The sequence below is a fragment of the Paraburkholderia sp. BL6665CI2N2 genome (assembly GCF_004366535.1).
Lineage (GTDB): Bacteria > Pseudomonadota > Gammaproteobacteria > Burkholderiales > Burkholderiaceae > Paraburkholderia.
In genome coordinates, this window is sequence record NZ_SORC01000001.1 from 230687 (window position 1) to 692059 (window position 461373).

General features: G+C 62.3%; 391 protein-coding genes, 1 tRNA gene and 4 pseudogenes (2 of these 396 only partly in view). 176 read left to right on the plus strand and 220 right to left on the minus strand.

What is annotated here, in order from left to right; all coding sequences use genetic code 11:
- The 7 genes from B0G81_RS01030 to B0G81_RS01060 form a co-directional block, all read left to right on the plus strand.
- A protein-coding gene (locus B0G81_RS01030) for an ATPase domain-containing protein (RefSeq protein WP_134132623.1) crosses the window boundary here: on the plus strand, window positions 1-535 show its end. It extends 983 nt beyond the left edge of the window; 535 of the gene's 1518 nt are visible here — the last part of the coding sequence; the start codon falls outside the window, past its left edge; its stop codon occupies window positions 533-535.
- Between the two features lie 3 nt (window positions 536-538).
- Window positions 539-2197, plus strand: a complete 1659-nt coding sequence (locus B0G81_RS01035) for an ATP-binding protein (protein ID WP_134132628.1) — start codon at window positions 539-541, stop codon at window positions 2195-2197.
- 118 nt (window positions 2198-2315) lie between these two features.
- Window positions 2316-2792, plus strand: coding sequence for a MarR family transcriptional regulator (locus B0G81_RS01040; RefSeq protein WP_134132633.1), 477 nt, complete (start codon window positions 2316-2318; stop codon window positions 2790-2792).
- A 6-nt stretch (window positions 2793-2798) separates the two neighbouring features.
- Complete coding sequence (locus B0G81_RS01045; RefSeq protein ID WP_134132637.1) at window positions 2799-4901, plus strand: FUSC family protein; 2103 nt, start codon at window positions 2799-2801, stop codon at window positions 4899-4901.
- 48 nt (window positions 4902-4949) lie between these two features.
- Entirely contained in the window at window positions 4950-5159 is a 210-nt protein-coding gene (locus tag B0G81_RS01050; protein WP_116122375.1) for a DUF1656 domain-containing protein, read from the plus strand.
- Window positions 5156-6184: an HlyD family secretion protein gene (locus tag B0G81_RS01055; protein ID WP_134132641.1), complete on the plus strand. Its 1029-nt coding sequence runs from the start codon at window positions 5156-5158 to the stop codon at window positions 6182-6184. The genes B0G81_RS01050 and B0G81_RS01055 overlap by 4 nt, the downstream gene beginning before the upstream one ends.
- Window positions 6181-7704: an efflux transporter outer membrane subunit gene (locus B0G81_RS01060; protein ID WP_134132645.1), complete on the plus strand. Its 1524-nt coding sequence runs from the start codon at window positions 6181-6183 to the stop codon at window positions 7702-7704. The genes B0G81_RS01055 and B0G81_RS01060 overlap by 4 nt, the downstream gene beginning before the upstream one ends.
- A gap of 107 nt (window positions 7705-7811) precedes the next feature.
- Here the strand turns inward: B0G81_RS01060 and B0G81_RS01065 are convergent, their stop codons facing one another.
- The 7 genes from B0G81_RS01065 to xylA form a co-directional block, all read right to left on the minus strand.
- Window positions 7812-7958, minus strand: coding sequence for an S-adenosylmethionine decarboxylase (locus B0G81_RS01065; protein WP_243856332.1), 147 nt, complete (start codon window positions 7956-7958; stop codon window positions 7812-7814).
- Window positions 7959-8194: 236 nt separating this feature from the next.
- Entirely contained in the window at window positions 8195-8656 is a 462-nt protein-coding gene (locus tag B0G81_RS01070) for a (2Fe-2S)-binding protein (protein ID WP_134132649.1), read from the minus strand.
- A 34-nt stretch (window positions 8657-8690) separates the two neighbouring features.
- Window positions 8691-10961: a xanthine dehydrogenase family protein molybdopterin-binding subunit gene (locus B0G81_RS01075; RefSeq protein ID WP_134132653.1), complete on the minus strand. Its 2271-nt coding sequence runs from the start codon at window positions 10959-10961 to the stop codon at window positions 8691-8693.
- Between the two features lie 253 nt (window positions 10962-11214).
- Entirely contained in the window at window positions 11215-12414 is a 1200-nt protein-coding gene (locus B0G81_RS01080; protein ID WP_134132656.1) for a sugar ABC transporter permease, read from the minus strand.
- Entirely contained in the window at window positions 12411-13970 is a 1560-nt protein-coding gene (gene xylG / locus B0G81_RS01085; protein ID WP_116147198.1) for a D-xylose ABC transporter ATP-binding protein, read from the minus strand. The genes B0G81_RS01080 and xylG overlap by 4 nt, the downstream gene beginning before the upstream one ends.
- 79 nt (window positions 13971-14049) lie before the next feature.
- Window positions 14050-15078 carry a D-xylose ABC transporter substrate-binding protein gene (gene xylF, locus B0G81_RS01090; RefSeq protein WP_134132661.1) on the minus strand — a complete coding sequence of 343 codons (1029 nt, stop codon included), beginning with the start codon at window positions 15076-15078 and terminating at the stop codon, window positions 14050-14052.
- Between the two features lie 171 nt (window positions 15079-15249).
- Complete coding sequence (gene xylA, locus B0G81_RS01095) at window positions 15250-16572, minus strand: xylose isomerase (RefSeq protein ID WP_134132667.1); 1323 nt, start codon at window positions 16570-16572, stop codon at window positions 15250-15252.
- 271 nt (window positions 16573-16843) lie between these two features.
- Between xylA and B0G81_RS01100 the strand changes: the two genes are divergently transcribed.
- The 3 genes from B0G81_RS01100 (at window position 16844) to B0G81_RS01110 (ending at window position 19653) form a co-directional block, all read left to right on the plus strand.
- Window positions 16844-18061, plus strand: coding sequence for a DNA-binding transcriptional regulator (locus B0G81_RS01100; protein ID WP_106282778.1), 1218 nt, complete (start codon window positions 16844-16846; stop codon window positions 18059-18061).
- A gap of 33 nt (window positions 18062-18094) precedes the next feature.
- A complete protein-coding gene (locus tag B0G81_RS01105; protein WP_116122386.1) occupies window positions 18095-19180 on the plus strand; it encodes an aldose epimerase family protein in 1086 nt (361 codons plus the stop codon).
- Window positions 19181-19350: 170 nt separating this feature from the next.
- Entirely contained in the window at window positions 19351-19653 is a 303-nt protein-coding gene (locus B0G81_RS01110; protein ID WP_106282724.1) for a DUF4148 domain-containing protein, read from the plus strand.
- Between the two features lie 229 nt (window positions 19654-19882).
- Here B0G81_RS01110 and B0G81_RS01115 read toward each other — a convergent pair whose 3' ends face one another.
- From B0G81_RS01115 to B0G81_RS01135, 6 genes and pseudogenes are all read right to left on the minus strand, one after another.
- Complete coding sequence (locus B0G81_RS01115) at window positions 19883-20344, minus strand: hypothetical protein (protein ID WP_134142960.1); 462 nt, start codon at window positions 20342-20344, stop codon at window positions 19883-19885.
- 450 nt (window positions 20345-20794) lie between these two features.
- Window positions 20795-21727, minus strand: a complete 933-nt coding sequence (locus B0G81_RS01120) for an MBL fold metallo-hydrolase (protein WP_134132672.1) — start codon at window positions 21725-21727, stop codon at window positions 20795-20797.
- Between the two features lie 219 nt (window positions 21728-21946).
- Window positions 21947-22189, minus strand: a pseudogene (locus tag B0G81_RS01125) (IS5/IS1182 family transposase); the annotation flags it as partial.
- Between the two features lie 124 nt (window positions 22190-22313).
- Window positions 22314-22463: a hypothetical protein gene (locus B0G81_RS43440; RefSeq protein ID WP_166678914.1), complete on the minus strand. Its 150-nt coding sequence runs from the start codon at window positions 22461-22463 to the stop codon at window positions 22314-22316.
- 165 nt (window positions 22464-22628) lie between these two features.
- Window positions 22629-24089, minus strand: a complete 1461-nt coding sequence (locus B0G81_RS01130) for an amino acid permease (protein WP_134132678.1) — start codon at window positions 24087-24089, stop codon at window positions 22629-22631.
- A 207-nt stretch (window positions 24090-24296) separates the two neighbouring features.
- Entirely contained in the window at window positions 24297-26222 is a 1926-nt protein-coding gene (locus B0G81_RS01135; RefSeq protein WP_134132680.1) for a potassium transporter Kup, read from the minus strand.
- A gap of 598 nt (window positions 26223-26820) precedes the next feature.
- Here B0G81_RS01135 and B0G81_RS01145 point away from each other — a divergent pair.
- Window positions 26821-27141, plus strand: coding sequence for a pyrimidine/purine nucleoside phosphorylase (locus B0G81_RS01145; RefSeq protein WP_116122394.1), 321 nt, complete (start codon window positions 26821-26823; stop codon window positions 27139-27141).
- A gap of 112 nt (window positions 27142-27253) precedes the next feature.
- Here B0G81_RS01145 and B0G81_RS01150 read toward each other — a convergent pair whose 3' ends face one another.
- The 3 genes from B0G81_RS01150 to B0G81_RS01160 all read right to left on the minus strand — a co-directional run bounded on the left by B0G81_RS01150 (window position 27254) and on the right by B0G81_RS01160 (window position 32711).
- Window positions 27254-30370, minus strand: a complete 3117-nt coding sequence (locus B0G81_RS01150) for an EAL domain-containing protein (protein ID WP_134132687.1) — start codon at window positions 30368-30370, stop codon at window positions 27254-27256.
- Window positions 30367-31161 carry a transporter substrate-binding domain-containing protein gene (locus B0G81_RS01155; protein WP_116147180.1) on the minus strand — a complete coding sequence of 265 codons (795 nt, stop codon included), beginning with the start codon at window positions 31159-31161 and terminating at the stop codon, window positions 30367-30369. Before B0G81_RS01155 ends, B0G81_RS01150 begins: the two co-directional genes overlap by 4 nt.
- Window positions 31162-31757: 596 nt before the next feature.
- Window positions 31758-32711: an IS5 family transposase gene (locus tag B0G81_RS01160; RefSeq protein WP_132374016.1), complete on the minus strand. Its 954-nt coding sequence runs from the start codon at window positions 32709-32711 to the stop codon at window positions 31758-31760.
- A 178-nt stretch (window positions 32712-32889) separates the two neighbouring features.
- On the opposite strand from B0G81_RS01160, the gene B0G81_RS01165 reads away from it, so the two are divergent.
- Together B0G81_RS01165 and B0G81_RS01170 are read left to right on the plus strand one after the other, a co-directional pair.
- Window positions 32890-33951, plus strand: coding sequence for a catalase family peroxidase (locus B0G81_RS01165; RefSeq protein ID WP_134132694.1), 1062 nt, complete (start codon window positions 32890-32892; stop codon window positions 33949-33951).
- Window positions 33948-34490 carry a cytochrome b/b6 domain-containing protein gene (locus B0G81_RS01170; protein WP_134132699.1) on the plus strand — a complete coding sequence of 181 codons (543 nt, stop codon included), beginning with the start codon at window positions 33948-33950 and terminating at the stop codon, window positions 34488-34490. The genes B0G81_RS01165 and B0G81_RS01170 overlap by 4 nt, the downstream gene beginning before the upstream one ends.
- An 87-nt stretch (window positions 34491-34577) precedes the next feature.
- Here the strand turns inward: B0G81_RS01170 and B0G81_RS01175 are convergent, their stop codons facing one another.
- The 6 genes from B0G81_RS01175 to B0G81_RS01200 form a co-directional block, all read right to left on the minus strand.
- The gene (locus B0G81_RS01175; RefSeq protein ID WP_106282714.1) at window positions 34578-36320 is read right to left on the minus strand and encodes an ABC transporter substrate-binding protein; all 1743 of its coding nucleotides are present in this window, start codon (window positions 36318-36320) and stop codon (window positions 34578-34580) included.
- Window positions 36321-36429: 109 nt separating this feature from the next.
- Window positions 36430-36711 carry a DUF2160 domain-containing protein gene (locus tag B0G81_RS01180; RefSeq protein WP_116122398.1) on the minus strand — a complete coding sequence of 94 codons (282 nt, stop codon included), beginning with the start codon at window positions 36709-36711 and terminating at the stop codon, window positions 36430-36432.
- On the minus strand, window positions 36711-37520 hold the full coding sequence (locus tag B0G81_RS01185) for a carbohydrate ABC transporter permease (RefSeq protein ID WP_134132701.1): 810 nt from the start codon (window positions 37518-37520) through the stop codon (window positions 36711-36713). Before B0G81_RS01185 ends, B0G81_RS01180 begins: the two co-directional genes overlap by 1 nt.
- Window positions 37510-38406 carry a sugar ABC transporter permease gene (locus B0G81_RS01190; RefSeq protein WP_116122400.1) on the minus strand — a complete coding sequence of 299 codons (897 nt, stop codon included), beginning with the start codon at window positions 38404-38406 and terminating at the stop codon, window positions 37510-37512. Before B0G81_RS01190 ends, B0G81_RS01185 begins: the two co-directional genes overlap by 11 nt.
- A complete protein-coding gene (locus B0G81_RS01195; RefSeq protein WP_134132703.1) occupies window positions 38403-39491 on the minus strand; it encodes an ABC transporter ATP-binding protein in 1089 nt (362 codons plus the stop codon). Before B0G81_RS01195 ends, B0G81_RS01190 begins: the two co-directional genes overlap by 4 nt.
- Window positions 39478-40584, minus strand: coding sequence for an ABC transporter ATP-binding protein (locus B0G81_RS01200; protein ID WP_134132708.1), 1107 nt, complete (start codon window positions 40582-40584; stop codon window positions 39478-39480). The genes B0G81_RS01195 and B0G81_RS01200 overlap by 14 nt, the downstream gene beginning before the upstream one ends.
- 361 nt (window positions 40585-40945) lie before the next feature.
- Here B0G81_RS01200 and B0G81_RS01205 point away from each other — a divergent pair, with 361 nt between their 5' ends.
- Window positions 40946-42844: a S9 family peptidase gene (locus tag B0G81_RS01205; protein WP_134132714.1), complete on the plus strand. Its 1899-nt coding sequence runs from the start codon at window positions 40946-40948 to the stop codon at window positions 42842-42844.
- A 64-nt stretch (window positions 42845-42908) separates the two neighbouring features.
- On the opposite strand, the gene B0G81_RS01210 is transcribed toward B0G81_RS01205, so the two are convergent.
- The 5 genes from B0G81_RS01210 to B0G81_RS01235 all read right to left on the minus strand — a co-directional run bounded on the left by B0G81_RS01210 (window position 42909) and on the right by B0G81_RS01235 (window position 47741).
- The gene (locus B0G81_RS01210; RefSeq protein WP_243856333.1) at window positions 42909-43868 is read right to left on the minus strand and encodes an alpha/beta hydrolase; all 960 of its coding nucleotides are present in this window, start codon (window positions 43866-43868) and stop codon (window positions 42909-42911) included.
- 103 nt (window positions 43869-43971) lie between these two features.
- Window positions 43972-44688, minus strand: coding sequence for a glutathione S-transferase C-terminal domain-containing protein (locus tag B0G81_RS01215; protein ID WP_134132718.1), 717 nt, complete (start codon window positions 44686-44688; stop codon window positions 43972-43974).
- Window positions 44689-44864: 176 nt separating this feature from the next.
- On the minus strand, window positions 44865-45887 hold the full coding sequence (locus tag B0G81_RS01220; protein ID WP_134132721.1) for an SGNH/GDSL hydrolase family protein: 1023 nt from the start codon (window positions 45885-45887) through the stop codon (window positions 44865-44867).
- Window positions 45888-46425: 538 nt separating this feature from the next.
- The gene (locus B0G81_RS01230; RefSeq protein WP_134132728.1) at window positions 46426-47010 is read right to left on the minus strand and encodes a hypothetical protein; all 585 of its coding nucleotides are present in this window, start codon (window positions 47008-47010) and stop codon (window positions 46426-46428) included.
- Window positions 47011-47351: 341 nt separating this feature from the next.
- Window positions 47352-47741: a hypothetical protein gene (locus B0G81_RS01235; RefSeq protein WP_134142962.1), complete on the minus strand. Its 390-nt coding sequence runs from the start codon at window positions 47739-47741 to the stop codon at window positions 47352-47354.
- A gap of 464 nt (window positions 47742-48205) precedes the next feature.
- On the opposite strand from B0G81_RS01235, the gene oxlT reads away from it, so the two are divergent.
- From oxlT to B0G81_RS01275, 8 genes are all read left to right on the plus strand, one after another.
- Entirely contained in the window at window positions 48206-49537 is a 1332-nt protein-coding gene (gene oxlT / locus B0G81_RS01240) for an oxalate/formate MFS antiporter (protein WP_134132731.1), read from the plus strand.
- A gap of 64 nt (window positions 49538-49601) precedes the next feature.
- Window positions 49602-51344 carry an oxalyl-CoA decarboxylase gene (gene oxc / locus B0G81_RS01245; protein ID WP_134132734.1) on the plus strand — a complete coding sequence of 581 codons (1743 nt, stop codon included), beginning with the start codon at window positions 49602-49604 and terminating at the stop codon, window positions 51342-51344.
- Between the two features lie 24 nt (window positions 51345-51368).
- Window positions 51369-52619 (plus strand): formyl-CoA transferase, encoded by a 1251-nt coding sequence (frc, locus tag B0G81_RS01250; protein WP_106282699.1) that lies wholly within the window; start codon window positions 51369-51371, stop codon window positions 52617-52619.
- Between the two features lie 105 nt (window positions 52620-52724).
- Window positions 52725-53156, plus strand: a complete 432-nt coding sequence (locus B0G81_RS01255) for a PAS domain-containing protein (protein ID WP_106282698.1) — start codon at window positions 52725-52727, stop codon at window positions 53154-53156.
- Between the two features lie 80 nt (window positions 53157-53236).
- Window positions 53237-54163: a LysR family transcriptional regulator gene (locus tag B0G81_RS01260; protein ID WP_121309697.1), complete on the plus strand. Its 927-nt coding sequence runs from the start codon at window positions 53237-53239 to the stop codon at window positions 54161-54163.
- 347 nt (window positions 54164-54510) lie between these two features.
- Window positions 54511-55728 carry a YbfB/YjiJ family MFS transporter gene (locus B0G81_RS01265; protein ID WP_134132738.1) on the plus strand — a complete coding sequence of 406 codons (1218 nt, stop codon included), beginning with the start codon at window positions 54511-54513 and terminating at the stop codon, window positions 55726-55728.
- A 49-nt stretch (window positions 55729-55777) separates the two neighbouring features.
- The gene (locus B0G81_RS01270; protein WP_134132741.1) at window positions 55778-56881 is read left to right on the plus strand and encodes a nitronate monooxygenase; all 1104 of its coding nucleotides are present in this window, start codon (window positions 55778-55780) and stop codon (window positions 56879-56881) included.
- Window positions 56878-58149 (plus strand): MFS transporter, encoded by a 1272-nt coding sequence (locus B0G81_RS01275; protein ID WP_134132743.1) that lies wholly within the window; start codon window positions 56878-56880, stop codon window positions 58147-58149. The genes B0G81_RS01270 and B0G81_RS01275 overlap by 4 nt, the downstream gene beginning before the upstream one ends.
- Window positions 58150-58167: 18 nt before the next feature.
- On the opposite strand, the gene pstS (B0G81_RS01280) is transcribed toward B0G81_RS01275, so the two are convergent.
- A complete protein-coding gene (pstS, locus tag B0G81_RS01280) occupies window positions 58168-59202 on the minus strand; it encodes a phosphate ABC transporter substrate-binding protein PstS (RefSeq protein ID WP_134132746.1) in 1035 nt (344 codons plus the stop codon).
- Window positions 59203-59670: 468 nt separating this feature from the next.
- Here pstS (B0G81_RS01280) and B0G81_RS01285 point away from each other — a divergent pair, with 468 nt between their 5' ends.
- Window positions 59671-60633 carry a CHAD domain-containing protein gene (locus tag B0G81_RS01285; protein WP_243856334.1) on the plus strand — a complete coding sequence of 321 codons (963 nt, stop codon included), beginning with the start codon at window positions 59671-59673 and terminating at the stop codon, window positions 60631-60633.
- A gap of 55 nt (window positions 60634-60688) precedes the next feature.
- Here B0G81_RS01285 and B0G81_RS01290 read toward each other — a convergent pair whose 3' ends face one another.
- Window positions 60689-61726: a transporter gene (locus tag B0G81_RS01290; protein ID WP_134132752.1), complete on the minus strand. Its 1038-nt coding sequence runs from the start codon at window positions 61724-61726 to the stop codon at window positions 60689-60691.
- A gap of 309 nt (window positions 61727-62035) precedes the next feature.
- Between B0G81_RS01290 and pstS (B0G81_RS01295) the strand changes: the two genes are divergently transcribed.
- On the plus strand, window positions 62036-63061 hold the full coding sequence (gene pstS / locus B0G81_RS01295) for a phosphate ABC transporter substrate-binding protein PstS (RefSeq protein ID WP_106282691.1): 1026 nt from the start codon (window positions 62036-62038) through the stop codon (window positions 63059-63061).
- 70 nt (window positions 63062-63131) lie between these two features.
- On the opposite strand, the gene B0G81_RS01300 is transcribed toward pstS (B0G81_RS01295), so the two are convergent.
- Entirely contained in the window at window positions 63132-65867 is a 2736-nt protein-coding gene (locus B0G81_RS01300) for a DNA-binding protein (RefSeq protein WP_134132755.1), read from the minus strand.
- 352 nt (window positions 65868-66219) lie between these two features.
- Between B0G81_RS01300 and B0G81_RS01305 the strand changes: the two genes are divergently transcribed.
- Complete coding sequence (locus B0G81_RS01305) at window positions 66220-66876, plus strand: arylsulfatase (RefSeq protein WP_134132758.1); 657 nt, start codon at window positions 66220-66222, stop codon at window positions 66874-66876.
- Window positions 66877-66941: 65 nt separating this feature from the next.
- Here B0G81_RS01305 and B0G81_RS01310 read toward each other — a convergent pair whose 3' ends face one another.
- Complete coding sequence (locus B0G81_RS01310; RefSeq protein WP_134132760.1) at window positions 66942-67391, minus strand: hypothetical protein; 450 nt, start codon at window positions 67389-67391, stop codon at window positions 66942-66944.
- A 614-nt stretch (window positions 67392-68005) separates the two neighbouring features.
- Here B0G81_RS01310 and B0G81_RS01315 point away from each other — a divergent pair.
- Complete coding sequence (locus tag B0G81_RS01315) at window positions 68006-68638, plus strand: XRE family transcriptional regulator (RefSeq protein ID WP_106282688.1); 633 nt, start codon at window positions 68006-68008, stop codon at window positions 68636-68638.
- Window positions 68639-68668: 30 nt separating this feature from the next.
- On the opposite strand, the gene B0G81_RS01320 is transcribed toward B0G81_RS01315, so the two are convergent.
- Both B0G81_RS01320 and B0G81_RS01325 read right to left on the minus strand, forming a co-directional pair.
- Entirely contained in the window at window positions 68669-71668 is a 3000-nt protein-coding gene (locus tag B0G81_RS01320) for an FAD-binding and (Fe-S)-binding domain-containing protein (protein WP_134132765.1), read from the minus strand.
- Window positions 71669-71710: 42 nt separating this feature from the next.
- Window positions 71711-72747, minus strand: a pseudogene (locus B0G81_RS01325) (DUF1338 domain-containing protein).
- A 167-nt stretch (window positions 72748-72914) separates the two neighbouring features.
- Here B0G81_RS01325 and B0G81_RS01330 point away from each other — a divergent pair.
- Window positions 72915-73847, plus strand: a complete 933-nt coding sequence (locus B0G81_RS01330; protein ID WP_208328501.1) for a LysR substrate-binding domain-containing protein — start codon at window positions 72915-72917, stop codon at window positions 73845-73847.
- Window positions 73848-73866: 19 nt separating this feature from the next.
- Here the strand turns inward: B0G81_RS01330 and B0G81_RS01335 are convergent, their stop codons facing one another.
- A complete protein-coding gene (locus B0G81_RS01335; RefSeq protein WP_134132768.1) occupies window positions 73867-75000 on the minus strand; it encodes a VOC family protein in 1134 nt (377 codons plus the stop codon).
- 250 nt (window positions 75001-75250) lie between these two features.
- A complete protein-coding gene (gene pcaQ, locus B0G81_RS01340) occupies window positions 75251-76234 on the minus strand; it encodes a pca operon transcription factor PcaQ (protein ID WP_134132773.1) in 984 nt (327 codons plus the stop codon).
- Between the two features lie 108 nt (window positions 76235-76342).
- Between pcaQ and pcaH the strand changes: the two genes are divergently transcribed.
- Both pcaH and pcaG read left to right on the plus strand, forming a co-directional pair.
- Window positions 76343-77047: a protocatechuate 3,4-dioxygenase subunit beta gene (gene pcaH, locus B0G81_RS01345; RefSeq protein WP_106282682.1), complete on the plus strand. Its 705-nt coding sequence runs from the start codon at window positions 76343-76345 to the stop codon at window positions 77045-77047.
- 3 nt (window positions 77048-77050) lie between these two features.
- On the plus strand, window positions 77051-77638 hold the full coding sequence (pcaG, locus tag B0G81_RS01350; RefSeq protein WP_134132779.1) for a protocatechuate 3,4-dioxygenase subunit alpha: 588 nt from the start codon (window positions 77051-77053) through the stop codon (window positions 77636-77638).
- 147 nt (window positions 77639-77785) lie between these two features.
- On the opposite strand, the gene B0G81_RS01355 is transcribed toward pcaG, so the two are convergent.
- Together B0G81_RS01355 and B0G81_RS01360 are read right to left on the minus strand one after the other, a co-directional pair.
- The gene (locus tag B0G81_RS01355) at window positions 77786-79018 is read right to left on the minus strand and encodes a serine hydrolase (protein ID WP_134132782.1); all 1233 of its coding nucleotides are present in this window, start codon (window positions 79016-79018) and stop codon (window positions 77786-77788) included.
- Window positions 79019-79182: 164 nt separating this feature from the next.
- Window positions 79183-79446: an H-NS family nucleoid-associated regulatory protein gene (locus B0G81_RS01360; protein ID WP_116147116.1), complete on the minus strand. Its 264-nt coding sequence runs from the start codon at window positions 79444-79446 to the stop codon at window positions 79183-79185.
- 462 nt (window positions 79447-79908) lie between these two features.
- On the opposite strand from B0G81_RS01360, the gene B0G81_RS01365 reads away from it, so the two are divergent.
- The 3 genes from B0G81_RS01365 to B0G81_RS01375 all read left to right on the plus strand — a co-directional run bounded on the left by B0G81_RS01365 (window position 79909) and on the right by B0G81_RS01375 (window position 81559).
- Window positions 79909-80544, plus strand: coding sequence for a LysE family transporter (locus tag B0G81_RS01365; protein ID WP_116122430.1), 636 nt, complete (start codon window positions 79909-79911; stop codon window positions 80542-80544).
- A gap of 296 nt (window positions 80545-80840) precedes the next feature.
- Window positions 80841-81044: a cold-shock protein gene (locus B0G81_RS01370; RefSeq protein WP_106282677.1), complete on the plus strand. Its 204-nt coding sequence runs from the start codon at window positions 80841-80843 to the stop codon at window positions 81042-81044.
- Between the two features lie 290 nt (window positions 81045-81334).
- Complete coding sequence (locus tag B0G81_RS01375) at window positions 81335-81559, plus strand: hypothetical protein (protein ID WP_106282676.1); 225 nt, start codon at window positions 81335-81337, stop codon at window positions 81557-81559.
- Window positions 81560-81610: 51 nt separating this feature from the next.
- Here B0G81_RS01375 and B0G81_RS01380 read toward each other — a convergent pair whose 3' ends face one another.
- A complete protein-coding gene (locus B0G81_RS01380) occupies window positions 81611-83242 on the minus strand; it encodes an acyl-CoA synthetase (RefSeq protein WP_134132786.1) in 1632 nt (543 codons plus the stop codon).
- A 147-nt stretch (window positions 83243-83389) separates the two neighbouring features.
- Between B0G81_RS01380 and B0G81_RS01385 the strand changes: the two genes are divergently transcribed.
- Together B0G81_RS01385 and B0G81_RS01390 are read left to right on the plus strand one after the other, a co-directional pair.
- Window positions 83390-84199, plus strand: a complete 810-nt coding sequence (locus B0G81_RS01385) for a Crp/Fnr family transcriptional regulator (protein ID WP_243856335.1) — start codon at window positions 83390-83392, stop codon at window positions 84197-84199.
- A 180-nt stretch (window positions 84200-84379) separates the two neighbouring features.
- Window positions 84380-85939: a methyl-accepting chemotaxis protein gene (locus B0G81_RS01390; protein WP_134132793.1), complete on the plus strand. Its 1560-nt coding sequence runs from the start codon at window positions 84380-84382 to the stop codon at window positions 85937-85939.
- An 87-nt stretch (window positions 85940-86026) separates the two neighbouring features.
- Here B0G81_RS01390 and B0G81_RS01395 read toward each other — a convergent pair whose 3' ends face one another.
- Window positions 86027-86407, minus strand: coding sequence for a transposase (locus tag B0G81_RS01395; protein WP_134132797.1), 381 nt, complete (start codon window positions 86405-86407; stop codon window positions 86027-86029).
- Between the two features lie 269 nt (window positions 86408-86676).
- Between B0G81_RS01395 and B0G81_RS01400 the strand changes: the two genes are divergently transcribed.
- Window positions 86677-87816: a porin gene (locus B0G81_RS01400; RefSeq protein ID WP_134132800.1), complete on the plus strand. Its 1140-nt coding sequence runs from the start codon at window positions 86677-86679 to the stop codon at window positions 87814-87816.
- A gap of 139 nt (window positions 87817-87955) precedes the next feature.
- Here B0G81_RS01400 and B0G81_RS01405 read toward each other — a convergent pair whose 3' ends face one another.
- From B0G81_RS01405 to B0G81_RS01440, 9 genes are all read right to left on the minus strand, one after another.
- Window positions 87956-89089: a porin gene (locus B0G81_RS01405; RefSeq protein WP_134132804.1), complete on the minus strand. Its 1134-nt coding sequence runs from the start codon at window positions 89087-89089 to the stop codon at window positions 87956-87958.
- A gap of 923 nt (window positions 89090-90012) precedes the next feature.
- Window positions 90013-90186, minus strand: a complete 174-nt coding sequence (locus B0G81_RS43445) for a hypothetical protein (RefSeq protein ID WP_166678915.1) — start codon at window positions 90184-90186, stop codon at window positions 90013-90015.
- 202 nt (window positions 90187-90388) lie between these two features.
- The gene (locus B0G81_RS01410; protein WP_166678916.1) at window positions 90389-90595 is read right to left on the minus strand and encodes a hypothetical protein; all 207 of its coding nucleotides are present in this window, start codon (window positions 90593-90595) and stop codon (window positions 90389-90391) included.
- A gap of 462 nt (window positions 90596-91057) precedes the next feature.
- Window positions 91058-91145, minus strand: a tRNA-Ile gene (locus B0G81_RS01415).
- 153 nt (window positions 91146-91298) lie between these two features.
- On the minus strand, window positions 91299-93704 hold the full coding sequence (gene rpoD, locus B0G81_RS01420; protein WP_106282668.1) for an RNA polymerase sigma factor RpoD: 2406 nt from the start codon (window positions 93702-93704) through the stop codon (window positions 91299-91301).
- A gap of 91 nt (window positions 93705-93795) precedes the next feature.
- A complete protein-coding gene (dnaG, locus tag B0G81_RS01425; protein WP_134142964.1) occupies window positions 93796-95667 on the minus strand; it encodes a DNA primase in 1872 nt (623 codons plus the stop codon).
- A gap of 81 nt (window positions 95668-95748) precedes the next feature.
- Window positions 95749-96195, minus strand: a complete 447-nt coding sequence (locus tag B0G81_RS01430; RefSeq protein WP_011490548.1) for a GatB/YqeY domain-containing protein — start codon at window positions 96193-96195, stop codon at window positions 95749-95751.
- Window positions 96196-96429: 234 nt separating this feature from the next.
- Window positions 96430-96642: a 30S ribosomal protein S21 gene (gene rpsU / locus B0G81_RS01435; RefSeq protein WP_106282666.1), complete on the minus strand. Its 213-nt coding sequence runs from the start codon at window positions 96640-96642 to the stop codon at window positions 96430-96432.
- A 68-nt stretch (window positions 96643-96710) separates the two neighbouring features.
- Window positions 96711-97928 carry an NAD(P)/FAD-dependent oxidoreductase gene (locus B0G81_RS01440; RefSeq protein ID WP_134132811.1) on the minus strand — a complete coding sequence of 406 codons (1218 nt, stop codon included), beginning with the start codon at window positions 97926-97928 and terminating at the stop codon, window positions 96711-96713.
- 121 nt (window positions 97929-98049) lie between these two features.
- On the opposite strand from B0G81_RS01440, the gene tsaD reads away from it, so the two are divergent.
- Window positions 98050-99078 (plus strand): tRNA (adenosine(37)-N6)-threonylcarbamoyltransferase complex transferase subunit TsaD, encoded by a 1029-nt coding sequence (gene tsaD, locus B0G81_RS01445; RefSeq protein WP_116123866.1) that lies wholly within the window; start codon window positions 98050-98052, stop codon window positions 99076-99078.
- A gap of 74 nt (window positions 99079-99152) precedes the next feature.
- Here the strand turns inward: tsaD and folE2 are convergent, their stop codons facing one another.
- The 4 genes from folE2 to B0G81_RS01465 form a co-directional block, all read right to left on the minus strand.
- Window positions 99153-99959 carry a GTP cyclohydrolase FolE2 gene (gene folE2, locus B0G81_RS01450; RefSeq protein WP_134132817.1) on the minus strand — a complete coding sequence of 269 codons (807 nt, stop codon included), beginning with the start codon at window positions 99957-99959 and terminating at the stop codon, window positions 99153-99155.
- A 256-nt stretch (window positions 99960-100215) separates the two neighbouring features.
- Window positions 100216-102123: a 1-deoxy-D-xylulose-5-phosphate synthase gene (dxs, locus tag B0G81_RS01455; RefSeq protein WP_106282663.1), complete on the minus strand. Its 1908-nt coding sequence runs from the start codon at window positions 102121-102123 to the stop codon at window positions 100216-100218.
- Window positions 102124-102208: 85 nt separating this feature from the next.
- The gene (locus B0G81_RS01460) at window positions 102209-103090 is read right to left on the minus strand and encodes a farnesyl diphosphate synthase (RefSeq protein WP_134132822.1); all 882 of its coding nucleotides are present in this window, start codon (window positions 103088-103090) and stop codon (window positions 102209-102211) included.
- A complete protein-coding gene (locus B0G81_RS01465) occupies window positions 103087-103395 on the minus strand; it encodes an exodeoxyribonuclease VII small subunit (protein ID WP_106282661.1) in 309 nt (102 codons plus the stop codon). The genes B0G81_RS01460 and B0G81_RS01465 overlap by 4 nt, the downstream gene beginning before the upstream one ends.
- 287 nt (window positions 103396-103682) lie before the next feature.
- Here B0G81_RS01465 and B0G81_RS01470 point away from each other — a divergent pair, with 287 nt between their 5' ends.
- The gene (locus B0G81_RS01470; RefSeq protein WP_106282660.1) at window positions 103683-104789 is read left to right on the plus strand and encodes an aromatic ring-hydroxylating dioxygenase subunit alpha; all 1107 of its coding nucleotides are present in this window, start codon (window positions 103683-103685) and stop codon (window positions 104787-104789) included.
- A 212-nt stretch (window positions 104790-105001) separates the two neighbouring features.
- Window positions 105002-105871: a sulfurtransferase gene (locus B0G81_RS01475; RefSeq protein ID WP_134132826.1), complete on the plus strand. Its 870-nt coding sequence runs from the start codon at window positions 105002-105004 to the stop codon at window positions 105869-105871.
- A 109-nt stretch (window positions 105872-105980) separates the two neighbouring features.
- On the opposite strand, the gene B0G81_RS01480 is transcribed toward B0G81_RS01475, so the two are convergent.
- From B0G81_RS01480 to polA, 3 genes are all read right to left on the minus strand, one after another.
- Window positions 105981-106865 (minus strand): dienelactone hydrolase family protein, encoded by an 885-nt coding sequence (locus tag B0G81_RS01480; RefSeq protein WP_134132830.1) that lies wholly within the window; start codon window positions 106863-106865, stop codon window positions 105981-105983.
- Window positions 106866-106977: 112 nt separating this feature from the next.
- Window positions 106978-108327, minus strand: a complete 1350-nt coding sequence (locus B0G81_RS01485) for an NAD(P)/FAD-dependent oxidoreductase (RefSeq protein ID WP_116147086.1) — start codon at window positions 108325-108327, stop codon at window positions 106978-106980.
- Window positions 108328-108491: 164 nt separating this feature from the next.
- The gene (polA, locus tag B0G81_RS01490; protein ID WP_134132834.1) at window positions 108492-111233 is read right to left on the minus strand and encodes a DNA polymerase I; all 2742 of its coding nucleotides are present in this window, start codon (window positions 111231-111233) and stop codon (window positions 108492-108494) included.
- 1 nt (window position 111234) lies between these two features.
- Here polA and B0G81_RS01495 point away from each other — a divergent pair, with 1 nt between their 5' ends.
- On the plus strand, window positions 111235-111978 hold the full coding sequence (locus B0G81_RS01495) for a TIGR00730 family Rossman fold protein (protein WP_106282655.1): 744 nt from the start codon (window positions 111235-111237) through the stop codon (window positions 111976-111978).
- Between the two features lie 60 nt (window positions 111979-112038).
- Here the strand turns inward: B0G81_RS01495 and B0G81_RS01500 are convergent, their stop codons facing one another.
- Window positions 112039-112956, minus strand: coding sequence for a transcriptional regulator GcvA (locus B0G81_RS01500; protein ID WP_134132838.1), 918 nt, complete (start codon window positions 112954-112956; stop codon window positions 112039-112041).
- 97 nt (window positions 112957-113053) lie between these two features.
- Between B0G81_RS01500 and B0G81_RS01505 the strand changes: the two genes are divergently transcribed.
- Together B0G81_RS01505 and B0G81_RS01510 are read left to right on the plus strand one after the other, a co-directional pair.
- The gene (locus B0G81_RS01505) at window positions 113054-113623 is read left to right on the plus strand and encodes a chromate transporter (protein WP_134132842.1); all 570 of its coding nucleotides are present in this window, start codon (window positions 113054-113056) and stop codon (window positions 113621-113623) included.
- Window positions 113620-114150, plus strand: a complete 531-nt coding sequence (locus tag B0G81_RS01510; protein ID WP_106282652.1) for a chromate transporter — start codon at window positions 113620-113622, stop codon at window positions 114148-114150. The genes B0G81_RS01505 and B0G81_RS01510 overlap by 4 nt, the downstream gene beginning before the upstream one ends.
- Before the next feature lie 56 nt (window positions 114151-114206).
- On the opposite strand, the gene B0G81_RS01515 is transcribed toward B0G81_RS01510, so the two are convergent.
- Window positions 114207-115733: an AMP nucleosidase gene (locus B0G81_RS01515; RefSeq protein WP_116122616.1), complete on the minus strand. Its 1527-nt coding sequence runs from the start codon at window positions 115731-115733 to the stop codon at window positions 114207-114209.
- A gap of 199 nt (window positions 115734-115932) precedes the next feature.
- Between B0G81_RS01515 and B0G81_RS01520 the strand changes: the two genes are divergently transcribed.
- The 7 genes and pseudogenes from B0G81_RS01520 (at window position 115933) to B0G81_RS01550 (ending at window position 121536) form a co-directional block, all read left to right on the plus strand.
- Window positions 115933-116328: a hypothetical protein gene (locus B0G81_RS01520; RefSeq protein WP_012428587.1), complete on the plus strand. Its 396-nt coding sequence runs from the start codon at window positions 115933-115935 to the stop codon at window positions 116326-116328.
- A 225-nt stretch (window positions 116329-116553) separates the two neighbouring features.
- The gene (locus tag B0G81_RS01525; protein ID WP_106282651.1) at window positions 116554-117549 is read left to right on the plus strand and encodes a homoserine kinase; all 996 of its coding nucleotides are present in this window, start codon (window positions 116554-116556) and stop codon (window positions 117547-117549) included.
- Window positions 117540-118346: a BPSS1780 family membrane protein gene (locus B0G81_RS01530; protein WP_106282650.1), complete on the plus strand. Its 807-nt coding sequence runs from the start codon at window positions 117540-117542 to the stop codon at window positions 118344-118346. The genes B0G81_RS01525 and B0G81_RS01530 overlap by 10 nt, the downstream gene beginning before the upstream one ends.
- 166 nt (window positions 118347-118512) lie before the next feature.
- A complete protein-coding gene (locus B0G81_RS01535; protein ID WP_012428590.1) occupies window positions 118513-118965 on the plus strand; it encodes a MarR family transcriptional regulator in 453 nt (150 codons plus the stop codon).
- Between the two features lie 174 nt (window positions 118966-119139).
- A complete protein-coding gene (locus tag B0G81_RS01540; RefSeq protein ID WP_134132844.1) occupies window positions 119140-119559 on the plus strand; it encodes an organic hydroperoxide resistance protein in 420 nt (139 codons plus the stop codon).
- Between the two features lie 202 nt (window positions 119560-119761).
- Complete coding sequence (locus B0G81_RS01545; protein ID WP_134132846.1) at window positions 119762-121261, plus strand: deoxyribodipyrimidine photo-lyase; 1500 nt, start codon at window positions 119762-119764, stop codon at window positions 121259-121261.
- Between the two features lie 75 nt (window positions 121262-121336).
- Window positions 121337-121536 (plus strand): annotated as a pseudogene (locus B0G81_RS01550) (TspO/MBR family protein).
- 85 nt (window positions 121537-121621) lie between these two features.
- Here B0G81_RS01550 and B0G81_RS01555 read toward each other — a convergent pair.
- Together B0G81_RS01555 and B0G81_RS01560 are read right to left on the minus strand one after the other, a co-directional pair.
- Window positions 121622-121798 carry a DUF3563 family protein gene (locus B0G81_RS01555; RefSeq protein WP_095422103.1) on the minus strand — a complete coding sequence of 59 codons (177 nt, stop codon included), beginning with the start codon at window positions 121796-121798 and terminating at the stop codon, window positions 121622-121624.
- Between the two features lie 107 nt (window positions 121799-121905).
- Window positions 121906-123102 (minus strand): PHB depolymerase family esterase, encoded by a 1197-nt coding sequence (locus B0G81_RS01560; RefSeq protein ID WP_134132849.1) that lies wholly within the window; start codon window positions 123100-123102, stop codon window positions 121906-121908.
- Between the two features lie 426 nt (window positions 123103-123528).
- Between B0G81_RS01560 and B0G81_RS01565 the strand changes: the two genes are divergently transcribed.
- The 4 genes from B0G81_RS01565 to B0G81_RS01580 all read left to right on the plus strand — a co-directional run bounded on the left by B0G81_RS01565 (window position 123529) and on the right by B0G81_RS01580 (window position 126539).
- On the plus strand, window positions 123529-124230 hold the full coding sequence (locus B0G81_RS01565) for a phosphatase PAP2 family protein (protein WP_134132852.1): 702 nt from the start codon (window positions 123529-123531) through the stop codon (window positions 124228-124230).
- 136 nt (window positions 124231-124366) lie between these two features.
- Window positions 124367-125140: a molybdate ABC transporter substrate-binding protein gene (modA, locus tag B0G81_RS01570; RefSeq protein ID WP_134132855.1), complete on the plus strand. Its 774-nt coding sequence runs from the start codon at window positions 124367-124369 to the stop codon at window positions 125138-125140.
- Window positions 125141-125161: 21 nt separating this feature from the next.
- A complete protein-coding gene (gene modB / locus B0G81_RS01575) occupies window positions 125162-125836 on the plus strand; it encodes a molybdate ABC transporter permease subunit (protein WP_134132858.1) in 675 nt (224 codons plus the stop codon).
- A 1-nt stretch (window position 125837) separates the two neighbouring features.
- Window positions 125838-126539 (plus strand): ATP-binding cassette domain-containing protein, encoded by a 702-nt coding sequence (locus B0G81_RS01580; RefSeq protein WP_134132860.1) that lies wholly within the window; start codon window positions 125838-125840, stop codon window positions 126537-126539.
- Window positions 126540-126565: 26 nt separating this feature from the next.
- Here the strand turns inward: B0G81_RS01580 and B0G81_RS01585 are convergent, their stop codons facing one another.
- A complete protein-coding gene (locus tag B0G81_RS01585; RefSeq protein ID WP_134132863.1) occupies window positions 126566-127402 on the minus strand; it encodes a TOBE domain-containing protein in 837 nt (278 codons plus the stop codon).
- 202 nt (window positions 127403-127604) lie between these two features.
- On the opposite strand from B0G81_RS01585, the gene B0G81_RS01590 reads away from it, so the two are divergent.
- Window positions 127605-128399, plus strand: a complete 795-nt coding sequence (locus tag B0G81_RS01590; RefSeq protein ID WP_134132866.1) for an SDR family oxidoreductase — start codon at window positions 127605-127607, stop codon at window positions 128397-128399.
- Window positions 128400-128470: 71 nt separating this feature from the next.
- On the opposite strand, the gene B0G81_RS01595 is transcribed toward B0G81_RS01590, so the two are convergent.
- The gene (locus B0G81_RS01595; RefSeq protein ID WP_116122625.1) at window positions 128471-128854 is read right to left on the minus strand and encodes a tautomerase family protein; all 384 of its coding nucleotides are present in this window, start codon (window positions 128852-128854) and stop codon (window positions 128471-128473) included.
- Window positions 128855-128957: 103 nt separating this feature from the next.
- Here B0G81_RS01595 and B0G81_RS01600 point away from each other — a divergent pair, with 103 nt between their 5' ends.
- Window positions 128958-129809, plus strand: a complete 852-nt coding sequence (locus tag B0G81_RS01600) for a LysR family transcriptional regulator (RefSeq protein ID WP_134132869.1) — start codon at window positions 128958-128960, stop codon at window positions 129807-129809.
- 128 nt (window positions 129810-129937) lie between these two features.
- Here the strand turns inward: B0G81_RS01600 and B0G81_RS01605 are convergent, their stop codons facing one another.
- A complete protein-coding gene (locus tag B0G81_RS01605; protein ID WP_134132874.1) occupies window positions 129938-130546 on the minus strand; it encodes a hypothetical protein in 609 nt (202 codons plus the stop codon).
- A gap of 111 nt (window positions 130547-130657) precedes the next feature.
- Between B0G81_RS01605 and B0G81_RS01610 the strand changes: the two genes are divergently transcribed.
- Both B0G81_RS01610 and B0G81_RS01615 read left to right on the plus strand, forming a co-directional pair.
- A complete protein-coding gene (locus tag B0G81_RS01610; RefSeq protein ID WP_134132879.1) occupies window positions 130658-131095 on the plus strand; it encodes an MbcA/ParS/Xre antitoxin family protein in 438 nt (145 codons plus the stop codon).
- On the plus strand, window positions 131092-131793 hold the full coding sequence (locus B0G81_RS01615) for an RES family NAD+ phosphorylase (RefSeq protein WP_134132882.1): 702 nt from the start codon (window positions 131092-131094) through the stop codon (window positions 131791-131793). The genes B0G81_RS01610 and B0G81_RS01615 overlap by 4 nt, the downstream gene beginning before the upstream one ends.
- Window positions 131794-131930: 137 nt before the next feature.
- On the opposite strand, the gene B0G81_RS01620 is transcribed toward B0G81_RS01615, so the two are convergent.
- From B0G81_RS01620 to B0G81_RS01635, 4 genes are all read right to left on the minus strand, one after another.
- Window positions 131931-132668 carry a metallophosphoesterase gene (locus tag B0G81_RS01620; protein ID WP_181196573.1) on the minus strand — a complete coding sequence of 246 codons (738 nt, stop codon included), beginning with the start codon at window positions 132666-132668 and terminating at the stop codon, window positions 131931-131933.
- Window positions 132669-132812: 144 nt separating this feature from the next.
- Window positions 132813-134237, minus strand: coding sequence for a cytochrome c (locus B0G81_RS01625; protein ID WP_134132885.1), 1425 nt, complete (start codon window positions 134235-134237; stop codon window positions 132813-132815).
- 19 nt (window positions 134238-134256) lie between these two features.
- Window positions 134257-135858 carry a GMC family oxidoreductase gene (locus B0G81_RS01630; protein WP_134132888.1) on the minus strand — a complete coding sequence of 534 codons (1602 nt, stop codon included), beginning with the start codon at window positions 135856-135858 and terminating at the stop codon, window positions 134257-134259.
- Window positions 135859-135983: 125 nt separating this feature from the next.
- On the minus strand, window positions 135984-136577 hold the full coding sequence (locus B0G81_RS01635) for a sugar dehydrogenase complex small subunit (protein ID WP_208328502.1): 594 nt from the start codon (window positions 136575-136577) through the stop codon (window positions 135984-135986).
- A 361-nt stretch (window positions 136578-136938) separates the two neighbouring features.
- On the opposite strand from B0G81_RS01635, the gene B0G81_RS01640 reads away from it, so the two are divergent.
- The 8 genes from B0G81_RS01640 to treY all read left to right on the plus strand — a co-directional run bounded on the left by B0G81_RS01640 (window position 136939) and on the right by treY (window position 156627).
- Window positions 136939-137601, plus strand: a complete 663-nt coding sequence (locus B0G81_RS01640) for a DUF1345 domain-containing protein (protein ID WP_106282631.1) — start codon at window positions 136939-136941, stop codon at window positions 137599-137601.
- A gap of 466 nt (window positions 137602-138067) precedes the next feature.
- Window positions 138068-141511: an alpha-1,4-glucan--maltose-1-phosphate maltosyltransferase gene (locus B0G81_RS01645; RefSeq protein WP_134132892.1), complete on the plus strand. Its 3444-nt coding sequence runs from the start codon at window positions 138068-138070 to the stop codon at window positions 141509-141511.
- Window positions 141508-144978, plus strand: a complete 3471-nt coding sequence (gene treS, locus B0G81_RS01650; protein ID WP_134132896.1) for a maltose alpha-D-glucosyltransferase — start codon at window positions 141508-141510, stop codon at window positions 144976-144978. Before B0G81_RS01645 ends, treS begins: the two co-directional genes overlap by 4 nt.
- Window positions 144971-147181, plus strand: a complete 2211-nt coding sequence (glgB, locus tag B0G81_RS01655) for a 1,4-alpha-glucan branching protein GlgB (RefSeq protein WP_134132899.1) — start codon at window positions 144971-144973, stop codon at window positions 147179-147181. Before treS ends, glgB begins: the two co-directional genes overlap by 8 nt.
- 110 nt (window positions 147182-147291) lie before the next feature.
- Window positions 147292-149511, plus strand: coding sequence for a glycogen debranching protein GlgX (gene glgX / locus B0G81_RS01660; RefSeq protein WP_116122636.1), 2220 nt, complete (start codon window positions 147292-147294; stop codon window positions 149509-149511).
- 140 nt (window positions 149512-149651) lie between these two features.
- Window positions 149652-151574, plus strand: a complete 1923-nt coding sequence (treZ, locus tag B0G81_RS01665) for a malto-oligosyltrehalose trehalohydrolase (protein ID WP_134132903.1) — start codon at window positions 149652-149654, stop codon at window positions 151572-151574.
- Window positions 151571-153775: a 4-alpha-glucanotransferase gene (malQ, locus tag B0G81_RS01670; RefSeq protein ID WP_134132908.1), complete on the plus strand. Its 2205-nt coding sequence runs from the start codon at window positions 151571-151573 to the stop codon at window positions 153773-153775. Before treZ ends, malQ begins: the two co-directional genes overlap by 4 nt.
- A complete protein-coding gene (gene treY, locus B0G81_RS01675; protein WP_134132910.1) occupies window positions 153772-156627 on the plus strand; it encodes a malto-oligosyltrehalose synthase in 2856 nt (951 codons plus the stop codon). The genes malQ and treY overlap by 4 nt, the downstream gene beginning before the upstream one ends.
- Before the next feature lie 138 nt (window positions 156628-156765).
- Here treY and B0G81_RS01680 read toward each other — a convergent pair whose 3' ends face one another.
- Entirely contained in the window at window positions 156766-158109 is a 1344-nt protein-coding gene (locus B0G81_RS01680) for a hemolysin family protein (RefSeq protein WP_134132913.1), read from the minus strand.
- Between the two features lie 92 nt (window positions 158110-158201).
- Window positions 158202-159023 (minus strand): HAMP domain-containing sensor histidine kinase, encoded by an 822-nt coding sequence (locus tag B0G81_RS01685; RefSeq protein ID WP_134132915.1) that lies wholly within the window; start codon window positions 159021-159023, stop codon window positions 158202-158204.
- A 185-nt stretch (window positions 159024-159208) separates the two neighbouring features.
- Between B0G81_RS01685 and B0G81_RS01690 the strand changes: the two genes are divergently transcribed.
- On the plus strand, window positions 159209-159550 hold the full coding sequence (locus tag B0G81_RS01690) for an FKBP-type peptidyl-prolyl cis-trans isomerase (protein ID WP_027803023.1): 342 nt from the start codon (window positions 159209-159211) through the stop codon (window positions 159548-159550).
- Between the two features lie 32 nt (window positions 159551-159582).
- Window positions 159583-160362 carry an AraC family transcriptional regulator gene (locus B0G81_RS01695; protein WP_134132919.1) on the plus strand — a complete coding sequence of 260 codons (780 nt, stop codon included), beginning with the start codon at window positions 159583-159585 and terminating at the stop codon, window positions 160360-160362.
- 162 nt (window positions 160363-160524) lie between these two features.
- Here the strand turns inward: B0G81_RS01695 and B0G81_RS01700 are convergent, their stop codons facing one another.
- The 17 genes from B0G81_RS01700 to leuC form a co-directional block, all read right to left on the minus strand.
- A complete protein-coding gene (locus tag B0G81_RS01700; protein ID WP_134132924.1) occupies window positions 160525-161715 on the minus strand; it encodes an O-succinylhomoserine sulfhydrylase in 1191 nt (396 codons plus the stop codon).
- A gap of 315 nt (window positions 161716-162030) precedes the next feature.
- A complete protein-coding gene (purF, locus tag B0G81_RS01705) occupies window positions 162031-163581 on the minus strand; it encodes an amidophosphoribosyltransferase (protein ID WP_106282621.1) in 1551 nt (516 codons plus the stop codon).
- Window positions 163582-163743: 162 nt separating this feature from the next.
- Window positions 163744-164238, minus strand: a complete 495-nt coding sequence (locus B0G81_RS01710; RefSeq protein WP_116122642.1) for a CvpA family protein — start codon at window positions 164236-164238, stop codon at window positions 163744-163746.
- 7 nt (window positions 164239-164245) lie between these two features.
- Window positions 164246-165169 carry an SPOR domain-containing protein gene (locus tag B0G81_RS01715; protein ID WP_134132929.1) on the minus strand — a complete coding sequence of 308 codons (924 nt, stop codon included), beginning with the start codon at window positions 165167-165169 and terminating at the stop codon, window positions 164246-164248.
- A 29-nt stretch (window positions 165170-165198) separates the two neighbouring features.
- Window positions 165199-166509, minus strand: a complete 1311-nt coding sequence (gene folC / locus B0G81_RS01720) for a bifunctional tetrahydrofolate synthase/dihydrofolate synthase (RefSeq protein ID WP_134132934.1) — start codon at window positions 166507-166509, stop codon at window positions 165199-165201.
- Window positions 166510-166872: 363 nt separating this feature from the next.
- On the minus strand, window positions 166873-167745 hold the full coding sequence (accD, locus tag B0G81_RS01730; protein ID WP_012428630.1) for an acetyl-CoA carboxylase, carboxyltransferase subunit beta: 873 nt from the start codon (window positions 167743-167745) through the stop codon (window positions 166873-166875).
- An 80-nt stretch (window positions 167746-167825) separates the two neighbouring features.
- A complete protein-coding gene (trpA, locus tag B0G81_RS01735) occupies window positions 167826-168638 on the minus strand; it encodes a tryptophan synthase subunit alpha (protein WP_134132939.1) in 813 nt (270 codons plus the stop codon).
- Window positions 168639-168688: 50 nt separating this feature from the next.
- Complete coding sequence (locus B0G81_RS01740; RefSeq protein ID WP_134132943.1) at window positions 168689-169600, minus strand: site-specific DNA-methyltransferase; 912 nt, start codon at window positions 169598-169600, stop codon at window positions 168689-168691.
- Window positions 169601-169611: 11 nt separating this feature from the next.
- A complete protein-coding gene (gene trpB, locus B0G81_RS01745; protein WP_134132946.1) occupies window positions 169612-170805 on the minus strand; it encodes a tryptophan synthase subunit beta in 1194 nt (397 codons plus the stop codon).
- 60 nt (window positions 170806-170865) lie between these two features.
- Complete coding sequence (locus tag B0G81_RS01750) at window positions 170866-171579, minus strand: phosphoribosylanthranilate isomerase (RefSeq protein ID WP_134142966.1); 714 nt, start codon at window positions 171577-171579, stop codon at window positions 170866-170868.
- Complete coding sequence (truA, locus tag B0G81_RS01755; RefSeq protein WP_134132948.1) at window positions 171576-172388, minus strand: tRNA pseudouridine(38-40) synthase TruA; 813 nt, start codon at window positions 172386-172388, stop codon at window positions 171576-171578. Before truA ends, B0G81_RS01750 begins: the two co-directional genes overlap by 4 nt.
- On the minus strand, window positions 172385-174997 hold the full coding sequence (locus tag B0G81_RS01760; RefSeq protein ID WP_134132952.1) for a FimV/HubP family polar landmark protein: 2613 nt from the start codon (window positions 174995-174997) through the stop codon (window positions 172385-172387). The genes truA and B0G81_RS01760 overlap by 4 nt, the downstream gene beginning before the upstream one ends.
- A gap of 139 nt (window positions 174998-175136) precedes the next feature.
- Window positions 175137-176258, minus strand: coding sequence for an aspartate-semialdehyde dehydrogenase (gene asd, locus B0G81_RS01765; RefSeq protein WP_134132956.1), 1122 nt, complete (start codon window positions 176256-176258; stop codon window positions 175137-175139).
- A 364-nt stretch (window positions 176259-176622) separates the two neighbouring features.
- The gene (gene leuB, locus B0G81_RS01770) at window positions 176623-177690 is read right to left on the minus strand and encodes a 3-isopropylmalate dehydrogenase (protein WP_134132960.1); all 1068 of its coding nucleotides are present in this window, start codon (window positions 177688-177690) and stop codon (window positions 176623-176625) included.
- Window positions 177691-177848: 158 nt separating this feature from the next.
- Window positions 177849-178502, minus strand: a complete 654-nt coding sequence (leuD, locus tag B0G81_RS01775) for a 3-isopropylmalate dehydratase small subunit (protein WP_116122652.1) — start codon at window positions 178500-178502, stop codon at window positions 177849-177851.
- Window positions 178503-178589: 87 nt separating this feature from the next.
- Window positions 178590-178748 (minus strand): entericidin A/B family lipoprotein, encoded by a 159-nt coding sequence (locus B0G81_RS01780; protein ID WP_116122653.1) that lies wholly within the window; start codon window positions 178746-178748, stop codon window positions 178590-178592.
- A gap of 6 nt (window positions 178749-178754) precedes the next feature.
- Window positions 178755-180164, minus strand: coding sequence for a 3-isopropylmalate dehydratase large subunit (gene leuC / locus B0G81_RS01785; RefSeq protein WP_134132964.1), 1410 nt, complete (start codon window positions 180162-180164; stop codon window positions 178755-178757).
- Window positions 180165-181097: 933 nt separating this feature from the next.
- Here leuC and B0G81_RS01790 point away from each other — a divergent pair.
- From B0G81_RS01790 to B0G81_RS01805, 3 genes are all read left to right on the plus strand, one after another.
- The gene (locus B0G81_RS01790; protein WP_134132967.1) at window positions 181098-181673 is read left to right on the plus strand and encodes a cytochrome b; all 576 of its coding nucleotides are present in this window, start codon (window positions 181098-181100) and stop codon (window positions 181671-181673) included.
- A gap of 48 nt (window positions 181674-181721) precedes the next feature.
- The gene (locus B0G81_RS01795; RefSeq protein WP_243856336.1) at window positions 181722-181982 is read left to right on the plus strand and encodes a VIT1/CCC1 transporter family protein; all 261 of its coding nucleotides are present in this window, start codon (window positions 181722-181724) and stop codon (window positions 181980-181982) included.
- A 1361-nt stretch (window positions 181983-183343) separates the two neighbouring features.
- A complete protein-coding gene (locus B0G81_RS01805) occupies window positions 183344-186445 on the plus strand; it encodes an acetoacetate--CoA ligase (protein ID WP_134132975.1) in 3102 nt (1033 codons plus the stop codon).
- Between the two features lie 199 nt (window positions 186446-186644).
- Here B0G81_RS01805 and B0G81_RS01810 read toward each other — a convergent pair whose 3' ends face one another.
- A complete protein-coding gene (locus tag B0G81_RS01810; protein WP_134132980.1) occupies window positions 186645-187100 on the minus strand; it encodes a helix-turn-helix domain-containing protein in 456 nt (151 codons plus the stop codon).
- A 239-nt stretch (window positions 187101-187339) separates the two neighbouring features.
- Between B0G81_RS01810 and B0G81_RS01815 the strand changes: the two genes are divergently transcribed.
- Both B0G81_RS01815 and B0G81_RS01820 read left to right on the plus strand, forming a co-directional pair.
- On the plus strand, window positions 187340-188278 hold the full coding sequence (locus B0G81_RS01815; protein WP_134132984.1) for an SDR family oxidoreductase: 939 nt from the start codon (window positions 187340-187342) through the stop codon (window positions 188276-188278).
- A gap of 200 nt (window positions 188279-188478) precedes the next feature.
- Window positions 188479-189099 (plus strand): NAD(P)-binding domain-containing protein, encoded by a 621-nt coding sequence (locus B0G81_RS01820; protein WP_134132988.1) that lies wholly within the window; start codon window positions 188479-188481, stop codon window positions 189097-189099.
- A 51-nt stretch (window positions 189100-189150) separates the two neighbouring features.
- Here B0G81_RS01820 and B0G81_RS01825 read toward each other — a convergent pair whose 3' ends face one another.
- Window positions 189151-189519 (minus strand): helix-turn-helix domain-containing protein, encoded by a 369-nt coding sequence (locus tag B0G81_RS01825; protein WP_116122660.1) that lies wholly within the window; start codon window positions 189517-189519, stop codon window positions 189151-189153.
- 111 nt (window positions 189520-189630) lie between these two features.
- Between B0G81_RS01825 and B0G81_RS01830 the strand changes: the two genes are divergently transcribed.
- The 3 genes from B0G81_RS01830 to B0G81_RS01840 all read left to right on the plus strand — a co-directional run bounded on the left by B0G81_RS01830 (window position 189631) and on the right by B0G81_RS01840 (window position 191654).
- Complete coding sequence (locus B0G81_RS01830) at window positions 189631-190365, plus strand: SDR family oxidoreductase (RefSeq protein ID WP_134132992.1); 735 nt, start codon at window positions 189631-189633, stop codon at window positions 190363-190365.
- 70 nt (window positions 190366-190435) lie between these two features.
- Window positions 190436-191038 carry an NADPH-dependent F420 reductase gene (locus B0G81_RS01835; protein WP_134132995.1) on the plus strand — a complete coding sequence of 201 codons (603 nt, stop codon included), beginning with the start codon at window positions 190436-190438 and terminating at the stop codon, window positions 191036-191038.
- 220 nt (window positions 191039-191258) lie between these two features.
- Window positions 191259-191654 (plus strand): nuclear transport factor 2 family protein, encoded by a 396-nt coding sequence (locus B0G81_RS01840; protein ID WP_116122663.1) that lies wholly within the window; start codon window positions 191259-191261, stop codon window positions 191652-191654.
- Window positions 191655-191878: 224 nt separating this feature from the next.
- On the opposite strand, the gene B0G81_RS01845 is transcribed toward B0G81_RS01840, so the two are convergent.
- From B0G81_RS01845 to B0G81_RS01860, 4 genes are all read right to left on the minus strand, one after another.
- Complete coding sequence (locus B0G81_RS01845; protein WP_134132999.1) at window positions 191879-192685, minus strand: oxidoreductase; 807 nt, start codon at window positions 192683-192685, stop codon at window positions 191879-191881.
- Window positions 192686-192720: 35 nt separating this feature from the next.
- Window positions 192721-195861 (minus strand): efflux RND transporter permease subunit, encoded by a 3141-nt coding sequence (locus tag B0G81_RS01850; protein ID WP_134133004.1) that lies wholly within the window; start codon window positions 195859-195861, stop codon window positions 192721-192723.
- Window positions 195858-196973 (minus strand): efflux RND transporter periplasmic adaptor subunit, encoded by a 1116-nt coding sequence (locus tag B0G81_RS01855; protein WP_134133007.1) that lies wholly within the window; start codon window positions 196971-196973, stop codon window positions 195858-195860. The genes B0G81_RS01850 and B0G81_RS01855 overlap by 4 nt, the downstream gene beginning before the upstream one ends.
- An 84-nt stretch (window positions 196974-197057) precedes the next feature.
- Window positions 197058-197675: a TetR/AcrR family transcriptional regulator gene (locus tag B0G81_RS01860; protein WP_134133010.1), complete on the minus strand. Its 618-nt coding sequence runs from the start codon at window positions 197673-197675 to the stop codon at window positions 197058-197060.
- A gap of 75 nt (window positions 197676-197750) precedes the next feature.
- On the opposite strand from B0G81_RS01860, the gene B0G81_RS01865 reads away from it, so the two are divergent.
- Window positions 197751-199211 carry a TolC family protein gene (locus B0G81_RS01865; RefSeq protein ID WP_134133014.1) on the plus strand — a complete coding sequence of 487 codons (1461 nt, stop codon included), beginning with the start codon at window positions 197751-197753 and terminating at the stop codon, window positions 199209-199211.
- 130 nt (window positions 199212-199341) lie between these two features.
- Window positions 199342-199872 carry a TetR/AcrR family transcriptional regulator gene (locus tag B0G81_RS01870; protein ID WP_243856337.1) on the plus strand — a complete coding sequence of 177 codons (531 nt, stop codon included), beginning with the start codon at window positions 199342-199344 and terminating at the stop codon, window positions 199870-199872.
- A gap of 312 nt (window positions 199873-200184) precedes the next feature.
- Here B0G81_RS01870 and gltA read toward each other — a convergent pair whose 3' ends face one another.
- The 7 genes from gltA to B0G81_RS01905 form a co-directional block, all read right to left on the minus strand.
- Window positions 200185-201486, minus strand: coding sequence for a citrate synthase (gltA, locus tag B0G81_RS01875; RefSeq protein WP_012428642.1), 1302 nt, complete (start codon window positions 201484-201486; stop codon window positions 200185-200187).
- 91 nt (window positions 201487-201577) lie between these two features.
- On the minus strand, window positions 201578-201850 hold the full coding sequence (locus B0G81_RS01880) for a succinate dehydrogenase assembly factor 2 (RefSeq protein WP_106282590.1): 273 nt from the start codon (window positions 201848-201850) through the stop codon (window positions 201578-201580).
- A 1-nt stretch (window position 201851) separates the two neighbouring features.
- A complete protein-coding gene (locus B0G81_RS01885) occupies window positions 201852-202556 on the minus strand; it encodes a succinate dehydrogenase iron-sulfur subunit (RefSeq protein ID WP_012428644.1) in 705 nt (234 codons plus the stop codon).
- A 24-nt stretch (window positions 202557-202580) separates the two neighbouring features.
- Window positions 202581-204356, minus strand: a complete 1776-nt coding sequence (sdhA, locus tag B0G81_RS01890; RefSeq protein ID WP_134133025.1) for a succinate dehydrogenase flavoprotein subunit — start codon at window positions 204354-204356, stop codon at window positions 202581-202583.
- A 4-nt stretch (window positions 204357-204360) separates the two neighbouring features.
- Complete coding sequence (gene sdhD, locus B0G81_RS01895; RefSeq protein ID WP_106282588.1) at window positions 204361-204729, minus strand: succinate dehydrogenase, hydrophobic membrane anchor protein; 369 nt, start codon at window positions 204727-204729, stop codon at window positions 204361-204363.
- A gap of 3 nt (window positions 204730-204732) precedes the next feature.
- Window positions 204733-205149 carry a succinate dehydrogenase, cytochrome b556 subunit gene (gene sdhC, locus B0G81_RS01900; RefSeq protein WP_106282587.1) on the minus strand — a complete coding sequence of 139 codons (417 nt, stop codon included), beginning with the start codon at window positions 205147-205149 and terminating at the stop codon, window positions 204733-204735.
- A 157-nt stretch (window positions 205150-205306) separates the two neighbouring features.
- A complete protein-coding gene (locus tag B0G81_RS01905; protein ID WP_106282586.1) occupies window positions 205307-206107 on the minus strand; it encodes a GntR family transcriptional regulator in 801 nt (266 codons plus the stop codon).
- Between the two features lie 494 nt (window positions 206108-206601).
- Between B0G81_RS01905 and B0G81_RS01910 the strand changes: the two genes are divergently transcribed.
- The 6 genes from B0G81_RS01910 to acnA all read left to right on the plus strand — a co-directional run bounded on the left by B0G81_RS01910 (window position 206602) and on the right by acnA (window position 215043).
- A complete protein-coding gene (locus tag B0G81_RS01910) occupies window positions 206602-207585 on the plus strand; it encodes a malate dehydrogenase (protein WP_106282585.1) in 984 nt (327 codons plus the stop codon).
- Window positions 207586-207833: 248 nt separating this feature from the next.
- Window positions 207834-208850, plus strand: a complete 1017-nt coding sequence (locus B0G81_RS01915; protein WP_134133030.1) for an aldolase/citrate lyase family protein — start codon at window positions 207834-207836, stop codon at window positions 208848-208850.
- 160 nt (window positions 208851-209010) lie between these two features.
- Window positions 209011-210198, plus strand: coding sequence for a 2-methylcitrate synthase (gene prpC, locus B0G81_RS01920; RefSeq protein WP_134133034.1), 1188 nt, complete (start codon window positions 209011-209013; stop codon window positions 210196-210198).
- 103 nt (window positions 210199-210301) lie between these two features.
- On the plus strand, window positions 210302-210808 hold the full coding sequence (locus B0G81_RS01925) for a hypothetical protein (protein WP_134133039.1): 507 nt from the start codon (window positions 210302-210304) through the stop codon (window positions 210806-210808).
- Between the two features lie 25 nt (window positions 210809-210833).
- A complete protein-coding gene (locus B0G81_RS01930) occupies window positions 210834-212285 on the plus strand; it encodes a bifunctional 2-methylcitrate dehydratase/aconitate hydratase (RefSeq protein ID WP_134133042.1) in 1452 nt (483 codons plus the stop codon).
- A gap of 40 nt (window positions 212286-212325) precedes the next feature.
- The gene (acnA, locus tag B0G81_RS01935; protein ID WP_134133045.1) at window positions 212326-215043 is read left to right on the plus strand and encodes an aconitate hydratase AcnA; all 2718 of its coding nucleotides are present in this window, start codon (window positions 212326-212328) and stop codon (window positions 215041-215043) included.
- 111 nt (window positions 215044-215154) lie between these two features.
- On the opposite strand, the gene B0G81_RS01940 is transcribed toward acnA, so the two are convergent.
- The 8 genes from B0G81_RS01940 to B0G81_RS01975 form a co-directional block, all read right to left on the minus strand.
- On the minus strand, window positions 215155-216246 hold the full coding sequence (locus B0G81_RS01940; protein ID WP_134133049.1) for a hypothetical protein: 1092 nt from the start codon (window positions 216244-216246) through the stop codon (window positions 215155-215157).
- Entirely contained in the window at window positions 216243-216659 is a 417-nt protein-coding gene (locus B0G81_RS01945; protein WP_134133052.1) for an Hpt domain-containing protein, read from the minus strand. Before B0G81_RS01945 ends, B0G81_RS01940 begins: the two co-directional genes overlap by 4 nt.
- 186 nt (window positions 216660-216845) lie before the next feature.
- On the minus strand, window positions 216846-217481 hold the full coding sequence (locus tag B0G81_RS01950) for a response regulator transcription factor (RefSeq protein ID WP_134133055.1): 636 nt from the start codon (window positions 217479-217481) through the stop codon (window positions 216846-216848).
- Between the two features lie 113 nt (window positions 217482-217594).
- On the minus strand, window positions 217595-218686 hold the full coding sequence (locus B0G81_RS01955) for an OmpA family protein (RefSeq protein ID WP_134133059.1): 1092 nt from the start codon (window positions 218684-218686) through the stop codon (window positions 217595-217597).
- A gap of 154 nt (window positions 218687-218840) precedes the next feature.
- Window positions 218841-219680: an ABC transporter permease gene (locus tag B0G81_RS01960; RefSeq protein WP_106281718.1), complete on the minus strand. Its 840-nt coding sequence runs from the start codon at window positions 219678-219680 to the stop codon at window positions 218841-218843.
- A gap of 15 nt (window positions 219681-219695) precedes the next feature.
- A complete protein-coding gene (locus B0G81_RS01965) occupies window positions 219696-220964 on the minus strand; it encodes an ABC transporter permease (protein ID WP_208328592.1) in 1269 nt (422 codons plus the stop codon).
- 128 nt (window positions 220965-221092) lie between these two features.
- On the minus strand, window positions 221093-222142 hold the full coding sequence (locus tag B0G81_RS01970; protein ID WP_134133066.1) for an ABC transporter substrate-binding protein: 1050 nt from the start codon (window positions 222140-222142) through the stop codon (window positions 221093-221095).
- Window positions 222143-222250: 108 nt separating this feature from the next.
- Entirely contained in the window at window positions 222251-223348 is a 1098-nt protein-coding gene (locus tag B0G81_RS01975) for an ABC transporter ATP-binding protein (RefSeq protein WP_116122683.1), read from the minus strand.
- A gap of 129 nt (window positions 223349-223477) precedes the next feature.
- On the opposite strand from B0G81_RS01975, the gene B0G81_RS01980 reads away from it, so the two are divergent.
- Window positions 223478-225025: a PLP-dependent aminotransferase family protein gene (locus B0G81_RS01980; protein ID WP_116122684.1), complete on the plus strand. Its 1548-nt coding sequence runs from the start codon at window positions 223478-223480 to the stop codon at window positions 225023-225025.
- An 8-nt stretch (window positions 225026-225033) separates the two neighbouring features.
- Here B0G81_RS01980 and B0G81_RS01985 read toward each other — a convergent pair whose 3' ends face one another.
- Both B0G81_RS01985 and B0G81_RS01990 read right to left on the minus strand, forming a co-directional pair.
- A complete protein-coding gene (locus B0G81_RS01985) occupies window positions 225034-228798 on the minus strand; it encodes a DUF748 domain-containing protein (protein WP_134133070.1) in 3765 nt (1254 codons plus the stop codon).
- Between the two features lie 228 nt (window positions 228799-229026).
- Window positions 229027-230445 (minus strand): DUF1254 domain-containing protein, encoded by a 1419-nt coding sequence (locus tag B0G81_RS01990; RefSeq protein ID WP_134133073.1) that lies wholly within the window; start codon window positions 230443-230445, stop codon window positions 229027-229029.
- Window positions 230446-230738: 293 nt separating this feature from the next.
- Between B0G81_RS01990 and B0G81_RS01995 the strand changes: the two genes are divergently transcribed.
- The 3 genes from B0G81_RS01995 to B0G81_RS02005 all read left to right on the plus strand — a co-directional run bounded on the left by B0G81_RS01995 (window position 230739) and on the right by B0G81_RS02005 (window position 236492).
- Window positions 230739-231389 carry an FMN-binding negative transcriptional regulator gene (locus B0G81_RS01995; protein ID WP_134133076.1) on the plus strand — a complete coding sequence of 217 codons (651 nt, stop codon included), beginning with the start codon at window positions 230739-230741 and terminating at the stop codon, window positions 231387-231389.
- Between the two features lie 126 nt (window positions 231390-231515).
- Window positions 231516-234176 carry a heavy metal translocating P-type ATPase gene (locus B0G81_RS02000; protein WP_134133080.1) on the plus strand — a complete coding sequence of 887 codons (2661 nt, stop codon included), beginning with the start codon at window positions 231516-231518 and terminating at the stop codon, window positions 234174-234176.
- Window positions 234177-234518: 342 nt separating this feature from the next.
- Window positions 234519-236492 carry a methyl-accepting chemotaxis protein gene (locus B0G81_RS02005; RefSeq protein WP_134133084.1) on the plus strand — a complete coding sequence of 658 codons (1974 nt, stop codon included), beginning with the start codon at window positions 234519-234521 and terminating at the stop codon, window positions 236490-236492.
- A gap of 79 nt (window positions 236493-236571) precedes the next feature.
- Here B0G81_RS02005 and B0G81_RS02010 read toward each other — a convergent pair whose 3' ends face one another.
- Window positions 236572-237225: a glutathione S-transferase family protein gene (locus B0G81_RS02010; protein WP_106281696.1), complete on the minus strand. Its 654-nt coding sequence runs from the start codon at window positions 237223-237225 to the stop codon at window positions 236572-236574.
- Between the two features lie 219 nt (window positions 237226-237444).
- On the opposite strand from B0G81_RS02010, the gene phaZ reads away from it, so the two are divergent.
- Window positions 237445-238908, plus strand: coding sequence for a polyhydroxyalkanoate depolymerase (phaZ, locus tag B0G81_RS02015; protein ID WP_134133088.1), 1464 nt, complete (start codon window positions 237445-237447; stop codon window positions 238906-238908).
- 83 nt (window positions 238909-238991) lie between these two features.
- On the opposite strand, the gene B0G81_RS02020 is transcribed toward phaZ, so the two are convergent.
- The 6 genes from B0G81_RS02020 to B0G81_RS02040 form a co-directional block, all read right to left on the minus strand.
- Window positions 238992-239426: a cupin domain-containing protein gene (locus tag B0G81_RS02020; RefSeq protein WP_134133091.1), complete on the minus strand. Its 435-nt coding sequence runs from the start codon at window positions 239424-239426 to the stop codon at window positions 238992-238994.
- Between the two features lie 177 nt (window positions 239427-239603).
- Window positions 239604-240215, minus strand: a complete 612-nt coding sequence (locus tag B0G81_RS02025; protein WP_134133094.1) for a flavin reductase family protein — start codon at window positions 240213-240215, stop codon at window positions 239604-239606.
- Between the two features lie 129 nt (window positions 240216-240344).
- Window positions 240345-241259, minus strand: a complete 915-nt coding sequence (locus tag B0G81_RS02030) for a 3-hydroxyacyl-CoA dehydrogenase family protein (protein WP_134133098.1) — start codon at window positions 241257-241259, stop codon at window positions 240345-240347.
- A gap of 153 nt (window positions 241260-241412) precedes the next feature.
- Window positions 241413-241712, minus strand: coding sequence for a hypothetical protein (locus B0G81_RS02035; protein ID WP_106281688.1), 300 nt, complete (start codon window positions 241710-241712; stop codon window positions 241413-241415).
- Window positions 241713-242153: 441 nt separating this feature from the next.
- Window positions 242154-242312 carry a hypothetical protein gene (locus B0G81_RS43450; RefSeq protein WP_166678917.1) on the minus strand — a complete coding sequence of 53 codons (159 nt, stop codon included), beginning with the start codon at window positions 242310-242312 and terminating at the stop codon, window positions 242154-242156.
- Between the two features lie 487 nt (window positions 242313-242799).
- Complete coding sequence (locus B0G81_RS02040) at window positions 242800-244227, minus strand: hypothetical protein (RefSeq protein WP_134133102.1); 1428 nt, start codon at window positions 244225-244227, stop codon at window positions 242800-242802.
- Between the two features lie 530 nt (window positions 244228-244757).
- Here B0G81_RS02040 and B0G81_RS02045 point away from each other — a divergent pair.
- On the plus strand, window positions 244758-245867 hold the full coding sequence (locus tag B0G81_RS02045) for an AGE family epimerase/isomerase (protein WP_134133106.1): 1110 nt from the start codon (window positions 244758-244760) through the stop codon (window positions 245865-245867).
- Window positions 245868-245972: 105 nt separating this feature from the next.
- Window positions 245973-246254, plus strand: a complete 282-nt coding sequence (locus B0G81_RS02050; RefSeq protein ID WP_243856338.1) for an HNH endonuclease signature motif containing protein — start codon at window positions 245973-245975, stop codon at window positions 246252-246254.
- 86 nt (window positions 246255-246340) lie between these two features.
- Here the strand turns inward: B0G81_RS02050 and B0G81_RS02055 are convergent, their stop codons facing one another.
- Complete coding sequence (locus B0G81_RS02055) at window positions 246341-246616, minus strand: hypothetical protein (protein ID WP_106281682.1); 276 nt, start codon at window positions 246614-246616, stop codon at window positions 246341-246343.
- Window positions 246617-246834: 218 nt separating this feature from the next.
- On the opposite strand from B0G81_RS02055, the gene B0G81_RS02060 reads away from it, so the two are divergent.
- On the plus strand, window positions 246835-247038 hold the full coding sequence (locus B0G81_RS02060) for a cold-shock protein (RefSeq protein ID WP_007178724.1): 204 nt from the start codon (window positions 246835-246837) through the stop codon (window positions 247036-247038).
- A 112-nt stretch (window positions 247039-247150) separates the two neighbouring features.
- On the opposite strand, the gene B0G81_RS02065 is transcribed toward B0G81_RS02060, so the two are convergent.
- Window positions 247151-248773: a methyl-accepting chemotaxis protein gene (locus B0G81_RS02065; RefSeq protein ID WP_134133112.1), complete on the minus strand. Its 1623-nt coding sequence runs from the start codon at window positions 248771-248773 to the stop codon at window positions 247151-247153.
- Window positions 248774-249042: 269 nt separating this feature from the next.
- Between B0G81_RS02065 and B0G81_RS02070 the strand changes: the two genes are divergently transcribed.
- The 3 genes from B0G81_RS02070 (at window position 249043) to B0G81_RS02080 (ending at window position 251310) form a co-directional block, all read left to right on the plus strand.
- Window positions 249043-249477: a PaaI family thioesterase gene (locus B0G81_RS02070; protein WP_134133115.1), complete on the plus strand. Its 435-nt coding sequence runs from the start codon at window positions 249043-249045 to the stop codon at window positions 249475-249477.
- A 119-nt stretch (window positions 249478-249596) separates the two neighbouring features.
- Window positions 249597-249899, plus strand: coding sequence for a helix-turn-helix transcriptional regulator (locus B0G81_RS02075; RefSeq protein ID WP_134133118.1), 303 nt, complete (start codon window positions 249597-249599; stop codon window positions 249897-249899).
- A 58-nt stretch (window positions 249900-249957) separates the two neighbouring features.
- Window positions 249958-251310: a pyridoxal-dependent decarboxylase gene (locus tag B0G81_RS02080; protein WP_134133122.1), complete on the plus strand. Its 1353-nt coding sequence runs from the start codon at window positions 249958-249960 to the stop codon at window positions 251308-251310.
- Window positions 251311-251474: 164 nt separating this feature from the next.
- Here B0G81_RS02080 and B0G81_RS02085 read toward each other — a convergent pair whose 3' ends face one another.
- The 9 genes from B0G81_RS02085 to B0G81_RS02125 form a co-directional block, all read right to left on the minus strand.
- A complete protein-coding gene (locus B0G81_RS02085) occupies window positions 251475-252323 on the minus strand; it encodes an ureidoglycolate lyase (RefSeq protein WP_134133125.1) in 849 nt (282 codons plus the stop codon).
- A gap of 56 nt (window positions 252324-252379) precedes the next feature.
- Entirely contained in the window at window positions 252380-253123 is a 744-nt protein-coding gene (locus tag B0G81_RS02090; RefSeq protein ID WP_121309603.1) for an SDR family oxidoreductase, read from the minus strand.
- Window positions 253124-253167: 44 nt separating this feature from the next.
- Window positions 253168-253998 (minus strand): amidohydrolase family protein, encoded by an 831-nt coding sequence (locus B0G81_RS02095; protein WP_134133129.1) that lies wholly within the window; start codon window positions 253996-253998, stop codon window positions 253168-253170.
- A gap of 7 nt (window positions 253999-254005) precedes the next feature.
- Window positions 254006-255046, minus strand: a complete 1041-nt coding sequence (locus B0G81_RS02100) for an aldo/keto reductase (RefSeq protein ID WP_106281672.1) — start codon at window positions 255044-255046, stop codon at window positions 254006-254008.
- A gap of 97 nt (window positions 255047-255143) precedes the next feature.
- On the minus strand, window positions 255144-256463 hold the full coding sequence (locus tag B0G81_RS02105) for a UxaA family hydrolase (protein ID WP_134133132.1): 1320 nt from the start codon (window positions 256461-256463) through the stop codon (window positions 255144-255146).
- A 42-nt stretch (window positions 256464-256505) separates the two neighbouring features.
- A complete protein-coding gene (locus B0G81_RS02110; protein WP_208328503.1) occupies window positions 256506-256838 on the minus strand; it encodes a UxaA family hydrolase in 333 nt (110 codons plus the stop codon).
- Window positions 256839-256863: 25 nt separating this feature from the next.
- The gene (locus B0G81_RS02115; RefSeq protein WP_243856740.1) at window positions 256864-257859 is read right to left on the minus strand and encodes an ABC transporter permease; all 996 of its coding nucleotides are present in this window, start codon (window positions 257857-257859) and stop codon (window positions 256864-256866) included.
- 49 nt (window positions 257860-257908) lie between these two features.
- Window positions 257909-259429, minus strand: coding sequence for a sugar ABC transporter ATP-binding protein (locus tag B0G81_RS02120; RefSeq protein WP_134133138.1), 1521 nt, complete (start codon window positions 259427-259429; stop codon window positions 257909-257911).
- 8 nt (window positions 259430-259437) lie between these two features.
- On the minus strand, window positions 259438-260487 hold the full coding sequence (locus B0G81_RS02125) for a sugar ABC transporter substrate-binding protein (RefSeq protein ID WP_134133142.1): 1050 nt from the start codon (window positions 260485-260487) through the stop codon (window positions 259438-259440).
- Between the two features lie 272 nt (window positions 260488-260759).
- Here B0G81_RS02125 and B0G81_RS02130 point away from each other — a divergent pair, with 272 nt between their 5' ends.
- Both B0G81_RS02130 and B0G81_RS02135 read left to right on the plus strand, forming a co-directional pair.
- A complete protein-coding gene (locus B0G81_RS02130) occupies window positions 260760-261548 on the plus strand; it encodes an IclR family transcriptional regulator (RefSeq protein ID WP_106281662.1) in 789 nt (262 codons plus the stop codon).
- Between the two features lie 131 nt (window positions 261549-261679).
- Window positions 261680-262225 (plus strand): hypothetical protein, encoded by a 546-nt coding sequence (locus tag B0G81_RS02135; RefSeq protein ID WP_134133146.1) that lies wholly within the window; start codon window positions 261680-261682, stop codon window positions 262223-262225.
- Between the two features lie 367 nt (window positions 262226-262592).
- Here B0G81_RS02135 and B0G81_RS02140 read toward each other — a convergent pair whose 3' ends face one another.
- From B0G81_RS02140 to B0G81_RS02150, 3 genes are all read right to left on the minus strand, one after another.
- The gene (locus tag B0G81_RS02140; RefSeq protein ID WP_243856339.1) at window positions 262593-264131 is read right to left on the minus strand and encodes a ShlB/FhaC/HecB family hemolysin secretion/activation protein; all 1539 of its coding nucleotides are present in this window, start codon (window positions 264129-264131) and stop codon (window positions 262593-262595) included.
- A 409-nt stretch (window positions 264132-264540) separates the two neighbouring features.
- Window positions 264541-266412: a filamentous hemagglutinin N-terminal domain-containing protein gene (locus B0G81_RS02145; protein ID WP_134133150.1), complete on the minus strand. Its 1872-nt coding sequence runs from the start codon at window positions 266410-266412 to the stop codon at window positions 264541-264543.
- Between the two features lie 279 nt (window positions 266413-266691).
- A complete protein-coding gene (locus B0G81_RS02150; RefSeq protein ID WP_134133154.1) occupies window positions 266692-269052 on the minus strand; it encodes a GNAT family N-acetyltransferase in 2361 nt (786 codons plus the stop codon).
- A 391-nt stretch (window positions 269053-269443) separates the two neighbouring features.
- Here B0G81_RS02150 and B0G81_RS02155 point away from each other — a divergent pair, with 391 nt between their 5' ends.
- Window positions 269444-270313 (plus strand): LysR family transcriptional regulator, encoded by an 870-nt coding sequence (locus tag B0G81_RS02155; RefSeq protein ID WP_134133160.1) that lies wholly within the window; start codon window positions 269444-269446, stop codon window positions 270311-270313.
- A 128-nt stretch (window positions 270314-270441) separates the two neighbouring features.
- Here B0G81_RS02155 and B0G81_RS02160 read toward each other — a convergent pair whose 3' ends face one another.
- The 14 genes from B0G81_RS02160 to B0G81_RS02225 form a co-directional block, all read right to left on the minus strand.
- Entirely contained in the window at window positions 270442-272043 is a 1602-nt protein-coding gene (locus tag B0G81_RS02160; protein WP_116146897.1) for a peptide chain release factor 3, read from the minus strand.
- A 296-nt stretch (window positions 272044-272339) separates the two neighbouring features.
- The gene (locus B0G81_RS02165; RefSeq protein WP_134133165.1) at window positions 272340-273416 is read right to left on the minus strand and encodes a fimbrial protein; all 1077 of its coding nucleotides are present in this window, start codon (window positions 273414-273416) and stop codon (window positions 272340-272342) included.
- Window positions 273417-273565: 149 nt separating this feature from the next.
- Window positions 273566-276175 (minus strand): fimbria/pilus outer membrane usher protein, encoded by a 2610-nt coding sequence (locus tag B0G81_RS02170; RefSeq protein WP_134133168.1) that lies wholly within the window; start codon window positions 276173-276175, stop codon window positions 273566-273568.
- A gap of 132 nt (window positions 276176-276307) precedes the next feature.
- Window positions 276308-277048 carry a fimbria/pilus periplasmic chaperone gene (locus B0G81_RS02175; RefSeq protein WP_134133171.1) on the minus strand — a complete coding sequence of 247 codons (741 nt, stop codon included), beginning with the start codon at window positions 277046-277048 and terminating at the stop codon, window positions 276308-276310.
- A gap of 81 nt (window positions 277049-277129) precedes the next feature.
- Window positions 277130-277696 (minus strand): fimbrial protein, encoded by a 567-nt coding sequence (locus B0G81_RS02180; protein ID WP_134133175.1) that lies wholly within the window; start codon window positions 277694-277696, stop codon window positions 277130-277132.
- 386 nt (window positions 277697-278082) lie between these two features.
- A complete protein-coding gene (locus tag B0G81_RS02185; protein ID WP_134133180.1) occupies window positions 278083-279465 on the minus strand; it encodes an MFS transporter in 1383 nt (460 codons plus the stop codon).
- Between the two features lie 120 nt (window positions 279466-279585).
- On the minus strand, window positions 279586-281025 hold the full coding sequence (locus B0G81_RS02190; protein WP_134133185.1) for an NAD-dependent succinate-semialdehyde dehydrogenase: 1440 nt from the start codon (window positions 281023-281025) through the stop codon (window positions 279586-279588).
- A complete protein-coding gene (locus tag B0G81_RS02195; protein ID WP_134133190.1) occupies window positions 281022-282059 on the minus strand; it encodes an aldo/keto reductase in 1038 nt (345 codons plus the stop codon). The genes B0G81_RS02190 and B0G81_RS02195 overlap by 4 nt, the downstream gene beginning before the upstream one ends.
- Window positions 282060-282148: 89 nt before the next feature.
- Complete coding sequence (gene fae, locus B0G81_RS02200; RefSeq protein ID WP_134133193.1) at window positions 282149-282673, minus strand: formaldehyde-activating enzyme; 525 nt, start codon at window positions 282671-282673, stop codon at window positions 282149-282151.
- Window positions 282674-283287: 614 nt separating this feature from the next.
- Complete coding sequence (locus B0G81_RS02205) at window positions 283288-283578, minus strand: H-NS histone family protein (protein WP_134133195.1); 291 nt, start codon at window positions 283576-283578, stop codon at window positions 283288-283290.
- Window positions 283579-283712: 134 nt separating this feature from the next.
- A complete protein-coding gene (locus tag B0G81_RS02210) occupies window positions 283713-284909 on the minus strand; it encodes a serine hydrolase domain-containing protein (RefSeq protein WP_134133199.1) in 1197 nt (398 codons plus the stop codon).
- Window positions 284910-285141: 232 nt separating this feature from the next.
- Window positions 285142-285345, minus strand: a complete 204-nt coding sequence (locus tag B0G81_RS02215; RefSeq protein WP_106281630.1) for a hypothetical protein — start codon at window positions 285343-285345, stop codon at window positions 285142-285144.
- Between the two features lie 421 nt (window positions 285346-285766).
- Complete coding sequence (locus tag B0G81_RS02220) at window positions 285767-286027, minus strand: hypothetical protein (RefSeq protein ID WP_134133203.1); 261 nt, start codon at window positions 286025-286027, stop codon at window positions 285767-285769.
- An 87-nt stretch (window positions 286028-286114) separates the two neighbouring features.
- Complete coding sequence (locus tag B0G81_RS02225; RefSeq protein ID WP_134133207.1) at window positions 286115-287596, minus strand: sigma 54-interacting transcriptional regulator; 1482 nt, start codon at window positions 287594-287596, stop codon at window positions 286115-286117.
- 311 nt (window positions 287597-287907) lie between these two features.
- Here B0G81_RS02225 and B0G81_RS02230 point away from each other — a divergent pair, with 311 nt between their 5' ends.
- Both B0G81_RS02230 and B0G81_RS02235 read left to right on the plus strand, forming a co-directional pair.
- Window positions 287908-289308 (plus strand): GntP family permease, encoded by a 1401-nt coding sequence (locus B0G81_RS02230; RefSeq protein ID WP_134133211.1) that lies wholly within the window; start codon window positions 287908-287910, stop codon window positions 289306-289308.
- Window positions 289309-289410: 102 nt separating this feature from the next.
- A complete protein-coding gene (locus B0G81_RS02235; protein ID WP_116122717.1) occupies window positions 289411-289812 on the plus strand; it encodes a RidA family protein in 402 nt (133 codons plus the stop codon).
- Between the two features lie 22 nt (window positions 289813-289834).
- Here the strand turns inward: B0G81_RS02235 and B0G81_RS02240 are convergent, their stop codons facing one another.
- Window positions 289835-293404, minus strand: coding sequence for an ATP-binding protein (locus B0G81_RS02240; protein ID WP_134133216.1), 3570 nt, complete (start codon window positions 293402-293404; stop codon window positions 289835-289837).
- 302 nt (window positions 293405-293706) lie between these two features.
- On the opposite strand from B0G81_RS02240, the gene B0G81_RS02245 reads away from it, so the two are divergent.
- The 7 genes from B0G81_RS02245 (at window position 293707) to B0G81_RS02275 (ending at window position 301673) form a co-directional block, all read left to right on the plus strand.
- Window positions 293707-295401, plus strand: a complete 1695-nt coding sequence (locus tag B0G81_RS02245; protein ID WP_134133222.1) for a PAS domain-containing methyl-accepting chemotaxis protein — start codon at window positions 293707-293709, stop codon at window positions 295399-295401.
- Between the two features lie 257 nt (window positions 295402-295658).
- Window positions 295659-296267: a DinB family protein gene (locus B0G81_RS02250; RefSeq protein WP_134133225.1), complete on the plus strand. Its 609-nt coding sequence runs from the start codon at window positions 295659-295661 to the stop codon at window positions 296265-296267.
- A gap of 274 nt (window positions 296268-296541) precedes the next feature.
- A complete protein-coding gene (locus B0G81_RS02255; RefSeq protein ID WP_007178686.1) occupies window positions 296542-296793 on the plus strand; it encodes a hypothetical protein in 252 nt (83 codons plus the stop codon).
- Between the two features lie 340 nt (window positions 296794-297133).
- On the plus strand, window positions 297134-298126 hold the full coding sequence (locus B0G81_RS02260; RefSeq protein ID WP_106281617.1) for a DedA family protein/thiosulfate sulfurtransferase GlpE: 993 nt from the start codon (window positions 297134-297136) through the stop codon (window positions 298124-298126).
- 90 nt (window positions 298127-298216) lie between these two features.
- On the plus strand, window positions 298217-299947 hold the full coding sequence (locus tag B0G81_RS02265) for an FAD-dependent oxidoreductase (RefSeq protein ID WP_134133228.1): 1731 nt from the start codon (window positions 298217-298219) through the stop codon (window positions 299945-299947).
- Between the two features lie 139 nt (window positions 299948-300086).
- The gene (locus B0G81_RS02270) at window positions 300087-300341 is read left to right on the plus strand and encodes a hypothetical protein (RefSeq protein ID WP_134133232.1); all 255 of its coding nucleotides are present in this window, start codon (window positions 300087-300089) and stop codon (window positions 300339-300341) included.
- Between the two features lie 96 nt (window positions 300342-300437).
- Window positions 300438-301673, plus strand: coding sequence for a winged helix-turn-helix domain-containing protein (locus B0G81_RS02275; RefSeq protein WP_134133236.1), 1236 nt, complete (start codon window positions 300438-300440; stop codon window positions 301671-301673).
- A gap of 20 nt (window positions 301674-301693) precedes the next feature.
- Here B0G81_RS02275 and B0G81_RS02280 read toward each other — a convergent pair whose 3' ends face one another.
- The 5 genes from B0G81_RS02280 to B0G81_RS02300 all read right to left on the minus strand — a co-directional run bounded on the left by B0G81_RS02280 (window position 301694) and on the right by B0G81_RS02300 (window position 309556).
- Window positions 301694-302284: a LysE family transporter gene (locus B0G81_RS02280; protein ID WP_134133240.1), complete on the minus strand. Its 591-nt coding sequence runs from the start codon at window positions 302282-302284 to the stop codon at window positions 301694-301696.
- Between the two features lie 189 nt (window positions 302285-302473).
- The gene (locus B0G81_RS02285) at window positions 302474-302731 is read right to left on the minus strand and encodes a hypothetical protein (RefSeq protein WP_012428738.1); all 258 of its coding nucleotides are present in this window, start codon (window positions 302729-302731) and stop codon (window positions 302474-302476) included.
- A gap of 110 nt (window positions 302732-302841) precedes the next feature.
- Window positions 302842-305031, minus strand: coding sequence for a hypothetical protein (locus B0G81_RS02290; RefSeq protein ID WP_134133244.1), 2190 nt, complete (start codon window positions 305029-305031; stop codon window positions 302842-302844).
- Between the two features lie 638 nt (window positions 305032-305669).
- Window positions 305670-306260: a hypothetical protein gene (locus tag B0G81_RS02295; protein WP_134133247.1), complete on the minus strand. Its 591-nt coding sequence runs from the start codon at window positions 306258-306260 to the stop codon at window positions 305670-305672.
- Window positions 306261-306817: 557 nt separating this feature from the next.
- A complete protein-coding gene (locus tag B0G81_RS02300) occupies window positions 306818-309556 on the minus strand; it encodes a glucosidase (RefSeq protein ID WP_134133252.1) in 2739 nt (912 codons plus the stop codon).
- A 570-nt stretch (window positions 309557-310126) separates the two neighbouring features.
- Here B0G81_RS02300 and B0G81_RS02305 point away from each other — a divergent pair.
- A complete protein-coding gene (locus B0G81_RS02305) occupies window positions 310127-310597 on the plus strand; it encodes a GNAT family N-acetyltransferase (RefSeq protein WP_166678918.1) in 471 nt (156 codons plus the stop codon).
- 114 nt (window positions 310598-310711) lie between these two features.
- On the opposite strand, the gene B0G81_RS02310 is transcribed toward B0G81_RS02305, so the two are convergent.
- From B0G81_RS02310 to B0G81_RS02350, 9 genes are all read right to left on the minus strand, one after another.
- Window positions 310712-311194, minus strand: a complete 483-nt coding sequence (locus tag B0G81_RS02310) for a cupin domain-containing protein (protein ID WP_134133255.1) — start codon at window positions 311192-311194, stop codon at window positions 310712-310714.
- Window positions 311195-311400: 206 nt separating this feature from the next.
- Window positions 311401-312603 carry an ABC transporter ATP-binding protein gene (locus B0G81_RS02315; RefSeq protein WP_134133258.1) on the minus strand — a complete coding sequence of 401 codons (1203 nt, stop codon included), beginning with the start codon at window positions 312601-312603 and terminating at the stop codon, window positions 311401-311403.
- On the minus strand, window positions 312600-313253 hold the full coding sequence (locus tag B0G81_RS02320) for an ABC transporter permease (protein ID WP_121309576.1): 654 nt from the start codon (window positions 313251-313253) through the stop codon (window positions 312600-312602). Before B0G81_RS02320 ends, B0G81_RS02315 begins: the two co-directional genes overlap by 4 nt.
- 15 nt (window positions 313254-313268) lie before the next feature.
- The gene (locus B0G81_RS02325; protein ID WP_116122729.1) at window positions 313269-314165 is read right to left on the minus strand and encodes a glycine betaine ABC transporter substrate-binding protein; all 897 of its coding nucleotides are present in this window, start codon (window positions 314163-314165) and stop codon (window positions 313269-313271) included.
- Entirely contained in the window at window positions 314162-314878 is a 717-nt protein-coding gene (locus B0G81_RS02330) for an ABC transporter permease (protein ID WP_116122730.1), read from the minus strand. The genes B0G81_RS02325 and B0G81_RS02330 overlap by 4 nt, the downstream gene beginning before the upstream one ends.
- 527 nt (window positions 314879-315405) lie before the next feature.
- Window positions 315406-318429: an FAD-binding and (Fe-S)-binding domain-containing protein gene (locus B0G81_RS02335; RefSeq protein WP_134133262.1), complete on the minus strand. Its 3024-nt coding sequence runs from the start codon at window positions 318427-318429 to the stop codon at window positions 315406-315408.
- 33 nt (window positions 318430-318462) lie between these two features.
- Window positions 318463-319212, minus strand: a complete 750-nt coding sequence (locus tag B0G81_RS02340) for a 2-keto-4-pentenoate hydratase (protein WP_134133267.1) — start codon at window positions 319210-319212, stop codon at window positions 318463-318465.
- Between the two features lie 38 nt (window positions 319213-319250).
- A complete protein-coding gene (locus B0G81_RS02345; protein ID WP_116122733.1) occupies window positions 319251-320537 on the minus strand; it encodes an MFS transporter in 1287 nt (428 codons plus the stop codon).
- Between the two features lie 211 nt (window positions 320538-320748).
- Window positions 320749-321969 (minus strand): aminotransferase class V-fold PLP-dependent enzyme, encoded by a 1221-nt coding sequence (locus tag B0G81_RS02350; RefSeq protein ID WP_134133273.1) that lies wholly within the window; start codon window positions 321967-321969, stop codon window positions 320749-320751.
- Between the two features lie 162 nt (window positions 321970-322131).
- Between B0G81_RS02350 and B0G81_RS02355 the strand changes: the two genes are divergently transcribed.
- Window positions 322132-322857, plus strand: coding sequence for a GntR family transcriptional regulator (locus B0G81_RS02355; protein WP_134133279.1), 726 nt, complete (start codon window positions 322132-322134; stop codon window positions 322855-322857).
- Between the two features lie 252 nt (window positions 322858-323109).
- Here the strand turns inward: B0G81_RS02355 and B0G81_RS02360 are convergent, their stop codons facing one another.
- Both B0G81_RS02360 and B0G81_RS02365 read right to left on the minus strand, forming a co-directional pair.
- On the minus strand, window positions 323110-324060 hold the full coding sequence (locus tag B0G81_RS02360; protein ID WP_116122736.1) for a LysR substrate-binding domain-containing protein: 951 nt from the start codon (window positions 324058-324060) through the stop codon (window positions 323110-323112).
- 28 nt (window positions 324061-324088) lie between these two features.
- Window positions 324089-324328, minus strand: a pseudogene (locus B0G81_RS02365) (hypothetical protein); the annotation flags it as partial.
- Window positions 324329-324576: 248 nt separating this feature from the next.
- On the opposite strand from B0G81_RS02365, the gene B0G81_RS02370 reads away from it, so the two are divergent.
- The 6 genes from B0G81_RS02370 (at window position 324577) to B0G81_RS02395 (ending at window position 330322) form a co-directional block, all read left to right on the plus strand.
- Window positions 324577-325488, plus strand: a complete 912-nt coding sequence (locus B0G81_RS02370; protein WP_116122737.1) for a LysR substrate-binding domain-containing protein — start codon at window positions 324577-324579, stop codon at window positions 325486-325488.
- A gap of 508 nt (window positions 325489-325996) precedes the next feature.
- The gene (locus B0G81_RS02375) at window positions 325997-327442 is read left to right on the plus strand and encodes a bifunctional diguanylate cyclase/phosphodiesterase (RefSeq protein WP_134133283.1); all 1446 of its coding nucleotides are present in this window, start codon (window positions 325997-325999) and stop codon (window positions 327440-327442) included.
- A 39-nt stretch (window positions 327443-327481) separates the two neighbouring features.
- Window positions 327482-327754, plus strand: a complete 273-nt coding sequence (locus B0G81_RS02380; RefSeq protein WP_116122739.1) for a hypothetical protein — start codon at window positions 327482-327484, stop codon at window positions 327752-327754.
- 242 nt (window positions 327755-327996) lie between these two features.
- Entirely contained in the window at window positions 327997-328911 is a 915-nt protein-coding gene (locus B0G81_RS02385) for a transporter (protein WP_243856340.1), read from the plus strand.
- A gap of 208 nt (window positions 328912-329119) precedes the next feature.
- On the plus strand, window positions 329120-329512 hold the full coding sequence (locus tag B0G81_RS02390; protein ID WP_116122741.1) for a hypothetical protein: 393 nt from the start codon (window positions 329120-329122) through the stop codon (window positions 329510-329512).
- A 204-nt stretch (window positions 329513-329716) separates the two neighbouring features.
- Window positions 329717-330322 carry a hypothetical protein gene (locus B0G81_RS02395; RefSeq protein ID WP_116122742.1) on the plus strand — a complete coding sequence of 202 codons (606 nt, stop codon included), beginning with the start codon at window positions 329717-329719 and terminating at the stop codon, window positions 330320-330322.
- Between the two features lie 131 nt (window positions 330323-330453).
- On the opposite strand, the gene B0G81_RS02400 is transcribed toward B0G81_RS02395, so the two are convergent.
- The 4 genes from B0G81_RS02400 to B0G81_RS02415 form a co-directional block, all read right to left on the minus strand.
- The gene (locus tag B0G81_RS02400) at window positions 330454-331785 is read right to left on the minus strand and encodes an MFS transporter (RefSeq protein ID WP_134133287.1); all 1332 of its coding nucleotides are present in this window, start codon (window positions 331783-331785) and stop codon (window positions 330454-330456) included.
- 60 nt (window positions 331786-331845) lie between these two features.
- A complete protein-coding gene (locus B0G81_RS02405) occupies window positions 331846-332799 on the minus strand; it encodes a hydroxymethylglutaryl-CoA lyase (protein WP_134133291.1) in 954 nt (317 codons plus the stop codon).
- Window positions 332796-333989 (minus strand): CaiB/BaiF CoA-transferase family protein, encoded by a 1194-nt coding sequence (locus B0G81_RS02410; protein WP_134133295.1) that lies wholly within the window; start codon window positions 333987-333989, stop codon window positions 332796-332798. Before B0G81_RS02410 ends, B0G81_RS02405 begins: the two co-directional genes overlap by 4 nt.
- A gap of 111 nt (window positions 333990-334100) precedes the next feature.
- A complete protein-coding gene (locus tag B0G81_RS02415) occupies window positions 334101-335036 on the minus strand; it encodes a LysR family transcriptional regulator (protein ID WP_116122746.1) in 936 nt (311 codons plus the stop codon).
- A 104-nt stretch (window positions 335037-335140) separates the two neighbouring features.
- On the opposite strand from B0G81_RS02415, the gene B0G81_RS02420 reads away from it, so the two are divergent.
- Window positions 335141-336100, plus strand: coding sequence for a GlxA family transcriptional regulator (locus B0G81_RS02420; protein WP_134133299.1), 960 nt, complete (start codon window positions 335141-335143; stop codon window positions 336098-336100).
- A 98-nt stretch (window positions 336101-336198) separates the two neighbouring features.
- Window positions 336199-336957, plus strand: coding sequence for an SDR family oxidoreductase (locus tag B0G81_RS02425; RefSeq protein WP_134133302.1), 759 nt, complete (start codon window positions 336199-336201; stop codon window positions 336955-336957).
- Between the two features lie 89 nt (window positions 336958-337046).
- Here B0G81_RS02425 and B0G81_RS02430 read toward each other — a convergent pair whose 3' ends face one another.
- The 6 genes from B0G81_RS02430 to B0G81_RS02455 all read right to left on the minus strand — a co-directional run bounded on the left by B0G81_RS02430 (window position 337047) and on the right by B0G81_RS02455 (window position 343719).
- On the minus strand, window positions 337047-337793 hold the full coding sequence (locus tag B0G81_RS02430; RefSeq protein ID WP_116122749.1) for a winged helix-turn-helix domain-containing protein: 747 nt from the start codon (window positions 337791-337793) through the stop codon (window positions 337047-337049).
- Between the two features lie 815 nt (window positions 337794-338608).
- A complete protein-coding gene (locus B0G81_RS02435) occupies window positions 338609-338974 on the minus strand; it encodes a response regulator (RefSeq protein WP_106281557.1) in 366 nt (121 codons plus the stop codon).
- A 20-nt stretch (window positions 338975-338994) separates the two neighbouring features.
- On the minus strand, window positions 338995-339966 hold the full coding sequence (locus B0G81_RS02440) for a chemotaxis protein CheX (protein ID WP_134133306.1): 972 nt from the start codon (window positions 339964-339966) through the stop codon (window positions 338995-338997).
- Between the two features lie 37 nt (window positions 339967-340003).
- Window positions 340004-340546, minus strand: a complete 543-nt coding sequence (locus tag B0G81_RS02445; protein ID WP_134133311.1) for a hypothetical protein — start codon at window positions 340544-340546, stop codon at window positions 340004-340006.
- Complete coding sequence (locus B0G81_RS02450) at window positions 340543-341277, minus strand: methyl-accepting chemotaxis protein (protein WP_134133315.1); 735 nt, start codon at window positions 341275-341277, stop codon at window positions 340543-340545. Before B0G81_RS02450 ends, B0G81_RS02445 begins: the two co-directional genes overlap by 4 nt.
- Before the next feature lie 45 nt (window positions 341278-341322).
- A complete protein-coding gene (locus B0G81_RS02455) occupies window positions 341323-343719 on the minus strand; it encodes a HAMP domain-containing protein (RefSeq protein ID WP_134133318.1) in 2397 nt (798 codons plus the stop codon).
- 282 nt (window positions 343720-344001) lie between these two features.
- On the opposite strand from B0G81_RS02455, the gene B0G81_RS02460 reads away from it, so the two are divergent.
- Window positions 344002-345774: a phospholipase D-like domain-containing protein gene (locus B0G81_RS02460; protein ID WP_134142971.1), complete on the plus strand. Its 1773-nt coding sequence runs from the start codon at window positions 344002-344004 to the stop codon at window positions 345772-345774.
- A gap of 37 nt (window positions 345775-345811) precedes the next feature.
- On the opposite strand, the gene B0G81_RS02465 is transcribed toward B0G81_RS02460, so the two are convergent.
- From B0G81_RS02465 to B0G81_RS02480, 4 genes are all read right to left on the minus strand, one after another.
- A complete protein-coding gene (locus B0G81_RS02465; protein ID WP_134133321.1) occupies window positions 345812-346513 on the minus strand; it encodes a DNA alkylation repair protein in 702 nt (233 codons plus the stop codon).
- Between the two features lie 285 nt (window positions 346514-346798).
- Entirely contained in the window at window positions 346799-348232 is a 1434-nt protein-coding gene (locus B0G81_RS02470) for an efflux transporter outer membrane subunit (RefSeq protein ID WP_134133326.1), read from the minus strand.
- Complete coding sequence (locus B0G81_RS02475; RefSeq protein ID WP_134133330.1) at window positions 348229-351426, minus strand: efflux RND transporter permease subunit; 3198 nt, start codon at window positions 351424-351426, stop codon at window positions 348229-348231. The genes B0G81_RS02470 and B0G81_RS02475 overlap by 4 nt, the downstream gene beginning before the upstream one ends.
- Window positions 351427-351438: 12 nt before the next feature.
- Window positions 351439-352668 (minus strand): efflux RND transporter periplasmic adaptor subunit, encoded by a 1230-nt coding sequence (locus B0G81_RS02480; RefSeq protein ID WP_134133335.1) that lies wholly within the window; start codon window positions 352666-352668, stop codon window positions 351439-351441.
- Between the two features lie 360 nt (window positions 352669-353028).
- Here B0G81_RS02480 and B0G81_RS02485 point away from each other — a divergent pair, with 360 nt between their 5' ends.
- Complete coding sequence (locus B0G81_RS02485) at window positions 353029-353769, plus strand: response regulator (protein WP_134133341.1); 741 nt, start codon at window positions 353029-353031, stop codon at window positions 353767-353769.
- Window positions 353753-355000, plus strand: a complete 1248-nt coding sequence (locus tag B0G81_RS02490) for an ATP-binding protein (protein ID WP_134133346.1) — start codon at window positions 353753-353755, stop codon at window positions 354998-355000. Before B0G81_RS02485 ends, B0G81_RS02490 begins: the two co-directional genes overlap by 17 nt.
- A gap of 72 nt (window positions 355001-355072) precedes the next feature.
- Here B0G81_RS02490 and B0G81_RS02495 read toward each other — a convergent pair whose 3' ends face one another.
- Window positions 355073-355261 (minus strand): hypothetical protein, encoded by a 189-nt coding sequence (locus tag B0G81_RS02495; RefSeq protein WP_106281534.1) that lies wholly within the window; start codon window positions 355259-355261, stop codon window positions 355073-355075.
- Window positions 355262-355947: 686 nt separating this feature from the next.
- Window positions 355948-356199 (minus strand): hypothetical protein, encoded by a 252-nt coding sequence (locus tag B0G81_RS02500; protein ID WP_134133351.1) that lies wholly within the window; start codon window positions 356197-356199, stop codon window positions 355948-355950.
- 309 nt (window positions 356200-356508) lie between these two features.
- Here B0G81_RS02500 and B0G81_RS02505 point away from each other — a divergent pair, with 309 nt between their 5' ends.
- Together B0G81_RS02505 and B0G81_RS02510 are read left to right on the plus strand one after the other, a co-directional pair.
- On the plus strand, window positions 356509-356784 hold the full coding sequence (locus B0G81_RS02505) for a hypothetical protein (protein ID WP_106281530.1): 276 nt from the start codon (window positions 356509-356511) through the stop codon (window positions 356782-356784).
- Between the two features lie 43 nt (window positions 356785-356827).
- On the plus strand, window positions 356828-357184 hold the full coding sequence (locus B0G81_RS02510) for a superinfection immunity protein (protein WP_134133354.1): 357 nt from the start codon (window positions 356828-356830) through the stop codon (window positions 357182-357184).
- A gap of 64 nt (window positions 357185-357248) precedes the next feature.
- Here the strand turns inward: B0G81_RS02510 and B0G81_RS02515 are convergent, their stop codons facing one another.
- The 3 genes from B0G81_RS02515 to B0G81_RS02525 all read right to left on the minus strand — a co-directional run bounded on the left by B0G81_RS02515 (window position 357249) and on the right by B0G81_RS02525 (window position 359139).
- Window positions 357249-357767, minus strand: a complete 519-nt coding sequence (locus B0G81_RS02515) for a hypothetical protein (protein ID WP_134133357.1) — start codon at window positions 357765-357767, stop codon at window positions 357249-357251.
- Window positions 357768-357980: 213 nt separating this feature from the next.
- The gene (locus tag B0G81_RS02520; RefSeq protein ID WP_106281526.1) at window positions 357981-358460 is read right to left on the minus strand and encodes a nuclear transport factor 2 family protein; all 480 of its coding nucleotides are present in this window, start codon (window positions 358458-358460) and stop codon (window positions 357981-357983) included.
- A gap of 13 nt (window positions 358461-358473) precedes the next feature.
- Window positions 358474-359139: a TetR/AcrR family transcriptional regulator gene (locus B0G81_RS02525; RefSeq protein WP_134133359.1), complete on the minus strand. Its 666-nt coding sequence runs from the start codon at window positions 359137-359139 to the stop codon at window positions 358474-358476.
- 108 nt (window positions 359140-359247) lie between these two features.
- Between B0G81_RS02525 and B0G81_RS02530 the strand changes: the two genes are divergently transcribed.
- Window positions 359248-359898, plus strand: a complete 651-nt coding sequence (locus B0G81_RS02530) for a YceI family protein (protein WP_134133361.1) — start codon at window positions 359248-359250, stop codon at window positions 359896-359898.
- 90 nt (window positions 359899-359988) lie between these two features.
- Here B0G81_RS02530 and tdh read toward each other — a convergent pair whose 3' ends face one another.
- Together tdh and B0G81_RS02540 are read right to left on the minus strand one after the other, a co-directional pair.
- Complete coding sequence (tdh, locus tag B0G81_RS02535) at window positions 359989-361020, minus strand: L-threonine 3-dehydrogenase (protein ID WP_132383412.1); 1032 nt, start codon at window positions 361018-361020, stop codon at window positions 359989-359991.
- A gap of 13 nt (window positions 361021-361033) precedes the next feature.
- Entirely contained in the window at window positions 361034-362233 is a 1200-nt protein-coding gene (locus B0G81_RS02540) for a glycine C-acetyltransferase (RefSeq protein WP_134133364.1), read from the minus strand.
- A gap of 149 nt (window positions 362234-362382) precedes the next feature.
- On the opposite strand from B0G81_RS02540, the gene B0G81_RS02545 reads away from it, so the two are divergent.
- The 3 genes from B0G81_RS02545 (at window position 362383) to B0G81_RS02555 (ending at window position 364669) form a co-directional block, all read left to right on the plus strand.
- Entirely contained in the window at window positions 362383-363021 is a 639-nt protein-coding gene (locus tag B0G81_RS02545; protein ID WP_134133367.1) for an XRE family transcriptional regulator, read from the plus strand.
- Between the two features lie 104 nt (window positions 363022-363125).
- The gene (locus tag B0G81_RS02550; protein WP_106281515.1) at window positions 363126-363524 is read left to right on the plus strand and encodes a DUF2471 family protein; all 399 of its coding nucleotides are present in this window, start codon (window positions 363126-363128) and stop codon (window positions 363522-363524) included.
- Between the two features lie 62 nt (window positions 363525-363586).
- Window positions 363587-364669 (plus strand): tyrosine-type recombinase/integrase, encoded by a 1083-nt coding sequence (locus B0G81_RS02555; protein WP_134133369.1) that lies wholly within the window; start codon window positions 363587-363589, stop codon window positions 364667-364669.
- Between the two features lie 64 nt (window positions 364670-364733).
- Here B0G81_RS02555 and B0G81_RS02560 read toward each other — a convergent pair whose 3' ends face one another.
- Window positions 364734-365945: a DNA-binding protein gene (locus B0G81_RS02560; RefSeq protein ID WP_134133371.1), complete on the minus strand. Its 1212-nt coding sequence runs from the start codon at window positions 365943-365945 to the stop codon at window positions 364734-364736.
- 2086 nt (window positions 365946-368031) lie between these two features.
- Between B0G81_RS02560 and B0G81_RS02565 the strand changes: the two genes are divergently transcribed.
- On the plus strand, window positions 368032-369381 hold the full coding sequence (locus B0G81_RS02565; RefSeq protein ID WP_116122772.1) for a replication initiation protein: 1350 nt from the start codon (window positions 368032-368034) through the stop codon (window positions 369379-369381).
- Between the two features lie 55 nt (window positions 369382-369436).
- On the opposite strand, the gene B0G81_RS02570 is transcribed toward B0G81_RS02565, so the two are convergent.
- A complete protein-coding gene (locus B0G81_RS02570) occupies window positions 369437-370495 on the minus strand; it encodes a ParB/RepB/Spo0J family partition protein (protein ID WP_116122773.1) in 1059 nt (352 codons plus the stop codon).
- Window positions 370496-370520: 25 nt separating this feature from the next.
- Window positions 370521-371183 carry a ParA family partition ATPase gene (gene parA / locus B0G81_RS02575; protein ID WP_012428795.1) on the minus strand — a complete coding sequence of 221 codons (663 nt, stop codon included), beginning with the start codon at window positions 371181-371183 and terminating at the stop codon, window positions 370521-370523.
- A gap of 1123 nt (window positions 371184-372306) precedes the next feature.
- Between parA and arsC the strand changes: the two genes are divergently transcribed.
- Window positions 372307-372666 carry an arsenate reductase (glutaredoxin) gene (gene arsC, locus B0G81_RS02580; protein WP_134133374.1) on the plus strand — a complete coding sequence of 120 codons (360 nt, stop codon included), beginning with the start codon at window positions 372307-372309 and terminating at the stop codon, window positions 372664-372666.
- Window positions 372667-372714: 48 nt separating this feature from the next.
- Here arsC and B0G81_RS02585 read toward each other — a convergent pair whose 3' ends face one another.
- Window positions 372715-373701, minus strand: coding sequence for a sulfonate ABC transporter substrate-binding protein (locus tag B0G81_RS02585; RefSeq protein WP_134133376.1), 987 nt, complete (start codon window positions 373699-373701; stop codon window positions 372715-372717).
- Window positions 373702-373927: 226 nt separating this feature from the next.
- On the opposite strand from B0G81_RS02585, the gene B0G81_RS02590 reads away from it, so the two are divergent.
- Window positions 373928-375304 (plus strand): gluconate:H+ symporter, encoded by a 1377-nt coding sequence (locus B0G81_RS02590; RefSeq protein ID WP_134133378.1) that lies wholly within the window; start codon window positions 373928-373930, stop codon window positions 375302-375304.
- Between the two features lie 134 nt (window positions 375305-375438).
- Window positions 375439-375729, plus strand: coding sequence for a DUF1272 domain-containing protein (locus B0G81_RS02595; RefSeq protein WP_106281502.1), 291 nt, complete (start codon window positions 375439-375441; stop codon window positions 375727-375729).
- 73 nt (window positions 375730-375802) lie between these two features.
- Here the strand turns inward: B0G81_RS02595 and B0G81_RS02600 are convergent, their stop codons facing one another.
- Window positions 375803-376006 (minus strand): zf-HC2 domain-containing protein, encoded by a 204-nt coding sequence (locus B0G81_RS02600; protein WP_106281500.1) that lies wholly within the window; start codon window positions 376004-376006, stop codon window positions 375803-375805.
- Window positions 375993-376601, minus strand: coding sequence for an RNA polymerase factor sigma-70 (locus B0G81_RS02605; protein ID WP_106281498.1), 609 nt, complete (start codon window positions 376599-376601; stop codon window positions 375993-375995). The genes B0G81_RS02600 and B0G81_RS02605 overlap by 14 nt, the downstream gene beginning before the upstream one ends.
- Window positions 376602-377048: 447 nt before the next feature.
- Between B0G81_RS02605 and B0G81_RS45315 the strand changes: the two genes are divergently transcribed.
- The 3 genes from B0G81_RS45315 to B0G81_RS02615 all read left to right on the plus strand — a co-directional run bounded on the left by B0G81_RS45315 (window position 377049) and on the right by B0G81_RS02615 (window position 378307).
- Complete coding sequence (locus tag B0G81_RS45315; protein WP_013341997.1) at window positions 377049-377180, plus strand: hypothetical protein; 132 nt, start codon at window positions 377049-377051, stop codon at window positions 377178-377180.
- A gap of 561 nt (window positions 377181-377741) precedes the next feature.
- Window positions 377742-378026, plus strand: coding sequence for a hypothetical protein (locus B0G81_RS02610; RefSeq protein ID WP_106281496.1), 285 nt, complete (start codon window positions 377742-377744; stop codon window positions 378024-378026).
- 11 nt (window positions 378027-378037) lie between these two features.
- Window positions 378038-378307, plus strand: coding sequence for a DUF6723 family protein (locus B0G81_RS02615; protein ID WP_241974842.1), 270 nt, complete (start codon window positions 378038-378040; stop codon window positions 378305-378307).
- Between the two features lie 168 nt (window positions 378308-378475).
- Here B0G81_RS02615 and B0G81_RS02620 read toward each other — a convergent pair whose 3' ends face one another.
- Window positions 378476-378682: a hypothetical protein gene (locus tag B0G81_RS02620; protein WP_106281493.1), complete on the minus strand. Its 207-nt coding sequence runs from the start codon at window positions 378680-378682 to the stop codon at window positions 378476-378478.
- 361 nt (window positions 378683-379043) lie between these two features.
- Here B0G81_RS02620 and B0G81_RS02625 point away from each other — a divergent pair, with 361 nt between their 5' ends.
- Window positions 379044-379598: an NADPH-dependent FMN reductase gene (locus B0G81_RS02625; protein WP_134133381.1), complete on the plus strand. Its 555-nt coding sequence runs from the start codon at window positions 379044-379046 to the stop codon at window positions 379596-379598.
- Window positions 379599-379703: 105 nt separating this feature from the next.
- Here B0G81_RS02625 and B0G81_RS02630 read toward each other — a convergent pair whose 3' ends face one another.
- From B0G81_RS02630 to B0G81_RS02640, 3 genes are all read right to left on the minus strand, one after another.
- A complete protein-coding gene (locus tag B0G81_RS02630) occupies window positions 379704-380738 on the minus strand; it encodes a hypothetical protein (protein ID WP_134133384.1) in 1035 nt (344 codons plus the stop codon).
- A 222-nt stretch (window positions 380739-380960) separates the two neighbouring features.
- Window positions 380961-383252, minus strand: a complete 2292-nt coding sequence (locus B0G81_RS02635; protein WP_134133386.1) for a hybrid sensor histidine kinase/response regulator — start codon at window positions 383250-383252, stop codon at window positions 380961-380963.
- A gap of 120 nt (window positions 383253-383372) precedes the next feature.
- Window positions 383373-383756 carry a hypothetical protein gene (locus B0G81_RS02640; RefSeq protein WP_134133389.1) on the minus strand — a complete coding sequence of 128 codons (384 nt, stop codon included), beginning with the start codon at window positions 383754-383756 and terminating at the stop codon, window positions 383373-383375.
- Between the two features lie 207 nt (window positions 383757-383963).
- Between B0G81_RS02640 and B0G81_RS02645 the strand changes: the two genes are divergently transcribed.
- From B0G81_RS02645 to B0G81_RS02675, 7 genes are all read left to right on the plus strand, one after another.
- Window positions 383964-384332, plus strand: a complete 369-nt coding sequence (locus B0G81_RS02645) for a response regulator (RefSeq protein WP_106281486.1) — start codon at window positions 383964-383966, stop codon at window positions 384330-384332.
- Window positions 384325-384948 carry a chemotaxis protein CheC gene (locus B0G81_RS02650; protein ID WP_134133391.1) on the plus strand — a complete coding sequence of 208 codons (624 nt, stop codon included), beginning with the start codon at window positions 384325-384327 and terminating at the stop codon, window positions 384946-384948. Before B0G81_RS02645 ends, B0G81_RS02650 begins: the two co-directional genes overlap by 8 nt.
- The gene (locus tag B0G81_RS02655) at window positions 384945-385883 is read left to right on the plus strand and encodes a diguanylate cyclase (protein ID WP_121309542.1); all 939 of its coding nucleotides are present in this window, start codon (window positions 384945-384947) and stop codon (window positions 385881-385883) included. Before B0G81_RS02650 ends, B0G81_RS02655 begins: the two co-directional genes overlap by 4 nt.
- 277 nt (window positions 385884-386160) lie before the next feature.
- Complete coding sequence (gene hpnD, locus B0G81_RS02660) at window positions 386161-387009, plus strand: presqualene diphosphate synthase HpnD (protein ID WP_116146598.1); 849 nt, start codon at window positions 386161-386163, stop codon at window positions 387007-387009.
- A 4-nt stretch (window positions 387010-387013) separates the two neighbouring features.
- Entirely contained in the window at window positions 387014-388282 is a 1269-nt protein-coding gene (hpnE, locus tag B0G81_RS02665; protein WP_134133394.1) for a hydroxysqualene dehydroxylase HpnE, read from the plus strand.
- A complete protein-coding gene (shc, locus tag B0G81_RS02670; protein WP_134133396.1) occupies window positions 388279-390309 on the plus strand; it encodes a squalene--hopene cyclase in 2031 nt (676 codons plus the stop codon). Before hpnE ends, shc begins: the two co-directional genes overlap by 4 nt.
- A gap of 3 nt (window positions 390310-390312) precedes the next feature.
- On the plus strand, window positions 390313-391044 hold the full coding sequence (locus B0G81_RS02675; protein WP_121309539.1) for a phosphorylase: 732 nt from the start codon (window positions 390313-390315) through the stop codon (window positions 391042-391044).
- 124 nt (window positions 391045-391168) lie between these two features.
- Here B0G81_RS02675 and B0G81_RS02680 read toward each other — a convergent pair whose 3' ends face one another.
- Complete coding sequence (locus B0G81_RS02680) at window positions 391169-392182, minus strand: VacJ family lipoprotein (RefSeq protein ID WP_116122789.1); 1014 nt, start codon at window positions 392180-392182, stop codon at window positions 391169-391171.
- A 2-nt stretch (window positions 392183-392184) separates the two neighbouring features.
- The gene (locus B0G81_RS02685; RefSeq protein WP_134133399.1) at window positions 392185-394800 is read right to left on the minus strand and encodes an MMPL family transporter; all 2616 of its coding nucleotides are present in this window, start codon (window positions 394798-394800) and stop codon (window positions 392185-392187) included.
- Window positions 394801-395013: 213 nt separating this feature from the next.
- Between B0G81_RS02685 and B0G81_RS02690 the strand changes: the two genes are divergently transcribed.
- On the plus strand, window positions 395014-395619 hold the full coding sequence (locus tag B0G81_RS02690; protein ID WP_106281473.1) for an ABC transporter substrate-binding protein: 606 nt from the start codon (window positions 395014-395016) through the stop codon (window positions 395617-395619).
- Window positions 395620-395754: 135 nt separating this feature from the next.
- On the opposite strand, the gene hpnH is transcribed toward B0G81_RS02690, so the two are convergent.
- Together hpnH and ispH are read right to left on the minus strand one after the other, a co-directional pair.
- Window positions 395755-396909, minus strand: a complete 1155-nt coding sequence (gene hpnH, locus B0G81_RS02695; RefSeq protein WP_106281471.1) for an adenosyl-hopene transferase HpnH — start codon at window positions 396907-396909, stop codon at window positions 395755-395757.
- 10 nt (window positions 396910-396919) lie between these two features.
- Window positions 396920-397864: a 4-hydroxy-3-methylbut-2-enyl diphosphate reductase gene (ispH, locus tag B0G81_RS02700; protein ID WP_106281469.1), complete on the minus strand. Its 945-nt coding sequence runs from the start codon at window positions 397862-397864 to the stop codon at window positions 396920-396922.
- A gap of 344 nt (window positions 397865-398208) precedes the next feature.
- On the opposite strand from ispH, the gene hpnC reads away from it, so the two are divergent.
- Window positions 398209-399075: a squalene synthase HpnC gene (gene hpnC, locus B0G81_RS02705; protein WP_134142972.1), complete on the plus strand. Its 867-nt coding sequence runs from the start codon at window positions 398209-398211 to the stop codon at window positions 399073-399075.
- Window positions 399075-400247, plus strand: a complete 1173-nt coding sequence (locus tag B0G81_RS02710) for a glycosyltransferase (protein ID WP_116146585.1) — start codon at window positions 399075-399077, stop codon at window positions 400245-400247. The genes hpnC and B0G81_RS02710 overlap by 1 nt, the downstream gene beginning before the upstream one ends.
- 62 nt (window positions 400248-400309) lie before the next feature.
- On the opposite strand, the gene B0G81_RS02715 is transcribed toward B0G81_RS02710, so the two are convergent.
- Both B0G81_RS02715 and hpnA read right to left on the minus strand, forming a co-directional pair.
- Window positions 400310-400849, minus strand: coding sequence for a hypothetical protein (locus tag B0G81_RS02715; protein ID WP_116146584.1), 540 nt, complete (start codon window positions 400847-400849; stop codon window positions 400310-400312).
- A gap of 136 nt (window positions 400850-400985) precedes the next feature.
- On the minus strand, window positions 400986-401996 hold the full coding sequence (gene hpnA / locus B0G81_RS02720; RefSeq protein ID WP_134133401.1) for a hopanoid-associated sugar epimerase: 1011 nt from the start codon (window positions 401994-401996) through the stop codon (window positions 400986-400988).
- Between the two features lie 163 nt (window positions 401997-402159).
- Between hpnA and B0G81_RS02725 the strand changes: the two genes are divergently transcribed.
- A complete protein-coding gene (locus B0G81_RS02725; protein ID WP_012428825.1) occupies window positions 402160-402453 on the plus strand; it encodes an acylphosphatase in 294 nt (97 codons plus the stop codon).
- A 118-nt stretch (window positions 402454-402571) separates the two neighbouring features.
- On the opposite strand, the gene egtD is transcribed toward B0G81_RS02725, so the two are convergent.
- Window positions 402572-403552 (minus strand): L-histidine N(alpha)-methyltransferase, encoded by a 981-nt coding sequence (egtD, locus tag B0G81_RS02730; protein ID WP_134133403.1) that lies wholly within the window; start codon window positions 403550-403552, stop codon window positions 402572-402574.
- A 590-nt stretch (window positions 403553-404142) separates the two neighbouring features.
- Between egtD and rarD the strand changes: the two genes are divergently transcribed.
- Window positions 404143-405039 (plus strand): EamA family transporter RarD, encoded by an 897-nt coding sequence (rarD, locus tag B0G81_RS02735; RefSeq protein ID WP_134133406.1) that lies wholly within the window; start codon window positions 404143-404145, stop codon window positions 405037-405039.
- Window positions 405040-405087: 48 nt separating this feature from the next.
- Here rarD and B0G81_RS02740 read toward each other — a convergent pair whose 3' ends face one another.
- Window positions 405088-405627: an Mpo1-like protein gene (locus tag B0G81_RS02740; RefSeq protein ID WP_134133407.1), complete on the minus strand. Its 540-nt coding sequence runs from the start codon at window positions 405625-405627 to the stop codon at window positions 405088-405090.
- Between the two features lie 91 nt (window positions 405628-405718).
- Between B0G81_RS02740 and B0G81_RS02745 the strand changes: the two genes are divergently transcribed.
- Window positions 405719-406432 (plus strand): Crp/Fnr family transcriptional regulator, encoded by a 714-nt coding sequence (locus B0G81_RS02745; protein ID WP_134133408.1) that lies wholly within the window; start codon window positions 405719-405721, stop codon window positions 406430-406432.
- Between the two features lie 58 nt (window positions 406433-406490).
- Here the strand turns inward: B0G81_RS02745 and B0G81_RS02750 are convergent, their stop codons facing one another.
- Window positions 406491-406832, minus strand: coding sequence for a hypothetical protein (locus B0G81_RS02750; protein WP_134133409.1), 342 nt, complete (start codon window positions 406830-406832; stop codon window positions 406491-406493).
- Window positions 406833-407042: 210 nt separating this feature from the next.
- A complete protein-coding gene (locus B0G81_RS02755; RefSeq protein ID WP_121309532.1) occupies window positions 407043-407414 on the minus strand; it encodes a hypothetical protein in 372 nt (123 codons plus the stop codon).
- 313 nt (window positions 407415-407727) lie between these two features.
- On the opposite strand from B0G81_RS02755, the gene B0G81_RS02760 reads away from it, so the two are divergent.
- Window positions 407728-409467, plus strand: coding sequence for a methyltransferase type 11 (locus B0G81_RS02760; RefSeq protein WP_134133410.1), 1740 nt, complete (start codon window positions 407728-407730; stop codon window positions 409465-409467).
- 56 nt (window positions 409468-409523) lie between these two features.
- Here B0G81_RS02760 and B0G81_RS02765 read toward each other — a convergent pair whose 3' ends face one another.
- From B0G81_RS02765 to B0G81_RS02775, 3 genes are all read right to left on the minus strand, one after another.
- Complete coding sequence (locus B0G81_RS02765) at window positions 409524-409784, minus strand: hypothetical protein (protein WP_012428833.1); 261 nt, start codon at window positions 409782-409784, stop codon at window positions 409524-409526.
- On the minus strand, window positions 409777-410526 hold the full coding sequence (locus tag B0G81_RS02770; RefSeq protein WP_134133413.1) for a DNA/RNA non-specific endonuclease: 750 nt from the start codon (window positions 410524-410526) through the stop codon (window positions 409777-409779). Before B0G81_RS02770 ends, B0G81_RS02765 begins: the two co-directional genes overlap by 8 nt.
- A gap of 381 nt (window positions 410527-410907) precedes the next feature.
- Entirely contained in the window at window positions 410908-411267 is a 360-nt protein-coding gene (locus B0G81_RS02775) for a DUF3564 domain-containing protein (RefSeq protein ID WP_106286447.1), read from the minus strand.
- Between the two features lie 160 nt (window positions 411268-411427).
- Between B0G81_RS02775 and B0G81_RS02780 the strand changes: the two genes are divergently transcribed.
- Window positions 411428-412117 (plus strand): DUF4410 domain-containing protein, encoded by a 690-nt coding sequence (locus tag B0G81_RS02780; RefSeq protein WP_134133415.1) that lies wholly within the window; start codon window positions 411428-411430, stop codon window positions 412115-412117.
- Window positions 412118-412181: 64 nt separating this feature from the next.
- On the opposite strand, the gene B0G81_RS02785 is transcribed toward B0G81_RS02780, so the two are convergent.
- Together B0G81_RS02785 and B0G81_RS02790 are read right to left on the minus strand one after the other, a co-directional pair.
- Complete coding sequence (locus B0G81_RS02785) at window positions 412182-413867, minus strand: acid phosphatase (protein WP_134133418.1); 1686 nt, start codon at window positions 413865-413867, stop codon at window positions 412182-412184.
- A 99-nt stretch (window positions 413868-413966) separates the two neighbouring features.
- The gene (locus tag B0G81_RS02790) at window positions 413967-414254 is read right to left on the minus strand and encodes a hypothetical protein (protein WP_116123884.1); all 288 of its coding nucleotides are present in this window, start codon (window positions 414252-414254) and stop codon (window positions 413967-413969) included.
- 185 nt (window positions 414255-414439) lie between these two features.
- Here B0G81_RS02790 and B0G81_RS02795 point away from each other — a divergent pair, with 185 nt between their 5' ends.
- The gene (locus tag B0G81_RS02795; RefSeq protein ID WP_134133421.1) at window positions 414440-415414 is read left to right on the plus strand and encodes an IclR family transcriptional regulator; all 975 of its coding nucleotides are present in this window, start codon (window positions 414440-414442) and stop codon (window positions 415412-415414) included.
- 99 nt (window positions 415415-415513) lie between these two features.
- On the opposite strand, the gene B0G81_RS02800 is transcribed toward B0G81_RS02795, so the two are convergent.
- On the minus strand, window positions 415514-416587 hold the full coding sequence (locus B0G81_RS02800) for a porin (protein WP_134133423.1): 1074 nt from the start codon (window positions 416585-416587) through the stop codon (window positions 415514-415516).
- Window positions 416588-417027: 440 nt separating this feature from the next.
- On the opposite strand from B0G81_RS02800, the gene B0G81_RS02805 reads away from it, so the two are divergent.
- The 17 genes from B0G81_RS02805 (at window position 417028) to B0G81_RS02885 (ending at window position 435062) form a co-directional block, all read left to right on the plus strand.
- A complete protein-coding gene (locus tag B0G81_RS02805) occupies window positions 417028-417342 on the plus strand; it encodes a non-heme iron oxygenase ferredoxin subunit (protein WP_116122805.1) in 315 nt (104 codons plus the stop codon).
- A 1-nt stretch (window position 417343) separates the two neighbouring features.
- Entirely contained in the window at window positions 417344-417655 is a 312-nt protein-coding gene (locus B0G81_RS02810; protein WP_134133426.1) for a recombinase-like helix-turn-helix domain-containing protein, read from the plus strand.
- A gap of 48 nt (window positions 417656-417703) precedes the next feature.
- Complete coding sequence (locus B0G81_RS02815) at window positions 417704-418798, plus strand: aromatic ring-hydroxylating dioxygenase subunit alpha (protein WP_134133429.1); 1095 nt, start codon at window positions 417704-417706, stop codon at window positions 418796-418798.
- A complete protein-coding gene (locus B0G81_RS02820) occupies window positions 418791-419558 on the plus strand; it encodes an SDR family oxidoreductase (RefSeq protein ID WP_134133431.1) in 768 nt (255 codons plus the stop codon). Before B0G81_RS02815 ends, B0G81_RS02820 begins: the two co-directional genes overlap by 8 nt.
- 26 nt (window positions 419559-419584) lie before the next feature.
- Window positions 419585-420112 (plus strand): cupin domain-containing protein, encoded by a 528-nt coding sequence (locus tag B0G81_RS02825; RefSeq protein ID WP_116122809.1) that lies wholly within the window; start codon window positions 419585-419587, stop codon window positions 420110-420112.
- 44 nt (window positions 420113-420156) lie between these two features.
- Window positions 420157-421047, plus strand: a complete 891-nt coding sequence (locus tag B0G81_RS02830; RefSeq protein ID WP_134133434.1) for an alpha/beta fold hydrolase — start codon at window positions 420157-420159, stop codon at window positions 421045-421047.
- On the plus strand, window positions 421048-421941 hold the full coding sequence (locus B0G81_RS02835; protein ID WP_106279117.1) for an IclR family transcriptional regulator: 894 nt from the start codon (window positions 421048-421050) through the stop codon (window positions 421939-421941).
- The gene (locus tag B0G81_RS02840; RefSeq protein ID WP_134133436.1) at window positions 421941-422738 is read left to right on the plus strand and encodes an SDR family oxidoreductase; all 798 of its coding nucleotides are present in this window, start codon (window positions 421941-421943) and stop codon (window positions 422736-422738) included. Before B0G81_RS02835 ends, B0G81_RS02840 begins: the two co-directional genes overlap by 1 nt.
- Window positions 422731-424389: a thiamine pyrophosphate-binding protein gene (locus B0G81_RS02845; RefSeq protein ID WP_134133438.1), complete on the plus strand. Its 1659-nt coding sequence runs from the start codon at window positions 422731-422733 to the stop codon at window positions 424387-424389. The genes B0G81_RS02840 and B0G81_RS02845 overlap by 8 nt, the downstream gene beginning before the upstream one ends.
- Entirely contained in the window at window positions 424382-425212 is an 831-nt protein-coding gene (locus B0G81_RS02850; RefSeq protein WP_134133440.1) for an aspartate dehydrogenase, read from the plus strand. The genes B0G81_RS02845 and B0G81_RS02850 overlap by 8 nt, the downstream gene beginning before the upstream one ends.
- Window positions 425213-425252: 40 nt before the next feature.
- On the plus strand, window positions 425253-426758 hold the full coding sequence (locus tag B0G81_RS02855; RefSeq protein WP_134142973.1) for an aldehyde dehydrogenase: 1506 nt from the start codon (window positions 425253-425255) through the stop codon (window positions 426756-426758).
- Window positions 426759-426775: 17 nt separating this feature from the next.
- Entirely contained in the window at window positions 426776-427741 is a 966-nt protein-coding gene (locus B0G81_RS02860; RefSeq protein ID WP_134133443.1) for a VOC family protein, read from the plus strand.
- Window positions 427734-428999 (plus strand): FAD-dependent oxidoreductase, encoded by a 1266-nt coding sequence (locus tag B0G81_RS02865; RefSeq protein WP_134133445.1) that lies wholly within the window; start codon window positions 427734-427736, stop codon window positions 428997-428999. Before B0G81_RS02860 ends, B0G81_RS02865 begins: the two co-directional genes overlap by 8 nt.
- A 25-nt stretch (window positions 429000-429024) precedes the next feature.
- A complete protein-coding gene (locus tag B0G81_RS02870) occupies window positions 429025-430428 on the plus strand; it encodes an MFS transporter (protein WP_134133447.1) in 1404 nt (467 codons plus the stop codon).
- A gap of 216 nt (window positions 430429-430644) precedes the next feature.
- On the plus strand, window positions 430645-430974 hold the full coding sequence (locus B0G81_RS02875) for an RHS repeat domain-containing protein (protein ID WP_134133450.1): 330 nt from the start codon (window positions 430645-430647) through the stop codon (window positions 430972-430974).
- Between the two features lie 33 nt (window positions 430975-431007).
- Window positions 431008-434496 (plus strand): RHS repeat-associated core domain-containing protein, encoded by a 3489-nt coding sequence (locus tag B0G81_RS02880; protein WP_134133452.1) that lies wholly within the window; start codon window positions 431008-431010, stop codon window positions 434494-434496.
- Between the two features lie 125 nt (window positions 434497-434621).
- Window positions 434622-435062, plus strand: coding sequence for an Imm50 family immunity protein (locus B0G81_RS02885; protein WP_106279096.1), 441 nt, complete (start codon window positions 434622-434624; stop codon window positions 435060-435062).
- 256 nt (window positions 435063-435318) lie between these two features.
- Here B0G81_RS02885 and B0G81_RS02890 read toward each other — a convergent pair whose 3' ends face one another.
- From B0G81_RS02890 to B0G81_RS02920, 7 genes are all read right to left on the minus strand, one after another.
- Entirely contained in the window at window positions 435319-437028 is a 1710-nt protein-coding gene (locus B0G81_RS02890) for a J domain-containing protein (protein WP_134133454.1), read from the minus strand.
- A 6-nt stretch (window positions 437029-437034) separates the two neighbouring features.
- A complete protein-coding gene (locus B0G81_RS02895) occupies window positions 437035-438744 on the minus strand; it encodes a molecular chaperone HscC (RefSeq protein ID WP_134133456.1) in 1710 nt (569 codons plus the stop codon).
- A gap of 281 nt (window positions 438745-439025) precedes the next feature.
- Window positions 439026-439487, minus strand: a complete 462-nt coding sequence (locus tag B0G81_RS02900; RefSeq protein WP_134133457.1) for a GNAT family N-acetyltransferase — start codon at window positions 439485-439487, stop codon at window positions 439026-439028.
- A gap of 178 nt (window positions 439488-439665) precedes the next feature.
- Window positions 439666-440085 carry a hypothetical protein gene (locus tag B0G81_RS02905; protein WP_134133458.1) on the minus strand — a complete coding sequence of 140 codons (420 nt, stop codon included), beginning with the start codon at window positions 440083-440085 and terminating at the stop codon, window positions 439666-439668.
- Between the two features lie 26 nt (window positions 440086-440111).
- Entirely contained in the window at window positions 440112-441215 is a 1104-nt protein-coding gene (locus tag B0G81_RS02910; RefSeq protein WP_134133459.1) for an FAD-dependent oxidoreductase, read from the minus strand.
- A gap of 139 nt (window positions 441216-441354) precedes the next feature.
- Window positions 441355-441558: a DUF3562 domain-containing protein gene (locus B0G81_RS02915; protein ID WP_134142974.1), complete on the minus strand. Its 204-nt coding sequence runs from the start codon at window positions 441556-441558 to the stop codon at window positions 441355-441357.
- A gap of 175 nt (window positions 441559-441733) precedes the next feature.
- On the minus strand, window positions 441734-442795 hold the full coding sequence (locus tag B0G81_RS02920; protein WP_134133460.1) for a DMT family transporter: 1062 nt from the start codon (window positions 442793-442795) through the stop codon (window positions 441734-441736).
- 364 nt (window positions 442796-443159) lie between these two features.
- Here B0G81_RS02920 and B0G81_RS02925 point away from each other — a divergent pair, with 364 nt between their 5' ends.
- From B0G81_RS02925 to B0G81_RS44360, 7 genes are all read left to right on the plus strand, one after another.
- Entirely contained in the window at window positions 443160-443732 is a 573-nt protein-coding gene (locus B0G81_RS02925) for a lipocalin family protein (protein ID WP_243856741.1), read from the plus strand.
- 70 nt (window positions 443733-443802) lie between these two features.
- Window positions 443803-444579 (plus strand): DUF1295 domain-containing protein, encoded by a 777-nt coding sequence (locus B0G81_RS02930; protein WP_134133462.1) that lies wholly within the window; start codon window positions 443803-443805, stop codon window positions 444577-444579.
- A 64-nt stretch (window positions 444580-444643) separates the two neighbouring features.
- Window positions 444644-445744: a cyclopropane-fatty-acyl-phospholipid synthase family protein gene (locus B0G81_RS02935; protein ID WP_134133463.1), complete on the plus strand. Its 1101-nt coding sequence runs from the start codon at window positions 444644-444646 to the stop codon at window positions 445742-445744.
- A 321-nt stretch (window positions 445745-446065) separates the two neighbouring features.
- Window positions 446066-446665 (plus strand): cytochrome b, encoded by a 600-nt coding sequence (locus B0G81_RS02940; RefSeq protein WP_134133464.1) that lies wholly within the window; start codon window positions 446066-446068, stop codon window positions 446663-446665.
- Window positions 446666-446714: 49 nt separating this feature from the next.
- Complete coding sequence (locus tag B0G81_RS02945; RefSeq protein WP_134133465.1) at window positions 446715-448166, plus strand: glycosyltransferase; 1452 nt, start codon at window positions 446715-446717, stop codon at window positions 448164-448166.
- Between the two features lie 187 nt (window positions 448167-448353).
- The gene (locus tag B0G81_RS02950) at window positions 448354-449574 is read left to right on the plus strand and encodes an aromatic ring-hydroxylating dioxygenase subunit alpha (protein WP_134133466.1); all 1221 of its coding nucleotides are present in this window, start codon (window positions 448354-448356) and stop codon (window positions 449572-449574) included.
- A gap of 385 nt (window positions 449575-449959) precedes the next feature.
- Entirely contained in the window at window positions 449960-450376 is a 417-nt protein-coding gene (locus tag B0G81_RS44360) for a rubredoxin (protein WP_134133467.1), read from the plus strand.
- A 48-nt stretch (window positions 450377-450424) separates the two neighbouring features.
- Here B0G81_RS44360 and B0G81_RS02965 read toward each other — a convergent pair whose 3' ends face one another.
- Both B0G81_RS02965 and B0G81_RS02970 read right to left on the minus strand, forming a co-directional pair.
- Complete coding sequence (locus tag B0G81_RS02965; RefSeq protein WP_116122827.1) at window positions 450425-451279, minus strand: oxidoreductase; 855 nt, start codon at window positions 451277-451279, stop codon at window positions 450425-450427.
- Window positions 451280-451455: 176 nt separating this feature from the next.
- Window positions 451456-452385, minus strand: a complete 930-nt coding sequence (locus B0G81_RS02970) for a LysR family transcriptional regulator (RefSeq protein ID WP_134133468.1) — start codon at window positions 452383-452385, stop codon at window positions 451456-451458.
- 112 nt (window positions 452386-452497) lie between these two features.
- Here B0G81_RS02970 and lysA point away from each other — a divergent pair, with 112 nt between their 5' ends.
- On the plus strand, window positions 452498-453742 hold the full coding sequence (lysA, locus tag B0G81_RS02975) for a diaminopimelate decarboxylase (RefSeq protein ID WP_134133469.1): 1245 nt from the start codon (window positions 452498-452500) through the stop codon (window positions 453740-453742).
- Between the two features lie 24 nt (window positions 453743-453766).
- Here the strand turns inward: lysA and B0G81_RS02980 are convergent, their stop codons facing one another.
- A complete protein-coding gene (locus B0G81_RS02980; protein WP_134142975.1) occupies window positions 453767-454687 on the minus strand; it encodes a LysR substrate-binding domain-containing protein in 921 nt (306 codons plus the stop codon).
- A 124-nt stretch (window positions 454688-454811) separates the two neighbouring features.
- On the opposite strand from B0G81_RS02980, the gene B0G81_RS02985 reads away from it, so the two are divergent.
- Window positions 454812-455603 carry a transporter substrate-binding domain-containing protein gene (locus tag B0G81_RS02985; protein WP_134133470.1) on the plus strand — a complete coding sequence of 264 codons (792 nt, stop codon included), beginning with the start codon at window positions 454812-454814 and terminating at the stop codon, window positions 455601-455603.
- 30 nt (window positions 455604-455633) lie between these two features.
- Window positions 455634-456749 carry a succinylglutamate desuccinylase/aspartoacylase family protein gene (locus B0G81_RS02990; RefSeq protein ID WP_134133471.1) on the plus strand — a complete coding sequence of 372 codons (1116 nt, stop codon included), beginning with the start codon at window positions 455634-455636 and terminating at the stop codon, window positions 456747-456749.
- A 24-nt stretch (window positions 456750-456773) separates the two neighbouring features.
- On the opposite strand, the gene B0G81_RS02995 is transcribed toward B0G81_RS02990, so the two are convergent.
- From B0G81_RS02995 to B0G81_RS03005, 3 genes are all read right to left on the minus strand, one after another.
- Window positions 456774-457043 carry a cupin domain-containing protein gene (locus B0G81_RS02995; protein ID WP_106279060.1) on the minus strand — a complete coding sequence of 90 codons (270 nt, stop codon included), beginning with the start codon at window positions 457041-457043 and terminating at the stop codon, window positions 456774-456776.
- Window positions 457044-457189: 146 nt separating this feature from the next.
- Window positions 457190-459343: a phospholipase C, phosphocholine-specific gene (locus B0G81_RS03000; protein WP_134133472.1), complete on the minus strand. Its 2154-nt coding sequence runs from the start codon at window positions 459341-459343 to the stop codon at window positions 457190-457192.
- A gap of 57 nt (window positions 459344-459400) precedes the next feature.
- On the minus strand, window positions 459401-459715 hold the full coding sequence (locus B0G81_RS03005; RefSeq protein ID WP_134133473.1) for a hypothetical protein: 315 nt from the start codon (window positions 459713-459715) through the stop codon (window positions 459401-459403).
- Between the two features lie 210 nt (window positions 459716-459925).
- Between B0G81_RS03005 and B0G81_RS03010 the strand changes: the two genes are divergently transcribed.
- Window positions 459926-461373, plus strand: partial view of an amylo-alpha-1,6-glucosidase gene (locus tag B0G81_RS03010; RefSeq protein WP_134133474.1) — the 5' portion only. 538 nt of this gene lie beyond the right edge of the window; 1448 of the gene's 1986 nt are visible here — the first part of the coding sequence; its start codon is at window positions 459926-459928; its stop codon lies beyond the right edge, outside the window.

Below are 461373 nucleotides of genomic sequence, written 5' to 3' on the forward strand. Positions count from 1 at the left end.
CGTCGAAAGCGGTCTGCTGACGCTGCGGCAGATCGATCCGGCGGAGATCTCGCCCGGTGAATTCGCCAGCGATGTCCGCCGCTCTGTCGAGCAGGACGGCGCGCGCTTTGTCGCGATAGACAGTCTGAACGCTTATCTGCAGGCAATGCCGGGCGAGCGCTATCTGCTGCTGCAAATGCACGAACTGCTCGGCTATCTGAACCAGCAAGGCGTGATCACGATGCTCGTGCTGGGGCAGCACGGCATCATCGGCGAGGTACAGACCGATATCGACATCAGCTACCTGAGCGACGTGGTGGTGCTGTTCCGCTACTTCGAACACCACGGCGAAGTGCTCACCGCCGTGACGGCCGTGAAGAGCCGCGCCAATGCTCACGAGCGGTCGATCCGCCAGTTCCGGCTCGGCAGCAATGGCGTGGAAGTCGGCGAGGCGTTGCGCGACTTCGAAGGTGTGCTCTCCGGACTGCCGGCTTATCGCGGCAACACTGCACTGCTCGGTGCGACGAACCGCGTCCTCGACACGTCCGGGCAGTAGGCTATGGAGCAACGCGTCCTTATTCTTGCGCCGTTTGGCCGCGACGCCGATGTGATTGCCGAAGTGCTGCACAAAGATAAACGCCTCTGCGTGGCATGCCGCGATGCGGACGCGCTCACCGCTGAACTCGACGCCGGTGCGGGCGCCGCGTTGATCGCGGAAGAAGCGCTCACGGGCAACCATGCGGCCCGATTGTTCGAGTGGCTGGAACAGCAGCCCGCGTGGTCGGATTTCCCGTTTATTCTGCTCGCCGCCTCACGCGTCGGACATCGCTCGGAACGCGGCCTCGAAGTGCTCGAACGGCTCGGCAACGTTGTCGTGCTTGAACGTCCGCTGAATTCGGAGACGCTGCGGCGCGCGGTGGCGTCGTCGTTGCGGGCACGCGCGCGGCAGTATGAATCGCGCCGCCATCTCGCCGAGCGGATCGAAGCGCAAGAAGCACTGGTGCAGTTGAACGACTCGCTGGAAAGCCGTATCGCCGAACGCACTCAGGAACTCGCCTCCGCCAACAATCGGCTGATGATGGAAATACACGAGCGCGCCAAAGTGCAGGCGGTGCTCGTGCAGTCGCAGAAAATGGAGGCGCTCGGGCAACTCACCGGCGGCATCGCGCACGACTTCAATAATCTGCTGAACGTCATCATGGTGAACGCAGAGCTGATCGCGCGAGTAACCAGCGATGAGCGCCTTCGCAGCATGGCCGCCACCGTCAAACGCGCGACCGAGCGCGGCGCGAAACTGACGGGACAGTTGCTGACTTTCTCGCGCAATAGCAACCTCGATCTGAAAGCCGTGGACGTGGTGGCGCTGCTGCAAGGCATGCGCGACATCATTACGGTGTCGCTCGGATCGAGCATCCGTTATACCAACGAGTTCGAAGGCCAGGAGATGTGGACTCAGGCCGACGCCAATCAGCTCGAACTGGCCATTCTCAATCTCGCCATCAACGCGCGCGACGCCATGCCGGGCGGCGGCCAGCTCGGCATTCGCGTGAAGCAGCGCGACGCGCCCGATCAGACACTCGCCGAAGGCCGCTACCTGGTGGTCGAAGTCGCCGATACCGGCTCGGGTGTGCCGCCCGATGTGGTGTCGCGCGTGTTCGATCCGTTCTTCACCACCAAGCCGATCGGCAAGGGAACCGGACTCGGCTTGAGCCAGGTCTACGGCATTGCGAGGCAGGCCGGCGGCACCGCGCGTCTGTTCAGCGAGGAAGGCGTGGGCACCACTGTCGAGCTCTGGCTGCCGTTGCGCGAACGCGTGGCGCCGCAGGCCGAAGCGGCGTCGAATGCGGAAGCGAACGTGATCGGCGAAAAACGCGTGCTGGTGGTCGAAGACGACAGCGAAGTGCGCGCCATGCTGGTCGAGTCGCTGAGAATGCTCGGCTACACCGTGACCGAAGCCGCCGACGGACGCGCGGGCCTGAACCGTTTGCAGGACGACAAACCGGACCTGCTGATGGTGGACTTCGCGATGCCCGGCATGAACGGAATCGACGTGATCGCCGAGGCGCGCAAGATGCGCGAGGATTTGCCGGTGATCCTGGCAACGGGCTATGCGGACGTGGACATCTCCGGGCTGGCGGTGAAGCGCTGCACGATTTTGCGCAAGCCTTTCCAGCTGGACGATCTGGCGCGGACGGTCAGGCTCGGGCTCGCGGCCTGAGTCACGCCGACGTAACGAACCTGCGCGCGTGCCGATGCGCGCGGGCGTGCCGTATCGTCATAAAAAATTCCAAAATCAATAGTTTGCTAACGAATTTTTTGGAAATACAATACCGGCCATGTCGAATCTCGATGCCTTACGCCGGACAGTCAGCAGCACGCTGGTCGTCGCCGCCCGAAAATGGCGGCGCACGAGCCACGGCGTGCTCGCGGCCTTCAATGTCTCCGAGGCCTGCGCCACGCCGCTCCTGACCGCCAGCCGGCTCGGCGCGGCCGTGCGCCAGGTCACGCTCGCCGATCACATCGGTATTGAAGGGCCTTCGCTCGTGCGGCTGCTCGATCAACTGTGCGCCGCGGGCCTGATGCGTCGCGACGAAGACCCCGAAGACCGGCGCGCGAAAACCGTGGTGCTCACCGAAGAAGGCCGCGCCGTCACCGCGAAAATGGAAGAAGAACTGGTCACGCTGCGGGCGCAGGCGTTAAAAGGCGTCTCGCGCAGCGACCTGGAAGCCACTTTGCGCGTGCTGGCCGCATTCACGGCCGACGCCGGCGAGCGTGCCGATCAGAACAGCGATAACAGCGGCGATCCGGCGTAACGGTTGATGGTCTACCCTTCCCTTCGCGACTGGCTGTTCTCCGTCAAGACATTTGCCGCGGCGATGATCGCGCTCTACATCGGCCTCGCGCTCGAACTGCCACGGCCTTATTGGGCGATGGCGACCGTCTACATCGTGTCGAATCCGTTTGTCGGCGCTACGCGTTCGAAGGCGCTCTATCGTGCGCTCGGCACCATGCTCGGCGCTTCGGCAGCCGTGCTGCTGGTGCCGCCCTTCGTCGAATCGCCGTATCTGTTCAGCGTGATCGTGGCGCTATGGACCGGCACGATGCTGTATCTGGCGGTGTCCGACCGCACCGCGCGCAGCTACGTGTTCCTGCTGGCCGGCTATACGATGCCGATTATCGCGCTGCCTTCGGTGACCAATCCGGGCGGCGTGTTCGACCTCGCGGTCAGCCGCACCGAGGAGATCACACTGGGCATCGTTTGCGCGAGCATTGTCGGCAGCGCGCTGTTTCCGAGCAGGCTTGCACCCACGATCATCAATCAGACCGACGCATGGTTTCGCGACGCCGCGTTCTACGCAACCGAAACGCTCTCGGGACGAATTGCCGGTTCGGCCATTTCGGGTGCGCGGCAACGCATCGCGGCCACCATCAATGGCCTTGAATTGCTGCTCAGCCAGTTGGCCTACGATCACACGCGGCCCGACATATTGGCGCGCGCACATGAACTGCGCGGGCGCATGCAGTTGCTGCTGCCGATCATGTCATCGCTCGCCGATCCGCTGATCGCGCTTTATAACAGCGGCCGGCAGACGTGGCCCGACGGGCTGGAGAGCCTGCTCGCCGATGTCATCAATTGGTTCAACGAGCCGATGCCCACCGTGAGCGAGGGCGATCACCCGGACCCGACGGCCGATGCATTGCGTGCGCGCATCGCGGCAATGCAGCCACCGCCGTCCGCGCTCGCAGGCTGGGATGGCGCGCTGCTCTCGAACGCGTTGTGGCGTATGAAACAGGTGATCGATGTCTGGCAGGACTGCCGCTCGCTGCGCATCATCATCACACGGGAAGAAGGCTCGTGGCGTCCACGCTTCCGTCATTGGCGGCTAGGCGGTACAGAGCGCTTCTACGATCGCGGCATCATGCTGTTCTCCACGGGCACGGCCGCGGCGGCCGTGGTTCTCGCGTGCAGTTTGTGGATCGGCTCGGGGTGGAACGACGGAGCGAGCGCTGTCACGCTCGCGGCCGTGGCATGCTGCTTCTTCGCGGCGCTCGACGAGCCCGCGCCGTTCATCTTCCGCTTCTTCGTGGCGACCGCCATCAGCGTGGTGGCGGCGGGCGTCTATCTGTTCGTCGTGCTGCCGCATGTGCATGACTTTCCCTTGCTGGTGATCATGTTCGCCGCGCCGTTCATCTTCGTCGGCACACTGATTCCGCGCCCGCAGTTCAACCTGGCCACGGTGCTGGTCGCCGTGAACACGGCCACTTTCATCAGCATTCAGGACGCCTACGACGCCAATTTTCTGGTCTTCCTGAACAGCAATCTCGCGGGCCTCGCCGGCTTGCTTTATGCGTATCTGTGGACGCGCGCGACGCGCCCGTTCGGCGCCGAACTCACGGCGTCCCGCCTGTTGCGTTCGAGCTGGGTCGACGTGGCGCTCACGGCATCGACACGGCCGATCGAAGATCCGCGCAATCTCGCCGCGCGCATGCTCGACCGCCTGATGCAGTTGATCCCGCGACTCGCCGCGACCGACGACCATCGTCATCCGTCGATCGAAAGCTTTCGCGATCTGCGCATTGGCCTCAACGCGCTCGATCTGCGCCGCCTGACCCCCAATCTGGGCGGCGACGCGCCGGCCGCGATCGATCACGTGCTCGACGACGTGCGTCAGTACTATGAAAGCTGCGTCGACCGCCGCAAGCGCGAGCCGGTGCCGGAGAGCCTGATGTCGTCGATCGACGCCGCCGTGGCGAGCGTCACGGCACAGGGCCTCGCCAACGCCGGGGCGCCGAGCCCAAGCGCGCAGACTTCGGCGCGCCGGTTGCGCGAAGCGCTGCACGCGCTGGTCGGCTTGCGTCTTTCGCTATTTCCGGCCACGCTGACGACACCCACGCCGCCCGAACCGGAGGCCGCAGCCTGATGCGCTCATGCCGTTGGCCATTTCCTTTCCTCTTGCCCACCTCTCGCGATGATCGGTGAAATCGATATTTTCGGCGTGTTCGTGCCGGCCGTGCTCGTGCTGATGTTGGTCGCGTATCTGATCAACCTGGTCATTCGCACGGTGCTCGCGCGCGTCGGCTTTTACCGCTTCGTCTGGCATCGCTCCATCTTCGATCTTGGCATCTATGTGCTGGTGCTGGGCCTTGTCGTTGTCGTTTCGCACAGACTAATAACGTGAAAAAAACCTGGTTCTCCGTCGGTCAAATTCTGCTGACCCTGATCGTCGTCGTCGCCGCGGCCCTCGTGCTGTGGAAACTGATTGGCTATTACATGTTCGCGCCGTGGACTCGCGACGGACACGTGCGCGCCGACGTGATCCAGGTCGCACCGGACATCTCGGGACTGATTTCGTCGGTCGAGGTGGTGGACAACCAGCAGGTCAAGCAAGGCCAGGTGCTGTTCGTCATCGATCAAGCCCGCTACACGCTTGCGCTGCGCCAGGCGCAGGCGACCGCGCAACAACGCCGCGCGACGCTCGACCAGGCGCGCCGCGAGGACGCGCGCAACCGCAAGCTCGGCAACCTGGTCGCGGCGGAAGTGGCGGAAGAAAGCCGCTCGCGCGTCGAGGCTGGCGAAGCCGCGCTCGCCGATGCGAACGTGGCGATCGACACTGCGAAGCTGAACCTGCAACGCGCCACGATCATGAGCCCGGTGGACGGTTATCTGAACGACCGCGCACCGCGCGTCGGCGAATATGTCGCGGCGGGGCGCGCGGTGGTCTCGGTGGTGGATATGCATTCGTTCCGTGTTGACGGATATTTCGAGGAAACCAAGCTGGGTGGCATCGACATCGGCCAGCCGGTCGATATCACGGTGATGGGCGAACCGGCGGTGTTGCGCGGACATGTGCAGAGTATCGTCGCCGCGATCGAGGATCGGGACCGCACGCAAGGTTCGAATCTGCTGCCGAACGTGAATCCGGCCTTCAGTTGGGTGCGTCTCGCGCAACGGATTCCAGTGCGTGTGGCGCTCGATGAAGTGCCCGCGGATTTCCGCATGATCGCGGGACGGACGGCGACTGTGTCGGTGCGCGATCTGTCGCCTGTCGGGAAGAAGCATCCTGATGCGGGGGCGTCGGGGGCGGTGGCGGCTTCTTCATCCGCGTCTGCTACGTCTACTACGTCTGCTGTTTCGACTGGCTCGGCTGGTTCGGCTGCACAGCCGGCGTCGGCGGCGGTCTCGTCATCGGGCGCCTCGCAATGAAGCTGTCGCGCGCCCTGCCCTTATTGCCGTTGCTGCCGTTGCTGCCATTGGCGGTCGCGCTCAACGGATGCATGAACGTCGGTCCGAACTACGCCTTGCCGCAACAGGCGTTGATCAACGCACCGCTCGCCAACGCGCCGATCGAAGGCGCGGATACCTCGCTGACCACGCGCCAGAACGTGCCACCCGTGTGGTGGAAGCTGTACGACGATCCGGTGCTGAATCGACTCGTCGACGAAGCGCTGCAATCGAATACCGACTTGCGCGTCGCGGCGGCCAATCTCGCGCGTTCGCGTGAAGCGTTGGGCGTAGCGCAGGCGCAGGGCGGTTTTTCCGGCAAGAGTTCGGTGGCGATCGAACGCGCGCAGGAATCCGCCGAGCAATACCTGCTCACCGAAAAGCTGCCGGTCGTCAACGAAGGCGACATCGGCATCAGCATCTCGTATGAAATCGATCTGTTCGGCAAGCTGCGGCGCGGCGTGGAGGCGGCGCAAGCGGACACCGAGTCGGTACAAGCCGCGGCCGATCTCGCGCGAATCACCGTGGTGGCGGACGTGGTGCGCTCTTACGTGGAGCAATGTTCGGCCGCCGAGGAACTCAGGATCGCGCAACAATCGCTGGCGCTGCAGAAACAGCGCGTGGACGTCTCGCGCCGCCTGCGCGACGCGGGCCGCGGCAATCAACCCGACGTGACGCGTGGGCAGACCCAGGTCGATACCTTGTCGGCGGATATTCCGCGTTACACGGCGCGCCGCAAGATCGCGCAGTACCGGCTCGCGGCGCTGCTCGCGCGCGCGCCTTCGGATCTGCCGCCGGCCGTGCTCGCTTGCGACAGGCTGCCGCAACTCCGCCAGCCGATTCCGGTCGGCGACGGCGCTGCGCTGCTCAAACGCCGACCGGATGTGCGCGAGGCCGAGCGTCAATTGGCGTCATCCACGGCGCGGATCGGCGTCGCCACCGGGGCGCTGTATCCGACGGTGAGCATCGGAGCGTCGGCGGGGTTGACCGGCGTTCTGGAAGACCTCGGCACGTCACCCACGGCGCGTTGGGGCTTCGGTCCGCTAATCAGTTGGCAGTTCCCCACGAACGGCGCGCGTGGGCGCGTGCGTGAAGCGCAGGCATCGAGCCAGGTGGCGTTGGCAAAGTTCGATGGTGTGGTGTTGACCGCGTTGCGCGAGACCGAGACAAGTCTCGCGACCTACTCGTCGGATTACGCCCGCGCCGATGCGCTGCGTGCCGCGGTCAAGTCGGCGACCGAGTCGGCGGATGAAACGCATCGGCTGTATCGCGCGGGACGTGAGTCGTTTATTTCGGATCTGGACGCGACGCGCACGCTGACGTCCACGAAGTCTCAGGCCGCGGCTGCGGACGGCCAGGTGGCGATCGATCAGGTGAATCTGTTCCTCGCGCTCGGCGGCGGTTGGGAAGTTGATCCGCACAACGCTTCCGTTGGTTCCACGCCTGCGGTTGCGGTGCCGGTCAAGGCGACGCCAACGACGGCTGCAGCGAAAGCGCCTTAAGCGCCCTTGATCTGATTGTCCAATGCGGACCGCTCATCAGGCGGCCGCCTTGGACAACCCCGCTTGCCCGATCTGTCTAGCGCGGCGACACCACTCCACACGCACACTCAGACGCGCGCACATTCCGCACTTCCGCCTTCGACTCGCGAGCGATCTGCGCGACCAACATCTTCCGCACGCGCTTTGCCGCACATGAAAATATCGAGCGCCGCAAAGCGACGCTCCGGCCATGTATGCGTCTTGTGGCGACGCACGAGCAGCTTACGAATTAATTTTGATAATCTTTCTTTTACCTTTCAATTCAGGTTAAATACACGTCACCAACCACTCATTACGGGGACCTGTATGTCGCAATTCATGAAAAGCGCAGCCACGCTCGGCGGCTGCATCGGCATTTTTACGGCGGTCGTCGCCGTGGTGGAATTGCTGGCAGGTTGAGCGTGCGCTGCGGACTCTTTCGTTAAGGTGAACGCGAAACTCGTCGGCGGTGTCACGCGGGGCGGCGCTTTGCCGCCGCCTGGTGGATTGCCGCCCGTACCCTCGGATAGGTGCCGCAACGGCACACGATGTGCGACATTGCCGTGTCGATGTCCGCGTCGGTCGGCTTGGGATTGTGCTTGAGCAGCGCGCAGGCCGCCATTAGTTGAGCGCTCTGGCAATAGCCGCACTGCACCACGTCGAGATCGATCCACGCGGCCTTCAACGCTTGTGCTTCCGGACCCTGCAAACCCTCAATGGTCGTGATCTTCTGCGTGTGCAGGCTCGACATGAGCGTCTGACAGGCGAAGTTCGGTTCGCCGTCCACATGGATCGTACACGCGCCGCAAATACCCACCCCACAGCCGAACTTGGTGCCCATCATGCCGAGTTCGCAACGCAGCACCCACAGAAGTGGCATGTCCGGCTCGCTCTGTACCGCCACTGCCCGGCCGTTGATGTTCAGCGATCCCATGACTGTCTCCCTGTGTTCTTGAATTCGGCCTGCTTCACGCCAGTTTCAACGGCAGCGAGCGCAAGCGCTGGCCCGTCAGCTTGAACACCGCATTAGCCACCGCCGGCGCGACCGGCGGCACGCCCGCTTCACCCACGCCTTGCGGATGCATCTGGCTCGGCACGATGTCCGTGTCGATCACCGGACAATCGTCGATTCGCACCACTGGGAAATCCAGAAAGTTTTTTTGCTGCACCTGTCCGTCCACGAGTGTGATCTCGTCCTGCAACGCGGTGGAGAGACCGAAGACGACCGCGCTCTCCATCTGCTGCCGGATCAGATTCGGATTGACCGGCATGCCGCAATCGATCACGCAGATCACCCGATGCACCCGAATCTTCTCACCCGGCCCGATCGACACCTCCGCGACCTGCGCGACCACACTGCCGAACGCCTCGTGCAACGCGACGCCACGCGCGCGCGGCGTGCCGTCGGCAGCACGCCTCAACGGATGCTCCCAGTCCGACAACGCCGCCACGCGCTTTAAGACCGCCAGATGCCGCGGATGCTGCTCCAGCAGCGCGGCGCGAAACGCAAGCGGGTCTTTGTTAGTCGCTACCGCGAGTTCGTCGGTAAAGCCCTCGGTGAAGAACGCCTGATGCGAGTGACCCACCGAACGCCAGAACCCGACCGGCACCGGCAATTCGACGATCTTGTGCGCGACGCGCGCAGTCGGCCATTCGTAGGGCTGATCGAAGGCGCCTTCGCAGGTGGTCTTGTCGATGGGAAGACGCGGCGCGCCGTAGTAGCGCGCGAGCGCTTCCGGCACGATCGCCTGACTCGCCGACGTGGCCTGCCATGCCACCAGTTTGCCGTCGTTGTCGAAGCCGGCCTTCAGCCGCGACAGGCACGCCGGACGATAGAAGTCGTGGGTGAAATCCTGCGCTCGCGACCAGAGCGTTTGCACCGGACGGCCCCCGCCCTCGCGCGCGATCGCCGCGGCCTGAGCGATGAAATCCAGCTCCAGACGACGGCCGAACGCGCCGCCGAGCAGAAGCGTTTGCACGTCGACTTTATCCTCGTCGAGTTCCAGTACTTTCGCCACATGGTGCCGCGCGAGGCCGGGCATTTGCGTGGAGACCCAGACCGTGGCTGTACCGTCCGCGACCTGCACGGTGCAGTTGAGCGGTTCGACCGCGCCGTGCGCGAGGTACGGCGCGCGATATTCCGCGCTGACGGTGCGCGCCGCACGGGTCATGGCAGCATCGACGTCGCCGAGGTGGTAATAGGCGTGGCCGTCGCTGTCGTCGAGTGCTTGCGCGAGGTGGCGGTCCACGTCCGCGTTCGACAGCTTCGCCGCCGGGCCGTCGTGCCAGGTCGCGTCGATGGCGGCGACTGCGTTCATCGCGCGGAACGGGTTGTCGGCGATCACGGCGACGCCGCCGGTGCCGCCGCTGTACGGCGCGACGGCGAACGCCTTGAGGAAGCCCGGCATCTTGCGGGCGGCCGTCGCGTCGAACTTCGCCACCGTGCCGCCGAGCGTTGGACACATTACGACACTCGCGTAGAGCAGGCGGTCCGGCAGCACGTCGATGCCGAAGCGCGCCGTACCGTTGATCTTCGACACCGCTTCGATACGGCGCAGCGGTTTGCCGATCAGTTTGAAGTCGGCGGGATCTTTCAGCGTCACCTTGCGCGGCAGCGGCTGCTGCGCGGCCATCGACGACAATTCGCCGAAGCTCGCTTTATGCCCTGACGGGTGCAGCACCTGGCCGCCTTCAGCGCGGCACTCACCGGGCGGCACTTTCCATTGCGCGGCCGCCGCACCGATCAGCATGGCGCGGGCCGACGCGCCGGCTTCGCGCATGGGCGTCCATAGATCGTTGATGCTCGATGAACCGCCCGTCATCATCGTGCCGGCTTCGCGCACCAGCTTGCGGGTCATCCAGACGGTGGCGCGCTTGACGGTACTGTCGTTGTCGGGGCGAAACGGCAAGTCGTCGATGATGCTTTGCACGCTGTTGTAGATCCTGTCGATGGGCGAGGCTTCGACGCGTACCCGCGACCAGTCGGCGTCCAGTTCTTCGGCAAGCAGCATGGCGAGGCCAGTGTGGATGCCCTGCCCCATTTCCGCCTTGCACATCATGATCGTCACGCTGTTGTCGGCGGCAATTTTGACCCAGCCGTTGAGCGCCACTTGCGTGCCTTGCGCCGGCAGCGGCATGGACGTGGTCAAACGCTGTCCCGGCGGCAGCACCGACCAGCCGACCAGCAACGCGCCGACAGCGCCGGCGCCGCCGAGCAGAAAGGTTCTGCGTTTCAACATGGCATGGTTCGATCAGCTTGCACGATGGCTGGAAAGCTGTGAGAGCGCGGGTCGGCGCCTGGCGTTGTTCCCCGGAATAGTAATAAGACGGGCCACGGATGTGGGACTTAAATGCGTGGGTTCAAGTCAGGGCGGCTTGGGGCGGGGGATGGGGAGGATGGCGGGGATGGGGGGTTGTCGTGGGGTGTTTCATTAAATGGGGGTGAGATGAGGTGCGTCGGCCTTACGCCGCCGCACCTGCCCTTCTTCCACCTCACCGCCGGTTCGACCCCGACACGACATCGATCCACACGGCCAGCACGAGAATGCTGCCCTTCACAATCATCTGCCAATAAGCGTCGACGTCGAGCATCGACATGCCGTTGTCCAGGCTCGCCATCACCAGCGCGCCGATCAGTGCGCCGTAGACCGTGCCGGAACCGCCGCGCATCGACGTCCCGCCGATAAAGCACGCGGCAATCGCATCGAGTTCGCCCATCGATCCCGCCGACGGCGAGCCCGCCGCCAACCGCGCCGTATTGACGATGCCGCCGAACGCGCACATCAGCCCCATCAGCGCGAAGATCGCCAGTTTCACGCGATTGGTATTGACGCCTGAGAGCCGCGTTGCTTCGAGGTTCGAACCGACCGCGTAGATACGTCGCCCGAACACGGTCTGCGTGGCAATCCACGTGAAGATACCCAGCAACGCGAGCAGCAACAGCACCGGCACCGGAATACCGCCATACCGATCGAGCGTGGCAACGAAACCGGCGAGTATCACACCCGCGCCGACCATCTTCACCACGTCCTGCCAGACCGGCACCACGCGCAACTGATAACGCTCGCGATTGCGGCGCTGCCGTATCGTTAGAAAGGCGAGCAGCAGAAAAAGCACCACCGCGAGCGTATCGCCAGCGAGCCGCGGCAAATACCCTTGGCCGACAAACACGAAACTGTCCGACACCGGCGCGATCGTCGATCCGCCGGTCACGCCGAGCAGAATGCCGCGATACGCGAGCATGCCGCCGAGCCCCACAATGAAAGAAGGCACGCGGCGATAGGTGGACCACCATCCGTTGAACATGCCGACCAGCACACCGAGCAGCATCACCACGGGCAACGTGACGCCGATCGGCCAGTGCCGGTTGACGTCGAGTATCGCCGCCACGCCGCCGAGCAAACCGAGCAGCGATCCGACTGACAGATCGATCTCGCCGGCAATGATCACGAACACCATGCCGCACGCGAGCATGCCGGTAATCGACATCTGCCGCAGCAGGTTCGACAGATTGCGCGGCGTGACGAACGCGCCGTGCGTGAGCATCGAAAAGAAAATCCAGATCGCGGCCACGGCAATCAGCAGCGCGAGAATCTTGTAGCGCGCGAACAATTGCTGAATGCGCTGCGGACCGGCAAATGCGCCTCGCGGCGCGGCTTCATCGGCGCGTTGGGAAGTAACGTCGGGCGTCATGCGGCACTCGCTGCGGTTGGGTTCGGGGATCGCTGCACGGGACGGATCGCGGCGCTGAGAATGTCCTCTTGCGTGAGGCCGTCGTTGATGAAATCGCCTCGCAACTCGCCTTCGCCGATCACCAGCACGCGATCGCTGATGCCGAGCACTTCGGGTAATTCGGAGGACACCATCACGATCGACATGCCGCGCTGCGCCAGTTGAAAGATCAGCTTGTAGATTTCATATTTCGCACCGACGTCGACGCCGCGCGTGGGCTCGTCGAGAATCAGCACTTTCGGATTGGTCAGCAACATCCGTGTCAGCACGGCCTTTTGCTGATTACCGCCCGACAGACTCGCAATCGACAACATGGGATGCGCGGCGCGCACTGAAAGCCGCTTCATCTCCGTATGAATCGTATCGAGTTCGGCTGCGGAGTCGATTCGCCCACCCGATGCGAAGCGCTGCAACACCGCGAGCGTAATGTTATGGCCGACGCTCAGCCCCGGCACGATGCCGTGGCGTTTGCGATCTTCCGGCACCATGCCGATGCCTGCGCGAATCGCATCGACGGGTGCGCGAATCTTCAGCGGCTTGCCGTCCATCACCACGGTCGCCTCGCTCACGCCGGGATATGCGCCGAAGATCGCCTGCATCAACTCCGTGCGCCCCGCGCCGACGAGACCGGCCACGCCGAGAATCTCGCCATGCCGCAGCGCGAACGACACGTCGTTCACGCGCTTGCGGCGCGGATTGGTCACATCGAAACACGTGACGTGGCGCGCCTCGAAGATCACGTCGCCAATCGGATGCGGCTCGCGTGGAAACAGGTTCTTGATTTCGCGGCCTACCATCAACGAAATGATGCGGTCGGTGGTGAGCGCGCGCATTGGCTCGGTCGCGACATGACGCCCGTCGCGAATCACGCTGATCGTGTCGCACACGGCCGCCACTTCATCGAGTTTGTGCGAGATGTACACGCAGGCCACGCCGCGCCGCTTCAGATCGCGCACAATGTCGAGCAGAATGCGGATCTCGGAAGAAGTCAGCGAAGAAGACGGTTCATCGAGAATCAGCAGCTTGGCGCGCTTGTTCAGCGCCTTCGCAATTTCGATCAACTGTTGATGGCCGCCGCCATAGTTCATCACCGGCTGTGCGGCGTTGATTCCGCTGATGCCGAGTTCGCGCAGCAGTTCGTCGGCGCGCTGATACATCGCGGCGTAGTTCATGCGGCCGCCGGGCAGCGTGATTTCATTGCCGAGAAAGATGTTCTCCGCCACCGACAACTCCGGCACCAGCATCAACTCCTGGTGAATGATGATAATGCCGGCGCGTTCGGTATCGCGCACGCTGGCGGCCTTCAGCGGCTCGCCTTCCCAGATGATTTCGCCGTCCCACGTGCCCCACGGATACACGCCCGAGAGTACTTTCATCAGCGTCGATTTGCCCGCGCCGTTCTCGCCGCACAGGCCCACGCATTCGCCGGGCGCGACCGTGAGGTCGATGCCGTCGAGCGCCTTCACGCCGGAAAACGCCTTGACGATGCCGCGCATCGTCATGAGAGCTTGCGTCATTCGCTATGCCTCGCTGCAAGGCGCGCGACGGCGCCGACGCGCATGACACGCATCGAGGTCCGCCGCGCACACGTTACGCTCATTGGCTCGCGAGCTGGGCCTGGCTATAGAAGCCGTCCTTGACGACTACATCGACATTGCTCTTGGTGAGCAACGTGGGTTGCAGGAGCACCGTGTCGACTTTCTTCTTGCCGTTGTCGTATTGCGAGTTAAAGGCGGGTTTTTCGCCCTTTGCAAGCGCCACGGAGAGCTTTGCCGCTTCACCGGCAATCAGTTTCAGCGGCTTGTAGACGGTCATGGTCTGCGTGCCCGCAATCACACGTTTCACGGCCGCGAGGTCCGCGTCCTGGCCCGATACCGGCACTTTTCCCGCCATGTGCTGCGCGGCGAGCGCCTGGATCGCGCCGCCCGCGGTGCCGTCGTTCGAGGCCACGATCGCGTCGATCTTGTTGTTATTCGCCGTCAGCGCATCTTCGACAATGCGCAGCGCCGTGGACGCGCTCCATTCCGGCACCCACTGCTGACCGACTACTTTGATGTCGCCTTTATCGATGGCAGGCTTCAGTATCTTGAGCTGACCTTCGCGCAACATCTTGGCGTTGTTGTCGGTCGGCGCGCCGCCGAGCAGGAAGTAGTTGCCCTTCGGCTGCGCGTTGTAGACGCCTTGCGCCTGCAATTCGCCGACCTTTTCATTGTCGAACGAAATATAGGCGTCTACATTGGCGTCGAGAATCAGGCGGTCATATGAAACGACCTTGATGCCCGCTTTCTTTGCTTCGGCCACTACGTTGCCGAGCGTCTTCGAATTGAACGGCACGATCACGATGACATCGACGCCGCGCGAGATCAGGTTTTCGATCTGCGAGATCTGCCGCGCTTCGCTCGCATCGGCGGATTGCACCGACACTTTCGCGCCGAGTTTTTCCGCTGCGGCGACGAAATAGTCACGATCGCGCGACCAGCGCTCGACGCGCAGATCGTCGATACAGAAGCCAATTTCCGGGTGATCCTTGCTTGCATGCGCGAGCGGCGCGGCAAGCGACAGGCTGGCGAGCACCGCTCCACATACGAGCGAACTCAATACGTTACGACGCGTTGCGAATTTCATCTCTGTCTCCTTCTTCTGATAGCCGGAATACCGGATTGGACGGTTTGCGCTGCGAGCCACAAGACCGGACAAGCGACAACCCAAAGCTTCCTGTTTCGCGCGGTCGACGTGGCCGCGCGATTTTTTATTTAGTGTTGCAACTTCTCGATGCACTGCTTCCTGAAACGCTGATCAACGTCCGCTGTAAATCGCCTGATTCACGATGTTTTCCATCAACTCCTGATGGCCGCTTGCGTGCTGTGGGTTCAGACCGCGCGCCATTGCGTCCTCTGCCAGCGTGGAGAGCGAATAATCGCCGGAAGAAATCTTGCGGCCGAACTCCGCATCCCAGCCCGCGTACCGCTGGCGTTTGAATTGATCGAGACGATCGTTTTCAATCAGCACCGCCGCGCGCTCGACGGCGAGCGCGAGGTTATCGATCGCACCAATGTGACCGTAGAACAGATCTTCCGGATCGACGCTTTGGCGCCGTACTTTCGAATCGAAATTCATGCCGCCGGTTGTGAAACCGCCGTGTTTGAGAATTTCGTAGAAGGCGAGCGTCAGTTCTTCCACACTATTTGGGAATTGATCCGTATCCCAGCCGTTTTGCGGATCGCCGCGATTCGCGTCGACGCTGCCGAAAATACCCAGCGCGTAGGCCGTGGCGATCTCATGATGAAACGAGTGGCCCGCGAGCGTCGCATGATTGGCCTCGATGTTCACGCGAATCTCTTTGTCGAGCCCATGCTGCAGCAAAAAGCCATGCACGGTCGCGACGTCGTAATCGTATTGATGCTTGGTCGGTTCCTGCGGCTTGGGTTCAATCAGCAGCGAGCCTTTAAAGCCAATCTTGTGTGCATGGTCGACGACCATGTGCAGAAAGCGGGCGAGTTGATCGCGTTCACGAACGAGGTCGGTATTCAGCAAGGTATCGTAACCCTCGCGGCCGCCCCACAGCACATAATTATCGCCGCCGAGTCGTTGCGTCGCATCGAGCGCGTGGCGCACTTGTGTCGCCGCAAACGCGAACACCTCCGGATCGGGACTGGTCGCAGCGCCGGCCGCATAACGGGAATGCGAGAACAGATTGGCCGTGCCCCATAGCAGCTTGATGCCCGTGCTTTCCTGCTTGCGCGCCAGATAGTCGGCAATGCGCAAGAAGTTTTCGCTGTATTCCTTCAGGCTCGATCCTTCGGGCGAAACGTCGGTGTCGTGAAACGTGTAGTACGGCGTGCCGAGCTTCGAAAAGAATTCGAATGCGGAATCCGCTTTCTGCTGCGCGCGCTCCATCGCGTCGCCCGCTTGCTGCCAAGGACGTCGAAACGTGCCTTGCCCGAAAATATCCACACCCGGCCAGACGAACGTATGCCAGTAACATACGGCAATGCGCAGATGTTCTTCGAGCGTTTTTCCGAGTACCTTTTTGCTTTTATCGTAATGGCGGTACGCAAGCGGGTTATCCGATTGAGGGCCTTCGTAGCGGATCTCAGGAATGTGTTCGAAGTAAGACATCAGCGTCTCCAGTTTATGGTGCACCGCAACCCGTGCGACGTCGCCGCGCCGGTTGACAAGGTGACGCCATGCTGCCGCTTGCACGATGCGTCGGCAATTGCGAAATTGCGCAGCGTGATTGATGTTTCTTACCGCCCATGATTTTGTTTCGCACCGGCGCGCGATTCGGGGCCTAGAATAACCAGACGCTTAAAACCGGTGCCGTTCAAACTAAGCATCTAACAGGAGACGAAGGCGTGACGGGTCATTGGCCCGCGCGCCGCTCACCGCCATGACCCGTCCGCAAACGCCACAGACGACCCATCGGATCGCGCTGCTGTTCAACGCGAACAAGGTCTACGACCGCGAGATCATTACCGGCATCGGCAACTACCTGCTGTCCACGCGCGTGGCGTGGGACCTGTTCCTCGAAGAAGATTTTCGCTGCCGGCTGACGGGCATCGAACGCTTCGACGGCGACGGCATCATCGCGGATTTCGACGATCCCGCCGTGGGCGAAGCGCTGCGCGATTGTCCGTTGCCGGTGGTCGCCGTGGGTTCGTCGTTCGAAGACCCGGCGCACTATCCTCCGGATTTACCCTATATCGCCACCGACAACAGCAAGCTCGTCTCGCTCGCCTACACGCATTTGATCGGCGCGGGTCTCGAGCACTTCGCGCTGTACAGCTTGCCGCAGGCGCAAGAGAACCGCTGGGCGCAACAGCGCGAACTCGCGTTCGCTCATCTGCGTAGCGCGGACGGACACAGCGCGGAGCAGATCGATGGCGAGATGTATCGCGGTCTCTCCACCAGCGCGCCGTCATGGAACCAGGCGACCGAACAGCTCACCGCATGGCTGCGCGATTTGCCGAAGCCGGTCGGCATCATCGCCGTGACCGACGCGCGCGCGCGGCATCTGCTTCAGGCGTGTTTGATCGCCGGCATTCCGGTGCCCGAAGAAGTGGCGATCATCGGCATCGACAATGATCCGTTGACGCGCACGTTGACGCGTATTCCGCTTTCTTCGGTGATTCAGGGCACTGAGGAAATGGGCCGCACCGCGGCTCACCTTTTGCATCAAATGCTGCATGGTGCGCGCTTTCCGGGGCGGCGCATTCTCGTTCCGCCGGTCGGCATCAACGTACTCGAATCGACGAAGCATCAACCGCTGGCGAGTCCGTATGTGATGCGGGCGCGGCACTTCATCCGACAGTACGCGTGCCAGGGCATTCGCACCGAACAGGTTGCCGACTATGTGGGCGTGTCGCGTTCGTCGCTCGAAGAGTACTTTCGGCGCGAACGGCAGTGCACCGTGCATCAGGAAATTTTGCGTCATAAACTCGATGTCGCGAAAGCACTGCTGGCAAAGCGCGATGCGTCGAGCGCGGAAGTGGCGATCCGTTGCGGCTTTACGTCGTTGCAATACATGTACGCGGTATTTCGGCGTGAACTCGGTTGTACGCCGCGTGAATACCAGGAGCAGGCGAATTCGACTTCCGCGCCGGGCTGAGCATGCCTATTCTCTTTTCTTCTCACTGACGACATGATCAGCATCGCACAACTTTCTTCCGAGCCGTGGGGCACATTGCGCGGTGGCGATTCCGTTCGACTCTTCACGTTGCGCAATGCGCACGGTATGAAGGTCGCCATCAGCGATCTGGGCGCGACGCTGGTCTCGTGGCATGCGCCGGATCGCGCCGGCGTGCTCGGCGATATCCTGCTCGGCCACGACACGCCCGCCGAATATGTGGCGGCCACCACTTATATGGGCGGCCTGATAGGCCGCTGGGCGAACCGCATTGCCGATGCGCGCTTCACGCTCGATGGCATCGAGTACACGCTCGATCGCAATGAAGGCGCGAATCTGCTGCATGGCGGCACGGTGGGTTTTCATCGCGCGCTGTGGGACGTAAGCGAGGACAACGGCGCGTTGCTCATGCGGCTGGAGTCGCCCGAAGGCGACGCCGGTTTTCCCGGCAACGTGACCACCCAAGTGCGCTACTCGCTCGACGACGACGGCACGCTGACCATCGCCTATGAAGCGATCACCGATGCCGCGACGCCGCTCAATCTGACGAGCCATCCGTATTTCAATCTCACGGGCCGGCCGGGGGCCGACATTCGCGGCCACGTGTTGTCGATCGATGCCGACCGCTTCTTTGAAGTCGATGCCGCGATGATTCCGTGCAAGCTCGCGGAAGTGGCAGGCAATGCCTTCGATTTCCGGCAGAGCGCACCGATCGGCGCGCGGCTCGACTGGCCGCACGCGCAGTTGGCGACCGCTGGCGGCTTCGATCATTGCTACGTGCTGCGCGATGCACGCGACGCCGGCAAGAACGGCGCCACTCCGCCGGTGCGCCAGGTTGCCTGCGCTTACGATCCCGGCAGCGGACGCGAATTGACCGTCTCGACCGATCAACGCGGCTTACAGTTTTATAGCGGCAACTGGTTAAAAGGCGACACAGGACGCGGCGGCGTTGCGTATCAAGCACATGCCGGTTTGTGTCTCGAAGCCGGCGGCTTTCCGAACCAGGTCAATATGGCTGAGCAGGACGAAGTGATCGTGCGAGCCGGCAGCACATATCGGCAAGTGACTGCGTATCGTGTCGATGTACGCCAAGGCGTGTGACGCGATTGTTCACTTATTACGAACGACATTACATCACGCCGACTTACTGTTTGTGGCAACACTGAATTACCGTATCAGGGGTTTCCCCTAGACCCGGCCCTTCCTAGAATCCGTGCGTGGTGCCGCAGATTGTTGCGGCGCCCAATAAAATATTCTCGGAGGGAAGCATCATGAAATCGCTTATCAAGGCAGTCGCGCTAGTTGCAGTGTTCGCAGCGCCGGTGGCATCGTTCGCGCAATCCGAGCAGCCGGTCACGCGCGCCGAGGTCAAAGCGCAATTGAAGCAGCTCGAACAGGCCGGCTATAACCCCGCGGTCGCAACCGACTCCACTTACCCCGCTGACATTCAAGCGGCCGAAGCTCGCGTGGCTGCGCAAAACAGTGGAGCGACGGGATATGGTCCTTCCACCACTGGCTCGTCCGAAACCGGCTCCGGCGTTCCTGCTGGAAATCCGAATCTGCAGGGTCAGTAGTACGCAATCTGTTTTCGGCAGTTCGATGCGAGCGCATGGTTCAGGCATGCGCTCGCGTTTGTGCGTCGAATGCGTGACCATGACAGCGCGGCGGCTTATAGCGCTTGCTTCGGTGGAATTTAAGGGGTAGGTTTTTGTGGTCGTTCTGAGGGTGCGGGTGAAGGAGGCGCATGCGCTTGTGCAGGGCGCCTCGCTTCGTTGATGCTTTTGGTTCACCGCTACCCGTTGATCAGTGCCGCACGGCGACCGATTGCTGCGTTTGCGTTTTTACGATCGACGCGGTTTTCGCGGGCGTTCTTTTTCGCTTGACGACGTTGGCGGCGGGTTGCGATCCGCTCGCGAGCTTGGATGCTTCGGCGAGAAGGCGCGTTGCGTGGCTGGCCGTCAGACGCGCTTGAGAGACGCCCTTTGCGTCGAGCGCAATCACCTGGAAAAGCTCGCGGTCGTTTTCGAGGTCTTGCTGATATTGCTCCGCAGTGTCGACGAGTAGTTCGAGCATGATCTGGCGGCGGCGCCTTTCGTCACTCGTAATGGGAGGATTCCTACATATCGAGGACGCGAGTGTAATCAGCGTATTCAGTTGGCTCAATTGCCGATCGCAGAAGTCGAATGCAGATAGGGCGAGTTTTTCGTACTGGAGTGCGTCGACAGGCGGGCGTGAAACGGGTTGACTCTTAATGGGCTTGGTCATTTTGCGATCTCCCTGATGCTTGCTCAGATCGCCCGACACTCTCTTTGGGAAGGGTGAGCGGGCACGTAGCGGGATTGGAAGACCGGGATACAAACAAACCGGCGAGCCTTGCGGCTCCCCCACTACAGCCCGCCCATTGGAATATAGACGTGCAGCAGCAGACGCACGACCCGCTGGGCGGGTGTGCGGTTTGTATCACTGGCTTCCAAACCAGGCCGCCGGGTGTTTTCCGACGGCGTGGTGATTATAAATCAGGTGGGATTATGAGAGGGTAACTGGGCAGGCTAAAGGCTCGGTTTTGGACGATTGCACAGGTTAATGATGTACGTAGGCTTGTGCGTACAGACGCCGGTTGCGTTGCACTAAGCGGACTGGCGCAGTGCGCGCCATACATTTCCCGATGTCTGGTCCGTCCGACCTATACGACGATGGTTGATATTCTAAAATCCATCAGTAGTCCCACTGCACCGGCACGAAATGGAAGCGTTCACCCTTCTTTGCAATGTGACCAATAGACGGGAACGCGACATGCGCTGCGGCCAGCAGAGCGCCCGTTTCAGCGGCTTCGTTGAGCAGCGCGATACGCACATCCGCAGCCACCTCAGGCTCGTGCTCGAAGCCATTTTGCCATCGGGGATTGTCGAAGTTGACTTCGAAAATCGCGTCGCCTACGAACGTCAGCTTCTCGCCGTTTGATGCGATGTCCACGACGCAGTGCCCCGGGGTGTGTCCGCCCGTCACGCGGGCCGACACGCCCGCTGCGACTTCCACGGTCTGATCGAACCGCACGATGTTTTCGCCATAGAGCTCCACGAACTTTGCAGCAGCCTTGCGGAGTGCGGGAGGAACCGTTTCCGGCATCACCGTCTTGCTGAAGTCCGGATTTTTCCAGAACTCCACTTCCGCAGCCGACACGTGAATGCGCACGTCCGGACGCAGTTTGGCCTTGACGCCATCAACGTTCAGGCCGCCGACGTGATCCATGTGCATATGCGTAACGACAATGTCGGTGATCGCAGCCAGGTCGATGCCAGCCGATTCCAGGCGCATCACCGACCGGCCGGCGCGCGAGAAGTATTCGAAGCCGTCACCCACGCCCGAGTCGATCAGGATCAGGCGTTCGCCGCTGCGCACGAGCGCGATATTCAGCGCCCAGTCGAACATGTCACGTTGCAGGAAACGACCATCGAACCATTCGTTGCGATCCGCTTCGCTCACGTTAGTGGACATGGTGGAGGTCGGCAGCGGCAGAACGCCATCGCTGATCAGCACGACATCGACATCACCCACGCGCACGGCGTAGCGGGAAGGCACGAGTTCGCCTGAACCTTCTTTGCCGAGGTTGGCGGTGACAGGCTGCACGTTATGGGTTGTTTCGCTCATGGCAATAGTCCTCTTAAACAATGGGGTAAGCAGCACTGGGCGGCGTGGTTCATTAACGAGCGTGAATATCGCGCGCTGCGTGCTGCTCGCGTTTAGACACGACCGTGAGACTGATTCTAGTCAGCGGGGATGAATGCCAGTAGCGTCGCGAATATGCTCAGCGTGTTGTCCGAGCGGCAACAATCCGCGAGTTTGAGGAGGGTACGTGAATGTCGGCACGCGCTCGAAACGAATACGGAGGCGCGAGAAGTGATGCAACCAGGCGGGCGTGCGTTCGACAAGCTATCGATATTTGCGACGGCCGCTGCCATGTGTGGGACGGTGCCTGGCCATCATCGGCTTGATGCCGCAATCGCACAATATCCGACGATGCCGCTTGGGGTTGTCGCCGCGATCGGCATGGATCACGCGCGGGCGTTGCCGTGGATGACCGCGCAATCCGCGCATCGGCGGAATGGCATCGCCGGTCGGCTGTGAAGGAAGTACGCCGCTGCTTGCTTAGCGGGTGTGAGCCACGTGACTAAGCAACGGCCGCATGGACTCGCGGAACCGCACATCTACCGGTGCGAGCAAATGCAAACTCGGTCTACTGCCTCTCCCGCTCGTCCGGCATATGCCGCCGCATAAAAACATCAATACCATCCACCCGCGACGAAGCAAACGCCCTGACCACCACAACACCCACAATACCCAAAACAATCAGCACAGCAGGGATCTCAAACAAGGTCATATCCACGATAAACCTCCTCATAAACCGGGAGCAGCCACGGCGCGCGACACCATCGCCGCGACCACGCCTCACACTCCCAGTTTACGAAGACAGACCTCGACCACCAAACGAGCATTTTTCATCGCTATGTGAGAAATACTCGCCGTAGCGCCAATCCGGCGTCACGCTCACTCAATGCCGCTCCGGATAACGCAACCTCGAATGATTCCGGCCATAAGACATGTAAATAGTCATGCCGATCACAAGCCACACAACAAGCCGCACCCACGTAACAAGCGGCAGCCCAGCCATCAGCAGCAGGCAAAACAGAATCCCCAAGACAGGCACAACCGGCACGCCAGGAACTCTAAAAGGACGTGAAGCATCCGAGTCACTGCGCCGCAAGTAAATCACCGCGCCGCACACAAGAATGAACGCGAACAAAGTACCGATACTGACCATCTCTCCCAGCACGCTGATCGGCGTAAGCGCCGCCACGATCGCAACAACCGAGCCAATCAGAATCTGGCTCAAATGAGGCGTCTGAAGACGCGGATGAACTCGCGCGAAAAGAGGCGGCAGCAAACCGTCCGTCGACATCGTGAAGAAAATTCGGCTCTGCCCGTACAGCAGCACGAGAATCACCGTGGTCAAACCTGTCAGCGCACCGATCTTGATCAGAATGGAGAACCAGTTCATGCCGATGGCATCCACACCCTTGGCGATCGGATCAGGAACATTCAGTTCAGCGTAAGGCACGAGCCCAGTGAGCACACCTGCAACGAGTATGTACAAAATCGTGCAGATGATCAGCGACCCGAGGATACCGATCGGCATGTCCCGCTGCGGTTTTCTAGCCTCCTGCGCCGCGGTGGAAACCGCATCGAAGCCGATAAACGCGAAGAACACCACGGCCGAGCCGCGCAGAATGCCGCTCATGCCGAAGTTGCCGAACTCGCCGGTATTCGCGGGAATAAACGGATGCCAGTTCGCCGGCTTGATGAAAAACAGGCCGAGGGCGATAAACGCCACCACCACGACCAGCTTGACCGCCACCATGATGTTGTTGAGCCGCGCCGACTCCTTCGTACCGAGCACGAGCATGATGGTAAGAATGGCGATGATCACTATCGCGGGCAGATTGACGATGCCTGTCGCGGTGGTGCCATCGGCCAGCTTGATGACGGTGCCGGGTGCAGTGGCGAGAACGGGCGGGATATTGATCCCTACGTTATGCAGCAAGCTCACGATATAACCGGACCATCCGACCGCGACCGTGGCGGCGCCCATTGCGTATTCGAGGATCAAGTCCCAGCCGATGATCCACGCGAATATTTCGCCCAGCGTGGCATACGTGTACGTGTAACTGCTGCCGCACACCGGCAACATCGCTGCCAGTTCCGAATAACAGAGGCCGACGAACGCGCATGCAATGCCCCCGAGCACGAACGACAAGACGATGCTCGGGCCGGCGAATTGCGCTGCGGCGGTGCCCGTCAGAACGAAGATGCCTGCGCCGATGATGGCGCCGATACCCATCGCCGTGATACTGGTGGCGCCGAGTGTTTTCGATAGTGAGTGGCCTTCTTCCGCGTCGGCGCTTCCTACTATATCGGCGACGGATTTCCGTGCCATGTAGCTCGTATCAGCCATGATGAGTCGTCCCGTTCGAATGGTGTTGGGCACGCGCCGACCCGGCTTGCTTCGGCTCGCGGATCACGACAAAAACATCTGTTACTGAAAACTAGCGGGTAAGGTAAGGGGAATGGAAAATTCAGTGTAGTCCGAATTAAAAGCAAAGTGAATATTTGATTCTGTCCCGCCCACGGTTAAAACTTTGCTCGCTTTCTTAGATAATCCTCAAATCTCCACCCGTGCCCCCAACTCGATCACTCGATTGGCCGGCAGCTTCAGATAAGCCGCGACGTTACCCACGTTATGCAACATGACGGAGAACAAGCGCTCTCGCCACATCGCCATGCCGCTATCACGAGTCGGCACGAGAGTCGCACGGCTCAGAAAGTAGGAAGTCTCGGCCGGCTCGAATGCCAGCCCGTAAGCCTTGCAAACTTCGAGTGCGCGCGGTAGATCGACTTCATCCATGAAACCATACGTAATCGTGACCTGGTAGCATTCCGAATCGAGTGAACGCACGCTCACACGCTCACTGGCAGGCACCCACGGTATCTCCTCGTTGTCGACCGTCACGAAGACGACGCGTTTGTGCAGCACGCGGTTATGCATCAGATTGTTGATCAGCGAATGCGGCACACCGTCAGGATCCGGCGAAAGAAAGATCGCCGTGCCACCGCAGCGAATCGGCGATTCCTTCAGCAGCGTCGCCAGATAAGGTTTGAGCGGCGTCGTCCCGGCTCTCACGCGCGCTTCGGCACGCATCATCTCCCAGCCTCGTCCCCAGGTTGCCATGATCGTGTAGATAATCAGCCCGACCAGAAGCGGGAACCAGCCGCCTTCCATGAACTTCAGCAGATTCGCGGAGAAGAATGCCGCGTCGATCACGAAGAAGAAACCGGTCGCAACCACGCACAGCAGCCAGTTGTAATGCCACGCATAGCGAATGACGAAGAACGTCAGAATGGTCGTGATCAGCATCGTGCCGGTCACGGCGATACCGTACGCGGAACCGAGCGCCGTGGATGAACCGAAGCCGAGCACAGCAGCCACGACTGCAGCCAATAACGTCCAGTTGATGCCTGGCACGTAGATTTGTCCCATCTCCCTTTCCGAGGTATAGACAACGTTCATGCGCGGCAGAAAGCCGAGTTGCATCGCCTGCTTGGTCATCGAATACGTGCCCGAGATAACGGCTTGCGACGCGATCACGGTCGCAACCGTCGAGAGCACGATCATCGGATACAGCGCCCATTGCGGAAACAGTTTGTAGAACGGATTTTGCAACGCGCCCGGATCGGCAAGCAGCAACGCGCCCTGCCCCAGATAGTTCAGCGCGAGTGCAGGAAATACGAGGCCGAACCACGTCAGCCGGATCGGCTTCGCGCCGAAATGTCCCATGTCGGCATACAGGGCTTCCGCGCCAGTCAACGACAGCACGACCGCGCCCAAAGCAACGAACGCCAGCCACCGATGATGCAGACAGAACGCCAGCCCCGTGAGCGGATTGAGCGCGAAAAGAATCGCGGGCGCCCGCATCATGTTGACGACGCCCACCACCGCAAGCACCATAAACCAGAGCACCATCACCGGTCCGAACACGATGCCGATACCGGCCGTGCCGCGTTTCTGCATCAGGAACAGCGTGACCAGCGCAATCAGCGTCACGGGTATCACACAGGTCTTGAGGAACGGCGCGGCCACTTCGAGACCTTCGACTGCGCTCAGCACCGAGATCGCCGGCGTAATCACACTGTCGCCGTAAAAGAGCGCCGCGCCCATAATGCCGATGCCCAGCAACGCATGGCGCAAGCGCGGCCGCGCGGCGACAGACGACGCGGCCAGCGCCAGCAGCGCCATAATCCCGCCCTCACCGTGATTGTTCGCGCGAAGAATCAACGTGACGTATTTGAGCGAGACGACGATGATCAGCGACCAGACGATCAGCGACACAATGCCCACCACATTCAGCGCATTGAGCGACAGCCCGCTGGCCGGATCGAACACCGTCTGCAACGTATAAAGCGGACTGGTGCCGATGTCGCCATACACCACACCCAACGCGGCCAGCGCGAGTGCAGGCGTCGCCGGGCGGTGATGCCCGCGCCCGCCGGAATTGCCCGCATCGGCCGCGGCGGATACTGACTGGCTCATGTCTCGCTCCCAGTTTCGTGTTCTCGCAGTGCAACATATGGATTGGGCCGGTGCACGTGCGGAACCGATTCCTGCTTTTATCAGGCCTCGTTTTTTTCGAGGAGTCGCCTGCGTCCCACGCAACAGTCCGCCTCGCGGAAGCAACTTTCGTACGAGAAACACGCGTTGCAATTCCTAACGCCTGACGCGCATTCATAATGTTCTGATGTTTCGCGTATCTGCCTTTTGCTAGCGCGATCTGTCTCTTTTCCTGAACGACGGTGTGCCACTAATTCAACATATACCATCGGCCGTTTGCCACGCTACTGATACGTGAAGCAGTGACAGATTTATTTCTTGGGCAGACATGCGAGGCGCGAGCAGGCGCTCCCCTGCTTTGCCACGCGTATCGCGACCATGGCAATGGTCACGATCGGTGCGATGCTCGGCCGTGTGATCGGTCATGTGGCGCGCAGGCCCGCGGATCTCCATTTCTTTAGGTCCAATCCGCGTATGACGTCGCCGGCCGCCTGTATGATGGCGGGTCCGCGTAGACCTGAAGGTACGGCCAGAGTCCACGCAAACGCATCCATTCACGACAACCCAGAGGAAGATTGGCATGACGGCAGCAACGCAATTCGATCAGGTTTCCATTGTTAAACGAGCCAACGTCTATTTCGACGGCAAGTGCGTTTCGCACACGGTTCTGTTCGCCGACGGCACGCGCAAAACGCTTGGCGTGATCCTGCCGGGCGCGCTCAACTTCGGCACCGACGCGCCGGAACTCATGGAAGTACAGGCCGGTCAATGCCGCATCCGCCTCGAAGGCAGCGACGAGTGGAAGACGTACGGTGCGGGCGAGTCGTTCTCGGTGCCCGGGAAAAGCCGCTTCGATATCGACGTGATCGAAACACTCGACTACGTCTGCAGCTATCTGTAAAACGTGTCGCGTCGCGCGACGTCGACAATCGCCGGTTGGGCACGCGCCACCGCCCAACCGGCGAAGAGACAAGCACGGATTGAAGATTCGGTTGCGATCAACGGCGCTCGTCTCACGTTCGCTCAGCCACGCACCGACGTGTTTCGACATTGTTCAATAGCGCCTCAAAATCCTCGATGGGAAGCGGGCGACAGAAATAATAGCCCTGATACGCGTAGCATCCCGCCGCAGCGAGGAAATCCCGCTGAGCCTCGGTTTCGACGCCTTCGGCGATCACACCCAAACCGAGGCTGCGCGCAAGCGCCACGATAGTTCTGGCAATCACGGCGTCGTTCGGATCGATCAGGACGTCGCGCACGAATGAGCGGTCGATTTTCAACTGATCCAAAGGCAGCCGCTTCAGGTAGGACAGCGACGAATAGCCGATGCCAAAATCGTCGAGCGCGAAGACAATGCCTTTCGCTTTCAGCGCGCTCATCTTCTCAATGATGTCCTGCACGTTGTCGACCAGCACACTTTCCGTCAGCTCCAGTTTCAGCCTGTCAGGCCGCGCGCCGGTGCGAGCGATAATCGTCAATACGTTGTCCACGAAATCGGCTTCGCGGAACTGTTGAATGCTGACATTGACCGCAATCGTGAGATGCGCCATATCGGCCCGCGTTGCCCATTGCGCCAGTTGCGCGCAAGCGGCCTCCAGCACCCAGCTCCCCAGCGCAAGGATTAGTCCGGTCTCTTCCGCGAGCGGAATGAACTCGGCAGGCGGTACGATACTGCGCTGCGGATGCTGCCAGCGCACCAGCGCTTCCGCGCCTGTCACTCGCGTGCCCACAACCTGCGCCTGGTAGTGGAGCAGGAACTGTTTGTCCTCGATGGCGTTGCGCAAGCCCGCTTCCAGCGCGGCTCGCTGCACCACGACGGTCTGCATGTCGGGATCGAAGAAACGCACGGCATTGCGTCCTCGCTCCTTGGACTTGTACATCGCGAGGTCGGCCTGCTTGAGAAGTTCGTCGATCGAGGCCTGATGTCCTCTGAACACGGTGGCGCCAATGCTCGCACTCGTGCGGTACTCGATCTTGCCAAGCTGGTACGGACTACCCAAAACGGCGAGGATTCTTTCGCCCACGGCCTCCGTCTGATTGGCCGCCTCCTGCCGGTTCTTATGCAGATTGCCGAGCACCACCACGAACTCGTCGCCGCCCACTCGCGCCACCGTGTCGCTTTCGAGCACGCTATCTGCCAGACGCCGCGCCACTTGCTGCAGCAGCAGATCGCCTTTGTCGTGGCCCAAGGTATCGTTCAACGTCTTGAAGTGATCCAGGTCGATGAACAGCAGCGCGCCGCATGCCTCGTTGCGGGCGCTAGCCGTGATCGCCTGCCTCAGGCGGTCCAGCAGTAGCGTGCGATTGGGCAACCGGGTCAACGCATCGAAGAAGGCCAATTCCTTGATTCTCTCTTCCGCGATCTTGCGCTCGGTAATGTCGTGATGCGTGGCGACATAGTGGCTGACGGTGCCGTCGTCGCTCATCACGGCGGAGATCGTGAGCCATTTCGGGTACACCTCGCCGTTCTTGCGGCGGTCCCAGACTTCTCCTTGCCATCCGCCCGCACTGTGAATCGCTTCCCGCATCTCCTCGAAGAATGCGTCGTCGTGGCGGCCGGATCGCAGCACGCGCGGTGTCTGGCCGACGATCTCCTCGGCCGTATAGCCGGTGCACTCGGTGAAGGCCGAGTTCACGCGCAGGATGGTGGCGCTCGCGTCGGTGATCATCATCGGTTCCATCGAGTCGAATGCGACAGCGGCAATGCGCAGTTCAGCCTCGACCTGTTTGCGCTCGGTAATGTCGCGGCCGCTCATGCGAAAGCCGATGAACTCGCCCTTGGAATCGGTAATGGGAACCCAGGACGCGGACAGCCACATGAGCGAGCCATCCTTGCGAACACAGCGAAACTCAAGGTCATTGCCGCGCAAACCCTGTAGCGCCTTCTGGAATTCAGGCGCCACGCGGGGAATGTCCTCGGGATAAATCACGGTGCCGGCAAAATCCGGTAAGGCCATGCACTCGTCGACCGTATAGCCGATGTACGCCTGCACCGCCGAGTTGATCCAGCGCGGCTTGCCGTCGGGTCCCCACCAGATTTCCCAGTTGACCGTACAGTCGGCGATCGCGCGGAATTTCTCTTCGTTCTCGCGCAATTCCTTCGTCATTGCCGAGGCAAGCCGCATCGCCCGGCCGCGGCCGGTCATCATCAGCCAGGTGAGCAGCGCCAGCAACAAGCTGAGGCCCGTGCCGGTGCTGGCGATAAGGAGCGCGGCGTTGCGGCCGAAGCGGGCCTTGAAGTCGTCGTGGGCGCTCATCGAGAGCGTCCAGTCATGTCCGCCGACAACCAGATATTCATAGGCCGACATGTCCGTAGGCCGACGATGACCGGGCGCCTCGGGCGTCTTGTGCAACAGCGCGGCGGCCGACATTTCGACGCCGTCGTAGATAGCGATGGTGAGACCGGGCGGCTGCTCGCCATACAGGCTGGCGATGACATCGTGCATGCGGAACGACGCGAACACCCAGCCGACCAGGTGCGCGCGGCGCTGGGCGACGCTGTCTTGCGGCTGGCCCCGTGCATAGATCGGCAGGTACATGACGAATCCGGGGCGAGTATTGCCGCCGGAATCCACCGAGAGGCGAACTTTGCCGGAAAGGGTCGCCATGCCGGAGTCGCGCGCCTGCTCCAGGGCGCGCCGCCGCACCGGGTCCGCCCATGCATCGAAGCCGGGCGCCGCGCGATTGATGCCGATGAACGGCTCGCGCTGGATGATGGGCGCATAGTTCTCGCGCGAGCCTTCGGGCTCGATCGCGTAGTCGGGCACGCCCTGCCGGCGCATGGTCGTTATATGCTCGAGCTTTTGCGTCGCCGGCACCCACGCAACAATGCCGATCGCCTGGATGCCGGAGAAGTTGGCGTCGAGATTGAGCGTGCCAACGTAGTCACGAAACCGGCCGCGATCGATCTCGCCCGTCGCGGCGACCAGGCTCTGCACACCGCGTAGCAAGAGCTCGTACGTGCCCATGCGCTGCTCGATGCGGCTGACGGCGTCGCCCAGCGAATAGTTGAACTGGGACAGCAGTTCATGACGCGCGGATTGCCGCTCATGGTCCCACAGCATCCAGGTCACGCTGAGCGCGGCGGACAGGACCAGAAACGGAAGCAGGACGAGGCGTGCCCAGTTCACGGCTGCGTCTTGAAATCGACCATCGAATCGGCGAGGTCGGGTTTAAAGTACTTCTCGAAGATGCGCCGCACGGTGCCGTCCGCGCGCATCTCATTCACCAGCGCGCGCCACTTTTCCCGCTCGGCCGGCGGCAGTGCCTTCTTCGACATGATGAGGCCGTGACGGACGGCGGGGTCGTCGAATTCCACGATGGTGGTGACGTCGCGGATTTTCTTTTCATCGATTGCAGGGTAATCGAAAGGCTCGATGATCATGCCTTGAATGCGCCGCAGGATCAGCGCCTGATACAGCGGATCCAGACCGCCGGCCTGGCTGACACGATTTTCGGCGGAAAGCTTGTCGACCAGCCGGTTTGCCGAGTCGCTATAACGGAAGCTGCGGATAACGCCGAGCTGAAACTGATCGTTGTGTTCGAAGTCGGCCAGCCGATGAATTCCAGCGTCCTTGCGCACCAGCAGATAGTACTTGTTGCTGAAGTACCAGGCGAAATCCGCGTACTCATTACGCTCGTCGTTGGCAATGCCCGACAGGCTGAAATCCAGAGCGCCGGATTCAATCAGCTTCCAGATCCGGGCTCGCGACATCAGGCTGACTCTGATCTGGCAACCGCTGCGGCGAATCAGTTCGTCGGCGAAGTCCTTGTCGATCCCAGTATCTGTGTCGACGGAATAGAGCAGGCCGTGATCGTGTAAAGCGAGCGTAAACGAACGCGAACATTCCGGACCCGCGGCCATGGCGCTGCCCACGCAGCTTAGCGCCAGCAACAACCCCCCGAGGCAATGTCGAATCACAGTGTCTCCGTCGTACGAAGATGACTTGAGTACCACATTCAGTTTTCCCGACGATGGCCCCGGCGAGATCCTGCTATTGGGTCATTTTGAATGCGGCCAAGAGATGCCATTTTTCTACGGACTGGCCAGCATACACCTGTCCGTAGTGCCAGCGGAACATCCAACCGAAAGCGCTCTTCACGCAATATCGGCAACGGGCTGCAGTTCTTGAGACGGCGGTTGTTATTTTTTTGCGCGGAAGCGGATTCTGTCCATTTGGAGAACTTTCACGATCAGACGCCGCTTCCCGGAATATCGCCGTGGTACGACTCTTTTGGACGCTCACCGCTTGTAAGGGTGCGGAAGAGAGCATGACGCGTGAAGCGGGTATGGATGTTTTCAAACGGCAACCGGATGACAAGCGGTCCATTGCCCGTTTTTTGTCATTTGGCACGACGCCGAATTAGGGAAGGTCTGCACAACTCGTTTTCAGAGCGCTGATTTTTTGACACTTGGGGCGTATCAGCCGTAAGCGTCTGCTGGCAGGTTGTTCGTCTGGCTTTTCAGGTATGACGACCTCCGTTTGCCGAGACTCACGGCCTTTACCTCCGAGCGTTTCACGCCTTGCGTAATGCCTTGCGTGCCATCCAGAGGTTGCCCAGCGCAAACAGTGTCGTGATCTGCGCGGTGTTCTTCAACAATCCCCGGTACCGCGTCTTCGTATAGCCAAACTGCTGCTTGAGCACGCGGAACGGATGTTCAACCTTGGCGCGCACGCCAGCCTTCAGACGCTCAATCTGGTTGTATATCGCGTCCAGACGATTGTTCAGGTCCAGTTGTCGACGCTTGCCTGGTCGCATCGCTACATGCCAGCGTACCGGGTTCGCCTGACAGCGCTTCTCAATACCCTGATATCCGGCGTCAGCGTACACATCCTTTTCCTGGCCGTGCAACAGCGCTTCGGCCGCAATGATGTCGTGGACGTTGGCCGCCGTACCAATGACGGTGTGGACCAGACCCGACTCCGCGTCCACGCCGATGTGGGCTTTCATCCCGAAGTACCATTGATTTCCCTTCTTCGTCTGGTGCATCTCCGGGTCCCGTGTACCGGAGCCGTTCTTCGTCGAACTGGGTGCGGAAATCAAGGTCGCGTCGACCGCCGACCCTGCCTTCAACATCAAGCCTTTCTCGGTCAGGATCTCATTGACCAGCGTGAGCATCTGCGCGGCCAGGCCGTGCGTTTCGAGAAGGTGCCGGAACCGCAGAATCGTGCTCTCGTCCGGCAAACGCGTCATACCTTCGTTCAGCCCCGCAAACTCGCGATACAGCGGCACGTCATAAAGCGCCTCTTCCATCGCAGGGTCTGACAGACCAAACCACTGCTGCATGAAGTGGATCTGCAGCATCGTCGCAACCGGAAATGGTGGCCTTCCAGTCTTGCCCCTCGGATAGTGCGGTTCGATCAACGCAATCAACCTTGACCATGGCACAACGCGCCTCATCTCATCGAGAAATTCCCGCTTGCGCGTACGTTTCGTTGAAAGATCCAGACCAAGACCGAGCTGTGTCATCGACGAACTCCTTTAACTCGCGTTCTCCCAGGATAGGCCAACCAGACTTCAACGCCAGGACTTTTGCAGACTTTCCTTAGGTTCTTTGATCGAGTAAGCACAATTCATCAACCAATGGCACTATTCTTCCCACCCTGCTAGATTTTTACTCAGCCGAATCATTGATCGGGAGAGATCGATGGCCGACAGACCGACTTCCAATGCCTCCGCCGTCCGTTCGTTGATGCTGATTGCCGTGGTCGTGGCCGCGCTGGTCGCAGCCTTCGCCTATACGGCCGGCTGGCTCTCGCCAGGGCGTCTCACGCCGGCCAAGATCGTCAACGGTCTCGCGCCGCCGGGCGGCGCGGCGCTCGGCTTCCGGCGCAATCATGCCAAGGGCGTCTGCTTTACCGGCACTTTCGAATCGAACGGCGGAGCTACGGCTCTCTCGAAGGCGCCGATGTTCGCGCCTGGATCGTATCCGGTCACAGGACGTTTCAACCTCGCTACGGCCGACCCCAAAGCGCCGGATGCCACGGTCAGGGTGCGAGGCCTCAGCCTGCGCATCGTCGGACCGGATGGAAGCGAATGGCGCACGGCGATGATCGACGCGCCCTTCTTCCCGGTCGCCACGCCGCAGGCGTTCTACGCCCTGCTTCAGGCGTCGGCCAACACGAGCGACCCGGACGCGATGAAGAATTTTGTCGCCGCGCATCCGGAGTTCGGCACATTCGTCGGCTGGGCCGGCAGCGCGCCGTGGACGGCCTCGTACGCGCAAGACCGCTACAACAGCCTCAATAGCTTCATCTTCACGAATGCCCAGGGGCAGGAGCAACCGGTGCGCTGGTCCTTCGTACCGGCAGCACAGCCCGAGGCTGTGTCCGCCGACCAGTTGAAGGCGAAAGGCGCCGATTTTCTCGCCGCGGATATCACGCAGCGGGTGCAGAGCGCTCCGCAACGCTGGACGCTGGTCATCACCGCCGCCAACCCAGGCGATCCGACCGCCGACCCCACCAAAGCCTGGCCGGAAGACCGACGCAAGGTCGAGGCGGGCACGCTGGTGGTCAACGCGATCGAGCCCGAGGCCGACGGTCCGTGTCGCGATCTCAACTTCGATCCCACGGTCCTGCCGTCCGGCATGCACGTCTCGGACGACCCGTTTCCGGCCGCGCGCTCAGCCGCCTATTCTGTCTCGTTCAACCGGCGGACTGCCGAAGATAGAGACTATCCGCGCCATCCGGCGGGAGGAGCCACGCCATGACGACCCCGATCCACGCTCGCTTCACACCGCTGCAACGCGCGCTTCACTGGCTCATGGCGATCTGCATTCTGGCGATGCTCTTCATCGGCGTCGGGATGGTGTCCACCGTCCGCCCGGATTATCTTTCGCTGGTGTCGATTCACAAGCCGCTGGGTATCGTGATTCTCGTGCTGGCGCTGATTCGCCTGGTGGTGAGGTTGACGCGCGGCGCACCGCCGCTGCCGGCGTCGATGCCGGAACCGATGAAACTCGCCGCCCGCCTCTCGCATCTCGCGTTCTATCTATTGATGATCGGGCTGCCGCTAATCGGCTGGGGCATGCTGTCGGCGGCGGACTATCCTGTCGTCGTGTTCGGAATACATTTGCCGTCCATCCTGCCGCATAGCAACGGTTTGCACACGCTGCTGTGGAACGCGCATAGAACACTCGCGCTATGTTTCTTCGCGCTGATCGTGCTTCACCTGGCGGCGGCGCTGCTGCACGCGCTAGTGAGACGTGACGGTGTGTTCGAGGCGATGGCGTCCTGGTCGAGGCGGTGAGGCACGCGCCTCCAGCGATTGAAGCGAAGCGGGCGACCTGCACAGGCCGCCCGCGTCAAACTCTACTGAATTACCGCATCGCCACGCTTACCGCACCTTCCCCTGCTTCCACGCAGTCAGCAACTGGTCGTACTTGACCGTTTCGCCTTTCGGCTTCTCGTTCGCCAGCTTCTTCCACGGTGCGTGCTGATCCGACAACCATTTGTCCGGTGCGCTTTCCGGATTCAATTCCGGCGCGCAGACCTTCATCCCCGCGCGCTGCAGACGGCCGAGTACCTGGTCCATTTCTTTCGCCAGATTGTCCATCGCGGCTTGCGGCGTCTTCTCGCCGGCGACGGCTGTCGCGACGTTCTTCCACCACAGTTGCGCCATCTTCGGATAATCGGGCACGTTGTTGCCAGTCGGCGTCCACGCGACACGAGCCGGGCTTCGATAGAACTCGATCAACCCGCCATACTTGTCCGCGTTCTTCGTGAAGTAATCGCTATGAATATCGGAATCGCGAATGAACGTGAGACCGGTGATCGACTTCTTCAGCGAGACGGTTTTGGACGTAACGAACTGCGCGTATAACCACGCGGCGGCGCGCTGATTCGGCGGCGTCGACTTGAAGAAGGTCCACGAACCGACGTCCTGATAGCCGTTCTGCATGCCGTCCTTCCAGTACGGACCGTGCGGCGACGGCGCCATCCGCCACTTCGGCGTGCCGTCCGCGTTGGTCACGTTGCCGGGTTTCAGCATCGACGCGGTGAACGCGCTGTACCAGAAGATCTGCTGGGCGATCTTGCCTTGCGCGGGCACCGGCCCCGCTTCGTTGAAGGTCATGCCCGAGGCTTCGGGCGGCGCGAACTTCTTCAGCCAGTCGATGTATTTGGTGGTCGCGAACACGGCGGCCGGACTATTCGTGCCGCCGCCGCGCGAGACCGACGCGCCCACCGCATGGCAACCGTCCGGCGTGACGCGCACGCCCCATTCGTCGACCGGCATGCCGTTCGGAATGCCCTTGTCGGCTTCGCCGGCCATCGAAAGCCATGCATCGGTAAAGCGCCATCCCAACGACGGGTCTTTCTTGCCGTAGTCCATGTGCCCATAGACCTTTTCGCCGTCGATATTCTTCACGTCGTTCGTGAAGAATTCGGCGATGTCCTCATACGCGGACCAGTTCACCGGCACGCCCAGCTCGTAGCCGTATTTCGCCTTGAACTTGTCCTGCAGATCCTTGCGCGCGAACCAGTCGGCGCGGAACCAGTAAAGATTCGCGAACTGCTGGTCGGGCAACTGATAGAGCTTCTTGTCCGGCGCGGTCGTGAAACTCGTGCCGATGAAGTCTTTGATGTCGAGACCAGGGTTCGTATATTTCTTGCCTTCGCCGGTCATATAGTCCGACAGCGGCATGATCACGCCATAGCGATAATGCGTGCCGATCAGGTCGGAGTCGGAAATCCAGCCGTCGTAAATACTCTGGCCGGATTGCATCGAGGTCTGCAGTTTTTCGACGACGTCGCCTTCCTGGATGATGTCGTGCTTGACTGAAATGCCCGTGATTTCGGTGAACGCCTTGGCGAGCGTTTTCGATTCGTACATGTGCGTGTCGAGTGTTTCGGACACCACGTGCACTTCCTTGACGCCTGCCGATTTCAGCGTCGCAGCGGTATCAATGAACCACTTCATCTCGTCCATCTGCTGCTGCTTCGATAGCGTGCTGGGCTGGAACTCGCTATCGACCCACTTCTGCGCTTCGGGCGTGCCGGCGATCGACGCGTGGCTCGTGAAGCCAGTCGCGATGACGCCTGCCACGGCGAGCGTGACGATTCGTCTCCTCTGTTGCATGGCTTTCTCCTGTGTCTCCGCACCCCTTGGATCAACTGCCGAGGTCCGCCCGGGGGCATCAACGGAACCGGTCTGTCCAGATACGCAAACCTTCAGGACGCAATGCTGTTCATCCTTTCCACATGACGATCAGCAGCACGAGCATCGACGCCGCAAAACCGGGCCATGCGCTCGCGCGTTCCGCGCTGATGCCAATCCACGCGAGATTGATATACGCCGCAATCAGCAGTCCGATAAAAAGCCGGTCGCCGCGTGTGGTGCCGATCGGCAGGAAGCCTTTGCGTTCGGCGGTGGGCGAGCGGATTTCCCACACGGTCATGCCCGCCAGCATCACCACAATGCAGCCGAAGAAGATCGCCACTTCCGGTGTCCAATACATCCACGTGAGCATCAGACTCTCCCCATCGCAAAGCCCTTCGCGATGTAGTTCCGCACGAAATAGATGACGAGCGCACCGGGCACGATGGTCAGCACGCCCGCCGCCGACAGCACGCCCCAATCCATCCCCGCCGCCGATACCGTGCGCGTCATCACCGCGGCAATCGGCTTGGCGTTGACGGTGGTGAGCGTGCGCGCGAGCAGGAGTTCGACCCAGCTGAACATGAAGCAGAAGAACGCGGTCACGCCCACGCCCGACTTGATCAGCGGCAGGAAAATCTTGATGAAGAATGCCGGGAACGTATAGCCGTCGATATAGGCGGTTTCGTCGATTTCACGCGGCACGCCCGACATAAAGCCTTCGAGAATCCACACCGCCAGCGGCACGTTGAACAGCATGTGCGCGAGCGCGACCGCGATATACGTGTCCATCAAGCCCACGCTCGAATACAGCTGGAAGAACGGCAGCAGGAACACGGCGGGCGGCGTCATCCGGTTGGTGAGCAGCCAGAAGAACATGTGCTTGTCGCCGAGAAAGCGATAGCGCGAGAACGCATACGCGGCAGGCAGCGCGACCAGTACCGACATCACCGTATTCATCAGCACGTAGATGATCGAATTGATATAGCCCCAGTACCACGACGGGTCGGTGAAGATGACCTTGTAGTTGTCGAAGGTCACGTGATGCGGCCAGATCGCGAACGCGGACATTGTCTCCTCGTTCGTGCGCAGCGAGATCGACAGCATCCAGTAGAGCGGAATCAGCGCGAACAGGATGTACACCGTCAACACGACCACGCGCATCCAGCGGTTATTGCGCATGGTCGTCTCCCAGCGTTGCAGGGCCGCCTTTGCCCACGCGCTCCATCCAGTTGTACAGAATGAAACACAGCAACAGGATGATCAGGAAGTAGATCAGCGAAAACGCCGCTGCCGGGCCGAGGTCGAATTGGCCGACCGCTTTCTGCGTCAGGTACTGCGACAGGAACGTGGTCGAATCGCCAGGGCCGCCGCCCGTCAGCACGAACGGCTCGGTGTAGATCATGAAGCTGTCCATGAAGCGCAGCAGCACGGCGATCATCAACACGCCGCGCATCTTCGGCAGCTCGATATAACGGAATACGGCGAAGCGGCTCGCGCCGTCGATTTCGGCGGCCTGATAGAACGCGTCGGGAATCGCGCGCAAGCCGGCATAGCAGAGCAGCGCGACGAGCGGAGTCCAATGCCAGATGTCCATCACGAGCACCGTGATCCACGCGGCGGCGGGACTGGCCGTGTAGTTATATTCGATGCCCGCGTGATTGAGTGCATAACCGAGCAGGCCGATATCCGGACGCCCGAAAATCTGCCAGATCGTACCGACCACATTCCATGGAATCAGCAGCGGCATGGCCAGCACCACCAGCGAAGCCGACGCACGCCAGCCGGACGCGGGCATTGCGAGTGCAAGACCGACGCCGAGCGGGATCTCGAACAGCAGCACGCAGGCGGAGAAGATGATCTGCCGTCCAAGCGCGCCGCGCAGGTCGTCGTCGTTGATGATGGCGCGAAACCACTCGGTGCCGACGAACACATGTTGCGTCGGGCTGATAATGTCCTGCACCGAATAATTGACCACCGTCATGAGCGGCAAGATGGCGGAAAACGCGACGCAGATGAACACCGGCACGACCAGCAGCCACGCCTTCTGGTTGACGGGCTTGCTCATCGCGTGATCCTTTCGTCGTTGCTGAAGAACACGGTTTCCGGCGTGGCGAGTTTCAACCAGACCGCCCCTTCATCGACACGCAGATGCGGTTCGACTTTTGCCCTGAAGACGTGGCCATCGCACTGCGCCGTAACCAGTTGGTAGTTGCCGAGTTGCTGCACACGCAGCAGGTGCGCTTTCACCGCGCCGGCTTCACCGTCGCTCGCGAGGCGCACGAACTCTGGGCGAATGCCGAGCGTCAGCCTGCCGTTGGCGTGCTTCAGCGTATCGAGCGTAGGCGGGTCGAGTTGCAAGTGCTGCGTGCCGATCCTGATGCCGTCGGCGTTCAGTTCGACCGGACAGAGATTCATCCCCGGACTGCCGATGAAATAGCCGACAAACGCATGATCGGGCCGCAAGAACAGCGCACCCGGATCGCCTTTCTGCACGACGCGGCCGTTCGTCATCACGACGACTTCATCCGCGAAGGTCAGCGCCTCGACCTGATCGTGCGTCACGTAGATCAACGTCAGCTTCAGTTGCTGATGAATCTTTTTCAACTGACGACGCAGGATCCACTTCATATGCGGATCGATAACGGTCAAAGGTTCATCGAACAGGATCGCGGCAACGTCCTTGCGCACGAGGCCGCGCCCAAGCGAGATTTTCTGCTTGGCATCCGCCGACAGATTGTTCGCCTTGCGCGGCAATTCACGCGTCATGTCGAGAATTTCCGCCACTTCGTGAACACGCTGTTTGACGTCATGCGCCGACATTTTCCGGTTGCGCAGCGGGAACGCGAGGTTGTCGAACACGCTCATCGTGTCGTAGATCACCGGGAACTGGAACACTTGCGCAATGTTGCGCTCGCGCGGGCTCTGCGCCGTGATGTCGCTGCCGTCGAACAACACCTTGCCCTCCGAGGGCGTCACCAGTCCGGACACGATGTTGAGCAGCGTGGACTTGCCGCAACCGGACGGCCCGAGCAACGCATACGCGCCACCGTCTTCCCAGACCATGCTCATTGGTTGCAACGCGTAGTCGTCGAGCGTGGCCGGGTTGGGTGCATACGCGTGCGCGAGATTCTGGAACTCAATGCGCGCCATGAGCGGCCTCCGGGCCAGACACCAGCGTCGTGTCCGCGCCGAACACGAACAATTCGTCGGGGTCGATGTACACGTCGAGTTCGGTACCCAGATCGATCTGATGCACGCCTTGCAGTTGCGCCACCAGATCGATGCCGCCTTGCCGCGTATGCAGATGCAAGTAGGTTTCGGAGCCGCTCAGTTCGGCCAGTTCGAGCCGGCACGGCACGGCAACGGAGCGCGGCGTTCGCGGCGCGAGTCGCAGATGGCCGGGACGGACGCCGATGCGGACCGTTTCGTTCGCGCTGACAGCCCGCACGCTGGCTCGCCCGAGCGGCACGTCGATACCGATTGGCAGGCGTGCGGTGCCGTCGGCGGTGAGATCGCTGGCGAGCATGTTCATCGGCGGGTCGTTGAAGACGGCCGCGACGTCGATATTGGCCGGCGCGTTGTACACATCGAGCGTCGGTCCGTGCTGCAGCACGCGCCCCTTGTCGACGATCGCCGTATAGCCGCCGAGCAGAAGCGCTTCAAGCGGTTCGGTCGTCGCGTAGACGACGGTGGTTTTGCCGTCCGCGAACAGCGTCGCCAGTTCCACGCGCAATTCCTCGCGCAGCTTGTAGTCGAGATTGACGAGCGGTTCGTCCAGCAAGACCAGCGACGAGCGCTTGACCAGCGCCCGCGCCAGCGCGCAACGCTGCTGCTGGCCGCCGGACAGTTCGCCCGGACGCCGTTGTAGCAGGTGATCGATATGGAGTTTGGCGGCGACTTCGTGGACGCGCCGTTTGACTTCGTCGGCGGGCGTCTTTTGCAGCTGCAGCGGCGACGCAATGTTGTCGAACACCGTCATGGCGGGATAGTTGATGAACTGCTGGTAGACCATCGCGAGGTTGCGTTGCCTCACGCTGACGCCGGTCACGTCGTTGCCGTCGGCCAGCACCCGGCCGGAAGCCGGGCGGTCGAGTCCGGCCATCACGCGCATCAGGGTGGTCTTGCCGGCTTGCGTCGGTCCGAGCAGCACGTTGATCGCGCCGGGGACAAGCCGCAGATCGACGCCGTACAGGTCCGTGTGGGCGCCCGAAACGACCGTCACCCGCTCCAGTTCCAAGACCAAATCGCTCTCCTTTGTTCTAGTGCGTCTCCGGTACTGCGGGTGCCTTCTGGTCCAACTTGGGGCGGACGGCGAAGCGCACCCCTTTTTTCTGAAAGGAAATCAAAACAACGGGTTCGATGTTCCTTTTTGTTCGTTTACGTTTAAATTGGTGTTAACCATACAATCGGTCGACAATGAATTTTATTGACGCTTACCGCATTGATAACGATTGCTTTCGTTGAGTGTTTTACTTTGCATCAATCGTAATCTGGTTGTCAGCGTAACAGAATGGCAATCCGACCGACGAATAGCCTGTTCGCGCCGCGCGGATAGGACGCAGGTTTGACGCGCGTGGTCAAATGGGGCTTTTGAGGAGGACCGCATGAGTGCTGTCAACGATAAAGAAGCCGCTGACCGGACCGTCAAGCTCTACTCGGTACGCGACTTTTTCCGCAGGCCCGAAAAACACCAGTTCACGATTTCGCCGGATGGCCGGCATCTCTCGTTCTTGACCCGGCACGCGGGCCGCCAGAACATCTTCGTTCAGGAAGTCGGCCCCGACGGCTCGCCGTCAGGGGACGCGCGGGCTTTGACCAACGAAACCGAACGCGACGTTCCGGGCCACACGTGGAAAGGAAACGACCGCATACTGTTCGTCAAGGACTTTGGCGGCGACGAAAACTATCACGTGTTGTCCGTGCCGATCCATGGCGGCGAACCGGTCGACCTGACGCCGTTCGACGGCGTCAAGGCGAGCATCGTCGACGATCTCAGAGACGACGACCGCCATATCCTGATTCAGATGAACCGGCGCGATCCGCAGGTGTTCGACGTGTTTCGCGTCGACGTCGTTACGGGCGCCTTCACTCCGATCGCTGAAAACCCCGGCAACATCCTGGGCTGGATGACCGATCACGCTGGGAACCTGCGTGTCGCGACGGCCTCGGACGGCGTCAACACGACCTTGCTCTACCGCGATACCGAAACCGAACCGTTCCGCCCGATCCTCACGGCGGACTTTCGTGAAACGGTGTCGCCGCTGTTCTTTACCTTCGACGATCAGCGCTTGTACGTGCTCTCCAATCGAGGCCGCGACAAGACGGCTATCTTCGAGTTCGACCCGCAAACCGCGCAGGAGGGCGAGCTGCTGTTCGAAACCGAACACGTGGACGTGGGCGGCATGACCTTTTCGCAACATCGGCGCGTATTGACCGCCGCGTGGTATGTGGATGACCGTTTGCATCGGCACTTCTTCGACGAGTGGGCGCGTTCGATCCACGAAGATCTGGCTCGTCAGTTGCCCGGCCAGGAGATCGCGATCACAAGCATCACGCGCGACGAGTCGCGCGCGATCGTCCACGCTTCGAGCGACCTGTCGCCGGGCTCGATCTGGACGTACGATATCGCCAGCCGTCATCTGTCGCGGCTCTGTGATCTGATGCCCTGGCTCGACGCCGCGGACATGGCGCGAATGGAACCGATCAGCTTCGTCGCGCGCGACGGGTTGCGGATCAACGGCTATCTGACGTTGCCTGCGGGCGTCGCACTCGGACAAAAGCCGGAGCGCCCGCTCCCGTTGATCGTCAATCCGCACGGAGGACCTTGGGCGCGCGATTCATGGGGATTCAACCCCGAAGTGCAACTGCTCGCCAATCGCGGGTATGCCGTCTTGCAGTTGAACTTCCGCGGATCGACGGGCTATGGACGCGCGTTCTGGGAGGCGAGCTTCGGTCAGTGGGGCAAGTCGATGCAGGACGACATCGACGACGGGATCGACTGGCTCGTCGCGCAAGGTCTGGCCGACCCAGCGCGCGTGGGCATCTACGGCGCGAGCTACGGAGGTTACGCGGTGCTCGCCGGCGTCGCATTCACTCCCACGCGCTATGCGGCAGCGGTCGACTATGTCGGCGTTTCGAATCTGTTCACGTTGCTCGAATCGTTGCCGCCGTATTGGAAGCCGATGCTCGACATGATGTACGAGATGATCGGCAACCCGCAAACCGAAACGGGCAAGCAGGCGCTGCACGATGCGTCGCCGCTATTCTTCGTGGATCGGATCGTGACGCCGTTATTCGTCGCGCAAGGCGCCAACGATCCGCGAGTCAAGCAAGCCGAAAGCGACCAGATCGTGAACGCCCTGCGTGAACGTGGGATCGACGTCAAGTACATGCTCAAAGACAACGAAGGACACGGCTTCCACAACGAAGAAAACCAGTTCGAATTCTACGAGGCGATGGAGGTCTTTCTCGCGCAACATCTAGGCGGCCGTTCAGCGGCGTAGCGGGCCGACAGATTCCGCATGGGACGGCGGTCGGCGCAAACTCGCGCCGGCTCGCCGTGCCAGTTTATAGGCCTCTCAGGAACGCGACTAGCAAGTCGCTTACTTCGGTTGAGCGTTCGCGCTGAATCCAATGACCCGCGCCGTCGAGAATATGGCAGCCACGCAATCCGGGTAGCACGCGTGCCAGATTCTCGATACGCGCCCGCGAGCCCGGAAACTTGAGAACGTCGTCTCTCGTGCCGGCCACGAACATCGAAGGCTGCCGGATCACGGCCCCTCGCCACGCAGCCATGAGTTCCGACGAGCGTCGAATACCGCGATACCAGTTGAGTCCGCCTCTGAAACCCGTGCGCGCGAACTCGCCCGCCACATAGGCGATCTCTTCGCTGGTGAGCCAGGCTGGCAGCGTCTCGGGGTCGAGCGTGTTGTCGAGAAAACCTGCGCCGGGTGCCAATATTCCGGCCACGACGCGTTCGGGCCCATCGCCCGACATGCTGAAGGTGATGCGTCGAATTGCGGCTTCGGGATCCGCCTCGAACTCGCGCTCGGCTACACCGGGCGTCTGGAAGTACTGCATATAGAATGTTCGTATTCCTTGCCGATCCAGCGCAGTAAGCAAATCCTCCCGTGCAGGCGGATGAAACGGCACGCTCATGCCGACAACGGCACGGAACAGATCGGGCCGCAACATCGCCGAGTTCCAGGCGACCGGCGCGCCCCAATCGTGGCCGACGATCACAGCCTCGCTTTCACCGAGCACGTTGACGAGTTCGACCATATCGCCGACGAGATGCAGCATCGTGTACGAGTCCGCGTCGGGCGGTGCGTCGGTGCCGCCATAGCCGCGCATATCGGGTGCGACGGCGCGGAAGCCCGCGGCGGCGAGCGCCGCCAACTGATGTCGCCAGGAGTACCAGGACTCCGGAAAGCCATGACATAGCAGCACGAGCGGGCCGCTGCCCTGGGTGGCCACACGCATGCGCAATGCGCCGACTTGCAGCGTCTCGAGGCGAAGTTCGTGCAAGGTCGGCTCCATTAGATTCAATTTAGCGTGACGAGCAACGCCGGGCTCCGGCGAATCAAGCAGCCCTGATGGATCATTTTGCCGAGCTGCCCATTCGCTCACCTTAAGGGGATACGCGTGCGCGCGCCTCGATGTTAACCCGCTCATGAATGGCCTCGCAATGGCGAACCAGCGCCGGACGCGAGAGCACGTACTGCTTCAACGGCGTGTCGATCCGGTAGAAATAGATGTTGGCGACAAAGCCGTAGATCGCCGCGTCGACGGTTGTCGGCTCGGGCCCGAAAACAAATCCGTCGTTGCCGAGCAGATCCGCCACGACACGCAAATCGTCGATACCTCTCGCATAGACCTGCTCCGGCTCATAGCGGCCAATGCCTTGGTAGTGATAGCGCAGCCGGTTGTATTCGCGCGCGGCTTCGAGGTCGCTTGCGCTCACGTCTGCGTGTGTGGCGAGAATGGCGTCGCGGAAAGACGGCCAGAAGCGGTCGTCGCGCCAACGTGAAAAGCTCATCGGCCAGTACAGGTCGTCGAGCGTCCTTCGGACCAGGAAGTCGAGATTCAATTGTCCCGGCGAAAGCGCGTGGTCAATGCGTAGGTCGTACCGACGCTTCAAATGGGCGATGATCCCGTCGCTATCGCCGATCGTTTCTTCGCCATCGACCAGATATGGCAACTGTCCGCGCGGTGCGAGGCTCGTATCGAGGATCTGCCGATGCTCGAAGTCCATCCCGCAGAGACGCATGAACGCGAATACCTTGAGACCAAAAGGATTGTTGTCGGCGACGCCAAACAGGTCGGGATAGGAATAAAGCGTCAGCATGAGGGACTCCTCGCCAGGGGCCGTCACTCTGCGAAGAGTCGCTACTACGGAGTGCGGAAGTGAGCGGATGCGATGCGCTCAAGCTTACTCGACTCCCGGTCGACCGTCATGTGATTGGCGTGCGATGACGGTACATCGGCATAAACGGTTTTTCGCCATGCGCTGTACAGCGTCTCTCAGTGACCCAGGCCGCTCCTGGCGATTTGCTGCTCGACGAACTGGGCAAACAGTGAATGCAGATGCGTGGTCGGATGAAGGTCGTCGGCGAACATGTACGTCTGGTCCGCGTTGCTGGTCACGTAGGTTGGCGGCGAGCACAGCAAGGCCGTGTTGTCGGGTGTCTTCTTGGGGTCGCAGGCCTGGCCGGTGTTCGACACGGCAAAGCCATTGGCCTGAAAGTTGGTGATGATCCCGTTCAGCCACGTATAGGCATCGACCTGGATGACTTTTGCCTGCACACCTGCGGTCTGCAACGCGGTGTTCAGCGTATCGTTAAACAATTGCGATAGCTGGCTCAGGTTAGCCCCGCCATCGGATGAGGCAAGGCCGGTCGGCGAGAGCCCGACATTTGGAAGATTGACCACCACGACGTGCGCGCCGCCGTTCTGGACGATCTGCCCGATGACCTGAGCCAGCGTGTTCGCCGCCGTCTGCACGGTCGGCGCCGCGGCCGGCAACTGCCCGGCGCGAAGCACATCGTTCGCGCCGGCCCAGACGAGCACCAGTTGATTGGCGTTGAAACTGCCATGCGCCGAGAGATAGCTGGACACCTGCTGATTGACCGGCATCTCGACGTTGCCGATCACCGCGGTCAGAAAATCGGACTGATTGGCCGGGGTCGCAACGGTAGCACCGCCTTCCGCATAGCCCAAGCCGCCTTGCGCACTGAGTTTATGCGTGACGTCGATCGTATAGGCCGCCTTTAGCGTGTCGCCGTAATACTGCGCGACATCCTGAGTCCACACCTGCCCGGGATTCGTCGTGAAACGGCCGCCGCCAACCGCGCTTGCAAGCGGCGCGTAGGTTCCGACGTCGGAAAGGCTGTCGCCGAACGAGACGATTTGCAGATTGATGCCGCCGGCCGGTGTGGCGGGGCTACCGCTATTATTCGAGTCGCCACCGTGGCCGCCGCACGCGGTAAGTAGTGACAGCGCTACTGCAAAAATTGCAGCGCGTACCGTGTCATTTATTCCTCGCATCGCAACGTCTCCCTGGCTGGCCCGAGAGCCGTTGCGACATTGCGGCTTTATCGCCGGTCGCGCTCTCCCGATAAGCACACTCTTCAAGCAATAAGCGTGCGCTATCGCGGATGACGCTGCTGTGAGGTCATGCACACTTTCGAGAATGGCGAGCGACGCGATGCATTGCAGCGCATATGGCCGCCGTCAATCGAAGGATTCCGTATCAATCCGGCGTCCGGTTGCGGCACGCCCCTCATGACGTGTCGGGCGCATTTCGCCTGCGTAGAATCACGCATTCACTTCAAAACACGCGCTCCTGCCACGCGCAAAACGGATCCGAAATGGAAATCATGTGGATCGAAGACTTCCTCGCACTTTCCCACTATCAAAGCTTCTCGCGCGCGGCGGAATTCGGAACGGGAGTTGCCGCTTCTGTTGCCGACGAAGAGCTTCGTAGGCACGACCGTCGTGCGCGTCAGTCTGGTCGATCCGACCGATGTCCTTGCACGGCAATGCGTGGCGCCGGCGACGGCGTCCGCGCCGCCCGCTCCGGTCGTTAGCGAGCCCGGTCGATTGCGCTGACAGCCAACTCCCGCGCAAGATCCGCGTAGAGTTCGGCCCACTTCCCTGTCAAGCTGGGATCATCGGTCAGGAAAAGCGGGTGTTCGGCCCAGGCGCTGACATCCGCACCTTTCCAGGCCATTTCGAATATCCGCAGTTCCTCGTCCTCGCTGACACCAACGTCGACCAGTTCGCCGAACGAGGCCAGGTTGGAGAGAGACACATTGTCGGCCGCGGTGCCGTGGATAGCGGCCAGTGCGCCGGCCGCCCGCTTGCGTGCATCGTCACGGCTGCCGGCAAGCAAGAACACGATGCTTTCGCCGTGCGCGTTGTTGACCACCGCCCGATACAGCGAAGTTTTGCAGCGCTGACTCAGTTGCGTGCCCATGGTTGCCCCCGGTTCCGAAAACTGTTCGTCGTTCTGCTCCGCCGCCTGCGTTGCGCTGATTTGCGTCTCCAGGCGCTGCTGCCGGTGGCGGTATCTGTCGCTGCTCCAGTACAGGTAAATACCGCACACGAGCAGGCAGGCCAGCGCGAGAATCCCGACGCCTCCAAGTATCGCCAGATCCGCATGCGCCATTTCGGGCCTCCTCAGTCTCGCGCGTGCCATGCCCGCCATTTGCGGGACTTGCGGGCACGCCATCTATCAGAATACGGCGGCCCCGCTCGACTTTTTAAACCGTCCCACGCATGAACCGCACGCGGAGGCGAAGAAGCCGTCTGCTCGCATCGCCAGCGTGGCCATGATCTTGCGAGCGCAGGGACGTTGCTTCGAGTATCTGATGGGAATGGCTAATGATCAACAGAGCACACCTCTCTATTGACCAATCGATCGCGCTATAGGACGCTATCAGGCTTATGCCAATGCGCCGGACGACTGTCACGCCGCCCGCGCCATCTTCCGAAACTACTGCGCCGCATCTATACCCCGGCCAGCGCCGGCAGTTCCAACTCGTACAAAACGCGTTCGCGCCAGTTGCTCATCTCTGGCTGATGACCCACGCGACTCTGACGCGGCACGCTTTCCACACGCCTCGGCAGCGGCGCCGGGTAACGCGCACGCTTCTTCTCAAGAATGGCCTGACTCAAGAACTCCGCGCTATACGCTTTCAACAAGTGCGCATGATGTGCTTCGATATACGCGGCGATCTGCGCCTGTTCGCCGTCGATCATGGCCAGCAACGCCAGCGTCTGCGTATCCCAACGAAAGCGCAGGCCGAGTTCATCGAAAGCGGCGTTATAGGCGCACAGTTGCGCCTGGATTTCAGCATGGTGCGCGCTGTCGCCAGCGTCGAATTGCGAGGGGTTCATGGTCGTCTCCGTCAGGCAGGTGGCATGAACGAAGAGTAGAAGAGCGCATAAATAAACAATAGTTAAAGTTTTTTCGAAAAACGATAGTGCTTTGTCTATATATTGGTTTACCCCAAGTAGCCACAGCATCGAGATCTGAGCACCTTGGACAGCGAGCCATCGCCGTCAATTGAGCCATGGGCAAGGGCGGCAGCGCATCCATTAGGAATGCCGAATGCAAACCATAAAATGTTTTAACTTTTCCTTATTGCTGTTCTCGCGCAGCATCCACTCAGACGCGCTGCACGACTCATCGCCTCTCACTCGCCGGTTTTACGCTCAACGGGTAAGGGTTTTCGTTAGTGCAGCTCCCTCTGGCCGACCATTGGCGCCTCGCTGCCGCAAATAAAACGGCGATGAAGCGGTTCGATCACGTAAGTCCAACGCGCCATTTGAGCGCGACGGAATATACAGGAGACGGAGACATGGGACATTCCAGCGCATCGGAAAGAGGCCGCACTGCATTCACGCATCACCGCTGGGTGCAACTCGCGATCGGCATTGTGTGCATGGGACTCGTCGCGAATCTGCAATATGCGTGGACGCTGTTCGTCGTACCAATGGACAACGCGCACCACTGGGGACAAGCGGCGATCCAGACAGCGTTCACGATCTTCATCGTCACCGAAACCTGGCTCGTGCCGGTCGAAGGCTGGCTCGTCGACAAGTTCGGGCCGCGTCCCGTTGTCATTGGCGGCTCGCTGTGCGCGGCGCTCGGCTGGATCATCGACGCCCATGCAAGCAGTCTTGCCGAGTTGTACACCGCGGCAGTCATTGCCGGGATCGGCGCGGGCTGCGTGTACGGCACCTGTGTGGGCACGGCGCTCAAATGGTTTCCGGATAAGCGCGGTCTCGCGGCGGGTTTGACCGCGGCGGGTTTCGGCGCCGGCGCGGCCGTCACCGTGATCCCGATTGCCGACATGATCCAACGCTCGGGCTACCAGCACACCTTCATGTTCTTCGGCATTTTCCAGGGCGTCTGCATTCTGCTGCTCGCCACCATGCTGATTCGGTCGAAGCCGCCCGCCAACGCTGTCGCCGCCAAACGCATCGTTGCCAGCAAGATCGACTACACGCCGGGCGAGATGATCCGTTCGCCGCTCTTCTGGGTGCTGTATCTGATGTTCGTGTTCGTCGCAGCCGGCGGCATCATCGCGACCGCGCAGCTCGGGCCGATTGCGAAGGAATACGGCTTTGCCAAGCTGCCCGTGAATCTGATGGGCATCACGCTGCCGCTCCTCACGATGACACTGTCCATCGACAACCTGTGCAACGGTTTCACCCGTCCCTTGTGCGGCTTTCTGTCGGATCGCATCGGCCGGGAAAACACGATGTTCATGATCTTTCTCGGCGAAGGCGTCGCGCTGCTGGGACTCATGCAGTTCGGCCACAACCCGTACGCCTTCATGTTCTTCGCGGCTGCCGTGTTCCTGTGCTGGGGCGAAATCTTCTCCATCTTCCCGGCCACCTGCGCCGATACGTTCGGCAGCAAATACGCCGCCGCAAACGCGGGAACGCTGTACACCGCGAAGGGCACCGCGTCGATGCTGGTGCCGCTGGCATCGGTGCTGTCGGCGAACGGCGGATGGAGCACGGTGTTCATCTCGGCCGCCGTGGTGTCGATCGCGGCAGCCGTGTCCGCGAAATTCATCCTCGCCCCCATGAGAAAGCGCTGGATCGAAAACTCAGGCGCGCCGGCCAGCGTCGTTATCGCCGAAGCACGGCTGCAGCCGTCGTCCGGCGGCTCGCCTGATTGACTGACCACGTGAGCGCCCCGCTCACGAAACACCACACTACGCCCCGCCAACAAGGAGAGATGTCATGGCAGAAGCCGACCAGCCCACAACAGACAACACGTCGACACAACAGGCGACCGAGACGACCGACGGATTCCATCTCGTCATCGACGCGCTGAAACTGAACGACATCGACACCATCTTTGGCCTGGTCGGCATCCCGATCACCGACCTTGCGCGTCTTGCCCAGGCGGAAGGCATGCGTTTTATCGGCTTTCGCCATGAACAGCATGCGGGCAATGCGGCGGCCGTTTCCGGTTACATGACGAAGAAGCCGGGCATCTGTCTGACCGTGTCGGCGCCGGGCTTTCTGAACGGACTGACCGCACTCGCCAACGCGACCACCAACTGCTTCCCGATGATCCTCATCAGCGGCTCGAGCGAGCGCGAAATCGTCGATCTGCAGCAAGGCGATTACGAAGAGATGGATCAGTTGAATGCAGCCAAGCCGTACGCGAAAGCCGCCTATCGCGTGCTGCATGCGGAAGATATCGGCATCGGCGTGGCGCGCGCGATCCGCGCCGCGGTGTCGGGCCGCCCTGGCGGCGTCTATCTGGACCTGCCCGCCAAGCTGCTCGCGCAAACCCTGGACGCCGTGAAAGCGCAGCAATCGCTGGTGCGCGTAATCGACGCGGCGCCACGTCAATTGCCCGCGCCGGAATCGGTCAAGCGCGCCATCGATGTGCTGAAGAGCGCCAAGCGTCCGCTGATCCTGCTCGGCAAAGGCGCGGCGTACGCGCAGGCCGACGCGGAGATTCGCGGCTTCGTCGAACAAAGCGGCATTCCGTATCTGCCGATGTCGATGGCCAAGGGCCTGCTGCCCGATACACACCAGCAATCGGCGTCGGCGGCGCGTTCGTTCGTGCTGCAGGAAGCCGACGTCGTCGTGCTGATCGGCGCGCGCCTGAACTGGCTGCTCTCGCATGGCAAAGGCAAGACGTGGGGCGCCGAGCCGAAGAAGTTCGTCCAGATCGACATCTCGCCGACGGAAATCGACAGCAACGTCGCGATTGCCGCGCCGGTGATCGGCGATATCGGTTCGTGCGTGGCAGCGCTGCGCGAAGGCCTCGACGCGAGCTACAAAAAGCCGGGCACCGAATGGACCGGCGCGATCGCCGAACGCAAGAACAAGAACCTCGCCAAGATGGCCGCGACGCTCGACAAGAATCCGTCGCCGATGAACTTCCACAGCGCGTTGCGCGCGATCCGCGACGTGCTGAAAACACGGCCGGACATCAACGTCGTCAACGAAGGCGCGAACACGCTCGACTACGCGCGCAGCATCATCGACATGTACGAACCGCGCAAACGCTTCGACTCGGGCACGTGGGGAATCATGGGCATCGGCATGGGCTTCGCGATCGGCGCGGCGGTGACGAGCGGCAAACCGGTCGTCGCGATCGAGGGCGATAGCGCGTTCGGCTTCAGCGGCATGGAACTCGAAACCATCTGCCGTTATGACTTGCCGGTTTGCACCATCGTCTTCAACAACAACGGCGTGTATCGCGGCACCGACGTGAACCCGACCGGCGGCAAGGATGTCGCGCCGACCGTGTTCGTGAAGAACGCGCGCTACGACAAGATGATCGAGGCATTCGGCGGCGTCGGCTATCACGCGACCACGCCCGAGGAACTGACGAAGGCGCTGCTCGAATCGATCGCCTCGGGCAAACCGAGTCTGATCAACGCCGTCATCGACGAAGCGGCCGGCACCGAAAGCGGCCGCTTGACCAATCTGAATCCGCAAAGCGCGGCAATGAAAAAGTAGTCTGGGCAACCACGGAGATTCAACATGACCAAACCTCTCGAAGGCATCAGGATCATCGACTTCACCCATGTTCAAGCGGGCCCCGCTTGCACACAGTTGCTCGCCTGGTTCGGCGCGGACGTCATCAAGGTCGAGCGGCCGGGTTCCGGCGACGTGACGCGCAACCAGTTACGCGATATCCCTGATGCCGACGCGCTGTACTTCACGATGCTCAACAGCAACAAGAAGTCGCTCACGCTGGACACGAAGAAACCCGAAGGCAAGGAGGTGCTCGAAAAGCTGATCCGCGAATCGGACGTGCTGGTCGAGAATTTCGGCCCGGGCGCGTTGGACCGGATGGGTTTTTCGTGGGAACGCCTGAACGAACTCAACCCGAAGATGATCGTCGCTTCGGTGAAGGGCTTCAGCGACGGCCACCACTACGACGACCTGAAGGTCTACGAAAACGTCGCGCAATGCGCGGGCGGCGCGGCCTCCACCACCGGCTTCTGGGACGGCCCGCCGACCATCAGCGCGGCCGCCCTCGGCGACAGCAATACCGGCATGCATCTGGCCATCGGCATTCTGACCGCGCTGCTGGGACGTGACAAAACCGGCAAGGGCCAGAAGGTCGCGGTGTCGATGCAGGACAGCGTGCTGAACCTGTGCCGCGTGAAACTGCGCGATCAACAACGGCTGGAACGTGTCGGCTACCTGGAAGAATATCCGCAGTATCCGCACGGCGAATTCAGCGATGTCGTGCCGCGCGGCGGTAATGCGGGCGGCGGCGGTCAGCCGGGTTGGGTGCTCAAGTGCAAGGGCTGGGAAACGGATCCGAACGCGTACATCTATTTCACGATCCAGGGCCATGCGTGGGAGCCGATCTGCAAGGCCCTCGGCAAGCCGGAGTGGATTGACGACCCGGCCTACAAGACCGCGGAAGCACGTCAACCGCATATTTTCGACATCTTCAACACGATTGAAGGCTGGCTCGCCGACAAGACCAAGTTCGAAGCGGTCGACATCTTGCGCAAGTTCGACATTCCGTGCGCGCCGGTGCTGACCATGAAGGAACTCGCGAACGATCCGTCGTTGCGTGCGAGCGGCACGATTGTCGAAGTGCCGCACAAGAAACGCGGTTCGTATCTGACCGTCGGCAGCCCGATCAAGTTTTCGGATCTGAAGCCGGAAGTCACCGCCTCGCCGCTGCTGGGCGAACACACCGAGGAAGTGCTGGCGAGCCTCGGCTACAGCAAGCAGGACATCTTCAACCTGCGCGAAGTGAAAGCGGTTTAATGGTGCTACGCAAGGCCGGGTATCAGCCCGGCCTTGCCGATGCGGCGTCCTGGTGGCGCCGTATTCTATTGAGCATTCGTGTTTTTCAGATCGAGGGGGAGCGCCATGCAAAACGCCATCGACTTCCAGCAACTTGCCAACGCAATCGGCGACGCGATCATCATTTCCGACGCCCACGGCAGCATCACATTCTGGAACCCCGCGGCTGAACGCATGTTCGGCTTCACGCAAGGCGAGGCGCTCGGCAATTCGTTAGACCTGATCATCCCGGAGCGTCTGCGCGGCCGGCACTGGGACGGCTATCACAAGACCATGGCGACCGGCGAAACCCGCTATGGCAATGACGTGCTGCGCGTCCCTGCCGTGCACAAGGACGGACGCTCGCTGTCGATCGCCTTTACGGTCGCGTTGCTGCATTCGCCGCAAAACGAACTCACCGGCATCGTCGCCGTGATTCGTGACGAGACCAGCCGCTTCCAGGAGGATCGCCTGCTGCGCAAGCGGCTTGCGGAACTGGAGGCATCCGCCGGCGCGTAAGCGCCCTCGCTCCACGCTCTTTCGGTCCATCGCTGTAGACTCTGCCAGATCGCGTTTTCAATCACACCGGATCAGGCAACATGGACCGCATCGACGCAATGAAGGTGTTCGTCGCCACGCTCGACGAAGGCAGCCTGGCGGGCGCGAGCCGTCGCCTCGGCCGCTCGCCCGCCGCGGTTAGCCGCGCTATTGCGTTCCTCGAAGAGCATGTCGGCACGGCCTTGCTGCATCGCACGACGCGCACAATCAAACTGAGCGAAGCCGGCGAACGATATGCCGCTGCCTGCCGACGCATTCTCACCGATCTCGAAGAAGCCGATCTGCTGATTGCCGGCGAGCGCTCCGCGCCGCGCGGGCTGCTCACGATCACCGCGCCGGTGGCCGCCGGCCAGGACATGCTGCAGCCGATCATCGACGACTTCGTCGACCGCTATCCGGCTGTGTCGGTCCGCCTGAATATGCTCGACCGCCCGGTGAGCCTCATCGACGAAGGGATGGACCTGGCGTTGCGCATCGCTCACCTGCCCGATTCGACGCTGGTGGCAATTCCGGTCGGCGAAGTGCGGCGGGTCGTTGCCGCGTCGCCTCGCTACCTGGCCAAACACCCTCCCATTACCGAACCTTCCGATCTGGCCCAGCATCAGATCATCTCCATGACTCACTTCGGGCTGGACTCGTGGAGCTTTCCGCCGCCGAACGGTTCGACGATTCCGCGCGTGGTGCAGTTCACGCCTCGCTTCATCGTCAACAGTATTCAGGCGGCCGTGGCCTCGGCGGTCGCGGGGCACGGCGTCACCCGCATGTTTTCCTATCACGTCGCCGAACAGGTCAAGGAAGCCACGCTGAAGATCGTCCTGAGCGACAACGAACCCGCCCCGCTGCCGGTCCACTTGCTGACCCCGCACGGACGCCTTGCCGTGCCCAAGGTGCGGGCGTTCGTCGATTTCGCGACGCCGCGTCTACGCAAGCATTTCACGCAGTCCGAGCGGATTACCACCCGAAATTGAATCGTTTCGCGGAAGAATGTCTGCCGTGCCGCGTGGATTCTCTCTTCAATCGGTTCAATCTAGACTTACCTCCATCGAGATCACCTGGCGCAAGCCGTGGGCCATTCCGGTAATTCACTGATACGACCGACGCCGCGCTCGACTCGGCAATCTTCGTCACGGACACACATCCGCACATGGACGGCGGCCCCAGCGTGGGCGCTCCAGGCATTGTTTGTCGCATTGCGAGGCATTGCGGTGCAGTTCGCAATCCTCATGAGAGGCGTTGCGAGCGGTGACCTTCGTACCTTTCGTGTCGAACCGGCCAGCAAGACGAGTCGGCGCGTAACCGAACCGTGGAGGCAGTGATGCAACGTGCAGTCGTCAACGAACCGATCCCGCCGGCATTCAACGTGTGGCGCGGCGCGCTGGCAGGCGCCAGCGCGAGCCTGGTCGGTATCGGCCTCGCGCGCTTCGCCTACACCCCGTTGTTGCCGGCCATCGTCAGCGCGCACTGGTTTCCGGCCTCGACCGCCGCGTATCTCGGCGCGGCCAATCTCGGCGGCTATCTGGCGGGCGCGCTCGCGGGCGGCTGGCTGGCGCGACGATTCGATGCGACCTCCGTGTTACGCGCGATGATGCTGCTCGCGACCGTCGCGTTCGTCGCCTGCGCCTTTCCGGTTTCGTTTCTCTGGTTCTTCGTCTGGCGCTTCGCATCGGGCCTCGCGGGCGGCGCGCTGATGGTGCTCGCCGCGCCGACTGTTCTCGCGCACGTGGCCCCATCGCGCAGGGGCTTTGCGAGCGGTGCGATCTTCAGCGGTATCGGTCTCGGCATTGTGGCATCCGGGACGATCGTGCCGATCCTGCTGCGCCAAGGCCTGATGCAAACGTGGTTGGGACTCGCCGCGATCTCCCTCGCGTTGACGGCCGTCGCATGGAACGGCTGGCCTGGACGAGGCGAATCCGTCGCACAGCACGCGTCGCATCACACGCGGCATAGCCAGACCTATCCGGCTGCGTCGCTGCGCGCGCTCTACGCCGAGTATGCGTTGAACGCCGTGGGCCTCGTCCCGCACATGATCTTTCTCGTCGATTTCGTGGCGCGCGGCCTTGGCAAGGGCGTCGATGCCGGTGCGCAATACTGGGTGCTGTTTGGACTCGGGGCGATCGTGGGCCCGCTGCTGACAGGTCATCTGGCTGACCGCGCCGGCTTCGGTCCGGCATTGCGTGTCGCCTATGTCCTGCAGATCGTCGCGGTCGCATTGCCGGCTGTCGTGCGTGGCCCGGCGGCGTTGATCGTGTCGAGCGTCGTGGTCGGCGCATTCGTGCCGGGCATCGTGGCGCTTGTGCTCGGCAGGATCAATGAATTGCTCACTCATCATCCGGCCTCCCAGAAAGTCGCGTGGAGCGCGGCGACCACCAGTTTCGCCGTCTTGCAGGCCGTCGCGGCGTACGGTTTGTCGTTTCTGTTCGCGCACGACGGCGGCAACTACACGACGCTATTCGTGATCGGTGCCGCGTCTTTGGCGCTTGCTCTCGCGGTGGACCTATTCGGCGCGCTTCGGTTCGGTCCGAAGCAAGCCTAGCCACTCCGCTGCAGGCGACTCTACCCACTACTCGAACTGTGAGAACCCCATGACCTCCGACATCAGTTTTCTGCAGGCACTCGGCATGCAGCATCCCATCATTCAGGCGCCGATGGCCGGCATCTCGACGCCCGCCCTCGCCGCCGCTGTTTCCAATGCCGGCGCGCTCGGCTCGATCGCCGTGGGTGCGAGTACCGCGCAGCAGGCGCGCGAGTTGATCGTCGCGACACGCGCGCTCACCAGCAAGCCGTTCAACGTCAACGTGTTCTGCCATCGGCCGGCTTACAGCGATCCGCTTCGCGAAGCCACGTGGCTGGCGCATTTGCAACCGCTGTTCGCTGAGTTTGGCGCCAGAACACCGGTCGCGCTCAAGGAGATTTACACGAGCTTCGTGGTCGACGAGGCAATGCTGCAAGTGTTGATCGAAGAACGTCCCGCTGTCGTCAGTTTTCATTTTGGGCTGCCATCGCGCGAATGGATCGACGCGCTGCATCGCGCCGGCATTCTGCTGTTCGGATGCGCGACCACACCGCACGAAGCCTTGCAGATCGAGCAGGCGGGACTCGATGCGATCGTCGCGCAAGGCGCGGAAGCAGGCGGTCATCGTGGCGCCTTCAATCCGGACGACGACGCGATGATCGGCACCCTCGCGCTGGTCCGGCTGATCGCCAAACAGTCGACGCTGCCGGTCATCGCCGCGGGCGGCATCATGGACGGTCGAAGCATTGCCAGCGCATTGCTCCTCGGCGCGAGCGCCGTGCAGATGGGCACCGCGTTCGTGCTGTGTCCGGAATCCGGCGCGGATGCCGCCTACCGGCACGCACTGACCAGCCAACGCGCGTACCGGACGGCCGTAACGGCCGCGATCTCCGGCCGCCCTGCACGCGGTTTGAGCAACCGGCTGTATATCGACGTAGACTCGCCGGACGCGCCGCCGCTGCCCGACTATCCGATTGCATACGACGCCGCCAAGGCGCTGAACGCCGCAGCCCGCGCCAAGGGCAATTCCGATTTTGCCGTCCAGTGGGCCGGCCAGGGAGCGCCGCTCGCGAGAGCGTTGCCCGCTGCGCAATTAGTTGCCACATTGATGAGCGAACTTGCCGAAGCTGAGGGTCAGTCACGCTCGCATTCGTTTGCCGGGAAGATGATATGAATACCCCCTCGCAAGTTTCCGTGCCGTCCGGTCAGTCAACGCGCGGCCTCGACTATTCCGCGCGACATGAACGTTACTGGCGCCGCAATCTGGCCGTGTGCGTATTTGGCTCGTTCACCACGCTCGTCAGCCTGAGCATGCTGCTGCCGTTCTTGCCCATCTACGTCCAGCAACTCGGGGTGCAGTCGCAGTCTGCCGTTATCCAGTGGTCGGGCATCGCGTTCGGCGCCACGTTTCTGGGCACTGCTGTCACCGCGCCAGTGTGGGGGCGCCTTGCCGATCGTTATGGCCGCAAGCCGATGCTGGTGCGCGCGGCCGTCGGCATGGCCGTGGTGATGTCGTTGATCGGCATTGCGCACAACGTGCATCAACTCGTCGCCCTGCGTTTGCTCGCGGGCCTGGTGGGCGGCTACTCGTCGGCGTCGACGGTGATGGTCGGCACCCAGGCGCCGAAGGAACGTGCGGGCTGGGCGCTGGGCGTGCTGTCGACGGGCGCGCTGGCCGGCAATCTGATCGGGCCGCTCGTCGGCGGTTTTTTGCCGGGCTGGCTCGGCATTCGCGGCACGTTCTTCGCCGGCGGCGCCATGATCGCGGTCGCCGCGTTGCTCACGATCTTCGTCGTCAAGGAAGATTTCGACCCGGCCGCTCATTCCGCGCGGCGTCCCTCCGAGCATGCGCCGGGGAGTGCGCATCGCAACAACTATCCGGTGATCGCCGCCTTGCTCGTCACCGCGATGATGGTGCTGCTCGCCAACATGTCGATCGAACCGGTCATCACGGTCTACGTGGGCAGTCTCGGCGTGCCGTCACTTCATCTGGCGCGCGTGGCGGGCATCGTGATGGCGTGTTCGGCTTTTGGCAGCATGCTGACGGCCGCGCGCCTCGGCGCATTGGCCGATCGGGTCGGCAGTTGGAACGTGATCGTCGCGTGCCTGGTGTTGACGGGTCTGGTGATGATTCCGCAAGCGTTCGTTCACGCATGGTGGCAACTGGCGGGATTACGCGCGCTGATGGGCATGACGCTGGCCGGTCTTCTGCCCGCGATTGCCAAACTGGCCCGGCATGCAGTGGAAGAGCACAAGACCGGTCAGATGCTCGGCTATTTGCAGTCGGCGCAATTCAGCGGACAGGTTGTCGGTCCGATTATCGGCGGCGTGATCGCTGTCCATCTCGGGCTGCACTCCGTGTTCTTCGTCACCGGGTCGCTGCTGGTGGCGTGCGCCGCGCTTGCGCAGTGGGCGCGGACTCGTCAGAGTCTCGCTGCCTGAGCGGCGAGACTACCGCCGTCATTCGCCCGCGACTGTTTTACCCGCCGGATTCTTCACCCGCGCGTGCAACTGCGTGCGAATCTCGCTCGCGACCGACGGCGGCAGCGGAATATAGTCCAAGTCCTCCGCGGCCTGGCTGCCGTTCGTCAGCGCCCAGTCGAGGAATCTCAGCGTTTCCTCGCCGCGCTCCGGTTTGTCCTGCGTGCTGTGCAGCAAGACATACGTCGCGCCGACAACGGGCCATGCGTTCGCGCCCGCCTCGTTGGTCAGGATCGGAAAGAGCGATCTGGACCAGTCGGCGCTCGCGGCGGCGGCCTTGAAAGTTTCGGGTCCTGGCTGAACCACGGCACCCGACGCATTTTCCATGGCCGCGTACGCCATATGATTCTGCTTCGTGAAGTCCCATGCAACGTAGCCGATCGCGCCTGGCAAATGTTGTACGAAGGTGGCGACTCCTTCGTTGCCTCGCCCGCCTATTCCGCGCGGCCAGCGCACTGAAGTCCCCTCACCGACCTTGCTCTTCCACTCAGGGCTCACCTGCGCGAGAAAGTGCGTCCAGATCAACGTGGTGCCTGAACCGTCGAGCCGACGAACCACGGCGATAGGCGTGTCGGGCAGCTTGATCGTGGGATTGATGGCGGCGATGGCCGGAGCATTCCAACTGACGATTTTGCCCAGGTAGATATCTCCAAGCACACGCCCCGAGAGAATCAGCTCGCCTGGCTTGATCCCCGGCAGATTGATGACCGGCACGACGCCGCCGATTACGGTTGGAAACTGAATCAGCCCGTTCTTCATCAACTCATCGTCGCTCAGCGGTGCGTCCGAGCCGGCGAAATCGACCTGACTGACCATGATCTCCTTCAAGCCTTCCGTCGACCCAACAGCGCGATAGCTCACCGTGCCGCCACCCGCACGCTGGTATGCGGTGGCCCATTTCGTATAAATAGGCGCGGCAAAGGTGCTGCCGGCGCCGGTAATGTCAGCGCTGTGCGCCGCGACCGCCAGAAAAGCGCCAGCCACACCGGCCAACAATGTTTGTGTATAGCTCACGAAAGACCTCACTCGGAATTGTTGTTGAAGCTCATGAAGTGAAGCTCGCCGGGTAACGACGCGTGGCGTGGAGAAACTATTGTCTGGCGGACTTTCTTACGCTTTCTATTTCCACCGGTTGTTCGTCGCGCTGCGGTGTGCCGATCTGAAAGAGGGTTCGCGCAGCGCGGTAATGACAACTTTTCTTATTACAGGTCGGTGAAGAGCGGGAAGCAAATTGAATCGCTCTATCAACACGGCACGGAAACGACACACCATTCGATTCGCCATACTGAACAGCGTGGCGTCTTCCTCCGAGCGAAGTTAGGTTGAATCGTCGCGTGAATTCTGTTTTGTCCACAGTGCCGGCATGCCCCTCAGGATTTTTACGTTGTAGGATGGATATCGCAGTTGCTAAGCTACCCGACACGCGTCACCTTACGTTCACCTCACTTCCGTCCGCTTCAGGGACTCATGCAACTCGAGCCGATGAACTCCACACCTGACACGCGTGATCCCGCATCTGCAACCGCCTCCACACAGGAGCGGGTCGCAGACAATCCCAACAAACGAGGCGGCACGATTGCGCCGGACATGTCACCGGCAGTGGCCTTTTCGACGCTGGCCACGCCAATGGCCGCGCAAGTGGCGCTACGCATCGGCAGCTTGTGCGTGAGCGCGGATGCGGAAAGTCCGCACAAACTGCGTGTCGTGCTGCGGCGCTTGCGTTCGCTGTGGTGGGCTTACGATCCGCTTATCGACAGATCGCGGGCAAGATGGCAGCGGCGTGAATTCAAGGCGCTCGCCGATTCCGCCGGTCAAACGCGTGACTGGGATATCCTGAAACACTTACTGGCGGAAGACGTGTCGACACCGCATGCTTTCGCGGCGCTCATCGAACGTCTCGATCTATTGCGTGGCAATGCACTGTTGCGCAGTCGCGCAACGATTGCAGACGCGAACGCCGAAGCCATGCTGACACAGCGAATCGCGAGCGTGATTCAGCAACTCGACGCGTGCTCGTTCGAGGAACCGCTCGCGATATTCGCCGCGAACCGCGTTGCAACGGCGAAGCGGAGGCTGCGAAAACGTTTGAAGCGTGTGCTGGGAAATCCGGACGCCGGTTACGCCGAACTTCACGACGTTCGCGTCGCGGGAAAGAAAGTTCGCTATCTGCTGGAGTTTTTCGCGCCGCTACTCGATAGCGGCAACGAGATCAGCGTCGCGGAACTGACGCAATTGCAGGACGAGCTAGGCAAGCTCAACGATATTGTTTCGAGCGAAGCGCTGCTGCTGGCGCATGCGGATCGGCTGGGTGAGCCCGGCATGGTAGTCGACGCAATCGCGTATCTCAGGAATCGCAAAGGCCAGCACATGCAGCGTGCGAATGCAGAGTTACGCGCACTCAACGACCGGCTTGCCGTCGAGCGTCCCGGCGCCGGCGTGAACTGACACTGACGATATCGCGATACTAGGTCACTGCCGCCGAAGCCGGACACAATAGCCCTTATCGTTCCTTGCGGCGGCGAAATGCCCACCATCCCGCGAGCCCGGTAAAGCCGGCGACGAGTAACACCATCACCCAGAAGCCGTGGCGGTTTTCAGCGAGCGGAATACCGCCCACATTCATGCCGAAAAAGCCCGCGACGATATTGATCGGCATCGCCAAAACCGTCACCAGCGTGAGCGTAAACAGCGTGCGGTTGTTCTGCTCTTCGAGGCGCGAGATGATCTCCTCCTGCAGCAGCCTGACCCGTTCGATCAGCCCGGCCACATCGGAGAGAACCACGGAAAACTCTTCCGTCGACTCGCGCAGATCCTGCACGTCGTCCGCATGAAGCCAGCGCGGCGGCCGTGCCAGCAGACGGAAGATCGCGCCGGGTTCAGGCGCCAGCATGCGCTGCAAGCGCGTCAGCATACGACGCATCGCGCCCAGATCGATCCGGTTCTGTGTGGGCCGCTGCGACAGGAACCGGTCCTCGATCCGGTCGACGTCGGCGCTGGTTCGCCGGACGATCTGCACCAACAGATCAGCCTGGTCATGCATCAGATGAACCAGCAATTCCGCCGGCGACCTGAATACCTCTCCCTCCCGAACCGACGCACGCAGTCGGTCCACCGAGCGCAGCGGCTTGAGGCGCGCGGTCACGATGATTCGCTGATTCGCGTAAATCCACAGCGTCGCAATCTCGGAGGGAGTGAACTCGAGATTGAACATGACGTCGTTCACGACCGCGCGCAGTGCGCCGTCCGCGTGTTCGATGCGTGTGGAGTGCGAGCCTTCGCGCAATGCGTCGAAAAACGTCTCGGGCAATTCGAGCTGGGCTCTCATCCAACGCTCACTGGCGCTATGTGCGAGATTGAAGTGAAGCCAGAGAAACTCGCTGCCTTCCTTCGCGGGGCCGTGGGCGTCGTGGGCCTGGAGCCATTCGGCGACTTCGTCGGCGTCGATCGAGCGACCGGCGCGATTCGAAGAAAAGAGAAAGCCGCAGACCATGCCGGACGAGTCCGCGCCGTAGGTTTGCAGTAGCAGATCAGATTTCATAGGTCATTCAGCGTTTGCTTCCCGTGCGGGATTGGCCTATCCGGCAATCTGGCGGCCAAAATCAGAACCGTGGCGGTCACCACCCGATTCCAACTTCCGGCGCCGCGCAGATTGAACCGGAATCAAAGGTCCGAGCATATCGCGGCCGATCAAAAGAAGGTTAACCCACTAGTTTTCATGACGTCGGCTTAGCGAATGCTTAAGCTTAGCCAAGCGGATCATTTAATTTGAGTAGTCACAAGAACGTCATATTTCGCCCTTAAGTTGCAGCCCATCGAAGGCGATTGCGTCGCCGTGAGGAGTCTCACCATGAATCTCAAGCAACTTACGCTGGTTGTGTGTGCGCTGTGTGCCAGCGCCGCACACGCCGCCGACATCACGGGTGCCGGCAGCACCTTCGCCGCGCCGATCTATACGAAATGGGCCGACGCCTATCAAAAGGGCGGCGGCGGCAAGGTCAACTATCAGGGCATCGGTTCGTCGGGCGGCATCAAACAGATCATTGCGAAGACCGTGGATTTCGCCGGCTCGGACGCCCCGCTCAAAGACGACGAACTGGCCAAGGACGGCTTGTTCCAGTTCCCGACCGTTGTCGGCGGCGTGGTGCCGGCAATCAACGTGCCGGGTGTGAAGGCCGGCGAACTGGTGCTGTCGGGCGAAGTGCTCGGCGATATCTATCTCGGCAAGATCAAGAAGTGGAACGATCCCGCGATCGTCGCGCTGAACCCGAAGGTCAAGCTGCCGGATACCGATATCGCCGTGGTTCGCCGCGCCGACGGTTCGGGCACCAGCTTCATCTGGACGAACTATCTGTCGAAGGTCAACGCAGACTGGAAGTCGAAGGTCGGTGAAGGTTCCACGGTCAACTGGCCGACGGGCACGGGCGGCAAGGGCAACGACGGCGTCGCAGCCTTCGTGCAGCGTCTGCCGGGCGCGATCGGCTACGTCGAGTGGGCGTACGCGAAGCAGAACCACATGACCTATGCGTCGCTGAAAAATGCAGCGGGTACCGTGGTCGCACCGGCGACCGACACCTTCAAGGCAGCGGCCGCGGGCGCGGACTGGTCAAAGTCGTTCTACCAGATTCTGACGAACGAGCCGGGCAAGAACGCATGGCCGATCGTCGGCGCGACGTTCGTGCTGTTGCACACGGCGCAGGACAAGCCGGCGCAGGGTGCCGAAACGCTGAAGTTTTTCGACTGGGCGTTCAAGAATGGCGGCAAGGCAGCGGATGATCTCGACTACATTTCGCTGCCGGAATCCGTGACAGCCGAAATCCGCACGCAGTGGAAACAGAAAGTGAAGGACGCGTCGGGCAAGCCGGTCGCGCCGTAAGCGTCGGATTCATGGGGCGCGCGTCGCATGCGCGCGCCTTTCTCCATTGCGCGTGTGACCGTGGCTAGCGTCAGGTCGCGACTTTCGACATCACCGCCGTGGTCGGATCGTAACGGTAGCCCTTCTGCGCAAGCTGGTGCGTCATCGTCGCGGCAATCAGTTTTTGCTGCGTCTCCCGCGAGACCAATTCGTGATCCGGTTTGAGCCGCTCCAGTTCGGATGAAAGCCGCCTGACAAGCGCCACCTCGCCGGTGCTGCGTGCGTCGATGAACAAGATCTTCTCGCTTGCCAGTCCGAGCCGCTGCTTGAGGTCTTTTGCATGCGCGACCCACTGCTCGGCTGTCGTGCGAAGCTCGCTCATGGCCTTTGCATGGGCTTTGGCCTGCGTCGACACTTGCCGCTGCAATGCCGCGACCTCCTCCGTATTGTCGTTCTGCTCGGCACGGGCTGCTAGCTGCTGGGCGCGTTGAGCGTGTTGCGCTATAGCCGCGGTTTGCGCGACGACGCGCTGCTCCAACTCCGCGACATGGCGTTCGGCGGCCTCCGCGCGCTCTCTCACGGCGGAGGCATCCTGCGATAGCCGAGCGAGGTTTGCACTCACGAGTGTCTTCGCCTCGGTCACGGCGCTGATCTGCTCGCGCGCCTCGTCCAGTTCATGCGTGACGCGCTGCAACTCGCTGAGTTGCGCCGACGCTTCCTCGGCCCGCACCCGGGCCGCCTCGCGCTCCGCGATCAGCACAGCACGCGCTTGTTTCAACTCAGCTTCCACTGCGACGAACTGCGCGTGGTTCTCGCTTGCCTGCGCTTCAGCAGCCTGTACCTGCAACGAAGCCGCGTTCAACTCTGTCAGCAAGCGTGCTGACTCTTCTTCCTTGGCCTGGTAGGCGCTGTTCAACGCCGCGATCTGCTGTTGGGCTTGGTCGCGTTCCTCAGTGGCTCGCGCTATTTCATCGTGTCTGGCTGAAAGCTCTGCGGCCAACTCCGCTCGAGCCTTGCGTTCTTCTTCTAGCGAAGCCGTCGCGGCTTGCTGTTCGGCAACTTGGGACGCAGCGCGCTGCGCGAGTTCTTCCACGCGTGCTTCGGCTGCCTGCGCGCGCGCTGTTGCGGCGCTCAACTCCTCGGACAATCGCGTCGCTTCTTCCGACTTCGCCTGATGGGCCTCGCGCAAAGCGGCGAACTGTTGTCGCGTTTGATCGTGTTCCTGCGTGACTCGCGTTACATCGTCGTTCCTGGCCGAGACAGCCGCCGTCAACTCTTCGCGTGCTTTGCGCTCTTCTTCCAGCAACGCGTTTGTCGCAGTCAGATTGGCATGATCCGCCGATGCGCGCTGTTCCAGCTCTTCTAAACGCGTCTCTGCTGCTTGAGCGCGTGACGCCGCCGAGCTCGCTTCCTGCGACCATCGCGTCACTTCTTGCGAGCTCGCCTGATACGCGGCTTCCAACGTCGCGACTTGCTGCAGCGCCTGGTCGCGCTCCTGAGTGAGCCGCGTTATTTCGTCGGTCTTGCTGGAGACGTCTGAAGCCAACTCTTGACGTGCCTTGCGCTCCTCTTCCAGCGACGCCTCATAGGCGCTACGCAGCGACGTGATTTCCTCCAGCGCAAGATCGCGCTCCTGGGTGACGCGCGTCATCTCATCGTTCGTGACGGAGACGATCGAAGCTAATTCCTCGCGTGCCCTGCGTTCCTGTTCGATCGATACCTTCGCAGATTCCAACTCCTCGTCTTGCAACGACACACGCCGCGCCAGTTCTTCCGCGCGCGCCTCCGCGGCTTGTGCACGCGACGAAGCCGCGCTCGCCTCCTGCGACCATTGCGTCGCTTCTTGCGACTTCGCCTCATGGGCGTCGCGCAGCGCGGCGATTTGCTGCTGAGCGTGATCGCGCTCCTGCGTGACTCGCGTTACCTCATCGTTCTTGCTCGTCACAACCGCGGCCAACGCTTCGCGCGCCTGGCGTTCTTCTTCAAGCAACGCGCTCGCGGCTTCCAGTTTGGTCTGGTCCTCGGACGCGCGCTGCACGAATTCCTCGATGCGTGCCTCCGCCGCTTCAGCGCGCGAAGTAGCTGCGCTTGCCTCTTGCGCGAATCGCGTCGCCTCCTCTGTCTTCGCCTGACAGGCATCGCTCAATGTTGCGGCCTCGTGCCGCGCCTGATCACGCTCCTGAATGACCTGCGCGACTTCATCGGTTTTGCCGGTCAGCGCCGTGGCCAACTCTTCACGTGCGAGGCGTTCCTCGGCGAGCGAGGCCTTTATGCCTTCCAGTTCGGCGTCGTGTGCGGACGTACGCTGCTCCAGTTCGGCGAGGTAAGTTTCGGCCGCTTCGGCGCGACCGGCGGCGCTCGCTCGTTCCGCTTCGAGGCGTAGAGCAGCGCTTTCCGACGCGCTCAGCGCATCCGTCAGCGCGCTGAGACGGTTGCGCCCCGTTTCCATTTCGTCGATGCTCTTTTGATACTCGGCAAGCGCTTCGTCCCGTTCCGCGAGGGCTGCTTCCAGGTCCTGATTCACCGCGGCGAGACGTTGATTGAACGCCTTTTCCGCATCGTGCTGGGACGCCGTCCAGATCCGATCCGCGGCGCTGATGACCGTTTCGGCGAGGCCCTCCGGCAATCCGGGCTGGACCTGTGCTTGCGGTGTGTCGGCCTGCCGCGCCTCGCGCCAGCGTTGCAAGGCCGCGACTATCGCCACCAGCGAACCGCCGCGAACCTCTTTCCAGATTGTCACTGGCGAAACTCTTTTGCCCTCTTCGACCATGCGATCGGCGATTGCAGCGATCTGTTCGTCGGTGATTGGGTCTGTGTCCGTGGACATATGCGCCTCAAGAATCAATGTAGCGGGGCGAAAGGTTAAATTTTCAATACGTTACTACGTCTGCGGACGTCCGGCGACGTTCGGGATACAAGCTAAATGACAGCTAATGGCACACGGACCGATGATATTAGGGCTCGACGGTCTTCTCGAATGCGCGGAATAGCGGACCATAAGGCCGCTATATCGTCGCGGATCGTTCGCGCAAGAGAGGTATCGGCGATACCGGTAGAGGCGCTTGCCTTGTTAGCCCGCACCGACGTTGCAACAATGCAGCGGCACCGAGTGGGGCGCCATCGGCGTGGAAATGCGAAGCGGCGCCGACATGACACACCTGATACCGAGGCACACGGCAATGCGTATTTCGTTTCTGCATACGATGGATGGGAACCGCCAGGTGTTTGAGCAGGCAGCAAAAACGCTTGGATTGCGGGCCGAAGATCTTCACCATGAAGTGAGGGCGGACCTTCGCGAGGCCGTGGATCAAACGGGGGCGTTTTCCGACGAGTTGCGCGCCCGCACAAGGCAGCGTCTTCTCGCGCTGGCAGCCGATTCCGAGGCTGTCATTCTCACTTGCGGCACGCTCGGGCCCGCGGTGGCCGATATCGCGAGTCCGCCTGTGCCCATCGTCCGGGCGGATGTCGCTTTGGCTGCCGCAGCAGCAGAAGTGGGTGGGAGCATCGTCGTGTTGTGTGCGGCTGAATCGGCTATCGAGTCGACGAGGAAGCTTTTTACGGAGCATGCGAGCAAAAGCGCTGCGTCCGTGGAAGTCGTTCACGTCGGCCACGTTTGGGCGCTGTTCAAAGCGGAGATTCAAGCATGCCTCGCGGCGACGGCGTCATCAGCCGATGCGGCGTATGAGGCAGGCGCGAGCGTTGTCGCATTTGCTCATCCATGGATGGCGGCCGCCGCCGGCTTGGTTCAGAACGGTAGACGGCCGCTCGATAGTCCGAGCGTGGCGCTGCACGCCGCCATACAACGATTTAGCGAACGCTCGGGAGACGCCTCGTGATGCCCGCCTCCACGATAACCGCCTGCGACGACTCACACTTCGAAGCTGTCACGCTTCAAATCGGCTTACCACGGCGATCGTTTATCGCTCTGACCGAAGCGCACGACGCGTAACTCAGCTTCGTCCACGGCGAACACCGGCGCTGTTTGCAGCTGCTGCTCGTGCAAATCGAGAAGTCTCGTGATCGGCGCGCAGTCCGCTGCCGCGATCCGCCAGATTTCCCGGGTCGCGCTACGAGCGGCGGCATCCAGAATACGTTCGGCGTCGAGATAAAGGTCACGCCCCAGCGCGCCGAACCCGGCCTGCTGAAGATACCAGGCCAGGTAAAGCGTCTTCACCAGCTTTGCCAGTAATTCGCCGTTGCCCTTGCCCGCCTGGAATGCGGCCAAAGCGAGATGCCACCGCAACGACTGTTCGCGCACGTATGCCGTAGTATGCGGCAAAAGTTTGGCTTTACCCAGCGGCTTTCTGCGCACCTGATTCCCCGTTGGTCGTTTTTTACGATTCTGAGACATGGATCGATTATTTTGTCGATGCTGCTTTTAATTTCAGCATCGTAATGCATACGACAACGGAAAATCCATTACCGAGACGATTTAACAGAATTTATTAATATTCCGATTGCATAACAGACTTGTGATTAATCGCAAGCGAGGCTATAGGCATATAGCAAGCCTATGTTTCACTTATATTTTTCTTAATCACGCTGAGCGGGTTTCTGCGCTGACCGGGGCGAGGTTGCTATCAAGGCCGGCGGATCGCGAGAGACAACAAAGCGCGCTGCGCAGTATCTGAACTAATGCCTTCCGCGCAAAGGCAACAGGATTATCAAACCGCGATATCGAACGCGGCCGGCGACCCGGATTAATATTGGACGTTACAACGACGCCATCGGCCGTTGCTCGCCCGCGATGATTCAAAGTTTCCGATGAGAAAAATACGAGAATGTCGCGCTCGCTTCGATCGCGCCAATCTAATTGACCGCTCAGGCCACGCGCACGGCTCGAAGCGCGCGCGACGATCCCGCTGACAGCGCCTGAAACTCGCCTGCGGACTTGCGGCTCGCCTCAAATGTTATTATCGGAAACAACATTGCCCCGCCAAGCGCGCATTCAGAGCATCAAGCCCCATGGACACCCATCTCGCCAAATCCGCCGATCCGTCCATCACCGACCTCGGCCGCCGCGTCCGCGCCGCCCGCCAGGCGCAGGACCTGACGCTGGAAACCGCCAGCCGCCTGTGCGGCGTGTCCCGCTCGACGCTCTCGAAGGTCGAAAACGGCCTGATGTCCCCCACTTTCGACGTGCTGCAGAAAATCGTCCTCGGACTGAAGATCGAAATCGGCGAACTGTTCGGTTCCACGCCCAAAGTCAGCGCGAGCGGCCGCCGCGCGCTGACCCGCAAAAACGAAGGCCAGCGCCACGCCTATCGCGGCTACCAGATGGAACTGCTCGCCACCGACCTCGCGCACAAGGCGATGCTGCCGTTTCGTATCCGCATCTCCGCGCACACGCTCGACGCCTTCGACGATTGGGGCCGTCACGAAGGCGAGGAGTTTCTGTATGTGATCAGCGGCAGCGTGTGTCTCTATTCGGAGTTGTATGCGCCGACGCATCTGAATGCCGGCGACAGCCTCTACTTCGACAGCCGCACCGGTCACGCAGCGGTCTCCACGAGTGAGGAAGACGCCGAAGTGTTGTGGATGGCGACCAGCGCCGATATTCCTCAAGCGCCGGCCACCATCGAATCGACGAAGAAGTAAATGCAAGCGCGGCAGCGCGCGTGAGCGCGCTTAGCGCGCCGCCAACGCCCGCTGCGCCAGTTGGGCGATATGCATTGCGTGACGCCCGGTTCCCTGCTCGATCTGTTCACGGCAACTGAAGCCGTTGGTCAATACGATCGTCTCCGCAGCCGCCGCGCGCACCGCCGGAAACAGCGTGTCTTCGCCAATCTTCGTGGAGAGCGTATGGTGCTCCGCGTTGAAGCCGAACGATCCCGCCATGCCGCAGCATCCTGTATCGAGCAGTTTCCATTTCACGCCGAGCTTGTTCAGCAGCGCGGTATCGCCCTGCATGCCGAACAGCGCCTTCTGATGGCAATGTCCGTGCACGATCACGTCCGCGGCGAGCGTTGGCCAATCGAACGGCTGACGCGCGACGAAATCGGAGAACAGAAAAGTTTGCGCCGACAACTTCTTCGCCAATGCATGATCGGGCAGTTGCTTCAGCAGTTCGTCCTTGAACACCGACAAGCAGCCCGGTTCGAGACCGACCAGCGGCACGCCGGCGGCGATATCGTCCGCGAGGTCGTCGAGAATGTGCGTGAGAAGTTCGCGTGCGCGTTCGAGCAGCCCGAAGTCATACAGCGGACGCCCGCAGCACAACCGGTTCTTCGGCAACACGACATGCCAGCCTAATTGCTTTAAGACATCGGCGGCTGCCTGCGCGATCTCGGGCGTGAAGTGATCGTTGAATGTATCGACCCACAGGATCACTTTCTTCACGTCGCCGTGGGCATCACGTGCCGATTGCGGCGAACGTCGCGCGATCTGCCTGTATGTGGCATTCGCGAAACGAGGCAGTTCGCGCGTTTGCGCCACGCCGGCCAGCCACTTACCGAACGAAGACAAACCCGGCGCCGACGTCATGAAGTTCGTCAGACGTGGAAAACGCGCCGCCCACGGCGCCCATTCGCCGATGCGCCCCATGAACAGCGCCTGCCGCGGCCGACGCTTCGTCTCGTAGTAATGCGAAAGAAATTCCGCCTTGTAGGAAGCCATGTCCGTATGCGTCGGGCAATCGGATTTGCAGCCCTTGCACGCGAGGCACGTATCGAGCGCTTCCTTCACTTCGCGGCTTTGCCAGCCGTCGGCGATCACGTCGCCTTGCAGCATTTCCCAGAACAGATGCGCGCGGCCCCGCGTCGAATACTTCTCTTCACGTGTCGCGCGATAACTCGGGCACATCGTGCCGCCTTCGAGCGAGCGGCACTTTCCCATGCCGATGCACCGCTCGATCTCGCGCTGAAAACCGTCGCCTTGCTGGTTCGCAAACGTCAACCTGGTTTGCAACGTGACCGGTTTGTAGGCGGGGCCCATGCGAAGGTTTTCATCGGCGCGATACGCATGCACGACCTTGCCCGGATTCAGACGATTGGCCGGATCCCAGATCGCCTTGAACTGCTCCATCGCCTGCATCAATTCGGGGCCGTACATGATGGGCAGAAACTCGGCCTTGGCCTGGCCGTCGCCGTGCTCGCCCGACAGTGATCCACCGAATTTGACGACGAGTTCAGCCGCTTCGCGCAGAAACTTGCGCCACGTCGCGATGCCTTCCGCACTGCGCAGATCGAAGGTAATGCGCGCGTGCACGCAGCCATCGCCGAAATGGCCATAGAGGCTCGTCTCGTAACCGTAGCGATCCACCAGCGCCTGGAACGCGCGCAGATAATCGCCGAGACGCAGCGGATCGACCGCCGCATCTTCCCAGCCGACAATCGGGTCCGGCGTGCCGGTATCGACCGACAACGCCACCGCCGACGCGCCCGTCTCACGGATCGACCAGACCTTGGCCTGCAACGCCCGGTCTTCGACAAGCATCGCCGACACATTCGGCCCTGCCTGCCCCGAGGCAAAGTAAGCGGCGGCGGCTCGCGCTTTAAGCATCACGTCGGCTTGCGTGTCCGCGCCGAATTCGAGCACGACCCATGCATCGCCTTCAGGCAGCAACGCGATCTCGTCCTGCTTCAAGCCGCGCGCCTGCAAACCGCGAATGATCGCGCGGTCCAGTCCTTCGATAGCGATCGGCCCGCAGCGCATGAAATGCGGCACGGCATCCGCCGCCGTGTAGATATCCGTGAAGCCGACCACGACGATCACGCGCATCGCCGGACTTTTCACGAGGCGCACTTTTGCCTGCAAGGTGAGCGCACACGTTCCTTCGGTGCCGACCAGTGCGCGCGCGACGTTAAAGCCGTTTTCCGGCAGCAGCTGATCGAGATTGAAGCCAGACACGCGCCGCTTGATCCGCGGAAATTTCGCACGAATCTCCTCGGCGTAGGTATCGCGCAACTGCTTCAGCGCGGCGTAGATTTCACCCTGACGGCCGCCCTCGGCGATGATGCGTTCGAGCTCCCGATCGGAGGTTGGACCGACCCAGAAACGCGCGCCGTCGACGGTCGCGACTTCCAGCGCCTCGACGTTTTCGACCGTTTTGCCGGCCATCACCGAATGCGCGCCGCACGAGTTGTTGGCGATCATGCCGCCTAGCGTGCAGCGGCTGTGCGTCGCCGGATCGGATGCGAAGGTGAGGCCGTGCTGTTCGGCGGCATCGCGCAAGGTGTCGCAGACCACGCCGGGTTCGACGATCGCGACGCGCGCCAGTGGATCGACGGACACGACACGGTTCACATACTTGCTCGCGTCCGCGACCACCGCGACGTTGACGCATTGCCCGTTCTGCGACGTGCCGCCGCCGCGCGCGAGAAACGGCACGTCATTGCGGCGGCAGGCGGCGAGCGTGGCCAACAGGTCGTCGACATCCGCGGGCACGACGACGGCGAGCGGCACTTGCCGATAGTTCGACGCATCCGCCGCATACAGCGCTTTTGAACCCTGATCGAAGCGCACTTCGCCGCGCACATGGCTGCGCAAATCCGCTTCGAGCGCCTGCAGAACAGCCGCGGTGCCGGTGAAAGGTGTGGCCACGTGCGGCGCCCGCTTCAGTGCGCTAGTGCCGTTTTCGTGCAATTCGTCGACGCCCGCGCCCTGTTCCTCATCAAATGACGTTCCCACTGCGCTCCCCGTCTCTCGTGCCTGTGCGCTGCCGCTTCGCGCTCAGGCAGCCTGGCTCGCGGTCATCTTGAAGATGCCCTGTGCGTTGCCCGCGTCGAAACGCAGGTCCGTTTCCCAACGACGCGCGTCCTGATCGAAAGTCCGCTTGCGCGTGATGAACTCGTAGAACGAGCCCGGCACTTCGCGCGTCACGACGCTGCCGTCAGCCGCGCGAAACTCGCGCTGCACGAGGTCGGCACGATACGCCGTCTGGAACACGCGTCCCGAACGCGAGCGCTCCACTTCCGGTTTCATCGGACGACCCTTGGCCTTCTCGTCGTCGGACAATTGAAAGACATCCGCGACGCGATCCGTGGCATGGTTGAACGCGTTGCCTTCCGTGGCGATCCACGCCATCTCCGCCGATTCGTTCAACAATACTTCGTAATCGGCTTCGCGTGGCGTGTCGTGCTGGCGCGCAAACGCGCCGACGATCACCGGCAGCAATTCGTGCGCCGCGTCGACCGGCAGCACACCGTCGCGCTCGAGCTCCCATAACTGGCCGATGGCGCGTGGCGTCAACGGATCGCGCGACGCGCCGATCACGTTGGTCACGGCCTGTTGAAACTCGGGCGAGAACCGCTCAGGGTGCAATTCGCTGACGAAGAACTGCGCGATTTCATCGGGCGCGTCGTCATGCGCCCACGCGCGGCCGGTCATGCCGAGTCGGTCGAGCGGATAGCGGCCGTTGACGCTGAAGCCGAGCGGACGAAGAATGCGCGCAAACGCGGCTTCGCCCGTCGGCAGCGCGCCGCTGTGCGGCCAGCGCACCGTGCGCAAGGCGCCATGATCGAAGTAAACGCTGCCGCCCGCCGCGATCGTCTCCTCGGTGTACTGGCGGCCGTTCGCCGAGCGCGCCAGCAGATCCTCGAACAGCGCCATGTTCATCGCCTGCGCGAGCTCGGCGCGCGTGACGATGCCGTCCTCCCATTCGTCCAGAATGCGCGGATGATTCAGCGTCGCGAAGAGCCGTGCGGTTTTTTCGGCGCCGAGCAATTCAGCAGCAGTTGTTCGACATTCGCATTCCTGGTGTTTCGCATAGCGGTTCTCTACGTAGCTCTGATGGGCGCTGATTCACATGTTCGACCCCACGTGCCGAGCCAAACGCAAGGCGCCGGACGGCACGATCGAAGACGTGATTATTCAAATCGCCGGGCTTGCCGTAAAGCGAGATAAAATCGCCACTTGATGCGTTTTTGGAATCAAGGTGCGAAAGTTCAAGATCCCCAACATGGGCGCGCTGCTCGCTTTCGAAGCCGCCGCGCGGCATGAGAGCTTCACGCACGCGGCGCGCGAACTCTTTCTCACCGAGAGCGCGGTGTCGCGACAGATCAACACGCTGGAGAGCAATCTTGGCGTGCGGCTGTTCGTACGCGTCAAACAGCGCGTCGTGCTGACGAAGGCGGGCAAGGTGTATAGCGCGCAGGTGCGGCGCTCGCTGGAGCATCTCGATCGCGACACGCTGTCCATCATCGCGCACGGCAGCGGCGGCGGTTATCTGGAACTGGCGGTTCTGCCGACTTTCGCATCGCAATGGCTGATTCCCCGGCTCGCGGCATTCAATGCGCAGTATCCCGACGTGCGCGTGAACATGGGCGTTCGAACCGGCACGTTCCCGTTCGCCGAGACCCATTTCGAAGCCGCGATTCACTACGGCAAGCCCACGTGGCCGGGCACGTCGGCGGATTTCCTGTTCAGCGAAGAAGTGGTGCCGGTGTGCGCGGCGAGTCTGCTGAAGCGGCCCGTTCAAAGCGCCGCTGATCTGCTGAACTATCCGCTGCTGCATTCCACCACGCGGCCGGACGGCTGGGCGTCATGGTTCGCGAGCGTGGGCGTCGACGACAACCGGGCCATGCAGGGCGTGCGCTACGAACTGCACACCATGCTGATCAGCGCGGCCGCGGCCGGTCTCGGGATTGCACTGGTGCCGCGCTTTTTCGTTGATGCGCACCTCGATCAGCTCGGGCTCGTGGTTCCGGTCGATGCGCCCGCCCTCGCCGACTCCGCGTACTACCTCGTCTATCCGACCGAGTTGAGTCACGGCAAGCCGCTGGCGAATTTTCGCGAGTGGCTGTTGCACGAGGCCGCGGCCTACAGCGCGGTGAATCCTCTGGTCGGCGGCCCTCCCGATTCCGCTTGAGCCCGCGTTACTGCAAGCCTCAAGCGCCGGCTTGTTCCCGCGCTTTGGCCAGTGCGCTTAGATTGCCCTCGCCGAAGCCGTGATGACCTTGACGCTGCACGATCTCGAAGAATATTTCGCCGGCACGGCGCCGCACGAAAGTCTGGAAAAATAGCAGCGGCACGCCGTCCGCGCCGATTTCGCCGTCCACCAGCACGTGGGTGCGCTTGAGCCGTGCGACATCGAGCCCATGACCCGACAGACGCGCGTCGAGCTGATCGTAGTATCTCGGCGGCGGCTCGACGAATTCGACACCGTTCGCAAGCAACTGCTCGACGCAGGCGAAAATATCGTCGGTGGCGAGGGCGATATGCTGCACGCCTTCGCCCGGATGGTCCGGCAAATACTCGTGCATCAGGTTGGTCCGGCTCGTGCCTTCCTCGTACAAGGGCACGCGAATCGCGCCGCACGGCGACACCATCACGCGCGATTCCGCCGATACATGCCAGTTGGCGTGCAACTCGTGAATCTCGCGGAAGTTGAGCAGGTCGCGATAGAAGTCGAGCCACTCCTGCATCCGGCCTTCACCGACCGTTTGCGTCAGATGGTCCACCGCGACGAGGCCGTGGCCCGCATGACTCAAGTCGGCATGCGCCGTGTCGATTTCGATGGGCCGAAAGTCGATGTCGAAGATCGAAATGTCGCCGAGTCCGCCACGCTGGCCGCCGCGCCCGCGCCAACGGTCGACGAAATAGATATGCGAGTCGCCGATGCCCTGAATGGCCGGAATCAGCAACTCGCCCGTGCCGATCTTCTCGCCTTCGAACGCCCATGCGCCGAGTTCGATCGCGCGGTCGAAGGCGCGCTGCGCGTCCGCCACGCGAATGCCGATCGCACAGATGCCCGCGCCGTACTCCTCGGCATAACGCGCGGCGAACGAGTCCGGCTCGGCGTTGATCAGAAACTGCATCTCGCCCTGACGATAGAGCGTGACGTCCTTGCTGATATGCCGCGCAATCGCTTTGAAGCCGAGCTTGGTGAAAGTTTCACCGAGCGCCTGCGGATCGCGCGCGGCGAATTCCACGAATTCGAGGCCGGCAGTGCCGAGCGGGTTATGCTCAGGCGCCGCGACGGCGCGCAGCGCGGCGTCTGGAGTGGGCAAGTCGCTGGGCATGGCAATCTCCTTTACAGTCTTTCGACGCGGTTCGCACTGTTTCTGGTGTCGGTGCAGCCGCCGCCACATCCGCAGTGAGACACTGCATGCGTGGTGTGCCGCAGCATCGTGGCCCGCGACGGCTTTCGCACCGTGTTTGTACACCGGGTAGCAGGGCGTTCGCAACCTTCATTTTGTACCGAATGGTTCACACGACGGCGCCGCCGCACGCCTCGCGCTACCCGACATTCATGATCGCGTACGAAGCGCCCTATTTGCGGCCCCGCTTCTGCGCCCTCTTTCCTGTTGCCTTATCCGCACTCGACGCCATGCGCTGTTGCGCGACCTCACGCACCGCCTCGATAAACGCCCGCCCTACCGGCGACGGCTGCGTGTCCGAGCGCCGGATCAATCCGACCGGCTCGCCGGTGCCGGCGAAGGGCAATGGCAAACGTACCAGCATGCCGTGCGCCAGTTCGTATTCGACCGCGCTCAGTGGAACGAACCACACCGCGCCGTTCTCCAGCGTCAACGCGCGGCCCGTCGAAACCGACAGCACCTCGATGAACGCCGACAACGGCGGCACACCCCATGCGCTCAACAGACTGTCCGCCGATTGCCGGATCAATGTGCCGAAGGGCGGCAACACAACCGGAAAGTCCTCGAGCGACGTGGCCGGCAACCCCGCGCCCGCCGCCAACGGATGCCCGGCGCGGACCACCGCGATCAACGGCTCGCTGAACAACTGCTCGAAACTAAGCCCGACCATCCGCTCGGGATCGGCCAGCCGACCGATCGCAAATTCGATCGTGCCCGCTTTCAGGCGCTCGAGCAATTCGGGGTTGGCGCCGGTCGCGAGGCGCACGATCACGCGCGGCCACAGCGTGGCGAACTGCTTCAGCACCGGCGGCATCAATGCCGCCGCGACGGTCGGGAGAATGCCGATTTCCAGCGTGGCCGCGGCCGCGCCTTCCGCGCGCGCGAGCAAATCCACACCTTGGCGCAGCGCGCTAACGCAGGCGCTCGCGTGCGGCATGAAAAGCTGCCCCTCGCGGGTCGGCACGGCACCGTGGCGGCCGCGCTCGAACAGCTTCACGCCGAGAATCGCCTCGAGCTCGGCAACGGTCTTGGAGACCGCGGGCTGGGTGATCGAGAGGCTGTCGGCCGCCCGCTGGACGCTGCCGAACTGCGCAACGGCCAGAAAGCATTGGAGGTGACGGAATTTGACGCGGCTGTCCGCGAGACTGCGTTGCATAACGACAGGTTATACGAAACGAGCGAAAACGTCATTTTGCATAACCTCTTAGGTTAGATAAAGTCTTTCCATAACGCCATATCTCACAATTCCTCGAAGGAGACACGGATGGACGATTCCTTTCTCAGCGCGCGTGACTTCACGTCGCATCCCGCTTACGTCTACCCCGGCTATGGTTCGTCGGTCAAACGCGGCCCGACGCGTCCGCTGATTCCGCTGAAGGAAAAGCTGCGCGACCAGCGCGTGCCGGTCTACGGCAGCGACGACCTCGGCGCGCTCGATCACGACCTGACACGTAACGCCGTGCGCAACGGCGAACCGCTTGGCGAACGCATCATCGTGACGGGCCGTGTGCTCGACGAAGGCAACCGCCCGGTGCGCAATACGCTGGTCGAAATCTGGCAAGCCAACGCCGCCGGCCGCTATGTCCACAAGGCCGATCAGCACGACGCGCCGCTCGACCCGAATTTCCTCGGCGCGGGCCGCTGCATCACGGACAACGAAGGTCGCTACCGTTTCCTCACGATCAAGCCGGGCGCGTATCCGTGGGGCAACCATCCGAACGCGTGGCGTCCAAACCATATCCACTTCTCGCTCTTCGGCGACCATTTCGGCTCGCGCCTCGTCACGCAGATGTACTTTCCCGGCGATCCGCTGCTGGCGTTCGACCCGATCTTCCAGGGCACGCCGGAGCACGCCCGTGACCGCCTGATCGCCGATTTCTCGCTGGACACCACGCAAGAGGCCTATGCGCTCGGCTACGACTTCGACATCGTGCTGCGCGGCCGTAACGAAACTCCGATGGAGCGCTAAGCCATGACCACTCTCAAGCAAACGCCTTCGCAAACGGTTGGGCCTTACTTCGCGTACGGTCTATGTCCGCAGCAATACGATTTCGACTTCAAGAGCCTGTTCACGCCGGTTCTGGCTGATCGCGAGGCGGCCGGCGAACACATCACGATCGTCGGCCAGGTGTTCGATGGCGACGGCAAGATCATTGGCGACGCCATGCTCGAAGCCTCCCAGGTGGACGCGGATGGGCACTTCCCGGAGTCGCGTGAGGAAATCCTGAAGACCGGCTTTCGCGGTTTCGCCCGCGTGGGCACCGGAACGGATCCGCACAATCGCTTCATGGTGGAAACGGTGAAACCGGGCCGCGCCAGTCCGGATGAAGCGCCGCACCTGAACGTGATCCTGACCATGCGCGGCATGTTGTTGCACACGTTCACCCGCATCTATTTCGAGGACGAAGCGGCGGCGAACGAGAAAGACCCCGTGCTGGCAGCGGTTCCAGCGGACCGGCGCGATACGCTGATCGCGCGCCGCGAGCCGAATGTGGCGAACGTCTACCGTTTCGACATCCACATGCAAGGCGCTAAGGAAACCGTATTTTTCGATCTTTGATCGCGGTTTTTCTACACTTTCATATAGCTTTCACATACACTGATCACGATCCTTCTAGCGACTGGATCGCGAAACTCCGAGTAGTTGAGCCCGCTTGCGCGGGCTTTTTTTTGGTCTTTTTTTACTTTCTCGTCTGATGAATGGCGCTCACTGTAACGAGCAGCGCAGCCAGCGGCTGATTCTCACCACGTCGGCGATGTGATCGTGCGCGCCCGGCGCACCCAGCACGACGATGTCCACCGGCCTGCCGCGCACCTTCATTCGCACCACGACGCAGTGTCCGGCCTCGTTGATGAAACCGGTTTTCTGCAGCACGATCGACCGGTCGCCGCCTCGCACCAGCGCATTCGAGTTGTGATAACTCAGGCTCGCCCGTCCGCCGCCGGGTAAAACCACCTGATCGCGATCGGTGGAATAAGCGCGAATCAACGGATAACGGCTGGCTGCGGCAACCAGCAACGACAAATCCCGCGCGGTCGAAACGTTCTGCGGCGACAAGCCGGTGCCATTCACGAACGCCGTATGCCGCATGCCGAGCGAGCGCGCCTTCGCATTCATCGCGGCGACGAAGCCCGGGCGGCCGCCCGTGTAATCGCGGCTAAGCGCGGCCGCAGCGCGGTTTTCCGACGACATCAGGGCAATATGCAGCATGTCGTGGCGCGATAACGTCGCACCGACACTCAAACGCGAGCCGGTGAACTTGTCGAAATCCTGGTCCTGAACGGTAACGTTAAGCGGCGCGTTCAACGCATGCTTTGCGTCGAGCGACACGACCGCGGTCATCAGTTTGGATACCGAAGCGATTGGCATGACCCGGTCAGCCTGCTTTTCGGTAAGCACGGTTTGCGTTCGTTCGTCGACGACGTAGACGGATCTGCCGCGAAGCAGCGCACGCGATTTGGGTGTGTAGCCGCAGCGCGCCAGCAGACGAGGGCCCTTATGCGGCATCGACGCACGCGAGGCTGACGCTTGTTGCGTATCGCCCTTTGCCGCCAGGACCGCCGGGCGTCTCACGGCGCGTGGATCCCGCGCATTGCGCGCGGCTTGCCGGCGATGTTTGAGTGTGACTTTGCTGACATGCATCGTCCGCTCGGGGCTCGTCACGTGCTTGCGCTTGTGCGCGACACGACGCCGGGTCTTGCCGGCGGTTGGCTGCCTCGCTTTGCTCAAGCGTGTGGCTTTCGCCTTCGCCGTGTGTTTCGTGGATGGCTCGACATGCCGATTCGCACGCGCGGACGGCTGGCGTGAGGCCGCGTGCTCCGCGCCAAACGACCCGCCGATATTCAGCCACAACAGGCCGAATACCGCGAAACAACGGAGCCAGACAGGGAAACGAAAAGCCGGAAATTCAGATGAAGGAGTTCGACGACAGTACGGCATGCAGCTTCCAGTTCTGTGCCGCATGCGCCCGCATGAATGGGCACGGAATCGGCAACGACCCGCCGATCTTAAGGCAGATCGTACATGCGATCAACGGCAAAGGACCGCAGCGACTCGCTATGCGACAACCGTACGCAAGCAGCAGACGCCACCCTTAGCCACCCTTAGCAACGGAAATGATCGATGTTCTGTCCAGCGTAAATTGCACGCGCGAGCCAGTCCGGTTTATCACCGTGACCGTCCCACGTATTGCCGTATGCGTCGCGATACATGACGGCCCGGGTTGCGGCCGCATCGGTTTCGATCGCTTCGGCGAGCGCTTCTATCGTAATGCCGTATTCGTCCATGCGCCGCCGAATCCATGCGATCAGGCGCTCACGTGCATTCCCGTCGAAGTCGAGCTGCCGTTGTTCCCCAAGCTCTTTCATAACGTACCAGTGTCGCGGCTAATAATGCTCGCGTTAGAAAAACAAAATGCTTCGCTAAAACAACGCGAAGCCTATGCGTGATTCAGATGGCTCGAGTGCGAATCGAACTCGCGATGCCTCTCCCGATGCGGGAAAACTCGCACCTGGAAATCATGCCCATTAAATCTTGGATTATGGGGAATTCGTCGGCAACCGGATCGAATTGCGCTCGTGTCTCGCCCCGTGGTTCGGGGCTGCTTCAGCGTATGGAAAGCGATTCTAGCATCCAATTTCTTTTGCTTGCAGCAACGAATTGTTAGTCCGCGATGCACGGCTTTCAATACGCTCGGGTATCCGGACTGCAAGCAGAACCGGTAATACCCATTGACAGGAAATGAGTGCACAGCAAGGGAAAAAAGCAGAGCCGCTTCTCTCATGTTATGTTCACTGACTAGCACGCTCGCGCACAGGAGACATTCGATCATGACCGCTTCAACCGCCATCATCACCATCCTCGCGGCACTGTTGTTAGGCGCCATGAGTCCGGGACCGAGCTTCGTCATTGTCGCTCGCAATGCGATCGGACTGTCGCGCGGCGACGGTCTCGCTACCGCCCTCGGCATGGGTGTGGGCGGCGTGTTCTTTAGCGGCATTGCGTTACTCGGTCTCTATACCTTGCTGGCAAGTGTCGAATGGCTCTACGTCGGCCTGAAAGTGGCGGGCGGGCTGTATCTGATCTACCTCGCGTCGAAAATCTGGCGCGGCGCCGCCAAGCCGCTTGCCTTCGATGCCGCGCAAGCGGTCCCGGGCAATGCTCGCAAATCGTTCTGGATCGGCTTGAGCACCCAACTCAGCAATCCGAAGACAGCCGTCTACTACGGCAGTATTTTCGCAGCGCTGCTGCCGCAACATCCGCCGTTGTGGTGCTACTTTGCGTTGCCGCCCGCGATCTTCGCTATCGAAGCCGGCTGGTACACTGTCGTCGCACTGTGTTTTTCGAGCAAGCGGCCGCGCGAAATCTACCTGCAATGGAAAGCCTGGGTCGATCGCGTCGCGGCGAGCGCAGTCGCCGCGCTGGGATTGCGCCTGATTCTGACGGCACACAAAGTGGGCATCTGAAAACGCGTAATGCTCGAACGGTTTGTCGTGCTCCGCAGCACGGCAAGCCGGGGAGCCAAGGCCTTATGGGCAAGCGCTCAACACGCGCCGCGCCCCGCGCCCGACAAAACAGTTACAAGATAAGTGTTGACGCTGATGCACCCCGGCGGTTAATGTGGCACCCGAAGTTCAAGAAGTTCGATTGCTGTTCATCAATGTCTCGCTCCCTCAGCGGTATTCGTTGTCCTCTCCCTCCTTGACGCTTCACACGCTCTCGCACAGAGCACATCTTTCTATTTTTTACTCAAGGATTCTTCATGGATACCGGTACCGTTAAGTGGTTCAACGACAGCAAAGGCTTTGGCTTCATCACTCCGGACAAGGGCGGCGACGACCTGTTCGCGCACTTCTCCGAAATCACCGGCGACGGCTTCAAGACGCTGGCTGAGAATCAGAAAGTGAGCTTCGAAACGAAGCAAGGCCCGAAGGGTCTGCAAGCGGCTAACATCAAGCCGCTGTAAGTTTGAAGGGCTCGGTGTCCGGCAACGGACATCGGGCTGCAGCGACATCCTCGCGGAGCTTTGTCTCCCACAGTTGGCGCGTATCGCTTTGAGCTGCATGTCATTCCAAGCAGCTTGCCTGAGCGCCAAACGCCTCGTTGCACCTCATTCTCCCCTCCGGCTTCAACGCCCATTTTCCGCTTTCCGACTGCATCAGGATTCGGCTCGCAATGGCTTGAATCAGCTCGCCCGCACGACTCGTACAACGGTCCGCAAGGCAGGCGCGCACTCGAACATCATTAAAATATAAAATGCAAAACAAACATATTCAGCACTACAACGGCTATGCCGTCAAACCCTCGGCGCACCGTTTGCCCGATGGCACTTTTTCATCCAATCTGTTGCTCGAACGCGCCGACAGCGCGCGCACCGAAGGGCGCTACCAGTTCTATTCGCTCGATTACTTCACGAACGAAGAACAGGCCTTGCAGCACTCGGCACGTTGGGCACGTCATTGGGTCGACACGCGCGGCTAAGCTCGCGACCGGCGTGGCATTCGCCACGCCACGTCATCACGCGCGCGACCTTCACGGCTTTTCTTCGGCCTTGATACGCGCACGCAATTCGAACTTCTGAATTTTTCCCGTCGATGTCTTCGGCAATTCGCCGAAGCGCACCGCTTTCGGCAACTTGTATCCCGCAAGAAAGAGCCGGCAGTGCGCAATGATCTCTTCTGCGCTCACCTGAGCCCCCTCCTTGAGTTCGACGAAGGCACACGGCACCTCGCCCCATTTCGGATCAGCCATCGCCACCACGGCCGCTACAGAGACCGCGGGGTGACGGTACAGCGTATCTTCGACCTCGATGCTCGAAATGTTCTCGCCGCCGGAAATGATGATGTCCTTGCTGCGATCGCGAATGCGAATATAGCCGTCGGGCATTCGCACGCCGAGATCGCCGGTATGGAACCAACCGCCCTGGAAAGTGGCTTCCGTCGCGCGCTCGTTCTTCAGATAGCCCTTCATGCAAATGTTCCCGCGGAACATGATCTCGCCGATCGTCTCGCCATCGTCGGGCACGGGTGTCAGCGTGTCCGGGTCGAGCACGGTCACCGCGGCCTGCAAGTGATAGCGCACGCCTTGCCGCGCGTTCAGTTCGGCGCGCTCGCTGTCGTCGAGCGCCTCCCACTGCTCCTGTTTCGCGCAGACTGCGGCCGGCCCGTAGGTTTCGGTGAGTCCATACACATGCGTGAGATCGAAGCCGATCTCCTTCATCTTCGCGATCACCGCGGGCGCGGGCGCGGCGCCTGCCACCATCGTCGACACGCGATGCTCGATGCCCTCGCGCCATTCGGCCGGCGCATTCGCGAGCGCGCTCTGCACGATCGGCGCGCCGCAATAGTGCGTGATGCGCTCGCGGCGAATCAGATCGAACACCGTCTTCGCATCGAATTTGCGCAGACAGACATTGACGCCGGCGCGCGCGGCCACCGTCCACGGAAAACACCAGCCGTTGCAGTGAAATAGCGGCAAGGTCCACAGGTAGACGGCGTGCTTTGGCATATCCCATTCGAGGATATTGCTCAGCGCGTTCAGATAGGCGCCGCGATGGTGATAGACCACGCCCTTCGGATCGCCGGTCGTGCCCGAGGTGTAGTTCAGCGCGATGGCGTCCCATTCGTCGGCCGGCAGGGTCCACGCGAATTCGGGGTCGCCGGATTGCAGGAACGCTTCGTAATCCGTGGCGCGGATGAATTGAGCCGGGTCGGCCGGCAGCGCGTCCGCCACGCTGATCACGCGCAAGTCCGGGAATTCCAGCGCGGCGCGATGCGCGAACTCGCCGTACTCGGTATCGACGATCAGTGCCTTCGCCTCGCCGTGACGCAGCATGAACAACAGCGACGATATGTCGAGCCGCGTATTCAGCGTATTGAGCACGGCGCCGGCCATGGGCACGCCGAAGTGCGCTTCTATCATCGGAGGAATGTTGGGCAGCAAGGCCGCGACCGTGTCGCCACGCTGAATGCCGGCGCGCTGCAGTGCGCTGGCCAGACGCCGGGCGCGTTCGTAGGTCTCGCGCCAGTTGCGGCGAATCTCCCCATGGACGACCGCCGGCCGCTCACCGTAGACTTCCGCCGCGCGCACGATGAAATCGATCGGCGTTAGCGGGACATAGTTGGCTTCACGGCGCTCGAGGCCTGCTTCGAACATGTGTTTCATCGCATCGTCTCCTGTCGACCAGAGTTAGCGCTTTAGCGCTTACTCTGGTCCCATGCAACATGGTTGCTAAGGCGCTGAGCGCGCCGTCGATTATTCTGATTGATGAACTAGGCTAACAATGGTTATGGTGAACTGTCTGTCATTCAAATGACAGAGTGGCGCGCCCTGGCGCATCCGCACTCACCTCCGTCCGAAAAACCGCCAGCCGCCATGAACGACGCTCCGCTCACCGCCCCCGCCGATGCCCGCCCACGCAGGCCGGAACGGGTCGCGCGCGCCGATCTGCCGGGCCTGTTCGCTACTTGCGCGTGGTTCCGGGCGCTCGCCGCGGAGCATCAGTCCATGGTGCTCGCCAGCGCGCACGCGGAGCATCTGGAAGGCGGCGCATGGATCGCGCGCCGCCAGGAACCGTCGGACTACTGGATCGGCGTGCATTCCGGCCTCATCAAACTTGCAATTTATAGCCCGTCGGGACGCAGCTGCACGCTGTCCGGTGTGCCGCCCGGCGGCTGGTTCGGCGAAGGCAGCGTGATCAAGCGTGAATTGCGCAAGTACGACGTGGCGGCGATTCAGCCTTCACTGGTCATGTTCGTGCCGTCGGAGACGTTTCACACGCTACTGGGATCCAGCTTGCCGTTCAATGCGTTCGTGATTCGCCAACTGAATAACCGCATGGGCGAATTCATCGCGTCGATCCAGAATAGCCGCTTACTCGATGTCGATGCGCGCGTCGCGCAGTCGCTCGCGCAACTATTCAACCCGGATCTTTATCCCGACACCGGCCGCACGCTTGCCATTTCGCAGGAAGAAGTCGGCCTGTTGGCGGGCGTTTCCCGTCAGCGGATCAATCAGGCGCTGCAAAACCTCGAGCGGCTGCAGATTTTGCGCCTCTCGTATAACCAGATCGACGTGCTCGACCTCGAACGCCTGGATGCGTTCGGCCGGGAACAGCTCTAGCACCCAACGCCCTGCCTGCCGTTTTTGCTCCGCATGTTTCGGCGGTCGCCTGCGCGCGCCTGTCCGACTGTATTTTGAGCACCCGGATAAAGAAAGCGCCGCACGCGCCGTTATGCGAGCTATGCAGCGCAGATTGCAGCGCGTCCCTATTCCAAGCTCAACGTATTGTCGAATCCGATAATGAACCGTCTGACACTGAAACAGAAGTTGTGGGTGCCGTTGCTGCTGTGCTGGGCCGCGCTCCTGATCGTGACCGTTGTGAACGCGTACGAAGCACGTAACGGTCAAATGGACGCACGGCGCGCCGATCTGGCCGACGTGACCGACATGGCGGCATCGATCGTCGCGGACTATGCGAAGCAAGCCGACGCCGGCAAGCTCTCCGTCGACGACGCGAAGCAACAAGCGATTGCCCGCGTCAATGCGCAGCGGTACGGCGCCTCCGGCTACGTGACGATCGTGCGCAGCGATTCGGTCATGATCGACCACCCGATGAGCCCGAAGCTGAACGGCAAGGATATGGGCGGCTTCCGCGACGCCAAAGGCAACGCGCTGTATCACGACATCGCACAGGCCGGCGGCTCGGCGGCCGGCGCCGGCTACCTGCGCTACTGGTGGCCGAAGCCCGGCGAAACGACGCCGAGCGAGAAGATCGGGTACGTGAAGCGCTTCGGCCCGTGGGGCTGGGACTTCATCGCGGGCGCTTACATGGACGACATTCAGGCACAGTTCTACACGACACTCGCACGCTCGGCCGGCATGCTGGCGGTACTCGGCGTGATCGTGTCGTTCGTGGCGTCGCGCGTGGTGCGCAGCGTGTCGCGCTCGATTGGCGGTGAGCCTTCCGCCGCGGCCTCGATCGCGATGCAGATCGCGCGCGGCGACCTGGCCACTCGCATCGACCTGCGCCGCGACGACACGTCGAGCCTGCTGTTCTCGTTGCGTGAGATGCGCAATCAGCTTGCTTCCACCGTCGCGCGGATCAAGAACTCGGCGGAGACGATCACCGTGGCATCGAAGGAAATCGCCGCGGGCAATCTGGATCTGTCGAGCCGCACCGAGGAACAGGCCGCGTCGTTGCAGCAGACCGCCGCCAGCATGGACGAACTCACCAAGACCGTCACGCAGAACGCCGACAACGCGGCCACCGCGTCCGAACTGGCGAGCGACGCGTCGAGCATCGCCGCGCGCGGCGGTCAGGTGGTCAACGACGTGGTTGAGAAAATGGCGGGCATCACCGATAGTTCGCGCAAGATCGGCGAGATCATCAGCGTGATCGAAGGCATTGCGTTCCAGACCAACATTCTGGCGCTGAACGCCGCGGTGGAAGCCGCGCGCGCCGGCGAAGAAGGCCGCGGCTTCGCAGTGGTCGCGGGCGAGGTGCGCAATCTCGCGCAGCGCAGCGCGACGGCGGCCAAGGAGATCAAGGTGTTGATCGATCAATCGGTCGCGCAAGTCGGCGAAGGTTCGACGCTCGCCGGCAGGGCGGGCAGCACGATCGGCGAGGTGGTTGACGCGGTGCGCCGCGTGACGGCCATCATGAATGAAATCTCGGCGGCTTCGAAGGAGCAGAGTTCAGGTATCGGCGAAGTCAATCTCGCGATCCGTCAGATGGACGATGTGACGCAGCGCAATGCCGCACTCGTCGAGCAGGCGGCCGCCGCAGCCGGTTCGCTCGATGAACAGACCGAACACCTGCGACATGCCGTCGCCGTGTTCAAGGTCGAGCAAACTGCGTGATCGGGTCCTACGGGCCGAGGTCCACCTGACCGATCGGCGATTGAGGATCAGATAAGGCTGTCGCCGGAAATCCGGTGACAGCCTTTTTTATTTTCCGTTGCGAAGCTGCGATTTACCGAGCACGCGCATGCCGCTCCTTCGCGTGACAGGCCGCTCGAGGATCGCATCGGTCTCGAACAGCGTGAACACGATGTCGGCCAGCACGCCCGACTTCTTCCAGCGCAGGTAGTAGCGATGCGCCGTTTGATACGGCGCGTAGCGCTCCGGCATCGCGCTCCATGGGGCGCACGCGTGCAGCACCCAGAGCATGCTATTCACCACCCAGCGGATATCGATGCTGGGACGCCCACGGCGAGGTCCTGGAGCCTTCATCTCAGGTAGCAGCGGGACGATGCGATGCCATTGCTCGTCAGTGAGATCGTAAGTGGTCGGCAAATGAGGCTGCGGCTCGCGAGTGGAATTATTCATGCGGTAAAAACGCGCGGCCGCCGCATAAGCTGGCGTCGCCGTGAAATAGCGTCTATCAATCAATGGATTTCAGACTAACCGAAGCACGCTCGCGCGAAGGTTAACTCTTGTCAGCCAGCGGGGGACCATGGTTAGAAACTGCAATAAGTTATTGCGCCAAGGACTTTTGGCGCGACGAGGGTGCGGGTCTATCATCGGCGCGCCGGCGCACGGCCAGCGCGCGCGGCGGACTCGAATGAATAATCCATAACCGCATAGCAGATATTTCAATGAGACAAATTAAGCTCCTGAAAACCGCAGCCGTCGTGAGTGGCGCCGCCCTTGCGATGACCTCCGAGCACGCCTTGGCACAGAGCTCGATTACGTTGTACGGCGTCGCCGATGTGAGCGTGCGCTATCTGACCAACTCCAACGCCAAAAACGACGGCCGTCTGTTCATGACGAACGGCGCGATCACCAACAGCCGCTGGGGTGTGCGCGGTTCGGAGGATCTGGGCGGCGGCATGAAGGCGATCTTCGATCTGGAAAGCGGCATCAATCTGCAGGACGGTTCCGCCTCGGACAGCCAGCGGCTCTTCAATCGCAATGCGTATGTGGGCCTGAGCAGCCAATACGGCACGCTGACGCTGGGGCGGCAGAAAACGCCGTTGTTCGATCTGCTCGGCGACACCTACGACCCGCTCACGGTCGGCAACTACTTCGAGAACTCATGGCTACCGGGCGCGCTCGGCGCGGGGCTTTACGCGGACAACGCAGTCAAATACACCGGCAGGTATAAAGGCCTGACCATGGCCGCGATGTACTCGTTCGGCACCAACTCGGAATCGAGCGGCGCGGGCGGTTTCTCCGGCCAGGTGCCGGGCCATCTCGGCGCGGGCACGATGTACGGCTTCACGTTGTCGTATGCGGCCGGCCCGTTGAGCGTCGCCGGCGGTGTGCAGCAGAACAGCGACAACAGCAATCACAAGCAGACTATCTTTAACGCGAACGCGGTGTATGCGTTCAGCACGACGAAGGTGTACGTCGGCTATCTGCACTCGAAAGACGACACGGGTTTCGTCGACACCGCGCTGGCGCAGCAGACGCTGGTGCCCGGCGTCGATATCCTGAAGGGCTCGGGCCGCGTCGACAACGGTCCGTTCGCCGGCGTCACGTGGCAGGCAACACCCACGCTCACGTTGACGGGCGCGGCGTACTACGACCACATGTCCAACGCGGCGATCGGCAACGGACAACTCGGCAGCGGCAATCGTTATACGTTGGTGGCGTTGGCTGAGTACGCCTTGTCCAAACGCACCGAGGTGTACGGGACGGTCGATTTCGACAAGGTATCGGGCGCGGCTTCGGTCGAATTGCCGGGCAAGAACAACCAGACCGGCGTTGCACTCGGTCTGCGCACGATTTTCTAAACCAGACAGGGCCGCGTGTGCCCTGCTCGGCCCGCGGCATCCGGCATTCTCGCCGGGTGCCGATCATCGAATCGCGCGCGCATAAAAAAAGGTGCCGCGAACGGCACCTTTTCGTACAACAACCAGCTTCTGCTGAAGCTTAGAAGCGGTGACGCAGACCGACCGTAGCAGCCGTCTGGTTCTTCGACGACGACGGCAGTTGCGTGTTGTCGCCGCTGTAGATCGAAGCGACACCGCCGTCGCCCATTGCGTGCTGGTACACGGCTTGAGCGTAGACGTCCGTACGACGCGACAGCGAGTAGTCAGCCTGCACGCCGATCTGATGGTAGCGCACCGATTCCGAACCACCGTTCGCGCCAACGCCGTAGCCCTTGCCGTCCGTGAACGTGTAAGCAACGCCCAAGCCCAGAGCCGGGGTCAGGTTGTACTTGCCGTTGACTTCGTAGTTGTTAGCGCGCAGCGATTGCTGACCGCCCACGAAGTTGTCCGAACGCGATTGCGTCCATGCCAGACCGACGGTTGCCGGGCCGAATGCGTACGAACCAGCAACGCCGAATTCACGTTGACGGAAGTTGCCGACGTTGCCTGCCAGCGTGTTGACGTACGAACCGTCCGAAGCGCCCGTGTTACCTGCGCCCGGGTTGTTTTGCTGTGCGTAAGCAGCGCCCAGGTGCAGACCTTGCCACTGGTATGCAGCACCCACGCTGTATTCGCGGTTGTTTGCGAATGCGCCAGCCTGGTTCGAGAAGCCGTACGTGCCGCCGAACGAGAAGCCAGCGTAGTTAGCGCTCGCGTACTTGATCGAGTTGTTGACTGCGTAGCCGCCGTTCGTGTTCAGGTTGTCGTTGTTGAACGGGTGCGCGAAGTACGTACCGCCCCAGCTGCCCGTTGCGGTCAGCGGTGCCAGGTAGTCTTGAGCTGCGTCATATTGACGACCCAGCGTGACCGTACCGAATTGCGCGCTCGACAGACCGACGAACGCTTGACGGTTGAACATGCCGTTGTTGTTAGCGAACTTGCCGTTGTTGATGTTGAAGCCGCTTTCCAACGTGAAGATTGCCTTCAGACCGCCGCCCAGATCTTCCGAACCGCGCAGACCGAACATGCTTTGGTTGATGCCGCCGCTACCGGCTGCCCACTTTGCGTTGTGGTTGACGTTGCTGGTGTACGTCAGGCCCGCATCCAGCAGACCATACAGAGTCACGCTGCTTTGTGCGTGAGCGACGGATGCGAACGATGCGGCAACCGCAACGACGATGAGACTCTTTTTCATGCGTGGGACTCCTGTTCGATAAATTTACGCGGGGAGCGGGACCTGCCTCGGCAGCATGTGCATCGCACCTGTTGCCGCCCTTTGACCGACCCGTTTCGGATCGCCGGGCACCCTTGAAACGAAGCGTGAGTGTAGGGGGACGCCCTAGTAGCGCGGCCTGCAATTCACGCAACAGGATTTTTCGTAATCAGCAACAATGCAGTTGCCTCGCGCATTAAGTCTTTGTTTTCCCAACGTTTACGGCAAAATTAGCTTGATGTCGCACCTGCTATGGCGATAAGTAATTTGCAACTTCTCAATATTGTCAGTTGTATGCAAGCAACAGCGTTTTAATAATCGTGACGTAATCGGGTCGGAGCAATTAGGAAATGAGAGATGTCTGATTGCTCGAAAAGGAGGCAATTAACCGCATGCACGCGGGCGCAGTAAATTTATTTTGGAAGACCTGGAACTTAATTGAATTAATACTGTCGTCGATTACCGCCAAATCGAATAGCTGGTATTAACTGGTTTTGACCATGAGTTCTTTTGCGAGGGCAATTGATTTTGATGGCGCGATGTTATTCCGGCGCTGTGCGGGGGTGCGGTTCGATAGCGTTGAAGCTCCAGGCGTGCAGCGGAAGTGCTTGCCCCTGTATGGATGGAGCAAGCAATGGGGCACGGCGTACGGCTCCGGCAAGTGCGCATAACGCCCGCCAGTGTCATGTAGTGTGAACGACGCCCGTTTTACAAAGCTTAGAGCCGGCAGGGGAAGCCTTCAGCACGGGCGTTGCCCGGAGGTGAAATGCGGCGCCGACCGCCGCGTGACAAAAACCCGTGCTGAAAGCGGATGGCAAACATCGAACAGCCTTCCGCCTTCATTAAACGGCACGAGCGTGCCATTCTTTTACGCGGAGTTTCCCTGGTTCCTCGCAACCACGGCCTTATGGCTTGTCTCGCGACCGCCGAAGCGCCTCCTCGTCTTCGGGCGAAGCGCCCGGAGCGAGCGGATCGATTTCGGGTGGCACACCGGGCAATGGACGCGGCTGCTCATCGGGTTCGTCCAGCGGCTGATTCGCAGGATCGGCGACGGGGTCGATGGTGGGGTCGGTTTGCATGTTGAGCGTCCTGAGGATGGGAATGTCTCCCAACGCTTACCGCGCAACGTCTATTCCCGAGGTTCCAGCGCTGCGGCCAATCTGCCGCGACTTCGCGGGACGGTTTCGATCGGTTGATGTCCGGCTGTAGAAAGTGCCTCAACGCACGGCGAAACTTTCAACGCCCAACCGCGCGACTGCGCGCGCCGCGCCGCGTCACTAACTATTGACGATCGAGCCGCGAGCGCGGCGTTTCGCCAGCCGAGCCGGTCAGGAACGGTTCCAGCCCGAACAGCCACGCAAAACAGAAAGTAATACGCGACAATGCGCTGGTCTGCCGCCGAGGCACGCTTCCGCGATCGCTTTCCAGCGGCGTGGGCAACAAAGATTGAATCTGGGCAAACTCAGCAGCGGTGTGGTCGCGTCGCATGGTCATTCTCATTATTGATATGGCGTGGAAGCCGTGCTTATGCAAACGACGTGCCACTCTCACGGAGCGGACTTCGGGCCGACTGGATTTCTGATTAGCGCTGCTATCGTGACGGAGTCTGTGCGCCAGAGCGCCCACGGAAAACCAGCGAATGACGAGACGAATCCCGGAAGTGAAAGATTAAATCTGACGGAGATTGCACCAACGGGCGCAAAAGGAATAACGAGATTTCCGCAGCGCGAAACGTGTTGTTTAACGTGCGCGCCTGGGTTCCGCATCGATCAATCTCAAGCGCTTTTCTGGATGCCGCCCTTATGGCGACGACACCTTTTATCCAACTGAATGGAAATCCAAGGCGCGATTTAATAGCGGAACGGAAGTGACATATTGCCGCGCGCACTACCGCCTTCACCCCAAACAAACAAAAAGGGTTCCGACATCGAAACCCTTTCTATGCATCGATGGTGGGCCGGGTCGGAGTCGAACCGACGGTGTCCTTTCGGAGGCGGATTATGAGTCCGCTGCCTGCAACCAGCACGGCGTCCGGCCCAAGAAAAAAGACCCGGTCGTGAAGGCCGGGCCTATTCGTTGATTGGCCGACATACTACACGAAAAAGGGACCTTCGCAACCGCTTCGCTACGGCGAAACAACCGCGAGGCCCCTTCAAACCGCTACATCATCTGCAACCAACGCCGGCTTCGATCAATTCCCTTCAAGGAACGACTTCAGCTTGTCCGAACGGCTCGGGTGACGCAGCTTGCGCAGCGCCTTCGCCTCGATCTGACGGATCCGTTCACGCGTCACGTCGAACTGCTTGCCGACTTCTTCGAGCGTGTGGTCGGTGCTCATCTCGATACCGAAACGCATGCGCAGCACCTTCGCTTCGCGCGGCGTCAGCGAGTCGAGCACGTCTTTCACGACATCGCGCATGCTGGCATGCAAAGCCGCGTCGGCCGGCGCAACCGTGTTGTTGTCTTCGATGAAGTCGCCCAGATGCGAATCGTCGTCGTCACCGATCGGCGTTTCCATCGAGATCGGCTCCTTCGCGATCTTCATGATCTTGCGGATCTTGTCTTCCGGCATTTCCATCTTCTCGGCCAGCGTTGCGGGATCCGGTTCGAGACCGGTTTCCTGCAGAATCTGACGCGAGATGCGGTTCATCTTGTTGATCGTTTCGATCATGTGAACCGGAATCCGGATCGTACGCGCCTGGTCGGCGATCGAACGCGTGATGGCCTGACGGATCCACCACGTTGCATACGTGGAGAACTTGTAGCCACGACGATATTCGAACTTGTCCACCGCCTTCATCAGACCGATGTTGCCTTCCTGAATCAGGTCGAGGAACTGCAGACCACGGTTCGTGTACTTCTTCGCGATCGAGATCACGAGACGCAAATTCGCCTCGGTCATTTCGCGCTTCGCCTGACGCGCCTTCAGTTCGCCCGCCGCCATCTGACGGTTGGTTTCCTTCAGGTCCTTCAGCGGCAGGACAACACGCGCCTGCAGATCCAGCAGACGTTGCTGCTGCTCGCGAATGGCCGGAATGTTCCGCGTGAGGATCGCGCTATAAGCGTGACCTTCACCGACTATCTTGTCGGCCCATTCGAGATCCGTTTCGCTGCCCGGGAAACGCGCGATGAATTCCGCACGCGGCATGCCGCATTTGTCGACCACCGTGTGCAGAATCTGACGTTCGACCTGACGCACTTCGTCCACCTGCGCGCGCAGCGTGTCGCACAGACGCTCGACGGTACGCGCGGTGAAGCGGATCGTCATGAGCTCGTTCTGAATCGTTTCCTGTGCCTTCAGATACGACTTGGACTTGTAGCCTTCCTTCTCGAACGCGCGGCGCATCTTGTCGAACCATTCGCTGATCATCGCGAATTTTTCGAGCGAAGCACGCTTGAGCGCTTCCATCTGCGCTGCGTTGGCCGTGGCTTGCGCCGTGCCGTCGTCTTCTTCCTCGTCTTCTTCCGAGTCTTCTTCGACTTCTTCGTCTTCGCTCTCGATCGCTTCCGCTTCCTGCGCGGAGAAACCGTCCGCGTCTTCCGCGTTGGCGTCGATCAGGCCGTCGACCAGTTCGTCGATGCGAATTTCCTCATTCGCGACGCGCTCGGCCATTGCCAGGATGTCGGCGATCGTGGTCGGGCAGGCGGAGATGGCCATCACCATGTGCTTCAGGCCGTCTTCAATCCGCTTGGCGATTTCGATTTCGCCTTCGCGCGTGAGCAGTTCGACCGTGCCCATTTCACGCATGTACATGCGGACCGGGTCCGTAGTGCGGCCGAATTCCGAGTCGACGGTGGACAGCGCGACTTCCGCTTCTTCTTCCACTTCGTCGTCCGACGAAGCCGCCGGCGCGTTGTCGTTCAGCAGCAGGGTTTCAGCGTCAGGGGCCTGTTCGTACACCGCCACGCCCATGTCGTTGAACGTGCTGATGATGCCTTCGATCGCCTCGGTCTCGGTGAAGTTGTCCGGCAGGTGGTCGTTGATCTCAGCGTACGTGAGGAAGCCGCGCTCCTTGCCGAGCTTGATCAGCGCGCGCAGTTTCGAGCGGCGCTCCTCGAGCTCCTCGACCGTGCCCGGCTGTGACGACGCGAAAGCGTCTTTCAGCAGCGCTTTTTCCTTTGCACGACGGTCGCGAGCCTTGGCCTTTTCAACCTTGGCCGGAGCAGCAGCCGTGGGGTTTTCTTCGCTTTGGGTTGCGTCGTCATCGACGGGTACTTCGTTCAGCTTTTTCGTCATGGAGTTCGCCGTACCGGCTGTAGTCTCGACTCGCGGCTGGTGGACGCCAGCCGGTTGAACCGTGGATACTGGAACCTCGCGCACTGCCGCATCGTCCTGCGCGGCAGCCGCTTCCCTTGCGCTTCTGACACCCGACCCCTTCGTGGCCGGCACTGCTACAGCTTTCGCCGCCCTGACCGGCTCCGCTCGCGCAGCCGAAGTGGTCGAGGACTTCTTCCCGGCAACCGGTGCAACACTGACCGCAGACGCTTTTTTGGCAGAAGAAACTAACCTGGCTTCGGTGACCTTTCTGGTCGGCTCCTTGGAGCTTGTGCCTGTCGTTTTCCTTCCGCCCGTTGTTCCGTCCGCAGTCTTTGCCATCGCATCGCCTTTTCGCCTTTGCTAGGAAAACCCTTGAAAAACAATCCGCTGGAAACCTTTTATTATAGCACCGAGGGTCTCCGCGCTCCGCCTACAGCCCGAGCTGGCGCTTCATGTCAGCCCGCTTCCGATTGAGCTCCGACAGCTCCGCAAACTCCTCCGGCGTGTGCCGGGATTGCCGCGAAAGCTGCTCGAGACGATCGCAGTAAGCGTCGTACCGCATCTTCAGGATCGCCGCCTTCAACTCCTCTCCGACGATCCGTTCCTGCTCGCGCCGCTCCTCGATGACGGTCGCATCTTCCGGGTCCTTCAGCAGCAAATCCCGGACGTTTTCATCATAGTCTAGAATTTTGCGAAAGATTTCCTCGAAAGTTGGGGCGTTCGCACCGTTTCGCAATAGGTCGGACAACAACTGAAACTCCGCCGAATCGCCCAGCGCACGTGCGTGCGTCGTCACTTCCTCGAACAGTTCACCGTGCCGCGTAACCGTGAGCAACGCCTGTTCAGCCTCTTCGTCCAGCACGCCGACGGTGCGCGGATACATCACCAGATTGCGCAGCGTTTTTTCCTCGATGCCCGTCACACTGCGCCGGTCTTTGCGGGCCGGTGCGGCGCGGGCCGCCGCCGCGATCCGGGAATCGACCTCGCACAGCGCGGCGACTTCGTCGAACGGCACATCAAGCCGGTCGGCGAACATATGCATGATCTGCGCGCGCAGGGCATTGGCCGGCAGCGCCTGCAGCAGCGGTTTGGCGTCGAACAGGGCGCGGGCACGGCCTTCCGGCTGATCCAGCTCCTTGCCGGTCAACACTTCGTTCAGCATGAACTGCGACAGCGGCATGGCCCGCTCGACCTGCTCGGCAAAGGCCTCGGTGCCGTATTCACGCACATAGCTGTCCGGATCGTGCTCGGACGGCAAAAACAGGAACCGGATGGTCCGGTTGTCCGCCGCGTGCGGCAGACAGGCATCCAGCGCGCGGCGAGCGGCGCGCCGGCCGGCCGAATCGCCGTCGAAACTGAAGATGACCGTGTCGGTCTGGCGCATCAGTTTCTGCACATGAATCGGCGTGCAGGCCGTGCCGAGCGTGGCGACCGCGTTCTGGAACCCCAATTGGGCCAGCGCAACCACGTCCATGTAACCTTCCACGACCAGCACGTAGTGTTGTTCGCGGATCGCCAGACGCGCCTCGAACAGCCCATACAGCTCGCTGCCCTTGTTAAATAATGGCGTTTCGGGCGAATTCAAATATTTGGGCTCGCCGCTGTCCAGCACGCGGCCGCCGAAGCCGATCACCTGCCCCTTCACATTGCGAATCGGGAACATGATTCGCTCGCGAAAGCGGTCGTAACGGCGGTTCTGGCCCTGAGCGTCGGACTTTTCGCTGACGATCACCAACCCCGATTCGACCAGTGCATCGTCGCGATAGTTCGGAAAGGCCGGTTCGAGGTTCTGCCAGCCGTCGGGGGCGTAGCCTAGTCCGAAACGGGCCGCGATCTCACCGGTCAAGCCGCGCTTTTTCAGATACTGGATCGCGGCCGGCGCGCCGCGCAGTTGCTTGCGATAGAAGTCGCACGCGGTCTGCATGACATCCGAAAGCGCCGTGGTAACCGCTTTGGATGCTGCCGGCGCATAGCCGCCGCCGGACCCGCTGCCGCCATAGCCGGGCGACGGCTCGTTCGGCACGCTCAACCCGACGGACTGCGCCAGCTCATTGACCGCCTCGGGAAACGAGGACCCGACGTGTTCCATCAGGAAACCAATGGCCGTACCGTGCGCGCCGCAGCCGAAGCAGTGATAGAACTGCTTAGTCGGACTAACCGTAAACGATGGGCTTTTCTCGTTGTGGAACGGGCACAGCCCCATGAAGTTCGCGCCGCCCTTTTTTAACTGCACATACCGGCCGACCACGTCGACGATATCGACGCGGTTGAGCAGATCCTGCAGGAATGACGGAGGAATCACAGTAAATGACGCTGCCTTAAAAAACTCAACGCCGTGCACGCCGTCGAAAAACAGCATGCACGACGCGAAAAAAACGGAAATTTACTTCGCGAGCGCGGCTTTGACTTGCGCCGAAACAGCGGTCATGTCGGCGCGGCCGGCCAGCTTCGGCTTGAGTACGCCCATCACCTTGCCCATGTCCTGCGGTCCGGCTGCGCCGGTTTGCGCCACCGCTGCCTGGACTTCGGCAACGATCTCCGCCTCGGACATCTGCTCGGGCATATAAGCAGACAAGATCGCCAGTTCGGCCTTTTCCTTGTCGGCCAGATCGGTGCGGCCGGCGGCCTCGAACTGGCTGATCGAGTCCTTGCGCTGTTTGATCATCTTATCGATGACAGCGGTGATCGCGGTGTCGTCGAGCGTGATGCGCTCGTCGACTTCGCGCTGCTTGATCGCGGCAAGCAGCAGGCGGACCGTGCCGAGGCGCTCGGTCTCACGTGCCCGCATGGCGGCCTTCATATCGTCGTTGATCCGGTCCTTGAGACTCATCACTCACCTGAATGCGTTGAAATTGGAAAAACCGGCCAGACTAACCACTCAACACGCGCATCAACACGAATACCCGCTTGGGACTGCTTCCTCAAGCGGGTTGGCACACTGTGCGTGGTGGTTGCGACCCTGCCGGCTGGCCCGAAGGGCCGTGTTTTCCGTGACGGCGCCTGTCGCGCCCTCACCGGTTGGATGTCGCCGCTCCGTCAGACGGGAACCGCGGCAACGCCAGAATCAGTAGAACTTCTTTGGCAGCATCTGGCTACGCAGACGCTTGAAATGACGCTTTACCGCGGACGCCTTCTTACGCTTGCGCTCAGCCGTAGGCTTTTCGTAAAACTCGCGAGCGCGAAGTTCCGTCAACAAGCCGCTTTTCTCCATGGTGCGCTTGAACCGGCGCATGGCAACTTCAAACGGCTCGTTGTCTTTTACGCGGATGGTCGTCATTTTTCAATAACGGAACTTTGTCAAGGTTCAGGAGTATAGCAGAGCTTTCTCACAAAGCCAGAGCGCCGTCAAGCCCCTCTGGCATACTCCGCAGCCGCCTCGCCAGCCGCTACACCCGACGCCCACGCCCACTGAAAATTGTAGCCGCCCAGCCAGCCGGTTACGTCGACGGCTTCGCCGATGAAGTACAAGCCCGGCGCACGCGCGCTCATCATCGTCGATGACGACAGGTCGCGCGTGTCGATGCCGCCGCGCGTCACTTCGGCTTTGCGATAGCCTTCCGTGCCGTTGGGCGTAAGCGTCCAGCGCGACAGTGCCTCGCCGACGCGACGCAGGGTTTTGTCCGGCAGATCGGCCACGCGCGCTTCGGCGGGAATCTGATGGGTGTCCAGCCAGACATGGGCGAGCCGCTGCGGGACCCATTCCGACAACAGATTGGCGATCTGCCGCTTCGTGCCGGTCTTCGCTTCCAGCAAGGCGGTCGCAGCGTCCTGCTCCGGCAGCAAGTTGATGTGAATCGGCTCGCCGGGCTGCCAGTAGCTCGATATTTGCAGCACACCAGGGCCGGAAAGACCACGGTGAGTGAGCAGCAGGTCTTCGTTGAATTCGGCGCCGGTCTTCTTGTTGCCGGTCGCCAGTTGCACTTGCAGCGAGACGCCGGAAAGCGCCGCGAACGGCTCCCAGTCGCCAGCGGCGAAGGTCAGCGGGACCAGCGCGGGGCGCGTGTCGATCAGCTTGTGACCGAACTGCTTGGCAAGGCGATAGGCGAAATCGGTGGCGCCGATCTTGGGAATCGACAGCCCGCCGGTCGCGATCACAAGCGCGCGCGCCGTAATCGGCCCTGCCTGTGTATCCAGCGTGAAGCGCCCTTCCGGATCCTGCCGCACCTGCTCGACCGACAAAGGCGTGCGCCACGCCACGCGGCCCGCGTCGCACTCGCTCTTCAGCACATTGATGACCGCGTCGCTCGACTGGTCGCAGAAGAGCTGGCCTTTGTGCTTCTCGTGCCACGTCACATGGTGGCGCTTGAGAAGCGCCATGAAGTCGCGCGGTGTATAGCGCGCGAGCGCTGAGCGGCAAAAATGCGGATTGGCCGACAAATAATTGGCCGGGCCGGCATACAGATTCGTGAAGTTGCAACGGCCGCCGCCGGAGATGCGGATCTTCTCCGCGAGACGCTGCGAGTGGTCGATCAGCACCACGCGGCGGCCGAGCTGCCCGGCCACCGCCGCGCACATCATGCCGGCCGCACCCGCGCCGATTACTGCGATATCGAAGGATTCCATGGGGCCGCATTGTACCCGCGCGTCGGCGGCGCCTTGCCCGCACTGCTATACTTTCAGGCTTGCCTCCTCACTTTCGGGCGCCGGAGTTTTGACACTTCTGCGTCCGCTCAAGCCCACCATCATGCTCGTTCTCGGCATCGAAAGCTCCTGCGACGAAACCGGTCTCGCGCTCTACGACACGGAGCGCGGCCTGCTCGCGCACGCGCTGCATTCGCAAATTGCGATGCATCGGGAGTACGGCGGCGTGGTGCCGGAACTGGCGTCGCGCGATCACATCCGGCGTGCGCTGCCGCTGCTCGAAGAGGTAATGGAACGCGCGGGCGCGGCCCGCAGCGACATCGACGCGATCGCCTACACGCAAGGCCCCGGGCTCGCGGGCGCGCTGCTCGTTGGCGCGAGCGTCGCCAATTCACTGGCCATGGCGTGGGACAAGCCGACCATTGGCATTCATCATCTTGAAGGGCATTTGCTGTCGCCGCTGCTGGTGGATGAGCCGCCGCCCTTCCCGTTCGTCGCGCTGCTGGTGTCCGGCGGTCATACGCAGTTGATGCGCGTGACCGACGTGGGCGTCTACGAGACGCTCGGCGAAACGCTGGACGACGCCGCCGGCGAAGCCTTCGACAAAACCGCCAAGTTGCTCGGCCTGGGCTACCCGGGCGGCCCGGAAGTCTCGCGCATGGCTGAATTCGGCACGCCCGGCGCGGTGGTCCTGCCGCGTCCCATGCTGCATTCCGGCGACCTGGATTTCAGTTTCAGCGGCTTGAAAACCGCTGTTCTCACGCACGCCAAAAAGCTCGGCGGCTCGAATATTTGCGAGCAGGCGAAAGCCGATCTGGCGCGCGGTTTCGTCGACGCGGCAGTCGACGTGCTAGCGGCGAAGTCGCTGGCGGCGCTGAAGAAGACCAAGCTCAACCGGTTGGTCGTTGCAGGCGGTGTCGGCGCGAACCGGCAGTTGCGCGAAGCGCTGTCCGCTGCCGCGAAGAAGCGCAATTTCTACGTGCACTATCCGGACCTGTCGCTGTGCACGGACAACGGCGCGATGATCGCGCTGGCGGGCGCCTTGCGACTGCAGCGCTGGCCCGATCAGTCGGGCAAGGACTACGCGTTCACGGTGAAGCCGCGCTGGGATCTGACCTCCCTCGCACGCTGAGCCCGTAACGTTCTAGTCGTAAAAAAAGCCGCTCTCAAACGAAGCGGCTTTTTTCATGCATCGGCAAACGCGTATCAAGCAACGCGCTTATCCCGTTCGATCACCGCGTACGCGCTGTGATTGTGAATCGACTCGAAGTTCTCGGCTTCCAGCACATAGGCGACGATCCGCTCGTCCGCGTTCAAACGCTGCGCGACATCGCGCACGAGGTCTTCGACGAACTTAGGATTTTCATAAGCGCGCTCGGTCACGAACTTCTCGTCCGGGCGCTTGAGCAAGCCCCACAGTTCGCATGAGGCTTCTTCTTCGGCGATACGGATCAGTTCTTCCACGGCCACATCGCCCGCCAGTTCGGCGTTGATCGTGACGTGCGAACGCTGGTTATGCGCGCCGTACTGCGAGATTTTCTTCGAACACGGGCACAGGCTCGTCACCGGCACCAGCACCTGCAGGAACAGGCGCGTCGCATCGTTGCGAGTCTCCCCCGTCAGCGTGACTTCGTAGTCGAGCAGGCTTTGCACGCCCGACACCGGCGCGGTCTTGTTCACGAAGTACGGGAACGACACCTCGATGCGGCCAGCCTCGGCCTCGAGCTTTTCGAGCATCGCGGCGAGCATGGTGCGGAACGTGGCGGGCTCCAGCGGCGCCTTGTTCTCCTCGAGCAACGCGACGAAACGCGACATGTGCGTGCCCTTCTGGTCAGCCGGCAGATGCACGTCGAGATTCCACGTGCCGACCGTCGGTTGCACCTCGCCGCCTTGCGTGCGCACCGTCAGCGGATGGCGCACGGCCTTCACGCCGACCCGTTGAATCGGGATCTGACGGGTGTCGGGCGTGCTTTGCACGTCGGGCATCACAAAGGCGGGATTCATCTGATTCATTTTCTTGTCCTTTCAGGAAACGCCGAACCGCCCCAAGTCTTCGCCCCGAAGGAAGCTCCCTTTGGGGACTCCCCTCGCGAGGGCTGGCGCGAAGCGACAGGTTCGGCGGCTCCCAGCGGCCGCGCGGATCAAGGCGCGCAACGGCGAACGCCGGCCCCTGCCGGCGTTGGATGATGGGCCCGAAGGCCCACCGATTCAAGTTGGAGATTGCTTATGGCCGCCATGGCGCGGCGGCCGCACCGCGAGCGACGACGCTTTACGCGACGCGCTTCACCGACGACTGGCCGCCGACCGCGCCGCTCGACAGGAAGCGCTCGCGGATCGACCTGGTGATACCCGCGGCGTCGAGGCCACACGCGGCGAGCAGCTTGGCCGGGTCCCCATGATCGATGAACCGATCGGGAAGGCCCAATTGTAGTACGGGTCGCATAACCCCACTTTCAAGCAGAGCTTCGACGCAAGCCGAGCCCGCGCCGCCCATCACGCAGCCTTCTTCGACGGTCACGATAGCGTCGTGCGTTTCGGCCAACTGACGGACCAGCGCGGCGTCCAGCGGCTTCACGAAGCGCATGTTCGCGACGGTTGCGTCCAGTTGCTCGGCGGCTGCCAGCGACGGCGCCACCATCGTGCCGAACGCCAGAATCGCGATGCGCTTGCCGGCCGGCTGCGACGTTTCGCGACGAATCTCGCCCTTGCCGAGCGGCAGCGCCGCCATCTGCTTGACAGTGGCGACGCCCGTGCCGGCGCCGCGCGGATAGCGCACCGCCGTCGGGTTCGGCTGCTGCAACGCCGTGTACAGCATCTGGCGGCATTCGTTTTCGTCCGACGCGGCCATCACCGTCATGTTCGGGATGCAGCGCAGGAACGCGAGGTCGTAAGCGCCCGCGTGCGTGGCGCCGTCCGCGCCGACCAGACCCGCGCGGTCGATGGCGAACACCACCGGCAGGTTCTGCAGCGCGACGTCGTGAATCAGTTGGTCGTAAGCGCGTTGCAGGAAGGTCGAGTAGATCGCGACCACCGGCTTCATGCCTTCCGCGGCCAGACCGCCGGCGAACGTCACCGCATGTTGCTCGGCGATGCCGACGTCGAAGTAACGATCCGGGAAGCGCTTCTCGAACTCCACCATGCCCGAGCCTTCGCGCATGGCCGGCGTGATGCCGACTACACGTGCGTCCAGCTCGGCAGCGTCGCACAGCCATTCGCCGAACACCTGCGTGTAGGTCTTCTTCGACGGCGTGGTGGCCGGCTTGATGCCTTCAGCCGGATTGAACTTGCCCGGCCCGTGGTACAACACCGGATCGGCTTCGGCCAGCTTGTAGCCTTGGCCCTTCTTCGTCACGACGTGCAGGAATTGCGGACCGCGCAGTTCCTTGATGTTCTGCAGCGTCGGGATCAGCGAATCGAGGTCGTGTCCGTCGATCGGGCCGATGTAGTTAAAGCCGAACTCTTCGAACAGCGTGGCCGGCACGATCATGCCCTTGGCGTGCTCTTCGAGCTTGCGGGCGAGATCGAGCATGGGCGGCGCGACGCGCAGCACACGTTCGACACCGGCACGCGCGGCGGCGTAGAAGCGGCCCGACATCAGACGCGCCAGATGGCGATTCAGCGCGCCGACCGGCGGCGAAATCGACATGTCGTTATCGTTCAGGATGACCAGCAGCGGCACGTCGTCTTCGACGCCGGCGTTGTTCATCGCCTCGAACGCCATGCCGGCCGTCATGGCGCCGTCGCCGATCACGGCGATGCCCGTGCGGTTGTCGCCTTGCAGCTTGCTCGCGATCGCCATGCCGAGCGCGGCGGAGATCGACGTGCTGGAGTGCGCGGTGCCAAAGGTGTCGTATTCAGACTCGTCACGCTTCGGGAAGCCCGAGATGCCGCCCAGTTGACGCAGCGTGTGCATCTGGTCGCGGCGGCCCGTCAGAATTTTGTGCGGATAGGTTTGATGGCCGACGTCCCAGACGATCCGGTCGCGCGGCGTATCAAACACGTAGTGCAGAGCAATGGTCAACTCGACCGTGCCGAGGTTGGACGAAAGATGGCCGCCCGTCTGCGATACGCTGTCGAGCACGAAGGCACGCAACTCGTCGGCAAGCGGTTGCAGTTGGCGGCGATCGAGGCGGCGCAAGGCTGCCGGGTCGTCAATGGTTTTCAGCAAGTCGTACATCGTCGTTCCATTGTAGGAAAACTTACGCGCCCGCACTTCATACATGCGCCTCATAACGGAGACGCGCGGCGGCGGGCTTTCGCGTTCAGCTAACCCGGTTCACCACCAGGTCGGCCAATTCGGCAAGACGCTGCGCGCGTGCGCCGAACGGCGCCAGCGCGGCGTGAGCGTCGCTGCGCAACTGCGCCGCGAGCGCGCGCGATGCGTCGAGCCCAATAATCGACACGTAGGTCGGCTTGCCGTCCTTCGCGTCTTTACCTGCCGTTTTGCCGAGCGTCGCGGAATCGGTCGTGACGTCGAGAATATCGTCCACGACCTGAAACGCGAGGCCGACAGCGGCCGAATACGCATCCAGCGAACGCATGGCGTCCGCGTCCGGCGTTTCGCCCGCCAGTGCGCCCATGCGCACCGCGGCGCGCAGCAACGCGCCAGTCTTCATGCGATGCATGGTTTCGAGTTGCGTGCGCGTCAGCGTGTGGCCGACGCTCGCCAGGTCGATGGCCTGCCCGCCGCACATGCCGATCGAACCGCTCGCCAGCGCCAGTTCGCGCACCAGCGCGGCCTGCTGCGCCGGGGCGAGAACGTCCGACGTCAGTGAAACGAACGCTTGGGATTGCAACGCGTCGCCGACCAGCAATGCCGTTGCTTCGTCATATTTGACGTGTACGGTGGCCTTGCCGCGACGCAACGCGTCGTCGTCCATGCACGGCATGTCGTCGTGGACGAGCGAGTACACGTGGATCATTTCCAGCGCCGCCGCCGCCGCGTCGAGGCACTCGGCGCGCGCGCCGGTCAGTTCACCGGCCGCGTGGCACAGCAGCGGGCGAACCCGCTTGCCGCCGCCCAGCACGGCGTAGCGCATGGCTTCATGCAGCGTGGCGGGCGCGGTTGCCTCGGTGGGCAGGTAATGTTCTAGCGCCGTTTCGACGCGCTCCAGTACCGAGCGCATCCATTGTTCGAATGTCATAGGTCGTCCCCGCTTTCAGTAGCGGCTGTGCCTGCGGTATTCATGGGCAGCGGCTTGAGCGTCTCGCCGTCGAGCACGCGCACCTGCTGCTCGACCTTTTCGAGCTGCTGCTGGCAAAACGCCACGAGGGCGGCGCCGCGCCGGTAGGCGGTGAGCGACTCCTCGAGGCTGAGGTTGCCGCTTTCCATGCGTGCAACCAGCCCTTCCAACTCTGACTGGGCGGCCTCGTAATTCTCGGGCAGCGGCGTGGTGTCGACGCCTTCGGCTGGCGTGGCAGCAGTATCTTTCGACGCGGTCTTCGCCATGAATAGTCGCAAAATTAAAACAAGTCGGACATTCTACGGCAAAAGCGATATTTCCGAGCCGCCACCGCCCTACGCCTCGCCTTCCCTATGTGCGCCGTCCCAGCAGTCTCGCAGAAAAAAAAACGATCGGTCTGCGGCGAAAACGTCGAACTTTCCTGAGAATTTTGACCCAAATCAGGCACTTAACGGCCCCAAAGAAGGGGAAACAGGTATAATTGCGGGCTCCCTAAATCGAAACCTTCGATGGTTGGGTTGTTCACTGCTTTCACGTCTTCACGGGAGTGGGAATGTCCAATCTGAGCAATGCATTGCAGTTGCGGTCTGTCCACAGCCAGCTGCCAGTCACGGCTTACTTTGACGAAGCGCTCTTAACGCGCGAAATCGAAACCCTTTTCAAGAAAGGTCCTCGCTACATCGGCCACGATCTCATGGTGCCCGAAGCGGGGAATTATTTTGCTTTGCCCAGCGAGAGCGAAGGGCGTGTGCTCGTCCGCAACCAGCAGTCGCAAGTCGAACTGCTGTCGAACGTGTGCCGTCACCGGCAAGCCATCATGCTCAACGGCCGCGGCCAGACGGAGAATATCGTCTGCCCCCTGCATCGCTGGACGTACGATCTGCATGGCGAACTCCTCGGTGCACCGCATTTCGCTGACAACCCCTGCCTGAATCTCGGCGCCACGTCGTTGCAGAACTGGCAAGGTCTGCTGTTCGAAGCGCAGGGACGTGACGTCGCGCGCGATCTGGCGCGGCTCGGCACGAAGGACCACTTCGATTTTTCGGGCTTCATGTTCGATCACGTCGAAGTGCACGAGTGCAACTACAACTGGAAGACCTTTATCGAGGTCTATCTGGAGGATTACCACGTCGCGCCGTTCCATCCGGGCCTCGGCAGTTTCGTCAATTGCGACGATCTCACGTGGGAGTTCGGCGAGTGGTACAGCGTGCAGACGGTCGGCGTGCACAAGGATCTGGAGCAACCGGGCAGCCCCACGTACCGCAAGTGGCACGACGAGGTGCTGCGCTTCCGTGGCGGGAACCCGCCCGAATTCGGCGCGATCTGGATGGTGTACTACCCGGGCATCATGATCGAGTGGTATCCGCACGTGCTGGTGGTGTCATGGCTGATTCCGCGCGGCCCGCAGAAAACTACGAACGTGGTGGAGTTCTATTACCCTGAGGAAATCGCACTGTTCGAGCGCGAGTTCGTCGAAGCCGAGCGCGCCGCCTACATGGAAACGGCCCGCGAAGACGACGAGATCGCCGAACGCATGGACGCCGGCCGCCGCGCGCTGATGAATCGCGGCGAATCGCAGGTCGGCCCGTATCAGAGCCCGATGGAAGACGGCATGCAGCACTTCCACGAATTCTTGCGGCGTGAACTCGGTACGATCTGATCGGCTGAGTCAGCTCACCAGATTCTTCTGGCTGCAATAAGGCATGGAAAGACGGGCTTCGGTCCGTCTTTTTTTGTTTAGACTAACGACATAAGCTGGCCATCCGCTGGTGGCGGCAAGTCGCCGCCAACGGAGCCGCCATTGCCCGCATCGAGCTTTGCATGGGACCCGACTAAGCGCTGAAGCGCCAAGTCGGGTCGACAGGAGACGTCATGCCGCACACTCACTACACCACTCTGATTTCCGCGACCAATCTCGCGGAACGGCTTGCCGCCGCGCCGGGCAGCGTGTTCGTCATCGATTGCCGATTCGATCTGGCCGACACCGAAGCGGGCGAAAAAGCCTATCTGACCGGGCATCTGCCGGGCGCGCATTACCTGCATCTGGATCGCGATCTGTCGGGGCCGAAGAACGGTCACAATGGCCGCCATCCGTTGCCGGATCGCGCGCGGCTGGTGGAGACGCTGGAATCGCGCGGCCTGAAGCAGGGCCAGCAGGTCGTCGCCTATGACGCGCAAGGCGGCATGTACGCCGCCCGTGCGTGGTGGCTGCTGCGCTGGCTCGGTCACGACGCTGTCGCGCTGCTCGACGGCGGCCTCCAGGCATGGGAAGCCGGCGGTTATCCGCTGACGCAGGACGCGCCGGCTCAGAACACGGGCGACTTCAAAGCAGGCGCGCCGCTGTCCGTCACGGTCGATGCGCAAACAGTCGAACGCAATCTGGGTTCGAAGGAACGCGTGGTGGTCGACGCGCGCGCGGCCGACCGTTATCGCGGCGAGAACGAGACACTGGACCGTGTCGGCGGCCACATTCCGGGCGCGCTCAATCGCTTCTTTAAAGACAACCTCACCGCAGACGGTCGCTTCAAGCCGGCTCACACGTTGCGCGAGGAATACCACGCGCTGCTCGCCGACACGCCGCCGGAGCACGTGGTCCTGCAATGCGGCTCGGGCGTGACGGCATGCGTGAATGCCCTGGCGATGGAAGTCGCCGGCCTGCACGGCGCGGCGTTGTACGCGGGCTCGTGGAGCGAGTGGAGTTCGGACCCGAAGCGGCCCATTGCGACAGGCGCAAATCCTTGAGCGCCGCAGCGAACACCACAGCACGCCATTAGCAAAAGGCCGTTGCCGCCCGAAAGCGGCAACGGCCTTTTTTTATCGCAAGCGAGGAAGCGCGGGCCTGCTGGCCGCCTTAAATCGCAATCGCAGCCACCCCATGCTGTTTGAACCATGCCAGCGCACGGCGCCAGCCGTCTTCCGCATCGGCCTTCTTGTAGCTCGGCCGGTAGTCCGCGAAAAACGCATGACCCGCATCGTCATACACGACGAACTGCGAACCGCGTCCCACTTGCGGACCTTGCGCGATAGCCTGCTTCATCTGTTCGAGCGTCCCCTGCGGGATGCTCTGATCCTGCAATCCGTAAAGCCCCAGCACCGGCGCGCGAAGCTGCGCAACCTGATCGAGCGGATTCTCCGGCATCATCGCGTTTTTTGCGCCCGTTACCCGCCCATACCAGGCAACCCCCGCCTTCAGCCCCGGGTTATGTTCGGCGTACAACCACGCCATCCGCCCGCCCCAGCAGAACCCATTCACCCCCAGCCGGTTCAGATCGCCGCCATGCTCGCCAGCCCAAACGACGGTCGCGTCGAGATCGCGCATCACCTGATCGTCCGGCACTTTGCTGACCAGTTGCTCGTTGAGTTGCTGCATGCTCGTATAAACGGTCGGATCGCCCTGCCGTTCATACAGATTCGGCGCGATCGCGAGATAACCCTGTTTGGCGAAGCGCCGGCACACGTCGGCGATATGCTCGTGCACGCCAAAAATCTCGTGCACGACAATGATCACCGGTAAGTGCGTCTTGCCTTTCGGTTGCGCGCGATAGGCCGGCACCAGCGTGTCGCCGGAGCGCACCGCCACTTCGCCGGCTTCGAGGCCGTCAGTATCGGTATGAATGGTTTGCGCCGAGACCGGCAGCACGGCGGCGGCGAAGCCAGTGCCGAGCGCAGCCTTAATGAAGGTACGCCGGTTGAAAGGGACGTGCGGGACCAGGCTGTCGATGTCGGGTTGCAGCATGCGGCGCTCCTCGGTTGAACGTTGGAGGCAACAGGATACGCCTGACAGGCATCCTGTTGCAGATGCAACGTTCCCGAGCAACGGCCGGGCGCATCAGCGCACGTCAGCGCGCCTAGTGCAGCTTGACCCGCGGCAGCGTGGTACGGCGCAACCAGTGAGCAAACGTATCGAGCACCATTCGCGCGTAGCCGTGCAGCGCGGCGATGTGCAGCCGGTACAGCGACATGTACATGAAGCGGGCGAACAACCCTTCGATCAGCATATTGCCGCCGATCACCCCACCCATCAGATTCCCGACCGCGCTGAAATGTCCAAGCGACACCAGCGAGCCGAAGTCTCGATAGGTGAACTCCGGCAGCGGCTTGTTTTCGAGCCGTGCCGTCAGCGCCTTCATCAGGAAGCTCGCCTGCTGGTGCGCCGCCTGCGCGCGCGGCGGCACGTTGCGCTCGTTGCCCGGCCACGGGCAAGCGGCACAATCGCCGAGCGCAAAGACGTTGTCGTCGGTTTCTGTTTGCAGCGTACGGCGCACGATGAGCTGACCCAGCCGGTTGACCGGCAAGCCGTCGAGCTCGCTCAAAATCGCCGGCGCCTTGATGCCGGCCGCCCACACCGTCAAGTCGGCGCGCACGGTTTTGCCGCTCGCGGTGCGGATCATGCCGGGCGCGACTTCGGCCACGGTCTCGCCGATCATCAACTTCACGCCGAGCTTGGTGAGCAGCTCGGCCGTGGCCGTCGAAACGCGCTCCTGCAAAGCCGGCAGAATGCGCGGCCCCGCTTCGATCAGCACAATGCCGACATCATGCCGCGGATCGAGCTTATGCAGACCGTAGGCGGATAGCACCTGCGCCGTGTTGCGCAATTCCGCCGACAGTTCCACGCCCGTCGCGCCGCCGCCGACAATCGCCACCTGAATGCGCGGCTCGCTGGGCGCGCCGGCGTCCGGCGCTGCTTCGACGGGTTCATGCACCTGATGCTCGGCGCGCATGCAGGCCGCAATCAGACGTTTGCGAAAACGCTCGGCCTGGCTGACGGTGTCGAGTGCGAGGGAAAATTCAGGCGCGCCTTTCACACCGAAGAAGGCGGTCGTGCTGCCGATCGCAATGATCAGCGTGTCGTATTCGAGTTCGCGTTCGGGCAGCAGCTCGGCGCCGTCGTCGTCGAGCACGGTGCCGAGCGTGAGGCGCCTGTTCGCGCGGTCCAGCCCGGTCAGGTCGCCCTGCTGAAATTCGAAGCCGTGCCAACGCGCTTGCGCCGCATACTCGAGCTCCTGCGTGAACGGGTCCATGCTGCCCGCCGCCACTTCATGCAGGAGCGGCTTCCAGATATGTGTGGGGTTGCGGTCGACGAGCGTGACCTGCGCCTGCACACCGCCCTTGTTCTTATGGGGTGCATAGCGATCGCCCAAACGCGTCGCCAGCTCCAATCCCCCCGCGCCTCCGCCAACGACGATAAAACGATGCATGGAACTCTCCGTATTTGCCGATGGGTTATGCGTCGTGCGGCGCACACGAGAATCACATGGGCGCCGTCTTTCAGCGATTGTCCGCGAGCAGCACGGGTTGTCACAAGCCATCAATACGCATGTGTGACATGCGCACGACGATATCGCGCCCCGTCACACGCACGTCAATGCGCTTCTTCCCAGTTCAGGCCGGCGCCCACTTCGGCGACCAGCGGCACTTTCAGGTCGGCGACACCGCACATCAACTCGGGCAGACGCTTGCGAACATCGGACAATTCCGCGTCCGGTACTTCGAGAATCAATTCATCGTGCACCTGCATGATCATGCGCGTGCCGATGTTCGACGCCTCGATCCAGTTCTGCACCGCGATCATCGAGAGCTTGATCAGATCGGCGGCCGTGCCTTGCATGGGCGCGTTGATCGCGGCGCGCTCGGCCGCCTGACGGCGCGGACCATTGCCGCCGTTGATCTCCGGCAGCCACAGGCGGCGGCCGAACACCGTCTCGACATAACCCTTGGCCTTCGCGCTCACGCGCGTTTCGTCCATATACCGCGCCACGCCGGGATAACGCGCGAAATAGCGGTCGATATAGAGCTTGGCTGCGTCGCGCGTGATGCCGAGGTTCGCGGCGAGACCGAACGAACTCATGCCGTAGATCAGGCCAAAATTAATGACCTTGGCCACGCGACGCTGATCGTTCGACACTTCGAGCGGCGTCACGCTGAAAATCTCCGCGGCCGTGGCGCGGTGAATGTCTTCGCCCTGCGAGAACGCGCGCAGCAGCGATTCGTCGCCGGAAATGTGCGCCATGATGCGCAATTCGATCTGCGAATAATCCGCCGAGACCAGCTTGTGTCCGGGCGGTGCGATAAACGCTTCGCGAATACGGCGGCCTTCGCCGGTGCGAACGGGAATGTTCTGCAGGTTCGGATCGTTCGACGCGAGGCGCCCCGTGACCGCCACGGCCTGCGCATAGTTCGTATGCACGCGGCCCGTGGTGGCGTTGACCATGCGCGGCAGCTTGTCGGTGTAGGTCGACTTCAGCTTCGACAAGCCGCGGTGTTCGAGCAGAATCTTCGGCAGCGGATAGTCTTCGGCGAGCTTCTGCAGCACTTCTTCGTCGGTGGAAGGCGCGCCGCTCGGCGTCTTCTTGACCACCGGCAACTCCAGCTTCTCGAAGAAGATCTGCCCGATCTGCTTGGGCGAACCCAGGTTGAATTCGCCGCCGGCCAGCACATACGCTTCACTTTCCAACTGGATCAGACGCGTGGCGATTTCGCTGCTTTGCTGGCGCAGTTTCTCCGCGTCGATCAGCACGCCGGTGCGCTCCATCTTGCGCAGCACACGCGAGGTCGGCAGTTCGATCGCGCGATACACGTACTCAAGTGTCTTCTCGGCAGTCACTTGCGGATACAGCGCCTGGTGCAGCCGCAAGGTGATGTCGGCGTCTTCCGCCGCGTACTCGGCGGCTTTGTCCAACGCGACTTCGTCGAAGCCGATCTGCCCGGCGCCCTTGCCCGCGACCTCTTCGTACTTGATCGTCTTCACGCCGAGATGGCGCAGCGCGAGGCTGTCCATATCATGCGTGCGATGCGATTCGACCACGTACGATTGCAGCAGCGTGTCGTGTTCGACACCGCGCATTTCAATGCCGTAGTTCGCCAGCACCTGCTCGTCGTACTTGAGATGCTGACCGACCTTCTTGTGCTCGGCGCTTTCGAGCCACGGCTTGAGCCTGGCGAGGACTTCGTCGCGCGGCAATTGCACGGGCGCGTCCGGGCCGCGATGCGCGAGCGGCACATACGCCGCGCGGCCGGCTTCCACCGACAACGACAGCCCCACGATCTGAGCAGTCATGGGATCGAGCGAGGTGGTTTCGGTATCGAACGAGGTCAACTCGGCCGCGTTGATCTTCTCGAGCCACGCGTCGAATTGTTCCCACGTCTGCACGGTGTCGTAGTGCCGCTCGTGATCCACGGACAAAGCCGGCGGCACATCCGTTTCCGGGCCTTCCACGGCATCAGCGATTTCCACTTCGCGCAACCACGTCTTGAAGCCGTGGCGCGTGAACACCTCGCGCAGTTCCTCGCGCGATTCCGGCCGGCTTTGCAGGCTTTCCTCGATCGACACGATATGGTCGGTCATGTCGCAATTGCGCTCGACGGTGACGAGTTTCCTCGCCATTGGCAGAAAATCGAGCGCTCTGCGCAGATTGTCTCCTACCGCACCTTTTATTTCGTCAGCATGTGCGACGATGCCATCTAGCGAATCGAATTGCGTCAGCCATTTGATCGCTGTTTTCGGCCCGCATTTCTCGACGCCGGGCACGTTGTCGACGGTATCGCCGATCAACGACAGGTAGTCGACAATGCGCTCCGGCGGCACGCCGAACTTGGCGAGCACGCCGGCGCGGTCGAGCGTTTCGTTAGTCATCGTATTGATGAGGGTGACATGATCCGACACAAGCTGCGCCAGATCCTTGTCACCCGTCGACACGATCACATTCATGCCACGCTTTTCCGCTTCCGTGCTGAGGGTGCCGATGACGTCGTCGGCCTCGACGCCGTCTATCATCAACAAGGGCCAGCCGAGCGCCCGCACGGCCACATGAATCGGCTCGATCTGACGCGACAGGTCGTCCGGCATCGACGGGCGGTTCGCCTTATAGTCGGGATACCAGTCGTCGCGAAACGTTTTGCCCTTGGCGTCGAACACGCACGCGCTATACTCTGCTGTGACTTCCTTGCGCATGCGCCGCAGCATGTTGATCATCCCGTAGAGCGCGCCCGTGGGATTACCGTCGGGGCTGCGCAGATCCGGCATCGCATGGTAGGCCCGGTACAGATAACTCGAACCGTCGACCAATAGCAGGGTCTTACCTTCAAGGCTTCGTTCTTCAGGCATTATGACTAAGAGAAAAGTGATTCCGAGTCTGCGATCACTCGCAGATCAAGAGCGCGCAACGGCCAAAAAGGCCCGCGCATCGTGGCAGATGTTCACAATTATGGCAGAGTTTATCGAGGCGACCGAGTACCTCTCGGAGATTCGTCCGGCTGTCAGCATCTATGGTTCAGCGCGGCTGAAACCGAACTCACCCTACTACAAACTGGCCACGCAAATCGCGCGCAAGCTTTCGGATGCCGGCTTCGCCGTGATCTCGGGCGGCGGCCCGGGCATCATGGAAGCGGCCAACAAGGGCGCGCATGCGGGCAAGGCGCCTTCGGTCGGTCTGAACATCGAATTGCCGCACGAGCAGTCGGGCAATCAGTGGCAAGACATCTCGTTGCGCTTCCGCCATTTCTTCACGCGAAAGGTCACGTTCGTGAAGAACTCGGACGCGGTGATCGTCATGCCCGGCGGCTTCGGCACGCTGGACGAACTCGCCGAAGTGCTCACGCTGATCCAGACCAAGAAGTCGCGCCATGTGCCGATCATCCTGGTGGGTGCCGAGTTCTGGGAAGGCCTGCTCGCATGGTTCAAGAACTCGCTCACGCCCATGGGCCTGATCAATCCGACCGACATGGACCTCATGCAGGTCATCGACGATCCGGACCAGGTGCTCGAAGCGGTGCTGAAGTTCTATGAAGACCGCGAAGAAACCGAGCCGCAGCCGACCAAGTCGGACGAAGACCGGATGTTCTATCTGTGAGGCTGCACGCTTCGCGCCATGGCGCGAAATGATGCACGCAGCGGTGTGGATATGCAGATCCTAACGGGCAGCCTCAAGGCTGCCCGTTTCCATTTGATCGAACTGATCGCCTTGCGCTTGCAGCCATTCGCAGAACTGGCTCACAAGCGGCGCATCCGCGACCTCGCGCCTCGCCACCCACCAGTAGCCGCGCGCATCGATACGCGGACCCGCCAGCGGCATCACGAGCCGTCCCGAAGTTAGCTCATCCGCCAGCATGGGCACTGGGCCCAGCGCCACGCCGAGGCCGTCCACCGCAGCCTGCAAGGCCAGATAGAAGTGATCGAACGATTGTTTTTTGCGGCATTTCGCCGTCACGCCAGCCGCTGCTAACCAGTTGCGCCAGGCATCCGGCCGCGTGTCGGAATGCAGCAGCACGTGCCGCGCGAGATCGTCGGCAACCTTGATCGGCGAGCGTTGCAGCAACGCGGGGCTGCACACCGGGATCTCGGTCTCGCCGAGAAAATGGCTGCTCACGCAATTGGGCCAATGCGCGGGACCACGCCGCACGGCAACGTCGAAAGCGTCCAGCGTCTCGACCGGCGCATTCGAGGTTGCCAGTCGCAACTCTACGTTCGGCACCTTACGCTGGAACTGATGCAGCCGCGGCAGCAGCCATTTCATCGCGAAGGTAGGCAACGCATTCACGCGCAGCACATGGACGACACCGGTGTCGCGCAATTGATCCGTGGCGTGCGCGATGCTGTCGAATGCAGCCTGGACAGTGGACAGGTAGCGGCGTCCGTCGTCGGTCAAACGCACGCGTTTGCCGCGACGCTGAAACACCTGCACGCCGAGCCATGTTTCGAAAGCCGCGACTTGCCGGCTGATTGCACCGTGCGTCACATGCAATTCGTTCGCTGCCGCGGTGAAGCTCTCATGCCGCGCCGCAGCTTCGAATGCGCGCAAGGCGGGAAACGGAGGAAGATTACGGGCCATGCTTGTGATTCTAGATCACAAAGCGGTGCTCAAAAATCGTTTTGCTCGAGGCCGGTTCGGCGCTAACCTCCTGAGCTTGAACTGGAAGCTAACCGATATGGACCACGATCTGACCTCGTCCGAGCCCGCGCTTGTGCCTACGCCCACCTTGCGGGAAATCTTCGGCGGCTTTCTCGGCCTCGGGCTGATCTCGTTCGGCGGCGCACTGCCGCTGGCGCGGCGCGCACTGGTCGAGCAACGCCGCTGGCTGAGCGCCGACGAATTCGCCGACTTGCTCGGCCTCTGCCAGTTTTTGCCGGGCGGCAATGTGATCAACCTTTCGGTGGCAATGGGCATGCGCTTTCGCGGCGTGCCGGGCGCGCTAGCCGGTCTGCTTGGACTGATCGCGGGACCGTCGCTGGTGGTGATCGGCCTCGGCGTGCTGTATGAACACACGCAAAATGACCCGCACGTTCGCCATCTGTTCGCCGGTCTGGCGGCCGCCGCGGCCGGCCTGTTGATCTCGATGGCCCTGAAGATCGTGCTGCCGCTGCGGCGTAGCCCAATGGCCGCGCTCATCGCGGCACTCGGCTTTATTGCAATTGCGATCATGCGGCTGCCGCTTCTGCCCACCATGCTGGTGCTGACGCCGCTCAGCATCTACATCGCGTCGAGAAGCGCACGATGAACGACACGCTCATTTCCCTCGCCGTTATTTTCAGTCAGCTTTCGCTGCTCGCGTTCGGCGGCGGCAATACGATTCTTCCGGAGATGCAGCGGCAGGTGGTGGATGTGCATCATTGGATGCCGGCCAGCGAATTCAGCGCGCTGTTCGCGCTCGCGCAGGCCGCGCCGGGGCCGAATCTGATGATCGTCACGCTAATCGGTTGGCACGTGGCCGGCTGGGCGGGCATGCTCGTGACGTCGGTGGCGAAGTTCGGGCCGTCGTCGCTGGTGACGATCCTCGCAATGCATGCGTGGGAGCGCTTCAAGGACCGCCCGTGGCGACGCTATGCGCAGTTGGGACTGGTGCCGGTGACCGCCGGCATTATCGCGGCGAGCGCGGCGCTGATTGCCGAAGCGTCGAATCCAACCGCCATTGCCTGGGCGATTACGGCGTTCACCGCTGTCATGGCGATGACCACGCGCATCCATCCGCTCTGGCTTCTCGCGGCTGGCAGTCTGATCGGCTTAACCGGCTTCGGGCAGTTCTGATTTTGATCGAGCAGGAGCGAGCCGCAGCGGCCCTCGCCCTTGCTCGCCAAAAACGCTCACTGAAACGCGACTTCGGCAAAGCTGCGCAACTTGCGGCTATGCAAACGATGCAGTCCGTTCATCCGCAATAGCTCCATCGCCTTCACGCCGATCTGCAGATGCTGATCGACCTGCGCGCGATAGAACTGATCCGCCATGCCGGGCAGCTTCAATTCGCCATGCAAGGGCTTGTCCGACACGCACAGCAAGGTGCCGTAAGGCACACGGAAACGGAAACCGTTCGCGGCGATCGTCGCGCTTTCCATATCGAGCGCAACCGCCCGGCTTTGCGAGAGCCGCTGCACCGGCTCGCGATGATCGCGCAACTCCCAGTTGCGATTGTCCACACTCGCCACCGTGCCCGTGCGCATCACGCGCTTCAGTTCGACGCCGTCCAGCTGCGTGACCTGCGCGACCGCGCGCTCCAGCGCCACCTGCACTTCGGCGAGCGCCGGAATCGGCACCCACAGCGGCAAGTCGTCGTCGAGCACGTGGTCCTCGCGCACATAGCCGTGCGCCAGCACGTAGTCGCCGAGACGCTGCGTGTTGCGCAGCCCCGCGCAGTGACCGAGCATGATCCACGCATGCGGACGCAGCACGGCGATGTGATCGGTGATGGTCTTCGCGTTCGACGGTCCGACGCCGATGTTGATCATCGTGATGCCGCTGCCGTCGGCGCGCTTCAGGTGATACGCGGGCATCTGCGGCAAACGCGGCGGCGCCGTGCCTTCCTGTTCCTGCTCACCGAGATTCGCGTTGTACGTGACCACGTCGCCCGGCTCGACAAACGACGTGTATTCGCTGCGATAGGCGCGCAGTTCTTCGTCGTCGATATGGGCCATCATCGTGCGGCCGAGTTTGACGAACTCGTCGATATAGAACTGGTAGTTCGTGTACAGCACGTAGTTCTGGCAGTGCGTGGGCGAGGTCGCCGTATAGTGCTTCAGCCGATGCAGCGAGAAATCGACCCGCGCCGCCGTGAACAGCGCAAGCGGATGCGGCTCGCCCGGCAGCGGTTCATACGTACCGTTGACGATGCGGTCGTCGAGCAGCGCCAGGTCCGGCGTGTCGAACACGTCGCGCATCAGGAACAGGCGCTCGCGATCCAGATCGCCTTCGAGGTGGATGCCCTCGGCGAAAGCGAAGTGAATTGGAATCGGCTGGTCCGACACGCCGACTTCGATCTGCACGTGATGGTTTTTGGCCAGCAGGCGCAATTGCTCGCGATAGTAGTTGCCGAACAGATCAGGCCGCGTGACGGTCGTCTCGAACACGCCCGGCCCCGCGACGAAACCATACGAGCGGCGTGAGTCGATATGCGTGTTGACCTCGGTGCACACCCGCACGAACGGATAGCAGGCGCGTACCCGGCGTTCGAACAACTCGTTGCGGCGATAGCGCGCGAAGGCGTCGCGCAGGAACGAAGTGTTCGCTTCGTAGATCGCCGAGAGGCGGGTGACGGCCTCGGTCGCGTCGTCGAAGGATTCGGTTGGGAAGCTGTTGGCGGGAGTCTGCACCGCGCGTTGATTGGTATCGTTGTTCATCTTCATTCGCCTCTAATGATGAGGCCACATTACCACGGAACCGTTGCTCGCCAAATCACCTGACGGTGCTGCAACACACGTTGCGGCGGTGCCCGCAAGTTTGCGCGCACGCCGCGCGAAAGCGGCGCAAAATAAGGCGGTCGCGCCCGAGGAGCAGGTGGGATTTGCTAGAATCGGGGCACCATATTGGAGAATCACCATGAAGCCGCTCCTTCCCGTCGCCGTTGCACTGGCCTTCGCCTTTGGCAACGCCGCGATGGCTGCCCAGCCTGTCGACGATACACCGGCTCCCGGCGTGCCTCAGTCCGCCAACGAACGGGCCGGCCTGCCCGACCTGGAGAAGATCAATCGTCCGGCTGCGGAGGTCAGTTCGAAGGTCGAAATCAACGTCCCGCGCACGCCGAGCTTCTACGAACGCAGCGCCAACGGCACCGAAATCACCGAATACCGCGACAAAGGCAAGCCTGTCGAAATCAACGTGCATTCGAACCTCGGCACGCGCTATCAAATGAGCGCGCCGCTCGACACGTCGCCCTCCGTGCGCGACAACGGCCGCGCAAGCACGCGTTTGCCGTCGGTGCACCTGACCTATTGACGCATGCCGGGGCGGCGCCGCGGTGTGCGCCGGCGCCCGGATCCACTCGCCGGCAAGACGCCGTCCCGAGCCTCAGACTGCCTGGCCGGCCGCCTTGGCGGTAAGGCATTGAAAATACCGCCGCGCTTCACGGCGCCGCAAAAACGCTTTCCCGATACCGCATTTGCCGCACATCGCACTGGCCGAATCGCGCCAGCCCGACCAACCTGATCCGACGTTTCCCGCATGGCTGTCTTCACCGCTGTCACCGAACCCCAACTTGCAGAATGGATGAGCCATTACGATCTCGGCGACGTCGTCGAATTTCGCGGCATTTCCTCCGGTATTGAGAACAGCAACTTCTTCCTGACGACGACGCGCGGCGAATACGTCCTCACGATTTTCGAAAAGCTGACGGCCGAACAGCTGCCGTTCTATCTCGACCTCATGCGGCATCTGGCCGCGCACCGCGTACCGGTGCCGGACCCCATGCCGCGCGAAGACGGCGCGCTGTTCGGCACCTTGCATGGCAAGCCCGCGGCCATCGTGACCAAGCTCGAAGGCACGCCGGAACTGGCGCCGGGTGTCGAGCACTGCATCGAAGTCGGGCAAATGCTGGCGCGCATGCACCTGGCGGGACGCGACTACACGGGGTATCAGCCGAATCTGCGCAGCCTGCCGTGGTGGCAGGAAACCGTGCCGACCATTCTGCCGTTTCTGGAAGGCGAGCAACGCGATCTGCTGTCCTCCGAACTGGCGCATCAGGAAGCCTTCTTCGCCTCGGCCGACTACGCCGCGCTGCCCGAAGGCCCGTGCCACGCCGACCTGTTCCGCGACAACGCCATGTTCGCGCACGCCGCGCCGGAGACGGGCCACGAAGTGCGCCTCGGTGGATTCTTCGACTTCTATTTCGCCGGCTGCGACAAATGGCTGTTCGACGTGGCGGTGACGGTCAACGACTGGTGCGTCGACCTCGCCACCGGCAAGCTCGACGACGCGCGCACCGAAGCCATGCTGCGCGCCTACCAGACCGTGCGTCCCTTCACCGCCGAAGAAAACCGCCATTGGGGCGACATGCTGCGAGCGGGCGCGTACCGTTTCTGGGTCTCGCGCCTGTATGATTTTTATTTGCCGCGCGCGGCCGAATTGCTCAAACCGCACGACCCCGGCCATTTCGAGCGCATTCTGCGCGAACGCCTGACCGGCGTTGCACTTCCAGGCATTCATACCTCATGCAACTGATCGAAGTCCCCGCGAAAGCCGGCTATGTGTGGTTCCGGCAGGGTATCTGGCTGTTCCGCAAGAACCCGCTCGCGTTCCTGACGCTGTTCTTCACCTATCTGCTGGTGATGACGCTCGTGGCGCAGATTCCGGTGGTCGGCGGTGTGTTGCCGCTGGCCTTCATTCCGGGCGTCGCGGTCGGCTTCATGGCGGCGTGCCGCAACACGATTGCCGGCAAACCGGTGTTCCCTACCATTCTGGTGGACGGTTTTCACTCGTACGGCCCGGTGGTCGCCAAACGGCTGCTGGTGCTCGGCGTGCTCTACGTCGTCGCGATGGCATTGGTGCTGGCCGCGTCAGCACTCGCAGACGGCGGCATGCTGCTGAAGGTCATGCTCGGCGCCGCCACGATGGATCAGGACGCGATCGCCAACAGCAATATCCCGCTGGCGGTGATTACGGCTTTCGTGGTCTACATTCCAATGGCGATGATTTTCTGGTTCTCGCCCATTCTCGCCGCGTGGCATGACGTGCCGCCCGTCAAGGCGATGTTCTTCAGCCTCGTCAGTTGCTGGCGCAACCGCGGCGCGTTCATCGTGTTCGGCGCGCTGTGGTTCGCGGTGGCGATGACGGTGTCGCTCGGCTTGTCCGCGCTGATGCAGGCGCTGGGCGCGGGCGACTTCGCGTTCGCCATCCTGATGCCCGCCACGATGATCGTCACGACCATGCTGTACTGCTCGTTCTACGCGACCTATCGCGGCTGCTTCGGCGTGCAAACGCCCGAAGCACCGGACTTGCCGACCACGCCGGCGGCCTGATTCCGTTCTGACGCGGGCGCTGCTCCGGCGCCCGCGCCGCGCTCGCGGCGGCGCCTGCCCTCGCCGTTCCCTGCATCTTCAAACTGCACTCGTCAACCTGCGTCGATTTGCGGCACAATGGTTTGCGCGCAATCCATTTGCACGCTCTTTTTATACGAGATGCATCATGACCCAGCGCCCCGCTTTGCCCTTCACGCTCGATGAGCAACTCTGCTTCGCCCTCTACTCGACCTCGCTTGCCATGACCAAGGCATACAAGCCGCTGCTGGACAAGCTGGGCCTCACGTATCCGCAATATCTGGCCATGCTGGTGCTGTGGGAGAGCGACGACGTCACGGTCAAGGACATGGCCGCGCGTCTGAACCTCGATTCGGCGACGGTCACGCCGCTGCTTAAACGCCTCGAAACACAAGGACTGCTGGAGCGGGTACGCGGTGTCGAGGATGAGCGTCTCGTGTATATCCGGCTCACCAAAGCTGGCTCGGCACTCAAGCGCCAGGCGCGCGAAGTGCCCGCGGAAATCTTCTGCGCGACCCAGCAGACGCCCGAATTTCTGCTGCGTTTGCGCGACGATCTGACTCGCCTGCGCGCCACCCTCAACGATTACATGGACCACTAGCCGACTCGCTGCAAAACGCGCGCTATCGCTGCGATGCGAAAATTCATTTGCACACAAATGATTTGTGTACTATCTTATTCACATGCCGCTGCGACAGCGCTCCGCCAGAACGGCGGGCTCACCAAAGAGCGGCAAATTGGCAGATCCTGACAACCCAGACAAAGGAGCAGCACCATGAACATCCTCTACAAAGCAAGCGCAACGAGCACCGGTGGCCGCGACGGCCGTGCAGTGTCGTCGGACAATGCATTGGACGTGAAGCTGGCAGCACCGCGTGAATTGGGCGGCACGGGCGCAGCGGGCACGAATCCGGAACAGCTCTTTGCTGCAGGCTACTCGGCGTGTTTCCTGAGTGCCATGAAGTTTGTCGCCGGACAGAAGAAGCAGACTCTGCCGGCGGACACGCAAGTCACGGCGGAAGTCGGCATCGGCCCGAACGAGAAGGGCGGCTTCGCACTCGACATCGACCTGCGCGTCTCGCTGCCGGGTCTGGACGCCGGCGCGGCGAAGGAACTGGTCGACGCGGCGCATCAGGTCTGCCCGTACTCGAACGCCACTCGCAACAACGTCGACGTCCGCTTGCAAATCGCCTGAGCGACAGATTCGATGCATCGCTAGAGAATCGCTCGAGCGGCGCGGAAAACTGCGCCGCTCGTCACGAACAGCGCCCGCACCCTGCACAATAGGGGCGGGCGCTGTGTCGTTCGCGGACGCGGCATGCAATGTGCAATGCAGATCCACAGCGCAGCCAGCAAGAGCGCCGCCATTCACCTTATTTTCACTATCCACGTTCCAGATGACACGCGTCCGACGTTTGAACGACTCTTTCGACACCGGTCTGGTCTGGTTTCGCCGCGACCTGCGCAGCACGGACAACGCCGCGCTCTACTACGCCCTCAAAAATTGCCAGCGCGTGTGGTGCGTATTCGTGTTCGATACGACGATCCTGCAGCCGCTGATCGACGCCTGGCAGGCTCGTCATCCGGACACGCAGCCCCAGGATCGCCGCGTCGAGTCGATTCTCGCCGCGGTGGGCGAACTGGACGAAGCATTACGTGCCAAGGGCGGCGGCCTGATCGTGCTGTACGGCGACCCCACCCACCTGATGCCGAAGCTCGCCGACGAACTTCGCGTGGACGCGGTTTTCGCGAATCACGATTACGAACCGGTCGCGATCGCGCGCGACGAGACGGTCCGCGAGACGCTCGCTGGAGCCGGACGCCAATGGCTGAGTTTCAAGGATCAGGTGATTTTCGAGCGCGACGAGGTACTCACTGGTCAGAACAAGCCGTTCACGGTGTTCACGCCCTACAAGAACGCGTGGCTCAAGCAGCTGACAGCTTTCGATCTGAAGCCGTATCCGGTGGAAACGTACGAGAAACATCTGGCGACAGTGCCGTCAAAGCTCAATCGCCGTTTGCCGACGCCAGACCAGCTCGGCTTTGCGCCGAGCAACCTCGCTGAACTGGATCTGCCCACTGGCATGAGCGGCGCGCAGCGCCTGCTCGACGATTTCGCGACGCGCATTGACAGCTACAAGGACCGGCGCGACTTTCCCGCTGCAAAAGGCCCGAGCTATCTGTCGATGCATCTGCGCTTCGGCACGGTCTCGATCCGCACGCTCGCGCGCCTCGCCCACGAGATGTCGCTGCAACCCGACGGGGAAGGTTCGGCGACGTGGCTGTCGGAACTGATCTGGCGAGACTTCTACTTCATGATCCTGGCGCATCATCCGCGGCTCGCGAGCGGCGCGTCGTTCAAGGAAGAGTACGACCGGCTGCGCTGGGAGCAAGGCCCGGAAGCCGACGAGGCGTTCGCCGCGTGGTGCGACGGCCGCACCGGCTATCCGCTCGTCGACGCGGCGATGCTGCAGCTGAACCGCACCGGCTATATGCACAACCGCCTGAGGATGGTGACGGCGAGTTTTCTGGTCAAGGATCTCGGCGTGGACTGGCGGCTCGGCGAGCGGTACTTCGCCGAACAGTTGAACGACTTCGATTTCTCGGCAAATAACGGCGGCTGGCAATGGGCGGCGTCGACAGGATGCGACGCACAGCCCTACTTCCGGATCTTCAATCCGATCACGCAGTCTGAAAAATTCGACGCCGAAGGACGCTTTATTAAGCGGTATCTGCCCCAGCTCGCGAAGCTGCCGTCGAAGTGGATTCATGCGCCGTGGTTGGCGGGCAGCGAAAAGCTTGCGGAGTTCGGCGTGACGTTGGGCAAGGACTATCCGGCGCCGATCGTCGACCATGCCGAGGCGCGAGCGCGCACGCTGGCCCGTTTCGGCAAGTGAGCACACGCTTATGTCGGCGGCCTGAGCGCAGCGATCGTTTTATGGCTGGTGCAGTTGCTGTTTAACGCAGCCTGGATGTGGCTATTCTTCGGCCTGCATCGACCGGACGTGGCGCTGGCCGATATTCTCATGGTGCTGATATTGATTGTCGCGCTGACATTGCATTCTGCCGACGACACAGTTGGGCAGGCGGACTATTCATGCCCTATGCGGCTTGGGTGGCGTTCGCCGCAGTGTTGAATCACGCGTTATGGCAATTGAATCCGGCTGTCTGAGCGCTTGCAACGATTTGCGACAGCTTGGGCGCCTCACCCCCGAACACCGACGTTACATCCACGCCGATGCTTTAACTAACGCAGCTTAGTGCTGGGTCATCCACGACGGTTGGCGAACGTTCGCCTCACGGTCCAGCTTACGCATACGGAATTCCAGATCATACAGATCCGTTGCTTCAGCGAGGAAAGCGTCAGCGCGTTCTTTCGCGAGTTGATCGGGCGATTTGGTCAGAAACAGAAACAGGCGGCTAAGCAGATACATGGTCAACCTCGACAATGAGTTTAGGCGTTAACGCCTAGGGGATAGCCCTCATTATAGGGAAAACCCTAGGAACATGCCAGCACTCATTTCGAAGTGTTGCAACGAGATCACCGCGCCCCCGCCGAGGCCGTTGCGGCGTCGGCTTCCGCGATCCGGCCGGCGCCCGTGCGGCGCTGGTGCTTGAAAAATTCCCACACCATCGCGCTTGCGTCGGGACCTTTGGCGGAATGAAACGGCACGGCGTCGTCGCCGCCGCTCCAGGCATGGGCAAGCCCTTGCACGCGGCACAGCCGGACCACACGCCGTCCGCCGCGCAGATAATCACGCATGACCACGCCACCCTTGCGGTCTTCGCGGACTTCGCCGGATTTGCGCGCGCCGTTCTGGTCGACGATGCGGTTCAGCCGCAGAAACTGCACCGCCAGTTGGTCGGCATTGACCGGCGAGACCACATGGTCGGCGTCGCCGTGGATGATGATGGCCGGCATGCCGGGGTAACGCGCCACGTCGGCGGTTTCGTCGACCAGTTCGGCCGGCTCGCGGCGCGCGCCCCGCCGCATGACGTCCATCGCCGTAATGCCGGAACGCGCCTCACCAAAAGCAGGGCCGGAATGCAGCGCGACCGCCGCGAAATGCTCCGGATGATTGAGGGCAAGCAGCGCCGTCAGGCCGGCGCCAGCGGAGATTCCAGCGACATACACGCGCTCGCCGTCGAACCCGTGCTGGGCGACCAGCGCATCCACCAGCGAGACCACCGCGCGTGCTTCGGCGCCGCCGGCGCTTTCGCCCGCGTCGTACCAATGCCAGCAGCGGTGCGAGTGCACGTGCTTCGACTGTTCCGGATAGACCACGGCAAAGCCGAAGCGGTCGGCCAGCACGTTCATCCGCGTGCCTTCGGCGAATTCTTCGATCGACTGCGTGCAGCCGTGCAACATCACCACTAGCGGCATGGCCTCGAGCGCGTGGCCCGTCGGGACATACAAGCCGTACTGAAGATGATTGACGAGCCGGCCGGGCGCGGCAGGCGCCGAGTGGAACGAGCGCGTCCACGACCCGCTCGCCCATGCCGAGGCGCGCGGACGCACCCGCGATTCACGAGCCATGGCGCGCGGCGCCTCACGTTTGGCGGGCGCGCGCACAACCGCGGCAGGCTTGATCGGGCGAACTTTGGTGGACGGCTTACTGGTGGCGGGTCGCGCCGGTCGCGTCGTGGTGCGCTTGGTAGTCTTGCGGGCGTGCTCAGTCTGGATCGCGAGCAGGCGCTTGAGACCGCGCAGCCAGATTTTCGATAGACTTTTTGCCATTGGCAGAAAAACCTCGCAAAAAGGGACAGGGTCCGTCCGGTGGAACGGTGCTTTGTTGTGCAATGCACAATAACACCAATCCCCATGCAATGCTGGAACCTCGGAGTACTATCCGGGACCCCAATTTCCGCTCGGCGAACCTTGTGGCGAGGCCAGCGTCAAAGCTCGGCGAAGGCTCGTTCGCTGCCCGGCCGCCGCCCGCTTGTCGCATTGTTTGCCACTTGTCAGCCGAATGTTTGCCGCCTGTTCGCCAGCGAACTCCCTGCGACAGAAAAGTCTCACGCGCAGCGCAACCGGCCTGCAGCACCCGTCTATACTGGCGGTTAATTCTTTGCCGCACGGACCTTGCGGCGTCGGCGATTTGCGCCGTTCGTGCGTTAACTCATCACCAATCCGATTCTACGCGGCCTTGGTCGCCCTTTTGCCATGCCCGATTTAGCTCCCCACCTTTGGTATTCGATCACCAGCCTCGGCAGCGCCGGCATGACGCTACCGCTCGCGTTCGCCATCGCGTTGTGGCTGGCGGTCGGCTACACGTGGCGCATGGCGGCCGGTTGGCTGCTGCTGCTCGGCGCGGCCATCGGCATCGTGACGGTGACGAAGCTGGCGTTTCTCGGCTGGGGTGTCGGCGTGCGCGAACTGGATTTCACCGGCGTCAGCGGTCACGCCATGCTGTCCACTGCCGTTTATCCGGTCGTTCTGTTCCTTATGCTCTTGCCGACGCGGCCGGTCATCCGGCTGGCCGGCGTGCTGCTCGGCCTTGCGGCGGGGATCGCGGTGGGTTTGTCGCGCGTGGTACTGAGCGCCCACTCGCCATCTGAAGCCATTACCGGCTGTCTGACCGGTGCCATAACGGCGCTGGTGTTCGTCCGACTCGCCTGGCACGCTGAGCCGGGTCGGTTGTCGGCGCTGCCCGTCGCCGTCAGCATGATGGCCCTCGCGGTGCTGGCGCACGGCGTGCACGTGCCGACGCAGCGCTGGGTCACGCACATCGCGCTGAAAGTGTCCGGTCATGACCGGCCCTTCATTCGCGCAAAGTGGAAGGCTGTGCGCGACGTCCGTCCCGCCACGGCGCCGCTGTCGCAAACGCTCAACACGCTGGCGCCGCCGCATTCGTCCGACATCTGAATCGTCTCCCGTTGTTTGACATACCGCTTCATGCGCGGGGCTGAATAATTGTCATAGGTCACCGTTATAACCTTGCATATATTACGATAGCGTTTTAACCCCGCCGATCCGGTTCGCGCCGGACTTCCAGGTCTTCATGACACTCTCCCGCCGGCTTCTAAAGCAAGCGCTGTTCGTCGCCAGCGCCGTCTCCGTCGCCATTAGCGCCAATGCGCGCGCCGACGAACTGGTGGTCTCTGCCGCCGCCAGCCTGACCAACGCGTTCAAGGCGGTCAGCGAAGTGTTCGAGCAGCAGCATCCGGGCACCAAGGTGCTGTTGAACTTCGGCGCCTCCGACGTGCTGATGCAACAGATCGTCAAGGGTGCGCCCGCCGACGTGTTCGCGTCCGCGGATCAAAAAGCCATGGACAAGGCCGCCGCCGAAAAAGTGATCGCGCCGGCCACGCGCAAGGACTTCGCCGCCAATTCGCTGGTGCTGATCGTGCCGACCGACAGCCATTTCGCGCCGACCAGGCTGAACGATCTGACGTCGGCGAATGTGAAGCGCGTGGCGTACGGCGATCCGGCGTCCGTGCCGGTCGGCCGCTACACGCAGGGCGCGCTGCAGGCTGCCGGCGTGTGGGATGCCGTGAGTGCGAAGGCCGTGCTGGCGTCGAACGTCCGTCAAAGCCTCGACTATGTGTCGCGCGGCGAAGTCGACGCCGGCTTCGTGTTCAGCACCGACGCCGCCGTCATGCCGGACAAGGTCAAGGTCGCGCTGAACGTGCCGACGCAAACGCCAATCACCTATCCGATCGCGCAAGCGGAAGGCAGCCGCCATGCCGCGGACGCGCACGCGTTCATGAACTTCGTGCTGTCGCCGGCCGGTCAGGCCGTGCTCGCGAAGTACGGTTTCAAGCCCGCGCACTGACTACCGGGACGGCGCACGCTCATGCAACAGGCCTGGATTCCGCTCCTGCTGTCGTTGAAAGTGGCGGGCTGGGCCACCGCGCTCAACCTGGTATTCGGCGTCGCCGCGGGCTTCGGTTTGTCGCGCTGGCGCTCCGGCGCGCGCGACGTGATCGATTCGCTGTTGATGCTGCCGCTGGTCATGCCACCCACCGTGCTCGGCTATTACCTGCTCGTCCTGCTCGGACGGCGCGGTGTGATCGGCGGCTGGCTCGAGCGTTTCGATATTCGGTTGGTGTTCACATGGCAGGGCGCGGTGATCGCGTCGACGGTCGTGGCGTTTCCGCTTGTGCTGAAATCGGCGCGCGCCGCCTTCGAGGCCGTCGATCCGCAACTCGAACGGGCCGCGCGCACGCTCGGCGTCAGCGAAGCAGCCGTGTTCTTTCGCGTGACGCTGCCGCTCGCCGCGCGCGGCATTCTCGCCGGCGGCCTGCTGGCTTTCGCGCGAGCGCTCGGCGAATTCGGCGCGACGCTGATGATCGCGGGCAATCTGCCGGGCCGCACGCAAACCTTGTCCGTGGCGGTCTACTCGGCGGTGCAAGCCGGCGACGACAGCACCGCGAATTTCCTCGTGCTCGTGACCTCGGTGACGTGCGTCGTGATCCTGTTGCTCGCGGGGCGCCTCGTTCCGCAGCACACACTGTTGAAGTCGGGTTGATATGCTGCTCGCCGTCGACATCCGCAAGACCTTCCAGAGCGCCGAGCGCCGCTTCACGCTCGACGTCGCCTTCAAGGCCACCTCGCAACGCGTCGTACTGTTCGGACCATCGGGCGCGGGCAAAAGTCTGACGTTGCAGGCTATCGCCGGCCTGCTGCGTCCAGACGAAGGCTCGATCACGCTGCATGGCAACGCGCTGTTCGACAGCGCGCGCGGCGTCGATCTGAAACCGCAAGCGCGCAAGCTCGCCTATCTGTTTCAGGACTACGCGCTATTTCCGCATCTGAACGTGTGGCAGAACATCGGCTTCGGCTTGCAGCGGGGCTGGCTCAATCCGCGCAGGCGCATCACGCATCCGCAGATCGATTACTGGCTCGACGCGCTGGAATTGAAGAGCGTGGCGGGTAATCATCCAGCGCAGCTTTCCGGTGGACAAAAGCAGCGCGTGGCGCTGGCGCGAGCGCTCGTCGCGCAACCTCGGCTGCTGTTGCTGGACGAACCGTTTTCGGCACTCGACAGCGCTTTGCGTCAGCGCATGCGCCGCGAGTTATCGCATCTGCAGACGCAGCTCGATATTCCGATGGTGTTGATCACGCACGATCCCGACGACGTCGCCGCCTTCGGCGATCAGGTCGTGCAGGTCAGCGACGGCCGCGTGCGCGAGGATCATCCGTTCGCGGGCTATGCACGCAGCGAGCCTTGACGCGCAACAGCGAGCGCTTCCCGCGCTCAATCTTTCACGCCAAGTATCACGCTCGACGCCTTGAACGCCGCAACAGCGCTGCCGCCTTCCACGAGGCCAAGCGTGTCGACGCTTTCATTGGTGACCACCGCCGTGATCACCGTCCCGCCCTCCAACACCAGCGATACCTCGGCATTGACCGCGCCGCGCTTCACGCTCTGCACCGTGCCGCGCAGCTGATTGCGCGCTGAGAGTTTGAGCGGCGCGCCGCTCGCGTTGTCGACGAGCAGCACGACCCACGACGCCTTGATCAACGCGAACGCCGCCACGCCCTCGACAAGCCCCAGCGTCTCGGTGCTCTCATGCGTGATGACGGAAACGATCGCGTGGCCGCCGGGCAGCGCCAGCGTGATTTCGTCGTTGACGGTGCCGCGCGTGATCGTCGACACCGTGCCATATAGTTGATTGCGCGCACTCGTCTTCACGCCGATGCGGCCGATCAGATCCCAGTCCGTCGCGAATCCTTCGATCGCCGCGCCCGCGCGTTCGAGGAAGCGGCGATGCTCGCGCTCCACCGCACGAAACGTCTCGATCAGTTTGAGGGCGCGCGGCGTCAGCGTGGTGCCGCCACCGCCTTTGCCGCCGGTCAGGCGCACCACGAGCGGCTCGCCCGCGAGATTGTTCATCGTATCGACGGCGTCCCACGCGCCTTTGTAGCTGATGCCGACAGCTTTCGCCGCGCTCGTGATCGAACCGGTCTCGCCGATCGCCGCAAGCAGCGCGATCCGCGACGCGCCGCCGAGCGTCTGCGCGCCCGCCTGAAACCAGACGGAGCCGCCGAGTTCAAGCGTTTCGCGGGAAGGATCGGTACGGTCGGGTGTCATGGCGAAGAGCGGTCGATGACCGAGGAGAGGACGACGAATCATTATAGCGACGCGAGCCTGCGCCGCCGGCCGCCAACCTGGCGGACCTCGAAAACGGATAGATGGGATACTTCGAGTTCGACGCTTCGAACACTAGGCCCTTTGCATTTTCGGCGCGGCTGGCCACGGCCGGCGCGCTGCAACTTCAACAAGGAGCAAGACAGTGAACATCGATTTATCGGGCAAGACCGCTATCGTGAGTGCATCCACGGCCGGCATCGGCCTTGCCATCGCCACCGGCATTGCCGCATCAGGCGCGCATACCATCATCAACGGACGCAAACAGGAGGCGGTGGACCGCGCGATCGACACGATCCGCAAGAGCACGCCGCAAGCGAAATTGCAGGGCTTCGCGGGCGACCTCGGCACGCTGGAAGGTTGCGAGGCGTTGACGAAAGCCGTGCCGCAGGCGGATATCCTGGTGAATAACCTCGGTATCTTCGGACCCGGCGACATCTTTACCACCGAAGACGACGACTGGGAGCGCTACTTCCAGGTCAACGTGATGTCGGGCGTGCGGCTCACGCGCCACTACCTCAAAGGGATGATGGAGCGTAAGTGGGGCCGCGTGGTGTTCATCTCGTCCGAATCGGGATTGAATATTCCGCCGGACATGCTCGCTTATGGTTTCTCGAAGACGGCGCAACTGAGCATCGCGCGCGGCATCGCCAAACAGGCGGCCGGCAGCGGCGTGACGGTGAATGCCGTGCTGCCCGGACCGACCTTGTCCGACGGCTTCCGTTCGATGGTCGAAGACACGGCTAGAGAGCAAGGCAAAACCGTCGAGCAGGTCGCCACGGAGTTCGTCCGCGAGCATCGAAGCAGTTCGATCATTCAGCGCGCGGCCACCACCGAGGAAGTGGCGAACATGGTCGTGTATGTCTGCTCGCCGCAGGCCTCGGCGACGACCGGCGCGGCGCTGCGCGTCGACGGCGGCGTGATCGATACGATTGCGTGACGTTGCCGCTTTTCCAATAAACGGCGGGCGGCATGGCCGCCCGTTTTCACATCACGGGACGGCCGCAACCATCACAATGCGTACTGCGCAATCCCATTGCCGAACGACCAGTTCTCCTTCAACACTTCGACGAGGTTGATGAACACATCCTCTCGTCGCAGCCCCGGCGATTCCGCCAGTTCGTCCGCCATCCGCTTGTACAGCGCCTTTTTCATCTCAAGGGTGCGGGTGTTGTTCAGCGTGATCTGAATGATCACGAGATCGTCGCTTCGCTCGACGTTCAGATACTGGTTGTCGTACACGAAATTGCCGGCCTCATGCTCGGTGATCAGCATGAAGATGTCGTCCTTCGGCACGTTGAAGGTGTCCACCAGCGCACGCTGGATGCTTTGCGTCACCGCCTTCCGGTACTCGACGGGCTTGCCTGCGCGCAATGCGATTCGTGTGAGCGGCATGATGAAATCTCCTTTGGCTGCGTTGATTGGGGTAAACACAGCTTAGGCGCGCTCAGTCATAATGAACAGACATCATTGATGATTTCATCTATATTCATCAGAAATGAAAGTTCTCGATCTCGATGCGGTCCGGGCCTTCGTTCTGGTCGCCGATCTGCATAGCTTTACGCGTGCCGCGGACGCGCTGGACACGACCCAATCGGCCGTCAGCCTTAAGCTCAAGCGGCTGGAAGCGCATCTGGGTAAGCAATTGCTGGAGCGCACGCCGCGCGCGGTGCGCCTTTCCGCGGACGGCAATGCGTTCCTTAGCGCCGCGCGCGACCTGCTGAACGCGCATGAACGCGCGCTCGGGTCGCTGTCGGTCGAGCGACGGCGGCTCGCGCTGGGACTCAGCGAGCATGTCGCGGGACCGGACCTGCCGCACCTGCTCGGCAAGCTCAATGCGCACGACCCGGGTCTGGTGATCGAATTGCATCTGGGCACGTCGGCCGCGCTGCTCGCGCAATTCGACGAACGCCGCCTCGACGCGGTGATTGTCCGCTATGGCGCCGACGAACCGCCGCGTGACGACGCTCAGGTGCTGTTCAGCGAGCCGCTCGGCTGGCTCGCCACGCCGGCGTGGCTGCCGCGAGTCGGCGAGCCATTGGCGCTCGCGCTGTTGAGCCCGCCGTGCAACGTGCGCGACGTGGCGCTCCGCGCGCTCGCGCAGGCGGCCGTCGGCTGGCAGGAGGTGTTCGTCGGTGGCGGCGTGGCGGCCGTCGGCGCGGCCGTGGCGGCAGGACTGGCGGTGTCGCCGCTGGCGCGCCGCGTGGCGCCGCGTGGGCTGATCGACGTCGGCCCGCGGCTGGGTTTGCCAACGCTGCCGGAATCGCGCGTGACGCTGCATTCGCGGGTGAGAGACGAGCGGTCGGTGGAGACGTTGCGGCTGGTGACGAATGGGTTGGCGAGCGTTTGAGTTACTGACGGCGTCCATTCAGATGCCGCGCCTGGAAAAACCATCGGCGCGCATCCTCGAACTTGGACGCACAACGTTAGGTCTGCCGCGCAGCAAGCCGAAACGCAAACGCCCAGCTTGATTGCGGATTAATGAAGGATTGGCGGCAGCGAACCGCTGCTGGCGGTAGCGGGATTGCTCGTTGCGTTCGCCGGGTTGGCGCTAACGTTTGCGGAAGAGGCCGGCACATTCACGTGAGATGGAGCCGGTTTCGCCGCGCCGGTTTTTGCCACGACCTTGGCCGTTTGCGGATGAGCCTGACGAGCCGGAACCACCAGATTCGCGCGCACAACCTTGCCTTGGCCCGCTTTCGTCTGGACCAGCTGCGCGTGCGGTTTTTTACTCTGCGCGATCACGGCCGCTTTCGATACGGTTTTGCCTGTGTGCGTGGCGTTGGTCCCGCTCTTCGTGGCGCCCTTGGCGGCCACCTTGTTCACGCCGGCATGCGCCGCGCGCTGATCACCGTGCGCTGTCGCCACTGCAACGCGCTTCGAAACGGCCTTTGAAGTGGCCTTCGACGCCGTCTTCGAACCGGCATTAGACTTGACCTTGGCCGCCCCCGGCTTCTTTGCCTGGCTTCCGACATGCCCGCTCGCCTCGGGCGGATTCCACACTTCGGTGTAACCGGCGGCCGTCGCCGCGCTCGACATACACCACACGGCAAGCGCCGCTCCTGCTGCTACTGCTCGAACGCCCATCTCCTGCTTCTCCTGATCTTCGATTTATGACGAGCCAGGATTATATTCTCTTGCAAAAATCCATATTTAGACTAATATCATTTTCAAGTACAAATGAGGACTTACCCGCTCATGGCTCACGCTGCCCGCGCCACCCCATCCGAAGCGCCGATTCCTCGGCCGGTTTCGGAACCCACGCTAACGGAAATGTCCGCGGCGGGTCTACGTGCGTTCTTCAACATTGCGCGCGACTGGGACCTGAGCGCGGAAGAACAGATCGTGCTGCTCGGTTCTCCGGGCCGCTCCACCTATTTCAAATGGAAGGCCGCGCCTGAAACGGCCCGCCTCGGGCGCGACACGCTCGAACGCCTATCGCTGCTGCTCGGCATCTACAAGGCACTGCAAATCCTGCTGCCGCAAGCCAGTGCCGCCGACACCTGGATCAAACGCCCCAACAGCGCGCCGCCGTTCGGCGGCCGCCGCGCGCTGGACCGCATGCTGGCGGGCAACATCAGCGACCTTGTGGCCGTGCGCCAGTATCTCGACGCAATGCGAGGCGGCTGGGCGTGACACAACCGCATTGGCAGGACCGCTGGCGCACGGCGCCGCTCGATTGGTCGCCCGCGTATCGCGTGATTCCGACGCGCTTTCCGGCCGTCAATCTGTTCGACCGGGTTGCCTCGCCGGAAGATTTCGACGCGCTGTACGCGCTCGAAGCGATGACCAACGACCGCCTGCGCACCGAAGTCGGCGAACTCGAACTGGTGCCGCGCGAAGAGCGCCGCTTCGGGCCGGGCTACGGGCCGATCATGGCCGCGTTGACGCATCTGAATCCGCTCGGCAGCCGTTTCTCGGACGGCACGTACGGCGTGTTCTATTGCGCCCGCTCACGCGCCACCGCCATCGCCGAAACGCGTTATCACACGGGGAAATTTCTGGAAGCGACGGCCGAGCCGCCCATGCGCCAGCAAATGCGTCTCTACACCGTCGTCGCGCAAGGCAACGTGGTGGACATTCGCGACGACACGTCGGTGGATCTCGCGGTGCTGTCCCCGGACGACTACCTGGCCGGACAGTCGCTCGGCCGAGCCGTCCGCGAGGCGGGTGCGCCGGGTATCGTGTATCCGTCGGTGCGCGATGACGGCGGCGAATGCCTCGCCGCGTTCAGGACCACGCTGCTACGCGACTGCCATCACGCGGCGTATCTGGAATACAACTGGAACGGCACGAGCGTGGATATGGTGTTCGAACTTAGCCAGGTCGGCTGATCGCGCGGCCTGAATGCCCGATGTGTGCCCGATGCGTGGCCGATTCGTGGCTGATGCGCGACCGGACCGCGGCCGGCGTATGGCCCATGTGCGGCCAATACGTGGCCAACGTGTCGGCCGGCGCGCGCCGCCCGCCGTCAAGGCAGCGCCAGCGCCGCCGCGCCTTCCGCGCGCGCTTCTTCGGTCGAGATCGACCAGCGCCGCAACGCGAGTGGCTCCACGATCGTGAGCTTGCCGCCCGGTCCGAACGCACCGGTGTCGATGAACAACTGCGAGCCGACCTGCTTGATGTCGCGCATCGGCGTGTGGCCGCAATAAGTCAGCGAGAGTCCGCGCTGCCGCTGCGGGTCGCCATTGCCCAACGCCAGGTCGCGGCCCCATAGCAATCGCTGGCGGGTTTCTTCGGAGAAATTACCCGCGTCGAGCTCCGCGTCCGAACCGAAAAATTCGGCATGCAGAACATTAAAGCGCTCCTTGCCGCTGCCGACCACGCGCACAAGCGGCAACCCGCGCAAGATCTCGGCGTAATGCTGCAAGCGTTCGTTGGACAATTGCGCCGCCCAGATGCCGCCGATTCCATACCACCATTGACGCCGCAAGCGTCCGTCGGCCACGGCGCACAGGGTGTCTTCGTGATTGCCGAGCACAGCGAAAAACCAGGGTTTGTCGAGCAGCGCCAAAGCCAGTTCGGAATGCTCGCCGCGGTCCACCAGATCGCCGACCGAAAACAACCGGTCCCGCGCCGGATCGAACGTGATCACGCGCAGCAGATAGCGCAATGCATCGACGCAGCCATGCAGATCGCCTACCACGAAGTCGCGGCCGCTCTGGTTCGCGGCGTGATGCTGGACGGAATTGACGAGTACGGAAGCCATGGTTTCATGATAATGCGGCATCCGCGATACGTATGCGCGCTGCCCATCGTTTCCTGGCGCCGCAGCGGCTTGAAATGACGCAAATTAACGCCAAAGCGACGTGTTTCCGGCAGGCTTTACCGGAAACACCCGTTCGCGTGGTCACTATTGCTGAGTTCGCAATTTGCCGACTTGCTCGGCCGTCACGGTGGACTGCGGATTGCCGAAGTGTTTGGTCACATAGTTGGTGATGGCGGCCACCTGCTCGTCACTGAGTTGATTGGCGAATGCAGGCATCAGCACGTCGGCCTGTTTCGTCGTACGCGTGACACCGTGCAGGATCACCATCGCCAGATTGTTGGAGTCGCTCGCGCCCACAGCCGAGTTGTGAATCAACGACGGATACGCCCCCGGCGCGCTCGCGCCCACGCCTTGCCCGGTCCAGCCATGGCAGCTCCCGCAATTCGCGACGAACAGTTGCGCACCGTTCACGGCGTGGACAGCGGTGCCGCGCAGCGTCGTCACGTCGTCGGCGGGATTGCCCCACTGGTCGCGCGGCCGCGATTCGCCGCCGCTGATCGGCGGCACCGCGCGCAGATACGCGACGATGGAGCCGAGATCTTCACGCGTCAGATATTGCGTGCTGTCGGTGACCACTTCGGCCATCGGACCGGCTGCATTGGCGCGGCCCGGCGCCGCACCGGTCGACAGATACGACATCAGTTCGTCATCGCTCCAGTTGCCCACGCCGCTGTTTTTGTCGGACGTGATGTTGTACGCGTGCCAGCCGGCCTGCACCGCGCCGGCGAAACGCGCGCTCGACTTCAAACCCTGCGTGAAATTGCGCGGCGTATGGCATTCCTCGCAATGCGCAAGCCCTTGCACCAGATACGCGCCGCGATTCCATTCGGCGCTTTGCCGGGGATCGGGCACGAAACGGCCCTCGGTGAAATTGAACAGGTTCCAGAACACCATCAGCCAGCGTTGATTGAACGGGAAATTCAGGCTGTTGGCCGGCGGCGTGTAGTGGACCGGCGTGAGCGTGTTCAGATACGCGCGAATGGCCAGCACGTCCTGCTCGGTGACCTTGGTGTACTCCGCATATGGGAAGGCCGGATAGAGGCGCTCGCCGCCTTTGCCGATGCCCTCATGCATGGCACGCAGAAAATCGGCGTCGGTCCATTGACCGATGCCTGTATCCGGATCGGGCGTGATATTCGGCGTCACGATAGTGCCGAACGGCGTGTTGATCGGCAGGCCGCCCGCGAACGGCCGCGCTTTGTCCGCGGTATGGCACGCCATGCAATCGCCGGCGCGCGCGAGGTATGCGCCGCGCTTGACCAGGTCGCTGCCGGCCGCCGACACCGGCAAGGCCGCGCCGTTGACCGCTTGCGCGGCGTCGTCGGCGCGGGCCTGGGTGATCGGCAGTTCATCGTTGCGCTGTGTGCCGGGACCGTGTGCCTCATACCAGGCGACATACAGCGCGAACAGCGAAAAAATCGCGGCCAGCGTCGCGACCCGGAGATGACGGCGGCGGGCCTTCTGCGCCAGCGCCTCGAGCCGCTGCGCGCGAGAGGTGTTGTTCGTCATTGTGGCTCTCCGTTCACGCTCAGATTTCATGCTTGAGCTTGTCGGCCAGCTTCAGCGACAAAGCCGCGATCGTCAGCGTGCAATTCACCGACGCCGCGGTCGGCATCACGCCGCTGCTGGCGATGAACAGATTGGAGTGGTCGTGCGTGCGGCAGTCCGCATCGACGACCGAATCCGCCGGATCGCTACCCATGATCGTGGTGCCCATGATGTGATTGTTCGGCGCGAAGGTATCGTCGAAAGTGACCTCGGCGCCGCCGAACAGCGCGGCGATCTGCGCATACAGTTCGTGCGTGTTGGCCGCGCTTTTCTTCACGTAGTCATTGATCGAGTAATAGATTTCCGGCTGCGGAATGCCGAGCGAATCCTTGTGATCCGCCGACGGCACCACGCGGTTCTGCGGCTCGGCCAGATGCTCGTGGAAGCTGTTGATATTCAGCGTGCGTGCCGCGCGGTCGCGAATCTGCCGGTCGAGTTCGGCGCCGGTCAGACCTTGCTTGAGCAGTGCGGCGGTCACGCTCATCGTGGGCACGCCGTTCGAGAGATGCAGCTTCTTCGCGGCGTAGTCCGAACGGAACGCGCCATCGCGAAAGTTGACGATCGAGGTCATCTCCATCGGTCCGCGTCCGGGCCACAACGGTTCATTGGCGAGGAACGTAACGCCCGTGCCCGGATGGTCCATCAGGTTGCGGCCCACCTGGTCGGAACTGTTGCCGACGCCATGCGGGAATTTATCGGACGTCGACATCAGCATCAGCTTCGGCGTTTCGATGCCGTTCGCGGCGAGCACGAACAGTTTGCCGGTCACGCGCGTGCTGTTGCCGTTCGGGTCCTTGTAGTGGACTGCCGTGATCAACCCTTTGTTGTCCGCTTCGACGCGATACACCACCGCTTCCGGAATCAGTTTCGCGCCGGCCTGTTCGGCTTTCTCCGCATGCACGACGCCGTTGTACATCGCGGCGATCGGGCAGATCGGCATGCAGTTGTTATTGCCGCAGCAGGTAGGCCGCGCATCGTACGGACGGCTGTTGCGCGCCACCGGCTCGGGCACGACCTTGAAGCCTTGCGCATTGAGCACGTCGCTGAAACGCTGATCCATGTACGAGAGCGGAAGCGGGTTCATCGGATACGGCTTCGAGCGCGGCGAGCCGAGATCGATCGAACTGCCCGGGCCGGACACACCGAGTTGCACTTCAGCCGCCGAATACCACGGCTCCAGCGTTTCATACGGATACGGCCAGTCGCGTCCCACGCCATACAGCTTGTGCAACTGGAAGTCCGAGGGCAACAGCCGCCAGGCGGCCGCGGCCCAATGCCAGGTCGTGCCGCCTACCAGCCGCAGATACTGCGAGCTATACGGATAGTCGCCTTTCTGGATCAGATAATTGTTTTCGGGCGCGTACTCGGGATGCGGCGCGTAAGGCGTCGATGGATACGGTGTCGCGAAGTCCGACTTGACCGGCGAGTTGCGGAAGTTCTCGACGATCTGCCAACGCGGAATGCGTGGCCCGGCCTCGAGCAGAATCACCGACGCGCCGGCGAGCGCCATCTGATGCGCGACCAGTCCGCCCGCCACGCCCGAACCGACCACGACGATGTCGGCGGAATTTGAGTTTGCCATTGTTGCCCTCTTGCAGGCTTGCTGTGCTGCCTGTTGTGCTGCCTGTTTGTGCTTGCTGTATTCACGTACCGGCGCTGCGTCGAATGATTCAATCGAGCGATGCGGCACGCGCGAGAGGAATGTCTTTAAGCGCTCAGCGGTTTCTTCGTCCAGTAGAACGGCACGTCCCGGCAATAGGACGGAATCGTGAGCACGTCCTTGACGGGCTCGAACATCAACGCTTTTTCGTAAGCGACCACGTCCACATGCGGCATGTCGCCGACGAGCCCGAGATACCACGCGCGCATGATCGCGCTCACGGTTTTGGCGAGCGCGGGCTGGTCGACTTGCAAGGCCTGCGTCACGGTATCGGACGGTACGCCGCCATGGCCTTGCAGCCATGTGTTGAGCGCGCCGACGTTCTGCGTGAACTGACTGTCGGATTTGACGAGGGCATCGTAGACGCGTTTGCCGAGCGGGGCATCGAAGCCCGTGCGGCCGGTGAGGCGCTGCGAAAGTGCGAGGAAAGCGTCGAGGCCGCCGCCTGCGGGCGTGTCCGCAAACGCCGGCGTGATCCATGAAAGCGAGCGGCCGGCGCCGGCAAACGCGAGCGCCGCGGCCGCCGCGCATGCGCCGAGCACCCACGCCCTGCGCGAGGCGGAAACCGATGCTGACGGCGGCAACTCTGCTGGATGCGTCGCTTCGTGGCGCGCATCATTGTTCTTGGGTACATCTGTCATGGGGACTCCAGATGGTGAGTGATTCTCAACGTGCCTCGCGACCGTGGCGTGCTGCCATTCGCGCGTGGCGTCGATCTCTACCCCAAACCTGGTCTAAGCGCCGCTTGAGCGGTCTTTTATGAGCAAGCGCGTACCCAGTGCGAACTGGAGCGACGCGGTGCTGATGACATCCGTATGAAACCGCATGCACGGCATGGCATGCGTGGCAAAAAAAGACGGGCCGCCTGCCAATCGCCTTTCAACTGAAAGCGGCGCGCAAGGGCGTTGCGAAAGACTATAGCCTGTGACCCGTCCATTCGACAAATGAAGGGCCAGGCGCGGGTAGAATCCGCGACACCGAGAGCCCGACACCCTACATTCCATGCTCACCAAATACTACCCACAGGTTCTTCGCAATCGACCGCGCATGCTGGTCGGCCTTGCGCTCGGCATCATCGCCGCGGTGCTTGTGCCCGCGCATACACGTCCGATGGTCCGCGTGCTGGCCGGTTGGGATGCGGCCGTCTGGAGTTATCTGGCGATGATCTGGGTGCACATGGCCGTCGCCGACGAAGGCCGCGTGCGCGAATTCGCCCGTCGCGACGACGAGAACGCCGGCGTGGTGCTGATCGTCATCTGTATGGCGACCATCGCGAGTATTGCCGCCATCGTGATGGAACTGGCCTCGGTCAAGGGGACGGCAGGCGCTTCCACAGTTTGGCACTACGTGCTGACCGGGCTCACGCTGTTCGGCGCATGGTTCCTGATCCCGACCATCTTCACGCTGCACTATGCGCGGCTTTACTACGATCTCGAAGCAAAGGAAACGCCTCTACTGTTTCCCGACAAGGCGCTCCAGCCGGACTATTGGGATTTTCTGTATTTTTCGTTCACTATCGCCGTCGCCTCGCAAACGTCGGACGTGGCGTTGCGCTCGCGTTCGTTCCGCCGCGCGGCGCTCGCGCAATCCGTCCTGTCGTTCTACTTCAACGTGGCTGTGCTGGGCTTGTGCGTGAACATCGCGGCGGGTTTGCTCGGCTCGTAATACTGCCGACACAAAGCGCCCTCGCGAACACCCTCGCCGCATAAAACTCCACCTTTTGCGGTCGTCGCCCCGCCTCTGACGCGTCACGTGTAAATCCCGGACCGCGGTCGCCCGTTTTACACGCGGCGGCCGTCCATTCGACGTCTCCAAGCGCCTCGCGCCTTTTTTGCGCCTCCTTCGGAAGCTTACTGCGAGGCGTACGCTCCCCTCTCCATCGCTCCCGACCGAGCCGCACTGGCACAGCGTTTGCTGCGTCTCCCGAAGCGATCTGGCCGGCCCGCCCAATCGACGCCTGGCGTCAAAGCACCCTTTACTGGCCAGCGGCGTGACGATCTTTGCACTACATTGACCAGTACGCGCCGTCGCTTTATGCATCGCGCGGTATTCGGCTCTGGAAGCCCAATGAGCGCTGTGATCGCATGCCAACTGCATCCACACCGCAGCAGGACGAATCTGGAAACCACCGATGGAACCTCGAAACGGGTACGCGCCGCGGATTTACTTTTTTCATTCACTTCTGGTTGGGCCGCTCGATGCGTGGCCAGCGCAGTTCGCGCACGCAGCCGCGCTGAGCTTCGATCACGCGCTGATCGGCAGCCTCTTCGAGCCTGGACAGGCCGGCCACGGACAGGTGGTCGGCAACCACGCCCGCCTGCATCCGGTATTCGAAGCCCAGCAGCAGTCGGCCACCGAGGCGATTCGCACGCTTGCGAACGCGGCAAAGCAGAATGGCCTGACCCTGCTGGTCGATCTGGTGATCGACCGGATGGCCGCGGACGGCGCGCTGTACGCCGAACATGCCGACTGGTTCCATCCCTTCGAATCTGAAGAGGCGCGGCTCGATCCGCGCCATGTGCATCGCGAGGACAACGTCGCGTATGCGAACTTCAACGAGGCGGGCAGCAGTGCCGCGCTGGTCGGCTGGTGGACGCAGCAATTGCTGGCGCTCGCCGAGGCCGGCGTGGGCGGGTTCCGCTTCGATTCGCCGCATCGCGTGCCGGCCGCCGTCTGGCGGCAATTGGGCGACGCGGTCCGCGCGCAGCATCCTGAGGTGCGTTTTCTCGCCGCCACGCCTGGCCTGGCGCGTGACGATCTGCTCGGCCTGCAAGGCGCCGGCTTCGACAGCGTGTTCTCGTCGGTGCGCTGGTGGGACTTCCGCGCGAGCTGGATGGTCGAGGAGCATGCCGCGCTCGCGCGCATCGCGGCCCCGATCGGCTTTCCTGAAGCGCCATACGGCACTCGTCTCGCCGCCGAACTGACCGATGTGCACGACGCCGCCATCGTCGAGCGGGCTTACCGGCGCGCGCTGTTTACCTCGGCGTCGATCGGCACGGGCTGGATGATGCCGATGGGTTTCGAGTACGGTATCGCCGAGCCCATGTCGCAAACACGCGGCGACGCTGCGCAGTTCGCCCGCGCCGCCCAGGCGAAAAAATTCGATCTCACTGAAGCCATCACGCATGTGAACCTGGTGGCGAGTAAATCGAAAACGCTGCACGCCAACGGTGAGTTGCGCCCGCTCAGCGGGCCCGGCGCACCGGCCGCGATATTGCTGCGCGCCGATCAGCCCGACTTGCGCCATGCCGACGAAGCCATCCTGATCGCGATCAATCCCGAACTCGGCGCGCCGGTACGCGTCGATCCCGCGCGCTTCCTCGCGGGCGTGCCCGGCAACTTCACGCGCTTCGTGCCGCTCGACGCGCCCGCCAACGCATCACCCGCCACGCTCACGCCATTCACACTCGCACCTGGCGCGGTCCGCCTGTTCCGCGCGGTCACTGAGAAGCCGATCCGCCTCGCGCCGCCCATCGACAAACCGAACAGCAAGCGCAGCGGCCGCAAGACCGTACTCGAGGCGCTGAGCGCGCCGCGCGTGGCCATTGAGAGCGTGACGCCCTCGGTCGACAACGGCCGCTTCGCGGCCAAGCGCAGCGTGGGCGAACGCGCGGAAATCACCGCCGCGATCTTCGCCGAAGGTCACGACAAGATCGCCGCCGCCGTGATCTGGCGCGCCGCCGACGAAACCGCCTGGCACGAAGTGCTGATGGAACCGGCTCAACCCGCCGGCCTCGATATCTGGAAAGCGCGCATCCCGCTCGACCGCATGGGCCGTCACGAATTCACCGTGATCGCATGGCGCGACGACTTCGCTTCGCTGGTCGAGCACGTGCAGAAGAAGCTGAAGGCGGGACAAACCGTCGAGCTCGAACTCGACGAAGCGTCGCATCTGTTCGCGCTGGTGCTCGCCGAGGTCGAAACCTCGGAAGGGGCGCTCATCGAACCGCTCGAACATATCGTCAAGCTCTTCACCAAGGCCGATGCGGAAACCAAGCTCGCGCTGCTGCTCTCGCCGACCACGGCGAAGGCGATGACCGCCGCGCGCCACCGGCCGTTCCTGAGCCGCGATCCGGTCATCTACAAGATCGACGCCGATCGCACCGCCGCGCGCTTCGCTAGCTGGTACGAAATCTTCCCGCGCTCGATGAGTGACGACGAATCGCGCCACGGCACTTTCGCCGACGTCACGGCCAAACTGCCGCGCATTCGCGACATGGGTTTCGACGTGCTGTATTTCCCGCCGATTCACCCGATCGGCGTGGCGAATCGCAAAGGCCGTAACAATACGCTGACGGCGCAGCCAGGCGACGTCGGCAGCCCGTACGCTATCGGCGGAGTCGAAGGCGGCCATACGGCCGTGCATCCGCAACTCGGCACGCTCGACGACTTCAAGGCGATGCTCGCCGCCGCGCACGCGCACGGCCTGGAAATCGCGCTCGACTTCGCGGTGCAATGTTCGCCGGATCATCCGTGGCTGAAGGAACATCCGACGTGGTTCGCGTGGCGCCCCGACGGCACGCTGCGCTACGCGGAGAATCCGCCGAAGAAGTATCAGGACATTGTCAATCCCGACTTCTATGCGCACGACGCCAAGCCCGATTTGTGGCTCGCGCTGCGCGACGTCTTCCTGTTCTGGATCGAAGCGGGCGTGCACATTTTCCGCATCGACAATCCGCACACCAAGCCGCTGCCGTTCTGGGAGTGGGTAATCGGCGATGTACGGGCACGCTATCCCGACACGATCTTCCTCGCCGAAGCCTTCACGCGCCCGCGCATGATGAACCGGCTCGGCAAGATCGGTTTCTCGCAGTCGTACACGTACTTCACGTGGCGGGAATCCAAGCGCGATTTCATCGAGTACATGTCCGAGCTCACGCAAACCGGCGCGCGTGATTCGTACCGGCCGAACTTCTTCGTCAATACGCCGGATATCAACCCGCGGCATTTGCAATCGCAGGGACGCACGGGCTTTCTGATTCGCGCCGCGCTCGCTTCGACACTGGCCGGTTTGTGGGGCGTGTATAGTGGTTTCGAGCTATGCGAGGCCGCCGCACTGCCCAACAGCGAGGAATATCTCGACTCCGAGAAGTACCAGTTGCGCGCGTGGGACTGGAACCGGCCCGGCAACATCGTCCCCGAGATTACGGCGCTGAACCGGATTCGCCGCGCGAACCCGGCGCTGCAAACGCATCTCGGCCTGACATTCCTGCCCGCGCATAACGATCACATCCTGTTCTTCGAAAAGGCAACCGAAGCGCGCGACAACGTGATCCTCGTCGCAATCAATCTCGACCCGTTCAACGAACAGGGCGCGGATATCGAATTGTCGTGGGAGACTTTCCAGAAATGGAATCTGCACGATCATGGCCCGCTGGAAGTCACCGACCAGATGACCGGCGCCCGCTTCGAATGGCACGGCCGCTGGCAGCACGTTCAGCTCGGGTCGGGCCAGCCGTTCTCGATCTGGCGCATCGGGCCGCTCGGCGGCCTGCCCGCCGAACGGCCCGATGAAGCCGACAGCGACTATCACGCAGACGCTGGCAACCCAACCTCAACGGAAGGTGCGACATGAAGCGTGACGACCCAGCTCAAACCACGACACAGTCACCGGTGGGCAATGCCCCCGGCAACACGGCCAGACCGCGCACCAATCGGCGCGGCAAGCCCGCGGCGTTGAGCGACGATCCGCTCTGGTACAAAGACGCGATCATCTATCAGGTGCACATCAAGTCGTTCTTCGACGCGAATAACGACGGCGTGGGCGATTTTCCCGGCTTGATCGCGAAGCTCGACTACATCGCCGAACTCGGTGTCAACGCGATCTGGCTGCTGCCGTTCTATCCGTCGCCGCGACGCGACGACGGCTACGACATCGCCGATTATCGCAGCGTGCACCCCGACTACGGTCAGATCGCCGACGTGAAGCGCTTCATTCAGGAAGCGCACGCACGCGGTATTCGCGTGATTACCGAACTGGTCATCAACCATACGTCGGATCAGCATCCGTGGTTTCAGCGCGCGCGCCGCGCGAAGCCGGGCTCGAACCACCGCAACTACTACGTGTGGTCCGACACGGATCAGAAGTACCAGGAAACGCGGATCATCTTTATCGACTCGGAGCCGTCCAACTGGACGCACGATCCGGTGGCGGGCGCGTACTACTGGCATCGTTTTTACTCGCATCAGCCCGATCTGAATTTCGACAATCCGGCCGTGCTGAAGGAAGTGCTGCAGGTCATGCGCTTCTGGCTCGATATGGGCATCGACGGGTTGCGGCTCGACGCGGTGCCGTATCTCGTGGAACGTGAAGGCACGAACAACGAGAACCTGCCGGAAACCCACGCGATCCTGAAGAAGATCCGCGCCACCATCGACGCCGAGTATCCGAACCGGATGCTGCTCGCCGAAGCGAACCAGTGGCCGGAAGACGTAAAGGAATATTTTGGCGACGAAGACGAATGCCACATGGCATTCCACTTCCCGCTGATGCCGCGCATCTACATGTCAATTGCGAGCGAAGACCGTTTCCCGATCACCGACATCATGCGGCAAACGCCGGACCTCGCCGCAACGAACCAGTGGGCGATTTTCCTGCGCAATCACGACGAGCTGACGCTGGAAATGGTCACGGATTCCGAGCGCGACTATTTGTGGAACACCTACGCGAGCGACCGCCGCGCACGTTTGAATCTCGGCATTCGCCGCCGCCTCGCGCCGCTGATGGAGCGCGACCGCCGCCGTATCGAACTGATCAATTCGCTGCTGCTTTCCATGCCCGGCACACCCGTGATCTATTACGGCGACGAACTCGGCATGGGCGACAACATCCACTTGGGCGACCGCGACGGCGTACGTACGCCGATGCAGTGGTCATCCGATCGCAACGGCGGATTTTCACGCGCCGACCCTGAGCAACTGGTGCTGCCGCCGGTCATGGGCTCGCTATACGGTTTCGACGCGGTGAACGTGGAGGCGCAAAGCCGCGACCCGCATTCGCTGCTGAACTGGACCCGCCGCATGCTCGCCACGCGCCGCGCGAAGCAGACTTTCGGGCGCGGCACGATCCGCTTCCTGAAGCCGGAAAACCGCAAGATTCTCGCGTATCTGCGTGAAATGCCAGGCGAACCGCCGATCCTGTGCGTGGCAAATCTCTCGCGCGCGCCGCAAGCGGTTGAGCTCGATCTGTCCGAGTTCAACGGTTCGGTGCCGATCGAAATGACCGCGGACTCCGTGTTCCCGGCCATCGGCCAACTGACTTATCTGCTGACGTTCCCGCCGTACGGCTTCCTGTGGTTCATGCTATGTCCGGGCGGGCAACGTCCGACATGGGCACAGGCCCATTCGGAATCGCTGCCGGAATTCGTCACGATCGTGATCCGCGAAGGCCAGGTCGGTCCGACGCCGGAAAACGTACGTCTGCTCGAATCGGAAGTCCTGCCTTCATGGCTGAGCCGGCGCCGCTGGTTTGCGTCGAAGGATCAAAAGCTCAATGCGGTGCGGCTCGCGGCATTGACCACGATTCCGCACGGCGGCTTCGCCTTTACCGAAATCGAAGCGGACGTGGGCGGTCACACCGAGCGCTACGTGGTGCCGATCGCCATCACGTGGGGCGGCGAAACCACTTTCCCGTTGTTCAAGCAACTGGCCTTCGCACGCGTGCGGCGCGGCCGCAACGTGGGGCATCTGACGGACGCCTTTGCCTTGCCGATCTTCGCACATGGCGTGATGCGCAAATTGCGCGAACGCGCCGTCGTGCCCACCGTGCAGAAGAGCGAAATCAAGTTCCTGCCGACCGAGCGTTTCGCCGAACTCGAAGGGCTCGGCGAACGGCCGGAGATCCGCTGGCTCGCCGCTGAGCAGAGCAACAGTTCGCTGATCATCGCCGACGCAGTCGTGCTGAAGCTGGTGCGTCGCCTCGTGAGCGGCATTCATCCGGAAGCCGAAATCAGCCGCTACCTCACGCAATTGGGTTACGCGAATACCGCGCCGCTGTATGGCGAGGTGGTGCGCGTCGATCCCGAAGGCGTGCCGCACACGCTCTGTATTCTGCAAGGCTATATCGAGAATCAGGGCGACGCGTGGAACTGGTCGCTCGATTATCTGCGCCGCTCGGTGGACGAACTCGCTATCGCTATCGCTGTCGATACCGAAGCGCAATCGGCCCCGGACCGCACCAACGAATCCATTTTGCTGGAAGGCTACAGCGCGTTGGCCGGCACGATCGGCAGACGGCTGGGCGAACTGCACGTGGCGCTCGCCTCGCCGACGGACGACCCGGCGTTCGCGCCGGAAGCGGCCGGCGCGGAGCAGGTGAAGGCATGGGTGGACGGCACGCAGGCCATGCTCGCCAGCGCGCTCGACCTGCTCGCGCCGCGCATCGAGCAGATGAGCGATCCGGAAACCAAGGCGCTGGCGCAAAGTCTGATTGACCGGCGCAAGGAACTCGTGGCCGCCGTCGACAAGCTGGTTTCCGCCGACGCGGGCGCGCTGCGCATTCGCATTCACGGCGACTTCCACCTCGGCCAGGTACTGGTCGCGCAGGGCGACGCATTCCTGATCGACTTCGAAGGCGAGCCGGCACGCACGCTTGAAGAACGTCGACAGAAATCGAGCCCGCTGCGTGACGTGGCCGGCTTGATGCGTTCGCTGTCGTATGCGAGCGCGGCGGCGCAGTCCACCACGGAGGCGGCGCCGCAACAGACCGCCGATCGCAAGCGCGCGCTGTTCGACCGTTTCCGCGTGCATGCCACCGAAACGTTCCTCAGCGAGTATCGCGCGGCTGCCGCGCAAGCGTCGACGCCGCTCGTCGCGCCCGAAGCCGAACAGGCCTTGCTCGATCTGTTCCTGATCGAAAAAGCCGCCTACGAAATCCGTTACGAAGCGGCCAACCGTCCGACGTGGCTCAGTTTGCCGGTACGCGGCCTCGCCGCGCTCACCAGCCGATTGCTCGGCGACACCGGTGCGCCCGGCCACCATTCATCAACCCAGGCGCCAGGCGCCGCCACACCGCCTAATCCGGCCGAGGGCGACTATGAGTGAGCATGATCCGGCCGTAGGCCTCCAACCGCTCGAGATCGACGCGCTCGTCGAAGCGCGCCACCCCGATCCTTTCTCGCAACTCGGGATGCATCAGACCGACGCCGGCCCCGTGGTACGCGCGCTGTTGCCGAACGCCGCGCATGTCAGCGTGATTGCGCGTGCCGACGGTGCGCTGCTCGGCGAACTCGAGCAAGTGCGGCCGGGGCTGTTTGCCGGCCGCGTCACGACTGCGGCGCCGTACCGTTTGCGGATCGACTGGCATGGCGTGGTGCAGGAAATCGAGGACACGTATTCGTTCGGTCCGGTTCTCGGCGACGAGCCGCTTGGCCGGCTCGCCGGCGGCGATCCCTATGCGGTGCTTGAATGTCTCGGCGCTCGCCCGATGGAAGTCGACGGCGTGCCGGGTGTGCGCTTCGCCGTGTGGGCGCCGAACGCACGGCGCGTTTCGGTGGTGGGTGACTTCAATGCGTGGGACGGCCGGCGTCATCCGATGCGGCTGCGGCATCAGGCCGGCGTATGGGAATTGTTCGTGCCGCGTGTCGGGCCGGGTACGCGCTACAAATACGAGTTGCTCTCGCGCGATGGTCATCCGTTACCTCTGAAGGCCGATCCTTGCGCGATGCAAACGGAGAAGCCGCCGGGCACCGCGTCCGTCGTCGCGCATGTCGACGAGATCGAGCAGTTTCCGTGGACCGATCACGAATGGATCCAGTCGCGCGCCGGCAAGCAGACGCCGCGCTCGCCAATCTCGATTTACGAAGCGCATGCCGAGTCCTGGCTGCGCGTCGCGGAACAAGGTCAGCGCGGGCTCGATTGGGATGAACTCGCGGAACGCATGATCCCGTACGTGAAAAGCATGGGCTTCACGCACGTGGAGTTCATGCCGATTGCCGAGCATCCGTTCGGCGGTTCGTGGGGTTATCAGCCGCTCGGGCAGTTCGCGCCGTCGGCGCGCTTCGGCAAGCCCGAACAGTTCGCGAGATTCGTCGACAAGGCGCACGAAGCCGGACTCGGCGTGATTCTCGATTGGGTGCCGGCGCACTTTCCGAACGACGCTCATGGTCTGATCGACTTCGACGGCACACCGCTCTACGAGCATGCGGACCCACGCGAAGGCTATCACCAGGACTGGAACACGATGATCTACAACCTCGGCCGCAACGAGGTGAGCGCGTTCCTGGTCGCTTCGGGGCTGGCGTGGCTGAAGCGCTATCACGTCGACGGTCTGCGCGTGGACGCGGTCGCGTCGATGTTGTATCGCGACTATTCGCGCGCAGCCGACGAGTGGGTGCCGAATATTTACGGCGGCCGTGAGAACCTCGAATCGATCGCGTTCCTCAAACGCCTGAATCACGAAGTCGGTTATGTGCCGGGAGTGCCAGGCGCGATCACGATCGCCGAGGAATCGACCGCATGGCCGGGCGTGACGGCACGTGTCGAAGACGGTGGTCTCGGCTTCCAGTTCAAGTGGAACATGGGCTGGATGCACGATACGCTGCACTACATGGAGGAAGATCCGGTCTACCGCCAATACCATCACCACATGCTGACGTTCGGGATGGTGTACGCGTACTCGGAGCGCTTCGTGCTGCCGCTCTCGCACGACGAAGTGGTGCACGGCAAGGGCTCGCTGCTCGGCAAGATGCCCGGCGACAGGTGGCAGAAGTTCGCCAACCTGCGCGCATATTTCGGCTTCATGTGGACGCATCCCGGGAAGAAGCTGCTATTCATGGGCGGCGAATTCGGCCAGTTGGCGGAGTTCGACCACGATACGTCGCCGCATTGGCATCTGCTCGACGACCCGAACCACCACGGCGTGCAAAAGCTGGTGCGCGACCTGAACCGGCTGTACAACGAAGAGCCCGCGCTGCATCTGCTCGATTGCGAGCCGGGCGGCTTCGAGTGGCTGATCGGCGACGACAGCGGCAACAGCGTGTTCGCCTATCGCCGCACCGATGGCGCCGGCCGCGAACTGGTCGTAGTCTGCAATATGACGCCGGTGCCGCGTGTGGGTTACCGGATCGGCATGCCGCGCGGCGGACGCTGGTCGGAAGTGCTCAATACGGACGCCGGCGTGTATGGCGGGTCGAACATGGGCAACGGCGGCCTGATCCATACCGACGAACAATCGAGCCATGGCTGGCCGCACTCCGCTTCGCTAACGCTGCCGCCGCTTGCAACGATCGTATTGCGCGCGGACTAAAGAAGGACGAGCGGTGAAGCGAGCGCGCGGCGTGCGAAATCTTCGCGCCGCGCGCTCGTTGCATGAAGACCCACGATCGCGTTCAACAATCAGAACAAGGAAGGGGAATCATGTCGCATGCAATGCCCGACCGGCTTCTGCCCGGTTCGCCCTATCCGCTCGGCGCTAGCTGGGATGGCCTCGGCGTCAACTTTGCGGTGTTCTCGGCGAACGCGCAAAAAATCGAGCTTTGCCTGTTCGACCCCACGGGCCGCAAGGAAATCCGCCGCTACACGCTGCCCGAATGCACCGACGAAGTCTGGCACGGCTATCTGCCCAACGCGCATCCGGGCACCGCCTATGGGTTTCGCGCGCATGGGCCGTATCAGCCGCAGCATGGGCATCGCTTCAACCCGCACAAACTGCTGCTCGATCCATACGCGCGCAAACTGGTCGGCCAGTTTCGCTGGTCGGATGCGCTGTTCGGTTATCGCGTGCATTCGAATCGCGCGGACCTTTCCATCGACCGCCGCGATTCGGCGCCGGCCATGCCGAAGTGCGTGGTGATCGACGAGGCGTTCGACTGGTCGCACGACAAACGCCCGAACGTACCTTGGGGCGAAACCATCGTCTACGAGACGCATGTGCGCGGCGCCTCGATGTTGCGCGCCGATTTGCGTCAGCATGAACGCGGCACGTTCGCGGCACTGGCTTCGCCGGAGTTCATCGAACATATGGTGAAGCTCGGCGTGACCGCGATCGAACTGCTGCCCGTGCATGCGTTTCTCAACGACCGCTTCCTGGTGGAGCGCGGCCTGCGCAACTACTGGGGTTACAACACGGCGGCCTTTTTCGCGCCGGAGCCGTCGTATCTGAGTACGCACCGGCTCGACGAAATGCGCATCGCCGTGCGTCAGTTGCACGCGGCCGGCATCGAAGTGATTCTCGACGTGGTCTACAACCACACCTGCGAAGGCAACGAGATGGGGCCGACGGTGTCGTGGCGCGGCCTCGACAACGCCAGCTATTATCGCTTGATTCCCGGCGACGAACGTCACCATATCAACGACACAGGCTGTGGCAATACCGTGAATCTGCCACACCCGCGCGTGCTGCAAATGGTGATGGATTCGCTGCGCTACTGGTCGACGGCGTTCAATATCGACGGCTTCCGTTTCGATCTCGGCGTCACGCTTGGCCGTGAGCAGCACGGTTTCGATCCCGGCTCCGGTTTCTTCGACGCGTTGCGTCAGGACCCGATCCTGTCGCAACGCAAACTGATTTCCGAGCCGTGGGACATCGGTCCTGGCGGTTATCAGCTGGGCAATCATCCGCCAGGCTTCAGCGAATGGAACGACCGTTTCCGCGACACCGTGCGGCGTTTCTGGCGCGGCGACGCCGGTTTGCGGCCCGACCTCGCCGCGCGCCTGACCGGCTCGGCGGACCTCTTCAACCGGCGGGCGAGGAAGCCGTGGGCATCGGTCAATTTTGTCACCTCGCATGACGGTTTTACGTTGGCCGACGTCACCTCTTACGAGCAGAAGCACAACGATGCCAATCGCGAAGGCAACAACGACGGCCACAATGAAAATTGCAGCCGCAACTGGGGCGTTGAAGGACCGACCGACGACCCCGCGATTCTCGCCACTCGCAAACGTGTGGCGCGCTCGCTGATCACCACGCTGCTGGTGGCGCTCGGCACGCCGATGGTGCTGGCCGGCGACGAATCGCTGCGCACGCAGAACGGCAACAACAACGCGTATTGCCAGGACAACGAAATCTCCTGGATCGACTGGGAACGCGCGGATTCGCCGGACGGGCGGCAGATGACCGCGTTCGTCGCGCGCGTGATCGCGCTGCGCAAGCAACATCCGCTGCTGCGCGAAACGCGTTTTCTGTTCGGCGATCGTGAAGTGCTGCCGGGCCTGTTCGATGTCGGCTGGTTCGACGAACACGGCGACCCGCTCACCATCGAAGCCTGGCAGGATCCCGAAGGCCGCGCGTTCACGCTGCGCCGCGCGGGTCCAGGCTTAAACGGCGAAACAGAAGTATTGTTAATGATGCTCAACGCCAACGAGGAAACACTGCGTTTTACGCCGCCCGCACCGCACCTGGAATGGCACGTGCTGTTAGACACTGCGGAGCCGGAGAGCGCGCCGCATCGGCTGGCGGCAGCGGAGGTCGAAGTGGCCGCGCACAGCCTCGTGATGCTGGCCGCGCAGCCAGTGGGCGACGCCGATTGGCAAGCGGGCTGGAAGGCCGGTGCGCAGCATGGGCCAAGGCTTCTGACTGCGCTGCCGCCCGATCCGGGTGCGCATCCGCCCAGTAGCGATACGTCGCCGACCACTTAGGCGGCGGCGCCGCGACCCGACAGCACGCGGGCTGCGTTATTGCGCGTTGTCGTCGTACGCGTTGTGCGTGTGTCTCAGGCAGCGCCGGCGAGCGACGTGTAACACGCGGCTCGAAAGCAAAAACTGAATGGTGACGAATCATGTCCGAAAGTCCGATTGATCCTCATGCGCATCATCACGCGCATTGTCTGCCGTTCGGCGCGCAGCTGCTAGGCGCGACGGGCGCGAAGCCACGCACGCGGTTTCGCTTCTGGGCGCCTTCCTGTCAACGCGTTCAGGTGGAAATCGAAAACGGCCCCGCGCAAGGCGCGCACGATATGACGCCCGCCGGCAACGGCTGGTTCGAAGCGAGCGTCGACAGCGGCGCAGGCACCCTCTACCGCTTCCGGCTGGATGGCGAGCATGCGGTGCCCGATCCGGCGTCGCGTTTTCAGCCGCAAGACGTGCATGGGCCGAGCGAAGTCATCGATCCGCGTGCGTACCGTTGGGAACATACGAACTGGCACGGCCGGCCTTGGGAAGAAACGGTGTTGTACGAGTTGCACGTCGGCGCAATGGGCGGTTATGCGGGCGTGCAAAAGCGGCTGCCGGAACTCGCCGCGCTCGGCGTTACCGCCATCGAATTGATGCCGTTGAACGACTTTCCCGGCAAGCACAATTGGGGCTATGACGGCGTGTTGCCGTATGCGCCCGATTCCGCTTACGGCCGCCCCGAAGAGTTGAAAGCGTTGATCGACGCCGCGCATGGTCTCGGCCTGATGGTGTTTCTCGACGTGGTCTACAACCACTTCGGCCCGGACGGCAATTATCTGCATGAATACGCGCGCTCTTTTTTCCGCGAAGGCACGCATACACCGTGGGGCCCGGCGATCGATTTCGAGCGCAACGAAGTGAGCGACTTCTTCACGGATAACGCCGTCTACTGGATCAACGAATATCGGCTCGACGGGTTGCGTTTCGACGCGGTGCACGCCATCGACAACCATGCGTGGCTGCGCGAATTATCCGACCATATCCGCGCAAAAGTGCAGCACGGCCGGCACGTGCATCTGGTGCTGGAAAACGAGCACAACAGCGCGAGCCTGCTGGAAACGCATTTCGACGCGCAATGGAACGACGACGCGCACAATACCCTGCACGTGCTGCTGACCGGCGAAACTGAAGGCTATTACCACGCGTACGAAGACCAGCCGATCCGGCGTCTTGCGCGCGTGCTGTCGGAAGGCTTTGCGTATCAGGGCGACCCATCGCCGATTCACGACGGCAAGCCGCGTGGCGAAGCGAGCGGTCATTTGCCGCCCACGTCGTTCGTGATGTTCCTGCAGAACCACGATCAGATCGGCAACCGCGCGTTCGGCGAGCGTCTGCGCAAGCTGACCACGGACGATGCCTTGCGCGCCGCCACCGGCCTGCTGCTGCTGTCGCCGCAAATCCCGCTGCTTTTCATGGACGAGGAATACGGCTCGACGCAACCGTTCCTGTTTTTCACCGACTACAGCGGCGATCTCGCCGACGCGGTCCGCGAAGGACGCCGCCGCGAATTCGCGCGCTTTTCTTCGTTCAGCGACGAGAAACGCCGCGCCCAGATTCCCGATCCGAACGACGTCAAGACGTTCGAGGCCTCATCGCCGCCGGCGTCGCACGAAGCGGCGAAGCAGGACAGCGATGAAGCGAAAGACCGGCTCGAGTGGATGCACTTCTACAAGTCCGCGCTTGCCGTGCGCGCCAAGCTGATCACGCCGCGCCTGCAACACAGCAAGTCGTGCGGCGCGACCGTGCTGACCGCAGCGAATGGCGGCGACGCCAATGCGCTGATCGCGCGCTGGAAACTCTGCGACGGGGAGACATTATCGGTTGCGCTGAACCTCGCGAAAGAGAGCGTGGCGTGCACTGAGATTCCCGCCGGCAAGGTGATTTTCGAAACGCCGCCGCGCGCGCGCGAACAGGTCGAAGTCAGCGTGTTGCCGCCGCATGCGTTCGTCGCATGGTTGACGGGCGACGTCTGCGGCTACGCCATCGGCCACGATGCTCGCGTCGCGGGACAACAGGAGCGCCACGCGTGACTACCCGACGCCCTCACGACACGATCGTCACTCTCGCCTCGCGCGCCGGCTTCGAGGTGGAATGGCAGGATGCGCACCATACGACGCAGCGTGTGCCTGAAAGCACACTTACCGTATTGCTCGAACGGATGGGATTGCCGTGCGGCAACGCCACGGAAATCCGCCACAGCGCCGCCGCACTGGAAGCCGAATTGTCGGGCCGTAAACTGCCGCCGCTGATGACCGCGGAAGTCGGACGCGGCATCGCCTTGCCCATTGCGGCGATCAAATCCGGCAGCCACTATCGGATCGAACTGGAAAGCGGCTCGATCATCGACGGCCGGTTTACAGCGCCCAAAGGCGAAGAAGCCTTACTCGCACCGATCGACGAAGCGGGTTATCACACGCTCGTGATCCACGAACAACGCATCACGCTAGCTGTGGCGCCGCCGCGCTGCTACACGGTCGCCGACGCCTGGCGCACACTGCGCGATGACGCAGGCGGCGATAACACGCCCGCGCCGCCACTTTGGGGCATCGCCGCGCAGTTGTACGGCTTGCGCCGTACAGGCGACGGCGGCATCGGCGACTATTCCGCGCTCGCGCAAATCGCCGTGGAAAGCGCGAAGCGTGGCGCGCATGCGCTCGCCGTCAGTCCGACGCATGCGATGTTCAGCGCGGAGCCGGAGCGCTTCAGCCCGTATTCGCCGTCGTCGCGTTTGTGGCTGAACGTCACCCATATCGATCCCGCCGCCGTGTTCGGCGCGGATGCGGCCCACGCCGCGCTCGAAGCCGCCCAGGCCGGCGAGGCGTGGTCGAAACTCGAACGCTTGCCGCTGATCGACTGGCCGAACGCGGTCGTGCTGAAGGTCTTGCGCGCGCTGTATGAGCAATTCTGCGAACACGAACGCGCGCAAAACACGCCGCGCGCGCTGGAGTTTCACGGCTTCTGCGAACGCGCCGGACGCGCGCTCGAAGACCACGCGCGCTTCGAAGCGTTGCAGGCGGCGCAACTCTCGCAAGAAGGCGGCAATGGACATTGGCGCAACTGGCCCGAGGCATTGCGTGATCCGCGCAGCCCGGAAGTCGAAGCCTTCGCCGAGAGCAACCGTCACGAGGTCGATTTCCATCTGTTCCTGCAATGGCTGGCCGCCAAGGGTTTGTCGCACGCGCAACATGCGGCGCGCGATGCCGGCATGGCCGTCGGCCTGATCGCCGATCTCGCGGTGGGCTGCGATAGCGCCGGTAGTCATGCATGGTCGTATCGCGACGACATGCTGCAAGGCGTATCGGTCGGCGCGCCGCCGGATCTGTTCAACCAGGCCGGTCAGGCATGGGGACTCACCACGTTCTCGCCGCGCGCCATGCGCACGCAGGGCTTCTCCGCGTTCATCGACATGTTGCGCGCGGCGTTCGCGCACGCCGGCGGCATCCGCATCGACCACATTCTCGGCTTGCGGCGGCTGTGGCTTGTGCCGGAAGGCGAAAGCGCGCGTAACGGCGCGTACCTGCGCTACCCGCTCGAAGACTTGCTGCGGCTGATCGCGCTCGAATCGTGGCGGCATCGCGCGATCGTGATCGGCGAAGATCTCGGCACGGTGCCGCCAGGTTTTCGCGAGCGGCTCGAGGAACACGGCATCGCCGGCATTCGCGTGCTGTGGTTCGAAGGCGCGCACGACGGCAAAGGATTCAAGCCGCCTTCGGCTTGGGACCGCAATGCGGTCGGCACCACGACCACGCACGATCTGCCGACAGTTGCCGGTTGGTGGCGCGGCAGCGACATCACATGGCGCAACAAGATCGGCCAGACGATGGCGCGCGCCGACGGCCGCGATCCCGAAGAAGCCGCTCAGGAAGAGCGCGCGAAAGATCGCGCCGAGTTGTGGCGAGCTTTCCAACTGGCGGGCGTGGCCGCGCCCGACGTCGCCGCGCCGCCGCCCGACCGCGCGCCCGTGGACGAAGCGCTCGCCTTCGTTGCCGCGACGCCCGGCCCGCTGGTCACGTTTCCGCTCGAGGATTTGCTCGCGCAAGTCGAGCAGCCGAATCTGCCCGGCTCGATCGACGAACATCCGAACTGGCGCCGCCGCGTGAGCGTGCCGATCGACGAACTATTCGAAGACGACACGTTCTGCGACCGGCTGCTCGCGGTCGACCGCGCGCGCCGCGCCGCGACCGCCCCGGTTCCTTCTTCCAATGCTTCTTCGGAGCCTGATACGCCATGACCGTCCCGCGCTCCACGCTTCGCCTCCAGTTTCATCGAGGCTTTACCTTCGACGATGCCGCCAAGCACGTCGACTACTTCGCCGCGCTCGGCATCAGCCACGTGTACGCGTCGCCCATCACGACGGCCGAGCCGGGCTCGATGCACGGCTACGACACCGTCGATTACACGCAGGTCAGCGCCGAATGCGGCGGCGAGGCGGGTTTGAAGCGCCTCGTCGACAAACTGCGCGCGCACAACATGGGGCTGATCATCGACACGGTGCCCAACCATATGGGCGTCGGCGGATCGAGCAACGCGTGGTGGCTCGATATTCTCGAATGGGGCCGTCATAGCGCCTATGCGCGCCATTTCGACGTGGACTGGCATTCGCCCGATCCCGCCTTGCGCGGCAAGGTGCTGCTGCCCACGCTCGGCGCGGCCTACGGCGAGGAACTCGCGGCGGGCCGCATCGCGCTGCATTTCGCGGCCGACATTGGGCGCTTTTACATCGGCTACGGCCCGCACGTGTTTCCGGTATGCCCGACCGATTACGCGTCGATCCTGCAAAGCGCCGACCGCTCCGATCTCAACGCGCTCGCCGAGCGCTTCCATGGACTCACGACGCAGCCCAACGATCATGCGCGCGCCGCCGAAGGTCGCGACATGCTGCGCGAATTCGTCGCGCAAAACGGTGAGTCGGCGATCGAGATCGCGCTGCAGGCGTATCCTCCGGACGACCCCATGACGCGTGACCGTCTGCATCGGCTGATCGAGCGGCAACACTTTCGCCTGGCGTGGTGGCGCACCGCGTCCGACGAGGTGAACTGGCGGCGCTTCTTCGACATCTCGACGCTCGCCGGTGTGCGCGTGGAACGGCCCGAAGTGTTCGAGGCCGTGCATGCGCTGCCCTTCCGTCTGTACCAGGAAGGCGTGGTGGACGGCCTGCGTATCGATCACGTTGACGGCCTCGCGGAGCCGCGTGAATACTGCCAGCGTTTGCGGCAGCGTCTAACGGAACTGCGTGACACCACGCCGTATGTGGTGGTCGAGAAGATTCTCGGACGCGGCGAACCGTTGCGTGACGATTGGCCGGTGGACGGCACGACCGGCTACGATTTCATGAGCGACGTGGGCGCGCTGCTGCACGATCCGGCCGGCGCCGAACCGCTCGCGCAAACGTGGACCGAACTGACCGGCCGCAGCCCGCGTTTTGCCGACGAAGCGCTGGTCGCGCGCCGCAAGATTCTCGCGGAAAATCTCTCTGCGGAACTCGACCGCGCGGCGCGCGCGCTGCATCGCATTGCGCGCGATTCGTTGGCCACGCGCGACTTTACTTTCACGACGCTGCGGCGAGTGCTGACCGAACTGGTCGTGCATTTCCCGGTGTATCGAATCTATCCGCAGAACGGTCTGCGCAGCGCGACGGATAACGTCTATTTCGACCAGGCTTTGGAGGGCGCGCGTCGCACACTTTCGCGCGCGGACCTCGTCGCGCTCGAGCGTGTGAACGCGTGGCTTGGCGGCAGCGCCGAAGAGCCGCCGTCCGGCCGCGGCGGCTCGGCACCGCAAGGTCAGAACGGTGCACCGCCGAGCCATGCCGGTTCCGCGCGACGCACCGCGCAGACGTTGTTTTCGCAGTTGACCGCGCCCGTCGCCGCGAAGGCGGTCGAGGATACGGCGTGCTATCGCTACGGCCGGCTGTTGTCGCGCAATGAGGTCGGCTCGGACCCGGGCGAGTTCGCGTTGTCGGTCGAAGCGTTTCATGCGGCAAATCTGGAGCGCTCGCAGCGCTTCCCTCACGCGATGCTCGCGACCGCCACGCACGATCACAAACGTGGCGAAGACGTGCGCGCACGGCTTGCCGTGTTGAGCGAGATCGCGCGCGACTGGAGCGCGACGTTGCGCGCGTGGTCCACATTGAATGCGCCGCAGCGTCGCGCGCTCGACGGCAATTCCGTCAGCAGCGTCGGCCAGGACACGAGCTACGACTGGGCGCCCGGCCCCGCCGCCGAAGCGATGCTCTATCAAACGCTGGTGGGCTGCTGGCCCCCGGATCTGCGACCCGACGACGAAGCCGGCGTAAAGGAGCTAGCCGAGCGCGTCGCGCAATGGCAGTTGAAGGCGCTGCGCGAAGCCAAGCTGCAAACCAACTGGCTCGCACCCGACGAAGCGTACGAGGCCGCCTGCCGCGATTTCCTGTTCGACATCCTCGCGCCGCAACGGCGCGACGGCTTCCTGAAGGAGTTGTCCGCGTTCGTCGCGCGAATCGGGCGTGCCGGTGCGCTCAATAGTTTGCAGCAGACGGTTCTGCGGCTGGCATCGCCTGGGATTCCCGATCTTTATCAGGGCACCGAGTTGTGGGACTTCAGTCTGGTCGATCCGGACAATCGCCGGCCCGTCGATTTCGCCAAACGCGAGGCGTGGCTCGTGCAAACGCCGCCGTCGGAATTCTTGCCGGGCTGGCGCGATGGACGAGTGAAGCTCGCGGTGGTGCAGCGCGTGCTCGCGTTGCGGGCGCATTTGCCGGAATTGTTGAGTCAGAGCGAGTATCTGCCGCTTGCGGTGCGCGGCAAGCACGCGTCGAGCGTGATCGCGTTTGCGCGGCGGCATGGCAATGCGTGGGCCGTGGTGGTGGCGAGCCGGCTCGCGGCTGGATTGCTCGGCGAGGAAAGTGACTTGCCGATGGTCGAGCCGGCGAAATGGGAAGACACCGCGTTGGAGATGCCGTCGGATTTGTCCGCGAGAGCATTATTCGACTGGTTGAGTCCCGCTGCGCCGAAGGTCGATGAAAACGGTCTGCTGTATCTGCGCGACGCGCTGGGTGCAATGCCGGTCGCGGTGTTGGTGGAGGATGGCGTGCCGCGCGGGTGATCTTGCAGATTTTGTTGATGAAGGCGGTTGGAGCGTACGTGCTTCAGCCGCCTTTTTGTTTCAGGCGTCCGTCGGCTAGGCGGCCACGCGGCATGACCGAGACTAGCGCCCCGCCGCCCAAAGTAGCGCTATCTCCGCTCAACCGCCTTCGTCGTCGAAGGTTTTCGGATAAACCCGCACGAGCACGATACGCGGCCCTTTCATTTTCTTGACCACGACGTCGAAGCGGTCGAACTCGACTCTCTGCCCTTCGCTAGGCAAATCGTTCAGCGCCTGAATCACGAGGCCGCCGACCGATTCGGCCTTGCCTTCGTCGATGTCAATCCCCAACGCGCGTTCCAGCGACACCACCGGCAAGCTGCCCTTGCCCATCAAGGTGCCGTCGTCCATGCGCGTCCAGTCGGCGTCGCCTTGACGGAACTCGTCGTGGATCTGGCCCACCAGCGCGCCGAGCAGATTGTCGAGTGTCAGGAAACCGATCGGCTTCTCCCGCTTATGGCCGACCAGCGCGAAGTGCGGCGCGCCCTTGCGGAAGCGGCGAAACAATTCGAGCGCCGGCATTTCCGGCGTGACGTATTGCACGGGCCGAGCGTATTTGGAGAGATCCTCAAGCGTGCTGCCCGCATGACGGGCCAACAGCAAGTCCTTCAAGTGGATCATGCCGGCCACGCGTTCGCCGGATGCGTCTTCGAACAGCGGATAACGGCTAAAGCGATGCCGCGCCACCACCTGCATGTTTTCGCGCAACGGCAAATCGCGGCGCAAGCCGATCATTTCGTAGGCCGGACGCATGAGGTCCGACACGGTCATGCGCGAAAAATCGAGCGAGTGCGCGATCGTGTTCCACTCGTCCTGACTGTAGGCGCCATCCGTCGAACCCAGTTCCGTGGCGACGTTGGCGCGGCGGCCGCGCAGGATCAGCTTGAGTTCGTCGGTGGAGTAGTGCGAGTCGTGGCCGTGATCGGCGTCGAGGCCGGCCAGTTTGAGCACGGCGCTGGCGCTCGAATTGAGCACCCAGATTGCCGGATACATGGCCCAGTAAAAGCCGTAGAGCGGCGTGGCGGCCCAGAGCGAAACCTTTTCGGCCTCGCGGATCGCCAGCGACTTCGGCGCCAGTTCGCCCACCACGATGTGCAGGAACGAAATGCACGAGAACGCGAAGAACAGCGAAATGCCGTGGATCAGCTTCTCCGACTCCACGCCGAGCAGGCTGAAGACCGGAGTGAGCAACTCCGCGAACGCGGGCTCGCCGATCCAGCCGAGCCCGAGCGATGCCAGCGTGATGCCGAGTTGGCAGGCCGACAGATAGGCGTCGAGGCGCCCGTGCACTTTGGCCAGCAGACGCCCGCGCATGCCATGTTTGGCAGCGAGGCTTTGAACGCGTGTCTGCCGCAGTTTGACCAGACCGAATTCAGCGGCAACAAAGAAGCCGTTGAGGGCAACGAGAAACAACGCACCGATAAGGGCGACAACCTGGATCAAAGCGAAAGGCTCCGGCAACAAAAGTTGTCAGTATAGAGGGTGAAAGCTCGGTGAAATCTGAATCGTGCGAACGAAGTGGCTGAGCCAACCGCTCACTTTGCGGCGGTTGCGCTCAGTGGGATGCGTAGCGCGAGCGTGGCGGTATTGCTGCCGGCTGTGTCGCCGCCGGTTGCTTCGCCTTGCTCGAAACTGCCGCCATGCGCTTCCGCGACGCGCTTACACAACGCCAGCACCCACGCGATCCGTTTCGCTTCGCGCGGCTCGCGCGACTGCTTGCGGGCAAACGCTTCGAGCACATGAGGCAAGGCGGGATCCAGCAATGCGGCGCTGTTCGGGTCGTACGCGAGGCTGGCGTGCCACGTGCTCGTGTCGGCTTTCGTGGACAGGACGACCGTGGCGCCTTCCGGGCTCGTTTCGACCGCGAACGTCAGCATCAGCCATAGCGCGGCAGCGAGGCGCTCGCGGTCGCCGTTGAGTTGTTCGGTAGCGAGTTGCGAGTCGAGCGACACTTCCACGCCGCGCGTGCGAGCCAGGCCCGAGCGGACTTCTTCCACCGTTTCATCGAGCAACGGATGCAGCGGGAATGACGCATGGTTCAGCGCCAGCGATTTGGTTTCGGCGCGCGTAGCGTCGACGATCGTCTCGAGCAACTTGACCTGCTGGTCTACACCATTGCGAATGCCGGTGACGGCGCGCTGAGAGTTGGGATCGTTCGCGTCGAGCTTGCGCTCCAGCACATACGCCCAGCTGTGAATGGCATTCAACGGACCACGCAGATCATGCGACACCAGCGACAGCACATGGTCACGCATGAACAGGGCGGTTTCCGCGCGCAGATGCGCGGTGCGTTCGGATACGGCGAAGCCGGAAGGGGTCGGCTTTTCGCCGGCAGTTCCGGTTGAAGACGTTGTCACGATCGAGCCTCTCAGGCAGTTCACGATGGTTGAAAGAAGCCCCATTATAGGCATGCCGTCCGGCGCGACCAGCCTGGCCGGACGGCCAACTGGCACGCAATCCGTGTGCCACGCGGCAATCCTCGGCATGCGGCGCCAACACGCCTACAATGTCGGTTTTTACGTTTTGACCTGAGGAGCGACATATGTCGACTGTGACTACCGAATCCGGCTTGAAGTACGAAGACATCGTTGAAGGCACCGGCGCCGAAGCCGTGGCCGGCAAGACCGTCAGCGTGCATTACACCGGCTGGCTGACCGATGGCCAGAAGTTCGACTCGAGCAAGGACCGCAATGACCCGTTCGCATTCGTGCTGGGCGGCGGCATGGTCATCAAGGGCTGGGACGAAGGCGTGCAAGGCATGAAGGTAGGCGGCACACGCAAACTGACCATCCCGCCGCAACTCGGCTATGGCGTGCGCGGCGCGGGCGGCGTGATTCCGCCGAACGCAACGCTCGTGTTCGAAGTTGAATTGCTGGGCGTCTAAGTTTTACGCTGTCCTGTCACTGCGCACCGTCGATGAGCCACGCCGCCGTTACCGCTCCTAGCGTTTCGCTGCGCCGCTATGGCGCGATCGAAGCGTCGGACGTGCACGACTTTCACCAGGTCGTGCTCGGGCTCGACGGCGCGATGGTGATGGCGGTGGACGGCATCGCGCAACGGCTGGATGCCGGCTCCGGCTGGCTCATCCCGGCGGGCGCGCGGCACGATTACGTGGGCGTCGGCGAAAACCGGCAGTTAGTGCTGGATTTGCCGGCCACATCGCTGGCCGTACCGGAACGCCTGTTCGACCGCGCGCGGGCCGTCCGTGTGGAGGGCTCGCTTGCGCAACTCGTGCAACGCATCGCGGCGCACGCGACCGGCGACGCTCTCGGCGACGATCTCGACTCTCGGCGTTTTCATTGGGACGCGGCCGCGCGCCTCGGCGCGGCGTTGGTGGCCGACGCGGGCGCATCGGTTGGCGCGCCGGCATCCGGCGCGGGGCTCGACTTTACGCGTATCGACCGCTGGTTGCGCGCGCATTTATCGGAGCCTTTGCGGATCGCCGACCTCGCCGCGCATTGCGGCTTCGGCATGCGGCGCTTTCATCAACTTTTTATCGAGGCCTTCGGTGAGACGCCGCATCGCTATTTGCAGCGGCTGCGGCTCGATACGTCGCTCGCGCTGCTCGCCGATCCGCGCCGTTCGCTGACGGATATCGCGTTGGATATCGGCTTCGGCGATCAGAGCGCGTACACGCACGCGTTCACGCGGCGTTTCGGACTGGCGCCCGGTCAGTGGCGCACGTTGCGTCACTGAGTTTTCGCCGCACCAGCTGTCATTCCACTGAGTCTCGCCGCGTTGGCTCTATTGCACTGACGGACCGCAATGAAGCTCGTTGCGCGAGCCGCCTGAACGGAGCGGCCCGCTAGTCCTGCTTCACACTGTTATTCGAGCCTTTGTCGCTCGAACCTTCTTCACTCAACCCGCCAGACCGCGCTCCAGATCGCCGCGGATATCGCCGGCGTTTTCCAGTCCGACGGCAAGACGGATCAAGCCCTCGCTAATGCCCGCCGCCGCGCGCGCTTCCGGCGTCACGCGACCATGCGTGGTTGTAGCCGGATGCGTGATGGTGGTACGCGTATCGCCGAGGTTGCCGGTAATCGAGCAGATTTTCGTGTTGTCGATCACGCGCCATGCATTCGCGCGCATCTGTTCCGGCGTGTCGCCCTTAAGTTCGAACGAGAGGATCGCGCCACCCGCCTTCTGCTGACGCATGGCCAGCGCGTGCTGCGGATGCGATTCAAGCCCCGGATAAAACACGCGATTCACGGCCGGATGCGCTTCCAGCCAGCGCGCGATCTCGAGCGCATTCGCCGACTGCTTTTCGACGCGCAGCGACAGCGTTTCCATACCCTTGAGCAACACCCATGCGTTGAACGCGGACAATGTGGGCCCGGCGCTGCGCACGAACGGAAACACCTTTTCCATGATGAACTGCTTCGAGCCGACCAGCGCGCCGCCGAGCACGCGGCCCTGACCGTCGAGGAACTTGGTGGCCGAATGCATCACGACGTCCGCGCCGAGCTTCAGCGGCTGCTGCAAGGCCGGACTGCAGAAACAGTTGTCGACCACGAACAGCGCGTTCGACGCCTTGGCGATCTTGCTGATTGCTTCGATGTCGGCAACCTCGGTCAGCGGATTCGACGGCGTTTCGAGGAAGAACATCTTCGTCTCCGGACGCACGGCGTTTTTCCACGCGTCCAGATCGGTCGGATCGACGAACGTGGTCGTGATGCCGAACTTGCTGAAGATCTGCGAGAACATGCCAAGCGTCGAACCGAACAGCGCCTGCGAGCTGACCAGATGGTCGCCCGCCTGCAATGCCGACATCACCACCGACATGATCGCGGCCATGCCCGACGCCGTCGCCATGCAGGCTTCGCCGCCTTCGAGCGCGGCCAGGCGATCCTGGAACATCGAAACGGTCGGGTTCGTGAAGCGCGAGTAGGTGTAGTTGTCTTCGGAATTCTTGAATTTTTCGGCGGCGTCGGCGGCGCTCTCGAACACGAAGCTCGAGGTCAGGAAAATCGCTTCCGAATGCTCGTTGAAGTCGCTGCGCACCGTGCCCGAGCGGACTGCCAGCGTGTCGAAGTTCAGGGAGTCGTCCATGTTGGTTCTGGTTTCCAATGTTCCATGGCTGCGGTGGGTGTCTGCGGCTCACATGCTCACATGAAGTGAGCTGAGCGCATCAAGCCGAATCGCAGCAACAAAAAAGCCCGCTTTTGCGTCGGCATAAGCGGGCTTCATGTGCGGGGAAAGCTGGAGCGGAGGTAGATGAATGCGGCTTTTCCACCATTCGCTTTAGCTGTTTCGGGTTGCCCCGCGTCCGCAAGCTGAGTTCAAATCGACGCAAGCCGTCATGCTAACACGCTCCCGGCACGGCGTGCAGCGTGCCGTGCCAGGAGCGTATAACTCGAATCGCGCTCAACCCACTGACAGTTGCAAATGCAGTTGCGAACGGGCCGGCGCGCCGCCGTCGATCGCTTCGCTCGCGGCATCGCGGTCCGATTGCGAGGACGGTGCGAGACGCGCGGTTTCGATGCGGTCGAGGTACTCGGTGGTCACGTCGCCGGTGACGTAGTTGCCGTCGAAACACGACGCTTCGAATTCCTTCAGCGCGGGGTTGATATCGCGCACCGCCTGTTTCAACGCGTCGACGTCCTGATAGACGAGGTGGTCCGCGCCGATCATGCGCGCGACTTCGTCGTCCGTACGGCCGTGGGCGACGAGTTCACCGCGCGTCGGCATATCGATACCGTAGACGTTCGGGAATTTCACCGGCGGCGCCGCCGACGCGAAGATCACCTTGTTCGCGCCCGCATCGCGCGCCATCTGCACGATTTCATGCGACGTGGTGCCGCGCACGATCGAGTCGTCGACGATCAGCACGTTCTTGCCCTTGAACTCGATGCCCATGGCGTTCAGCTTCTGGCGCACCGACTTCTTGCGCACGGCCTGGCCCGGCATGATGAAGGTACGGCCAACGTAACGATTCTTGAAGAAGCCTTCGCGATATTCCACGCCCAGTTTCTTCGCGACCTGCATCGCGGCCGGACGGGACGAATCGGGAATCGGCATCACGACGTCGATCGGAACGTCGGGCAGCTCGCGCTTGATCTTCTCGGCGAGGTAGTCGCCCATGCGCAGACGCACGTTGTAGACCGGCACGCCGTCGAGCACCGAATCCGGACGCGCCAGATAGACGAGTTCGAAAATGCAGGGATTCAGGCTCGGGTTCGTGGCGCATTGCTGCGAGTGCAGATTGCCTTCGATGTCGATGAAAATCGCTTCGCCCGGCGCCACGTCGCGCACGAATTCGAAGCCGATACCTTCAATCGCCACCGATTCCGACGCCAGGATCCACTCGACGCCTTCCGCCGTTTCCTGCTTGCCGAGGCACAGCGGACGAATACCGAACGGGTCACGGAAGCCCAGCAGGCCGTAGCCGGCGATCAGCGACACGATCGCATACGACCCGCGCACCCGGCGATGCACGCCGGACACCGCCTTGAACAGCGCAGCCGGATCGAGTTGCAGGCCCGAGCTGGAAAGCTGCAATTCGTGCGCGAGCACGTTGAGCATGACTTCCGTGTCGGAATTGGTATTGATGTGGCGGCGATCGATGCGGAACATCTCATCTTTCAGCTGCTGCCAGTTGGTCAAGTTGCCGTTGTGGGCGAGGATGATGCCGAACGGCGCGTTCACGTAGAACGGCTGAGCTTCTTCTTCGCTCGATGCGGAACCAGCAGTCGGGTAACGGACCTGGCCGATACCGGTGGTGCCGGGCAGGCTGCGCATGTTGCGCGTGCGGAACACGTCGCGCACCATGCCGTTGGCCTTGTGCATGTGGAAGTTGCTGCCGTTCGCTGTCGCGATGCCGGCGGCGTCCTGACCGCGGTGCTGCAGGAGCAGCAGGCTGTCATAGATCAGCTGATTGACCGGAGAGTGGGAAACTACGCCTACGATGCCGCACATGGCATGTCCTTCAAAGGTACGAAATCCGTCATGGCGGCCGCTGCCTGCGATCGTGTCCCAAGGGACTTCCTTCGAGACGTTAGCGAAGCTAAGCGACCGAACGTAAAGGCAGCCGGTTTGCGCCGGTGTCCTGCTGCGTCTCCCTCGCCGCTCGCCTGATCGTCACACTCGGACGTAAGCAGCCAGCGGCTCGGGAAGCAGCGGTTTCATTACGTGCACGCCCTCGACCGCATAGGGCCGAAGCAAGGCGTTGCGCCAGAATTCCTGTTGGGGCAGTTCGGTCAAGCCAGCCAGGGCGACCAGAATCAGCACCAGAATGACCCCGCGCACGAGGCCGAACATCAAACCGAGCGAACGGTCCACGCCGCTCAAGCCGGTTGCCTGCACGATGCGGCTCAAAAGGGCGTTCAGCACGCTCGCCACCAGCACCACACCGACCACCACCAGCGCAAAGGCCAGCAGCCATTGGGTCAATGCGCCGCCCGGCCAGGTGGACGGGATATACGGGACAACGTAACCGACAAAGCGGCAAGCAATGAAAAACGCCGCGATCCAGCCGATCAGCCCGAATATCTCCGACAAAAACCCGCGCCATGTGCCGCGCAGCGCTGACAGACCGATCACCGCCATTACAGCGTAGTCGAAGGCAGTGAACATCGCTCGCTTACTGTGCGGTGCCGCTGTTCGCGCCCGACGTCAAGCCGACCTCGCGAACCTTTGCGATGGCCGCGCTCGCTGCTGCGCGGTCGGCGAACGGGCCGGCTCGCAGCAATGTGAGCGTGGAGCCGTCAGCCTGCTTGCGATGTTCGGTATATGCGGGCACACCCGCCGCTTTCAACTTGGCCGCCCAATTGCGTGCGTTGGCGTCGTTCGCGAAGGCGCCGAGTTGGACGGCGAAACGGCTGCCCGCCGGCGACGCCGGCGTGCCGGAATTCGCGTCCGCGCTGGCGGCCGTGTTCGAATTGTCGGAGCTTGGAGCTTGAGCAGCCGGCGCGGTCGCGGCGTTATGCGTGACCGGCGGTTTGGCCGCTGGTTTGGCAGGCGTTGCGGGCGCCGCCGGCGTAGTGTTCGCCGCCACGGACGGTGCTTGCGGTTTCGCTGCCGGCTTGGCCGCGGACGCCGCTGCGTTCGTCTCCGTGCTCGCTTGCTTCGTGGTGCCGGACTGGCCTTGCCTTGCTGCCGTTGCCGGCGCAAGACCGGAGGCGGCGAGTGCCGCGTCTGGCGTTGCGGGATTATCCGGCGCTACGCCGGCCTGCGTGTCTTCCTGGGCTTTTGCGAGCTTCGGCGCGGGACGGCTGGGAATGTCGATGGAGATGTCGTCTGTGACGGGCTTGGGGTGCGAGTCCAGCACCATGGGCAGGATGACGACCGCTGCCACGACCATTGCGATCGCGCCGACGAGCCGGCGACGCGCACGCTGCTTTTCCGGCAACGTAGGGTCGAGCAGCATCGCATCGGCGTCGACGGTGCGCTCCGTGCGGCGGGTTCGCCGCTCCACGCGCTCGCCACGGGCGGCCCGGGAGGAACTGGTGTTTGCGCCGCGCCGGGTGGGCGCGTCGTCTTTCTTGCCGAACGAGAAAATTCCCATGAATCGCTTGGTTCGAGCCTGGCGCCCGTTCAGTGTTGCTGCGATTTACGGTAGGCCATCACGCCTGCTACCGTATAGAAACTGCCGAAAACCACGATTCTATCATTCTCTGACGCTCGTTTTAGCGCGGCTTGGAAAGCCTCTGCCGGCGTGGCGTAACGCGTCACGCTGCTGTCGACTCCCTCTTCCACGCCCTGTTCGCGCAAGGCCGCTTCGAGTTCTTCCGCTGACGCCGCCCGCGGTGTCGGCAAATCGGTGACGCACCAGTGATCGATTTCGCCTTTCAGGTGCGCCAGCACGCCGGCAATGTCCTTGTCGCGCATCGCGCCGAACACCGCGTAGGTGTACGGGAAAAAACCCATGTTGCCGAGATTTTGCGTCAACACGGCGGCCGCGTGCGGATTGTGGCCGACATCCAGAACGACGGCCGGCTTGCCCGGCAGCACCTGGAAACGTCCCGGCAGTTCCACGTTGGCAAGGCCGAGGCGGATGTCTTGCGCCGAAACCGGCAGACGGTCACGCAACGCTTCGAGCCCGGCCAGCGCCGCCGACGTGTTGATCAACTGGTTCGCGCCGCGCAGCGCCGGGTAAGCCAACGCCGAGCGCCGCATGGTCGGGCCGACGTAACTCCATTGCTGGCGCTCGCTGCCGGCCTGGCCTTCATAGCGGAAATCGCGGCCGAATAGCCACAATTCGGCGCCGATTTTCTCCGCGTGATCGATCAGCGATTGCGGCGGCACCGGGTCCGCGCAGATCGCCGGCTTGCCCGGACGGAAAATACCGGCTTTTTCGAAGCCGATTTTCTCGCGCGTGTCGCCGAGATATTCCGTGTGATCGATATCGATGCTGGTGATGATCGCGCAATCCGTATCGAGGATATTGACCGCATCGAGGCGGCCGCCCAGGCCGACTTCGAAAATCACCGCGTCCAGTCCGCGCGATGCGAACAGACTCATGATCGCCAGCGTCGTGAATTCGAAGTAGGTCAGCGTGACCGGTTCGGCGAGGCTCAGGCGCGCGGCTTCGACGGCTTCGAAGTGCGGCAGCAAATCGGCGTCGCTCGCCATTTCGCCGTTGACCCGCGCGCGCTCGTTGAACGTGAGCAAATGCGGCGAGGTGTGACAGCCGACCGTGAATCCGGCGCGCAGCAGAATCGATTCGAGGATCGCGCACGTGGAACCCTTGCCGTTCGTGCCGCCGACGGTGATGACCGGACACGCGAACGACAGTTGCATCGCGTCGCGCACCTGGCTGATGCGGGCCAGCCCCATGTCGATGCCGACCGGATGCGCGGATTCAAGGTGCGTGAGCCACGCGTCAAGGGTGGGGAATGTGGTCATCGGCGAATCGCGAGTAAATCGAGTAGGCAGTGTTGCGAATGGGCGCGGAGCGCAGCGGGCGGCTGCGGCTGCGGCTGCGGCTGCGGCTGCGGCTGCGGCTGCGGCTGCGGCTGCGGCTGCGGCTGCGGCTGCGGCTGCGGCTGCGGTCAGCAGTCTAGTCCGGGCGGGCGCCACTTTATGCGCGCAAACCACGTACACCTGCGCCGGGGGCACCGTCAGCAACCCTTGCCGCGTTGCGAGACCGTGATTATCCCGGAAATGACAGCGCGCCGCTTGATCACTCACGCGGCGCGCTATTTTTACTGCTTTTCTGACGGCCGCCGCGCTCGAGAAAGCGCGACGACGGTTCACCGCAGAGCCTGCTTACGCGACTGCGTCAGCCGGTTGATGACTCAGCAGCGCCATCAGTTGAGCAAGCTCTTCACGCAGCTTGCGACGGTCGACGATCATGTCGATCGCGCCCTTCGTCAGCAGGAACTCGGCGCGCTGGAAGCCTTCCGGCAGCTTCTCACGCACGGTTTGTTCGATCACGCGCGGACCGGCAAAGCCGATCAGCGCCTTCGGCTCCGCGATCACCACGTCGCCGAGGAATGCGAAACTGGCCGACACGCCGCCCATGGTCGGGTCGGTCAGCACGGAGATGAACGGCAGCTTGGCCTCGGCGAGCTTGGTGAGCATGGCCGTGGTCTTGGCCATCTGCATCAGCGACAGCAGGCTTTCCTGCATGCGCGCGCCGCCCGAAGCGGTAAAGCAGATGAACGGCACTTTCTGTTCGAGTGCGTTCTGCGCGCCGCGCGCGAAGCGCTCGCCGACCACCGAACCCATCGAGCCGCCCATGAACGAGAACTCGAAGCAGGCCACCACCACCGGCAGCGTATGGATCGCACCGCCCATGACGACCATCGCGTCGGTTTCGTCGGTGTCGTCCATCGCCTCTTTCAGGCGGTCCGGATACTTGCGGCTGTCTTTGAACTTGAGCGCGTCGACCGGAACGATTTCCTGGCCGATCTCATAACGACCTTCCGGATCGAGCAGGCCGTCGAGCCGCTCACGCGCGCCAATGCGCATGTGATGGTCGCACTTCGGGCAAACATGCAGATTGGCCTCGACGTCGTTGCGGTATAGCACCGCTTCACACGACGGGCACTTGATCCACAGCCCTTCCGGAATCCCCTTGCGGTTCTTCGGGTCGGTTTGTTTGATTTTCGGCGGCAGCAGTTTGTCGAGCCAGCTCATAGTGAATCCTTCTCGGGTCTACGATCGCGCAAACGGCGGGACAAGCCCGCCGCTCACACTACAGAAGACAAAAATAACTGTTATCGGGCAGTCGCGACGCTATCCAGCGCCTCGCGCACTTCCGCGACGAAACGCGTCAACGTCTCGGCAGCGGCTTCGGGCGCGGCCTGTTCGAGCAATTGCACGATGCGGCTGCCGATCACGACGGCATCGGACACTTCGGCCACCGAACGCGCGGTTTGCGCGTCGCGGATGCCGAAACCGACGCCCACCGGCAGGGGAACGCGCGACTTGATGGCCGGGATTTTACTCGCGATGCTGGAAACGTCCAGATTTGCCGCTCCGGTCACGCCTGTTAACGACACATAATAGACGTAGCCGCTGGCAATCTTGCCGACTTCCGCGATACGCTCGTCGGTCGACGTGGGCGCCAGCAGGAAAATCGGATCGACGCCGGCAGATCGCATCTGTTCAGCGAAGTTAGCACACTCTTCGGGCGGATAATCCACAACCAGTACGCCGTCTACGCCGGCTTCCTTCGCCGTCCTCGCGAAGGTTTCGGTACCCATGCGTTCGATCGGATTGGCGTAACCCATCAGTACGACGGGCGTGGTGTCGTTGGTCTCGCGGAAGCGTTTCACGTCGGCGATCACGGTGCGCAGCGACACACCCTGGGCCAACGCCCGTTCGGACGACTGCTGAATCACCGGACCATCGGCCATCGGGTCGGAAAACGGCACACCCAGCTCGATCACATCCGCGCCGCCGGCGGCGAGCGCATGCATGAATTCGACGGTGCGCGCGGGATCCGGGTCGCCGGCCGTCATGAACGGAATCAGGCCTTTCTTACCTTGGGCGGACAGCGCAGCAAACGTGTTCTTGATACGGGACATGGAATATTCTCGGATTTTGGCTACTGCGCAGCGTGCTGATTGCACGTCGCTCATTGCACTTCGGTCTGCCGTGGAGTTTTGGCTTTGACCCGACGCGCTACAGGCGCATTGGCAGCCGCGCTGACGCGTTCGCGCGCAATCGCGCAGTAACTCTCATTGATTTCATAGCCGACGAATTCGCGCTGCTGACGGGCGCAAGCGACTGCGGTGGTGCCGCTGCCCATGAAAGGATCGAGCACGCGCCCGCCCTTCGGACAACTTGCCAGCACCATCCGCTCGACAATTTCCAGAGGCTTCTGGGTAGGGTGGGCGACGCGCTCGGCATGTTGCCGATGCAGCCGCGAAACCGACCAGACATCTTTTGGATTATAGCCAACCTCGAGCCACTTGCTGCCTTCGAACAATTTACGCGAACGCGCCTTCTTCGTAGCGGCATCGTACGGGATGCGGACGGGATCGAGATCGAAGAAGTAATCCTTCGACACCGCGAAAAAGCCGATGTTGTCGTGCACCGAAGTGAACCGGCGCACCGTTCCGCCCATGCTCGGCACACGCCGGTCCCAGATGATTTCGTTGATCATCGTGAGTTTTGTCTTCAGGAAACTGAAGATTTCCGGCGCGTACTGCCAGGTGCAGAAAATGTAGAGCGAACCCGACGGTTTGAGCTTCGGAATAGCCAATTCGAGCCAGCCACGCGTCCAGGCGAGAAAATCTTCGCCTGTGCGCATGTCGGAGTCATTGCCGTAGTCCTTGCCAAGCCCGTAGGGCGGATCGCATACGATCAGATCGATCGATCCGTCGGGAATGTTCGCAACATCGGTCAGAAAATCGCGGTTCAACAGCTGGATGCCGGCAGGCACCTGCGGCAATAGCAATGCAGGCGCCTCGGCCGCCGAACTATCGGCGGCCGGCGTTTCCGTGGTTTCAATTGCCGGCTGCGGCTCGTCGAACTCGTCACGCATCGTCGCGGCGCTCAGAACTGAATGCCCGATCGCTCAGCGACCGTATGCATGTCCTTGTCGCCGCGGCCCGACAGATTGACCAGAAGGTACTTGTCCTTCGGCAGCGTCGGCGCGAGTTTCGCGGCATAGGCCAGCGCGTGGCTGGATTCCAATGCCGGAATGATGCCTTCGATCCGGCAGCAATCGTGGAACGCCTTGAGCGCTTCTTCGTCGGTGATGCCGACATATTCAGCGCGTTTGCTGTCTTTTAGCCACGCGTGCTCGGGGCCGACACCCGGATAGTCCAAGCCCGCCGACACCGAATGCGTCTCGATGATCTGGCCGTTCTCGTCCTGAAGGAGATAGGTGCGGTTGCCATGCAGTACGCCAGGGCTTCCGCCGATCAGCGACGCAGCGTGACGGCCGGATTCGATGCCGTCGCCCGCTGCTTCGACGCCAATCAGTTTCACCGAAGCGTCGTCAATGTACGGGTAAAAGATGCCCATGGCGTTCGAACCGCCGCCAACGCACGCAATCACCGCGTCCGGCTGACGACCGACGAGCTCAGGCATTTGCACCTTGCATTCGTCGCCAATCACGCGCTGGAAGTCGCGCACCATCATCGGATATGGATGCGGTCCCGCCACCGTGCCGATAATGTAAAACGTGTTCTCGACGTTGGTGACCCAGTCGCGCATGGCTTCGTTCAACGCGTCCTTCAAGGTCCGCGAGCCGGATTCGACCGGCACGACCGTCGCGCCGAGCAGCTTCATGCGGTACACGTTAGCGGCTTGGCGGCGCACGTCCTCGGCGCCCATATAGACCACGCATTCCATGCCGAAACGCGCGGCGATGGTTGCCGTGGCCACGCCGTGCTGACCGGCGCCGGTTTCCGCGATCACGCGCGGTTTGCCCATGCGCTTGGCGAGCAGCGCCTGGCCGATCACATTGTTGACCTTGTGTGCGCCGGTGTGATTCAGGTCTTCGCGCTTGAGGAAAATCTGTGCGCCGCCGAGCATTTCGCTCCAGCGCTGAGCATGATAAATCGGCGACGGACGGCCGACGAAATACTTCAATTCGCGCTCGTATTCGGCAACGAATTCCGGGTCTTGCTTATATTTGTCGTATGCCGCACGCAACTCGTCGAGCGCGTGGACCAGCGTTTCAGCGACGAACACGCCGCCAAATTGGCCAAAATGGCCTCTTTCGTCAGGCAGGTTATACATGGTGATCACTTTTCTCAGTGTGGCGCGCGGCTCTCATGCGAGACAACCGCCGCGCCGGAATCATTCGGCGTCCGCCGCGCGCACCGCGCGCACGAATGCCGCCATCCGGGCGTGATCTTTCACGCCCTTGGCGCCCGGCCTTTCGATGCCGCTCGAGACATCGACCGCGTACGGGCGCACGCGATGGATCGCTTCACTGACGTTTTGCGCGTTCAACCCACCACTCAAAACGGCCCGACGCGCGAGCTCTGCTGGAATAAGTGACCAATCGAAGACCTTCCCGCCGCCGCCGTATCCTTCGACATGGGTGTCGAACAGAAGGCTGCTGGCTGCTGAATAGCTAAGAGCCGATTTTACCAAATCGGCCGGCTGAGTATCCGCCGCAACGCGCAACGCGCGCAACCAAGGCAAACCCGCAACACCGGCGAGCGATTCGCACTGTTCGGGCGTCTCATCGCCATGAAACTGCAGCAGCGTAAGTCCGACATTGCTCGCGACCTCGCGGATCCAGTCCGGGGTAGCGTTGACGAACAAGCCGACCACCGAGACGAACGGCGGCACATCGTGCACCAGCTCGACCGCCTGCGCGACGCTGACCGACCGCGGGCTCGGCGGGTAGAACACGAGGCCGATTGCATCGGCGCCGAGGTCGATCGCGTGAAACACGTCTTCGGGCTTTGACAGGCCGCACAGCTTGATGCGCGTGCGATGCGGCGCGGCCTGCTGCTGGGCGCCTTCGTGGGATTCGTTTGCGAGGTTTTCGGTTGAGTTCATGTTTGCGCTTGCTCGGTCCATACGGTACTCCACGGCACGCTGCCCGTGTGCGGCGCGGGCACGGCGAATTGCGCAGGATAGCCCACCTGCGCCAGATACAAACCGTCCGGCATGAAGGTCGGCGCGGCGAAATCGCGATCGCGGCTCGCGAGCACCTCGGCCATCCATTCGACCGGACGACGGCCACCGCCGATGTAGACGAGGCAGCCCATCAGGTTGCGCACCATGTGGTGCAGGAACGCGTTCGCCCGAAAACGGAAATGGACGAAGTCGCCCTGTTGCTTCACGTCGATCTGATACAGGTGCTTGACCGGCGTTTTCGCCTGGCATTGCGACGAACGGAATGCCGAAAAGTCGTGTTCGCCGAGCAGATGAGCGGCGGCCTTCTGCATCGCGTCGACGTCGAGCGCCGTATGCACCCAGCCGGCCCGTGTCGCCAGCATCGGCGAGCGCACTGGATGGACATACAGCACGTAGTAATAGGTCCGCTCGAACGCAGAAAAACGCGCGTGAAACTCATCGGGCATCGGCTTGGCCCACTGCACCGAGATCGTCTTCGGCAGGAACGAATTGGTGCCGCGAACCCAGGAAACGTCGGCACGATCCAGTTCGGTATCGAAGTGCACGACCTGCCCAAGGCCATGCACGCCCGTATCCGTGCGACCTGCGACGACGGTTTGCACCGGTGTCTGCGCAAACTCGCGCAGTGCCCGTTCGAGCTCGTCCTGCACGGTGTTACGGTGCGGTTGCGACTGCCAGCCACAGAATGCCGAACCGTCGTACTGCACGCCTAGAGCAATACGCTTCACGACAACGGAGCGAGCGTCGAGAGCAACGCGCGGGCCTCGGTGCGCGTACCCGGATCGTTCGACTCGATCACTTCGTTGATGAGCGCGCGCGCGCCGGACAGATCGCCGAGTTCGATGTATTCGGCCGCCAGTTCGAGTTTGTTGCGGGCGATGCGGCTCAGATCGTTCTGCGTAAACGCCGGCAACGGCTGGGCCGGGCTCGGCGGTAACTCGAGGTCGAAATCGAGCTTCAACGCGCCGAAGCCGGCCGCACCCAGACCGCTGCCAAAACCCGCGCCCAGGCCCGCGACGGCGGCGTGGCCTGCGGTGCCGGCAGTGATTTCGTCGGCGATATGCGGCGTGTCGTCGTCCGGGTGGAGCAATGGCACGGCTTGTTGTGCCGTGGTTTCCGGCGACGCGACCGGCTGGCTCGACAGTGAGGCGGGCGCTTGCAAGGCATCGGCGGGCGACTCGACGCGCGGGGGCAATGGCATGTCGAGGCTGCCGAACGCATCGACGGCGTCGCGCGGGAATTCGGTCGGCACGGCTGCGGGCGCTGACTGGGGTTGCGCTCGCGGTTCTGGTTCGATCGACGGTTCCAGCCGCGCAGCCGGCGCGTCATCCCATTGCAGACGGTGGGAGGGTTCCTCGTGCAAGAAGGCTTCGTCGACGGGCTCCAGCGGCGCCAGGGGCAAGGCCTCTGCGCCTAGTTCCGCCGCGGCGGCAAGGCTCGCGGCCGTGGTCGCGCTGTCGAAGTCGTCGTGGTGGGACGCTGGGAGGGGTTCGAGATTGGAACCGCTCTGAGCGGACGGAGCAATGGCTGGATTCGATTGCTCAGGTTCGACGGATGCGGGTGTTGCGGCGCGCTCTTGTGAGATGTGGTCGGGCGCGCTGAGGTCGGGTGAAGGGAAAGCCGTGTGGGCTGTGGGAAGGTCTTGTGCTGGGCGGTCTGCGGCTGCCTGCTCGGCGTCCACTTGCTCGGCTGCCGTGCTTTCGGCGGCGGTATGTTGGGCCTCGGCGTACTCGGCGGCCGTGCGCTCTGCCGCTGCGTGCTCGGCTGCAGCCTGCTCCGCTGCCGTGCGCTCTGCCGCTGCATGTTCTGCCGCTGCGCGTTCTGTCGCTGCCTGCTCCGCCGCGGCCTGTTCTGCCGCAGCGCGTTCTGCCGCTGCCTGTTCTGCCGCTGCCTGCTCCGCTGCCGCGCGCTCCGCCGCTGTATGTTCTGCCGCAGCCAACTGCGCCGCTGCGTGTTCGGCTGCCGTGCGTTCCGCCGCCGCTTTCTCCGCCGCCTCCCGCGCAGCAGCCTGACGAATCTCCGCGTCGCGCTCTGCCGCGACCCGTTCCGCCATTTCACGCGCCGCCGCGTTGCCTTCCGCAGCTTCACGCTCCGCAGCCGCCTGTGCCGCCGCATTTCCAACGACCGCATCAGCGCCGACGTCAGACGCTCCGCGCGCCGGAATCTGCTCGGGCGTCGAAGCGGTGTCCTGCGAGCCCGTTGCCCGCGCGGACACTCCCGTAGCGCCGTCCGCCGACGCAGCCTCCGCCGCCGCCCGTTCGCGCTTCCGCCGCCCCATACGCAGCGCCGTCAGCAGCGCGACTAGGGCCGCGCCAATCGCCGCCGCCACGCTCAACTCCGTCTGCGACATGCCGGCTTCATTCGACGTCGATGCCACCGGCGTAGCGCCATGACTCGGCACAGCCGCCGCTGACGATGCGCCAACCGGCGGCTGCGCGACCCCGGACGATGCAGTGCTCGTAGCGGGAGGCGTCCCACCGATGCCGTGCTTCTGCAACTCCATCAGCACGCGATTTTTCAGCGCGAGCAATTGCTGCAAGCTCGACACCTGGGCGCGCGGTTGCGATGCCGGCTGCGCGGCGGTCATCGCCGGAGTCGTTCCGGTGCCCGCCGTTGATGCGCCCTCGGCCTCGCTAGCCGAGGGCTGAATCGAACCGGCCCACTCATGGGTGCCGCTGGCCGGCAATGCCGCCGCCTGCGATCCCGCGACCGGCGCGGATGCAGCCGTGCCACCCGGCGTCGCCGAGTTTGCTTCTGTGGCCGCACTGGCCATCGCCGAAACAGCGGGAGCGGCCGGCGTCGCCGCGCGCGCCGCTGCACTTGCTGCGCTCGCCGCCGCCGCATTGACCTGCGCCACGGCACTCGCCGTGTCGGCCGCCGGTGCCGCGTTGGGTGCCGCGTTGGGTGCCGCATTCGATGCCGAACCAGGCGCCGCCGCAACACCCGCCGCCGATGCCGCCAGCGCACCCGACGCATCCAGCACCGGCACCGTCAACACCGCGCCCAGCCGCAACCGGCTCGGGTCGTGACTCATAAAGGCACTCGGGTTCGCATCGAATAACGCGCGCGAGGCGCGCGCGAGCGTCGCCTTGTCATGCGACTGCGTGACGGCAATCGCCACGTCGTTCAGCGACTGCCCGGGCCGCACCGTCACCTGGCCGCCGTTCGCGTACGAAACGGAGGCGGCGTCCGGCGCGCTGGCGGCGTCGCCCGGCGCGGCGAGCGCGCTGCCCACGCCAGCGCACGCCAGCGCAGCGGACACAGCGGCGGCAGCCGTCAATCGGCTCGCACCCTGAAGATTGAACATAGCCCGAAGGGATGAGAGTCGAAGGTTCATCGGGACTCCTGGCGCGTCAGCGCGCAGCCCTTTTTTGCGGTTGGAAAGAGACAAGATAATCGGAGCACACAATGAAAAAAGCGCCGCGCAAGCGCGACGCTTCTTGAGTTTTCTACGCGTCGTGAGCGCGTAGTTTACTTTACTTGTCGAGCACAATGCGAAGCATGCGACGCAGCGGTTCCGCGGCGCCCCACAACAGCTGATCGCCGACCGTGAAAGCCGACAGATATTCGCCGCCCATCGCCAGTTTGCGCAGGCGGCCGACCGGCACCGTCAGCGTACCCGTCACCACTGCCGGGGACAGATCGCGCATCGACGCTTCGCGCTCGTTCGGCACGACCTTAACCCAGTCGTTGCCCGACGCGAGGATGCTGTTCACTTCGTCCAGCGGCACGTCCTTATTCAGCTTGATGGTCAATGCCTGCGAGTGGCAGCGCATAGCGCCGATCCGCACGCACAGGCCGTCCACGGGAATCGAACCCGGCGTGCCCATGGCCGGCTTGCCGAGAATCTTGTTGGTTTCCGCGCCGCCCTTCCATTCTTCCTTCGACATGCCGTTGCCGAGATCCTTGTCGATCCACGGAATCAGCGAGCCGGCGAGCGGCACGCCGAAGTTGTCGGTCGGCATGCGGTCGCTGTTCATCGCGGCGAGCACGCGACGGTCGATATCGAGAATCGCCGACGACGGATCCGCCAGATCTTCCTTGGCCGCGCCGTACAGCGTGCCCATTTGCTGCAGCAATTCGCGCATGTTTTGCGCGCCCGCGCCCGAAGCGGCCTGATACGTCATGGCCGTCATCCAGTCGACGAGGTTTTCGCGGAACAGGCCGCCGAGCGCCATCAGCATCAGGCTAACCGTGCAGTTGCCGCCGATGAAGTTCTTCTGGCCCTTGACCAGCGCGTTCTTGATCACGTCGAGGTTGACCGGATCGAGAATGATGACGGCGTCGTCCTTCATGCGCAGCGACGAAGCCGCGTCGATCCAGTAGCCGTTCCAGCCCGCAGCGCGCAGCTTTGGGAACACTTCGTTCGTGTAGTCGCCGCCCTGGCACGAGATGATCGCTTCGCACTTCTTCAGGTCGTCGATGCTTGTTGCATCTTTGAGCTTGGTCTCGTTTTTGGCGAACGACGGCGCGTTGCCGCCCGCGTTGCTGGTGCTGAAAAACACCGGTTCGATAAGATCGAAATCGCCTTCCTGCTGCATGCGTTGCATCAGGACGCTGCCGACCATGCCGCGCCAACCTACGAGACCTACGTTCATGACTTCATACCCTTCGAATGGAAACTTCCCCGCATCTTTGCCCGCAGTGACCGCGCGGGGAAGATGAGCGGGCACGACGGACGATCAGCGTTTCGTGATCGTTTTCGGGGTAATCGTTTTGGTGGTGGTAATGGCGAACTCAACCGCACGGGCCGTTTTGCCGTGCAGTGTCGAAATCGAGGAGATTTGAGCTGTATGCGCCATCGCCACAATATACACGAAAACCGGAATCCGGCGACGTCAATGTCCGCCGTTGCCGTCCGTCGCTGTTGTCTGAATTACGCGCGAATCGGCCTGTTTCGAGGCAGATTCGCGCTTTAACGACCATATGTGAACCTGACGACCGCTTATCTTGCCTGCGAGCTTACAGCGCTGCGACAACCGCGTCGCCCATCGCGACAGTGCCGACCTGCTTGCAACCCGGCGTGAGAATGTCGCCGGTACGATAGCCCTGTTCGAGCACCTTTTTGACCGCGCTTTCGATGCGATCCGCCTGCTCCGCCTTGTTGAGCGAATAGCGCAGCATCATGGCCGCCGACAGAATCGTGGCGAGCGGGTTCGCGACGCCCTTGCCGGCGATGTCCGGCGCCGAACCGTGCGACGGCTCGTACAAGCCCTTGTTGTCCTTGTCGAGCGAGGCCGACGGCAGCATGCCGATCGAACCCGTCAACATGGCCGCTTCGTCGGAAAGAATGTCGCCGAACATGTTGCCGGTGACAACCACGTCGAACGCCTTCGGCGCCTTCACCAGCTGCATCGCGGCGTTATCGACGTACATGTGCGACAGTTCGACGTCCGCATATTCCTTCGACACGTCGATCATCACGTCGCGCCAGAACTGCGAGGTTTCGAGCACATTGGCCTTGTCCACGCTCGTCAGCTTCTTCTGGCGCTTTTGCGCCGCCTGAAACGCGACGTGCGCGATACGGCGCACTTCGGGCTCCGAATAACGCATCGTGTCAAAGCCTTCCTTCGCGCCTTCGAACAACCCGTCCGGCGACGAACGCACGCCGCGCGGCGCGCCAAAATAGATGTCGCCGTTCAGTTCGCGCACGATCAGGATGTCGAGGCCCGAAACGATCTCTTCCTTCAACGACGACGCGCCCGTGAGCTGCGGATAGCAGATCGCCGGACGGAAGTTCGCGAACAGTTGCAGGTGCTTGCGCAAACCCAGAATGGCCTGCTCCGGACGCAGCGCGCGTTCGAGCGAGTCGTACTTCCAGTCGCCGACCGCGCCGAACAGGATCGCGTCGGCCTCTTTCGCCAGCGCCAGTGTCGAATCGGGCAGCGGGTGGCCCTTCGCTTCGTAGCCCGCGCCGCCAACCGGCGCTTCTTCGAGTTCGAACTTTTCGCCGAGCACGTTCAGAACCTTGACGGCTTCCTTGACGATTTCGGGACCGATGCCGTCGCCCGGCAACACTGCGATTTTCATGCGAATTCCTTGAGGTTTGCTTCGAGACTGTTGAGTGCCCCTGGACCCGTCGCTTCGCGCCAACCAGCCGCGCGGGACAAGAAAAGTCGGAGCGGCCTTGGCGTTTTTCTGAGAACTTGAATCAGCGGGCGGGCCTGGTTAGACCCTGACGAACGCCCTTAACCGACGATGCGGTGATTCAGCCAGGGCTGCTTCGCAATACGCTCCGCTTCGAACTGGCGAATCTTGTCCGCGTGCCGCAACGTGAGGCCGATGTCGTCGAAACCGTTCAGCAGGCAGTATTTGCGAAACGCCGCGACTTCGAACGGATATTCGGTGCCGCCGTCCGACGTGCGCACGACTTGCGCCTCGAGATCGATCGTCAGGCTGAAGCCGTTGAACGCATACGTTTCGTTGAACAGGTGATCGACTTGCTGCTCAGTCAGCACGATCGGCAACACGCCGTTCTTGAAGCAGTTGTTATAGAAGATGTCGGCGAAACTCGGCGCGATCAGCGCGCGAAAGCCGTATTGCTCCAACGCCCACGGTGCGTGCTCACGCGAGCTGCCGCAGCCGAAGTTCTTGCGCGCCAGCAGCACCGAAGCGCCCTGATAACGCGGCTGGTTCAGCACGAAATCCGGATTCAGCGGACGCTTCGAATTGTCCTGACCCGGCTCGCCGTGGTCGAGGTAACGCCATTCGTCGAACGCGTTCGGCCCGAAACCCGTGCGCTTGATCGACTTCAGGAATTGCTTCGGAATGATCGCGTCCGTGTCGACGTTCTCGCGATCGAGCGGCGCCACGACGCCGGTGTGTACGATGAATTTATCCATGACGCTTGCGCCTGTTCCAAGACCGGGCAATGCGCGCGGCGGCCGGAAAGCCGCTCGGCGCAAAGCCGGCAAAAAATCAAAAACCGCTTATTTTTCAGCGTGGTTGCTGATCGAATTGCCGAGGTGCGACATGTCCTCGCCGAATCCGTGCACCGTGTTGCAACCGGCCAGACCGAGCAATAGCCCAGCCAGCGTACCGAGAGCGAAGCGGCGCAATAGAGTGGTGCGATTCATGTTCTTCATCATGCGTGTTTATCCAAGCTTGCGAATATCGACGAAATGCCCTTCGATGGCCGCAGCCGCAGCCATTGCGGGGCTCACGAGGTGGGTACGGCCACCGGCGCCCTGACGACCTTCGAAATTCCGATTCGACGTGGACGCGCAACGCTCGCCCGGATCCAGCCTGTCGGCGTTCATGGCGAGACACATCGAGCAACCCGGTTCACGCCATTCGAAACCGGCATCGGTAAAGACCTTGTCGAGGCCTTCACGTTCCGCCTGCGCCTTCACGAGACCCGAACCCGGCACCACCATGGCCAGACGAATGTTCGGCGCCACGCGGCGGCCCAGCTTCTTCACGACGTAAGCCGCGGCGCGAATGTCCTCAATGCGCGCGTTGGTGCACGACCCGATGAAGATTTTATCCGGCTTGATCGATTCGATCGGCGCATTTGGTTCGAGCGCCATGTATTTCAGCGCGCGCTCGATGGCGTCGCGCTTGACCGGGTCTTTCTCGCGATCCGGGTCCGGCACGTAGCCGTCCACGGCCGTGACCATTTCCGGCGACGTGCCCCATGTGACTTGCGGCACGATCTCAGCGGCGTTCAGTTCGACCACGCGGTCGAATTGCGCGCCTTCGTCCGACCTGAACTGCTTCCAGTACTCGACCGCGCGATCCCACTCCACGCCTTCCGGCGAGAACGGGCGGCCCTTCAGATATTCGATCGTGGTGTCGTCGACCGCGACCATGCCGGCGCGCGCGCCTGCTTCGATCGCCATGTTGCAGACCGTCATGCGGCCTTCCATGGAGAGCGCGCGAATGGTCGAACCGCCGAACTCGATCGCGTAACCGGTGCCGCCTGCCGTGCCGATCTTGCCGATGATGGCCAGCACGATGTCTTTCGCGGTGCAACCGCGCGGCAACGCGCCTTCGACCTTCACCAGCATATTCTTGCTCTTCTTCTGCAAGAGCGTTTGCGTGGCCAGCACATGCTCGACTTCCGACGTACCGATGCCATGCGCCAGCGCGCCGAACGCGCCGTGCGTGGACGTGTGCGAGTCGCCGCAGACGATCGTCATGCCCGGCAGCGTAGCGCCCTGCTCCGGCCCGATGATGTGCACGATGCCCTGACGCAGATCGTTCATCTTGAACTGCGTGATGCCGTAGGCGTCGCAGTTCGAATCGAGCGTATCGACTTGCAGCTTGGAAACCGGATCGGCGATGCCGTGGCTGCGGTCGGTGGTCGGCACGTTATGGTCCGAGACCGCCAGGTTCGCGCTAATACGCCACACCGGACGCTTGGCCAGCTTCAGGCCTTCGAACGCTTGAGGGCTGGTGACTTCGTGCAGCAGGTGACGGTCGATATAGAGAATCGTCGTGCCGTCTTCTTCCGTGTGGACCACGTGTGTGTTCCACAATTTGTCGTAGAGAGTCTGTGCCATGGTATGCGGGTAGTAATGACTTCGGGCTAACTGTGTCGGTCGATTATGCCACGCAGAACCTCGCTCCGGGCCGCTGAATTTCGCGAAAAACCGATAAAAAACAGGGAGTTGGGTGGTAGTGACGATACCTGTATCGGCGTTACCCGGCAAGGGCGCACGCGTAAGCCCGTTGCTTGCAAACGAAATCTGTTCCGGTGCGAACAAACCTGTTCGTTGGAAATGGAACAAAGAAAGCTGCTCTGGCGCGAAGACCCGTCTATTGCTTTGCGGATGAATGTGTACGGGACCGTCTCATTCCATCGACTGCGCAAACTTTTCTCCGCGCTTTTAAAAGACTATGTTGGGACGCGTGACCTACTTCTTTCGCGCGCTGTAATGTGCGCTGGACGCAGCGGCACCGGTGCAATTGCGTAACGGTTAGCTCGCGCGACAGCTTGAGGCCGGTCGATCTGAGACGCTCACCGCCCATCTCGGTGCGCCATGACGAGACGGTCGATAGCTTTTGCGAACGGACCATGATTGTTCAGTTAGCTGCCGTTCGATAATTCGGTGACGGGTCTGTCGACCAGCGCAGATGTTCTGATCAATTTCCGCAACTGCCGAATCATCGAAATGCTAGCTCTACCGGCGGAGTGTCAACGTGATCGAGTTGCGGATCCCCGTTTTCGGAGGCGACCCCGCCGGCATGCTGCTTTGAGTAGCGCCGCGTAACAACGTCAAATTTGCTGACATCGCATGTTGACGGCCATGCGGAAACAGCAGCGGAGTCGAGCATCCGGATCTTCTCGCCGAGCGTCAGCTTTCCTTAAGGTAAGGTCGCTAGCATCCGCTGGATTTTGCAGTGTTTTTCTTCGAGTTATCGATCCAATATTGGCAGGCTGCGCGCCTCATCAATTCATCAATTCATCAATTTGCGACAACTTGAGGAGCAGAATGGCTAAGGTTTATGGAATGAGACGGCCGGCATACGATGCAGTCGCGCGCACGCTGCACTGGCTGACCGTCCTGTTGGTCGCCGTGCAGTTTGTGATCGGCTGGACAATGCCGGATGTCCACAGAGACACGCAGCCCGTTAATCTGATCGCCTGGCATCTTGGCGTGGGCGCAACGCTCGTCGCGGTGATGGCGATCCGGGTGGTCTGGCGATTGACACATCGGCCCACGCCGGACCAGCTGCCGCCGCTACTCAGCGTCGTTTCGCGCATAACGCATGTTTTGCTCTACGCCGCCCTGGTGCTGGTGCCGCTGCTCGGCTGGATCAACGCATCCTCGCGCGGCTGGTCGGTCCGCTTGCTGGGTGTCGTGCCTTATCCAGCACTGAGTGAACCGGGCTCGGCCCTTGGCCACGAGATGGGGGATGTGCACGGCATCCTCGCGTGGGTGCTCTTAGCATTGATTGGTCTGCATGTCGTCGCAGCGTTGTTCCACCATCTTGTTCTGAAAGACCACGTGCTGCAGCGGATGCTACCCCACTCAGGGTCGTCGCGCGACGAGGTTCGAGACCGCTAAAGACTGCCAATGCCCTGTGCCATATAGAACCGCATCGCATCAAGACGATTGGCTGGCTGCGCCGAGGTACTGGGCGCGAATGACCGCATCATTTCGAAGGCAAGTCTGATAACCGCCGTCGCGTCCGCGCACGCCGAGCATGCCCATCTGGTGCATACCGGCCTGTCGGGCTTGGTAGCCACCGCGATGTCGATGGCGAGAGACGAGTATGTATCCGGCTCGCTGCAGGCCAGATACCGAAACAGCAGCGCTCGCCGAAGATCCGGCGGAGCTCGAAGCGGATGGCGCGCGAGCATCCTTCGTCGGTAATGGTCGGATCGTCGTGGACGGCCATAACTGGGTTCGGCTGACAGTATCGACGATGCCTGTGCACTAAAACTGGCGATACGTGCCAGAGGGCTCGCGAACCGGCGGCTTAATGTTTGCGCGGCTGACGCTCGCGCACGTTGTGTCGAACGCCTGTAGGGGATCACCTGCTGCCGATCGCGGCCTTCCAATGGTTCAGGCATCGCGTGCCGACCGCATGACGCAGCACGCGGCGAGGAACGGCGCTTTGCCCCCGGTTAATGAACGCCCATTGATGAGATATGAGTCGCCAGTTCGCGGGGGCGACGGCGCGGGCGATTCGGAAGACGAGCCAACATCCGTTTTCGAGTGCTGAGCTTTTACGGCATGACATGACGGTTGGTCCGCAGGACTGACTCGTATTGTCGGGGTCTGTCGGCTCGGGCATCGTCATCATAGGCAGGGAGCAGTTTGTAAGCGTCATACGAGTTGGCACAGTCGTTGCGCGAAGGCAGAGACTAATAGGGCTCTTGCTATGTCTGTCATCCTGATCGTTGACGACGACTCGGATTCGTTATGGCTACTCCAGGTTGTTTTAGAGGGGCGCGGCCACCACGTCGTACTCGCTGACGATGGACATCCGGCGTTGGAGATTGCAAGTCGTTACCTTCCCGATGTAATTGTCACTGACTGGAACATGCCATGCATGGACGGGGACGTCCTGTGCGAGCGGCTCAGGTGTTATCCGGCGCTGGCCCTGATTCCGATCATCATGACCTCGGCGCAGTCTGCGCCATCAGATAGAACCGGGCTATGGAATATTTTTTTCCGCAAGCCTGTCGATATCGAACTACTCGCGACGACCGTCGACTCCCTGGCGGCAAAGCGCTTGGAAAACAGGTCAATCCGACCTCACTGTGGGGCCACGCCGCTATGTAGGTGGCCTGCGGAAGCTCTGAAGTACTGGGCATAGCAGCGTCGCATTTGACGCGACAGGCAGCGGTAATATTTGCGCCGAGGAAGGACTGCGGCGCGGGCGGCGGACTAAAGCTTGCCGAGGTATTTCTTCCCTAACGGATCCGTGTTGAGCGAAACCGGTCAGTGGTGTGAGGACAACAAACAAAAGTCGTTGCCGCGTTCCAGAAGAGTAAAGGACACGGGCAACTCAACTTCGCTTACGAAAAAAAGGATTTGTGCGATTGCGCACAGTCGAAAAAACAGAGGAACTCTAGCCTAAGCGTCGGAAATCACATGAGGCGCTTCATGCGTTCTGCGATTGGGGTCTCGATGACGTGGAGGAATCTCAGGAAGTCCCTTAACAAAGCAAACACTCCGCCGCGCGATCGGACCTGATCGACACTTGCGGTCGCTATCGGGAGCTTTAGATGGATCTTCTTGACGAGTTCGATACCGCACGCCAGTCAGGTGAGACAGACGCGCGAGTACCAATTTATGAGTGCACGCCCGAGCGCATCGCGACATCGCAAATGACTGCGTTTACCGTGGCGCTCGAGGCGCATACGGGTCGCGTCTTTGCGGACTACGCGGCATTGCACGACTTCTCCGTGCGAGAGCACCGAACGTTCTGGCGCTGCTTCGTGCAGTGGGCAGACGGGCTCGATTGCACTGGGGAAGCCGAACCCGTCTGTGTCGGCGACGACTGCGAGCATGCGCGCTTCTTTCCGCATCTCGAACTGAACTATGCGAACAACGTGCTCGGCTTGTCAGTGGCTGGGGCCGACGCTCCAGCCGTAATCGGATATCACGCTGACGGCCGCCGCGTACGCCTGACGCGTGGCGAACTGCGCGACCGCGTGGCGCGGCTCGCGCACTCGTTGTCGGAACTGGGACTTCAAGAAGGCGATCAAGTCGTCGGCGTGATGCGCAACGACACGGAGGCCATCGTAGCCGCCCTGGCTGTCACCGCGCTAGGCGCTACGCTGTCGACCGCCGCGCCCGAGATGGGCGTCGAAACAATCGTCGACCGCTTTGCGCCGCTTGCGCCGCGGCTCCTGTTTGCGCACACGGCGACGCGAACCTTCGATACCGGCGCTCCGTTAGCGGGCAACGTTGCCGCTCTGGCGGAAGCATTGCCCTCGGTGCAAGGCATCGTCTGTCTTGACGAAGGACACTTGCCAGACACCGTCAGACAGGCGGTTTATTCCGTCGACGCGCTGGTCGACGCCGGCGACGCCGGACGCTTCGTATGGCGTCGTTTCCCCTTCGACCATCCGCTTTTCGTCATGTTCTCGTCGGGCACGACCGGCAAGCCGAAGTGCATCGTGCATGGCGCCGGCGGCACATTGATCGAGCACCTGAAGGAGCATCGTCTGCACTGCGACCTGCGGCCGGGCGATCGAATGTACTTCCATACCAGTTGTTCTTGGATGATGTGGAACTGGCAACTGTCCGCGCTCGCGTCTGGCGTCGAGATCGTCACCTACGACGGCCCGATTTCCTCGGTCGACACGTTATGGCGGTTAGTGGCGGATGAACGCGTGACTGTATTCGGCACGAGCCCCGCTTATCTGAAGATGTGCGAAGAGACGGGTCTGATTCCCGGCAGCCAGTTTGATCTCAGCGCACTGCGGGCAATGCTTTCGACCGGCGCTGTGCTGTACGACTCGCAGTTCGAGTGGGTGCGCGACCGTGTAAAGCCGCTGCCGTTACAGTCGATGTCCGGCGGCACTGACATACTCGGCTGCTTCGTGCTGGGTAATCCGAACTTGCCGGTCTACGCGGGCGAAGCGCAGTGCAAGAGCCTCGCGCTCGATGTTCAGTCGTGGACGCGTGGGGCTCGCGCGAACGGCATCGGCCAACTGGTCTGCGTCAATCCTTTTCCGTCCCGTCCGATCGGATTTTTCGGTGATACCGACGGCGCGGCGCTTCATTCCGCCTATTTCGCGGCCAACCCAGGTGTCTGGACCCATGGCGATCTCATCGAGTTTTCGCCGGGAGGCTCTGCACGGCTGCATGGCCGGTCCGACGGCGTACTGAATGTGCGTGGTATCAATGTGGGACCGGGCGAAATCTATCGCGTGCTGAACGACATACCGGGTATCCGCGAAGCAATGGCGGTCGAACAGCGATCGTGCGAAACGACAACCGGAAACCCGTCCACGCATGGAGAGCGGTTCGACACACGCGTGGTATTACTGCTGGTCTTGCAAGAAGGAATCGCGCTGACCAGCGCACTGGTTGCTCAAATACGCCGTGACCTTGCGCGGCGTGCGTCGGCGGCGCATGTGCCGGACCGCATCATCGCAGTCGACGCGCTACCGGTAACGCACAACGGCAAACTATCCGAAGCAGCAGCGCGCAACGCGGTCAACGGGCTACCTGTCTTCAATACCACGGCGTTGCGCAACCCCGAGTGTCTCGACGCAATTCGCAACCACTCCGCGCTAAATCATGCGGCCCGTGAGTTGCCACCGACGGGCAGGTCGCGCCAACAACTCGAACAGTATTTGCAGGTGCAATGGGAAAACCTGTTAGGGTTCGGGCCGATATCCCGGGACGACAATTTCTTTGAGCTGGGCGGACATTCGCTGCTCGGGGTCCGGCTGCTGAGCGACCTCTCAACTTTGACGGGACGGACGATTCCGCTTGCTACGCTGCTGACTGCATCGACGATTGCACGCCTCGCTGAAGTGATCGATGACAGCGCGCCGCCGCCATCCTCGCCTATCCTCGCGCCGGTACGCACCGGTACCGGCAACGCGCTATTTCTCATGCACAGCTTGAGCGGATCGGTGATGGAGTGCTGGGCGCTGGTTGCCGCGCTGCGTACTTCGCGCCCGGTCTATGGTCTGCAGGCACTCGGCCTCGACGGTGATGAGCCGGTACAGAAGCGCGTGGAGGACATGGCTCGCGGATATATCGAACAGATGCGCAGGGTCCAACCGAACGGGCCGTACGCATTGGCTGGCTATTCGTTCGGCGGGCTGGTCGCGCTGGAGGTGGCGCAGCAGCTTTTTCTGGCTGGCGATCAAGTTGAGCTTTTATGTCTGCTTGACACCTACGTCAATGAGCGCTGTTTGCCCTGGAGTGCGTGGCTTCGCTACCAGCGTCGCTACTTCGCAGGACATGGGCGCAGGCTGCGCGAACTGCCGGCGTCACAGCGTCTGCGGTATTTGACGGCGAAGTTCGGGGGCGCAGTCGATCACGTGAGGATGCGTGCCGGGCGCGTTGCCCTTCGGCCGGATCCAAATACCGAGGGAATGCCGCCGACGTTGCGTCGCGTGCGCGCGGCACTGCGCGCAGCGATGAGCGCCTATCGGCCGCTGCCTTATCGCGCAGGCCCCATCGTTTATTTGCGCGCGGTCATTCCGGAGCGGGATCTTGGCGACCCCCTTCCGCTATGGAAGCGGGTCGCGCGCGCGGGATTGGTGGTCGTCCAGATCCCTGGTGGCCACCCCGATATGATCACCGAGCCGAACGTACGAATCGTTGCAACTGCACTTGACGATGCGTTGGCACAAGCTTGACATCGACGGCAGGGGTACCTGAAGCACTTCTCGCGGTCTGACTGGCATGTGGCACAGTCCTGTCACGACGGAAAGCGCCCTTCGTATCGAGTGTCGTTCGCTATCCAACGTCTGAGCCCGGTCATTCACCAAAGACACCGTGCACCTGTCAGCTCGACCACTGCGCAAAATCTACGAAGAATGACCAGGTGCGTCCTGCTCATTCCTTGCTCTCAGGAAAGAGACATCCGCCATTGCGGACCAGCGCCTTTATCTCTTCGCCCACCTGCAAGGGGCTTCCGCGTAAACGAGCAACGAAATCCTTGCGACGCCGCACATACGACTTCGAATCGTGCTTCGCGCTCCAAAGGACGATGCTAAGCACGACGGGAATGAGGTCCAGGCCCTTCTCGGTCAAAGTGTAGAAGTCCTTACGCCTGTCATTAGGGCTGGTCGCCTTCAAGAGAATTCCTTGCTCCTCCAGAAAGGCAAGGCGCGAAGCAAGCACATTGGTCGCGATTCCCTCTTCCGATTTCAGGAACTCGCCATACGTCTTCTTGCCGACGAAAACGATATCGCGAATGATCAGCAGCGACCACCGGTCGCCGAAGATCTCCACGCCGTAGTTCACTGCGCAATGGGACCGAACGTCTTCTTTGGATGTCGTCGTCTTCATGGCTGGATTTTAACATTGCTTGCGTAACGCAAGTAAATTCCCTTGTTTACTTGTTTTTTGCAAGTAATGTGGCTAGCATGGTCGTTCGGGGTACGGGCACCGCTTACCTCACCAGGAGACTGCGTGATCACTATCAGCATCATCGGCGCAGGCGGCATGGCCGCGGCGATCGGCGGCCCTCGGCTTAGTGCGCCCGTACCACCGCTTCTCGCATCACATCGCCTATAAGGAGCAATAACATGCACGTTTTCGTCACCGGCGGCACCGGTCATATCGGTCCGTACATCATCTCCGACCTCATCGCCGCCGGGCACGAGGTCACCGGCTTAGCCAGGTCGGACAAGTCCGCAGCGGCGGTGTCCGCGCTCGGCGCCAAGGTGCGTCGCGGAGATATCTCAGACCTCGATGGGCTCAAGGCGGCTGCGGCGCAGGCCGACGGCGTCATCCACATCGCGCATAGGCAAGACCTGCTTCCCTCCGGCGGACTTGACGCCGTGGCCGCTGCGGAACTTCAGATCATGCTCGCGTATGGCGAGGCACTGGCCGGAAGCGGAAAGCCGCTGGTCGTGTCGGCAAGCATCGGCTCTCCCGGGTGGGAAAACCTGGGCCGGCCAGCCACCGAGCAGGACCCGGCCCTTCCCGGCGGCGATGCATACAAGGGGACTCTGCGAGTTCGCAATGTCGTGGAGCTCACCGTAGTCGGTCTCGCGGAGCGGGGCGTGCGGTCTTCGGTCGTGCGGATTCCTCCTATTGCACACAGTGCGACCGATACCGGCTTCCTCCCGCTGCTGATCGGGCTCGCGAAGGAGAAGGGCGTCGTCGGCTACCCCGGGGACGGCGCGAACCGGTGGCCGGCCGTGCACAGCCGAGATCTCGCTTCCTTGTTCCGCCTCGCGCTGGAGAAGGGTCCGTCTGGCAAAAGCTGGCACGGGATTGAGGGCGAGGGCATCCGGTTCCGCGAGATCGCCGAGGCTATTGGCAGCCGTCTGGGCTTGTCGGCGGTGAGTATTCCCGAGGACGTACTGATGCTGCCTGGATACTTTGGATTCCTCGCGAATCTGGTCACGCTGGACCTCCCGGCGTCCAACCTCATCACGCGCCAGACCCTCGGCTGGGAGCCTGCTCAGCCCGGCCTGCTTGAGGATCTCGACAATGGCCACTACTTCCCGGCCGTCTGAGTTGAGCTGAGGCAGGAAGCCGAGTCGCAACGAACCCGGCGGACAGCAATGTCGCGACGCCGTGATTTATCCGCGAAGACTCTGCCGACCCAGCGATGGCATGAGGGACGGCCGACGCGGCTCGGCGCACACAAAACATTCACCGGGGGATGCCCCGTTTTGAAAGTATGAGCACCGCTTAACTGACCAGGAGACTGCACATGAGCACTATCAGCATCATCGGCACAGGTGGCATGGCCACGGCGATCGGCGACCGCATCGCCAAGGCTGGACACACCGTCGAGGTGATATCCCGCGACGCTGCCAGGGCGCGGGCGCTGGCCGACAAGCTCGCAGCTGGGGCGACCACAGGGACGTACGGCGTCGCGCCGGCGGGCGACATCGTCATCCTCGCCGTGCCGTACGGCAGTGCGGCGGCGGTGGTGACCGAGTTCGGCGAGGCGCTCGGCGGCAAGGTGATTCTCGACATCACCAACCCGATCGCCCCCGACCTCACGGGCCTCGTCACCCCCCACGGCAGTTCTGGTGCGCAGGAGATCGCCAGGAGCGCCCCCGCCAGCGCGCATGTCGTGAAGGCGCTCAACACCCTCTTCGGCCCGGTACTTGCGCGGCGTGGACGCCTCGACGCGTTCATCGCCGCTGACGATCCGAAGGCCAAGGCGCGGGTCTCTGCCTTCCTCGAAAGTCTCGGGCTGCGTCCGTTCGATGTCGGCGGCCTGCACATGGCCTCGACGCTCGAGTCGCTCGGCCTGATGCTCATCGGGCTGGCCAAAAACGGCGCCGGCACCTTCGACATCGCCTTGAACGTCGATGTCGGCTGAATCAACACCAACGCGGAGGGTCGTCCGACTCCACGGTTCTTCAGCATCCCGCTAACGCAACCGGTCCCGCTCGGCAAGCATGCTCACCATTTCCGCCATGTTCTCGGTGCCCCAGGTACACAGCGGAACAATCTTGTCGGCCAGACTGCGGCCTAGCGGGGTCAAGGCGTAGTCCACGCGCGGTGGCACCTCCTTGTAGTCGGTCCGCGCCAGCACATGATCGGCCTCCAGTTCCTTCAATTGCTGGATCAGCACCTTGGCGCTCACGCCGTGGACGTTGCGCTTGAGCTCGCCGTAGCGCTTCGGGCCGTCGAGCAGGAAGTACAGGATCAGCGGCTTCCACTTGCCCGAGATGATGCTGAGCGTGGCGGCCAGCCCGTAGGAATAGCGCCCGCCGCAGTTTTGAGAACAGTCAGTCATTTTCGTGGTTACCAAAAGGTGCATACTTGTTCTTAGGTTATCAGAACTGCATACTCGTCTCAAGTAAGCAGTTCCTCTGCTTCCGTACAACTCCAAGGAAGGATGCACCTCATGACCAGGTTGAATGGACAGACCGCAGTGATCACCGGCGGCGCCACCGGCATCGGCCGCGCCGCAGCAAAGCGCTTTATCGAGGAAGGCGCCTTCGTCTTCATCTTCGGCCGCCGGCAGGAAGCGCTCGACGCCGCCGTGGCAGAGCTCGGGCCTAATGCCCGCGCGGTGAAGGGCTCGGTCTCGGACGAGGCCGACCTCGCCCGACTCTACGCGGCGGTGAAGGCCGAGCGCGCAAGCCTGGACATCGTCTTCGCCAATGCCGGGGCGGGAAGCCAGCTTGCGCTCGGCAAGATCACCGCCGAGCACATCGACGAAACCTTCGACACCAATGTGAAAGGCACGATCTTCACGGTCCAGCAGGCGCTGCCGCTGATGGGCGAAGGCGGTTCAATAATCCTGACCGGATCGAGCGCCGGCACCACGGGCGCCCCGGCAATGAGCGCCTACAGCGCGAGCAAGGCGGCCGTGCGCAACCTCGCCCGGACTTGGGCAGAGGAACTGAAGGGCACCGGCATCCGGGTGAACGTGCTGTCGCCCGGGGCAACGGCGACCGAACTCGCTAAGGAAGCGCTAGGCGAGGAAGGCCAGAAGGTCTTCGCCTCGATGACTCCGCTCCAGCGCATGGCCGATCCGGCGGAGATCGCAGCGGTGGCCGCCTTCCTCGCGTCGCCGGACAGCAGCTTCATGACCGCCAGCGAGGTCGCCGTCGACGGCGGCCTGGCGCAAATCTGACGCTACGCCCTACGGCGCTCCATTCGATTACTCGGAGCGCCGTAGGGCTCGGTAAACCAAAGGAAAATATATGAGCTACGCAATCATCGGCTTCGGCAAGATCGGCCAGGCCCTGGCCAAGGCGTTTGCCCGCAACGGCATGGAAGTATCCGTTGCGACCACTCGCGACCCGGAAAGCTTTGCATCCGCTGCGGCCGCAATTGGACCTGAGATCATTCCCAAAAGGCTGGCGGAAGCCGTCAAGGCGGACATCATCTTTTTGGCGGTCCGTTTCGAGTCGCACCGGGATGTCGCAAAGGCGCTGCCCACCTGGCAGGGGAAGACCATCGTCGATGTGACCAATGCCTACGGCGTGCCCCCTGAGCAACTGGGAGGACAGCCCTCTTCCAGGGTCGTCGCGCACGCCTTCACTGGCGCAAGACTGGTCAAGGGCTTCAATCATCTGGGCGCTGCTGTACTTGAGCAGGATCTGGCCGTGCACGGTGGCAGGAGAGTCGTGTTCCTCGCGAGCGACGACGACGGCGCCGCAGCGGAGATCAGCGCGCTTGCGGAAAATCTCGGTTTCTCGCCGATCAAACTTGGTGGACTTTCCGAAGGTGGACTGCTTGTGCAGGCGCGCGGAAATAGCTGGGGTCAACTGGTCTTCAAGGACCTGGTCAAGTTCGACCGATAAATCGTTATCGCGAATCTTTATGCGATCCTGGCTCGTGGACAAACGGCGACCGCCGTTTTATTGAGGGGCACACGTCTCTCACGTCGTTCAACCCGGAAAACCTGTCGCGGGTCGAGGGAATAGAGACTGTCCGACGTCAGGGACGCGATCGTTCCCTCGCTTGCTTCAGTCGTGGGTCTACTTCGATCGTATCCGATGCAACAGTAATGGAGAGAGTTCGATGAGCACGCAAGAGAATGTCCAGATTGTGAAGGATTTTTTTGCAGCAATGGGCCGCTGCGATAAGCAAGGTCTGCTGGCGATTTCTGCCGAAGACATTGAGTGGATCATTCCGGGCGAGTGGCCGCTAGCCGGCACACACCGCAGACACGCCGGATTGGCGGATTTGCTTCAGAAAGCTTCAGAAACGGTGGAAACATCATACCCAGAGTCCCCTGAATTCGTAGCGCAGGGCGACAGGGTTCTGGCCGTCGGCTTCGCCACGGGCAGAATCAAAGCCACGAACAGGAGGTTCGAAGACCATTGGATCTTCGCCATTACCGTTCAAAATGGCAAAGTGACGAAGATCCGGGAATATATCGACACACTTGCACTCGCGCGGGCCTCCGAACCTTAAAGCTGAAGCTGGCGATGAATCCAACAACAATAGCCAATCAGTTGGGTCGAACTGAGTACGTCGATATCACGGGCAGCCACGTTAGTGCGGTTACTTACCTCGTTGAGACGAGAACTCATGGAGCTTCACATGTGTGATTCACACTGTTCGTTCCAACTAAAATGGGGCGTTCAGAAACAGGGGCTCGTCGAACATTGGCCACGTGTGATGCGTGGACGAGCACTTCAACCAAGTCCGAATGTTTTTCTCAAGCTTGAATCGACGGGACCAGCGGGCATGAAGCGGCGTAACTTGCTCAGCAACGACGCCTGTCCGGCAGGCGTGCGACGCATCCGCCAGGCGCCAAGCGCCGCTTCGACAATGGTGTTTGCCACGCCTTCGGGCTCGGGCGCACCTTTGACGCTGTTCACGACTGCGCTTGATGCAAGGGCACGCTCCCGGTCATAGTCGGCGATTTTCGAACCCGCCTGGGGCGCATTGATGTCGAGATTGGTTCTGGTAAAGGACGGCTCGACCACCGCTGCGCGTATGCCGAACTGGCGCACTTCATGATCCAGGGTTTCGGTCAGCCCCTCGACGGCATGCTTGGTAGCCGAATAAAGACCCATATACGGAGCCGGTAAAAAGCCGAGCACCGAACTGACATTGACGATCCTTCCGCCACGTTGTGCCCGCATGTGGGGAAGTACCGCGCGTATTGTGCGCAGGATGCTGAATACATTGGTGTCGAACAGCGCCGCGGCCTCGGTAACAGAGGCCTCCTCCACCGCACCGATCAGACTCGTTCCCGCATTGTTGACGAGCACATCGATACGCCCCGCGCGATTGAAGATGATCTGGACTCCGGATTGAACGGAGGCGTCGTCGCGAACATCCATCTCGACAAGCTCGACGCCGGAGATAGGCGTCGCTTTTGCGATGCTTCGCACGGTGCCGAACACGCGGCAACCGCGCCTGGCAAACTTCTCGGCGGCGGCGCGTCCGATACCGGATGACACACCGGTCACGACGACAACGGTAGAGTTCGACATTGCAATTTCCTTCGATACAGTGAATTGATTGTGTTTTAACCGCGCACGTCGAGCGCATCCTGTGGCATCTGTTCGGAAGGTGATGTCCGCTCATGCCGGCCTTGTTGCGAACCTGCGGCATGGTCGGGCCTGATCCTGAACCAGATCGAATACATGGCCGGCAGGAAGACCAGGGTCAGAATCGTTCCTGCAAAAGTGCCGCCGATCAGCGTGTACGCAAGGGTTCCCCAGAACACCGAATGCGTTAGCGGAATGAACGCAAGAACCGCCGCCATGGCGGTCAGGATCACCGGGCGGGCACGCTGCACGGTGGCTTCGACAACGGCATGGAACGGATCCAGTCCGGCGTGCTCGTTCTGGTGAATCTGCCCGATCAGGATCAGCGTGTTTCGCATCAGAATCCCCGACAGCGCGATGAGGCCGACCAACGCGTTGATGCCGAACGGCTGCCGGAACAGAATCAGCGTCGGCACTACGCCGATCAAACCGAGCGGACTGGTGAGGAACACCATCACCATCGCGGAGATCGAGCGCACCTGGAAAATGATGATGATGAGCGTAACCGCCAGCATGATGGGGAAGAGCGGCAACATGGCTTGCGTCGCTTTAGCCGATTCCTCGATGGAGCCCGCCTCTTCGATACGGTAGCCGGCCGGAAGCCTGGCGATGACAGGTTGCAACTGCCTGGTGATTGCAGTCGATACGTCCGGCGGCTGCAGGTTGTCGGCAATGTCGCCGCGTACCGTGATCGTCGGCACACGATCGCGCCAGCGCATGATCGGTTCCTCCATCCGCACGTCGACCTTGCCCACCTGCGACAGCGGAATGCGTTGCCCGTTCGCGCCGGCCAGCGTGAAGTCGCCGAGCCGTGCCGGGTCGAGACGCACGTCGCCGGCCGAACGCGCGACGACCTGCACGGTTCGAATATCCTCACGCACGGCGGTGACGGGCACGCCGGTAAGAAGGAATTGCAGTTGCTGCGCTACGGCGCTGGACGTCAGCCCCACCGCCTGCAAACGATCCTGCTGCAACGTGAAGTGCAGCGTGGGTGAGCGCGTACCCCAGTCAGCGTTGACCGTGCGCATCATCGGGCTGGCCTCGATGCCCTGCTCAACTTCTCCCGCAATACCGCGCAGCTTGTCCGGGTCGGGACCGGAGATACGGTAGGCGACCGGGTATGGCGAATACGGACCGAATACGAGTTGCGTGACCCGCACGCGCGCCTCGGAGGCGAGACCGTTGGCGACTGCCTGACGCAGTCGCTGCTTCAACGCGTCGCGTTCATCCTGGCTGTCCGTGCGCACTACGATCTTGGCAAACGACGGATCGGGCAGTTCCGGTCCCATCGCCAGGTAAAAGCGGGGCGCGCCTTGCCCGACGTACGCGGTGACGATCCTGGCTTCCTTCTGCTTCGCTAGCCACGCTTCGACCTTCGTCGTGGCGGCGCTGGTTTGCGAGATCGACGTGCCATAGGGCATCTGCACTTCGACCAGCACTTCAGGACGGTCGGAGATCGGGAAAAACTGTTTTTTGACCACGCCCATGCCGAGGATGGCCAGGACGAAGAGGCCCACGACCGAACCGGCAACCAGCCATTTGCGCGCGATGACGCGCGTGAGCAGCTGACGGAAGCGGTTGTAGCGCGGCGTGTCGTAGATCGCGTCGTGACCGCCTTCGACCTTTTTGAAGTCGGGCAGCATCTTCACACCCAGGTAGGGCGTGAAGACCACGGCGACGACCCACGATGCGATCAGTGCGATGCCGACGATCCAGAACATGTTGCTGGTGTATTCGCCGGCCGTGGAGCGCGCGAAGCCATTGGGCATGAAGCCGACGGCGGTCACCAGCGTGCCCGCCAGCATCGGCGCGGCCGTATGACTCCACGCGTAGGCGGAGGCGGCGATGCGGCTGTAGCCTTCCTCCATCTTCACCACCATCATTTCGATCGCGATGATCGCGTCGTCCACCAGCAGGCCGAGCGCCAGGATCAGGGACCCCAGCGTGATGCGGTCAAAGTTTTTGCCGGTTGCGGCCATCACGACGAATACCACCGCGAGTGTCAGCGGTACGGCCGCGGCAACGACCAGGCCCACGCGCCAGCCCATGCTGACAAAGCTCACCAGCATGACCACCAGCAGCGCGACGAAAAACTTCACCATGAACTCGTCGACCGCCGAATGAATGTTGACGGCCTGATCCGTGACCTTGGTCAGGCTCATGCCCAGCGGCAGCCCGGCGTTGATGGCGCCGACTTCGCCGTCCAGTGCCTTGCCGAGGTCGAGTCCATTCCAGCCGTCGCGCATGACGATGCCCAGCAGCAGTGCAGGTTCGCCGTCGTTGCGGATCATGAACGTCGCCGGATCTTCATAACCACGCGTAACCGTGGCAATGTCCGACAGCTTCAGCGTGCGGCCCTGCGCGACGACCGGCGTGTCGCGGATTTTCTGCAGGTTGTCAAAGGCACCGTCCAGGCGAATGAACACCTCCGGACCTTTGGTCTCCACGGAGCCGGCCGGCGTCAGGGCGTTCTGACCGTTGAGTGCGGCGAATACGTCCTGGGGGCTCACGCCCAGCGTGGCCAGGCGGTCATGTGAGAGCTGGATATAGATTCGCTCCGACTGCTCGCCGATGATGTCGACCTTCTTCACGCCCGGCACGTGCAGCAACCGTTGGCGCAGCGACTCGGCATCGCGCACGAGCAGGCGCTGCGGCTCGCCCTTCGCCTTCAGCGCAAACAGCGCGAAGGTGACATCGGCATATTCGTCGTTGACCAGCGGTCCGATCACGCCTGAGGGAAGGTTGGCCGCCTCGTCGCTAATTTTTTTCCGGGCCTGGTAGAACTGCTCCTGCACTTCCGTCGGCGGCGTGCTGTCGAGCAAGGTCAAGGTCGTAAAGGCCAGCCCAGGCCGTGTGTAGGTTTCGGTCCGGTCGTACCAGCGCAGCTCCTGCATGCGTTTTTCGATCTTCTCGGCGACCTGATCGTGCATTTCCTGCGCCGTGGCTCCCGGCCAGGCGGTGATGATGGTCATCACCTTGACCGTGAACGCGGGGTCTTCCGCCCGGCCCAGCTTGAAGAACGAAACGAGGCCCGCCAGCGAGATCAGGCAGATCAGGAACAGGGTGATGGAGCGCTCGCGGACAGCGAGCGCCGACAGGTTGAAACGGCCTTCGCTCACGGACGGACTCCCTCGGAAGCGACGGCGACGGTTTGACTCGTCACCCGGACCTGCTCCCCTTCGCGCAGCAGTTGCGCGCCGAGCGCGACGATCCGGTCGCCTTGCTTGATCTTGCCGGCGACGCGGGCGCTATCGTCGTCAAGATGTTCGACAGTGACCGGCCGCCAGGAAACCTTTGCAGGTTCGCCGTTGATGACCCACACCCCTGGTCCCTTGCCCGCGTCGAACAGCGCGCCGATCGGCACCTGTAAGCCGCCTGGGACCGCGGAACGCGCATCCGGAATCTGGACCGTCACCGTGGCGCCCAGTGGGGCGTCGGCCAGCTCTCCTTGCAGCACATACCGCGCTTCGAAGGTCCGGGTACGCGGATCCGCCGCCTCCGAGAGCTGGCGCAGCGTCGCCGGTACGCTCGCGCCGCCGTTGCCGAACAGCGTGGCCTGGGCGACCGAACCGACGGCGGGGCGCAAGGTCTCGGGTAACTGGATCACAGCCTCGCGGCGCCCGGCGTGGGCCAGGCGCACCACGGGCTGTCCGGCGGTGACGACCTGGCCCGGTTCCGCCAGCGTTTCCATCACGACGCCATCGCCGTCCGCTACCAGCCCGGCATAACCCGTCGCATTGCGCGCGACGCCGGCGTCCGCCTCGGCCGCACTGAGCTGAGCTTTGGCGGCATCGGCCGCCGCCTTGATCTGGTCATAGGCCGATGCCGATATCGCGCCGGTGCCGCGCAGGTCGCGGTAGCGCTCTTCGTCCTGCGCCGTCTGCTGCGCCCGGGCTCGCGCGGCGGTGACCGCGTCCTGCCGGGCCTGCGCGGCAAGCCTTAGATCGACGGGATCGATGCGCATCAGCGGCTGACCACGCTTGACGGTTTGCCCGGCATCCACCAGCCGCTCCAGCACCTTGCCGGAGACGCGAAATCCGAGATCGCTCTGCACGCGCGCGGCGACGGTTCCGGTAAACGAACGGGAGGCGGGGATCGACGCCTGAGCGATGGCAGTGCGCACCAGGGGCGCCTCGGTGCGCGGATCGGTCGGTGCTTTTGCGCCGCAGGCGACTAGCGCAAGTGGCAGTGCACAGACGACTGTAGAGGTAGCAAGGCGACGCCGGAGCATGAAAGACCCATAAACGGAGTGATCGGGGCTTTCATTGTGGTTCTTGTGACCAAATTAGTCAATGGTCACAATCGAGAATTTCCGTCAAGGCGACAGACTGCGGAGCACAAGACTGGACAGTTGCGCAGGGGCGACCTTGGTGTAATCGAAGCTGTACTGCAGTAGCAATGGGTTGAGGTAGGGGCGCATCACCAGATAGATCGCCATCGCGGTCTCGTCGAGAGGCGTTTTGCGCTCGAAGTCTCCGCTCTGCCGGCCCTCTTGCAGGACGTCCTGAAGCAACTTCTGGATGCGCTCTTCGTACGAAACTACCGCCTGCCAGTTCTCTGTCGCCGCCGATGCGGCAATCTCGTAGAGCTTACGGTCCTGGAAAAAAAGCCGGAGGCTCGCTTCGGTGAATACGCTGAACATCCGCCGCAGCTTTTCTGGCGGCAGATCGGTCTGTGCGACGGCCGCCCTGACCTCGGTTTCGATCTCGTTCAGGCAGTTCGCGCAGATCATCTCGCCGATGGCCTGCTTGGACTCGAAGAACTTGTAGATGTAAGCCTTCGAAAAACCGATGGCTTTCGCGAGGTCGGAGACCGTCGTTTTCTCGTAGCCATACCGGCTGAAGTGCTCCGTGGCGGCGCCAACAATCTGGTCCCGCACTTCGTGGTCTGCGGGGCCGCGCGATGGGGCGGGAGGAGTGGTGGTGTTTTTCATGGGTATAGCATACAGGAGTAGACAACTAGTGACCATTTGGTATTATAGTCACAACCGGACTTTGCGAAGACGCTCATGCTACGTGTACACATCCTTGCTGCCGTCATGGCCGCCGGCCTCTCGGCAGGCTGCGCTGTAGGCCCCGATTATGTCCGGCCCAAGGTTGCCATGCCGGACCATTTCCAGGGCCAGGCCGCGGTGGATTACCGGCAAGCGGCGGCCAGTGCCGACCTTGTCACGTGGTGGACCGGCTTCGGCGATCCGCAACTTACACGATTCGTTACGCTCGCGCTGGAACAGAACCTGGACCTTGCGCAGGCCGCCGCTCGCGTCGCTCAGGCGCGCTCGGGCCTCGGGGCGGCGACTGCCGCGTTGCTGCCCTCCGGTAACGTCAGCGGTCAGGCGGCTAGAGTCTATCAATCTGTAGAAACCCCCTTGGGGCAGGTCCTGAATTCGACGCCCAATTTCGACCGTTACGGTAACGACTATGAGGCCAATTTCAACGCGAGCTGGGAATTGGACGTGTTCGGGGGACTGCGCCGCGGCCGGGAAGCGTCACTTGCCGAATATCAGGCCTCGGAAGCGGGCGCGGCGGCCACGCGCTTGGCTGTGGCGGCGCAGACCGCCGATATCTACATCACGATTCGCGGCTTGCAGGCTCGCCTGACGGTCGCCCGACGGCAGGTGCAGACGCAGCAGAGTCTGCTTTCGACCATCAACCTCCTGTATAGCAAAGGATTGGCGGCCGACCTTCAGGTGAGCCAGGCTGAAGGTGCGCTATCGCAGGTTCAGGCATCCGTCCCGGTCCTCGAGGCGGGTCTGGATGCAGCGATGAACGCGCTGGATGTAATGCTGGGTTCACAGCCCGGCACGCATCGAGCCGAACTGGTCGACGCTGGCGACATCCCGGTCGCCCCGCGGATCGCGGACACAGGATCCCCGGGAGAGCTGCTCAGGCGCCGGCCCGACCTGATCGTGGCCGAGCGTCGCCTTGCTGCATCGAACGCGCGCATCGGCGTGGCCATCGCCGAGTATTACCCCAAGGTGTCGCTCAGTGGACTGCTCGGCAGCGCCACCTCGGTGGCCAGCGGCAACCTGTTCAGTACCGGCGCCAATCAGGCCGCCGGCGTGCTCGGGCTGCGCTGGCGTCTGTTCGATTTCGGCCGCATCAATGCGCAGATCGAGCAGGCTAAGGGGCAGCAGGCGGAAATGCTGGCCGCGTATCGGCTCGCCGCGCTTCATGCAACCGAAGACGTCGAGAACTCATTCTCGGCACTCGTCAAGCGGGAGGAAGAGGCCACGGTACTCGCGCAGGGAGTGAACTCGCTCGGCCGGGCGCGAGCCGCCTCCTTCGCGGCCTATCAAAAAGGCGTCGTCAGCCTGATCGAAGTCTTGCAGGCCGACGACAACCTGCTACGCGCCTCCGATGAGCGGGTGCAGGCGCAAACGGAATCCGCACGCGCAGCGGTTGCCGCCTTCAAGGCGCTCGGCGGCGGATGGCAACCTCGCGAATCCGAAGCGGTCGCCATCAAATAGCAACCCTACGCGCCCCACGATTTGCCGGTAGCGTGGATTCTGGCCATCGTTCTTTGCCATATGAGCGCTTTGCCGCATGCCACACAAACGAACGACGCGAGCCGAAAGTCGCGAGCGAACCCGGCGGCGCTTGCTGGACGCAGCAGCGTCGAGCATCGCCGAAAAAGGGTTTGCCGCAACTAGCGTGGAGGATATCGCAGCCCAGGCCGGCTATAGCCGTGGCGCGTTCTACTCGAATTTCAACAGCAAGAGCGATCTATTCGTCGAACTGCTCCGGCTCGATCACCAGAACATGCAAGAAAGCTTGCAGAAGCTGCGAGACGCCGCACCGCCCGGCGAAAATCTGCAAGCACAGCTCACCTTGTTGTACGCGCAGTGCTATCGCGACAACAACAGTTGCATCATCTGGGCTGAGGCACGTTTGCATGCCATGCGTGATGCGAAATTCCGCCGACATGTGAACGCCCTATACCTGCAAAAGCACGACATGGTCGCGTACTTCCTTGAGCAGTTATGCAAGCGCCTCAACATACGGTTGCCGGGTCCTTTCGCCGACCAGGTGCTCGGCGTTATCGCATTGATCGACGGCATCCTCTGCTTCAACATGACCATGCCCGATGATCTGTCGGACGCTTCGGCCGAAGCAGAATCGCAGTGGTGATCCGACCGCGTCGCGAGACTCCGCGCTCGACCCATTTCCTGCCAGTTGAAACGTTGAAGGCGCTACCGATGTCAGCAGCCATTGCGAGCAGCGATGGAGGCAACCCGCCGAGCGCCAGAACAGACTTGGTTTGCAAAGAACCACCGCCGCCTGCTGCACCGCCGTGCAAATGCAGGCTCAGTGCGCGGGACAGGAAGCTGAAAACAAAACAAAACGCCCCGACGGAAAAACCGTCGGGGCGTCTTTATCAGCAGCCTCCGCCCTCACTCGCAGCGCACGCGGCCACTACGAATCAAGCGGGCTCAAACCCGATCAACGTTGCGCGATCGGCTTCGCTTCACGCTGCGTGTCGCCGATGAACAGCTGACGCGGACGGCCAATCTTCTGTTCCGGATCCGCAATCATTTCGTTCCACTGCGCAATCCAGCCCACCGTACGTGCCATCGCGAAGATACACGTGAACATCGACGTCGGGATGCCCAGCGCGCGCTGCACGATACCCGAGTAGAAATCGACGTTCGGGTAAAGCTTGCGCGACACGAAGTATTCGTCTTCCAGCGCGATCTTTTCCAGTGCCATGGCCAGCTTGAACAGCGGGTCGTCGTGCAGGCCCAGCTCTTCCAGCACTTCGTGGCAGGTTTCGCGCATCAGCTTCGCACGCGGGTCGTAGTTCTTGTAGACGCGGTGACCGAAGCCCATCAGCTTCACGCCCGAGTTCTTGTCCTTCACCTGCTTGATGAACTCAGGAATGTTGTCGACCGAGCCGATTTCTTCCAGCATGTTCAATGCGGCTTCGTTCGCACCGCCGTGCGCCGGACCCCACAGACACGCGATACCCGCTGCGATACACGCGAACGGGTTCGCACCCGACGAACCGGCGAGACGCACGGTCGAGGTCGATGCATTCTGCTCGTGATCCGCGTGCAGGATCAGGATACGGTCCAGTGCGCGCACCAGCACGTCGTTGACCTTGTACTCTTCGCACGGGTTCGAGAACATCATGTGCATGAAGTTCGCGCTGTACGACAGGTCGTTCTTCGGGTACGCAAACGGCTGGCCGATGCTGTACTTGTACGCCATCGCGACCAGCGTCGGCAGCTTCGCGATCATGCGAATGGCCGACACTTCACGGTGACGCGGGTTGTTGATGTCGAGCGAGTCGTGATAGAACGCCGACAATGCGCCGACCGCGGCGACCAGAATCGCCATCGGGTGCGCGTCGCGACGGAAACCACGGAAGAAGAAGTGCATTTGCTCATGCACCATCGTGTGGTTCGTGACCGTCTTCACGAATTCGGCGTTCTGCTCCGCGTTCGGCAATTCGCCCTTCAGCAGCAGGTAGCACGTTTCGAGGAAGTCGGCGTTCTGCGCCAGATTGTCGATCGGATAACCGCGATACAGCAGCTCGCCCTTGTCGCCGTCGATGTAGGTGATCGCCGAATTGCAAGCCGCCGTCGACATGAAGCCCGGGTCGTACGTAAACTTGCCGGTCTGGCCGTACAGTTTGCGGATGTCGATCACGTCCGGGCCGAGAGTGCCCTTGTAAATCGGCATTTCAACGCTCGGCGAATTGTCGCTGAACGATAGCGTGGCTTTAACATCTGACGGGGTCATAGCACATCCTCAATCGAAGTATGGAAACAGGGTTTCGATAATTGCACGCCTGGAACAACGGACAAGCTGCGCTCAAAGCCGGCTACGCCGGTCAGGCATTCCGCAGCAGCTCCAGCACCCGGATTACATCCGGGTCGGCAAGGTCGCCTTCCGGTTCCTTGCGTACGAGCAGCAAGTCCATCAGGTCGTTATCGCTCAGCTCGAGCAGGCGCGTGAGGGCGCCCACATCTGCATCGCTGAGGTCATGCTCATATCGGCTGAAAAAACGCTCAAAGATCAGATCGTTTTCCAGCAGGCCCCGCCGCGCGCGCCAGCGAAGACGCGCGCGGCGGAGAGGGTCGGACTGATGCGATGTTGATTCCATCTCAGACAGCGCGGCGAACCATCAATTCCTTGATCTTGCCAATCGCCTTGGTCGGGTTCAGGCCCTTCGGGCAAACGTCGACACAGTTCATGATGGTATGGCAACGGAACAGACGGTACGGATCTTCCAGGTTGTCCAGCCGTTCGCCCGTCGCTTCGTCGCGGCTGTCCGCGATGAAACGGTAGGCTTGCAGCAGGCCAGCCGGGCCGACGAACTTGTCCGGATTCCACCAGAAGCTCGGGCACGAAGTCGAGCAGCTAGCGCACAGAATACATTCGTACAGGCCGTCGAGCTCGTCGCGCTCTTCCGGCGACTGCAGACGTTCCTTTTCCGGCGGCGGCGTGTCGTTGATCAGGTACGGCTTGATCGAATGATACTGGTTGAAGAACTGCGTCATGTCGACAATCAGGTCGCGAATGACCGGCAGTCCCGGCAGCGGACGCAGCACGATCTTTTGCGGCAGATCGTTCATGTTCTGCAGGCAGGCCAGACCGTTCTTGCCGTTGATGTTCATGGCGTCCGAACCGCACACGCCTTCGCGGCACGAACGGCGGAACGACAGCGTCTCGTCAACTGCCTTCAACTTCAGCAGCGCGTCGAGCAGCATGCGTTCGTGCGAGTCGATCTCGATCTCGTACGTTTGCATGCGCGGCGCTGCGTCCTTGTCCGGGTCGTAGCGGTAAATTTCAAATGTACGCTTTGCCATTTCTGAATTCCTTTGACTTGTGCCTTAGAAGGTCCGCGCTTTCGGCGGAACCGATTCGACCGTCAGCGGTTGCATGTGAACCGGCTTGTAGTCGAGGCGATCGCCTTCGCTGAACCACAGCGTATGGCGCAGCCAGTTTTCGTCGTCGCGATGTTCGAAGTCGTTCTGCGCGTGCGCGCCACGGCTTTCCTTGCGCGCTTCGGCGGAAACCATCGTGGCGCGGGCCACTTCGATCAGGTTCGCCACTTCCAGCGCTTCGACGCGCGCCGTGTTGAACACCTTCGACTTGTCTTTCAGGTGGATGCTGTCGACGCGGTCAGCTACTTCGCGGATGCGCTCGACGCCCTCGGCCAGCAACGCCGAGGTACGGAACACGCCGGCGTGCTTCTGCATCGTGCCGCGGATGTCGTTGGCAACCGATTGCGCGTACTCGCCCGAGGACGAGCTATCGAGCGTCGCCAGACGCGACAGCGCGAAATCAGCGGCGTCGGCCGGCAGCGGCTTGTGCTCCTTGATTTCCTTCACGTGCTTGACGATATGGTTGCCGGCTGCGCGGCCGAACACCACCAGGTCGAGCAGCGAGTTCGTGCCGAGGCGGTTCGCGCCGTGCACCGACACGCACGAGCATTCGCCCACTGCGTAGAAACCGTTGACCGGCACTTCGTGACCCTTCGACGTACCCACGACCTGGCCATGGATGTTCGTCGGAATACCACCCATCTGATAGTGGATGGTCGGCACGACCGGGATCGGCTCTTTAATGCAATCGACGTTCGCGAACTTCAGCGCGATTTCGCGGATCGACGGCAGACGCTTCATGATCGTCTCGGCGCCGATGTGCGACAGGTCGAGCAGCACGTGATCCTTGTTCGGACCCACGCCGCGGCCTTCCTTGATTTCCTGGTCCATCGAACGCGACACGAAGTCACGCGGCGCCAGATCCTTCAACGTAGGCGCGTAGCGTTCCATGAAACGCTCGCCGTTCGAGTTGCGCAGAATGCCGCCTTCGCCGCGCACGCCTTCGGTAATCAGCACGCCCGCGCCGGCCACGCCGGTGGGGTGGAACTGCCAGAATTCCATGTCTTGCAGCGCGATGCCCGAACGCGCCGCCATGCCCAGGCCGTCGCCGGTGTTGATGAACGCGTTGGTCGATGCCGCGAAAATCCGGCCCGCGCCGCCTGTGGCGAACAGCGTGGTCTTGCCTTCGAGAATGTAGACGTCGCCGGTTTCCATTTCCAGCGCGGTCACGCCGAGCACGTCGCCTTCGGCGTCGCGGATCAGATCCAGCGCCATCCATTCGACGAAGAACTGCGTCTTGGCCTCGACGTTTTGCTGATACAGCGTGTGCAGCAGCGCGTGACCGGTACGGTCAGCCGCCGCGCAAGCGCGTTGCACCGGCTTTTCGCCGTAGTTCGCGGTGTGGCCGCCGAACGGGCGCTGATAGATCGTGCCGTCTGCGTTACGGTCGAACGGCATGCCGAAGTGTTCGAGTTCGTAGACGGCGTTCGGTGCTTCGCGGCACATGAACTCGATCGCGTCCTGGTCGCCGAGCCAGTCGGAACCCTTGATCGTGTCGTAGAAGTGGTAGTGCCAGTTGTCTTCGCTCATGTTGCCGAGCGATGCGCCGATGCCGCCTTGAGCAGCAACCGTGTGCGAACGCGTCGGGAACACCTTGGACAGCACGCAGACCGACAGGCCGGCACGCGCGAGTTGCAGCGAAGCGCGCATCCCCGAGCCGCCCGCGCCGACGATAACCACGTCAAACTTGCGACGCGGCAGAGAATTCTTGATTGCAGCCATTCTTTTACACTCTCCAGAGAATCTGCGCAGCGTAGCCCGCCGACGCGAGCAGCCAGACGATCGTCAGCGCTTGAAGCAACAGGCGGATGCCAACGGGCTTCACGTAGTCCATCCAGATGTCGCGGATACCCACCCACGCGTGATAGAACAGCGAAAGCAGCATGACGAACGTGGCAAGCTTCATCCATTGCGTGGCGAAGATCGACGCCCAGCCGTCGTACGAGAAATCGCGCGCGCCGAAGAACCAGGCGAGCAGGATGACGGTGTAGACCGCCATGATCGTGGCCGTGATGCGCTGCGCCAGCCAGTCGCGCAGACCGTAATGCGCGCCGACAACAAGACGCTTCGAACCGATTCGGTTATTTGATGACATTTTTTAGAATGCTCCGAACAGTTTTGCCGCGAATGCAATGGTGAGCAACGACGACACGACGAGAACGACGATGGAGGTCGACTTGCCCTTTTCCTTCGTCACTGCGTCGTGGTTCGTGTCCATCAGCAAGTGACGGACGCCGGCGCAGAAGTGAAACAGGAAGGCCCACGCGAGAACGAGCGTGATGAGCTTGACGATGATGTTGGAGAGGAAACCTTTGAAGACTTCGAAACTGAGTTCAGAAGTGAGGCTCTGATCGAAGAGGTACAGCAGGAACGGAAGAAAAACAAAAAGCAGACCACCGCTCAAGCGGTGCAAGATCGATACTCGCCCCGCTAGCGGTAGACGGTACGCCGTCAATATCTGCCCGATACCGATGTTCCGGAATTCCGGCCTCGGTTTTTTTACGGCTTCAGCCATGCTAGACCCCTACTATGTAGTCACACTAATCCGCAATTTTAGCGCCTTTTTATATCGCGCTGCAGCGAAAACCACGACAGGTCCGTTACAGCACGCGCGATAGAGGCGCCTTCAAACAGGCGCGCGTGTGGGACGCAGCGCGCTTATTCAGCCCGATTCAGCTTAGGTCGTTCTGATAGTAATACCCGGTTGTGACATACCAACCGCGGCGCACTTCAACCGGCCGGTCCCCATATGTATAGGACACGCGCTCGACCGATAGCAGCGGAAAACCCGCGGGCACATGCAGCAGATCGGCCACGGAAGGCTCGGCCGCGACGGCGCGGATCTTCTCCGTGGCGCGGATCATGCGGGTGCCGAACTCCGTCTCGAACATCGCGTAGAGCGGACCTTTATACTCCGACAGCCGCTCGAGCGTCAGGCCGCGGAACACGGCGCCCGGCAGCCAGATTTCGTCGAGCACCGTGACTTCGCCGTCGAACTGCAGCAAGCGCTTGATCAAGACGACCGGATCGGCCGGCTTCAGATCGAGTTGCCGGGCAATGTCCGCCGAAGCGCGCAAGCGCCGGCATTCGAGCAGACGGCTGACGTGCGGATGTTCCGCGCCGTCATCGGCCAGTAATCTGAGGAAGCGAAACTGGGCGCGGTCTTCGTTGTGCGTCGCAACAAACGTGCCCTTGCCCTGACGGCGCACGAGCAGGTTGTCGGCGGCAAGTTCGTCGATCGCTTTACGCACCGTTCCCTGACTGACCTTGTATCTGGCCGCCAATTCGACTTCACTAGGAATGATCTCGCCCGGCTTCCACTCGCCGCTTTCCAGGCTCTGCGTGATCAACCCTTTGATCTGCTGATACAAGGGGCTGAAAGTGGGCGATGCGGCCGTAGACGCAGCGGGTACACCCTCACCCGCCACCCCTTGGCCGCTCGGATTCGTGGTGTTCGCCGGGTTCGAATTCATGCGCGCATTTCATCATAAAGGGCTAGGCCGCGTCTAGGGTTTTCCCCGCAACAGATATGTCTTATATAAGACATAAGATAATGTTGACTTTGCCTCTGACGACTCCTACACTCCTTGTCGAGCAAGGGTTTGCGGGATTTTCGGCGGCTATTTGATGCAGCGCCGCGACGCGCCGGCAGCCACTCTGCACCATGCTGTTCCCACGCAGTTCAGGTTTCGATTTCGCCGCCATTCGCTGGTCAGACGCTTGCCGAAACGCGCTGTTTGCAGGAGCCCGCACCGTGCAGCGGCTACCCGGCGCCTCGTATTCCCGCTCCCATGCTGTAGTTCAGGTTTCCGGCATGGCGGTCTCGCCGCAACACGCCGCTCGGCCTCGGCAGATTTCGAGGCAGTCCGCGACAGTGAATTCCGCCGTGTTTCATAACGCTTCGCTGAACGCGCATATAGAATGGCGTTTTCCCTAGCGTCTAACGCATCGTCCTGGAGATTTCTCAATGGCTAAGCCCGCAAAGCGCGTTGCCGTCACCGGCGCCGCAGGTCAAATCGCTTACTCCCTGCTGTTCCGCATCGCCAATGGCGATCTGCTCGGCAAGGATCAGCCGGTGGTCCTGCAACTGCTCGACCTGCCGCAAGCGCAAGGCGCCGTCAAAGGCGTCGTGATGGAACTGGATGATTGCGCATTCCCGCTGCTGTCGGGCGTCGTAATCACCGACGACCCCAAGGTTGCATTCAAGGATGCAGACGTCGCCCTGCTGGTCGGCGCGCGTCCGCGTTCGAAAGGCATGGAGCGTAAGGACCTGCTGTCGGCCAACGCCGAAATCTTCACGGTTCAGGGCAAGGCGCTGAACGAAGTCGCGAGCCGCGACGTGAAGGTGCTGGTGGTCGGCAACCCGGCCAACACGAACGCTTACATCGCCATGAAGTCGGCGCCGGATCTGCCGAAGAAGAACTTCACCGCCATGCTGCGTCTGGACCACAACCGCGCGCTGTCGCAACTGGCCGCCAAGTCGGGCAAGCCGGTCGCGTCGATCGAAAAGCTGGCTGTGTGGGGCAACCACTCGCCGACCATGTACCCGGACTTCCGCTTTGCAACGGCAGAAGGTCAAGACCTGACCAAGCTGATCAACGACGACGAGTGGAACCGCAACACGTTCATCCCGACCGTCGGCAAGCGTGGCGCGGCGATCATCGAAGCGCGCGGCCTGTCGTCGGCAGCGTCGGCGGCTAACGCGGCGATCGACCACGTGCGTGACTGGGTGCTGGGCACGAACGGCAAGTGGGTCACCATGGGTATTCCGTCGGACGGTTCGTACGGCATTCCGGAAGACATCATCTACGGCGTGCCCGTCACGTGCGAAAACGGCGAGTACAAGCGCGTCGAAGGCCTGGAAATCGACGCATTCTCGCGCGAAAAGATGGACGGCACGCTGAACGAATTGCTGGAAGAGCGCGAAGGCGTTCAACATCTGCTCGGCTAAGCAACTGAGCAGACGAACCGGAACTCGTGAGAGAACGCCAGGCTGTCCTCGGGGGGGCCTGGCGCGGAGCGAGAAGTCTGGCGTGCGCTTACAGGCGCCGCCGTGGCGGGTTCCGGTTTTTTACATGCGAATGCTGCTATTCGCATCTGATCCGAGCGCGTTTTGCGCAGTTACCGCGATGGTCCGGCAGAGCGCGCCCGAATCAGATTTCTCCAAACCAAACATTACCCACGCTCCTGACGCCGAGAATGCGCGCCCTCACACCCGCCGAAGTGCTGTTTGACGGCGAAGCGCCGCCCGCCGTGCTGCCTGCCTGCGATCACTACGCCGGCAGTGAAAAGCTGATGCTGAAATCGTTGGCCTTGCAGCAACAACTGGGCGCTGTGTTCGACATCACGCTCGATTGTGAAGACGGCGCGCAGGTCGGCCGCGAAGCGGAGCACGCCGAGCTGGTCGCGTCGTTGCTGGGCAGCGAGCATGACCACTTCGGCCGCGTCGGCGTGCGGATTCACGACTTCGATCACGCGCACTGGCGCGACGACGTCCGTCTCATTCTCCGTGCCGCGAAGCGAGCGCCTGCTTACATCACCCTGCCGAAAATCCGCAACGTCCCCGATGCCGCCGAAATGGTCGCATTCATCGAGGCGACGCGGCGCGAACTCGGGATCGCGCAACCGGTGCCGGTGCAATTGCTGGTCGAAACGCACGGCGCGCTGACACGCGTGTTCGATCTGGCCGCGCTGCCCGGCGTGGAAGCGCTAAGCTTCGGCCTGATGGACTTCGTCTCCGCGCACAACGGCGCGATTCCCGATACCGCCATGCGCTCGCCCGGCCAGTTCCATCATCCGCTGGTGCGGCGCGCGAAGCTTGAAATCTCGGCTGCCTGCCATGCATACGGCAAAGTGCCTTCGCATAACGTCAGCACGGAGGTGCGCGACATGAGCGTGGTCGCCAACGACGCCGCGCGCGCCCGCAACGAGTTCGGCTATACGCGCATGTGGAGCATCCATCCGGCGCAGATCGAAGCAATCGTCGCCGCATTCGCGCCACGCGACGAAGAGATCGCCACCGCCACCGAAATCCTGCTCGCCGCGCAATCCGCGCAGTGGGGCCCGACGCGCCATCACGACACGTTGCACGACCGCGCGAGCTATCGGTACTACTGGTCGGTGCTGCGTCGAGCGCAAGCGACGGGGCGCGCCGTCCCGCAAGACGCCGCGCCGCTCTTCGCGAAAGTGGGCACTGACGTTCCAGCAGGGTCATAAGCGTGAAAGCCGCTGCGGCAATCGGCGCGGCTGTTGTGAGCGGTCTATCCACACGCCGTGAGGCAGTCGAAACAGCCCTCTGTGTGGCGCTGCGCGAGACGGGCGTTGAACGCACAGGTCAATCAGAAGCATCGAGCAGGCACAAAGGAGATTGCGGGAGATGAGCGAAACGACGCAAACCGCTGGTGCACAAGGCGGCAACCAATCCCAAAGCGGCTTCAAGCCGAAGAAATCCGTCGCCCTGTCCGGCGTGACAGCGGGCAACACGGCGCTCTGCACGGTCGGCAAGACCGGCAACGACCTGCATTACCGCGGCTACGACATTCTGGATATCGCGAGCGCCTGCGAATTCGAAGAAATCGCCTATCTGCTGGTGCACGAAAAGCTGCCGACTCAGGCCGAACTGACCGCGTACAAAACGAAGCTGAAGGCGCTGCGCGGGCTGCCCGCCAACGTCAAGGCCGCGCTCGAATGGATCCCGGCCGCCGCGCATCCGATGGACGTGATGCGCACCGGCGTGTCGGTGCTCGGCACCGTGCTGCCGGAGAAAGACGATCACAACCTGCCGGGCGCGCGCGACATCGCCGACAAGCTGATGGCCTCGCTCGGCTCGATGCTGCTTTACTGGTACCACTACTCGCACAATGGCAAGCGCATCGAAGTGGAAACCGACGACGATTCGATCGGCGGCCACTTCCTGCATCTGCTGCACGGCGTGGAGCCGTCGAAGGCTTGGGTCGACGCGATGCATGTGTCGCTGAACCTGTACGCCGAACACGAATTCAATGCATCGACCTTCACCGGCCGCGTGATCGCCGGCACGGGCTCGGACATCTATTCGGCCATTACCGGCGCGATCGGTGCGCTGCGCGGACCGAAGCACGGCGGCGCCAATGAAGTCGCGTTCGAGATCCAGTCGCGCTACCAGACGCCGGACGAAGCCGAAGCCGACATCAGAAAGCGCGTCGAGAACAAGGAAGTGGTGATCGGTTTCGGCCACCCGGTGTACACGATCTCCGATCCGCGCAACAAGGTCATCAAGGAAATCGCCAAAAAGCTCTCGAAGGAAGCCGGCAACAGCAAGCTGTTCAATATCGCCGAGCGGCTGGAGTCGGTGATGTGGGAGGCGAAGAAGATGTTCCCGAATCTGGACTGGTTCAGCGCGGTCTCGTATCACATGATGGGCGTGCCTACGGCAATGTTCACGCCGCTCTTCGTGATCGCGCGCACGGCCGGCTGGAGCGCGCACATCATCGAGCAGCGCGTCGACAACAAGATCATCCGTCCGAGCGCGAACTACACCGGACCCGAGAATTTGAAGTACCTGCCGCTAAATAGGAGAAAATAGCGGTCGCTGTGCGCTTTCAAAGCGCGTGCAGTTCAACCACGCGGTCGCCAGGACCGGTAGCCCGCGGAATGTTTAACTGAAACTAGATAGAAAGGTTTTCTCTATGAAAAAGCTGATGATCGCCGCCGTGATTGGCGCCCTGTCCACGACGATGCTGTCCGTCGCGACTGACGCCGTCGCGCAAACGGCGACCACCACGAAGCCGGTTGCCAAGGCTACTGCAAAGCGCCCGCAACCGAAACGCCTGATCAAGCGCAAAGCGAACCCGGCCAAGGAAGCGAAGGTCGATCCGGTGCCGGATGGCGCGGAAAAGTGGTCGTGCAACGAAGGCCTGGCTTTCGAATTGAAGGGTGACATGAAGCGTGACCAGATTGTCACGGTTCACTGGGCTAACAAAAATTACAATCTGCCGCGCGAAGCGACCACCACGGGCGCGGACCGCTTCCACGACGCCGCAACCGGCATGGACCTGGTCGTGATCCCGACGAAGGCAATGTTGTTCTCGGACAAGGACAGCTCGCGTCTGGCCGACGAATGCAAGACGGCAGCCATGGTGCAAGGCGCGCCGGCTCCGACGCAATCGAACGCGATCGACAAGACCAGCAACTAAATATCGTCATCAGGAAAGCTCCCCGATGTCCGCTCCGATTTCCAACGTGCGACCCGATCCGGACCCAGTCCTGACCGATATCGTCGACTACGTTCTGGATTATCAGATCGACAGCACGCTCGCGCTGGAAACCGCGCGTCACTGCCTGATCGATACGCTCGGCTGCGGACTCGAGGCGCTCACCTACCCGGCCTGCACCAAGCTGATGGGACCGATCGTGCCGGGCACGATCGTCCCCAACGGCGCGAAGGTGCCGGGCACGTCGTTCCAGTTGGACCCGGTTCAGGCCGCCTTCAATATCGGCGCCATGATCCGCTGGCTGGACTTTAACGACACCTGGCTTGCCGCCGAATGGGGGCATCCGTCGGATAACCTCGGCGGAATTCTGGCAACGGCCGACTGGCTCTCGCGCAGCGCCGTCGCAGCGGGCAAAACGCCGCTGGCGATGAAAGACGTGTTGATCGCCATGATCAAGGCGCACGAAATTCAAGGCTGTATCGCGCTCGAAAACTCCTTCAACAAGGTCGGGCTCGATCACGTATTGCTGGTGAAACTGGCCTCGACCGCGGTCGTCGGCCAGCTGATCGGCCTCACGCGCGACGAACTGATCAACGCGGTGTCGCAGGCGTTTGTCGATGGGCACGCGCTGCGCACGTACCGCCACGCGCCGAATACCGGCTCGCGCAAGTCGTGGGCCGCGGGCGACGCGACCTCGCGCGCCGTGCGCCTCGCGCTGATCGCGAAGACCGGCGAGATGGGCTATCCGTCGGTGCTGACCGCGAAGACCTGGGGCTTTTACGACGTGCTCTTCAAGGGCAACGCATTCAGGTTCCAGCGTCCGTACGGTTCGTACGTGATGGAAAACGTGCTCTTCAAGATTTCTTTTCCGGCAGAATTCCATGCGCAAACGGCGGTGGAAGCCGCGATGAAGTTGCATGAGCAACTCGCCGCGGCGGGAAAGCGCGCGGAAGACATCCGCAAGATCACGATCCGCACGCACGAGGCCGCGATTCGCATCATCGATAAAAAAGGTCCGCTGAACAATCCGGCCGACCGCGATCATTGCATTCAGTACATGATCGCCGTGCCACTGATCCACGGTCGCCTGACGGCCGCGGATTATGAAGATTCGATCGCGCAGGACGCTCGCATCGATGTGCTGCGCGCGAAAATGGAATGCGTCGAAGACGCGCAATTCACGCAGGATTACCACGATCCGGAGAAGCGTTCGATCGCCAATGCACTGACGATCGAATTCAACGACGGCTCGACATTCGACGAGGTCGTAGTCGAATACCCGATCGGTCATAAGCGTCGTCGCGAAGAAGGCATACCGTTGCTGGTCGAGAAGTTCGAGACCAACCTCGCGCGCCGCTTTCCGGTCAAGCAACAACTGGCGATTCTCGACGTGTCGCTCGATCAGGCAAGGCTCGAAGCCATGCCGGTCAATGAATACGTCGATCTTTACGTCATCTAGTTATGTACTGTAGTTCCGCGATCAAACCAAGGAAAACACCATGGCCCACAACCTCCACAAAACGCTCAAGGAATTCGACAGCGGTTCCGGCAAAGGCAAGTTCTACTCCCTGCCGCAACTCGGCAAGGCGCTGAACATCAAGATCGACCGCCTGCCGGTTTCGATCCGAATCGTGCTGGAATCGGTGCTGCGTAACTACGACGGCAAGAAAATCGCCGAAGAACACATCGAGCAACTCGCCAACTGGAAGCCGACCGCAGCGCGCGTCGACGAAATCCCGTTCGTCGTGTCGCGCGTCGTGCTGCAAGACTTTACCGGCGTGCCGCTGCTCGCCGATATCGCGGCAATGCGCGGTGTCGCGAAACACATGGGCAAGAATCCGAAGTCGATCGAACCGCTGGTCCCGGTCGATCTGGTCGTCGATCACTCGGTGCAGATCGATCACTTCCGCGAAAAGAACGCGCTCGACCTGAACATGAAACTGGAATTCCAGCGCAACAACGAGCGCTACCAGTTCATGAAGTGGGGCATGCAGGCATTCGACACGTTCAAGGTCGTGCCGCCGGGCGTCGGTATCGTTCACCAGGTGAACCTGGAATACCTCGCACGCGGCGTGCATAAGAAGGCTGAAGGCGCGGACACGGTCTACTACCCGGATTCGCTGGTCGGCACGGACAGCCACACCACCATGATCAACGGCATCGGCGTGGTGGGCTGGGGCGTGGGCGGTATCGAGGCGGAAGCCGGCATGCTCGGCCAGCCGGTGTACTTCCTGACGCCGGACGTGGTCGGCGTCGAACTGAAGGGCAAGCTGCGCGAAGGCCTGACGGCGACCGACCTGGTTCTGACCGTCACCGAACTGCTGCGCAAGGAAAAAGTGGTCGGCAAGTTCGTCGAATTCTTCGGCGAAGGCACGGCATCGCTGTCGCTGCCCGACCGCGCGACGATCGGCAACATGGCGCCGGAGTACGGCGCGACCATGGGCTTCTTCCCGGTCGACGAAAAGACGATCGACTATTTCAAGGGCACGGGCCGCACCGACGCCGAAATCGCCGCCTTCGAAAACTATTTCAAGGCGCAAGGTCTGTTCGGTATTCCGAAGGCTGGCCAGATCGACTACACCAAGGTCGTCACGCTGGATCTCGGCACGGTGACGCCGTCGCTGGCAGGTCCGAAGCGCCCGCAAGACCGTATCGAAATCGGTCACGTTAAGTCGACCTTCAGCGACCTTTTCTCGAAGCCGGTGGCGGAAAATGGCTTCGCGAAGAAGGCAGACGATCTCGAAGCGCAGTACACGACGAGCAACGGCGTCGACGTGAAGAACGGCGACATCCTGATCGCGGCTATTACGTCGTGCACGAACACCTCGAACCCGAGCGTGCTGCTGGCCGCCGGCCTGCTGGCGAAGAAGGCTGTCGAAGCCGGTCTGACGGTCGCGCCGCACATCAAGACCTCGCTGGCGCCGGGATCGCGAATCGTCACGGAATACCTGACGAAGACCGACCTGATGAAGTACCTCGACAAGCTCGGTTTCACGCTGGCCGCTTACGGTTGCACGACCTGTATCGGCAACGCGGGCGATCTGACGCCGGAACTGAACGAAGCGATCACGAAGAACGACATCGTCGCGGCAGCGGTGCTGTCGGGCAACCGTAACTTCGAAGCGCGCATTCACCCGAACATCCGCGCCAACTTCCTGGCCTCGCCGCCGCTGGTCGTCGCTTACGCGATCGCCGGCAACATCACGCGAGACCTGATGACCGAACCGGTCGGCAAGGGCAAGGGCGGCAAGGACATCTACCTGGGCGACATCTGGCCGACCAGCGAAGAAGTCAACGAACTGCTCAAGTTCGCGCTGGACGCCGACGCGTTCCGCAAGAACTACTCGGCGCTGACCAAGAAGGGCGATCTGTGGAGCAAGATCGAGGGCGAAGAAGGTCAAGTCTATGACTGGCCGAAGTCGACCTACATCGCTGAGCCGCCGTTCTTCGGCAAGGACTTCTCGATGACGCCGGCCGACAGCATCGCCGCCGTCAAGGACGCACGCGCGCTGGGCATCTTCGGCGACTCCGTCACGACCGACCACATCAGCCCCGCTGGTTCGATCAAGGAAGACTCGCCGGCCGGCAAGTGGCTGAAGGAAAACGGCGTGCAGAAGGCCGACTTCAACAGCTACGGCTCGCGTCGCGGCAACCATGACGTGATGATGCGCGGCACGTTCGCGAACGTCCGCATCAAGAACCTGATGATTCCCACGAAGGCAGACGGCTCGCGCGTGGAAGGCGGCCTGACGATTCACCAGCCGGACGGCGAACAAATGTCGATCTACGACGCAGCGATGAAGTACATCGACGCCGGCACGCCGACCGTCGTGTTCGCGGGCGAAGAGTACGGCACGGGCTCGTCGCGTGACTGGGCTGCGAAGGGTACGCAACTGCTGGGCGTGAAAGCCGTGGTCGCACGCAGCTTCGAGCGGATCCACCGTTCGAACCTGGTCGGCATGGGCGTTCTGCCGTTGCAGTTCATGGGCTCGGATAGCGTGCAATCGCTCGGCATCACCGGCGAAGAAACGTACGACATCGAAGGCCTGGGCGCGGACTTCAAGCCGCAACAGGAAGTGACGCTGGTGATCCGCGACAAGGACGGCAAGGAAAAGCGCGTGCAGGTACTGCTGCGTATCGACACGCCGATCGAAGTCGACTACTACAAGCACGGCGGGATTCTGCCGTTCGTGCTGCGTTCGCTGCTGGCTGCTTGAGGTCTTTGCTTACCTGAGTAGTCGCTACGAGCTGTTTTGCAGGAGCTGCGTCCTGTGGAGGACGCAGCTGACTTTGAAGCCCGACCGGTGGTCGGGCTTTTTTTTGGCTGCTTACTTTTGGGCGCGGCCTGTCTGGAAGGCGTCGGGGCTGTCGGTGATGCGGCGCTGGGTCATGCGGGCGTTCCAGTCGGTGTCGCCTGGCGTGGGTGTGCTGACGCGCGTTGTGATGTTCGAGCGACGCTGTTGTGCCGCCCAGTCGCGTAGCGCTGCGCGCTCGGCTGCGTCGGTTGCGGACGTAGGGCGTTCGGGCTGCTCAGTCCATGCGGTCCATTCTGTCCGTTCAGACTGTTGCGACGCGGAAGGCTGCGTGGCTGGGTTGGTCGCGCGGCTGAGTGCGAGACGTTTGTCGATTTGCAGTTTGCTGAGGCGTGCGATTGGCGCCTGGTAATGGGCCGTTGCGAGTCCGATCGGCGCCATGTGCCGTATGGACACGCGGCCGGTTGGCCGAGGCACGAGGTGTTCGACGTGTTGTGGCTTCGGCGTGCCGCGAACAGTCGTGTCACGTATCGCGTCGGATGACTTGGGAGCGCCGGGAGCAGCCGTTGACTTCGGCCCCGCGCTAGCGGCCGATGGCGCGCTCCGCGTGGTCGTCCCGGCGAATTCGGCCGACGGTTGCGCCGGTTTAGCTTGCTCTTGCGGACGAATCGCTGTCGCACTGCTGTCCGTCGACGCGACCGATTGTGTTTTTGCGCTGGCGGCGGCGGTCGGCCCGTCGGCATCATGCGTCGTACAGGTAACCAGCAACCAGGCCAGCGCGATGCTACAGCTCGCGAAAATTGCCGCGCCGAGGAGGTGATCGGATCGGGTCGAACTCGGACGCGCTCCGCCCATCCCAAGGTAGTACCGGGCTTCGGCCAACTGCTCCTCAAAACGATGCGAATGGTCGGGTTGCCGCGGCAACTTGTAAAGAAAGAGAACCTTGGCGCCGGGTGGAACCGGCCCACGACTCGCTGGCAACGCCGAACGCCGCATCGCATTCTGAATCACCTGTTGCGCGGCGACGTGTACAGCGGGTTGCGGTTCACGTCCCGCCGCGGTCCGCGCCTGACGACGCCACGAACCGAAAGGCGGCGGCAGGGCATCGAAGGGCCGCAAACTCGGAAGCGCCAGATCGCCTTCGATCAAGGCAAGCGGTCGGTTCATTGTGAGCTGCTCCGGAAGACGCGGGACGTGGCTTCAAGTTGCGCAACAAGGGTTCTGGCGCGCGCAGTTAGCGCGTCGATTGCCGCAGCGCCCTGTTCCGGCGGCGACAAGCTCGCACGCTGCAACGCGTCCATCAAACTATGCGCGCCGACAAGCGCCACTGCTCCGCTCAGGCGATGCAGCACACTATGCAAATGGTCGAAGTCGCCATCACGAGGTAACGCGTCGAGGCGTGCGAGGTCGTCATTCATTGCTTGACGCCAGTGGTTGATAAACGCGTTGAGGTCCACGCCCTCTTCGGACAACGCGTCCAGGAAACGCGTTTCAAAGGGCTCAAAAGAAGCGCTTGATGAGCTGTCCGATGACTGCGCGATGCGGGCAAAAAAAGACACCGGTGTGTTGCCGTTAGCCATTTCTACGGATAACTCCCGTTATTCGACGGTAAACGGCGCGTTGAAGATCGCGCACGTTCGTCGCGCTCTCTTTGAAGACAAATACGCAGGAATCCGCGGACGCCGAATCCAGTAGATCGCTCATCGTTTGGTTTCCTATGCTCCGGGCGGAACGAGACAGGCACACCATATTCATAGCCCGCGAACCTACTCGACCAACCGGTGCAAAGTTGCGAACTCAATGAGTCCTGCCAACGACGTCAGGCCGAGTTTCTCCTGGATACGGCTCTTGTATGTGCTGACGGTTTTATCGCTGATAAACAAGGCGTCTCCAATCGCCTTGTTCGACATGCCTTTTGAAAGCATCTGCAAAATCACCAGCTCTTTATCCGACAGCAAACCGATTCTCGCCTCCTCGCCTCCCCGGCCATCGACGAGCGCAATACCGCCGCCGTGCTTCGTCACCGGGAACACGGTGTAGCCGGCGAGAACCGCTTCGACGCCGCGCATGATCTCCTTCATCTCCTGCGACTTGCCGACGAAACCGTGGACACCCGAGCGCATCGCGCGCGGCGCGAACGTGGCCGGATCTTGCCCAGACAAAACCATTAGGCGGATCGGCGGATGAACGAGTTTGAGACGTGGAATCACATCGAGTCCACTGATGCGCGGAATGTCGAGATCCAGCATGGCGAGCTCCGGAGTATGGATTCGGGCCATCTCGACAGCGGTCTGGCCGTTATCGGCCTCGAGCACATTTTCAACGCCAAGCAATTGCACGAGCTGCATTTTGACGATCATGCGGAACGCAGGATGGTCGTCAATAATTAGAATAGTTGACATTTTTTCTTAACCCTTCTGAATACACAGGCTTTGCGATGTGGGTCACTGCCCGTCTGAAACTCGAAGGCGCATCGATGTGCGCGGCACGGTTACTAGCTCTCGATCCAAAATCACTACGAGGCCGCCACGACGAATTCGATCTCGATGCGTCGATTCGGCGCGAGGCATCGCAGCAACACATCTCGCTGCGTTTGCCGGCAGTTCACCAGCGGGTTCGCGCTGCCTCTGCCCTGTGCGGTCGTCGGCAACCTCACCCCTAGCGACTGCAGATATCGTTCGACAGTCCGCGCTCGCTGCGTCGACAAACGCAAGTTGTATGACTTGTCGCCAAGGCGGTCAGCGTAGCCGGTGATCTGCAGTTCACGCAGCGAGCGCATCTTCTTCAATCGAATTGCCACGTCGTTCAACTGTCGTTTGCCGGCGGGCAATATCGCGGCATCGTCACCGCCGTTGAAGCGGAAAAGGGAATCGGCTTTGAGCATGATCTTTCGCGACGAATTCGCGGCCGAGATGGTCACAGGCGTACGGCCCGGCACCGGCGCGGATACCGGCATTTGCATTTTCTGCTTGCATTGCAGCGCGGTTTCCGCCGACTGACGCAACTTGTTCTGCACATCAGGCAAGCGCTGCTCGGCGTCGGAGAAACTGCGTCGCCACGCGTCATGGCCGGCCTGCATCAGTTCCACTTCGGCACAAGCGAGCGGCGGCTGAGCCTGCGGACATTGGGCAACCGTAGGATCCGACTTGATGGTATTGACGATCTTCCACAGATCGGGGCGCACCGTGGACACCGTGCGCAGCGCCGGATTGATGGCGGATAACGGCGCACCGCTCTCCAGGCTCATGGTAATCATGGCCGCCTGGCCGATCGCTTCTTCGACGAAGCCCCAGTGGTCGTCAGATTGCCGCGCCTGTTGAGCGGCATTGATCCAGCATTGTGCCTTGGCGTGAAAGTAGCCATTCTGATCGCCGGGCAAATGGTCGAGCCGCGCCTGCAGGCGCGCCAGCGCCGTGCTGCTGCTTACCGCCGGCGCATAAGTGCTGATCCATTGTGAGTTGGCGGCGCCCGCGGCTTCGTCCTGTGTGACGTCGAAACCGCTATGCAGCAAGGTGGCGTCTTCAATGCCGAGCCGGTCTCGCGCGGCGTGGTTGGCGCAACCCGTCAAAACCAGCGCGCAAACAAGCACCGTGAGGTGGTGTTTCATTAATTCCCCGCGTCGAGCGCATCTTCTTATTGAGGGCTACGAGTATGCAGAGTCGCCGATGCGCAGGGAATGGGAGCAGTCTTAGATTAATGTCAAAAGATGATTGGCTATTATGCGTTTCGGATAAAAAGTGGTCGCCCGCTCGCGTCGATACTCAAGCCTTGACTGCTCGCGCTGCATTTCTCCCACGCAGCCATTCGAGCGCCAGTAACAGGCTAGTGGAAAAAACAATCAGAATTGTTGCCAACGCGGCGATGGTCGGGCTGATATTTTCTCGGATGCCGGTAAACATCTGTCGGGGCAACGTTGTCTGATCCGCGCCCGCCAGGAATAAGGTGACGACGACTTCGTCGAATGAGGTCGCGAACGCGAACAGCGCGCCTGAAATCACGCCCGGCGCGATCACCGGCAAGGTGATGCGGAAGAACGTCTTCACCGGATTCGCGCCTAGCGACAGACTTGCCCGCACGAGGTTGTAGTTGAACCCCTGCAACGTCGCGGCCACGGTCGTCACGACAAAGGGCACGCCGAGCGACGCATGCGCGAGAATCAGGCCGATGTAGGTGTTGGCCAACCCGAGCGGCGCGAAGAACAGATACATGCCGACACCCACTACCACCACCGGCACGATCATCGGCGAAATCAGGATCGCCATGAGCAGACCCTTGCCGCGGAAGTTCGCCTTGGTCAGTCCGATTGCCGCCAACGTGCCGAGCACGGTTGCAACCACCGTCGCCGACGGCGCGACGATAAAGCTGTTCTTAGCGGCCATGCGCCATTCATCGGATGCGATCAGATTCTGATACCAGCGCAACGACCAGCCCGGAATCGGATACACCAGAAACGTGCTCGACGAAAACGACAGCGGCACGATCGCCAGCACCGGCAAGATGAGATATAGCAGTGTGAGCACGGCCAACGCACGCAATGCGAAATACCACACGCGTTCGACCAATGACGTATGCGGCGCGAACAAAGGCTTGGCAAGTTTCATCGCGATAGTCTCCGTTCAGCCGAGGCTCAGTGACGAGCGCGTGAAGCGTCCGTAAATGACGTACAGCACGAGCGTCGCGGCGAGCAGCAGGCCGCCGAGCGCGCACGCCATGCCCCAATTGATCGTCACGTTGGTGAAGTACGCGACGTAGTAGCTGACCATCTGATCGTTCGGTCCGCCGAGCAAGGCCGGCGTGATGTAGTAGCCGATCGCCAGAATGAACACCAGCAAAGCGCCCGCGCCGATGCCCGGATAAGTCTGCGGTACATACACGCGCCAGAACGCCGCGAACGGATGACTGCCGAGAGAGACCGCGGCGCGCTGATAGGTGGGCGGGATCGACTTCATCACGCTATAGAGCGGCAGGATCATGAACGGCAGCAGAATGTGCGTCATCGAGATGTAGACGCCGGTGCGGTTGAACAGTAGCGCCAGCGGGTCATGCAGCAGCCCGCTGCCGATCAGTGCCTTGTTCACCAGCCCTTCGCTTTGCAGAATCACGATCCATGCGGCGACGCGCACGAGGATCGAGGTCCAGAACGGAATCAGCACGAGAATCATCACCAGATTTGCGCGGCGCTCGGACAGCGTCGAAATCCAGTAAGCGAGCGGATAACCGAGCAACAACGCGAAGAGCGTCACCGCCGCGCCGATCACAAAGGTGCGGCTGAATACGGCGAGATAGATCTGTTGATCAGGATCGGTCGGAATGATGTGGCCGAACGCGTCCTGCTTGTGGTCCAGCGACGCCAGCAGATAGAACGGCGAATATGTGCCGGAATTTTTTGCAATGGCTTGCCAGTACGCGACGTCGTTCCAGCGCTCGTCCAGTTCGACGAATTTCGCGCGCATCTGGGCGGGCGTCAGCTGCAAGGCCTTGTTGTTGTCGTCGACGAACGGCATGGCATGGGCGGACTTGGCGACCAGCGAACGGTAACCGGGAATCTCCACGTTCAGGCGTCGCGCGAGCGCTCCCATGCCGTCGCTGTCGGCGATCGCGGCAAGATCAACCGCCAGCGCGGCATAGGCGGTGTCGGGCGGCGGCGTCTTGCGATCCCATGCGCTCAATGAGGCCAGTGTATGCGGCAGCGCGTTGACGACCTCCGGATTTTGCGCGGCACGCGTGAGCAGCGCGCCGATCGGCACGACGAAAATAAGCAGTAGAAAAATCGCGAGCGGCGCGATCAACAACAGCGCCATCGCACGCTTCCTGGCCTCCGCCGCTTTGAGTTCGCGTTTGAGTCGGCCACTCGATTCAGGCGTGGAATCAGCAGCGATCGTCATCGTAGTCACACCCGTCTCTCCAGCTCTACATTGGAACCGCACGCACATCCATAAAAAATGCGCGCGCGTCATTGCACATCTCGAAGGCGCGACCACTCTCCCAGCCGCGCCCTCTCACGCAAGACTAATTACTTCGACGCCCACGACGAAAACCGCTGTTCCAGTTCGTCGCCATGATCCGTCCAGAACGCCAGGTTCTGCAGCACTGCGTTCTTCCCATTAGCCGGCGAGTTCGGCAGATTCGCAAGCGTCTTCGGATCGAGCGCCTTGATTGCCGCGACATTCACCGGACCGTACGCGATATGGTGCGCATAGTCCTGCTGCGGCTTCGACGCAAGCGAATAAGCGATGTACTTCTCGGCCAGCGCCTTGTTCGGCGTCCCCTTCGGAATCGCCCAATAGTCGAGGTCGTAGATGCTGCCGTTCCAGACCACCTTCAGGTTCTTGCCTTCCTTCTGCGCGGCGTCGATCCGGCCGTTGTACGCGGTGGACATCACCACGTCGCCCGCAACGAGAAACTGCGGCGGCTGCGCGCCCGCTTCCCACCACTGGATGTTCGGCTTCAATTCGTCGAGCTTCTTGAACGCGCGATCCTGGCCTTCCTTGGTGGCGAGCACCTTGTAGACGTCCTTCGGCGGCACGCCGTCGGCCATCAACGCGAATTCGAGGTTGTAGCGCGCGCCCTTGCGCATCGCCCGCTTGCCGGGGAATTTCTTGACGTCCCAGAAATCGGCCCAGCCGGCCGGCGCCGTTTTCAGCTTGTCCGCGTTGTACGCCAGCGCCGTCGACCACACGAAGAAGCCGACGCCGCAAGTTTGCGGTGCTTCGGGAATCAGATCAGTCTTCTTGCCGATCTTCGACCAGTCGAGTTTCTCGTACAGCCCTTCATCACAGCCACGGCCGATATCGCCCGATTCGACTTCCACCACGTCCCAGTTCACATGCTTGGCTTCGACCATCGCTTTCACTTTGGCCTGCTCGCCGTTGTATTCGACGGCGGTGACTTTACTGCCGGTCTCTTTTTCGAACGGTTGGTTGAATGCAACCTTTTGCGCGTCGCCATTCGCGCCGCCGAAATTGACGACCGTCAATTCCGCTGCATTGACTTGCGCGGCGCCCAGCGCGAGCGCCACAGCACCGACAGCGATGGCGCAGCGCGATTTCCCGATCTTGCTCATGGTGTGTTGCTCTCCTTTGGTGGTGTGCTTCAGTACGTTCAGTGCGACTTTGTTATGTGCTGCTTGACCTGCTCTGCCTGCGTCGAACACATTGCGTAGTCGACGCGTTCACGCCCCTGCGAATACTCGCAAATGCTCGGGTGCGAATTCGAGTGCGACCGGTGCGCCGGGCGCGAAGGTATCGAGCACGCCGGTGCCGAGCGGCACTTTCACGAAGCACTCGTCCTGTTGCGGCAGACCACAACGCATGCGTACGTGATCGCCGAAATAGATCAGCCCGCGCGCTTCGCCGGCGAGCGCGTTGGCGCCCGGACGTGACGACCCGCTGGCGAGCTTCATGCGCTCGGGCCGGATGCACGCGACCGCCGGCGTGCCCGCGCGGGCACCGCCGATATTGCGACCGGTAAGGCGCGTACCGTCGATCAGATGGAATTCGCAATACTCGCCGTCGACGTTCGCGATCGTGCCGCGCAGCTTGTTGCTGTCGCCGATGAAGTTCGCCACGAACTCATTGCATGGCGATTCATACAGACGATCCACGGTATCAAGCTGCTGCACGATGCCTTTATCGAACACGGCGACGCGATCGGACATGGTCAACGCCTCGCCCTGATCGTGCGTGACGTACACGAACGTGACGCCGAGTTTCTCGTGCAGTGATTTAAGTTCGTACTGCATGTGTTCGCGCAACTGTTTATCCAGCGCGCCGAGCGGCTCGTCCATCAGCACGAGCTTCGGCTCGAACACCAGCGCGCGGGCAAGCGCGATACGCTGCTGCTGGCCACCGGAAAGCTGCGCCGGATAGCGCTTCGCGAAGCTCTCCATGCGCACCATCTTCAGCGCGTTATTCGTGCGATGCGCGCGCTCTTCCGCCGAAATCTTGCGCACAGTCAGCGGATACGCGACGTTCTGCTCCACCGTCAGATGCGGAAACAGCGCGTAGTTCTGAAACACCATGCCGATGTTGCGCTTGTGCGGCGGCACGGTATTGAGCAGCGTGCCGTCCAGCCAGATTTCGCCGCCGGTGGGAAATTCAAAACCCGCCAGCATCATCAGACAGGTGGTCTTGCCCGAACCGGACGGTCCGAGCAGCGTCAGAAATTCGCCCTGATAGATGTCCAGATCGAGCTGTTTGACGACCAGCGTTTCGCCGTCGTAGGTCTTGCGCACACCTCGAAAGCTGACGATCACGTCTTCGGTTTTCATGGTCCAAGTCTCCTCTGCGGTCCGGCTGGCTCCCGTGCAAAGCAGCGGGATTGCATCAATTGCGTGGCTCACTATAGACCGTTACGGTTCTACAATATGGAACCATTTCATTATTCCGGATAGAACCACTTGGACACCGTGATCTTGTCGGATTGGCTCGCCGCGCGGCTCGACCGCACGGCCGCCGAACCGGTCTACCGGCAGACCTTGCGGCTCATGCAGCAGGCCATCCTGACCGGCCAGTTGCCGCCTGGCACCAAGCTGCCCAGTTCGCGCACGCTCGCCGAAGACCTCGGCATTGCGCGCAACACGGTGCTGCACGTCTACGACCAGTTGACCGCCGAAGGCTATGTGATCTCGACCACCGGCAGCGGCACTTATGTTGCCGACACGCGCCCGGACACGGCCGCCGTGAACATGCGCAGCAAGCCGGCAGTGGCGAGCGTCGACAAGGAAGACAGCACACCCAGGGAAACTCCCAAGCCGCCGAAACGCGACCTGAGCGATCTGTCGACTCGCGGACGGCGTCTGATCGACAAAGCCGGCGTGTCCGCCAAACAGTGGGGCGCGTTTATGCCGGGGGTGCCCGACGTCGCGGAATTTCCGGCGCGCACATGGAGCCGCCTGCAGGCGCGCTTGTGGAAGGAAGCCAATCCCGATCTGCTTACTTACGCGCCCGGCGGCGGCTACCGGCCGTTGCGGCGAGCGTTGTCGGATTACCTGCGGGTGGCGCGCTCGGTGAATTGCACGCCGGACCAGATCATCATCACCACAGGCATTCATCAATCGATCGATCTGGCGGTGCGCCTGTTGACCGATGTCGGCGACCGCGCGTGGGTTGAGGAACCGTGCTATTGGGGCGCACGCAGCGTGCTGCAGTCATCGGGGATTACCCTCGTGCCGGTGCCGGTGGATGACGAAGGCCTCAATCCGCGCGAACAGGACTTGCAACAGCCGCCGCGGCTTGCGCTCGTCACGCCGTCGCATCAGTATCCGCTCGGCATGGTGATGAGCCTCGCGCGCCGCCGCACACTGCTCGAATACGCGCGCCAGCACAACGTATGGATCATCGAGGACGACTACGACAGCGAGTTCCGCTACGGCAGCCGTCCGCTCGCGTCTCTGCAAGGACTCGACGAAGCCGGCCAGGTGATTTACGTCGGCAGTCTGGGGAAGATGCTGTTTCCGGGCTTGCGGATCGGCTACATGATCGCGCCCGAGCATCTGGTGGACACGTTCCGCACGGGCGTAGCCGAGTTGTATCGCGAAGGTCAGTTGATGCAGCAGGCGGTGATGACCGACTTCATCATGGACGGCCATCTGACGTCGCACGTTCGGCGCATGCGCGCGCTATATGGCGAACGGCGACAGATTCTGATCGACGCGATCACCGCGCGCTTCGGCAGCGAACTGCCGGTGATGGGCGACGAGGCCGGCCTGCATCTGGTGCTTGGCTTGCCGGATCACGCGAATGACCGCGCGGTGACCGCCGCCGCTTACGACGCCGGCGTGATCGTGCGTCCGCTCGCGAGCTACTACAGCAGCGATACGCCCGCGCGTCGCGGGCTGCTGCTCGGCTATGCGTGCGTGCCGAACGACAAGATTGGGCCCGCGTTCGACACGCTCGCACGTGTGATCGAGCAAACCGCGTTGAAGGCGCCGACGCGCGCCGCCTGAGCGCGCGCTCATTTCAAGCCGAAGTCGACCCGCGTCGTCGCACCTTTGTCGTTGATGCCCTCGGCGTTCAGTTTTGGCGCGACGATAAACACGCGGCTGCTGTCGATCTTGCCGTCCAGATACTGCTGCACGCTCTGCGCTCTTTGCTGCGCGAGTCGGCGCAGGCTGGCGTCGTCGATCGGGGCGTTGGCGGCAAGCGCGCTCTTCATCTCGTCGTCCGGTAGGCTCTTGGTCAGGCCGACAAAATTGCGCGGCTTCTTGAAGTCCGCCGACTTGTAGGCCTTGCTCAGATACTTGTCGTAGTCCTTCGGGTCGACGGTGACGGTCGACAGATCGACGCTCTCGCCGTTGCCCACCACGTCTTTGATCTTCTGCTGCTTGACGAGGCGATCGATATAGCCGGTGCGCAACGCGGGTTCGTCGACAGCCGGGTCGACGCGGCCGATCAGGTCCATACGGATCGACGGTTTGTCGGACAGCGCCTTCACGATCGTGTCGAGTTTCTGGGTGTCGGCGTCCGTGAGTTTCGCCGAGCCGGGTTCGAACTCGACATAGCCCAACTCCTCGCCCTTGCCGCCGAACGCGTTGGCGATCAACGAGAACGGCGCGGTCACCGCCTTCTGTAGCAGATTGAGCACGGCGTGCCAGATCAGGCCGCCAATACTGAACTCGGGATTCGACAGCGAGCCCGACACCGGCAGGTTCACGTCGATTTCGCCGCGCGAATTCTTCAGCAGCGAGATCGCGAGACGCACCGGCAATTTGGTTGCCGTATCGTTATCGACGTGATCGCCGAACGTGAGCTGGTCGATGAAGATGTGGTTATTCGCGTCCAGCTGATCGTTCTCCAGCTTGTAATGCAGATCGACGTTCAGCTTGCCCTTGGTGATGGGATAGCCGGCATATTTCGCCGAATACGGCGTGAGATTGGTCAGTTCGATATCGTGCGCGACCGCCGTCAGATCGAGCGCCGGCTTCGCAATCAGCGGATTGACGGTGCCGCGAATCGACAGCGGGCCATTGGCCGCCAGTTTCGCGGCGATGTCGACCGGCGCGGCCGTGGTGGATTGCGTGCCGAACGCGCCGACGGTGCCTTGAATGTTGACCAGGTTCGCCGTGAAATTCGGCTTGATGAAGTTGTCGGTGTACGTCACGCGGCCCTGTTGCAGGACCAGTTGACCGAAGTGCAGTTTGACCGGGCTTGACGGCGGCGTGGCCGCCGTCACCGTAGCAGGTGCCGCCGATGAAGCCGGCGCGGGCGCAGCCGCGACCGCCGATGCTGGTTGCGGCGTCAACGGCACGGGGTCCGCACCGCTCTTGTCGCGCGTCAGCGATTGCGGCGCGCCGCTTTCATGCGCAACGACGTCCTTCAGGTTGAGCTTGCCCTGCGGATCGAGCAGCACGCGTCCATAGAACTTGGTGAACGTGACGCGGCCCGCGTCGACCACGGTGCCATGCTCGTCGTAATCGGCTTTCAGGTTGGACAATGCCAGCGAGCCCCATCCCGCGAACGGGTCGGAGGTCGCCTTGTCGAGCATGCGGACTTCGACGAGCGCCAGGTCGCCGTGATAATTGGCTTTCAACGACTTTGCCTGATTCAACGTCAGGTCGCCGTTCGCATTGAGCAGCGCGCTCGCGATCACCGCATTCAGCTTGCTGCCGAAGTACGGCTCGAAGGCCGCTGCGTCGAGGCGGTTGGCGTTCACCTTGACGGCCACCTTGAGCGGCGTCGCCGTGACGTCGCCCTTTACGCCAAGCGTGCCCTTCCTGTTCAGCGTGGCCTGCAGATCGATCGGCAACGGACGGCTCAGATCGTCGCTGACGTTTTGCACCTTCAGTTGCAGCGGCGTGATGTTCAGTTTCACCGGCTGCGGTGTGGTGTTGTCGGTGAAATTGGCGGTGGCGTCCTTCAAGGTCAGTTCGCCGATTTTGTAGTGCCACGCGGGGCCTTCCGCCTGCGCCTTCTTGACCGCGTGAATCGCGGTGCGTTGCGGTGCGGCTTCGTGCTGGCCGGCAAGCGCGGCGAGGTTGATCTTGCCGTCTTTCAGACGCTGCGCATCGACCGCGAGGCCGGTCGTGTCGACGCTGGCAATCTCGGCGTTGCGCGCCGCCACGTCCACCTGCTTAATCTTCACGCTACCTTGCGCGAGCGAGATCAGCGGGTCTTTGCTTTCGCGCGCCGCGACTTTCAGCGATTGCAGATTCAGTTGCGAATCGGTGACCATCACGGCTACCGGCGACTTCGACCAGTTCGCGCCGACATTGGCGGTGGCGGACAGCGCGCCGTCCGTGATCTGCGCGACGGTTGCGGTGTCGATATACGGTTGCAGCAACGGCAGCTTCAACGACTTCACGTCGATCTTCGCGCTCGCCGTCTTCGCGACGAGGCCGAACGCGCCTGCCACGCCGAGCGAGCCGCCGGCGTCCTTGAAATCCGTGTTTAACGTGTAGTGCGCGGGCGCGGTGGCGAGCGTCGAAAAATCGGTTAGCGTCACGGCCAGTTTTTGCAGGCTGACGTCGACGGGCCGCGAGGCGGCGTTGTCGTGGACATTCACGGTGCCGTCATTGAGCACGAAGCGCTTGATCGACAGATCCAGCGGCGGCGCTGTCTTTTCCGCGGCACTGGAACCGGATGCGGCAAGCGGCGCGCTCGCCGCCGGTCGCGCCGCAGCGGTTTCAGACGCGGGGGCAGACGCAGACGCCGGTGCCGGCGCGAACATCTTCTCGACGCTCACCACGCCTTCTTTATCGCGCGCAAGGTTGGCGGTCGGCGCGTCGATACGGATCTCGTCGAAGTGATAGAGGCTCTTCAACGGCTCGAGCGTGGCGGCCGCCACATGCAGCGCGCGCGCCGCGAAGAACGGCGCCTTGCTCTGATCCTGCACATCTACGTCGTTCATATCGACGGTGCCCGCCACGCGCAGCGAAGGCGCGTCGTTGGAGACCACGAAGTTGAGCTTGAGATCGGTGGACAGTTTGCCGGACTGCACGATCACCGGCAGTTTGGTCGGCACGTACGACATGAGACGCGGCACATCGAGCCCGTCGAAGCGCAACGACACTTCCGACTCGCGCGACGCGGCAAACGGCTTGGTCCTGCCATCGATGGCAAGCGGACTGCCGTCGATCCGCGCACGCAGCAAAGGCTCGACGAAGATGTCGGTTTTCGACGGCAGCGTGGCAATGAACGGAATCCCGAGCTTCCATTGATCGATCACATGCGTCGCGCCGAGCAGTTTGTCGTCGAACGTGATCTGGCCATTTTCGAGCCTGATGTTCGACACGGAGAACAACGTGGGTTTGCTATCCGGCTTGGCCGGCTGCTTCGAGAATTTCTCGATCAGGTCGGTGAAATTGAAGCGCTGCGCATCGTAACGAACAATATGAAAGCGCGGCGAATCGAGCTGCACTTCGTCGATGATCGGCGCCGCGCGAAACAGCGAACTCCATGACGGCTGCACGATGAGCCGCGAGATATCCACGAAGTCGCCCGCGCCGCCGCGCTCGCCGATATGCACACGATCGGCTTCGAGCTTGAGCGTGTACGGATTGAGCGCAATGCGCCCGATGGTGGCGGGACGGTCGAGTTGTTTGCTGAGCTGTTGCTCGGCAATGTGGCGAATCAGCGGCGGCGCCGCGAAGAAACCCAGCAGACCGAACAGTACAACGAAGATCAGCAGACCGGTGATGACACGCCGGGTGCGGCGTGACTGCGCGACATCGCGCATGGTCTGCATGGACGAGGCTAATGATGCTTTATTGAGGCTTGCCATGCTCGGTCTTGGGTAGTGCGGCGGCAAGCCCGCCGCGAAAACGAAAATCCCGCAAGCGGCAGTATAAGTCGTGAATCTTTCGTGGGATATAAATGTAAGGCGTGGCTTACACAATACTCCGCGCAATAGCGTCGCAGGTCCGCCGAGCTGATGCGGCGGACCTGCGACGTTCGATGCGTCAAGCGCTCGTTACTGAAGCGCGGCTGTCACGTTGTGGACACGGAAGCATCATTGGCGCACGACGGCCGGCGGTTGCCAACTGCCGTCGGTGGCTTGCGGCTTGGGTGCGTACAGACGCAGCACGAGTTGCAGATCGGCACGCGGCGCCGGCAGCCAGTTGCCGCTCCGGCTCCGCGTGGACGACACCGTCACGTCGAGCGAGCCGTCGCGGTTGCGGCGTGCTCCATTGCGATCGCCGACCGCGAGACGCGCCGGCGCGCTTTCGCCGAGCGCGCCGTCCTTCGTGTAGGCCGTGATCGACCAGAAGCCGCGCACCGGCGGCAACTGATTCGGCGCGAAGTGGATCACGTAGCGGTTTGCGCCGTTGAGCGCGCGACCGTCGCTGTCCTGCGTAACGACCGCGCGAACTTCGTCGTCTTTCGTGCCGATGCCCGGTTGCGCATAAGCGGCATAGGCGCGCATCGCGTAGTCGGGGCCGTAGTTGCCCACGGCGTCGCCGAACCAGTTCCAGCCGTTGCCGCTCAGCAAATTGGACGGTGGCGTGACGACGCGTTCATGGCCGTCGGCGAGGCCGGCCGCGATGGCTTCCGGCGCCTTCGGGAGCTTGACCGGCTCGCCGGGCGTCACACCGAGGTCCGAGAGGAACTTGAGCGCGTGCGGATCCGCCGGAGTCGGCGGATTGTCAGGCAAAGCCTGCGCGAGTCGCGTGAAAAAGCCGCTCGCGTCGAGCGCCGCGACCTGCGCGGCCGGCGTGCCGGCAGCGCCCGCGGCGGCGTCGGCCGCATTGCTGCGCGGCGGCGTGATCGACGCGGACCGGCTGTCGCCCGCGTAGACACTCAGCGGCGCGACACGAATGGCGCGCTGCAGCTTACGGACCGCCGTCAGGTCGCGCGTGCCGTTCGACTGGATACGCACACTCATCCACGCGTTGCGAGTCGGCACGTCGACGCGCTTCACACCCTTGGGCAAATCCCCTTGCCAACCCGGGCCGACAAAGGCGATCGCCTGCACCTTGATGCCGGCCGCGCGCGTGTCGAACTGCGAGCTGGTCGACCACACCACGTTGGTCCACATGTCGAGCACGCGGGCGTCGACATAGCGGCCGTGCGAATCGGGCAGCGAAACGATCACCGGTTCGCTGCCGACGTCCAGCCAGCCGGTCGAATCGAATGTATCGAGACTCGGCTGCATTGGATTGGACGCGCCGATCGGCGGCAATGCCTGGGCGTGGCGCAGCGTATTGAGGGGCGCCTGGCCTGGATTGGTGCCGACCGCCGCATCGCGCGCGACGCCCATCAGCACCAGCGGATAGCCGAATACGTACGAGTCGGCCACTTCGTCCTTGATCCAGCCCGTGGTTTTTTGTGTCGCGGTGGGGGTCGACGCGCAACCGGCCAGAAATGCGAGGCCCGCGAACGATGCGCAGGTCCAGTGAATCGAAAACAGTGCTCGGCGATTTTTTATCATTCGTTCAGGTGGCGGAACGTGTGGTCCTAAGGGAGAGGCCGGCGTGCAGCGAACCCTGTGTGCGCGGCCTCCCAAAGCCCAACGCAGACAGTCCGCGGTTCGCGATGCCGACAACATCGGGTTGTATCGTATCCTTGCCCGGCAGGCAAGCGCAAAGGCAGGATTAGCGCCGGTTCGCGCGCAAGCCGCCTTTTTGCGGTACGGTTGACGTTTTTTGTCACGTCGCCCGGCACCCTGCGTCTCGGACGGCTTTTCATCATTGCCCTTTCGCCCCCTCGTATCCGGAGCGCTTTATGTACATGCCCGCCCACTTCGAAGAGAACCGCCCGGAGGTTCTCCATCGGCTGATCGCCGAGCAGCCATTCGGCGCGCTGATCACCAACGGGCCGAACGGGCTCGATGCGAACCATGTGCCGTTCGAGTTCGAAGTCCCGTCCACCGCCGGTGAAACGCACGGCATCCTGCGCGCTCACGTCGCCCGCGCGAACCCGGTGTGGCAGGAAGCCGCCGCGAATCCGGAAGCGCTCGTGATCTTCCAGGGTCCGGCCGCTTACATCTCGCCTAACTGGTATCCGAGCAAGCACGAAGCGCATCGGCAGGTGCCGACTTACAACTATATGGTGGTGCATGCCCACGGCCGCATCGCCGTGCGCGACGACGAGTCGTTCGTGCGCGGCCTGGTGGCGCGTCTGACGCGCAAGATGGAAGCTGGCGAACCGGTGCCGTGGAAAATGGGTGACGCGCCCGCTGACTTCATCTCGCAGATGCTCGGCGCGATCGTCGGTATCGAGATCGAGGTGACACGGCTGGTCGGCAAGTGGAAGCTCGGCCAGAACAAGGCGGCGGACGACCGCCGCGGCGCGGCCGAAACCCTGCTGGCGCGCGCGAGCGACGAACAGAAGGCCGTCGGCCAAGCCATGCTGAACGCGCCGCCGGCCTTCTGAGCAAGCGTTCCGGCGATGTGCGCGCGCCTTGAAACGCGTCCCGCAATTCGTCCTTGACCTTCCCATCATGGGAAGGTCAATACTGGGTTCATGATGCGGCCGATGCCGCCACGAGCCTTGCCTACCATGACCGAACTTGCCAACTCGCAGCGCCCCGCGGACGCTGCCACCTCTTCCGCCCGGATCGCCGAACTCGACATTGGCGGAATGACTTGCGCCTCGTGCGCGCTGCGCGTCGAGAAAGCGCTCAACAAAGTGCCGGGCGTCGCGCGGGCATCGGTGAATCTCGCCACGGAGCGAGCGCGCGTCGAGAGCGACGCCGCCGTCGACCCCGAGACGCTCGCCAACGCCGTGCGCAAGGCGGGCTACGACGCCACGCTGCCCGCCGCCACGGACACGCCTCCGCTCGTTGCCGACGCGCAGCAATCCACGCAACTGGCGATCGGCGGGATGACCTGCGCCTCGTGCGCGATGCGCGTCGAAAGAGCGCTGGCGAAAGTGCCGGGCGTGCTGGGCGCGTCGGTGAATCTGGCCACCGAAACCGCAACTGTCAGTCTGGATGGCGCGGCCGCTGCGCCGGATGCGCTGATCGCCGCCGTCAAGAAAGCGGGCTACGAAGCGAGCCTGATCGTGCCGCCGGATGCATCGGCCGCGACCGACCATGCCGACCACGTTGCGCCCGCCGACCGCAAGCGCGACCAGACCCGCCGCGAACTGGCCGCGGTGCTCGCCTCCGCGGTTCTGACGCTGCCACTCGTCGCGCCGATGCTCGGTGAATGGTTCGGCCTGCATGCGATGCTCTCGCCATGGCTGCAACTCGCGCTCGCCTCGATAGTGCAGTTCGCGTTCGGCGCGCGCTTCTATCGCGCGGCCTATCGCGCCGTGCGGGCCGGCGCGGGAAACATGGATTTGCTGGTGGCGCTCGGCACGTCAGCGGCGTATGGCATCAGTGTCTACGAACTGGCGACCCATCCGGGCGACATGAATCATCTGTATTTCGAGGCGTCAGCGGTCGTGATCACGCTGGTGCGTTTCGGCAAGTGGCTCGAAGCTCGCGCCAAGCGCCAGACTACTGACGCTATCCGCGCCCTCAACGCGCTGCGTCCCGACCGTGCGCGCATTCGCGTCGGCGCAGACGAACGCGACGTGCCGCTCGCGCAAGTGCGGGTCGGCACGGTGGTGCTCGTGCGCCCCGGGGAACGCGTGCCAGTCGACGGCGCGGTGCTCGAAGGCCGCACGCATATCGACGAATCGCTGATCACCGGCGAAAGCCTGCCGGTGCCGAAGCAGGTGGCCGACGCGGTCACCGCCGGCTCGATCAACGGCGAAGGCGCGATTGCCGTGACGACCACCGCGATCGGCGCGGAAACCACGCTCGCGCGGATCATCCGCCTCGTGGAAAGCGCGCAGGCCGAGAAAGCGCCGATCCAGCGCCTCGTTGACCGCGTCAGCGAGATCTTCGTGCCGGCGATTCTGGCGATTGCCGCGCTTACGCTGGTGGGCTGGTTGATCGCGGGCGCCGGCGGCGAAACCGCGATTCTGGACGCGGTCGCCGTGCTGGTGATCGCGTGCCCATGCGCGCTCGGCCTGGCCACGCCGGCGGCGATCATGGCCGGCACCGGCGTCGCGGCGCGGCACGGCGTGTTGATCAAGGACGCCGAAGCGCTGGAAACCGCGCATCGCGTGACGATCGTCGCGTTCGATAAAACCGGCACGTTGACGCTCGGCCAGCCGTCGGTGACGGCCTTCGAGCCGATCGGCGGCATCGGCCGCGACGAGGCGCTGGCGCTTGCGGCGGCGGTGCAGCGCCATAGCGATCACCCGTTGGCGCGCGCGGTGTTGAAGGCGCATGAAGTCGCGGCGGCGAACAACGGCGATGCGACGGCGGCTGACGCCGGCGGTGTGGTGGCAGCGAGAACTGGCGGTGCGGCAGCGGCGAGCGCCGGCGGCGCGCTGGCGACGGACACCACCGTCGCGGCGGCGCCAGGAGAAATCCCGCCGCAGCATGCGAGCGCCGCGCGCGCGGTCGCAGGCCGTGGCGTCGAAGCGGACGTCGACGGCCGCACACTGGCGCTCGGCAGCACGCGCTGGCTCAATGAACTCGGTATCGACCTGCCGCCGGAACTCGCCGCTCGCGCTCACGAACTCGAAGCCGCGGGCAACACGGTTTCCTGGCTCATGCAGCGCGATCCGCAAGCGCCCGCGGCACTCGCCTTGATTGCTTTCGGCGACACCGTCAAACCGAGCGCACGCGCCGCCGTCGAACGGCTCGCGCAGATGGGCATCAAGAGCGTGCTGCTCACCGGCGACAATCGCGGCAGCGCGGCAAGCGTGGCAAGGGCGCTCGGCATCGACGAATTTCACGCGGAGGTTCTGCCCGACGACAAGGCCCGCGTGATCCGCGACCTGAAAATTCGCAGCGCCGGCATCGTGGCGATGGCGGGCGACGGCATCAACGACGCCCCCGCGCTCGCCGCCGCCGACATCGGCATCGCGATGGCGACGGGCACCGACGTCGCCATGCATGCGGCCGGCATTACGCTGATGCGCGGCGATCCGGCGCTCGTGGCCGACGCCATCGACATCTCGCGCAAGACATGGCGCAAGATCCAGCAGAACCTGTTCTGGGCGTTCGTTTATAACCTGATCGGAATTCCACTGGCCGCGTTCGGTTTGTTGAACCCGATGCTCGCCGGCGCGGCGATGGCGTTTTCGAGCGTGAGCGTCGTGACCAACGCTCTGCTGCTGCGCACCTGGCACGGCGCGCAGAATCGCTCGGCAAGCTGAGCGAACATGCAGAGAGATGCCGTGCGGGCGGCCGCGCCGATTTCGGGCGTCGTCACGGCGCTCTGTGGCTGCGCGCCTGACGCGGCGCGCAAGTCGTTCGACGCACTGAGCGGACGCAGACAGAAATACCCGGCACACGGCGGAGCCAATTTACAGCGTCGTCACCAACGCGCTAGTGCTGCGAGCCGCGCATCGAAGCACTCCGCCGACCGCATGGTCAATTACTAAGTGCTTTCAAATCCCTAAAGAAAGCGGACGCCGCGGCCGTAAACAAGCCATCGATGCCGGGCATGCCTATGCATGGCTCGCGCGCGCCTGTTCTCCTTTACTCGAAAGACGTCCATGGAATTTCTCTCTTTGCGCCGCGCCAGCGTCGGCGCGCGGCTCGCCATTCTTTCGTGCATGCTGGTGGCGTTGATTTTCGCCGCGTTCACGTGGGCGCTCACCCGCACCGCCGGCCAGCAGATCAGCGATCAGGTGCTCGAACGCATCGCCGATAAGGACCGCTCGATCGCCGCGATGATCAAGCTGTTCGACAAAGCCTTGTCGAACGAGGTCGATCGCTCGATGTCGCTGTTCGCGAGTTTCCTGCCCGCCGGCTACACGCTCGACGAAACCCAGAAGGTCGACATCGGCGGCGTCGCCACGCCGACCATCAAGGCGGGCGACAAAGTCCTGAACATGGATTTTTCGATCCCCGATCTGTTTCTCGAACGCAGCGGCGCGGTGGCCACGATCTTCGCGCGCAGCGGCGATGATTTCGTGCGCGTCACCACGTCGCTGAAGAAGCAGGACGGCTCGCGCGCGATCGGCACGCTGCTCGACCGCAAGGCGCCGGCCTACGCGCTGCTGCTCGCCAACAAGCCTTATACGGGACTTGCCGCGCTCTTTGGCAAACGTTTGATCACGCAATACCGGCCGATCACGGACGCAAGCGGCCGCGTGATCGGCGCGCTGTTCGTCGGCGTGAACGTGGACAAGGAAATCCAGTCGGTGCAGGACGGCATTCGCAACCTGAAGATCGGCGATAGCGGTTATTACTTCGTCGTGAATGCGTCGAACGGCGCGGATCGCGGCAAGCTCATCGTGCATCCGGCCGCCGCCGGCCAGAGCGCCGACAACGCGAACGCGCCGTATCAGCAAATGCTCGACATGAAGGAAGGCCAGCTCGAATACACTTCGGCCGATGCAACACTCGGCGAACGCGGCTCGCACGACAAGTTCGTGTCGTTCGTCACCGTGCCGGAATGGCAATGGCTGGTGGGCGGCATCGCGCCGCGCGACGAAGTGATGGCCAACGTCATCACCACGCGCAACGAATTCCTGCTGCTCGGCTTCGTGCTGGTCGGCGTGTTCGCGGCCGTATTCCTGTTTGCCGTGCGACGCCTTGTGAGCCGCCCGCTCGACGAAGCCGCCAAGGCGTCCGAACGTTTCGCCTCGGGCGATTTGAGCGTGCGCGTCGCGAAGGGCGCGAACGCGCGCGCCGATGAAATCGGCCGCCTGATGCAGTCGATCGACGGCATCGGCGAAGGTCTCGCGCGGATCGTTTCGCAAGTGCGCAATGCATCGACGGATATGTCGCAGGGCACCGAAAAGATCGCCACCGGCAGCGGCAATATCGCCGCGCGGATCGCCACGCAGGCGAGCAGCCTCGAAGAAACGGCGGCCAGCATGGAAGAGATCACCTCGACCGTGCAGCAGAACGCCGACCACGCCGCGCAAGCCAACACGCTCGTCACGCGCGCCGCCGATGCCGCGCTCGAAGGCGGCCGCGCGGTCGAACGCGTAGTGTCGACGATGGGCGAGATCAGCCGCTCGTCGCAGAAGATCGCCGAGATCACCACCGTGATCGAAGGCATCGCGTTCCAGACCAATATCCTCGCGCTGAACGCAGCGGTGGAAGCCGCGCGTGCCGGCGAGCATGGCAAGGGTTTCGCGGTGGTGGCTTCGGAAGTGCGCGCGTTGGCGCAGCGCAGCGCGGCTGCGGTGAAGGAGATCGAAAGTCTGATCGCGACGTCCACGGCAACCGTGCAAAGCGGTTTCCAGATCGCCGAAGAAGCCAGCTCGACGATGCAGGGCATCGTTCAACAGGTCGGCCAGGTGCGGGCGATCATGGGCGAAATCAGTGTCGCTTCACGCGAGCAGTCGGGCGGCATCGAGCAGGTGAATCTCGCCGTCACGCAAATCGGCGAAGCCACGCAGCAGAACGCGACGATTGTCGGCGAGGCAGAACTCGCGGCAGCCGAGTTGCGCGATCAGGCCGCGCGTCTCGCGCAGGTGGTCAGCGTGTTCAAACTGGGAAGCGGGCGCGATTGAGGCAGAGTTGTCACGGCGCCGCGCTGCCTGATGCAGCGCGCGCCGCCTGCTGTTGCCAGAGTGGAAATGCCTCGCTTCGTCAGAACTCCACGTCCAGCTCGTCGATCTCCTCCACTTCCTGTTGCGCGTCGGCGATCCACTCCTGCATCTCGGGCAGTGCCATGATCCGCTGCCCGTATTCGACGATCTCCGGATCGAGTTTGACGTCGTAGGTCACGAAACGCGTCACCACAGGCGCGTACATCGCGTCCGCCGCAGTGCGCTCGCCAAACAGAAACGGGCCGCCGTACTGCTTCAGACAATCGCCCCAGATCGTCACGATGCGGTCGATATCCGACTGAGCCCGCGCCCACACCTTGAAGCCCGGAAAGTGCGCTTTGAGGTTCATCGGCAGAGCCGAACGCAGCGAGCCGAACCCTGAGTGCATTTCGCCGCAAATCGAGCGGCAATGCGCGCGGGCGCGAATATCTTCGGGCAGCAGTTTCGCGCCCGGTTTCAGTTCGTTCAGATATTCCGCGATCGCCAGCGTGTCCCAGACCTTGATGCCGTCATGAACGAGGCACGGCACCAGGATCGACGGCGAAAGCAGCAGGAGTTCGGCGCGTGCCGCGGGGTCGTCGATCGGCATCACGATCTCTTCAAAAGGCAAACCGCTGAACTTGGTCAGCAGCCAGCCGCGCAACGACCACGACGAATAATTCTTGCTGCTGATGGTGAGCGTGGTATTCGCCATACGATTCTCCTCCAGATGAGGCGCTCGATTGGCGCCCGACGCCATGCGTGCACGTTGCCGTGCGCGCGCGCACCAAAGCGCGGCAAATTCGGCCCGTTCTTCCGACCGGCGCAAATGCTATGCCAACGTGAGGCCACGGCTGCACGAGTGCGTATGCATGCATGGCACATGACTTGCCTTTATTTGGGCTCCTTCATCTTCAGCATTCGTGCGAAGGTTATGAACCTGTTCGCATATCCCACATACCAGGCTTTTGCCGACATGATGCTGCCAATGCGGCACGGCGCGGCGCTGGTGAATCATTCGCTCGACGCATGGCCTGCGTTCGGCGAGACGTCACATGGACGTTCGATCCGCGCGGCCTGCGAGTTGTTGACGCTGGCCGGACTCACGCCCGTGCGGCCGCCGTTCGAGATCGACAGCGTGATATCGGAAGGCAAATCCGTGCCGGTCGTCGAGGAAATCGCGGCGCACACGCCATTCTGTTCGCTGCTGCATTTCCGCAAGGCAACGCCGCCGTCGGCGCCGCAACCGCGCGTGCTGGTGATCGCGCCGATGTCCGGCCACTTCGCGACGCTGCTGCGCGGCACCGTGCGCACGATGCTGGCCGAACACGACGTCTACATCACCGACTGGCACAACCCGCGCGACGTGCCGCTAAGCCAAGGCCGGTTCGGTTTCGACGAATTCGTGCAGCACGTGATCGACTTCACCGAAACGATCGGGCCCGGCGCGCATCTGCTGGCCGTGTGCCAGCCGACGGTCGCCGCGCTCGCCGCGGTCGCGCTCATGGCCGCCGACGATCATCCCGCGCAACCGGCTAGCATGACGCTGATGGCCGGTCCGCTCGATACGCGTATCAACCCGACGCGCGTCAACGAACTCGCCAAAAGCAAACCGCTGGAGTGGTTCGAGCAGAAGCTGATCAGCGCGGTGCCGTTCGGTTTTGCGGGCGCGCACCGGCGCGTGTATCCGGGCTTCATGCAGTTGACCGCGTTTATGGCGATGAACCTCAACCGGCACCTCGACTCGTTCGAGACGATGTATTACGAGCGCGCCAAAGGCGATCCGGCAAAGGCCGACACGATCCGCACGTTCTATGAAGAATACTTCGCGACGATGGATCTCACGGCCGACTTTTATCTGGAAACCGTCGATACGGTTTTTCAGCGGCATGCACTGCCGTTGCATGCGCTCGAAGTGAAAGGGCGTCTCGTCGAACCGTCGAAGATTCGCCGCACCGCGTTGCTCACCGTGGAAGGCGAGAAGGACGATATTTGCGCCGTCGGTCAAACGCTCGCCGCGCAGGACATGTGCGACAAGTTGCGGCCGTATTTGAAGACGCATCACGTGCAGACCGGCGTCGGGCACTACGGCGTGTTCAATGGACACCGCTGGGAGCGGCACATTTATCCGCGCGTGCGCGCCGTGATCTACGACAACGAACCGCGCGCCGTGCTGGTGAGTTCGCGCGCGCGCACGATCCAGCCGGTGCCGGCCGCGACGGCTGCAGAAGTCACGCCAGCAGCGCCGGCGGCAACGGCGGTAGTCGATGTGGAAGTGGATGCGACGACGACGAACGCCGCGAACGGAACTAGCACCACGTCAAGTGCGAGTCCGACGGCGGCCATCAAGCCGCAAGCGTCACGAACTCCACGCAGACGGCCGCCGGCGGCGCAATGAGTTGCTGTTCGGACGCGCGCGGCGGCGGCCCGCTTGCTTGCGTAGTACCCGCTATTCAAGCGCGCAGCCGCCTTCTATCTTCGCTAAGCCGCAACGCTCTTCCACGGCGTCACGGTCGGCACGTCGCACGGCCCTTCGACTTCGATCGATTTGAAATCGGCCGGCGAGACGATTTCGATGTACTCCATATCTTCCGAGTAGTCGAACAGATAGTGGACGATGCCAGGCGCCTGATGCACGCAATCGCCGGCGGCGACGAGCGTCTCCTTGTCGCCGTACATGAAGCGCGCCCAGCCCTTCAGCATGATCACAATGTGGAAATCGGCCTCATGACGGTGCCAGCCGGTGCCTTGCTCTGGTGCGTGGTTCGCCTTGACGAGTTGCGCGAGCACCTTGCCGCTGGTCGCCTGCGCGATGCCTAAATCACGGTAGAGAAAAAAGTCGCGTAAGCCCTGATCCTCATAGGACGTGTCTTGCGGACGGACATGACTGAATTGCGTGGCGAATTCGGTGGACATGATCGCGCTCCTCGCGAGTGAGCCGGCAGTTGAAAACGACGCGTTGGAGCGTCGGTTGCAAGCATCAAGCGCGCCAGTGTGCGGGCGCTGCATTTTGCTTTTGCGCGTTTTCGGAGGCGACGCCATGAATGCCGCGCCATCTGGCTTGGCGCGACATGGTTTTGAGCGCTGGGCTGTCTACGCCGTTGGGCGGAACATCTGGAACATGTCGCCGATTTCCGCGTAGTCGGCGCGATAGCCGGCACGCATGATCGGCTGCGCGGCGTGGGTGTCGAACAAGCCGTCTTTCAGATACGCCTCGTTGATATGCACACCGACCACTTGCCCGAGCGACAGATAGTTGTCCATCGGCTTACCGTCGAGCGTATGCAGCCGCACCACTTGCAGCAGCTTGCATTCGAGCGCAGCCGGCGATTCCGCGACGTGCGGCACGGCCACGTTGCGGCCCGGGGCGGGCGTGAGGCCCGCGAGTTCGAATTCGTCGACGTGCGGCGCAACGGGCGCCGACGAGCGGTTCATCTGCTCGGCGAGCGGTTTGGTGGCCAGATTCCAGACGAATTCGCCGGTGGCTTCGATGTTGGTGACGCTGTCTTTATGGCCTTCGCTGGAGAAACCGATGATCGCCGGAAAGCTGGCGAACGCGCCGAAGAAACTATAGGGCGCGAGGTTCAAGGTGCCCGCGGTGTCGCGTGAAGAAATCCAGCCGATCAGACGCGGCGCGACGATGGCTTTGAACGGATCGTGCGGGAGGCCATGGCCGGTGGCGGGATCGTAGAAGTAGTGGGGCATGGAGATTGGGGCCTTGCGGATGGGGCGAGACGGCAGTTATACCGCAGAGCGGCGCAGGCTGCTGGGCGGGCCTGAAGTGCGAGGCATATCTTCACGTCGCGCTCTTAAGACTCGCCCTTTTCGCGTCAATCAACCCCGACTAATCACACGCTTGCGCCCTTGCTTCACCTGCTCCAGATGCGCATCGTCCCAGTCATGGAAACCCGCGCCGCTGCGCACGCCGACACGCCCTGCTTCGACGTGCTCACGCAACAGGTCGAGCACGTCTTCGTCCTTGGCCAGTTCCGGCATCAGATGGGAAGCGATGTCGAGGAAGGTGTCGAGGCCGCCCATGTCCGCGCCTTCGAGCGGTCCGACGATTCCCCAGCGGCGACCCAGCGACGCCTTCATCACGCGATCGATCACGTCCGGCGTCGCCGCGCCCGAGCGCACGATATTCAACGCCTCGCGCAGCACCGCGAACTGCAACCGGTTGCCGACGAAACCCGGAATCGCCTTCGCCAGCACAACGGGCTCCATGCCGATCGCACTCATCAACGCAGCCGTTTGCTGCGTCACTTCGGGCGCGGTCGCCGTGCCCGGCACGACTTCGACGAGCGGAATCATGTGCGGCGGATTCCAGAAGTGTGCGATCACGAAACGGTCTTTCGCCTGCAACGGAGCGGCGAGCTGATCGGGATGAAAACCGCTGGTGTTGCTCGCGAGAATCGCGTCGCCGGCCAGTAACTGGGTCAGCGCCGCATACAGGCGATGCTTCAGTTCGAGGACCTCGGGAATCGCTTCAATCACGAATTGCGCCGATGCCATCACGTCGAGTTCGGCATGCGTTTCGATGCGCGCCAGCGCCGCCTGTTTGGCCGCCGGGTCGATGCGGCCGGCGTCGATCAACTCGTCGAGCACCGCCTCCGCCTTCGGCGCGACGCTCGCGAGCCGTGTCGGATCGACGTCGTGAACGACCGTCCTGTGGCCATGCAACGCGCTTTGCGTCGCAATGCCGACGCCCATCAACCCCGTACCCACTACGCCGATCACTGCGTTGTCCAAGCCGCTCTCCTGCTGCCGTCGATAAAGCGTTCAAGCATAGCGCAGCAAGCCGATTCGTAAGTCCGAACGTGACAAAGCCGGTCTTCCGCGAGGAAGGACCGGCTTTGTCGACTTCAGACCGACGCCGCGTCGTGCGGCGCCGTCACGCGCGAATTAGTAGCGCGGGGGCGGACGATGGTCGTCGCGGTGATGCGGATCGTACTCGTGCGGGTGGTGGCGCATCCAGTCGTCGTGCGCCCAATAGCGATGGCCGTCGTAGTAACGGTCGCCGTGCCAGCCGATATTGATCGACACGCCCACCGGCATCATGTGCGGCTGACCGTAGACCGCCGGACCCGGGCCGTTTTCGACAACCACGCGTTCCTGAGCGAATGCGCTGCCGGCCGCGAGCAATGCGCCGCCTGCCAGCAAGGTTGCGATAATTGAACGCGATGTCTTGTTCAAGGTTTTCATAGTGACCTCCCATCAAAGTTTTGTATCAAGCCGGCGTCGGTGCTCGAGATTGACCTGAATCTGCTTTTTCAGGTTCGCCCCAGACGCCGTACGCTTGAGACCAACTTTAGCGGCGCAAACCGCATGAAGACGTGAGCACTTGTAAGTGCTCATTTCATAGAAGGGGACGATGACCAAAGCGCATTTTGCCCGTCCCGCCCTGTGTACAAAGCCACGGCTATGACTGGGTCGCGCGCGCCCGGCGGCCATCTTTTCAGGCGCCGTTACATTCCTTTCGGCCGGGAAATATTCGGGAGAAGCCCTGAAGGACGAAAGCGAGCCTGAAAAACAAAAAGCCACGGTACGCGTTTCGCGAACTGTGGCTTCAACAGTGATGCAATGCGCACCGAAGTGCGCGCCCGTACGCGGTTGTTCCGCGCTAGGGCCGGTACGGCTTTGCTCTTAGTCGCTCAGCTTGACGCCGAACAACGTACCTTGTGCTTTACGGACGCGTTGTGCTTCGCGGCTACGCGCTTCGTACGAGTAGTCCGAATCCAGCGGCAGATGGGGCGACGCAAAGAGGTCGCTGACCTTTTGGAACAGTGCAAAAATGAAGCTCATGGCGACTCCCGGTTAGTTACTGCATTTGCTAGGGTTTTCCCTTAAGAAGAAGTATAGGGTTTTCCCTAGGCAAAAGCTAGTGCAATGCAGCAATTTTTCGGTGTGGTGCGTTGTCGCAGCGTATTTTTCACATGTTGCGTTGCATCATGACAACGTCCCTGTTTTTGATTTCCAGGGTCGAAAGGGGCTGGGTGCTGCAGCGGATTCGACGCCGGCTCTTTTACTGGGCACCAACGTTGGACTCGCCGCGGCCTTGCGTGGGGTGATCACGGCCGCGTCAATGGCGCCTGGCGCTCGCTGTCCGGACGTGTCAGCGTCACGCTTTCTACGGACACGATTAGCCCTCGCAGCGTCCGGGCCAGATTGTCTTGCGGCTTCACGCGGCGGCCGTTGCTGAAAACTCGGGCTGCGGGTGCCGGACAACGTCCGGCGATAGGAAGGTCGATCACCGCGACCGGCTTGTCGCCGGCGCGGCGCTTACTGAGTGTCAGTGCGGGCTAACCGCTTTCTGCTTGTGTCCATGCTGCGCTCGCGTTGCGCGCCTCGCATGCGTCGGCGTGGCGGCCGCTTGCTGGGGCGCCGTGAGCGCTGCCGCAGCCACATCGGAAGCGGCATTAGTGGCGGCAGCGGTCGCCATCGCCAGGTGCGTGTCGAGCAAACTGGCCATGGCTGCCTGCTGGTTCTGCATCATCTGCTCGATGCGCTGCTGCTGGGCGCTCGTCTCGCGCGTGAGGCGCATCAGCAGCACGGTTTGCGTGATGCCGATCGCAACCGTCACCAGCAACGCACCGACCACGATCGACAGCATCCATTTCATGCGCCGCGAATGATCGGTCGCGGCGTGGCGCTGATCGGCGATCACGCCATAAAGCGCGTCGACGGTATCGGCAAATGCGGTTGCCCGCGCGCGATCGAGTTCCGGCGCGGCGCGCAGCGCAGCCGCGGCCGCTTCGGCACGCCGGGCTTCCCGCCAAGGCGTGGCGAACGCCGCGTTAGCCTGTGCGGACGCCGAGGAATCCATCGACGTCTCCGACGCCGTGCTGTTCGGCGCGGCGATCGCAGCTTCCGTCGGCGCCCTATGCTGGTTCGACACCGCGCCCGGCTTCAACCCCTCAGCAGCAGCGTCCGGTTGTGCCGACCCAGGTTCGTCCGTTGTGCCCGTCACGTTGGCCGCGACCGCGGCTTGTTCTTGTGAAACCGATGCCGATGCCGATGCTGCACCAGAAGCCGAAGCCGCCTTGCCAAAAGTCGCCGCGAGCCGCTGCGTCGCCCTGACGCCGCCAGCGGTCGACGCCGCCATCACATCGTCCTTCGCATCCGGCTCCGCCGCCTGGCGCAGCGCGGTCACGCTGCGCGCCACGGTCGCTGCCGCCATCGCCGGGGTAAGCGGCGTCGACGCATCGCGCGCCGGTGTCGTGGAGTTTTCCTCTGCAGACGCGGCCGTGTCCGCTGCCGTCTTCGCATCGCCCAAAGCCAGTTCGCCGGCGGGAGAAGCCGCCACCACCAAAGGCTCGATTTCGAGCCCGCTCAACAGCGCGTTGACCGGCACCGGTTGGTCGTCGGGCTTAGCAGCGCGTGGCGCGCGGCGCGCGGCCCGTGCGTCCACCAACGCGTTGTCGCCGCCATCGATCGCGCCGACAGCTGCCAACACCACATCAGGTAATTCGAAGCCATGTAGCGTGCCTTGCCGGATATCGATATTCATCGCTTCCAGCGTGGCGCGGGTGGGATCGTCGGGGAACAGGTCGAGCGTGCTGTCGTCGCGGGAGGCGTCGCTCAATTGCGCGAGGCGTTGTGCCGAGCGCGCGGCGCGCGCCAGCTTGTTTTCAGTTTCGGTCGGGACGGTGGCCTGGCGGCGCTTCTTCGAAGCGACGCGCTGAGGCCGGGACTGCGTGGATGCTACGGAATCTGCCATAGAGAAAAAAGCGGTCGTCGCCGGAAAGCGGGCGCCGAGCACCGCTCGTCAATGCCGTTGGAATTTTTCGAGAGCGCATTGTCGCATGGCCGCCCGCGCCCGCCGAAGCCATTCGGCGATGATTTTCCGATTTCAGGAAGTCGCGTCGTCCTGCCGGAACTGTTTGACGCCATGCAGTTGTCGCAAGCGCGCGGCGGCCACCATCAGGCGGGCGATGAGTTCGAGATTCCCCAGCATTGTTCTTGCTCCTCAGCGGAAATTACCTAAAGTGGTCTCCGCACCGGTGACGCAGTGCCAGTGCGAGCCGTTTGCTTTATGCTAAGCCGCACGTCGCCAGGCTGGTCGCACGGGCGGGTCGCACGACCGGTCGCCATCCTGATTTTGCGGCTGCCGGTTTGCAAAACAGGTAGCATCCAGGCTCGTTGGCAGGTTCGCCGGCAACCGCGCCGCGCTGAGACTCAGGCCACGGAAGCAACAAATATGTCCGCCGTCGCTTCGCTTCGAAATACCCTGTTCGCCCCATTTTGACTATGCAGAGCATGAACCCACCCGCCGCTTCCACCCTCGCACTCGCCATCAATCTGCGCGATCACTTCACAGGCGTGGTGCTGCCGATCTGGCGCGGCCCGGGTTTCAATACCGCACTGAAGCTGCCCTACGAAGCCGTCAGCGCCGAAGGTCATCAGCCGCTGCCCACCGAGCGCTATCGGGCCATGGCCTGCGCGCGGCAGTTGTTCGTGTTCTCGCAAGCAGGCGACGCAGCCCATGCGCAGGTGCTGTTCGACGCGTTGACGCATACCTTTCAGGACACGCGCGACGGTGGATGGTTCTACAGCGTGGACGCGCAAGGCGCACCGCTCGACACCACCAAAGACCTGTACACGCACGCGTTCGTGGTGTTTGCCTGCGCGGAGTATGCGCGGCGCTCCGGCAATCGCGACGCGCTGGAAATCGTGCATCGCACGTCCGCGTTGATCCAGTCGAACTTCGCCGCCGGGGACGATCTGTTCAACGCCGCGCTGAACGCGGATTTCTCCTGCGTGACGGGCACGCCGATCCAGAACCCCTTGATGCACCTGACCGAAGCCTGGCTAGCCGCTCGCGAAGCCACGCACGACAACGCTTTCGACGCCGCGCTGCGGCGCCTCGCCGGCGCGGTCGCGCAGCGCTTCGTGCATGCGCCAACGGGCTGCATCGCCGAATTGCCGATCGGCGCGGACGACAACCGTCTGGAACCCGGGCACCAGTTCGAATGGTTCTGGCTGGTGAAACAGGCGGGCGCTGTGTTCGAAGGCTCGGGTCTCGCCGAAGCCATGCCGCGCGCGTTCAGCTTCGCGCAACAACATGGCGTGGATAGGGAAACCGGCGGCGTGTACGCCTCGCTCGACGAAACCGGCCGGATCAAAGACGCGACCCAGCGGATCTGGGCCCAAACCGAATATCTACGCGCGCTGGCGAGCCATGGCGAACCGGCGGCGCGCGCCGCGCTGCCCCGGCAAATTGAACTGTTCCAGCAACGGTTCCTGCGTCCGCAGGGCTGGTTCGAATGCAAAACGCCGGCAGGTGAAGTAGCGCGCGCCGATATGCCGTCGACCACGCCCTATCACCTCGCTACCGCCTATGAGGCGCTGCCGGCGTGAACGCCGCCGGCCAGGCCACACAACGGTCGAGCGCCAGAGATTCTGCTAGCCATTGGTGAGGCCATGGCCAGGAAACTTGCCGAACCTTGGTATCGACCACCGCCTGTGGACGAAATCTGCCCGCTCTGCGGCCGGCCGATCCCGGCGAGCCAGCGCGACTTGCATCACTGGGTGCCGAAAACAAAAGGCGGCAAGGAAGTCGCCGCCCTACACCGCATTTGCCACCGTCAGCTCCACGCGCTGTTCACGGAAGCCGAACTGGCGCAGCGCTATTCGACGGTCGAGGCGCTCCTCACCGACGAGGCGATACGCACCTTCGTGCGCTGGGTTCGCAGCAAGCCGAATGATTTCTATGAGCGCACGCGCCGCAGCGGGCGCAAAAACTAAGCGTCGAACGGACCGATCGAAGCCGGCTGAACGCCGGCCGCGATCTCGCGACGGGACGCGGGCACGAAGGCCGACCGCCCGGTCGATCAATACTCTTCGCGCTGCCAGGGGCTCCAGTCGCTGTCGGCTGATTTAAAACGCATATAAGTTGCGCTGTGCCCGGTGGGGGTGTCCGACGTGTCGCCGTGCGGCTTCTGATCGGTGACGTGGAGGGCGAAAGCCTGGCGGTCTTCGGTGTCGACCGTGATACGGCCGACCGGGTCCAGGGTGCCTTCCTGAGGTGATTTAGACTCCAATATCGCCAGATAGGGGGTCAAACGACTCCAGAACGAGGTAAGTTCTTCTTGCAAATAATGTGTCAATGTTTTTCCTGGAAGAGTAATACGAGCAGTTTACCCTACCTGCGGGAACAGCCTTCCAACTGCTTTCCAGGCCTCAAAAACACCGGGGCGGGGGAATACCCGAATACTGGTTGGTTGGCGTCCGTCATTAAGACGTGATACAACTCCTACTTCGCGCTCGATCTCGTGTTGAGAAATAGCGGTCGCGAATGCAACACACAACATTTACTGGATTAAAAATGGCAACAGGTACTGTGAAGTGGTTTAACGATGCAAAGGGCTTTGGCTTCATCACGCCGGACGACGGCGGCGAAGACCTGTTCGCGCACTTTTCGGAAGTTCAAGGCAGCGGCTTCAAGTCCCTGCAGGAAAACCAAAAGGTGACGTTTGAAGTTAAGCAAGGCCCGAAGGGCAAGCAAGCTGCGAACATCCAGCCGGCCTAAGTACCGTCAGGTACGTTGAGGCACCCTTAGGCGCTTGCGTCTAATGCAAAATGGCCCGCTTCGGCGGGCCATTTTCTTTGTCTGACGATTTCTTTTTGCGCCTTTTCGCGGTCTAGATTGCGCGCATACCGGCTAACGAAAAATCGGCCGATTGCCCTTGCGCTTCGTCGATTTGTTGCATCCGCAACACAGTTTCAGAAATTTCGAAGACGGAAACAGCCTGTTTCAATTGCTGAGTCTGCTGATGCAGCGAAGCCGCCGCCGCTGCAGCCTCTTCGACGAGCGCCGCGTTCTGCTGCGTCATCTCGTCCATCTGCACGACCGCCTGATTGACCTGCTCGATGCCCGTACTCTGCTCGAGCGACGACGCGCTGATCTCCGCCATCATCTGCGTGACGCGCGAAATCGAGGCGGACACGTTGCTCATCGCCGCGCCGGCGTGCTCGACCAGCGTCGAACCGCCCTGAATCTCGGCGACCGATTCGCTGATCAGCGTTTTGATTTCCTTCGCCGATTGCGCGCTGCGCTGCGCGAGGCCGCGCACTTCGCCCGCCACCACCGCGAAGCCGCGCCCCTGCTCGCCCGCGCGCGCCGCTTCGACGGCCGCATTCAGCGCGAGGATGTTGGTCTGGAAGGCAATGCCGTCGATCACCGAAATGATCTCGGCGATCTTGTCCGAGCTCTGCGCAATGCCGCGCATCTTGTCGACCACCTCGTTGACCACTTCGCTGCCGCGCGAGGTCGCCTCCAGCGCGGTCTCGGCGAGCGCGTTGGCCTCACGCGCGTGCTCGGCGTTCTGGCGCACGGTAGCCGTCAGTTCCTCCATGCTCGACGCGGTTTCTTCAAGCGACGCCGCCTGGTTTTCGGTGCGCGCCGACAGATCGGCGTTGCCGGTCGCGATTTCGTCGGCGCCGAGGTGGATCGAGTCGGCGGATTCGCGCACGGTCTGCACCGTGCGCGCCACGCTCGCCTGCATTTTCGCGAGGCCCGAGAACAACCGGCCGATTTCATTGGTGCCGCGTGCGGCGATCGGTTGGTCGAGACGGCCGTGTGCGATCCGGTCGAAGTGACGGCCCGCTTCTTCCAGCGGCGCCACCACGCCGCGCCGCAGCGCCGCGTACACGGCGAACGTGCCGGCTACCAGCGCCAGCAGGATCACGATGCTGACGGCACGGAAGGTCGCCATGCGCGTGTCGATCGAATCGAGCGATGCGCGGCTTGCCGTGTTGCCGAACTGCACGAAGTTATGCAACTCGCCGAGGTACGCGTCCTGGAACGACTGCGTCGGCTGATCGAGGAAGGCCTGGATGTTGTTCGAGTCGAGAAACTGCACCAGCTCTGCGAGCGCGTCGTGCAGCTTTTTGTAGCGCTCGGCGAGCGCGGCGGCGCGGGCGCCGTTTTCATCGCCGGTCTTCGGCGCGCTCATGAAGGCCGCGAACGACTGGTCGGCGGCCGTCAACTGTTCACGGGCGTGCTGCACGATATCGGTCGGCTCGGAGCCGCCGCGCACCATGCGCGTCCCGGCGCGCGAGAGGTTGATGCGCGCGTCCATCAAATGCTGGGTCGTTTCGTTGACCGCGTCCACCTGCTTCAAGGCGATGTTCGACAGATCGCCCACGTCGTCATGCGTACGCGTGAGCGACCAGAATCCCAAACCTATCGTGACAAGCTGGAAAACGCAAAACGCGGCCAGAACACACAACAGGCCGGATGCGACCTTGATCTTGCTGAACATCGTGAATACCTGGAGACAAAGAATGACGGGAGCTACATCAGGGTTAACGGCATAAGCGCGCCGCGCTTGAGGCCAATTCCATCAAAGATCGCCTTACGCCCCCTTTTCATCGGTCAACGTCAGCATTGCAATCAATTCGCGCAACAATGCGCCGCACGAATTGCCGATTCACCTTGACGCGGTGCATGCGCGCTTCCTAGAGTGGGTAGGGACTGCACGACGCAGGCCAGTGCAGATTGCCACCGCGGGCCACGCCCGAAGGAATCACAATGACCGACCTCCTCGACCGGGCGCGCGGCGCACTGCATGCCCAGCCGTTCAGCATGCTGTTAGGCGCCGAGTTGATGCAGACAAGCACCAGCGAACTCACGCTGAGCCTGCCGATCCGCGACGAGTTGCGGCAGCAGCACGGCTTCGTGCATGGCGGCGTCATCAGCTATCTCGCCGACAACGCGCTGACCTTCGCGGGCGCGCTGCTGCTCGGGCCGAAGGTCGTGACCGGGGAATACAAGATCAATTACCTGCGGCCGGCCATCAACGGCACGCTGATCGCGCGCGCGAAGGTCGTCTACGCGGGCCAGCATCAGGCGACCTGCCAATGCAACGTGTATGTGATGGAAGGCAACCGCGAAAAGCTGATTGCCGTCGCACAAGGCACGGTCAACCGGATCAGCGAGAACGGCGAACACGAACACGCGAGCTGACGTCACGGCACCTGGATGAACCACTTCGCGCCGCCTTCGGGGCGCTTGTCCATGCGTTATCATTTAGCTAATATGCGAAACGTTATCGACTGATGGCTCCGTTCCACACGCACCGCTCCATGGCAGACGAACTCACCCGCATCAACGCGCTCGCCAACGCAAGCCGCCTCGCCGTCATGCGCTGGCTGAGAGAGCCGACGCGGCATTTCCCGTATCAGGACCACGCCGATATCGAAACGGTCGGCGTGTGCTGCACGTTCATTACGGACAAGCTCGGTATTGCGCCTGCCACCACCACGCGTCACATGCGCATCCTCGCCGATGCGGGACTCGTGCGTGCGCAGCGGATCGGCAAGTTCACGTACTACAAGCGCATCGACGCCGAGTTGCAGAAGCTCGGTCGCGACCTCGCCAATCTCTAGGCGCGTGGCCTTCTTGAGGCTGCCGCGCCATCACGTTATCGATACTTGAAGGACCCCTATGAACGAACTTGCTCTGATTGCCGACGCCGACCGACGCGCGCACGCTTACCTCACCGATATCGGCAAGCGCCGGGTGTTTCCGGACGCAGCCGCGCTCGCGCAACTCGCCGCCTTCGACGAAGCCTTCCCGCAGCACGGCCACGCGCCCGCAGACGTGCTGCGTCTGCTCGACGAAAGTGGTTCGCCCGGCACAGTCGCGTCGAACGATCCGCGCTATTACGGCTTCGTGATCGGCGCGGTGCTGCCGGCCGCGGCGGCGGCCGAGCGTCTGATGGGCGCGTGGGATCAATGCGCGTCGACTTTCGACAACTCGCCCGTCGCAGCCACGCTGGAGAAAATCGCGGCGCGCTGGGTGCTCGACGCGCTGGATCTGCCGCGCGAAGCGGCGGTCGGCTTCGGCACCAGCGCCACGGCGTGCACGCTCGTTTGCATCGCGGCCGCGCGGCGCGCGCTGCTTGCGCGCAAGGGCTGGGATTTCGACAACGATGGCCTGGACGGCGCGCCGCCGGTGCGCGTCGTGATCTCCGAGATGGCGCACATCACCGTCAAGAAGGCGTTGCGCGTGCTCGGCTTCGGCATGAAGCGCGTGATCAGCGCGCCAGTCGACGAGCACGGCCGCATCGATCCCGCGCAGCTACCGCCGCTCGACGACATGACGATCTTCTGCGTGCAAGCGGGCGAAGTGAACACCGGAGAGTTCGATCCGTTCGCGGCACTGATTCCGCGCGCCAAAGCCGCCGGCGCCTGGGTTCATGTGGATGGCGCGTTCGGTCTGTGGGCGCGGGCATCGTCGAAACGGGCGCTGACCGATGGCATCGACGGCGCCGACAGTTGGACCACCGACGGCCACAAGTGGCTCAACACGCCCTACGACGGCGCCATGGCGATCTGCCGCGACGCGCAGGCACTTTCATCGGCGATGAACAGCGACGCGGTTTACCTGACCGGCGCGCACGACGCGCAGAAGAACGTGAACCTGGAGTTCTCGCGCCGTGCGCGTGGCATTCCGATCTGGGCGGCGCTGCGTTCGCTCGGGCGCAGCGGCGTGCAGGAGATGGTGGACCGGCATTGCGCGCAGGCTGCGCGGATCGCCGAAGGTCTGCGTGGTGCCGGATTCGTGGTGCTGAACCGCGTGGTGCTGAACCAGGTGCTGGTACGAGCGAAGACCGACGCGCAGACGGTCGCGATTCGCGAAGCGGCGCAGGCGTCGGGCGAAACGTGGTTCGGTCAGACTGTCTGGCAAGGCCGGCCGGCGTTTCGCATCAGCGTGTCGTCGTGGCGCACTGAGGATACACACGTCGATCAGTTGGTGGCGCTGCTCGCAAGACTGCTCGCCGAACACGGCGATTGAGAAGCCTGCAGAAAACGAGTGCGGCGGTGGTTTGGCCGCGCCGCACGCGCGACTGCGAATAGAGAGACGCGCGTAAGCGGCAGCGGCGCACACAAAAAAGCGGCTCCTGCTTGTTGGTGCAGGAACCGCTGTTCTTCATGCCCCGCGAAGCCCGCAGACGCGAATCACTCCGCCGCGTAGGTCTTCTGCGTTTGCTCGCCCAGCCCTTCGATGCCCAGGCGAATCGTCTGACCCGGCTTGAGAAACACCGGATTCGGCTTCACGCCCATGCCGACGCCCGGCGGCGTGCCGGTCGAAATCACGTCGCCCGGTTGCAGGCTCATGCACTGCGACACGTACGACACCAGTTTCGCGACGCCGAACACCATCGTCTTCGTGCTGCCGTTCTGATAGCGGTGGCCATCCACTTCGAGCCACAGGCTCAGGTTCTGCGGATCGGCGACTTCGTCACGCGTGACGACCCACGGACCGATCGGGCCGAACGTGTCGAAGCCCTTACCCTTGTCCCACGTGCCGCCCTTTTCGATCTGCCATTCGCGTTCCGACACGTCGTTGATCACGCAATAACCGGCGACGTAAGCCAGCGCGTTAGCTTCGTCGATATATTTCGCCGGCTTGCCGATCACCACGCCCAATTCGACTTCCCAATCGGTTTTCTTCGAGCCACGGGGAATTTCAACGTCGTCGTTCGGGCCGCTGATGGCGCTCGTCCACTTGTTGAAGATGACCGGTTCGGCGGGCACCGGCAGATTCGATTCGGCCGCGTGATCCGCGTAATTCAAGCCGATGCAGATGAACTTGCCGATCTTGCCGACGCACGGACCCATGCGCGGGCTGCCTTCGACCAGCGGCAGCGAAGCCGGATCGAGCGCGCGCAGTTTGGCGAGACCTTCGTCGGTCAGCGCGGCGCCGTCGATATCGGCGACCACTTTCGACAGATCACGAATCTTGCCTTGCGCGTCGAGCAAGCCCGGCTTTTCCTGGCCTTTCGGCCCATAACGAAGCAGTTTCATCCTGGCACTTCCTTTCAGTGGTGTTCGGTTCGTGGTTCAGCTTGGGTCGCCGCGCGTCAGTTCGACCAGCCGCCGTCGATCACATGCGCGTGGCCCGTAGTAAACGACGACTCGTCGGACCCGAGATACAGCGCCAACGCGGCGATCTCTTCCGGCTTGCCGATGCGGCCCATCGGCTGACGCGCGACAAAGGCGGCCTGCACGGCGTCCAGCGTCGCGCCTTGCGCCTGGGCCTGCGCGACGATCCGCTGTTCGAGCGACGGCGAAGCCACCGTGCCCGGGCAGATCGCGTTACAGCGTACACCACGCGTGATGAAGTCCGCAGCAACGGACTTGGTCAGCCCGATCACCGCGGCCTTGGAGGCGCTATACGCGAAGCGGTTAGGCACGCCCTTCACGCTCGACGCCGCCGACGACATGTTGATGATCGAGCCGCCGCCGTGCTCCAGCATGGCCGGCAGGAACGCGCGGATCATGCGGTACATCGCCTTCGCGTTCAGGTCGAAGGCGAAGTCCCAATCCTCTTCGCTGCATTCGAGAATATTGCCCGCATGCACGAAGCCCGCGCAGTTGAACAGCACGTCGATCGCGCCGACTTCGGCGGCCAGCGCCTTGATCGCCGCGTCGTCGCGCACGTCGAGCTTGCGCGCCTCGACCGGCTTGCCGGCGAGTCCGTCGATGCGGATATCCGTGGCGATCACGCGCGCGCCTTCGCGCGCGAAAAGTTCGGCGGTAGCGAGTCCGATGCCTTGTCCTGCCGCCGTGATCAGGGCCGTCTTGCCGGCCAGTCTTTGTGTCATCTACGACTCCAGTTGAATGGGCTGTTGCTTGTCTCTTCCAGAAATCACAATCGATAAAACGCGGCAGCATTGCCGCCGAAAACCGCTTCGCGCTCGCCGTCGCTCAAGGACGCGAGCAAGGTGTTCGCCACCGAATGCCAGAGCAGATAGTCGCCGTTCAGATCGAGCACCGGCCAGTCGCTGCCCCACATCAAACGCGCCGGACCGAATGACTTCAGCAGATGCTCGACGTACGGGTGCAGCGTTTCCTCGGTCCAGCCCGGCGATGCTTCGGTGACGAGCCCCGACAGCTTGCAATGCACCTGCGGCAGTTGCGCGAGCCGCGTGATTGCGTCGGCCCAGCTCTGGTAGCCCGCGCGTCCGTAGCGGATCGGCGGCTTCGCCCCATGATCGACGACGATGCGCAGCGCCGGAAAACGCTTAGCGAAAGTTTCGAACGGCTCGACGTGGCGCGCGTAAATGAGCGCGTCGAACGCAAGGTCATATGCGATCAGCGCTTCGATGGCCGGCGCGAGATCGGGGTTCGCGATCCACGTGTTGTCGGGCAGATCCTGCAGCATCGGCCGCACGCCCTTGAACTTCGGCTCATGCGCCAGCGCTTCGATCACCTGCGGCGCGGTAGGCAGCAACAACGGCACCCAGCCGACCACGCCGGCAATCGACGGCTCATGGCGCGCCAGGTCCAGCAAATAACGCGTCTCGTCGATGGTCGGCGCCGCTTGCACCACCACCGTCCGTTCGATACCCGCGCGTTCGCGCAATGGCTTGAGATCCTCCGGGCCGAACGTCCGGTACAGGATTTTCAGTTCCGGCGTGAGCCACTCGTAATCGCCACGAGCGGGATCCCAGTAATGCTGGTGGGCATCGATATGCATCGTCAACTCAATCCTCCGGCGCGGGCGCGCGGCTGTCGAGCAAGCCTTCATCACGCAACGCGGACCATAAGGCCGCGGGGATCGGCTTCTCGAACGACGCAGCGTTCTCGCGCAATTCATCGGCACTGCGCGCGCCGGTCAACACCGTGGCGACCGCCGGATGCGCATACGGAAACTGCAAGGCGGCGGCTGCCAGCGGCACGCCGTGCGCACGGCACACCGCCTCCAGCCGCGCGACGCGCTCGATCACTTCGGGCGGCGCCTCGCCGTAATTGAACTTCAGATCACCTTCGACACCGCGCGCCAGAATGCCCGAGTTGAACGCGCCGCCTAACAGGATGCTGACGCCGCGTTTTTCACAAGCGGGCAACAGGTCGTCGAGCGTGGTCTGTTCGAGGAGCGTATAACGGCCCGCGAGCAACGCGCAATCGATATCGAACTCGGCCATCGCATCGAGTATCACCGCGCCTTCGTTGACGCCGAGTCCGACGGCCTTGATCGCGCCAGAAGAGCGCAACGTGTCCAGCGCGCGAAAACCGCCGCCTTCTGTCAGTTGCCGCCAGTAATGGGGATGGTTGTCGCCGTGCGTGACACGGCCGATATCGTGCACCAGCAGAATGTCGATATCGACAATGCCGAGGCGCTGCTGGCTATCTTCGAACGAACGCAGAATGCCGTCGTGGGTGTAGTCGTAGATTGCTTCGAATGGGAGCGGGTTTTGCCAGCCTTCCTTGTCGTCGAAAGGCGTGGTGCGCGGCACGAAACGGCGGCCAACTTTGGTGGACAGCAGATATTCGCCGCGCGGATAGCGCCGCAACACGTCACCCAAACGATGCTCGGCTTTCGTGTTGCCGTAATGCGGCGCGGTGTCGAAATAGCGCACGCCGGCGTTCCAGGCGGCGGCAATGGTGGCGTGAGCTTCTTCGTCGGACAGATCGCGGTACAGGCCGCCGAGGGGCGCCGTGCCGAGTCCCAAACCGGTCACCTGCAACGGCCCGCGGCCGATGCGGCGCCGTTGCCCGATCTTCGATCCGATCGTTGCGGTCATTGAACGCGTCTCCAATTTGTCGTGTTTTACCATGCATGGGCGAGGTTTGCCCACGGCGCGTGCGGCCTGCCGCTAGCCATGACCGCGAATGAGCCGCTCAGTGCGGCTCGATCGCGACAACCCGATGCTGCGCTGCGGCGCTCGACGGCAAGCAAGCCGGTCCGACCGGTTCGAACGTCTTGTACGTCAGAATGAATTCCTGATGACCAAGCGTCTCCGACTTCGAAGCCGCGCCGCGCGAGACCGCCACTGTCTGCTCGAAGACTTCGCGGCCTACTTCGTCGAGCGTGCCGCGGCCTTCGAGAATGCGGCCTGCATCGACGTCCATGTCGCCGGAGAGATTGCGATACGTCGCGGGATTCGCGCAGACCTTGATCACCGGCGAGATCGCCGAGCCGACCACCGAACCGCGCCCCGTGGTGAACAGAATCACATGCGCACCGCAGGCGATCAGCTCGCCGATCTCCGCGTTATCGCTGATGTTGGGGAAACCGAAGCGCGGCTCGCCGTCCGGCACCACGTCGAGCAGATACAGTCCGCCCGTTGGCGGAATATCGCCCGGCTTGATGATGCCGACAATCGGCGACGCCCCGCTTTTCGCATACGCGCCCAGCGATTTCTCTTCCTGCGTGGTGAGGCCGCCGTCCGCGTTGCCGACCGCGAAACTGCCGTGGCCGAGAATCGAGTAATAACGCGCCGCCTTCGCGACGCAAGCGACGATTTCGTCGCCGAGCGCCGGACGCGCCGCGCGCGTCTTCATATGGAATTCGCAGCCCACCAGCTCGCCGGTTTCCTCGAAGATGCAGGTCGCGCCCGCGTCGATCAGATGATCGAACGCGCGGCCCACCGCTGGATTCGCCGTGATGCCGCTGGTGCCGTCCGAGCCGCCGCAGATCGTGCCGATCACCAGTTCGCTCAGCGCCATCGGCACTTTCTGCTGCGCGGCGAGTTGCTGGCGCGCGCCGCGAATCCAGTCGACGCCGTATTGAATCGTGCTGCGCGTACCGCCCTTTTCCTGGATCGTCAGCACTTCCACGGGACGGCCGCTCGCGCGCACCACGTCCACCAGATAGTGCTTGTTCATGCTCTCGCAACCCAGCGACACGAATAGCACCGCGCCCACGTTGGGATGCGTGGCGAGCCGCTCGAGCATCTTTTCCGCATAGCCGTTCGGATAGCAGCCCGGAAAGCCTATCAGGTGCACAGGCGGTTCGCGTTCGGAGGATGGATCGTCGAAGGCGTCGAGCGGTTCGCGAAACTGCGTAACGATCTCGCGCGCGACGTGATGCGCGCACTCGACCAGATACGCCACCGCGACCACATTGCGGATGCCCTTGCGGCCATCGCGGCGCAGATAGCCCTCAAGCGCGGGCTGCTGCGCGGCGACAGGCAGAGATGCTACGGAAGTGTCAGTCATGATCGTTCCAGCGCGGCGCAAGGCCACTTCGTTGTGCGCACATCAGTGATGGACGAATTCGTGGCCCGCGTCGTGCGTGTACGTCGGCAGGTAATCGCTTTCGAGGTTGTGCGTATGCAGATGCGCACCGCGCGCCACGGCTTCTGTCACGTGACCGATCACCGCGCCGTAGCGCAGCACTTTGTCGTCTTTCGCGAGTTCATGGCGCGCCACCTTGTGACCGAGGTCGATGGTTTTGGTGAGAGTCACGCGCTCGCCCTCGATCTCGATCTGCGTGCCGCCGTCGAGGCGCGCCGCCGCGATCAGGCAGTTGTCGGCGGGGCTGAGCAGGATCAGGCGCGGGTCGGTTTGCAATGGCAACGGGCGGCTGGTCAAATGAGTTCTCCAAGGTGCATGTGCATCAGTTCTGCCCTTCGCCGCTCGCAACGCGCGCCACCATCAGCGAGCCCAGAATGATCGCGCCGTAAATCGCCTGAATCCAGAAAGACGGCACCTGGGCTAGCGTCAGCAGGTTCTGCACGACGCCGAGCAGCAGCACGCCGGTGAGCGCGCCGAACATGGTGCCCTTGCCGCCGTCGAGCGAAATGCCGCCGATCACCGCCGCCGCGAACACCGTGAAGATCATGCCGTTGCCCTGGTTTGCATTGATCGCGCCGACATAGCCGGTCACGATCAGACCGCCCACCGAGGCAAGTATGCTCCCGAGCACGAATACGCCCCACGTGATGCGCTCCACGCGAATCCCAGCCGCGCGCGCCGCTTCCGGATTACCGCCGATCGCGTACAACGCACGGCCCAGCCGGTGGTAGCGCAGCATGAAGGCCGCGATCGCAAACGCCACTGCGGCGAGCCATACGGACAAAGGCAAGCCGAGCACGATAGTGGTGGCGAGCGCGAAGAACGACGGCGGCATATCGAACAGCGTGCCGCCCTTGGTCGCGCCGACCAGCATGCCACGCAACACGATCAGCATGGCCAGCGTGACGATGAACGCATTGAGCCGCAAACGCACCACGAGAAAGCCGTTGATGAAGCCGATCACCGCGCCCACCACCACGATGGCGAGCAAGCCGGCCGCCGCCGGCCATTGCATGCCGAAGCCCGCGGACGCCGCCGGCATCACCAGCATCGCGCCCACGGCGGGCGCGATACCGACCGTCGATTCGAGCGACAAGTCGAACTTGCCCGTCAGCACGATCAGCGATTCGGCGAGCACGACGAGCGCCAACGCCGCCGACGCGCCCAGCACACTGATGAGATTCGTCTTCGTCAGAAAGCTCGGGCTGACAAACGCGCCGATCACGATCAACAAAGCAAGCGCGGGCAACAACGCCAGTTCACGCAGCCGGGCGAGTTCGGAACGCGCGCGTTTGCCTCGCGACGCCGGCGCGGCCATCTGAGGCTGAGCCTGACCTTGCACGGCGCCGAAAGCGGGACTGGGCACACTATTCTTCATGAAGACTGACTCCTTCAACGGATGCGATCAGGTCGTGGTCCTGCCAACCCGCGGGAAATTCGGCCGCGACACGGCCACGGAACATGACCAGCACGCGGTCACAGGTGCGCAGATCGTCGAGTTCGCCGGACACGACCAGCACGGCCTTGCCCTCTTCGCGCACGCGATCCACGACGGAGAGCAACGCTTCTTTCGATTTCACGTCGACGCCCGCGGTGGGATCGATCAGCACGAGCACATTGGGGTTAGTGGCGAGCGCGCGCGCCATCACCACCTTCTGCTGATTGCCGCCGGATAGACCCGACACGACATGCTCCGGACCTTGCGCGACGATGCCGAGCGCCTCGATCATCTTCTGGCCGAAGGCGTTCTTCTTCGCGGGCGGCGCGATGCCGAATTTGCCGAGCAGACGCGCGATCGTCATCGATGCGTTTTCCGCCACCGATTGCGTGAGCACCAGCCCTTCGTGATGCCGATCCTTCGGCACACAGCCTATGCCATGCGCGAGCGCCGCGGGCACATCGCCGGGCGGCAAGATTGCGCCGTCGACGCTGATCGTGCCGCGCTTGGCCGCGCGCAGGCCCGCAATCGCTTCGGCCACGCTCGTGCGGCCGCTGCTCGTCGCGCCGGTCAAGCCGACGACTTCGCCGCGCTTCACCATGAACGACACGCCTTCGTAATCGGCGCCGGCCAGTTCCTTGAGTTCCAGCGCGACCGCCGTATCGGCGGGCAACGCGGCGCGCGCTGCAGCGTCGGCGACGGCGAGACCGCCGCGTTCGCCGGTCATCGCTTCAATCAGTTGCTCACGCGGCAACGCGGAAACCGGCGCGCTGACGATATGCCGCGCATCGCGCAGCACCGTCACGGCCTGGCAGATTTCATAGACTTCCTGAAGATGATGCGAGATGAAGAGAAACGTCACGCCTTCGCGCTGCAACTCGCTGATACGCCGGAACAGGCGCTTGATCTCGTCGCCGTCGAGTTGCGCAGTCGGTTCGTCGAGAATGATGAAGCGCGCGCCGTACGACAGCGCGCGCGCAATCTCCACCAGTTGCCGCGCTTCCACCGACAGATCGCCGGCGCGGGCATCTTCGCGCACGTCGATCTTCCAGTGATCGAGCAACGCGCGCGCATCGCGCCGCATGGCTTGCCAATCGATCACGCCGCCGCGCAACGGCTGCCGGTTGATGAACAGATTCTCCGCCACGCTCAGATCGCGGATGATCGTCGAATGTTGGTAGACGCATGCCACGCGCTCGCGCCAGGCGTCACGATCCGCGATCGATGGCGCGGCCGCGCCGCTGAAACGCACCTCGCCGGTGTCGGGCTTGCGCAGGCCGGTGAGAATCGACACCAGCGTCGATTTACCCGCGCCGTTGCGCCCGACGAGCGCATGCGACTCGCCGGGCATGACGCGAATGCTCACGTCGTTCAGCGCGGCCGTCGAGCCGAAGCGTTTGGTGACCTCGAGCGCTTCGACGACGGGCACGGAGGACGCGAGTTCGCTCATTGGACCGCTCATTTGACCGTGTTGCCCCACAAGGCTTTGTCGTCGACGTTCGATTTCGTCACGAGCGGTGCGGGCAATTGGTCTTCCAGAATGCCCGGCGCCAACTGGATGATGTTGCTGCCGTGATCGGTCGGACCGGGCTTGAAGGTCTGACCCGCCAACGCCGCCTTGATGTAGAACAGGCCATATTTCGCGTACGAGTCGGCGGGCTGCGACACAGTCGCGTCGATATCGCCGCGGCGGATCGCGTCGAACTCTTGAGGAATGCCGTCGTTGCTGACGATCACGACATGCTTCGCATCGCCGGCCGGAAACAGCATCTGCTTGCGACGCAAGGTTTGCAGAGTGGGTGACAGATAAACGCCGCCTGCCTGCATGTAAATGGCCTTCACGTCGGGATTCGCGGTCAGCAGACTGTCGAGCGCGGTGGCCGCGACGTCGCCCTTCCAGGCCGCGGGAATTTCCAATACCGACATGCCGGGATAACCCTTCATGCAAGAGCGGAACGCTTCAGACCGATCGCGTCCGTTGACCGATGCCAGGTCGCCCATGATCTGCACGACCTTGCCCGACTTCACGTGATCGCCGATGTACTTGCACGCCTTCTCGCCATACGCGTGATTATCCGCGCGCACGACCATCGCGACCTTGCCCTGCGTCGGCGCGACGTCTACGGCGACCACCGGCACGTTCTTCGCCGCAGCGGCATCGAGCGCGCGGCTGATCGCCGCCGAATCCAGCGGGCCGACCACGATGCCCTTCGCGCCGAGGTTCAGCAGGTTGTTCATGTCCGTGATCTGCTGGACCGGATCGCCGTTCGAATTGACCGGCGCGAGGATGTCGAGACCGCTCTCCTTCGCGTACTTGGGCAGATAGTTGTTGTACGACTGCCAGAACGGCGAGGTCAGCAGCGGCAGACCGAGGCCGATCTTGCCGGCGTCGGCGGCTTGCGCGGCACCCGTCGCGGCAAGGCCGGCGAGGCACGCAGCAGCCGCTGCGACGGAGAACGAAGTGCGGAACAAACGGCGGGCCGTGAGCGGCCCTTTCGCGAACGACATGGTTGTCTCCAGATATGCGTTGTGGGAACTGCGTGAACCGGGTCTGAGGCCGGCACTTCGTCCTGCGCTTTTTTATTCGAGTCTTGTCGAGTCTTGGCGACGTTCATTCACCAATGAACGTATTATTCATATATGGACTTTTCGAAGTCAAGGAATATAGACTGCACGGACCGTCCGTATTTTCCCTGGACGTGCGTCATCTCCGCCAGATTCGTCCCGCACGTACACTCACGCGCCACATAATGAGAACAGCCCAAGGAACCTCCCTCACGATGGACGCAGACGACAAAGACGACGCCGACCGCTACCGCGCCCCGGCGCTCGACAAAGGCCTCGACATCCTCGAACTGCTCGCCGAGCAGAAGGAAGGACTCACGCGCGCCGAAATAACCAAGCTGCTCGGACGCAACGCGAGCGAGATGTATCGCATGCTTGAACGGCTGGTCGCGCGTCAGTACGTGGTGCGCTCGGCGGGGGGAGACCGCTATTCGCTCAGCCTCAAGCTGTATGCGCTCGCGCACCGGCATCCGCCGATGAACCGTCTGATCTCCGAAGCGCTGCCGCTCATGCAGCGCTTTGCCGATGCCGCCGAACAATCGTGTCACCTCGTGGTGTACGACCGCGGCAATCTGCTGGTGATCGCGCAAGTGGATGGTCCGGGTACGTGGGGCATGTCGGTGCGGCTCGGTTCGCGCGTCGGCCTGATCGACACGGGTTCGGGGCGCGTGATGCTCGCGTTTCAAAGCATCGAGCAGCGCGAACAGATGCTGGCCGAGCATACCAAAGTGAAGGGAGAGGTCACGATCGATCGTGACGCGCTCGAACAGGCCTGCGAGCGGATTCGGGCTGCGGGTTTTTCGCAGAAGGACAGCCAGCAGACGTTCGGTGTGACCGACCTCACGTTTCCGATCCAGGGTCCGTCCGGCCAGGCGATCGCGGTGCTTACCTGTCCGTACTTGCGGCGCATCGACGAGTATGTCGCCCCGACGCTCGAAGCCGCCACCGTGCTGTTGCGCGAGACGGTACAGGCACTGTCGATGTTTCACGAGAACGCCGCCTAGCGCGTGATGCGGCGGGTCGAACCTGAGCGGCGGTCCGTCGAAAATCGGCCGCTCGCGCACATGGTTTAGAATGGCGACCCTCTCAAAAATCCCGCCGCATGGCTTCGTCCATGCGCGCTCATCGATAAGCAATGGCGAAACTTCTGACCGATTCCGAATTCCAGCGTTTTTCCGAACTCCAGCAGAAGCAGTCGAGCTTCACGATCACGCCCGAAGAAGCCGACGAACTGCGCGACATCGTCGCTCATGCGCAAAAGCGCCGCGACGATCGCGCGGCGGCGATGCAGAGCATCGAGACGTTCATTCAGCAATTCGACATCAGCCCGGACGAGCTGTTTTCGCCGGAGCAGATCGGCGAAGCCGCGCGCACGTACGGCCTGATTCCGGCCGCGAAGAAAGAGCGCGTGCTGCCGCCGCAATTCACGTTCAACGGCAAGCCGTATCAGTGGACGACGCGCGCGCTGCCGGACGACATCCGCGTGCCGTTGTTCGATGCGTTCAAGGCGGGTGAATCGGTGAAGTCGTTTATCGCGACGCCGAAGGATGCGAGTCGCTGCGCGGCGACGATTGCGCGTTTGGAGCGCGAGACCGGGGCGGTTTATGGCGATGTGTGGTTGGAGGAGTTGGCGGTGACGCGGTCGCAGGTCGATGAGGCGGCGGCGAAGCTGGCGGCTTAAACCCGCTCTCATCATATTGGCCATGATGTCTACGTCTTTGCTGCGAAATGTATCGGGCGCGCCGCTGGCATTTGTTCAGCCTCCTCTGCAATCCATTTCATAGCCCTTGATCCAGCGCGTGCGCTCCCTGATGGCAAAGCGCACGCCGTCCGTGTTCTTTGCCTCGCGCGCTGCGTTTAAACGTCGAGCACATCCCAGCGGTTCGCGTGACAGCGATGCCGCGTAGGTTGGGTGCGGATACGTGGCGTGTTGTGCCACATACGCCAGCGGCCAGCGCAGTCGCAAGCGATCTAGTTTTGAGGATCCTCTCGAGGTGAGCGAAGAGCATTTCGACCGTCTCCGGCGTCACCACTGCTGGTTGATTCAACTAAAACGTCGTGGACACCGTAACCCAGGTCTGCTGGCGAGCCGTGTGCTCAAAAGCATGGCCCGCACGCATCGCATAAGTTAACTGCGCGGCCACATGCTTGCCGCTGTAGCTCGCGCCGATGCCATAACCTTGCAAGCGCACGAATGCGCCCGGTATCGGGCCGTCCGGACGTGTTCTGCCTCGCGCATCGTCATAAAACACCTGCACAGAGGCGCCCGGCAAACTGCTGATAGATTTGCTCGCGGCGATCGAAAGGATCAGACCGTCGTCGACCGAAGCCGCATTCTGATCATAAGCGCGCACGGCAGAAGGACCGCCGAGCCCCATTCGTTCCGAGCTGTCAAGACTCCGACTGGCCCATTGCCCGCGCATCTGGACTGAAGCGCGGATAGTCGGCGTAATAGCCTGGACGTAAGCGACGGATGGTTCGGCCTTGTAGAAGTCGAATCGTCGGCTGTCGAGCATGGGTGCGCTGCTCGAATAGTCGAACTCGCTCTGCTCTGCCGTGCCGCGACTGAGCACGGCGCTGTACTGGATCACGTTGCGGCGCGTGCCGATTTCACCAGCCAGGGCGCCGTCCGCGCGCACTGATGCAACGAGGCTGCGCAGGCCGGTTCGAAGCACGTTGTCGAACTTTTCGTCGCTGGACCGTTTGAGGTCGAGATTGGCACCAAGATCGAGACTCGCGGAGTCTGAGCGGATCAGCGGCTGGACGCCGTAAATGCTGACGACATTCGCCGATCCGGTACCCAAGCCCGTGAACATCTCACCTAGCCGGTAATCCACATGCGAGTATGCGATACCCGCACGGCTCGCGCCGAGGCCAGTCAGCATGTCGTAGGAGATGCGGCCGAGGCGCGTTTGCCCGTCTTCGCCTGCCTGGGTCTGCATGAAACGCGGCGTCAGATAGACCGTGGCCTGTAACTGGTCGCCTAGCCCCAGCATATTGTTAACGCCGCCGGTCAGGCCGAATCTGCGCCAACCCGCTTGCCGCGAGCCCGCGTTATCGATAGTCGCCGCACCGTAATACCGGTCGCCAGGCGCGACATCGACTGTGACTACCGTGCCGCCCGGTTGGCTTCCGGCAGACAACGTGGATGTCGCCGATCCGACACCGGGAATGTCCTCGACAAGGCGTGCGTTGCGCTCGATATCGTGCAGCGAAGGTGCGCCATCACGCGTGCTTTCAAGAATTTCCCGAAGCCGTTTGGTCGCGACGTCGGAGCTGTTTTCGACAGTGACAGACTCGACATGGCCGCGCGCGATCTCGAAGTGGATGACGCCGTCCGTCACCGTCTGCGGCGGCAGGATGACACGCACGAGAGAGTCGCCACCGTGGTACAGGACCGTGGTAAGCGCATCGCGCAGTACGCGCAATTGCGAAAACGTGACGTTACGCCCACGCCACGGCACAAGGAATTCGTCGGCGCGTTGTTGTTCCTCCACAGACAACGCGCCGCCAAAATCGAAGCCATGGACGGGAAATGAAAGCTCGCCGTTTTCGGGTGCCGTCTCGGGCGGAGTCGAAGGCTGCATCGGCGCTGCTCGATCAACTCCGGGTTCGGCTCCGGCTCCTCGCGTCAGTTCGGGAGTCTGTCGGAGCAGCGAGCCGGCGTTCGTCGGCTCGTAGGCTTGCGCGGAAGCGTGCCATACAGTCACGCCGAGCAACGGCAGCCAGGCGCGGTCAAATCGACGGCGTGTGTGCCAGTAGGAGTGAGCGGCTTTCAAGTTTGCGATGCGCTGGAAAAATAAGCGCCAGCAGAGCCTCGTGAGAGCCCTGCCGACGCATGAATCGGGAATGAGGAAGGTTTGTTACGATGCAAATCAGAAAGGGAGAGGCGAAGCGCCTCTCCCTTCGTTACGCCGGCTTGCCTGTTCGCTCAGTGAGTTATTGCGACTCGCCTGATGAAGAACCGCTCAAGTACTTTGTCACGCTCGCTTGCGATCACAGGTTTGCGGACTTCGCCTTGATGCGGATGTTGCCGTCCGCGTTCTGCGTGTTGGCCGGCAGACTGACCTCGCGGGCCGTCAACTTGCCGCCGACGCGAGCCACGTACGCATCGACAGCAATCTTGTCGCCTGCCTGGATGCGCCCGGTTTGAACGTCGAAGGCGTTCAGCGTGACATCGTTACCGGCTTTGGTAAGGGACGAAGCCTGCTGCGAGACGGTGGTCGCTGCGTTCAATGCCACGTTGCCGTTGCGGCTGATCACGTTGCCTGTTTGAACGAGGTGACCGCCTTGCATAACCTGCACGCACGACATCCCGTCCGGACACGGCGGCATATATTGCATGGATTTAACCGAAATATTGCCGTCTGCCTTCAGATTCCCCGTCAGCGCGATGTCGCCGCCGTTGATATTGATGGTCTTGCCCGTGACATTCGCCACATGGATTTGACCAGCGGGTGACATAACAGTAGTCACCGGATCTTGATAGACCGCCTTCGATGTCAGCGAGACGTCGGCGGCGGCCGAAGTTTTGACGCCATTGGCCTGGATGATATTGGCACCGGCCACGTAGACCGAACCGGTAGTCGCGCTCACGTCTGCTCGCTGGTGCACGTCTCCGTCACCGGAAACCGACACCATGCTCCCCGCGTGGATCGGTGCGTTGATGTCGACAGCGACGCCGCCCAGCGACACCTGATCGGCTTCAATCCGACCGTTAGTTGTGACAGCACCGCCGGCAGCGGTGATATCAGCAAGGTCCGATACGATCTTGCCGTCCATGGTGACGTTGCCACGCGCCGAACTGATGTTGACGTAGCCCGATGCCGCTTGTATCTTTGCGCCCGACTCCACCGCGATGTCGTGGCCCTTGAGTGCGCGAGCGCTGCCGTCAGGTGCCGAGGATGCGTCGAAGGGTGAAGACGGAGAAGGAAATGCCGGCGCAGTCGTAATCCAGATAGAGTTGTCGGCAGTCAAACGGCCACCTACACCGATCTTGCCGTCACGTTCCGCACCAAGCGTGATACTGCCGCCTCGACCCAATGAGGCACTGGTTGCCTCGATCTGCCCTGTGTTTCGAACGACAGTACCCAGCATGGCGCCGGTCGCCGCCGCGGACAGCGTGACGTTGCCGCCCTTCGCGGCGATAACCCCGTAATTGGCAGCCAGCGCATTCTGTGCCTGCCGGCCGAGCGAGACCCCAAAACCCGAATCGCTCATCTGCATCGCTACGCCATTTGCGGCACCGAGCGTCACGTCCCTGGCGCGGATCGTGCCGTAGTTAGCCGCCTGAGGGCCCAACAGAATCACCGCTTCGTCCGCGGTCAGTTGGCCGTTATTCGTGACCTTACCTTCACCGCCGCGCGAAAAGAGATTGATGTTCCTGGTGCCGTTCAAACCTTGCCTGCCGCCGTCCATGAACTGCTGGTCATTCACGTCGAGGGTCGAGGCTACGAGGCTTCCAACATTGACCTTGGCGTTCTGGCCGAACACGACGCCCGCCGGGTTGACCACGAACACCCGGCCGTTCGCCTTCAGCACGCCGTTGATCTGCGTGGGGTCCGCCGTGGTCACACGGTTGAGCAGAGCCGACGTGGCGCCCGGCTGACTGACGACAACCGACTGGTCTTGCCCAATGTTGAAGTTCTTCCAGTTGACGATCATCTTGTCGCTGGACTGCGAAATGGTCGTTTTGTTGCCCTGCGTTTTGATGGCGCCGGCACCTGCCGCCACGACGCCGCCGTCGACGGCCCAAGCGGTATTGGCACAGCGCATGGCCGCCATCAACATTGCCGGCATGAGCGCCAGCCGGTAGCCTGTTTTCCCCGTGCCCTGGTAGGTCTCGCGGGTACGTTTCTTGTGAATCATTAGTTGACCTGTTAAGAGAGCTAAATAAAATCCCAGCCGAGCGACAGTTCGCTGACTACACCTTTGCCAAGACTCGGAGCCAGGAAGTAACCTGACCGTAAGATTTTATGAAAGGTCCACTCAAACAGTGTTGAGAAACGTCCGAAGATCGGGCGCTTTCGTCACTATGCAAATTCCGATGACACGCTGCGCGCAAGGAGAACTCCGTCGCGATGTCGATATGTTCTGACAAGACACGCGAAATTTCCTCGATGGGCTGCCTTGCCGCTCATCGCTTTGTCAGTGAGTCGCCGCCTCATCCAGAGCCATCCTGAACCCCACCACGCCCGGATCCTCCGTCCGCGTAATCGTGAAACCGCTGGCCTTGGCGAGCCCGATCATCGGGGCATTCTCGCGCAGCGCCTCGCCGACCAGCCAATGAATGCCGCGCAGACGTGCATATTTGATGATCCGGTCCATCAGCAATTGCCCAAGGCGCCGGCCTTTCTGATCCGAGCGCACCGCCACCGCGAATTCGGCGGTTTCGTTGTCGGGATCGGCGACAGCACGCACCACGCCCAACGTCCGCGTGAAGCCTTCGTCGCTCTGCACGGTGGCGATCAGCGCCATTTCGCGGTCGTAATCGATCTGCGTCATGCGCGCGAGCTGCGAATGGTCGAAGCTGCCCACCGCGCCGAAAAATCGCAAACGCAAATCCTCGGGCGTCATTGCTTCGACGAAGTCATGATGCGCGGCCTCGTCTTCCGGACGGATGGGCCGGACCGTCACTCGCACTCCTTGCCAGTCCAGCGTTTCTTCGAAACGACGTGGATACGGCATGATCGCGAGGCGGCTGCGTGTCGGCGCAAGGTTCAGCGTGGGCTCGACGATCATCACGTGATCGCGGTACACCCTGAGCGTCAGCGTGAGACCGACAAGCTCCTTGACGTCGCATACGGCTTGCGAGAGTGACGTCAGCGCGGCCAGCGCCGGTTCCGGCGCAACCAGCCGCGCGTACGGCGAACGCGTGACGATGTCGCGCGCGAGCATTGGGTTGAGCGGCGGCAACCCGTAGACGCACAACGGTTCGGACACGCCGTCCGCCGATGGCGTCGTGAAGCGCAAGACAGGGCCGAAGTTGCCGTCGTCGTAGAGTTCGACAGCGATGTCGACGACGGGTTTGGTGGACGAGTCCGTTTCCACCTGCAATCCGAACCGCCCCAGAAACCGCGCCGCCGCTTCGCCGGTTAGTTGGTGCTCACCTGCTGCAAGTGCCTCGCGCGCCTGAGCCTGAGCCGCGTCAATGCATTCGGGAATTTGCGCCGGCAGACCCTCCGGCGTTTGCATCAGCAGTTCGCGCCCCGTCCGGTAATCGACCAGCCGCGCGAAGGCGCGCGCGAGGCGTTGCGGCGTCGTATGAACCGGGATGCCCTGCGCGTGCAGCGCGTCGCGCGTGGCGGCATCCACGCCGCCGAAGAAACACGCGAGCAAGCCGCGATACGCGAAGCGATGATTCGCGATCAGGGCCTGCGCCACTTCGCCGACCGGCGCGCCGTGCGTCGACGCGTGGACCACGAAGGCCGTGCCGGTGCTGCGATGATCCGCGAGCAGCTTGAGCGCGGTGCCGAAGTGCTCAGGACGCGCGTCGTCGCCGAGTTGCAGCGGGTTGCCGCCGACCGCGTACGGCAAGGTCTGCATCAAGGCCACCGATGCCTCATCGGGCCACGGCGCAAGGGTATCGCCGGCTGCGGCGAAGGCGTCGCGCGCCAACGTGGCCAGGCCGCGGTCGCTCGTAATCAGCGTGGCCGTAGCGCCCGCCGCCACGCGGCCCACGCCGAGGGTCTCGATCTCGTCGAGCAGGTCGTCGAGCGCGTCGACACGCACCATGCCGGCGCGGCGGAACGCGGCGGTGTAAAGCGCGTCGGCGGGATCGGCGCGGCCGGAGCGCAGCGCCAGCACCGGCTTGTTGCGCGCCGCCGCCCGGGCTGCGGACATGAACTTGCGCGCCGCCCGCACGCTATCCAGTTCGAGCAGGATGGCGCGCGTGCCGGGATCGCTGGCCAGATAGTCGAGCACGTCGCCCGCGTCCACGTCCGCCTCGCCGCCGAGCGCCACAGCGTGCGAGAAGCCGAGGCCGCGCGCGTGCGCCCAGCCGAGCACGGCGTTGGTCAGCGCGTTCGACTGCGACACCCACGCGACGCCGCCTGCCTTCACCGTGCACGACGGCGCGCCCAGATGCGCGCGCAGCGCCGGCGACACCACGCCGAGACTGCCCGGCCCGACGATCCGCAACAGATTCGGCCGCGCCGCCGAAAGCGCGTGCCGTAGCGCGAGCCGGTCCTCATCGCACCGCACCTCGCCGACGATAATCGCCGCGCGCGTGCCCAATCCGCCGAGCTTATGGATGATGCCGGGCCACGTCGCCGGTGGCGTGCAGATCAGCGCGACCGTGGGCGCTTCCGGCAGATCGCCCGGATCGTGGATCACGGCGTGGCCGTCGAGCCTTTCGTACTTCGGATTGACCGGCCAGAGCGGGCCGTCGAAGCCCCCGTCCAGCACGCGCGTCCACACCATCGCGCCGGTGCTGCCGGGCCGCTCCGAGGCGCCTATTACGGCGACGGATTTGGGTCGAAACAAGGCGTCGAGATTGCGAACGGTCACAGGCGCTCCGAGGCAGGGAAAGCGAGCCGGCTCCGTCGCCAGGCACGCGTCATCGTCAGCATAGGCGAAGTTGAGCGTTCGCGCGGCGCTTCTCCTTCAGCGCCCGGCCGGCACCCGATCGCGGCCGGCAGTCCAAGGCGCGCCGGGGATTTTTGTTATCGAGATCAAGCAAACAACGAGCGCCAATGCGACAATCTTCCAGCCGCCACGATGGCGGTTTGCCTTGAAAAATCGCTGGCCGATGGCGGTTCGAATCGCGTGCGCCGGAGACGCGCCAAAAGTGATTCGTTTGGGGACAACGCACGGCTAGTGGTGCAGCACAACTACAGTTCGCAGCCCGACCCTCTCGCCGGCCGGATCGCGCACGATTAAAAGTAACAGAAGGTGATTTATGCGGCGCTTGCCATCGCTGATCGCGTTGCGCTTCTTCGAAGAGACGGCCCGGCACATGAGCTTTAACCGCGCCGCCATTGCGCTGTGCGTGACCCAAGGCGCCGTGAGCCGGCAAATCAAGCTGCTCGAAGAATCGCTCGGCGCGAAACTGTTTGAGCGCGACCACAAAGGCATTCGTCTGACGCAAGCTGGCCTGCAATTGCTGCCCTGCCTGTCCGAAGCCTTCGATACGATCGAACGCGGCTTTCGTCAAATCACGGCAGCCAAAGGGCGACGGCGCCTCGTGCTCGCTCTGCCGCCCACTTTCGCCACGCAATGGTTTTCGCCGCGCTTGGGTTCGCTCGCGGTGGAATTGCCCGACGTCGAACTGTCCGTTCGTACCGAGGCGAACGGCGACTTTCACTGCCAGATTCGCTTCGGCCGCCAGGCGCTGCCGGACGCGCACTCCGAATTGCTGATGATGGAGCGCCACGTGCTCGTGGGCGCGCCACGCCTGCTCGGCCAACCGCTCGACGCGTTGCTGGAACGCATGCCGGCGCTGCATGTGCTGCACAACGACGCCCGGCTCGAATTGTGGCCGAACTGGCTGGCCAAGGCGGGCATGCCCGCGCGTTACGCGGACAATGGCATCGAGTTCTCGACGCTGGAACAGGCGATTCGCGCGGCGAGTAAAGGCGCGGGGCTGGCGATCGTCGACCGGAACATGATTGTCGAGGAACTGGCGGACGGCAGTCTCGCGCAGTTTTCCGACGTCGATGTGAGCGGGCCGTTTGGTTACTGGCTCGATATTCCCCAGCGGCACGTCGGGCTGGAACATGTGCAGGCGCTGGCCGGGTGGATGCGAGAAGAGGTGTTGAAGCTGGGGTGAGCGTCGATGCTCCAGGCGGCAAAGGTACGGGCGTTAATGCAGAAGGCCGCGTTTTTGACGGGGCCTTCTGATTTGCGTTGCGTTGCGTTGCCTTGCTTTGTTTTTCGGTCGAAACCAGTGCGGCGAACTTACATCGCCTTTTTGAACGGCGCGCCCGAATGCTCGCGCAACTCGTTGAACACGATCTTCGGCCACGCCTTCTGCGCGACTTCGATTTCCGACACGTGCGAGGCCAGATACGTCGGTGCGTCGGAAGCGTCGAGCGCGATCCGCGCCGCGTACGAATCGGTGAAGCGGCGCAATTCGGCTGCATCGTCGCTAGTCACCCAGCGTGACATGCGGTAGCGCGCCGGGGCCATGCGCACGTCGACCTTGTATTCCGTCGACAAACGGTGCGACACCACTTCGAACTGCAGTTGCCCGACCGCGCCGAGAATCATCAGGCCGCCCACTTCCGGACGGAACACCTGGATCGCGCCTTCTTCGCCGAGTTGCTTCAGCGCCTCGCCGAGCTGCTTGGCGCGCATCGGATCGACCACTTCGACGGTCTGGAAAATTTCCGGCGCGAAAAATGGCAGGCCGACGAATTGCAGTTGCTCGCCTTCGGTCAGCGTATCGCCGAGACTCAGCGTGCCATGATTCGGAATACCGATGATATCGCCCGGATAGGCCTCGCTCACCGTCTCACGACGTTGCGACAGGAACGTCACCACGTTATTGGCGCGGAAAGTTTTGTTCGTGCGCGTCACCTTCACGGCCATGCCGCGTTCGAAATGCCCCGAACACACGCGGATAAACGCCACGCGGTCGCGGTGCGCCAGATCCATGTTCGCCTGCACCTTGAACACGACGCCGGTGAATTTCGGCTCGTCCGGCATGACCGGACGCTGCACGGTCATGCGCATGGACGGCGGCGGCGCCAGGTCGACCAGCGCGTCGAGAATTTCCTTCACGCCGAAGTTGTTGATCGCCGAGCCGAACAGAACCGGCGATTGCTGACCGGCAAGGAACTGCTCGCGATCGAAATCCGGCGACGCGCCTGTGATCAGATCGATCTCTTCCTTCGCCTTGATCCAGGCGTGGCCGAAGCGGCGTTCGCCTTCTTCGTCGCTTGGCGCTTGCAGCGTTTCCACTTCGCCGCCGGCCTTGTCCTGTCCCGCGCGGAAAATGCGCACCTGATCGCGCTGAATATCGTAGACGCCCTGGAAGTCCTTGCCCATGCCGATCGGCCATGTGAACGGCACGGCGGCGACACCCAGATGCTGCTCGATTTCGTCGAGCAGTTCGAGCGGCTCGCGCACTTCGCGGTCAAGCTTGTTGATGAAGGTGACGATCGGCGTCTTGCGGCTGCGGCAGACTTCGAGCAGCTTGAGCGTTTGCGCTTCGACGCCGTTCGCGCCGTCGATCACCATGACGGCGGCGTCGACCGCGGTCAGCACGCGGTACGTATCTTCGGAGAAGTCTTCGTGGCCCGGCGTGTCGAGCAGGTTGATGACGGCGTCGCCGTACTCGAACTGCATCACCGAGCTCGCCACCGAAATGCCCCGCTGCTTTTCGATTTCCATCCAGTCGGACGTCGCGTAGCGATTGCTCTTGCGGCCCTTCACGGTGCCGGCAATCTGGATCGCGCCCGAGAACAGCAGCAGCTTTTCCGTGAGCGTGGTCTTACCCGCGTCCGGGTGGGAAATGACCGCGAACGTGCGGCGGCGTTTGAGTTCGGAGACTGACATCGGGTCTGGCGGTCACGGATAGGGGTTCGGGCGGTCCCGGCGGCTTGCGGCTGCCGGTGTGCCACGCCTTGCGCGGCGGCGTCGAGCTGCGGGAGTTGGGCCGGAACCCGCATCACAATGGCAACTCGGCCGCATCGGAAACAGGTCGCGAACGAGCGTTCGACCATACGGGAGTCGCCAGCGCAGAACAGCGCAGGGAACGAATGATACACGTCATGGGACAGTGCGTCGGCAAATGGGGTTGGGGACAGATGCCGATTTCAAGCGGGCAACGCCGGGAAACACTGCCGCCAACGTTATTGATATGACATGGTAAAGGTCGCTATCCCGTTCACCGTACCTGGTCTCACTGACGATCCCGCCTGGATATACCGCACCGAAAGCGGCACATTCATCGGGCCGCCCACTGAAGTGCCCGCCAGCCATTGATTGGTATTGCCCACATCGGCGGAATCGGGACCAAAACTGATGGGCGTATTCGCGTTCAGGATTTGCAGCTTGATGCCTTGGGCGGTTGAGTCCGGTCTTAGCGACAACATGTCGGACGTATTCGTTGACGCGGTGTTATCGGTCAACGTGATGAAGACGCGAACATTGGGCGTCGGACAATCCAAACCGATTGCAAACGGCGTTACACCCGCCGTCGTGCCGACGCCCTGGAACGCACTGGTGCTGATAGTGGGCAGGACCACGCTGGGGGCTAGCGTCGTCACGTTGCAGGATGATGTTGTAATGGAAGAAGCGCCAGGCGGCATCGTGGCGGCGAAAGCAATCGCGCCTCGATTCCCGTCAAAAAAGTAACCGACCCAATTTGGCATGCCCGGTCCGGTCGGGTTGAGCGACAGCGGCCCCGGCAGGACATCCCCCGTCTTGATGAGATTCACTGTCAGATAAAGTTGCGACTGAAACGTCGGCGCGGCAGGGCCACCGGGGACTGACGAAACGTCCATATAAGAGTCCATGACGATATTGCGGGGGAGTCCGGCGCGCGAGAGGTACGACGTATAGCCAATGCCTTGAACCGTTGTTGAACCAATTCGATTCGCAACGAGGGGGCCGCCAACAATCGCCCAGTGCAACGCCCCGCCACCTGAGCAGGTCGCATAGTTGAATCCAGCGACCGCACCCGATACGGGGACTGTAACTGTCGCAACTACAGTACCTACCGGAGCGCTGGTGGAAACGTTGATAGTAGGGGGAAAACTAACGTAAGTGTCGCTGAGTCTTGAGGTCACATAGCACTCGGCGCGCACCTCGTGGGCGATAGACAACAATACAGCGCACGCGAGAGCGCGACCGACAAGCGCCGCCGCGTGACGCTGACCGGTGGAGGCGCGTCGAGCCGTGCTGGGTCCGCGAAATCCGAATTGCATGAGATGTACTCCATGTAAATATGACTCTTACCTCGCACCCGAGTCGCTCTCCGTCGAGGCCGCCCCTGTTCCTAAGGCCGTGAAGACGGGTATCGGCGGCGCTCGCTCCGTCAGCCTCCAAATCGACGGACCGGATTCGCAACCGCCGCTTATTGGCCCGCGAGACAATGTGACTCAATAGACGTATAAGCCTGCCTGGCCTGCGCCGTTTTCTTCGGCATGACGTAATCAATCCGGCATTGCTCAGCCGCCGCCGAACCCCACCTCACAAACAGCGAGCCGTTGTCCTCCAGCCCACGCGCAAAGATCCGACTGTCCTGCGCGACGACTCCAACGGTCTTGCCGTTTTCATCGACGACCTCCGCAGCAAACGGCAGCGCGCTGCCGTCAGGCCGCGGCGCGCGAATCAGCGCTGCCCGACCGCTGACCGTCTTGTATGTCAGCATCACCACAGAGCCGAGGCGCGGCACGGCCTGCTCCGAAGTCGATTCAAATTCGATGTCGGTCGAGGTACCCTCCGGGTCGATATCGACCGTGTTCACGCCGTAAGGCGTCAGGTACGGCACGACGGCATAGCCGTGGCGATCGAGCTTGACGCCCGGCGCGCTGGTCACATTGGCGCCCGCAGCGCCTGCGGCCTCGACAATGCCGAACGTATCACCCACGACTTGCGAGAAGGTCACCCCGCCCGGATGAGCGACGACCGTGCCGCTAACGCCGGCCGACACCTGGTTCGAACCCGAGCCCGCGCTTGCTGACGCCGTCACCTGCGTATACGGCGCGCGGTAGGTGCCACTCACCCCCGCATTGGAAGAGCGGCCGCCGTTGCCATACGTGCCATACGCGTTGTACGAATACTGGTTGAGGTCACCCAGTGAACCGCTCACATTGGCCTGAACGCTTGTGTCGCCCCCCGAACTCGACAGGTTCGTCGTCAACAGCGGCGCGCGTCGGCTATGGCCAAGCGGAATCGTCGTGCTGACCGTCAATTGGTTCGACATTGAATCGTCCGCGTTACGCGTGCGTCCCGCTGAAATGCTGTAGGTGCCGAATCTGTATCGGTTGGTGTAACCCGTCTGGAACAAAGTGTCGCTGCCGCCGCGATTCCAGTATTGCTGGGCAGACCCACTCAAAAATACGGAACCGTAGTCCTTGAAGTTCTGGTTGACCGTGAGTTGAAAACGGTTCCGTTGTCGGTAAACCAGATCCGTACCGCCGCCTCGCATCGCCAGATCGCGCACGGATGCCGCATCCGACGGATTCAAAAATCCCGCCGTCGAATAACGGTACGCAGCAATCGAAATGCTCGTATTGGTTGGATCGATGAGCTTGCTGTAGCCGATACGCAAGCTCGTGCCGCGCATCGTGTTCTGGTTCGGCACCTGAGTCTGCGCCGCTGTCACATCGGCTGAGAATGCGCCGAACTTCGTGTTGAGCGCGGCACCGAGATCGGCCGCGATATACCCGTTCGCCGCCACGCCGCCGCCATAGACCGTCACGACATTCGTGAGACCACGCTGCAAGGTGAATTGAGCAAAATTCGACTTCGTCTCTAGCGCGTCGTTACGCAACTGACCGGCGGTGATGGAGAAGCGCATCGTGCCCGGGCGCAGCGACTGCGGCACCGCGGCAAAAGGCACGCTGAAGTTTTTCGTGCGGCCATCGGCTTCGGTGACGGTCACATCGAGGTTGCCGCCATAGCCAGTCGCATAGAGATCGCGGATTTCGAACGGCCCCGGCGACACGCTCGTTTCATAGATCACCTGGCCGTTCTGACGGACCGTCACGCGCGCGTTCGATTCCGCCATACCGCGCACTACCGGCGCATAGCCCCGTAGCGATTCGGGCAGCATGCGATCGTCGGTGGCGATCTGCGCGCCACGGAATTGCACGCTGTCGAAAACATCGCCGGTCGTATAGCCATCACCCAGCGTGACCTGCGACCTCAACGCCGGCAGATCGTGCTGCAGGAATGTCGCGATCTCGTCGAAACGCGTGCCTTGGCCCGTTTGCTGCGACACTGACGATTGATGACGGAAATGCCACGCGCCGATGTTGATGCCGGCATTCAGACCCAGATAGCTCTGAGTCGACTCCGTGCCCGGGCCGACGCTGCGATAGGTATTTGCGTTGTAGCTCACGAAGCCTGCATTCACGCCGTCTTGCCACATCTCAGGCGGCACGTAGCCGCGTGCGGCGTTGCGCGTGTATTTCTGCGGCACGCTCAGCGCGAGTTTCTGCTCCGAAAAATCGAATTCGACGATCGACTCCGGCACCGTCGCGGCAAGATCGACGCATTCGCCGGCGTTAGCGGCGTTAGGCGAGTTATGCGCTGCCGCCTTCACGCCGATGCCCGCTTCGACCTTGCCGAAGTCCACACCCAATTTTTCCAGCATCTGCCGACTGACGCACGGACGGGCGTTTCGCGCTTCGCGATCCGCCACGAAGCGCACGTCCTGACGTGCCACACGGATATCGTTGACCCAGATGTCGACGGAATAAACACCCGGCAATACCGGATTGCCGCGTGCAAAGCGCGCGACGTCCACGGGTTGCGTCGAGTCGGTACGCAGGAACGTCGTATCGAACTGGACGGCTGCGTCTGCGCTATCGATTTCAGTCGCATCCGCGCTCGCCGGCTGGACGCCACCCAGCACTGCGAAAACCCATATCGCCCCTGCGGCGGACGGCCTCAGGCCGAACGGACCAGCAGATTCGCCGGCGCGAGCGTGCAGTGGATGACGAGGGGGGAACTTCATAATCTAACTGACCTAATCTCCGCAAGCAGGCGTGCGCTATCCCTGCGCGTTGCCTATGCAACGCACGCCTTGACTGAGGATGACTTGAGCGAAGAGCGGAGCCTGCCGCCCGAACGGCGCGCTATTGCGCGTCTATTGACGAAGCGCCGCGTTGCCGATGATGGCGCCGCCGTAATCGCTGATTGCGGTGTAGCGAACTGTTGCGTCTGCTGCGACGGCATTCATTCTTGCGACCGGCAAAATCACCGACGCGTAAGGCGCAACCATGCCGCCCCGTTCGTTCTCGAAGCTATGACCCGCGCTTTCAATCTCCACTTCGCTGAACGACACGTGATATGGCGTCGGATTCGATACGCTGACCGCCTGGCTTTTTCCATCCGGCGACGCCGCGATCTTCCAGCTCAGTTGAGCCGGTGCTTCTTCTGGCTTGCCCGGAAGATTGGCCGGACGCACGAATACCTTGATACGCGTGCGATAGGCCAGTTGCAGCGTGTTGACATCCGACGCGCTGCTGGCTTTCGGCGGAATGTCCAGCACATTGAGCCAATAGACCGATTCGCGATCCTGTGGCAGCGCCGCGCCGCTGTACATCACACGCAGCGTCTGTGCTTTCTTCGGGTCCATCCGGAAAATCGGCGGTGTAATCACAAACGGCACGTCGACCTCACCGGGTTTGACATCCGGGTCGCCGTCGTCCATCCAGACCTGGACAAGCGATGGGTCACGGCTGTCGTTCGCCAACTTGACAGTAATTTCGCGCTGTCCGATCGGATACACCACCCGAGTTCCCCCAATGGTCACGCTTGCCTGTACGCTTGCCGCCAGCAGCGCACAGGCAAGCGTGACCATCGTCGCTTTTTTCAAGAGCTTCATCACAACGCCTTCGACAGTGACCTGCAAAGAAAATGACGTTCAGAAAAAGCGTTCGCCGAAGCGAACGCCCTCATTCTTCACTTACTCGTAAAACATCGAGTACTGAATCGACGTATTGAACGGGCCAGGCGTTGCTGCTCCCGTTGCGTAGTACTGCGCGAAATACGTAAGCGTTGCGGCGCCGCCGGTGATCGTCGCAGCATTTTGCTGAGTATTGTTGTTCGAATCATTCGTAATGTTGATCGGTTGCATGGACGCGTTCAGCAGACGAACCTCGACGTTTGTCGCTCCGCCAATAGCAGCCTGGTTTGTCAGATAGCCCGTCGCCTGATCCACAGTCGCGCCGTTCTCGAAACCAACGATTGCCTTAGTGGCTGCACCCGAGCAGCCGGTCAGATTAAACGTTATATCGCCAGCGTTTGTCGTACCGGCTACCGCGCCTAACGTGGCGAGCGATCCTGCGGCCACGGGCGCCAGCGAGATCGCGAGGTCAGCCGCCGTGCCCGGTGCGTTGCCGTTGATCGAGCATGTCGTGTCCGTCACCTGTCCGGTAAACGTCAGCGTGCCGTCCGCCGCCAGGGCACCGATTGACGTGAGCCCCAACAGGCTGCCGGTCGCAATAGCCAGTGCGGTGAGAATTGACTTCATATGTTCTACTCCAATGAGTTAAAAATTGATCTGAATCAACGGCAAATCGCCAGTGAGTAAGACTGGCATGTCTCCCACGTCGGTCCAATGTTGTGCGCCCGTAGATCGACAGCTGTGCTTAGGACTATTGGTCTACAGCTCGGGCGGCGTGCAATATCAGGATCGCTGCCCAACCAAATAGTTAGGACTATTTCTAGTCTGACAAGAATAGTCTTAAACAACACGAGATACTTGCGACAAATCCGCCCTCCTGATATGTAAGAGAGTGGATTTCTGAGAAATTGCGCGGAACGGCGGAATGAGATTGGGCCCATCATTCGCACCAAAAACGAAAACCCGCCGCATCGTTGCCGATACGGCGGGTTCTTTGAGGCGTTCTGGCGCGGCTAAGCGCCGCTAGCCTCGTTCAGCGTCAAATGCTTCGTTTCCGGCGCCCAAGCAATCGACACCACCATACCGATCAGCAACACCGCCGCGAGCACCATCATCGTGATGTGGAAACCGAGATGCACAATGCCGAGCGGCAGCAAAAACGTGCCGACTGCCGAACCGAGACGGCTGCACGCAATTGCCAACCCAACGCCGCACGCGCGCACTTCGGTCGGAAAGCACTCCGGCGGAAACACGCCGACGAGATTCGAGAACGCCGACATGGTGAGCGTGAAAATCCCGAATGCGACGATCATGCCGAGCGTCGCCGACTCCGGCAGCACACTCAACGCGATCAGCGATACGCAAGTCACCGCGAACGAGCTGATCAGGAACGTGCGCCGCGGAAGTTTGATCGTGAGCCAGATGCCGATCAACGCGCCAAGCACGAGAAATCCGTTCAACAGAAAATCCGCGCTCGAGTCGTTGTTCAAGTGAATCGCTTTCAGAATGGTCGGCAGAAACGTATAAACAGCGAAGTACGGAATGACGAGACACACGAAGAACGCGCAGTTGAAAATCGTGCGGCGAATCAGATCAGCCTTGAATAGACGCATGAAACCGCCCGCCGTTTGCGCGTGCTCGTCGTGTCCGCCGTCCAGAGTGACATTCGCACCGAAGTGCTTCAGCACGATCGATTTCGCCTCCGCCGTGCGTCCTTTTCCATGCAGCCAGCGCGGCGACTCCGGCGTGCCCATGCGCAGCACGAGAACGATCAACGCCGGCACACCCGCCGACGCCAGCAGCCAGCGCCATGCATCTGGCGAGGCATCGGCGTAATGCATGCCGAGCACATTCGCCACCACATACCCGATGGTCCACACCACGCTGAACGAGCCAAGCAACGTGCCGCGATGTTTGCGCGGCGAGAACTCCGCGAGGATCGCATGCCCCACCGCAAAGTCGCCGCCCATGCCGAAGCCAATCAACACCCGCAGCAAACACAACTCGAGCGGTGAACGCACATAGAACTGCGCGAACGCAGCCGCTGTGATGATGATGAAGCTCAGCAGGAAAATCTTCTGGCGTCCCATGCGATCCGACAGCCAGCCGAAAACCAGACTGCCGATAAAAATGCCCATCAACGCGGAACTGCCGATCATGCCCATCCAGAAGGCATCGAGCGGCATCTGCCGATTCAGCGACGCAAGCGCATAGCCGATCGTGCCGAGCGCGAAACCTTCTGTGAAGTGCGCGCCGAACGTCAGCCCGGCGATCTTGACGTGGAAGGCGTTCAGCGGAACGTCGTCGAGAGGAATGGGGCCGTGCGCGGATGCCGCTGCCGCCGGCAAAGTGGGGGCGAGGCCGAGAGTGGCCGCCTGCATATCCTGATTGCTCACGCTGTCTCCTTCGTTAGTATGGATCGCCGGGCGCGGTCGGCATGCCGCCGCGCACCGATTGCGTCGTCCGCCTGTGCGTCATGCATGGGCATGACGTACGGCGGACGCGCGGTGTGAAGATCAGCGTCCGAGGCCGCCCATCATCATGTACTTCAGTTCGGTGTATTCATCGAGCCCGTACTTCGAGCCTTCGCGGCCGAGTCCCGACTGCTTGACGCCGCCGAACGGCGCGACTTCCGTGGACACAATCCCTTCGTTGATGCCGACCATGCCGCTTTCCAGCGCTTCGCCGACGCGCCACGCGCGCGCCAGATCGCGCGTGTAGAAATACGCCGACAAGCCGAACGGTGTGTCGTTGGCCGCTTCAATCGCTTCCGCTTCGCTCTTGAAGCGGAAACACGCGGCAACCGGTCCGAAGGTTTCTTCGCCGGCGATCAGCATCGAGCTGTTGGCGTCGACCAGAACAGTCGGCTCGTAAAAAGTGCCGCCGAGCGTGTGCGGCTTGCCGCCGGTCAGGACCTTCGCGCCTTTTTTCAACGCGTCGGCCACGTGCGTTTCGACCTTCTTCAACGCAGCCTGGTTGATCAACGGACCTTGTTCGACCTCGCCTTGCAACGCGTTGCCGACGCGCATCTTACGCACTGCTTGCGTCAACGCGGATGTAAACGCATCGTAGATGCCGTCCTGCACGTAGAAGCGGTTGACGCACACGCACGTCTGCCCGGTGTTGCGGAATTTCGAAGCCATCGCGCCTTGCACGGCGGCATCGAGATCCGCGTCGTCGAAGACGATGAACGGCGCGTTGCCGCCGAGTTCGAGCGACAACTTCTTCAGTGTGTCCGCAGACTGCTTCGCCAGCAGCTTGCCGACACGCGTCGAACCGGTGAACGACAGTTTGCGCACCGCGTCGGATTCCGTGAGCGCGCCGCCGATCGCCACGGCGTCGCCGGAGACGATATTGAACACGCCGGGCGGAATGCCCGCTTTCCCCGCTAGCACCGCCAAAGCGAACGCGGACAACGGCGTTTCTTCCGATGGCTTGAGCACCATCGTACAACCGGCCACGAGCGCGGGACCGGCCTTGCGCGTGATCATGGCGAGCGGGAAATTCCACGGTGTGATTGCCGCGACCACGCCGACCGGTTCCTTCGTCACGATAATTTTCGCGTTCGGATTAGGGCTCGGAATCACGTCGCCGTAGGCCCGCTTCGCTTCTTCCGCGAACCATTCGAAGAAGCTCGCCGCGTAACCGACTTCGCCGCGCGCTTCGGCAAGCGGTTTGCCTTGCTCAAGCGTCAGCAGTTCGGCGAGCGCGTCGCGATTCTCCAGCATCAACTCGCCCCAGCGTTTGACACGGGCGCTGCGCTCTTTCGCGGTCAGCGCACGCCATGCGGGAAACGCGCGTTCGGCCGCCGCAATGGCCTGCGCCGCTTCCGCCGCGCCGCCTTTGGCCACTCGCGCGACGACCTCGCCGGTCGCGGGATTCAAAACAGCATACGTGTCGGCGCCTTCGTACCATTCGCCGCCAATGTAATGTCCGGTGCGGAGAAATTCGTTCATGCGGCCTTCTCCAGCGTTTCGACGAACATGCCTTGCGCAAGGCGCGGTTCGCGCGCGATGCGTTTCCCGGCGGTGTAGTCGTTGATCAGATCGCACGGCGTGTAGTTGCGTTCGAGCTCGAACAGTTCATCCGCCGAAAGCGTCGTGCCGAGCGCGGCGAGCGCGCTGTCGAACTGCGCCGGCGTATCCGCACCGACCAGCATGCTTGCGACACCGCCGTGATTCAGCACCCATGCTTGCGCGATCTGCGCGGCGGAAACGCCACGCCGCGCGGCCACGCGCGCCACCGACGCGGCAATTTCACGCGAAGCCACATCGCCATACATTTGTGCAGTGAAGAAGTCGGTCTGATTGCGGGTCGAATTCGGATCGCACGTCAGCAGGCCACGCGCCAGCGGACTGAACACGGACACGCCGACGCCTTGATCCTGGCAATACGGAATCATTTCGCGTTCTTCCTCACGGTATGCCAGGTTCAACTGCAACTGCATATTGATCGGCTTGTGCCACCCGTTGCGTTCGCAGACTTGCATGATTTTGGCGAACTGCCACGTGTACATGGTCGACACGCCGATATAGCGCGCCTTGCCGGCGCGCACAATATCGTTGAGCGCGCCCATGGTTTCTTCGACCGGCGTATTCACGTCGAAGAAATGCAGCATGTAGATATCGACGTAATCCATGCCGAGACGCGTCAGCGAGCCGTCGATGCCGTCCATGATGTGCTTGCGCGAATGACCGCCGGCGTTCTGATACGCGCCCATGTCATAGCCGACCTTGGTGGCCACGACCATTTCCTCGCGGCGCGTGAGACGCTTCAGTATGCGGCCCACCACTTCTTCGCCGACGCCGGTCGAATAGAAATCAGCGAGGTCGATAAAGTTGACGCCGGCTTCGAGCGCATGACGAACGATGGGCTCGCTTTGCGCTTCGTCGAAAATCCACGGCTTCCATTGCGGCGTGCCCATGTTCATCGTGCCGAGGCACAGACGCGAAACCTTCAGACCGGATTGGCCGAGGCGAATGTATTCCATAGTGCGTGTCTCCTTCCTTCCTGAAAGCCGGCGGCGCGGACGGTTAGTTGCGCGTTGCAGGGCGCGCGCCCGAACCGCGCTGCCTGCCATTAACGTTGCTTCGGTGTGTAGAACGGGTTCGATACGTCGCGCGCGGCGGCGAACACTTCATCGCGATGCGGCAGCCCCTTCATCGCCGCGAGGATCGCGTTCTTGCACGCGCGGTAGTTGTTCTCGAAGACAGCGTCGAGATCGTCGGTCGACGGGTTAACCCAGTTCGCCGACACCACCACCCACTCGTTCTCCGCTTCAGGCGGTAGCGTGCCGTTCTCCAGCGACTCGGCCACCGCCTTCGCGATACCGGCTTGCGAAGCGCCCCACGTCGCGTTGCCGTGGAAGTCGCCGCCGATCTGCGCCTTGTTCACATAGAGCGTGAGCGGCTTGGTCGGCACGCCCGGACGCGCGATCACGACGAACGGCGCATGACCCGCCGAAGGCGTCGCCAATGCGGTGGCGAATGCCTGGCCAGCCGGGCCGTTGCGCGGGCCAACCAGTACGTTGATGTGCGCGAGATTGACGCCGGGGCCTTCGAATCCTTCGCCGATAAAGAGTTGTTTTTCCGTCGATGCGCTCATGGTCTTTCCGTCGAGGTTGAGTGGATGGCCGATTGTGAGGTTCGGCATCCGCGACCATGTATCGATGAGTTTTGATGCGGGGTATGAGAGGAACTCAACTCCGGGTTAGCCCCGAGCGCGGTGGCCCGCGGGAATCGAGACGCGCAAAGGTGAGGGTTTTCGGGACTATCACGGCAGCACTGTGGAATCGCTGCGAAAGGTGAGCGTGCCGACGAACAGTCGCGCACCTGCGCCGCGAGACTCCGCACAGCGTTCTACGCACCAGACGCGACTAAAGGAGGCTCAAGCGATGGCTGCAGCGATTCTTCGTACAGCCTGGGAACCCCTACCAGCAAGGGCTGGCGCGGGTTTCGGGGGAAATGGATCAGTCACCGCGGCCTGCGGTGGCAAGCTTGTCGCAAGGTGCGTGATTCGATAAAACCAGGCTGACCGAAACAACCGGTGCGTCGCGAGCCGCGCATCCGCGCCTACGGTTCATGCGCCAGGTTCACGCGAAAGGTGAGTGTTTTCGGGACTTGCCTCGCCGCGTGCGAAAGGTGCGAGAAACTCCGCGCGCGACATCACTTTAAATAATCCGGCACATGACGGGTGGAGACGTCATGCGCCAACGCACTTCAACCTTCGATGAGAAAGCGCTCGCGATTCTTGCCCACGAGCCACGCTGGCGAGCGACCGCGGCCGCTCCAGGTCTCGCCGGTTTTCGGGTTGCGATACTTGGCGACCGAAGGCGTCTTGCGAACCGTGGTGCCTTTGCTGGTGAAACCCAGTTCTTCCGCCGTCAGGTCGTATTCGGCTACTTTCTGCTTGATCTCGGCGATCGCCTGCGCGATTTCCTTCTCGCGCGCCGCCGCGACTTCCTTGTGGAGTTTTTCGAGCTGGGCGGTCAACTGCTTGTACGAGGCCATGACGGGTGCTCCGATCATTAGACGAGAACTGAAGTGCGGACACTATCAGACGAATAAATTGCCGGATAGAGAAGCCCGACGCCGCGAGCGGGTAACGCGCTTAAAAGACGCCGGCCCGGACGCGGCCGGCTCGCTCAATCGTCAATTGCATCGTACACGCGGCGTTCGAAATCCACTGTCATTGAGAACGGTTCGACGGAGCGCCTTTGGATCAGCATCAGACCGATCAGATCTTCCACCGGATCGGCGAACCAGCTTGTGCCATACGCACCCGGCCAGCCGAACGAGCCCATCGAACGATAGCCAAGCGGCAACTGCTGCGCCGGATCGTCGACGATGGACAAGCCGAGGCCGAACCCCTGGCCTGCCCACAGCGCATGACCGAAGGCCGACACACGGCGCTGGTCGCGCGTCAGAAAATTGGAGCGCATCAGATCGACCGAGCGGTGCGACAGCAAACGCGTCGTGCCGACCCGTCCGCGGCCGAGCAGCAGTTGCGCGAATTGCAGATAGTCATGCGCTGTGGAAACCAGGCCGCCGCCGCTCTGGAAGCGGTCCGGATCCGCCCATCGGCTCGACGACGGATGGTCCTCGACGATCCGCTGCCCTGAGCCCTGTTCGACGCCATAAGCCGTGGCCAGCCGGCCGAGTTGCGCGTCGGGCACCCAGAAAGCGGTATCTCGCATGCCGAGCTGCTCGAAGATCCGCGTCCGGAAAAACTCGCCGAGCGGCATGCCGCTCACGCGTTCGATCAGCACGCCGAGCACATCGGTGGCAACGCCGTAGTGCCAGCGTGACCCGGGCTGGAACATGAGCGGCAAACTTGCGATGCGGGCAAGCCACGCGTTGCCGTTCACGCGCGCTTCGAATCCGTTGAAAGCGGCGGCGTAAGCCTCGGCAAGGGGCCCGGTCGCAGTGAAGTGGTAGGCGAAGCCGGCGCGGTGCGTCAGCAGATCCAGCACGGTGAGCGACGCTCTGGCGGGGTCGGTTTCGTCGAGCGGGCCGGCTGGATCGCGCAGCACACGCGGCGCGGACAATTCCGGCAACCAGAGTGAGATCGGCGTGTCGAGGGCGAGCCGGTCTTCTTCGATCAGCATCAGGATCGCGGCGCTGGTGACCGGCTTGGTCATGGACGCAATGCGGAACAGGGTATCGCGCTCCATCGGCAACCGCGCCGCGTCGTCGCGCCAGCCGAGCGGCTCGAAATAGCCAATCTCGCCGCGCCGCCAGACCATCGACACCACGCCCGCCACTTCACCGCGTTCCACATAGCCTTGCATGGCGTTGGTCAGTGCCGTCAGCCGAGACGCGGAAAGTCCTGCTCGTTGCATGTTTGTCCTGATCGTGGAGAGATTGGCGGCCTGTTCACCTGACGCGCGCCATCAGTCCGCGCGGCCCCGTGAGCGTAAAGCGGCGCCGGCGCGTGCGCAACAAATGACGTGGCTTGCCATCCTGTCGAGACGTCGCGCTGCGCCGTGCCGCCTACGTGGCCGTTACGTTTCCCCATTTTTGCAAAAAACGTTACCAGAAGGGTACGTCACAGCCATCCCCTGCACCGGGCGTTCAGGCTTTCAGGCGTTGCTCGAGAGCCGAAAGGGCGGCGTTGAGCCGTTTGACGCGGTTCGCCTGAGCCGGCACCAGCGCCGCGCCGGATACGGAATCGATGCGGTTTCGCCAATAGGACAGCGGGATGTGGTCTGCCGCGGAGATATGCGAGATTACGTGTTCAAGATGTTCAATATCTTTTTCGAGTTGGTGATGATTCATTGCTTTCCCCGGATTACTCGTTGAACTATTTTCAATGCGTAACGCGAAGCACAAAGCGTGCCGCACTATTTTCGGTTTTCGGTCTAAACGGAAAATCCTTCCTGGCACTTTCCGCATAGACGGCGAAACCGGCAAAAGCTGCCTGCTGCTTGAATCTTGAGCCACTGAAAAGACAATACCGCCGCTCAACTTCGCGTTCCGTTAGGTGCCGCACCGACCCGGCTATTCGACGCGAATTCGCATGTTTTTAATTGCGTCCGGCGACAAGGAAAATATATGAAGCGCGGTATTAATATCCATTGCGCATCATAGCCGCGGATAGAACCCGCATTAGATGCAGGCCCTTTGCCATACGGCTTTTAGCGCGACTGAGGAAGAAAGCTTGAGGCGCTGGTCGAGCCGGCCTTGCGCCGGCGAACCCTTATTTCCCCCGGCAGGCGTAGATCAGGTTGAGCGTGCCGTTCTCAGTGGATTGACGCACGACATCAAACGCGCCGCCGCAACTTGCGCTGGCCTGCTGCGAGCAGGAGTCGGAACCGGCAGGGCACTGCACCAGCGTGGTCGCGCGGCCGTCCGGCAAAAACAGCGGCGCGCTGCTGCTGCAACCGCTCATCGCGACCATGGCGCCAACCGCCAGCGTGGCGCAGGCGCGGCGCGCGTAGAAGGAGAGATTGCATTTCATTTGAAACCCCGATCACGTCTTGTTTTTCGATCACGGGATTGTGCCACGCGTCAATTACGCTGCGTCAATCGCTGTCGCGGAACGTCGTCACACGTCGATGCCGTACGCCGCGATCTTCTTATAGAGCGTCGCGCGACCCATGCCGATCTGGTTTGCAGTCTCGATCACGCGGCCGCCGTTGGCGCGCAAAGCGTCGCCCAGGAAGCGCTTCTCGAAGGCCGCCATCGCCTCGCTCCATGAGGCGGGTTGCGGCGCATTAGCCTGCGTGTTCGCCGCATGCGCCGTCGAAGGCATCTCCGGCAAGGGCGCATTCGGACGGTACGCGCCGCCGCCGTGCGCCGAGCCGATAAACGACGCCAGCGCCCGCGCATCTATCCGCTCATTGTCGGACAGCATCACCGCACGCTCCAGCGTGTTGCGCAACTCGCGCACATTGCCCGGCCAGCCGTACGAGCACAGCAACCTCAGCGCGTCGTCCTGCAATTCGAAGTGACTGGCGCCGCGCGCCTGGGTCGACAGATCTTCAAGCATGGCGTAAGCCAGCGCCTCGATATCCGAGGTCCGCTCGCGCAACGGCGGCGCATGGATCGTCAGCACGTTCAGCCGGTAGAACAGATCAGCGCGAAATCGCCCGGCCGCGACCAGCGCAGGCAAATCGGCCGAGGTCGCCGCGATGATCCGGACGTCGGCGCGCACGATCCGGTTCGAGCCGAGCGGTTCGAACTCCTTGTCCTGCAACACGCGCAGCAGCTTGCCCTGCAAGGGCAGCGGCATATCGCCGATTTCGTCGAGGAACAGCGTGCCGCCGTTCGCCAGTTCGAACTTGCCGACGCGCCCTTTGCGATCCGCTCCGGTGTAGGCGCCAGGCGCCGCACCGAAGAATTCGACTTCGAGCAAGGTATCGGGAATCGCCGCGACGTTGACCGTCACGAGCGGCTGATTCGCGCGCGCCGAGCCGCCGTGGATGGCATGCGCCAGCAACTCCTTGCCGGTGCCGGTTTCGCCGAGCAGCAGCACCGGCGATTCGAGCTGCGCGGCGCGGCGCGCCTGGCGCTTCACTTCGAGACTGGCCGCGCTCGTGCCGACGAAACTGCCGAACGTATATTTGGCCCGCCGCGCCTGCGCGAGCGACCGGCGCGTCGCGATCAATTCTTCCTGCACGCGCGAGTAGTGGGAAAAGAGCGGCGTCAACGCCTTCAGTTCGTCGAAGAGCGCAAAGCCAACGGCGCCGACCGTGGCGCCCGCATCGTCCTTCAACGGCAAACGCGTGACGACGAGCGGTTCGCGGTCCGTTTCCAGAATATCGAGCAGAATCGGTTTGCCGGTGTTGACGACCTCGCGCATCAGGCTGTTCGGAATCACCGCTTCGCAATCGCGGCCGATGGCCTGGTCCGGGTCCGAAAAACCGAAGCGCGCCGCGTAGCGTTTGTTGATCCAGACCACGCGCGCGTCGGCATCGACGATAAATGTCCCTTCGCTGAAATTTTCGAATGTGCGGAAGAGCGAGTCCATCGCCCGGCGCAGTACGTCGCCGTAAGTGGCAGGCAAGCCTGCCCAGTCGTTCATCATGCTGTCGCTGTCTCCGGCTATCGTTTTATTGTGCTTGTCTCATTTCGTAGACAAGCTTATCTCATCGACGAGATCGCCAGCAAGCCCATTACATAAGGGTTTAACCTCGGTTTGGCACAATTTCAGCTATTTTGCGTCCCGTTTTAGAGACGTTTGGGTACAATCGCCGCGATCACGTTTTGAACTTCGGTCTGCGAAATCAGGCGGCTGGCCGTTGCCGCTGAGATGGCACGGAACCTGCGTTTGCGGGCGCCGTACCGCCGCACCTTCGAGACGGCGACCATGTAGAACAACCAAGCTTTGGAGACTCAATGTCCTTTGTCATCGTCCTCGCCGCGCTGGCGTTTCTGATGTTTGCCGCCTACCGCGGCTACAGCGTCATTCTATTTGCGCCGATCGCCGCGCTCGGCGCCGTTCTGCTGACCGATCCGGCGGCCGTCGCGCCGGTTTTCACCGGCATCTTCATGGAGAAGATGGTCGGCTTCGTAAAACTCTACTTCCCGGTGTTTCTGCTGGGCGCCGTGTTCGGCAAGGTCATCGAACTGTCGGGTTTCTCGGAGTCGATCGTGGCTGCCGCGATCCGCTATATCGGCCGCTCGCGCGCCAATGCGGTGATCGTTGCGGTGTGCGCGCTGCTCACCTACGGTGGCGTCTCGCTGTTCGTGGTGGTGTTCGCGGTCTATCCGTTCGCTGCCGAGCTGTACCGCCAGAGCAATATTCCGAAGCGCCTGATGCCCGGCGCGATCGCACTCGGCGCGTTCTCCTTCACCATGGATTCGCTGCCGGGTACGCCGCAGATCCAGAACATCATCCCGACCACTTTCTTCAAGACGACGTCGTGGGCTGCGCCCGCACTCGGCGTGATCGGCTCGCTGTTCATCATCGTGGTTGGCCTGACGTATCTGGAATGGCGCCGCCGCGCGGCGATGGCGACCGGCGAAGGCTACGGCACGGAACTCGTCAACGAGCCGGATCGCGTGGAATCGAAGCAACTGCCGCATCCGTTGCTGGCGGTTGCGCCGCTGGTCCTGGTGGGCGTCGCGAACTTCCTGCTGACCCGCTGGATTCCGAATTGGTACGGCGCGTCGTACACGGTTGCGCCGGACATTCTGCCGGGCATTCACGCACCGGTCACGACGACGATCAAGGCCGTGGTCGCCATCTGGGCCGTGGAAGGCGCACTGCTCGTCGGCATCATCATGGTTGTCGTGACGGCGTTCAACCGCGTGCGCGAACGCTTCGCGATCGGCACCAAGGCTGCGGTGGCGGGCGCGCTGCTGGCTTCGTTGAACACGGCGTCGGAATACGGTTTTGGCGGTGTGATCGCGGCGTTGCCGGGCTTTCTGGTGGTCAGCAACGCGTTGAAGAGCATTCCCAATCCGCTCGTCAACGCAGCCGTGTCGGTGAGCTCGCTGGCGGGTATCACGGGTTCGGCGTCGGGCGGCATGAGCATCGCGCTCGCGGCCATGTCGGACACCTTCATCAAGGGCGCGGAAGCGGCGCATATTCCGATGGAAGTGCTGCACCGGGTCGTCGCCATGGCGAGCGGCGGCATGGACACGCTGCCGCACAACGGCGCGGTGATCACGCTGCTGGCGGTGACGGGCTTGACGCATCGACAGTCGTATCGCGACATCTTCGCGGTCACGGTCATCAAGACGATGGCGGTGTTCTTTGTGATCGCGGTCTATTTCGCGACTGGTTTGGTCTGAGCGGGCGTGTGTTGGGCAGGATGCCGGCAACGCGCCGGCATCCTGAGTTTTGATCGGTTACCTTGTCATCCCGACAACCGTTCTTACCCAGCACACCCTGTCATGAGCTCAGCGCCCTCTTTCTGGATGATTCCCACCGCACCCACGCCGGTCGGCCCGTTTTCGCATGCTGCCGAGGCCGACGGCTGGGTCTTCCTGACCGGCCAGATGCCGACCTGCCCGACCGACGACGCCGCGCCGCTTCCCGAAGGCGTGGTCGCCCAGACCAAGCGTGTGATGGACAATCTCGTGCTGGTGCTGCAGGGGCTGGGCCTCGGACTGCAAGACGTGGTGGCGGCACGCATCTTCCTGACCGAATTCAAACGCGATTACGCGCCGATGAACGAGATCTACCGCGCCTACTTTCCTGCCGGTGCGCTGCCGGCGCGAACCTGTATTGGCGTCACCGGGCTTGCGCGCGATGCGCTGGTCGAGATCGATTTCATCGCCAAACGGCCGGGTTGAACGCGCCAAGCCGAATGGCGTGTCAATGTGTCGACTCCTCGTCGAGCCCGTAGTGATCGGATAAGGCGTCGTGCAGCGAGATTGCGAGTTCGTCCATCTCGGTGGTCCAGCGTCCGCTGTCGCTGCATAGCCGCTGCAGCCGCCGGCATTGGTCGACGAACCGCGGTTCCTGCACGACGACGAACGCGCCGCTCGCGCTATGCGCCCAGCCGGCCAACGCCTGCACGTCTTCCGCTTCGACGATCGCAAGGAGCCTGGGCAGATCTTTTTGCAAGTGCTCCTTGAGCATCGCCCTGTAGCGCGCCCTGTCGTCCGTGCTGAGCGTGCTCGCGGCGCCGGAAGCGGGAACCATGGGTTCGGCTGGCGCTGCGTTCTCGGGTACAGCCAGTGCCGATGCCTGTGCCCGTCCCTGTGCCCCCGCCGGCGCCACCCCCAGCAACGCGGCTCGCAATTCGCTGAGCGACGCCGGCTTGGGCACATATCCGCTAAAGCCGTGCTCGCGCCAATTGCGCGCCTCTTCATGTTCTGCCACGGCGCTGAAGGCCAGCACCTGAACCGTCGAATTCAACTTGCGCAACGCGGCCAGCAGCTCGTAGCCATCCATCTCCGGCATGTGGATGTCGGTCAGCACCACTTCGAAACTTGCCTGTTGGAACATTCTCAGTGCTTCTTTACCGTCGTGCGCGATCGTCGGCGCGCACCCCAGCTCGACCAGTTGTTCGTCGATCAGATTCTGGATCAACGGGTTGTCTTCCGCGACGAGAACGGGCAAACCTCGCAGCGCCGGATAGATTCCCGCCGAATCGCCCATTGCGGACGCCGGAGTCGGAGCGACAACGGCAATCGTGTCCCCGCGCGCCAGATCGACCGCCGACCGGATCGCCGAGCGGCTGAATTCAGTCACCTCGAACACGCCGTCGCCGCGCGCCTCGGGATGGTGCGGACCGCCACGCGTGATCCACACGACGCCGACCGGCTGCAGCGCGCGCAGAGCGGCAATCACATCGAGATCGTATTCGCCGGTGACGACTAACACGTCCGGCCGGTTCGCGCGCAACCACGCCTGCGCGGCCGCCGATGAGAACACGAGGTGTCGTGCCCAACCCTCGCGCTGGAACCAGCAGTTGAGGTTTTCACCGACCTCCTGCTCCACGGACAGGATGAGCATCGTTCCGTGCTCCTCACGAACTGTTGCGGGCGCTCGCGAATCGACGGGAGGCTTGGCAAGCGGAATCGATATGCGGAATGCGCTGCCCACGCCGCACACACTTTCCGCGGTAATCTGCCCACCCATCAGCGCGCACAAGCGCGCACAGATCACCAGGCCGAGACCCGTACCGTCGGCTCCCCGCGAAGCACTCTGTTCGCCTTGCGCAAAAGGTTTGAAAAGCCGCGCCAGCGTTTGCTCGTCCATCCCGGCGCCCGAATCCGAGATCCGGCAAACCAATACCGCGCGGTCCGGCGAATCGTCCGTTACTTCGGCGCGAAGCGTGATCTTGCCCGCTGAGGTGAACTTGAACGCGTTGCTCAGCAAGTTGTTGACGATCTGCGCGATGCGCATGCGATCGCCGATCAAGGTCTGCTCAAGAGTCGGAGAGAAGATCGCATAGAAACGGATCGAGCGATTCCCATGCATCGGCGCGTAGGAGAGCGCAATGCTTTCGAAATCGTCGATCAGACAAAACGGCTCCGTGACCAGCAACATCGCGCCGGCATCGATCTTCGAAAAGTCGAGAATGTCGTTGACGACGCGGCGCAGCGCGCCCCCGGCAAGGCCCAACGTTGCGAGCCGTTGCGAATGCGCCTCGAGGCCGGGCGTGCGAGCCAACAGTTCAAGATTGCCGAGCAGCGCGTTCAACGGCGTACGGATTTCGTGGCTCATGGCGGCGAAGAAATTCGTCCGCGCACGCATCAACGCCTCGGACGTTTGCTGTGCTTGCCGCAATTGCTGTTCAAGCATGGTCTGCGCCGTCACGTCGAGAATCGCGCAAAACAGCACGTTCTCGCCAGCGTAACGTGCCGGCGCATAAATGAATTGCAGAAACCGCGAGGGCGCGCCGCCGTCCTGGTCTGGCGGCGGCGAGGTTTGCGGCTCGTTTCGTTGCGTCGTTGTCGGTGGATGCGAAGACTGAGGCGGCATCTGAGGCGGCATCTGCGCCGGCTGCGCGGGCACGACGAAGGCAGCGACTCGCGCAAACGACATCGCCGACGGCTGATCCGGCGCCTGAACCAGAAATTCGCCGACGATGTGCCGCGGGAGCCTGCTGCCGTCGGCCTCGATCCCGAGCAACTCGATCGCCAGCGCGTTGGTGGTCAGGACTGAATAGTCGCTCTGCCGGACAATGCACAAGCCGACCGGCGTCGCGCTAACCAGAATGTGGTTGAGCATCTCGCTTTGCAGTGCGCGCGAAGTCTCCGCAAACGAATTGCGCAGCAACCGCAGCCCGAAATAGCGAGCCGTCAGCACGATTGCTATCAGGATGAGCGCTGTCAGGCAGCCTAGCACCGCCAGTTGCCAGCCGAGCGCGGCGGCCAGCGCGCCCCACGGCACGTAGCCGACCAGAAGGCCGAAGCCCAGCCCCAGTGGCTCGTGAAAAATCACGCCCTCGCGGCCGTAGTGAAAGATCCGGGTGGGGGTATCGGCGGCTGCCTGTTGCACCAGCTTGATGATCGATGCGTCTAGCGGCATCGACGACACGACGACGCGGTGATCGGCCGTCATCAGCAGATTCACGCCCTCGTGGTCAGGCGGCGCCATACGCAACGCGAGCGCATCCAGCGGAAGGCTCGTGCTGATTAGCACGGTCGGCGTGTCGCCGTCATAGTAGGCGCTCACCACGGAAGCCACCTGGCGATTCTGCAGCGGATCACGGTACGGTCCGAGCCAGATACGCTCGCCTTTTGCCGGCACGCGCCTGCCGGTTTGCGCCTCGATCTGGCGCTCGAGCGTCTCGCGCAGCAAGCTCACGATCGGCGGTTGCGGCGCCGGCATTGCGGCCTGATCGTGCCCGCTGGCCGGGTCCGCGAGCGCATGGGTCAGCGAAGGCAGAATGGCTGCGTAGTCTTCATTCAGCCCGATCAGCGTTGCCCGCTGCCGGATTTCAAAAGCCTGCTGGGTCACGAGCGTCGATTGCGCCGCTTCGTAGAGGCGCCCGAGTTTTTCGCTCAATTGCGAGCCCCAGGCGTTGCGCGTGGTTTCGCCGACCACGATGTCGAAATTCGAGTCGACACCGTCTGTCTTGCCGAGCGCTACGCCGGTCTTCAGGATCGCCTGCTGTATGGCGTCCGGGGCGCTCCGCCCGCCGGATGGGCCATAGTAATAGTCGAGCGTCAAGGCGTCGCGCCGCAGGAACGACTCCTCCTGGTGGATGAGCAGAGAGATGTCGGTGGCGTTCTGCGACGCGAGGACCCGGCGATACTCGAGTTGCTTGAGCCCGGCGACGACAGTCAGCACCAGCGCGAAGATCAGCACGAGCAGCATCAGCGAACCGATCGTCGCCAGGTAGAGCCGCTGTTGGCGCTTCGCGCTCTGCGCGAGCGTGGCGAAAGCCTGCGCTAATGACTCTTGAGTACGGTCGAGGATTTTCTGCATCAGCTCGCGAGTGTGGCGCGTGGGTGGCAAATTCGCGCAGGCAGACCGAAACCGGGACCAGATGCGTCCGCAGTCCTTATACCGGCGCAGTGTAGTCCTTTTGAAGGTATAGCGCGACGCATCCGGCACTGTTTCACGCCGCCATCCACGACGCGTCAGACAACCCTGTATTAACGGCGTCGGCCTGCCTAAACCTGAGTGGTTTACTAGGAAACCCTAAAGGGCAAGGGGTCAATTGCCGTTATTCCTTGCAAACATGTAAGCACCGCGCCCACGCGCGGGCTAGCACAGCAAGGAAAGCCATGCGCAACAACCAGCCTGTCAGCGGGCACGAGTACGAATTTCCGTCGTCACACATGCTTGTTTCGGCGACCGACCTGACCGGTCGCATCCAGTACTGCAATCCGGCCTTCATCGCGGTCTCGGGTTTTACGCGCGACGAACTGATCGGCCAGCCGCACAACCTGATCCGCCATCCGGACATGCCGCGCGAAGCCTTTGCCGACATGTGGGCGACGATACGCGACGGCCGTCCCTGGACTGCGCTCGTGAAGAACCGCCGCAAGAACGGCGATCACTACTGGGTGCATGCCAATGTCACGCCGGTGGTCGAGAAAGGCGCGGTCGTCGGCTATTTGAGCGTGCGCGTGAAACCGGTGCGCGCCGCGGTGCGCGCCGCTGAAGCGCTCTACGCACGCATTCGCAGCGGCGAGTCACGCGGCGTGCAGTTGCGCCGCGGCGTGATGGTGCGCACCGGCGTGCTGGGGCGTCTGCAGGCGCTGATGCGTTTGCCGGTCGCGACGCGCGCGGCGATCGGCTACGCGATCACGCCGCTGGCGCTGCTGCTGACGGGCCTCGCCGCATGGCAAGGCGCGCCGCCCGCGCCGTTCTGGATTGGGTTCGGCGTCGCCACGGCGCTCAGCATCGCCTCGTGGCGGATGCTGAGGCGGCAACTCGCCGCGCCGATCAACGACATGTCGGGATTCGCCACGCGTCTCGCCGCGGGCGATCTGACGGCCGATCTGCAGATCGCGCGACACGACGACCTTGGCGACGTGCTACAAGCGCTGAATCAGTTGAAGGCGAATCTCGCGGCGATCGTCTACGACGTGCGCGCCCAGATCACCGGCATACTGGACAACGCGCGCGAGATATCCAGCGGCAATGTCGATCTCGCGAGACGCACGGAATTGCAGGCGGCGTCGCTCGAAGAAACCGCCGCTACCATGGAAGAACTGACCACGACCGTCCAGGCCAACGCCGATGCCACCGTGCGCGCGCTCGATCTGGCGAGAGAGGCCCAGGCAGCCGCCGCGGCCGGCGGCAAGATTGCCGGCCAGGTGGAGCAGACCATGGCGGGCATCACCGCGGCATCGCGGCGTATCGCCGACATCACGGGCGTGATCGACGGCATTGCGTTCCAGACCAATATTCTCGCGTTGAATGCCGCCGTCGAAGCGGCGCGAGCGGGCGAAGCAGGCCGTTCGTTTGCCGTCGTCGCGGGCGAAGTGCGCATGCTGGCGCAGCGCTGCGCGGCGTCGTCGAAGGAAATCAAGTCCGTGGTGGAAGCAAGCGCATCCGAAGTCGCGGCCGGCACCGAACTGGTTGCACGGACAACCTCGCAAATGCGCGTAATCGACGAGGCAGTGGGCCGCGTGTCGTCGATCATCGTCGACGTGGCGAACGCGAGCAACGAACAGGCCGACGGGATTCGCCAGGTCAATCAGGCGGTTTCGCATCTGGACGGCGCCACGCAGCAGAACGCCGCGCTCGTCGAGCAGGCGGCGGCCACGGCGCAGCGCCTGGCGGAACAGGCGGACGTGCTGGATGAAGCCGTGCGGCTGTTCACCGTCGCCGACGCAGCGCCGGCTCGACGCGCCGCCACCACAAAGCGTCGGGCGTTCACCGTCGAAGCAGCGCCGACGCCTGAGATCAAACGACCCCGCGCGCCAGTCATCGCAGAAGATGCCGAGCAGGAAGAAGCCACATTGATCTGATAGATCGGCGTTACTCCCACCTCGACAGTCCAGTATTGACGCAGCACGATGGCACCGTCAGCGCCCAGTTGTTTGCAAGGGCAGGCTGACCCGAGTAACAACGGCGTTTAGCGGCCCGCCCCCTCTGTGGACGGGCCTATTTTTTTTGGGCTGGCGCTAGCGCGCTGGTATATACGTAGTTGAGTCACGCGTTACGTGCCGCCACGAAGACGCGCAAGCGCGTCCTCCCATGCCGATTCCCACCACCGGAGGCCGACGTGATTCCTTCTGACCCGCCACGCATTAATCCGCTGTCTTCGCACCTCACCGCCATGGCGCGCAACAACGCATGGTCGAACCTGCGTCTCTACCGCGCCTGCCTCACATTGACCGACGAAGCGTTCGCCGCACGCAGGGTGAGCTTCTTCCCGTCATTGCAGCTCACGTTGAATCACATCCTGCTAGTGGACCGTTACTACTTCGACGCGCTGATCGGCGGCGGCGCAGGTCTCACCATTTTCGATAACGAACTGCCCTATCCGCGCGCAGCCGACCTGTGGGATGCACAAGCGCGGAGCGATCAGCAACTGCTGGCCTTCTGCGAATCGTTGACTGACGACGATCTGCCACGCGAAGTCCAGATCGACCGTGGACCGTCGGTTGGGATACAACGCGAGCAGATCGGCAGCGTACTGCCGCATGTTTTCGTTCATCAGATTCATCATCGCGGGCAAGCTCACGCGATGATGAGCGGCACAGAGGCCGCCCCGCCGCAGCTCGACGAGTTTTTTCTCGCCGCCGACGCACCGCTGCGCGTTTCCGAGCTCGGCGATCTGGACACGATGCGTGAGTCGCAAACCACGCCGCGCCGCGCCGAATTCCCCTAACCGGAACGCGCGTCAACTGCGTGACAGTCATGGAGAAGATTCGCACCGGCACGGGGCACGAAAAATGCATCCGTCCTTACGGAGAGTCGCGTTAAACTGGTTGTCACGGCAGCACGTCACGATGGGCGCTGCCGGGAGCGCCGCGCCAGTCAACGCGCTCGGCGGCGCAAGCCATGCAGGCAGGCGAACGGGCAAACGTGACGGCGGCGCGACAGACGCCGCCCTATCCTGCCCGTACAATAGTTCGATCATCAACGGAACGAGGACAACTTCGATGCGCACTACCGGGTCTTCCGGGTCAATGGCCCTGCTCACCGAATACGACGACGCAACGGCGCGCGAACTTCGCTCGCTGCGCCTCGAATCGACAGAAGACGGCAAAGGCATTCTTTTGATCGAAGTCGATGAGCGCAAGCCAGGCATCCACCGCGAAGTGCGCTACGAAATCACGCCGGCCGAACTGATTGCTGCCATTCGCGCACACGGCGCGGAATTGCCGGGCGAACAGCACAATCATCGTCAATGAAATTCGTCGCGCGGCATTGCATCTCTGGTGCGAATGCCGCGTGACGCTTTAGCATCATCGTTCTCCAATTGCCTGCCGGGCTGGCGTCTGCGGACGTCAGTCGGGCATTATTTCCGCTCCCGCATACCGCGCGACATTCGCATCTATTTCGGTTTGTTCAGGTCGCGGTGCTAATGCGTCTTTCAGGTGGCTCAGTGCACTTGAGATAGCGCTTTCCATACCCAAGTAAAGGGCTACTTTTCAGGGCGTTTGCACGTCTTGAAAATGCGTCCATAATCCTTGCATTCTCCTTTGCATTTCCTACCTGCGCCGCACCCGAAAGGGCCGCGGATGTAAGCCGATGCTACATGATCTCGTCGAGCAATATGGGCCGGCGCTCGTGTTTGTAAACGTGCTCGCCGCCTCGATCGGGCTGCCGGTTCCGGCCATGCCGTCGCTCGTGCTGTTCGGGGCGATGGCCGCCATGCATCCCGGTTCTGTGGGCACGCAGTTGGCGCCGGTGCTCATCCTGTCGATATTCGCCACGCTGATCGGCGACAGCGCGTGGTATTTGGCCGGCCGCATGTATGGCGGCAATACGCTCAAAACGATTTGCCGGCTATCGCTCTCGCGTGACACCTGCGTGAAAAAGACCGAGCGCTTTTTCGGCCGCTGGGGCGTGCGCGTGCTGGCGGTGGCCAAGTTCGTGCCGGGACTATCGATCGTGTCGATTCCGATGGCGGGCGCCATGGGCACGCGCTACCGCACCTTCCTCACGTATGACAGCATCGGCGCTGCATTGTGGTCGGGCACCGGCCTGATCATCGGCGCATTGTTCGCCAAGCAGATCGACATGCTGTTTGCGCTCGCCGGGCGCCTTGGGCGCACAGCCGCGCTGGTCGCCGTCGGCCTGCTGCTGGCGTATGCCGCGTATCGCTGGATCCGCCGGCGTCAGCTGATTTCGAAGCTCGCGACCGCGCGCATCGAAGTCGACGAACTGGCGTCGCTCGTGACGGCCGGCAAAACGCCGGTGCTGTTCGATATCCGTTCGCACGAGAAGCGCGCGCTCGATCCGTTCATCATTCCGGGCTCGCAATTCGCCGACGAGCGGCAACTCGACGAGATCGTCGCGACCTATCCGCACGATCAGAAGCTGGTGATCTACTGTTCCTGCCCGAATGAGATTTCCGCGGCATGGATGGCCAAGCAATTGAACGAAGCCGGCTTCTCCGACGTGCTGCCGCTGCGCGGTGGCATGGAAGCCTGGCGCGACTCGGGCAAGCCGGTGGAATCGCTGCCCGACATGCCGCCGCCGGAAGTGGCGGTCGAAGGCGTCGCGCCGAAGGCCGTGTAGCGCAAGCAGCGCACCGTGATTCGCGCCTTCGGGCGCCGCGCCGCTTCGCCTCTCGTTCGATCCATCAATGAACACCGAAGGAGCGGTTCAATGCTTTCGACTCAAGAACCTGAAGTGCAGCAACCGGACGTGCCACAACCAGACGTCGTCACCGACGCGCCGTTTTCGTCGCTCTCGACGCGCATGCATCAGATGTTCCCCGCGCTCACGTGTGCCGAAATCGGCCGTCTGCGCAAGTTCGGCGAGATCGGCCACTGGAAGTCCGGTGAACTGTTGTTCGAGACCGGCCGCACCGGTCCCGGCATGTTCGTGGTGCTCGAAGGACGCGTGAAGGTGTATCAGCGCGACGGAATTGGGCGCGAAGTGCTGATCAACGAACATGGCGCCGGGCATTTCCTTGCCGAAGTCGGTCAACTGTCGGGACGGCCCGCGCTGGTCAACGGCATGGCGATCGGTCCGGTGGAAGCGTTGCTGATTCCGCCGGAGCGGCTGCGCGCGCTGATCGTTGCCGAAGCGGAACTCGGCGAGCGCATCATGCGCGCACTGATCCTGCGGCGCGTGTCGCTGATCGAAAAGGGCGCGGGCGGGCCGATCCTGATCGGCAACAGCAACGACGCGCGGCTCGTCATGCTGCAAGGCTTCCTGTCGCGCAACGGCCATCCGCATTCCGTGATCGACGAACGCGACGAAGACGCGCTGCGTCTGATCGAGCAATTCGCCGCGCAAAAAGAAGACATGCCGCTGGTGATCTGTCCGGACGGCTCGGTGCTGCGGCACCCGAGCATGCCGGAACTCGCCACGTGCCTGGGCTTGCTGCCCGATCTCGACGATGCGCATGTGTACGACGTCGCGATCGTCGGCGCCGGACCGGCCGGGCTTGCCACCGCGGTGTATGCGGCATCCGAAGGCCTGTCGGTGATCGTGCTCGACAGCCGCGCGCCGGGCGGCCAGGCCGGCGCGAGCTCGCGGATCGAAAACTACCTCGGCTTTCCGACCGGCATATCCGGCCAGGCGCTGGCGGGCCGCGCGTTCGTGCAGGCGCAGAAATTCGGCGCGCACGTCGCGATTCCGGTCAATGTGAAGGCGCTGCATTGCGCGGACCGGCCGCATCGGCTGGAACTGAAGTGCGGCGGACACATCACGGCGCGCGCGATTGTGATCGCGAGCGGCGCGGTCTACCGGCGTCCGGCCCTCGAAGGGCTCGATCGTTTCGAAGGGCGCGGCGTCTATTACTGGGCGTCGCCAGTGGAAGCCAAGCTGTGCAAGCGCCAGGAAGTCGTGCTGGTGGGCGGCGGCAATTCGGCGGGCCAGGCGATCGTCTATCTGGCGACGCACGCGGCCAAGGTCCACGTACTGATCCGGCGCAGCGGTTTCGAAGCCACCATGTCGCGCTATCTGATCGACCGGATCCGCTCACTGCCGAACGTGTTCGTGCATCCGAATTCGGAGATCGGCCGGCTTGATTCGGACGATAGCGGTTTGTCGTCGGTCGCGCTGAAAAAACCGTTGCCCGACGGCACGGATCATTTCGATACGCGCTATTTGTTCCTTTTCACCGGTGCGGACCCGAATACGGACTGGCTGCGCACCTGCGGCGTGGAACTCGACGAGAAAGGCTTCGTGCTGACCGGGACGAGCGCCGACGGCGCGTCGGTTTGCGATCTCGCGACGACAGTCGAAGGCGTGTACGCGATCGGCGACGCGCGCGCCGGCTCGACCAAACGCGTGGCCGCGGCCGTCGGCGAAGGCGCCGCCGTGGTCGCGCAGATCCATCAACTGCTGGCAGTGTCGGCGGGCGAAGCGGTCGCGCTGGGCGCCTGATGATCTGGATGGTCTGAAATGCCCGCCGGCCTTGCAACCGCCGGCGGGTAACCTGCTGTTACACACACCTTCAACTGGTTGCACCTGCTTGTCTTTCTGTCTCGTAATATCACTGTCAGCCATTTGACAGGAGACAAGCATGTTCCAACGCGCGATCGTTTTCGCCGCCTTCGGCCTTGCCGCCGCCTGCGCATCGACTGCCGCCTCGGCACGGGTGGACGTCGGCGTGTTCGTCAATACCCCGGGCCCGGTGTACGCCGCGCCGCCGGTCTACGCGCCACCGCCGGTCTACGGTTACGGCTACCGGGACGACGACTATCGCGGCCGCCGCCACTGGCATCACGATCATGGCCGTCATCGCGGCTGGGACCGGCATCACGGGCGCGGCTGGTAAAGGCAAGTTCGGGCGCTTCACGCTACAGTAGCGGCTGCTGATCCAGGCCGGGCCTTGTGCCCTTCCCTTCGCAGTCACTCACTGATCGACGCCCGCGTGAAGACTCTTTCGCTTTCCGCCGCCCGCACTCTGCATCTGGCCGCGCAAGGTTTGCTGACGCCGCCTCGCCGCAAAGCCGTCAAGGCCGACGTGCTCGACTCGATCCGCCGCATGGCGCAATTGCAGATCGACACGATCCACGTCGTCGCGCGCAGTCCCTATCTTGTGTTGTTCAGCCGGCTCGGCGCCTATCCGCCGCAATGGCTCGACGAACATCTCGCCGAAGGCAAGCTATTCGAATACTGGTCGCATGAAGCCTGTTTCGTGCCGATCGAAGACTACGGCCTGCTGCGCCATCGCATGCTCGATCCAAGCGGGATGGGCTGGAAGTACGCGGCCGAGTGGCACAACAAGCATCGCAAGGAGATTGACAAGCTGCTTGCGCACATTCGCGCGACGGGACCGGTGCGCTCCGCGGATTTTGCCCGCGAGGCGGGCAAGGGCAACGGCTGGTGGGACTGGAAGCCGGAGAAACGTCATCTGGAAGTGCTGTTCGCAATCGGGCAATTGATGGTGGCCGAGCGGCGCAATTTTCACCGCGTCTACGATCTGACCGAGCGCGTGCTGCCGGGTTGGGATGACGCGCGCGATCTGCCGCCCGCGCACACCGTGACGGACGCCGTGTTACGCCGCACGTGCCGCGCGCTCGGCATCGCGCGTGCCGATTGGGTCGCCGATTACTACCGTATGCCGCGTCGCCCGTATCGAGACGAACTGCGCGCGCTCGCCGACCAGGGCGAGTTGATCCCGGTAAGCGTGGAAGGGTGGAAGCAGGACACGTACGTGCATCAAGACTTCGCCGCGATACTCGACGATGCCGCGAGCGGCAAACTCACCTCGACGGTCACCACGGTGTTGTCGCCGTTCGATCCGGTGGTGTGGGATCGCAAGCGCGCGGCGGCGCTGTTCGACTTCGACTACGCGATCGAATGCTACACGCCCGCGCCAAAGCGCAAATATGGTTACTTCGTTTTGCCGCTGCTGAGTCGCGGGCGTCTGGTCGGCCGCGTGGATGCGAAAGCGCACCGCACTCAAGGCGTGTTCGAACTGAAGTCGCTGCACATCGAACCGGGCGTGCGTCTGAGCGCGCGTCTCGCCGGCGATCTGCGGCGCGCGTTGCAACGCTGCGCGGATTGGCATGGCACCCCGCAGCTGGAAATCACATCCGCGCCGCCGGAATGGCTCGACGCGTTAGACGTCGGCGACACTTTTGGCGACAGTGTGGCGGCCTGACCGCCGCATCAACATCGCATTCAATGCAGCGCCGCCCACGCGAGCGACAAGGAAAACACACCGAGCACGATCGACGCGCCGCGCTGCATCTTCACCGGATTGAGCCAGGCGAGCTTGCCGCTGCCGAGCGCCGCGCCGAACGCGATCCACGCGAGCGCGATCGGCACCAGCAGACACGCGAACATCAGCATCGAGAAGGCGTAGGCCGGCAAGTGCGCAAAAGCGATAGCCGGAAAGATCGTGCCGGCGAACAGCAAGCCCTTCGGATTGAGCAGCGTCGCCACGAACAACGTGCGCATGCCGCTCGCCCGTTGCGCCGAGTCCGGCAAGGCGACTGCCGCGCGCCACATGTCGACGGCGAGATAGGCGATGTACAAGCCCGCCGCCATGCGCAGCAGCGAGGGCAGCGCATGCGCCGCCTGGACGAGAAAATGCCCCCACACCGAAATCGAGACCAGATAGCCGCCCAGTTCGGCGGCGATCAACGGCAGCGAGCGCCGCACACCCTGGCGCAAGCCGGCCGCCGCAAGCAGCGTATTGGTGGGGCCGGGCGTAATCAGCACGACGATAATGCCGATGGCGAGCAGCGCGATCGCGGACACGGAGAGCATAAAAAAGGCGCAATGTTGGGGACAGTGCGCCGTTTTATCATAGACAGCGGCCGCGCCGAAATGCAGCAGCCCATAACGATGACGAATCGCGACGCGTGATGCCGTCACACCCAACCGGAGCAACGGCAGTCGGCACCGGCAGGCATGCCGATCTGCCTCGCGCCGCCCACCGGCGACGCGCAGCCGCCTTTAGTGATCCAGTTTCGCGCGCAGTTCGCGAGCGGCTTCCAGCAGACCTTCGTAACCTGAACGCGCATGCTCCGGCAGATCAGGATCGCCGACGAATGTGCCGAGCGTTTCGATCAGGCTATACAGAATGCCCTTCGCGGCGCCGGAGGCGATGCTGCCCGACGAAACCTGCTGATCGACGTGACTGAGCGCTGCGTCGAGGTTTTCCAGATCGGGCCGGTCGCCCGTGGGTGGCTTAGGCGTTACGTCTTGCGTCATGATGAAACTTCGCTCCTGTTGATGCAGCGGTGAACAAGCCATCCTTGCATGTTGTTATATACCGATCGTGCGTTGCCGTCTATTCGTGATCTGCACGCATGCGACCGGCGTCAAGGTGTCCATCGATACATCAGAATTTTTGCGCGGGCGTCGTCCTCGAGTAGCACGACATACTCGCCATTGTCGCGTTGCACCGCGCTGATACCAAGATACACGTCCACCCAGCCGCTCGTGTTGCCGACGCTCGCGCCCGGCGTCATGTAGCCGGCCACCTGGCCGGTGCGCGCGTCGTAGACATCCACCCTCTGCGTGTACAGCTCCGCTACGAAGATGTAATTGCCCGCCACCGCGACGCCCACGGTCGTCGTTTGCGGATTGCTTTGCGTGTTCCAGGGCAGCGAGATCGTGTACTGCTGCGTCGGCGTACCGGAGCTCCAGTTGTCATAACGCGCGAGCACCGGACCCGCCTCTTTCCAATGCGTCGCATCCCACGGAATCGCGCTCGTGAAGCCGGAGATATACATGGTGTCGGTCGCCGCGATGTAGACGATCCGCGCAATCCGCGTAAACGGTTGCGGCATCGCGAACATCTTCGAGCTGGCGTATGTGTAGATCGGATTGCCGACGGGATCGAGACCTTGCAACGGCATTTCGCGGATGCCGCTCAACGGCGTGGCAAGCCAGACGTTGCCCGGCGCGTCGACCCACCAGAAGCCGTTGCCGACCGTGCTGCCGGTCGACGGATTGCTGCTGATCTCGCTGGCGTCGACGCTGCCGTTGCCATTGCTGTCGCGCCACAGCCATTCGCCGTACGCGGGCTGCGCGGCGGGCCATGTGCCCGGCAGCGGATTTTGCGCGAGCAGGCCGGATGGAATTGCCATTTCACCGTGTGCGGCGTCGAAGCGATAAACGTTCAAATAATGCGCGCCGGGATCCAGCGTGTAGAGAAACCGCTGGCCGTTGATTCGGCGCACCATCGGCTCGCCGCGCACGCCACGCGGCTGATGAAACGCGGGATCGTCCGGATAGTCGAAACGATCCAGCGTGAAACCCGCATACGACCATTCGCGGCCGACGGGTTGGTTGTAGTCGAGCGTAAAGCGCTTGGAGCCGGTATAGACGGAACTGGGCGTGGCGGGATCGAACGCGGCGCTATCGACGAACGTCAGACCGTACAGGCGCCAATTGAAGGCGTGCGAACTGTACACGTAGCTTTCGAGCACCGCGCCTTGTCCGACCGATGCCGATCCGACCGGCCGCGGCCCTTCGCCATTCTGCGCGACGTACAGATTGCCCGCGGGATCGACACCGATGCCCGTCACGCCGTTGAAGCGCCAATTGCCCGGCACACCCTTGACCGGGTGAAAGATGCCGTTGCGCGTGCCGATGGGCGCGGCCGCTTGCGGTTGACCGTTGCCGTCTTTGTCTTTGTTAAAGACAAGAATCTGCTGCGAAAGGCCATTGTCCGCAACGAGGATTTGCCCGGCCGGCGTAACCGCGATGTCGGCCGGCACGGCGCCCACGGGCAGTGTCAATGTGTCGGCGAGCGCGGTGCCATTCGCGGCGTAGTGCTGGATAGTTAGGTTTCCGGATGAAATACCGCTCATCACCCACAGTGTCGAATCGGTGTCCACCGCAATGCGTCCTGGCGACGTCACGTTCCACGAGCGCAAACGCTGCATCGAATTCGCGTCGAACACGACGATCCGGTTCGCGTAGGTATCGGCCACGTACAGTTCGCTGTCGGTCGCGGCCATGCCACGAATGCTCGCGTCGTTGCCGGCCGGCACCGTCTCGAGCGGCAGAAAGCTGTTTTTCGTCGCATTGGCGCTATTGCCGATACCACCACTGAAAGGCGCGCCGGTCGCCAGATTGGCGAGCGTGCGGCGCGTGATGCCGTACCAGGTCAGACTCGCTGCGGGATAGTCCGCCCCGACCAGGGCGTTACTTTCGTTGCCGATTGACATCGCCGCATACAGGTACGTGTGATTGACCGCGACCGCGTCGCCACCGGCCGCGCCCCAGCCGTGCGTCGAGCCGGCTACGGCGATCTTGTCGCCCGCGCGATAAGCGGCGATTTCACTGCCGCTCTCGTCCCAAGGCGCGTTGGTGTACACGGTGCCGTCTGCGCCGACGCTGATGGCCTGAATATCCTGCTGCATCCACTTGCCGTCGCCGAAACCAAAACTATTGCCGATCCATGAAGTGGTGTAATTGAGTTGCGATTGCGCTGATGAATTCAGTGGAATAAGGCTGTTGAAGATAACAGCGGCCACACCAAGGCGATAGAACAATGTCACGACGGTATTTCCTTGCGAGGTGCGAAGCGCTTGCCGGCGGCATGTCCGGCGCGTATTCGCGCGCATGCGGATTGATGAGCAGTCGCGCATGTGTAAAAGATTGGCGCTTTATCCTCGCATAGAAAAATGGTAAATATATTGATAAAAAATCATTCTTAAATGTTGAATCGCTCGGACGATTCGAAGCGCATAAGCGTATGCACGGATACGGTGCTGTCTGGATTTCACCCGGATGCGGTAAGCACACCGGCGCGCGCCGGCCCGGGCATGTTCCTCGCGCTCGATCAAACCGTCGTCGCCTACGTCGAGGTATTCGAAAGCGCGCCTGGGGTGGTGAGTACGGCGGCGGCGCACAGGACCGAGTCAACGCCGTGGCCCGCAGCCGGTTCAGCTACGGAAGTTCGACGAAGCAGCGCGACCGGCGATCGACCAGCGATGGCGGGACTTCTGCAGCCGGCCGAGCAGAGACGCTCAATCAGACCTTCACGCGGACGTTCGAACGTCCGCTCCGCCCCGAACAATGTGATTACGCTCTCGAAAAGATGCAGGCATTAAAGGGCGAAAACCTGCGCGCAAGGTCGGGCTCGGCGCCACTCATGGCAAGCGCCTTAGTGAGCGTGAGCCCATCTGGGACCCGACTAACGGAAGCCGTACACCAGGATCTTTTTCCCTTCAAAACTTTCTTGCACACCTTGCTCGCAATACGGTGGACACATTGTGTGGTCGAGGCTCTCGCCTGACACGGTGACCGCCCTATAGACAACGGATTCGACGAGCGTCCCGTCGGCAGCGACGACGATGTTCAGATAAGTCTCGACGCCGGCCGGCACGGCTCCGCCCGGCAGATAGACGATTTTCATGGTGCCGGTGCAATCGGGGTTCACCGTGTAGGTGCCTTCCTGTTTCGGATTGAATGTCGTCTTCCCCCCTTTCGGCAATCCGCCGATCATGCCGAAGTCGGTGCGGTCAAATTTGCCCATACCGTCAAACGTCACCAAGGCGACGTCATCGAGGATCGACGGGGCAGCGTACGGATGCAACACACCATCGTCAGTTTTCAATCCAAGTATTTCTCCGTGACCGATAAAACTAAACGGTCCCTTTAGCGTTGCGTTCGAGCAAAGGCCGCCGTGGCCGTCGTGGCCGTCGTGGTCGCCGGCCTGTGCCGCGCCGCTGAGCGAAAGTGCAATGGCTGTCGCTGACCAAATGCTTAAATACTTGATCTTCATGGTCCTCTCCTTGTCACCGAATCAGGCGCTTAACATTACGGCGCGCAGGGCCTACCGCCGGGGTGGATCAGGCGCCCGACTCAAATAGATGAAACAAAAGATGGCTGCAGTAATCCCTGCAGCTGCCGTTTTGCGGAGCAAGCGATGAGAGAATGTGGGGCCGTGGGCACGGCCGGGTCTTGAAATGTGTGGCTGAGCCAAAATGATGAGTGGCGACGCCCTTCACCAAGCAGTGATTTTTCCGCTCGGTGTCGGCAGACACGTGCAGAAGCGGGTTGCACGAAAGTCTGCGCATTTGTGACTTTGTGAGTCAGCCAAGCTTGAAAGTCGCATAGCAAGAACACTGTAATCCACGATGTTCGCGGCTACCCAATGAATTTCGGACAAAAGGCAGCCGTATCCAGAATCGCGCAGTCCGAATAATGCGCTCTCGCTGTGTAGCGAATGCCCGCGCAGGCCTCAGAGGTCGGGCAGCATGCATGCGCGGATGGCCCATTGCGCCCAGGAAGCTGCCGTTGACGTGACCTCCCCATCATCGTCCGAAACGGGTCCTTTCGTCACTTCTCGCCTGGTTCTTCGCCGCCCACTTGTTCCCTGACGATCCGTGCCATCACCCGCCCACGGTCGGTTTCCAGGGCGGCGTTCGCGTCCACACGTCCGAACAGGTCGAGGAGCGGGGCGACGAGGCCCGTCCAGCCAGTCTGGTGACTGGCCCCGAGGCCGGCGCCATTGTCACCGTGGAAGTACTCGTAAAAGAGGATCAGGTCGCGCCAGTGCGGATCGTTCTGGAACTTGTCCGTTCCGCCATAGACGGGCCGCTTGCCGCCCGCATCGCGCAGGAATGTACCGGTCAGGCGCCGGACCAGTTCCTGCGCCACTTCGAAGAGCGTCATCCGTTGCCCGGACCCGGTCGGGCATTCCACCTTGAAATCGTTGCCGAAAAAGCTATACAGATTCACCAGCGCGCGGACAATCAGCAAGTTGATCGGCATCCAGACCGGACCGCGCCAGTTGGAATTGCCGCCGAACATGCCGGTATTCGATTCAGCCGGCAGGTACTGCACCTTGTACTCCTGTGGGCCGACGTGAATCACATACGGATGGTCCAGGTGATAGCGGGAGAGCGAACGGATGCCGTGCGGCCCCAGGAACTCGTTCTCGTCGAGCATGTAGCCGAGCACCCGTTCGAGCTTGCGCTTGTTCAGGATCGACAGAAGCCTCCGCTCCTTGTAGCCGATGAAGCCCGCGTCGGTCGGCGCAACATGCGCGATCAATTCGGGGTAGCGCTTTCGAAACTGCGCGATCAGTTCAACGAGCTTCGGATAGCGCGTGAGCGACTGCGCTTCGAACACTGTCGACGCACACAGCGGCAGCAGCCCCACCAGCGACCTGATCTTCAGGCGCGTTGTCCGGCCGTCGGGGAATCGCAGCAGGTCATAGAAAAAGCCGTCCTGCTCGTCCCACATCTCGTCCTCATGTTCGCCGCGCCGGTCCATCGCATAGGCGATCCACATGAAATGCTGTACAAACTTGAAAGCGACTTCCTCGTACATCGGATCGTATTCGGTCAGATTGATCGCCATCTCAAGCATGGTCTGGCAGTAGAACGCCATCCACGCCGTCCCGTCCGCCTGTTCGAGCGATCCGCCGGTCGGAAGCCGCGCGCTTCGATCGAACACGCCGATGTTGTCGAGGCCCAGAAAGCCGCCGGCAAAGACGTTGCGACCCGAAGGGTCCTTGCGATTTACCCACCAGTTGAAATTGAGCATCAAGCCCTGAAACGAGCGTTCCAGGAAGCGCGGGTCGGCCCGTCCCAGTTCTTTTTCGTACTTGTACAACCAGAGCGTGGCCGCGGCATGCACCGGCGGATTGACGTCGCTGAAGTTCCACTCGTAGGCTGGAATCTGGCCGCTCGGATGGACGTACAGGCTGCGCAACATAAGCAGCAGTTGCTCCTTGGCGAAATCGAAATCGACGAGCGCCAGCGTAATTGTGTGGAAGGCCAGGTCCCAGGCCGCGTACCACGGATACTCCCACTTGTCCGGCATGGAGATCACGTCAGCGTTCAGCATGTGGAACCACTCTGCATTGCGCACATCGCCCCGGGCGGCGTCGAGCAACGGATGACTTCCATGCTCGCGCAGCCAGTGTTCGAGGTCGAAGTAGTAGTACTGCTTGCCCCACAGCATTCCGGCCAACGCCTGGCGGTGCACCCGGCGCTGATCCTCGGTCAGCGAATTGGGCGCAATGCGCGCGTAGAACTCGTTCGCATCGGCGAGGCGGCTATTGAACGTCTCCTCGAAGCCGCCGAAGGCGTCGTCCAGTCTCGATGCCGTGAGGCGCAAGCGGACGGTCGCGCTGCCGCCGGCGGGTACGTCGCACACGTAATGGGCCGCGGCCTTGGTGCCCGTCCTGGCGGGATTCACGGCGTCGCGCTGCCCCGAAATGACATAGGCGTGGAACGCATCCTTGACATAGGGCGACGCGTTCGGCTGATTCCATAGACGCTGCATATTGCTTTCGTTTTCGGTGAAAAGTGTTTCCGGCGCGCCTTCGCAATGGAGCCAGTACTCGCCGAGATCATGATGCGTGGCGCGAATGGCGCCGGGACCTTCTTCGTGCAGCGAGGGCTTGCGATCGTCCTCGCCCCACGACCATGTGTTGCGGAACCATAGCGTCGGCAAGACCCGCAGTCGCGCTGCTTCCGGTCCGCGGTTGTGAATGGAAATGCGCACGAGGATGTCTTCAGGAGCCGCCTTCGCGTATTCCACGAACACATCGAAATAGCGGTCATCGCTGAAGACGCCCGTGTCCAGAAGTTCGTACTCCATTTCCTCCCGCGATCGTTGCCGGTTGGTCTCGACCAGATCGCGGTACGGATACTCGCGCTGCGGATATTTGTAGAGGTACTTCATATACGAGTGCGTCGGCGTGCTGTCGAGGTAGAAGTAATACTCCTTCACGTCTTCGCCATGATTGCCCTCGCTGTTGGTGAGGCCGAAGAGGCGCTCCTTCAATATCGCGTCGCGTTCGTTCCAGAGTGCCAGCGCGAAGCACAGCCGCTGTTGATCGTCGCACACTCCGCCGAGCCCGTCCTCACCCCACTTGTAGGCGCGTGAGCGCGAATGGTCATGAGTGAAGTAGTTCCAGGCGTCGCCGTTATCGCTGTAGTCTTCTCGTACCGTTCCCCATTGGCGCTCGCTGAGGTAGGGCCCCCACTTCTTCCACGGCACTTGCGCCTCACGAGAGTCGTTCAGGCGCTTTTGCTCCGCTACGTCGACGATTACAGGGCGCATACTTCTCCTCCGTTACGGCTGAACGAACTCGACTTGACCAGGCGCGCGAGGACGCAACTCGAGCATCGGCGGTACATCGGCATGGGTGACGTTCTGCGCGTTGGTCTCTTCAAGACTTCGAAGCATTTGGGCGGCATTTCTGGATCGTCTTCGAAGCACGCGATGGCGCCGTCAGGCCTCTTTTGTATTTGTTATAGACAATCCCGTGCCTCGCCGCGTACGGCGAATCGCGGAATATTCCGCAAATCCTTTCCCAATGTAGGCGCCAGCACGAACAAGGCAATGCGGCATTGAGGGTTCAGAGGGACAACGACTGAGCCTGCTGCTGAGTCGGCAAGCTCAATCGAGGAGAGAATCGACGAAGGCAGAAGCAGGCGTGTTACAGGCTCCTGTCGAGGCTGGAGGGCGGATTCCGGCGGCTCGTCGGGAGCCCAGGCTCGCTCAGCAGCGGATCGGCAACTGAGTTGTCCGGTGAATGGCGTTCTGCATCCGCCGGCCTCAATCGATTGATGCCGATCCCCGTTATCCAGTACTCTGGCGAAGACCTGCTTATCGCGATCGGCGGTTGTGATGAATCTGGATTTTCGGCTGGCCGCACCCGGAGACTCGGAATGGCTATTTGACACGTACCAGCGCACGATGAAAGGTTTCGTTACCTCAGCGTATGGCTGGGACGACGACCTGCAGCAAGCGGGGTTTGCAAAAAGCCTTCGCCAAGGCTCTTGTCAAATTGTTACGTGGGAAGGCAGTCGATGCGGGTTTGTGCACTGGGACGTCGAACCGGATCTCGTATGGCTGAGGATGCTTTGTATCGTGCCGGAGATGCAAAGCAGGTCGATCGGCAGTGCGGCGATTGCCAGGGTCATGTCGTTGTCCAGTTACTTACAAAAACCGCTGTACCTGAATGTCTTCGTATGCAACCGGGCTGCCTATGACTGGTACCTCAGAATCGGTTTTGTCGAAATCGAAAACGACGGCAAGGTTAGCACTTTGGTGCTTGCTCCTTCGTTGTCACCGGCTCTTATGGAACGGCGTGCGTAGCCTCCCCAGCACCGTGTCCCCAGCGGGAACAGCCCGGGTCTGGCCCATTTACGGACATTCAGGTACGTACTCCATGCGACGAGCTGTCGGCCATTGAGACTATCCGCGTCAACTTCAGTCCGGCATCCCGTCATGACCCCCGAGCGGTCTGGCGGGCCAGTCCACCCAGCGGTCCGCGCGAGTAATTTCGTGCGCTTCGTTTAGCGGATAGCGAATACGATTGTCGTCGCGCGGACGTTCGCCGATCACCATCAGCCTGACTTCGTCCTTCGTATTGTTGATGAAGGTATGGCAAATTCCAGTACCCGCGGGAAACGCCACGGAATCGCCTTCAGCAATGGAATGAAGCGCACCGTCGATCCAGACATCGGGCTTGCCCTCGAGCACGTACACAAACTCCTGCTCGGTACTTTCGGCGTGCGGATATGACGTCCGCCGGCCGGGCAGAAGCCTCACGTGATGAATGCCAATACGCGTAATGCCGAGTGCGGCGGAAAGCGGCGCGTCTAGCCCCATGAGCTCGGGATTGCCGCGATAGGAATGTGCCTCCGGTTCCTCGAGTTCAGTCCAGTGCTTGATGAAATCTGGTCGGCTCATTGGCTAATCTCCTTTTTTGGCGAACATCGATGATAGCGGTTCTCAAACCGACGCTAGCCGTGGCGCGCGGCCACTTTTGCCGACCGGGAAGGGGCTCGAATGGCCGTTCCAGTCTACAAGCTTCCATAACGTTTGCGCCTTATCGGCGGGCAGTTCGGGGGCGACTCCCGCCGCCGCGCTCGCGCAGCATAAGGAAGTCGCGCGGTTCACGCATGATGAACCGTTGCAGCCTGCACGGCCGCCGCTTCCGCAGCGGCAACAGCAGGCGACACGATCGCCGGCTGTCCGGTCTGCCGGCGCGAGCGCCCCGAGCTGAGATAGTCCGCAATCGAATCCTGCGTGACTTCGCCGACGTAGCGGCCGTCGCCATCCAGCACCGGCATCCATGACGAATTGAACTGGTACATCTTCGAGAGCACGATGCGCAGATGTTCCTCCGCGCCGACCGTCGCCTTGAACGCGGACAAATGATCGCCGCACACGCCCTGGCCCGCGCGCGCCGCGCGGCGCGTCACATAGCCGAGCGCCTGCTGCCTGTCATCGACGATGGTCAGGTAGCGGCTGTCGCTGTCGTCCATCATCTGGAAGGCGCGCGCGACCGGCATGTCGGCATGCGCGGTTTCCGGCTGCGTGGCGGCGTCGCCGGCCTTCACCAGCAAGAGACGCTTCAACGTGCTGTCCTGACCGACGAACGCGCCGACGAACTCGTCGCGCGGATGTGCCAGCAATGTATCCGGATGATCGTATTGCACCAGTTGACCACGGCGGAACACGGCCACACGGTCGCCGAGTTTGATCGCCTCGTCGATGTCGTGGCTCACCATGATCACCGTCTTGTTCAGTTGACGCTGCATCTGGAAGAACTCGTTCTGGATCGATTCGCGATTGATCGGGTCGACCGCGCCGAACGGCTCGTCCATCAGCAGCACGGGCGGATCGGCGGCCAACGCGCGAATCACGCCGATGCGCTGCTGCTGGCCACCCGACAGTTCACGCGGATAGCGCTTCAGATACTGCTTCGGATCGAGCGCGACCATCGCCATCAACTCGGTGGCGCGTTCGCGGCAACGTTTCTTGTCCCAGCCGAGCAGGCGCGGCACGACCGTGATGTTCTCCTCGATCGTCATGTTGGGGAACAGGCCGATCTGCTGGATCACGTAGCCGATGTGACGGCGCAATTCCACTTCGTTCAGACCGGAAGTGTCCTCGCCGTTGATCAGCACGCGGCCCGAAGTCGGCGCGATCAGCCGGTTGATCATTTTCAACGTGGTGGTCTTGCCGCAGCCCGACGGGCCGAGAAACACGCAGATTTCGCCTTCGCCGACAGTCAGGCTCACGGAGTCGACCGCCTTCACCTGCTGGCCGTCCTTCTGCGTAAACGTCTTGGTCAGTTTGTCGAGTTCGATCATGTCTTTTGTACTCCCTTCGGGGTCAGCAAGCGTTGCAGCGCTTGCAGCAGCAGGTCGGCGACGATCGCGAGCACGCTCACGAGCACGGCGCCCACCAACAGTTTCATCATGTTGCTCTGGCCGATCGCGCGGATGATCAGCGTGCCGAGACCGCCCGCGCCGATGACCGCGGCGATCGTCATCACGCCAATGTTCATCACCACCGCCGTGCGCACGCCGCCGAGAATCACCGGCACGGCAAGCGGTAAATCGACGAGGCGCAGCCGTTGCCACACCGTCATGCCGATGCCGATGCCCGCTTCCTTGATGCCGGGGTCGACGTTGCGCAGCGCGAGGTAAGTGTTGCGCATGATCGGCAGCAGCGAATAGAGGAACACCGCGGTAATCGCCGGCACCGCGCCGATGCCCTGGCCGAAGCGCGAGAACACGGGAATCATCAAGCCGAATAGCGCGATGGAAGGCAACGTCAGCACGACCGTCGCCACGCTCAGCAGCGGCGCGGCGAGCCACTCGTGCCGATTGATCAGGATACCCAGGGGTACACCGACGACGATCGCGCAGCCCACCGCAATCCCCACGAGCCACACGTGTTGCGCGGTGAGTTGCAGCAATTCAGGCCAGTTGGCCGATAGATAGTCGAATACAGTCATAAAGAAGATCTCCGCTCAGGGCAGCTTGTGCGTGCGCAGGAATTCCGCCGCCACTTCGCGCACCGGCTTGCCGTCGATATCGACTTGCTTGTTCATCTCCAGCATCGTGTCGTTGTTGAGCGCGTCGGAGAGCGCGTTCAATTGCGGCGCGAGTTGCGGGTTCTGGTCGAGCGTCGTCTTGCGCACCACCGGTGTGGCGTTGTACGCGGGGAAGTAGTGGCGGTCGTCTTCGAGCGGCGTGATATTGAAGCCCTTCACGCGGCCGTCCGTCGTGTAGATCAGTCCGATCGGCACCTGGTTGTTATGCAACGCGGTGTAGACGAGACCCGGATCCATCTGACGCGTTTCCTCGCGGCTGAACTGCATACCGTAGGCTGCTTCGAGCGGCTTCAGGCCGTCGGGGCGATTGGCGAACTCCGCATCCATTGCGAACACGTGCTTCTTGTTCGGCTCCGCGGCCATCTTCGCCGCGAGTTGCGAAATCGTGCGGATGCCTGTTTGCCGCGCGACTTGCTCCGGTAAACCGAGCGCGTACGTATTGTTCAGCGGCGAGCAGTCGAGCCAGATCAGACCACGTTTTGCATCGAGCGCTTTTACGCGTTCGTACATCGTCTTCGGATCGAGCTTCTCGGTGATCTTGTTGTAGACGATCGCGGCGGTGCCAGTGTATTCCCACGTGATGTCGACCTGACCGTTCTCCTGCGCGCTGCGCAACAGCGTGCTGCCGAGGCCGGTGCGGGCGTCGATCGTGTAGCCCTTCGCGCGCAGGTACTGCGACGTGATCTCGGTAAGAACGTACTGCTCGGTGAAATTTTTTCCACCGAGTACGAGCGTCGCCGCGTTAGCGTGAATACTCGCAAAGAGCAATGCGCCAGCGGCGATCCAGCGGCTGCGCTTGAACAGATTCGTCATGCCGTCACCCCACGTCGCGCGAGCAGGTAGCGGCTGCCGGTCGAGACGATGCCGTCCAGAACCAGTGCGAGAATCGCGGTGGCTGCCGCGCCGAGCAATAGCTGCTGCTGGTTGTTCAGATAGATGCCGGGAAAGATCAGCGTGCCGAGACTGTCCGCGCCGATCAGATAGGCGAGCGGCGCGCTGCCCACATTGATTGCGAGCGCCGTGCGCACGCCGCCGATGATGATCGGCATGGCGTTGGGCAGCTCCACACGCAACAGCGATTGCCAGCCCGTCATGCCGAGGCCGCGCGCGGCCTCGCGCAATGCGGGCGAGACGTTCTTCATGCCTTCATAGGCATTGCGTGTGATGGGCAGCAACGACGCGAGAAACAGCGCCACGAGCGCCGGAATATCGCCGATGCCGAAGATGCCGAGCGCGATCGCCAGCACGGCCAGCGAGGGAATCGTGTTGCCGATGTTGAATATCTGCATGAGACGTTCGGCGTGACGCGCGAACGAGGGACGGCTCAGCAATACGCCGGCGGGAATGCCGACCAGCAACGCGAGCGCCATGGAATAACCGACGAGCAACAGGTGCCGCTTCGTGTAGTAGACAAGATCGGGCGCGTACTGATGGAGTGCGCCGGGGTCAATCGCGCGGCACAGCAATGCGACGACGATACCGATGGCTACAAGACTGCCGATCAGTCTGGCAGGACGTTGAATCATGAAGATGCGCCTCCTTGTTCGAGCGACGCACGGAAATAGCCGCGCCGCACAGGCGCCGTGACGGCGCTGCGAATGGGAAGTTCGGGACGCGGCACATGCCGCGAGGTGAACCGAGTGGTGCCGGAGGTTTGTTTTTCTCCCGGCGCGAAGGCGGGGTGATTTCGCCTTCGGCGGCGGACCAGTCAGCAAAACTGGTGCCAGATCCATCGATGATGTTGGATAGCAGCGCTAGGCTCCTATCCGGCGGGGTTTGGGTGCCCCTTTTGAATACCGGTTGTTTTACCGGCAACGGGGGCGGACGCAAACTGCTGCCAGGTTGCATCTAACCCCTTCTAACTTAGCTTATCTAGCTGCAATTTCGCGGTCAGGATACTGCGATTATACGGGCGATGCGTGGCTTCGTCTACCCATGTGGTTACTGCGGAGGAGTGGGACGGAACGCCGGCTTTGACTTTTGCTTGAGTTCCACTCTCCCGCAAAAGCTCACCGGCGGGTTTTTCAACGGCTTTTTCGGCTCCCGGAAACGCTCACCGCAACGCCATCGCCAGCACACGCGCCACGTGGATCGCGTCGACCCCCGCGCCGTCGTGAATCTGATGCCGGCAACTCGTGCCGTCCGCGACCATGAACGTGTCGCCGTCCATCTTGCGCACCGCCGGCAGCAGCGACAGTTCCGCCATCGCCTGTGACGTCGCGTAATGCTCGGCCTCGTAGCCGAAACTGCCCGCCATTCCGCAGCACGACGATTCCACCGTCGATACCTTCAATTCAGGAATCCACTTCAACACGGTTTGCACGGGCATGAAGGCGTCGAAGGCCTTTTGATGGCAATGGCCATGTACCAGCGCCTGCTGCTTCGCCAAAGGCTTCAGCACAAGCTGCAGACGCCCGGCCTTTTCCTCGCGCACCAGAAACTCTTCGAATAGAAACGCCTGTTTCGACAACCGCTGCGCTTCGTCGCCAAAGCCATAGTGCAGGAACTCGTCGCGCAACGACAGCAGGCAAGACGGCTCCAACCCGACGATCGGCACGCCGCGCTCCACGAACGGCTTGAACAGATCGAGCATGCGCCGCGCTTCCTGCTTCGCTTCATCGATGAGACCCGCCGCGAGGAAGGTGCGGCCGCAGCACACGGGCCGCTCGCCCTGGCGCGTGTTGAAGTGCACCGTGTAGCCCGCAGCCTCCAACACCTGCTGCGCGGCGCGCGCGTTCTCCGGCTCCATGTTGTTGTTGAACGTGTCGACGAATAGCAGGACTTCCTTGAGCGCGGCGCCTTGCCCTGCTTTGCGCGATGAAACCGCATCCGCCAAAAACGACTTCTTGAAGCGCGGCAAGCTTCGCTCGGGCGCGAATCCCACAGACCGCTTGAACCACGCCGACAGCACCGGCACGTTGTCGGCCAGCGCCATCAAGCCCGGCATGCGGCTCGCCGTCGACGCGTAACGCGGCATGAAAGCCACCAGCTTGTCACGCAGACGCAGCCCGTGACGCTTGACGCGCGCCGCCCGCGCTTCGATCTTAAACTTCGCCATATCGACGCCCGTGGGGCAATCGCGCTTACAGCCCTTGCAGGACACGCACAGATCGAGCGTCTCCTTCACGTCGTCGCTCGCGAGTCCCGCTTCGCCGAGTTGACCGGAAATCGCGAGGCGCAATGTGTTCGCTCGTCCGCGAGTGACGTGCTGCTCGTCCTTCGTCACGCGATAGCTCGGGCACATGCTGCCCGCGTCGAACTTGCGGCAGTGGCCGTTGTTATTGCACATCTCGACGGCCTTCGCGAGACCGCCGGCCAGATCCTTGCCGCTGCCCGGCAAGGTCTCCTGTCCGGTCAGCGGATCGCGTTCGACATTCCAAGCCGACCAGTCGAGCGCCGTTTCTATCCGATGTTCCTTGTAGCCCGGCGCGAAGCGGAAATTGCGCGCGTCGTCCATCTTCGGCGGACGCACGATCTTGTCGGGATTGAAACGGTTGTCCGGATCGAATAGCGCCTTGATTTCGCTGAACGCCTGATTCAGACGCGGCCCGTATTGCCAAGCGACCCATTCGCCGCGGCACAATCCGTCGCCGTGTTCGCCCGAATACGCGCCCTTGTATTCGCGCACGAGTGCCGCCGCTTCATCGGCGATGGCGCGCATCTTCTGCGCGCCATCGCGGCGCATGTCGAGAATCGGCCGCACATGCAGCGTGCCGACGCTTGCATGCGCATACCATGTGCCTTCCGTGCCGTTTCGGTGGAACACTTCGGTGAGGCGGCTCGTGTATTCGGCCAGATGTTCAAGCGGTACGGCGCAATCTTCGATGAAGGACACCGGCTTGCCATCGCCCTTCATGCTCATCATGATATTGAGCCCCGCCTTGCGCACTTCCCACAGCGCTTTCTGTTCGTTCGCGTCGGGCATCTCGACGACTGAATCGGGCAAGCCGAGATCGGCCATCAGTTCCGTGAGCTGCTTGAGCGAAGCAAGTTGCGCGTCGCGGTTCTCGCCCGCGAACTCCACCAGCAGAATGGCTTGCGGCTCACCGACTAGCGCCTTGCCGATCACCGGACGAAACGCCGGATTGCTCATCGCCAGATCGATCATCGTGCGATCGACCAGTTCCACCGCCACCGGCTTCAGCTTGACGATATGCTGCGTGAGATCCATCGACTGCCAGAAAGTCGGGAAGTTGACCACGCCGAGCGTTTTATGCGTGGGCAGCGGCGCGAGCCTGAGCGTCAATTGCCGGCTGAACGCGAGCGTGCCCTCCGAGCCGACCAGCAGATGCGCAAGGTTCGCGACGCCGTCGTCGGTATAAGCGCGCGGGTTCTGGCAATCGAACACGTCGATGTTGTAGCCCGCCACGCGGCGCAAAACCTTCGGCACACGCGCGACGATTTCGTCGCGCTCGCGTTCGGCGATCTGCTTCACGCCCGCAAGTATCTGCTGCAAGCGCGCGCCTTGCGGCGCCTCACGCAACGAGTCGAAATGCGCTTCGCTACCGTCGGCGAGAATCGCATCGATCGATTCGACGTTGTGCACCATGTTGCCGTATTCGATCGAGCGCGAGCCGCACGAATTGTTGCCGGCCATGCCGCCGATCGTGCATTGCGCGGCGGTCGAAACATCCACCGGAAACCATAGTCCATGCGGCTTGAGCCATGCGTTCAAATGATCCAGCACGACGCCCGGCTCGACCGTCACCGTGCGCGCTTCGGCATCGAAGGCGACGATATTGTTCAACCACTTGCTCGTATCGATCACCAGCGCTTCGCCGACCGTCTGCCCGCATTGGCTCGTGCCCGCGCCGCGTGCGAGCAGCGGCACTTTCTCGCTGCGCGCGATTTCCAGTGCGATGCGCAGATCGTCCTGGTCGCGCGGCACCACCACGCCGATCGGCGTGATCTGATAGATCGACGCGTCGGTCGCGTAACGACCGCGGCTCGCCGCGTCGAACAGCACGTCGCCGCGCAGCGATTTGCGCAGATGCTGCGCGAGCGGACTCGTCAGCCGCGCGGCGGACGGAACGAGATGGATCGGCTTGACGAGTAAAGCGGAAGTGGGGTTCGTCATATCGTCGGCCTATGGCAAAGACAGGGGAAGCGGCTAGTACAGCGTGAGGCTGACCGGTGCGAGTCCTTCAATGCGCCCGCTCGCCGTACCCGCCGTCTTCGGAAAGAACATGCCGGTGTATGAACCGGCCGTGATGACCATCTCAGGCGTCACGGCAATGCCGCGCGACGTGGCGTGATTGACGAGCCACGTCAGCAGGCGCCGCGGATCGCCGGCCGGATTGGCGGGCGTGGCTTTAACCACATCCTGTCCGTCGAAATCGAATTGCAGCGAAGGCGCCACGAACGGAAAGTCCTCGCGATACGGCGTGAACTCGCCCACGATCAGCGCGCCGTGATTCTGCAAGTCCGCGAGTTGAGCTAGCTTGTCGACGGCGGGCCACCCGGCGTAGCGGCTCGCCACGATTTCGATGGTCGCGCCGATCGAGTCGATACTCGCCAGCACTTCGGCCTCGCTATACGGCTTGGCGGAAACATCGAAGCGCCGCCCGAAACGAAACGCGATTTCCAGTTCGAGCCCCAAGGGCGTGAAGTCTTGGTGCGGCAAACGGGCGCCGTCGGCATGCAGGTCGAGGTCGAGTAAGGGCGCGCCCTGGATTGGACCGCTCTCGGACTTCGCGCCGATTTTCCAACCAGCGATCCGCGCGCCGCATGCGTCCAGGATCTCGTGCTGGATTGCGTAGGCCGCGGCGGCATCGGCTGGAATTTGCTCGGGCAGCAACGTGTCGAGCGTGGCGTGATTGCGGCGTGCGTCGGCGAGAAGCCGGCTGAGTGCTGTCGTCATAGTGTCGTCATGCGGAGAGGGGAAACGGCGCGGTGTGCTCAAGCGCCCATACCCGTGGCGACATGCGCTTTGTCAGCCGCGTTGAGCGCGAATTTGCTTTCCGGCTGCATGCGGAACGCGAGCACCACGCCGATCGCCATTAACAGCATGCTGCCGACGAACGGCAATTCCCAGCTACCGAAGTAGTCGATCAGAAAGCCGCCGACCACCGGCGAGATGATCGCGGCCAATGCCGAGCCGGTGTTCATCATGCCGCTCGCCGTGCCCGAATATTCCGGCGCGATGTCCATCGGAATCGCCCACATCGGACCGATCGTCATTTCGGCAAAGAAAAAGCCGGACGCGAGACACGCCATGGACAGATACAGGCTGTGCGTGAACATCAGCGGAATCAGTGAGAGCAGGCAGAAGAACATGCAGACCGACACCATCCAGCTACGTGCGCGCTTCAGGCTGCCGGTGCGCGTGAAGATCCAGTCGGTCACGATACCGCCGAGCGTGTCGCCGATCACACCGGCGAAGAACACCACCGAGGCGAAGATCGCCGACTTCTGTAATTGCAGGTGATAGCTGTGCAGAAAGTATTGTGGAATCCAGCTCAGGAACAGCCACAGCGTCCAGCCGTAGCAGAAGTACACGATCGTGACGGGCCACATGCGGCGAAACAGTTTGCGCCACGGCACGCCGGCGGCTTTCGGCTTGGGCGCGGGCAGCACGGCGAGTTCGTCGCTCGTGATACGCGGATGGTCTTTCGGATGTTCGGTAAACGTGAAGGCCCACACGGCAACCCACAACAAGCTGAACACGCCGCAAATATAAAACGATTCGCGCCAGCCCCAGGTCGCCATCACGAGCACGATCAGACCGGGCGCGACCGCATTGCCGATCCGCGACGCCGCGTGTGTGATGCCCTGCGCGAAGCCGCGTTTTTCCTTGGCGACCCAACGCGCCATCGCGGACGTGGCGGCGGGAAACGTCGCGCCTTCGCCGAAGCCGAGCAGCACGCGCGCGGCCAGCAGCGAAACCAGCCCGCCGGCGAAACCCGTCAGCAACGTGGCGACGCCCCAGATCGCGCCGCAAAAAATCAGCGTGCGTTTCGCGCCGAAGCGATCGCTGACCCACCCGCCGATGATCTGAAAGATCAGATACGGATACGCGAAGGCCGAGAACACCAGGCCGACCTCCGTATGCGAGAGATGGAATTCCTTGCCGAAACCCGCAGCCGCAGTGCTAACGTTGACGCGGTCGAGGTAGGTGATGAAGTACATGATGCAGAGCATCACTAGAACGATACTGGTCGCACTGGTCACACGAAACCGCTTCATCGTCTATCTCCATTGCATGTGTCGACGGCGGGCCTGAGATGGCGCGCTGCGTCGTTGCCCGGCGGCGGCTTGCGCCGCGGGACCATTGCATTCGTTCGTGCCGCGTTCTGTGCGCGGCTTCGTGAGGGAAGTGCTCCCCGCCTTCCCGGTTCCGCAAGTCGCTGCTGGCTGTGCTTCGCTCGATGCCCCAAAGAAACAGTTCGGGGCGTACTCAGGCGGCGGCTTTCAGGCCGGATGCCTTCGTCGGCTGGCTCAACCACTCCATAGCGGCAGGTAAGCCACTTTCCTTGAGCGGCACGCCTGCGAGCCGCAGACCCATTTCGCAGCCGGCCAGCGTGGCCAGCAGCATCAGGTCGTTGCAGTCGCCGAGATGGCCGATGCGGAACATGCGCCCTTTCATCTTGCCGAGGCCCGTGCCGAGCGACATGTCGAAGCGTTCGTAGATGAGCTTGCGCACCGCATCCGCGTCGATGCCGTCGGGCATCATCACGCCCGTGAGCACCGGGCTGTACACCGACGGATCCGCACACTGAATTTCCAGGCCCCACGCACGCACTGCGCGGCGCGTCGCTTCGGCGAGACGTTCGTGACGAGCGAACACGTTGTCGAGCCCTTCGCCGAGAATCATTTCGAGCGCTTCGTTAAGGGCGTAGAGCAGGTTCGTGTTCGGCGTGTACGGCCAGTAACCGCTCTTGTTCATCTCGACAATGTCGGTCCAGTCCCAGAAACTGCGCGGCAGTTTGGCCTGCTTGCTGGCGGCCATGGCTTTCGGCGAGATCGCGTTGAAGCTGATGCCCGGCGGCAGCATCAAGCCTTTTTGCGAGCCCGAGACGGTGACGTCGACGCCCCATTCGTCATGACGGTAGTCCGCACACGCGAGGCCCGAAATCGTGTCGACCAGCAGCAAGGCCGGATGACCCGCGGCGTCGATTGCACGGCGCACGGCGGCAATGTCGGAGGTCACGCCCGTGGAGGTTTCGTTGTGCACCACGCACACGGCCTTGATTGCGTTCTGCGTGTCGGCACGCAGACGCTCCTCGATCATTTGCGGCTGCACGCCGCGACGCCAGCCTTCAATGCCCGGCAGCCCGAGGAACTCCGGCTTCAGCCCGAGGCTTTCCGCCATCTTTTTCCACAGCGTGGCGAAGTGGCCGGTCTCAAACATCAGCACGTGATCGCCGGGGCTCAGCGTGTTCGACAGCGCCGCTTCCCAGGCGCCCGTACCCGAGGCCGGGTAAATCACCACAGGTTGCTGCGTCTTGAAGATTTTCTTGATGCCGTCGAGCACCTTAAGACCGAGTTCGCCGAACTCTGGACCGCGGTGGTCGATAGTCGGGTAGCTCATCGCCCGGAGGATACGGTCGGGCACCGGGCTCGGACCCGGGATCTGCAAAAAGTGACGGCCAGCGGGGTGAAAGTCTAGCTTGAGCATTGGGGCTCCTCCGATTGAATTTTGCATTCAAAAAACTATATCAGACGATCTGCGACGATCCCAAGGCGAAAATTGCGTGTCGTCACCGGTGTTTACCCGCGCTGTTAACTAATCTTTCAGCTTCCGATAAAATCAGAGTTAATGGATGTTGAGGACTTTTGTATGCAAAATTCGGATTTCGAGGCGAGCATCGCCGCTTCCCCGCTGATGCCGAAGGTCGAGCGGCAACGCTTGCATGACACGGTGGTAGAGCACATTCGGCGCTTCATCGTTGAAGGCGTGCTCGAGCCGGGCAAGAAACTGAACGAGCGCGAGCTGTGCGAAACGCTCGGCATTTCACGCACACCGTTGCGCGAGGCGCTGAAGGTGCTGGCCGCCGAAGGGCTGATCGAGATTTCGCCGAATCGTGGCGCGTCGGTGTCGAAGATGTCGGAGGCCGAATTGCGCGAGACCTTCGAACTGATGAGCGGCCTCGAAGCCTTTTCCGGCGAACTGGCGGCCGAGCGGATGACGGCGGCTGAACTCGCCGAGATCAAGGCGCTGCATTACGCCATGCTCGCGTGCCGCGCGCAGAACGATCTCGCTGGGTACTACAGCCGCAATCAGGCGATTCACGACAAGATCAACGAGGCGGCCAGGAATTCAGCGCTGCGGCAGACTTATGTCGCGGTGAATCGCCGCTTGCAGGCGCTCAGGTTCCGGTCGAACTTCCAGATTCCGAAGTGGGACAGCGCGATTCACGATCACGATGAAATGCTGAAGGCGCTCGAAGCGCGAGATGGCAAGAAGCTGAGTGCGATTCTTCGGCAGCATCTGCTGGATAAGCGCGATGCGGTTTTACAGGTGCAATCGCGGGAAGCGGCGGCTGCCTCGCCGTTGAAGACTTGAGGTGAGTTGAGTGAATGCAGTGGAGCGCCGGTTGCGTTTGGCGTTAGTGTGAGTTTGCACGCCTGCGCCAATGGCAAAACCTGGCCACCTAAAATTTGGCAAGGCTGTGGGCAAGGTTCTTACATCTTGGGCAAGTGGTTGATGCAAAGGGTGTATCGGCCGGTGGGTCACGCATGAGCATGAGCCGCGCCACGGCAAGCTGGTCTGTCGCCTCGGTGCCGCGCAGATTCAGCGCGACCACGATGCCTAACCTCAAACAAGTATTTCCACGGAGTGCAACGCCCGGAGAATCTCCGGCGTTCGTACCCATGATTCGTCGCGGATCGTATCGATCAGGCAGTCTATAAAACAATTCGACACGGCATCGGGGGGCTTTCCGGCACGCGTGATGATGCCGACCGTCGACTCCTCGAGTTGTTCTCGCACGGGGATCGCGCAGAGCCCTTCGTGCGCCGCGCATAGCTCGATGAGCGGCCATGGGAAGATGCTGACCATATCCGTGCGCTTGAGCAGCGAAACGGCGACGGCCAATGAGTGAAGAAAGTGAATGCTGCGCGGCACGGTCAACCCGTACTGCGCGAACATCTTGTACGGCGTCCGCCCTTCCGTTTCAGGATCCAGCGCCACGAGCCAGTCGAGATCGAGCAGGTCGACCAACGACCGGCTGTCCGCACGCGAATGACCTTGCCGCGCGACAATCGCCCGGCCCGAAGAAAACAGCGGCCGGTAAGCGAACTCCGAGCCTGTCGCGCCCGGCGTTTGCCTGCCCACATAGATGTCCAGGCTGCCGTCGCGCAAACGCGGATTGGCAATCGCAGGTAGACCTTCGAAGATCTCCAGTTGGATGCCCGGCATCCTTGCGCGAAAGCGCGTAACAGCTTCCGGGAGAAACGTCATTGTGACCCACGCCGACACGGCCACGGAGAGGCGCCCGTGCGGATCGCCGCGCATCGCATCCACGGCCCGTTGCGCATGTGTTATTTGCGCGACGACGAGGCGCGCATGGACCAGCAGCGTTTGCCCGCATTCCGTGAGTGTCACGCCTGACGATGTGCGCGCCACGAGCTGCATTTGAACGGTCTCCTCCAGATACTGAAGGTTTTGAGTGACCGCCGCGGGCGAGGAATTGAGCAGTCGCGCCGCGCCGCGGACGCTGCCCGCGTCGGCAATGGCGACAAGCGCACGTAACTGATGAATTTTCATTGCACTTTCAGATTAACGGTGCCACCGGCAAACGCTCGTTGGTCTGCGTATCCGGATACGTGTCGGACAACAGCCAGCGCGGATCGACGGGCGAATACGTCATGTGACCGTTCTCTGTCAGCACACCCTCGCCGACGACATCGACCTGACCTGAATCACTGTCCTCGTAATGATGGTAGTGAATGCTGCCCGCATGCGGCCCCCAGACGATGATGTGCCGCTCGTCCCGCCACAGTGGGTGAGAAATCTGGTACTCGGACTTCTCGTAGAAGTGATGCTTACCCCTCGACTCCAAGCGGTGTACGGCGCATGGATGTTCGATGACGCGAGACGAAGTCATAAGCTAGTGCATTTAATAATCGGTGAGACCGCGATGGGGAGCATTGCAGCCAGAATGCGACAGGTGGGATCATATATTTGGGTGACCTATGCAGCGTAATTCTTTTTTTTCGATAGGCTATTCACTCCTGGTATAGTCGAGGCCTGACGCCGTCATCCATCCTCTTCCGTGAAACTATGGCCAGGCCTTTGAATTTTCAGCAGATCCAGGCCTTCCGCGCCGTGATGCAGATGGGCACCACGACTGGCGCCGCCTCGATGTTAAACACGACGCAGCCGTCAATCAGCCGGCGCCTTGCCGAGATGCAGAGTTGCACCGGGCTTGAGCTCTTCGAGATGCACCAAGGGCGTCTTCGGCCGACCAGCGAGGGCAAGCTGCTCTACAAGACCGTCCTGAAGCACTTCGACGGACTGGAAAAGATCGAATCTGCGGTCGCGATCATGCGCAAGTCGGGCACGGGCGCGCTCCGCATAGGCTGCACGCCTACGCTGGGGGCCGGGCTGCTGCCGCAAGTGGTGCGCGCGTTTCTGTCGGAATTTCCGGGCACCTATCTCAACATGCAGACGATGAACACGCCACAGCTAGCTGACCTGCTGCGGCAAGATCTGTTCGACGTCGTGCTGACCACAGGCAAGCTCGATCCGCGAGACTTCGAGCCGGTGATCATCAATACCGTGCCGGCGGTTTGCGTGTTGCCGCCCGGTCACCGGCTGCATGTCGAGCCGCAGATCCATGTGTCCATGCTGCTCGACGAAACGATGCTGTCGCTGGGCGAAGCCGACGACCTCACGATCGAAATCAAGAAGCTGATGCAAGCTCACGGCTTGTCCGACAATTTTCTGATCGAAACCACGTCATCAATCGCAATCTGCGCACTCGTTGCAGCCGGCAACGGTATTGGAATCGTCAACCCCTACGTGGCCAGTACGTTTGCAGGGCAGTTGCTGATCAAACCGCTTGTCCCCACTATCGACGTCGCCGTACAGATGGCCATGCCGAGACACACGGCGCCGTCACTATTGACGCGTCATTTCGTTGACATCCTGCTGACGCACGTCAATGCGATCCGCACGGACCCCGGGTGCTGAAAGTAAGGTTCTGCTGAATTGGGCATAGCTCGGGAATTTAGCGAGCATGGAGCCTCCGTCGCCGCCAGCCTTGCCGCGCTTCTCAGACGAGAGCCGCAAGGCCGACGCTCGCCTATTCAAAACGTGGACCGCTTGAACGCGGCATATCATCGCACGGTACTCTGGGAACGCTTCCACAGATGAAACGGTTAGGTCGTCGCTATCCGCGCTGACAAAGCTATCAAATAAGAATAACTACTATTATCCGCAGCGTTCGTGTATTCGCGCTAATTCGACACCTCAGATTTTTATCCGCTCGATTGCTTCTCCGGCAATGCGTTCATCGTTGCTTTACGCGTTCACCCAAACGGCTCGTTTTCGCACCACAAATTCTCGGATATCGTGGCAGCACGTTCATGACTTCCTGCGCTGAGGCATGCACATCATGCTGCTCATCCCGGCATGCATGCTTCTGACCTACATGACAACTCGTCATGCGCCGGACGAAATTCTAAGAAGGAGTGCAAAGATGACCCGTCGAGCGACCATTGCGCGCGTCAAGGCAAGTCTGCCCGATCTGGCCACTAGCATCCCGCTCGGCGACGCGGCGTTTCATATGCACTGGGGTATGGCCAGTGAGCAGTCGAGCCCCATTCGACACTTGGGTTATACGTCGTTTCACGATTCGCTCACCGGTTTGCATAACCGCACTTACGTGGCCGAACGCGTTCAGCATTTGCTGAAATTGACGCCTGCGGCGCGCGTCACCGTGCTTTTCATCAATCTCGATTGCTTTGGCAAAGTCAACAACATCGCCGGTTACGAGCTTGGCGACCGCGTTTTGCGCGGCGTCGCGCACCGGCTTGCCGGTCTGGTGAATCATGATGACCTGCTCGGGCGCATCTGCGGCGACGAGTTCATTGTCGTCGTCGATAAGCGCGGCGACGCGTCGGCCATCGGCGAGTTCGCGCTGCGAATCCTGGACCTGTTGAGCGCGCCGCTCGAAATTGCGGGCCGTGAGTATCACCTGGGCGCGTCGATCGGCATTGCCTGCTCCTCCGGTGACGCTCGCGATGCGGACACGCTGATACGCAACGCCGGCTCGGCGATGCGTCGCGCGAAGGAAAGCGGCCGCGGCCGGGTGCAATTTTTCACGCAGGGCTTGCAAGACGAATCGCAACGTCGCTTCAGGGTGGAGGAGTTGTTGCACCACGCGCTTACTGCCGGTGAACTGAAGCTGGCTTATCAGCCCATCATCAACAGCGCGTCGCACAAGACGGTGGGCGCCGAAGCGCTGCTGCGCTGGACCAGCAGCGAGCTGGGCGAAGTTGCGCCAGCCGAGTTCGTACCCGTTGCGGAGGATGCCGGTCTGATGGAGAGCATCGGCGACTGGGTGCTGGAACAGGCCTGCGCCCAAGCCGCTCAGTGGCGCAGAAGGATTGCGCCGCGCCTGCCTGTCTCAGTCAACATTTCGCCGCTCCAGTTCAATGAGCGCCTCGTGCGGCACGTTGCCGCGTGCCTCGAACGCAACGGGCTCGATGCACCGGCGCTGCAACTGGAGATTACGGAGCGCGTATTGATGCCGGATGACCCGGCGGTTGCGGCGACGACGGCAGCACTGGCGGGTCTCGGCGTCACGCTTGCTCTCGACGATTTCGGCACGGGCTACGCGTCGCTGTCGTACCTCAAGCGCTTTGCTTTGCACAACCTGAAGATCGATCGATCGTTCGTCGCGGGTTTGCCACACGATAGCGATTCGATCGCGATCACGCGTGCGCTTGTGGCGATGGCTCACGCGTGCAGCATGACCGTCACGGCCGAAGGCGTGGAAACCCATGAACAGGCAACGGCTCTGCGCGAGATGGGCTGCGACATGCTGCAGGGTTATCTGTTCGGCCGTCCGGCGAGCGCGGATAAATTTGCCGGCTCGCTGCTGGGCGCCAGTCGCGCGAATATAGGGCGCGCTACGCAGTAAAGCATTCGGCAACACAACAATTAAACCAGGAGAGAGACCATGTTCGATGCGGAAATCGCCGCCACGCTGCTAAACCGCTGGGCAAGTCACGCGCCCACGGAAGAATGTCACGCGTACTTGGGCTTGCTGCGCGAAGGCAACCTGCACTTCACCCACAAAGTCGGCTGCATGGGTACACACGGCATTCGCGACACGGGCGTGTGCTGCACTGAATCGCTGTTTTTCGGCGACGGTTCGCGAGCGTTGCGAGTCGGCGCGCCGGACAGCGAGACAGGTTGGACCCGATGGGCGGCGCTGCAACCGCTTCAATGACACGCGCCGCGGCGACGATGGCGGCCCGGTTGCGAACAAGCCTCCACCCAGGCGATTAGTAACCACGAACCGACGTCAGATATGGGGTCTTCGGACGTTATGGACAACAGTGCACGGACAACAGGAACAACACAATGAGGGCTGACGCGCGCGCACTCAATTGCACGGGCACCCGATGCCTGCCGGGGAAGTCTTCAGCCACTGCCACACGTCGCGTCGCTATGGTCACGAGCATATTTATCATGGCATCGTGGACGATTGGCGATGCCTTCGCGACCGAAGGCGGCCTAGGTCGTCCTGTTGCCGGCATGAGTGTCTTTTCCGGAGTCGGCATCGTCGCACCAGAGCCCATCACTGCGGTGAGCATCGAACAGATTTACATTAACGGCTCGATTGGCGGCAGCCGTGAGGTACCGATCGCCGGAAAGACGTCGTTGGGCATCGATGCCCCCGTTGCCTTCACGCTGGCGTCACTGCTGCGTGTATGGGGCGGCGCCGGTGGGTGGGATTTCGCATCCGGCATCACCGTGCCCTATGTCTGGACCGAAGTAACCGCGTCGCTCGCGGTTGGAGGCGCTGGCGCCTCGACGAGCGACCGCGCATCGAATCTATTCGACCTCTATTTCACGCCAATCATCGCCGGTTATCACTTTTCAAACACCTCGCATATTGCCGTCAGCTTCAACTTCTGGGCGCCTACCGGCCACTACGACCCGAATGCATTGGCAAGCCCGAGTCTGAACAACTGGACGTTCGTGCCGCAGGTCGCCTATACGCAACTCGTACCCAAATACGACCTTGAGTTCAACGTTGTCGCGGGCCTGCAGTTCTACACGACCAACACTGCGACCGATTACCACAATGCACCTCTTTTCACGCTCGATATCATGGCATTGAAGAGGCTTGTGAACGGTCTCGGTGTAGGCATCGTGGCCGGAACCGTGCAACAGTTCGGCAACGACTCAGGCCCCGCCGCCGAGCGTCTGCACGGCTTTCGCGGACACGACATCGCACTGGGGCCCGTCATTACCTACGACACGAAGATCAACGGCAAGCATCCATTGTCGGCGAGCCTGCGATGGGTTCCGACAGTGACCAGTACCAACCGCATCAAGAGCACGGCGAGCGTCATGGCGACAGCGATGCTCGCGTTCTGATGTGAAGCGAAGTGAAAATCGGCAGGGGTGGCATCGTCGTCGATTACGACCGATGGCGTTTGAATTCGGTGGGCATTTTTTGCTACCCAAGTGCGCGCAAACCCGACGTCTCGATGGGAATCGACGTGGCGCATGGACTCCGGCAGAACGCCTTTTACGCTCAGATTGGCGGCGCCTGGCGCCAACGACGTACCAACAGGAAGAATGCATGGAACTCAATATCGTCGAACAAGTTGCATTGACGCTGCGACGCGCGGCCGAACACAGACGGCTGGTTCCCTACCAGCAGTTTCACGCCCTCTTCGACCCGATGCATCCGCTGTCCAGCCGGTACGCCGCGCTCGAGAAAGCTGTTGTTCTGCTGGCTGGGGACAGCGGCGTCGACTACGGTGCGCTACTCAGTTTGGCTAATGGACTTGCGGGGAAGGAATTTTATTTGCGCTTCAGGCGCAATAGATTCGACGACTATCTGGCTGTCATCGGCAGTCAGATGCATGAACATTCGTTAAAGAAAAAGAGGTGTCTCGTTGAAGCAGAGCGTGCCCGCGTTTTCGACGATGCAAAGCAGCGGCAACGCTCTGTAGAGAGGGAGACGGCGTGACGAACCACTGGATTGTTTTGCGCATGCCAGCTGTGCCATTGGGTGCGCTTGCCGAAAGCCGTGCGCAGGCAACAGTAACATCGTATTTTCTGAACGCCGCAGGGACGCACGCTGCACCTGTAGGCAACAAGGGCGCAGCCGAAAGCGCTCTATAAATCCCAATCCGCCAAGTAGTCACTTTTCTAACCTGACACAGGATCATCTATGAAGAACCGTCAATGTCGTCGTTCGCATATGCTCCGCTCGGTCCTTCTCGCTTCAGCCCTTGCTAGTCCCGTGTTCTGCGCTCAGGCGCAGGACAGCCCGTCTGCAAGCGCCCCACAAGCAGTCGGCGCTGCTGCGCTCGTCGAAGCGACCGCGCGCGTTGTTCGTATCGATACGCAAAACGATGCCGTCACGCTTCGGGGGCCGCGAGGAAATGCCAACGTTGTCAAAGTCGACCCGGCGGTCGGCGACGTGAGCAAACTCAAAGTCGGCGATGAGGTTCACATCGCCTATGAGGGCGCGTTGCTGTTGTCGGCGGACAAGGTGGATACCAAGGGCATTCGTACGCGCGTCGAAGACCAGGCGACGAACCCTGCGTCGGGCGGTATATCGGTGCAAATGCGACGCGCCGAAATCATCGCCACGGTCCAGAAAATTGACCGAAAGAAGCGGCAGGTGACGCTTCGTGGACCTTCCCGCACGGTGACGCTACAGGCGTCGCCAGAGGTGCAATTGGAAAAATTGAAAGTCGGTGACAGCATCCGGGCCCACTATGCGTCCGCGAAGGCCGTGCAGATCACGCGGAACGGTCAGGCCGTTCAATAGCCGTCAGGGCGGTTCAATCCAGCTTAAGTTGCGTAACGACCCCTGCACGGCTCACTCCCGTCGATCACGCCGATAATATCGGCGATCTTGCCCGAAGCATGTTCGATCTGACCCATCGTCGTGATGACCCTCTAACGTGCGGCTTCCCTGCGTCGCAACGAGTCAGGCAAGCCGTACAGCACGATTAGCGCGCACACCAGGCTCATCGTACCGATCACATACAAGGCCGGCGTCGTACTGCCGGTCAGGTCTCTCACACGCCCCACCATGATCGGGCTCACAATCCCGCCGAGCTGGCCGAGCGTGTTAATCAACGCGATCCCACCCGCCGCGCCCGCGCCCGTGACGAGCTTCGGCGGCAGCGCCCAGAACGCCGGAATCGATGCGACCACGCCCGCCCCCATCACAGCCAGCGCGACGACCAGCAACGCCGTCTGCTTGTCGAAGAACCCCGCGGCAAAGAAGCCGATCGCCGACATCACCAGCAAGCCGAACACAAACTTGCGCCGTTCGCCGCTCGCATCGGACAGGCGCCCGACCACTACCATGCAGATTGCGCCGGCAATATAAGGCACCGCCGTCAGCAAGCCGATCACCGTCGGGTTGTTCGTACCCGCCACGTGAATCAGATGCGGCGCCCAGAAATTCAATCCATACGATGCCACCTGAATCAGGAAGTACACCAGCCCCAGCGTGAGAAAGCCCGGCGTCCTGATGGCGCCCATCAACGAATGCCCGGTATCCGGATGACGGCTCTGTTGCGCAATCTGCCCCGAAAGAAAAGACTTTTCCGCGGGCGACAGCCAACCTGCATCCTCGATACGGTCCTTCAACAGTTTCAGCACCAGATAGCCCAGCACGATGCACGGCAACCCGCCGAGCAGAAACAGCCAGTGCCAGCCCGGCATGCCGAACACGCCGTTCATGTGTCCAATCACGAGCCCCGCAAGCGGCGCGCCGACCAGGCCGGAAAACGCGGACGCGAGAAACAGCATCGACGTGATACGCCCGCGATAACTCGGCGGAAACCACAGCGTCAGGTAGTACAGCACGCCCGGCGCGAAGCCCGCTTCCATGGCGCCGATCACGAAACGCAGCCCGTAGAACTGCCATTCGTTGCTGACAAACACCATCGCGGCCGTTGCCAGGCCCCACGAGATCATGATCCGCGCGATCCAGCGCCGTGCGCCGACCTTGTACAGAAACAGATTGCTTGGTACTTCGAACAGCACGTAACCGATCACGAACAGGCTGGCACCGAGGCCATAAGCGGTGTCGGACAAGCCGAGGTCGCTCTGCAACTGAAACTTCGCGAAGCTGATGTTGATGCGGTCGAAGAACGCAAACAGATAGCAGATCATGATCAACGGCATCAACCGCCACGCCACTTTGCGGATGATGGCCGCCGCATCGTTCGAGCTGTGCTCGCGGTTGCCGGTTGCGACTGCGCCCAGGTCACTCATGTTCGTCTCCAATGCCGGATTCGGCGAAGCCGTCCGGTCGTCTAATCGATTAGGGAAATATCAAATTTGTAGAACGTATTCGGGTACGGGGTGCAGGTCGCGGTTACGGCCTGCCTTCGCCAGTTGCCCCGGCACATCGTGGCCGAGCAACGCGGGCAAGCCGCGCGACAACGCGATCAGCTTTTCCAGATCGATCCCGGTGGGGATGCCCATTTCGTCGCACATGTTTACGAGGTCTTCCGTGCAGATGTTGCCGGACGCGCCCGGTGCGAACGGACATCCGCCGAGGCCACCCAACGCGGCATCGAAGCGGCGCGCGCCGGCTTCGTATGCCGCCAGAACATTCGCAAGACCCAGCCCGCGTGTGTTGTGGAAGTGCAGCGTGAGCGCGGCGGCCGGCAGACGTTCGAGCACGCGTGTGACGAGGCGCGTCACCTGGCGCGGGTTCGCCATGCCGGTCGTGTCGGCAAGCGTGATGCCCTCGATCCCCATCTCGCGATATGTATCGACAATGCCGATCACGCGGTCTTCGTCGATCTTGCCTTCGAATGGACAGCCGAATGCCGTCGCCACCGACGCGTTCAGCAGCACGCCCGAGCCCTTCACGTGCCGCACGATATCGCCGAACGCCACCAGCGACGACTCGCAGCTCATCCGCATATTGGCGCGGTTGTGCGTCTGACTCGCGGACATCACGAGGTTCAGTTCATCGGCACGCGCAGCCAGCGCGCGTTCGGCGCCCTTCAGATTCGGGATCAACGCCGCGTAGATCACGCCCGGTTGTCGCTCGATCTGCTGGAACACCGCCTCGCCGTCACGCAACGCGGGAATCGCTTTCGGCGAAACGAAGGAGCCGGCCTCGATGCGGGTGAAACCCGCGGTGGATAGCGCGTTGATCAGCGCGATCTTGTCGGGCGTATCGACCCATGTGGGTTCGATCTGCAAGCCGTCGCGCGGCGCGACTTCCTGCACGATCAGTTTGTCGAATTGCGGGGTGTTCAAAGCGCAAGTCATTGCACGGCTCCTTCGCGGCGCAGCCGCTCGATTTCGTCGTTGGCGAATCCCAGTTCGCTGAGCACGCTGCCGGTATGCTCGCCTAACGTCGGCCCTTGCCAGCGCACTTCGCCCGGCGTGTCCGAGAGCTTCGGCACGATCCCCGGCATCTTCACCGACGCGCCGCCCGGCAGTTGCGCCTCCAGCAACATGTCGCGCGCCTGGTAGTGCGGATCGGCGACGATATCGGCCACCGAATAGATGCGCCCCGAGGGCACTTCGGCGCGTTCGAGCGCCGCCAGCACGTCGTCGGTGGAATGGTGCGAAGTCCATTCGGTGATGGCCTGATCGAGCATCGCGCAGTGCTGAACGCGACCGTCGTTACGCGCCAACGCGGGATCGTCGGCGAGATCGGGACGGCCGATCACCTGCATCAGCCGTTTGAAAATCGGATCGCTATTACCGGCGATCACGACGAAGCCTTCGTCTTCCGTGCGATACGTATTGGACGGCGCGATACCCGGCAACGCGCCGCCGCTCCTCTCGCGCACATGGCCGAGCAGATCATATTCAGGTACCAGGCTTTCCATCAGATTGAACACGCTTTCGACCAGCGATACATCCACCACCTGGCCTTCGCCCTGCCCCGTCTTCACGCGCAGCAGCGACATCAGCGCGCCGATCACGCCATGCAGCGACGCAAGCGAATCGCCGAGACTCACGCCGACGCGCGCCGGTGCGCCATCCACTTCGCCGGTCGTGTAGCGGATGCCGCCCATCGCTTCGCCGATCGCGCCGAAGCCAGGACGATCGCGATACGGACCGCTCTGACCGTAGCCGGAAATGCGGACCATCGTGAGTTTCGGATTGATGGCGTGCAGCACGTCCCAGCCGAGGCCGAGCTTTTCGAGCGCGCCGGGGCGGAGGTTTTCGATCACGACGTCGGCGTCGGCCGCGAGCCGCTTGACGATCTCGACACCGTCCGCCGACTTCAGATTCACGCAGATGGACTTCTTGTTGCGCGACTGCAGATACCACCAGAGCGAGGTGCCCTCGTGCAGCTTGCGCCATTTACGAAGAGGATCGCCGGTCTCGGGCGCTTCGATCTTGATGACGTCGGCGCCAAACTCGGCCATGAGGCGCGCGGCAAACGGCGCGGCGATGAGGGTTCCGATCTCGATGACGCGGATACCCTGAAGGGGCCCACCCATAATGCTGTCTCCGATGCTGGTTTCGTGTTGGGAGACAGCTTATGAGCGGCAAGACCGCAGCGTCCAACCGCAATTCGCCAACGACCGTTCGCGAACGGCGAACGCTCTCCTTCAAGCGTTGATGGGCAGGGCTTCCGACGCTTCGACGGTGCGCAGATGGTCGAACAACAGGCGGCTGACCGGCGACAAAGCATCGACATCGCGCACCACCAGCACGAGGCTGCGCGCCGACCAGTCGTCTTCGAGAGGCGCACCGACGAGACCCAGCGGCCGGCCCATCAATTGATACACCTTCAGCGGCAACACGCCGACGCCCATGCCGGCCTGCACCATCCGGCAGACCGCATCGAAGCCGGGCACGTGGATGCGCAACCGCAACGGCTTGCCCGCCTGACGTGCGGCGAGATGCGTACGGGCGTTGATGGAACTCGCGGCGTGCAGACCGACGTGATCGCCATCCAGCGTTTCGACGAAGGCGACGCTTTCGCGCGCCGCCAACGGATGATCGTCACGCATTACGAGCACCAGCGAATCGTGCCGGTAGTGTTCGACGTGCAGATCGCGCGTGTCGGCGTCGCCGGAACAGATGCCGACGTCGACGAGGCTGTCGTCGACGGCTTCGACCACGCCGCCGCTCGGCCGCTCTTCCAGATCGAGCTTGACGCGCTCGTGCTGCAACTGGAACGCGCGCAAATCTTCCGGCAGGAATTCGACGATCGCCGAGAGGTTGGCCATCATGCGCACATAGCCGCGCACGCCGCTCGCATGACCGGCCAGTTCAATGCCGATGTTCTCGATGTCGCGCATCACGCGGCGCGCGTGATGCAGCAGCGTTTCGCCCGCCGGCGTGAGCGTCATGCCACGTGCGTTGCGCTGGAACAGCGTGGCGCCGACCGCCTGTTCGAGTTCGAGCAGACGCTTGCTCGCGGCGGAGACGGCAATCGCCTCGCGCTCGGCGGCACGCGTGAGCGTGCCTTCCTCGTAGACCGCGAGAAAGAGTTGCAGCGTGGTGAGGTCGAGCCTTCGGAGAAGGTTTTTGATTACCATGACGGGGCGCCGCGTTGTTGTGCGATCCGCCTATTCTGACGCCAGACGCAAAAAATAGGTGCCGTGCCCCGCGGATCCCGTCCCTCGTCAAAGGAAGTCTTCCGATGCCCACCGTCGCGATCGCGATCTTTCCCGGCGTGCAGGCGCTCGACGTCGCCGGTCCCGTCGACGTGTTTTCCGAAGCCAACCGCTTCATCGCGCCCGCCGATGCCTACGAGGTCAGGTTGCTCAGCGCCGAAGCCGCACCGCTGCGCGCGTCCAACGGCATGATGCTGGTCGCCGACGCCACCTTCGACACGGCGCGCGGTCCATTCGATCTTGCGCTGGTCGCGGGCGGCCCGGCGCTACCGGACGTGGTGCCTGATGCGCCACTGCTCGAGTGGTTAGCGAACGTCGCCACAAAGTGCGGCCGCTACGGTTCGATCTGCACCGGCGCGTTCGCGCTCGGTCACGCGGGCCTGCTCGACGATCGCAACGTGACGACGCATTGGCAGCACGCCGCGCAACTGGCGGCGCAATTTCCAAAGGCGCACGTCGACTTCGACCGCATCTATCTGCGTGACGGGCAACTCGTTACGTCGGCCGGCGTGACCGCGGGCATCGATCTGTCGCTCGCTTTAGTTGCGGAGGATCACGGTCCGCACACAGCCCTCGCCGTCGCGAAACGTCTGGTGGTGTTCGTACAGCGGCAAGGCGGCCAGTCGCAATTCAGCCCCTACCTGACGGCGCCCGCCGACGACACCTCGCCGGTCGCCAAAGTGCAGGCGCACGTCATGGAACGGATTCGCGAGAGCTTTTCGGTGAAGCAACTCGCGGATGTTGCAGGCATGAGCGCCCGCAACTTCGCGCGCGTGTTCGTGCAGGAGACCGGCGTAACGCCGCATGAATTCGTCGAACGCGCCCGTGTGGATGCGGCGCGCAAGCTGCTCGAAAGCAGCGGCGCGGCGCTCAAGGCGATTGCGTACGACTGCGGCTTCGGCACGGCGGATCGCATGCGTATCGTCTTCACTAAACGGATCGGCGCGACGCCGATGCAGTATCGCGAGCGCTTTCGCCCGGCTTGACGTGAAGCGCATGCGCTGGCGGTGAGAGCCGCCGCACGCGGAAAAATGTCGCGTGAGAAAATAGCCGCCTTTTCAGGCCGACAATCCCAAGGACCGACATGACCACTTCTTCTCCGATCCGCGCGATCGTCACCGGCCACACACGCGGTCTGGGCGCGGCGCTCGCCGAACAACTTCTGGCTCGCGATATCGCCGTGCTGGGATTGTCCCGCTCGCGTCACGACACGCTCAAAGCGCGCTTCCCGGCGCTGCTCGAAGAAATTGAACTGGAACTGGCCGACACCGCGCGCGTCGCGCACTGGATCGCGAGCGACGCGCTGCGTGGATTCGTTAGCGGCGGGCAGACGGTTCTGCTGATCAACAACGCGGGCATGGTGCAGCCCATCGGCCCAATTGAAGGACAAGACGCGGCATCCATCGCGACCGCCGTGAGCCTGAATGTCGCCACGCCCTTGATGCTGGCCAGCGCACTCGCCGCAGCCGCCGTCGACGCAAGCGACCGGCGCATCGTGCATATCTCCAGCGGCGCCGCACGCAACGCGTATCCCGGCTGGAGCATCTACTGCGCGACCAAGGCCGCGCTCGATCATCACGCGCGCGCCGTCGCGCTCGATGCGAATCGCGCGTTGCGCATCTGCAGCCTGGCGCCGGGTGTGATCGATACGAATATGCAGGCGGAGATTCGCGGCAGCGGCGTCGAACAGTTTCCCATGCGCGAGCGATTCGAAGAACTCAAGCGCAATGGCAAACTGTCGACGCCTGAACAATGTGCGACCCAGTTGCTCGATTACGCATTGAGCGATGCATTCGGCCAAACGCCGGTCGCCGACATTCGCGAGATCACAAAGCCTGTGTGATGCGCTGATAACGGAGCAATAAGGAAGCAAAAAGGGAGCGTATGACGCGCTCCCGAAGACTCTCACCTTTCGCCTGATTCTCCGCAAATCTACACGCCGGGCGCGACCATCACACCGCGCTCGGCCGCACCGAGTTCGCCGTGCGGCACGAACACATAGCCGCGTCCCCACACCGTTTGCACATAGCGCGGCTCGGACGGATCGATTTCGATCAGCCGACGCAGCCGCCAGATCGACACGTCCAAACTACGCCCTTGATGCAATACGCTATTGCCGCGCAGTTTCTCGTTGAGCTGCACGCGCGTGAGCACGGTCATCGCGTGATTGACGAAGATCTTGAGCAACGCGAACTCGGAACTGCGCAACGCGAAGTGCTCGTTGTCGCGGCGCAATTCGCGCGCGGAGAAGTTCAGTTCGCAGCGGCCGAAGCGATAAGGCGGCCGCGTCTCTGGCGCGCCGGGCGCGAGCGAGCCGCGCCGTCGCAGCAACACGCGAATTCGCGCGAGCAGTTCGGCCGGGTCGGCGGGCTTGCTCATGAAGTCGTCGGCGCCGAGTTCCAGACCGATCACGCGATCAATCGCTTTGCTGCTTGCCGATAGCAGAATCACGGGCACATCGTTGCCGCTCATGCGCAAGTCGCGCAACACGGCAAGCCCGTCGCCGTGCGGCGCCGAGATGTCGAGCACCAGCAACGAAGGCCGCTCCATCTCGATCACATGCTTGAGCCCGGCGGCAGGCGGACGTGCCGACACACCGCAGCCCTGCCCGCGCAATGATTCGCCCACCACGGCAGTCAAGCCGGCGTCGGCACCCACGAAAAGAATATGCTGACTCATCCAACTGATTCCAGGAGACGATCGTTTTTCAGAGACAGGCATCTGGCAGGCGGATATAGCCGATCCGCGCACCCTGTCGTCCGCGTCGCCATCTTCCCTGCTTGCGCGTGTTCTCAAAACGCGGAACAGCCCCTTAGGTTGCCAATTTCTTCCCAACTCTTTCAATGTGAAACGTGATAAGAGTCGGCGCGTGTGACGCACCGTACGATTCACGGGCTCCTCTCCCGAAAAACCTCACCTTTGAGACGGAGCGCTTGGGGTTCGAGGCGAGGTGCGCGTCAGATTGCTCCCGAAAACCCTCACCTTTCGAGCTTGGGGGCAGGCCGCAAAGGCATGCTGGGCGCGGTTCGACTACTCCAAAACAGGCCACTCCCGCAAACCCTCACCTTTAAAGCCGGTGGAGTAATTTGCATACCCAGGTAAGCAGCGGCGCGCGTGCGCGCCTTCGCGGGTGATGAAGATGGGAGATTTACGCGGGAGTTGCGCACTGTGATCGTGAGCGCGGATCAATTTCGCCGCTCACCGTTTTGATCCTGATGCGCGAAACGCGGAGAAAGCGGCATGGTCCGCGCATGCCGCGACAAATGAGGCGTTGCGGCGAGCGTCGCATGAATACGCGGAAGGTCCCGAATATCCTCACCTTAGAGCAAGCAGAGGCGTCCGGAAGCATCGCCTCGATCGCTGCGCCAGCCGGTTTATCGGCATTTATCCCGTGTTTCGACAGTCGCCGTGACTGCGAAACAGACTCAAACACCGGCTCGCGCAAGGCTCCCGAAAACTCTCACCTTTGCGTTCACTCGCAGCGAAAGCCGCGCTCAGCTCGCCAGTTTGCGGAACGTTTCCAGCACCGCTTCGCCCTTGAACGGTTTGACGATCCAGCCTTTCACGCCGGCGGCCTTGCCGCGCTCCTTCATCGCCGGGCTGCTCTCGGTCGTCAGCATGATGACGTTGACCGTCTTGTTCGCGAGCTCGCCGCGAATCTTCTCGACCATCGTCAGACCGTCCATATTCGGCATGTTGACGTCGCTGATCACCAGCTTGATGCCGGGGCTCGCCTTCAGCTTGGCGAGGCCGTCCTTGCCGTCCACGGCCGTGTCGACGTCCAGACCGTTCTTCTTCAGAAAGCCGGCCACTTCGTCGCGCACCGTGCTCGAATCATCCACCACCAGAATTTTTGACATGTTTCTTCCTATGACAACACTCAGAACAGATCCAGTTCGCCTGCCTCGACCATTGCGCCGACGTCGTCCACGACTTCCTTGAAGTCCTCCGGCGACCAGCTCAGGCTGAACACAAAACGTTGATGCAACTTGACCGCGCGGTTCGACTGCGGGTCCTTCAACCAATACGTGAAGCACAGTTGCGGATTGCCGCTGCCGAACGAGATGTACTTGTGCTTGTGATTCACCAGCAGCGGCACTTGCACCTGGCTGCGCGTCCAGGCGTCCGCGTCGCCGGCGTAGCGGTTCTTGAAGGAACCCCAGATCAGATTCGTCACTTCGCCGAGCACGCTGTTCAGGTCGCGGAAATCCGCTTCGCCGTGCCGCGCGTTATCGATCATCTGATAGCGATCGAGCAGTTCGAGGATCGGCGTCTCTTCGGCCTGCATCATCATGTAGCCGCGGCACCATGCGCTTTCCAGCGGAATCAGGCTGAACACCTCGCCGAAGATGATGCGGTCGCGCACGATATACGGCGTGTCGCACGTGATGGCCAGGTCCCTGAACACATCGCCGAGAATCGCCTGCGTCATGTCGGCGATGCCGCGCACCAGCGCGTTCGGATAATCCAGGCTGAAGATGTAGTCGTCGATCACCTGGCGCAGCGGCGCCATATCGTGTGCGACGTACGCGGCGCAGACCACGCGTCGCAAGCTCTCCGGCAAGCTCTCCATGCCGGGATCGCTGTCCCGGCGCATGATGATAGGCAACTCGGGGCGCACCGCGTTGATCCTGATCGCGATCTCGGCGCTCGCTTCCGGCGAGCCGCCATAACTTTCGGCGAACAGCACCGCGCCCAGATCGATGTTCGAGCGCAGCACCGATTGCAGACGGCTCTTGCCGACTTTCACGCCGACCAGATTGTTCTCGTCGCAAAAGCGCTTCAGCGCTTCTTTGTGCGCCGGGCAGTCGTCCAGCACCAGCACTTTGCTGACCGGCTTGTTCATGTTCATGTCGCGTCCCCGCTCACAACGGCTAATCAACTCACGGTCAGAACAACTCCAGCTCGCCGCTGGTTTCTTCGACAGCACTGGTATCGGCGACGAAGTCGAGCGGCGCATCCGCGCACACGCACACCGTCGCGGCAAGCCGCACGCTGGCGTCGAGCGTGATCGAATACGACGACAGCAAAGCCGGTTTCAATTCATGCAGATGCGGCAGGCAACGCGCGTTCAGCACATAAGGCGTCGACATGCCGAGGTCGGGGAAATAGCGCAGCAACTCCTGGTTCATCGCTCCGCAACACAGATTGCAGATTTCCAGAAAGGCCTCCTGGAAATCGCGTTCTTCCGCGGAGTCTTTCAGGTAGTAGCCGCGCGTGCTGTCGTCTTCGTCGAAATGGAGGATCAGCAGCAATCTGAACACGATCGACGAAATGGTCAGCACAACCACTCGCGTGTCTTTGGATACGCCAACATTAGCGTCGGCTATCGGCGCGATCTCGCACAGATCGCCCGAATCCAGCGGCAAGCGCGCCTGCGCCGCCTTGCGAAAAATGCGGTCGAAGCTTTCCCTGGCGTGGGCCGAGATCACGCCGCCACCTCGTGCAGCTTCGAATGAAACTGGTTGGCCAGCGATTCGACGCTGGCCAGCGACGCCGCGATCATCTTGCCGCCCGCCTGAATGTCCTGAAACGTGGACGTCGTGGTCAGGTCGTTGCGATGCAGGCTGTCGCGATAGCTTTTCGACAATTCTTCGGAACGCGCGGCAAGCGCGCGCACTTCACTGGCCACCACGGCAAAGCCGCGACCGGCCGGCCCCGCGCGCGCGGCCTCGATCGACGCGTTCAGCGACACGATCACCACGTGTCGCACGATCGAAGACAGCTCCTGATTCTTCGCGTGCATGTCGTGGTTTTGCGTCATCAGCGAGATCATCTGTTCGTGCCAGCGCTCGAATGTCGCGCCGAGACTCTTCAAACGCTCGGCTTCGCCGGCGATCTGCCGCGCGTGATGCGCCAACTGGTCTTTGTCTTCGCTAGCCGACTTCAGTGCCGCTCGCAGTTCGTCAGCGCTGCTTTGTTGTTGGGCGAGTTCCTCGCGCAACAGTGTGGTCAACGCATGCAGTTCCTGCTCGGCCTGTTCTCGCTTGCGAATGGCTGCGCCGTGATCGGCCCGCTCAGCCTCGAGCCTGGAGATGCTGGCTTGCGCTTCGGCACGCAGCCGTGCCGTCAGCTTCACGCTGTGCAGCCTGTGCGCGGCAAATGCCAGCAGCGCGGTCACCGCGCTGCCTGCTGCCACCGCCAATACATACTGTTGAATCACAACCGTTCCCTTCGATTTGCGTCGCGACGTACGCCGACCAGGCGCTCAGTCCGCCATCGCGTCGAGTTGCAGTGCGCCGGCTTCGCGACGTGCTTCCATGCCGAGCGTGTCGACGGCAACGCTATCCGGCAGGCAGACGATCGTCTGAAACTGACGGAAGGCCGCGCCTTTGCGGTCGTCGGTGAAGCGCAGTTCTATGCTGCCGTTCGCACGCTTGAGGAAGTCACGCACGGCGTCCATGCCGACACCACGGCCCGACAACTCCGTGACCGTTTCCGCGGTCGAGAAGCCCGGCCGGAAAATGAAATCGGCGATCGCTTCGTCGCTCGGCGTGTCGTCGCGGCCGATCCAGCCGCGCTCCATGGCGATGCCGCGAATGCGTTCGAGCGCGAGGCCGCGGCCGTCGTCGCTGAGTGTGATCTGCAATGCGCCGCTGTCCACGCCGACTTCGATATCGATCGCGCCGGCCGGCGCCTTGCCGCGGGAGCTGCGCGCCTCGGCGGTTTCAATGCCGTGATCCATCGAATTGCGCAGCAGATGCATGAACACGTTGTTCAGCGTGCCGCCCGCCTGGCCACGCAGACGGTAACCGTTGTCGTCGATACGCACGGTCGGCGCGGGCTTGCCCAACTCGCTCGCGAGCGAGGGCAGCGAGTCGAGCACGCCGGAGAGCGCGTCGCGCACGCTTTCGCTGCCCAGTGCGCGCAGCGTGCGGCGCAGCGCATCGCGCATCGACTGGAGTTCGTGCAGTTCGCCGGCGTTGGTTTGCTCCAGCATGCTCAGCGTGTGCTGGATATGGTCTTTTGCGACCATGACGTAGTGGCCTGAATTGGCGGCGTCGTTCGTCTGACCGTTGCCCTTGCTCTTGCGGCCAAGGCTCTGCTCGTTGATCTTCGCGTAGCTGTCGATGGCATCGCGCACGCGCGTCAGTTCGCGCATCAGATGCTCCTGATCCCACGAACGATCCGCGTCCGGTTGGCGCAGTTCGTGGTAGCTCTGCTCGGTTTCGTGCACGACGTTGGTCAGATGCTGCAGGTTGTAGGTCCGCGCATTGCCCTTGATGGTGTGCATGTTGCGGAACAGTTCGGCAATCGCGGCGTGATCCGCTTCCGAATGCTTGCGAATGATCCGCTCGTTCTCACTGATAAAGCCCGCCGAGCTCTCGATGAAGTGGTGAAACTTCTCCTCGCTGACCGCGAGAATCTCGCCGATCATGTCGAGGCGCCGACGTTGTTCGCTGGCTTCGGCGGCCAGCTTGCGCAACTCGGTGACGTCGCGCACGCACAGCATCAGGCGCTGGATCACGTCGTTTTCATCGGTAATCGCCGACCAGCTCAGGTCGAGAATCTTCACGCGGCCGTCCGGCATGCGTTTGGAAATTTCGCCGACCAGCAGATGTTGATTGAACGCGAAGTTGATGCAATCTTCGCCGAGACACGCATGCGCTGCGGCGTCGACTTGAGAGAGCGCGTCCGAACCGAGATCGGTATCCGCGAACACCAGATCCATCAGGCCGCGCCCGGCAATATCCTTCGTTTCGAAGATGTCTTCCAGATATGCCGAGTACTCGGAGTGGATCACGGCGCCGTCGATCACGGTCAGAATGCCTTGCTGCATGTTCTGCAACATCGCCTGAATGTCGGCGGTTTTCTGCTTGAGTTGCGCCGAGCTTTCCTGGATCTTTTCGATCATGCCGTTGAAGGCGACGATCGAATGGCCGATCTCGTCGAGCCGTCCCACCGGCACGCGCCGTGTGAAGTCCTGGCTCGAAGCGATCTCGCTCATCATCGCCTGCATGCGGCTGAGCGGGCGCGTGATCTGCCGGTAGAGCAGCGAGCCGATGGATGTCAGCAGAATGATCGCGATGCCCGTGACGACGGCGATGGCCGTGGTCGTAGTCGAAAGCGTGGTGTTCAGCGTGCTGATTGCCTCGTCTTTCTCGCGGTTCTTCTCGACGCGCAAGGTCTCGACGATCCCTTCGAGTTCGTCACGATACTGCGCGACGTTGGCGAACAGATACGCCTGCGCGAGTTCGTTCTTGCCATCGGCTTTCATTTTGGCCGTCTCGGCAATCGCGGAAAAATAGTTCTCGAGACTGTCGTTGGCCTGCGAAACGAGGCCCTTCTGAGCGTGGCTCGCGGCATCTTTCGCTTGCAACGCGAGCGCCTGTTGCAGCGCGGCGCGCTTCTTCTTCAGTTCGTCCTGCGCCTGCGCGACCATGTTGGCGTCGGGCGCGTACACCAGCGTCATCGTGGCGAGCTGCACGTCCTTGACTTGCGACACGAGGTCGGCGGAAGCGAGCGCGCTGGGCACGACGCCTTCCGTAACCTTGCGCACCTCGGCGGCGCTGCCGCGTGTCTGGTAGACGGCGTAACCGCCGATCGCCGATAACGCGACGAACATCAAAACGACCAATAGCGTGATGCGATGACGAATAGTCATGTGAACCCCCCGGGGTCTGGCCTTCGCGCCAGCCCTCGTTGGGAGCAGCGCGTTTTATGCGAAATTTGGTCTGACTTGCAGCGCTGCGGAGTATTGCGCAGGCATGTTACTAAGCGATGACTGAAGACTTTTTTAACGCGTGTTCAACGCTCTAAATTAATGGCTAAAGTTTCCGCATAAAACGCCGTTAACCAGCGCCATTTTTTGATTTTTGTTCTTGTCACCATTTCAACAAACTGCGCATCCAGACTAAAGCTCCATTCGACATCATGGAGCCAAATGATGAATGTAAGCGTGCGCAGCTATCTGTCCCCGACACTCGTCCTGCTCGCTTTCGATTGGCCCGAAGGCGGCACGCGCGAAGACTTCCTGGGTTTCGCCATCAAACGGACGCCGGGCTTTCTCTCCGCCGACGGACACGAACGCGAAGCCAGCAGCTGGCTGCCCAACCGGCTGACCTTCAAAGGCGCGGTGCCTGACACGCAGAAAGACGCGCCCACGAATGAAGCGCCCATTCAGAAATTCATGTGGTGGGATGCGCGAATCGACGAAGCGGATCGGGAGAAGTCGTTCACGTATCTCGTCTATCCTGTGGTCGGCACGCCGGAGGCGCCGCAATTGCTCGACGCGCAGAAAGGCGAATGCAAGCTGACCCTGCCCGCGCATACGGAAGCGAACATCGGCTCGTGGTTCAACCGCGCCGTGGTCAGTTCGCAGGCATTCGCGCGCAAAGTCGCGGCGCTGCATCTGGCGCCGAATGCGGCGCCGTCGCCGGAGCAAGCGTTGCGCCTGCGCACATGGCTCGCGAACGATCTGCAGGAAGTCTTCGCGCTGACGCTTGGCCATGCGCATCGCGCGGCGTCGGCGGTGTATCACCTGACCGATCCGCTCTGGGCGATTCCCGCCTTCGAGGCCTTCGGCAAGAAGCAGGGCAAAGCATCGCTTGCCATCGTTTACGACTCGCACAAAGTCTCGCAGAAGGGCAAGCCGCCGGCGCCGTCGCCGAATCAGCCCGCAGTCGATCAACTCGCCGACGTCGCCACCTTCGCGCCGCGCGACAAGACGCACATCATGCATGACAAGTTCATCGTGGTGGACAACGGCAACGGCGAGGCGTCGCCGGCTCGGGTACTAACGGGCTCGGCCAACTTCACCACCGAAGGCATCACGGAGCAGGCCAACGTGCTCCATCTGTTCGATTCGCCGGAATTGGCCGCGCTGTATAGCGAACGCGCCAAGGCGCTCGCCGGCAATCCGAGCATTGCCGCGACGGCCAAGCTCACGCCGGGCTGGTCCGACTCGATTGCGATCGGCAGCGCGAAAGTGCGGGTCTGTTTTTCGCCGGAGGCAAACGACTCGCGTTTGCAGATCGACACGATCGTCGATGCCATCAACAACGCGAAACACTCGGTGGTGTTCTGCCTCTTCATGCCGACCGACGCGCCGCTGCGCGATGCCTGTTTCGCGGCCGCCGACAAAGGCCGGATGATGTTCGGCCTGGTCAACCACATCAGCCCGACGTCGGCGCAGGCAGCGGAGGAAGCGGAGAAGAACGGACAGATCGTCTCGACGACCGCGCTCGCCAACATGGAGTTGTATCACCGCGGCCGCGACAAGCACGACGTGATCGACGCGGAGTATTTTTCACCGGCGACCGTGCCGGCAGGCTTCGAACCCGAGTTACGCCTTTTTCCAGGTGAACACGCGCCGAGCTACGCGCCGGTCATCATTCACCACAAGTTTCTCGTCATCGATGCGGAGGGTCCGAATCCCATCGTATACACAGGCTCAGCAAATATGAGCAACAACTCGGAACATTTCAACGACGAGAACCTGCTGGAGATTCGCGACCGCCGCATCGCCGGCACGTATCTCGCGGAATTTCTACGGCTCTACGAACACTATCGGGCGCGCGCGTTGGCGATACGGCAAAAGAACGACGGCACGCACGAGCGATTGATGCTGGCGCCGGACGGGTCGTGGGCGAAGAAGTATTTCGTTGCGGACAGTCCGGAAGACAAAGCGCGTGTGGCGCTCGCGCACGGCGGCGATTAAACCGCTTGTGGGCGAATGCAAGGTGGTCGAAGCACCGTCAGCAAATCGGCGGAAGATGCTTCGACGCCTCGCGCAAGGTGAGCGGCGAGACGAGTTCGCGCGACGCCGATAAAAAATCGCTCACCGCCTTGGGCGCATGCCATGCGTAATCCCGCAGTGCCCAACCGATCGCCTTGCGGATAAAGAAGTCTTTTTCCGCAGCCAGCGAACGCGCGTAGCCGAACAGGCGATCTTCGTCGGTATGCCCGCGCCAGCCGAGTTGATGAATCATCGCGATGCGGCGCACCCACATGCATTCGTGCAGAAGCGCCGCATCCATTGCGGCCTGAACTTGCGCTTGCGGCGTCTGGATTCGCGCCGCTTTCAGCACGTGACCGACCACGGCCGCGAGCGGGTCGATCGAATCCCACCACGAAGCGTTCTGAGCGATGGTCAGCAAATGCGCGATGTCAGTGACGGCAAGTGTTTTCCAGTTGCGCGCCAGCAGATCGGTCGCGACGTACTGGTATTCGCGCGCCGGCATCGTCCATAAGCGATTGGCACACGCCAGCAAGTGATCGGCGTTCTCCACCGGCAGCCGCTTGAAAACCGGCGTTACCGCTTGGCGCCGCAGCGGCGTCGGCACACCGATAAAGTTGAACTGGTGACGCATATAGGCGCGCATGGCGAGCGCGCGCTCTGCGTCGGCGTGCAAGGCGAGCGCCGCCTTGATTTCCTTGACGAATGCGTTGGGCGTCATTGAGGAAAGTGCTCGACGTGACCTTCGCCGCGCCGGCCGACGTCGTGCTCGTGCTTCGCGCGCATGGTGATCTCCAGCAGGGTTGGACGTCCATTGAATGGAAGCGTCGAGTAGACGTGGACCGAATCGTAGTTTGCTGGGAAATGAGCGTCAAGGTCACGGAAAACACTGTTCAATGGTCCTGGACTTCTGCTCCCGAATTCCCTCACCTTTAGATTTAAAGTGCGCACACAGGTAGCGGTATTCTCACCTCGCCGGCTCCCGAATCTTCTCACCTGTACGCTTTCAGCCCTGCTCCCAACCTCCGCCCAAGACCTTGTACAAAGTCACGAGATTGGCTTGCCGCGACAGCGTATCCGTCGCGAGTTGCTGTTGCGCGGTGTAGAGCGTGCGCTGCGCATCGAGGAACGTGAGAAAGCTATCGGTGCCCGCCTTGTAACGCGCTTCGGCCAACGTGTAGTACCGCTGCGAGGACGCCACGTATTCGCGATCCGCCTGCACCTGATCGACATAAGTGGCGCGCGCCGTCAGCGCATTCGAAACCTCCTTGAACGCCGTCTGGATCGTGCTTTCATAGTCGGCGACCTCGATCTGCTTCTCGATCTTCGCGACATCGAGCGATGCCTTGTTGCTGCCGTAATCGAAGATCGGCATCGACACGCTCGGCGCAAACGCCCACGCTCCGGTGCCGGCCTTGAACAGGCCCGAGAGCGTCGAACTCGACGTGCCGGCCGTCGCGGTCAGCTCGATCTTCGGAAAAAACGCGGCGCGCGCGGCGCCGATGTTCGCATTCGCCGCTTTTAACGCGTGCTCCGCCTGCACGATGTCAGGACGACGGGTGAGCAGCAGCGACGGCACGCCCGCACCGATGTCGGTGAACATCGACTCGTCGTCGAATGAGCGGGCGGACGGCAGGTCATCGGGAATCGGCGCGCCGAGCACAGCGACCAGGTTGTTGCGATCCTGCGCGACAGCGCGACGGTAAGACGCAAGACTCGCCTTCGCGCTCGCCAACGAGTTCTCGGCCTGTTGCACGTCGAGCAGAGAAGAATTGCCCAACTCCTGGACGCGCTTCGTCACGTCGTAGGTCGACTGATCCGCCTTGACCGTGTCTTCGGTCAACTGCAACAGGCGTTCATCGGACAGCAAGGTCAGATAGTCGGTCGCCACCGTCGCGATCAGACTGATCCGCGTGCTTTGCCGCGATGCATCCGTTGCGAGATAGTTTTCCAGCGCCTGACGCTTCAGGCTTCGCAGGCGTCCAAAGAAATCGATTTCCCACGACGTCGTGCCGACGTTGAGGTCGCTGGCACTGCTCGTCACGCCTTGGGTGCGCTCACGAGTCAGGCTGCCGCTCGCGCTGATCGACGGTGCGAGCGCGGCACGCGTGATGCGGTATTGCGCCTCGTATTCGGCGACGTTCAACGCCGCCACGCGCAAGTCGCGGTTATTCGCGAGCGCGATTTCGATCAATCGTTGCAGGCGTTCGTCGCGAAAGAAACTACGCCATGCAGTATCGACGGCAAGCGGCGATGTGGCGGCCGTACCGCTCGCGCTGTTTGCAGCCGCCGCCGTGCTCGTGCTTTCGTAAGCATCGCCTTGCGGATACGCCACCGCCACCGGCGCTGCCGGCCGTTCATAGTGCGGATCGAGCGTGCAGCCCGCGAGCACGGCGAGCGCAAACGCCACTGCACCGGCACCGAGTTTGAGCCTCATCATTCAACACCTTCCTGTTGCTTGAGGTCGCCGTGTTCGCCGAACAGGCGTCGCACGACGACGAAGAACACCGGCACGAAGAAAATCGCGAGGAGCGTCGCGGCGATCATGCCGCCCATCACACCGGTGCCGATCGCATGACGGCTCGCCGAACCGGCGCCGCTGCTGATCACGAGCGGCAAGACGCCGAATATGAACGCGAGCGACGTCATCAGAATCGGCCGCAGCCGCAGCCTGGCGGCTTCGACGGTAGCCTCGATCAGTCCACGGCCCTGCGCTTGCAGATCCTTGGCGAATTCGACAATCAGGATCGCGTTCTTGGTGGACAGACCAATGGTCGCGAGCAGGCCGACCTTGAAGTAAATGTCGTCGGAGAGCCCGCGGATATGCGCGCCCAGCACCGCGCCGAGCACGCCGAGCGGCACCACCAGAATCACCGCGATCGGAATGGACCAGCTTTCGTACAGTCCGGCGAGACAGAGGAACACGACGACCAACGAGATCGCGTACAGATAGATCGCCTGAGAGCCGGCGATGCGCTCCTGGTACGATTGTCCAGTCCAGTCGATGCCGTAGCCCGCGGGCAGTTTCTTGACCAGCGCGTCGACGGCGTCCATTGCCTGGCCCGTGCTGGTATTCGCACCGGTTTGCGCGGTGATTTCCATCGCCAGCGTGCGGTTGAAGCGCTCGATCTGCGGCGGGCCAAAGGTCCACTTGCCGGTGGCGAAGGCGGAGAAGGGCACCATCTCGCCGTCGTACCCGCTGGTGGTTATGGTGCTCGTACTGCTCGTTGTGGTGGCCGTACTTGTGCTTGTGCTCGTCGAAGCGGTGCTTGACCGCACATACCATCGGCCGATGTCCGACGGCATCATCCGGTACGGCGCGTCGGCCTGCACGTAGACCTTTTGAATCCGCCCCGTATCGACATAGTTGTTCACATACGACGAGCCGAACGCGGTCTGCAACGTGTCGTTCACATCGGCAATGGAAAGCCCGAGCGCGCTTGCCTTCTCACGGTCGATGTCGACATGGAACTGCGGCGTGTCGTCGAGACCGCCGGGGCGCATGCCGGACAGCGCGCTGTCTTTGGCTGCGAGCGCGAGCAGTTGCTGGCGCGCGGCCATCAGCTTGTCGTGACCTTGGCCCGCGCGATCCTCCAGTTCGAAGTCGAGGCCGCTCTGCGTGCCGAGTTCCTGAATGGCTGGCGGATTGAGCGCGAAAATCTGCGCGTCGCGCGTGGCCGCGAAGTGCATGTTGGCGTGCTGGATCAGCGCCGCCGCCGAGCCGTCTTTGCCACGCCGGGTGCTCCAGTCCTTGAGCCGGACGAAGGTCAGCGCGTTGTTCTGTCCGGAGCCGTTGAAGCTGAAACCCGTCAGCGCAATGATCTTGTCGACCTGCGGACGCCCGAGATAATAAGCTTCGACCTTTTTCACGGTCTCCAGCGTCTGCGCGGCCGGCGTGCCGACGGGCGCGGAAATCGACGTGATGATGATCCCCTGATCCTCGTCCGGCAGGTACGACGACGGCAGCTTCATGAAGAGCAACGCCACGACGCCCGCGATCAAGACGTAGATCACCATGTAGCGCATCGGATTGCCGATCACACGCGAGACCGCCGAGTCGTAGCGATCGGTGCCGCGCGCAAGCACGCGGTTGAACCAGCCGAACACGCCACGCTTCGCGTGATGCTCGACGTCCGCGCGCCGCAGCAAGGTCGCGCACAGCGCCGGCGTAAGTGTGAGCGCGAGGAACACCGAGAGAAGCATCGCCGCGACGATCGTCACGGAGAACTGCCGGTAGATTGCGCCGGTCGAGCCCGAGAAGAAAGCCATCGGAATGAACACGGCGATCAAGACCGTCGTGATGCCGACCAGCGCGCCGGTGATCTGCTTCATCGCCTTGCGCGTGGCTTCGACGGGCGACAGTCCTTCTTCGGCGATCAACCGCTCGACGTTTTCGACGACCACGATGGCGTCGTCCACCAGCAGGCCGATCGCCAGCACGAGCCCGAACATCGACAGTACGTTGATCGAAAAGCCGACCGCCGACATCACCGCGAACGTGCCGAGCAAAGCGACCGGCACGACAATGGTCGGAATCAGCGTCGCGCGCAGGTTCTGCAAAAACACGTACATCACGACGAACACCAGCATGACCGCTTCGACCAGTGTCTTCACCACTTCTTCGATCGATATCTTCACGAACGGCGTGGTGTCGTATGGATAATCGACCACCACGTTGCGCGGCAACTGCCCGCTCAGTTCGTCGAGCTTCGCACGCACGGCCTTCGCCACGCTCATGGCATTCGCGCCGCTCGCGAGCTTGACCGCGAGCGATGCGGCCGGCTTGCCGTTCAGGCGCGAGTCCGTACTGTAGTCGTCGCCGCCCACCTCGACGCGCGCGACGTCCTTGAGCACGACCTTCGAGCCGTCGCTATTCACACGCAACAGAATCGCGCCGAACTGCGCGGGCGTAGTGAGCAGGCTCGACGCGGAAACCGTCGCGTTGATGGCCTGCGTTTTCGTGGAAGGCAAGCCGCCAATCTGGCCCACCGAGAGTTGCACGTTCTGATTCGTGATCGCGGTGGTCACGTCGGCCGTGGTCAGTCCGACTGCCTGCAACTTCACCGGGTCGAGCCAGATGCGCATGGCGTGTTGCGCGCCGAACAGCGTGACGTCGCCCACGCCGTCGATCTGCGTGAGCGGGTCCTCGATTTGCGTCGCGATGATATTGCCGAGATCGATGGAATTCATGCTGCCGTCCGTCGACGACAAGGACACGATCATCAGGAAAGCGTTGGCCGCTTTCGCGACCTGCACGCCTTGCTCCTGAACCGTCTCCGGCAGCGACGAACTGGCCTGCTCGACCTTGTTCTGCACCTGCACCTGAGCAATGTCCGCGTTGGTGCCCTGCTGAAATGTCAGCGTGATACGCGCTTGTCCCGACGAACTGCTGGTGGACGACATGTAGAGCAGATGGTCGATGCCGCTCAGCTTCTGCTCGATCACCTGCGTGACGGTAGTGGCGATCGTTTCCGCCGAAGCGCCGGGATAGGTCGCGGTGATCTGCACGGACACCGGCGCCACGCTCGGATACTGTTCGACCGGAAGCGTCTCGATGGAAGCGCCGCCAATCATCATGATGACAATGGCGATGACCCACGCGAGAATCGGTCGGTTGATAAAAAATCCTGCCATGAGAATCTCGCTTTAACTATGTGCTGCCGACGTGTTGTCCGCGGTGGCGGGCGTACCCGATTTGCCCGATGTGCCGGGACTTTCGACCGGCTTGACGAGCGCGCCCGCGCGCGCGTTCTGCGAGCCCGCGACGATCACGCGATCGCCCGCCTTGAGGCCGCTCGTGACGAGCCAGTCGCTGCCTGATGCGGTGTCGGCGGTCACGGCGGTTTGCGCGACCTTGTTGTCGGCGCCGACGGTGAGCACGCTGGCCGAGCCGTCCGACGCACGCGAAACCGCGAGTTGCGGCACCGTGATCGCCTGCTGATTCACGCCTTCTTCGAGCCGCGCGCGCACGAACATGCCGGGCAGCAACACGCCGTCGGGATTCGGAAACACGCAGCGCAAGGTCACCGAACCGGTGGTGGCGTCGACGGTGATATCGGAGAACAACAGCTTGCCGGGTCGCGCATAGGTGCTGCCGTCTTCCATCACCAGATGAACGACGGCGCCGTCCGTACCCGACTGCTGCAATTGCCCGCTCGCGAATTCCTTCTGCAAGCGCAGCCAGTCCGCGGAAGAGCGCGTGACGTCGAGATACATTTCCGTGGTTGCTTGCACGGTTGCGAGCGCGGTGGTCTGTTCGGCAGTCACGAGCGCGCCTTCGGTCACGCTCGATTTGCCGATGCGGCCCGCAATCGGCGCCACCACCTTCGTGTAGCCGAGGTTGATCGCCGCGGTCTTTAACGCGGCGCGATCGGCGACCACGTCGGCTTTTGCTTCGTCCAATGCGGCGACGGCGTCGTCGTAGTCCTGGCGGCTCACGCCCTGGATCTTCGAGAGGTCGGCATAGCGCGCGGCCTTGGTCTGCGCAGCGCTGGCCGTCGCCACTGCTTTGGCCAGCGTGCCGACTGCCTGGTCATAAGTGGCTTGATAACTGGACGCGTCGATCTGATACAGCACGGCGCCGGCCGCGACTTGCGAGCCCTCGGTGAACAGGCGCTTTCTGACGATGCCTTCAACCTGCGGCCTGACTTCGGCGACGCGAATCGCCGAGAGCCGCCCGGACAATTCCGTGCTCGACACGACGGCATGCGGCGTGATCGTTTCTACGCTGACTTCGGGAACCGACTGCATCGGCCCGTGAGACGCCTGTTCGCCGCAACCCGATAACACGAACGTGGCAGCGGCAACGGCCGCGGCAAGAAGCGTGAACGCCGGCGCGCGCCGCAACGGTTCGACCGCGATGGAGAGAGTGGGCATGCTGTGAGCATCCTTCGACTGGATTCGACCAAGGGCCGCCCGGCATGCGCCGTTCGCTCGCGAAGAGCCCACGCAGCGCCGCGCCGGCGGCAAGATGGGGCCCAGCATAGAGAGCAGCGTCTTACGGCGGCTTAGAAAGGGATTACGACGTGTAACGCGGCGAGGAGTCATCGCGTGGAGGGGCGTGAAGGGACGCGATAGTTCGCGCGGGCCACTCGAACTGGCGCCGCTGCCGTAATAAACTGTAAGCACGGTTAAGAACCCGAAACCGCCGACGCCGCGCAATTCGATATATTTCGACGAACGACAGGCGCGCGCAAACGCCGTCAGTCAAATGTCCTCATCGATCAGGGCCCAGCCATGTCAGACACGCCCATCCAGGTTTTACTGGTCGACGACGACGCCGACCTCCGCGACCTGCTCCGAACCTTCTTCCAGCAACGCGGCATCGAGATGTCCGTGCTGCACGACGCCAATCATCTGGCTCGCCGGCTCGAACGCGAGCGGCCGTCCATCATCGTGCTCGATCTGATGATGCCGGGCATCGACGGACTCAGCGCTCTCAAGCAATTGCGCGCCAACGGCGACACGATTCCCGTGATCATGCTGACCGCGCGCGCCGACGACGTGGATCGCGTGGTCGGTCTCGAACTCGGCGCCGACGACTATCTCGGCAAACCGTTCATGCCGCAGGAATTGCTCGCACGCATTCATGCCGTGCTGCGCCGGCATGCGCAACCGGCGCCTGCCGCGACGACGCCGGTCGAGAAGCGCGAGGCGCTGCGCTTCGGCCGCTTCCGGCTCGATTTCGCGAGCCGTACGCTGTTTCGCGACGACGAGCCGCTCAAGCTGACCGGCAGTGAATATGCGTTGCTTGAAGTGCTCGCCCTGCATCCCATGGAAACACTGTCGCGCTCGAAGCTCGTCGATCTGCTGCACAGCCCGTATTCGGAAGTGACCGAACGCGGTATCGACGTGCCGGTGTGGCGCCTGCGCCGTCTGCTCGAAGAGGATCCGGCCAATCCGCGCCTGATTCAGACCATACGCGGCACCGGCTACATGTTCGTGCCTGGCGGCAGTGACGATGACCAATCCCTTTAACACACTGTTCGGCCGGCTCTCCTTGATGACGGTGAGCCTGATCGTGCTGGTGCACATCACTGCCCTGCTGCTCGTGGACCGTGAGCGCGGGCAGATCGATACGAGTCATGCGCGGCAGGCGCTGCTTCTGGCTGTCCAGGCCGAACACGACGGCGCACTGGCCGCGTCGCACGTTTCGGCGATACTCGGCGTGTCGTATGTCAAGGCGGGCGACGCAATCGCGGCAGGCTGTCCCGCGCCATGCGAGAACACGTCGGGTCCATTCGAACGGGACCTGCGCGCGAAGTTGCCGCCGGGCAGCCAGGTAGTGGCCGACGCCGATGACGGCACGGTGTGGGTGCACTACGCGGGCTACTCGGACTGGCTCAAACTGCAGAATTCGATGCTGCCGCCACGGCGCTTTCTCGGCGCATCGGCGACCATGCTGGTGCTTGCCGTGATCATCGCGTTGGTGGGCGCCTGGCATTTGCAGCGGCCATTGCATCGGCTTGCGCTTGCGGCGCGTGAATTCCGCATCGGCCATCGCGCGCCGGTCGTCGAGGCGAGCGGTCCGCGCGAGTTGAAGGAATTGATCGGCGACTTCAATCAGATGGTGCATGAGCTTGCGCAGGCCGACCAGGAACGCGCGGTGATGCTGGCCGGCGTGGCGCACGATCTGCGCGCGCCGATCACGCGCATGCAGGTGCGCGCGGATCTTTTGCCCGACGAGGCGAACCGTCGCGGCTTTTTGCGCGACGCGGAGTCGTTGTCGCGCATCGTCACGCAGTTTCTGGATTTTGCGCGCGAGACCGCGGACACGTCGCCGCGCACCAATGTCGACGCGCATTGCCGCCGGCATTACGGCGACAGTCTCGCCGACGATGCACTCGTGCGTCTGAATCTGCACGCCGGCGACGGCTTCGAGTTGCCGCTCGTCGACCTGGACCGGATTCTGACGAACCTGATCGAGAACGCACTCACCTATGGTGAACCGCCGGTGGAAATCTCGACGTCGCGGCATAACGGCCGCTTCACGCTAGAGGTGCGCGATCACGGCGGCGGCATTCCCGGCGGTCAGCTCGACCGCGCGCTGCAGCCCTTCGTGCGACTCGACGAAGCACGTAGCGGCGATGCGCATTGTGGCTTGGGCCTCGCGATCGTTCGGCGTCTGGTGCGCTATAACAGCGGCGCTTTTCATGCGGATAATGCGGCCGACGGCGGGTTCGTGGTGTCGATGACGTTTCCGGCGTAGTTGCTCTCGTGATTGCGTAGATAAGCTGTTCGCACGGTTGCCGCGCGTGAACTCACGCGCGGCGTGTATCGGTCAGGATTGAACGACGTTGCCGGGAACGACGATCGCACCGTGAGGCCCATCGCCCCCACCGGGGCCACCGCCGCCGGGACCACCGTGACCCGGACCGCCGCCGCCCCAACCCGGAGGCGGTCCCCACCAGCATCCGCTCAAGGTTGCGCTCAAGGCGGCTAGCGTCGCAATTGCCAATAACTTCTTCATGCTTTCTCCCTTCGATAAGTGTCTATGGTCACGTCACGTCGTCGTCCGTATCTGGAGTGGCGACGTTGCGTGTCATGCGCAACTTATCAACCGGCGAAAGATCATGTTTTACGAAGCCGTTACAAGCTCGGTGGTGAATGGCGCTTGCAGCGAAACTCGTGAGCGCGTGTGTGGCCCGATGGCGCAGGCGACGTGACTTTTTGCAGCGTTGCGCGGGCGAGCTGATGCGTTCACGCTTTGTTTGTATATGGAAGAGGATGTAAGCAGATGGGCGGCGCCGGCACTGCGTCGATGCCCTTCGAGGTGAGGTGCTTGGGCGCTTGATGCTTCACCGTCGGCGCTATGAATTGAACTCCCTGGAAATCCTCACCTTATTTTCGGTGCGAATTCAACGCGGCGATGACTCACCTCCTGGAATCGCTCACCTTTGCCGGGTTGTGTCATGGAACGGCTCAGCTAGACGTCTTTTGTTTCTGACTAAGGTGCGGCTCCCGCTCCTGGGACTGCTCACCTCTCAGCAAATTTGAACTGTCTGTCTCCTGGAAAGCTTCACCGTTGAACGTAATGAAGTGACCTCCTGGAATTCCTCACCTTTGATCGTGGTGGTGCCGTCTCCTGGAATTCCTCACCATTCACCGGTGTGGCGCTATCTCCTGGAAATCCTCACCATCCTGGAACGGCTCACCTCAACGAGCGACCCTATCGGCAAGCCAGACGACTGTTTTTTTTGCGGCGTCGAGTGCTTCTTCCTTCGAAGCAAACACGGCACCCGAATAGTATTGGACCGGCGTCCAGGCTCCGCCGTCTTCAACATCGCGGCGAAACTCTTCAAATCCGTAGGTGCTGTCTGAACGCAGGAACAGATCCACGCACCGGTTGTGCTCATCGTTTTCGATGCTGTCGAACACCAGCGAAGACTTGTCGATACGTGATGACATTTCGAATCTCCACTCGCAGACCGGATTCACACTTGTCGTTGTCACGACTTACCCGTCGGGATGCTATCACCGCAGGCGACTCCCTGTTTTCGGCCACTCGCAAACTATTCGTAATCGGCTTTTTAAGTGCCGGGATGCCCGGAATCCCGGCATGGGCCGCGTCTCGTCCCATTGTTCGGTTTGTAGCAACTGTGATTTCAACCTATCGGCATAGAAAAAAGATAGGCGCCGACTAGACTGCATCTTGTCAGCAGCGCGCGTCTCACCCCGATTCGCGGTGCTCCTAAAAAATCGCATTGGAGGTTCATCATGAAAAGCAAACTTCTCGCAGCCTTGCTCGTCGCAGCCACCACCGCTTTCGCTGCTCCCGCATTTGCCAGCGGCTACGGCCCGGCACCTTCGTATCGTCCGTCGGTCGGCGCCCCCGCTTCGCAGCGTGGCCAAAGCGCGCAAACCGTCGCAGCAGAACGCAACGACGCAGTCGGTTCAGTCAATAGTTCGTACGGTGGCGTCGTAACGTCGTCCTCGGAATCCGGCAGCCGTCAACCGGACCAGTCGTTTGGTCGCGTGTACGCAGGTCACTAATCTGGAAGTCGTGTGCGCGCCAAGGCTGTAACGAGGTCTCGAAATGTTGAAGATTATCGAAAGTGCAGCGGTTCTGGGTGCGCTGATGCTCTATCTGGTGCCCGCAATGATTGCGGACGCCAGAGAACGGAAAGACGCCTTTGCGGTGACCATGGTGAACATCCTGCTCGGATGGACGGTGATCGGTTGGTTCGCGGCGCTGATCTGGGCGCGGCATCCAGTGAGCGATCGCCGTCTGAAGCACTTCGCGATGCGGGCGCAACGCGCGGTCGCGCGAATCACCATCGATACGATCGTCGCTCGCGCTGAATGCCGTGGTAGTTCGATCCCGGCGTTCAATCCGCGTGTTGTGCCGATCGTTGCGCGCATTGCGGCGCGCAGTAGTCGGCGGAAGATTTAGCTTGGGCTGCCGGTTGCGTGGCGTCTTCGGATGACTGTAAGCTATCGCGGTATCGATAGTTCCGTTAAAACTTCACCTTCAACTGAAAGCCGATCGTGAACGGAAGATCATCTGACGGAATTGGCGGAATCACAATGAAGTTCGCGCCCACGCGCTTGTACTCGACCATGACGATAGGCGCGACCACCGGCCCGATCGTATGGTCGCGGCCCAGGCCCCAGTTGCCATAGTTATAGCCCGAGATAATCCCGCCGATGGCCGCGATCCGCACAATGCCCCAGTGCGCGAATTCCGGCGCCCATACCCCGCCACCGTAATACGAAGGCCGGCGCAACGAGTTGCGAAAGCCGCCGGCAGTCAACGCCCATTGGTTATTGAGCCAGCATTCGACGCCGAGGCCCGGGTTGAACTGCTCGAAGTGCGTGTTCGGGTCGGGGTTGATGTGATACGAACCGAGCATGGCGTCGACCCATATGCCGCCCTCGCACCAGTCGCCGGCATGCGCGGCGGTGGCAGCGGCGAAGCTGGCAAGGAGCGCTACTGCGGTACGTCGAATGTTCTTGTTGATCTGCCGAAAATGCATGTCCTCTCCGCCACCGGTCGAGCGCCGGCGTCATCTATGTTCTGGGTATGCCTGCTTGCTATCCGTCGCGCACTGTACCTCAAGCCGCACACACGATGTTGAGGACACGCTCGGGCGCGCGGGCACAAGACATGCCCGGTAGCGCAGACACAACAGTAACGGAGAACCGATGGCAGAGCGGTGAACGCGCCTCACGCGTTCACCCGCGGAAGGTCAAAGACCGAGATCGGACAGGCTCGGATGGTCGTCAGGGCGGCGGCCGAGCGGCCAGTGATAAAGACGGTCGGCTTCGCGAATCGGCATATCGTTGATGCTCGCGTGACGGCGCGCCATCAGTCCATGCTCGTCGAATTCCCAGTTCTCGTTGCCGTACGAGCGGAACCAGTTGTTCGAATCGTCGTGCCATTCATAGGCAAAACGCACGGCGATGCGGTTATCGGTGAATGCCCACAGTTCCTTGATCAAACGGTAATCGAGTTCTCTCGCCCACTTGCGGCGCAACAAGCCGACAATCTCCGCGCGACCATTCGTGAATTCGGCGCGGTTGCGCCATACGCTATCCACCGTGTAGGCGAGCGACACGCGCTCGGGGTCGCGGGTATTCCAGCCGTCTTCGGCGGCACGCACTTTCTGGATCGCGGTTTCGCGTGTGAAGGGCGGCAGAGGCGGGCGGGTTTCAATCGAGTCGGCCATGATGGTTCCTCAGTCAGGTTGCGGTTCGCCGGGACGGCGGTCGTTTGATTGGCGGTATGCCTGGCTCGTCCGCGCACTCCGCGTCGAGCAGGACTTGGGCTGCGGTCTGCGCGTCGAGGGCGGCATCGGGCTCGCCGCTCACCAAAGCCACGGCAATGGCGCCGTCGAGCAGGATCAGCCATTGACGCGACAGGCGCGCCGCGCGGCGGGTGTCGATATCCGACTCCGCCGCGAATGCATCGCATTCGGTTCGCACGAACGCCAGCAGGCGTTCCTTGTGATGGCGCGCGACGACCCGGATCGGGTCGTCCGCGGAGGCAATCTCACCGGACGCGTTCAGAAACGCGCAACCGTGAAAATCCTCCGATGCAAACCATTCGCGCAGCACTTCGAACATGCCGAGCAGGCGTTTCTTCGCCGTCTTGCCATGCCGCTGCGTGCCCGCGATAAACCAGTTCATCCAGCGTTCGTCGCGCCGGTCGAGTGCGGCCGCAACGAGCGCATCTTTCGATTCGAAATGCGTGTAAAAGCTTTTGCGCGCCGTGCCGGACTGTTTGACGATGGCGTCCACGCCCGTTGCGTGAATGCCGCCGGCGTAGATCAGCGCCTCAGCCGCGTCCAGCAGCCGCTCGCGCGCGCTGCCGGGAGTGACTGATTCAATGTGTGTTTCGGTAGCCATGGACGAAGGGTAGAACGATCATTCTCCTTCGTCAAGCCTTTTGCGTTTTTGCAGGCAGGACGCGCGAACTGCTATCTTGTGCACGATCGGTCAACGGGAACCAACTTCATGAGCACACTGACTCTCCGCGCCACGTTAGCGCGCGCCTTGCTCAGCGCAACGCTATTGACGGCGGTGGCCTGCACGCCTGTGCAAGTGCTTACGCACACGGTCAGCCAGAACGAAACGCGCGTGCCGCCCGGCCGCTACGAAATCGATCCGGATCACTGCAGCATTACCTTCGACATCGATCACTTCAAGTATTCACGCTTCACGGCGCGCTTCGATCGCAAGAAGGGAGAACTCGACTGGAACGAAGGCGGTCTCGACAAGAGCACGGCATCGGTGACAATCGACGCGGCGAGCATCGATACGAATGTGCCGTTGCTGGACAAGATGGTGAAGAGCGCAAACATGCTCGACGTGGAGCGCTATCCGGAGATTCGCTTCGTCAGCACGCGTTTTGAGCGCACGGGCGAATCGCGCGGCACGTTGACTGGCGATCTGACGATTCGCGGCGTCACGCAACCGGTCACGCTCGACGTCACCTTCAACGGTTTTGCCCCCGATCCGCTCACGAAAAAAGACACGCTCGGCTTTTCCGCCGAGGGTCATTTCAGCCGCGCGAAGTTCGGTTTGGCAACGTGGTATCCGGCCGTCGGCGATGATATTCATGTGCGTATTCAGGCCGAGTTCGTCAAAACGCCCGCAGGCGGGTGAGCGCGGTGCGGGCGTTTTGAACCAGGCGTTTTGCGCTGCGCGCGCGCTGCTACGATAGCGCGCGTCAAAGCAGGTTCACCACGTGTTAACTCACGCGGCCGTCCAGTCGAGAATGACCTTGCCACTTTCGCCTGAGAGCATCGTGGCGAACGCTTCCTGATAGTCGTCGACCTTGAAATGGTGCGTGAGGATCGGCGAGAGATCCAGGCCGCTTTGCAGCATCGCGACCATCTTGTACCAGGTCTCGAACATCTCGCGCCCATAAATGCCCTTGATTTCGAGGCCTTTGAAGATCACCTGGGTCCAGTCGATCGCGGTCTGGGCGGGCGGAATACCGAGCAGCGCAATCTTGCCGCCGTGGTTCATTGCTTCGAGCATGCCGGTGAACGCGCTCGGCACACCTGACATTTCCAGCCCGACGTCGAAACCTTCGGTCATGTGCAGATCCGCCATCACGTCGCGCAACGATTCGCGCGAGACATTGACCGCGCGCGTCGCGCCCATCTTGCGCGCGAGTTCGAGGCGATAGTCGTTGACGTCGGTGATCACGACATTGCGCGCGCCCACGTGTTTCGCGATCGCCACCGCCATGATGCCGATGGGTCCGGCGCCGGTAATCAGCACGTCTTCGCCGACCAGATTGAACGACAGCGCAGTGTGCGTGGCGTTGCCGAACGGATCGAAAATCGCGGCGAGGTCGTCGGAAATCTCCGGCGGAATCTTGAAGGCGTTGAAGGCCGGAATCACCAGATACTCGGCAAACGCGCCTTCGCGATTCACGCCGACGCCCACCGTATTGCGGCACAAATGCCGGCGGCCCGCGCGACAATTGCGGCAGAAACCGCAGGTGATATGTCCTTCGCCCGACACGCGATCGCCGATCGCAAAGCCACGCACTTCCTGGCCCATTTCGACGATTTCACCTACGTATTCGTGGCCGACATGCATCGGCACGGGAATCGTTTTTTGCGCCCAGTCGTCCCATTTCCAGATGTGAATATCGGTGCCGCAAATCGCCGTGCGCGTGATGCGGATCATCACGTCGTTGTGGCCGACTTCGGGTTTCTTGACGTCCGTGAGCGTGAGGCCGGGAGCGCGTTCGAGTTTTGCCAATGCTTTCATGTGCGCCTCCGTATTAAATGACGCCGAGTTCGCGGCCGACGCGCGCGAATGCATCCACCGCGCGGTCGATCTGTTCGGGCGTATGGGCGGCGCTCATCTGCGTGCGAATGCGCGCGCGGCCCTTCGGCACGACCGGGAACGAGAAGCCGATCACGTACACGCCTTCTTTCAACAGTGCGTCGGCCATTTTCGAAGCAAGTTGCGCGTCGCCGAGCATGACCGGAATGATCGGATGTTCGCCGGGCACGAGCGTAAAGCCGAGCGCGCTCATTTTGCTGCGGAAGTGCGCGCCGTTTTCGCGCACACGTGCGCGCAGTTGCGCGCCTTTTTCGCTCGCCAGCAGTTCGAGCACTTTCAGCGAAGCGGCGGCGATGCTCGGTGTCAGCGTGTTCGAGAACAGATAGGGACGCGAGCGCTGCCGCAGCAACTCCACGATCTCCTTGCGCGCGGCCACGTAGCCGCCCGATGCGCCGCCGAGCGCTTTACCCAGCGTGCCGGTAATGATGTCGACGCGCGACAGCACGCCGCAATGTTCCGGCGTGCCTCGCCCATGTTCGCCGACAAAACCCACCGCGTGCGAATCGTCGACCATGACGAGCGCGCCGTAACGGTCAGCCAGATCGCAGATGCCGGCGAGATTGGCGATGATGCCGTCCATGGAGAACACGCCGTCGGTCGCGATCAGTGTGAAGCGTGCGCCCGCGGCCTTCGCTTCGATCAGTTTCGCTTCGAGATCGGCGAGATCGTTGTTCTTGTAGCGAAAGCGCTTCGCCTTCGAGAGCCGCACGCCGTCGATGATGCTCGCGTGGTTCAGTTCGTCGCTGATGATGGCGTCGTTTTCGTCGAGCAAGGTTTCGAACAGACCGCCGTTTGCATCGAAGCAACTGGAGTAGAGGATGCAGTCGTCGGTTTGCAGAAACGCGGCGAGCGCGTGTTCCAGATCTTTATGCACGGTTTGCGTGCCGCAGATGAAACGCACGGACGCCATGCCGAAGCCGTCGTTGTCGAGGCCTTGCTTGGCGGCATCGATCAGCCGCGCGTCGCCGGCGAGGCCGAGGTAATTGTTCGCGCAGAAGTTCAGCACGTCGGTGCCGTTAGCCAAACGAATGTCAGCCGATTGCGGGCTGGCGATCACGCGCTCGTTCTTGTAAAAGCCGTCGGCGCGAATCTGCTCGAGGGTGCCGCGCAGATGGGCGAGGTAAAGGTCACGCATGAACCAGACTCCTGAAATGGGTGATGGCGCCTGTGTCAGCGTGTTCGGCATGTGCGACCACGAGGCGGCCTGTTATAGTCGGCTGTCAGTTTTATCGGATATTTTCGTTTTTCCGAACTAAAATCCGGTATGTCGAACAACTCTAAACGATGGGTCAGGAAATGGCAAGTTCGGGTATCCGCCGCGCGGCAGCCAACGCGGCGCCCACTTCAGGCGTAACGTCCGTGCCGGCAGTCGCGGCGCCGCCGCGCGTCGGCGAACAGATTCAGCGTTTGCGCGCCGAACGGCGCATGACGCTCGACGATCTGTCGCGCGCGGCCGGCGTGTCGAAATCGATGCTCTCGGAAATCGAGCGCGACAAGGCCAATCCGACCATTGCGGTAGCGTGGCGTCTGACCAATGCGCTGGGCGTGAGCCTGGATTCGCTGTTTGCGCCGCAAAAGACGCCGGAAGCGATCGCCGTCTCCGGTCCGCACGAGATTCCCACGTTGAGCGGACACGACGCCAAGTATCAGTTGCGCGTCTGGGGGCCGATCGAGCTGGCCGGCAAGTTCGAATGGTACGAGTTGACGCTGCAGCCGGGCGGGGCGCTGGTGTCGAACGCGCACGAACCCGGCACGCGCGAGCATCTGACCGTGCTGCAAGGGTCAGTCGAAATCGAGGCGGCAGGCGCAACGAAGCGGCTGAAGTCAGCGGACACCGCGCGCTATGTCGCCGATGAGCCGCACGCGATCCGCAACGCCGGAAAGGGCGAGGCGAAGGCGCTGCTGGTGGTGATTCACGGCTGATTTTCGGCGCACCGTGGCTAGCAGTTGGCGGAATCGACACTCCGGCTGAGGTTGCATCCAACACTGTATATTTGTACAGTATAGGGTATCGACTGGAGCCGATCATGAACAACCTGACAACCGACTCGACCGACCATGCTCTGGCCGCGCTGCGCTATCAAACCGCGGCGCGCGATCTCGAACGCATTGTGCGCAATATCGCTGCGCGCTACATCGTTCAGGAGGTACCGCTCAGCTGGCGTCTGCTGCATGCCATCGAAGCCGAAGCGCTGGCTGACCTCGGCTTCGCCAGCCGGCACGACGCAGTCATGCTGGGCCTTTTTCAACGTCCGTCCGATCTGCCGTACCCCGAAACGGACGAGGCGGTGGATTTCGGTACGTCCACGGCACTGCCGGCGGTGTTCGCCTTCGCGGTCAGTGCTTATGAGGAAGCGGCACGTCGCGCTGCGCAGCCGTCGTCGGAGAACGCGCCTCTCAAACATGCACGCGCCTGGGGCGACTGACCGACGGCTGCATTTCCATCGGTTGCCACCTACAATGTGTGCAACTAACAGAAAGAAAGCTCATGTCACCTCCTCACCTGACCGACTCGGTTCCACGTCCTGCGCCGTCCACGGACCTCTTCGATCAGCAACGTGAAGACTGGCGTCGCGATCCGCAAATCGCTTTCGACGCATGGCTTGCCAAGCAGCATTTCCGCCGGTCCTCCGCTGAGGTCTACCAGGCGCAATGGGGGCTTTTTCTCGAATGGCTGAGCGTGCGCCAGAAAAGTCTCGTCACGGTCGATGCTCATGCAATTGCCGAGTTCGTCGCTGGTCTCGACGTTAAAAAGACTCAACGTGTGCGGTATTTGCGGCTGATCGAGCGGGTGCTCGATCATGTGCGCGAAATCGAATCCGCTTCGACCAATCCGGCGCGCTTCATTGCTCAGGATGGCGAAGCAGCGTGGCGCAACGCGCGCGATAACGAGCCGACCGGCTTTCTCAGTCACGCGGAAAGAACGGCGCTGATCGCGCATCTGTTTTCGCCGTTGCCGGATTTGTCTGCGGCGCAACGTTGGAGGGAGCGGCGCGACCGCGCTCTGATCGCGGTGTTTTTAGGTGGCGGGTTGAAGACGGGCGAGGCCGCATCGCTTACGGTTAGTTGCGTGAATGCCGGAACACCCTGGGTGACAATCGAGTCAGCCAACCCGATGCTCACACGGCGCACCCGGCTCGCGCCGTTCGCCGCGGCGATTCTCGACGCGTGGCTGGCGGAACGGCGGCTCTCGGAACTGGCCGGCAATCTGGTGTTTCCCGCGTCGCCTTCCGGAAGGCCCATGCATAAAGCCACCATGCTGCGCGCGGTCGATGCTTTGGTCGACGGAGCCGGGATCGCCGAGTCGCGGGCGTCGCGGGCCAGTCCGCAAACATTGCGGAATACGTTCGCGGCGGATCTGTTCGAAAGTGGCGTCGAGGCGGAACTGGTCGGACAATGGCTGGGATTTGTGCAGGCGGTGTCGGCTAACCGTCTGTACCGTGCTTGGCAAAACTGGATGGATCAGCAGGATTCTCCCGCCGCCAACGTTCCGGATCCAGCGGTCACGCCCTTACCCGCACCTCGACGCGACGGGCGTTTGACGAGGAATAGGGGAGCCGGCGGGTCCTGAAATTCCTCACCTTTCGGGTCCCGAATTTCCTCACCTTTGCCGATTTATCCGCTATCGCACCGCGTCAAACCCCTGCCGACTCGGCAATCGGATCGCTCGACAGAAACCGGCTAACCGCCTCCAGCCTTGATTCGCCGAGACCCGATGAGTGATCGCACTCCGGACATTGCAGTTCGAAGCGGTGATTCACTTGCGACAGTTCCGGCTCACCTTCCTCACATTTTGGGCATCGCAGTGGAAGGGCGACGTGGCCGTCCGCGGCCGTGCCGATCGCCCTCAATTCGTCGCCCGTCAAGCGTCCGGCTTCGACTAGCGAGCAGAGCAGATTCGCAATCGCCGGATCGATCCCCTGCTGACCGCGCAAAACAGCGACTTCTTTCGTGAGCCTATCTACTTCATCCGATTGCTCGCGCAGTTGGGCGTCGAGTCGGTCGCCGCGCGCCTTGGCCGCGGCGATCTGCTGAATAAACTCAAATTCCTTGCGACTCGCGTCGCGCACCCCCGACTGGTAAGTGGCCGCCATGCTGCGCAACGAGTCGAGCTCGACCAGCATCGGCTTGACGCGTCGCTCGGCTTCGGCGACAGCGTCCTTGATCTGCTGCGCATAGTGTTCGGTGCTTTGGCGCAATTCGACGTGCAATGCGTCGATCCGGTCTCTCAGCGTCGCGTTGTTCGCGAATTCGTTGTCGAGCCGTTGACGAAGCGCTTCGTTTTCGTGATCGAGCCGGCGCACCGTTGCCTGTAAACCTTCCTGATGAGCATTTCCGTGCGTGGCCACGTTCGACAACTCGGTCTCGAGCGCGCGAACACGTTCCCAAGCCGCCTCGGCTCGCAACTCGCTGCGCTTGATCGCGTCTTCCGATGCCTGCTGGCGAATTTCCGCGTCCCGAGCGCGCTGGTCAGCGGCTGCGACTTGCGCACGAATTTCCTCACGCTCGTCGTCGAGCGCAGTGCGCGCATGGGAGACGGCTTCTTCAAAAAATGCACCTAGCAATTCGCCGGCACGATCCTCAAGTGCTTTCGGGATAGCACCTGCGCCGACTTTCACACGCGACACATTCCGGATGCGCTCCCAGAAGTGGTCGATGTCCTTTGGAATGTCGCTCGCGCTACCGGTCTGGGTCAGATCACGAACCGCGGCCATGGACGGGCGAATGCCCAGATCAAAAAACAGCCGTTTGCATGCGTGCAGCGAAAGTTCTTGCCGCCGCGCTCCGTTGGCTCGCAGCACTTCAAGCTCGTCCCGAATGGATTGCCGTTCCTGATCCAGATTCATGTATGCCTCGATGTCGCTCGAAATTGGATGAATCATAACAATTTACGTACTGTTTGCTACGTATTTGTTGGTCGAGGGTACGGAATGGAGAAAATGGCTGTCTTGCTACCAAACGTGAGGCGGCGGATTTGTGCTAGCGGGTTTTTTCCGTGAAACAAAACGAAGAATAGCCAATAACTTCTTGTAAAGAAAGGGCTTTTAAAGCCTTTACGACGATCGCGCACTGTTTCACGAACGCGTCATGTTGGCTGCGTGGGTTTGAGACTTTGTCCGAAGGACACGCGGGGGAAATTCTAGAGAGTAATAAAAGTAAACACCTTTGAACCCATGTTAAAAACGTTAACGCCACGGCAAAGCCTTACCTGGCAAGGACTTCAGCCCGGTAAGGTGAAGCTTTGCGGGAGAGGTGGTGAGCTCTTGCGGGAATGTCGAGTGATGAGGTTCGGGGGCCTTGGTGAGCGGGTCCGGGACAGAACGTGAGCGGGTTCAGGAACCACCCCAAAAGTGCGGCTCAACCAAAGGTGAGTTTTTGCAGGAGCTCAATGCCATGGATCGCCCGGCAGTGCTCGACAGTCGGTTTGAGGCTTGGCCTGGGCGAGGGTGAGCGCTTTCGGGATGTGGTTGCCTCCCTGTTTTGGGCTGTATTTTGAGCTGGTTAACCCCATTGGTGAGCCAAGTCGGGAGAAAACGCGAACCGAAGGTGAGGCTTTACGGGGTAAGGCGGCGTTTTTGCCTTATTTCTGTGCATTTCGGTGCCCAAGGTGAGCGTTTTCGGGAGCGGGCCGGGTTTTTGTCATGAACTTCGGGGTCGGCGGCGATGAGCGGCTCGATGGCCGTGGTCTAAGGTGAGCGAATTCGGGAGGCGGGTTTTTACGCGGTCTGCGGTCCGTGAAATGCACCTGATCTGGGTCAAAGGTGAGGTTTTTCAGGAGGTGTTTGGGAGCCTGACGATCGTTCAGGTGAGGAAATACGGGACCAAAATAGCTTTTATCGCTCGGAAAGGCCCTGCTGACGCCGTTAAAGTCACTTGCATTTGACGGTCGCGGAAATCGAACGGTGAGATTTTTCAGGACTGCGGCGGTCGCGGGCGGAAATGGTTGATTCCTCTGAAATGGGTCTTGAGGTGAGGTTTTTCGGGAGCGGCGCGGTCAATAGTGGTGGGGCGGAAATCCTAAGTCATTGAAAACATGAAGTATTATTGTAGTGATTCACAAAGGTGAGGTTTTTCGGGAGCATGTAACTGAGGTGATGAGAGGCCCTCTGATGCCACTATGGTGAGGTTTTTCGGGACGGTTTTTCAGTGCTTTTGGAGCACGAGACGTCTGGAGGCCGCGTCGTTCCGAGCGCTCCGCCAGTCTTGAGGTGAGGTTTTTCGGGGGTTATGAGCGGGCTAAACCGACCCATTGGCTCAAGACGGCCGTGCTTGAGGTTCGTCCGAGGCCGTTGCGCAAGTGGTCGTTGCATCGAGGCACAAAACTCAGGCGGAGTCGAAACAGGCTGGGCATTTGGTTGGAAGGCTTGCGACGCCTGCAGAGAGATCGCTCGTGGGCTGCGGTTGCGCTTACGTCGGAGCCGTGGTGTGGGTCGGTCCCACCAACGCAGGCAAAGCTTGTAGCTGTGTTCGGCACGCCCTTGGCGCGGAGTCGCACGTATCGGCGAGGCGGTACTCGTAACGCTGCATCGATTCGACCGTTCGCGCGTAGGCGTCTCGCAATCGCGCCGGCCGGCCGCTGTCCTCCAGTCAAATGATGCCCAAAACTTGTCTCTCAGTTTGATCGGCCGTACGAGGACCCAGTCCGCAGCGGCACACCCGTCAAAATTCACCAGATTTTTTTGAGGTGAGAAGATTCGGGACTGAATGGCCCTCGTTCGCACTTGCAGCAGAAATGCTCTGAAATTGCCAGGCCCGCGACCTGCAAGGACGGCCCGAACCTGGCGCCAAATGGCTGAGGTGAGGGTTTTCGGGAGTTGCTCGAGGTGAGTCGCGCCTCGTAAACTCGCTTCACCCGCAACGGTGAGATCCACGCTATAGACGCGTATCACCGCAGCCGGTATGCTCTCGCCAAATCCCTCCTCGACCCGACGCATGGCCACGAAGCGCGCGAAGAAGACCGACGTAGTCAGCCCGAGCTCGGCCGAGTTGCGCAAAGCCGTCGAGGCGATCGCGATTCAGCCCAAGAGCGGGAAAATCACGCTCCTTACCCGTAAGCTGTTCAACGTGCTCCTCGCCGTGGCTCAGCAAGCGGACGAATCCGGCGACACGTATCGGGCCTTGCTATCCGACATCGTCGCGAACTCCGCGTTTGATTCCAACGACACCGCGCTCGTCAAGGAGCACTTGCGGCGCATGGTGTCGGTGCAGGTTGAATGGAGCACGGGCACGTCCAGTCAGAAGCCGGGCCGGAAATGGGGTATTTCCACGCTGATTGCCGACGCGGAAATTCTCGAAGACCCGACCACCCGCCGTGTCTGGGTGGAGTTCTCGTTTGCGCCGAAGATCAAGAAAAAGCTGCTCGATCCGGTTCAGTACGCCCGCCTGAGTCTCCAGTTCCAAAGCCAGCTGCGCAGCAGCGCGGGCCTCGCGCTGTACGAGATTTGCGTGCGCTATCTGACGAATCCGAGCCATTTGACAATGCGCGAGACGTGGGAATGGTGGCGCCCTATCCTCTCCGGCACGCCGGACACGGAAGCGGGCGATGAAGCGAAGCGCGAATACAAGTACTTCAAGCGTGATTACTTGCGCCCGGCCATCGCCGAGGTCAACGCCGTCACCAACATCTTTGTCGAACTGATCGAGCACCGGGAAGGGCGGCGGGTCGCCGAGATCCAGTTCCGCGTGACCGAACGCAAGCAGCCGATGCTCGCGCTCGACGAACATCCGAACGTATTCGACAGTACGCTGGTCGACCGGATGGTGAAGATCGGCATCCCGCTGAAAGAAGCGCAAACGCTCTACGCTGACAGCGAAGAAAATCGCATTCGCGCCGCACTCCAGATGACCGAGCAACGCATGCGCAGCACGTCGCTGCCGCCGGTGCGCAGCGCGCCGGCACTATTCAAGGACGCGTTGAAGAAAGGTTACGCGCCGCCGGTCGAAGCGCTGCCGTCGGGTACTGGCGGCAAGGCTGCGGTTACCGCGCCGGCCGACGACCTCAAGGCGCGCCTGCTAGGTGAGTATTCGGCGTATCGTCGCAAGGAAGCGCGCGAGTTGTACGACGAACAAGGTGAGTCCGAGCGGGATATCGCGCGGCAGTCGTTTGAAGAAGATGAATTGCCGGGACTCGGCACGCACATGCGCGACGACTGGCGTCGTCGTGGGCTGGATTCGAAGATCGTCGAAACGGCTTTCTTCGATTGGCTGGCTCGCAAGACCTGGGGCGAGCCCACCGACGGTGATCTGCTTGCCTTCACGCTGAGCCAATCGCGCGCGGCGTAATTACTGAGTGGGGCGCGGCTATCGGCTGCCGGCCCCATCGCTCTACCGGTCTTTCCTACTTCAGCATCTTTTCAATCTGGCGAAGGATGTCGTCGCGCTTTTCACGCGTGAGCCCCTTCAAGCGCAGTTCGATTCGATCATCCCCATACGATTTGAGATCGCCGACAGACACGCCGTCGAGCTTGATTTCCAGACGCTGAGCGTAGCGTTGACGGCCTGCGGGTTTGGTGCTTTCCTGGGTGGTCGCTCTTCCCTTGACGATGTCCGCGACTTGCCGCGTACTCAGATCGTCCGAGAGGATTTTGTTGATCAGGCGTAGTGTTGCGTCGGCGCCGCGGGCGGTGTGATAACGACCCACCTGATACGCCATGTTCGAGCCAAAGCGGTCCGGTCGCGCGACCATCTCGTGCATGACGACCTCAGGCAGTTTGGCGATCGACAAGGCGACCGCAACCGTCGACTCATCTAGCCCGAGGTGTTCGGCAAGCTCCTTCTGACTCTGGAAATGCCGATCGTCGAGAAAGCGTTTCCATACAACCGCGTTGTCGAACACCGTCTGCGAATCGCGCTGGACGTTGAGATCGTAGCCAAGCTTGTAGCTCTGGATACCGATCGGCAGATCGATGACGATCGCCTTCACCGTTTCCTTGTTCGCTTCTTTCAGCGCCCGTACCCGCCGCCCGCCATCGCTGACGTAGTAGGTGCCGGGATTGTCGTAATCCGGGATGACATGAATCGCCTGCTGCTGGCCCTGCTTCGCCAGATTGACAGCGAGTTCGGCAATCGAAGACTTCAGATAGAAGTGCCGCGGATTGAACGGGCTCGGCTTGATCGCCTTAAGCGGCAGATCGATCACCTGGCCCGGTCGGTAGCCGTGCTCGTTGCGCCACGTGCGATAGGCCGCCGATTCATTGGCGGCGTCAGCGGCGTCGACTTCGGCAACGCTCTGCGACGGCATGACTGGCGCGATGGTGCGTCTCACCGCGTCGCTACTCTTCGGATCATTCTTGACTAGGCCGTCGATAGCGTTCAGTCGATCGAGGGCGGTTCGCTTTTCGCTGCTGGTTGAATCAGGACGTGCTTGAAAGCCTTTGGCGAATTGGGAGGGTTTCATTCAGGGTCCTTTATGCGCATAAATTTCACGGGAGCAAGGCGGCGATCTCATTCGCGCACGCCCGTACTTCGATGGCAGCCAGTTTGGCGCCGCGATCATTCATCTGAAGCACTGTTTGCCCTAACGCCATGGCCTGCTTGTAGGCCTCACGTGTGGGGATCTGTGTCTTGAGCAACGGGAATCCGAGCTCCTCCAACGCGCGCTTCAGTTCGCGCGTCAGCATCCGTTTTTCTTCGGTCTTGTTGAGGAGGAAGACCGCACGCAGGTCTTCGTTCATGACCTGAGCCTGCTGGACGAGTTTCACCAACCCGATACTTGACCAGTAGTCGGCGGGGGACGACGAGGTCGGAATCACCGCGACGCTTGCGGCGAGTAGGACGACGCCGGAGACTTTCTCGGTGATAGAAGGCGGGCAGTCGACGACGATGATGTCGTAGTCAGACACGAACTTCTTGATCTCGCGATGAATCTGGCTGCCTGCTTCGGACAGGTTGACGACGGGAAACGGGATACCGGTGTCGCCGTCGGATGATGCACTGGCCCAGTGGATCAGCGTGTTCTGACCGTCTGCGTCTACGACGAGGACGCGTTTGCCTTTCTCATGAAACGCAGCGCCGAGGTGCATCGCGATTGTGCTCTTCCCGACCCCGCCCTTTTGCTGTGTTACCGCGATGATTTCCGCTGCCAATCTTCACCTCCTCTTTTTAGACGCAGATGGATTTTACCTGGATGAATTTGTATATCAATCGTTTTTGTGTAAACGCGAGAAGGATTAGCCATTCGGGATAGGTTTATGCGCATAAAGAAGGGAGTCGCGGCGCTCTGCCGCTGCTGAGGGTGGTCAACGGCCGCTAAGGGCGATGTTGAGGCCGTCCGGTCCGCGCTTGTTGCGCGCTTCAGTGATCACGATTGGCTGCGGATTGACAGCCGCTCAAACGTTCAGCGGACTCAAGCGGTTTGGTAGACGCGGCGCCAAACCGCTTGCCCATGGACAGTGTCCGGATCGCAGTGTCTGAAGTCGGAGGTGGCTGGTTATGTGACATGCGTCAGCGGTCAACGCATGACAGGCCAGCGGAATTGGCCTCAAGATTTATGCGCATAAAGTCGTCGCAGCAGGCCCTGCTTTGGCGATCTGTTCGCCCAAGCGCGTGCCGGCGTGGTAACTCAGAGCACTGAAACGGCCACCAAGCGTCGAGCCGAGCCAAGCTGAAGTGCCGGAGAACTGGCGCCAGACACGTCCATGAGCTCTGGCGAAGTTCGTAGGCGGGCGTGCCCCCGACGGGAGAGCGCGACGCTTGAGACACAGGCAATCGCAGAATGCCGGTCGCACGGTTTATGCGCATAAACTGCGAAACGGAAGGGTGAGAGCCAGCCAGCGGTTCCGCACGCAGCCGCCGCATGCCAACGTATTGATCGATCAATCACCCCCGCAGGCTATTCACGGATCTGTGCCTTCGCGCCACACGTTGTCGGAACCTGCCCAGGTTGCGTTCACTCTCCGGTGATTGAGAAAGACCCAGCGTGGCCCGCCGTGCCCAGCACCATTCGCAGCCGAACAATAAATTCAATAACGAAGCAAATAGAAAAAGCGCCTCATCCACGCGAAGACTCAGCCCAGCGTGGACACCAAACTCGTCATGCGATTAGGCAATCGTCCCGCGCCCGAATCCGCGTCGTCCGCGCAACGTGCACCGTGCAACCGGCAAATACAAAACCTCCACCGCAACGCATCAACCAGCCAACTCCGCACCCGCTAAAATCCCACCCGACTGCCGCCGCGCACACTCGCCTCCAAACCACCCCGCAAACCCATGATCACGATCTACCACAACCCCCGTTGCTCGAAATCGCGCGCCACCTGCGAGCTAATCGCCACCACCTACAACAGTGCAAACGAAGCCACAGAAATCGTCGAATATCTGAAGCATCCACTCACAGCCGACCAACTCAAGCAACTCAACGTTCAACTAGGCTGCACCGTCCGTGAAATGCTTCGCGATAGCGAACCCGAATACAAGGAACTTCAGCTTTCCAACACAGCATTGACCGACACTCAGTTATACGAAGCTTTGGCAAAACATCCGATCCTTCTGCAACGGCCGATCGTCGTGCGAAACGGGCAAGCCGTAATCGCCCGCCCACCGGAAAACGTTGCCGCGTTATTCGCCTGAATGACCTAACAAAGCGCTCAAATTGAAGCAGAGTGCCAAGCCAGCAAACTACACTTTGCTACCCGGCAACGCCGCATCCCTGGTCACGATCTTCGTGGGAATGATGCGCAACTCGCTGAAGGTATCGGCGATACGTTGCTGTTCCGCAAGCACGTTCGCATCGACGGGTTTGTACACGTGCGCGTAGTGCCGCAAACCCGCTTCGATCACGCCCGCGTCGAGCCCCTGAATCGGCGCGAGCTGCGCGGCGGCCTCGCTGTAATGCCCGCGCACCCACGCGCCTTCTTTGCCCACTTCGTCCATCGTGATCGCGAGCACATTGGCGTTCCGTTCCGCGAACGACCGCGCGCTCAGGAAGAACTGGTGATGGCTCACAATGCCGTCGGCGTCCGTCAGAAGGCGCGCGTTCGACTGACGCTTCGCCGCTTCGAGAAACGGATCCCAGATCGCCCATGCATCGATCGCCCCGCGTTCGAAGGCGGCGCGCGCATCCGCCGGCGCCAGATAGACTGGTTGAATCTCGCTGTATTTCACGCCGGCTTTCTGCAACGCGGCGACCAGAAACCAGTGAACATCCGAACCTTTGTTGAAGGCGATTTTCTTGCCCTTCAGATCGGCCAGCGTTTTGATCGACGCATCCTGATGGACGAGGATGCCTTCGGCATGCGGCGTTGGGACCTCATAGGCGACGTAGACGAAATTCGCGCCGGCGGCCTGCGCGAACACGGGCGGCGCCTCGCCGACATAGCCGAAGTCGATGGCGCCGACATTCAGTCCTTCCAGCAACTGTGGTCCCGCAGGAAACTCAGTCCATTTGACGGTAATGCCGAGCGGCGCAAGCCGTTTTTCGAGCGTGCCGTGCGCCTTCAGCAACACGAGCGTATTGGCGGCTTTCTGATAACCGATGCGAAATTCCTGTGCGTGCGCTTCGGCGGCAAAAACGGACGTGGAGATGACGGGCAGCGTGGCGGCGGCGAACGTTGCGCCCACGCCGGCAATGAACGCGCGGCGCGTGAACAGCGGATGACGTGACATGAGAGGGCTTATGAAAAAGACGGACGCAAAACGGACCGATTGGCTCCGACGATAGTTCGTATGCAAGCCTGGACGAACCGATAAATTCGCATAAGCAATTCACGCGAATAAAAGGAAGCTGGGCGGACCATGTTTTGTCTGCCTAACTGCGTCGATTCTGAAGCGGCCGCTACAATTCGTCGTCCGCGCCCGGCCGCGGCTGCGTCATTCGACAAAAAGGAACACCGTGCATCTGACGACAACACTCGCCCCGTGGTCATCCCACGACACCCAACTCATTCTGTCGTGCGTGCTCGGACTCGCACTGATCATCGTTTTCATCAGTGTGTTGAAACTCGCGCCATTCCTGTCGATTCTGGTCGGCACGTTCGCCGCGGGTTTTGCAGCCGGCCTGCCGCTGGAGGCCGTCGCCAGTGCATTCAGTAAAGGCGCCGGTGCGTTGCTCGGTGACGTCGGCATCATCATTGCGCTCGGCGCCATGCTCGGTGCGCTCATGGCTGAATCCGGCGCGGCCGACCGGCTCGTCTCGACCATTCTCAAACACTCCACGCCACGCACGCTGCCTTGGATGATGGCCGTCGTCGCGCTGATCATCGGCTTGCCGCTCTTCTTCGAAGTCGGCCTCGTGATGATGGTGCCGATCATCTTCGTGATGGCGCGCCGTTCGCAGCAGCCGATCCTGCGCATCGCGATTCCGGCGCTGGCCGGCATGACCACGCTTCATGCGCTCCTGCCGCCGCATCCTGGTCCGCTGATCGCGGTGAGCGCGCTGCACGCCGATCTCGGCCTGACGCTCGGGCTTGGTCTGATCGTTGCGATTCCCGCCGTGATTCTCGCGGGCCCGCTGTATGGCATCTGGTTGTCCAAACGGATGCACGTCGTCGAGCCGGAGGAAATGGGCAAACTCTTCAGCGCCAAACAAGACACCGGCGAGCCGCCGAGTTTCGCGATCTCGCTCATCACGATCCTGTTGCCCGTCGTGTTGATGCTAGGGCGCACGGTTGCCAAGCTGCTGCTCCAGCCCGAAACGTTCCTTTTCAACACGCTAAATTTTCTCGGTGAGCCGCTGATCGCGCTCGGCCTCACCGTGCTGTTCGCCGTGGTCGCATTGGGATGGTCGCGGGGCATGGCGCGCGAGCGCGTCGGCGGGATTCTGCGCAAGAGCCTGCCGCCGATCGCCGCGCTGCTGCTGACCATCGGCGCCGGCGGCGGTCTTAAGCAGGCGCTCGTGGTGGCCGGCATCAGTTCGACCATCGGCAAGATCGCGGTCGGCGCGCACATGCCGCTGATTCTGCTGGCGTGGCTGATCGCCGTCGCGCTGCGCCAGGCGACGGGCTCGGCAACGGTCGCCACGACGACAACCGCCGGCATCGTCGCGCCGGTCGTCGCCGGTCTGAGCACGACGCACAATTCGCTGATGGCACTCGCCATCGGCGCGGGTTCGGTGTTCTTCTGCCACGTGAACGATGCGGGCTTCTGGATGGTCCGCGAGTATTTCGGCCTGCAATTGAAACAGACCTTGCTGGTCTGGTCGGTGTTGCAAACGATCGTGTCCGTTGTCGGCCTCGCACTCACGCTCGTGTTGTGGACGGTGCTGACTTGACGCCGCTCGAGGCTCTCGCGGCGTTGGCAGGAATTGATGCGCGGCTGTCCATTCCGGGCGGCCGGCGCCGCTTACACTGCCCGGCAAGCGAACTGCGGTCCCGCAGCGCGCTTCCCTGAAAACGCGGAGCCACCATGCTAGAACTGAGACCGTCCTGCGAAGGATGCGGCAAGTCACTGCCGCCGAACGCGTCCGATGCCATGATCTGCACGTACGAGTGCACCTTCTGCGAAATGTGTGCGCTCACTACGCTGCGCAATGTCTGTCCGAATTGCGGCGGCAATTTCCAGCATCGACCGGTTCGCACGCGCGCGCAGCTTGAGAAACATCCGGCCGGTACCACCCCGCATCCCGTTTCGATCGATGAAGCGTCGCACGCGCGTTTCTTCGAGCGTTATCGGGACACGCCGCCCGGCGAGCGCTAGCTCAGATGGCGCGCTCACACGCGCCGTGACACCAAAGCACGACGCATCTCGCGTGCTGTACTCGCCGTGCGCGTCAATCGTCGTTATTCACCGCACCCGGCGCCGCGATTCCGCTGACCGTATGCGCCGCCACGCGCAGCAGACGGATCTGCTTTCGATAGTTGCGGCAGCCGCTGCAGGTCGGCAGATGCAGACGGATCGCGACCCACTCGCCGGTCGTCAAGGAGCGGTCGAGCGCGTCGGACAACAAGCGCGTGATGTGCTTACATTTCCCCATTTGCGTCCTCGCTGGATAGGCCCTTTTCGCTCAGGCAAGTGCGCAAGCGCAGCCGCGCGCGGTAGATCAGCACGCTGCAATGATTGGCGGTCATCTGCAATTCAGCGCAAATCGCCTCGGTCTCGAGATCGAGGAATTCACGCATCATGAACACGCGTCCGATGTGCTCAGGCAAACGTTCCAGACACATCTCGAACAAGGTCCAGAACTGTTGCTGACGCAGCACGGTTTCAGGGGTCGGCCACGGGCGCGGCTTGCTTTCGCGCGACCAATGCCCGTTGTCTTTGAACAGATCGCGATCGAGCAAGCCTTCACCGTCGAGCTCGGACTCGAGCGCCGACAGGTTGATCGTGCGTCGCCGGGCGCGCAGGGTGTCGACGAGTTTGTGCCGCAGGATGCCGAACACCCAGGTCTTGTGTTCCGATTGCGCGGCGAATCGATCGGCTTGCGTCCATGCCGCGGCGAGCGCTTCCTGGACGGCGTCTTCCGCCGCGGCGGCATCGCGCAGTTGCAAACGGGCGAAGCGCACCAGGTCGCGTCGCAGTTGCGTCAGATAAACGGGATCGTCGAGCGCCGGCGCGCCTACTTGCGCCATGGACGACCTCGTCGGCGCAACGCTTTCTCGCGCGTGTTTTTTGTTTGATGGTAGCGATACATAAGCGGGTGGTTGTCCTCGCACTGTGGCTGAGCGTGTGCGCCATTCTCCCGTGAGCGCGTGCGCAATCGAATCGGTATTGAACATAAGCCCGACCTTGAGCGATGACCAGACTCAGTTAGTCGCACCACGCGCACCGTTATGACAGCAACAATAGATTATTGCGAAAATTGAAATCGCACCACTGGCAGTGCCAGCGGCGCACGGCTGCACAAGGAATGCCCGCTGCCGATAGAGGCTCAAACTTGCACAAGTCAGCCGACCCGATTATTTCATGAATTGAAATAAAGTCTTATTGTCTTCGCTGTTTTTCAGCCGCCGATCAGTCGATATTCTTCAGTCCATCGATCGCCCCAGATCGCGAACCAAACGCTGAGGAGCAGCACCATGAAACGCATTCTTTCCGCCCTGATCGCATCCGTCGCCCTGTTTGCCGCCGCTTCCGGCGCTGCTCACGCTGCCGCTCCGTCGCAATGCAACGGCCCGGCCTCGTACTGCAACGTGTTCTTCGGCAACTGATCGCTGGCGGGCGCGGACCCGTTGACGAGGAAGCTTCCGAAGTCAAGAAGAAGGGCGCCAATGGCGCCCTTTCGCTTTTGAGCCAGAAAAACCAGGCCACGACTCGATGCTAGCCTAAGTATCCCGCCCGGTGAGGCAAGCGCCCCAACCAATCCGGCAACTGCCATCAGCTGAAGAAATCCAGAAAGACAGGGTCCAGGGACGCGGCACATCTCACGAGCGGAAAACAATACCCGGCACTCCGAAGCAACACTCGCGCCCGGCACGCAAATGCATTCAATGGTCACCCTACTAACGTGTTACAGTGGGTCAACAGCTTGCAGTTCTCCTGCGCCTACGCGCAGTCTCAGACGCAAACGCCTCGCATCACAGCGCCCTGAACCGAACAGGGTCCCTTCCTCCAAAGCAGCTTCGCGGTGTCGTCAACCTGGCCTATTGAATCGGCCGTTCTTTACGCGCATCGTCGATCAACACCAGGTTTCGCTGGTACGCCGCGTTTGTCGGGCATGCGCCCGGCAACCAAGCCACGTTCCACGAAAGCGTTCACCGGAGACGAGCATCATGGGCAATACAATCAGAAGTTATCGAGGTCTCGAGATCTATCCGTTGGTCTATCCGCACCAGCCAAGCGGTCTCGACGGCATCCGCCACTACGATTCGGGCTTCGATGCCGCCGTGCGAATCTGCCGGCGCGGCACCGACGACACAATGACCAGCAGCCGCGTGTTTCGCGTGCCGAGTCGTTCGCCGTTCGGCGCGGCTGGCGACGCGCGCATTGCTTCAACCAGCTACGCAGAGCAGGTCATCGACGGCATGGTTGCCGGCCAGTCGATCGCCGGACTCTGATGCGCGCGCCAATGGCTAGTCAAGCTACCAGGCGCTCGCAGAGCGCGAATCTTCCCGCCCTCACGGGGCGCGCGAACTATCAGGTGATGGCGTCCTCGCGCCGTACTTCGAGCGGCACCTTGCCGACGCTGAAAGTGATTCGCTTGAGCGACGAACGGGTCATCTACCCGTTCCGGGGGCACGCCGACATGCCCTTTTTCGAAGACGCCGCAGCGGCGCAGTCGTTCGCCGAAGCCTATGGCTGGCAGTTGGTAGATGGCGACATTGCCGTGCCGGAATGACCTACTGTAAGCGGGACGAGGCAATCTCGTGACGCAACCGCGGTAGGACGGCAAGACGCAACGCCTCAACCTGAGCGGCCGGGCAAGTCGCCACTTCATCGCCGCAAGCCACCAAACGCAAGGGCAGCCTAACGGCGAAATGCGCCTGGCCCGCCGCGCTGCCGGCGACTAAATCTTCCCGCCGCCATCCATGCCGCTGCCGCGACGCCACACGTCTTTGCCACGTTCGGACAACTCGCCGCTGCTATGCGTGGCGTCCGCCGCTGTGCCGTCGACGGCCATCTCGCCCCCCGCCTGTTCCTGTGCCCGCTGCTTTTCCTTCTTGCGAGCGGCGACTGCTTCATCGTGGGATTTACCTGCGTAACTCGAAGTCATGACTTTATCCTCCAGCAATTTAACGCGGTGACGCGGCGCACGCGACCGGTCATTTATGCCTGACGCATCGATTTCTGTCGAAACGGGGCGGTAGCAGACACCCTTTTGCCTCAAAACGTCTTAGGCCGAAAGCATGCTTGATTGACAAGGCAAAAGTACCAGTTATCCACAAAGTTATTCAGAGAATCTGTGGATAACTTTGTGCGATAGAAAGTTATCCACAACGTACCTCCCGTCGTACGTGCCCCAAAAGTCTTGCCGCTGCTATTTTGGTGCCGCCGCCCCGCCCGCCTGGCTTTTGCCTATGATGGACAGTTCGTACCCTTTTGCGCGTCGAGCGCCTTACACAAGGAAGCGGATCATGGCCTATCACATTGCAGTCGTCGTCGGCAGCTTGCGGCGGGAGTCGTTCAACCGGCAGTTGGCGCAAGCCGTGATTTCACTGGCGCCGCCCGACTTCAGCTTCGAATTCATCGATATCGGTTCATTGCCGCTCTACAGTCAGGACTACGACGCCGACTACCCGGAAGCGGGCAAGCATCTAAAGCAGCACATTGAAGCTGCCGACGGCCTTCTGTTCGTCACCCCCGAATACAACCGTTCCATGCCCGGCGTGCTGAAAAATGCGCTGGATTGGGGTTCCCGCCCGTGGGGCACCAATTCTTGGGGCGGCAAACCCGGCGCGGTGATCGGCACGTCGGTCGGCGCGACCGGCACGGCGTTGGCGCAACAACATCTGCGCAACGTGCTGGCATATCTGGATGTCGCGGTGCTCGGGCAACCCGAGGTGTTCATCAAGCACGATCCCGCGGTTATCAACGAAAAAGGCGAGATCGTGAACGACGGTACGCGCAAGTTTCTGCAGACTTTCATGGATCGCTACGTTGCGTGGGTCAAACATCGGGGCGGCGCTTAAAAGCGCCCGGGCGGCAACGTTGCGAGAGAGAAGCGAGCTGATCGCAAGACTGAAGGCGGCGGCATACCGTAACCGCACGGCCTGCCGCCGCGATCGCTTTCATGCTTAGACGTGATGATGCCCCGTCACCCGCTCCCAGCCGTGACGCACCGCTAGCTTGAAGCGTTCCCAGGTGCTATCCGGCGACGTACTTTCCCAATGGCGTCGTGCTTCCGGCTCGACGTCGTCCCACGGCTGGTCGCGATAGCGCATGTCCTTGCCGATCTCCGCGCCATAGCGGTACGCCGGTACATAGTCTTCGTAACGCGCGTTTTCGGCGGCGTACTGTTCGTCGTAGTGCGCGCGGAAATCTTCCTCGTACTCGAGATACTCGTTCGGCATCTGCGCGCCTAAGCCGGCGTGCGGCTGTCCCGCTTCGGAAACGACTTCGGACGGCTGCATGACCGCCCCTGAACCCGGCATCGACCCGGCGGCGATCGCGCTACGGCCCGCGTCGCCGACCAGCGGATCCGTCACCGGTTCGTTGATTGGATCCGTCACAGGCCGTTCGCTAAGCGGCGGCGGCACGAACGGCTCGGCGTCCGTGCTTCCGGGCGGCACTGCGTATCGCGGGTCGGCCATCGTGGCGGGCCGTCCTGTCGCCGCCGCGTCCGCGGCGGCTGCGGTCGCGGCCTGCTTCGGGACGCTCGATGTACGCGGCGTGCCCGGCGTCGCCGCGCCGATGCCGAGTTCATCAAGGACAGAATGCTCGCGTCCGGTTTCGTCGACCGGCGCGTCCCAATCGGGTGCGCGCTCGCCGATGTCGGTCGCGCCGAGTCTCGTCAAAGTATCGCGAGCGAGGTCCGCGTGAGCTTCGCTCACCGCGTTGACGCACACCAGCACGGCGCCGCGGCGGACGGCTTCGGTGTAGCGTGCCGTTTCCGTTGAGCGTGGACCGCTTGCAAACAGGCTCGACAGGAAGCGCTCGATATTCGCCAGCACGCCCGAACCGGCAGCTTCGTCAGTGGCGGAGCCGACCGACGGTTCCGGATTCGCCTGCAATTCGATCGTTTCGCGGCCGAAACCTGTCTGGACGAGCGAGTCGCGCGCGGCTTCCGCTTGCGCGTAGGTGTCGAATAAACCAATCACGGTGTGTCGCATGGCTGTCTCCCGACGTATTTAGACACAACGAACGACGCATTCAGGCGCCGCCCTCCTTGCCTGTTTCGCCGCAACGATCATGCCGGGCCCGTGCGGCGGGCCTGCGCGCCCGCTGGCGCCTACTCGTGCGCGGCGTCGGCAAAGAAAGCGCGGCGTAAGCGCGCCGCGCTTTTACAAGCACCGGTAAATGTAAGACTTCGTCCCGCGCTCGCAGCGCCGGCCTTACTCCGCCGGATGCGCCGCCGGGTCGGCGCCCGTTTGCGCCAGATCGCGCTGGATCGTTTGCAGGAGTTCTTCCAGCAAACCGATATCGAAAGGCTTGGAAAGCACCCGCAAATCGACATGGCGCGCCCGGTCGAGTTCTTCGGCGTAGCCGGTCACCAGAATGACCGGCAGTTTGGTGTCGAATGCGAGCACCGCCTCGGCCAGATCGATGCCGTTCAGGGTGCCGGGCATATGGATGTCGGACAGCACCAGATCGAACGGCAGCGGTTCGCCGGTGCGCGCTCGCCGCGCGTGGGCGTCGTCGAACAGGCGCAGCGCGGCGTCGGCGTTGAACACGCACGTGACCTGATGGCCCATCATCTGCAGCAGGGCTTCGGTGCCGGCGGCCACTTCCTCGTTGTCCTCGACAAGCAGAATGCGCAAGCCCGGCGGCGCGCCGCTCTCCTCGGCGCCGGAGTCCGGCGGTCCGTCGACCTCCGGCTCGGCCGTGGCGCGCGGCAGATAGAGACGCACGGACGTGCCCGCGCCGACTGCGCTGTCGATCGCGGCAAGGCCGCCGGAGCGCTCGCAGAACGCGAAAACCTGCGGCAAGCCGAGGCCCGTGCCCATGCCTTTCGGCTTGGTCGTGAACAGCGGTTCGAAGGCGCGGGCGAGCACTTCGGGCGCCATGCCCGCGCCGGTATCTTCGAGCGACAGTTGCACGAAGTCGCCCGTCAGCGGAAAGCCGTCTTCGTGCCGGAAATGGATATTGGTCGCGCGCACGGTGAAGCGCCCACCGTTGGGCATGGCGTCGCGCGCGTTCACCGCAACGTTGATGAGCGCAAGCTCCAGTTCGGCGACGTCGACGCGCATCGGCCAGATCTCGACGCCGATATCGATCACCAGCGACACCTTCGCGCCGAGCGAGGCGCGCAGCAGATCGCGGCACGCCGGCAGCCAGCGTTCGAGCGACAGCGTCTCGTTGCGTAGAGGCTGCTTGCGCGCCACGCCGAGCAATTGCCGCGTAAGCGACTGACCGCTCTTGAGCGCCCGCTCCATTGCCGACAATTCGCGGTCCAGACCCGTTACGCCGCGCCGCCGCGCGATCTGCACATTGGCCGAGAGGATCATCAGCAGATTGTTGAAGTCGTGCGCAACGCTGCCGACCAGCGTGCCCAGCGCTTCCATCTTGCGCGACTGACGATACGCCGATTCGATCGAACGGCGCATGGACGCTTCGGCCTGCCAGCGTTCCCACGCTTCCTGCTCGGCGCCGAGGCGGCGCAGCGACAGCCAGATTACGCACCACAACGCGATGGACGGCGAGAACATCGACAGGATCAGCACGCCGAGGTGCCGGTACCACGCAGCCCAGATCGCCGAGGCGCGATAGCCGCACACCACGTACACCGGATACGAACCGACGTGGCGGAACGCGAGGATCAGATCTTCGCCGTCGACATTCGAATGCATGCGCACTACGCCGGCCCGTCGCCCCTGCGCGAGGGCTTCGGCGAAGGGCGTGTGCGGCGCCATGGCGGTCGGCTCGCGCGGCGTGCGCGGATAGTGCGCGAGGATCGAACCGTCCGCGCGCACGAGGCTCATGGTCATCGGCGTGCCGTTGCTGCTGCCGGTGCCGCCGAGCAGTTCGCGGTAGAACGCGTCGAAATAGCTCGGCCGCAGCGCGACCGAGACCACGCCGCCGAACGAGCCGTCGGCGCCGGGCCGCTCGACGCCCATGTTGAACACCTGTTCGCCGGCCACGTGCCCCGTCATGACCTTCGACACGTGCTCGAGGTCCTTGCCGTCGCGAATGCCGACGAAATCCTCACGCTCGCCAACCGAGATGGCCGGCGAAGGCAGATAGCGGCTGCTGGCGAGCAAGGCGCCGTCGCGCCCGAAGATCGACACGGCCGCCACTTGCGGATAGCCGCCGCCCATGACGCGCAGCTTCTCGTGAATGGCGGCTTCGCGGGCCCGAATGCCGTCGTCGTCGAGCCCCTCGGTCAGATCGACGATGCGCGCATCGAGCGTCTCGTTCATGTCGAACACTTTCAGCGCGTGTTCTTCGGCGATCCGCACGGTGCGCAGCGTCATGTCGGTGGCGTCGGCATCGCGCGTGCGCAAATCGCTAATAGCCATGGCCGCGACATACACGCACGGCAGGACGATCGCCACGATCAACAGCGCGATCAGCGTAATGCGCCGCACATGGAAGTTCTGTTCCGGCACGGCGGGGAACAACGCCTCGTCCTGCCGGCTGGCGGCAAGGCGGCTCGCGGGCGGCGGTTCGAACCGGTCTGGTGTCATTGTCGTTAAAGCGAAGGTCGTTCGGGACGCAGAGGCCGGGAGTCAGCATCATACGAGAAGGATAGACACGGAGCGGCAGTAGAAGCTACCCGCGGCAAACGGACTGCCGCGAGGCCGCTTTCAGCCGCCGGCGACCCGCCGCTTATTTGTCTGCTTTAAAACAGCGACGAATCGAGAAGCGCAAACGTACACAAAGGCATGGAAACTGGAAATTCCTTCTGAATCTACCAAAATATTTTCATAAATAGAATTTAATGAGAAAATCTCTTTAATGAAAGTGGAATTGGCGAGTTGCCTTTCCGCCGTTTTGCTTCGAGAATCAGCGCCATGATAAAAATGCGTCCGCCATGTTCGGACGCATCTGCCGCGAGGGCACCCAGCCAAACCACGCGTACCACGCGCGGCGGAAGGCGTTCGCGGAATCACATGCGCGGCAAGGGACCAGCCCGATCCACGAAGCCGCGCGGATTCATCTACGGGGTAGGCTTCGAACATGCCGGTCATCGCCGTCGTCCACCGTGCGCGTACGCTTTCAGGCGTGCCCGCCGGTTCCGTCCACCGCGCCGCGCCGCGGGCGCTCCCCGCTCGCCTGCAATCCGCATTTCAGCAAGCTTCAGCCTGCTTTGCCGCCGGCCGACAGACATCGCGCTAAAGAATCCGCCTCGATCCGCCGTTAACGCGAATGAGCTAATTCCGCTTTTCGACCCGCCCATGCCTTTGCCTATTGTGATCGCCGATGATTCATTGCTTGCCCGCAAAGTGCTCACCAAGGCATTGCCGCCGGGCTGGGACGTCGATGTGTCCTACGCGTCGAACGGGCGCGAGGCGCTCGCCCTGTATCGCGAGGGCAAGGCGTCCGTGATGTTCCTCGACCTGACCATGCCGGACATGACCGGCTATCAGGTGCTGGAAGCGCTGCAACACGAGGATCTGAACACCTTCGTCATTGTCGTCTCCGCCGATGTTCAGCCGATGGCCCAGTCGCGCGTGCGCGCGCTCGGCGCCGCGGCGTTCATCGCGAAGCCCGTGACGCCAGAGGCGCTACTACCCATCCTCAAGGAGTACGGGTTGCATGGCTGAGCCAGTCCTCAACGAAGATCAGCGCGACGCGCTGCAGGAGGTCGCCAATCTGGCGATGGGCCAGGCCGCGACGCGTCTGGCGCGACTCCTCGATGCGTTCATCGAATTGTCGGTGCCGCGCGTGAAGGTGGTGGCGGTCAGCGAGGCGGCGCAGACGCTGCGGGAGATGACCGGGATCAAGGACACAGTCAGCGCGGTGCGCCAGGGTTTCCGCTCCGATATCAAGGGCGAGGCGCTGGTGATCTGCCGCAGCGACAGCGTCGAGCAACTGTGCGCACTCGTCAGCGATCCGTATTCGCGCTCGGCTTACGAGGCGGTGAGCCAGACCGAACTCGTGTTCGACGTAGCCAACGTGCTGACCGGCGCCTGCGTGTCGTGCATTCTGGACCAGCTCGGCCGCACGCCGGTCTTCTCCGCGCCGGGTCTGCTCGGCGAAGCCATGACGCTCGACGAAGTCTTCCAGCCGGGCGTGCTGCAGTGGGAAGTGGCCTTGCTGGTCGAAGTGAATTTCGCGCTCGAAGACCATAGTTTCCGCGCGCACCTCGTCATGCTGATGGCCGAGGAATCGATTCGCCACATGAACAGCGCGCTCGACGCGCTGCTGTCGAGCCTATGAACGTGCCTATGGAATCGTTGAGCGATCTGGTGGTCGAACGTGTCGGCTTCGGCATCTTCGTGTTGGACCGCGACATGAACGTGCTCATGTGGAATCGCTTCATGCAGGATCACAGCGGACTGACGCCCGATCAGGTAGTCGGCAAGTCGCTCTTCACGCATTTTCCGGAACTGCCGCGCGTGTGGCTGTCGCGCAAGATCGAAAGCGTGTTTCAACTCGGCAGCTTTGCATTCAGTTCGTGGGAACAGCGCCCGTATCTTTTCAAGTTCGATCACGACCGGCCGATTACCGGCGGCGTCGATTTCATGCAGCAGGACTGCACCTTCATGCCGCTCATGCGTGAGCGCGAAGTGGTGGCCGTGTGCGTGACCATTTCCGACGTCACGCACGTGAGCATCGTGCAGCGCGAACGCGAGGAAGCGGTCGCGAAGCTGCAGGAATATGCCGATCGCGACGGCCTCACGGGCATCGCCAACCGCCGTTTCTTCGAAGCGCGCCTGCACGACGAATACACGCGCTGGCAGCGCTACGGCGGCGATATGTCGGTGCTGCTGTTCGATCTCGACCACTTCAAGAAAATCAACGACCAGTTCGGCCACGGTGTCGGCGACACGGTGTTGCGCGTGATGGCGCAGCGCGTCGCCGAAGTGGTGCGGGCGCAGGATACCTTCGGGCGCTTCGGCGGCGAGGAATTCGCGTTGCTGCTGCCGTGCACGCCGCTCGACGACGCGATGCGCGTCGCTGAAAAGATCCGCTGCACGATCGCCGACACGCCGGTCGAAGTGCAGGGCACCAGCGTGCCGGTGACGGCGAGCGTCGGCGGTGCGGCGGCGCGGGTCGGCGTGTCGTCGTACGAAGTGCTCATCAACGAAGCCGACGCCGCGCTCTACAGCGCGAAGCGGCAAGGTCGCAACCGCTCGGTCGCGTTCGTGTGACGACCTCGTACGGCAGCGGCGTTGCACCTCGCATGAGGCGCGTTTCGAGCCTTGCAGCAAGCCGCCCGAGGCACCGGCCCAGCGCTTCCAGGCTTCCTTCGGGCCCCATATCCGCCGACGAAACTGCGGCATCTCACAAACGTTGATATACTTTTCGCCGTTTCCGGCCTCCCAGCCGGGCGTTTCGCGCGTGTCCGCGCGCGCGTGCCGCCAGCCCTGCGGGTGGCCATCAAACTTCTTGAACGCCTTTCAGCGGGCGCCTCCAGCGGAGATCGTCTTGGCTGTTTCCAATCTTGTCGTGGACGATACAGAAATCGACGCCGCTGCCGCCACATCCGGCAGCTCGTTCTATCTCGCCATGCGCATCCTGCCGGCCGCGCAGCGCGATGCGATGTATCAGGTCTACGCTTTCTGCCGCGCCGTCGACGATATCGCCGACAGCGACATGCCGCGCGCCGAACGCGCCGCCGCGCTCGAGCGCTGGCGGGCCGATATCGACGCGTGCTACGCCGGCGCGCCGCGCGCTTCGCTGCGCGCGCTCACGCGGCACATTCACACGTTTCACCTGCAGCGCGAAGATTTCCACGCGATGATCGACGGCATGGCGATGGACGCCGCCGAAGACATCTGCGCCCCCGATGAAGCGACGCTCGACCTCTATTGCGACCGCGTCGCCAGCGCGGCGGGCCGTCTATCGGTGAGGATATTCGGGATGCAGGAAGAGCCCGGCCGTTTGCTCGCGCATCATCTGGGCCGCGCGCTGCAGCTCACCAATATCCTGCGCGATATCGACGAAGACGCCGGCATCAACCGCTGCTATCTGCCGCACGAATTGCTGGCGCGCGAAGGCATCGCGGTGACGAATCCCACGCAGATCGCCGACGACCCGTCGCTGCCGCGCGTGTGCGCCACGCTCGCGGAGCGGGCCAAGGAGCACTTCGCCGCCTCCGACGCGATCATGGACCGCGAGCCGCGCAACCATGTGCGCGCGCCGCGCATCATGTCGGGCGTGTATCGCCTGCTGCTCGAACGGACGCTGGAACGCGGCTTCGACATTCCGCGCACGAAGGTCAGCAAGCCGAAGCTCCGCATGCTGTGGATCGTCGCGCGTTACGCGCTCTTCTGAACTGATGCAAAAGCTCGTACATGTGGTCGGCGCAGGCCTTGCCGGCCTGGCCGCCGCAGTGCAGCTGCAGCGGCGCGGCGCGCACGTCGTGCTGCATGAAGCGGCTGCTCAGGCGGGCGGCCGTTGCCGTTCGTACTACGATGCCAAGCTGGGCGCGACGCTCGACACCGGGAACCACATGGTGGTGTCGGGCAATGCCGCGACGCTCAACTACGCGCGGGCGATCGGCGCCGCCGACGAACTGGTCGGCCCGTCCCAGCCTGAGTATCCGTTCGTGGATCTGGCCACGCGGGCGCGCTGGACCGTGCGCCTGTCGCCGGGACATCTGCCATGGTGGGTCTTCGACCCGAACGCGCGCGTGCCGAACACCGGGCCAGCCGATTATCTGGCGCTCGCGCCGCTTCTGTTGGCGAGACCAGGACGCAGCGTCGCCCAGACCATGCGTTGCAACGGTCCGTTGTGGGACCGTCTGCTGCGGCCGTCGTTTCACGCGATGCTGAACGTCGAGCCGCGCGATGCGTCGGCGGAACTGACGGGCGCCATGGTGCGCGAAGCCCTGCTTGCCGGCGGCCTCGCGTGCCGGCCGCTGGTGGCGCGCAACGGGCTGGGCAGCGCGTTCGTCGATCCGGCGTTGCGTCTGCTGCAACATGGCGGCGCGGCGATCAGGCTGGGTTCACGCCTTGACGGAATCGTCTTTGCCGCCGACAACCGCCGCGTGCAAACGCTGCATTTCGCCGACGAAAGCGTCACGCTCGACGCGAACCATGCCGTGATTCTGGCGGTGCCGCCGGACATCGCGCAGACCCTCGTGCAGGGATTGCGCGCACCGACGCGCTTCGCGGCGACCGTCAACGTGCATTTCGCGGTCGAGCCGCCGTTTGGTTTGCCGCAGGTCACCGGGTTGCTCAACGGCACGGCAGAGTGGCTGTTCGCCTTTGAAGGCCGCTTGTCGGTGACCGTGAACGGCGCTGAGCGCCTGCTCGACACGCCGCATGAAGCCCTCGCCGCCGCCGTCTGGGCCGAAGTGGCGCAGGCGGCCAGTTTGCCGGTCGCGCCGATGCCGGCCTGGCAAGTCGTCGTGGAAAAACGTGCGACTTTCGCCGCGCTGCCGGATCAGGAAACGCGGCGGCCCGGCACGCGCACTCGCTGGAATAACCTGATGCTCGCGGGCGACTGGACGGCTACCGGTCTGCCCGCGACGATTGAAGGCGCGATCCGCTCCGGCCAGAAGGCCGCGGATACGTTGCTGAATGAACCGATGGAACGCCGATGAACGATTTATCTCAAGCCCAGCCGCTGGACGCCGTCTTGCCCGATTTCGCCCACGCAGCGCCGAGCGCGCCCGCGCCGGCTATGGTGGGCGAAACGCCCGCAGCGTCGCTCGACGCCGCGATCACACGCGCGACCGATGCGATTCTCGCCGCGCAGAAGCCGGACGGCCACTGGGTCTACGAACTCGAAGCCGACGCGACGATTCCCGCCGAATACGTGCTGCTGGTTCACTATCTCGGCGAAACGCCGAACGTGGAGCTGGAACAGAAGATCGCCCGCTATCTGCGCCGCATCCAGTTGGCTGACGGCGGCTGGCCGCTGTTCACCGACGGCGCGCTCGACATCAGCGCCAGCGTGAAGGCGTATTTCGCACTGAAGATGATCGGCGATCCGGCCGACGCCGAGCACATGGTGCGCGCACGCGAGGCGATTCTCGCCCACGGCGGCGCCGAAACCGTGAACGTCTTTACGCGCATTCTGCTTGCGCTGTTCGGCGTGGTGTCGTGGCGCGCGGTGCCGATGATGCCTGTCGAGATCATGCTGCTACCCATGTGGTTCCCATTCCATCTGTCGAAGGTGTCGTACTGGGCGCGTACGGTGATCGTGCCGCTGCTCGTGTTGAATGCGAAGCGGCCGGTGGCGCGCAACCCGCGCCGTGTGCGCATCGACGAACTCTTTCGCGGTGCGCCGGTCAACACCGGCCCGCGCGATCGGGCGCCGCATCAGCATGTCGGCTGGTTCCGGTTCTTCAGTGGCGTGGACGTGCTGCTGCGCGCCGTCGACGGTTTGTTCCCGAAGGCGACGCGCGAGCGCGCGGTGCGCGAAGCGGTGGCTTTCGTCGACGAACGGTTGAACGGTGAAGACGGTCTCGGCGCGATTTTCCCGGCCATGGCGAATTCGGTGATGATGTACGACGTGCTCGGTTACCCGGCCGATCATCCGAATCGCGCGATTGCCCGCCAGTCGATCGACAAGCTGCTCGTTATCAAGGATGACGAAGCATATTGCCAGCCCTGTCTGTCGCCGGTGTGGGATACGTCGCTCGCGGCGCATGCGCTGCTCGAAACCGGCGAGGCGCACGCTGAACAGGCCGCCGAACGCGGGCTCGCCTGGCTGCGTCCGCTGCAGATTCTCGATGTGCGCGGCGACTGGATTTCGCGCCGTCCGAATGTGCGGCCGGGCGGCTGGGCGTTCCAGTACAACAACGCGCATTACCCGGACGTCGACGATACAGCGGTGGTCGCCATGGCAATGCAGCGCTCGGCAACGGTAACGCAATCGGACGTCGATCGCGAAGCGATTGCGCGCGCCCGTGAATGGGTGGTCGGCATGCAGAGCAGCGATGGCGGCTGGGGCGCGTTCGAACCGGAAAACACGCAGTACTACCTGAACAACATTCCGTTCTCCGATCACGGCGCCTTGCTCGATCCGCCGACTGCGGACGTCTCGGGCCGCTGCCTGTCGATGCTCGCGCAACTCGGCGAACTGCCGCAGAACAGCGAGCCGGCGCAGCGCGCGTTCGACTACATGCTGAAGGAGCAGGAATCGGACGGCAGCTGGTATGGCCGCTGGGGCTTGAACTACATCTATGGCACGTGGACCGCCCTGTGTTCGCTGAACGCTGCCGGGCTGCCACACGACGACCCGCGCATGAAGCGCGCGGCGCAGTGGCTCCTGTCGATCCAGAACGAAGACGGCGGTTGGGGCGAGGGCGGCGAGAGCTACAAGCTCGACTACCACGGCTACGAGCGCGCGCCAAGCACGGCGTCGCAAACCGCGTGGGCTCTGATGGGTCTGATGGCGGCCGGCGAAGTGAATCACGAAGCGGTGGCGCGCGGCGTCGCCTACCTGGAGCGTGAACAGCGCGAGCACGGCCTGTGGGACGAAACCCGTTTCACCGCGACCGGTTTCCCGCGCGTGTTTTATCTGCGCTATCACGGCTATCGCAAGTTCTTCCCGTTGTGGGCGCTGGCGCGCTTCCGTCATCTGAAGCGCAACGGCCTCACGCGCGTCGCGGTCGGGATGTGACGGATGCCGCTTTCCCCGAGCCTGTCCGCCGATGACGGCCGCAGTCCCTTGCCGGTGATCGTGGTGACCGGCATGGCGTTCGAAGCCCGCATCGCGCGCGGCGAAGGCGTCGAGGTCGTCTACGCGGCGCGCGCCGATCTGCTGGAGCGCGCGTTGAGCGCGGCGGTCGAACGCGGCTGTTCGGGTATCGTCAGTTTCGGCACGGCGGGCGGTTTGGCGCCGGATCTGGAGCCGGGCTCGCTGATCGTCGCTGACGCGGTCGAGGGACCGTTTGGGCGCCTCCCGACCGATCGGCCATGGTCGGACAGGCTCGCGGCCGCACTGGCCGTTGGGCCGCTCTCCACGCGTTTGCGGCGCGGTCTCATGGCGGCCGTCGCCGCACCTCTGGTGAGCGCGGGCGATAAGGACGCGCTGCATCGCTCGAACGGTGCTCTGGGGGTGGATATGGAATCGCACATCGCCGGGGCGAAGGCTGCCGCGCATGGCGTGCCGTTTGCCGTGTGCCGCGCGATTGTCGATCCGGCGTGGCGCACGCTGCCTTCCGCGGCAACCGCCGGCCTGCGCGATGACGGCAGCACAGCGCTGGGGCCGATCCTGCGGGAATTGATGCGACAACCCTCACAACTCGGCGCGCTGATCCAGCTTGCCGTCGATGCCCGGGCGGCGCGCCTTTCGCTGGTCCACGCACGGCGTGCGATCGAGGAAGCGGGCGCTTTTCGCATGGCTATCGCCTGAAACGGGTCGCGCGCGTTGTGCGCCGAAGCGGCAAGCGTCAAGCCGTCCGGTCCGCTGCTGTGCCAGCGTCGAGTCCGGCTTTACTGGGCGTCCGTTCCGGGCGCCCAGTCCAAAATCCCAATACTTATTGCGTCACCGGTGCTGAAGCCGGCTGCGTGCTGTCGGCCGGCGCGGCGGGCGGCGTCGGTGCGGGCGTGCCCGAAGCGCCGTTGGGCGCGGCAGCCGGCGCGGTCGGCGTCGAACCTGCCGCGCCGCTCGCGGGCGTTTCGCCTGGATCGCTGTAGTTGGGCACGCCTGCCGGTGCGCCCGTGGCGGCGCCAGAGGCCGCCTTCGGTGCTTCCGCGGCGTCGCCCGGATCCGCGTAGTTCGGCAAAGCACCTGCAGCGGGCGCGCCGGCGGCGGGTGCCTCCGAGGCGCCGGAATCGCCCTGATCGTCATAGTTCGGCAGCGGCGCTGCGTTGTCGCTCGTGCCGCGCAGACGGGCACGGCGCTGCTGCGTATAGGCATCGCGCACGAACGAGTACTTGTCCAGCGCAGCCTGTTGCAGCAGGTCCGACGCACCCAGCAGGTCTGAACGCACGCTCACGAACTGCAGCACGTAGAGCGGATTGCGCACCGCCGGCTCCATGTAGTTCAACGGGTTGAACTTCACGTCGACGATCAGCCCCATGCTGTCACGCACCGTGCTCGGCCCGAACAGCGGCAGCACCAGGTACGGACCGGACGGAATGCCCCAGTGACCCAGCGTCAGGCCGAAATCCTGATGATGCTTGGGCAGCCCGGCAGGTGTCGCCCAATCGAGCAGGCCGCCCAGGCCGAAAGTCGAATTGAACGCGAAACGGACGAAGTCCTCGGTCGCGTCGGTGAACTTCAGCTGCAGCAGCGCGTTCGCGGCGTTGGTCAGATCGCCAAGATTCGAGAAGAAGTTGCTCACGGCGGTGCGCAACGGTTGCGGCGTCACCTTCTGGTAACCCTTCGCCACCGGAACAGCGACGTAGCGATCCACGCCGTCGTTGAAACTGAACACGGCCCGGTTCATCGGTTCGAACGGGTCGCCGGGTTTGCGGTCGGGGCCGGTGGCGCAGCCGGAGATCAAACCGGTGGCGACGAGCGCCAGCGCGGCGTTACGCAGCTTCATGCTTATATTCCTTTTTGCTTCGCGCGACGTGAGCGCGGCTTGCCCATCAACACGGGTTGAAACACCACTGCGCCGACCAGTGTGCAAAACAGCGAGAGCGCCAGCAAGCGCCCCATGCTGGACGTTCCCGGATGGTGCGACAGCCAGAGGCTGCCGAACGCGGTCGCCGTGGTCGCCGCGCTGAACAGCACAGCGTGCGTCAGGCTCGACTGCAGAAGGCCGGTTTGACCGTGGCGCCACGCCATCACGAAGTAGATCTTGAACGCTACGCCGACGCCGAGCATCAGCGGCAAAGCGATGATATTCGCAAAGTTCAGCGGCATGCCGAATACCACGCACAACTCGAGCGTCACGAGTGCGGATACCAGCAGCGGAACCAGCGTGCGCAACATGTCGCTGACGCGCCGCAGCGCGATCCACAGCAGGATCGCAATCGATACGAGCGCGTAGCCCGCGGCCTGCAGGAACGCCTTGATGATGGTGTCGGCCGAATGCAGGATCGAAATCGGCCCGCCGATCGCGCCCGGCTCCGCTTTCTTCACCGCGTGGGCGAAGTGCGCGAGGATGACGTCGTCGTTCGGATCGGTGCCGGGTTTCACCTTCGGCGCGATGTCCACGAGAGCGCGGCCGTCCTTCGAGACCCAGCCCTTGGAGATTTCCTTGGGCAGATTCTCGCGGGTGATCGCGGTGGGTTGCAGCAGGTTGGCCAACTGCTTCAGCGCGATGCGCAACGTGTCCGACATTGCGGTTTCGGCGCGGTCGCGCGTGGCGGCATCGGTGGCGGCCAACTTCTGCAACGTGGCGGACAGATGCTTGGCTTCCGCAGCGCCCGGCCCCGGGTGATCGTCGGCGGCGAGCGAGAGCTGGTTCGACGCGCGCTTGAGCGCGGCGACGCGCACGGCGTCCGTTGCCGGTTGCGCGGGTTGTTGCTGCAAGGCGGGCAGTAGCTGCTGCGCGGCGCTTGCGATCAGCATCAGCTTTTGTTGCTGATCGGCGGGCACGAAGGTGTCGAGCGTGGTGACGCGGCCTACTTCCGGCAACGTACGTAAATGGGCGGCTATGCGGTCGGCGTCCGCGAGCGAGGGCGCCAGCACATGCACATTGTTGACCGCGGCCTCCGGCGAATCCTTGAGCGACAACAACGTCGCCATCGACTCCGTGTGCGGGTCCTTCAAATGCAGCGGGTTGAAGTCGAAGCGCAGATGCGTGAGCAACGGCGTGGCGCCGATCACGACAATCAGCGTGCCGATCAGCACCGGCTTGCGATGATGAGCGAGGAAATCGTCGACCGGGGCGAGCTGCTTGAAGCCTGGCGAACCGGCTTCGCCGGGCGGCCGGAAGATTTTCAGCAGAGCCGGCAGCAGCGTCATGTTGGTGAAGTACGCGACGAACATGCCGACGCCCGCGATCTCACCCAGCTCGGACACGCCGCGGTAAGCCGTCGGCAGGAACGAGAAGAAGCTCAGCGCGACCGCGACCGCGGCGAGCGTGAGCGGCACGCCGATACTGTGCGACGTGTGCATCAGCGCAGCGGAAAGCCGGTTGTCGCGATTGCGCTCCTCGCGATACTTGACGCCGAACTGCACGCCGAAATCGACCCCGAGCCCGACGAACAGCACCATGAAGGCGACTGAAATCATGTTGAGCGCGCCCACCAGCATCAGGCCGAGCGCCGCGGTGATCGCGAGCCCGACGAACAGCGTGATGAACACGGCGACGATCATGCGGCCCGAGCGCAACGCCAGCCACAAAATGATCAGCACGACGATGAAGGTGCCGATGCCGTTGAGCACCGCGCCGTCCTTGACCGAAGCGAACTCTTCGTCGGCGAGCGGCTGTTCGCCGGTCAGACGGACGGTGGCGCCGTAGCGCGAGTCGAGGTGCAGCGCGGCGGCGGTGTCGCGGATCGACTTCGACGCCGACGCGCCCGGCTCGAGCGCATCGTAGTTCACGACCGGTTGCACGATGACGAAGGCGCGCGCCGGCTCGGCAGCCGCGCTCTTGTCGACCAGCGCGCGCCACGAGAAGGCGGCCGGCTGGCCGGCCAGCACGCGGTCCAGCGTGGTCGCGCTTTGCGACAGCAGATGGCTCATGTCGCCGAGCTTCACCTGGCCAAGTTGAAGCGGCAGCAACAGGCTCGTGGTCAGCGTGCCGGCAAGGCCGGTCAGGCTCGGATCGTGGGCAAGGGCATTGACGAGCGGGCGGGACTGGACCAACTGCGAGGTGGTCGACATGACCTCGTCGAGGGACGGGAACAGCAGGCCATTGTGTTCGAAGAACGGGCCGCCGGCCGGCTGCGAAACCGCTACGAATTCCTTGGGATCGGCCTTGAGGGCGGTGGTCAGGGCTTGCGCGGCGGCGTCGGCGAATTCCGGCGCGCGCGCTTCGACGACCACCAGCACGGTTTGGCCGCGATCCGGGAAGGCCACGTCCACGGCATGTTCGAGCGCCGACCATTGCTTGTCGTTCTCGATGAGACGGCTGATGTCCGTGTTGATCTTGAAGTTAAAGGCAACGTAGAAACCGCTCAGAATGGCGAGCACGAGCGATAGCGCGACGATCCGCATTGGATGACGCACTGAATAGGCGACGAGACGGACAATAGATGACTTCAGCATGTAGGCGAAATTGGCCTTATCACGGTTGTTGTTTTTGACGAAAGTGCACAAGTATACAGAGACGGAGCGGCGAGCCCCCGGTTCGGTAGCAAGTGCGGCTCCCGCACACGCTCATCGGGGCGGGAACGCAATCTCGGTATACTGGTCTATCCTGCTTTCGCCGCGTGCTTGCAAGCCCGGCGGCGCTTACTTCTTTCAGGTTCTGTCGAACGTATGAAACGTTATCTGTCTGCTTTTCTGGCTGCGGCCGTGGTGTCCACTGCGGCATATGCGCAAAGCGCGCCCGACGCGGTGGTAAAAAGTGCTGTCGAGGGCACGGTGGCGGCGATGAAGGCCGACCCGCAGGCGCGCGGCGGCGACATGGCGAAGATCACGCAACTGGTCGAGTCGCGCTTCCTGCCGGCCACGGACTTTCAGCGCACCACGCGCATCGCGGTCGGCAAGGCCTGGTCCACCGCGACGCCCGACCAGCAAAAGCAGCTGTACGAGCAGTTTACGCTGCTGCTCACGCGCACTTATGCGGCCTCGCTGTCGCAACTGCGTGATCAGGACGTAAAGTTTAAATTCGCGCCGGTCAACGTGCCGGCGGGCGCCAAAGACGTGGTCGTGCAATCCCACGTGCTGAGCAATGGCGGCGATGACGCGATCGACTATCGCATGACCAAAGATGCCGCAGGCTGGAAGGTCTACGACATCAACATGATGGGCGCGTGGCTGATCCAGGTGTACCAGACGCAATTCGCCGATCAGATTGCCAAAGGCGGGATCGATGGGCTGATCAAGTTTTTGACCGCTCACAATGCGCGTAGCGCTGGGTAGCCGTGGGTAGCGGTTGATGGCCCACACGTCGCAACGTGTGAGGCACGAGGCATAAAAAAAGCGCGGTGGCTGAATGGCCACCGCGCTTTTTTGCATACAGGACAAAGGACGGCGCGAGGCCGCCCCTTCGACCGCTTAAGTTGCAGCCGTCGCCGTTTGCACTTTCTTGCCCTTGCCCGACACCTTGATCTCTTCCAGCTTGATCTCGACGTGGCGGGAGAAGACGTACTCGGCGGGACGTTGCTTGTCCAAAGGAATGTCCTTCGTGAACGCGCCCGAGGTCTTCGGACCGCGCACGGCAACCTTCAGCGCCTTCAGCGGATGCGTGACCGTATCCATCACGGCGGTCGCTTCGAAACCGCAGTGCACCATGCAGTCCGCGCACTTCTCGTAGTTACCCGTGCCGTACTTGTCCCAGTCCGTGGTTTCCATCAGTTCCTTGAAGGTCTTCACGTAACCTTCGCCGACGAGATAGCACGGCTTTTGCCAGCCGAACACGGTACGCGCGGGGTTGCCCCACGGCGTACATTCGTATGTCTGATTGCCGGCCAGGAAGTCAAGGAACATGCTCGACTGGCTGAACGACCAGTTCTTGCCGTTGTTGCCGCGCTTGAAAATTTCGCGGAACAGGTGCTTGGTCTTGTCGCGGTTCAGGAAGTGCTGCTGATCCGGCGCGCGTTCGTACGCGTAACCCGGCGAGACGGTGATGCCGTCCACGCCCATCGGGCCCAGCGTGTCGAAGAACGCAGCGACGCGTTCCGGCACGGCGTCGTTGAACAGCGTGCAGTTGATGTTCACGCGGAAACCGCGGCGCTTCGCTTCCTTGATGGCGGCGACAGCCTTGTCGTACACGCCGTCTTGCGACACCGAGTGGTCGTGCGCCTGCTTGTCGCCGTCGAGGTGAACCGACCAGACGAAGTACGGATTCGGCTCGTAGTCGTCCATCTTCTTTTCCATCAGCAGCGCGTTCGTGCACAGGTACACGAACTTCTTGCGCGCCATGATGCCCTTCACGATCTGCGGCATTTCCTTGTGCAGCAGCGGTTCGCCGCCTGCGATCGAGACCACCGGCGCATTGCATTCGTCGACGGCTTCAAGGCATTCCTGCAGCGACAAACGCTGATTCAGGATGGGATCCGGATAGTCGATCTTGCCGCAGCCATTGCAGGCGAGGTTGCAGCGGAACAGCGGCTCCAGCATCAGGGCGAGCGGATAGCGTTTGTTCCCGGACATATGCTGACGCATGATGTATGCGCCGACCCGGACTTTCTGTAGCAGCGGAATAGACAAGACGTCCTCCTTAAACTTCGCGTGCAGCGAGTGGTTGCATCAGCTTCGATGGCAACTTGAATTCGACTTTTTCTTCACGGCCCGCCATCGTCGTGACATCGACGGGCCCCAATGCGCTCAGCGCATCGATTACGTTCTTGACCATCTCTTCCGGCGCCGAAGCACCGGCCGTGATGCCGACGGTCTGCACATTCGCAAACCATTCCGGCTTCACTTCCGAACCGTCGGCGACGAGATAGCTCGCCACGCCGCTTTCGCTGCCGATCTCGCGCAGCCGGTTCGAGTTCGAACTATTGGTTGCGCCCACCACTAGCAGCACGTCGACCTCCTTGCTCAACTCGCGCACCGCGGCCTGGCGGTTTTGCGTGGCGTAGCAGATGTCGCGCGTATCCGGACCGACAATATCCGTGAAGCGGCGCAGCAGCGCGTCGATGATGCCGCGCGTGTCGTCCACCGAGAGAGTGGTTTGCGTGACATAAGCGAGCGGTGTGTCGAGCGGCAGGTCCAGATGCGCGACCTCGGCCTCGCTCTGCACCAGCAGCACTTTGCCCGGAATCTGGCCGATCGTGCCTTCCACTTCCGGATGCCCGGCGTGGCCGATCAGTATCAGCGTGCGGCCGGCGCCGACATACTGGCGGCCCTGCACGTGCACTTTGGTGACCAGCGGGCAGGTCGCGTCGAGCACGTCGAGACCGCGCGCTTCGGCATCGCGCTCAACTGTCTGAGCGACACCGTGGGCGCTGAAAATCGCCACGGCGCCTTGCGGCACTTCATCGAGTTCCTCGACGAAACGCGCGCCTTTCTGGCGCAGATTGTCGACCACGTGCCGATTGTGAACAATCTCGTGGCGAACATACACGGGTGCGCCGTGTTGCTGCAACGCGCGGTCGACGATCTCGATTGCGCGAACAACACCCGCACAAAAGCCGCGGGGTTGAGCAAGGATGACTCGCATAAGTTGGCGAACTCCGACTGACGCGGGTTTCGAAGAAGTCGGTAACTATGACTTTATCGCCGCGATCATCTAATTAGTTGATGTCTTGAGCCCCGGCGACGTGCCGGTACAGCAAAACCAAACGCGCATTCTAACGCTATCAGCCGGGCTTTGCTTTGGCGGCGCCCGGCGGGTGTCGGTCGGGCGTCACAACAGCGGAACCGGCGCCCGGCGCGGCAAGCATCGGGTACGGCAATGCGGAAGCGGTAATGATTGCAAGCTGCAGCGGTTTGACGGAACCCTTAAACTACGTAGTCGCGCGGCGACTGGTGCCCGCATTACAAAAGGGTTTCGAGGCTCGCTGGATGGACGTCGATCAATACGAAAACTTTCCGGTCGCGAGCGTGTTGCTGCCCAAGGCGCTGCGCGCGCCCATCGGCATTATCTATCAGGTTGTGCGCACGGCGGGCGACATCGCCGACGAAGGCGATTGGAGCGCAACCGAGCGGCACGCCCGTCTCGCCGACTTCCGCGCCGGCCTCGACGCGGTAGCGGAACAACGCGCGGCGCCAGTCCATCCGCTGTTGTTCGACAAGCTCGCCGGCGTGGTCGCGCAGTATAAACTGCCGCTCGCGCCGTTCTACGATCTGCTAGAGGGGTGCGCCCAGGATATCGACGCCGGCCGTTTCGCCGACCGCGCCGCGCTGCTCGACTATTGCCGTCACTCGGCCAACCCGCTCGGGCATCTGATGCTGCATCTGATCAACGCGGCCACGCCGGAGAATCTCGCCGAGGCCGACGCGATCTGCACGGCGTCTCAGTTGATCAGCTTTTGGCTGGACGTCTCCGCCGACTGGAAAAAGGACCGCGTGTACCTGCCGCTCGCCGATATGCGGCGCTTCAACGTGACCGAGGCGCACATTGCCAGCGGAGTCGCCGATGAAGACTGGCGGGCGCTCATGGCGCACGAAGTGTCGTTCGTGCGCGAGATGCTGGTGCGTGGCGCGCCGCTCGCCTTGCGGATTCAGGGCAGGCTGGGCATCGAGTTATGCGGTGCCGTTCACGGCGGCCTACGCTTTCTCGAACGCATCGAGAGCGCGGGCTACGACGTGTTTCACGAGCGGCCGGTGCTCAATACGTTTGACTGGTGCGTGGTCGCGGCCCGCACCGTGGTGATGTGGCTGTCGCGTCGCGTCGGCGTGCAGGCCCGTTCAATCGAGGGTAATGCTTAATGGCGGTGGTTCTGTTTCTTCTGTCGTGTCTCTCCTTGCTGATCTGGTGTGTGCTGCTGTTCGGGCGCGGCGGTTTCTGGCGCGCGCGTCCTGCTGCGCCGCTGACCATCGCGCCGCGCGCAACGTGGCCGGCCGTGGCCGCCGTGGTGCCGGCCCGCAATGAAGTCGATGTCATCGCGGAGGCGGTGACCACGCTGCTTCAGCAGGATTATGCGGGCGACTTCCACGTGATCGTCGTCGACGACCACAGCACCGACGGCACCGCCGACGCCGCTCGCGCCGCGGCCCTGCAGTTGCAATGCCCGGACCGTCTGACCGTGTTGAGCGCGAAGCCGCTGCCGCCCGGTTGGTCGGGCAAGGTGTGGGCACAGTCGCAAGGTATCGAGGCCGTGCGCACGCTTGGCTTGTCCGCGGACTACCTTCTGCTGACCGATGCCGACATCGGCCATCCCGCCGACGCGGTCGCGCAACTCGTCGCGCGCGCCGACGCGGAACAGCGCGATCTCGTTTCGCTGATGGTGCGGCTGCGCTGCGATTCGTTCTGGGAAAAGGCGCTGATTCCCGCCTTCGTATTCTTCTTCGCCAAGCTGTACCCGTTCTCGTGGGTCAACAACCCGCGCAATCGGACGGCGGCGGCCGCGGGTGGCTGCATGCTGGTGCGCCGTAGCGCGCTGGAAGAAGCAGGCGGCATCGAGTCGATTCGCGCCGAGCTGATCGACGACTGCAGCCTCGCCGCGCGCATCAAGCATCGCGGCAAGGGGCGTCATCCGATCCGGCTGGATGTGGCGGCGCGCAGCGTGTCGCTGCGTCCGTACGATAGCTGGCGTGAGATCTGGAACATGATCGCGCGCACGGCCTTCACGCAGCTGCGCTACTCGCCGCTGCTGCTGGCGGGTACGCTGGCCGGCATGACGATCATCTATCTGATGCCGCCGGTCGCCGCGCTGGTGCTCGGTCCGACAGGCTGGCCCGCGTGGCTCGCGTGGGCCGCCATGTGTTGCGCGTATGCGCCGATGCTGAGCTATTACCGCCGCTCGCCGTTGTGGGCGCCGTTTCTGCCGCTGATCGCATTGTTCTATGTCGGCGCGACGTTTGCGTCGGCGGTGCGTTATTGGCGCGGCAAGGGCGGACAGTGGAAGGCGCGGGTTCAGGCGCCGGTGCAGGAACGCTGAAGCGAACGGTAGTCGGAAATCGCGGAGGAATGCAAAAGCGGCGCTCATCGGGCGCCGCTTTTTTACTTGGTGAGCATCATGTAAAGCTGGATCACCATGTCGGGCGAAAACGTGAACGGCACCCAGCCGTGGCCGGTGTGGCGCATGACCAGCAGACGGTCGCCATTCGACTGTTTCTGCACCGCCATGACCGGATTCTTGGTGGACACGAAGCGCCAGCCTGGCGGAATGCCCGGCGGCGGTTCCGGCGTCATCGACGCGCGCGCGTTCGACAGTTCCTCGATCAGTTGGCCGATCTGCTCCGCGCGCAACGCGACGGTCTGGCCGCCGATCGTCATGGTGATCTCGTTCTGCGCGGGGCGATTAATTTCGAGCGTGGGCTGAAGCTGCGGGGCCGGCGCCTCACCTTCGACGACGGCCGCCTCGGTCTCAGCCGCATTTGCATTGGATTCGGACGCGACGTGATCCGCGGATGCAGACGCTGGCGGCGCGGCGTTCTGTGCGGGTGTCTCGGAAATGTTTTCGGCCAGCGGGGCCACGACAGCCTGAATGAGCTGATCGACGCCCATTTCCAGTGCGCCGAGCTGTTCGTGAAGATTCATGCGAGCTTTTCTCTGGTAAGACCCGCGATTTTAACTGCTGCGCGTAGGCTTTTACCTGTCGCTAACACAGTGACGTTGTAACAAAATGCTTGCGGCCGAGCCGGCTTGCGGGACACAGGCCGCTTGTTCATGCAGATTACTGCTTCAGATAGCCCGCTTGCCTGAACCAGTCGAGCGCGTCGCTCAAGCCCTCGCGATAGGGCCGCGCGCGATAGCCAAGTTCGCGTTCCGCTTTCGCCGACGTGAAATACATCTTGTTCTTCGACATCTTCAAGCCGTCGACGGTGACGAACGGTTCGCGTTTCGTGATCTTGGCGACTGCTTCGGCACCCATGGCCAGCGGATAGAGCGGCCAGCGCGGCAGACTCAGCGTCGGCGCCTTGCGGCCGGTCAGCGCCGCGATATCCGCGAGCATCTGCTGAAGCGGCAGATTTTCGCCGCCGAGAATATAGCGCTCGCCGATCTTGCCACGTTCGAGCGCGAGGAATTGGCCGGCCGCGACGTCATCCACGTGCACGAGATTCAGGCCCGTGTCGACGAACGCCGGAATCTTGCCGAGCGCCGCTTCCACGATGATGCGTCCGGTCGGCGTCGGCTTGACGTCGCGCGGTCCGATCGGCGTGGAGGGGTTGACGATCACCGCCGGCAAGCCGTCTTCGGCGATCATCCGCTCCACCGCGCGCTCGGCCAGCACCTTGCTGCGTTTGTACACGCCAATCGCCTGATCGGCTTTGAGCGGCGAGGTTTCGTCGGCGGACTGGCCGGAACTGGTCACTTTCAACGTGGCCACGCTGCTCGTGTAGACAATGCGCTCGACGCCTTCCTTCAGCGCCGCGCGCATGGTCGCTTCGGTGCCTTCGAGGTTCGAGCGCTCGATCTCGCTCGGGTCAGGCGCCCACAGCCGATAGTCGGCGGCCACGTGCAGCAGATAGCGCACGCCGCGCAGCGCGTGGCGCATCGACGCTTCGTCGCGCATATCGCCGATCACGATTTCCGCGTCCAGCGACTCGACGTTCTGACGCGGACTGGTGGCGCGCACCAGCACACGCACCTTGAAACCCTTCTGTTGCGCGATGCGCGCCACCGACGAGCCGACAAAGCCGGAGGCGCCGGTCACGAGCACGAGATCGCGATTCTGTTCGGTCATTCTGTTTCCATTTCCCGCGTGACAGTCGACGGATTGTACGTGGCGCGCGCGCCGCGTGTCGCGCCGGCGGTCCCATGCGAACAATCAGATGCGCGCTTTGCCGAGCAAGCTCGCCGGGACGCGACTAGAATGCCGGCTTGAAAGTATGCGAAGAGAGGACGGCATGGCCCCGGATCTGGATCAGCGGATCGAAACGTATTACGTGCGCGTGCGCGGCACCGTGCAGGGCGTCGGTTTTCGCCACGCGACCGTGCGGCAGGCGCATGCGCTCGGTATCAAGGGATGGGTGGCGAATCTCGACGACGGCTCTGTCGAAGCGATGTTGCAGGGCTCGGCGAACCAGGTCGACCGGATGCTGTCGTGGTTGCGTCACGGGCCGCCGGCGGCGCGCGTGACGGAGGTGGCCGGCGAAGAGCGCGCGACCGAAAAGCGTTACGAACGTTTCGAGCAGCACTGAGCGGCAGCGCGTAGAACGCGCGAATCACGCAAAACAAAAGGCGGCGCGCCATCATGCGCGATGGCGCGCCGCCTTGCCGTGTTTGCGTGACCGTGCTTCCGTCAGCGGCCCAGCGCGCTCAACGCGCCAGCAGCAGGCTCTCCGCAAAGCCCCATTCGTCTTCGATCCATTGATGGCTGCACAGGAAGCCGGCGTCGTCGGCAATCGCGGGCATTTCTTCCGCGCGATATTTGTGGCTGCTCTCGGTCCAGATCGTTTCGCCCCCCTTGAGCGACACCGTCAATTGCGCCGCGCCCACGTGGGCGGTGATGTCGCGCTTGGCTCGCAGATGCATTTCGATGCTGCGCGCGTCCGGGTTGAAGCGCGCGACGTGCTCGAACGCCTCGAGCGGAAAGTCGCCGTCGAGTTCGCGATTGATGCGCGCCAGCAGGTTCAGATTGAACGACGCGGTGACGCCGATCGAGTCGTCATAGGCGGCCACCAGGACGGGCGTCGGCTTGATCAGGTCGGTGCCGAGCAGCAACGCGTCGCCGGGGGCGAGCATGTTGCGGATATCGCGCAGGAAACGTGTTGCGGCGAGTCTGCCGAAATTACCGATCGTACTGCCAAGAAACAGCACAAGTAACCGCTCGTCCGACGCGCGCTGCTTGCTCACTTCAGCAAGGCCGGCCAGGTAATCGCGTTCATAACCGACAATCGAAATGCGTTCGATGTCGCCGAGTTCGCGCCTGCACAACTGCAACGCACTGCGCGAAATTTCAATCGGACAGTAAGAAGTGGGGCGCTTTTTACACAGCGCTTCCAGAATGCGCCGTGTTTTGCGGCCGCTGCCGCTGCCGAGTTCGGCGACCGTCACGTCATGTGGCAAGTGCGCGACGATGTCCGCGGCGTGTTTGGTAAGCAGGCGTTCCTCGGCGCGCGTCACGCCGTATTCGGGCAACACGGTAATCACTTCGAACAGCGCGGAGCCCACTTCGTCATACAGATACTTGGACGGCAGCTCTTTCTGCGGCGTATGGGTGAGGCCGGCGCGAACGTCGGCGGCAAAGGCGGAGCGTAGGTCGGGCGATGCGTCGTGCGATAGGGCTGGCTGGGTCATGCTGGCTCCAGTAGTCACATTCGATGAGCGGGATGCTGCCGGGCGGCGGCACGCGCGATGAACGCAGTTGAGGCGTGCCGTGGAGAAGAAGGTCGGACTCGGTCCGTAGGACTGTCATCGCCGGCCTGGCTCAGGGATGCTGCACATGCTGTCCCCAAGGGGACGTCCTTCGGGGGCGTTGCGAACGGTAATGCAAGCAGCGTCGCAAGACTAGGTAGCAAGATTCGCGCTTCAATCGCTCGGCGCGAAGTGATGTGAGGCGTTGCCGGTGAAAAGACCGGGGTTGTCGACCGCACATGAAGTTATGTTCTAGTCCATCGACGCGTGATGCGCACGGAATAATTTCAGCTGATTGTTGACAGCGCGCGGCACCTACGCGGAGCCGCGAACGGATAACCCGTCTAGAATGCCGCCTTCATATCGTTTATCGAAAGCAAGAAATACAGTGCCGGACACGCGCTGCCCGCTTATGAGATTCCATTTCCAATGACAACAACGAATGCCGGGCGGCTGCATGCTGCACTGCAAACAACCTCGCCCGCGCACGCGCCGGTATCGCGTCTCGAAGCGACTGCCCAACGGGGCGCTCGATGAATCAGTATGCCCTGAAGCGCGGGATCGCGTTGTCGGTGTGCGCGACCACGACCTTTGCATTACTGTCCGCTTACGCAACCCTGCTCGCGCCGCTAAGCGGCCTCGACATTTTCGCCTGGCGTGTCGTCCTGACCGTGCCGGGCGCGCTGGTGCTGGTGGCATTGAGAAAGCGCCTGCCCATTCTGCGGCAGCTTCTTTACCGCATGGTGACCGCCCCGAAACTCGGCTTGGCGATGATCGTGAGCGCGGCGTTGCTTGGCGCGCAACTGTGGGTATTTCTGTGGGCGCCTCTACATGGCCGGATGCTCGAAGTCTCGCTCGGCTATTTCCTCCTTCCGCTGGCGATGGTGCTTGTCGGGCGCTTTTATTATCACGAGCGTCTGGACCGTTTGCAGTGGCTCGCTGTTGCGTGCGCGGCGGTCGGTGTCGGTCATGAACTGTGGGTGACGGGCGCATTTTCGTGGCCGACCTTGCTGGTTTCGCTCGGCTATCCGCCGTATTTCGTTTTGCGTCGCAAGATCAATCACGACTCGCTCGCGATGTTCACCGTGGAGATGGCGCTACTATTGCCGCCGGCAAGCGTGCTGGTTTTCAACGGCGGCTCGCTGGCGATGATCGCCGGCCATCCGGATCGGTGGTGGCTGCTGTTGCCGGGTCTCGGCGCGCTGAGCACCATTGCGCTGGCGTCGTATCTCAAGGCGAGCCGCTTGTTGCCGGTCGCATTGTTCGGCATTCTCGGCTATGTCGAGCCGGTGTTGCTGGTGGTGATCTCGATCACGTTGCTAGGTGAAACGCTGAGCGTCGCGCAGTTGGCGACCTACGTTCCCATCTGGATCGCGGTCGCGCTGACGGCATTGCATAGCGTGCGCCTCATTCGTCTCGCCCCGAACTGAGCGGGCTGCGCCGCGGCGAATGAGCCGTCGACGAAGCGGCGGCGCGCTCTAGCGATGCGCGGCCGTACGGTCAGCGTTGAGACGCGTCGGACCGGCTTGCGCTTCGATCGCTGCGCGCAGCGCGGGTCGCCAGCCGAAGCCGAACAGCGCTTCGGCCAGCACGAACAGCGGTCCGATCAGCAGGCCGATCACATCGTCCACAAAGGCAGGCTTGCGATGCTCGTAGGCAACGTGCCCGATGAACTGAAACACCCAGCCGACCAGAAAAAGCCCGACACCGATCACGAGCCACATCAACGTGGATTGCGTGGCTGTCCACTGGCCGAACGCGACGCAGAGCGCGGACACGAAGGCCATCATCACGCCGAGCGGCACGTCGAGCACGAGGTAATACAGCGTGGCCGCGACGAATAAAACCCACGCCGGCGATAGCGTTAGCGGCCAGGCGTCGACAACGAAAGCAGGCCGGCTCAACAATACGGCCAGGGCCAGCACGATCATCGGAATGCCGATGAAATGCGTGGCGATATTGCGCCGGTCACGGTGGTAAGCCGCGTATTGCGTAAGCTGTTCCGTCAGCGTTCTCATGGATGCCGCTCCTCTGTCAAAGTCAGCATAATCGCGGGCAGCGGAATTTGAAACCATCGGGTAGCCGACAATCGGGCACGAGCGCCGTTCTATGAATGCGAGTTTTCCATCGAATGAGCTTGCCGCGCTGCTGGGACGCAGCGCGTGGTTTCGCTCGACGCCGGCTGCCATGCAGGCGCAGTTGATCGAAGCGGGACGTGTCGAACGGCTCGCCGCCGGGCAGCGGCTCTTCACGCGCGGCGATTCCGACGACGGCGTCTATTGCGTGCTCGATGGCCTGGTGAGAATCGGCGCGGCCAGTTCGGCGGGCAAGGAGGCTTTGCTTGCCGTGATCGAGCCGGTGAACTGGTTCGGCGAGATCGCGCTGTTCGACAACCGGCCGCGAACCCACGACGCGTATGCCGAACGCGATTCCGAGCTGTTTCATGTGCCGCGCGCCGCACTCGTCGCGCTACTGGAACGCACGCCCGCTTATTGGCATCTGTTCGGTTTGCTGTTGACGCAAAAGCTGCGTCTTGCTTTCGACGCGATCGAAGAGGCCGCGTTGCTGCCCGCGGCGCAGCGCGTGGCGCGCCGCTTGTTATTGATGGCGGGTGGTTACGGCGAGCCCGGTGCATTGCGGCGCGTGCTCAAAGTCCCACAAGAAGATCTCGCGATGATGCTGGCGTTGTCCCGGCAAACGATCAACCAGGTGTTGAAGCAGTTCGAAACGCAAGGCGCGCTGAAGCTCGGTTATGCGGAAATCGAAATTGCCGATGTGCAGAAGCTGGCGGCATTGGCTGAGTTGAATCCCGTGGGGGATTGATCGCGACGAGTAGTCCGCGAGACGCTGCAACGCGCCGATCAAATCCCTGAGAACATGGTTAGCGCGCCATCACGGCCGCGCTGCGGCGCTTCAACGGTCCGATCATCGCGGCGGGAAGTGTCGCGATCAGTGTGTGCAGTGTGAAGTCGAGGTCGTCGGGAGCGATGTCGAGTTGCACGCGAATTTCCTGGCGAACCGCCTGCGTGGCGACGACATAAACACCAAGAGGAGAATGGAGCAGGGCGCGAAGCTGGGTGCCGGCGAGTTCTTGCGGTCGATGAGGCAGAGTTATCTGCAAGCGCACGCGTGCCGCGAGGAAGGGAATGACGTTGTTGCGCTGAACGTGCGGCTCGTTGAGCGGGTGAATAGAGAAACTGTCGATTGATTGCGTGAGAGCCATGTGATGCGGCGTTCATCGACGCCATGGTTGATCAAGACAGTTCGAGATTAGACGTCTGCGGGTAAACGCGGTGCAAAAATTGGGGTGTGTGTTGGAAAAAAACCGCGCATAAAAAAAGGCGAGTCGTATGACTCGCCCTCCCTGAACGGCACAGTTCGGCTTCGATTACCTATACATGCCTGGCCGGTGCGTGCCGAAACCGATCACGTGTTATTGCGTTTTTGTCGTGTCGGTCTTTGCGCCGTCGGCTTTTACCGGGGCATTGCTGGCCTCTTTCGCGCCCTCCGTTTTAGTCGTTGCGGCGCTCGTTTCAGCCGCGGCCTTCTTCGTGGTCTTGTGGGCTTTTGCCGTGTGATGGGCGGACGTCTTCTTCACGTGCGCTTTGGTCGCGGCTTTGGCCGGCGCCTTCGTCGCTGCGGCGCCGTCGTCCGTGGCGCCCGTTTGAACGGCGGTGCTCGCCTTCAGGTTCGCCTGGCCGGCGGGTTGCGTTTGCGCGGGCTGCGCGGCGGACGGTGCGGCCGTTTGAGCGAAAGCGGTCGACACGAGCAGAGCGGAAGCGAGAGCGGCGAAAAGCGTCTTCATGGTTTAACTCCTGGTTTTAACCGGTTGATTCTTGTGTCGCGGCTGAAATGTTTCAGCGCTGCCGGTTTAACGTTGACGGGAAGACAGGAGTTGACGTCGCTCTGGTGACAAAACGTAACCGCTGAAACATATTGGGGATGCCGAAGCAGTTTCGGCCCTCCGGCTTGCGCCACGGCTACAAGCTGGAAACTCGCTTGTTCGCACCCAAGGCGCTATCTATATTGCGATATAGGAGTTTTTACCGGCGGAATATCATCTGCCTCCCCGTCAACCGGGCGGCCTGACTTCTGACCTAACTTGGGCGAAACACCAGATGAACCCGTCACTCAAACTCGCGCAGCGGCGCTCGCAGGATCCGGCATTTCTGCAGGGCTACTTTTCTGGCGTCGGCCTGGACATGGGCGCCGGGCGCGATTCCGATTTCGGCTACGCGGATCTTTTTCCTCGCATCGAACAACTGATTGCCTGGAACGTGAATGAGCGTGACGTTATCTATATGGACGACGCGCCAGCCGATGTATTTGATTTCGTTCATTCAGATTGCCTCGGGCGTTTCGCCAATCCTCATCAAGTGCTCGCAAGGTGGCTCGAACTCATCAAGCCCGGCGGTTATCTGATTTTGACGTTGCCGACCGATTCTCGCGGCGAAGAAATAATCTCGCCCACCCTGACGGACGTCGATCATGAACGCACCTTCACCCCGCATCGCCCTGACCTGGCGATTGCGGGTTCCGCGAATGCGCTCGACCTGGTGAACGATGCGTCGGCTGTTTCATCGTGCGAACGCTTTTGCGTTCTCTGCGAGTTCGGCGAGAATCGGCATGAGGGCTTCGCTGACAGACAGCATCAAGCGGCCGCGTATGCGATAGAAATAGTGCTGCGCAAGCGCGATGTGCCTCGACTCTTCGACCTGGCCACTGCCATGCCGAGTGCGGAAACCGATTCGGCAATGCTGGACCTTTGCCAAGAGACGCTAAGACTGTATCCGTATCGACTCCAGACCTACTTCCACATCAACCTTGAACTGGTCCGCCGGGGTCTTTGCGATCAACTGGAGGACTTATGGGACGAAGGTGTCCGACGACTCCCGAACGAGCGCTTGCCTCGACTCTTCAATGCGCTGATGCTGATTGCTCTCGGCAAACTCACCGAGGGTTTTCGTCGACGTGAGGCGCTGTTCGACGGCTCGGATTGGCGAGGCCGGACTACCGTGGCGCCACCGGCTTACGCGAACTGGCGTGGCGAGTCGCTCGAAGGCAAATCGATCGTTATCTGGAGCGAATTCGGTCTGGGTGACGAGATTTTCTTTTTTCGGTTTGCGCGGATTTTTCGCGAACGCTACGGGACGGTGCGGGTGACGGTGGTATGTCAGGCGCCGCTCGTCGAATTGTTCAGGGCCTCGGGCGAGGCCGCGGCGATCTGCTGCGTCGAAGATGCGCCGCTGCTGCCGATTCATGACTATTGGGTCTATCCGCATGCGATCCCGGTGTGGGCATCTCTCGACATCGATCATTTGCCGGACGTGGTGCCGTATCTGCGGGCGGGCGTCGCGCATACACCGATGGCCTTGCCGGGCAATTTGCAGGCATTGAAAGTCGGCGTGATCTTCAAAGGTGCGCCCACGCACGAGAACGACGCTGCCAGATCGTTGCCGTCGCTCAGCTGTCTCGATCCGCTCTTCGCGCTCGAGGACGTGGAGTTCTACATCATGCAGAAGGGCCAAGGCGAAGACGAAGCCGCCGACTACGCCATGCGCTTGCGCAACGTGCATGATCTCGGACCCGGTCTTCGTTCATTTGGCGATACGGCAAAACTGATGGACGCGCTGGACCTGGTCATTAGCGTTGACACATCGGCGGCCAATCTGGCGGGCGCGATGGGTAGGCCGCTGTGGCTGATGTTGCCCATGCTGGGCGATTGGAGATGGCACCTCGAACGGGAAGACAGTCCGTGGTTTCCCTCTGCTCGCCTGTTTCGGGAACAAGGCAGAGGGTGGCCCGAGGTCGTGGAGCGGATTCGTCTGGCTTTGATCGAACTGCGGAACACGAGATGAGGGCCGGCCGCTCGCACGAAAAAATGCATCACGCCGGTCGCCAGCGCTTTGCTTGACTAATTGAACGGGTTCTGCACGACGCCCGGTTTGGCGTCCGGTTCATCCTTGACCTTCGCGGGCAAATTGCTCTGCGCCTGCAAGCTGGCCACGATCGCATCTACAGCTTCTTTCAGTGCCAATGCGGCCTTCAATCCGCGCTGATCCTGCGTCAGCTCCAGCGTGCCGTTCAGCACGATGCGCGTTGTGCCGTTACTCACCGTCAACGCATCGCCTTGAATGTTGAGCACGTCGTCGTCATTTGAATAGGGTTTAAACACCTTTCAGTCCTCCCGGTCGCTGATCTTTGAGATTCTCCGGAATGCCCGGAAAACGGATGCCCGATGCTGCTTCGAGTTCGTGAATCGTCTTGATGTCGTAACGATTCGTCGAGACGTTGTCCACTACCACGGCGAACGCCATCTTTCGCGACGGCACGTAGACCGCCTTGAACAACTGCGTCGGCACGAATACGCCCGTCGGTCCGATAGTCTGCAACTGCTGGCCGTTGAAGATCGGGCCGGTGACCACATAGGTATCGTCGTACGACACTGCGATTTTGCGCACCGACGTTTCAATGCGCGCCCACAGGCGCTGATTGTTCTCGCGGTTTTGCGGCACGACATTGGCCAGCGAGAACGATTGTGCCATCGCTTCCTGATTCCAGCGATTGCCCGCCGGGCTCATATGACCGCGGTCGAACCCGCTGCGTTTGTAGTCCGCGAGCGTGGCGCCTTCGCCGTCCGGCAGGCGCGCGTCTTCGAAGAATTTGTTGGTGCGCACCATGTCTTTGGCGGCCTCGATATGATCGCGCGTCAGATGCTCGGCGGACCACAGCGGACCGTGCGTGATGCCCGAATGCAGAACCGCGAAATCGCTATAACAAAGCATGCGCGTTTTCGACGCCATCTTCTGATTGCTCAGAACCGGCCATTGCGCATTCGATGTGAATTGAGTGCAGGAAGGCGCTGCGCTTGCGTGAGCGGCAACGACGAACAACAGATAGGCAAACCACTTCTTCATGTGTCGGTCAGTCGAGGGATCGGGGGCGCAAGTATAGCGTTGCGAGCCCGTCCCGCGCGACGTGAAATGCAGGGAAACACCGGAGGGGAAAACGGATTCGCGCGTTGAGCGCTGTCATAAAAACGATGCCGCCGCATGGCGCGCACGGCAACGTCCCACATCTCGCCGCACCAAAAAAAACGGGCCGCCTTGCAGCGACCCTAATGCGTGGACTTCCGACTCTACTCACGCAAACTTAAGGCGACCTTAAATGCGCGAGCGACGAAATCGCAACTAGGGAATCAAAAATGCGGCGTACGAACGCACGGACAAAATGACCCATGCGCTAGCGGAGCGCCGCTCGCGCACGGAAATTTAGACCGATAAAACGAGTGCTACAACCTAATTGTCGAACACGCTGTGTTCGGCGCGGACCTGTTGGCGGTCCACTGCTTGCAAGCGCCAGAAACCGCTGGCCTGCGCGCGCGTCGGCAGGGCGGTCCATGCCGCGGCGCCTTGCGCGGCGCTCACGCGCTGCTTGCGGTCCACATGCAATCCGCGCAGCGTGCACAGCGGCGCATCCGTGCTGGGCGCACACAGAGTGGTCACGCCGTTATCGTCGCGCAGTTCGCCCCACGGGGGCAGATCGATCCCTTGATGTGCTTCTCTCGACCACCGGTGTTCGTCGATGTCGAGCCATAGCACAGCGTAATCATGGCTGACGGTGGGATCGGAACCGTTGATGAGGATGGTCAGTCGCATGGCGGGTTCCGTACAAATTGCGAAGTTGTGCTTTAACAGTCTATGCCGCAACGGGCGTTATGCAAGGCAAACCGCATGACGATCAGGTACGAAAAAAAGGACGCACGCTGCGCACGGTTGTACGATAGCCGCGTCCTGTTAATGTTCGCGGAGGCACGCCATGCTTCATCGATTTTTGCAATGCACAGTGATGGCGGGATGCCTGAGCGCGGCGGCGATCGTCAACGCCGCCGCGGCGGACAGTGCGCCGTTCGCGACGCCCGCGCCGGTCGTGTATGTCGCCGACTTCGATCTGGACGTCGCGAACGTGACACCGGACAGCGGACCAGGCCAACGCGTGCGCCGCCTGCGCGGTTTGCTGCCGAGCGGACCCGGACCGATGGGCGAGGACAAGAATCCGCAGGATCATGCGAAACATATCGTGGACGAAATGGCGGAAGCGCTAACGGACGCTCTGAAAAAGGCGGGCGTCGACGCGCGCCGCAGTGCGCCGGGTCAACCGTTGCCGGCTTCCGGTTGGCAAGTGCGCGGCGTGTTCTTGAGTGTCGACGACGGCAATCGCCTCAGGCGCGCCATGGTCGGATTCGGCGCCGGCCAGAACGACATTCAGGTGGCGGTGTCGTGCGACAGCCTTGGTACGCCTGATTTGCCGCCGCTGTATCAGGCCGTCGACGAAGCCGACAGCAAAGGCATGCCGGGCGCGGCCATCAAACTGAATCCGTACGTGATCGCCGCCAAGTTCGTGATGGCGAGCGGCGACGAGAAGAAGACGATCAAGAAAACGGCTCAACAGATCGCCGATGCGGTGGTCGCAAAACTGCATGGCGCCGCGCAGTCGAAGCCGCAATAGTTCGAGTTGAAACGCCTGAGGCCGCGCGCGCCGCAGGCGTTTCAACTTTCGAACGTTCAAGCGCTCAAGCCAGATCCAGCGTGCCCGTCAAATCTCCCAGCGGCGCGAGTCCGTTGCTTGCGAATGCCCGATCGCGCGCCACCACGCCATCGAGCGGCGCGAGCCCATGCACGCGGCTGATCAGTCGAAGGATCGAGTTGGTGTCGTACACGGTGTGATCGACGTAACCCTTTTTCGCCAGCGGCGAAATCACCAGCGCGGGAATCCGCGAGCCCGGACCCCAGCGATCGCCCTTCGGCGGCGACACGTGATCCCACCAGCCGCCGTTCTCGTCGACGGTGACCACCACGACCGTGTTCGCCCATTGCGGCCCACGCTGAATATGCTCGATCACCGTCGCGATGTGAAGGTCGCCCGACGCGACATCCGCGTAACCCGCGTGCATGTTCAGATCGCCTTGCGGCTTGTAGAACGCGACCGTCGGTAAGCGTCCTGCATCGATATCCGCGATCAGATGGTTGGTCGACGCGTCGTTGCCGAGGCCGCCATCGCGCAGATATTTGCGCCGCGCCACCGTGCCCGGCGCGTAATTCGTGAAGTAGTTGAACGGCTGATGGTGATACTGGAAGTCGGGCACCGCGCCGGTATCCTGATGCTCCAACGCGTACTGCCACGCGCCGCTGTACCAGGCCCAGTCGACACCCTTGTCGGTCAGCCGGTCGCCGATCGTCGCGTACTTCTGCGGCGGCAGCACGCGCGGATTCGACAGGTCCGCGAAGGCCGGATTGCCGCCTTCGGCCGGCCGCACGTTGCTCGGCTGATAGGGCGGCGCCATCGTGTTGACGGCGTAGCCGTCGGCGGTGAACGCGCCGTCGTTGACGAATTTCGGCGGACCGTCGAGCGCGGAGGCGGGCGAGTCTTCCGCCTGCTTCAGCCGCGTGCCGGTGGGATCGTCGCCGTCGATCACAGACACCATCTTCTTGGCCGGGCTGTTCTGGATGTCCGGATAGAACGGCGCCTGCGCCGAGATCAGGAAGATGTGGTTCAGCCACGAGCCGCCGAAAGCCGCCATGAAGAAGTTGTCGCACAGCGTGTACTGCTGCGCGAGATTCCACAGACGCAGTGCGTCGGCGGAATTGCGGTAGTGTCCCATCACCAGGCCGCCGGAATCGCCCCACGCGGCGAACTGGTTGTTGCGGCCGGCGTTGATCTGCATCTGGTTCTGATAGAAGCGATGCACGAGGTCGCGCGTGATCACGCCGGTCGGCAGCGGCGCGCCCTGTGCGTCGGCGATATGGAACGGGCGGTTGTGCAGATTGACGATATCCTTCTGGCCGATCATGTAGCGCTTGCCGTCCACTTCCTGGGCTTGCGGCACGAGGCCGCCCCAGATGGCCGGCAAGCGCGGCAGCGGCGTCTTGCCGTCGCGGTCGAGTTGCAGATAACGTTCTGCGCTCACGGCGTCGAGCGGATGCTGAACGCCGGGGAAGTTGCCGTACAGGTTCGCGAAGCTGCGGTTCTCCGCGTAGATCACGACGATGTGCTTGACCTGATCGTGAAGCGCGGCGTCCAGACGCAGGTCGGCGGCGCTGCGCGGCGCGCCGGTGCTCGACATGCTTTGGTCGGTTTTGCAGCCCGTCAGCGCCAGTCCGATACCGACTGCTGCCAGGCCGGTAAGGACTCGGCGGCGGTCGGGGTCGTCGGGGCTGTCATCGGCGTTCGGCGGCAGGCTGGAGTCGTTGTCGGTCATCGGGAAGCTCCGAAAGGGCTGTGACGGACGCAGGCGCGCTGCTCGGGGCGGCGTGCGCGCGGCACCGGTTGCGGATTCGAGGTGGCCGGACGGTTCCGGCTAGGGGAGTCTACGCTTCACGCGCCAACTATTGTGTGTCGCGTCGACGGCAAGCAGAAGCCAATGCCGCGTGTCGACGGGGTGACGCTTTTGCGTGGCATAGCGGTCTACCATCAGTTCGAGTTCGTCGAGCGCGCGGCGGTGGCAGGTGGCATTGGCGCCGGAACCATCCGCGAATTCGACGACGGCGGCCGCCGCCCTGGCCGGTTCGGGCAAGTGCGCAGTGCGCACCGCACAGCCCGGATAAAGGTGCGAGTCGGCAACCTGAATCTGAATGGAATCGGACATGAGCGTGGCCTCCCGACGCTTGAGCGGAGCGAATGCGCGGCAGCGAGGCCTCGCGCAATGGACCGCTTCAAAAGCATAGCACCGCGTGAAATGGTGGCAGTGCAGCAATTGGCATGGTTAACCGCGACGCGCCACGCGCTATCATGCTGATCTGACCTTGATGAACAGTAGAAACGGCAGCCAAGATGGCAAAAGAAGAGCAGACAGGAGCGGGACGCAAGCAAGCGAAGCCACGCGGTGCGGCAGCGTCGCTTTCGCAGGACGACGCGTTGCCGCGGGCCCAGGCAAACGACGCCGACTCCCAGGAGTCCACCGACGAAGAGAGCGCCGGCGGATCGACTTACCTCGTGCCGGGCCTCGAGCGCGGCCTGCGCATTCTGGCGGAGTTCAGCGCGCGCGAGCCGGTGCTCGGCGCGCCCGAATTGTCCAAGCGCATCGGCATTCCGCGCACCACGACATTCCGTTTATTGCAGACGCTCGAAGCGCTCGGCTTTCTCGAGCGCGTCAACGGCGACCGCTATTTCCGCCTGAGCGTCGCGGTGCTGAGGCTCGGTTTCGAATATCTGAGTTCGCTCGAATTGACCGATGTCGGCACGCCGATTCTCGAACGCCTGCGCGACGCCACGGGCCTGAGCACGCATCTGCTGATCCGCGATCAGCGCGACGTGGTGTTCGTCGCCAAGGCGCAAACCCATGCGCCGATGTTCAGCTCGGTGAAGGTCCATGTCGGCACGCGCTTGCCGGCGCATGCGACGGTGCATGGTCAGGTGTTGATGGGCGACTTGAGCTTCGAGGAATTGCGGCAGTTGTATCCCGAACCGCAACTCGAACGTTTCACCGAACGCACGCCCGCCACGGTTGAAGAACTATACGAACGAGTGCGCGAAAGCGCGGCGCTCGGTTATGCGCTGAGCGAAGCGTCGTTCGAGCGCGGTATTTCTGTGGTGAGCGCGCCCGTGCGCGACCAGAGCGGCAAGATCGCGGCGGCGTTGACCGTCACGATTCCGCGTTCGGATATCGGCGAAACCGAAGAGCGCGAGCCGCTTATCGTCGCGGTTTGCCAGGCGGCGCTCGAACTGTCCGAGCGACTCAGCTACCGGCCGCGTCCGGATGATCCGACGGCGATTCAGGCGCGCCGCAAGCAGCTGGCGGCGGGCTGATTCCGCTCTATTTCAGCTTTCACTTCAGCGCTAGTCTGGCTGCGTTCGTAGCCGGACTAGCCGCATCAGATCACAACCCCCAGCAGTCCCAGCAGAACCTCAGAACGAGTGATGGATGCCAGTCAGAATGATCGTCTGGTTCCGTCCACTCGACACACCCGCCGTAAAGAACGCCGCATCCGTATTCGAACCGGCACGCTCGTACAGAGCGTTCACATACAACTGCGTTGACTTCGACAACGCGTAGATATCGCCGATTTCGAACTGCGTCCAGCGATGCCCCGCCAGCGTCGTCGTCGCGGCGCCACCGGCCACGGTGTTAAACGGCGTGAACTGGTAATTCGCGCCGACGTCGTAGCTCTGATACGTGTCCGAGTGGCCGCCCGACTCCAGTTTCACGCGCGTATACAGACCGTGCACGAGCAGCTTGCCGAACTGGTATGACGCGCCCGCCCCCATGTTCTCGACCTTGTCCGCGGTGTAATTGGCTGCAGCCACGCCCTGGAAGTTGGTGATGCCCGTCGTGACGATCGACGGCGTGCGATTGTGCTCGTTCGCATACGTCGCGCCGGCCTTGAACGGACCGTTCGCATAGCTAAGCGCAAAGCTCAGCGTCTTGCCGGTCGAGAAATTGGTCGTGTTGCCGAGACCCATCATCGCGCCGACCTGGAAGCCGCTGAAACTCGCCGAGCGGAATTTCACCGAATTGTCGAACGGCACCACGCCGGTGTCGGCGAGTTCGTCGATATTGCCCGGGTGGAACGCGTACCAGCTTGCCGCCAGATAAGCCGTGCTCAGCGGACCCAGCACATCGAAGCTGAACGGCGTCTGATGACCGAGGGTCAACGTGCCGATCGTGTCCGAGCTCAGACCGACGAACGCCTGGCGATTGAACAGCACGCCGGCTTTGGCGAACGCGCCGGTGTTCGTATAAAAGCCGTTCTCCAACTGGAAAACCGTCTTCAGGCCGCCGCCCAGATCTTCCACGCCCTTCAGGCCCCAGCGGTCGGGCTGCATGTTGCCCTGTTCTTCCATCCACTTCGAATGCCCGCCGACATTGCTGATATACGCGACACCGGCATCCAGGCTGCCGTATAGCGTCACACTGCTCTGCGCCCATGCGCCTGTCGTTGCGCAGATTGCCGTCAAGCCGGCTGCAATGATGTGCTTCACCGTTGGTTCTCCTGATCACACGACGGGTAGCTCTCGCCGGATTCGTCGTCCCTGATCCTTGCTTTGGGTTGGATGCAGTTCTGCGCGGTTTACGCCGAAACTGCTACGCTTTGTGTTCCATCTATGGGCGTTTGTATCGCCTATGGAAAATTATAGTGAGTCTGTGAGTGGTCAAAATAAATTTTCGGACCCGGTACAAATCCGCATAAGGGCTGGCAGATACGACTGAAAATTTGGCTCGAACCTTGCGTGACAAGGCTCACAGAGCATCGCAGCGGTTCACGCTCGATCCGGCGATGTTGTCTTTCGAGCGCCACGCTCGGTGTTTTCCCCTATCGGCCGAGATTTTTATTTTCTCCAGCCAAACCCGCTCCTATAATTATCCATACACGAACTGATGTTCCTTGTATGGAACATAGAGCTTCAGGAGAAGGCGAGAAATGACTGAACAATGGCGCTGCGCCGGCCATGCCGGCGACCTGTCCGATGACACGCCGCTCGAGTTCAAACTCGACGGCGCCGAGATCGGCATCTACAAGGTGGGCGAAGCGCTGTATGCGCTGGAAAACGTCTGCCCCCATGCGTACGCATTGCTGACGCAGGGCTTTGTCGACGGCGACACCGTCGAGTGCCCGTTGCACGAAGCCGTGTTCCATATCCCGACCGGCAAATGCTTGAAAGAGCCCGGTGGCCGCGACCTGAAGGTGTACTCGGTGCGCCTCGCCGGTGAAGAAATCCAGATCAAGGTGGAATGACATGCGAGAGCACATCGTGAACTTCAATCCTTTCCTGAAGCCGTGGCTCGCGCCACAGCCGAATAACGTCGCGGGCAAGGGCGTGATCGAAAAGCCGGGCGAGACCGAAAACTTCATCTGGCAAACGCGCAAGGCCGAGCCGACCCAGTACGAAAACGACTTCGGCGATGCGCTCGAAAAAGTCTTCGAAGCGGGCGCGATCGAGTTGCAGGAAGTGGTCGACGGTCTGAACCGCGTCGGCTTCCGCACCCCGGAAGGCGGCACGTGGAACGCCGACCGCCTCGCCGCCGAATTCCGCCTGCTCGCCGAATAGGCGCGCTTTTCCGAACACGTTTATCGCATTCGTACCCGGAGTCTCTTCATGACGTCCCCCAATACAACGCAGGGCGCGGCCGATCCGATCCAGTCCTATCTGGACAAGGGCCTGCGCAACTACTGGTATCCCGTTGCACCGAGCTGGCAAGTCGGCGACGCGCCGGTCGGCATCACGCGTCTCGGTGATCAGATCGTGCTGTGGCGTGACAAGGAAGGCAAAGTCCGCGCGCTCGAAGACCGCTGCCCGCACCGCGGCGCGCGTCTGTCGCTTGGTTGGAATCTCGGTGGCAGCGTCGCGTGCTGGTATCACGGCATTGAAATCGACGGCAGCGGCGAAGTTGTCAAAGTGCCCGCCGTGTCGAACTGTCCGCTGGAAGGTCAGAAGTGCGTGAAGTCGTATCCGGTCGAAGAACATGCCGGCGCGATCTTCCTGTGGTTCGGCGACGAAGCGCATAAGGAACCCACGCCGCTCGTGCTGCCGGAAGAATTGGTTGGCGAGGAATACGCGAGCTTCCTGTGTATGTCGCACTGGAAATGCAATTACCAGTATGCGATCGACAACGTGATGGACCCCATGCACGGTGCCTATTTGCACGCGACGTCGCACTCGATGGCTGAAGGCGACAAGCAGGCCGACATGCGCGTGCGCAAGACCGAAACCGGACTGATGTTCGAAAAGGTCGGCCAGCGCGACGTGAATTTCGACTGGGTGGAACTCGGCGAGACCGGCACGCTGTGGATGCGCCTGGCCATTCCCTACAAGAAGAAGTTCGGCCCGGGCGGCAACTTCGGAATCATCGGCTTCGCAACGCCGGTGGACAGCGACAACTGCCAGGTTTACTTCTGGCGCACTCGCAAAGTGTCGGGCTGGCAGCGCGACGCATGGCGCTTCCTGTATCGCAATCGCCTGGAAGGTCTGCATTGGGCCGTGCTGGAGCAAGACCGCTATGTGCTGGAAAGCATGGCGCCGAACGCGCGCGCTCATGAATTCCTGTATCAGCACGACGTCGGCATGACGCGTGTGCGCCGCATGTTGCGTCAGCGCGCGCAGCAGGACTTTGCCGCGCTGGAAGCGCATCGCGCCGAAGCGGCAAAAGCAGGCATCGCGCAATCGGCGGAAGCAGGCCACAGCCATGCATAAGGACGCGTCCGCAGCGCTCAACGGCCGGCGCGTCCTCGTGACGGGCGGCGCGCGCGGTCTCGGCGCGGCCTTCGTCCGCTCGCTGGTGCAAGCCGGTGCGCGCGTCGTGTTCGGCGACGTATTGCACGACGAAGGCCGCCCGCTCGCGGCATCGCTCGTCGAGCAAGGACATGCAGTCACCTACGTGCCGCTCGATCTCGCCGACCCCGCCAGCATCAAGCAATTCGCGGAGCAAGCTGCGGCGCAACTCGGCGGTCTCGATGCACTGATCAACAACGCGGCCATCACCAACTCCGGCGGCAAGTTCGCCGACGAGTTGTCTGTCGATACGTGGGACGCCGTGATGAACGTCAACGTGCGCGGCACCTGGCTGATGAGCACTGCCGCGCTGCCGTATCTGCGCGACTCGGGCCGCGGCAGCATCGTCAACATTGCCTCGGACACGGCGATGTGGGGCGCGCCGAAGCTGCTCGCTTATGTCGCCAGCAAAGGCGCGGTGATTTCGATGACCCGCTCGCTGGCGCGTGAATTCGGCGCTCACAACGTAACCGTCAACGCAATCGCGCCCGGGCTGACCGAAGTCGAAGCAACCGCATACGTGCCCGCCGAGCGTCACGAGTATTACCTGCAAGGCCGCGCGCTGACGCGCGCACAAGTGCCCGACGACGTCACCGGGCCGGTGCTGTTCCTGTTATCCGATGCCGCTCGCTTCGTGACCGGCCAACTGCTGCCGGTCAACGGTGGTTTCGTGATGAATTGATCTTGTCGAATCGAAAGGAGAAAGAGATGGCGGACGCCGATATCGAACGCAAATCGTGGGACCAACCCGCGGACGCGAGCTTTGCCCAATGGTTGGACAGCCGCGTCGCGCGCCTGGAAACGCGTCGCTACGACTGGGACGCGCTGAAGTTTCAGGCCGACTACGATCCGAAGTATCGCCGCGCGCAAATGCGCTATGTCGGCACCGGCGGCACGGGTGTCGCGAAAGACATGAACACGGTGCCCGCGGGCGGCTTCACGTTTTCGACGATGGTGATTCCGGCCGGCAACATCGGCCCGAGCCATATTCATATGGACGTCGAAGAAATTTTTTTCGTGCTGCGCGGCAAGATGAAAGTGGTCTGCGAGAAAGACGGCGAAACATGGGAAGCCGTGTTGGGCGAACGCGATCTGATCTCGGTGCCGCCGGGTGTGTATCGCACGGAAATCAACGTCGGTGAAGAAGACGCGTTGATGTGCGTGATGCTCGGTTCGCCGAAGCCCATTACGCCGACGTATCCGCCGGATTCGCCGCTGGCCAAGCTCAAGCGCTGAGCTTCACAAGCTTCCGCAGTTTTAAAACACCCGCGAAGGAAATCATGTCCGCAGTCCCGTCCGTCACAGCTGATCAGCACGCCACGCTCGAAGCCCGCCTTGCGCGCTTTCCGGCGCAGCAGATCTGGCTGGCCTCGCAACGCGCGGTGAGCTATCGCGAAGTGGATAGCGCCGACAGCAGCGCGTTGCCGCTGGTGCTGCTGCACGGTATCGGATCGGGCGTCGCGTCGTGGGTGCAGCAGTTCGAAGGACTCGGCGCGACGCGCCGCGTGCTGGCGTGGGATGCGCCGGGTTATGGCGCATCCACGCCGGTCGCGGCCGTATCGCCCGCCGCGCACGACTACGCGAGTGTGTTGAAAGAGTGGCTCGACGCGCTCGGCATCGAACGTTGCGTGCTGCTCGGCCATTCACTCGGCGCGATCATCGCCGGCGCGTTTGCCTTTGAATATTCGCAGCGTGTAGCCGGTTTGTTGCTGTTGTCGCCGGCTGGTGGCTACGGCGCGGCATCGGCGGAAATGCGCAATACGAAGCGCGATCAGCGTCTCGCGATGCTGAACGAACTTGGCCCGCAAGGCCTCGCCGAACAACGCAGTACCAACATGCTGTCCGCTCACGCGAGCGACGAAGCGCGCGCATGGGTGCGCTGGAACATGTCGCGCGTGATTCCGCACGGCTATGCACAGGCCACACATCTGCTCGCCAACGCCGATCTCGCCGGCGACCTCGCGCGCTTTGACGGCCGCGTCAACGTGGCCGTCGGTGCCGAGGACACCATTACGACGCCCGAAGCCTGCGAGCGACTCGCGCTCGCCGCGGGCACCAAACTGCAGGTCGTGCCTCGCGCGGGCCACGCTGGCTATATCGAAGCCCCCGCCGCGTACACCGCAATCATCGACACGTTCTGTCGCACGAGCGACGGACAACGGAGCCAATGAATGACGCCCGACACGCCCGACACCGCTCGCGCCGAGCGCGACGCGGACGAAGACCGCACCGACACGACCGGTGACACCGCCTACCGGGTGCCCGGTCTCGAACGCGGTCTGAAGATTCTCACGGAATTCTCGCCCCGCGAGCCGATTCTCGGCGCACCGGAATTATCGAAGCGCCTGAAGATTCCTCGCACGACGGTGTTCCGTCTGTTGCAAACGCTCGAATCGCTCGGCTTTCTGGAGCGTGCCGACAAGGACCGCAACTATCGCCTCGGCGTCGCGGTGCTGCGGCTGGGTTTTGAATATCTGAGCTCGCTCGAATTGACCGACCTCGGCTTGCCGGTCATCGAGGCGTTGCGTAACGAAACGGGCCTTACCAGCCACATCGTGATTCGCGATGGACGCGATGTCGTGTTCGTCGCCAAAGCGCAAAGCCACACGCCGATTTTCAGTTCCGTGAAGGTCAATGTGGGCACGCGTCTGCCGGCTCATGCCACGACGCACGGCCAGGTGCTGATGGGCGACCTGACGCTCGACGAGCTGAAGAGGCTCTATCCCGAGCCGGAACTCGAACGCTTCACGAAGCAGACGCCGATCACCGTCGACGACCTGTACGAGCGGATTCGCGACGACGCGCGGCGTGGTTTCGCGATCAGCGAGTCGTCGTTCGAACGCGGTATTTCGGTGGTGAGCGCGCCGGTGCGCAACGACACGGGGCGCATTGTCGCTGTCATCACGACGACGATTCCGCGCCACGAAATCGATGCGTCGCTGCTCGATAGCGGCCTGATCGACAAGGTTCGCCGCGCGGCCGACGACCTCTCGCAGCGGCTCAACTATCGGCCGAAGGGTGGCGCGAAGTCGGGCAGTAACTACATGAAGGCATTGGGGCTCTGATGATCCAAATCGACTTGAGCGGACAGGTAGCGGTGGTGACGGGCGGTTCGTCCGGTATCGGCCTCGCGACTGCCGAACTGTTTCTGCGGGCGGGCGCCTCGGTCGCGATCTGCGGCCGCGACACCGAACGTCTCGCGCAAGCGGAAGCCGCGTTGAAGGCGCAGTTCCCGCAGGCGCAATTGCTCGCGCATCGTTGCAACGTGCTCGACGCTGACGACGTGAAAGGGTTCGCGGACGCGGTGCAAACACGTTTCGGCCGCGCGGACATGCTGGTGAATAACGCCGGCCAAGGCCGCGTGTCGACTTTCGCCGACACCACCGACGAGGCCTGGCGCGAAGAACTCGACCTGAAGTACTTCAGCGTGATCCGCCCGACTCGCGCGTTTCTGCCGATGCTGCGCGACGCTTCCAATCCCGCGATTGTCTGCGTCAACTCGCTGCTCGCTCTGCAACCCGAGCCGCACATGGTGGCGACTTCGTCAGCGCGCGCCGGCGTGCAGAACCTGCTCAAGTCGCTCGCGGTGGAACTCGCGCCGCAGCGCATCCGCGTCAATTCGATTCTGATCGGTATCGTCGAATCGGGTCAATGGCGCCGCCGTTATGCGAAAGAAGCGCAGCCAGGCCAGAGCTGGGAAGACTGGACCGCCGAACTGGCGCGCAAGAAAAACATTCCGCTAGGCCGCTTCGGTCGCCCCGAAGAAGCCGCTCAAGCGCTCTTTTATCTGGCTACGACGCTGTCGTCCTATACGACGGGCAGTCATATCGATGTTTCTGGAGGCGTTGCACGACATGTCTAATAAAACCACCGTTGGCGAACTGATCGCCGCCTTTCTCGAGCAATGCGGCGTTCAAACCGCATTCGGCGTGATCTCGATCCACAACATGCCGATTCTCGACGCGATCCACAACCGCGGCAAGATCCGCTATGTCGGCGCGCGCGGCGAAGCCGGCGCGGTCAACATGGCCGATGGCCTCGCGCGTGTCTCCGGCGGCCTCGGCGTTGCATTCACCAGCACGGGCACCGCGGCGGGCAACGCAGCGGGTGCGATGGTCGAAGCCTTGACCGCAGGCACCGCGCTGCTGCACGTCACGGGTCAGATCGAAACCGAATACCTCGATCAGGACCTCGCGTATATCCACGAAGCACCGGATCAACTGTCGATGCTGTCGTCGATTTCGAAGGCCGCGTTTCGCGTGCGTTCCGTCGAAACCGCATTGCCGACGATCCGCGAAGCCGTGCGTGTCGCGCAGACCGCGCCGAGCGGCCCGGTGAGCGTCGAGATTCCAATCGACATTCAGGCCGCCGAAGTGGAATGGCCCGCCGATCTCGCCGCGCCGCACATCACGACGCTCACACATTGCAAGCAGCGCGTCGCGCAACTCGCCGATTCGCTGGCGACGGCCAAGCGCCCGCTGCTGTGGCTGGGCGGCGGCACGCGTCACGCGACGAAGGCAGTCGAGCGTCTGGTCAAGCTCGGGTTCGGCGTCGTGACCAGCGTGCAAGGCCGCGGCGTGCTGCCGGAAGATCATCCGGCGACGCTCGGCGCGTTCAACGTGCATACGGCGGTCGAGAGTTTCTACAAGACGTGCGACGCGCTGGTGGTGGTCGGTTCGCGTCTGCGTGGCAATGAAACGCTGAAGTACAAGCTCGCGTTGCCGCAACCGCTGTATCGCGTCGACGCCGACGCGCTCGCTGATAACCGTGGCTATCACAACGAGATGTTTATCCACGGCGATGCATCTTCGGTGCTCGAAGAACTCGCGACGCTGCTCGAAGGCCGCCTCAAGGTCGATCCGGCATTTGCGCAGGATCTGGCGGCCGCACGCGAAAGCGCCGTTGCCGATGTGGGCAAGGGCCTCGGCCCGTACAAGCGTCTCGTCGATGCATTGCAAGCGGCAGTGGGCCGCGACTACAACTGGGTGCGCGACGTCACGATCTCGAACAGCACGTGGGGCAACCGCATGCTGAAGATTTTCTCGCCGCGTGCGGGCGTTCATGCGCTCGGCGGCGGCATCGGCCAGGGCATGCAGATGGGCATCGGCGCGGCGCTTGCGGGTAGCGCGGCGAAGACTGTGTGCCTCGTCGGCGACGGCGGTTTGATGGTCAATGTCGGCGAACTCGCGACGGCGGTGCAGGAAAACGCCAACGTGATGATCGTGCTGATGAACGACCAGTGCTACGGCGTGATCCGCAACATTCAGGACGCGCAATACGGCGGCCGCCGTTGCTACGTCGATCTGCATCAGCCGGATTTCGCGCAGTTCTGCGCGAGCCTCAAGCTCACCCACTACCGCATCAAATCGCTCGACCAGGCCGACGCGATCATTCGCGAAGGCATGGCGAAGACCGGTCCGGTGCTGGTCGAAGTGGACATGCTGTCGGTCGGCTCGTTCGCTACCGCTTTCGCCGGTCCGCCGGTCAAGGAACAGGAGCCTGAACATGCGTGACGCGGGCTACGCGGGGCATCACGCACCCGTCGACGTCGCGATGATCGGCTTCGGCGCGATCGGCCAGGCCGTGTATCGCTCGGTCGCCGCCGATCCGACCGTGCGCGTGTCGCACGTGATCGTGCCGGAGCGTCATATGGCTGCGGTGCGCGAAGTAGTGGGCGACTCGGTGGATGTCGTGGCCTCCGTGTCCGCCTTGAGCAGCCAGCCGCATTTCGCGCTGGAATGCGCGGGACATAGCGCGCTGGTCGATCACGTGGTGCCGTTGCTGAAAGCCGGCACGGATTGCGCGGTTGCGTCGATCGGCGCGCTGTCCGACATGTTGCTGCTGGACGCATTGTCCGCCGCCGCCGATGAAGGCGACGCCACGCTGACGCTGCTCTCCGGCGCGATCGGCGGTGTGGATGCGCTGGCCGCCGCCAAGCTCGGCGGTCTCGACGACGTGCTGTACACGGGGCGCAAGCCGCCTACGGGGTGGCTCGGCACGCCGGCGGAACAGCTCTGCGATCTGCACACGCTGAATGAAGAGAAGGTGATCTTCGAAGGCAGCGCGCGCGAAGCGGCGCGGCTGTATCCGAAGAACGCCAACGTGGCCGCGACGATCGCGCTGGCCGGCCTCGGTCTGGACCACACCACGGTTCGACTGATCGCCGATCCGAACGTGACGCGCAATGTGCACCGCATCGTGGCGCGCGGCGCATTCGGCGAGATGTCGCTCGAAATGTGCGGCAAGCCGCTGCCGGATAACCCCAAGACATCCGCACTGACCGCGTATAGCGCGATGCGTGCGCTACGCAATCGCGCGGCACGTTGCGTGATCTAAGCCATCAGTTGAATAGCTGAAGCAAACTGGAATGACCGACATGACTCACTTCGATACCAGCCTCGTGCCTACCGGCGACATTTTCATCGGCGGCGAATGGCGGCAAGGGCGTGGCAACCCGTACACAAGCCTGTATCCGGCGGATCAGTCGGTCAACATGGAAATCTCGACGGCTAATGCCGACGACGCCCGCGACGCCGTGGAAGCCGCGGACATCGCATGGCGCCGCGCGGACTGGTCGGGTTTGAAGCCGCATCAACGCGCGCTGGTTCTGTATCGCATCGCCGATCTGATCACGGCGCGGCATGAAGCTCTCGCGCAATTGCAGCGCCGCGATAACGGCAAGCCGATTGGCGAAACGCGTGTACTGGTGGCGAGCGCCGCGAACACGTTCCGCTATTTCGCTGCGTGCCTCGAAACACTCGACGAAGAAGTCACGCCCTCACGCGGCGACTATCTGACGATGAGTATCTACGAGCCGGTCGGCGTGATCGCGGCGATTACGCCGTGGAATTCGCCGATTGCTTCCGACGCACAAAAACTTGCTCCGGCGCTCGCGGGTGGCAACGCGGTCGTGTTGAAGCCGGCTGAAGTGACGCCGTTGGTCTCGCTGGCATTGGCGCGCATCTGCGAAGAAGCTGGTGTGCCGAAGGGCGTTCTAAGCGTTGTGCCTGGCAAAGGCTCGGTGATCGGCGACGTGCTGGTGCGTCATCCGCTGGTGAAGAAGGTGTCATTCACGGGCGGCACCGAAGTGGGCCGCGGTATCGCGCGCATCGCGGCGGACAAGCTGATGCCGGTGTCGCTTGAACTCGGCGGCAAGTCGCCGACCATCGTGTTCGACGACGCTGATCTCGATCACGCGGTCAACGGTGTGCTGTACGGCATCTTCAGTTCGTCGGGCGAAGCGTGTATCGCGGGTTCGCGTCTGTTCGTGCAGCGCTCGATCTACGACGTATTCATGAAGCGTCTCGCGGAAGACGCACGCAAGCTGCGCGTAGGCGATCCGACGCGTTCCGAAACGCAAATGGGTCCGCTCATTACGGCGGCGCATCGCGAAACCGTCGAGCGTTATGTCGCGCTGGGCCTAGAAGAAGGCGGGCGCTTGCTGTGCGGCGGCGAGCGTCCGGTCGGCGACGGCCGCGAAGCCGGCACGTACTTCCAGCCGACGATACTCGAAGGTCTCACCAATAACGCCCGCATCTGCCAGGAAGAAATCTTCGGCCCGGTGCTGGTGGCCATGCCATTCGACGACGAAGCCTCGCTGCTCAAAGAAGCGAACGACAGCGTGTTCGGCCTCGCCGCCGGCATCTGGACGCGCGACTACAAGCGCGCGTACCGGATTGCCCGCGCACTCGAAGCCGGCACCATCTGGATCAATGCCTACAAGCTGTTCTCCATCTCGACACCGTTCAGCGGCTGGAAAGAGAGTGGCATGGGACGCGAGAAAGGCCGGCTCGGCATTCGGGAATACATGCAACAGAAGAGCCTCTACTGGGGCTTGAACGACGCGCCGCTGGCGTGGGCTAACGCGCCCCGGGCGAACTAATACGCAAGAGGTACGTTATGACGATTCTCGGCATTGAACAGATTATTTACGGCGTGACCGATCTCGGCACCTGTCGCCGCTTTTTCGCGGACTGGGGCTTGAAGGAAGTGGCGCACGACGAAACCCAGACGCGCTTCGAAACGCTCAACGGCTGCTCGATTCTTTTAAAGAACGCAGTCGATCCCTCGTTGCCGCCCGCCTTCGAAGAAGGCCCGACGCTGCGCGAAGTGACGTGGGGCGTGGCGACGAAAGCCGAACTCGACGAACTGCGCGGCCGCTTCGCCGGTCAGCCTGGCCATTTCGAAACCGACGACGCCGTCGGCTGCATCGACCCGAACGGCATGGCGATTCGCGTCGAAGTGACCCGCAAGCGCGCGCTCGACATTCAAGGCTCGCCGTCGAATGTGTGGGGCCAGACGCTGCGCGTCGACCAGCCTTCGCCGATTTATGAACGTGCCGAACCGGTCGAAGTGGGCCACGTGGTGTTCTTCACGAACAAACTCGCCGAACAGGAAAAGTTTTACCAGGAACTGCTCGGCTTCGAAATGTCCGACCGTTATCCGGGCCGTGGCGCGTTCATGCGCTGCGCGCCGCACGGCGGCCATCACGACATTTTCCTGCTGGCCTTGCCCAACGGTAAGCGCGGGCTGAATCACGTCGCCTTCACCGTGCGCGATATTCATGAAGTATTCGGCGGAGGCATGCATATCAGCCGCTGCGGCTGGGACACGCAACTCGGGCCGGGGCGTCATCCGGTGTCGTCGGCTTACTTCTGGTACTTCCAGAATCCGGCGGGCGGTTTGATCGAGTATTACGCCGACGAAGACCAGCTCACGCCCGAATGGCAGCCGCGCGATTTCGAGCCGGGTCCGACCGTGTTCGCCGAATGGGCGATCGACGGCGGTATCGACGGCAATACGCGACGTCAGAAAAACGCCAAGGCACCGGAAGGCAAGTTCATGACGGAGCGCAAAAATGACTGACGCTGCTGCTGCAAAGGCGCAAGCCGCCCATGCCGGCCTGGAAGCACCGCGCACGATTGTCGTGATCGGTGGCGGCCAGGCGGCCGGCTGGGTCGTGAAGACCTTGCGCAAGGAAGGCTTCGACGGCCGCCTCGTGATGATCGCCGACGAAGTGCATCTGCCGTACGAACGGCCGCCGCTGTCGAAAGCGGTGCTCGCGGGCGAAGCGGATATCGATACCGTGCGGCTCGTGAAGCCCGACGACTTCGAGGCGCTGAATATCGAAGCATGGCAACCGGATTGCGCGACGTCGATCGATCGCGAGCAGCGCATCGTGCGCACGCAGTCGGGCCGCGAAGTGCAATACGACCGACTGGTGATCGCCACCGGCGGCGCGGCGCGCAAGTTGCCGGACTCGCTGGTGAAGACCTCGCACGTGGCTTACCTGCGTACGCTCGACGAAGCCGTCGCGTTGGGTGAACGGCTGCGCGCCAGCAAGCGCGTGCTGGTAGTGGGCGGCGGCTGGATCGGCCTGGAAGTCGCCGCCACGGCGCGCAAGCTCGGCGTGGATGCAACGGTGGTCGAAGGCGCGCCGCGTCTGTGCGCACGTTCGCTGCCACCGATGGTGTCCCGCTTCCTACTCGATCTGCATCGCGCGAACGGCGTCGACGTGCGTTTGAATGCTTCGCTCGTATCGCTCACGGATCATCCGAATGACGTCAATCGCATTCGCGCCACCTTTGCGGACGGCTCGACGCTCGACGCCGATTTCGCCGTGGCCGGCATCGGGCTTACGCCGCACACGGCATTGGCGGAAGCGGCGGGCGTGAAGGTCGAGGACGGCATCGTGGTCGATCATTTCGGCGCCACCGACGACCCGCGCATTTTCGCGTGCGGCGACGTCGCCAATCATCCGAGCGCGTGGCTCAAGCGCCGCGTGCGGCTCGAATCGTGGGCCAATGCGCAGAACCAGGCGATCGCCGCCGCGAAAGCTTTGCTCGGCACCTTCGAACCGTATGCGGACATTCCGTGGTTCTGGTCCGATCAGTACGACGTCAATCTGCAGATTCTCGGTGACATTCCGGGCGATGCGCAACTGGCTGTACGCGGCGATTTGCCCGGCAAGCGCGCCACGCTGTTTCATCTGGAAGACAGCGCGATTCGCGGCGTGATCGCCATCAATACGCCGCGCGAACTGAAACTGTCGCGCAAATGGATGAACCAAGGCCGGACCATCGACCTTGCCACCCTGACCGACGCCTCAACGGCACTTGCCTAACCACATCTACGGACGGCACAACGGCATGAGAACCATCGACAACACCATGGGGGACCGCAGCAGCGCCGGTGTCTCAGGCCCTGTGACCCGGGGCTCGATCATCGCGCGTCTGGAGCGCTTGCCCAAGAATACGATGCAGGTGCGCGCGCGCATACTGATCGGTCTCGCGACGTTCTTCGACGGCTTCGACGTGATCGCCATCGCGGCCACGTTGCCGATCCTGATCGCGAAGTGGCATCTGACGCCGTGGGAAATCGGCTTTCTGATCGGCTCCGGTTCGGTCGGGCAACTGATCGGCGCGTTCGTTTTCCCGTGGTATGCGGAGCGCAAGGGGCGCGTGAAGGCGATCGCGCTGAGTTCGGGGATCATCGGCATCACCAGCATTGCGTGCGGTTTTGCGCCGACGTTCGCGGCGTTTGTCGTGTTGCGCGTGATTCAAGGGCTCGGGCTCGGCGGCGAGTTGCCGGTGGCCGCGACTTACATCAACGAGATCAGCCGTGCGCATGGCCGTGGCCGTTTCGTGCTGTTGTATGAAATCGTTTTCCCGGTCGGCCTGCTTGCTTCGAATGCGTTGGGTGCGTGGATCGTGCCGCGTTTCGGCTGGCAAGCCATGTACTTTATCGGCGGCATGCCGTTGATTCTGTTCTTCGTGCTGCGCAAACTCGTGCCGGAATCGCCGCGCTGGCTTGCCGAACGTGAACGGATGGCCGACGCGGATGCGGCGGTGCATGTGTTCGAGCGTTCGGTCAAAGGTCCGCTTCCGCCGGTCACTCACACGACTGAATTTGAAGCGATGGCCAATCGTCATCCGAAGCGCCGCATGGGCGACCTGTTTGGTCCAGCGTATCTGAGGCGCACGCTGGCCGTGGCCATGTTGTGGATTACCTGCGGCTTCATTCAATACGGTCTCTCGACGTGGCTGCCGACGATCTACCGCACGATTTATCACGCGCCGCTGCAACTCGCGTTGAATCTTGCGGTGGCCGCTTCGGTGCTCGGCGTGGTGGGTTCGCTGACTTGCGCGTTGCTGGTCGACAAGGTGGGACGCAAGCCGATCATCAACCTCTCGTTTGTTGCATGTGCGATTTCGCTGCTGCTGGCGGGTGTGTTCCACGATTCGTCGGTGTATGTCGTGGCGACGTGCTGCGCGTTCTCGCTGGGCTTCCTCGCTTGCGGGTTCATCACGGCTTATGTCTATACGCCGGAGTTGTATCCGACGAGTATCCGCGCGATGGGCTGCGGCGTCGGCGGCGCGTGGCTGAAGGTCGCGGCGATCTTCGCGCCGGCTATCGTGTCGAAGACGATGGTCGGCGGCAATTTGCAGGTGGCGTTTTATATCCTCGCGGCCGTGCCGTTTCTTGCGGCGGTGGCGGTGCATTTTCTTGGGATTGAAACCAAGGGGAAGGTGCTGGAGCAGCTTGAGGCTTGAGGTTTTTACTTATTTGAGTTTGGTGGGCGGTTGATGTCGTAGTACCGCAATTAGCTGGGGGACGAGGGGCGCACTGGGTGGTGTGCCCCTTTGTTTTTCGGGGGTGTAGGGAAGTTCCTACTTCAAATGAAGATCGGTCTTCTATAAATCGGGTTCGGCTTTCGATATCGTCTAGGTAGTTAGCAAAACTACAGGCAGTTGGAATTGGGGATATCGATGGTCAGTTTATTTCGAAGCCAACGCGGCTTCCTAAGCGTATGGCGCGTCGCTAGCGGTGGAGCGGTGGCCTGTCTATTGGCTGTCGCCATATCCGCTCACGCTGACGAGATCACTTACGGATACGACGCATTGGGCAGACTCACGTCTGTTTCGGTTGGAGGCGCGACTGCGTATTACGACTACGACTCAGCCGGCAATATCACCGCGGTTCGAAGGCCGCTAACCGTTTCTTCCGAGCCTTCGGTTCGCGACCAGGCTCTTTCGCTTCCGTTCAACGCTCAAGCATCTGTGTCCGCGCTCGCATCTGCGCCAACCAGCTCGCGGTAGTCGACCCGTCCCCTTCTTTCATCTGGGAACTCCATGCAAGTCACCGATGGCATTGCGGCGCGTCGCGCGCTGCTGCGCCCGTTCGTCCTGTTTTTCTTTGTGCTGCTCTCGTGGTTTGTGGTGCGGCATGCGCATGCAGAGTGCTTTGACGACTACGCGTCGAATGGCGCTTACCCCACAGATCCAAACTGTGGCCTCCTTTCGGCCAGCGCTAATTTCAAGTCGGGCTTTGCTTGTGGCGAGCCCTTTACGATTGCATCTTATTGTGGCGGAGCATCCGGCGGTACGACGGTTGAACCGATCTCTCCCGATGACACCGTCACCCTCGACGGCGATGGCACCGGCGGTCAGCCGGGAGGCTCAGACGGTTCGGGAGGCTGCAGCGGGGGCGATGCGACGGCGGGTTGCGGAAGTAGCACGTCTGGCGGCGATCCAGTCAGGTTGTACACGGGTCAGTTCCACCTGGTTGCCCATGATTTGCATGTTGCCGACACGATTGCGCTGGACCTTGCCCGTGTTTATCGTAGCACCGCTTACGACACATCTGGCCGGCCGATGGCCGGCGCATTCGGCATTGGCACGACGTTCAATTACGATAGCTATCTGACGGTGAGCGCAGCAGACAGCAATAATCTGCGGCAGCTTATTCAACTTTATCTGCCCAGCGGAATCCGTGTTTCGTTCACTCTTCGTGCCGGCACCAGCGCAACTTGGGACGATCTGACAAGCGCAGGCGACTTCTACCGTGGCAGCATCACCGGCAACGGCACGACCAAGTTGCTGACGCTGCGCGACGGCCACACGATGCAGTTCACGATGATCGCCGGCCTTTATCGCCTGACCCGTGTACAGCACCGCAACGGCAACACGGTCGCCATCAACCGGAACAGCAGTACCGGCGCGGTCACGGGCATCAACAGTCCTAATGGACGTGCGCTAACGTTTACGTCGACTGTCGGTGCGCGCGGCACGCCGCTGATCTCGCGCATCTCCGACCCGTTGAACCGCCAGGTGAACTACCAGTACGACAGCCAGGACCGCCTCACGCAGGTGACGGACGCGGGCGGCGGTGTATGGAAGTACGGCTGGGACACGAAGAGCCGTCTGGTCAACGTGACCGATCCGGAAGGCAACCAGCAGGTCGTCAACACGTACGACGACAGTGACCGCGTGATCGCACAGAAGCTCGCCGACGGCAGCACGTTTGGTTTCGCCTACACGGTGACGGGCGGCAAGATCACGCAGACCGATGTGACGGACAGGCGCGGCAGCGTCCGACGCGTGGTGTTCGACGCAAACGGGCGGGTGGTGAGTAACACATACCCGGCAGGTCAATCGATCGCGCAGGTGCAGACCTTCACGCGCGACGCAACGGGGCGCGTGACGAACCTCACTGCGGCCGATCGCCGGTACACGTACACCTACGACACGAATGGCAACCGCATCAGTGAGGTGGATCAATACGGTGTGTTGGCGACGCGTACTTTCGATAGCTATAGCCAAGTGCTGACGGAAGCGCAGGCCGGCGACCCGCAGCGCGGCGTCAGCACTGTCTACACGTATGACGCCAAGGGCAATCTGCTAACGGTGACCGACCGGCTGGGCAACCGCACCACGCAGACGAACGACAGCCAGGGCCGCCCGCTCACGGTAACCGACGCGCTCAAAGGGGTGACGAAGTACACCTGGAGCGGTGCGGACCTCACGGCAATCACCGATGCCCTGAGCCGCACCACACAGTTCACCGCGGACGCGGCGGGCCGGGTGACTGCGGTGCAGGACCCGCTAGGCAATAAGACGACGCGCACGCTCGACGCGCTGGACCGCACGACCACCTTGACCGATGCGCTGGGCGGTGTGACGCACTTCACGTGGGACCGCAACGGCCATCTGCTGGGCCAGGCCGATCCGAAGGGTGTGACCACGGCTTATACGTACAACGCGATTGGCCGTGCGGTGAGTAAGACCGATCCGCTTGGGCACGCTGAGACGTACACATGGAATAACGCGGGACAACTTGCGTCAGTAACCGATCGAAAGGGGCAACTGACAACGTATTGGTATGACGTGGCCGGTCAGCTGCAGTCGGTCTATTTCCACCCCGACGGCAACCCGCTGGGCGCACCCGCACGCTCTCTCGGCTATGGATGGGACGAGTACGGAAGGTTGCAGGGGACATCCGACAGCGGCGTGGGCCGTACACCGGCCGGCTCGCGTTACTATTTCGACAGCGTCACGGGCAAGGTGAACCAGTGGGTCGAAACACCTGGTACGCAGCAGGGATTCATCACCTACAGCTACGACCCGGACAGCCGGGATCTATCGGCCATCGGGGCGAAAGACGGAACAATCAGCTATAACCGCGACGCCGAACACCGCGTCACGCAGGTCCAGTACGCGGTGGACGGTGAGCCGCCGCGCGTGTTCGGCTATAAATACGACGCGCTGGGCCGTGTCAGTCAGGCGACGCTGGCCAACGGCATCACGGCAACCTACACATGGGATGCGGCGAGCCAACTTACCGGCATCACGTACAAACGCGCTGACGGCAGCGTGCTGGGTGACCTGACGTACGGCTACGACCTCGCAGGACGTCGCACGAATGCGGGCGGCAGTTTCGCGAAGACGGACCTACCGGCCGCTGTAAGCGATGCGCAGTACAACGCGGCGAACCAGCTCACGCACTGGTCGGGCAACACGCTGGCGTACGACCTGAACGGTAACCTGGCGAGCGACGGTTCAAACCGGTACACGTGGAACGAGCAGGACCTGCTGAGCCAGATCAGTGGCTCGGTGAGCGCGAGCTTCAGTTACGACATCTGGGGGCGTCGCCGGGACCAGACGATCAACGGTCACCGTCAGCAGACGTTCTGGAATGGCGATGATCTTAGTTTCACGATCGTCGATGGCGATTATGCGCATCGAAACCGGATGTTCTCGGCGTACCCGGAAAGCCGGCTGGATGAACTGACGTATCGGCGCATTGGCGACGATGCGGGCCAGGACAGCTACATCCTGCGCGATGCGAACAACAACGTCATTGCGCTGACCGATGCGAACCAGCAGAGCCAGACGCAGTACAGCTACCAGCCGTATGGGACGACCACGCGGACGGGTGCGGCCGACCCGAACCTGCAGCAGTACACCGGGCGCGAGAATGATGGGACGGGGCTGTATTACTTTCGGAATCGGTACTACAGTCCGGCGACTGCGAGGTTCATCAGTGAAGACCCCCTAGGCTGGGCGAGTGGGCAGACGAACGCGTATGCTTATGTGGGTGGGAATCCGGTTCAGTTCACGGATCCGTTTGGTGATTCCAAACTCATGCCCATTACGGGTGGGCCGCGAGGCGGGTTTATCGTTCATCCGTTTAAACCCAAAGTGAACTATTACGATTCCAATGGTGATTTGTCGGCTCAATATCATGGCGATCATTCGCATGATGGGATGAAGCCGCATGGTCACAACGCTGGACCGAATTTCGACCGCGACGAAGGGCTCCCCCTTTGTCCGATCCCTTGAGAATGGATCTTCGATTTGGGCGTCGGCGTGATCGATGCCGTCGACGCCCTCGCGCGAAGGTCCTCGTGACCGATCGCAATGCTTGATGATTGAACGTGTCCAGACTTCTTGCAGTACGAGGCTACATGATGGGCGAAGCAGATGACTACGGATGGGGCGAGGTAGGCAACTCTATCTTGCTGAAGAAGGTGTATGGATACTGGCCGGCTTTCCATGACGCGCAAGTGCTGTCTATCAAGATGGAGCACGGAAAACGTGGCTCCGGAGTGGTGGACGTCGCCGTCGAATTGCGGCACTGGGGGCAGGATGATCCAAACTGGGTCGCGCCTGGACCGGACTGCGTCATTACGCTGACTCTGCGTGAGGTAAAGATTGCGGACATATCCATTGATGCCTTCGTTCAAGACAACTGGGTGTACGACGCTTGTTTCACGAGGACAGACGATGAGCTACTGCTCTTCGAACTTGAGCCTAGTAGTGGTGCTAGCGTTTTCCTCGCGTGTGCGTCTGCCGAGATTACTCGAATTGAGCCGTACTGCGCGCCAGTCGCTTTAATTACGACGTAACCTCGGGCTTATGATCTGCGTAGGACCGCCAAAGTACGTTTGTTTACTATCGGAACCGCTGCAATAGGCCGCAAACCGGGCGGTTCATCACCAAAGACCCGATTGGCGATGCGAATGCGTATGCTTGAACTGCACTTCCTGCCCGCGCTTCGCTTATCGCATCACATTTCCCTGCTTTTTTCTGCGATTCACAGGTATCAAAGATGGTCTTGCCCAAGTACGTTGCGCGAACGAGGCCGAGCGTACCGAAGGCGGCCTACCCCACCCGCCGCTGCCTGACCCCCTCAATAACCCAGATACTCATCAACCCCGCACTCACACAAGCGATGATATCCGGCTTATAAATCGCCAGCGCCATCCACACGAGGTTCGCATACCCACGAAAAAACGCCGGTATCGCATTGCGCAAATCATTCCAACGCGTCGTCGCCAGCACGCCGCCCGTGGCCGCCATCACCGCAAACAACGCCCACGCGAACTGCGTCGCACGCACGTCCTGTTGCAACAGCAGCACGATCAACGCTACGAATCCAGCGAACCACAAAGGCACGCAAGCCCAAAACAACCGCGGCTGCCGCGCGATCCATCCGCGCCATTCCGCTTGCGAAAACGAAATGAAGAACGCGAACAGCACACCGTGCGCATAAGGCATCGGCCACGCACGCGGATCCATCGCGATCCAATGGCCCGCGAAACCCAACGCCGTCGCGCTGAATGCGGCCAGTATCGCGAGTTCCTTGACGGGCGGCCAGCCGTGAATCAACGCGGCCCAGATCGTGCACACGCCCAACGTGGCCATCGCCATTGATGTCAAACGGCCGCTGCCGTCCTCGCACAATGCAAAGGCGGTCGCGCCAAGCCACACCGGAATCCAGCCATACCGCAGCCAGCCGATCGAGCGCAACGCCCGCAGCCGCTGTTGCTGCGGCTCGGACAGCAGCACGGTCGTGGCGGCGACCGTGAGCAAGGCGAGCATTAGCGTCGACAGAAAAATGCCCAGCTGAGCGGGCGACCACTGATCGAACCACCGGTTGCCGTTGGGGTTCAGCGACGCGTCGGCGAACAGCAAGCCGCACCACGCGTTCAACGCGAGCGCCGGACCAAACAGACGGCCCGCGCCGATGCGGAATTTGAGGCAACGTCCCCAGAAATCGACTTTCTCGGCATCGAGCCGCAGCCGTACGACATTCGGATGGTAGCGGCCGAGAGCAGTCAACAACTGCTCCATCTCGGCACGCGCGCCGGCCCGAAGCAATGCACGCGCGCCGGCCGTCATTTGCGGCAGCGGACCTTCAAGCAATGCCATTGCGTTCGTGAAGCGCAGGCGCAGCGCGTCGTAGTCTTCATCGGCGAACACGCGATTCAAGGCGAGCATGGCGATGGCCGCGTTGCGACGCCGCAAATGCGTCGAGTTGTCCCGCCAGCAGAGCACTGCGCTCAGGTTCATGCGCAGCGCGGCGGGCGTGTCCTCGTTCAGACAATGACACAGCGCCTGCCATTCGAGTTCGTCGCGCGTCGCAATGTTGACGACGGCGGCGAACAAGTCCTGCAGCGAACGGCGCGACTTGAGATCGTCCGCGTGCGCGATGAAGTTGTGCCAGAGTTGGACGGCGGTTTCAAAGGCGTCGGGTTCGGGGGTAGCGGCTTCGACTTCCGAAGCGTCGACCGTCACGTGGGACGTCGCCGGCCCGGTTGCGGGCTCCCCCGTGTTTGCAATCGAAACCGCAGGTTCAGCGCCGGAGATGTTCGCTGTCGGCTCCGCTATTGCTGCCTTCGCGACTGCACCGCTCGCCATCTGCAACGCGGATTCATACGCGTACCGCAGACGCTGAAATGCTTCAGCATCTTCATCCGGACGTTGTTGTTTCAACAGCCGTGCATAAGCGCGACGCACCGCGCGCTCATCGGCACTAGACTCGATGCCGAGCACGTCCCAGGGCCATTGATTGTTCGAGATCGTATTCATGGCCGCTCAGTAAGTCACGTGTACATCGAAGCGATCCAGCAGCGCGCTGAGTTCACCGCGCGCCTGCGCGATTTCATCGGTATTCTGGCGCTCGATCAGCGCCTGGAAGCGAGCGATATGCGCCGCCAGATATTGCCGATGGTCGCCGAGTGTTTCTTCATAGACGCGGTCGGCGCGCGTCAACAGCGTCCGGTTCTCGAGTTGATCGCGTGGGTGAATCTTCAGCGTGCTCAACGCCGCGAGACGCTGGCGGATTTCTTCCGGCGTCATCACGCCGGGGTTTTCTTCGATCACCATCGCGCGCTTTACGCCGCCCGGAAACGCAGTGGCTTCGACTTCCAGCACACCGTTGATGTCGTAGGTGAAACGCACATCCGCGCCAGCTTCGCCCGCTGCTTTGAGCGGCACCTCGAGCGTGAATTCGCCCAGCGCGACGTTATCCGCGGTCAAGCGCGCTTCGCCCTGAAACACCTTGATGCTGAGCATCTGCTGACGGTCGCGCACCGTGAAAATGCGCTGCATACGGCTCACCGGCACGATCGTGTTGCGTTCGATGATCGGCAGAAAGTGACCCGGCACGAACTGAGCAGGGCCGACCTGCATGGCCGTGTCGATGCCGAGGCTGTAGGGCGCGACATCGGTCAACACCATTTCGTCGAGTCCGGCGTCGCGTCCGACAAGCCCGGCCTGTACCGCCGCGCCGAGCGCGACCACTTCGTCCGGATTCAGATGTCCGGCGGGCAGGCGGCCGAACATCTTCGAGACCAGCTTGCGGACCATCGGCATACGCGACGCACCGCCGACCAGGATGATTTCATCGAGCGCGGCGACGGCGATTTTCGAATCGCGCAATGCGCGTTCCACCGGTTTGCGCAGTCGCTGCAGCAAATGCTCGCAAGTGCGCTCCGCGGCGGCCGCATCGAGTTCGAGCGCGTGCTCACGGTCGCCGATTGAAAGTTCAAGCGTGACATTGCCGACGCCGTTCTGCGTCAGCTGACGTTTCGCACGTTCGGCCTGTTGATGCAGCCGTTGCGCGGCAATTGGCGCGAGTGATTGGAGCTTGAGGCCGTTGCGCTGGCAGAACAACTCGACCAATGCATCGGTGAAGTCTTCGCCGCCCAGAAAATTGTCGCCGGTGCTGGCGCGCACTTCCATCACGCCTTCGAAGAAGTCGAGCACGGAGACGTCGAAGGTGCCGCCGCCCAGATCGAAGATCAGAAACTTGCGCTCGCTATCGCGTTGATGCACGCCATACGCAAGCGAGGCGGCGGTCGGTTCGTTGACGAGGCGCAGTACATTCAGGCCGGCGAGTTCGCCGGCGATGCGCGTGGCTTTGCGTTGCGCGTCGCTGAAATAAGCGGGTACGGCGATCACGGCGTCGCTGATCGTTGCGCCGAGAAAGGCTTCGGCATCGGCCTTCAACGACTTGAGCACCAGCGAGGACAACTCTTCGGGACGCAGCGTTTGCGTGCCGAGCGGCACGGTGCGACTCGTGCCCATATAGCGCTTGAAGTTGGCGGCGGTGCGCTCGGGATGCGTATGCAAGCGGTCATGAGCGGGTCTGCCGACGAGAATCGAGCCATCGTCGTCGATGGAGACGCACGAGGGCGTGAGCGTCTCGCCTAGCGCGTTCGGAATGAGCACGGCGCGGTCGTCGCGCCAGATTGCCACGAGACTATGGGTGGTTCCAAGATCGATGCCGATGATCGAAGGCATGTACAGTGTCCGATTCGTTTGCGCCCCTCCATGAGGAGATCGCCCAGGTTTTCGCCGATGAACCGCATGGAGCCGGGTGTAGCTCCGTCCAATGGCGATAACGGCAGACCGCGCGCAAAACTTGAGCGGCGCGGGTCTGGAAGGCGGCGACAATCGAACTGGACAATGCGCGGCGCATGGTGGCCGCGTGAAGGTCGGAGATAAGTGGGCGACGCGCCGCGTGGGGCGCGCGGCACGGCAAAACGAGCGGCAAGCGTGCTACGCAAGCTCGCTGCGCGGCATCACAACGCTTTGCGATACACCACGAAGCCTGAGCGGTCCGCAACCTTGTCGTAGAGCTTCATCGCCGTCTGATTCGTTTCGTGGGTCTGCCAGTAAACGCGGAGCGAACCATCGGCTTTGGCGCGCTCATATACCGCTTCGATCAACGCGCGGCCGACGCCCTTGCCGCGCTCGCTGTCGAGCGTGTACAGGTCTTGCAGATAGCAGGTCGGTCCTTTCATCGTCGTGTGACGGTGATACAGGAAATGCACGAGGCCGAGCAACTGGCCGTCGCGTTCGGCGACCATCGCATGCATCGGCTCGTAGCCATCGAAGAAACGTTCCCACGTAATTTGCGTGATCTCGCGCGGCAACGCGGTTTCGCCCGAGCGGCCGTAGAACGCGTTGTAAGCGTCCCAGAGCGGCAGCCATGCGTCGAAGTCGCCGGGGACGACGGGGCGGATCTGAATCGGATCGGACATGTGCGGTTCCTTGTTGAGTCGAAGACTGCCAATCCGTCAGCATAAGAAATTCGATGCACCATTGTTAGCTCCACAGTACGGCCGGAATATGGAGCCACGCGTGGACGATGGGCTGTTGATGTCGAATGTGGAGCGCGGTGCCGCGGCAGCCCCTACGCAAATGGATAGCAAACCGCACTCAGTACGACCGCTGCTTGATACCCCAGCGCCCGTCCTGCCACGTCACGATCCACACATTGCGATGCAGCGTGATGATCGAACCGTCTGCGCGATTGCGCGAATACACCACACGCAGGTGCACTTTGCGCGGGCTCACCAGCACCGCGTGCTTTTCCTGATACGCAGTGTGATGCCAGCCGGTATCGCGCGTCAGATCGTCGAAGAAGCTGGCGGGCAATTGGCCCGGCCGTTCCCAGATCACCAGTTGTTCGCCCGAAAGAATGACGTGCGGAAAGTGCAAATGCGCGTCCATGCCGTCGAGATCGCGTGCGTTGAAGCAGGCGGTAAAGCCGTCGATGCAGGCGAGCGCGGCAAGCGTCATCGCGGTTTCGTCGATGCTGTCCTGCTGCGGGATAAACAATGCGTTGGCGTCAACCATCGTTACGTACGAGTAAAAGCAACCGTTCAGACCGTCTCGGCTCTGAGCCAGCGCGTGAGCGTGGCGTCGTCGTCGGTCTCCAGCGTCTCCGCGATTCGCCGCCCGACCGCTGCGCCGAATTTGTAGCCGTGTCCGGAGCAAGCCGATACGACCAACGTGTTGCCGATGCGCTTCGAAAAGAACCGCTTATCCGCCGTGAACGTGTACGCGCACGTTTTTACTTCGGATACCGTATATTCGTCGATCCGGCTGAACGGCGGCGAAAACAGCCGCCGCAAACGGTCGCCCTCACCGGGCGCCGCGACGCGATTCGCCTCGGGATCCGGCGTGAGCGATTTATTGATGCCGGCGCCAAACTTCAGACCAATGCCGTCGAGCGGCGGCAGTACATAGCCGTCGCTCGCGCCGCCGATGTCGACGATCGCGGGCGCCTTCGACCATGCGTCTTCCAGATCCGCAGGCGGCTCGAGATAAGCGACGGTGTTGCGATACGTCATGAGGTTTTCGGCAAGCGCGGGAAACAGTTGCGGCGTCCACGCGCCCGCGGTGACCACGAGGCGGTCGGCGCGCACGATCTCGTCATTCTCGAGTCGCACGGAAGCGGTCTTCGGATCGACCGCGTGCACCTTGGTGTGTAGGCGAATGTCGGCGCCGCGCATCTTGAGCCACGCTTTCATGTCGCGCGCAATGCGTTCGCTGAATAGTGCGCCGCCGTCGTGATCGAGGTAAGCGTAACGAAACGTGACCGGGTCGAGAAACGGATAGCGCGCCGCAGCCTCGAGCGGTTCGAGCCGTTCGTACTCGAATCCCATCCGGTCGAGGCCGGTGCGGAACTGTTCGGCGCCATCGCCTGCGAATTGCGAAATGCCGAGCACTCCGCAATTTGCGTAATGGGACACGCCGAGATCGTTCCATAGCAGGTCCCAGCTATCGAACGCCTCTTCGATGTTTCGCGCATAACCGTCTGCATCGCCGTATGCGCGACGAATCATGCGATGCCGGTCGCCCGACGCGGCGAGCGGGTTTGGAATCGAGCCCTGCTCGATTAATGTGATGTCATGTCCCTGTTTCGAGAGCGACCACGCTGTGCTCAAACCGGCGATGCCCGCACCTACGATTGTTACCCGCATGCCAACTCCCCCGAGTCGATGGTTCTGGGCCAGAGTCTATCAGCGGGAAAAAATTCAGTGCGCGTTATGTGAATTTTCGCGCGGGTCGGTCGAGGCGAATAAGCGATTCAGCAGGCGGTGGTCTCCGCGCGCCGCCGTATCAGTGTTTGCGATTCGAATTGTCGCGAAGCTGGTTGCGTACTTTTTTCGCGGCAAAGAGCGGCACGTAGTCGAATACACGCGCGTCGTGCCGATAGCTGGCCAAGGTATCTGCGTACATCTTCGAAACGGTTTCCGTCGGCGTGTCCGTTTCCTCGGCGATGCTTTTCATTAATTCGTCTACATTGGGCTCGGGCTGCGACATAGATCTCTCCAAAGGTGCAGGCGGGTTAAACGGTGACACGTGTACGACAGGAGTTTCATTACAGGATGCGATGCGCGGCGATGCCAATTGAATCGACCTATCGGCTGATTTTTTTTCAGAAAGATTTTTGTCTTGCGATGCAGCGAATGCCCGCGCAGCGTGGCCGAGCCAAAAATCAATGCGTGTGCCGGTGATGGATGTCCGGGAAATGCGCATGCGCGTGCGTCATGGGTGCATGGCGGTGCGGATGGGTATGCGGCTCGTCGCCGTCCCACGCGAAATCATGCTCGTGCTGGTGATGCGCGTCGTGCCGGTGACGATGCGAGTGCTCGAGCGGATCGTGCGTGTGCGGATGTTCATGACGTTCGCGAATGTGCAGCCACACGCCGAGCGTCATCAACGCGGCGGCGACCCAGAAGAGCGGCTGCGGCAGTTCCGGCCATAGCAGCCATGACAGGGTCACGCCGAATAGCGGCGCAACCGAGAAATAAGCGCCGGTCCGCGCGGTCCCGAGATTGCGCAGCGCGACCACGAACAGCACCAGGCTCACGCCGTAGCCGGCAAAGCCGGTGAGCATGGCGAGCGCGACCGTCGAGAGCTTCGGCCATGCGGCGCCGAGGGTGAGCGCGAGCGCCACATTGACCGCACCGGCCACCAGTCCTTTTATGCAGGCAATGAACATCGCGTCGTGCGCCGACACCTTGCGCGTGAGATTGTTGTCCACGGCCCAGCACGCGCAGGCGCCGGCCAGCAGCAGCGTGCCCGGCGGCAATCCCGTCGCGCCTGGATGCCAGGACAGCGCCACGCCGCCCGCGACAATCGCGGCCATGCCGAGGAACACCTGCACGTCGACGTTCTCGCGAAACACGATCCACGCGATCAGCGCGGTGAATACGCCTTCCAGATTCAGCAGCAGCGAACCGGTGGCGGCCGGTGTCGTTTGCAAACCCAGCATCAATAAAGCAGGTCCTGCGACGCCGCCGGCCGCGATCGCGCCGGCCAGCCAAGGGATTTCGCGGAACGGGAAAGGGCTGTGGCCGGTCGGCTGTCCGCCGCCGCCTTTTAGCCGGCGCGCGAGCATCACCGCGGCAAGGCCGCAGCCGCTGCCGAGGTAGAACAGGCCGGCAAGCAGGAACGGCGAGAGCGAGCCGAGCAGCGCTTTGGCGACCGGTGTCGTCGCGCCGAAGAGGGCGGCGGCAAGCAAGGCGATGAATGGGGCGTTGAAGCGGATCGACATGACGGAATTGACGTGGGAGCAGACGTTGCGGACACGATAACGCTAACCGGCTCGCGCCGCTTGTAAGCCTGGCGTAAAGCGGTGCTGAGCAGCGGGTCGGTCAGTAGCGTTGTTAAAGCGTGCAGTTCAGGTGTGACCGCCCGTACGGCCAGAGCGCTGCAACGGTCGCGCGTGCGCGAACTTGTCGGCGAGCACCGTTTGCGGGTGGCTGTGTGCCCTGGCGCGAATCAGCCGTGTCGACTCATGGGCGCTGCGCGCATCCAGACAGCCCTGTCGAACGTAATACGTTTATTGCCGCCACACGTTCGAGGCCGCCGCCATGCGCCGAGTTGTCTATGCCATTGCCACTGCCGCCGCCACTGCTATGGCGTCGGTGCTGCTGTTATCGCTCGCGGCCTGTTCCAACGATCCACCCAATCCCAACCCGCGTGCGAGCGAACCGCTTTCCACCGTGCCCGTCGACTTGCCGCGCTACATGGGCCGCTGGTACATCATCGCGAACATTCCATATTTCGCCGAGCGCGACATGGTGGCGAGCCGCGCCGAATGGACACTGCGGGCGGACGGCAAGATCGACGACTCGTACTACGCCCGCAAGAAGCGCTTCGACGCCGAGGAAAAACACTACCAGTTTCTCGACACGCCCGTGCCCGGCAAAGACGGCGGCGAGTGGAGCGTGCAGTTGTTCTGGCCCATCCACGTGACGCAACTGACGCTTTATGTCGACCCCGACTATCGCTACACGATCCTCGGCTACCCAGGCAAAAACCTCGGCTGGATTTTTTCGCGTGAGCCGGACATGAGCGACGACACTTATCGGGCCTTGCTTGCCCGGCTCGATGCGATGGGCTACGACACGTCGCGTTTCAGGCGCGTGCCGCAGCGGCCGGATCAGTTGGGCAAGCCGGGCTTCGCCTCGCCGGGCGACAAGGACTAGCGGGCGCGCCGCGCGCATCCGGTACCACCGCCGCAGCGTATAACCCGCATCGCCATTGAACGAAGAAATCATGCCGCCACTTGCCACTGCCGTGATTGCCCTGGTCGGACTCGTCGCGATTTTCAGCGCGGTCTGGGCGTGGCAGTTGAAGAGCGAAAACGCCGGCATGGTCGATCCCGTCTGGGCGTATTCGCTCGGCCTCGTGGCGGTGCTCTACGCGGTGCTCGGCACCGGCGACCCCGACGCGCGCGCGTTGACCGCGCTCGGCGGTTTGATCTGGGGCGTGCGGCTGGGCACGCATCTGTGGAAACGCAACGCCGGCAAGCCCGAAGACGCGCGCTATCACCGCTTTCGAGAAGAATGGGGCGACAAGGCGGCGAGCAGGATGTTCTGGTTTTTCCAGTTGCAAGTCGTTATTTCGATGCTGCTGTCGATCGCGTTTCTCGTGCCGTCGTGCCGCGGCACGGCGCCCGCTATTGGTTGGGTCGTGCTGGCCGTCGTGGTGTGGATCGTCTCAGTGGCTGGCGAAGCCATGGCCGACCGCCAGTTGCGAAGCTTCAAGGCCGATGCGGCCAATCGCGACGCGGTGTGCCGCGTCGGCTTGTGGCGTTACTCGCGGCATCCGAACTATTTCTTCGAATGCGTGCATTGGCTGGCTTATATCGCGTTGTCGATCGGCACGCCGTGGGCGTGGTTCACGCTGTTGCCGCCAGTGCTGATGGCGTTCCTGTTGCTGAAGCTTTCCGGCATTCCGCTGCTCGAAGAAAGCATGGCAAAACGGCGCCCCGGTTACGCCGAATACATGCGCACCACCAGCGCGCTGATTCCGTGGCCGCCGCGGAGTTGAACACGCGCCCACGGCGCACGCGCGCATTCAAAAAGTCCAGAATAACGACAGGGAGTCAGCCCTCATGAGCCTATCCACCACCGACCACACCCTACCGCCATCGCCTGCCGAGCCCAATGATGGCTGGCTCATTCGAAGCTGCGAACGCGGCTGGCTGCCGGACAGCGTGATCCGCTTCGGCATGCGTCAGTTGATGCGTCAGCGTTTGCGCGACGAAGCGGCCGACAACGGCGAATTGCGCGCGCAACGGCTCAACCGTCTGCTCGACGAGTTGCGTGCGAGTCCGATCGCCATCGAAACGCAAGCCGCCAACTCGCAGCATTACGAGGTGCCGGCGTCGTTCTTTCACGCGCAGCTCGGGCCGCATCTGAAGTACTCGTGCTGCCTGTATCCGACCGGTGACGAGACGCTCGCGCAAGCCGGAGCGGCCATGCTCGAACGCTATGCCGAGCGCGCGGAACTCGCCGACGGTCAGCGGATTCTCGACCTCGGTTGCGGCTGGGGTTCGCTGTCGTTATGGCTGGCGGCGCGTTATCCGAATGCGCGGATCGTCGCGCTATCGAACTCGCATGGGCAGCGTGCGTTCATCGAAGCGCGCGCCGCGCAGGCGGGTTTGCACAACCTCTCCGTGGTGACGGGCAACATCGTCGATTTCGAATTCGACGATGCACAGCTTGGCCGCGGTTTCGACCGCGTGGTGTCGATCGAGATGTTCGAGCATATGAAGAACTATGGCCTGCTGCTCGCGAAAATCGCGCGCTGGATGCGCGACGACGCGAAGCTGTTCGTGCATATCTTCGCGCATCGCACGCTTGCATATCACTTCCAGGTGGAGGACGGCAGCGACTGGATGTCGAAGCACTTCTTCACCGGCGGCACGATGCCGTCGGAAGCGCTGCTGCTCAATTTCCAGGACGATCTACGCGCGGAGCGGCAATGGTGGGTGAGCGGCACGCATTACGAGCGCACGGCGAATCATTGGCTTGCCGCGCTCGACGCGGCGCGTGACCGGGTGATGCCGATGCTCGCCGATACTTACTGCGCGCGCGATGCGGCAGTGTGGCTGCAACGGTGGCGCATGTTCTATATGGCCGTGGCCGAGCTGTTCGGCTACGCGCATGGCAGCGAATGGGGCGTCGGGCACTATCGGTTCGTCAAGCGCTAGACTGGTCGTTCACCCGTTACCGCAACCGCCCCGCCTGGCATCGCCGCTGACTGGATGCGAATGCAACCAATGGCTCGCTCAGCGAATGCACCGAGCCGGCAGCGCCGATGTCGCGGCGCGGCATGAGTCGCCGCACATTTAGCGGTGCAACGTTCCCGCTCAACACGCGCAGGAAATAATCTGAAACATAGTTTTAAGCACCCGGCGGAATAAAGCGTCACACTGGGGCGTTTGTCTATACTGCGGCGCGTCTGGATGTGCTACTGCATTGCCGGATTTTCAAACAGCTTTCGCAGCCATGCCGCTGCGGACGGAATAAACATGAACACGCACGCCGACCCTTTGACCGATTCGACCGGCACGCCCGTGCCATCGCGCTACACCCGCACGGCCATGGTGCTGCATTGGCTCATCGCGCTGCTGATGATCGGCAACGTCGTACTCGGCCTGAGCGCGGATTCGTTGCCGGACGACTGGGTGCGCCCGGTGGTCGACACCCATAAGTCGATCGGCATCACGGTGCTCGGTCTCGCGCTCATGCGCATCTTGTGGCGCGTGTCGCACAAGCCGCCGCCGTTGCCGCGCGAGTTTCCGTCGTGGGAAAAGATTGCCGCGCACGTCGCGCATTTTCTGCTCTACCTGCTGATGATTGCACTGCCGCTGTCGGGCTGGCTGCACGATTCCGCATGGAAAGACGCGGCGACGCACCCCATGCACCTGTTCAATCTGTTTCCATGGCCGCGTATCGGCTACGTGATGAACCTCGATCCGGCGCTCAAGGAGACCTTGCACGACCGTTTCGGCGCCTTGCATACATGGCTCGGCTATGCGCTCTATGCGCTGCTGGCCATGCATATCGGCGGCGCGTTGAAGCATCAGTGGATCGATCGCAAATCGGTTCTCAAGCGCATGGTGCCGTGAGCGCAGCCTTCACCTATCAACCGCAACATCGACTAACCCGGCAGTCATTTTGAAGAAAACCCTGGAACAGGCCCTCGCTCTCGCTTCGCCGCGCATCGTGCCGCGTCGCACGACGCCGTTGAGCACGCTGATTCATCTGAGTGTCGTCGTCGTGTGGGTGCTGCTGTTCGCGCGCGCCTTCTTTCTGCAGGGCGCGCTGGCATGGTCGACGGGTATCGCCTACGTGGTGTACGACACCTTGCTGCTGGCGTTCGTCACGTGGAAAACACTGCCGTTGATGCGGCGTGCGCCGCCGCTCGAACCGGACTTCGAACGGCGCAGTTTGCCGAGCATGGGTGTGATCGTCGCGTCGCATAACGAAGCGACGGTGCTGCCGGTAACGCTCGCCGCGCTGCTGCGGCAAACGCATGGTCCGGCGCAAATCGTCATTGCCGACGACGGTTCCACCGACGCGACGCGCGAACTGCTCACCGAACGCTTCGGCCTCACCGCGGCCGCCGACGGCGTGCTGAGCGCGCCGAGCGCGCTGTATCCGAATCTGTTCTGGCTGCGCGTGCCGCACGGCGGCAAGGCTCGCGCGCTGAATGCCGCGATCACCGTGATGACCACGGAAACCGTCATGACGGTCGACGCCGACACCCTGCTCGACGACGACGCCACCTACGCCATGCGCGCCGCTTTCGCGAGCGAGCCGAAGCTGGTCGCCGCAGCCGGCATTCTGGTGCCGGTGTGCGGCAGGTCGGCGTCGGGGCGCGTATTCGAGTGGTTCCAGACTTACGAGTACATGCGCAACTTCATCGCCCGTTTCGCGTGGATGCGTGCGGACAGTCTGCTGCTGATCTCGGGCGCTTTCGCGTCGTTCAAGCGCGACGCGCTGGTCGACGTGGGCGGCTTCGATCCGCAATGTCTCGTCGAAGACTACGAGCTGATTCACCGGCTGCGCCGCTATTCGGTCGACCATGACCTCGGCTGGGACGTGCGCGTGGTCGGCGACGCGCGTGCCCGCACCGACGCGCCGGACAACCTCGCGAGCTTTCTGCGTCAACGCCGCCGCTGGTTCGCGGGCTTCCTGCAGACGCAGTACTGGAACCGCGACATGACCGGCAATCCGCGCTACGGCACGCTCGGCATGCTGATGCTGCCGGTCAAGGCGATCGACACCATGCAGCCGATCTACGGCCTCACCGCGTTCGCGCTGCTGCTCGCCTTTGTGTTCGGCGGACATGGCGCGATCGTCGTATCGATCTTCAGCGTAATCGGTCTGAAAACGGCGATCGACCTCGCGTTCTATCTGTGGAGCATCCATCTGTACCGGCGCTGGACTGGCGAGCGCACCGGCTCCAGTTTATGGATGGCGATGCTCGCGGCGGTCGCCGAGCCGTTCACGTTTCAGCTGGTGCGGCACGTGGGTGCGGCGCTCGGCTGGCTGCATTTCCTGCGCGGCGGTCGGTCGTGGGGCGTGCAGCGCCGCTCGGGGCTGGTGGCGCACGACGAAAGCTGACGCGGCGCGTCGTCTCTTCAGGAAGGCATGGGGAGCCGGGCGGCGCGCTTGCGCGGGCAGGCGTCGCCGCGGGCCGCTGCGCGGTCCCCGAACCCATACGGCGTCGGGTTCTAGTAGACTGGCGACGATGCCGCCCGCGATTTGCCGGGCGGCTACCTTCTATCCGCCCGTGCACGGAGAGCCACCTATGCATGCTGTTCCCCCGCTAGAACAAGACACCGTCGATGTAACCGTCGATGCGTCGCCTGCCCAGGCCGCATCGCAGAAACCGGCTCACGCGCCGGGCCAGGCCGCCAACGACGCACCGGTGCGCGATCTGCGCCGCGTCGGTATTCACCCTGACCACTGGTATCCGCTGGCGTGGTCGCACGAGGTGAAGCGGGGCAAGACGCATGGTGTGACGTTCGCGGGCGACCCGATCGTGCTGGCGCGCACGGAATCGGGCAAGGTGTTCGCGCTGGAGGACCGCTGCGCGCATCGTCAGGTGCCGTTGCATCAGGGCGTGGTGGATGGCGAATCGATCCGCTGCGGCTACCACGGCTGGACTTACGACTGCTCGGGCAAGTGCATCGACGTGCCGTACCTGGGCCGCGAGCGTCTGCCGAACGGCGTGCGCTCTTATCCGTGCCGCGAGATCGAAGGCCTGATTTTCGTTTTCCCCGGCGATGCCGCGCTGGCCGAACAACGGCCGCTGCCCGACCTCGCGTCGGTCTCGGACAAGAAGTACAAGACGCGCCGCTTCGGCCGTCCGGTGAATTGCCATTACTCGTTCATGCACGAGAACCTGATGGACATGAACCATCAGTTTCTGCATCGCAAGCAGATGGGGCAGATGCGGGCGCGCTCGCTCGGCCGGCGGCGCGGCGAGGGATGGGTCGAAGTCGATTACACGTTCGCGCGCATGGCCGGCCAGCAGCCGATCGGCGAAGCGATCGTGTTCGGCCAGAGCCGTAAAACCGGCGGCGACAACGACAAAGACGTGATGACGATCCGCACCGAGTATCCGTATCAGACGCTGCAGATCCGCACGTCCGAGCAGACGCTGGTAATGAATCTGTGGATCATCTACGTGCCGCTCGATCGCGAGCAGCGCACCAACCGCACGTTCGGGTTGCTGTCGATTCGCAAACCGGGCATTCCCGGCGTGTTGAATCTCGCATGGCCGCTGCTGGTGTGGTTCACCGAGCGCATTTTCAAGGAAGACCGCGAGATCGTCGAAGCCGAACAGCGGGCCCACGATTCGCAAGGCGCGGATTGGAATCACGAGGTGTTTCCGGTCATCAACGATTTGCGCGCGTTGCTGCGCGAGAACGGCGCGCCGGATCAAGTGGTGGGCGCCGGCACGGGCGACACGGCCGTGATCCGCTTCTGGGATTCGCGCCGCGGCAGCCCGTTGGCGAAGAGCTAAACTTTCCTCTCCGGGGGGAATTAATCCATCTCCGGACGGTAGGGAATTTAAGGCAATCGAGCAGCGATAATGGCAGCTAATGCACGGCGGTTTGCGCTATTCGACATGCGCGGGCCGCGGACCCGTGTACCATTTCGCTTTTTCCAATCTTGAAGAATAGCCCGTGACTACGCAACAAATCCCTACCGCACCCCGTAAATCGCTCACGCTGCTGCAATTGCTGGGCCTTATCGGCGCCGCCGGCCTGATCGCCGCGATCGTGCTGAACCAGTTCGTCTGATCTCCGCGCGAAGTCTCTGGCGCAACGCTTGCGCCCATGCCGGCGCGCCCTCAGGGAGTTTCCTTGCGTCGCGCGTTGCCGGCTTCATCGATATTCCGATTTGCCATGTACAAGAAGGGCGTTGCCGTAGAAATCCAGTTTTCCTCTGAGCGGCTCAACGATGGCGCGGGCGATCCCTACTGGATCGATCTGACGCAGGCCGAAGCGCAGCGGCTGCTGGAGAGCCTGCAGGCGCGTCTCGCGGAGACCGGAGGTGGCACAGTCGCGCCGTTAGTGGTAAGCCTCGATGAGACACCTGTGTTGCACGCGGCTGATGCGCCGAGCGCGGCCGTGGATCCCGGCGCGTCGGCGGATGACTTCAAGCAATGGGTCTGCGTGATCTGCGGTTGGGTCTACGACGAAGCCGCAGGTTTGCCGGAAGAAGGCATCGCCGCGGGCACACGCTGGGCGGACGTGCCCGCAGACTGGCGCTGCCCGCTTTGCGACGTGGGCAAGGAAGATTTCGCGCTGGTCGAGTTTTAAGCCCGACCAACGGACAACGGTCAACGGATTGCGTGAAACTCCCGCGGCCTAACCCGCTCCTTCCGGAAAGTCCGCGCCCACCGTGGTGGCTTCCCAGGCATCGAAATCGCCGCGCATGAAGTCCAGTTTCTTGCGCGCGAGTTCAAGCGCCATCTTGCCGAGCAGCAAGCGCAGCGGCGGTGTGTCGGACAGTGCGGCGTCGATAATGGCCTGCGCGGCGCGCACCGGGTCGCCCGCCTGCTTGCCGCTGCGCGCTTCGGTCTGCTTGCGGCGCTCGCCGGCCGTGGCCGCGTAGTCGTCGATTACCGTGGCCGATTGTTTGATCGACGGGCCCGCCCAGTTCGTGCGGAACGGCCCCGGTTCGACGATCAGCACGTCGATGCCGAGCGGTTTCACCTCCGTCGCCAGCGACTCGGATAGACCCTCCACCGCGTATTTGGTGGCGTGGTAATAGCCGGTCGCCGCGAAACTCGCGATGCCGCCGATCGACGACACGTTGACGATCAAACCGCTACGCTGCTCGCGCATGATCGGCAAGACCGCCTTCGTGATGTCGACGAGGCCGAACACGTTGGTTTCGAACATGGCGCGGACTTCGTCGTCCTCGCCTTCCTCGATCGCCGCCAGGTAGCCATAACCCGCGTTGTTGACGAGTGCGTCGATACGGCCGAAACGCTGCTTCGCTTGCGTCACCACGTCGTCGATCTGCTTGCGGTTCGTCACATCGAGTGGCAGAACCAGTGCGCGGTCGCCGTGGGCTTCGGCAATATCTTTTACTTTCGACGGATCGCGTGCGGTGACGACCGCGCGCCAGCCGCGCTCCAGCACCAGCTTCGCCAATTCGCGGCCAAAGCCTGTGGAACATCCTGTGATCAGCCAGACGGGATTGTCTCGATTCATCATTTGGGAAACTCCTGTTGATGGTCTACGACATGCGAAATCTCATGCGACACGAAGGCGCTGTGCGCCGCTCGTGTTCGCAATCGGTGTGTTGCTGTGCTTAGCTTGAAGCGTGCCCGGACTTTTTCGGTGGTGGATGCGGCTGTTGTTCGCGCGCGTTGATTTGCGAACCGAAGCCGTTATTGCTGCTTGCGTCCGGTGTGGACTTTCAATTGTAGCCGCAGCGCGGCGGCTTCGCTTTGCAGCGCTCCAACGAACTCCCCAGCCAGCGGGTGACCCGGACGATGCTCCGGCTGAATCACACTCACGCGAAACGGCAGCGACACGGCGAGCGGCCGGATATGCAGATGCCGTCCCGCGAAATCGAGGGCTGTCAGCGGATTGACGATCGCGAGGCCAAGCCCTTGCCGAACGAAGCTGCACACGGACACCGCGGTAGGCGTCTCGACAATCTGGCGGCGCGCGATTCCAGCTTGCGCGAAGGTCTCGTCGATCTGAATCCGGTATGGATCGTTCGACGACAGGCTGATGAACGGCTGATTGGCGAAATCCTTCAAGGCGATCACCCGCTTGCCGAGCAACGGATGCCCGTCGGGCAGCACGCACACTTCATCGACTTCGAGCAAGGGCGTCAGACGCGTGCCGGCCGGCGGCGCGCCGTGTTCGGTCAGGCCGAGGTCGTAGCGCTGGGCGCTCAGCCATTCCTCGAGAAACGGCGACTCCTGCGCCGCGATCGACAGACTCGCGCCAGGTTGCGCGTCGTGAAAGCGCTTCGCCGCGCCCGGCAAGATCGAATGCGAAAACGCGGGCAACGCGATGACCGAAAGCTGGCCGCCCTGAAATTCTCGCAAGCTCGCGGCGGTGGACGCCACGCGTTCGAGCCCGACATACGCACGCTTGATCTCGTCGAACAAGGCGAGCGCCGACAGCGTGGGACGCAGCCGGCCGTTCGTGCGTTCGAACAACGCAAAGCCGATGCTCTGCTCCATGCGCGCCAGTTCGCGGCTCACCGTGGGCTGCGAGGTGAACAGCATTTCGGCCGCTTTGGTGACGCTGCCCGCGGTCATCAGCGCGCGGAAGACTTCGATATGCCGATGTGTGAGCGCCATGATTGCGTATATCAGAAGTGAATGGACATGTGAAGAATTGGTATTTTACTGAATGACGCGTTTTCAGCATCATGTCGCTCACACCAACGCTTCGACATCAAGAGACGTGACCGTGACGCCATTCAATCCGCAACAACTCGTCGAACTCGCCCACGAGCACGGCACGCCGCTGTGGGTCTACGACGCTGACGCGATTCGCACGCGTATTGCCGAATTGCGCAGCTTCGACGTGATCCGCTATGCGCAGAAAGCCTGTTCGAATCTGCATATCCTCAAACTGATGCGCGAGGAAGGGGCCACGGTCGACGCGGTTTCGCTGGGCGAAATCAAACGCAGTCTAGCGGCGGGCTTCACGCCGGATGGCGATCCCGAAGGTGTCGTGTTTACCGCCGATCTGATCGACCACGCGACGCTTGCTACCGTGATCGAGCACCGCATCACGGTCAACGCGGGCTCGCTCGATATGCTCGAACGGATAGGACGGCATGCGCCCGAAGGTCATCGCGTGTGGCTGCGGATCAATCCGGGTTTCGGTCATGGACATAGCAACAAGACCAACACGGGCGGCGAGCATAGCAAGCACGGCATCTGGCTCGACGATGTGCCGCAAGCGGTCGAGCTGGTCCGGCGTTATCGGCTGAAGCTGGTCGGGTTGCACATGCATATCGGTTCGGGCGTCGACTATGGACATCTGTCGCGTGTTTGCGAGGCGATGGTCGAAGCCGTGAAGGGCCTGGGCCACGATATCGAAGCAATCTCCGCGGGCGGTGGCTTGTCGGTGCCGTATCGCGAAGGCGAGCCCGGTATCGATGTCGCGCATTACTTCCGGCTGTGGGACGCGGCGCGTCGGCAGGTCGAAGCGCATGTCGCGCATCGCGTGAGGCTGGAAATCGAGCCGGGGCGCTTTCTGGTTGCACAATCGGGTGTGCTCGTCGCGGAAGTTCACGCGTTGAATCGACGCCCCGCGCAGCAGTTTGCTTTGGTCGACGCCGGATTCAACGACCTCGTGCGGCCGTCTTTTTACGGCAGTCATCATGAGATGACGGTGTTGGAGCGCGACGGCAGGCCAAGCGAAGCGCCGGTTGATTCGTTCGCGGTGGCCGGGCCGCTCTGCGAGGCCGGCGATGTCTTCACACAAGCCGAAGGCGGCGTCGTTACGAACCGCTCGATGCACACGCCCGAAGTGGGCGACTTCATCGTGTTTCACGATGCAGGCGCATATGGCGCGTCGATGTCCTCCAACTACAACAGCCGGCCGCTTGCGCCGGAGGTGTTGCTGGAGCATGGCAAGCCGCGACTGATCCGCCGGCGTCAGACTATCGACGAATTGCTCGCGCTCGAAGAAACGGCAACCTGATTCGAGCGCCGCTTCAACGCCCCTTCAACGCGCCCGCACCGTGCGCGTGTACGAAGCGATCATTGTCGCGAGTTCCTGCGCGGCGGGCGTGAGCGGAATGGCCGCGCGCTGCAGCAGGCAAACGTGCTGTTCGACCGCGCGCTCGCGCACCGGAATAGCGGTGAGCGTGCTTGCAAACGGCCCGCGCTTCACCACGATCGACGCTTCGAGCGACAGGCAATCTGTCGCGCTCACCAGGTGCAGCGTTTCGTACAGGCCTTCCACTGTTGCGACGATTTTCGGCGGCGGCAAGCCGTGGCTTTCGAACAGATGGTTTAGGCGATTGATTTGCGGATCGTCCGTGAGATTCGGCGAGCGCGTGGCGACCCACGTGCAATCGACCAGGTCGGCCAGCGAGGTCGCCCCGGCCTTCGGATGCCCTTGACGACAGACGATTACCGGATCGGACGGATACAGCGGCATGACAGAGAGGTCCGCCGTATCCGTATGCTTCGACACCAAGGCAACCGCGAAATCCAGCGTGCCTTCACGAATCCACGAAATCATCATGCGCGAGGTGCCGGTACGCAGATGCACCGCGACCCGCTCGAAGCGCGTGCGAAATTCCATCAGCACTGGTGCAAAGGCATCGATCAGCGGTTCGGTCGCCATGCCGAACGTGACCTCGCCGATGTAGTCGCCGCGCAGTTGCTGCACTTCCTGCTCCGCGCGTTCGCATTCGCCGATGATCGCGCCCGCGCGCTGCAACAACCGTTGGCCGAGGGCCGTCAGCGCAATGCCGCGATTCGTGCGGGTGAACAGGGTCGCGCCGAGCATCGATTCGAGATTCTGCAACTGCTGCGTGATACCGCTCTGCGCGATGCCAAGCGCCCGCGAAGCCGCGCGGATGCTGCCGTGCTCGGCCACGGCGGTGAACGCGCGGAGTTGGGAGATCGTCAACGCCATGAAGGAATTGCCAGTTCGGTGATCGGTAAAAGTGATCATGATAGTCCGAATGGAACTTCTTTGAGGCGCAGACGCGGCATAGGATAGCTCCGTCGTCATCCGTCCACCCACACTCCGTGCTCCCATGAAAATTTCGCTGATGATCTTAAGCGCCGCGTTGAGTGCCGCGTTGAGCGCCGCGCTGGCGTTCAATAGTGGCGCGTTAGCCGTTGAGCCCACTACGCTGCGCCTCGGTATCGACCCGAGCTACCCGCCGATGGACGCCAAGGCGCCCGACGGCAGCTTCAAAGGTTTTGACGTCGATCTCGGCAACGAAATCTGCAAGCGCATCCACGCGCGCTGCCAGTGGGTCGAACTCGAATTCTCGGGGATGATTCCGGCGCTGCAGGCGCGCAAGATCGACGCGATTCTTTCGTCGATGGCAATCACGGAGAAGCGCGAGCAGCAGATCCTGTTTTCGTCGAAACTCTTCCAGTTCAAGTCGCGGCTGATCGCGCGGCAAGGTTCAGCGCTCGCGGGCGGCACGAATGCACTGGCCGGCAAGCAGATCGGCGTGCAATCGGGCACGCAGTTCGAGGGCTATGCACTGAAGAAATGGGCGCCGCTCGGCGCGCATGTGGTGGCGTACAAGAGTCAGGACGAGGTGTTCGCCGACTTGCAGAACGGACGTCTGGACGGCGCATTGCTCGGCTCGGTGGAAGCGGATATCGGTTTCCTGCGCACGCCGGCGGGGAAGGGTTTCGCATTTGTCGGCGAACCGCTTTCCATGGGCGATCGCGGCGTGGGCATCGGCTTGCGCAAGGATGAGACCGCGGTGCAGGCCTCCATTAACGCGGCCATCGCCTCGATGCTCAAGGACGGCACGTACGCTCAGATCGCGAAGAAGTACTTCGACTTCGATCCGTACGGCAATTGATTTCCGACTTCTCTTTACAGACTCCCGCTCATGAACAGGCAATCGATTCCGCTTCTCTCGCCGGCTATCGGCACGCACCGCGAACTGGTGTCGTTTCATTTCGGCCCGGCGAATAGCGGGCAGAAGATTTACATCCAGTCGTCGCTGCATGCCGATGAAACCCCTGCGATGTTGACGACCGTTCTGCTCAAACGTCGCTTGCTCGAACTGGAAAAGCAGGGCGCGCTGAACGCGGAAATCGTGCTGGTGCCGGTGGCGAATCCGGTCGGGCTCGGGCAATACGTGCTCGGCCAGTTTCTCGGCCGATTCGATCTGGGTAGCGGGAAGAATTTCAATCGCCACTTCCCGCAGTTTTCGAAATTGGTCGCGCGTGCCAAAGAAACGTTGGGTTCAGATGCAACCGAAAACGTGCGGCTGGTGCGGCAATTGATTGCCGACGAACTGGCCGATCAGAAACCATTAACCGAGTTCGAATCGCTGCAATTAGCGTTGCTGAAGCTCTCGTTCGATGCGGATGTGATTATCGATCTGCATTGTTCGCTCGAAGCGGCCATGCATCTCTACACCAGCGAGGCGGCGTGGCCGCAGTTCGAACCGTTGTCGCGCTATCTCGGCGCGCAGGCGTCGTTGCTTGCCACCAATTCAGGCGGCGAATCGTTCGATGAAACGCACAGCCTGTTGTGGTGGACATTGCAGCAGGAACTGCCGGCCGATAAGCCGGTGCCCCACGGTGCGATTGCAGTGACCGTGGAATGCCGCGGACAGCGCGACGTGTCCTACGAGGTCGCTCAGGAAGATGCGGACGCGCTTGTCGATTATCTTGCGTGGCGCAAGGCGATCAAGCTCGACGCCACGCCTTTGCCGGAGCTGCGTTCGCCGGCCACGCCGCTCGCCGGTAGCGAGCAGTTCTATGCGCCTGTCAGCGGGATTCTGATTCATCGCGCGAAGATCGGCGACACGATTCGCGTCGGCCAGGCGCTGTTCGATATCGTCGATCCGCTCACCGACGAAACGACGACGATTGTCAGTAAAACGGAAGGTGTGTTTTACATGCGGCGCGCGATTCGCTTCGTGACGGCCGGCGCGCCGCTCGGCCGTGTGACGGGCGCGCGCCCTTTCAGGACCGGGGTTTTGCTGGGGGCTTGACGTTTCTCTTATGCAGGCCGCGCCTTACTGCTTTCTTCCCACCAGATACGTCACACCGTTCGGACCATAGCGCTCCGAATGCGGTTTGTTCGCCGGTAAATGGAAAACGTCGCCGACGCGATACGCCCGCTCTTCGTCGTCCACGCGGATGCTCAGTTCGCCTTCCAGGATCAGGGCCCTGGCTTCGAATAGATGCTCGTGAACGTCCATCTCGACGTTCGCCTCGCGCGTGACAACCACGGCGTCAGGGAAACCTTCTTTCGTCAAGCTTTCGGTGAATGCGTTACGGTCCATGATGTGCCCATCGGCAGGAAGTGGGGAGCACTGACTGTAACCCTATCCGCCGTTTCGTGCAGGACGTATCGCGTGACCACATAGCGGTACTGGGCTTCGATCAAGCATGCCTGTGTTGACCGAAGCCCGCTCACCGTCGAGCGCCCTTAATTCACCACCAACACCGGCGCCACCGCCGCCGGATCGCTAATGCTCGGCCGCCCATTCTCGACGTGCCCCGCAACACGGCGCGAGAAGCTTGCATCGTCGTTACTCGTCACCGTCAAGTCGTACCAGTGATGGCTCGACGCCAGCACCCACGCTTCTTCGATATGCGCGCCGGCCGGCACCAGCACCGGACGCGGGCGCGCGCCGTACGCATTGTCCGTCACGAGCAGACGCGCAATCCCGCTGCCCTTGTTGCTGAACTTCAGGAACACGTTGCCGTTCGCGGCGTCGTATTGCACCTTCACTTCCGGCTCGGACGGTTTGTTCTTGCCATGACCGGCGGCAATCTGCGCGTTCTGCGCTGTTGTCTGCTGCGTGTTGCCGGCGAACTTGCGCACCAAACCGTTCGGCCCGAACACTTCGAAGCTGTAGACGCCATTGGTCATCGTGAGATCGAAAGTCTCGTTGATCGACTTGCCTGCTTCCACGGTGTAGCGCCACGGACCATCCGTGCGATTCGTCGCGTACATGTAGAAATGCGCGCCCTGGTCGCCGGTGTTGCCGATCGCGATCTCGAACGTGTTCTTCTTGTCGTTGGCCTGGCCATTCACGTGCAACTCATACGGCAACGCGCGCGCGAAACGAATGCCGCTTTCCTGCGGATCGATGGTGCCCGGCGTCGCGGGGACAGTCGGCTTCGGCTGCGTTGCGCACTGGTTGTCGGCGATGCTCTTGTAGTTGCTCGTGTCCGGCAGCGGCGGCACTTTCGAGTCCGGCGTGCGGAAGTCGAAGGCCGTGGTCAGGTCGCCGCACACCGCGCGGCGCCACGCCGTGATGTTCGGCTCATACACGCCGAAGCGCGCTTCGATGAAGCGAATCACCGACGTATGATCGAACACCTGTGAACAGACGAAACCGCCCTTGCTCCACGGCGACACGATCGTCATCGGCACACGCGGTCCGAGACCGTACGGCAGGCCGTCGGCGGTGTAGCTGCCGCCGCGCAGCGGATTCACCACGTTGTGAATTTCGCCTTCGGTGCTGACCGTCGATTTGCCTTGAGCGCCGGTCGTCGCCGGTTGCGGCGGCACGAGGTGATCGAAGAACCCGTCGTTCTCGTCGTACATGATGAACAGCACGGTCTTGCTCCACACCTCCGGATTCGACGTCAACGCATCCAGGATCTGCGAGGTGTACTCCGCGCCGTATGCGGGCGTATAGCTCGGGTGTTCCGAGTACGCGGCCGGCGGGCACAACCACGACACTTGCGGCAGCTTGTTGGCGAGCACGTCGGCCTTCAGGTCGTCGATGGTGCGCACGGTTTGCGCGCGCTCATACAACGGCGAGCCCGGCTGCGCATTGATGAAGTTCGTGAAGTTCTGCAGGATGTTGGTGCCGTAGTTGCCGTTCAACGGATCGGCGCCAGTCAGCCCCTGCTGGTACACCTGCCACGAAATGCCCGCGGCTTGCAGACGCTCTGGATAGGTGGTCCACGAGAGCAACTGATAATTCGGCGGACCGTCGCCGTCGACGAAATCGTTGTTGTCGAGCAGCGGACCACCCAGCGTGCCGCTCGGATCGACCATGCCGGTCATCAGATATGAGCGGTTCGGGTGCGTCGGTCCCGGCAGCGAGCAGAAGTACGCGTCGCAGATGGTGAACGCATCGGCCAGCGCGTAGTGGAACGGAATGTCGCTGCGCAGGTGATAGCCCATCGTCATGTCGGTCTTGTTGGCGGGCCACTGGTCGTAGCGGCCGCCGTCGATCGCGGCATGAGTCTTGTACCAGGAGTGATCCAGATCGCCGACGCATTGCGCACTGGTGGTTGCCGTGTTCAGATGGAACGGCAGCACCGGCTGGGTCGGATCTTCCTTCGACGGTTGATACCACACCGGCTTGCCGTTCGGCAGCGGGATCGGGAAGCGGTCGTTGTAGCCACGCACGCCGCGCATGTGGCCGAAGTAGTGGTCGAACGAGCGGTTCTCCTGCATGAACACGACGATGTGCTCGACATCGCGGATCGTGCCGGTACGCGAGAACGCGGGAACGGCGAGCGCATTGCGAATCGACTCGGGCAGCGCGGTCAGCGCGGCGGCAGCGCCGGCGGATGAAGCCACGGTCTGCAGGAAACGGCGACGGCTATTTGATGTCATCGAATCACCTTCTGCGGGGAGGAAGAATAGCGCGCCACGCGCGCCGTTGGAATCGGGTCAGTTGCTGTTGGCGCTGTCGCCGGGTGCGTAGTGCATGACCGGTGCGACTTGCTGGTTGTCCGCGGCGAGACTGGCTTGCATGTTCTGCGTGATCGGATCGGAGGCCGCTGCGGGGTCTGCTGCGAGCGGCGAAGATGCGTTGAGCGCTGGCGTCGCGGGAGAGCCGGCCGTATTCGATGCGATGTCGTTGTTCGCAACGGCCGGCGTTGAAGAGGCTGCCGGCGGCGCGGAATCATCCGCACCGCAACCGCTCAACGCTAAAGTTGCAAGTGCAACCAAAGCGGCACTCGCGAGGCGTTTGTTTCTTCTCATGTCTGCATCCAGATTCGTGAAAGCGGGTGCAGTCTCCAACCCTTTCAAGAAATAATTGTGAAACGTTTGCGAGTGGTAAAACTTGCGTCGATAAGTCGGTTTTTAGAAAGGAAGCGGAAAGTGATAAGTAGGAGAATGGTCACCGCGGCGCCTTATGCCTGACAATCAGGCGCACTGAAAGACGAACGGCTTTGCCTAACCGGTAAGTTCATGACACACATCGAACGACCCTTCGACATCACGCGTCTCGAAGACGAATGGCTGGAAGCGGATGGCTTCGGCGGTTTCGCGTCGGGCACCGTGGGCACGCTGCGCACGCGCCGCTATCACGCGCTGTTGCTTACCGCGACTCGCGCGCCGGGCGGACGCGTGGTGCTGGTCAACGGCGTGGAGGCGTGGCTCGAAGCGAACAGCGTGCGTTTTCCGTTGAGCATGCAGCGATACGTGCCGGACGTTGTCTATCCGGACCTGACCACGAGTCTTGTCTCGTTCGACACGAAGCCGTGGCCAACATGGCGCATTCAGATCGGTGCTAGTGCCGTATTGACCGCTGACGTGTTCGTCAGCAAAGCGACTCGCGAAACAGTTCTACGTTGGCGTCTGGAAGCGGCTGCCGGAGCCGGTCTTGAAGCGAACGCACTCACGCTGAAAGTCAGGCCGCTGCTATCGGGCCGCGACTACCACGCGCTGCATCATGAGAACGCCGCCTTCAACTTCGACGCGCAGACGAGCGACGACCAGGCCAGCGTGAGTTGGCAACCCTACGGCGACCTGCCGGTGATCCACGCCGCGACCAACGGCGTCTACACGCACGCGCCCGACTGGTATCGCAACTTCTGCTACGCCCGCGAGCGCGAGCGCGGCCTCGACTTCAGCGAGGACCTCGCGACGCCCGGCGTGTTCAGCTTCAATCTCGCCGATGGTGAAGCGGTGATGGTCCTCAGCGCGTCAGGCGCCACGAGCGATACGCAACCGGCGACCGCCAAAGCGGCGGCCATCCATGCCACAGAGCTTGCGCACATCGAACAACAACGCCGCGACGCGCTCGGCTCGCGGTTGCAACGCTCCGCCGACGCGTACGTCGTGACCCGCAACGAAGGCCGCACGATCCTCGCGGGCTTTCCGTGGTTCACCGACTGGGGCCGCGACACCTTCATTGCGATGCGCGGCTTGCTGATCGCCTCGGGCCGCCTCGACGACGCCGAAGCGATCCTGCTCGAATGGTCGGGCACGTTGTCGGAAGGCATGTTGCCGAACCGCTTTCCCGATTATGGCGACACACCGGAATACAACTCCGTCGACGCCTCGTTGTGGTTCATCGTCGCCGTGCACGACTATCTGGCGACGCGTCACGCGAGCGCTGCAACGCAGCAGCGCCTGCAACAGGCATGCGAAGCCATCCTCACGGGTTACACGAATGGCACGCGCTTCAACATCCAGGCATCCGCCGATGATGGCCTACTGGCCGCCGGCATACCCGGCGTGCAACTCACGTGGATGGATGCGAAAGTCGGCGACTGGGTGGTCACGCCGCGCATCGGCAAACCGGTCGAAGTGCAGGCGCTCTGGATCAACGCATTGCGCATTGCAGCAACATGGAATCCGCAATGGCAGCGGGCCGCCGACCGGGCGTTGCAAGCGTTTCATGAGCGCTTCGT

What these genes read in the sequence shown, in the direction of transcription:
- B0G81_RS01910 (WP_106282585.1), top strand. Translation starts at nt 206,602, where the DNA reads ATGGCTAAGCCCGCAAAGCGCGTTGCCGTCACCGGCGCCGCAGGTCAA.
- B0G81_RS02995 (WP_106279060.1), bottom strand. Translation starts at nt 457,043, where the DNA reads ATGGACCGTAACGCATTCACCGAAAGCTTGACGAAAGAAGGTTTCCCT.
- B0G81_RS02770 (WP_134133413.1), bottom strand. Translation starts at nt 410,526, where the DNA reads ATGAAGAAGTGGTTTGCCTATCTGTTGTTCGTCGTTGCCGCTCACGCA.
- B0G81_RS02775 (WP_106286447.1), bottom strand. Translation starts at nt 411,267, where the DNA reads ATGCGACTGACCATCCTCATCAACGGTTCCGATCCCACCGTCAGCCAT.
- B0G81_RS02935 (WP_134133463.1), top strand. Translation starts at nt 444,644, where the DNA reads ATGAGCCTATCCACCACCGACCACACCCTACCGCCATCGCCTGCCGAG.
- B0G81_RS01205 (WP_134132714.1), top strand. Translation starts at nt 40,946, where the DNA reads ATGAGTGCTGTCAACGATAAAGAAGCCGCTGACCGGACCGTCAAGCTC.
- B0G81_RS02380 (WP_116122739.1), top strand. Translation starts at nt 327,482, where the DNA reads ATGTTCGATGCGGAAATCGCCGCCACGCTGCTAAACCGCTGGGCAAGT.
- B0G81_RS01050 (WP_116122375.1), top strand. Translation starts at nt 4,950, where the DNA reads ATGATCGGTGAAATCGATATTTTCGGCGTGTTCGTGCCGGCCGTGCTC.
- B0G81_RS01485 (WP_116147086.1), bottom strand. Translation starts at nt 108,327, where the DNA reads ATGCATCGTTTTATCGTCGTTGGCGGAGGCGCGGGGGGATTGGAGCTG.
- B0G81_RS01560 (WP_134132849.1), bottom strand. Translation starts at nt 123,102, where the DNA reads ATGGCAAAAAGTCTATCGAAAATCTGGCTGCGCGGTCTCAAGCGCCTG.
- B0G81_RS01270 (WP_134132741.1), top strand. Translation starts at nt 55,778, where the DNA reads ATGACCTCCGACATCAGTTTTCTGCAGGCACTCGGCATGCAGCATCCC.
- B0G81_RS02625 (WP_134133381.1), top strand. Translation starts at nt 379,044, where the DNA reads ATGGCCTATCACATTGCAGTCGTCGTCGGCAGCTTGCGGCGGGAGTCG.
- modB (WP_134132858.1), top strand. Translation starts at nt 125,162, where the DNA reads ATGCAACAGGCCTGGATTCCGCTCCTGCTGTCGTTGAAAGTGGCGGGC.
- B0G81_RS01635 (WP_208328502.1), bottom strand. Translation starts at nt 136,577, where the DNA reads ATGACAGATGTACCCAAGAACAATGATGCGCGCCACGAAGCGACGCAT.
- B0G81_RS01255 (WP_106282698.1), top strand. Translation starts at nt 52,725, where the DNA reads ATGCAAAACGCCATCGACTTCCAGCAACTTGCCAACGCAATCGGCGAC.
- B0G81_RS02425 (WP_134133302.1), top strand. Translation starts at nt 336,199, where the DNA reads ATGACCACTTCTTCTCCGATCCGCGCGATCGTCACCGGCCACACACGC.
- phaZ (WP_134133088.1), top strand. Translation starts at nt 237,445, where the DNA reads ATGAACCTGTTCGCATATCCCACATACCAGGCTTTTGCCGACATGATG.
- egtD (WP_134133403.1), bottom strand. Translation starts at nt 403,552, where the DNA reads ATGACCCAGCCAGCCCTATCGCACGACGCATCGCCCGACCTACGCTCC.
- purF (WP_106282621.1), bottom strand. Translation starts at nt 163,581, where the DNA reads ATGTGCGGCATCGTAGGCGTAGTTTCCCACTCTCCGGTCAATCAGCTG.
- B0G81_RS02780 (WP_134133415.1), top strand. Translation starts at nt 411,428, where the DNA reads ATGCTTCATCGATTTTTGCAATGCACAGTGATGGCGGGATGCCTGAGC.
- B0G81_RS02070 (WP_134133115.1), top strand. Translation starts at nt 249,043, where the DNA reads ATGACCGACCTCCTCGACCGGGCGCGCGGCGCACTGCATGCCCAGCCG.
- B0G81_RS02320 (WP_121309576.1), bottom strand. Translation starts at nt 313,253, where the DNA reads ATGACTGTATTCGACTATCTATCGGCCAACTGGCCTGAATTGCTGCAA.
- B0G81_RS02125 (WP_134133142.1), bottom strand. Translation starts at nt 260,487, where the DNA reads ATGTCGTTCGCGAAAGGGCCGCTCACGGCCCGCCGTTTGTTCCGCACT.
- B0G81_RS01985 (WP_134133070.1), bottom strand. Translation starts at nt 228,798, where the DNA reads ATGGCAAGCCTCAATAAAGCATCATTAGCCTCGTCCATGCAGACCATG.
- B0G81_RS02175 (WP_134133171.1), bottom strand. Translation starts at nt 277,048, where the DNA reads ATGAAGCTCTTGAAAAAAGCGACGATGGTCACGCTTGCCTGTGCGCTG.
- B0G81_RS01805 (WP_134132975.1), top strand. Translation starts at nt 183,344, where the DNA reads ATGGATCTTCTTGACGAGTTCGATACCGCACGCCAGTCAGGTGAGACA.
- B0G81_RS01260 (WP_121309697.1), top strand. Translation starts at nt 53,237, where the DNA reads ATGGACCGCATCGACGCAATGAAGGTGTTCGTCGCCACGCTCGACGAA.
- pcaG (WP_134132779.1), top strand. Translation starts at nt 77,051, where the DNA reads ATGACCACTCTCAAGCAAACGCCTTCGCAAACGGTTGGGCCTTACTTC.
- B0G81_RS02305 (WP_166678918.1), top strand. Translation starts at nt 310,127, where the DNA reads ATGAATCTGGATTTTCGGCTGGCCGCACCCGGAGACTCGGAATGGCTA.
- B0G81_RS01105 (WP_116122386.1), top strand. Translation starts at nt 18,095, where the DNA reads ATGATCAGCATCGCACAACTTTCTTCCGAGCCGTGGGGCACATTGCGC.
- glgX (WP_116122636.1), top strand. Translation starts at nt 147,292, where the DNA reads ATGTCGCATGCAATGCCCGACCGGCTTCTGCCCGGTTCGCCCTATCCG.
- arsC (WP_134133374.1), top strand. Translation starts at nt 372,307, where the DNA reads ATGATCACGATCTACCACAACCCCCGTTGCTCGAAATCGCGCGCCACC.
- B0G81_RS02335 (WP_134133262.1), bottom strand. Translation starts at nt 318,429, where the DNA reads ATGACGAACCCCACTTCCGCTTTACTCGTCAAGCCGATCCATCTCGTT.
- B0G81_RS01535 (WP_012428590.1), top strand. Translation starts at nt 118,513, where the DNA reads ATGACCCAGCGCCCCGCTTTGCCCTTCACGCTCGATGAGCAACTCTGC.
- B0G81_RS01620 (WP_181196573.1), bottom strand. Translation starts at nt 132,668, where the DNA reads ATGGCTTCCGTACTCGTCAATTCCGTCCAGCATCACGCCGCGAACCAG.
- B0G81_RS02440 (WP_134133306.1), bottom strand. Translation starts at nt 339,966, where the DNA reads ATGAACATGAACAAGCCGGTCAGCAAAGTGCTGGTGCTGGACGACTGC.
- xylF (WP_134132661.1), bottom strand. Translation starts at nt 15,078, where the DNA reads ATGAAATTCGCAACGCGTCGTAACGTATTGAGTTCGCTCGTATGTGGA.
- B0G81_RS01175 (WP_106282714.1), bottom strand. Translation starts at nt 36,320, where the DNA reads ATGCAACAGAGGAGACGAATCGTCACGCTCGCCGTGGCAGGCGTCATC.
- leuD (WP_116122652.1), bottom strand. Translation starts at nt 178,502, where the DNA reads ATGGATAAATTCATCGTACACACCGGCGTCGTGGCGCCGCTCGATCGC.
- B0G81_RS02810 (WP_134133426.1), top strand. Translation starts at nt 417,344, where the DNA reads ATGCGAGAGCACATCGTGAACTTCAATCCTTTCCTGAAGCCGTGGCTC.
- B0G81_RS02970 (WP_134133468.1), bottom strand. Translation starts at nt 452,385, where the DNA reads ATGGCGCTCACACATCGGCATATCGAAGTCTTCCGCGCGCTGATGACC.
- B0G81_RS02390 (WP_116122741.1), top strand. Translation starts at nt 329,120, where the DNA reads ATGGAACTCAATATCGTCGAACAAGTTGCATTGACGCTGCGACGCGCG.
- treZ (WP_134132903.1), top strand. Translation starts at nt 149,652, where the DNA reads ATGTCCGAAAGTCCGATTGATCCTCATGCGCATCATCACGCGCATTGT.
- B0G81_RS02375 (WP_134133283.1), top strand. Translation starts at nt 325,997, where the DNA reads ATGACCCGTCGAGCGACCATTGCGCGCGTCAAGGCAAGTCTGCCCGAT.
- shc (WP_134133396.1), top strand. Translation starts at nt 388,279, where the DNA reads ATGAACGATTTATCTCAAGCCCAGCCGCTGGACGCCGTCTTGCCCGAT.
- B0G81_RS01525 (WP_106282651.1), top strand. Translation starts at nt 116,554, where the DNA reads ATGGCTGTCTTCACCGCTGTCACCGAACCCCAACTTGCAGAATGGATG.
- B0G81_RS02785 (WP_134133418.1), bottom strand. Translation starts at nt 413,867, where the DNA reads ATGACCGACAACGACTCCAGCCTGCCGCCGAACGCCGATGACAGCCCC.
- B0G81_RS01430 (WP_011490548.1), bottom strand. Translation starts at nt 96,195, where the DNA reads ATGAGTCTCAAGGACCGGATCAACGACGATATGAAGGCCGCCATGCGG.
- B0G81_RS02120 (WP_134133138.1), bottom strand. Translation starts at nt 259,429, where the DNA reads ATGAGCGAACTCGCGTCCTCCGTGCCCGTCGTCGAAGCGCTCGAGGTC.
- B0G81_RS02195 (WP_134133190.1), bottom strand. Translation starts at nt 282,059, where the DNA reads ATGGAATACATTCGCCTCGGCCAATCCGGTCTGAAGGTTTCGCGTCTG.
- B0G81_RS44360 (WP_134133467.1), top strand. Translation starts at nt 449,960, where the DNA reads ATGTACAAGAAGGGCGTTGCCGTAGAAATCCAGTTTTCCTCTGAGCGG.
- B0G81_RS02825 (WP_116122809.1), top strand. Translation starts at nt 419,585, where the DNA reads ATGGCGGACGCCGATATCGAACGCAAATCGTGGGACCAACCCGCGGAC.
- B0G81_RS01460 (WP_134132822.1), bottom strand. Translation starts at nt 103,090, where the DNA reads ATGACATTCGAACAATGGATGCGCTCGGTACTGGAGCGCGTCGAAACG.
- glgB (WP_134132899.1), top strand. Translation starts at nt 144,971, where the DNA reads ATGAGTGAGCATGATCCGGCCGTAGGCCTCCAACCGCTCGAGATCGAC.
- B0G81_RS01305 (WP_134132758.1), top strand. Translation starts at nt 66,220, where the DNA reads ATGCGTATTTCGTTTCTGCATACGATGGATGGGAACCGCCAGGTGTTT.
- B0G81_RS02130 (WP_106281662.1), top strand. Translation starts at nt 260,760, where the DNA reads ATGGACGCAGACGACAAAGACGACGCCGACCGCTACCGCGCCCCGGCG.
- B0G81_RS01475 (WP_134132826.1), top strand. Translation starts at nt 105,002, where the DNA reads ATGCCGCACACTCACTACACCACTCTGATTTCCGCGACCAATCTCGCG.
- B0G81_RS02220 (WP_134133203.1), bottom strand. Translation starts at nt 286,027, where the DNA reads ATGAAATGCAATCTCTCCTTCTACGCGCGCCGCGCCTGCGCCACGCTG.
- B0G81_RS01990 (WP_134133073.1), bottom strand. Translation starts at nt 230,445, where the DNA reads ATGATAAAAAATCGCCGAGCACTGTTTTCGATTCACTGGACCTGCGCA.
- B0G81_RS01825 (WP_116122660.1), bottom strand. Translation starts at nt 189,519, where the DNA reads ATGACTGACTGTTCTCAAAACTGCGGCGGGCGCTATTCCTACGGGCTG.
- B0G81_RS02080 (WP_134133122.1), top strand. Translation starts at nt 249,958, where the DNA reads ATGAACGAACTTGCTCTGATTGCCGACGCCGACCGACGCGCGCACGCT.
- xylG (WP_116147198.1), bottom strand. Translation starts at nt 13,970, where the DNA reads ATGACGCAAGCTCTCATGACGATGCGCGGCATCGTCAAGGCGTTTTCC.
- B0G81_RS02280 (WP_134133240.1), bottom strand. Translation starts at nt 302,284, where the DNA reads ATGCTCTCCGTGTCCGCGATCGCGCTGCTCGCCATCGGCATTATCGTC.
- B0G81_RS02295 (WP_134133247.1), bottom strand. Translation starts at nt 306,260, where the DNA reads ATGAAGATCAAGTATTTAAGCATTTGGTCAGCGACAGCCATTGCACTT.
- B0G81_RS01300 (WP_134132755.1), bottom strand. Translation starts at nt 65,867, where the DNA reads ATGTCCACGGACACAGACCCAATCACCGACGAACAGATCGCTGCAATC.
- B0G81_RS02805 (WP_116122805.1), top strand. Translation starts at nt 417,028, where the DNA reads ATGACTGAACAATGGCGCTGCGCCGGCCATGCCGGCGACCTGTCCGAT.
- B0G81_RS01230 (WP_134132728.1), bottom strand. Translation starts at nt 47,010, where the DNA reads ATGGCGCATGCGGATCTGGCGATACTTGGAGGCGTCGGGATTCTCGCG.
- B0G81_RS02475 (WP_134133330.1), bottom strand. Translation starts at nt 351,426, where the DNA reads ATGGCAGGATTTTTTATCAACCGACCGATTCTCGCGTGGGTCATCGCC.
- B0G81_RS02095 (WP_134133129.1), bottom strand. Translation starts at nt 253,998, where the DNA reads ATGCATATCGATGCCCACCAGCATTACTGGGATCCCGCTCGTGGCGAT.
- B0G81_RS02415 (WP_116122746.1), bottom strand. Translation starts at nt 335,036, where the DNA reads ATGGTAATCAAAAACCTTCTCCGAAGGCTCGACCTCACCACGCTGCAA.
- B0G81_RS01165 (WP_134132694.1), top strand. Translation starts at nt 32,890, where the DNA reads ATGGCCGACAGACCGACTTCCAATGCCTCCGCCGTCCGTTCGTTGATG.
- pcaQ (WP_134132773.1), bottom strand. Translation starts at nt 76,234, where the DNA reads ATGCAACGCAGTCTCGCGGACAGCCGCGTCAAATTCCGTCACCTCCAA.
- B0G81_RS02865 (WP_134133445.1), top strand. Translation starts at nt 427,734, where the DNA reads ATGACTGACGCTGCTGCTGCAAAGGCGCAAGCCGCCCATGCCGGCCTG.
- modA (WP_134132855.1), top strand. Translation starts at nt 124,367, where the DNA reads ATGACACTCTCCCGCCGGCTTCTAAAGCAAGCGCTGTTCGTCGCCAGC.
- B0G81_RS02645 (WP_106281486.1), top strand. Translation starts at nt 383,964, where the DNA reads ATGCCTTTGCCTATTGTGATCGCCGATGATTCATTGCTTGCCCGCAAA.
- B0G81_RS02145 (WP_134133150.1), bottom strand. Translation starts at nt 266,412, where the DNA reads ATGATTCACAAGAAACGTACCCGCGAGACCTACCAGGGCACGGGGAAA.
- B0G81_RS02035 (WP_106281688.1), bottom strand. Translation starts at nt 241,712, where the DNA reads ATGAAAACCTTGAACAAGACATCGCGTTCAATTATCGCAACCTTGCTG.
- B0G81_RS01375 (WP_106282676.1), top strand. Translation starts at nt 81,335, where the DNA reads ATGCAAAACAAACATATTCAGCACTACAACGGCTATGCCGTCAAACCC.
- B0G81_RS02405 (WP_134133291.1), bottom strand. Translation starts at nt 332,799, where the DNA reads ATGACTTGCGCTTTGAACACCCCGCAATTCGACAAACTGATCGTGCAG.
- B0G81_RS02355 (WP_134133279.1), top strand. Translation starts at nt 322,132, where the DNA reads ATGCAAAATTCGGATTTCGAGGCGAGCATCGCCGCTTCCCCGCTGATG.
- B0G81_RS02495 (WP_106281534.1), bottom strand. Translation starts at nt 355,261, where the DNA reads ATGAAGAAGTTATTGGCAATTGCGACGCTAGCCGCCTTGAGCGCAACC.
- B0G81_RS01145 (WP_116122394.1), top strand. Translation starts at nt 26,821, where the DNA reads ATGACGGCAGCAACGCAATTCGATCAGGTTTCCATTGTTAAACGAGCC.
- B0G81_RS01970 (WP_134133066.1), bottom strand. Translation starts at nt 222,142, where the DNA reads ATGAGCAAGATCGGGAAATCGCGCTGCGCCATCGCTGTCGGTGCTGTG.
- B0G81_RS01540 (WP_134132844.1), top strand. Translation starts at nt 119,140, where the DNA reads ATGAACATCCTCTACAAAGCAAGCGCAACGAGCACCGGTGGCCGCGAC.
- B0G81_RS01940 (WP_134133049.1), bottom strand. Translation starts at nt 216,246, where the DNA reads ATGAACCGACCGCTTGCCTTGATCGAAGGCGATCTGGCGCTTCCGAGT.
- frc (WP_106282699.1), top strand. Translation starts at nt 51,369, where the DNA reads ATGACCAAACCTCTCGAAGGCATCAGGATCATCGACTTCACCCATGTT.
- B0G81_RS02755 (WP_121309532.1), bottom strand. Translation starts at nt 407,414, where the DNA reads ATGAAGACGCTTTTCGCCGCTCTCGCTTCCGCTCTGCTCGTGTCGACC.
- B0G81_RS01625 (WP_134132885.1), bottom strand. Translation starts at nt 134,237, where the DNA reads ATGACGAACAACACCTCTCGCGCGCAGCGGCTCGAGGCGCTGGCGCAG.
- B0G81_RS02990 (WP_134133471.1), top strand. Translation starts at nt 455,634, where the DNA reads ATGAACAGGCAATCGATTCCGCTTCTCTCGCCGGCTATCGGCACGCAC.
- B0G81_RS02330 (WP_116122730.1), bottom strand. Translation starts at nt 314,878, where the DNA reads ATGATTCAACGTCCTGCCAGACTGATCGGCAGTCTTGTAGCCATCGGT.
- B0G81_RS02245 (WP_134133222.1), top strand. Translation starts at nt 293,707, where the DNA reads ATGCGCAACAACCAGCCTGTCAGCGGGCACGAGTACGAATTTCCGTCG.
- B0G81_RS01815 (WP_134132984.1), top strand. Translation starts at nt 187,340, where the DNA reads ATGCACGTTTTCGTCACCGGCGGCACCGGTCATATCGGTCCGTACATC.
- B0G81_RS02020 (WP_134133091.1), bottom strand. Translation starts at nt 239,426, where the DNA reads ATGTCCACCGAATTCGCCACGCAATTCAGTCATGTCCGTCCGCAAGAC.
- B0G81_RS01160 (WP_132374016.1), bottom strand. Translation starts at nt 32,711, where the DNA reads ATGACACAGCTCGGTCTTGGTCTGGATCTTTCAACGAAACGTACGCGC.
- B0G81_RS01130 (WP_134132678.1), bottom strand. Translation starts at nt 24,089, where the DNA reads ATGGCTGATACGAGCTACATGGCACGGAAATCCGTCGCCGATATAGTA.
- B0G81_RS01565 (WP_134132852.1), top strand. Translation starts at nt 123,529, where the DNA reads ATGCCCGATTTAGCTCCCCACCTTTGGTATTCGATCACCAGCCTCGGC.
- B0G81_RS02920 (WP_134133460.1), bottom strand. Translation starts at nt 442,795, where the DNA reads ATGTCGATCCGCTTCAACGCCCCATTCATCGCCTTGCTTGCCGCCGCC.
- B0G81_RS02190 (WP_134133185.1), bottom strand. Translation starts at nt 281,025, where the DNA reads ATGAACGAATTTCTCCGCACCGGACATTACATTGGCGGCGAATGGTAC.
- B0G81_RS01555 (WP_095422103.1), bottom strand. Translation starts at nt 121,798, where the DNA reads ATGTATCTGCTTAGCCGCCTGTTTCTGTTTCTGACCAAATCGCCCGAT.
- B0G81_RS02880 (WP_134133452.1), top strand. Translation starts at nt 431,008, where the DNA reads ATGCAAGTCACCGATGGCATTGCGGCGCGTCGCGCGCTGCTGCGCCCG.
- hpnC (WP_134142972.1), top strand. Translation starts at nt 398,209, where the DNA reads ATGGACGTCGATCAATACGAAAACTTTCCGGTCGCGAGCGTGTTGCTG.
- B0G81_RS01440 (WP_134132811.1), bottom strand. Translation starts at nt 97,928, where the DNA reads ATGGAATCCTTCGATATCGCAGTAATCGGCGCGGGTGCGGCCGGCATG.
- sdhA (WP_134133025.1), bottom strand. Translation starts at nt 204,356, where the DNA reads ATGGCTGCAATCAAGAATTCTCTGCCGCGTCGCAAGTTTGACGTGGTT.
- leuB (WP_134132960.1), bottom strand. Translation starts at nt 177,690, where the DNA reads ATGAAAATCGCAGTGTTGCCGGGCGACGGCATCGGTCCCGAAATCGTC.
- B0G81_RS01965 (WP_208328592.1), bottom strand. Translation starts at nt 220,964, where the DNA reads ATGACGATCGCTGCTGATTCCACGCCTGAATCGAGTGGCCGACTCAAA.
- B0G81_RS02600 (WP_106281500.1), bottom strand. Translation starts at nt 376,006, where the DNA reads ATGGGGAAATGTAAGCACATCACGCGCTTGTTGTCCGACGCGCTCGAC.
- B0G81_RS01185 (WP_134132701.1), bottom strand. Translation starts at nt 37,520, where the DNA reads ATGCGCAATAACCGCTGGATGCGCGTGGTCGTGTTGACGGTGTACATC.
- oxlT (WP_134132731.1), top strand. Translation starts at nt 48,206, where the DNA reads ATGGGACATTCCAGCGCATCGGAAAGAGGCCGCACTGCATTCACGCAT.
- B0G81_RS02845 (WP_134133438.1), top strand. Translation starts at nt 422,731, where the DNA reads ATGTCTAATAAAACCACCGTTGGCGAACTGATCGCCGCCTTTCTCGAG.
- B0G81_RS01760 (WP_134132952.1), bottom strand. Translation starts at nt 174,997, where the DNA reads ATGAACCTTCGACTCTCATCCCTTCGGGCTATGTTCAATCTTCAGGGT.
- B0G81_RS01690 (WP_027803023.1), top strand. Translation starts at nt 159,209, where the DNA reads ATGTCGACTGTGACTACCGAATCCGGCTTGAAGTACGAAGACATCGTT.
- B0G81_RS01265 (WP_134132738.1), top strand. Translation starts at nt 54,511, where the DNA reads ATGCAACGTGCAGTCGTCAACGAACCGATCCCGCCGGCATTCAACGTG.
- B0G81_RS01630 (WP_134132888.1), bottom strand. Translation starts at nt 135,858, where the DNA reads ATGGCAAACTCAAATTCCGCCGACATCGTCGTGGTCGGTTCGGGCGTG.
- prpC (WP_134133034.1), top strand. Translation starts at nt 209,011, where the DNA reads ATGAGCGAAACGACGCAAACCGCTGGTGCACAAGGCGGCAACCAATCC.
- B0G81_RS02525 (WP_134133359.1), bottom strand. Translation starts at nt 359,139, where the DNA reads ATGGCTACCGAAACACACATTGAATCAGTCACTCCCGGCAGCGCGCGC.
- B0G81_RS01855 (WP_134133007.1), bottom strand. Translation starts at nt 196,973, where the DNA reads ATGCTCCGGCGTCGCCTTGCTACCTCTACAGTCGTCTGTGCACTGCCA.
- B0G81_RS02370 (WP_116122737.1), top strand. Translation starts at nt 324,577, where the DNA reads ATGGCCAGGCCTTTGAATTTTCAGCAGATCCAGGCCTTCCGCGCCGTG.
- B0G81_RS02255 (WP_007178686.1), top strand. Translation starts at nt 296,542, where the DNA reads ATGCGCACTACCGGGTCTTCCGGGTCAATGGCCCTGCTCACCGAATAC.
- B0G81_RS02155 (WP_134133160.1), top strand. Translation starts at nt 269,444, where the DNA reads ATGCGGCGCTTGCCATCGCTGATCGCGTTGCGCTTCTTCGAAGAGACG.
- B0G81_RS02830 (WP_134133434.1), top strand. Translation starts at nt 420,157, where the DNA reads ATGTCCGCAGTCCCGTCCGTCACAGCTGATCAGCACGCCACGCTCGAA.
- B0G81_RS02300 (WP_134133252.1), bottom strand. Translation starts at nt 309,556, where the DNA reads ATGCGCCCTGTAATCGTCGACGTAGCGGAGCAAAAGCGCCTGAACGAC.
- B0G81_RS02905 (WP_134133458.1), bottom strand. Translation starts at nt 440,085, where the DNA reads ATGGTTGACGCCAACGCATTGTTTATCCCGCAGCAGGACAGCATCGAC.
- B0G81_RS02555 (WP_134133369.1), top strand. Translation starts at nt 363,587, where the DNA reads ATGTCACCTCCTCACCTGACCGACTCGGTTCCACGTCCTGCGCCGTCC.
- B0G81_RS02230 (WP_134133211.1), top strand. Translation starts at nt 287,908, where the DNA reads ATGTCCTTTGTCATCGTCCTCGCCGCGCTGGCGTTTCTGATGTTTGCC.
- B0G81_RS02000 (WP_134133080.1), top strand. Translation starts at nt 231,516, where the DNA reads ATGACCGAACTTGCCAACTCGCAGCGCCCCGCGGACGCTGCCACCTCT.
- B0G81_RS02345 (WP_116122733.1), bottom strand. Translation starts at nt 320,537, where the DNA reads ATGAAGCGGTTTCGTGTGACCAGTGCGACCAGTATCGTTCTAGTGATG.
- B0G81_RS02040 (WP_134133102.1), bottom strand. Translation starts at nt 244,227, where the DNA reads ATGGCAGATTCCGTAGCATCCACGCAGTCCCGGCCTCAGCGCGTCGCT.
- B0G81_RS01480 (WP_134132830.1), bottom strand. Translation starts at nt 106,865, where the DNA reads ATGCTGCAACCCGACATCGACAGCCTGGTCCCGCACGTCCCTTTCAAC.
- B0G81_RS01135 (WP_134132680.1), bottom strand. Translation starts at nt 26,222, where the DNA reads ATGAGCCAGTCAGTATCCGCCGCGGCCGATGCGGGCAATTCCGGCGGG.
- B0G81_RS01840 (WP_116122663.1), top strand. Translation starts at nt 191,259, where the DNA reads ATGAGCACGCAAGAGAATGTCCAGATTGTGAAGGATTTTTTTGCAGCA.
- B0G81_RS01905 (WP_106282586.1), bottom strand. Translation starts at nt 206,107, where the DNA reads ATGAATTCGAACCCGGCGAACACCACGAATCCGAGCGGCCAAGGGGTG.
- B0G81_RS01365 (WP_116122430.1), top strand. Translation starts at nt 79,909, where the DNA reads ATGACCGCTTCAACCGCCATCATCACCATCCTCGCGGCACTGTTGTTA.
- B0G81_RS01335 (WP_134132768.1), bottom strand. Translation starts at nt 75,000, where the DNA reads ATGCCCAGCGACTTGCCCACTCCAGACGCCGCGCTGCGCGCCGTCGCG.
- B0G81_RS02745 (WP_134133408.1), top strand. Translation starts at nt 405,719, where the DNA reads ATGAATGCGAGTTTTCCATCGAATGAGCTTGCCGCGCTGCTGGGACGC.
- B0G81_RS01370 (WP_106282677.1), top strand. Translation starts at nt 80,841, where the DNA reads ATGGATACCGGTACCGTTAAGTGGTTCAACGACAGCAAAGGCTTTGGC.
- B0G81_RS02160 (WP_116146897.1), bottom strand. Translation starts at nt 272,043, where the DNA reads ATGTCAGTCTCCGAACTCAAACGCCGCCGCACGTTCGCGGTCATTTCC.
- B0G81_RS01275 (WP_134132743.1), top strand. Translation starts at nt 56,878, where the DNA reads ATGAATACCCCCTCGCAAGTTTCCGTGCCGTCCGGTCAGTCAACGCGC.
- B0G81_RS01790 (WP_134132967.1), top strand. Translation starts at nt 181,098, where the DNA reads ATGGCTAAGGTTTATGGAATGAGACGGCCGGCATACGATGCAGTCGCG.
- B0G81_RS02860 (WP_134133443.1), top strand. Translation starts at nt 426,776, where the DNA reads ATGACGATTCTCGGCATTGAACAGATTATTTACGGCGTGACCGATCTC.
- B0G81_RS02105 (WP_134133132.1), bottom strand. Translation starts at nt 256,463, where the DNA reads ATGACTGACACTTCCGTAGCATCTCTGCCTGTCGCCGCGCAGCAGCCC.
- pcaH (WP_106282682.1), top strand. Translation starts at nt 76,343, where the DNA reads ATGGACGATTCCTTTCTCAGCGCGCGTGACTTCACGTCGCATCCCGCT.
- B0G81_RS02500 (WP_134133351.1), bottom strand. Translation starts at nt 356,199, where the DNA reads ATGTCATCACGTATCGACAAGTCTTCGCTGGTGTTCGACAGCATCGAA.
- B0G81_RS01830 (WP_134132992.1), top strand. Translation starts at nt 189,631, where the DNA reads ATGACCAGGTTGAATGGACAGACCGCAGTGATCACCGGCGGCGCCACC.
- B0G81_RS01215 (WP_134132718.1), bottom strand. Translation starts at nt 44,688, where the DNA reads ATGCTGACGCTTTATTCCTATCCCGACCTGTTTGGCGTCGCCGACAAC.
- B0G81_RS01810 (WP_134132980.1), bottom strand. Translation starts at nt 187,100, where the DNA reads ATGAAGACGACGACATCCAAAGAAGACGTTCGGTCCCATTGCGCAGTG.
- B0G81_RS02480 (WP_134133335.1), bottom strand. Translation starts at nt 352,668, where the DNA reads ATGCCCACTCTCTCCATCGCGGTCGAACCGTTGCGGCGCGCGCCGGCG.
- B0G81_RS01390 (WP_134132793.1), top strand. Translation starts at nt 84,380, where the DNA reads ATGAACCGTCTGACACTGAAACAGAAGTTGTGGGTGCCGTTGCTGCTG.
- B0G81_RS01100 (WP_106282778.1), top strand. Translation starts at nt 16,844, where the DNA reads ATGACCCGTCCGCAAACGCCACAGACGACCCATCGGATCGCGCTGCTG.
- B0G81_RS02460 (WP_134142971.1), top strand. Translation starts at nt 344,002, where the DNA reads ATGAATGTAAGCGTGCGCAGCTATCTGTCCCCGACACTCGTCCTGCTC.
- B0G81_RS02850 (WP_134133440.1), top strand. Translation starts at nt 424,382, where the DNA reads ATGCGTGACGCGGGCTACGCGGGGCATCACGCACCCGTCGACGTCGCG.
- B0G81_RS02025 (WP_134133094.1), bottom strand. Translation starts at nt 240,215, where the DNA reads ATGCCCCACTACTTCTACGATCCCGCCACCGGCCATGGCCTCCCGCAC.
- hpnE (WP_134133394.1), top strand. Translation starts at nt 387,014, where the DNA reads ATGCAAAAGCTCGTACATGTGGTCGGCGCAGGCCTTGCCGGCCTGGCC.
- B0G81_RS01925 (WP_134133039.1), top strand. Translation starts at nt 210,302, where the DNA reads ATGAAAAAGCTGATGATCGCCGCCGTGATTGGCGCCCTGTCCACGACG.
- B0G81_RS01400 (WP_134132800.1), top strand. Translation starts at nt 86,677, where the DNA reads ATGAGACAAATTAAGCTCCTGAAAACCGCAGCCGTCGTGAGTGGCGCC.
- B0G81_RS43445 (WP_166678915.1), bottom strand. Translation starts at nt 90,186, where the DNA reads ATGCAAACCGACCCCACCATCGACCCCGTCGCCGATCCTGCGAATCAG.
- B0G81_RS45315 (WP_013341997.1), top strand. Translation starts at nt 377,049, where the DNA reads ATGAAACGCATTCTTTCCGCCCTGATCGCATCCGTCGCCCTGTTTGCC.
- B0G81_RS02545 (WP_134133367.1), top strand. Translation starts at nt 362,383, where the DNA reads ATGGGTCAGGAAATGGCAAGTTCGGGTATCCGCCGCGCGGCAGCCAAC.
- B0G81_RS02640 (WP_134133389.1), bottom strand. Translation starts at nt 383,756, where the DNA reads ATGACCGGCATGTTCGAAGCCTACCCCGTAGATGAATCCGCGCGGCTT.
- B0G81_RS02690 (WP_106281473.1), top strand. Translation starts at nt 395,014, where the DNA reads ATGAAACGTTATCTGTCTGCTTTTCTGGCTGCGGCCGTGGTGTCCACT.
- B0G81_RS02180 (WP_134133175.1), bottom strand. Translation starts at nt 277,696, where the DNA reads ATGAAGTCAATTCTCACCGCACTGGCTATTGCGACCGGCAGCCTGTTG.
- B0G81_RS02265 (WP_134133228.1), top strand. Translation starts at nt 298,217, where the DNA reads ATGCTTTCGACTCAAGAACCTGAAGTGCAGCAACCGGACGTGCCACAA.
- B0G81_RS01310 (WP_134132760.1), bottom strand. Translation starts at nt 67,391, where the DNA reads ATGTCTCAGAATCGTAAAAAACGACCAACGGGGAATCAGGTGCGCAGA.
- B0G81_RS02650 (WP_134133391.1), top strand. Translation starts at nt 384,325, where the DNA reads ATGGCTGAGCCAGTCCTCAACGAAGATCAGCGCGACGCGCTGCAGGAG.
- rpsU (WP_106282666.1), bottom strand. Translation starts at nt 96,642, where the DNA reads ATGACGACCATCCGCGTAAAAGACAACGAGCCGTTTGAAGTTGCCATG.
- B0G81_RS01110 (WP_106282724.1), top strand. Translation starts at nt 19,351, where the DNA reads ATGAAATCGCTTATCAAGGCAGTCGCGCTAGTTGCAGTGTTCGCAGCG.
- B0G81_RS02485 (WP_134133341.1), top strand. Translation starts at nt 353,029, where the DNA reads ATGTCAGACACGCCCATCCAGGTTTTACTGGTCGACGACGACGCCGAC.
- B0G81_RS02090 (WP_121309603.1), bottom strand. Translation starts at nt 253,123, where the DNA reads ATGACACAAAGACTGGCCGGCAAGACGGCCCTGATCACGGCGGCAGGA.
- B0G81_RS01380 (WP_134132786.1), bottom strand. Translation starts at nt 83,242, where the DNA reads ATGAAACACATGTTCGAAGCAGGCCTCGAGCGCCGTGAAGCCAACTAT.
- B0G81_RS02875 (WP_134133450.1), top strand. Translation starts at nt 430,645, where the DNA reads ATGGTCAGTTTATTTCGAAGCCAACGCGGCTTCCTAAGCGTATGGCGC.
- B0G81_RS01470 (WP_106282660.1), top strand. Translation starts at nt 103,683, where the DNA reads ATGTCCAATCTGAGCAATGCATTGCAGTTGCGGTCTGTCCACAGCCAG.
- B0G81_RS01585 (WP_134132863.1), bottom strand. Translation starts at nt 127,402, where the DNA reads ATGACACCCGACCGTACCGATCCTTCCCGCGAAACGCTTGAACTCGGC.
- B0G81_RS02100 (WP_106281672.1), bottom strand. Translation starts at nt 255,046, where the DNA reads ATGACCGCAACGATCGGATCGAAGATCGGGCAACGGCGCCGCATCGGC.
- rpoD (WP_106282668.1), bottom strand. Translation starts at nt 93,704, where the DNA reads ATGGCAAAGACTGCGGACGGAACAACGGGCGGAAGGAAAACGACAGGC.
- B0G81_RS02215 (WP_106281630.1), bottom strand. Translation starts at nt 285,345, where the DNA reads ATGAATCATCACCAACTCGAAAAAGATATTGAACATCTTGAACACGTA.
- B0G81_RS02085 (WP_134133125.1), bottom strand. Translation starts at nt 252,323, where the DNA reads ATGAAACTGCTTCGTTATGGGCCGAAAGGCCAGGAAAAGCCGGGCTTG.
- B0G81_RS01510 (WP_106282652.1), top strand. Translation starts at nt 113,620, where the DNA reads ATGAACGACACGCTCATTTCCCTCGCCGTTATTTTCAGTCAGCTTTCG.
- B0G81_RS02395 (WP_116122742.1), top strand. Translation starts at nt 329,717, where the DNA reads ATGAAGAACCGTCAATGTCGTCGTTCGCATATGCTCCGCTCGGTCCTT.
- B0G81_RS02520 (WP_106281526.1), bottom strand. Translation starts at nt 358,460, where the DNA reads ATGGCCGACTCGATTGAAACCCGCCCGCCTCTGCCGCCCTTCACACGC.
- B0G81_RS02490 (WP_134133346.1), top strand. Translation starts at nt 353,753, where the DNA reads ATGACCAATCCCTTTAACACACTGTTCGGCCGGCTCTCCTTGATGACG.
- B0G81_RS01595 (WP_116122625.1), bottom strand. Translation starts at nt 128,854, where the DNA reads ATGCCGCTCACACGAATCGCATTGCGCGCAGGCAAGCCCGTCGAGTAC.
- B0G81_RS02930 (WP_134133462.1), top strand. Translation starts at nt 443,803, where the DNA reads ATGCCGCCACTTGCCACTGCCGTGATTGCCCTGGTCGGACTCGTCGCG.
- pstS (WP_106282691.1), top strand. Translation starts at nt 62,036, where the DNA reads ATGAATCTCAAGCAACTTACGCTGGTTGTGTGTGCGCTGTGTGCCAGC.
- oxc (WP_134132734.1), top strand. Translation starts at nt 49,602, where the DNA reads ATGGCAGAAGCCGACCAGCCCACAACAGACAACACGTCGACACAACAG.
- B0G81_RS02815 (WP_134133429.1), top strand. Translation starts at nt 417,704, where the DNA reads ATGACGTCCCCCAATACAACGCAGGGCGCGGCCGATCCGATCCAGTCC.
- B0G81_RS02285 (WP_012428738.1), bottom strand. Translation starts at nt 302,731, where the DNA reads ATGACGCAAGACGTAACGCCTAAGCCACCCACGGGCGACCGGCCCGAT.
- B0G81_RS01930 (WP_134133042.1), top strand. Translation starts at nt 210,834, where the DNA reads ATGTCCGCTCCGATTTCCAACGTGCGACCCGATCCGGACCCAGTCCTG.
- B0G81_RS01955 (WP_134133059.1), bottom strand. Translation starts at nt 218,686, where the DNA reads ATGAAACACCACCTCACGGTGCTTGTTTGCGCGCTGGTTTTGACGGGT.
- hpnA (WP_134133401.1), bottom strand. Translation starts at nt 401,996, where the DNA reads ATGACCGAACAGAATCGCGATCTCGTGCTCGTGACCGGCGCCTCCGGC.
- asd (WP_134132956.1), bottom strand. Translation starts at nt 176,258, where the DNA reads ATGAACGTAGGTCTCGTAGGTTGGCGCGGCATGGTCGGCAGCGTCCTG.
- B0G81_RS01610 (WP_134132879.1), top strand. Translation starts at nt 130,658, where the DNA reads ATGGCTCACGCTGCCCGCGCCACCCCATCCGAAGCGCCGATTCCTCGG.
- B0G81_RS02135 (WP_134133146.1), top strand. Translation starts at nt 261,680, where the DNA reads ATGGCGAAACTTCTGACCGATTCCGAATTCCAGCGTTTTTCCGAACTC.
- B0G81_RS03005 (WP_134133473.1), bottom strand. Translation starts at nt 459,715, where the DNA reads ATGAGAAGAAACAAACGCCTCGCGAGTGCCGCTTTGGTTGCACTTGCA.
- B0G81_RS02985 (WP_134133470.1), top strand. Translation starts at nt 454,812, where the DNA reads ATGAAAATTTCGCTGATGATCTTAAGCGCCGCGTTGAGTGCCGCGTTG.
- B0G81_RS01315 (WP_106282688.1), top strand. Translation starts at nt 68,006, where the DNA reads ATGGACACCCATCTCGCCAAATCCGCCGATCCGTCCATCACCGACCTC.
- B0G81_RS02075 (WP_134133118.1), top strand. Translation starts at nt 249,597, where the DNA reads ATGGCAGACGAACTCACCCGCATCAACGCGCTCGCCAACGCAAGCCGC.
- B0G81_RS01080 (WP_134132656.1), bottom strand. Translation starts at nt 12,414, where the DNA reads ATGACGCCCGACGTTACTTCCCAACGCGCCGATGAAGCCGCGCCGCGA.
- B0G81_RS01360 (WP_116147116.1), bottom strand. Translation starts at nt 79,446, where the DNA reads ATGAAAGAGCTTGGGGAACAACGGCAGCTCGACTTCGACGGGAATGCA.
- B0G81_RS01070 (WP_134132649.1), bottom strand. Translation starts at nt 8,656, where the DNA reads ATGGGATCGCTGAACATCAACGGCCGGGCAGTGGCGGTACAGAGCGAG.
- B0G81_RS01355 (WP_134132782.1), bottom strand. Translation starts at nt 79,018, where the DNA reads ATGCCGTACTGTCGTCGAACTCCTTCATCTGAATTTCCGGCTTTTCGT.
- B0G81_RS02455 (WP_134133318.1), bottom strand. Translation starts at nt 343,719, where the DNA reads ATGACTATTCGTCATCGCATCACGCTATTGGTCGTTTTGATGTTCGTC.
- B0G81_RS02855 (WP_134142973.1), top strand. Translation starts at nt 425,253, where the DNA reads ATGACTCACTTCGATACCAGCCTCGTGCCTACCGGCGACATTTTCATC.
- B0G81_RS02885 (WP_106279096.1), top strand. Translation starts at nt 434,622, where the DNA reads ATGATGGGCGAAGCAGATGACTACGGATGGGGCGAGGTAGGCAACTCT.
- B0G81_RS02910 (WP_134133459.1), bottom strand. Translation starts at nt 441,215, where the DNA reads ATGCGGGTAACAATCGTAGGTGCGGGCATCGCCGGTTTGAGCACAGCG.
- tdh (WP_132383412.1), bottom strand. Translation starts at nt 361,020, where the DNA reads ATGAAAGCATTGGCAAAACTCGAACGCGCTCCCGGCCTCACGCTCACG.
- B0G81_RS01780 (WP_116122653.1), bottom strand. Translation starts at nt 178,748, where the DNA reads ATGATGAAGAACATGAATCGCACCACTCTATTGCGCCGCTTCGCTCTC.
- B0G81_RS02835 (WP_106279117.1), top strand. Translation starts at nt 421,048, where the DNA reads ATGACGCCCGACACGCCCGACACCGCTCGCGCCGAGCGCGACGCGGAC.
- B0G81_RS02895 (WP_134133456.1), bottom strand. Translation starts at nt 438,744, where the DNA reads ATGCCTTCGATCATCGGCATCGATCTTGGAACCACCCATAGTCTCGTG.
- B0G81_RS01750 (WP_134142966.1), bottom strand. Translation starts at nt 171,579, where the DNA reads ATGAACTCAACCGAAAACCTCGCAAACGAATCCCACGAAGGCGCCCAG.
- B0G81_RS01285 (WP_243856334.1), top strand. Translation starts at nt 59,671, where the DNA reads ATGAACTCCACACCTGACACGCGTGATCCCGCATCTGCAACCGCCTCC.
- B0G81_RS02045 (WP_134133106.1), top strand. Translation starts at nt 244,758, where the DNA reads ATGCAGAGCATGAACCCACCCGCCGCTTCCACCCTCGCACTCGCCATC.
- B0G81_RS01950 (WP_134133055.1), bottom strand. Translation starts at nt 217,481, where the DNA reads ATGTCAACTATTCTAATTATTGACGACCATCCTGCGTTCCGCATGATC.
- trpA (WP_134132939.1), bottom strand. Translation starts at nt 168,638, where the DNA reads ATGTCCCGTATCAAGAACACGTTTGCTGCGCTGTCCGCCCAAGGTAAG.
- B0G81_RS02315 (WP_134133258.1), bottom strand. Translation starts at nt 312,603, where the DNA reads ATGATCGAACTCGACAAACTGACCAAGACGTTTACGCAGAAGGACGGC.
- B0G81_RS02840 (WP_134133436.1), top strand. Translation starts at nt 421,941, where the DNA reads ATGATCCAAATCGACTTGAGCGGACAGGTAGCGGTGGTGACGGGCGGT.
- B0G81_RS01820 (WP_134132988.1), top strand. Translation starts at nt 188,479, where the DNA reads ATGAGCACTATCAGCATCATCGGCACAGGTGGCATGGCCACGGCGATC.
- B0G81_RS02725 (WP_012428825.1), top strand. Translation starts at nt 402,160, where the DNA reads ATGGCCCCGGATCTGGATCAGCGGATCGAAACGTATTACGTGCGCGTG.
- B0G81_RS01045 (WP_134132637.1), top strand. Translation starts at nt 2,799, where the DNA reads ATGGTCTACCCTTCCCTTCGCGACTGGCTGTTCTCCGTCAAGACATTT.
- B0G81_RS01880 (WP_106282590.1), bottom strand. Translation starts at nt 201,850, where the DNA reads ATGGAATCAACATCGCATCAGTCCGACCCTCTCCGCCGCGCGCGTCTT.
- B0G81_RS01465 (WP_106282661.1), bottom strand. Translation starts at nt 103,395, where the DNA reads ATGGCGAAGACCGCGTCGAAAGATACTGCTGCCACGCCAGCCGAAGGC.
- B0G81_RS02900 (WP_134133457.1), bottom strand. Translation starts at nt 439,487, where the DNA reads ATGTCCGATCCGATTCAGATCCGCCCCGTCGTCCCCGGCGACTTCGAC.
- trpB (WP_134132946.1), bottom strand. Translation starts at nt 170,805, where the DNA reads ATGTATAACCTGCCTGACGAAAGAGGCCATTTTGGCCAATTTGGCGGC.
- B0G81_RS02925 (WP_243856741.1), top strand. Translation starts at nt 443,160, where the DNA reads ATGGCGTCGGTGCTGCTGTTATCGCTCGCGGCCTGTTCCAACGATCCA.
- B0G81_RS02410 (WP_134133295.1), bottom strand. Translation starts at nt 333,989, where the DNA reads ATGGGTGGGCCCCTTCAGGGTATCCGCGTCATCGAGATCGGAACCCTC.
- B0G81_RS01885 (WP_012428644.1), bottom strand. Translation starts at nt 202,556, where the DNA reads ATGGCAAAGCGTACATTTGAAATTTACCGCTACGACCCGGACAAGGAC.
- B0G81_RS01040 (WP_134132633.1), top strand. Translation starts at nt 2,316, where the DNA reads ATGTCGAATCTCGATGCCTTACGCCGGACAGTCAGCAGCACGCTGGTC.
- B0G81_RS02715 (WP_116146584.1), bottom strand. Translation starts at nt 400,849, where the DNA reads ATGAATCTTCACGAACAGCTCGGCGCACTGGAAATGGGCGTCGATCAG.
- B0G81_RS03000 (WP_134133472.1), bottom strand. Translation starts at nt 459,343, where the DNA reads ATGACATCAAATAGCCGTCGCCGTTTCCTGCAGACCGTGGCTTCATCC.
- B0G81_RS01640 (WP_106282631.1), top strand. Translation starts at nt 136,939, where the DNA reads ATGCTCACCAAATACTACCCACAGGTTCTTCGCAATCGACCGCGCATG.
- B0G81_RS01505 (WP_134132842.1), top strand. Translation starts at nt 113,054, where the DNA reads ATGGACCACGATCTGACCTCGTCCGAGCCCGCGCTTGTGCCTACGCCC.
- B0G81_RS02235 (WP_116122717.1), top strand. Translation starts at nt 289,411, where the DNA reads ATGAGCTCAGCGCCCTCTTTCTGGATGATTCCCACCGCACCCACGCCG.
- B0G81_RS02870 (WP_134133447.1), top strand. Translation starts at nt 429,025, where the DNA reads ATGAGAACCATCGACAACACCATGGGGGACCGCAGCAGCGCCGGTGTC.
- xylA (WP_134132667.1), bottom strand. Translation starts at nt 16,572, where the DNA reads ATGTCTTACTTCGAACACATTCCTGAGATCCGCTACGAAGGCCCTCAA.
- B0G81_RS01600 (WP_134132869.1), top strand. Translation starts at nt 128,958, where the DNA reads ATGAAAGTTCTCGATCTCGATGCGGTCCGGGCCTTCGTTCTGGTCGCC.
- B0G81_RS02115 (WP_243856740.1), bottom strand. Translation starts at nt 257,859, where the DNA reads ATGGCCGCGCCGGCGTCGCGAGGCAAACGCGCGCGTTCCGAACTCGCC.
- B0G81_RS01710 (WP_116122642.1), bottom strand. Translation starts at nt 164,238, where the DNA reads ATGTTCACTGCCTTCGACTACGCTGTAATGGCGGTGATCGGTCTGTCA.
- B0G81_RS02605 (WP_106281498.1), bottom strand. Translation starts at nt 376,601, where the DNA reads ATGGCGCAAGTAGGCGCGCCGGCGCTCGACGATCCCGTTTATCTGACG.
- B0G81_RS02795 (WP_134133421.1), top strand. Translation starts at nt 414,440, where the DNA reads ATGGCAAAAGAAGAGCAGACAGGAGCGGGACGCAAGCAAGCGAAGCCA.
- leuC (WP_134132964.1), bottom strand. Translation starts at nt 180,164, where the DNA reads ATGGCACAGACTCTCTACGACAAATTGTGGAACACACACGTGGTCCAC.
- B0G81_RS02010 (WP_106281696.1), bottom strand. Translation starts at nt 237,225, where the DNA reads ATGGCGAATACCACGCTCACCATCAGCAGCAAGAATTATTCGTCGTGG.
- B0G81_RS02915 (WP_134142974.1), bottom strand. Translation starts at nt 441,558, where the DNA reads ATGTCGCAGCCCGAGCCCAATGTAGACGAATTAATGAAAAGCATCGCC.
- B0G81_RS01845 (WP_134132999.1), bottom strand. Translation starts at nt 192,685, where the DNA reads ATGTCGAACTCTACCGTTGTCGTCGTGACCGGTGTGTCATCCGGTATC.
- B0G81_RS02890 (WP_134133454.1), bottom strand. Translation starts at nt 437,028, where the DNA reads ATGAATACGATCTCGAACAATCAATGGCCCTGGGACGTGCTCGGCATC.
- B0G81_RS02515 (WP_134133357.1), bottom strand. Translation starts at nt 357,767, where the DNA reads ATGCATTTTCGGCAGATCAACAAGAACATTCGACGTACCGCAGTAGCG.
- B0G81_RS01410 (WP_166678916.1), bottom strand. Translation starts at nt 90,595, where the DNA reads ATGCGACGCGACCACACCGCTGCTGAGTTTGCCCAGATTCAATCTTTG.
- B0G81_RS02550 (WP_106281515.1), top strand. Translation starts at nt 363,126, where the DNA reads ATGAACAACCTGACAACCGACTCGACCGACCATGCTCTGGCCGCGCTG.
- B0G81_RS02655 (WP_121309542.1), top strand. Translation starts at nt 384,945, where the DNA reads ATGAACGTGCCTATGGAATCGTTGAGCGATCTGGTGGTCGAACGTGTC.
- B0G81_RS02940 (WP_134133464.1), top strand. Translation starts at nt 446,066, where the DNA reads ATGAACACGCACGCCGACCCTTTGACCGATTCGACCGGCACGCCCGTG.
- B0G81_RS02620 (WP_106281493.1), bottom strand. Translation starts at nt 378,682, where the DNA reads ATGACTTCGAGTTACGCAGGTAAATCCCACGATGAAGCAGTCGCCGCT.
- dxs (WP_106282663.1), bottom strand. Translation starts at nt 102,123, where the DNA reads ATGTACGACTTGCTGAAAACCATTGACGACCCGGCAGCCTTGCGCCGC.
- rarD (WP_134133406.1), top strand. Translation starts at nt 404,143, where the DNA reads ATGAATCAGTATGCCCTGAAGCGCGGGATCGCGTTGTCGGTGTGCGCG.
- B0G81_RS01395 (WP_134132797.1), bottom strand. Translation starts at nt 86,407, where the DNA reads ATGAATAATTCCACTCGCGAGCCGCAGCCTCATTTGCCGACCACTTAC.
- B0G81_RS01975 (WP_116122683.1), bottom strand. Translation starts at nt 223,348, where the DNA reads ATGAAAACCGAAGACGTGATCGTCAGCTTTCGAGGTGTGCGCAAGACC.
- B0G81_RS01715 (WP_134132929.1), bottom strand. Translation starts at nt 165,169, where the DNA reads ATGGGAATTTTCTCGTTCGGCAAGAAAGACGACGCGCCCACCCGGCGC.
- B0G81_RS02570 (WP_116122773.1), bottom strand. Translation starts at nt 370,495, where the DNA reads ATGAAACCCTCCCAATTCGCCAAAGGCTTTCAAGCACGTCCTGATTCA.
- B0G81_RS01290 (WP_134132752.1), bottom strand. Translation starts at nt 61,726, where the DNA reads ATGAAATCTGATCTGCTACTGCAAACCTACGGCGCGGACTCGTCCGGC.
- B0G81_RS02400 (WP_134133287.1), bottom strand. Translation starts at nt 331,785, where the DNA reads ATGAGTGACCTGGGCGCAGTCGCAACCGGCAACCGCGAGCACAGCTCG.
- B0G81_RS01495 (WP_106282655.1), top strand. Translation starts at nt 111,235, where the DNA reads ATGACTAAGAGAAAAGTGATTCCGAGTCTGCGATCACTCGCAGATCAA.
- B0G81_RS02210 (WP_134133199.1), bottom strand. Translation starts at nt 284,909, where the DNA reads ATGCAACGAGCAGGACTTTCCGCGTCTCGGCTGACGGCACTGACCAAC.
- sdhC (WP_106282587.1), bottom strand. Translation starts at nt 205,149, where the DNA reads ATGGCTGAAGCCGTAAAAAAACCGAGGCCGGAATTCCGGAACATCGGT.
- B0G81_RS02710 (WP_116146585.1), top strand. Translation starts at nt 399,075, where the DNA reads ATGGCGGTGGTTCTGTTTCTTCTGTCGTGTCTCTCCTTGCTGATCTGG.
- B0G81_RS02950 (WP_134133466.1), top strand. Translation starts at nt 448,354, where the DNA reads ATGCATGCTGTTCCCCCGCTAGAACAAGACACCGTCGATGTAACCGTC.
- B0G81_RS02340 (WP_134133267.1), bottom strand. Translation starts at nt 319,212, where the DNA reads ATGACGACAGCACTCAGCCGGCTTCTCGCCGACGCACGCCGCAATCAC.
- B0G81_RS02680 (WP_116122789.1), bottom strand. Translation starts at nt 392,182, where the DNA reads ATGAAGCTGCGTAACGCCGCGCTGGCGCTCGTCGCCACCGGTTTGATC.
- B0G81_RS01695 (WP_134132919.1), top strand. Translation starts at nt 159,583, where the DNA reads ATGAGCCACGCCGCCGTTACCGCTCCTAGCGTTTCGCTGCGCCGCTAT.
- B0G81_RS01405 (WP_134132804.1), bottom strand. Translation starts at nt 89,089, where the DNA reads ATGAAAAAGAGTCTCATCGTCGTTGCGGTTGCCGCATCGTTCGCATCC.
- B0G81_RS01180 (WP_116122398.1), bottom strand. Translation starts at nt 36,711, where the DNA reads ATGCTCACGTGGATGTATTGGACACCGGAAGTGGCGATCTTCTTCGGC.
- B0G81_RS02240 (WP_134133216.1), bottom strand. Translation starts at nt 293,404, where the DNA reads ATGCAGAAAATCCTCGACCGTACTCAAGAGTCATTAGCGCAGGCTTTC.
- treY (WP_134132910.1), top strand. Translation starts at nt 153,772, where the DNA reads ATGACCGTCCCGCGCTCCACGCTTCGCCTCCAGTTTCATCGAGGCTTT.
- B0G81_RS01530 (WP_106282650.1), top strand. Translation starts at nt 117,540, where the DNA reads ATGCAACTGATCGAAGTCCCCGCGAAAGCCGGCTATGTGTGGTTCCGG.
- B0G81_RS02760 (WP_134133410.1), top strand. Translation starts at nt 407,728, where the DNA reads ATGAACCCGTCACTCAAACTCGCGCAGCGGCGCTCGCAGGATCCGGCA.
- B0G81_RS01520 (WP_012428587.1), top strand. Translation starts at nt 115,933, where the DNA reads ATGAAGCCGCTCCTTCCCGTCGCCGTTGCACTGGCCTTCGCCTTTGGC.
- B0G81_RS02565 (WP_116122772.1), top strand. Translation starts at nt 368,032, where the DNA reads ATGGCCACGAAGCGCGCGAAGAAGACCGACGTAGTCAGCCCGAGCTCG.
- B0G81_RS02270 (WP_134133232.1), top strand. Translation starts at nt 300,087, where the DNA reads ATGTTCCAACGCGCGATCGTTTTCGCCGCCTTCGGCCTTGCCGCCGCC.
- B0G81_RS02325 (WP_116122729.1), bottom strand. Translation starts at nt 314,165, where the DNA reads ATGACGAATCTGTTCAAGCGCAGCCGCTGGATCGCCGCTGGCGCATTG.
- B0G81_RS01645 (WP_134132892.1), top strand. Translation starts at nt 138,068, where the DNA reads ATGGAACCTCGAAACGGGTACGCGCCGCGGATTTACTTTTTTCATTCA.
- B0G81_RS02170 (WP_134133168.1), bottom strand. Translation starts at nt 276,175, where the DNA reads ATGAAGTTCCCCCCTCGTCATCCACTGCACGCTCGCGCCGGCGAATCT.
- B0G81_RS01960 (WP_106281718.1), bottom strand. Translation starts at nt 219,680, where the DNA reads ATGAAACTTGCCAAGCCTTTGTTCGCGCCGCATACGTCATTGGTCGAA.
- B0G81_RS02060 (WP_007178724.1), top strand. Translation starts at nt 246,835, where the DNA reads ATGGCAACAGGTACTGTGAAGTGGTTTAACGATGCAAAGGGCTTTGGC.
- B0G81_RS01060 (WP_134132645.1), top strand. Translation starts at nt 6,181, where the DNA reads ATGAAGCTGTCGCGCGCCCTGCCCTTATTGCCGTTGCTGCCGTTGCTG.
- sdhD (WP_106282588.1), bottom strand. Translation starts at nt 204,729, where the DNA reads ATGTCATCAAATAACCGAATCGGTTCGAAGCGTCTTGTTGTCGGCGCG.
- B0G81_RS02065 (WP_134133112.1), bottom strand. Translation starts at nt 248,773, where the DNA reads ATGTTCAGCAAGATCAAGGTCGCATCCGGCCTGTTGTGTGTTCTGGCC.
- B0G81_RS01860 (WP_134133010.1), bottom strand. Translation starts at nt 197,675, where the DNA reads ATGAAAAACACCACCACTCCTCCCGCCCCATCGCGCGGCCCCGCAGAC.
- B0G81_RS02635 (WP_134133386.1), bottom strand. Translation starts at nt 383,252, where the DNA reads ATGACACCAGACCGGTTCGAACCGCCGCCCGCGAGCCGCCTTGCCGCC.
- acnA (WP_134133045.1), top strand. Translation starts at nt 212,326, where the DNA reads ATGGCCCACAACCTCCACAAAACGCTCAAGGAATTCGACAGCGGTTCC.
- B0G81_RS02505 (WP_106281530.1), top strand. Translation starts at nt 356,509, where the DNA reads ATGAAAAGCAAACTTCTCGCAGCCTTGCTCGTCGCAGCCACCACCGCT.
- B0G81_RS02595 (WP_106281502.1), top strand. Translation starts at nt 375,439, where the DNA reads ATGCTAGAACTGAGACCGTCCTGCGAAGGATGCGGCAAGTCACTGCCG.
- fae (WP_134133193.1), bottom strand. Translation starts at nt 282,673, where the DNA reads ATGAGCGCATCGACGGAAAAACAACTCTTTATCGGCGAAGGATTCGAA.
- B0G81_RS01035 (WP_134132628.1), top strand. Translation starts at nt 539, where the DNA reads ATGGAGCAACGCGTCCTTATTCTTGCGCCGTTTGGCCGCGACGCCGAT.
- B0G81_RS01515 (WP_116122616.1), bottom strand. Translation starts at nt 115,733, where the DNA reads ATGAACAACGATACCAATCAACGCGCGGTGCAGACTCCCGCCAACAGC.
- B0G81_RS02540 (WP_134133364.1), bottom strand. Translation starts at nt 362,233, where the DNA reads ATGCGTGACCTTTACCTCGCCCATCTGCGCGGCACCCTCGAGCAGATT.
- B0G81_RS02610 (WP_106281496.1), top strand. Translation starts at nt 377,742, where the DNA reads ATGGGCAATACAATCAGAAGTTATCGAGGTCTCGAGATCTATCCGTTG.
- B0G81_RS01740 (WP_134132943.1), bottom strand. Translation starts at nt 169,600, where the DNA reads ATGCGTGACGAGTTCGACGAGCCGCAGCCGGCAATTGAAACCACGGAA.
- B0G81_RS01235 (WP_134142962.1), bottom strand. Translation starts at nt 47,741, where the DNA reads ATGAACCCCTCGCAATTCGACGCTGGCGACAGCGCGCACCATGCTGAA.
- B0G81_RS02630 (WP_134133384.1), bottom strand. Translation starts at nt 380,738, where the DNA reads ATGCGACACACCGTGATTGGTTTATTCGACACCTACGCGCAAGCGGAA.
- B0G81_RS01605 (WP_134132874.1), bottom strand. Translation starts at nt 130,546, where the DNA reads ATGGGCGTTCGAGCAGTAGCAGCAGGAGCGGCGCTTGCCGTGTGGTGT.
- treS (WP_134132896.1), top strand. Translation starts at nt 141,508, where the DNA reads ATGAAGCGTGACGACCCAGCTCAAACCACGACACAGTCACCGGTGGGC.
- B0G81_RS01190 (WP_116122400.1), bottom strand. Translation starts at nt 38,406, where the DNA reads ATGAGCAAGCCCGTCAACCAGAAGGCGTGGCTGCTGGTCGTGCCGGTG.
- B0G81_RS02140 (WP_243856339.1), bottom strand. Translation starts at nt 264,131, where the DNA reads ATGCAGCCTTCGACTCCGCCCGAGACGGCACCCGAAAACGGCGAGCTT.
- B0G81_RS01865 (WP_134133014.1), top strand. Translation starts at nt 197,751, where the DNA reads ATGCTACGTGTACACATCCTTGCTGCCGTCATGGCCGCCGGCCTCTCG.
- B0G81_RS01500 (WP_134132838.1), bottom strand. Translation starts at nt 112,956, where the DNA reads ATGGCCCGTAATCTTCCTCCGTTTCCCGCCTTGCGCGCATTCGAAGCT.
- B0G81_RS02385 (WP_243856340.1), top strand. Translation starts at nt 327,997, where the DNA reads ATGGCATCGTGGACGATTGGCGATGCCTTCGCGACCGAAGGCGGCCTA.
- folC (WP_134132934.1), bottom strand. Translation starts at nt 166,509, where the DNA reads ATGACCACATTCCCCACCCTTGACGCGTGGCTCACGCACCTTGAATCC.
- B0G81_RS02965 (WP_116122827.1), bottom strand. Translation starts at nt 451,279, where the DNA reads ATGATGAATCGAGACAATCCCGTCTGGCTGATCACAGGATGTTCCACA.
- B0G81_RS01195 (WP_134132703.1), bottom strand. Translation starts at nt 39,491, where the DNA reads ATGGCGCGCATTGAGTTCCAGAATCTCGCGCACGCGTATGCACCCAAC.
- B0G81_RS02740 (WP_134133407.1), bottom strand. Translation starts at nt 405,627, where the DNA reads ATGAGAACGCTGACGGAACAGCTTACGCAATACGCGGCTTACCACCGT.
- tsaD (WP_116123866.1), top strand. Translation starts at nt 98,050, where the DNA reads ATGCTCGTTCTCGGCATCGAAAGCTCCTGCGACGAAACCGGTCTCGCG.
- B0G81_RS02530 (WP_134133361.1), top strand. Translation starts at nt 359,248, where the DNA reads ATGAGCACACTGACTCTCCGCGCCACGTTAGCGCGCGCCTTGCTCAGC.
- B0G81_RS01945 (WP_134133052.1), bottom strand. Translation starts at nt 216,659, where the DNA reads ATGGCTAACGGCAACACACCGGTGTCTTTTTTTGCCCGCATCGCGCAG.
- accD (WP_012428630.1), bottom strand. Translation starts at nt 167,745, where the DNA reads ATGAGCTGGCTCGACAAACTGCTGCCGCCGAAAATCAAACAAACCGAC.
- B0G81_RS01220 (WP_134132721.1), bottom strand. Translation starts at nt 45,887, where the DNA reads ATGCGAGGAATAAATGACACGGTACGCGCTGCAATTTTTGCAGTAGCG.
- B0G81_RS01995 (WP_134133076.1), top strand. Translation starts at nt 230,739, where the DNA reads ATGTACATGCCCGCCCACTTCGAAGAGAACCGCCCGGAGGTTCTCCAT.
- B0G81_RS02350 (WP_134133273.1), bottom strand. Translation starts at nt 321,969, where the DNA reads ATGCTCAAGCTAGACTTTCACCCCGCTGGCCGTCACTTTTTGCAGATC.
- B0G81_RS01170 (WP_134132699.1), top strand. Translation starts at nt 33,948, where the DNA reads ATGACGACCCCGATCCACGCTCGCTTCACACCGCTGCAACGCGCGCTT.
- B0G81_RS02430 (WP_116122749.1), bottom strand. Translation starts at nt 337,793, where the DNA reads ATGAGTCAGCATATTCTTTTCGTGGGTGCCGACGCCGGCTTGACTGCC.
- B0G81_RS02790 (WP_116123884.1), bottom strand. Translation starts at nt 414,254, where the DNA reads ATGTCCGATTCCATTCAGATTCAGGTTGCCGACTCGCACCTTTATCCG.
- B0G81_RS02820 (WP_134133431.1), top strand. Translation starts at nt 418,791, where the DNA reads ATGCATAAGGACGCGTCCGCAGCGCTCAACGGCCGGCGCGTCCTCGTG.
- B0G81_RS01120 (WP_134132672.1), bottom strand. Translation starts at nt 21,727, where the DNA reads ATGAGCGAAACAACCCATAACGTGCAGCCTGTCACCGCCAACCTCGGC.
- B0G81_RS02675 (WP_121309539.1), top strand. Translation starts at nt 390,313, where the DNA reads ATGCCGCTTTCCCCGAGCCTGTCCGCCGATGACGGCCGCAGTCCCTTG.
- B0G81_RS43450 (WP_166678917.1), bottom strand. Translation starts at nt 242,312, where the DNA reads ATGAGCTTCATTTTTGCACTGTTCCAAAAGGTCAGCGACCTCTTTGCG.
- B0G81_RS02585 (WP_134133376.1), bottom strand. Translation starts at nt 373,701, where the DNA reads ATGTCACGTCATCCGCTGTTCACGCGCCGCGCGTTCATTGCCGGCGTG.
- B0G81_RS02560 (WP_134133371.1), bottom strand. Translation starts at nt 365,945, where the DNA reads ATGAATCTGGATCAGGAACGGCAATCCATTCGGGACGAGCTTGAAGTG.
- B0G81_RS02465 (WP_134133321.1), bottom strand. Translation starts at nt 346,513, where the DNA reads ATGACGCCCAACGCATTCGTCAAGGAAATCAAGGCGGCGCTCGCCTTG.
- B0G81_RS01075 (WP_134132653.1), bottom strand. Translation starts at nt 10,961, where the DNA reads ATGTTGAAACGCAGAACCTTTCTGCTCGGCGGCGCCGGCGCTGTCGGC.
- gltA (WP_012428642.1), bottom strand. Translation starts at nt 201,486, where the DNA reads ATGACCCCGTCAGATGTTAAAGCCACGCTATCGTTCAGCGACAATTCG.
- B0G81_RS02005 (WP_134133084.1), top strand. Translation starts at nt 234,519, where the DNA reads ATGGAATTTCTCTCTTTGCGCCGCGCCAGCGTCGGCGCGCGGCTCGCC.
- B0G81_RS01580 (WP_134132860.1), top strand. Translation starts at nt 125,838, where the DNA reads ATGCTGCTCGCCGTCGACATCCGCAAGACCTTCCAGAGCGCCGAGCGC.
- B0G81_RS01115 (WP_134142960.1), bottom strand. Translation starts at nt 20,344, where the DNA reads ATGACCAAGCCCATTAAGAGTCAACCCGTTTCACGCCCGCCTGTCGAC.
- B0G81_RS02470 (WP_134133326.1), bottom strand. Translation starts at nt 348,232, where the DNA reads ATGATGAGGCTCAAACTCGGTGCCGGTGCAGTGGCGTTTGCGCTCGCC.
- B0G81_RS01385 (WP_243856335.1), top strand. Translation starts at nt 83,390, where the DNA reads ATGACAGAGTGGCGCGCCCTGGCGCATCCGCACTCACCTCCGTCCGAA.
- B0G81_RS01700 (WP_134132924.1), bottom strand. Translation starts at nt 161,715, where the DNA reads ATGGACGACTCCCTGAACTTCGACACGCTGGCAGTCCGCTCGGGCACG.
- B0G81_RS01835 (WP_134132995.1), top strand. Translation starts at nt 190,436, where the DNA reads ATGAGCTACGCAATCATCGGCTTCGGCAAGATCGGCCAGGCCCTGGCC.
- B0G81_RS02615 (WP_241974842.1), top strand. Translation starts at nt 378,038, where the DNA reads ATGGCTAGTCAAGCTACCAGGCGCTCGCAGAGCGCGAATCTTCCCGCC.
- ispH (WP_106281469.1), bottom strand. Translation starts at nt 397,864, where the DNA reads ATGCGAGTCATCCTTGCTCAACCCCGCGGCTTTTGTGCGGGTGTTGTT.
- B0G81_RS02435 (WP_106281557.1), bottom strand. Translation starts at nt 338,974, where the DNA reads ATGTCAAAAATTCTGGTGGTGGATGATTCGAGCACGGTGCGCGACGAA.
- B0G81_RS02225 (WP_134133207.1), bottom strand. Translation starts at nt 287,596, where the DNA reads ATGATGAACGACTGGGCAGGCTTGCCTGCCACTTACGGCGACGTACTG.
- B0G81_RS02205 (WP_134133195.1), bottom strand. Translation starts at nt 283,578, where the DNA reads ATGGCCTCGTACAAGCAGTTGACCGCCCAGCTCGAAAAACTCCACAAG.
- B0G81_RS02420 (WP_134133299.1), top strand. Translation starts at nt 335,141, where the DNA reads ATGCCCACCGTCGCGATCGCGATCTTTCCCGGCGTGCAGGCGCTCGAC.
- folE2 (WP_134132817.1), bottom strand. Translation starts at nt 99,959, where the DNA reads ATGAATCAGATGAATCCCGCCTTTGTGATGCCCGACGTGCAAAGCACG.
- B0G81_RS02685 (WP_134133399.1), bottom strand. Translation starts at nt 394,800, where the DNA reads ATGCTGAAGTCATCTATTGTCCGTCTCGTCGCCTATTCAGTGCGTCAT.
- B0G81_RS02750 (WP_134133409.1), bottom strand. Translation starts at nt 406,832, where the DNA reads ATGGCTCTCACGCAATCAATCGACAGTTTCTCTATTCACCCGCTCAAC.
- B0G81_RS02360 (WP_116122736.1), bottom strand. Translation starts at nt 324,060, where the DNA reads ATGAAAATTCATCAGTTACGTGCGCTTGTCGCCATTGCCGACGCGGGC.
- polA (WP_134132834.1), bottom strand. Translation starts at nt 111,233, where the DNA reads ATGCCTGAAGAACGAAGCCTTGAAGGTAAGACCCTGCTATTGGTCGAC.
- B0G81_RS02980 (WP_134142975.1), bottom strand. Translation starts at nt 454,687, where the DNA reads ATGGCGTTGACGATCTCCCAACTCCGCGCGTTCACCGCCGTGGCCGAG.
- B0G81_RS02510 (WP_134133354.1), top strand. Translation starts at nt 356,828, where the DNA reads ATGTTGAAGATTATCGAAAGTGCAGCGGTTCTGGGTGCGCTGATGCTC.
- B0G81_RS01915 (WP_134133030.1), top strand. Translation starts at nt 207,834, where the DNA reads ATGCGCGCCCTCACACCCGCCGAAGTGCTGTTTGACGGCGAAGCGCCG.
- B0G81_RS01545 (WP_134132846.1), top strand. Translation starts at nt 119,762, where the DNA reads ATGACACGCGTCCGACGTTTGAACGACTCTTTCGACACCGGTCTGGTC.
- B0G81_RS02165 (WP_134133165.1), bottom strand. Translation starts at nt 273,416, where the DNA reads ATGCAATTCGGATTTCGCGGACCCAGCACGGCTCGACGCGCCTCCACC.
- B0G81_RS02260 (WP_106281617.1), top strand. Translation starts at nt 297,134, where the DNA reads ATGCTACATGATCTCGTCGAGCAATATGGGCCGGCGCTCGTGTTTGTA.
- B0G81_RS02310 (WP_134133255.1), bottom strand. Translation starts at nt 311,194, where the DNA reads ATGAGCCGACCAGATTTCATCAAGCACTGGACTGAACTCGAGGAACCG.